The sequence below is a fragment of the Planktothrix pseudagardhii genome (assembly GCF_904830925.1).
GTDB classification, from domain to species: domain Bacteria; phylum Cyanobacteriota; class Cyanobacteriia; order Cyanobacteriales; family Microcoleaceae; genus Planktothrix; species Planktothrix tepida.
In genome coordinates this window covers 5650371-6111743 of the sequence record NZ_LR882967.1, presented here as the reverse complement: position 1 = coordinate 6111743, position 461373 = coordinate 5650371, and the positions used below count along the sequence as shown (strand labels likewise).

402 protein-coding genes, 3 tRNA genes, 13 pseudogenes and 1 CRISPR repeat array (1 of these 419 cut by a window edge) are annotated in these 461373 nt (G+C 38.8%); of the genes and pseudogenes, 194 read left to right on the top strand and 224 right to left on the bottom strand.

What is annotated here, in order from left to right:
• Positions 1–155: 155 nt before the first annotated feature.
• Positions 156–1089: pseudogene (locus NMK36_RS26520) on the bottom strand (RNA-guided endonuclease InsQ/TnpB family protein).
• Positions 1090–1259: 170 nt separating this feature from the next.
• Between NMK36_RS26520 and NMK36_RS26515 the strand changes: the two are divergent.
• From NMK36_RS26515 to NMK36_RS26500, 4 genes are all read left to right on the top strand, one after another.
• Positions 1260–1694 carry a ferritin-like domain-containing protein gene (locus NMK36_RS26515; protein ID WP_072717749.1) on the top strand — a complete coding sequence of 145 codons (435 nt, stop codon included), beginning with the start codon at positions 1260–1262 and terminating at the stop codon, positions 1692–1694.
• Positions 1695–1764: 70 nt separating this feature from the next.
• Entirely contained in the window at positions 1765–2697 is a 933-nt protein-coding gene (locus tag NMK36_RS26510; protein WP_072717750.1) for an FTR1 family iron permease, read from the top strand.
• A gap of 174 nt (positions 2698–2871) precedes the next feature.
• A complete protein-coding gene (locus NMK36_RS26505) occupies positions 2872–3147 on the top strand; it encodes a hypothetical protein (RefSeq protein ID WP_254175013.1) in 276 nt (91 codons plus the stop codon).
• Positions 3148–3402: 255 nt separating this feature from the next.
• Complete coding sequence (locus NMK36_RS26500; RefSeq protein ID WP_072717752.1) at positions 3403–3714, top strand: hypothetical protein; 312 nt, start codon at positions 3403–3405, stop codon at positions 3712–3714.
• Between the two features lie 257 nt (positions 3715–3971).
• On the opposite strand, the gene NMK36_RS26495 is transcribed toward NMK36_RS26500, so the two are convergent.
• A complete protein-coding gene (locus NMK36_RS26495) occupies positions 3972–5174 on the bottom strand; it encodes an FtsW/RodA/SpoVE family cell cycle protein (RefSeq protein ID WP_072717753.1) in 1203 nt (400 codons plus the stop codon).
• Positions 5175–5504: 330 nt separating this feature from the next.
• Between NMK36_RS26495 and NMK36_RS26490 the strand changes: the two genes are divergently transcribed.
• Positions 5505–6776 carry a glycosyltransferase gene (locus tag NMK36_RS26490; protein ID WP_254175012.1) on the top strand — a complete coding sequence of 424 codons (1272 nt, stop codon included), beginning with the start codon at positions 5505–5507 and terminating at the stop codon, positions 6774–6776.
• 121 nt (positions 6777–6897) lie between these two features.
• Here the strand turns inward: NMK36_RS26490 and ylqF are convergent, their stop codons facing one another.
• A complete protein-coding gene (ylqF, locus tag NMK36_RS26485; RefSeq protein WP_072717755.1) occupies positions 6898–7731 on the bottom strand; it encodes a ribosome biogenesis GTPase YlqF in 834 nt (277 codons plus the stop codon).
• 114 nt (positions 7732–7845) lie between these two features.
• Positions 7846–8262, bottom strand: a complete 417-nt coding sequence (locus tag NMK36_RS26480; protein ID WP_072717756.1) for a universal stress protein — start codon at positions 8260–8262, stop codon at positions 7846–7848.
• A 165-nt stretch (positions 8263–8427) separates the two neighbouring features.
• Here NMK36_RS26480 and NMK36_RS26475 point away from each other — a divergent pair, with 165 nt between their 5' ends.
• Together NMK36_RS26475 and NMK36_RS26470 are read left to right on the top strand one after the other, a co-directional pair.
• Positions 8428–9624 (top strand): phosphoglycerate kinase, encoded by a 1197-nt coding sequence (locus NMK36_RS26475; RefSeq protein ID WP_072717757.1) that lies wholly within the window; start codon positions 8428–8430, stop codon positions 9622–9624.
• A gap of 118 nt (positions 9625–9742) precedes the next feature.
• Positions 9743–10066 (top strand): annotated as a pseudogene (locus NMK36_RS26470) (ISL3 family transposase); the annotation flags it as partial.
• A 230-nt stretch (positions 10067–10296) separates the two neighbouring features.
• Here NMK36_RS26470 and NMK36_RS26465 read toward each other — a convergent pair.
• The 4 genes from NMK36_RS26465 to NMK36_RS26450 are packed head-to-tail and all read right to left on the bottom strand — an operon-like array spanning position 10297 to position 13614.
• On the bottom strand, positions 10297–11964 hold the full coding sequence (locus NMK36_RS26465; RefSeq protein ID WP_254175011.1) for a tyrosine-protein kinase family protein: 1668 nt from the start codon (positions 11962–11964) through the stop codon (positions 10297–10299).
• A complete protein-coding gene (locus tag NMK36_RS26460) occupies positions 11961–12470 on the bottom strand; it encodes a helix-turn-helix domain-containing protein (RefSeq protein ID WP_072717759.1) in 510 nt (169 codons plus the stop codon). Before NMK36_RS26460 ends, NMK36_RS26465 begins: the two co-directional genes overlap by 4 nt.
• Positions 12467–12850 (bottom strand): type II toxin-antitoxin system RelE/ParE family toxin, encoded by a 384-nt coding sequence (locus tag NMK36_RS26455; protein ID WP_072717760.1) that lies wholly within the window; start codon positions 12848–12850, stop codon positions 12467–12469. The genes NMK36_RS26460 and NMK36_RS26455 overlap by 4 nt, the downstream gene beginning before the upstream one ends.
• A 44-nt stretch (positions 12851–12894) precedes the next feature.
• Positions 12895–13614, bottom strand: a complete 720-nt coding sequence (locus tag NMK36_RS26450; RefSeq protein ID WP_072717761.1) for a phospholipase D-like domain-containing protein — start codon at positions 13612–13614, stop codon at positions 12895–12897.
• Between the two features lie 160 nt (positions 13615–13774).
• Between NMK36_RS26450 and uvrA the strand changes: the two genes are divergently transcribed.
• The 3 genes from uvrA to NMK36_RS26435 all read left to right on the top strand — a co-directional run bounded on the left by uvrA (position 13775) and on the right by NMK36_RS26435 (position 17503).
• The gene (gene uvrA / locus NMK36_RS26445) at positions 13775–16795 is read left to right on the top strand and encodes an excinuclease ABC subunit UvrA (protein ID WP_254175010.1); all 3021 of its coding nucleotides are present in this window, start codon (positions 13775–13777) and stop codon (positions 16793–16795) included.
• Positions 16796–16905: 110 nt separating this feature from the next.
• Complete coding sequence (locus tag NMK36_RS26440) at positions 16906–17190, top strand: type II toxin-antitoxin system RelE/ParE family toxin (RefSeq protein WP_254175009.1); 285 nt, start codon at positions 16906–16908, stop codon at positions 17188–17190.
• A 4-nt stretch (positions 17191–17194) separates the two neighbouring features.
• Positions 17195–17503, top strand: coding sequence for a HigA family addiction module antitoxin (locus tag NMK36_RS26435; protein ID WP_254175008.1), 309 nt, complete (start codon positions 17195–17197; stop codon positions 17501–17503).
• A 129-nt stretch (positions 17504–17632) separates the two neighbouring features.
• On the opposite strand, the gene NMK36_RS26430 is transcribed toward NMK36_RS26435, so the two are convergent.
• From NMK36_RS26430 to NMK36_RS26420, 3 genes are read right to left on the bottom strand one after another with little or no spacing between them, the layout of a single operon-like run.
• Positions 17633–18004 carry a helix-turn-helix domain-containing transcriptional regulator gene (locus NMK36_RS26430; protein WP_254175007.1) on the bottom strand — a complete coding sequence of 124 codons (372 nt, stop codon included), beginning with the start codon at positions 18002–18004 and terminating at the stop codon, positions 17633–17635.
• Positions 17994–18332, bottom strand: coding sequence for a transcriptional regulator (locus NMK36_RS26425; protein ID WP_254175006.1), 339 nt, complete (start codon positions 18330–18332; stop codon positions 17994–17996). Before NMK36_RS26425 ends, NMK36_RS26430 begins: the two co-directional genes overlap by 11 nt.
• The gene (locus NMK36_RS26420; RefSeq protein ID WP_254175231.1) at positions 18319–18651 is read right to left on the bottom strand and encodes a type II toxin-antitoxin system RelE/ParE family toxin; all 333 of its coding nucleotides are present in this window, start codon (positions 18649–18651) and stop codon (positions 18319–18321) included. The genes NMK36_RS26425 and NMK36_RS26420 overlap by 14 nt, the downstream gene beginning before the upstream one ends.
• Positions 18652–18854: 203 nt before the next feature.
• Between NMK36_RS26420 and rnc the strand changes: the two genes are divergently transcribed.
• Complete coding sequence (gene rnc, locus NMK36_RS26415) at positions 18855–20036, top strand: ribonuclease III (RefSeq protein WP_254175005.1); 1182 nt, start codon at positions 18855–18857, stop codon at positions 20034–20036.
• A gap of 227 nt (positions 20037–20263) precedes the next feature.
• Here rnc and NMK36_RS26410 read toward each other — a convergent pair whose 3' ends face one another.
• Both NMK36_RS26410 and NMK36_RS26405 read right to left on the bottom strand, forming a co-directional pair.
• The gene (locus NMK36_RS26410; RefSeq protein ID WP_072717764.1) at positions 20264–21268 is read right to left on the bottom strand and encodes a phosphoribulokinase; all 1005 of its coding nucleotides are present in this window, start codon (positions 21266–21268) and stop codon (positions 20264–20266) included.
• A 559-nt stretch (positions 21269–21827) separates the two neighbouring features.
• Positions 21828–22112 (bottom strand): hypothetical protein, encoded by a 285-nt coding sequence (locus NMK36_RS26405; protein ID WP_254175004.1) that lies wholly within the window; start codon positions 22110–22112, stop codon positions 21828–21830.
• 236 nt (positions 22113–22348) lie between these two features.
• Here NMK36_RS26405 and NMK36_RS26400 point away from each other — a divergent pair, with 236 nt between their 5' ends.
• On the top strand, positions 22349–23251 hold the full coding sequence (locus tag NMK36_RS26400) for a LysR family transcriptional regulator (protein WP_072717766.1): 903 nt from the start codon (positions 22349–22351) through the stop codon (positions 23249–23251).
• A gap of 13 nt (positions 23252–23264) precedes the next feature.
• On the opposite strand, the gene NMK36_RS26395 is transcribed toward NMK36_RS26400, so the two are convergent.
• Positions 23265–24737, bottom strand: coding sequence for a site-2 protease family protein (locus tag NMK36_RS26395; protein WP_072717767.1), 1473 nt, complete (start codon positions 24735–24737; stop codon positions 23265–23267).
• Positions 24738–24803: 66 nt separating this feature from the next.
• Here NMK36_RS26395 and NMK36_RS26390 point away from each other — a divergent pair, with 66 nt between their 5' ends.
• From NMK36_RS26390 to NMK36_RS26375, 4 genes are all read left to right on the top strand, one after another.
• Complete coding sequence (locus NMK36_RS26390) at positions 24804–25478, top strand: MBL fold metallo-hydrolase (protein WP_072717768.1); 675 nt, start codon at positions 24804–24806, stop codon at positions 25476–25478.
• A 95-nt stretch (positions 25479–25573) separates the two neighbouring features.
• Positions 25574–26593, top strand: coding sequence for an ABC transporter ATP-binding protein (locus NMK36_RS26385; protein WP_072717769.1), 1020 nt, complete (start codon positions 25574–25576; stop codon positions 26591–26593).
• Positions 26594–26648: 55 nt separating this feature from the next.
• A complete protein-coding gene (locus NMK36_RS26380; RefSeq protein ID WP_072717770.1) occupies positions 26649–27524 on the top strand; it encodes an ABC transporter permease in 876 nt (291 codons plus the stop codon).
• Between the two features lie 154 nt (positions 27525–27678).
• Positions 27679–28053 carry a hypothetical protein gene (locus NMK36_RS26375; protein ID WP_072717771.1) on the top strand — a complete coding sequence of 125 codons (375 nt, stop codon included), beginning with the start codon at positions 27679–27681 and terminating at the stop codon, positions 28051–28053.
• A gap of 70 nt (positions 28054–28123) precedes the next feature.
• Here NMK36_RS26375 and NMK36_RS26370 read toward each other — a convergent pair whose 3' ends face one another.
• The 3 genes from NMK36_RS26370 to NMK36_RS26360 form a co-directional block, all read right to left on the bottom strand.
• On the bottom strand, positions 28124–28726 hold the full coding sequence (locus tag NMK36_RS26370) for a TetR/AcrR family transcriptional regulator (protein WP_072717772.1): 603 nt from the start codon (positions 28724–28726) through the stop codon (positions 28124–28126).
• 87 nt (positions 28727–28813) lie between these two features.
• The gene (locus tag NMK36_RS26365; protein WP_072717773.1) at positions 28814–33949 is read right to left on the bottom strand and encodes an nSTAND1 domain-containing NTPase; all 5136 of its coding nucleotides are present in this window, start codon (positions 33947–33949) and stop codon (positions 28814–28816) included.
• A 337-nt stretch (positions 33950–34286) separates the two neighbouring features.
• Positions 34287–34520, bottom strand: a complete 234-nt coding sequence (locus NMK36_RS26360) for a hypothetical protein (protein ID WP_139294967.1) — start codon at positions 34518–34520, stop codon at positions 34287–34289.
• A 551-nt stretch (positions 34521–35071) separates the two neighbouring features.
• On the opposite strand from NMK36_RS26360, the gene NMK36_RS26355 reads away from it, so the two are divergent.
• The gene (locus NMK36_RS26355; RefSeq protein ID WP_072717775.1) at positions 35072–35575 is read left to right on the top strand and encodes a hypothetical protein; all 504 of its coding nucleotides are present in this window, start codon (positions 35072–35074) and stop codon (positions 35573–35575) included.
• Positions 35576–35588: 13 nt separating this feature from the next.
• Here the strand turns inward: NMK36_RS26355 and NMK36_RS26350 are convergent, their stop codons facing one another.
• From NMK36_RS26350 to NMK36_RS26340, 3 genes are all read right to left on the bottom strand, one after another.
• Positions 35589–36623, bottom strand: a complete 1035-nt coding sequence (locus tag NMK36_RS26350; RefSeq protein WP_072717776.1) for a phosphotransferase — start codon at positions 36621–36623, stop codon at positions 35589–35591.
• A gap of 393 nt (positions 36624–37016) precedes the next feature.
• Entirely contained in the window at positions 37017–38156 is a 1140-nt protein-coding gene (locus NMK36_RS26345) for an ABC transporter ATP-binding protein (RefSeq protein WP_072717777.1), read from the bottom strand.
• Between the two features lie 37 nt (positions 38157–38193).
• Positions 38194–38766: an HD domain-containing protein gene (locus NMK36_RS26340; protein WP_072718664.1), complete on the bottom strand. Its 573-nt coding sequence runs from the start codon at positions 38764–38766 to the stop codon at positions 38194–38196.
• Positions 38767–38878: 112 nt separating this feature from the next.
• Here NMK36_RS26340 and thyX point away from each other — a divergent pair, with 112 nt between their 5' ends.
• The 5 genes from thyX (at position 38879) to rph (ending at position 42145) form a co-directional block, all read left to right on the top strand.
• Entirely contained in the window at positions 38879–39601 is a 723-nt protein-coding gene (thyX, locus tag NMK36_RS26335) for an FAD-dependent thymidylate synthase (RefSeq protein WP_072717778.1), read from the top strand.
• Between the two features lie 75 nt (positions 39602–39676).
• Positions 39677–40123, top strand: a complete 447-nt coding sequence (gene dut, locus NMK36_RS26330; protein WP_072718665.1) for a dUTP diphosphatase — start codon at positions 39677–39679, stop codon at positions 40121–40123.
• 19 nt (positions 40124–40142) lie between these two features.
• Positions 40143–40709, top strand: a complete 567-nt coding sequence (locus tag NMK36_RS26325) for a deoxycytidylate deaminase (protein ID WP_072718666.1) — start codon at positions 40143–40145, stop codon at positions 40707–40709.
• Between the two features lie 92 nt (positions 40710–40801).
• Complete coding sequence (locus tag NMK36_RS26320; RefSeq protein WP_072718667.1) at positions 40802–41350, top strand: adenylate kinase; 549 nt, start codon at positions 40802–40804, stop codon at positions 41348–41350.
• Positions 41351–41398: 48 nt separating this feature from the next.
• A complete protein-coding gene (gene rph, locus NMK36_RS26315) occupies positions 41399–42145 on the top strand; it encodes a ribonuclease PH (RefSeq protein WP_302184708.1) in 747 nt (248 codons plus the stop codon).
• An 86-nt stretch (positions 42146–42231) separates the two neighbouring features.
• Here the strand turns inward: rph and NMK36_RS26310 are convergent, their stop codons facing one another.
• A complete protein-coding gene (locus NMK36_RS26310; RefSeq protein WP_254175002.1) occupies positions 42232–42795 on the bottom strand; it encodes a hypothetical protein in 564 nt (187 codons plus the stop codon).
• A 194-nt stretch (positions 42796–42989) separates the two neighbouring features.
• Positions 42990–44102 carry a ParM/StbA family protein gene (locus NMK36_RS26305; RefSeq protein ID WP_254175001.1) on the bottom strand — a complete coding sequence of 371 codons (1113 nt, stop codon included), beginning with the start codon at positions 44100–44102 and terminating at the stop codon, positions 42990–42992.
• A gap of 574 nt (positions 44103–44676) precedes the next feature.
• Here NMK36_RS26305 and ftsH2 point away from each other — a divergent pair.
• The 7 genes and pseudogenes from ftsH2 (at position 44677) to NMK36_RS29170 (ending at position 52150) form a co-directional block, all read left to right on the top strand.
• Positions 44677–46560: an ATP-dependent zinc metalloprotease FtsH2 gene (ftsH2, locus tag NMK36_RS26300; RefSeq protein WP_072717782.1), complete on the top strand. Its 1884-nt coding sequence runs from the start codon at positions 44677–44679 to the stop codon at positions 46558–46560.
• Positions 46561–46703: 143 nt separating this feature from the next.
• A pseudogene (locus NMK36_RS26295) lies at positions 46704–47339 on the top strand (aminopeptidase P N-terminal domain-containing protein); the annotation flags it as partial.
• Positions 47340–47400: 61 nt separating this feature from the next.
• Positions 47401–48513: an IS630 family transposase gene (locus NMK36_RS26290; RefSeq protein WP_254172743.1), complete on the top strand. Its 1113-nt coding sequence runs from the start codon at positions 47401–47403 to the stop codon at positions 48511–48513.
• Between the two features lie 21 nt (positions 48514–48534).
• Positions 48535–49203, top strand: a pseudogene (locus NMK36_RS26285) (M24B family metallopeptidase); the annotation flags it as partial.
• A 263-nt stretch (positions 49204–49466) separates the two neighbouring features.
• Positions 49467–50597, top strand: a complete 1131-nt coding sequence (locus NMK36_RS26280) for an MGDG synthase family glycosyltransferase (protein ID WP_072717784.1) — start codon at positions 49467–49469, stop codon at positions 50595–50597.
• Positions 50598–50635: 38 nt separating this feature from the next.
• Positions 50636–51289: pseudogene (locus tag NMK36_RS29175) on the top strand (family 1 glycosylhydrolase); the annotation flags it as partial.
• 240 nt (positions 51290–51529) lie between these two features.
• The gene (locus NMK36_RS29170) at positions 51530–52150 is read left to right on the top strand and encodes a family 1 glycosylhydrolase (protein WP_438822845.1); all 621 of its coding nucleotides are present in this window, start codon (positions 51530–51532) and stop codon (positions 52148–52150) included.
• A gap of 5 nt (positions 52151–52155) precedes the next feature.
• Positions 52156–53656: a CRISPR direct-repeat array (repeat unit 37 nt; unit sequence GTTTCAATTCTCAATCCCCATTGCTGAGGATTGTTAT).
• A 340-nt stretch (positions 53657–53996) separates the two neighbouring features.
• Here NMK36_RS29170 and cas7c read toward each other — a convergent pair.
• The 5 genes and pseudogenes from cas7c to cas5 all read right to left on the bottom strand — a co-directional run bounded on the left by cas7c (position 53997) and on the right by cas5 (position 59619).
• Positions 53997–54848 carry a type I-C CRISPR-associated protein Cas7/Csd2 gene (gene cas7c / locus NMK36_RS26270; protein ID WP_072717786.1) on the bottom strand — a complete coding sequence of 284 codons (852 nt, stop codon included), beginning with the start codon at positions 54846–54848 and terminating at the stop codon, positions 53997–53999.
• A 3-nt stretch (positions 54849–54851) separates the two neighbouring features.
• Positions 54852–56525 (bottom strand): type I-C CRISPR-associated protein Cas8c/Csd1, encoded by a 1674-nt coding sequence (locus tag NMK36_RS26265; RefSeq protein ID WP_072717787.1) that lies wholly within the window; start codon positions 56523–56525, stop codon positions 54852–54854.
• On the bottom strand, positions 56519–57112 hold the full coding sequence (locus tag NMK36_RS26260) for a type I-E CRISPR-associated protein Cas5/CasD (protein ID WP_083579889.1): 594 nt from the start codon (positions 57110–57112) through the stop codon (positions 56519–56521). The genes NMK36_RS26265 and NMK36_RS26260 overlap by 7 nt, the downstream gene beginning before the upstream one ends.
• Before the next feature lie 110 nt (positions 57113–57222).
• Positions 57223–58942, bottom strand: a pseudogene (ltrA, locus tag NMK36_RS26255) (group II intron reverse transcriptase/maturase).
• A 584-nt stretch (positions 58943–59526) separates the two neighbouring features.
• Positions 59527–59619 carry a CRISPR-associated protein Cas5 gene (cas5, locus tag NMK36_RS26250; RefSeq protein ID WP_139294968.1) on the bottom strand — a complete coding sequence of 31 codons (93 nt, stop codon included), beginning with the start codon at positions 59617–59619 and terminating at the stop codon, positions 59527–59529.
• 45 nt (positions 59620–59664) lie between these two features.
• Between cas5 and NMK36_RS26245 the strand changes: the two genes are divergently transcribed.
• Positions 59665–61644: a CRISPR-associated helicase/endonuclease Cas3 gene (locus NMK36_RS26245; RefSeq protein WP_072717789.1), complete on the top strand. Its 1980-nt coding sequence runs from the start codon at positions 59665–59667 to the stop codon at positions 61642–61644.
• Between the two features lie 137 nt (positions 61645–61781).
• Positions 61782–62993, top strand: a complete 1212-nt coding sequence (locus NMK36_RS26240; RefSeq protein ID WP_072722281.1) for an RNA-guided endonuclease InsQ/TnpB family protein — start codon at positions 61782–61784, stop codon at positions 62991–62993.
• Positions 62994–63225: 232 nt separating this feature from the next.
• Here NMK36_RS26240 and NMK36_RS26235 read toward each other — a convergent pair.
• From NMK36_RS26235 to NMK36_RS26225, 3 genes are all read right to left on the bottom strand, one after another.
• A tRNA-Val gene (locus NMK36_RS26235) sits at positions 63226–63297 on the bottom strand.
• Positions 63298–63342: 45 nt separating this feature from the next.
• Entirely contained in the window at positions 63343–64569 is a 1227-nt protein-coding gene (locus NMK36_RS26230; protein WP_254174999.1) for a glycosyltransferase, read from the bottom strand.
• A 42-nt stretch (positions 64570–64611) separates the two neighbouring features.
• Complete coding sequence (locus NMK36_RS26225; RefSeq protein ID WP_072717791.1) at positions 64612–65823, bottom strand: glycosyltransferase family 2 protein; 1212 nt, start codon at positions 65821–65823, stop codon at positions 64612–64614.
• A gap of 420 nt (positions 65824–66243) precedes the next feature.
• On the opposite strand from NMK36_RS26225, the gene NMK36_RS26220 reads away from it, so the two are divergent.
• Both NMK36_RS26220 and NMK36_RS26215 read left to right on the top strand, forming a co-directional pair.
• Positions 66244–67716 (top strand): SLBB domain-containing protein, encoded by a 1473-nt coding sequence (locus NMK36_RS26220; RefSeq protein WP_072717792.1) that lies wholly within the window; start codon positions 66244–66246, stop codon positions 67714–67716.
• A 181-nt stretch (positions 67717–67897) separates the two neighbouring features.
• Entirely contained in the window at positions 67898–70213 is a 2316-nt protein-coding gene (locus NMK36_RS26215; protein WP_072717793.1) for a polysaccharide biosynthesis tyrosine autokinase, read from the top strand.
• 115 nt (positions 70214–70328) lie between these two features.
• Here the strand turns inward: NMK36_RS26215 and argJ are convergent, their stop codons facing one another.
• The 7 genes from argJ to NMK36_RS26185 all read right to left on the bottom strand — a co-directional run bounded on the left by argJ (position 70329) and on the right by NMK36_RS26185 (position 75598).
• Positions 70329–71570, bottom strand: a complete 1242-nt coding sequence (gene argJ / locus NMK36_RS26210; RefSeq protein WP_072717794.1) for a bifunctional ornithine acetyltransferase/N-acetylglutamate synthase — start codon at positions 71568–71570, stop codon at positions 70329–70331.
• A gap of 224 nt (positions 71571–71794) precedes the next feature.
• Complete coding sequence (locus NMK36_RS26205) at positions 71795–71986, bottom strand: hypothetical protein (protein WP_072717795.1); 192 nt, start codon at positions 71984–71986, stop codon at positions 71795–71797.
• Positions 71987–72050: 64 nt separating this feature from the next.
• The gene (locus NMK36_RS26200; protein ID WP_072717796.1) at positions 72051–72242 is read right to left on the bottom strand and encodes a hypothetical protein; all 192 of its coding nucleotides are present in this window, start codon (positions 72240–72242) and stop codon (positions 72051–72053) included.
• 81 nt (positions 72243–72323) lie between these two features.
• A complete protein-coding gene (locus NMK36_RS26195; RefSeq protein WP_072717797.1) occupies positions 72324–72515 on the bottom strand; it encodes a hypothetical protein in 192 nt (63 codons plus the stop codon).
• 353 nt (positions 72516–72868) lie between these two features.
• Positions 72869–74461 (bottom strand): glycoside hydrolase family 57 protein, encoded by a 1593-nt coding sequence (locus NMK36_RS26190; protein WP_254174998.1) that lies wholly within the window; start codon positions 74459–74461, stop codon positions 72869–72871.
• A gap of 155 nt (positions 74462–74616) precedes the next feature.
• Positions 74617–74742 carry a hypothetical protein gene (locus NMK36_RS28870; protein ID WP_281250304.1) on the bottom strand — a complete coding sequence of 42 codons (126 nt, stop codon included), beginning with the start codon at positions 74740–74742 and terminating at the stop codon, positions 74617–74619.
• Positions 74743–74899: 157 nt separating this feature from the next.
• Positions 74900–75598 carry a pirin family protein gene (locus NMK36_RS26185; protein WP_072717799.1) on the bottom strand — a complete coding sequence of 233 codons (699 nt, stop codon included), beginning with the start codon at positions 75596–75598 and terminating at the stop codon, positions 74900–74902.
• Between the two features lie 98 nt (positions 75599–75696).
• Between NMK36_RS26185 and NMK36_RS26180 the strand changes: the two genes are divergently transcribed.
• The gene (locus NMK36_RS26180) at positions 75697–76023 is read left to right on the top strand and encodes a winged helix-turn-helix transcriptional regulator (protein WP_254174997.1); all 327 of its coding nucleotides are present in this window, start codon (positions 75697–75699) and stop codon (positions 76021–76023) included.
• Positions 76024–76110: 87 nt separating this feature from the next.
• Here NMK36_RS26180 and NMK36_RS26175 read toward each other — a convergent pair whose 3' ends face one another.
• Positions 76111–76299 carry a helix-turn-helix domain-containing protein gene (locus NMK36_RS26175; protein ID WP_438822835.1) on the bottom strand — a complete coding sequence of 63 codons (189 nt, stop codon included), beginning with the start codon at positions 76297–76299 and terminating at the stop codon, positions 76111–76113.
• A gap of 1 nt (position 76300) precedes the next feature.
• Entirely contained in the window at positions 76301–76513 is a 213-nt protein-coding gene (locus tag NMK36_RS26170) for a helix-turn-helix domain-containing protein (RefSeq protein ID WP_072717801.1), read from the bottom strand.
• A gap of 115 nt (positions 76514–76628) precedes the next feature.
• On the opposite strand from NMK36_RS26170, the gene NMK36_RS26165 reads away from it, so the two are divergent.
• Complete coding sequence (locus tag NMK36_RS26165) at positions 76629–77114, top strand: hypothetical protein (protein WP_254174996.1); 486 nt, start codon at positions 76629–76631, stop codon at positions 77112–77114.
• Positions 77115–77192: 78 nt separating this feature from the next.
• Here NMK36_RS26165 and NMK36_RS26160 read toward each other — a convergent pair whose 3' ends face one another.
• The gene (locus NMK36_RS26160; protein WP_245824178.1) at positions 77193–79139 is read right to left on the bottom strand and encodes an ATP-binding protein; all 1947 of its coding nucleotides are present in this window, start codon (positions 79137–79139) and stop codon (positions 77193–77195) included.
• A gap of 59 nt (positions 79140–79198) precedes the next feature.
• Entirely contained in the window at positions 79199–80140 is a 942-nt protein-coding gene (locus tag NMK36_RS26155; RefSeq protein ID WP_072717804.1) for a phosphate/phosphite/phosphonate ABC transporter substrate-binding protein, read from the bottom strand.
• Between the two features lie 706 nt (positions 80141–80846).
• On the opposite strand from NMK36_RS26155, the gene NMK36_RS26150 reads away from it, so the two are divergent.
• The 4 genes from NMK36_RS26150 to NMK36_RS26135 all read left to right on the top strand — a co-directional run bounded on the left by NMK36_RS26150 (position 80847) and on the right by NMK36_RS26135 (position 86856).
• Complete coding sequence (locus NMK36_RS26150) at positions 80847–82619, top strand: choice-of-anchor I family protein (protein WP_072717805.1); 1773 nt, start codon at positions 80847–80849, stop codon at positions 82617–82619.
• Between the two features lie 187 nt (positions 82620–82806).
• On the top strand, positions 82807–83187 hold the full coding sequence (locus tag NMK36_RS26145; RefSeq protein ID WP_072717806.1) for a DUF1823 family protein: 381 nt from the start codon (positions 82807–82809) through the stop codon (positions 83185–83187).
• 80 nt (positions 83188–83267) lie between these two features.
• Entirely contained in the window at positions 83268–83876 is a 609-nt protein-coding gene (locus NMK36_RS26140; protein ID WP_072717807.1) for a hypothetical protein, read from the top strand.
• Between the two features lie 505 nt (positions 83877–84381).
• Positions 84382–86856 (top strand): ATP-dependent Clp protease ATP-binding subunit, encoded by a 2475-nt coding sequence (locus NMK36_RS26135; RefSeq protein ID WP_254174995.1) that lies wholly within the window; start codon positions 84382–84384, stop codon positions 86854–86856.
• A 314-nt stretch (positions 86857–87170) separates the two neighbouring features.
• On the opposite strand, the gene NMK36_RS26130 is transcribed toward NMK36_RS26135, so the two are convergent.
• Entirely contained in the window at positions 87171–87311 is a 141-nt protein-coding gene (locus tag NMK36_RS26130; protein WP_254174994.1) for a hypothetical protein, read from the bottom strand.
• Positions 87312–87350: 39 nt separating this feature from the next.
• Here NMK36_RS26130 and NMK36_RS26125 point away from each other — a divergent pair, with 39 nt between their 5' ends.
• The 4 genes from NMK36_RS26125 (at position 87351) to arfB (ending at position 92105) form a co-directional block, all read left to right on the top strand.
• On the top strand, positions 87351–88568 hold the full coding sequence (locus NMK36_RS26125; protein WP_072717809.1) for a glycosyltransferase family 4 protein: 1218 nt from the start codon (positions 87351–87353) through the stop codon (positions 88566–88568).
• A gap of 180 nt (positions 88569–88748) precedes the next feature.
• Complete coding sequence (locus NMK36_RS26120; protein WP_072717810.1) at positions 88749–88955, top strand: hypothetical protein; 207 nt, start codon at positions 88749–88751, stop codon at positions 88953–88955.
• A 109-nt stretch (positions 88956–89064) separates the two neighbouring features.
• Positions 89065–91608 carry a hypothetical protein gene (locus tag NMK36_RS26115; protein ID WP_254174993.1) on the top strand — a complete coding sequence of 848 codons (2544 nt, stop codon included), beginning with the start codon at positions 89065–89067 and terminating at the stop codon, positions 91606–91608.
• Between the two features lie 80 nt (positions 91609–91688).
• A complete protein-coding gene (gene arfB / locus NMK36_RS26110) occupies positions 91689–92105 on the top strand; it encodes an alternative ribosome rescue aminoacyl-tRNA hydrolase ArfB (protein WP_254174992.1) in 417 nt (138 codons plus the stop codon).
• Positions 92106–92172: 67 nt separating this feature from the next.
• Here arfB and NMK36_RS26105 read toward each other — a convergent pair whose 3' ends face one another.
• The 6 genes from NMK36_RS26105 to NMK36_RS26080 all read right to left on the bottom strand — a co-directional run bounded on the left by NMK36_RS26105 (position 92173) and on the right by NMK36_RS26080 (position 97127).
• A complete protein-coding gene (locus tag NMK36_RS26105) occupies positions 92173–92784 on the bottom strand; it encodes a cyclin-dependent kinase inhibitor 3 family protein (RefSeq protein WP_254174991.1) in 612 nt (203 codons plus the stop codon).
• Positions 92785–92837: 53 nt separating this feature from the next.
• Positions 92838–94286 (bottom strand): DUF1802 family protein, encoded by a 1449-nt coding sequence (locus NMK36_RS26100; protein WP_254174990.1) that lies wholly within the window; start codon positions 94284–94286, stop codon positions 92838–92840.
• A gap of 23 nt (positions 94287–94309) precedes the next feature.
• A complete protein-coding gene (locus NMK36_RS26095) occupies positions 94310–94909 on the bottom strand; it encodes a hypothetical protein (protein WP_254174989.1) in 600 nt (199 codons plus the stop codon).
• 77 nt (positions 94910–94986) lie between these two features.
• Complete coding sequence (locus NMK36_RS26090) at positions 94987–96099, bottom strand: IS630 family transposase (RefSeq protein WP_254172743.1); 1113 nt, start codon at positions 96097–96099, stop codon at positions 94987–94989.
• A gap of 52 nt (positions 96100–96151) precedes the next feature.
• Positions 96152–96379: a hypothetical protein gene (locus tag NMK36_RS26085; protein WP_254174988.1), complete on the bottom strand. Its 228-nt coding sequence runs from the start codon at positions 96377–96379 to the stop codon at positions 96152–96154.
• Positions 96380–96419: 40 nt separating this feature from the next.
• Positions 96420–97127 carry a hypothetical protein gene (locus tag NMK36_RS26080; RefSeq protein WP_254174987.1) on the bottom strand — a complete coding sequence of 236 codons (708 nt, stop codon included), beginning with the start codon at positions 97125–97127 and terminating at the stop codon, positions 96420–96422.
• Between the two features lie 347 nt (positions 97128–97474).
• Here NMK36_RS26080 and NMK36_RS26075 point away from each other — a divergent pair, with 347 nt between their 5' ends.
• Entirely contained in the window at positions 97475–99004 is a 1530-nt protein-coding gene (locus tag NMK36_RS26075; RefSeq protein ID WP_254174986.1) for a carboxypeptidase M32, read from the top strand.
• A gap of 4 nt (positions 99005–99008) precedes the next feature.
• Here NMK36_RS26075 and NMK36_RS26070 read toward each other — a convergent pair.
• Both NMK36_RS26070 and NMK36_RS26065 read right to left on the bottom strand, forming a co-directional pair.
• Positions 99009–99081: transfer RNA gene (locus NMK36_RS26070), tRNA-Ala, on the bottom strand.
• Positions 99082–99185: 104 nt separating this feature from the next.
• Positions 99186–99398, bottom strand: coding sequence for a hypothetical protein (locus tag NMK36_RS26065; protein ID WP_072717818.1), 213 nt, complete (start codon positions 99396–99398; stop codon positions 99186–99188).
• A gap of 277 nt (positions 99399–99675) precedes the next feature.
• Here NMK36_RS26065 and NMK36_RS26060 point away from each other — a divergent pair, with 277 nt between their 5' ends.
• Complete coding sequence (locus NMK36_RS26060; RefSeq protein ID WP_254172743.1) at positions 99676–100788, top strand: IS630 family transposase; 1113 nt, start codon at positions 99676–99678, stop codon at positions 100786–100788.
• Positions 100789–100916: 128 nt separating this feature from the next.
• Here NMK36_RS26060 and NMK36_RS26055 read toward each other — a convergent pair whose 3' ends face one another.
• Positions 100917–101195 carry a hypothetical protein gene (locus NMK36_RS26055; RefSeq protein ID WP_254174985.1) on the bottom strand — a complete coding sequence of 93 codons (279 nt, stop codon included), beginning with the start codon at positions 101193–101195 and terminating at the stop codon, positions 100917–100919.
• A gap of 236 nt (positions 101196–101431) precedes the next feature.
• Between NMK36_RS26055 and NMK36_RS26050 the strand changes: the two genes are divergently transcribed.
• Positions 101432–101611, top strand: coding sequence for a hypothetical protein (locus NMK36_RS26050; RefSeq protein WP_254174984.1), 180 nt, complete (start codon positions 101432–101434; stop codon positions 101609–101611).
• A gap of 9 nt (positions 101612–101620) precedes the next feature.
• On the opposite strand, the gene NMK36_RS26045 is transcribed toward NMK36_RS26050, so the two are convergent.
• The 3 genes from NMK36_RS26045 to NMK36_RS26035 form a co-directional block, all read right to left on the bottom strand.
• Complete coding sequence (locus NMK36_RS26045; protein ID WP_254174983.1) at positions 101621–101947, bottom strand: DUF5615 family PIN-like protein; 327 nt, start codon at positions 101945–101947, stop codon at positions 101621–101623.
• 104 nt (positions 101948–102051) lie between these two features.
• Positions 102052–102417: a type II toxin-antitoxin system VapC family toxin gene (locus NMK36_RS26040; RefSeq protein ID WP_254174982.1), complete on the bottom strand. Its 366-nt coding sequence runs from the start codon at positions 102415–102417 to the stop codon at positions 102052–102054.
• The gene (locus NMK36_RS26035; protein ID WP_254174981.1) at positions 102417–102680 is read right to left on the bottom strand and encodes a hypothetical protein; all 264 of its coding nucleotides are present in this window, start codon (positions 102678–102680) and stop codon (positions 102417–102419) included. Before NMK36_RS26035 ends, NMK36_RS26040 begins: the two co-directional genes overlap by 1 nt.
• 169 nt (positions 102681–102849) lie before the next feature.
• On the opposite strand from NMK36_RS26035, the gene NMK36_RS26030 reads away from it, so the two are divergent.
• On the top strand, positions 102850–103167 hold the full coding sequence (locus NMK36_RS26030; RefSeq protein WP_254174980.1) for a hypothetical protein: 318 nt from the start codon (positions 102850–102852) through the stop codon (positions 103165–103167).
• Complete coding sequence (locus tag NMK36_RS26025; RefSeq protein ID WP_190517472.1) at positions 103164–103526, top strand: aspartyl protease; 363 nt, start codon at positions 103164–103166, stop codon at positions 103524–103526. The genes NMK36_RS26030 and NMK36_RS26025 overlap by 4 nt, the downstream gene beginning before the upstream one ends.
• A 26-nt stretch (positions 103527–103552) precedes the next feature.
• On the opposite strand, the gene NMK36_RS26020 is transcribed toward NMK36_RS26025, so the two are convergent.
• A complete protein-coding gene (locus tag NMK36_RS26020) occupies positions 103553–103801 on the bottom strand; it encodes a hypothetical protein (RefSeq protein ID WP_254174979.1) in 249 nt (82 codons plus the stop codon).
• A gap of 319 nt (positions 103802–104120) precedes the next feature.
• Positions 104121–104900 carry an imidazole glycerol phosphate synthase subunit HisF gene (gene hisF, locus NMK36_RS26015; RefSeq protein WP_254174978.1) on the bottom strand — a complete coding sequence of 260 codons (780 nt, stop codon included), beginning with the start codon at positions 104898–104900 and terminating at the stop codon, positions 104121–104123.
• Positions 104901–105137: 237 nt separating this feature from the next.
• Here hisF and NMK36_RS26010 point away from each other — a divergent pair, with 237 nt between their 5' ends.
• Complete coding sequence (locus tag NMK36_RS26010) at positions 105138–106685, top strand: tetratricopeptide repeat-containing S1 family peptidase (RefSeq protein WP_254174977.1); 1548 nt, start codon at positions 105138–105140, stop codon at positions 106683–106685.
• 107 nt (positions 106686–106792) lie between these two features.
• On the opposite strand, the gene NMK36_RS26005 is transcribed toward NMK36_RS26010, so the two are convergent.
• Positions 106793–106987 carry a Sec-independent protein translocase subunit TatA/TatB gene (locus NMK36_RS26005; RefSeq protein WP_190522680.1) on the bottom strand — a complete coding sequence of 65 codons (195 nt, stop codon included), beginning with the start codon at positions 106985–106987 and terminating at the stop codon, positions 106793–106795.
• A 94-nt stretch (positions 106988–107081) separates the two neighbouring features.
• Between NMK36_RS26005 and NMK36_RS26000 the strand changes: the two genes are divergently transcribed.
• Positions 107082–107822 carry a phycocyanobilin:ferredoxin oxidoreductase gene (locus NMK36_RS26000; RefSeq protein ID WP_254174976.1) on the top strand — a complete coding sequence of 247 codons (741 nt, stop codon included), beginning with the start codon at positions 107082–107084 and terminating at the stop codon, positions 107820–107822.
• Between the two features lie 66 nt (positions 107823–107888).
• Here the strand turns inward: NMK36_RS26000 and NMK36_RS25995 are convergent, their stop codons facing one another.
• Positions 107889–108773: a hypothetical protein gene (locus NMK36_RS25995; protein WP_254174975.1), complete on the bottom strand. Its 885-nt coding sequence runs from the start codon at positions 108771–108773 to the stop codon at positions 107889–107891.
• Positions 108774–109288: 515 nt separating this feature from the next.
• Here NMK36_RS25995 and dnaX point away from each other — a divergent pair.
• Positions 109289–111721 (top strand): DNA polymerase III subunit gamma/tau, encoded by a 2433-nt coding sequence (dnaX, locus tag NMK36_RS25990; protein ID WP_254174974.1) that lies wholly within the window; start codon positions 109289–109291, stop codon positions 111719–111721.
• A gap of 45 nt (positions 111722–111766) precedes the next feature.
• Here the strand turns inward: dnaX and glyQ are convergent, their stop codons facing one another.
• From glyQ to NMK36_RS25970, 4 genes are all read right to left on the bottom strand, one after another.
• A complete protein-coding gene (glyQ, locus tag NMK36_RS25985; RefSeq protein ID WP_072718671.1) occupies positions 111767–112633 on the bottom strand; it encodes a glycine--tRNA ligase subunit alpha in 867 nt (288 codons plus the stop codon).
• Positions 112634–112977: 344 nt separating this feature from the next.
• Positions 112978–113436 (bottom strand): DUF29 domain-containing protein, encoded by a 459-nt coding sequence (locus NMK36_RS25980; RefSeq protein WP_254174973.1) that lies wholly within the window; start codon positions 113434–113436, stop codon positions 112978–112980.
• A 105-nt stretch (positions 113437–113541) separates the two neighbouring features.
• Positions 113542–114000 (bottom strand): DUF29 domain-containing protein, encoded by a 459-nt coding sequence (locus tag NMK36_RS25975; RefSeq protein ID WP_072722828.1) that lies wholly within the window; start codon positions 113998–114000, stop codon positions 113542–113544.
• Positions 114001–114181: 181 nt separating this feature from the next.
• Positions 114182–114541, bottom strand: a complete 360-nt coding sequence (locus NMK36_RS25970; protein WP_072717828.1) for a hypothetical protein — start codon at positions 114539–114541, stop codon at positions 114182–114184.
• A 254-nt stretch (positions 114542–114795) separates the two neighbouring features.
• On the opposite strand from NMK36_RS25970, the gene smc reads away from it, so the two are divergent.
• Positions 114796–118452, top strand: coding sequence for a chromosome segregation protein SMC (gene smc / locus NMK36_RS25965; RefSeq protein ID WP_254174972.1), 3657 nt, complete (start codon positions 114796–114798; stop codon positions 118450–118452).
• 124 nt (positions 118453–118576) lie between these two features.
• Here smc and NMK36_RS25960 read toward each other — a convergent pair.
• A pseudogene (locus NMK36_RS25960) lies at positions 118577–118772 on the bottom strand (transposase); the annotation flags it as partial.
• Between the two features lie 26 nt (positions 118773–118798).
• Between NMK36_RS25960 and NMK36_RS25955 the strand changes: the two are divergent.
• Positions 118799–119806: a hypothetical protein gene (locus NMK36_RS25955; protein ID WP_072717830.1), complete on the top strand. Its 1008-nt coding sequence runs from the start codon at positions 118799–118801 to the stop codon at positions 119804–119806.
• Positions 119807–119890: 84 nt separating this feature from the next.
• Positions 119891–121225, top strand: coding sequence for an IS701 family transposase (locus NMK36_RS25950; protein WP_072718077.1), 1335 nt, complete (start codon positions 119891–119893; stop codon positions 121223–121225).
• A gap of 121 nt (positions 121226–121346) precedes the next feature.
• On the opposite strand, the gene NMK36_RS25945 is transcribed toward NMK36_RS25950, so the two are convergent.
• Positions 121347–121601: a hypothetical protein gene (locus NMK36_RS25945; protein ID WP_254174971.1), complete on the bottom strand. Its 255-nt coding sequence runs from the start codon at positions 121599–121601 to the stop codon at positions 121347–121349.
• Positions 121602–121795: 194 nt separating this feature from the next.
• Positions 121796–122002: a glycogen-binding domain-containing protein gene (locus tag NMK36_RS25940; RefSeq protein ID WP_072717831.1), complete on the bottom strand. Its 207-nt coding sequence runs from the start codon at positions 122000–122002 to the stop codon at positions 121796–121798.
• 355 nt (positions 122003–122357) lie between these two features.
• Between NMK36_RS25940 and crtW the strand changes: the two genes are divergently transcribed.
• The 6 genes from crtW to NMK36_RS25910 all read left to right on the top strand — a co-directional run bounded on the left by crtW (position 122358) and on the right by NMK36_RS25910 (position 128668).
• On the top strand, positions 122358–123176 hold the full coding sequence (crtW, locus tag NMK36_RS25935) for a beta-carotene ketolase CrtW (RefSeq protein WP_083579951.1): 819 nt from the start codon (positions 122358–122360) through the stop codon (positions 123174–123176).
• Positions 123177–123197: 21 nt separating this feature from the next.
• Positions 123198–123875 carry an LmeA family phospholipid-binding protein gene (locus NMK36_RS25930; protein ID WP_083579892.1) on the top strand — a complete coding sequence of 226 codons (678 nt, stop codon included), beginning with the start codon at positions 123198–123200 and terminating at the stop codon, positions 123873–123875.
• A 147-nt stretch (positions 123876–124022) separates the two neighbouring features.
• Complete coding sequence (locus tag NMK36_RS25925) at positions 124023–125354, top strand: glycosyltransferase (RefSeq protein WP_254174970.1); 1332 nt, start codon at positions 124023–124025, stop codon at positions 125352–125354.
• Positions 125296–125979 carry an alpha/beta hydrolase gene (locus tag NMK36_RS25920; protein ID WP_072717833.1) on the top strand — a complete coding sequence of 228 codons (684 nt, stop codon included), beginning with the start codon at positions 125296–125298 and terminating at the stop codon, positions 125977–125979. The genes NMK36_RS25925 and NMK36_RS25920 overlap by 59 nt, the downstream gene beginning before the upstream one ends.
• Before the next feature lie 120 nt (positions 125980–126099).
• Positions 126100–127311, top strand: coding sequence for a PAS domain S-box protein (locus NMK36_RS25915; protein ID WP_254174969.1), 1212 nt, complete (start codon positions 126100–126102; stop codon positions 127309–127311).
• 61 nt (positions 127312–127372) lie between these two features.
• The gene (locus tag NMK36_RS25910; RefSeq protein WP_254174968.1) at positions 127373–128668 is read left to right on the top strand and encodes an APC family permease; all 1296 of its coding nucleotides are present in this window, start codon (positions 127373–127375) and stop codon (positions 128666–128668) included.
• 164 nt (positions 128669–128832) lie between these two features.
• Here the strand turns inward: NMK36_RS25910 and NMK36_RS25905 are convergent, their stop codons facing one another.
• On the bottom strand, positions 128833–129234 hold the full coding sequence (locus tag NMK36_RS25905; protein ID WP_072717836.1) for a hypothetical protein: 402 nt from the start codon (positions 129232–129234) through the stop codon (positions 128833–128835).
• A 350-nt stretch (positions 129235–129584) separates the two neighbouring features.
• On the opposite strand from NMK36_RS25905, the gene NMK36_RS25900 reads away from it, so the two are divergent.
• From NMK36_RS25900 to NMK36_RS28865, 5 genes are all read left to right on the top strand, one after another.
• Positions 129585–130985, top strand: a complete 1401-nt coding sequence (locus NMK36_RS25900) for an NYN domain-containing protein (RefSeq protein ID WP_072717837.1) — start codon at positions 129585–129587, stop codon at positions 130983–130985.
• A 75-nt stretch (positions 130986–131060) separates the two neighbouring features.
• Positions 131061–131771, top strand: coding sequence for an SDR family oxidoreductase (locus tag NMK36_RS25895; RefSeq protein WP_367400262.1), 711 nt, complete (start codon positions 131061–131063; stop codon positions 131769–131771).
• 32 nt (positions 131772–131803) lie between these two features.
• The gene (locus NMK36_RS25890) at positions 131804–132727 is read left to right on the top strand and encodes a 4-hydroxyphenylpyruvate dioxygenase family protein (RefSeq protein ID WP_254174967.1); all 924 of its coding nucleotides are present in this window, start codon (positions 131804–131806) and stop codon (positions 132725–132727) included.
• A 185-nt stretch (positions 132728–132912) separates the two neighbouring features.
• Complete coding sequence (locus tag NMK36_RS25885) at positions 132913–133521, top strand: CHAP domain-containing protein (protein ID WP_072717839.1); 609 nt, start codon at positions 132913–132915, stop codon at positions 133519–133521.
• Positions 133522–133558: 37 nt separating this feature from the next.
• Positions 133559–133681, top strand: coding sequence for a hypothetical protein (locus NMK36_RS28865; RefSeq protein ID WP_255528402.1), 123 nt, complete (start codon positions 133559–133561; stop codon positions 133679–133681).
• Between the two features lie 8 nt (positions 133682–133689).
• On the opposite strand, the gene sfsA is transcribed toward NMK36_RS28865, so the two are convergent.
• Positions 133690–134451 (bottom strand): DNA/RNA nuclease SfsA, encoded by a 762-nt coding sequence (gene sfsA / locus NMK36_RS25880; protein ID WP_072717840.1) that lies wholly within the window; start codon positions 134449–134451, stop codon positions 133690–133692.
• Positions 134452–134523: 72 nt separating this feature from the next.
• Between sfsA and murJ the strand changes: the two genes are divergently transcribed.
• Complete coding sequence (gene murJ / locus NMK36_RS25875; protein ID WP_072717841.1) at positions 134524–136137, top strand: murein biosynthesis integral membrane protein MurJ; 1614 nt, start codon at positions 134524–134526, stop codon at positions 136135–136137.
• Between the two features lie 93 nt (positions 136138–136230).
• Here the strand turns inward: murJ and NMK36_RS25870 are convergent, their stop codons facing one another.
• The 7 genes from NMK36_RS25870 to psb32 form a co-directional block, all read right to left on the bottom strand.
• Positions 136231–136839 carry a DedA family protein gene (locus tag NMK36_RS25870; RefSeq protein ID WP_072717842.1) on the bottom strand — a complete coding sequence of 203 codons (609 nt, stop codon included), beginning with the start codon at positions 136837–136839 and terminating at the stop codon, positions 136231–136233.
• A 130-nt stretch (positions 136840–136969) separates the two neighbouring features.
• Complete coding sequence (gene ahcY, locus NMK36_RS25865; RefSeq protein ID WP_254174966.1) at positions 136970–138247, bottom strand: adenosylhomocysteinase; 1278 nt, start codon at positions 138245–138247, stop codon at positions 136970–136972.
• Positions 138248–138437: 190 nt separating this feature from the next.
• Entirely contained in the window at positions 138438–139346 is a 909-nt protein-coding gene (locus NMK36_RS25860; RefSeq protein ID WP_072717844.1) for a DNA cytosine methyltransferase, read from the bottom strand.
• Between the two features lie 2 nt (positions 139347–139348).
• Entirely contained in the window at positions 139349–139954 is a 606-nt protein-coding gene (locus tag NMK36_RS25855; RefSeq protein WP_072717845.1) for an SRPBCC family protein, read from the bottom strand.
• 170 nt (positions 139955–140124) lie between these two features.
• On the bottom strand, positions 140125–140394 hold the full coding sequence (locus tag NMK36_RS25850; protein ID WP_245824181.1) for a hypothetical protein: 270 nt from the start codon (positions 140392–140394) through the stop codon (positions 140125–140127).
• 182 nt (positions 140395–140576) lie between these two features.
• Positions 140577–141608, bottom strand: a complete 1032-nt coding sequence (gene obgE / locus NMK36_RS25845) for a GTPase ObgE (RefSeq protein ID WP_254174965.1) — start codon at positions 141606–141608, stop codon at positions 140577–140579.
• A 77-nt stretch (positions 141609–141685) separates the two neighbouring features.
• Positions 141686–142408 carry a photosystem II repair protein Psb32 gene (gene psb32 / locus NMK36_RS25840; protein ID WP_072717847.1) on the bottom strand — a complete coding sequence of 241 codons (723 nt, stop codon included), beginning with the start codon at positions 142406–142408 and terminating at the stop codon, positions 141686–141688.
• A 122-nt stretch (positions 142409–142530) separates the two neighbouring features.
• Here psb32 and NMK36_RS25835 point away from each other — a divergent pair, with 122 nt between their 5' ends.
• Both NMK36_RS25835 and NMK36_RS25830 read left to right on the top strand, forming a co-directional pair.
• Positions 142531–144195 (top strand): ABC transporter ATP-binding protein, encoded by a 1665-nt coding sequence (locus NMK36_RS25835; protein ID WP_254174964.1) that lies wholly within the window; start codon positions 142531–142533, stop codon positions 144193–144195.
• 3 nt (positions 144196–144198) lie between these two features.
• A complete protein-coding gene (locus NMK36_RS25830; RefSeq protein WP_072717849.1) occupies positions 144199–145350 on the top strand; it encodes an FAD-dependent oxidoreductase in 1152 nt (383 codons plus the stop codon).
• Positions 145351–145426: 76 nt separating this feature from the next.
• Here the strand turns inward: NMK36_RS25830 and galE are convergent, their stop codons facing one another.
• The 6 genes from galE to petB all read right to left on the bottom strand — a co-directional run bounded on the left by galE (position 145427) and on the right by petB (position 152231).
• Positions 145427–146425: a UDP-glucose 4-epimerase GalE gene (gene galE, locus NMK36_RS25825; protein ID WP_072717850.1), complete on the bottom strand. Its 999-nt coding sequence runs from the start codon at positions 146423–146425 to the stop codon at positions 145427–145429.
• Positions 146426–146462: 37 nt separating this feature from the next.
• Positions 146463–146843 carry a hypothetical protein gene (locus NMK36_RS25820; RefSeq protein WP_072717851.1) on the bottom strand — a complete coding sequence of 127 codons (381 nt, stop codon included), beginning with the start codon at positions 146841–146843 and terminating at the stop codon, positions 146463–146465.
• 173 nt (positions 146844–147016) lie between these two features.
• Positions 147017–148732, bottom strand: coding sequence for a group II intron reverse transcriptase/maturase (gene ltrA / locus NMK36_RS25815; RefSeq protein WP_367997175.1), 1716 nt, complete (start codon positions 148730–148732; stop codon positions 147017–147019).
• Positions 148733–149455: 723 nt separating this feature from the next.
• Positions 149456–150649 carry a glycosyltransferase gene (locus NMK36_RS25810; RefSeq protein WP_254174963.1) on the bottom strand — a complete coding sequence of 398 codons (1194 nt, stop codon included), beginning with the start codon at positions 150647–150649 and terminating at the stop codon, positions 149456–149458.
• A 247-nt stretch (positions 150650–150896) separates the two neighbouring features.
• Positions 150897–151376: a cytochrome b6-f complex subunit IV gene (gene petD, locus NMK36_RS25805; RefSeq protein ID WP_072717853.1), complete on the bottom strand. Its 480-nt coding sequence runs from the start codon at positions 151374–151376 to the stop codon at positions 150897–150899.
• A gap of 186 nt (positions 151377–151562) precedes the next feature.
• Complete coding sequence (petB, locus tag NMK36_RS25800; protein ID WP_072717854.1) at positions 151563–152231, bottom strand: cytochrome b6; 669 nt, start codon at positions 152229–152231, stop codon at positions 151563–151565.
• A gap of 782 nt (positions 152232–153013) precedes the next feature.
• Between petB and ctpA the strand changes: the two genes are divergently transcribed.
• The 4 genes from ctpA to NMK36_RS25780 all read left to right on the top strand — a co-directional run bounded on the left by ctpA (position 153014) and on the right by NMK36_RS25780 (position 157107).
• Positions 153014–154252 carry a carboxyl-terminal processing protease CtpA gene (gene ctpA / locus NMK36_RS25795; protein ID WP_254174962.1) on the top strand — a complete coding sequence of 413 codons (1239 nt, stop codon included), beginning with the start codon at positions 153014–153016 and terminating at the stop codon, positions 154250–154252.
• A gap of 78 nt (positions 154253–154330) precedes the next feature.
• Positions 154331–155770 (top strand): dihydrolipoyl dehydrogenase family protein, encoded by a 1440-nt coding sequence (locus NMK36_RS25790; protein WP_254174961.1) that lies wholly within the window; start codon positions 154331–154333, stop codon positions 155768–155770.
• A 116-nt stretch (positions 155771–155886) separates the two neighbouring features.
• Positions 155887–156363, top strand: coding sequence for a pentapeptide repeat-containing protein (locus tag NMK36_RS25785; protein ID WP_245824182.1), 477 nt, complete (start codon positions 155887–155889; stop codon positions 156361–156363).
• Between the two features lie 90 nt (positions 156364–156453).
• A complete protein-coding gene (locus NMK36_RS25780) occupies positions 156454–157107 on the top strand; it encodes an HAD family hydrolase (RefSeq protein WP_254174960.1) in 654 nt (217 codons plus the stop codon).
• 133 nt (positions 157108–157240) lie between these two features.
• Here NMK36_RS25780 and NMK36_RS25775 read toward each other — a convergent pair whose 3' ends face one another.
• The 8 genes and pseudogenes from NMK36_RS25775 to NMK36_RS25740 all read right to left on the bottom strand — a co-directional run bounded on the left by NMK36_RS25775 (position 157241) and on the right by NMK36_RS25740 (position 167963).
• On the bottom strand, positions 157241–158311 hold the full coding sequence (locus NMK36_RS25775) for a hypothetical protein (RefSeq protein ID WP_254174959.1): 1071 nt from the start codon (positions 158309–158311) through the stop codon (positions 157241–157243).
• Position 158312: 1 nt separating this feature from the next.
• Positions 158313–159974 (bottom strand): restriction system-associated AAA family ATPase, encoded by a 1662-nt coding sequence (locus tag NMK36_RS25770; RefSeq protein ID WP_254174958.1) that lies wholly within the window; start codon positions 159972–159974, stop codon positions 158313–158315.
• Positions 159971–161518, bottom strand: a complete 1548-nt coding sequence (locus tag NMK36_RS25765) for a restriction endonuclease subunit S (protein ID WP_254174957.1) — start codon at positions 161516–161518, stop codon at positions 159971–159973. The genes NMK36_RS25770 and NMK36_RS25765 overlap by 4 nt, the downstream gene beginning before the upstream one ends.
• A complete protein-coding gene (vapC, locus tag NMK36_RS25760; RefSeq protein ID WP_254174956.1) occupies positions 161515–161922 on the bottom strand; it encodes a type II toxin-antitoxin system tRNA(fMet)-specific endonuclease VapC in 408 nt (135 codons plus the stop codon). The genes NMK36_RS25765 and vapC overlap by 4 nt, the downstream gene beginning before the upstream one ends.
• Entirely contained in the window at positions 161919–162143 is a 225-nt protein-coding gene (locus NMK36_RS25755; RefSeq protein WP_072717862.1) for a hypothetical protein, read from the bottom strand. Before NMK36_RS25755 ends, vapC begins: the two co-directional genes overlap by 4 nt.
• A 15-nt stretch (positions 162144–162158) precedes the next feature.
• Positions 162159–163616, bottom strand: coding sequence for an N-6 DNA methylase (locus tag NMK36_RS25750; RefSeq protein ID WP_072717863.1), 1458 nt, complete (start codon positions 163614–163616; stop codon positions 162159–162161).
• Positions 163617–163673: 57 nt separating this feature from the next.
• Positions 163674–164137 (bottom strand): annotated as a pseudogene (locus tag NMK36_RS25745) (adenylate/guanylate cyclase domain-containing protein); the annotation flags it as partial.
• An 85-nt stretch (positions 164138–164222) separates the two neighbouring features.
• Positions 164223–167963, bottom strand: a complete 3741-nt coding sequence (locus tag NMK36_RS25740; RefSeq protein ID WP_254174955.1) for an MHYT domain-containing protein — start codon at positions 167961–167963, stop codon at positions 164223–164225.
• A gap of 291 nt (positions 167964–168254) precedes the next feature.
• Between NMK36_RS25740 and NMK36_RS29055 the strand changes: the two are divergent.
• Together NMK36_RS29055 and NMK36_RS25735 are read left to right on the top strand one after the other, a co-directional pair.
• A pseudogene (locus NMK36_RS29055) lies at positions 168255–168299 on the top strand (hypothetical protein); the annotation flags it as partial.
• Positions 168288–168512: a WD40 repeat domain-containing protein gene (locus tag NMK36_RS25735; protein WP_254174954.1), complete on the top strand. Its 225-nt coding sequence runs from the start codon at positions 168288–168290 to the stop codon at positions 168510–168512. The pseudogene NMK36_RS29055 and the gene NMK36_RS25735, both read left to right, overlap by 12 nt.
• 84 nt (positions 168513–168596) lie before the next feature.
• On the opposite strand, the gene ureE is transcribed toward NMK36_RS25735, so the two are convergent.
• Positions 168597–169040: an urease accessory protein UreE gene (gene ureE, locus NMK36_RS25730; protein ID WP_072717868.1), complete on the bottom strand. Its 444-nt coding sequence runs from the start codon at positions 169038–169040 to the stop codon at positions 168597–168599.
• A gap of 294 nt (positions 169041–169334) precedes the next feature.
• Between ureE and NMK36_RS25725 the strand changes: the two genes are divergently transcribed.
• The 6 genes from NMK36_RS25725 (at position 169335) to NMK36_RS25700 (ending at position 175469) form a co-directional block, all read left to right on the top strand.
• The gene (locus NMK36_RS25725) at positions 169335–170012 is read left to right on the top strand and encodes a response regulator transcription factor (RefSeq protein ID WP_072717869.1); all 678 of its coding nucleotides are present in this window, start codon (positions 169335–169337) and stop codon (positions 170010–170012) included.
• A complete protein-coding gene (locus NMK36_RS25720; protein WP_254174953.1) occupies positions 169978–171342 on the top strand; it encodes a sensor histidine kinase in 1365 nt (454 codons plus the stop codon). The genes NMK36_RS25725 and NMK36_RS25720 overlap by 35 nt, the downstream gene beginning before the upstream one ends.
• Before the next feature lie 237 nt (positions 171343–171579).
• Positions 171580–172023, top strand: a complete 444-nt coding sequence (locus NMK36_RS25715; RefSeq protein ID WP_072717870.1) for a hypothetical protein — start codon at positions 171580–171582, stop codon at positions 172021–172023.
• 481 nt (positions 172024–172504) lie between these two features.
• Positions 172505–173206, top strand: coding sequence for a hypothetical protein (locus NMK36_RS25710; protein WP_254174952.1), 702 nt, complete (start codon positions 172505–172507; stop codon positions 173204–173206).
• A 244-nt stretch (positions 173207–173450) separates the two neighbouring features.
• Positions 173451–174464: a (S)-8-amino-7-oxononanoate synthase BioU gene (gene bioU, locus NMK36_RS25705; protein ID WP_072717872.1), complete on the top strand. Its 1014-nt coding sequence runs from the start codon at positions 173451–173453 to the stop codon at positions 174462–174464.
• Between the two features lie 489 nt (positions 174465–174953).
• Entirely contained in the window at positions 174954–175469 is a 516-nt protein-coding gene (locus tag NMK36_RS25700; protein ID WP_083579898.1) for a DUF3122 domain-containing protein, read from the top strand.
• Between the two features lie 10 nt (positions 175470–175479).
• Here the strand turns inward: NMK36_RS25700 and NMK36_RS25695 are convergent, their stop codons facing one another.
• The 6 genes from NMK36_RS25695 to NMK36_RS25670 all read right to left on the bottom strand — a co-directional run bounded on the left by NMK36_RS25695 (position 175480) and on the right by NMK36_RS25670 (position 179820).
• Positions 175480–175812 (bottom strand): hypothetical protein, encoded by a 333-nt coding sequence (locus NMK36_RS25695; protein ID WP_072717873.1) that lies wholly within the window; start codon positions 175810–175812, stop codon positions 175480–175482.
• A gap of 192 nt (positions 175813–176004) precedes the next feature.
• The gene (locus NMK36_RS25690; protein ID WP_254174951.1) at positions 176005–177081 is read right to left on the bottom strand and encodes a hypothetical protein; all 1077 of its coding nucleotides are present in this window, start codon (positions 177079–177081) and stop codon (positions 176005–176007) included.
• A gap of 79 nt (positions 177082–177160) precedes the next feature.
• Entirely contained in the window at positions 177161–178162 is a 1002-nt protein-coding gene (locus NMK36_RS25685; protein WP_072717875.1) for a hypothetical protein, read from the bottom strand.
• A 66-nt stretch (positions 178163–178228) separates the two neighbouring features.
• On the bottom strand, positions 178229–178594 hold the full coding sequence (locus NMK36_RS25680; protein ID WP_072717876.1) for a hypothetical protein: 366 nt from the start codon (positions 178592–178594) through the stop codon (positions 178229–178231).
• A 163-nt stretch (positions 178595–178757) separates the two neighbouring features.
• Complete coding sequence (locus NMK36_RS25675; protein ID WP_072717877.1) at positions 178758–179453, bottom strand: hypothetical protein; 696 nt, start codon at positions 179451–179453, stop codon at positions 178758–178760.
• Between the two features lie 106 nt (positions 179454–179559).
• A complete protein-coding gene (locus NMK36_RS25670; protein WP_072717878.1) occupies positions 179560–179820 on the bottom strand; it encodes a hypothetical protein in 261 nt (86 codons plus the stop codon).
• Between the two features lie 319 nt (positions 179821–180139).
• On the opposite strand from NMK36_RS25670, the gene NMK36_RS25665 reads away from it, so the two are divergent.
• The 3 genes from NMK36_RS25665 (at position 180140) to NMK36_RS25655 (ending at position 181509) form a co-directional block, all read left to right on the top strand.
• On the top strand, positions 180140–180478 hold the full coding sequence (locus tag NMK36_RS25665) for a helix-turn-helix domain-containing protein (protein ID WP_072717879.1): 339 nt from the start codon (positions 180140–180142) through the stop codon (positions 180476–180478).
• Positions 180479–181114: an ImmA/IrrE family metallo-endopeptidase gene (locus NMK36_RS25660; RefSeq protein ID WP_072717880.1), complete on the top strand. Its 636-nt coding sequence runs from the start codon at positions 180479–180481 to the stop codon at positions 181112–181114.
• Positions 181115–181248: 134 nt separating this feature from the next.
• On the top strand, positions 181249–181509 hold the full coding sequence (locus NMK36_RS25655; RefSeq protein ID WP_072717881.1) for a hypothetical protein: 261 nt from the start codon (positions 181249–181251) through the stop codon (positions 181507–181509).
• Between the two features lie 171 nt (positions 181510–181680).
• On the opposite strand, the gene NMK36_RS25650 is transcribed toward NMK36_RS25655, so the two are convergent.
• A complete protein-coding gene (locus tag NMK36_RS25650; RefSeq protein WP_254172698.1) occupies positions 181681–182601 on the bottom strand; it encodes a transposase in 921 nt (306 codons plus the stop codon).
• Positions 182602–182623: 22 nt separating this feature from the next.
• Between NMK36_RS25650 and NMK36_RS25645 the strand changes: the two genes are divergently transcribed.
• Positions 182624–183106 (top strand): type II toxin-antitoxin system VapC family toxin, encoded by a 483-nt coding sequence (locus NMK36_RS25645; RefSeq protein ID WP_367997223.1) that lies wholly within the window; start codon positions 182624–182626, stop codon positions 183104–183106.
• A gap of 82 nt (positions 183107–183188) precedes the next feature.
• Here NMK36_RS25645 and NMK36_RS25640 read toward each other — a convergent pair whose 3' ends face one another.
• Complete coding sequence (locus NMK36_RS25640) at positions 183189–183614, bottom strand: DUF29 family protein (RefSeq protein ID WP_072717883.1); 426 nt, start codon at positions 183612–183614, stop codon at positions 183189–183191.
• 20 nt (positions 183615–183634) lie between these two features.
• Positions 183635–184174 carry a peptidoglycan-binding protein gene (locus NMK36_RS25635; protein ID WP_254174950.1) on the bottom strand — a complete coding sequence of 180 codons (540 nt, stop codon included), beginning with the start codon at positions 184172–184174 and terminating at the stop codon, positions 183635–183637.
• 151 nt (positions 184175–184325) lie between these two features.
• Here NMK36_RS25635 and NMK36_RS25630 point away from each other — a divergent pair, with 151 nt between their 5' ends.
• The gene (locus NMK36_RS25630) at positions 184326–185549 is read left to right on the top strand and encodes a DUF1501 domain-containing protein (protein ID WP_254174949.1); all 1224 of its coding nucleotides are present in this window, start codon (positions 184326–184328) and stop codon (positions 185547–185549) included.
• Positions 185550–185660: 111 nt separating this feature from the next.
• A complete protein-coding gene (locus NMK36_RS25625; protein ID WP_254174948.1) occupies positions 185661–186866 on the top strand; it encodes a glycoside hydrolase family 10 protein in 1206 nt (401 codons plus the stop codon).
• Positions 186867–187058: 192 nt separating this feature from the next.
• Here the strand turns inward: NMK36_RS25625 and NMK36_RS25620 are convergent, their stop codons facing one another.
• Both NMK36_RS25620 and NMK36_RS25615 read right to left on the bottom strand, forming a co-directional pair.
• A complete protein-coding gene (locus NMK36_RS25620) occupies positions 187059–188186 on the bottom strand; it encodes an adenylate/guanylate cyclase domain-containing protein (protein ID WP_072717887.1) in 1128 nt (375 codons plus the stop codon).
• A 305-nt stretch (positions 188187–188491) separates the two neighbouring features.
• A complete protein-coding gene (locus tag NMK36_RS25615; RefSeq protein ID WP_072718680.1) occupies positions 188492–189010 on the bottom strand; it encodes a DUF4330 domain-containing protein in 519 nt (172 codons plus the stop codon).
• A 494-nt stretch (positions 189011–189504) separates the two neighbouring features.
• On the opposite strand from NMK36_RS25615, the gene NMK36_RS25610 reads away from it, so the two are divergent.
• The gene (locus NMK36_RS25610; protein ID WP_254174947.1) at positions 189505–194712 is read left to right on the top strand and encodes a response regulator; all 5208 of its coding nucleotides are present in this window, start codon (positions 189505–189507) and stop codon (positions 194710–194712) included.
• Between the two features lie 188 nt (positions 194713–194900).
• The gene (locus NMK36_RS25605; RefSeq protein ID WP_254174946.1) at positions 194901–195950 is read left to right on the top strand and encodes a mannose-1-phosphate guanylyltransferase; all 1050 of its coding nucleotides are present in this window, start codon (positions 194901–194903) and stop codon (positions 195948–195950) included.
• Between the two features lie 139 nt (positions 195951–196089).
• Here NMK36_RS25605 and NMK36_RS25600 read toward each other — a convergent pair whose 3' ends face one another.
• Complete coding sequence (locus tag NMK36_RS25600; protein ID WP_254173932.1) at positions 196090–197583, bottom strand: IS5 family transposase; 1494 nt, start codon at positions 197581–197583, stop codon at positions 196090–196092.
• A 529-nt stretch (positions 197584–198112) separates the two neighbouring features.
• On the opposite strand from NMK36_RS25600, the gene NMK36_RS25595 reads away from it, so the two are divergent.
• Positions 198113–199170, top strand: a protein-coding gene (locus tag NMK36_RS25595; RefSeq protein ID WP_254172945.1) for an IS630 family transposase whose coding sequence is annotated in 2 segments (ribosomal slippage) — positions 198113–198505 and positions 198508–199170 — 1056 coding nt in all. Because the reading frame shifts where the segments join, the coding sequence is not laid out codon by codon here.
• Between the two features lie 35 nt (positions 199171–199205).
• Here NMK36_RS25595 and NMK36_RS25590 read toward each other — a convergent pair.
• From NMK36_RS25590 to NMK36_RS25545, 10 genes and pseudogenes are all read right to left on the bottom strand, one after another.
• Positions 199206–199658 (bottom strand): transposase, encoded by a 453-nt coding sequence (locus NMK36_RS25590; RefSeq protein ID WP_254174200.1) that lies wholly within the window; start codon positions 199656–199658, stop codon positions 199206–199208.
• A complete protein-coding gene (locus tag NMK36_RS25585; protein ID WP_254174201.1) occupies positions 199655–200062 on the bottom strand; it encodes a helix-turn-helix domain-containing protein in 408 nt (135 codons plus the stop codon). The genes NMK36_RS25590 and NMK36_RS25585 overlap by 4 nt, the downstream gene beginning before the upstream one ends.
• 72 nt (positions 200063–200134) lie before the next feature.
• Complete coding sequence (locus NMK36_RS25580; protein ID WP_254174945.1) at positions 200135–201001, bottom strand: hypothetical protein; 867 nt, start codon at positions 200999–201001, stop codon at positions 200135–200137.
• Positions 201002–201070: 69 nt separating this feature from the next.
• The gene (locus NMK36_RS25575) at positions 201071–202162 is read right to left on the bottom strand and encodes a leucine-rich repeat domain-containing protein (RefSeq protein WP_254174944.1); all 1092 of its coding nucleotides are present in this window, start codon (positions 202160–202162) and stop codon (positions 201071–201073) included.
• 74 nt (positions 202163–202236) lie between these two features.
• A complete protein-coding gene (locus NMK36_RS25570; RefSeq protein ID WP_254174943.1) occupies positions 202237–203268 on the bottom strand; it encodes a leucine-rich repeat domain-containing protein in 1032 nt (343 codons plus the stop codon).
• 81 nt (positions 203269–203349) lie between these two features.
• Positions 203350–204309 (bottom strand): leucine-rich repeat domain-containing protein, encoded by a 960-nt coding sequence (locus NMK36_RS25565; protein WP_254174942.1) that lies wholly within the window; start codon positions 204307–204309, stop codon positions 203350–203352.
• Positions 204310–204484: 175 nt separating this feature from the next.
• Positions 204485–205438: pseudogene (locus NMK36_RS25560) on the bottom strand (patatin-like phospholipase family protein); the annotation flags it as partial.
• 26 nt (positions 205439–205464) lie between these two features.
• Complete coding sequence (locus NMK36_RS25555) at positions 205465–206577, bottom strand: IS630 family transposase (RefSeq protein ID WP_254172743.1); 1113 nt, start codon at positions 206575–206577, stop codon at positions 205465–205467.
• 44 nt (positions 206578–206621) lie between these two features.
• Entirely contained in the window at positions 206622–206789 is a 168-nt protein-coding gene (locus NMK36_RS25550; RefSeq protein WP_254174941.1) for a hypothetical protein, read from the bottom strand.
• Between the two features lie 222 nt (positions 206790–207011).
• Positions 207012–207563, bottom strand: a complete 552-nt coding sequence (locus NMK36_RS25545) for a DUF3421 domain-containing protein (RefSeq protein ID WP_254174940.1) — start codon at positions 207561–207563, stop codon at positions 207012–207014.
• A 203-nt stretch (positions 207564–207766) separates the two neighbouring features.
• Between NMK36_RS25545 and NMK36_RS25540 the strand changes: the two genes are divergently transcribed.
• Positions 207767–209569 (top strand): NACHT domain-containing protein, encoded by a 1803-nt coding sequence (locus NMK36_RS25540; protein WP_072717897.1) that lies wholly within the window; start codon positions 207767–207769, stop codon positions 209567–209569.
• A gap of 46 nt (positions 209570–209615) precedes the next feature.
• Here NMK36_RS25540 and NMK36_RS25535 read toward each other — a convergent pair whose 3' ends face one another.
• From NMK36_RS25535 to NMK36_RS25525, 3 genes are all read right to left on the bottom strand, one after another.
• Complete coding sequence (locus tag NMK36_RS25535) at positions 209616–211850, bottom strand: CHASE2 domain-containing protein (protein WP_254174939.1); 2235 nt, start codon at positions 211848–211850, stop codon at positions 209616–209618.
• A 31-nt stretch (positions 211851–211881) separates the two neighbouring features.
• A complete protein-coding gene (locus NMK36_RS25530; protein ID WP_254174938.1) occupies positions 211882–212664 on the bottom strand; it encodes a DUF928 domain-containing protein in 783 nt (260 codons plus the stop codon).
• A gap of 172 nt (positions 212665–212836) precedes the next feature.
• Positions 212837–215572 (bottom strand): CHAT domain-containing tetratricopeptide repeat protein, encoded by a 2736-nt coding sequence (locus NMK36_RS25525; protein ID WP_083579900.1) that lies wholly within the window; start codon positions 215570–215572, stop codon positions 212837–212839.
• Positions 215573–215686: 114 nt separating this feature from the next.
• On the opposite strand from NMK36_RS25525, the gene NMK36_RS25520 reads away from it, so the two are divergent.
• A complete protein-coding gene (locus NMK36_RS25520; RefSeq protein ID WP_139294973.1) occupies positions 215687–216460 on the top strand; it encodes a hypothetical protein in 774 nt (257 codons plus the stop codon).
• Between the two features lie 70 nt (positions 216461–216530).
• Here NMK36_RS25520 and NMK36_RS25515 read toward each other — a convergent pair whose 3' ends face one another.
• Together NMK36_RS25515 and NMK36_RS25510 are read right to left on the bottom strand one after the other, a co-directional pair.
• On the bottom strand, positions 216531–218627 hold the full coding sequence (locus NMK36_RS25515) for a M3 family metallopeptidase (protein ID WP_254174937.1): 2097 nt from the start codon (positions 218625–218627) through the stop codon (positions 216531–216533).
• A 128-nt stretch (positions 218628–218755) separates the two neighbouring features.
• Entirely contained in the window at positions 218756–220423 is a 1668-nt protein-coding gene (locus NMK36_RS25510; RefSeq protein WP_254174936.1) for a serine/threonine-protein kinase, read from the bottom strand.
• Between the two features lie 415 nt (positions 220424–220838).
• On the opposite strand from NMK36_RS25510, the gene pheT reads away from it, so the two are divergent.
• Together pheT and NMK36_RS25500 are read left to right on the top strand one after the other, a co-directional pair.
• A complete protein-coding gene (gene pheT / locus NMK36_RS25505) occupies positions 220839–223340 on the top strand; it encodes a phenylalanine--tRNA ligase subunit beta (protein ID WP_254174935.1) in 2502 nt (833 codons plus the stop codon).
• 91 nt (positions 223341–223431) lie between these two features.
• The gene (locus NMK36_RS25500) at positions 223432–223701 is read left to right on the top strand and encodes a YciI family protein (RefSeq protein WP_072717903.1); all 270 of its coding nucleotides are present in this window, start codon (positions 223432–223434) and stop codon (positions 223699–223701) included.
• A gap of 147 nt (positions 223702–223848) precedes the next feature.
• On the opposite strand, the gene NMK36_RS25495 is transcribed toward NMK36_RS25500, so the two are convergent.
• Complete coding sequence (locus NMK36_RS25495; RefSeq protein ID WP_072717904.1) at positions 223849–224610, bottom strand: exosortase-dependent surface protein XDP2; 762 nt, start codon at positions 224608–224610, stop codon at positions 223849–223851.
• 501 nt (positions 224611–225111) lie between these two features.
• On the opposite strand from NMK36_RS25495, the gene NMK36_RS25490 reads away from it, so the two are divergent.
• Positions 225112–225759, top strand: a complete 648-nt coding sequence (locus tag NMK36_RS25490) for an HAD hydrolase-like protein (protein WP_254174934.1) — start codon at positions 225112–225114, stop codon at positions 225757–225759.
• Between the two features lie 53 nt (positions 225760–225812).
• Here NMK36_RS25490 and NMK36_RS25485 read toward each other — a convergent pair whose 3' ends face one another.
• Entirely contained in the window at positions 225813–226751 is a 939-nt protein-coding gene (locus NMK36_RS25485) for a ribonuclease Z (RefSeq protein WP_254174933.1), read from the bottom strand.
• Positions 226752–226846: 95 nt separating this feature from the next.
• Here NMK36_RS25485 and NMK36_RS25480 point away from each other — a divergent pair, with 95 nt between their 5' ends.
• Both NMK36_RS25480 and NMK36_RS25475 read left to right on the top strand, forming a co-directional pair.
• Positions 226847–228007: a SpoIID/LytB domain-containing protein gene (locus NMK36_RS25480; protein ID WP_072717907.1), complete on the top strand. Its 1161-nt coding sequence runs from the start codon at positions 226847–226849 to the stop codon at positions 228005–228007.
• 145 nt (positions 228008–228152) lie between these two features.
• Entirely contained in the window at positions 228153–228713 is a 561-nt protein-coding gene (locus NMK36_RS25475) for a DUF697 domain-containing protein (RefSeq protein WP_072717908.1), read from the top strand.
• A gap of 13 nt (positions 228714–228726) precedes the next feature.
• On the opposite strand, the gene NMK36_RS25470 is transcribed toward NMK36_RS25475, so the two are convergent.
• From NMK36_RS25470 to NMK36_RS25460, 3 genes are read right to left on the bottom strand one after another with little or no spacing between them, the layout of a single operon-like run.
• Positions 228727–232107, bottom strand: coding sequence for a GAF domain-containing protein (locus tag NMK36_RS25470; RefSeq protein WP_254174932.1), 3381 nt, complete (start codon positions 232105–232107; stop codon positions 228727–228729).
• On the bottom strand, positions 232017–232616 hold the full coding sequence (locus NMK36_RS25465; protein ID WP_254174931.1) for a GAF domain-containing protein: 600 nt from the start codon (positions 232614–232616) through the stop codon (positions 232017–232019). Before NMK36_RS25465 ends, NMK36_RS25470 begins: the two co-directional genes overlap by 91 nt.
• A complete protein-coding gene (locus NMK36_RS25460) occupies positions 232609–233655 on the bottom strand; it encodes a diguanylate cyclase domain-containing protein (protein ID WP_072717910.1) in 1047 nt (348 codons plus the stop codon). Before NMK36_RS25460 ends, NMK36_RS25465 begins: the two co-directional genes overlap by 8 nt.
• 398 nt (positions 233656–234053) lie before the next feature.
• Here NMK36_RS25460 and NMK36_RS25455 point away from each other — a divergent pair, with 398 nt between their 5' ends.
• On the top strand, positions 234054–235364 hold the full coding sequence (locus tag NMK36_RS25455; protein ID WP_072717911.1) for an HhoA/HhoB/HtrA family serine endopeptidase: 1311 nt from the start codon (positions 234054–234056) through the stop codon (positions 235362–235364).
• Between the two features lie 132 nt (positions 235365–235496).
• On the opposite strand, the gene ureA is transcribed toward NMK36_RS25455, so the two are convergent.
• The 5 genes from ureA to NMK36_RS25430 form a co-directional block, all read right to left on the bottom strand.
• Entirely contained in the window at positions 235497–235799 is a 303-nt protein-coding gene (gene ureA / locus NMK36_RS25450; protein ID WP_072717912.1) for an urease subunit gamma, read from the bottom strand.
• Between the two features lie 27 nt (positions 235800–235826).
• The gene (locus NMK36_RS25445) at positions 235827–236675 is read right to left on the bottom strand and encodes an urease accessory protein UreD (protein ID WP_254174930.1); all 849 of its coding nucleotides are present in this window, start codon (positions 236673–236675) and stop codon (positions 235827–235829) included.
• A gap of 114 nt (positions 236676–236789) precedes the next feature.
• Complete coding sequence (ureG, locus tag NMK36_RS25440; RefSeq protein ID WP_072717914.1) at positions 236790–237386, bottom strand: urease accessory protein UreG; 597 nt, start codon at positions 237384–237386, stop codon at positions 236790–236792.
• Between the two features lie 81 nt (positions 237387–237467).
• Positions 237468–238166 carry an urease accessory protein UreF gene (locus NMK36_RS25435; protein WP_072717915.1) on the bottom strand — a complete coding sequence of 233 codons (699 nt, stop codon included), beginning with the start codon at positions 238164–238166 and terminating at the stop codon, positions 237468–237470.
• A gap of 197 nt (positions 238167–238363) precedes the next feature.
• Positions 238364–239059 (bottom strand): GDSL-type esterase/lipase family protein, encoded by a 696-nt coding sequence (locus tag NMK36_RS25430; protein WP_072717916.1) that lies wholly within the window; start codon positions 239057–239059, stop codon positions 238364–238366.
• 302 nt (positions 239060–239361) lie between these two features.
• Here NMK36_RS25430 and NMK36_RS25425 point away from each other — a divergent pair, with 302 nt between their 5' ends.
• The 6 genes from NMK36_RS25425 to NMK36_RS25400 all read left to right on the top strand — a co-directional run bounded on the left by NMK36_RS25425 (position 239362) and on the right by NMK36_RS25400 (position 242758).
• Complete coding sequence (locus NMK36_RS25425) at positions 239362–240474, top strand: IS630 family transposase (protein ID WP_254172743.1); 1113 nt, start codon at positions 239362–239364, stop codon at positions 240472–240474.
• Between the two features lie 53 nt (positions 240475–240527).
• A complete protein-coding gene (locus NMK36_RS25420; protein ID WP_072717917.1) occupies positions 240528–240758 on the top strand; it encodes a DNA-directed RNA polymerase subunit omega in 231 nt (76 codons plus the stop codon).
• A 58-nt stretch (positions 240759–240816) separates the two neighbouring features.
• Complete coding sequence (locus tag NMK36_RS25415) at positions 240817–241449, top strand: hypothetical protein (protein WP_254174929.1); 633 nt, start codon at positions 240817–240819, stop codon at positions 241447–241449.
• A 10-nt stretch (positions 241450–241459) separates the two neighbouring features.
• Positions 241460–241825 (top strand): DUF1818 family protein, encoded by a 366-nt coding sequence (locus NMK36_RS25410; RefSeq protein WP_072717919.1) that lies wholly within the window; start codon positions 241460–241462, stop codon positions 241823–241825.
• A gap of 49 nt (positions 241826–241874) precedes the next feature.
• Positions 241875–241948 (top strand) — tRNA-Pro (locus NMK36_RS25405).
• Between the two features lie 165 nt (positions 241949–242113).
• On the top strand, positions 242114–242758 hold the full coding sequence (locus tag NMK36_RS25400; protein ID WP_072717920.1) for a CatB-related O-acetyltransferase: 645 nt from the start codon (positions 242114–242116) through the stop codon (positions 242756–242758).
• A gap of 69 nt (positions 242759–242827) precedes the next feature.
• Here the strand turns inward: NMK36_RS25400 and NMK36_RS25395 are convergent, their stop codons facing one another.
• The 7 genes from NMK36_RS25395 to NMK36_RS25365 all read right to left on the bottom strand — a co-directional run bounded on the left by NMK36_RS25395 (position 242828) and on the right by NMK36_RS25365 (position 251269).
• Positions 242828–243436 (bottom strand): DUF4276 family protein, encoded by a 609-nt coding sequence (locus tag NMK36_RS25395; RefSeq protein ID WP_072717921.1) that lies wholly within the window; start codon positions 243434–243436, stop codon positions 242828–242830.
• Positions 243433–244581, bottom strand: coding sequence for an AAA family ATPase (locus tag NMK36_RS25390; protein ID WP_072717922.1), 1149 nt, complete (start codon positions 244579–244581; stop codon positions 243433–243435). Before NMK36_RS25390 ends, NMK36_RS25395 begins: the two co-directional genes overlap by 4 nt.
• A gap of 93 nt (positions 244582–244674) precedes the next feature.
• A complete protein-coding gene (locus NMK36_RS25385) occupies positions 244675–246309 on the bottom strand; it encodes an alpha-D-glucose phosphate-specific phosphoglucomutase (RefSeq protein ID WP_072717923.1) in 1635 nt (544 codons plus the stop codon).
• A 148-nt stretch (positions 246310–246457) separates the two neighbouring features.
• Positions 246458–248014: a PAS domain-containing sensor histidine kinase gene (locus NMK36_RS25380; protein ID WP_139294975.1), complete on the bottom strand. Its 1557-nt coding sequence runs from the start codon at positions 248012–248014 to the stop codon at positions 246458–246460.
• A gap of 608 nt (positions 248015–248622) precedes the next feature.
• Entirely contained in the window at positions 248623–249969 is a 1347-nt protein-coding gene (locus NMK36_RS25375; RefSeq protein WP_072717924.1) for a TldD/PmbA family protein, read from the bottom strand.
• 93 nt (positions 249970–250062) lie between these two features.
• Positions 250063–250716 carry a Uma2 family endonuclease gene (locus NMK36_RS25370; RefSeq protein WP_072717925.1) on the bottom strand — a complete coding sequence of 218 codons (654 nt, stop codon included), beginning with the start codon at positions 250714–250716 and terminating at the stop codon, positions 250063–250065.
• 37 nt (positions 250717–250753) lie between these two features.
• Entirely contained in the window at positions 250754–251269 is a 516-nt protein-coding gene (locus tag NMK36_RS25365; protein WP_072717926.1) for a DUF29 family protein, read from the bottom strand.
• A gap of 160 nt (positions 251270–251429) precedes the next feature.
• On the opposite strand from NMK36_RS25365, the gene uvrC reads away from it, so the two are divergent.
• Complete coding sequence (gene uvrC / locus NMK36_RS25360; RefSeq protein ID WP_072717927.1) at positions 251430–253289, top strand: excinuclease ABC subunit UvrC; 1860 nt, start codon at positions 251430–251432, stop codon at positions 253287–253289.
• Positions 253290–253518: 229 nt separating this feature from the next.
• On the opposite strand, the gene NMK36_RS25355 is transcribed toward uvrC, so the two are convergent.
• Positions 253519–254631: an IS630 family transposase gene (locus tag NMK36_RS25355; RefSeq protein ID WP_254172743.1), complete on the bottom strand. Its 1113-nt coding sequence runs from the start codon at positions 254629–254631 to the stop codon at positions 253519–253521.
• Between the two features lie 104 nt (positions 254632–254735).
• On the opposite strand from NMK36_RS25355, the pseudogene NMK36_RS25350 reads away from it, so the two are divergent.
• Positions 254736–254879: pseudogene (locus tag NMK36_RS25350) on the top strand (transposase); the annotation flags it as partial.
• A gap of 12 nt (positions 254880–254891) precedes the next feature.
• Here NMK36_RS25350 and NMK36_RS25345 read toward each other — a convergent pair.
• The 4 genes from NMK36_RS25345 to leuC all read right to left on the bottom strand — a co-directional run bounded on the left by NMK36_RS25345 (position 254892) and on the right by leuC (position 261097).
• Positions 254892–257693, bottom strand: a complete 2802-nt coding sequence (locus NMK36_RS25345) for a PAS domain S-box protein (protein ID WP_254174928.1) — start codon at positions 257691–257693, stop codon at positions 254892–254894.
• 32 nt (positions 257694–257725) lie between these two features.
• Positions 257726–258760: a BMP family lipoprotein gene (locus NMK36_RS25340; RefSeq protein WP_254174927.1), complete on the bottom strand. Its 1035-nt coding sequence runs from the start codon at positions 258758–258760 to the stop codon at positions 257726–257728.
• A gap of 150 nt (positions 258761–258910) precedes the next feature.
• Complete coding sequence (gene leuD / locus NMK36_RS25335; protein WP_254174926.1) at positions 258911–259504, bottom strand: 3-isopropylmalate dehydratase small subunit; 594 nt, start codon at positions 259502–259504, stop codon at positions 258911–258913.
• Between the two features lie 189 nt (positions 259505–259693).
• Positions 259694–261097, bottom strand: a complete 1404-nt coding sequence (gene leuC, locus NMK36_RS25330) for a 3-isopropylmalate dehydratase large subunit (protein WP_254174925.1) — start codon at positions 261095–261097, stop codon at positions 259694–259696.
• Between the two features lie 181 nt (positions 261098–261278).
• Between leuC and NMK36_RS25325 the strand changes: the two genes are divergently transcribed.
• The 3 genes from NMK36_RS25325 (at position 261279) to NMK36_RS25315 (ending at position 263351) form a co-directional block, all read left to right on the top strand.
• Positions 261279–261761, top strand: coding sequence for a cupin domain-containing protein (locus NMK36_RS25325; protein WP_254174924.1), 483 nt, complete (start codon positions 261279–261281; stop codon positions 261759–261761).
• Between the two features lie 61 nt (positions 261762–261822).
• The gene (locus NMK36_RS25320) at positions 261823–262392 is read left to right on the top strand and encodes a Uma2 family endonuclease (protein WP_254174923.1); all 570 of its coding nucleotides are present in this window, start codon (positions 261823–261825) and stop codon (positions 262390–262392) included.
• 8 nt (positions 262393–262400) lie between these two features.
• Positions 262401–263351, top strand: coding sequence for a nucleotidyl transferase AbiEii/AbiGii toxin family protein (locus NMK36_RS25315; RefSeq protein WP_254174922.1), 951 nt, complete (start codon positions 262401–262403; stop codon positions 263349–263351).
• Here NMK36_RS25315 and NMK36_RS25310 read toward each other — a convergent pair.
• Positions 263348–263920 carry a Uma2 family endonuclease gene (locus tag NMK36_RS25310; RefSeq protein WP_254174921.1) on the bottom strand — a complete coding sequence of 191 codons (573 nt, stop codon included), beginning with the start codon at positions 263918–263920 and terminating at the stop codon, positions 263348–263350. The genes NMK36_RS25315 and NMK36_RS25310 overlap by 4 nt on opposite strands.
• Before the next feature lie 220 nt (positions 263921–264140).
• Here NMK36_RS25310 and NMK36_RS25305 point away from each other — a divergent pair, with 220 nt between their 5' ends.
• Entirely contained in the window at positions 264141–264380 is a 240-nt protein-coding gene (locus NMK36_RS25305) for a type II toxin-antitoxin system Phd/YefM family antitoxin (protein WP_254174920.1), read from the top strand.
• Positions 264381–264388: 8 nt separating this feature from the next.
• Here the strand turns inward: NMK36_RS25305 and NMK36_RS25300 are convergent, their stop codons facing one another.
• From NMK36_RS25300 to NMK36_RS25290, 3 genes are all read right to left on the bottom strand, one after another.
• The gene (locus tag NMK36_RS25300; RefSeq protein WP_254174919.1) at positions 264389–264571 is read right to left on the bottom strand and encodes a hypothetical protein; all 183 of its coding nucleotides are present in this window, start codon (positions 264569–264571) and stop codon (positions 264389–264391) included.
• A gap of 33 nt (positions 264572–264604) precedes the next feature.
• On the bottom strand, positions 264605–265732 hold the full coding sequence (locus NMK36_RS25295) for a hypothetical protein (protein ID WP_254174918.1): 1128 nt from the start codon (positions 265730–265732) through the stop codon (positions 264605–264607).
• A 236-nt stretch (positions 265733–265968) separates the two neighbouring features.
• A complete protein-coding gene (locus NMK36_RS25290; protein ID WP_254174917.1) occupies positions 265969–266214 on the bottom strand; it encodes a hypothetical protein in 246 nt (81 codons plus the stop codon).
• A 163-nt stretch (positions 266215–266377) separates the two neighbouring features.
• On the opposite strand from NMK36_RS25290, the gene NMK36_RS25285 reads away from it, so the two are divergent.
• Positions 266378–267778: an NB-ARC domain-containing protein gene (locus NMK36_RS25285; RefSeq protein WP_254174916.1), complete on the top strand. Its 1401-nt coding sequence runs from the start codon at positions 266378–266380 to the stop codon at positions 267776–267778.
• Positions 267779–267869: 91 nt separating this feature from the next.
• On the opposite strand, the gene rsgA is transcribed toward NMK36_RS25285, so the two are convergent.
• From rsgA to grpE, 5 genes are all read right to left on the bottom strand, one after another.
• Positions 267870–269012 (bottom strand): small ribosomal subunit biogenesis GTPase RsgA, encoded by a 1143-nt coding sequence (gene rsgA, locus NMK36_RS25280; protein ID WP_438822834.1) that lies wholly within the window; start codon positions 269010–269012, stop codon positions 267870–267872.
• 5 nt (positions 269013–269017) lie between these two features.
• On the bottom strand, positions 269018–269275 hold the full coding sequence (locus NMK36_RS25275) for a sulfurtransferase TusA family protein (RefSeq protein ID WP_072717941.1): 258 nt from the start codon (positions 269273–269275) through the stop codon (positions 269018–269020).
• Positions 269276–269347: 72 nt separating this feature from the next.
• Complete coding sequence (dnaJ, locus tag NMK36_RS25270; protein ID WP_254174914.1) at positions 269348–270478, bottom strand: molecular chaperone DnaJ; 1131 nt, start codon at positions 270476–270478, stop codon at positions 269348–269350.
• A 327-nt stretch (positions 270479–270805) separates the two neighbouring features.
• A complete protein-coding gene (gene dnaK, locus NMK36_RS25265) occupies positions 270806–272860 on the bottom strand; it encodes a molecular chaperone DnaK (protein ID WP_254174913.1) in 2055 nt (684 codons plus the stop codon).
• A gap of 151 nt (positions 272861–273011) precedes the next feature.
• Positions 273012–273758: a nucleotide exchange factor GrpE gene (gene grpE, locus NMK36_RS25260; protein ID WP_072717944.1), complete on the bottom strand. Its 747-nt coding sequence runs from the start codon at positions 273756–273758 to the stop codon at positions 273012–273014.
• 1045 nt (positions 273759–274803) lie between these two features.
• On the opposite strand from grpE, the gene NMK36_RS25255 reads away from it, so the two are divergent.
• The 6 genes from NMK36_RS25255 (at position 274804) to hisA (ending at position 281605) form a co-directional block, all read left to right on the top strand.
• Entirely contained in the window at positions 274804–276807 is a 2004-nt protein-coding gene (locus NMK36_RS25255) for a GspE/PulE family protein (protein WP_072717945.1), read from the top strand.
• A 276-nt stretch (positions 276808–277083) separates the two neighbouring features.
• Entirely contained in the window at positions 277084–278187 is a 1104-nt protein-coding gene (locus NMK36_RS25250; protein WP_072717946.1) for a type IV pilus twitching motility protein PilT, read from the top strand.
• Positions 278188–278289: 102 nt separating this feature from the next.
• Positions 278290–279423 carry a type II secretion system F family protein gene (locus tag NMK36_RS25245; protein WP_254174912.1) on the top strand — a complete coding sequence of 378 codons (1134 nt, stop codon included), beginning with the start codon at positions 278290–278292 and terminating at the stop codon, positions 279421–279423.
• Between the two features lie 165 nt (positions 279424–279588).
• Positions 279589–280203: a hypothetical protein gene (locus NMK36_RS25240; RefSeq protein ID WP_254174911.1), complete on the top strand. Its 615-nt coding sequence runs from the start codon at positions 279589–279591 to the stop codon at positions 280201–280203.
• Positions 280204–280345: 142 nt separating this feature from the next.
• Positions 280346–280735, top strand: a complete 390-nt coding sequence (locus NMK36_RS25235; protein ID WP_254174910.1) for a hypothetical protein — start codon at positions 280346–280348, stop codon at positions 280733–280735.
• Positions 280736–280831: 96 nt separating this feature from the next.
• Positions 280832–281605 (top strand): 1-(5-phosphoribosyl)-5-[(5-phosphoribosylamino)methylideneamino]imidazole-4-carboxamide isomerase, encoded by a 774-nt coding sequence (hisA, locus tag NMK36_RS25230; protein WP_254174909.1) that lies wholly within the window; start codon positions 280832–280834, stop codon positions 281603–281605.
• A gap of 33 nt (positions 281606–281638) precedes the next feature.
• On the opposite strand, the gene NMK36_RS25225 is transcribed toward hisA, so the two are convergent.
• From NMK36_RS25225 to NMK36_RS25210, 4 genes are all read right to left on the bottom strand, one after another.
• Entirely contained in the window at positions 281639–283546 is a 1908-nt protein-coding gene (locus NMK36_RS25225) for a two-component system response regulator (protein WP_190515501.1), read from the bottom strand.
• A gap of 356 nt (positions 283547–283902) precedes the next feature.
• Positions 283903–285087 (bottom strand): NAD(P)/FAD-dependent oxidoreductase, encoded by a 1185-nt coding sequence (locus NMK36_RS25220; RefSeq protein ID WP_254174908.1) that lies wholly within the window; start codon positions 285085–285087, stop codon positions 283903–283905.
• A 75-nt stretch (positions 285088–285162) separates the two neighbouring features.
• Complete coding sequence (locus NMK36_RS25215) at positions 285163–285666, bottom strand: hypothetical protein (protein WP_254174907.1); 504 nt, start codon at positions 285664–285666, stop codon at positions 285163–285165.
• Between the two features lie 417 nt (positions 285667–286083).
• Positions 286084–287196 carry an IS630 family transposase gene (locus NMK36_RS25210; protein ID WP_254172743.1) on the bottom strand — a complete coding sequence of 371 codons (1113 nt, stop codon included), beginning with the start codon at positions 287194–287196 and terminating at the stop codon, positions 286084–286086.
• Positions 287197–287440: 244 nt separating this feature from the next.
• On the opposite strand from NMK36_RS25210, the gene NMK36_RS25205 reads away from it, so the two are divergent.
• Positions 287441–288049, top strand: coding sequence for a cytochrome b/b6 domain-containing protein (locus NMK36_RS25205; RefSeq protein ID WP_254174906.1), 609 nt, complete (start codon positions 287441–287443; stop codon positions 288047–288049).
• Here the strand turns inward: NMK36_RS25205 and NMK36_RS25200 are convergent.
• From NMK36_RS25200 to NMK36_RS25180, 5 genes are all read right to left on the bottom strand, one after another.
• Positions 287989–288492, bottom strand: coding sequence for a DUF3226 domain-containing protein (locus NMK36_RS25200; protein ID WP_254174905.1), 504 nt, complete (start codon positions 288490–288492; stop codon positions 287989–287991). The genes NMK36_RS25205 and NMK36_RS25200 overlap by 61 nt on opposite strands.
• A 3-nt stretch (positions 288493–288495) precedes the next feature.
• Positions 288496–289629 (bottom strand): AAA family ATPase, encoded by a 1134-nt coding sequence (locus tag NMK36_RS25195; RefSeq protein WP_254174904.1) that lies wholly within the window; start codon positions 289627–289629, stop codon positions 288496–288498.
• Between the two features lie 120 nt (positions 289630–289749).
• Positions 289750–290838 (bottom strand): S1 family peptidase, encoded by a 1089-nt coding sequence (locus NMK36_RS25190; protein WP_254174903.1) that lies wholly within the window; start codon positions 290836–290838, stop codon positions 289750–289752.
• Positions 290839–290871: 33 nt separating this feature from the next.
• Positions 290872–291513 carry a COP23 domain-containing protein gene (locus NMK36_RS25185; protein WP_254174902.1) on the bottom strand — a complete coding sequence of 214 codons (642 nt, stop codon included), beginning with the start codon at positions 291511–291513 and terminating at the stop codon, positions 290872–290874.
• Between the two features lie 110 nt (positions 291514–291623).
• Positions 291624–292067, bottom strand: coding sequence for a helix-turn-helix domain-containing protein (locus NMK36_RS25180; protein WP_190515494.1), 444 nt, complete (start codon positions 292065–292067; stop codon positions 291624–291626).
• A 213-nt stretch (positions 292068–292280) separates the two neighbouring features.
• Between NMK36_RS25180 and gatA the strand changes: the two genes are divergently transcribed.
• Positions 292281–293741 (top strand): Asp-tRNA(Asn)/Glu-tRNA(Gln) amidotransferase subunit GatA, encoded by a 1461-nt coding sequence (gene gatA / locus NMK36_RS25175; RefSeq protein ID WP_072717956.1) that lies wholly within the window; start codon positions 292281–292283, stop codon positions 293739–293741.
• Positions 293742–293781: 40 nt separating this feature from the next.
• Here the strand turns inward: gatA and NMK36_RS25170 are convergent, their stop codons facing one another.
• Positions 293782–294678, bottom strand: a complete 897-nt coding sequence (locus NMK36_RS25170; protein WP_072717957.1) for a calcium-binding protein — start codon at positions 294676–294678, stop codon at positions 293782–293784.
• Positions 294679–294823: 145 nt separating this feature from the next.
• Between NMK36_RS25170 and NMK36_RS25165 the strand changes: the two genes are divergently transcribed.
• Entirely contained in the window at positions 294824–296131 is a 1308-nt protein-coding gene (locus NMK36_RS25165) for a hypothetical protein (RefSeq protein ID WP_254174901.1), read from the top strand.
• A 61-nt stretch (positions 296132–296192) separates the two neighbouring features.
• Here the strand turns inward: NMK36_RS25165 and NMK36_RS25160 are convergent, their stop codons facing one another.
• Together NMK36_RS25160 and NMK36_RS25155 are read right to left on the bottom strand one after the other, a co-directional pair.
• Positions 296193–296864 (bottom strand): response regulator, encoded by a 672-nt coding sequence (locus NMK36_RS25160; RefSeq protein ID WP_072717959.1) that lies wholly within the window; start codon positions 296862–296864, stop codon positions 296193–296195.
• A gap of 44 nt (positions 296865–296908) precedes the next feature.
• Positions 296909–297973, bottom strand: a complete 1065-nt coding sequence (locus NMK36_RS25155) for a sensor histidine kinase (RefSeq protein WP_072717960.1) — start codon at positions 297971–297973, stop codon at positions 296909–296911.
• A gap of 364 nt (positions 297974–298337) precedes the next feature.
• Here NMK36_RS25155 and kdpA point away from each other — a divergent pair, with 364 nt between their 5' ends.
• From kdpA to NMK36_RS25130, 5 genes are read left to right on the top strand one after another with little or no spacing between them, the layout of a single operon-like run.
• A complete protein-coding gene (kdpA, locus tag NMK36_RS25150) occupies positions 298338–300020 on the top strand; it encodes a potassium-transporting ATPase subunit KdpA (RefSeq protein WP_254174900.1) in 1683 nt (560 codons plus the stop codon).
• A gap of 38 nt (positions 300021–300058) precedes the next feature.
• Positions 300059–302125, top strand: a complete 2067-nt coding sequence (gene kdpB, locus NMK36_RS25145) for a potassium-transporting ATPase subunit KdpB (RefSeq protein ID WP_437126745.1) — start codon at positions 300059–300061, stop codon at positions 302123–302125.
• A 41-nt stretch (positions 302126–302166) separates the two neighbouring features.
• The gene (locus tag NMK36_RS25140; protein ID WP_072717963.1) at positions 302167–302436 is read left to right on the top strand and encodes a potassium-transporting ATPase subunit F; all 270 of its coding nucleotides are present in this window, start codon (positions 302167–302169) and stop codon (positions 302434–302436) included.
• Positions 302437–302484: 48 nt separating this feature from the next.
• On the top strand, positions 302485–303063 hold the full coding sequence (gene kdpC, locus NMK36_RS25135) for a K(+)-transporting ATPase subunit C (protein WP_072717964.1): 579 nt from the start codon (positions 302485–302487) through the stop codon (positions 303061–303063).
• Positions 303064–303065: 2 nt separating this feature from the next.
• Positions 303066–304223: a sensor histidine kinase KdpD gene (locus NMK36_RS25130; RefSeq protein WP_072717965.1), complete on the top strand. Its 1158-nt coding sequence runs from the start codon at positions 303066–303068 to the stop codon at positions 304221–304223.
• Here the strand turns inward: NMK36_RS25130 and NMK36_RS25125 are convergent.
• The 3 genes from NMK36_RS25125 to NMK36_RS25115 all read right to left on the bottom strand — a co-directional run bounded on the left by NMK36_RS25125 (position 304220) and on the right by NMK36_RS25115 (position 308651).
• Positions 304220–305572, bottom strand: coding sequence for a Fic family protein (locus tag NMK36_RS25125; protein WP_083579901.1), 1353 nt, complete (start codon positions 305570–305572; stop codon positions 304220–304222). The two genes, NMK36_RS25130 and NMK36_RS25125, sit on opposite strands and share 4 nt — an antisense overlap.
• A 55-nt stretch (positions 305573–305627) precedes the next feature.
• The gene (locus NMK36_RS25120) at positions 305628–306884 is read right to left on the bottom strand and encodes a glycoside hydrolase family 10 protein (RefSeq protein ID WP_254174899.1); all 1257 of its coding nucleotides are present in this window, start codon (positions 306882–306884) and stop codon (positions 305628–305630) included.
• Between the two features lie 225 nt (positions 306885–307109).
• Positions 307110–308651, bottom strand: a complete 1542-nt coding sequence (locus NMK36_RS25115; RefSeq protein WP_254174898.1) for an AAA family ATPase — start codon at positions 308649–308651, stop codon at positions 307110–307112.
• A gap of 176 nt (positions 308652–308827) precedes the next feature.
• On the opposite strand from NMK36_RS25115, the gene NMK36_RS25110 reads away from it, so the two are divergent.
• Positions 308828–309829, top strand: a complete 1002-nt coding sequence (locus NMK36_RS25110; RefSeq protein ID WP_254174897.1) for an adenosine kinase — start codon at positions 308828–308830, stop codon at positions 309827–309829.
• 132 nt (positions 309830–309961) lie between these two features.
• Here the strand turns inward: NMK36_RS25110 and NMK36_RS25105 are convergent, their stop codons facing one another.
• Both NMK36_RS25105 and NMK36_RS25100 read right to left on the bottom strand, forming a co-directional pair.
• Entirely contained in the window at positions 309962–310549 is a 588-nt protein-coding gene (locus NMK36_RS25105) for a 50S ribosomal protein L25/general stress protein Ctc (RefSeq protein WP_072717968.1), read from the bottom strand.
• A gap of 232 nt (positions 310550–310781) precedes the next feature.
• Complete coding sequence (locus NMK36_RS25100; RefSeq protein ID WP_254174896.1) at positions 310782–312122, bottom strand: adenylosuccinate synthase; 1341 nt, start codon at positions 312120–312122, stop codon at positions 310782–310784.
• Between the two features lie 449 nt (positions 312123–312571).
• Between NMK36_RS25100 and NMK36_RS25095 the strand changes: the two genes are divergently transcribed.
• Entirely contained in the window at positions 312572–313600 is a 1029-nt protein-coding gene (locus NMK36_RS25095) for an adenosine deaminase (RefSeq protein WP_072717970.1), read from the top strand.
• A 254-nt stretch (positions 313601–313854) separates the two neighbouring features.
• Here NMK36_RS25095 and NMK36_RS25090 read toward each other — a convergent pair whose 3' ends face one another.
• Positions 313855–314292 carry an ATP-binding protein gene (locus NMK36_RS25090; RefSeq protein WP_254174895.1) on the bottom strand — a complete coding sequence of 146 codons (438 nt, stop codon included), beginning with the start codon at positions 314290–314292 and terminating at the stop codon, positions 313855–313857.
• 604 nt (positions 314293–314896) lie between these two features.
• Here NMK36_RS25090 and NMK36_RS25085 point away from each other — a divergent pair.
• On the top strand, positions 314897–316033 hold the full coding sequence (locus tag NMK36_RS25085) for a PP2C family protein-serine/threonine phosphatase (protein ID WP_254174894.1): 1137 nt from the start codon (positions 314897–314899) through the stop codon (positions 316031–316033).
• A gap of 87 nt (positions 316034–316120) precedes the next feature.
• On the opposite strand, the gene NMK36_RS25080 is transcribed toward NMK36_RS25085, so the two are convergent.
• From NMK36_RS25080 to NMK36_RS25065, 4 genes are all read right to left on the bottom strand, one after another.
• A complete protein-coding gene (locus NMK36_RS25080) occupies positions 316121–316441 on the bottom strand; it encodes an STAS domain-containing protein (RefSeq protein ID WP_072717973.1) in 321 nt (106 codons plus the stop codon).
• A 166-nt stretch (positions 316442–316607) separates the two neighbouring features.
• Entirely contained in the window at positions 316608–317249 is a 642-nt protein-coding gene (locus NMK36_RS25075) for a helix-turn-helix domain-containing protein (RefSeq protein ID WP_254174893.1), read from the bottom strand.
• Positions 317250–317291: 42 nt separating this feature from the next.
• Complete coding sequence (gene dps, locus NMK36_RS25070) at positions 317292–317798, bottom strand: DNA starvation/stationary phase protection protein Dps (protein ID WP_254174892.1); 507 nt, start codon at positions 317796–317798, stop codon at positions 317292–317294.
• A gap of 105 nt (positions 317799–317903) precedes the next feature.
• Positions 317904–318164: a ParB N-terminal domain-containing protein gene (locus NMK36_RS25065; RefSeq protein WP_190515457.1), complete on the bottom strand. Its 261-nt coding sequence runs from the start codon at positions 318162–318164 to the stop codon at positions 317904–317906.
• Positions 318165–318455: 291 nt separating this feature from the next.
• On the opposite strand from NMK36_RS25065, the gene murI reads away from it, so the two are divergent.
• Positions 318456–319319 (top strand): glutamate racemase, encoded by an 864-nt coding sequence (murI, locus tag NMK36_RS25060; RefSeq protein WP_190515456.1) that lies wholly within the window; start codon positions 318456–318458, stop codon positions 319317–319319.
• A 1072-nt stretch (positions 319320–320391) separates the two neighbouring features.
• A complete protein-coding gene (sds, locus tag NMK36_RS25055; protein WP_254174891.1) occupies positions 320392–321363 on the top strand; it encodes a solanesyl diphosphate synthase in 972 nt (323 codons plus the stop codon).
• 120 nt (positions 321364–321483) lie between these two features.
• On the opposite strand, the gene NMK36_RS25050 is transcribed toward sds, so the two are convergent.
• Positions 321484–321972: a hypothetical protein gene (locus NMK36_RS25050; protein ID WP_072718687.1), complete on the bottom strand. Its 489-nt coding sequence runs from the start codon at positions 321970–321972 to the stop codon at positions 321484–321486.
• Between the two features lie 147 nt (positions 321973–322119).
• Here NMK36_RS25050 and hetZ point away from each other — a divergent pair, with 147 nt between their 5' ends.
• From hetZ to nadB, 8 genes are all read left to right on the top strand, one after another.
• Entirely contained in the window at positions 322120–323280 is a 1161-nt protein-coding gene (gene hetZ, locus NMK36_RS25045; protein WP_072717978.1) for a heterocyst differentiation protein HetZ, read from the top strand.
• Positions 323273–324076: a hypothetical protein gene (locus NMK36_RS25040; protein WP_254174890.1), complete on the top strand. Its 804-nt coding sequence runs from the start codon at positions 323273–323275 to the stop codon at positions 324074–324076. Before hetZ ends, NMK36_RS25040 begins: the two co-directional genes overlap by 8 nt.
• Positions 324077–324673: 597 nt before the next feature.
• Positions 324674–326401, top strand: a complete 1728-nt coding sequence (gene ltrA, locus NMK36_RS25035) for a group II intron reverse transcriptase/maturase (RefSeq protein ID WP_254173914.1) — start codon at positions 324674–324676, stop codon at positions 326399–326401.
• Between the two features lie 55 nt (positions 326402–326456).
• The gene (locus NMK36_RS25030) at positions 326457–326732 is read left to right on the top strand and encodes a hypothetical protein (RefSeq protein WP_254174889.1); all 276 of its coding nucleotides are present in this window, start codon (positions 326457–326459) and stop codon (positions 326730–326732) included.
• Between the two features lie 95 nt (positions 326733–326827).
• Entirely contained in the window at positions 326828–329188 is a 2361-nt protein-coding gene (locus NMK36_RS25025; protein WP_254174888.1) for a DUF3488 and transglutaminase-like domain-containing protein, read from the top strand.
• A gap of 395 nt (positions 329189–329583) precedes the next feature.
• Positions 329584–330459, top strand: coding sequence for a hypothetical protein (locus tag NMK36_RS25020; RefSeq protein WP_139294978.1), 876 nt, complete (start codon positions 329584–329586; stop codon positions 330457–330459).
• A 269-nt stretch (positions 330460–330728) separates the two neighbouring features.
• The gene (gene psbU / locus NMK36_RS25015) at positions 330729–331160 is read left to right on the top strand and encodes a photosystem II complex extrinsic protein PsbU (RefSeq protein WP_072717982.1); all 432 of its coding nucleotides are present in this window, start codon (positions 330729–330731) and stop codon (positions 331158–331160) included.
• 187 nt (positions 331161–331347) lie between these two features.
• A complete protein-coding gene (nadB, locus tag NMK36_RS25010) occupies positions 331348–333060 on the top strand; it encodes an L-aspartate oxidase (protein ID WP_072717983.1) in 1713 nt (570 codons plus the stop codon).
• Here the strand turns inward: nadB and NMK36_RS25005 are convergent.
• The 6 genes from NMK36_RS25005 to btpA form a co-directional block, all read right to left on the bottom strand.
• On the bottom strand, positions 333057–333275 hold the full coding sequence (locus NMK36_RS25005; RefSeq protein ID WP_139294979.1) for a hypothetical protein: 219 nt from the start codon (positions 333273–333275) through the stop codon (positions 333057–333059). The two genes, nadB and NMK36_RS25005, sit on opposite strands and share 4 nt — an antisense overlap.
• Positions 333276–333620: 345 nt before the next feature.
• Positions 333621–334520: an IS982 family transposase gene (locus tag NMK36_RS25000; protein ID WP_254172701.1), complete on the bottom strand. Its 900-nt coding sequence runs from the start codon at positions 334518–334520 to the stop codon at positions 333621–333623.
• Positions 334521–334552: 32 nt separating this feature from the next.
• Positions 334553–334795: a hypothetical protein gene (locus NMK36_RS24995; protein WP_254172700.1), complete on the bottom strand. Its 243-nt coding sequence runs from the start codon at positions 334793–334795 to the stop codon at positions 334553–334555.
• A 67-nt stretch (positions 334796–334862) separates the two neighbouring features.
• Positions 334863–337025, bottom strand: a complete 2163-nt coding sequence (locus tag NMK36_RS24990) for a CHASE2 domain-containing protein (protein ID WP_072717984.1) — start codon at positions 337023–337025, stop codon at positions 334863–334865.
• A 316-nt stretch (positions 337026–337341) separates the two neighbouring features.
• Positions 337342–338262, bottom strand: coding sequence for a vitamin K epoxide reductase family protein (locus tag NMK36_RS24985; protein WP_254174887.1), 921 nt, complete (start codon positions 338260–338262; stop codon positions 337342–337344).
• 96 nt (positions 338263–338358) lie between these two features.
• A complete protein-coding gene (btpA, locus tag NMK36_RS24980; RefSeq protein WP_072717986.1) occupies positions 338359–339222 on the bottom strand; it encodes a photosystem I biogenesis protein BtpA in 864 nt (287 codons plus the stop codon).
• Between the two features lie 271 nt (positions 339223–339493).
• Here btpA and NMK36_RS24975 point away from each other — a divergent pair, with 271 nt between their 5' ends.
• Together NMK36_RS24975 and NMK36_RS24970 are read left to right on the top strand one after the other, a co-directional pair.
• Positions 339494–340759, top strand: coding sequence for an RNA-guided endonuclease InsQ/TnpB family protein (locus NMK36_RS24975; RefSeq protein ID WP_072717987.1), 1266 nt, complete (start codon positions 339494–339496; stop codon positions 340757–340759).
• Between the two features lie 46 nt (positions 340760–340805).
• Positions 340806–341744, top strand: a complete 939-nt coding sequence (locus NMK36_RS24970; RefSeq protein ID WP_072717988.1) for an SGNH/GDSL hydrolase family protein — start codon at positions 340806–340808, stop codon at positions 341742–341744.
• Between the two features lie 26 nt (positions 341745–341770).
• Here NMK36_RS24970 and NMK36_RS24965 read toward each other — a convergent pair whose 3' ends face one another.
• The 3 genes from NMK36_RS24965 to NMK36_RS24955 all read right to left on the bottom strand — a co-directional run bounded on the left by NMK36_RS24965 (position 341771) and on the right by NMK36_RS24955 (position 345777).
• Positions 341771–342838, bottom strand: coding sequence for a Gfo/Idh/MocA family protein (locus NMK36_RS24965; RefSeq protein WP_254175228.1), 1068 nt, complete (start codon positions 342836–342838; stop codon positions 341771–341773).
• Between the two features lie 302 nt (positions 342839–343140).
• A complete protein-coding gene (gene hpsP, locus NMK36_RS24960; protein ID WP_072717989.1) occupies positions 343141–344313 on the bottom strand; it encodes a hormogonium polysaccharide biosynthesis glycosyltransferase HpsP in 1173 nt (390 codons plus the stop codon).
• 165 nt (positions 344314–344478) lie between these two features.
• On the bottom strand, positions 344479–345777 hold the full coding sequence (locus NMK36_RS24955) for an MFS transporter (RefSeq protein WP_072717990.1): 1299 nt from the start codon (positions 345775–345777) through the stop codon (positions 344479–344481).
• Between the two features lie 265 nt (positions 345778–346042).
• Between NMK36_RS24955 and NMK36_RS24950 the strand changes: the two genes are divergently transcribed.
• Positions 346043–347287 carry a DNA methyltransferase gene (locus tag NMK36_RS24950; protein ID WP_072717991.1) on the top strand — a complete coding sequence of 415 codons (1245 nt, stop codon included), beginning with the start codon at positions 346043–346045 and terminating at the stop codon, positions 347285–347287.
• A gap of 26 nt (positions 347288–347313) precedes the next feature.
• Positions 347314–348225: a Bpu10I family restriction endonuclease gene (locus tag NMK36_RS24945; protein ID WP_072717992.1), complete on the top strand. Its 912-nt coding sequence runs from the start codon at positions 347314–347316 to the stop codon at positions 348223–348225.
• Between the two features lie 211 nt (positions 348226–348436).
• Here NMK36_RS24945 and NMK36_RS24940 read toward each other — a convergent pair whose 3' ends face one another.
• On the bottom strand, positions 348437–349660 hold the full coding sequence (locus tag NMK36_RS24940; protein ID WP_254174886.1) for a glycosyltransferase family 4 protein: 1224 nt from the start codon (positions 349658–349660) through the stop codon (positions 348437–348439).
• A 33-nt stretch (positions 349661–349693) separates the two neighbouring features.
• On the opposite strand from NMK36_RS24940, the gene NMK36_RS24935 reads away from it, so the two are divergent.
• The 11 genes from NMK36_RS24935 (at position 349694) to NMK36_RS24885 (ending at position 367325) form a co-directional block, all read left to right on the top strand.
• Positions 349694–351457 carry a fatty acyl-AMP ligase gene (locus NMK36_RS24935; protein ID WP_254174885.1) on the top strand — a complete coding sequence of 588 codons (1764 nt, stop codon included), beginning with the start codon at positions 349694–349696 and terminating at the stop codon, positions 351455–351457.
• A 71-nt stretch (positions 351458–351528) separates the two neighbouring features.
• A complete protein-coding gene (locus NMK36_RS24930) occupies positions 351529–352314 on the top strand; it encodes an aspartyl/asparaginyl beta-hydroxylase domain-containing protein (protein WP_072718689.1) in 786 nt (261 codons plus the stop codon).
• A gap of 171 nt (positions 352315–352485) precedes the next feature.
• Positions 352486–354276 carry a fatty acyl-AMP ligase gene (locus tag NMK36_RS24925; protein ID WP_254174884.1) on the top strand — a complete coding sequence of 597 codons (1791 nt, stop codon included), beginning with the start codon at positions 352486–352488 and terminating at the stop codon, positions 354274–354276.
• Between the two features lie 239 nt (positions 354277–354515).
• On the top strand, positions 354516–355628 hold the full coding sequence (locus NMK36_RS24920; RefSeq protein WP_254172743.1) for an IS630 family transposase: 1113 nt from the start codon (positions 354516–354518) through the stop codon (positions 355626–355628).
• An 85-nt stretch (positions 355629–355713) separates the two neighbouring features.
• Positions 355714–356190 carry an acyl carrier protein gene (locus tag NMK36_RS24915; RefSeq protein ID WP_254174883.1) on the top strand — a complete coding sequence of 159 codons (477 nt, stop codon included), beginning with the start codon at positions 355714–355716 and terminating at the stop codon, positions 356188–356190.
• Positions 356183–357508, top strand: coding sequence for an aminotransferase class I/II-fold pyridoxal phosphate-dependent enzyme (locus tag NMK36_RS24910; protein ID WP_254174882.1), 1326 nt, complete (start codon positions 356183–356185; stop codon positions 357506–357508). The genes NMK36_RS24915 and NMK36_RS24910 overlap by 8 nt, the downstream gene beginning before the upstream one ends.
• A 52-nt stretch (positions 357509–357560) precedes the next feature.
• Complete coding sequence (locus NMK36_RS24905) at positions 357561–359126, top strand: B12-binding domain-containing radical SAM protein (RefSeq protein ID WP_254174881.1); 1566 nt, start codon at positions 357561–357563, stop codon at positions 359124–359126.
• Positions 359127–359305: 179 nt separating this feature from the next.
• Complete coding sequence (locus NMK36_RS24900) at positions 359306–360400, top strand: ABC transporter substrate-binding protein (protein WP_072717998.1); 1095 nt, start codon at positions 359306–359308, stop codon at positions 360398–360400.
• 49 nt (positions 360401–360449) lie between these two features.
• Complete coding sequence (locus NMK36_RS24895) at positions 360450–361361, top strand: ABC transporter permease (RefSeq protein WP_072717999.1); 912 nt, start codon at positions 360450–360452, stop codon at positions 361359–361361.
• Positions 361362–361380: 19 nt separating this feature from the next.
• Positions 361381–362223: an ABC transporter permease gene (locus tag NMK36_RS24890; protein ID WP_072718000.1), complete on the top strand. Its 843-nt coding sequence runs from the start codon at positions 361381–361383 to the stop codon at positions 362221–362223.
• A gap of 533 nt (positions 362224–362756) precedes the next feature.
• Positions 362757–367325, top strand: coding sequence for a chemotaxis protein CheB (locus NMK36_RS24885; RefSeq protein ID WP_254174880.1), 4569 nt, complete (start codon positions 362757–362759; stop codon positions 367323–367325).
• Between the two features lie 93 nt (positions 367326–367418).
• On the opposite strand, the gene NMK36_RS24880 is transcribed toward NMK36_RS24885, so the two are convergent.
• Positions 367419–369284 (bottom strand): DUF1565 domain-containing protein, encoded by a 1866-nt coding sequence (locus tag NMK36_RS24880; protein ID WP_254174879.1) that lies wholly within the window; start codon positions 369282–369284, stop codon positions 367419–367421.
• A 357-nt stretch (positions 369285–369641) separates the two neighbouring features.
• Here NMK36_RS24880 and NMK36_RS24875 point away from each other — a divergent pair, with 357 nt between their 5' ends.
• The 5 genes from NMK36_RS24875 to NMK36_RS24855 all read left to right on the top strand — a co-directional run bounded on the left by NMK36_RS24875 (position 369642) and on the right by NMK36_RS24855 (position 376935).
• Positions 369642–370718, top strand: coding sequence for a thiamine phosphate synthase (locus NMK36_RS24875; RefSeq protein ID WP_072718002.1), 1077 nt, complete (start codon positions 369642–369644; stop codon positions 370716–370718).
• Between the two features lie 9 nt (positions 370719–370727).
• Positions 370728–370943 (top strand): sulfur carrier protein ThiS, encoded by a 216-nt coding sequence (gene thiS, locus NMK36_RS24870; RefSeq protein WP_072718003.1) that lies wholly within the window; start codon positions 370728–370730, stop codon positions 370941–370943.
• 143 nt (positions 370944–371086) lie between these two features.
• On the top strand, positions 371087–372358 hold the full coding sequence (locus NMK36_RS24865; protein WP_245824185.1) for a GTP cyclohydrolase II: 1272 nt from the start codon (positions 371087–371089) through the stop codon (positions 372356–372358).
• A 223-nt stretch (positions 372359–372581) separates the two neighbouring features.
• Entirely contained in the window at positions 372582–375653 is a 3072-nt protein-coding gene (locus tag NMK36_RS24860; RefSeq protein ID WP_254174878.1) for a type ISP restriction/modification enzyme, read from the top strand.
• Positions 375654–375693: 40 nt separating this feature from the next.
• Positions 375694–376935 (top strand): URC4/urg3 family protein, encoded by a 1242-nt coding sequence (locus tag NMK36_RS24855; protein WP_072718005.1) that lies wholly within the window; start codon positions 375694–375696, stop codon positions 376933–376935.
• Here NMK36_RS24855 and NMK36_RS24850 read toward each other — a convergent pair.
• On the bottom strand, positions 376932–377525 hold the full coding sequence (locus NMK36_RS24850; RefSeq protein ID WP_072718006.1) for a PAP/fibrillin family protein: 594 nt from the start codon (positions 377523–377525) through the stop codon (positions 376932–376934). The genes NMK36_RS24855 and NMK36_RS24850 overlap by 4 nt on opposite strands.
• A 150-nt stretch (positions 377526–377675) precedes the next feature.
• Here NMK36_RS24850 and NMK36_RS24845 point away from each other — a divergent pair, with 150 nt between their 5' ends.
• The 6 genes from NMK36_RS24845 to recJ all read left to right on the top strand — a co-directional run bounded on the left by NMK36_RS24845 (position 377676) and on the right by recJ (position 384800).
• Positions 377676–377924 carry a DUF3134 domain-containing protein gene (locus tag NMK36_RS24845; protein WP_072718007.1) on the top strand — a complete coding sequence of 83 codons (249 nt, stop codon included), beginning with the start codon at positions 377676–377678 and terminating at the stop codon, positions 377922–377924.
• Positions 377925–378017: 93 nt separating this feature from the next.
• Complete coding sequence (mraY, locus tag NMK36_RS24840; RefSeq protein WP_072718008.1) at positions 378018–379124, top strand: phospho-N-acetylmuramoyl-pentapeptide-transferase; 1107 nt, start codon at positions 378018–378020, stop codon at positions 379122–379124.
• A 34-nt stretch (positions 379125–379158) separates the two neighbouring features.
• Positions 379159–380085: a glycosyltransferase gene (locus tag NMK36_RS24835; RefSeq protein WP_072718009.1), complete on the top strand. Its 927-nt coding sequence runs from the start codon at positions 379159–379161 to the stop codon at positions 380083–380085.
• A gap of 964 nt (positions 380086–381049) precedes the next feature.
• On the top strand, positions 381050–381460 hold the full coding sequence (locus tag NMK36_RS24830) for a hypothetical protein (RefSeq protein WP_139294981.1): 411 nt from the start codon (positions 381050–381052) through the stop codon (positions 381458–381460).
• Between the two features lie 104 nt (positions 381461–381564).
• Positions 381565–382374, top strand: coding sequence for a PD-(D/E)XK nuclease family protein (locus NMK36_RS24825; protein ID WP_072718011.1), 810 nt, complete (start codon positions 381565–381567; stop codon positions 382372–382374).
• A gap of 44 nt (positions 382375–382418) precedes the next feature.
• Positions 382419–384800 carry a single-stranded-DNA-specific exonuclease RecJ gene (gene recJ / locus NMK36_RS24820; protein WP_254174877.1) on the top strand — a complete coding sequence of 794 codons (2382 nt, stop codon included), beginning with the start codon at positions 382419–382421 and terminating at the stop codon, positions 384798–384800.
• A gap of 28 nt (positions 384801–384828) precedes the next feature.
• Here recJ and NMK36_RS24815 read toward each other — a convergent pair whose 3' ends face one another.
• Positions 384829–386154 carry a PQQ-dependent sugar dehydrogenase gene (locus NMK36_RS24815; protein WP_072718013.1) on the bottom strand — a complete coding sequence of 442 codons (1326 nt, stop codon included), beginning with the start codon at positions 386152–386154 and terminating at the stop codon, positions 384829–384831.
• Between the two features lie 201 nt (positions 386155–386355).
• Here NMK36_RS24815 and NMK36_RS24810 point away from each other — a divergent pair, with 201 nt between their 5' ends.
• From NMK36_RS24810 to NMK36_RS24800, 3 genes are read left to right on the top strand one after another with little or no spacing between them, the layout of a single operon-like run.
• Entirely contained in the window at positions 386356–387039 is a 684-nt protein-coding gene (locus NMK36_RS24810) for a pentapeptide repeat-containing protein (protein WP_072718014.1), read from the top strand.
• A 58-nt stretch (positions 387040–387097) separates the two neighbouring features.
• Complete coding sequence (locus tag NMK36_RS24805; RefSeq protein WP_254175227.1) at positions 387098–387835, top strand: cytochrome c biogenesis protein CcdA; 738 nt, start codon at positions 387098–387100, stop codon at positions 387833–387835.
• Positions 387836–387852: 17 nt separating this feature from the next.
• Positions 387853–389262, top strand: coding sequence for a cytochrome c biogenesis protein (locus NMK36_RS24800; protein WP_254174876.1), 1410 nt, complete (start codon positions 387853–387855; stop codon positions 389260–389262).
• Positions 389263–389285: 23 nt separating this feature from the next.
• Here NMK36_RS24800 and NMK36_RS24795 read toward each other — a convergent pair whose 3' ends face one another.
• Positions 389286–391355 carry a cation:proton antiporter domain-containing protein gene (locus NMK36_RS24795; protein ID WP_072718016.1) on the bottom strand — a complete coding sequence of 690 codons (2070 nt, stop codon included), beginning with the start codon at positions 391353–391355 and terminating at the stop codon, positions 389286–389288.
• Between the two features lie 354 nt (positions 391356–391709).
• Here NMK36_RS24795 and NMK36_RS24790 point away from each other — a divergent pair, with 354 nt between their 5' ends.
• Entirely contained in the window at positions 391710–392549 is an 840-nt protein-coding gene (locus tag NMK36_RS24790) for a YaaW family protein (RefSeq protein WP_072718017.1), read from the top strand.
• A 34-nt stretch (positions 392550–392583) separates the two neighbouring features.
• Positions 392584–393897, top strand: coding sequence for an O-antigen ligase family protein (locus NMK36_RS24785; RefSeq protein ID WP_254174875.1), 1314 nt, complete (start codon positions 392584–392586; stop codon positions 393895–393897).
• Here NMK36_RS24785 and NMK36_RS24780 read toward each other — a convergent pair.
• From NMK36_RS24780 to NMK36_RS24770, 3 genes are all read right to left on the bottom strand, one after another.
• A complete protein-coding gene (locus NMK36_RS24780) occupies positions 393879–394175 on the bottom strand; it encodes a putative quinol monooxygenase (RefSeq protein ID WP_072718019.1) in 297 nt (98 codons plus the stop codon). The two genes, NMK36_RS24785 and NMK36_RS24780, sit on opposite strands and share 19 nt — an antisense overlap.
• Before the next feature lie 209 nt (positions 394176–394384).
• Complete coding sequence (locus tag NMK36_RS24775) at positions 394385–394750, bottom strand: ribbon-helix-helix domain-containing protein (RefSeq protein WP_083579903.1); 366 nt, start codon at positions 394748–394750, stop codon at positions 394385–394387.
• Positions 394751–394948: 198 nt separating this feature from the next.
• On the bottom strand, positions 394949–395578 hold the full coding sequence (locus tag NMK36_RS24770) for a ParA family protein (RefSeq protein WP_072718020.1): 630 nt from the start codon (positions 395576–395578) through the stop codon (positions 394949–394951).
• Between the two features lie 139 nt (positions 395579–395717).
• Between NMK36_RS24770 and NMK36_RS24765 the strand changes: the two genes are divergently transcribed.
• From NMK36_RS24765 to NMK36_RS24745, 5 genes are all read left to right on the top strand, one after another.
• A complete protein-coding gene (locus NMK36_RS24765; RefSeq protein ID WP_254174874.1) occupies positions 395718–397304 on the top strand; it encodes a glucose-6-phosphate isomerase in 1587 nt (528 codons plus the stop codon).
• A gap of 236 nt (positions 397305–397540) precedes the next feature.
• Positions 397541–398209 carry a response regulator transcription factor gene (locus tag NMK36_RS24760; RefSeq protein WP_072718022.1) on the top strand — a complete coding sequence of 223 codons (669 nt, stop codon included), beginning with the start codon at positions 397541–397543 and terminating at the stop codon, positions 398207–398209.
• Positions 398210–398518: 309 nt separating this feature from the next.
• Positions 398519–399181 carry a FeoB small GTPase domain-containing protein gene (locus tag NMK36_RS24755; protein ID WP_072718023.1) on the top strand — a complete coding sequence of 221 codons (663 nt, stop codon included), beginning with the start codon at positions 398519–398521 and terminating at the stop codon, positions 399179–399181.
• Positions 399111–400574, top strand: coding sequence for a ferrous iron transporter B (locus tag NMK36_RS24750; RefSeq protein ID WP_072718024.1), 1464 nt, complete (start codon positions 399111–399113; stop codon positions 400572–400574). The genes NMK36_RS24755 and NMK36_RS24750 overlap by 71 nt, the downstream gene beginning before the upstream one ends.
• Complete coding sequence (locus tag NMK36_RS24745; RefSeq protein WP_072718025.1) at positions 400575–400790, top strand: FeoA family protein; 216 nt, start codon at positions 400575–400577, stop codon at positions 400788–400790. It abuts the gene before it with no gap.
• A gap of 69 nt (positions 400791–400859) precedes the next feature.
• On the opposite strand, the gene NMK36_RS24740 is transcribed toward NMK36_RS24745, so the two are convergent.
• From NMK36_RS24740 to murC, 4 genes are all read right to left on the bottom strand, one after another.
• Positions 400860–401354: a low molecular weight protein-tyrosine-phosphatase gene (locus NMK36_RS24740; protein WP_072718026.1), complete on the bottom strand. Its 495-nt coding sequence runs from the start codon at positions 401352–401354 to the stop codon at positions 400860–400862.
• A gap of 155 nt (positions 401355–401509) precedes the next feature.
• Entirely contained in the window at positions 401510–401857 is a 348-nt protein-coding gene (locus NMK36_RS24735; RefSeq protein WP_072718027.1) for a YbaB/EbfC family nucleoid-associated protein, read from the bottom strand.
• A 141-nt stretch (positions 401858–401998) separates the two neighbouring features.
• Positions 401999–402961: a UDP-N-acetylmuramate dehydrogenase gene (gene murB / locus NMK36_RS24730; protein WP_072718028.1), complete on the bottom strand. Its 963-nt coding sequence runs from the start codon at positions 402959–402961 to the stop codon at positions 401999–402001.
• A 52-nt stretch (positions 402962–403013) separates the two neighbouring features.
• Positions 403014–404612: a UDP-N-acetylmuramate--L-alanine ligase gene (murC, locus tag NMK36_RS24725; protein WP_072718029.1), complete on the bottom strand. Its 1599-nt coding sequence runs from the start codon at positions 404610–404612 to the stop codon at positions 403014–403016.
• Positions 404613–404979: 367 nt separating this feature from the next.
• On the opposite strand from murC, the gene thrC reads away from it, so the two are divergent.
• A complete protein-coding gene (gene thrC, locus NMK36_RS24720) occupies positions 404980–406284 on the top strand; it encodes a threonine synthase (RefSeq protein ID WP_072718030.1) in 1305 nt (434 codons plus the stop codon).
• Between the two features lie 109 nt (positions 406285–406393).
• Positions 406394–406669: a MoaD/ThiS family protein gene (locus NMK36_RS24715; RefSeq protein ID WP_072718031.1), complete on the top strand. Its 276-nt coding sequence runs from the start codon at positions 406394–406396 to the stop codon at positions 406667–406669.
• A gap of 86 nt (positions 406670–406755) precedes the next feature.
• On the opposite strand, the gene NMK36_RS24710 is transcribed toward NMK36_RS24715, so the two are convergent.
• From NMK36_RS24710 to NMK36_RS24695, 4 genes are all read right to left on the bottom strand, one after another.
• Complete coding sequence (locus NMK36_RS24710; RefSeq protein WP_072718032.1) at positions 406756–407304, bottom strand: hypothetical protein; 549 nt, start codon at positions 407302–407304, stop codon at positions 406756–406758.
• A gap of 212 nt (positions 407305–407516) precedes the next feature.
• Positions 407517–409307, bottom strand: coding sequence for a ribonuclease J (locus NMK36_RS24705; protein WP_072718695.1), 1791 nt, complete (start codon positions 409305–409307; stop codon positions 407517–407519).
• A 537-nt stretch (positions 409308–409844) separates the two neighbouring features.
• Positions 409845–410729: a 4-hydroxy-tetrahydrodipicolinate synthase gene (gene dapA, locus NMK36_RS24700; RefSeq protein WP_072718033.1), complete on the bottom strand. Its 885-nt coding sequence runs from the start codon at positions 410727–410729 to the stop codon at positions 409845–409847.
• A 211-nt stretch (positions 410730–410940) separates the two neighbouring features.
• Positions 410941–411969: an aspartate-semialdehyde dehydrogenase gene (locus NMK36_RS24695; protein ID WP_072718034.1), complete on the bottom strand. Its 1029-nt coding sequence runs from the start codon at positions 411967–411969 to the stop codon at positions 410941–410943.
• Positions 411970–412643: 674 nt separating this feature from the next.
• On the opposite strand from NMK36_RS24695, the gene tig reads away from it, so the two are divergent.
• The 6 genes and pseudogenes from tig to NMK36_RS24665 all read left to right on the top strand — a co-directional run bounded on the left by tig (position 412644) and on the right by NMK36_RS24665 (position 419026).
• Entirely contained in the window at positions 412644–414047 is a 1404-nt protein-coding gene (tig, locus tag NMK36_RS24690; protein WP_190515346.1) for a trigger factor, read from the top strand.
• A 172-nt stretch (positions 414048–414219) separates the two neighbouring features.
• Positions 414220–414930 (top strand): ATP-dependent Clp endopeptidase proteolytic subunit ClpP, encoded by a 711-nt coding sequence (clpP, locus tag NMK36_RS24685; RefSeq protein WP_302184681.1) that lies wholly within the window; start codon positions 414220–414222, stop codon positions 414928–414930.
• A gap of 12 nt (positions 414931–414942) precedes the next feature.
• Positions 414943–416290 (top strand): annotated as a pseudogene (clpX, locus tag NMK36_RS24680) (ATP-dependent protease ATP-binding subunit ClpX).
• A gap of 80 nt (positions 416291–416370) precedes the next feature.
• Positions 416371–417732, top strand: coding sequence for a GH39 family glycosyl hydrolase (locus tag NMK36_RS24675; RefSeq protein WP_254174873.1), 1362 nt, complete (start codon positions 416371–416373; stop codon positions 417730–417732).
• A 205-nt stretch (positions 417733–417937) separates the two neighbouring features.
• Complete coding sequence (locus tag NMK36_RS24670; protein ID WP_254174872.1) at positions 417938–418318, top strand: Spy/CpxP family protein refolding chaperone; 381 nt, start codon at positions 417938–417940, stop codon at positions 418316–418318.
• A 72-nt stretch (positions 418319–418390) separates the two neighbouring features.
• The gene (locus NMK36_RS24665) at positions 418391–419026 is read left to right on the top strand and encodes a YqiA/YcfP family alpha/beta fold hydrolase (protein WP_367997200.1); all 636 of its coding nucleotides are present in this window, start codon (positions 418391–418393) and stop codon (positions 419024–419026) included.
• On the opposite strand, the gene NMK36_RS24660 is transcribed toward NMK36_RS24665, so the two are convergent.
• From NMK36_RS24660 to NMK36_RS24640, 5 genes are all read right to left on the bottom strand, one after another.
• A complete protein-coding gene (locus NMK36_RS24660) occupies positions 419015–419932 on the bottom strand; it encodes an Npun_R2821/Npun_R2822 family protein (RefSeq protein ID WP_254174870.1) in 918 nt (305 codons plus the stop codon). The genes NMK36_RS24665 and NMK36_RS24660 overlap by 12 nt on opposite strands.
• A gap of 94 nt (positions 419933–420026) precedes the next feature.
• Complete coding sequence (locus NMK36_RS24655; RefSeq protein WP_254174869.1) at positions 420027–420998, bottom strand: alpha-1,3-mannosyltransferase family protein; 972 nt, start codon at positions 420996–420998, stop codon at positions 420027–420029.
• 69 nt (positions 420999–421067) lie between these two features.
• On the bottom strand, positions 421068–422033 hold the full coding sequence (locus tag NMK36_RS24650; protein ID WP_254174868.1) for a glycosyltransferase family 10 domain-containing protein: 966 nt from the start codon (positions 422031–422033) through the stop codon (positions 421068–421070).
• Between the two features lie 192 nt (positions 422034–422225).
• Positions 422226–424241, bottom strand: a complete 2016-nt coding sequence (locus NMK36_RS24645) for an ABC transporter ATP-binding protein (RefSeq protein WP_254174867.1) — start codon at positions 424239–424241, stop codon at positions 422226–422228.
• Positions 424242–424318: 77 nt separating this feature from the next.
• Complete coding sequence (locus NMK36_RS24640) at positions 424319–425494, bottom strand: glycosyltransferase family 4 protein (protein WP_254174866.1); 1176 nt, start codon at positions 425492–425494, stop codon at positions 424319–424321.
• 31 nt (positions 425495–425525) lie between these two features.
• On the opposite strand from NMK36_RS24640, the gene NMK36_RS24635 reads away from it, so the two are divergent.
• Complete coding sequence (locus tag NMK36_RS24635; protein WP_254174865.1) at positions 425526–427220, top strand: glycosyltransferase family 39 protein; 1695 nt, start codon at positions 425526–425528, stop codon at positions 427218–427220.
• A 17-nt stretch (positions 427221–427237) separates the two neighbouring features.
• On the opposite strand, the gene NMK36_RS24630 is transcribed toward NMK36_RS24635, so the two are convergent.
• The 3 genes from NMK36_RS24630 to NMK36_RS24620 all read right to left on the bottom strand — a co-directional run bounded on the left by NMK36_RS24630 (position 427238) and on the right by NMK36_RS24620 (position 430624).
• Positions 427238–428872 (bottom strand): LA_3751/LA_3752 family putative glycosyltransferase, encoded by a 1635-nt coding sequence (locus tag NMK36_RS24630; protein ID WP_254174864.1) that lies wholly within the window; start codon positions 428870–428872, stop codon positions 427238–427240.
• Positions 428873–429067: 195 nt separating this feature from the next.
• Positions 429068–430273 carry a glycosyltransferase gene (locus NMK36_RS24625; protein WP_254174863.1) on the bottom strand — a complete coding sequence of 402 codons (1206 nt, stop codon included), beginning with the start codon at positions 430271–430273 and terminating at the stop codon, positions 429068–429070.
• A 141-nt stretch (positions 430274–430414) separates the two neighbouring features.
• The gene (locus NMK36_RS24620; protein ID WP_072718048.1) at positions 430415–430624 is read right to left on the bottom strand and encodes a hypothetical protein; all 210 of its coding nucleotides are present in this window, start codon (positions 430622–430624) and stop codon (positions 430415–430417) included.
• Positions 430625–430755: 131 nt separating this feature from the next.
• Here NMK36_RS24620 and gloB point away from each other — a divergent pair, with 131 nt between their 5' ends.
• Together gloB and rplI are read left to right on the top strand one after the other, a co-directional pair.
• Complete coding sequence (gene gloB, locus NMK36_RS24615; RefSeq protein ID WP_072718049.1) at positions 430756–431529, top strand: hydroxyacylglutathione hydrolase; 774 nt, start codon at positions 430756–430758, stop codon at positions 431527–431529.
• Between the two features lie 133 nt (positions 431530–431662).
• Complete coding sequence (rplI, locus tag NMK36_RS24610; RefSeq protein ID WP_072718050.1) at positions 431663–432121, top strand: 50S ribosomal protein L9; 459 nt, start codon at positions 431663–431665, stop codon at positions 432119–432121.
• Between the two features lie 93 nt (positions 432122–432214).
• Here the strand turns inward: rplI and NMK36_RS24605 are convergent, their stop codons facing one another.
• Together NMK36_RS24605 and NMK36_RS24600 are read right to left on the bottom strand one after the other, a co-directional pair.
• Positions 432215–433342 (bottom strand): hypothetical protein, encoded by a 1128-nt coding sequence (locus NMK36_RS24605; protein ID WP_072718051.1) that lies wholly within the window; start codon positions 433340–433342, stop codon positions 432215–432217.
• Entirely contained in the window at positions 433343–434905 is a 1563-nt protein-coding gene (locus tag NMK36_RS24600; RefSeq protein ID WP_072718052.1) for an AAA family ATPase, read from the bottom strand. It abuts the gene before it with no gap.
• A gap of 135 nt (positions 434906–435040) precedes the next feature.
• Between NMK36_RS24600 and dnaB the strand changes: the two genes are divergently transcribed.
• Both dnaB and NMK36_RS24590 read left to right on the top strand, forming a co-directional pair.
• Positions 435041–437512, top strand: coding sequence for a replicative DNA helicase (gene dnaB, locus NMK36_RS24595; protein WP_254174862.1), 2472 nt, complete (start codon positions 435041–435043; stop codon positions 437510–437512).
• A gap of 161 nt (positions 437513–437673) precedes the next feature.
• The gene (locus tag NMK36_RS24590; RefSeq protein WP_254174861.1) at positions 437674–437997 is read left to right on the top strand and encodes a DMT family transporter; all 324 of its coding nucleotides are present in this window, start codon (positions 437674–437676) and stop codon (positions 437995–437997) included.
• Positions 437998–438090: 93 nt separating this feature from the next.
• Here NMK36_RS24590 and NMK36_RS24585 read toward each other — a convergent pair whose 3' ends face one another.
• Both NMK36_RS24585 and NMK36_RS24580 read right to left on the bottom strand, forming a co-directional pair.
• Positions 438091–438672, bottom strand: coding sequence for an FKBP-type peptidyl-prolyl cis-trans isomerase (locus NMK36_RS24585; RefSeq protein ID WP_254174860.1), 582 nt, complete (start codon positions 438670–438672; stop codon positions 438091–438093).
• A gap of 90 nt (positions 438673–438762) precedes the next feature.
• Positions 438763–439089 carry a phasin family protein gene (locus NMK36_RS24580; RefSeq protein WP_072718055.1) on the bottom strand — a complete coding sequence of 109 codons (327 nt, stop codon included), beginning with the start codon at positions 439087–439089 and terminating at the stop codon, positions 438763–438765.
• 134 nt (positions 439090–439223) lie between these two features.
• On the opposite strand from NMK36_RS24580, the gene NMK36_RS24575 reads away from it, so the two are divergent.
• Entirely contained in the window at positions 439224–439640 is a 417-nt protein-coding gene (locus NMK36_RS24575; RefSeq protein ID WP_254174859.1) for a zinc ribbon domain-containing protein, read from the top strand.
• Between the two features lie 72 nt (positions 439641–439712).
• Here the strand turns inward: NMK36_RS24575 and NMK36_RS24570 are convergent, their stop codons facing one another.
• The 5 genes from NMK36_RS24570 to NMK36_RS24550 form a co-directional block, all read right to left on the bottom strand.
• Positions 439713–440132: a type II toxin-antitoxin system VapC family toxin gene (locus tag NMK36_RS24570; RefSeq protein ID WP_254174858.1), complete on the bottom strand. Its 420-nt coding sequence runs from the start codon at positions 440130–440132 to the stop codon at positions 439713–439715.
• Entirely contained in the window at positions 440129–440380 is a 252-nt protein-coding gene (locus NMK36_RS24565) for a CopG family ribbon-helix-helix protein (protein ID WP_254174857.1), read from the bottom strand. The genes NMK36_RS24570 and NMK36_RS24565 overlap by 4 nt, the downstream gene beginning before the upstream one ends.
• Positions 440381–440409: 29 nt before the next feature.
• Positions 440410–440652 (bottom strand): type II toxin-antitoxin system HicB family antitoxin, encoded by a 243-nt coding sequence (locus NMK36_RS24560; protein ID WP_254174856.1) that lies wholly within the window; start codon positions 440650–440652, stop codon positions 440410–440412.
• A gap of 195 nt (positions 440653–440847) precedes the next feature.
• Positions 440848–441381 carry a hypothetical protein gene (locus NMK36_RS24555; protein WP_254174855.1) on the bottom strand — a complete coding sequence of 178 codons (534 nt, stop codon included), beginning with the start codon at positions 441379–441381 and terminating at the stop codon, positions 440848–440850.
• Positions 441382–441395: 14 nt separating this feature from the next.
• Positions 441396–441740 (bottom strand): hypothetical protein, encoded by a 345-nt coding sequence (locus tag NMK36_RS24550; RefSeq protein WP_254174854.1) that lies wholly within the window; start codon positions 441738–441740, stop codon positions 441396–441398.
• 452 nt (positions 441741–442192) lie between these two features.
• Between NMK36_RS24550 and hemC the strand changes: the two genes are divergently transcribed.
• Together hemC and NMK36_RS24540 are read left to right on the top strand one after the other, a co-directional pair.
• Positions 442193–443155: a hydroxymethylbilane synthase gene (hemC, locus tag NMK36_RS24545; protein WP_254174853.1), complete on the top strand. Its 963-nt coding sequence runs from the start codon at positions 442193–442195 to the stop codon at positions 443153–443155.
• A gap of 75 nt (positions 443156–443230) precedes the next feature.
• Positions 443231–443896 carry a glycoside hydrolase family 108 protein gene (locus NMK36_RS24540; protein WP_254174852.1) on the top strand — a complete coding sequence of 222 codons (666 nt, stop codon included), beginning with the start codon at positions 443231–443233 and terminating at the stop codon, positions 443894–443896.
• 160 nt (positions 443897–444056) lie between these two features.
• Here the strand turns inward: NMK36_RS24540 and NMK36_RS24535 are convergent, their stop codons facing one another.
• Entirely contained in the window at positions 444057–444614 is a 558-nt protein-coding gene (locus NMK36_RS24535) for a hypothetical protein (protein ID WP_072718062.1), read from the bottom strand.
• 234 nt (positions 444615–444848) lie between these two features.
• Between NMK36_RS24535 and glgA the strand changes: the two genes are divergently transcribed.
• Positions 444849–446294: a glycogen synthase GlgA gene (gene glgA, locus NMK36_RS24530; RefSeq protein ID WP_072718063.1), complete on the top strand. Its 1446-nt coding sequence runs from the start codon at positions 444849–444851 to the stop codon at positions 446292–446294.
• Positions 446295–446381: 87 nt separating this feature from the next.
• Here glgA and NMK36_RS24525 read toward each other — a convergent pair whose 3' ends face one another.
• The 8 genes and pseudogenes from NMK36_RS24525 to NMK36_RS24490 form a co-directional block, all read right to left on the bottom strand.
• Positions 446382–446807: a DUF1824 family protein gene (locus tag NMK36_RS24525; RefSeq protein WP_254174851.1), complete on the bottom strand. Its 426-nt coding sequence runs from the start codon at positions 446805–446807 to the stop codon at positions 446382–446384.
• A gap of 264 nt (positions 446808–447071) precedes the next feature.
• Positions 447072–447497 carry an IS200/IS605 family transposase gene (tnpA, locus tag NMK36_RS24520; RefSeq protein WP_072718065.1) on the bottom strand — a complete coding sequence of 142 codons (426 nt, stop codon included), beginning with the start codon at positions 447495–447497 and terminating at the stop codon, positions 447072–447074.
• Positions 447494–447805 carry a hypothetical protein gene (locus tag NMK36_RS24515; protein ID WP_254174850.1) on the bottom strand — a complete coding sequence of 104 codons (312 nt, stop codon included), beginning with the start codon at positions 447803–447805 and terminating at the stop codon, positions 447494–447496. The genes tnpA and NMK36_RS24515 overlap by 4 nt, the downstream gene beginning before the upstream one ends.
• 55 nt (positions 447806–447860) lie before the next feature.
• Complete coding sequence (locus NMK36_RS24510; protein ID WP_254172743.1) at positions 447861–448973, bottom strand: IS630 family transposase; 1113 nt, start codon at positions 448971–448973, stop codon at positions 447861–447863.
• Positions 448974–449033: 60 nt separating this feature from the next.
• On the bottom strand, positions 449034–449417 hold the full coding sequence (locus tag NMK36_RS24505; RefSeq protein ID WP_254174849.1) for a pentapeptide repeat-containing protein: 384 nt from the start codon (positions 449415–449417) through the stop codon (positions 449034–449036).
• A 109-nt stretch (positions 449418–449526) separates the two neighbouring features.
• Positions 449527–449877, bottom strand: coding sequence for a hypothetical protein (locus tag NMK36_RS24500; protein ID WP_072718067.1), 351 nt, complete (start codon positions 449875–449877; stop codon positions 449527–449529).
• Between the two features lie 603 nt (positions 449878–450480).
• Positions 450481–452217, bottom strand: a pseudogene (ltrA, locus tag NMK36_RS24495) (group II intron reverse transcriptase/maturase).
• 803 nt (positions 452218–453020) lie between these two features.
• Positions 453021–453632, bottom strand: a complete 612-nt coding sequence (locus tag NMK36_RS24490) for a hypothetical protein (RefSeq protein WP_072718068.1) — start codon at positions 453630–453632, stop codon at positions 453021–453023.
• Positions 453633–453915: 283 nt separating this feature from the next.
• Between NMK36_RS24490 and gloA2 the strand changes: the two genes are divergently transcribed.
• A complete protein-coding gene (gene gloA2 / locus NMK36_RS24485) occupies positions 453916–454311 on the top strand; it encodes an SMU1112c/YaeR family gloxylase I-like metalloprotein (RefSeq protein ID WP_072718697.1) in 396 nt (131 codons plus the stop codon).
• A 70-nt stretch (positions 454312–454381) separates the two neighbouring features.
• On the opposite strand, the gene NMK36_RS24480 is transcribed toward gloA2, so the two are convergent.
• Complete coding sequence (locus tag NMK36_RS24480; RefSeq protein ID WP_072718070.1) at positions 454382–454771, bottom strand: alr0857 family protein; 390 nt, start codon at positions 454769–454771, stop codon at positions 454382–454384.
• Between the two features lie 67 nt (positions 454772–454838).
• Complete coding sequence (locus NMK36_RS24475; RefSeq protein WP_072718071.1) at positions 454839–455345, bottom strand: HNH endonuclease; 507 nt, start codon at positions 455343–455345, stop codon at positions 454839–454841.
• 446 nt (positions 455346–455791) lie between these two features.
• Between NMK36_RS24475 and NMK36_RS24470 the strand changes: the two genes are divergently transcribed.
• From NMK36_RS24470 to NMK36_RS24460, 3 genes are all read left to right on the top strand, one after another.
• Entirely contained in the window at positions 455792–456127 is a 336-nt protein-coding gene (locus tag NMK36_RS24470; protein ID WP_072718072.1) for a hypothetical protein, read from the top strand.
• A gap of 207 nt (positions 456128–456334) precedes the next feature.
• Positions 456335–457492 carry a response regulator gene (locus NMK36_RS24465; protein WP_254174848.1) on the top strand — a complete coding sequence of 386 codons (1158 nt, stop codon included), beginning with the start codon at positions 456335–456337 and terminating at the stop codon, positions 457490–457492.
• Between the two features lie 2 nt (positions 457493–457494).
• Positions 457495–460185, top strand: coding sequence for a PAS domain S-box protein (locus tag NMK36_RS24460; RefSeq protein ID WP_254174847.1), 2691 nt, complete (start codon positions 457495–457497; stop codon positions 460183–460185).
• Here the strand turns inward: NMK36_RS24460 and NMK36_RS24455 are convergent.
• On the bottom strand, positions 460182–461373 hold the 3' portion of the coding sequence (locus NMK36_RS24455; protein WP_254174846.1) for a serine/threonine-protein kinase. The gene runs 959 nt beyond the window's last position; only the last 1192 of its 2151 coding nucleotides appear in the window; its start codon lies off the right edge, out of view — the gene reads right to left on this strand; it ends in the stop codon at positions 460182–460184. The genes NMK36_RS24460 and NMK36_RS24455 overlap by 4 nt on opposite strands.

Below are 461373 nucleotides of genomic sequence, written 5' to 3'. Positions count from 1 at the left end.
CCTTCATCCTCTAGGAAACAGGTTTTTTCCTGTTATTGCAATACCCCCCTAGGGCATTAAAATCTGATTTAAGTCTTAAGAATTAATTCTGAAGATAGGCAACAATTTTAACTTCTTTCTTCCCCTAGGGAGAAACTCTTTTGACACTCACCGCCCTACAAGTGCGGTGATTCTTCGTTCACAGATTCAACATGCTTTGGCAGGATTGCTCCAACCAAAGTAGAGGCTAAATCTCCCGTTAGCGAAGCTGCGGGTCAGCGCTAGCGTTCGGATTTAAAATCCAGGTTCCTATGTGACCCGTAGTACCCAAGGCTAAATTCAGAATATTAATTGCGGCGTTCCAGTCTCTATCTAATACAAATCCACATTTACAAATATGTGTTCTAGTTGATAAAGATTTTTTGACTGTAGTACCACAGCTAGAGCAATTTTGACTTGTATAAGCTGGATTAACTGCAACAGTTACCCTACCAAATTTAACACCAAAATACTCTAACCACTTTCTGAATTGATGCCAACCTGCATCATTAATAGATTTAGCAAGACAATGATTTTTCACTAAATTCTTGACCCTTAAATCTTCGTAGGCTACTAAATCGTTAGATTGGATTACGCAACGCGCTATTCTCTTAGCGTGTTCTTCACGTTGCCTACTTATCTTAAGGTGTGTCCTGCCTAATTTATTAATAGCTTTTTTTCGATTAGCAGAGCCTTTCTTTTTGCGAGAAACGCGACGTTGATAAAATTTCAACCGTTTCTCACCTGTTCGATAAAATCTGGGATTGGGTTCTGTATGTCCGTTGCTATCTGTGTAGAACTCCTTAAGTCCTACATCCAAACCCATCGTTTTACCCGTTGGTTTAACGTCTACTTTCACATCAGTTTTAATTAAAAACTGAAGGCTTTAACAAACGGGTATTCGGCTCTTAATGCTGTGTTATGACGATAAAGCTCTTTTTGTCCTATGCCTCGGTTATCCATCCAAAAACGGATACACTTGTTACGGACAAACTGAGCAGTTTTAATCGCCTCGTCTATAGCAGCGTATTGAGTTGTTTTCCCTTTTGCCTTAAACTCTAGGACGAGCATTTGACGTGGAAAAACTCTACGGCAATATCATAACACAAATAAAATCGCCCTAGAAGGCTTGCCCTGAGACTTCGGTGTGAACTCAGTCGAACGCTTATCGAATGGGGCGAGGCTTGTATCCCATTTTTTTGGTCATAATAGGTAAAGTGTTTTTAGGTTAAAGACAAAGCATGAGAGATCTAGATCAAGGAAAAGCGATTGAATTGCTCAACACGATTATGGAGTTTGAATTAGCTGGAGTGGTGCGCTATACCCATTATTCACTAATGGTAACAGGGCCAAATCGTTTACCCATTGTACAGTTTTTCAAAGCTCAAGCGACAGAATCTTTACTTCATGCTCAACAAGCGGGAGAAATTCTCACTGGTTTAGAAGGACATCCCAGTCAAAAAATTGCCCCCATTGAAGAAAGCTATCAACATTCTGTTAGGGACATTCTACAGGAAAGTTTGGCTCATGAACGCAAAGCTTTAGAATTATATAAAGATTTGCTAGAAATTGTTGAAAATGCGAGTATTTATTTGGAAGAATATGCTCGGACAATGATTGGTCAAGAAGAATTACATAATATTGAAATCAAGAAGATGTTACGAGATTTTAGTTAAGTACAAAAAATATTTGGAGGCTGGGTTACGCCCAGCTTATCTAATTTTTTAGATCATTAACAAAAGGGATATGGAGATTACAGCCGCTTTACCGACATTTTTAATTACCTTACGAGAAGGATTTGAAGCTGCTTTAGTGGTGGGAATTGTTCTCGCTTGTTTAAAAAAAGCCGAACAAAGTCATCTGAATTCCTGGGTCTTTTCAGGAGTTGTAATTGGCATTCTGGCGAGTGCAGTCTTTGGTGTTCTATTTGGCTGGTTAATTCAAGGAATTGCCACCTCTGAACATCCTTATGCTCCAGTCTTTGGCGAATTTTTAGAAGCCGGAATTGGGTTATTTGCCATTACAATGTTAAGTTGGATGTTGATTTGGATGACCCAACAAGCTAAATCCTTAAAAGCTGAAGTAGAAGGAGCAGTTAAAGCCGCGATTGAAAATCATCAAACCGCCGCAGGTTGGGGAATTTTTGGATTAATTTTTATTGCAGTTCTACGGGAAGGTCTGGAAACCGTTATTTTTATCTTAGCCACATTTCAACAAAGTATCATGGCTGCTATTGGGGCAATTTTAGGGTTATTTGTAGCCGCAGGATTAGGGCTATTATTATTTAAGTGGGGGGTAAAAATCAATATTCGGTTGTTTTTCCAAATCATGGGAGTGTTTTTGTTATTAATTGTTGCCGGATTAATCATTTCGGTTCTGACACATTTAGATGCAGGGGTGGGAATATTAGCTCAGATCAATTCTAACTATGCCGGATTCTGTTTAACTCAACCGACTTCCTGCTTATTAGGAAATTTAGTCTTAAATGCTGAGGGATTTTTACCCGATAAACAATTTCCCGGTATCGTGCTAAAAGCATTATTTGGCTATCGAGATCACTTATATTTTGTGCAAATTGTGAGTTACTTCCTGTTTTTAATTACAGTGGGAGGCTTTTATTTAAAAGAAGTTAATGGAAAAGCAAGCCTACCTTTAAAACCCGAAAAATCGGCTTCTTAATCAGATTAAAATCAGGTAAAATCTGACTTTATTAACAAGCAAACTTAAAGACATTTAAACCCAAACACAATTCCGGCTTTCAGGATTCCCACCTGTCAGGGATTAATAGTATGATTCTCTGACAAAATTGGGTATACTGATAGTAGTCCTTAATTTATCCAAAATAAGTCAATTATGCTAAAGTTTGTCATTGCAGCTTTAGTGGCTTTAGAAATCGTGTTACTGAATTCTTGGGCGCTTCCCCCTGCCAATGCCACATCTCCCGGCGCAGAAGTCTATATTTGGGATTATGCTTCTGTTGGAAGTCATGAACTCGTTTGTAAAAAAGTTGTTTTCCATCCCAAAAATCAATCTCTCCCTTCCAGTGCTGAAGTTCAACCGGTCAGGATTGATTCTCGAATTGTTAATGATGCTGATTGTAGTCATTTAACAGAACCTATCTTGAAATAAAATAGCCCAGGAAAGAAAATTGAAAAACTCTGAAAATGAAAAGTCTTCAATTTTCTTTCTTTTATATTGCGAATGAACCCTTTTCTATAAGGCAGAAATATTGATTAAGGTGCGCGGAAGAATCAGGGTACAAAGCAGAGTTGGAGGATGACAGCCGACCCTGATCAAAATTTAGGCATGAGATTGGTAACAGTTTGTGATAAAATTTTACAAAACTTAAAATTATTCACAACCGTAAATCGGTAGGAACGTAACATGGCAGGACTGTTTGGCTTGTTTGGCAAAAAAGCAGATTCCAATTCCCAGGAGACAACTGGAGACGGTTTCTATATGGAGGGTGATGTAGCCAAAGGTCTTGGAGAGATGGACAGATTCAAGAATATGCCTCCGGTGAAAAAGACTTTCCCGGTTGAGGTTGAGGTTCCTACATTGACAACCCTAAATGGTTTGAGCGGTACCACTTCTAATAATGTGACGGAGGAATCTGCGACCAAAACTGAACGCCGTCGTGCGGATAGCAGTATGGATATGTTTCGGAATCTTGCTCGTGAGATCAAAAAACCTTAACGTTTACTAGAAGAAATCTAATCTCGAATGGGGTTCACAGCCAATAGCAAGGGGGAGTTAAAGATGCTTCTCAGGCTATGTCTGTGAACCCTATTTTAATGTTGAAAAAGGGAATTTCCTTTCATCTTGATGGTAATTCTATTCTTCTTTTTTCTGCGCAATAGGATCTTGTTTACTGGAGTGTACGGTTTAGGTTTCAGCATCAGTCTATATCCTCACACCCCAGCCGCGACTGCTATCAAATTGACTCTCCTGATTTAACGTCTCCGTAATCGCTCTTTTCTGCTACGTTGGTCTTGAGTAGAACGATGTTCTGCTAAAGAAATCACACTGGCTTCATTTTCTTCTCTCGCTACGCGAATTAAGAACGCTGCTAAAGCCAAACTGGCAATCATTGAACTTCCGCCATAACTAAATAGAGGTAAAGGTAAACCAGTAGTAGGTAAAACACCCGTTGCTACCCCAATATTTAATAGAGATTGTCCGACCATAACGACCATCACCCCAATGGCTACTAATTGATGTTCAATTTGTTGTGCTTTCAGGGCGACTCGTAGAGCTAGAGTTCCATAAATTGTTAATAGAAATAATAATAAAATTCCGCCAATAAAGCCAAATTCTTCTGCATAAACCGAGAAAATAAAATCACTATACTGAATTGGTAAATAATAGATTTTTTGGTGAGATAATCCCAATCCTGTCCCCCAAAAACCACCAGAACCCACCGCTAGAAGACTTTGCACTAACTGGTATCCATCCCCCATCGAATCAGCCCAAGGATTTAAAAAGGATAAAACTCTTCGTCTTTGATATTCTTTAATACTAATACTTAAGGTGGCTAAAAGTATTCCCCCTAAAGCCGTCCCCCCTAAATAGTAAAACGGCAATCCTGCGGCTAAGGCAACTAACCAAAGGGTCATCCCACAAAGGGCGGTGGTACTTAAGTTGGGTTGCAATAAAATCGATAATAATACAGTTCCAAAAATTCCTAACCAAATCAACCGAAGTTTCCAACTTAAACGAAACCAATTACCAAAAAAACGGGCACTTTGTAAGACAAGAAAAGGCTTCATTAACTCTGAAGGTTGAATCGGAATCGGCCCGATAGAAATCCAGCGAGTTGCACCATTAATGGTTGTTCCTAATCCGGGAACTAAGGTGAGAAATAATAATCCTAGAACAATTAAAACTCCCCATTGGGCAATTTTTAACCAAAATCTCAGAGAAGATTGAACAATAAAACTAAATCCCAATAATCCTACAACTGTCCAGATTAATTGACGTTTAAAATAATATAATCCATCTCCCTGTTCTGCGTAAGCAATGGGATAAGAAGCGGAGAACATAATAATTAAACCCACAAATAACCAGAGAAAGGTTATCCAATGTAACCATCGAGCTTCCGTTGACCAATGGGTCACAGAAGAGGTAAAAAACGGGAAAATTTGTCTTAAATTCATCTCAAGAATACAACCGTAAACGGGAGTATAGAGTTATTGTTCATTCTCAGTATCTTACGTTCAAAAGGATTAAATTGGCATTCAACTCCCTATTAATTCTGTGTACAGCAACCCCAAATCGAAATTTAACCTTTAAACTTTGACTTGTTTTCCAGGAACAGCTAAAAGCACAATTCGTGATAAAATGATATAAGAATTTTGACTAATTTTTTCAAATCAACGGCAAAACTTGCCATTTTTTTCATAGTCCTTCCTCGAAAAATTCCCCCTGTTTCGGTGTAATGGGGGCTGTAACCGTCTCCCTCTTGACATCCGTTTAATTTCCTCTCTATGACATTTCAACCCCGAACACCCGTAGCATTAATTTCGATTCATGGCGATCCCGATATTACCATCGGACAGGAGGAAGCCGGAGGACAAAATGTGTATGTCCGTCAGGTAGGGGAAGCCTTAGCTGCGTTAGGATGGCCCGTGGATATGTTCACCCGCAGAAGTCATCCTGATCAACCTCTGATTGTTCAGCATCGTCCCAATTGTCGCACGATTCGATTAATTGCTGGCCCAGAAGAATTTATTCCTAGAGATCAAGGATTTCCTTATTTATTGGAATTTGTGGAAAAATTTCAAAAATATCAAGCCGAAACCGGGATACAATATGAATTAATCCATACCAATTATTGGTTATCAGGTTGGGTCGGATTGGAATTAAAAAAACATCAACTTTTACGACAAGTTCATACCTATCATTCTTTAGGAATTGTTAAATATCAAGCCGTTTCTGATATTCCTAAAATTGCTCACACTCGATTAAATGTTGATAAAATTTGTTTAGAAACCGCAGAACGAATTGTTGCGACTAGCCCCCAAGAACAACAGTTTTTACGAGAATTGGTGTCTGAGATTGGCAACATTAATATTATTCCCTGTGGAACTAATATTGATCAATTAGGTCAAGTTTCTAAGGCAGATGCCAGGGAAAAGTTAGGATTCGATCCCCAAGGAAAACTGGTATTTTATATTGGTCGATTTGATCCTCGAAAAGGAATAGAAACTTTAATCAGGGCGATCGCTAATTCTAAATTTCGCTATGATCCTCAGTTAAAATTAATCATTGGCGGGGGTTCTCGTCCGGGGTGTAGTGATGGATTAGAACGCCATCGTTTGGAAAAAATTGTTGATGAATTAGGGTTAAATGATATTACCCAATTTACAGGCAGAATTTTAGACGAAGAACTACCATTATATTATCGAGCGGCGGATGTTTGTGTGGTTCCCAGCCATTATGAACCCTTTGGTTTAGTCGCAATTGAATCCATGGCAAGTTATACTCCTGTAGTCGCTTCTAATGTGGGGGGATTAAAATTTACAGTTATTCCTGAAGTTACGGGGTTATTATGTCCGCCAAAAGATGAGATGGCTTTTACTGAAGCGATTGATCGAATTTTATCTAATCCTAACTGGTCAAAACAACTGGGAGAAGCGGGAAGAAAAGAAGTAGAAACCCAATTTAGTTGGCAAGGGGTTGCCTTAAAATTAAGCGATCTTTATACTCAAATTTTAAGTGAACCCGCCCAACTATTAAGAATAAAACATAAGTTTTAACAGGAGTCCCTTAGAAACCGGGTTTCTGATTGTTATTGATTATGTCGGTGAGATTATGAATTTACTCCGAGGCGACAAAGAATCTTCTATCAATGCCTATGTTTAATTACTATCCCTGTGATTAATGAGGGGGTAATTCTAACGCAATATTTCCTAATAATCCCTTACGAAAATCATTTAATAATTGACGAGCCGTTCTTTCAATATCCCCTTTATGTCGATGTTCTGCTAATTCTTGTAAATAAATATCCCCACTGAGGGCATTAAATTCTAATTGATACCGGGTGGCTAATAAATGTTGTAAATTCAAATCTTGTAAGAATTCTATTAATGCCACAGCGACTTGTTGATTTTCATAAGCTGCTTCCCCAATATCTTCACAGATGGCTAATTTTAACGCATCTTCTTGTTTTTTGATTTGAGTCGGAATCACCCCTGGGGCATCCAATAATTCCAAAGTCTCCGAAATTCTCACCCATCTTAACTGACGAGTCACCCCCGCTCGTCGTGCACTGTCCACAACCCGCCGCTTTAATAACCGATTAATTAACGCCGATTTTCCCACATTGGGAAACCCAATCACCACAGCCCGAACCGGACGGGGTAACATTCCCCGTGAGGCTCGTTTTTCATTCATCTGCACCCCGGCTAATTGGGCAGCTTTTGCGACCGCTTCCACCCCATTCCCCAACTGAGCATTGGTAAAATATGCCGTTTCCCCCCGTTGTTGAAACCACTCTTCCCACTGTTTCTGAATATGAGAAGGAATCATATCCATACGGTTAATCACTAAAACTTTGGTTTTACTCCCCACCCACTGGGGAACTTGGGGATGATGGGTCGCCAAAGGAATCCGAGCATCTCGTACCTCCAACACCACATCCACCCGTTTCAGTTGTTCGGTAAGGGTGCGTTCCGCTTTAGCAATATGACCGGGATACCATTGGATAGACATAGGGGTTTAGGGCTGGGGGAATGGGAGACAAGGGGACGGGGTGACAAGAGGGGACAGGGTGACAAGGGGACGGGGAGCGTTCTTGCTGGGTTACAGTTAAGCGTCAATACCTTGTTAGGGAACAACCAGAACTGGACAGGGAGACAAGTTAATGACGCGGTTAGTGACGCTATCGGCGGCACCTTCTTCAGTCAGACCAGTACCCCGACTGCCGATGACGATTAAATTAGCATCGATTTCATCAGCAACATCACAAATCGTGAAGGCTGGTTTTCCTTGTCGTTCTAGGGTTTGAACCTGAATCCCCTCCTTAGAAAACAGGGCTTGAGCTTGTTCGAGTAAGTCCGCCACTGCTTCCGGGGATGTCATTTGTTCATCGTGGGGCTGAGGGTCACGAACCTCAGTGTCAGGTTCCACAACAGCCAGAACATAGAGAGTAGACTGATAGGTCTTGACAAGGTTGGTCACAATTACAGCCGCTTCGTGGGCTTCACGGCTTTGATCAACAGCAAATAAAACAGTTTTAAACATAATCGCGCATCTCCGAGACGCGGACTTCGGTAGAATGTTTACTGTGAACGATTGGGTGGTAGACCTCATTGGGTTGACAGACAATATCAAACTGTCCGAAACCTGACCAATGCCACCTAAATTTAATCTGATTAAGACAAGAACACATCCTAGGAGGATAATCCTGTGTCAAAAAAAACTGTAGCAGATTTATCAGCATCAGATTTATCTGGGAAACGAGTATTAGTCCGCGTTGATTTTAATGTTCCCCTTGATAATGGTTCAATTTCCGATGATACACGGATTCGCGCTGCTCTGCCGACAATCCAAGATTTAACCTCCAAAGGTGCTAAAGTTATTTTAACTAGCCACTTTGGTCGTCCCAAAGGAATAGACGACTCCATGCGTTTAACCCCTGTGGCAGCCCGGTTATCGGAATTGTTAGGCAAACCGGTTAAGAAATGTGACGATTGTATTGGGGATGAAGTCGCCCAAGTTGTTGCTGCTATGGAAAATGGGGATGTCACTGTCTTAGAAAATGTCCGTTTCTATGCCGAAGAAGAAAAAAATGATCCTGAATTTGCTCAAAAATTAGCTTCTGTTGCCGATTTCTACGTTAATGATGCTTTTGGAACTGCCCACCGTGCCCATGCTTCTACTGAAGGCGTAACCCATTATTTGCCTTCTGTGGCGGGTTATTTAATTGAAAAAGAACTCCAGTTTTTGCAAGGTGCAATTGAAGAACCCAAACGTCCTTTAGCTGCTATTGTTGGCGGTTCTAAAGTGTCTTCTAAAATTGGTGTCATTGAAGCCCTTTTAGATAAATGCGATAAATTACTGTTAGGCGGTGGGATGATTTTCACCTTTTATAAAGCTCGTGGTTTAAATGTGGGTAAATCTTTGGTAGAAGAAGATAAACTCGATTTAGCTCGTGCTTTAGAAGCAAAAGCCAAAGAAAAAGGCGTAGCGTTCCTGTTACCGACCGATGTGGTTGTTGCGGATAAATTTGCCCCTGATGCAGAAGCCAAAACCGTTAGTATTAATGATATTCCCGATGGTTGGATGGGGTTAGATATTGGCCCTGATTCTGTTAAAGTTTTTCAAGCAGCTTTAGGCGACTGTAAAACCGTGATTTGGAACGGCCCTATGGGGGTTTTTGAGTTCGAGAAATTCGCGGCGGGAACCAAAGCGATCGCTTTAACTTTAGCAGATTTAACTAAAACAGGCACGATTACAATTATCGGTGGTGGTGATTCCGTTGCGGCTGTTGAACAGTTGAATTTAGGCGAACAAATGAGCCATATTTCCACTGGAGGTGGCGCGAGTTTAGAACTGTTAGAAGGAAAAGTATTACCTGGAATTGCAGCGTTAAATGACAAGTAATTTTAGGATAATTTAATCCGAACTGTAGGGGATATGGCCGTGTCATTCCCCTACTATTTTTTGACCCTGAACGTTTAATTATGGAACTTGAATAATAGGGTTCTTCTAGGCTAGTTATGAGATCTTAAATCAAATAGAAGAAGTCAGTATAGACTTGTGGGTTCCCTATAAAAGTGTAGTGGAAGAACTGATGCCGAATGCACAAGTAGTTGCCGATAGATTTCATGTCATCAAACAAGTCAATGAAGAGTTAGACTAAACAATCAAAAGGTGGATTGCCGAAATTCTCGCCTATTTCGACAATCGAACTACCCAAGGGGTCGTCGAAGGAATCAATCAGAAAATTAAGTTAATTAAGAGAAGAGCGTATGGCTTAAATAATTTTGCTAACTTTAGAAGAAGAGTTCTCTTAAATTGGCATTTTTCTTCTAATTTATCATAGTTAGTCTAGAAGAGCCTTAATTTTTACTATCCCATACTATAGTAACAGTCCCTTTTTAGATCCACAACTCCCAAATCCCAATGGTAACGCTAAGATAATAGCGATCGCCTCCTAAAACTTCCCTCCTCCCCCTCGTTTCTAGGTTCTACCTAGAAATGATATTAGGGTGGCTCTGCCACCTGTCAAAAATTCACTATCAACCATGATTAAAAAGAGGGAAATTAATTTAATTACAAATTATAATAACTTCTTTCATAAATTTTCAAAAAATAATCAGCTAATTTATGTAATTTTAATTTATTCATATCTTCATAAAGTGTCGGTTGATCTCTACTTAATTTTTGAAGATATTCAGCATCTTGTAAAACCTCTACTAAATCATCTATTCCATCAAACTTATAAGCAAGATCTACTGCTATTTGTAAGACAGGCTTACTATAAAAATATTTAAAAATTTCTTGTGAAACATAACAAATCTCTAGTTTATCTTTACATAAAGATAGAGCTACTAAAGATAGCTTTTCTGCTAATTCCGGCTGATTGTCTTTTGAGGCTGCTTTAACGGCAGTCAAACGAATGTAGATATGAGTTATATCATCTAATTGAACCCTGTTGCACAGAGGTAAAACAAGTTCTAAGCTTTTTTTATAGTTTCCTATGTCTGCAAGAAAAGAAGCAAAAATTTCTATCTTTTCAGGCTCTAATTTTCCTTGTATCCATCTTTTTTCTACAAACTTTAAAACATTTTCTATTAATTTTTTGTCTTTTCGGGTTTCCATTTTATTTTTATCGGAAATATTAGACAATATTTCCGATAATTTATTAGTTAATAAATTGTCAGCTTCTTCATCATTAGGTATTAAATCAACCATCTTAAATCCATAATTTATCCAGGCTTCTTCATTTTTAGTAAAATAGAAAAATCTCATTGCAGTTCTATATACTTCAGGATGAGGGTACATAGCTGCAATTTCAAGGATTCTTTTTTCCGTTTCTTGCGGAGGAAGAGACAGCAAACTCTTACTAATATTTTCTACTTGCTCACGAATATTTTTATCGGCTAATTCTATATTTAATCCATAGAATAAACTAACATAATTTTTTAATAGTTCTTCATCTTTATTAGAACTAACCAGTGCTAAAAACTCATTTTGTTCTAGCAAAGACGAAGAAAATAGAAAGAAAAGTTTATTATCTTCTACTTCAAAACGTTTATAACATCTTATTTTAAAAGTTGAAATATCGTTGGGTTTAGGGACACGAGAAACAACAACTTTAACATCAATTTTCTTGTCCAGTGCTTGAGCAACTTGACTTTTTTGAATTAAGTTTTTAATATGCTTCGTGACTTTGATACTTTCTGAACTCATAGAGGAAAGCATTACGACTTCATCAGCTAATTGTTGGGTGCATAAACCAGCAATTTCAGTAATACCTGTACGAGAGTCTATAATGACAAAATCTGCTTTTAAATCTTCCTTGATGTAGGCAATAAATTGTTGAAAAAAGGCAACCCCATTAAGTTCTTCAGAAAAAATTTTACCCCAATCTAACTGACTCAGTTGTTTATAATAATTTTCAGATAAATATTGACCTGATGGAATTAACCACAGGGGAATAGACTCAGTAGAATCACCAAAAGGGACTTTAAGACAAATATCTTGAATTTGACACAACTCTTGGTTATGAATTTGATAATGCAAAATATAATCTAAAAGCCCTTTGTGATCCTCTGGTACTTTCAAACTATGAAATTTAGCATCAATTCCTGGAGCTTCTAAATCAAAATCAATAATAACTGTTTTTAGCCCAAGTTTCGCAAGATAAACGGCAAAGTTAGCAGCAGCTAAGGTTCTACCCACACCACCTTTATAGGAATAGAATGTAATGGTTTTCATGCTGCTGTCCCCCAGAAACCATCCTTAGAAACAAGATTCTGTGCTTGTTTACATTTTGTTTTTTGTTCTGATGAAATTAGATCAAATTCTGGCGTTTGTGGATTTTCTTGAGGGGGTAATTCTTCTATATCATCTAAAACAGTTTTAATCGTTTCTTCAAACTCTTGGGGTGTTATCCCTAATTTAGCCGCAACTCCAGCAACTTTTTGACCATTCAGCAAAAATGATGCTTCAAAGTCAGCACCCAACGCATCTAAATAAGCTAAAACGGATTCAAATGTATGATCATTATTGGCGCTTTCTAATTTAGAAACCCAACTTTGACCTACTCCCATTTTTTCAGCTAACTCCGCCTGAGTTAACCCCATTTTTTTACGCAAATTTCGCATCACTTGAGTTAAAGCAACTCGAAATAATTCCTGTCTTTCTACCAGTCGAGTGTTTGGTGTGTCTGGAATAATTTCATTGAGGAATGCTAAAACATCTTGAGTTTGATTATGAGTCATTTTTCACCTTCCTGTTGTTTCATCAAGCGTTCACGCCGTCTTACTGCCTGGTCAATTTCTCGTTTAGGAGTTTTTTGAGTTTTCTTTTTAAAAGCGTGCAATAAGACAAACCGTTTACCGACTAAAGTACAGAAAAAGATGCGAGGATTATTCGGAGTATTATCTAACCGCAGTTCATATAAGTTAGTTTGGGTTGCAATTTTGTCTAAAATATCTGATCTTTCCCTCAATAACCTTAATCCGTAACTTTGTAATAGCTTTAGCCGTAGCTGGAGTTGCTTCAGTTCTCCGGGTGTGAGCGAAGGATCTTTCAGAAACTCCTTAACGGGGGCTGTTCCATCGGCATCGAAGTAAAATTCAATGTGCCATTGCTCCGTCACTCCTCTATCTCCCTAGTATAGCATGACATATTTAGAATAAAATTTCAACTCGCCGTTGCTTCTGAGACTAGGTTAGGATCATACTTTAAGTCAGGAGCGTTGAAAAAATCTTCAATCAAATCAGCAATCACACTCTGATCTGTTGTTTTTACACCCATCTCTCTTGGCGCAGATAGGCTGCTTTCGTGGGAACTCAGAACGTTGTGACTCCCGACCATCGCAAATTGGTGATCGCAAAGAATATACTTTTCATGGGTTCCCGTTAATTTGAGTTCCAATTGTTCAGGATAGCGTTTCCGTAGTTCTTGTAGCTTAGGGAAAGCACTGTAATGTCCTGCGGTATCAGCAGTCATATTAATGAAGCATTCACCTGATGGAAAAATATTAATGATCTTGCCATAGGGACTTATTCCTTTTATATCATAACTATAGCCCCAGCCAATATAGAGATAACAGCCTCGATCCAGTAAAGCCGTCATTCTTAACAAGATATCCTGATCAAGACTACGTTGGCTTAACCAAGGACTACTAATAATCACAAATTCCTTCGCTTTGGAAAGTGCATCAATGAGGATGATCCGGCTTTCTATACGACCTTTAACGGTTTCGATCACAGGATGTTGATCCGCTTGTACCTGTTGGTAGAACTCTTGATACTGTCTCAACAACTCAACCCCATTCGGGTGATCGACTAATTTGTCCAAGAGTAAAAGCGGGTTGAGAGACGATTGAACAGACAAAGGATCTGAGTTGATTAGTGACATTATTCTATTTTTAGAATTATTGGTTGATTCAGATTATGACATAAATAGAATTTAATCTGCAACCACACTAGATCTGTTGTTCTGAACCAAAATTTTGCTTGAGAAACAGCCTTTCTGTCAGAACGCTAAGATAATTAAGGACTGTACGACTTGAAATGCAGTGAACTCAACATCACTTTCTGACCCCCTACCCTATCCCAACAACACCCCCAACCGAATTCGCATTCGGGGTGCGAAACAACATAATTTGAAAAATATTGACTTAGAATTACCGCGCGATCGCTTAATTGTATTTACAGGGGTTTCCGGTTCGGGTAAATCTTCCTTAGCCTTTGATACCATTTTCGCCGAAGGTCAACGCCGCTACGTGGAATCACTGAGTGCTTATGCGCGACAATTTCTCGGACAACTGGATAAACCCGATGTCGATGCCATTGAAGGGTTGAGTCCGGCGATTTCCATTGACCAGAAATCAACGTCCCATAACCCTCGGTCTACGGTGGGGACGGTGACGGAAATTTATGATTATTTGCGGTTGCTGTTTGGTCGTGCGGGTGAACCCCATTGTCCGATTTGCGATCGCAATATTGCGCCCCAAACGATTGATGAAATGTGCGATCGGATTATGGAACTTCCCGACCGTACCAAATTCATGATTCTCGCCCCTGTGGTGCGGGGGAAAAAGGGAACACACCGTAAACTTTTGTCCAGTTTAGCGTCTCAAGGATTTGTTCGCGTCAGGGTCAATTCTGAGATTTTTGACCTGTCCGAAAACATTGAGTTAGATAAAAATTATACCCATACCATTGAAATCGTCATTGACCGCTTAATTAAAAAGCCAGGACTGGAGGAACGTCTAGCGGATTCTTTGAGTACCTGTTTAAAGCAATCCAGTGGAATTGCGGTGATAGAGGTATTAGATAATACATCAGATAAGGTATCCGCGTCGCGAACTAATAATAAGTATATATCAACTGACCCAAAAATTGCAAGATCTGGAGATAAAAAAGTTGCTGAAAATAGCGATAATTCTTACGAAGTAGAAACCGAAAATTTAGAAGCTTCATCTATTTCTTCACAACTGGTTTTTTCTGAGAATTTTGCTTGTCCTGAACATGGGGCGGTGATGGAAGAACTTTCGCCTCGGTTATTTTCTTTTAATTCTCCCTTTGGTGCTTGTCCGAGTTGTCATGGTTTAGGACATTTGAAAACCTTTTCCCCGGAGTTAGTTGTTCCTGATTTAACTCAACCCGTTTATACAGCTATTGCGCCTTGGTCAGAAAAAGATAATTCCTATTATTTATCTCTCTTACATAGTGTGGGTCAAGCGTTTAATTTTGAAATTACCACTCCTTGGAATCAATTAACTCAAGAACAGCAACAGATTCTCCTCTATGGTTCAGAGGAACCGATTTTAATAGAAACCGATTCTCGTTATCGGGAAAATAAAGGATATTATCGTCCTTATATCGGGGTGATTCCGTTATTACAACGTCAATATCAGGAAACCGCTTCCGAATTACAAAAGCAAAAATTAGAACAATATTTAATTGATCAACCCTGCGAAGTTTGTCTGGGAAAACGATTAAAACCAGAAGCGTTAGCGGTGCGTGTCGGACAATATCATATTCATCAATTAACAGCAGTTTCGATACGGGACTGTTTAGACCGAATTAATCAGTTAAACCTAACAGAAAGACAGGCGAAAATCGCTGAATTAGTCTTGCGAGAAATTAAAGCTCGATTACAATTTTTACTCGATGTGGGATTAGATTATTTAACCTTAGCTCGAACCGCATCAACGTTATCAGGAGGAGAAGCCCAACGAATTCGATTAGCCACCCAAATTGGAGCCGGATTAACGGGGGTTTTGTATGTTTTAGATGAACCGAGTATTGGGTTACATCAACGGGATAATACCAAACTATTAAATACCTTAATTAAATTACGAGATTTAGGTAATACCTTAATTGTAGTTGAACATGATGAAGAAACGATTCGGGCGGCGGATCATTTAGTGGATATTGGGCCAGGGGCGGGAGTGCATGGCGGTGAAATTGTAGCGCAAGGAAATTTGGAGATATTGTTAAAATCAGAAGCTTCTTTAACAGGTGCTTATCTCTCAGGACGGAAAAAAATTGAAACTCCCACAGAACGCCGAATAGGGAATGGAAAAAGCATTAAATTAGTTAACGCTAGTCGCAATAATTTAAGAAACATTACCGTTGAAATCCCATTAGGAAAATTAGTGAGTATTACGGGGGTTTCGGGTTCAGGAAAATCTACCTTAATGAATGAATTACTTTATCCTGCTTTACAACATCATTTTACCCGAAAAGTTCCTTTTCCTAAAGATTTAAAAACAGTAGAAGGGTTAGACGCATTAGATAAAGTGATTGTGATTGATCAATCTCCTATTGGTCGGACTCCCAGATCTAACCCCGCCACTTATACCGGAGTTTTCGATATTATTCGAGAGGTGTTTACAGCAACCATTGAAGCCAAAGCTAGAGGTTATAAAGCCGGACAATTTTCCTTTAATGTTAAAGGCGGACGCTGTGAAGCGTGCGGCGGACAGGGAGTTAATATTATTGAAATGAACTTTTTACCCGATGTTTATGTTCAGTGTGAAGTGTGTAAAGGAGCGAGATATAATCGGGAAACATTACAGGTGAAATATAAAGGGTATTCCATTGCAGATGTGTTAAATATGCCTGTAGAAACTGCTTTAGAAGTGTTTGAAAATATCCCCAGGGCGGCGAGTCGTTTACAAACGTTGGTCGATGTGGGTTTAGGATATATTCGCTTAGGACAACCCGCACCGACGTTATCGGGAGGAGAAGCACAACGGGTGAAATTAGCTTCAGAATTATCCAAACGCGCAACGGGGAAAACATTATATTTAATTGATGAACCGACAACGGGTTTATCGTTTTATGATGTGCATCAATTGTTAAATGTGTTACAACGATTAGTCGATAAAGGTAATTCAATTTTAGTGATTGAACATAATTTAGATGTCATTCGGTGTGCAGATTGGGTGATTGATTTAGGGCCAGAAGGGGGAGATAAAGGCGGTGAAATTATTGCAGAAGGAACCCCAGAAGATATTGCTAAAAATGCTAAATCTTACACGGGAATTTATTTAAAACAGGTGTTAAAACAGCATTCCTCTAAATAGGGTGATGCTCTCGCTATCATTTCCCTATCTAAGTCTATTAGAAATCATGCTTAATCTTTACTCAGAATAGCATTTGACGGTATGATGCTATTTTGTTATGATTAAATAGAATGATTCAAAATTTTAAATGTAAGGAGACAGAACGTTTATTTAGGAGACAGTCTTCTTCTAAGTTTCCCCCATCAATACAACGTATTGCTCAACGTAAATTGGCGATATTAGATGCGGCTGAAACAGTAGAAGATTTGCGGGTTCCACCTGGAAACCGTCTGGAAAAGTTAAAAGGCGATCGCCAAGGTCAATATAGTATTCGCATCAATGAACAATGGCGAATTTGTTTTAGATGGGATAATGCAAATGCGTTGGATGTAGAAATTGTAGATTATCATCGTTAAAATTATGATAGAAGCTAAATTAGATCCAGTTCATCCCGGCGAAATTCTATTAGAAGAATTTTTGAACCCGATGGAGATTACCCCAGAACAGTTAGCAGAGGATATTCATATTCCTGGGTTCAAAATTGATGAGATTATTCAAGGAAAATCTGCTATTACCGCAGATATCGCTTTAAGATTATCAAAATATTTTGGACTATCAGAACGATTTTGGTTAAATATTCAAGTTACTTATGATTTAGAGTTAGCAAAAGATCAGTTAGAAGATCGGTTAGAGTCTGAAGTCTTGAAATTTAGAAAACAGCCAAAATGATCAAATCTTCACAATAAACAAATGATTAACTTGCTCAATACGCAAGAAACCGGGTTTTTAATGGAGATTAGTTGTAGACTATCAAGATTTATTCAGAAACCCGGTTTCTGAGACGAATACATTATTCAGTTATTCTTCATTCCCTGTTGTTTCTAGTTCTTTCACCTGAATTAAGATTTTAAAACCTAAAAGATTAACTAATTCAACAAAATTATAAATCTCTGCACAACTGCTTATTGTTAATAAATGATGCAAAATTTCAGATTTTTTAAGGGTTTCATCCGATAAAGAACGGTCAGCAGAAAAAGCTTTGATAATATCTTCAAGGACTGCGAGTAATAATTTTGGTTCAGGATCTTCTTCTAAAGCAACTTCCAGATAAGCTGCTGCTTCTTGAGGATCTTTGAGAGATTCTATCAAAGCCTCTTTCCAGCTATCACTAATTGGAGTTTTAACGTCTTGCGCTGACAGACAAGTACACATTGTTAAGTTATTTTTCATATTCTTCTATTTCTGATTCTTTCACCTGAATTGAGATTTTAAAGCCCAATATATCCACTAATTCGACAAAATCATAAATAGCATCATAATTGATTAAGGCTACAGCTTGATCCAGTTTTTCTCGATTAATTTGATTAGAATTATAACCATCATTTAATTGAATGTGAGCCTCTAAAATATTGCTGATGACTTTTTTTAATAATTGAGGTTGATCACTACCTTCTTCTAACGCAACTTCCAGATAAGCTGCGGCTTCTTCTGGAGCTTTAAGAGATTCAATTAAATAATTATGGTAACTATCACTAACGGGAACTTTAACGTCTTGCATTGTAGTCTCTCCAATATTCTTTTGCTTTTTTAATATCTTTTTGCTGAGTGCTTTTATCTCCACCACAGAGTAATAAAATTAGGGTTAACCCAACTTGTCCAAAATAAATCCTATAGCCAGGGCCATAATTAATTTTAAATTCAAATACACCTTCACCAACAGAACGATAATCTCCTAAATTTCCCTCCTCTACTCGATCTAATCTGAATTTAATTTTAGCTCTTGCTGTTCTATCTCGTATTAATTCTAACCACTCGGTAAACGGAACTTTACCCTCTGAAGTAACATAACGTTCAATCTCCCTCGGTTGACTTTCCATCATGATCATTATAGCGATCGCTCATTTCCCAGTTTATCAAATTTGGGGATAACAAAAAAATATCAGTTTTTCAGAAATCGAATATTGTTGAGTTGTAGTTAAAGTCTAAGCTAACTCACCCTATAGTATCAAGCTGTTTTCCAGTGCTGATAGGTGTGGCTTTTTTATTGTTATCCAGTTTAGAGGAAAAGGATAAAGTCAATATGAAACTCAGCAACAATGAAAGAATTGGTCAATGCTTAACTTTATTAAGTCAAGTTTTGTCTCCTTACCTTGAAGAAAAAATGAGATTGGTTTATGGTAATGCGTGGTTTTCTCAGGTGAAACAGTGCATCTCTAATAAAAACAATTCTAACCGCAGCGATGAAGAAATTCTTCAAGATGTTTCTGTATTATTAAGTGTTATTAATCAACGATGGGATAAAGTTTTCAAAACATACTTATCTCCCGAAAGAGGTTTAGTCAATGAATTGATTGAAGTCAGAAATAAATGGGCGCATAATAATTGCTTTTCAGCAGATGACACTTTTCGTGCGTTAGATAGTATCCATCGGTTACTGGTTAAAATTGGTGCTGAACAACAGGAAAAACAGGTTGATGTACACAAACAAAGTGTCTTAAAACTTCTGATTCAAGAAAAATCTCATTCAACTCAATCTAATATTTCTCAAGGAGATCAGAAAATTAGAGAGGAATTGAAAGAACTTTTAGATATCATTCCGTTTCAAGATCCTAAATTATTGTTCCGCGCATTAACTCATCGGAGTTATATGTTTGAAAATCCAACTAAAACAGAAGGAGATAATGAACAACTGGAATTTTTAGGAGATTCTGTCTTACAATTCTTAGCCGGAGATTTTGTATATGAAAAATATTTAGGTGAAGCAGAAGGAATATTGACCCAGAAACGAGAAAAAATTGTTAGTAATGAAGCGTTAGCAATAGTAGCCCAGGATTTCAATTTAGGAAAATGGATGAAATTAGGGAGAGGAGAAGAATTAACCGGACGAACTAACCCATCATTATTAAGTAATACCTTAGAAGCGGTTATTGGAGCGTATTATAAAGATTCTGGTATTGATGCGGTTTGGGAATGGTTAAAACCGATGTTAGAACAATTAGAAACAATCAAAATTGAGGCTAACTCTTCTAACATTTCAACGGATGCAAAAAATCGTTTTCAAGAGTGGGCGATCATTAATCATAAACAAAATCCTGAATATTGTGTTATTCACGAATCTGGTAGTGATCATGATAAAGTTTTTGGTGTGGAAGTTCGAGTCAATGATCGTGTTTATGGCTATGGAAAAGCTACAAGGAAAAAAGAAGCAGAAAAGCAAGCTGCTAACGTGGCTTTACAAAAATTAGGATTAATAGATAGCTAAATGTTAGAAACCGGGTTTCTCTTTGAGATTAGTTATTATTAATCAAGATAACTTCAGAAACCCGGTTTCTGGGGAGACAGCTAAATGTTAGAAACCGACTTTCTGTTTGAGATTAATAAATATGTTATAGCGCTGGGCTTTCTCATCTAAAATTAAGATAAAAAATAACGCGAGATCGGTTTATCCCGCGTTATGTTGGTTTGAGTTAATCACTAACAATCAAAAACTTAGACGGTTGCTGCTACTTTTTCAGTAACTCCAACTAAGCGCTCGTAAGTTGCGCGCATTTTCAAGCCAACTAACACCTGGAATAATCCACTACCATTATTGGAACCGGGATACTCTTGGTGTTCGCGGAGCAGATGGGTCATTTCCCCATAGTATTTTGTAGACAGGTTGCTTAAGTGTCCTTCGACGTAGATCATTTCATCGAGGTTATCGAATTGACCATCGACTTCAAGGATAGACACTTCATTTCCGTAGTAGTTATCAGGGCCATAATACATTTTTAAACCCGGATAAGAACAGGTGAGTTTGCGTCCGCAAGGTGTCCAATGAATTGTCGATCCTTGATCAAATAAGTAGGCGGGTTCGAGTCCTTCCACCCCTTCTTTCTGTACCAGACGCACCCGCAGGATTCTGTGTTCTTTATCTTCAGCAATCAGGTTCGTGGGCAGAATTTGAACCACCACATCAGCGTATTTCTTTTGGGGGTCAATATAAGCTTCAAAATCAGGACGACGGGCATTAATAGCGGCGAGAACATCTTCATAACGATGACCGCGTTCTGCCATGTCACGCTGAATTTTCCACGAAATTTTAACTTCGTCGCTGATATCGAGATAAACACTAAAATCTAGCAGCGAGCGCACCCGTTCGTCATATAACGGATGTAACCCTTCAATCACGATAATATGATTCGGATCGATCCGTTCGGGAGGATCGATCTCGCCAGTTTCGTGGTTATAAATGGGTTTATCAATAGAGACACCATTTTTAAGAGCGTTGATTTGCTCATACATTAAATCAAAATTATTAGCTCTAGGATCTAGAGCCGTAATTCCGGTTTCTTTACGTTGCTTTCGATCTAAACAATGATAGTCATCTAAACAGATAACCGTCACAAAATCTTTCCCAAAGATATCTGTTATCCGACGTAAAAATGTTGATTTTCCGCACCCGGAATCTCCAGCAACACCAATTAAAACCACGCGATCCGGCTTATTTCCCATCTTCCTCTAACCTAAAAGAAACTGTTGACAATTTAATCATTGAATTTTGAGTATTAAAACTATTACCAACGCCAGCATTGTCGAGTCCTCACCTCATCTGAAGGCAAAGTAAACCTCAACTTATGGTAGTGAACAGACTCCCGACTGACAGAAGGCCTTGCACTCAGGCAAGCTAAGTATTTAATACTAACTTTTGTTTCTGATTTTACCAGAAGGGGATCATCCCCACAAGGCTTAATCTGAATATAGTTACAGATTATGGGTCTTCGGTAAAGATGTTGAATCCCCAACTTTGTAATTTTCTTCCTTTTATCCGCTTTATGGAGGTCAATAACTCAGCTATGTCTAGGTTTACCCGCTTTGGGTCAAGTAATTGTCATCAGAATAACATTTTTGATTCTAACTTGAGATGATGTCATCACATCTGATCCCGATTGTCCCCCAAAATTATTGCAGGTCAGCAGGAAAAACCAGGATCAGTTTAACAGAAAGCATTCTTAGGTTGTAAAATCAGTTACACAGAGTTAAGAAGTGCTGTATCTTAACACCCAAATTCCCTTTAAAAATGATATCGCTCTTCAATCCAAATTCGCATTTCTCCTTCTGATAAATGTTCAACAAAGCAATGGGTTTGCGGATCAAAGGCATTCCAGTAGCGTTTGCCTTCCGCATCAGAGGATAACCAAATTTTGGGTTCTTTTCCCACCGTTAGCATCGCGATCATTTTATTCCAAGTGGATTGAAATTTTGTCAGAAAATGGCGGGATGAGAAAGCGGGTTTTGAGGGAAACGGGTGAAGCGAGTTAAGGGAATCCAAAATTAAATAAACGGTGAGGTTATTCATAACAATTTCTCTCCTCATTACAGAAGAATTTGAGAGTTTTTAGCGGTTAAACTTACTCTATTTCCCTTACAATAAAAAATCAACGGATAACATCGATAGGTAATATCGATAAAATCGATAGATATAGCAGTCGCCAAGGCAGTTAGGACATAGACTGAGGCGACAAACTAAGAGGGGTTAAGTCTTTTTTCCTGCCTGTTCCCTGTTCCCTGTTCCCTGTTCCCTGCTATTGTCCTATGAATCCCCAAAATTTGAAACTCTCCCAACTCCGGGCTTTAGTCGCCGTTGCTGAGACGGGAAACTTCAGCGAAGCTGCATTGAACCTGAATTTATCCCAGTCTACGGTTAGTCATGCGATCGCAACCTTGGAAGCTGAATTAGGCGTTATCTTGATCAAACGAGGACGATATGGAGCGGTTTTAACGCCTTTGGGAGAAAAGATGGTCACTCAAGCACGTCAAATTCAACAGCTTTTAGCGCAAATGGTTCAGGAAGCCAACCGCGAAAAAGGATTACAAGGTGGCAATATTCGGATTGTTTCGTTTCGCAGTGTTTCGACTCATATTTTACCGTCTGTGATTGCTCAATTTCGCAGCCATTTTCCAGACGTGACGGTGAGTTTAACAGAATTTGATGATACCCCAGAAATGGAACACGCAGTTCGCACGGGTCAAGCGGATATTGGATTTACTTATTTACCCACCAGTGCCGAATTTGAAGTTTGGGAAATCTTACAAGATGATTATATCGCCATTCTTCCTCCTCATTATAACATTAATAGTTCCCGTTTAACCTGGGAACAATTAGCCTCCTATCCCTTAATTTTGTCTTCAACCAGTTGTTGTTCTTCGTTGATTTTAAAATATTTAAAAAAAACGAATTTTCCTTTAAATATTGCCTATCATGTGCGAGAAGATTCAACAATTTTAGGCATGGTGGCTCAAGGTTTGGGAGTCTCAATTATTCCGGGTTTAGCAGCACGTCCGGTTCCTCCCCAGGTTCAAGTTTGTCAATTACCCGATCCCTTAATTCGAGTCATCGGTGTAATGGTCTTAAAAAATGCCCTCCATTCTCCGGCGGTTTATACCTTTTTAGATGCCTTAAGACAGGTTGGACGCTTCAATAAAAAAGCGGTTTAACCAGATTTTAAGATTAATAATTCAACCATTGACCAACAACAGAAGGCATGGGTAATAAAAGTAACAATAATAACCCCAAGGTTACAAACCCAATAATATCCCGAATATTATTCAATTCACTGACATCATTTAAGGCGGGTTCATCTTGTAACGGAAAAAAGAATAATAACAAAGCTAAGGCTATAAATTCACTGTGGATTAATGCTAAAATTAAGATAAAAAATCGAGTGAATTGACCCATCACGAAACTGGTTTTTTGACCAAACATAGCATGAACCAGATGACCCCCATCTAATTGTCCCACTGGTATTAAATTAATTGCTGTGACAATTAATCCTAAATATCCCGCGATCGCCAGAGGATGTAGATGAATGGCTTGTTCCGAAGTCAAGGCATCCCCTAATATTAATTTACTCAATATTGTTAATAAAAACGAAAAACTGGGATGCAAGGATTCAAAATTTAAAAATCCAGAGTTTTTCGGATCAAAGGGAACAACCGTTGACTGATTTAAGCCTAAAATTAATAACGGTAAACTGATGATAAATCCCGCCCAAGGGCCAGCAATACTGACATCAAATAACGCTTTCCGGTGGGGAAAGGGTGATCGCATTTGGATAAACGCCCCCAAGGTTCCTAACCAAAATGGAATCGGCAGAAAATAAGGTAATGTCGCTTTCATTTTATACCGAATCGAAGTTAAATAATGAGCTAACTCATGAACTCCTAAAATTGCCATTAAGGACAAACTATAAGGTAATCCAGATACTAATAAACGGGGATTTGCTTGCCAAGTATCTAGGGAAATATTCTCCATTTCCACACCCGCCACCGTTGTTGTAAATAAAGTAATTAATACCAGTGCTAAACCTAAAATTGGACGGTTTAAAGCATCAGGCTTGAGTAAATTTTCGGTATTTTCTGGATAAGGATTAGGAACTAAGGCAAAAAAGGGTTTATCTTTGAGATCTTGTTGAAAGGCAATCAAAAAGCGATCGCTAAATTTAGCTTTAATATTATCTCGAATCGTTCGATAAGCTACATCAGGATTTGACCGTAACTGACCCCGACAAATCACAGCTTGTAGCCGATATTCAATATTATGCAGAGGAAAAACAGTCCAAGGAAAACAAGTGCGAAGGGTTTCTTCTTCTTGTTGATCTAAAGGACGAGGTAAGTGGGGATTTTCCACAGGAAGACTAGGTTCGGTTGGAATGGCGGACTCTGATGATGTAGGCGGCGGAAGACGACCCCATTGGACTAAAAACCAATATAAACAGGGACAAGCAATAAAAGGAATAATCACTAATTCTGCTGGAATGGGTTTTTGATCATAAGCAAACATCCAGGTTCCCCAAATGAACGCTGGAGTCATCATCACCAACCATAGCAACCAAATGGGAGTTCGAGTAATTTGAGCAACTCCCCGTTGTAGAAGCCAATAGGTCATCAACCCTAAAATCAGTAACCAAAATAACATGATCATCTGTAGTTTTAATTCAATAAACAAGTTCGATTAAAATCAAAAATTGAACCTAAAAACAATAACGATATGTCCCAGGAGCGTTCTGTCCCCAAAACTCCCCGACTTGTACTGGAAAATATTTATGCTTTCCCACCCAACCGGGACACTTTGGGCGGAACTGCCTATTTTATTGTAGAGAACCAGATGAACATCTTGATCGATGCACCTTTATGGAATGAAACAAATCAGCAATTTTTAGAGCAACAGGGTGGTGTTCAAGGGTTATTCATTACCCATCGGGGTGCAATCGGTTCATCACGAGAGATTCAAAACAGATGGGGATGCAAGATTGTCATCCAAGAACAAGAAGCTTATTTATTACCGGAGTCAACGGTGACAACCTTTGAGAAAGAGTTAAGGCTGAGTTCCCAGAGTTCGGTTTTTTGGACACCTGGACATTCTCCCGGTTCATCTTGTCTTTATTTTAGTGGGCAAGTCGGGGTTTTGTTCACCGGACGTCATCTCTTACCCAATCTCCAAGGTCAACCCGTTCCCCTCCGCACCGCTAAAACCTTTCACTGGCCACGACAGTTAAACAGTATTCGATTCATATTGGAACGCTTTAATTGTGATACCTTGCACTATATTTGTCCCGGTGCAAATACAGGAGCATTACGAGGAGAACGCTTGATTAATCATGCTTATGAAAAATTGGCAAGTCTTGATTTAGATGCGTGTTTGTTGAGTCCAGCTATTCTCTAGGGAAAGAGAGATACAATACAAAAAAGGAACCTGACGGCGAATAAATTCCCCTCGGACTTACCCCATCAGTAATTTAGTTTATTTAAACGTGCACTATGATTCCTGCTGTTGTGATCCAAAATTTACAAAAATCCTATGGCTCTATCCAGGCTGTTAAAGATGTGTCTCTTGATGTCCAACCCGGAGAAATCTTTGGTTTACTTGGCCCCAATGGAGCCGGAAAAACCACAACCCTGCGTGCATTGTGTACGTTAATTACTCCTGATGCTGGACGTTTAGAAATATCGGGTATTTCTGTGATTGACCAACCGAGATTAGCTCGTCAACGCTTGGGTTATGTCGCTCAGGAAGTCGCCCTCGATAAAGTCTTAACCGGACGTGAATTATTGCAATTACAAGCCGCCCTGTATCATATCCCTCGTGCTACGATTGCCGAACGAATTCATCAGGTTACGAATTTATTAGGATTACAAGATTGGATTGATCAAAAAACTGGAACCTATTCCGGGGGAATTCGGAAACGCTTAGATTTAGCATCGGGGTTACTGCATCAACCGGATTTATTAGTATTAGATGAACCGACCGTTGGCTTAGATATTGAAAGCCGGGTCGCAGTGTGGAATTTCCTCCGTCAATTACGAGAAAATGGGACAACGGTTTTAATTACCAGTCACTATTTAGAAGAGGTAGATGCTTTAGCAGATCGAGTGGCAATTATTGATCAAGGGGTGGTGATTGCAACGGGTACACCGTCTGAGTTAAAAGATCAAGTTGGAGGCGATCGCATTACCCTGAGAATTCGAGAATTTTCGCCCTTGGAAGAAGCTGAAAAAGCCAAAGCTTTATTACAATCTCTCGCTTTTGTACAAGAGATTATTATTAATAATGCTCAAGGCAATTCTTTGAATTTAGTCGTTCAACCTCAAAGTGATGCGTTGTTTACGATTCAACAGGCGTTAAAAGATGCGGGTTTACCGACCTTTGGCATTGCCCAATCTCGACCCAGTTTAGATGATGTTTATTTAGCAGCAACAGGTCGAACTTTACTGGATGCTGAAATTGCAGCAGCCAGTAATCGAGATTTAAAAGCTGAGAAAAAGAAAAGTATGCGCTAGAAACTGGGTTTTTAATTCCCAACCCTGAACAGTCAACCCTCAATCGTTAACAACTATGAGCAGTTCAACAACATCTGTTAAATTATCAACTTCCCATCAAACGACTAATCAACAACCGAATTTAGTCGGAGAATTCCTACAAGAAACCCTAGCCTTAACCCGTCGGTTGTTTATTCAATTACAACGTCGTCCTTCTACCTTAATTGCTGGGATTATTCAACCTTTGATGTGGTTAATTTTGTTTGGAGCTTTATTTCAAAATGCCCCCAAAGGATTGTTTGGAGAAACGTTAAATTATGCTCAGTTTTTAGGGGCTGGGGTTATTGTTTTTACAGCCTTTGCGGGAGCTTTAAATGCAGGTTTACCTGTCATGTTTGACCGAGAATTTGGGTTTTTAAATCGGTTATTAGTCGCTCCTTTAGTGTCTCGCTTTTCTATTGTTTTAGCTTCAGCAATTTATATCGTTACCTTGAGCTTAATTCAAACTTCAGTGATTGTGGCAGCCGGAGCCTTTTTAGGGGCAGGATTACCCGGAATTGGGGGATTAAGTATCATTACTTTGATTGTGCTTTTATTAGTGCTAGGGGTAACGGGTTTAAGTTTAGGATTAGCCTTTGCTTTACCCGGTCATATTGAATTAATTGCTGTGATCTTTGTGACGAATTTACCGCTTTTATTTGCCAGTACCGCCCTCGCGCCTTTATCTTTTATGCCTACTTGGTTACAAGTTGTGGCTTCGCTGAATCCCCTCAGTTATGCCATTGAACCGATTCGTTATTTATACTTACATCAGGATTGGGCACTCAATAGTGTAGTGATGCACGCTCCCTTTGCAACCATTACTTTTGGGGGTGCATTATTGGTTTTATTCGGATTTGCAACGGTCGCTTTACTCTCAATTCAGCCGTTATTAAAGCGTCGGTTTGCTTAAAACCGGAATAAAATTTATCTAAAAATTAATCCCCCCAGCATTCCGAATTTCTCGAACGTTAGGGGGAATTTTTATTTTAAATTTTCCAAAAAATAGCTACAATATGGAAATCTAAGTTTTTATAGTTATTTTTTCAGGTAGTGAGGTTGTAATCATGCACTTTAATGGATTGAAATTGGGTCTAAGACTTTTCTCTTCTACAGTTGTGGCTGCTGGAATTGGGATTTTGGGATTCACTTCAGTTAGTTTTGCTCAGTCTACTTCAGTTACTCCTTTACAAGAATTTCAACGGTCTGATAATCCTGACCCTCTGAGTGGTTCCAATAGTCAGAAGACCATGTTAGATATTATTCATAATTCTCGATTAGGACGATTTAATGTTGATTATGAAGCCGTCGGTAATCAACAACGTCAAAATATTCAGGACGCAGCGACTCAATTTCGGCAAAAACAACGCCAACTTCTGGAAAACCCCCAACCTTCCACTCCTACCGAACCCTCAGCTAACCCTGTAAACGTTCAACCGTAGTCGGGTTTTGGAACCCCGTAGAGACGCGCCAAAAGCAAGTGCGGCATGGCTGGGCAAAGGCGCGTCTCTACTACGAATTACTGATTACTGTCAACAACTCTTTTTGATTAATAATTAAACGGATTAAACTATTAATCATCCGATCTTCTTCGATGGGCATAATTTCTTTGCCGGATAGAACTTCTTGAACCAACATAAAATGGATTAATGAACCAACGAAAATACGGGCTGTAGCTTCACAATCAATAATATTTAATTCGGGATGTTCTTGAAGATATTGGGTCAGAATAATCACCGCAGGTTGACAAAGTTTCTTTAAAAATAATTGCGCTAAATCTGGACGTTTTCCTGATTCAGCGACAATTAAACGAACAAAACACAAATATTCATTATCATTAATATTTTCCTTAACCAGGCGTTTCGCTAAATCCCGCAAGACTTCTTCAGGTTGACCTTCTAAAGGGTGTGACCAAACTAAATTAAATTTCTCAGTAGCAATGCGTTCAACTAATGCCGTAAATAATCCATCTTTATCGGAAAAATGGCTATAGAGGGTTTGTTTAGACACACCAGCCGATTTTGCTACCTTGTCCATACTTGTACAAGCATAGCCATTTTGCAAAAACTCCGGCATGGCACCATTGAGGATTTGTTCGGCTTTTTCTGTCACCATTGAAGATTAGGATTGAGGGTAATCGGGTTTGCCAAAATCATACACTGTCTTCCTGAATAAGGGAATAAGCAGACACTAAAGCAATATTTATTTGTTTATCCCATTCGCCCTTGAAGAATCCGTATTTACAGGATAATTACATAAATTGCGGTTTTGTTCCTGCAATTGGGTTGAGTTAGTGGTGAGATAATCGTGTAACCAGGTACAACTTTGTTCCATCTGATGATGTAAGTCTAAATTCGCTAAACTCCACAGAATCACTGTTCCATTATCCTTGGCAATAGCCAGAAGAGGGGCATCCCCAGAACTAAAACTAATATTATTGACAAAATCATTTTGTTCTAACACCATTAAAGGTTCAATACCATTGCAGTTTGATAAATCCCAAAGACGATCATTAATCTGCCACAATCTAACTTTTTTATCATCACTAGCCGTTGCTAAAATCTGCCCTTGGAAATAATAACTTAAACTTTGTACCGTTGCATGATGTCCTAATGGACAGGAAGAATGGGATTTTTTATCGTTCAATTCCCAAAGTGTAACCTGATCATTAACAGCAACAGCTAGTTGTTGAGAATTCCCTAAAAAACTTAACGTTGTTACGGGATTTTCCGCAGGTAATTTTGAGGTGGGTTGCCATTGTTTCCCTTGTTTTGTCCAGAGGGTAACGCCGTTAGCTGGCGGTTGGTTTGTGGGTTTGAGCGTACTCGCCGATGTGGCTAGGGTCTTGCCATCGGGACTAAAGCGGACATCCCAAACGGCATCTTGATGGGGTAAGGTGGTGATCAATTTTCCTTGTTTGTCCCATAATTTTACGGTTTTGTCTTCACTGGCGCTGGCTAAGGTTTGACCGTCAGGACTAAAGGTTACGGCTTTAACCGCTTGGGTATGACCGCTCAAGGTTTGTAACAACTGACCGTCTTTTCTCCAAACTCGCAGAATTTTATCTTCGCTGGCTGTGGCAATTTCTTGACTATTGGGACTGAAACTCACCCAGTTCACTTTACTAGGATGCTGTAAGGTCAAAAAAGGCTTTGAACTATATTGCAGAGGTTTTTGATATCCCCATAATTTTACGGTTTTATCTTCACTTCCAGTGGCTAAAATTTGATTATCGGGACTGAAACTCACACTCCATACCCGTCCAGTATGACCTTGTAAGGTTGTATTCAAGGGATCTCGACTTCGATCCCAAAGTCGGGCGGTGGTATCGGCACTGACAGATACCAAGGTTTGGCCATCGGGACTAAATTCTACACCCCAAACATCATCTCGATGACCAGTAAAAGTTTTGAGTAAGATGCCTTTTAGGTTCCAAAGTTTAACGGTGCGATCGCGGCTACCACTGACTAAAAATTGACCATCGGGACTAAAATTGACACTTAAAACATCATCATTATGACCTTTTAAGGGAACTTTAATTTCTACTCCGGTTTCTGCGTTCCAAAGTTTTAGGGTGCGATCGCCACTAGCAGAAACAATTAGTTTGCCATCGGGACTAAAATCTAAATCATAAACGGGTTGATTATGGGCTTTAATACTGTGAATTAAGGTTCCATCTATTGACCAAATTTTCAATTCTCCATCTTTACTACAACTGGCAATCTTTTGACCGTCAGGACTAAACTCAGCGTCAAAAACTCGATCCTTATGACCTTTAAATTCTCGAAGTAACGTTCCATCTAAGGCCCATACTTTAACGGTTTTATCATTACTAGAGGTGACTAATTTTTTGCCATCGTAACTAAAACTAATACTATTAATCACTTCTTGATGTTTCATCAGACGGTGGGGAATAGGCGTTCCGTTTTCTGTCCATAATAAAACTTGATTTTGATTGGGGTCATCAACACTAGCTGTGGTGGTAGCGATGATTTTGCCATCGGGACTATAGCGAACACTTTTAATCGGACTTGTATGCGGAAATTGCCCAGGTTTAGTTAATAATTTACCATCAAGGCTCCAAATTTTCAGCGTCCGATCACTGCTGGCTGTGGCAATTCGTTTACCATCGGGACTAAAATTAACGCCTAGAATTGTTCCTTGATGTCCCTCTAAACGATTTCGTTCTTGAATTCTCGAAATCATTTGCATTAACCCTTGGGCAATTTCGGTTTTTGTTGCTTCTGATGCTTTTGTTTCTAAGGTATTTTGACCAATTTGTACGGTGGTTGTTAATACCCCTAATTGATCTTGTTGATCTGCTAATAATAGGGCATCTTTGGCGGATGTCAAGGCTTGAATTCGAGCTTTCACTTGATTTTGGGCATTGAAATAAAACATCCCAGCAACACCAATAACCACTGTTCCAATAATTAATCCTAGAAATCGTTCTAAACGACGATTTTTTTCTTCAGCTTTGTGACGTTTTTCTTGTTCTTCTACCACTTTTTCCCTCTCTTTTGCTAGTTTTTCCTGTTCTTCAGCGAGTTTTTTACTCATTTCTTTTTCCCGAATTAGTTGGGCTTTTTCTTGTTGCAATTTAGCAATTTCTTCTTCTTGTTCATTTCTGTTTTGTCGTCGAATAAATCCGGCTAAATAATCATGCACCAGTTGATAAAATTCCCCTGTTGGGCTAACATCTCGATAAACTAAGCCAGATTTTTCTAAAATATAAAGAATGATATCTAAGCAGTTTAAGACCTGCTCTGGATTTAATTTTTGTTTTAACTCTTCAATTAATTCTGTTCTGGTTTTCAAGGGACGAGTATCATTTTCATCCGTTAAGGCATATAAAACGAAACGCGCCATTGCTTCATTTTCCGGGCCACAATCTTGAATGACTTCTTCTAAAAATCGTTCGACTAATTTTTGTTTGGGGCCTTGTTGTTGATAAGCTTCTAAGGTGGTAATATTTTCAGCTTGGAGTTGAGTCCCAACAACTTGCAATTCTATCGGACGGATTTCTCCCCTATCTCCTGCTAAATCTTGAACTAAGGCTTGAATTAAGGCATCTTCTAAATAAAAATGGGCGCGATCCGTTAAACTTTTGATCACGTTATAAGCTTCTGTCTCGCTAAAATTTCCTAAATAAAACAAAATGTCTTTACTTAAAATATCATTATTAATGGCTTCTAAATTAACTTGACGGCTTCCTTCTAGTAAATAATGTAAATAATCTTCCCTCAAGGAAATAATGACTTTTACAAAGGGGAGATTTAAAGCATCTTTTAAAAATTCAAAAAATAGCTTTTGATTATTGGGAGACTGGACAAAAAACAATTCTTCAAATTGATCAAAAATCAAAACAGTCAATAAATTTTGTCTGCCATTTTCTTGGAGTTTTTCAATAACTTTTGTTAAAATAATGGTATAATTTTGAGGTTCTAGTTGTGTCTCTGCGTCATTGAAATCAGTATCTAAAATTAAAGGAACAGCAGGATTTAAATCCTCTAAGTCCTGCTTCATGATTTTCTCCTCTAACTCAATAATAAAAGAATTATAGGTTTTAATAATAATTGGGATACTAATGCGAGCATCAATAATTTTTCGGAGTACGGCGGGAACTAATCCGGCTCTCAAAATCGAACTTTTTCCCACTCCTGATTGACCATAAATAACGGTTAATTTATGATAGTTACTCGCCATGCGTTTTAACAGATAGTTAATTGCTTCTTCCCGTCCTGAAGCGGTGATTTCATCGGTAAAATTGTCGGTAAATTGGCTGGGATCTAACGTTGAAGTAACCGCTTGTTTCCGAGGTTGTAATCGTCCGGCTCCGACAAAGGCGGTATAACCATAAGCACTGGATTGATTGCGATATTCCTCTTTAATTTGAAATGCTTCTTGATAATCTCCCCTTTCAAAATAAAGGTGACTTAAGGTTTGTAAAATATACAAATACAATCGGATCAAACTCACCGTTAACAAAGTCGTTTTAATGGTTTGAGCCGATGTTTTTAAGGTTTCAATCGCTTCTAATTTTAATCCTTGCTGTTCAAAAGCTCTTGCCAATACAAATAAACAAAAACTTTTGATAACTGGAATGCAAGGATTATCGGGATTTTTTCGAGACTCTAGAACCAAAATTTCTAAGGAAACAGACGCTAATTCTTGAGTATTATTCCAATCCTGATCCGCCAGGGCAACAAAAGCGAGAAATCCATAATCCTGGGCGAGTTGAATGAGGAAACGATCTCCTAATTTTTGATGTAATTTTCGTCCTTTTAAAGCTAAATTACGCAGACTTTTCCAATCCTGCAAATGGATTAAGGTTTCTCCAATCTTATTTAAAAATATAGCGACTAAATCAGGTTTTTGAGCATCTTCAAATCGTTTAACACACTGTTGAAAACAATCCCTTGCTTGCTTCCATTCTCGTTCCCCATTGCGATGACGATGTTGTTCTGCTAAATAACACCAACATAAGCCTATCTCAAACCAGATTAATCCTTGCCAGAGAAGGAAATTATCAGCAGTATCAGAAGAATTAATTAACTCCTGTAAAGACTTGCCATGCTGCGTTTCTAGGGCTAACTGCTGAGGATATTGTTGCCAAAATCTTAAGGCTTGTTGATACTGTTGCAGAGCCAGAGGAATGTGTTGTTGGGAATAAAAATAGCGACCATAAATCCATTTTAACTTCGCTTCTAATGATTGATCAATCGTAATTTCTCGCTTTTTTAAATCTTGATAAGCCGCCTGAAGTTCTGTTCCTGATTCTGAGCCTAAAATAGCAGCAGTAGGTAAAAATCCTTCTGCACCTGCGGCGAGAACTTTGGCAAAGACTAAGGATGATCTTTCCTCTAAAAACCGAATTAATTCATCGGAACTTAGCAAAAATTCATAGGTTGTTGCCCAACTGGTAAAATCCGGTGCATTGCGATTCAGTTTTTTCCATAATTTATCATTAATCCATAACACGATTGGAAAAGGGAAATTACGAAAAGCTTCTCTTCCTAAATTCGCCGAATGTAAAACTAAATCTATTGCAACAACCGATTCTAATCCATAAACCATTAATACGGAAGGATAATTCGATTCTACTTCAGTTTTAATCGAACCATATAAGGTTTGACTTGTTGGAGAAAGTTGGAATTCATCGATGAGAAGGGAAGATTCTTGTTTAAGTTGAGTAACAATTTGTTTCCGTAAACTTTCATAATTACACCGTACCAGCAATAAAGAAAAACTCCCTTGCATTTTCGCCAATGCTCGACCCAAGGTATGAATTTGCTGATGATTATGGCTAATAATATCGTTTACGGGATAAAGTGCCATCGTTAAAAATCTCCTTGAGGGATTGTCATTAAACGGTTACTTTAGCAAGGGATAGTTAAGTTTAAATTTCTAATTACCACTCCAAGCAGTTAACAAAAACCCCATAGTTCTTGTTAGCCGATAAAACTTGATTAAGTTTTAACAATTAGAAATAATTAAAAGAATCAATATGGGATTTTGAATAAAAATTTAGGCACATTCCGCCCCTGCTACCTCTTTAGCCAAAGAATGGCGGATAGATTCCAGCAAAGGAACTCTAACAGGATACGGCGCGTCTGTTGAAACTTAGTGAATCGAGGGTTGATCAGTACCATCGACTTTCACCAAGGGTTAATATCTAACATAACCCATTATCGTAGCATTCAGAAATCCGTCTGCTGACTTGGGGCCCCTTTAACAGGGATTCTAATGTTGAAGTCTGGGGCTGTATGGACTCAGAGGTTGAGGGTATAATCGTTGAAGGGGTAGAAGTTGCCCCCGGCGGATAAGCTAAACTAGGAGTAGCATTCATCACTCCAACTAATGATAATGCCATAATCCCACTGTATTTTTTTCTCAGGTTGTTCAACATAATATTCACGTCCTAATTCTGTTAGTTTCTATTATCTGTAATTAACAACGCCTTTATTCTCTATCCTGTGACAGTTCAATTCTAAGTTGGGGCGGATTTTACTGCTCCCTCTGTATTCTAGTCTGGCTGATCAACGGTTCTACCGCTTTCGATGGGAGATCAGTCGCTAAAATTTTTGCCAGGGTTATAAACACTTGAACAACTGACACAAGAGGCTAAGGCTACATCGAGCACATTCCTAGGGTTTTATCTCTTAAGCCGCCACAAACCGTTCAAGTAGAAATATAGCAAACGTTGATTAAAATGTTTAATTTCAATACCCTTAGTCTAGTATTATTCAGTGGAAAAGGGGGTGTGGGCAAACCCACAGGAAAGGGTGGTTTTTCCCTACAATAGGCCAAAGAATTTCCTGATGAACAAATCTTACTCCTTTCGACAGATCCCGCCCATTCCTTGGGGGATATTTGACAAATTCCCGTTACAGAAAAAGCTGAGAACGTTGGAAATTTATCCAATTTAAAAGTTAGAGCGTTAGATGCGGAAAAATTAATATGATGAAAAATCCTTTCAATATTTTGCTTACGCTTCTCCTTCTGGGAAGTGGAGTTATAGCTTTTAATACTCTTCCCATTCCATTGGGAATTTCTGCAAGCGTGGCTGATCCTTCCCCAGAAAAAGAATTGGGTTTAGGAGAATTTCGCTTAGGAGATTTACCCTCAAAATTAGACGTTTTAGGAACACCACTTCAAATTTTAAAACATCCTCCGGGGAACTATAATACCTATGCTCGACTGGTTTATCCTAATTTAATAGTTGATATCGGGGACGAAAAAATTGTGGTTTTAACGACCACTGATTCGAGTTTAGCCACACCGGACGGGGTGCGGGTGGGAGATTCTTTAAATCGTGTATTCGAGGTTTATGGTCAACAAGAACTTCACAGTCAGGGGGAAAATCAAGTTGTCAGCTATTCCTTTTCAGGGGGATCGTATCTCTATTTTAAATTAGAGAGCAATCGCATTATTGAAATTAGTTGTGGATTTCTCCCGGACTAATTTTGAATTGATTTTATTGCCAGTCTGGGGAATGTAAGCGTTTTAATTGTTGTAAATATCGAGTAAAATAACTCGGATCTAAACGGCTATAGTTAAACTGTTCTGCGTTAATAATACTAATTGCCCAAGCCCAAATATGAGCCGTTTGAGTTAAGGCTTGAATATTGCTTTTTTCCAGTTCAGTTAATGGGTTAATGCCTTCATACCCGACTAAAAAAGCTTCTCGAACTTTTTTACTCAGTCCCGACTGTAAGGAGACTTGTAAAAACTTAGCAATATCAAATGCTCGCCACCCATATCCACATTGATCAAAGTCAAATAGGGTAATTTGATCATCGGAAGTAAAATGAGCATTCCCACTATGGGGATCACCCCAACAAATTCCCCAAAAAGGAGGGTTTTGAGGTAAATTTTGCAATTGAGCTTTGAGTTGAAATACAATGTCTGCTAAACAGTTTAGATCTGTTGGTCTTTTTTTTAAATGGGGAGCAATGGTTAGGAAGGAACTCTCTAATAAATAATCAGAATTTAAAGGTTGGCGTTGAACCGAAGGTTGAAAATTTAAAGCCACTTGATGAATTTTACCAACGGTCGCGCCTAATTTTAAACTTTGGCTGATATTCAAATCTCCAATGGCAATTTGACCGGGCGCATTAACTAATAATACTGCATATCGTTTGCCTTCAGGTGCATTAATTTCAATGAATAATTCTCCCTCTGTTGTTCTTAAGGGATAAGCAACTGGGATTTGATGATCATGCAAAAAATCTAGCAATTCAAGCTCAAATTCAATTTCTGCTCGACATCGCCAATGTTGATGGGATATTCTTAAAAAATAACGAGAAGTTTGAGTTTTTATGAAATAAACATCACTTAACCCTCGATGCCAAAATTTACATTTTTCAACGGTATCAATAGGATAACAACTTAAAATTTCACTGATTAATGCTCTAACATCCAGGGTAGAGTAACTAATCGGAAAAATATCATTATGTTCCCTAATTTCAGATTCATCCTGTTTCAAATTAGGTTGATTTAAAAGCATCATATTGGTTTTAGGGGGGTAGGGAATAGTCCTGAATGGAGGATAGATGAGGATTTGGGTGAAACAACCCCAATAGTTGACGATTTCACTCTTCCCACCGGACAGCGTACTATCCTCATCGACTCAGGATTTATTTTTAAGTATGATTCAAAATTAGGAAAATAGAATATTTTTTATGTAGAGTTTAATTTTTTTTACGGATTTAATAAAAATCCATATTAGTTCAACTTTCTTTACTAATTTCTGGACTTTAATTGCCTCTCTTTTTGACTTTGAAGAGGATGTTTCTAAGATAATCTAAAAATCATAGTTTGTCAAGAATTTCAGTTACTTTAGATACAAAATTAATGAGTTGGGTGGTGCGTGGAACTTGACCTGACGCACCCGATGAAGATTTTAAGGATAGAGAGTATCGCCTGTTGTGGAATTAAAGATTAAAATCTGATTCAAATCTAGTTTGATGGTTAAGCGATCGCCGGGATGAAGGTGATGGTGAATAGGGACTTGAAATTGAATAGAATATTGTTCATGGGGTTGCGAAGAATTAGGAATATAAGCGCGAACTAATATTTCTCGACCCAAGGGTTCGACAACACTAACTTCCACATCCAGGGGGACTTTTTCAAAAGCCCAAACATCTTGTTGTAAATCATCAATAACATTCTCGGAAGTGATAAATTGAATATGTTCAGGACGAATACCTAAATCAAATTTTTGACCCTCCTGGGGTTGTAATTTTTCTCGAATTGCGCTTGGACAAGTTAAGGATTGATTGGCAATCCAAAATAAACTATTTCCATAGGTAATGGGTAAAATATTCATTGGAGGATTGCCTAAAAAAGTGGCAACCATCCGATTTTTAGGTCGAGAATAAACCCTTTGTGGATCACCGATTTGTTGAATTTTTCCTTGATGGAGAATTACCAGTTTATCGGCTAAAGTCATCGCCTCTACTTGATCATGGGTAACATAAATGGTTGTAATTCCTAAACGCTGATGCAGTTGTTTAAGTTCGGCACGGGTATCATCTCGCAGTTGAGCATCTAAATTTGATAAAGGTTCATCTAATAGGAAAACTTTCGGTTCACGGGCGATCGCTCGTCCTAATGCTACCCGTTGTTGTTGTCCTCCTGAAAGTTGTTTGGGTTTGCGATTTAATAAATGTTCAATGGAAAGAGATTGAGCTACTTTTTGAATAATTTCTTGCGTTTTTGTTGGGTCAACTCCCCGCATTTTTAAGCCGAACGCTAAATTTTCAGCAACACTGAGATGGGGATAAAGAGCATAATTTTGAAATACCATTGCCACATCTCGTTTACGCGCGGGAATCTCATTCACTAAGGTATTATCAATATAAACATTGCCAGAAGTAGCTGTTTCTAACCCAGCAATGGTTCTTAAAATTGTTGATTTTCCACAACCCGATGGCCCTACTAACACCCAGAATTCTCCATCGGGAACTTCAAAATTAATCTCTTCAATTGCAAGGGTGGTATGATAACGTCGGGTAATATTTTCTAAACGAACATTTGCCATTAGTAATCCATTAAAATAGAATAATTTTTTTTCAGCGTTAATCAGCCAGTTTAACTAATTGTTCAAGCTCAGAAACAACCCGATCTAATTCTTCAACTAAAGGTGTTGATTCCACTTGACGAAAGGCATCTACCAAGGATCGATAGTACCATAAAGTTCCTTCTTTTTTGCCTGTAAATCTTTGCCATAAATTCTCCCCGATTTGACGATAATCTTTTAAAATCGATTGAGCATTATAGAGTTTATCAGCCGCAGAAACCAACCGCACCGAAGCAGAAGCGTGGGGAATATGGGCAATATACTCTTCTTTTCGTTGTCGCCAAGGAGGTTTAGGGGTAATATCAGTATCGGTACATCCTTCAACAATTTGGGCGACGGTTTCCCCAAAACGGTGTTGAATTTCGTCTCGAATTTTAGCACCTCCTTGGTCTTCAATTGCATCATGTAAAAGGGCTGCCATCGCTTCTGATTCGTTAGCCCCATATTCTAAAGCAATACTGGCAACTCCCAACAGATGAGCAATATAAGGCACTCCTGAACCTTTACGAATTTGGGTGGCGTGGAGTTGCGCTGCATAAACTAAGGCTTCGGTAAATTTGTCGGAAAGCATAATTAAGAATTCTGTGGTTAATCTTAAAAATAACTTAAATTGATCCATTTGGTGCTTTAATGTTAAAGGCTTAAAATTGTAAAGTGTTTAATTGGGTTGGTTGTGATCAAAAATGGATCGATTTCGTGTAGAAGTAATTGCTAAAACTCCCTTTCCTCAGCAGGTGATTTACGCTGCAATGCACCAAGATTATAGCGATCAGTTTGTTGTTGAGGAACGAGAATCTTGGCCGTCTGAAGACAAAGCTGGGGAAATCATTGTTAAGCGTTTATTAGCGGGTGAACGGGGACATTATGGGCCGTTAGAACACTGTCAAATTGTGTTTAATTGTGGTTATTTTCCCCATAGTGTGATGCAGCAAGCGAGAACTCACAGGATAGGGATTAGTTTTGATTGTCAATCGTACCGCTATACTTCTGGAAAAGTATTAGCTGTTGCTGAAGGAAAAGTAGATATTGAAGAAGCTTTTTATTTACGTCCAGTGGGTTATTATAGCGATCGCCAAGGGAAAAAATATTACTATTCTCCTGAACAGCGCCAACAGGATTTAAACTGGTGTTTTGAAGCAGCAAAACGCTATAAAATTGATATTGAAAACGGAATGTCCGAAGAACACGCACGGGGAAAAGTTCCCTTTGATTATCGTCAACATTTTGTTGTCAGTTTTACCTTAAGGGCGTTATTACATTTTCTGGATTTACGGTTTAAAAAAGATGCTCAGTTAGAAATCCAAAAACTCTGTGATTTAATGTGGCCTCATGTGGAAGACTGGGTTCCTGATATTGCTAAATGGTATGAACACACTCGCCTTGGAAAAGCTCGACTTGCACCGTAATTCAGTTATCAGTTATCAGTTATCAGTTATCAGTTATCAGTTGTCAGCTTATTTCCTATTCCCTATTCCCTATTTATGAAATTAAACATTTTGAAACTGAAAGAAGAAGCAATTTTACCTCAATATGCTCATATTGGGGATGCGGGATTAGATTTATTTTCCCTAGCTGATACAACAATTGAACCTGGAGAAAGTCAATTAATTCCGACTGGAATTGCCATTGAATTACCCCTAGGAACAGAAGCCCAAATTCGGCCCAGAAGTGGGTTGGCTTTGAAACATCAAATCACCGTTTTGAATACCCCTGGAACCATTGATGCGGGATATCGGGGAGAAATTGGAGTGATTTTGATCAATCATGGTAAAACATCCTTTAATATTACTAAAGGAATGAAAATCGCTCAAATGGTAATTGCACCTGTTTTGCAGGTTGAGATTGAAGAAGTTCAACAGTTAAGTGATACCACAAGACGCGATAATGGATTTGGGTCTACGGGATTAACATCCGCAAAACTCAACTAATTTTTACTGTTTTATGGGTATGGAAAATTCACCTGAAACCTATCAACCGCCCCTACGACCCACTTGGGATGAGTATTTTATGATGATGGCTAAACTGGTCGCCACACGCTCGACCTGTTTAGTGTTTCCGGTGGGTGCAGTCATTGTTAAAGATCGACAAATCGTTGCTACGGGTTACAATGGTTCGCCCTCCGGTTCCATTCACTGCACGACTCAGGGCTATTGCTATCCGGGGTTAAGTACCTGTGATGCCAGTCCAGTTTTACCCTCTCGTGCGGTTCATGCTGAAGCCAATGCGATCGCTCAAGCCGCGAAACATGGAATTTCTTGTGGGGGAGCCAGTATTTATGTTACCTTAGAACCTTGTATTTCCTGTTTAAAATTAATTATTTCTACAGGAATTAAAGAAATCTTTTATGAGACTATTTTTAATAGCGGGGAAAAGGCAATGGTACGAGATTTATATATTAATGATGGCTTAGTGACATTAAAACAGATTTATCTTTCTGAAGAAATTACTCAAAAAGGAGCCTCATTTTTATTAAATCCGACTTCAGTTTCGACAATGGTTAAAGGGGGACAATAGATCATAAAGTTAGATTGATTTTTGGGATTTCAGGAATTAAATTCAGTGATTTTAATAAGGGTCAGATTTCAACATCGGAGGAGCTAAATATTGTGAGACTGGTAATTCTAGGGGGGCCGGGAGCCGGAAAGGGAACTCAAGCCAAACTGCTATGCAGCTATTTGGGTATTCCTTGCTTAGATATCGGTCAGATTTTGAGACAAAAGATCAGGGCTCAGACAGAACTAGGCCGACAAGCTAAACCCTTTGTTGAACAAGGGGAATTAGTTCCCGACGAAATCATGATTCAATTTGTCCGTCAACAATTGTTAGATCCTGATGTAGCAAAGGGTTGGCTTTTAGATGGTTATCCCCGCACAGCATTTCAGGCAGAAGAATTAGATTTTTTATTAGAAGATTTAGACCAACGGTTAAATTGGGTCATTTATTTGAATGTTCCAGAAAAAGTGTTAAAAAACCGTTCTTTAGAGCGATCGCGTGCGGATGATCAACTGGGAATTATTGAGCGCCGAATTGAATTATTTTATCAACGGACTATTCCGATTTTAGAATATTATGAACCTAGAGGTCATCTTTTAGATGTGAATGGGGAGCAACCTCCCGAACAAATTTATCAAGAGATTTGTCAACGTCTTAAGTAAGAATAGATTGATAAAGCCCTGAAAAGCTTACTACAATTACTGTTAATAATTATGTGGAAACGTCCTGATCATAGAGAACCCAATCAACTCCGTCCTGTGAGTTTTGAACGAAATTTTACTCGCTTTTCCCCGGGTTCTGTTTTAGCGAAAAGTGGAGATACAAAAGTTTTATGTAGTGTTAGTATTGAACCGGGAGTCCCTAAATTTTTACAGAATACAGGACAAGGGTGGTTAACAGCAGAATATCGAATGTTACCCGGAGCAACTCCACAACGTCAACCGAGAGAATTTTTAAAATTATCAGGACGAACCCAAGAAATTCAACGATTAATTGGACGGAGTTTAAGAGCCGCGCTCGATTTAAAAGCATTAGGGGAATATACCATTACCGTTGATGCGGATGTGATTCAAGCCGATGCTGGAACCCGAACTACAGCTATTACGGGGGGTTTTGTAGCGTTAGTAGATGCCTTAAATTCATTGATTCAAAAAGGGCAACTTCAACAATTACCGATTTGTCATCAAATTGCAGCGATTTCTGTGGGGTTATTGGAAGGGGAACCTTATTTGGATTTGAATTATATTGAGGATGTGGCTGCTGACATCGATTTTAATTTAGTGATGACGGAAGAATTAGAAATTATTGAATTGCAAGGAACGGCTGAATTAGGAAGTTTTAGTCGAGAACAATTAGATAAAATTTTGAATTTTGCAGAATTAGGAATACAAGAATTATTAAAAGCTCAACGTCAAATATTAGGAGAGTTTATCCTCCTAAAAAGTGGGGAATCATAAATAATAAACAGTAGATTTTTTTCTATTACCCATTCATAATTCGTAATTCGTAATTCGTAATTCGTAATTCATTATTCGTAATTCCCCTAAAAATCATCTAACAAAGAACCTAAACGTTGAAGTAACGGATCGGCTTCTTCCATAGATTCTTTAGAAACCGGTTCGGGCTCTGGTGGGAATGGATTTGATTCTGTAACAATTACAGGTATAGATTGAGGTTGAGATTGAACCGCTTCTAAGCCTGTCGCAATGTCAGTTAATTTTTGATTAATAGAGATTTGTAATTGAGTCATTTGTTGGGTTAACTGATGAAGTTGAACATCCAAACGGTCTGTTGGAGTTCCCTCTTCCGTTAATACCTTCTTTTCTAAATCTGTTAATTTATTTTGAATTTCAAATAACCGCTCTTCAACGCGCTGCAAATTGGGTAAAACTTGAGGAGGATTCGGGGTAGAATTTGTCGAAGGAGGAGTTGGAGATTCGGAACGAGAAATTAATAAAAATTGCCAAAGAGCTTGTTTACAAAGATTACTAAACGTTTGATATTTTGCCTGCGATAATTCAGTCTCAATCGCATCTAATAATGTCTGATCTGCTGCATCTTCGGTGAATGTGACTGACTGAGTTTGTTTACGATTTGCCCACAGCATAATAGAAATCCAGACCTATTGTTATCCCATGATTTATTTTGGAGCCTGGAAAATTTGAGATCAAAAAATAATTAACCAGATCCACCTTTGTTAGTGTATCAGAATTTTGAGAAGGTTTGGAAAAAATTAAACCCATCCTTTTCCCATATTTTGAGCGATGTGAATGGAATCAAGGACGGGTTTAACCAGGGGAATTAACGTCGGGTTAACTGAGCTTCACCATAAACATACTGCCCTAAAGCATTAGATTTACGGGAAGGTTGCACCAAATGTGCTCTCAGACCTGCGTTTTTCAGTAGGGGTTGCAGGTCTTCCCAGAAAAATTCCCCACCCCCTCCGGTGACAACAACATCCGTCACCCGTTCAGGCAGCCATCGGACAACGCGATCAGATAAATCACGGGCGAAATTCTTCCGTAATTCGGGGACAATATCATCTAAGTTAAACGGTTTAACGGCTCCACGAGGACGATATAACCGTTCTCCGGCGGGTTTGTGAACGGCTTCGAGTAAATAGAGAGACTGACTATCGGCCCCTTCAATTTTACTCGCCACTTCTTCATAGAATTTACCCATCGCAAAGGTATCACTTTGGGAAACCCCTCTAGCAAACCGGAACCGATCAACGGTTAAGAAATCAGTGGTTTGATGACCGACATCCACAATGGCGACGGAGAGATCCGCGAAATTGGGAACTGAGTTGCCACCTTGGGCTTCCAGCCAAATCAAGCTGCCATAGCCTTCGGGCATAACGCGAACATTCGTAACCGTAATTTTGATCTGCTCACCCCGATAGAACATTTCGTGGGTACCAATGAGTAACCGAGTGATATGTTCTTTTTCTTGCTCAAATTGGGCTTGAGAATAGAAGGGTAGACCTAGAACGACATCGATCTCCCCCTGTAGCTTGAAGTAGCCGACACAAGCAAACAGTTTAATTAAAGCATCATCAACTTTGGAAGGAGAATCGGAACCATCTTTAAATAATGCTGCTCCAAAGTCAGCCGCGAGTTGACCGACGGCATAACCCATGCCCTGATATTCTACCCAAATATCGAGCAGGGGATCAGTATTTTTGGACTCAAAGCCACCACCTCTGGCGGTATCCACCGTTAGGGCTTTGATATTAGAGGGAATGAAAACAACTTCATTCGGGTTACGACTGGTACAGGCTTTCGTTGATGTCCGCCCTAAATCAAGACTTAAAATCGTTTTTTTACCGCTTGTCGGCGTTGTTTGCCGATTCAGCATTGAAGCAGCGGCGGCTGCGGCTGCTGGTTGTCCGGGCTGTTTATTACCACCTTGCATCGGAATACGTTACCTCACGGAGATTCAAGATTTATAATGCCTTATCTGTTGCCAATTTTATCCCTGACCTGTTGACAATATAAATATAAAGTGGAAATTCCACTTATAAAATCAGGCACAATTTAGAACTTCTCAGGAGCAGGAGCCATTTCTGGAGAAACCCTCTCAGCCCCCTTATCAGGGGAAAGCCGTCCTCCGCACGACAACCCGTTAGCACTACTGAATCAGACAATACTCAGCAGCCTAACCCTACCGTTTGAGTCTTCTTGAAAGCTGCATCATTGCATGGACGGTTTATTTCTAGTCTTGAATTCACCTATCCTTTCACAGAAGGTCAGGGGTTTGGGTCAATCGTGCGGGTTTAGCCTGAGTTATTGTATCTCGAAAGGGGTAACGGATGGCTAACTCTTGACGTCCCCTATCGAGCCCCTAGCACAAATTGAAGTGAGTGAGTTGCTTGATGCCCAAATCTTAAGTTAAATTTAGTTAAGATTATGAATAACAAAATGCGATCGCAGTCCACCCGCACTGCATCTGTACATTCAATACCCCATAACCTAGAGCAACGCACTTTATGAAGACGTCGTGGAAAACAATACTCCTTTGGACTTTACCCGCTTTGGTCATCGGGTTTTTTGTCTGGCAAGGAGCTTTTGCCACTGCACCCGCAGAATTTGGTAAAAACACCGCCAGCACCCGCATGAGCTATGGTCGTTTCTTAGATTATTTAGAGGCTGGTCGTGTTACCAGTGTAGAACTCTATGATGGCGGTCGTACAGCCATTGTCGATGCTGTTGATCCCCAACTGGATAACCGCATTCAACGGTTGCGGGTGGACTTACCCAATAATGCTCCAGAATTGATCGCCCGGTTAAGGGCATCTCAAATTAGTTTTGATAGCCATCCCCCTCGCAATGATGGTGCTTTATGGGGATTGTTAGGAAATCTGATCTTCCCTATTTTATTAATTGCTGGTTTATTCTTCCTCTTCCGTCGGTCTAATAATGTTCCGGGTGGCCCTGGTCAAGCCATGAATTTTGGCAAGTCCAAAGCTAAATTCCAAATGGAAGCCAAAACCGGAGTCTTATTTGATGATGTGGCTGGGGTGGAAGAAGCCAAAGAAGAATTACAAGAAGTTGTCACTTTCCTGAAAAAACCCGAACGGTTTACCGCCGTTGGGGCGAGAATTCCCAAAGGGGTGTTATTAGTTGGCCCCCCAGGAACTGGGAAAACCTTATTAGCTAAAGCCATCGCCGGGGAAGCGGGTGTTCCCTTCTTCAGTATCTCCGGTTCGGAATTTGTGGAAATGTTTGTCGGGGTGGGTGCGTCCCGGGTTCGTGATTTGTTCAAGAAAGCCAAAGAAACAGCCCCTTGTATTGTCTTTATTGATGAAATTGATGCCGTTGGTCGTCAACGGGGGGCTGGAATTGGTGGGGGAAATGATGAACGCGAACAAACCCTGAACCAATTGTTAACCGAAATGGATGGGTTTGAAGGCAATACGGGAATTATTATTATTGCCGCGACCAACCGTCCTGATGTTCTGGACTCTGCGTTACTGCGTCCGGGTCGTTTTGACCGTCAAATTACTGTTGACGCCCCGGATATTAAAGGTCGTTTAGCGGTGTTGGAAGTTCACGCCCGCAATAAGAAAATTTCTGAGGCAGTGTCCTTAGAAGCCATTGCCCGTCGGACTCCAGGGTTTACCGGGGCTGACTTAGCCAACTTGCTCAACGAAGCGGCGATTTTAACGGCCCGTCGTCGCAAAGAAGGCATCACCATGTTAGAAATTGATGATGCGGTGGATCGGGTGATTGCCGGGATGGAAGGAACCCCCTTAATTGATGGCAAGAGTAAACGATTAATTGCTTATCATGAAATTGGTCATGCTATTGTCGGAACTCTGCTCAAAGACCATGATCCGGTACAGAAAGTAACCTTAATTCCCAGGGGTCAAGCTCAGGGGTTAACCTGGTTTACCCCCGATGAAGATCAAGGGTTAATTTCTCGTTCTCAAATCCTAGCGCGGATTAGCGGAGCTTTGGGAGGACGGGCAGCCGAAGATATTATTTTCGGAGATTCGGAAGTGACGACGGGTGCAGGAGGCGACTTACAACAGGTTGCAGGTATGGCCCGCCAGATGGTGACTCGTTACGGAATGTCCGATTTAGGGCCGTTATCGCTAGAATCTCAGCAGGAAGTGTTCTTAGGTCGAGATTTTGCCACTCGCACGGAATATTCTAATGAAATTGCCTCTCGCATTGATGCTCAAATTCGGACTATTGCCGAACATTGTTATCAGCAAGCTTGTCAAATTATTCGGGATAATCGGGAAGTGATTGATCGGTTAGTGGATCTTTTAATTGAGAAAGAAACCATTGATGGCGATGAATTCCGGCAAATTGTGGCTGAGTACACAGAAGTTCCTGAAAAAGAACGGTTTGCGGTTGTTCTTTAATCTCAATTTCTGTCAAAATTAACCTAAAATTAACGAGGGTCAAGCATTGCTTACCCTTGTTTTTTATCCAACCGTAGTAAGCCCTTCAGGGCTTAATTTCTGAGGCGTTCACGCCTCACTACGATTTGTAGGAGATATTAAGGATGATTACTCAAGCAGAATATCGGCAACGACGAGAACAATTAATGGCAAATATGAAGCAGGGAACGGCTATTTTTAGAAGTTCGCCAATGGCTGTGATGCACAATGATGTTGAATATAATTTTCGCCAAGATAGTGATTTTTTCTATTTAACCGGGTTTAATGAACCCAATGCGGTTGCAGTTTTAGCTCCCCATCATGAAGAACATCGATATATTTTATTTGTGCAACCGAAAGACCCGGAAAAAGAAACCTGGTCAGGTTATATTACTGGAGTTGAAAAAGCCAAAGAACTGTATGGAGCGGATGAAGTTTATCCGATTAATGAATTAGATGAAAAATTACCTCAATATTTACAAAAAGCTGAACGGATTTATTATCGTTTAGGACGGGATGAAAAATTCAATGAAACCATTTTAAAACATTGGCAACGCTTATTAAGAGTTTATCCTAAACATGGCACGGGGCCGATTGCAATTGAAGATGTTTGTACGATTTTACATCCCATGCGCTTAATTAAAAGTGAGGCGGAATTAGCATTAATGCGGAAAGCGACAGAAATATCGGTGAAAGCCCATAACCATGCTTTAGAATTTGCTCAACCCGGACGATATGAGTATGAAATTCAAGCGGAAATAAGCTGTTAAGCATCTAAATAGGGTATAATGAAAAACCAAGTTTAGAAAAATCAATCAAAAGATGCCTGCTAAAAATCATTTAAATGAAAAGCAAGTAGAGAAACTACAGAAAAGATTGAAAGAGGAAGAAAATGGACAAATCCGAGAAAGAATCTTGATTTTATTATTGCTAAATGATGGTAAAAAGCAAAGTGAAATTGCCAAGTTTTTGGGCTGCTCATTAAACAAAGTATGTTATTGGTGTGTACATGGAGACCCTGACAAATTAGAAAGCCTAAAAGATGAAAGAATGAAAGGAAATTATAGAAAAGCCACAGACAAATATATAGAGATATTATTAGAAACAGTAGAAAAAGAACCGGAAGAATTAGGATATGAATTTGGGAGATGGACAGGAGAAAGATTGGCAACTTATTTAGAACAAATCACAGGAATCAAATTAAGTAGTTCACAAGTGAGAAAGATATTAAAGGAAAAAAAGTATGTTTATTTGTGGGCAAAGTATAGCTTAGAAGAGAAAAGAGATCCAGAAAAAAGAAAATTATTTAAAGATAAAATAGAAGAATATTTGAAAATAGCAAAAGAAAGTCCAGAACAATTACAGGTATGGTTTTGGGATGAAAGTGGATTTAATTTAAGAGTGATAAAAAGAAAGAATTGGTGTAAAAAAGGGAAGAGGAAACAGATTAGAGGAGACAGGAGGAAAGGAAGAGTTAATGTGATGGGAGGATTGAGGTACTCGGATAAAAAAAGATTTGTAGAATTTCTGGATAAAGGAAATGCAGATAATTTTTATCAAGTGTTAAAAAGTTTTTATCAAGAGCTAATTTATGAATGGGTATTAGCGGGAAATCAAGCAGAAGAATTTGTAGAAAAAGGAGCTAAGATCCTGATTATTCTTGACAATGCAAGTTTTCACAAAAAAGAAGAGTACCTAGAAAAAATTAAAGCAGAAATGCCGAATGTCTATTTAGAATTTCTTCCAGCATATAGTCCAGATTATAATTTAATTGAATTAGTCTGGCATTCAGCTAAAGAATATATAGCTCATCGACTCTTTAAATCAGTTGATGAGCTAGAGTGTTTATTACATCAGCTTTTAAATGAAGGACAGTTATCTATTAAATGGGGACGTAAACTTAAAAACAAAGGTAATGCTATAATCACAGTTTAAATACACAACAGCTTAGAACATATTTTTGGCTTAAATGGCGGAACCATTGCCTATCCTTCGATTGTTGCGTCTGGAAAAAATGCCTGTATTTTGCATTATGTTGAAAACAATTGTCAAATGCAAGACAATGATTTACTGTTAATTGATGCCGGATGTTGTTATCAATATTATAATGGAGATATTACTCGAACTTTTCCAGTAGGGGGTAAATTTACCCCGGAACAAAAAATTATTTATGAACTGGTTTTAAAGGCTCAATTAGCTGCTATTGAACAAGTAAAACCCGGAAATCCTTATAAAAATATTCATGATACAGCCGTGAGGGTTTTAGTGGAAGGGTTAATGGATTTAGGATTATTAGTAGGGGATATAGAGGAAATCATTAAAGAAGAAAAATATAAACCGTTTTATATGCACCGCACCGGACATTGGTTAGGGTTAGATGTGCATGATGTGGGGGTGTATCAATGGGGTGAAAATCCACAACCTTTACAACCCGGACAGGTGTTAACCATTGAACCCGGAATTTATATTTCTCCTAATATTAAACTTGTTGAAGGACAACCAGAAGTTCCCGAATGTTGGCGAGGAATAGGGGTGAGAATTGAAGATGATGTATTAGTCACTTCTGAAGGGTATGAGGTGTTAACCGCAGGGGTTTCTAAGTCTGTAGAAGCAATGGAACGTTAAACAGTAGAGACGTTTGATTTAACGTCTCTCTTTTGATTAATATCCGGGTGGGAAAACCCCGCCCCTACGATGGATTTTCTCAACTATTTCAACACAATACAGTAATAGCAGTTGCGTAAATCGGGTCATTGACATAAGCTGATGCTTAAACCCAGGACGGTGAAATATTTTTCTTTCTGTTACGCTGTTCCCTGCTATATAATAGAAATATCTATACTGAGTTAAATTAACCTTAATTTAGCCTTAACAATTCTTAATTCATTATGACTCATATTTTGATATTGTACTCGTCTTTAGGGGCTGGACATAATAGTGCTGCTAAAGCCTTAAATCAAGCGTTTTCCCATTTTACTGATGTCACTGTTACCGTAGAAGATGCGTTAGATTATGCGAGTTCTATTTATCGTAATACCGTTACCAGTATTTATAAACAATTAAGCGAAAAAGCCCCTCAAATTTATCGCGCTTATTATGAAGGAACGGATTTAGAAGATTTAGAACGGTCGTTAGAATTAAATATTGTTACGGCTAAATTAGAACGAGTTTTTTTTAGAAAGCTGCGACATTTTATTGAAAAAGTGAATCCTGATGCGATTGTTTGCGTTCAACAAATTCCTAGCCGCTTGTTACAATTATTAGAAGAGGAAGAACGGATTTCAAAACCTCATTATGTCGTTATTACTGATGTAATTGCTCACAGTAGTTGGATTAATAAAGAAGTCGATGGTTATTATTTACCCAACGATTTAACGGCTGATTTCATGATTAAACGGGGAGTAGACCCTGAAATTCTTCATGTTACTGGAATACCGATTAAACTGGAGATATTAGAACCTAAATCTCAAGTGGAAATGCGGGAACGTCATGATCTGCCAACTAACAAACCTGTTGTTACAATATTTGGAGGAGGGTTACATTATAAACGGGTGCGTTTGATGGTTTCTCAACTCATGGATAACCTGAAAACGGGTACATTAATTGTAGCAGCCGGACGCAATGAACAACTGTTAGATTCCTTAGCCGAATTAGACTCTACCCCAGATATAGAATTACGAAAATTAGGATTAATTGATTATGTTGATGATTTAGCGGTGGCGAGTGATTTAGTGATTACCAAAGCAGGGGGATTAATTGTTAGTGAAGTGTTAGCACGAGGAACACCGATGATTATTGTTGATCCCTTTCCCGGTCAAGAAGAATGGAATGCGGATTTAATCGTCGCCGCAGGGGCGGGAGTTCAGTTAAGATTACCTGAAATGGTAGCGCCTTGTGTAAAGTTTTTGTTAAACCATTCTGAACGTTTATCCCAAATGCAAACGGCTGCGTTAGAATTAGGAGAACCCCGTGCGGCTCTCAATATTGCTGAACATATCTTATCACAAACTAAGCATTAATTAATTTTATTTCAATATTACCAAAAGGAGTATTTATTTTGACTGGTCAAAGTAACTTTTTATGGGGCGTTGCTACGTCTGGTTATCAAAGTGAAGGGGGGTATAATGGTGTTGGACAACCCCAAAATAATTGGTCAGAGAGTGAACAAAAAGGCAGAGTCATGCGAACTGGGAACGCTTCTGAGTTTTGGACTCGTTACCCAGAAGACTTTAATCAATGTCAAAAATTAGGCTTAAATTCTTTCCGCTTAGGATTAGAATGGAGTCGCATTCAACCCACAACAACCCCGGAAATTTCTCCCGCCCCCAATTATGATTTTCAGGTGTTAGATGACTATGCAGAACGCATCGCGACTTGTCGTCAATATGGCTTAGAACCTATTGTCACCTTACATCACTTTACCCATCCCGCTTGGTTAGGAATTGATGCTTGGTTATCCTCAGAAACCATTGATTGTTTTATTGACTATGTGACCGTTACTGTTACCTATATTAACCAACGTTTAACGGATTACTATCAACAACCTCCGATTCATTGGTATATTACCATTAATGAACCCAATATTTTAGTTCTAAATACCTATCTAAGCGGTCAATTTCCCTCTGGGAATTTTACGGGAATTCTAGCGGTTTGGAAAGCCTATAATCATTTATTGGCGGCTCATATTCGCGCCTATAATGCAGTTCATGATATTTATGAAAAATATGGATGGACAAAACCGCTTGTGACCTTAAACACCTATTGTAGTGATTTATATTGGTCAGAAAAAGTGATTTGGGATTTGTTAGATACCCAGACCAGGAAAGTCAAGCCTAAGGAACTCAGAAATTATGTTTATGCTCAAGCCAAACATTTAGAAACCGCTTTGCGTCGAGCTTCTTTACCCTTTCGTAAAGATATTCCCTATCAATTGGGACGGTTAGCCCGTTGGATGGGAAATCGCATTGGTCATCGAACCTTTGATATTAAACATTTAGACTATTATTGGCAAGAATTAATGGTTTCTCCTCGCCAAAAAGTCTATGATTATCTCGCTATAGATTATTATGATCCCTTTATTGCTCATACGTTCCGTTTACCGTCTTTTTCTGATTTTGAATTTAAAACTAAAGGAATTAGAAATTGGTTAATGACCGGAATTACGAGTAAATGGTGGGACTGGCGAGCGCTCCCTGAAGGATTATCGTTTTTCTGTAAATATTATGCTCAGGAATATAACCTCCCGATTTTAATTGCTGAAAATGGCATGGCGTTACGTCGAAAACCGGATAATAGTATTGCAACTCGTCGTTCTGACCAACTGCACCGCAGTCAATTTTTAGAAGCCCATCTGCGCCAAATTCAACAGTTATTAAAGGAAAATATTCCGATTTTGGGATATATGCACTGGTCGTTAACAGATAATTATGAATGGGGGTCTTATACGCCCAGGTTTGGGTTATTTAGTATTGATTTTAATCGCGGAACAGAACGGGAAATTGAGGATCATTTAGGCGATCGCCCTGCGGAAACCTATGCTAAATTAATTCAAGAAATTCAAAATAGTGTCTGATTCTGGTTTCAATTCTCAATCCCCATTGCTGAGGATTGTTATTTTTCCTTGAATTTTATATGGGCATCCCAAAATAGTTTCAATTCTCAATCCCCATTGCTGAGGATTGTTATGAACGCGAATTTTAGATGTTCCATTTGAAGACTTAGTTTCAATTCTCAATCCCCATTGCTGAGGATTGTTATCCGACCCCACAATTGTTTAGGGTTACTACTTTTAGCTTTGGGTTTCAATTCTCAATCCCCATTGCTGAGGATTGTTATGAGTTTTTTAACTCATCGGTATCTAAAGCTTTTTGGTTTCAATTCTCAATCCCCATTGCTGAGGATTGTTATACTGGGGCGAACTTGGCGATGGTCAGATTTAGATGTTTCAATTCTCAATCCCCATTGCTGAGGATTGTTATGAAAAGGCATCTAAGCTTCAGTGCAAGGTTGAGGAAGTTTCAATTCTCAATCCCCATTGCTGAGGATTGTTATGAAACTTCCAACGAAGCAATCAGATAAAATCATCGTTTCAATTCTCAATCCCCATTGCTGAGGATTGTTATTACACCTAATATTTATTAATTAATATCATGAAAAAGTTTCAATTCTCAATCCCCATTGCTGAGGATTGTTATTTTCAGCTTGCTCTTGGCTTAAATCACCATCTAAGTTTCAATTCTCAATCCCCATTGCTGAGGATTGTTATCCTTGAAACCCAACAAGTGGAAACCCCGAAACAATTGTTTCAATTCTCAATCCCCATTGCTGAGGATTGTTATAAGTAGTTTTTATCTAAAAACCAGGCAAATTTCCCTAGGTTTCAATTCTCAATCCCCATTGCTGAGGATTGTTATTACAAGTTCCTGGGAAGCATTACCAGGGAAAATACTAGAGTTTCAATTCTCAATCCCCATTGCTGAGGATTGTTATGGAATAAAGGATAGTTCTGGAATGTTGGGGGAATTTGTTTCAATTCTCAATCCCCATTGCTGAGGATTGTTATGTATCTATACTTTTTAATTTCTTCCCTAATGGGTTTATGTTTCAATTCTCAATCCCCATTGCTGAGGATTGTTATACAGGACCACCAACGCGATGGCATATCACCTTTAATGTTTCAATTCTCAATCCCCATTGCTGAGGATTGTTATAGCTTTATGCTACCCGAAGCTTGCCGGAGTATTCGTTTCGTTTCAATTCTCAATCCCCATTGCTGAGGATTGTTATTCTTGACGATTATCGCGCCCCTAACCGTCTTAGGCGGCATGGTTTCAATTCTCAATCCCCATTGCTGAGGATTGTTATTGTATTGATGAAGCTTCACAATTTCTGCACAAACGTTTCAATTCTCAATCCCCATTGCTGAGGATTGTTATTTCCTATTTTTTTATTCCTGTCAGTTTCACGGCTGTTTCAATTCTCAATCCCCATTGCTGAGGATTGTTATTATGTCCAAAAATTTCAATTTTCGGGCGAGTAATGGTTTCAATTCTCAATCCCCATTGCTGAGGATTGTTATAGCAGGCTGCTGGAACCCCTGTGATATTTAATTTTCAAGGTGCAATTCCGCCAACCTAATTTAATAATAGCAAATCTTCCCATTATTTGTAAAATTTGTATTAAAAAAAAATCCTTGAATCCCTTTCAGATTAAGCCTTACACAGATTGCGCCAACCTATTTTTTAAATAAATGCCAGAACTCATACAGAATAAGGGTTCTGGCATAAACGCCCAAAAACAGCTAAGGGTTGTTTCAATTCGCAATCCCTATAACTGAGGATTGTTAGGTTCAGGCTGTTTCTCCCACACCTCGAAGTATTGTTTAAATTCTCAATCCCTATAAACAGGGGTTGTTCTGGTTATTGATTAATATCCCAGAGATTCACACCATCAGGAATTTGCCCATCAATTTTAATCTCGTAATCATTAATACTTCGAGGGATATCAGATTGTTTTTCTACTGACAACAAATCAAACAATTTATGAGAAGGAAAATTTCCCCATTTGCTATCATGGGTAAACACAAATAAGCCACGACAATTCATTGAAGAACGGGAAGAACTGCGATCAAATTCCCAACAATTTAATAATGATTCCCAGAACAATTGGAGATCATCACTAGAAACCTTACCGCCCAAACCCGGGTTATAATGAATTTCAATCTTAAACAATCCATAAGGAATTAACTCTTTCCGTCCCATCGTTTTATTGTCTTTTTTCTCCTTAGCTTCCGTCGCCGCACACCGGGTAATAGTAGCAGAAATAGGCAAAACTGGATCATAAGAGCGCCCCCAAGAAATTTGTAATGGCCCCCAAACTTGACCCGCATTTAAACCCGTAGAAAGCACCGCCCCAAACATCCGAATATCATAGAAGTTTTCAATCATCCAGTTTCGAGCTTTTTCTTGTTGGTCAGACGTTGATTCCTTTTTCTTGACTTCAATTTTTAACTCTGAATAAGCTTTCTCAATTTTCTCATTTAAGACGCTGCCTTCTTCAACAAAAATTTTATAATTGACCTCTCCCTTTTTCGTCAGTCTAACATAGTTGCGAACCTTCCGTTTCATACAAGCATCACTGATTAAACCATGTCTGGTTTCTGGGTCAATTCGGGGTTGATTTCCTGCATCTGGGTCGCCGTTAGGATTACCGTCCAGACAATCAACTAACAGAATTGCATCGTGTTTTTTAGAAGGATCAAAGTGTAACATAGTTTATTCTTCCTCGTTATTTTTATTGGATTTTTTGGTAAAAAACTCAGCCCGTTTCTTAGCAAATCCTACAAAAAATAAGGATTGCTGACGGAGGGTAAAATTGTCGGGTAAATTGTCAGGAGAAATAGTTCGGAACTCCTCATCTAATAGAAGTTTAATGTACTTAGTTTCTTCTTCCAAAAGGTGATGAGCATAACACCCTTGATAAAGTCGTCCGAAAACTTGAGAGGGAGTTGTAGAAAGTGTTTTCAGAGAACGGGTAACATTAGTATCTTCTTTCTCCTGTTTTCGTGCTTTTATTTGTGCCATGTGCATTAGGAAAGTTATCCGTCCTAACTGATAGGCAATTTGATCATTTGGGTCGTTCATATTGGGATATTGGGTATAGAAAAATAAAGCTTTTGCCCGGTCAAAAGATGCAAAAGTGTCCTGTTCCGCACAGATTCTATCAATGACTTTCTTGGCATAAATTTGAGGAAGTTCTTTCCCTAATAATGCAAATTGAATCAAGGCAGTATCAATCACTTCCGTATGTTCTTTATTGGGATCAAAGAACGCAGCCTTACGGAAAACCCAGATCGGTTTGATCCATTGTTCAAACCACTGTTGAAGTTGACAAAACTGTTCAACATTATCTGCAATTGCATCCGGGGAAATGGAGTCAATTTTGTTGATGGCAACCCGCCCCATGTTCCCTTTAAGAATACCCAGATAAAACTTGCTGGAATAATGACGGGTATTTAAACTTTTCCCCGTGTTAATGCCTTGAATTAAACCCTTTAAACGGCAGGCTTGAACATCTTGCCAAAACTCAGGATTGATGCCTTCTTGGTTCTGATTTCCCCAAAAAACAAACATCTGATTCCCAAACTTCTGATGATGTCTGGGATTACTTTGCAACATTTCCACACCTCCTAAAAACCCTAATGCGGTATCAATTCCAATGGGTGCATTCTGACAGTTATCCCATGCCCAACTTTGATACGCTGACTTATCAAAACTGGAAATAGCAGAACCCGTTGATTGACCCCCTGGAATGCCTTTAAGTTTGCCGGGTAGGATATGGGTTAAAACTTGCGTTTCTTGACCTGTAATAATGCAATTACCCGCTTTTTTTGTCTGTTTAGATAGGAAATGTTGACTCCAAAACTGTTGAATTCTGGGACGATTGGTGACAAGTTCAGCTTGTTCTGTTTCCGGGTTTTGATAATAGAAAACAAACCGTTCCGACTCACCCGGCTTTTTGTCCTTGGGTGGCTTATTTCCCAGGGTTTCAAGCTGAGAAATAATAGATTCTGGGGTAGATTCCTGAATAAATTTTAGAACCTTTTCCAGAATCGGGTCTGATGTCACCTGCCAGCATTCTTGCAGGAGTTCTAAATAGCTGGATACTTTTTTATGGGTATCTTTACTTGACCCAATGCCAAATAAATATTCTCCCGTATCAGCAATTAATAGAGGAGCTACACCATTACGATTGAGATTAGGAAGAATCAGTTTTTCACCCGGCTTAAAGAAAACCTTATCTTCTTTCTTCCCGATTTTAATTGTTTTTGTTTGCAGGAGGGAAATTAAGCTTGTTTCCAGGTCAATACTATAATGAGCAGTATTCGTTGAATAACCCACAGGAGGAAGTTGAAGCTGTTTTGAAAACTCATAAAGTTCAGCTAACATCTCACGACCCCATCACGCATAATGGCTTCAAAGAATTCAGCTAAAACACGACCTTTAATAATCTTCTGAGATTCGTTATCTTTCCATTCCACATTCCCTTTTGGATCTTGGATAAAGTGCATTTTCTTCAGGATTCGTCCGAAGTTAAACGTCCCCAAGAGTTCAGGATGAATTTGCTCATTCCCATCAGGAAAACTGAAATTAGCGGTGAATTCCCGCACACCTAAACAAGGTTGTTTAAAGCATTGTCCTCGTTCAATTCTTCTAGAACAGATAGCATAATATTTATCTATGGGTTCTGTCGCTTTTGTTGTTAGGTGTAAGCTGAAATCTATGATGTAAGCCACATTTTTTAGAACAACATGATTTCGCTGGGATCTATCTTCATTAATCAAATACCGTCCAGAGGGGTTTTGAGTGGCCCAGGTTTTGACCGTGGAAACAGCAATTTTGCTTTGTCCCATATTACGGAATAGGGATTGATACCGAATCGGATTCAATACCGTGATCGTTTGGATACTGTAGGTTATTTCCGGTTTCCAGAAAATCGCCTTTAGGATTCCCTCTGCTGCCGATGGCGTTAGGATTGGTTAGAGTCGATAGGAGCGTTACCACTCCTACCTCTCCTTCAGAACCGTGCATGAGACTTTCATCTCACACGGCTCCTTGATAATTCCACCTTTGTTATAGGTACGATTCAAAACGGTTTATTGTCGTGATTCTTGATTAAGGAACCGTCGTGTGCCGTTTTTATGTCGTGACAATGTTTGTGTAGAAGTTGCAGATTATCATAGGTATCCTTTCCACCTAATGATATTGGTTTGATTGTGTCCCAACTTCCACAATGTCTGTACTTGTAAAATACAGACCACAGTGAGGACAAATACCTTTTTGTTTCTTGATTAATTTGGAAACCCTGGTAGGTGTTTCTGGGTATTCGCCTCGTCGCTTACTCCAATAAGTCCAGTTTCCATCAAACGGACTAGCTTCACCTTTGACCTTTGTATGCCTTACGATTGGCGTACTGCTATGGGTGAGTAATTCTAATCCATCTTCTGTACTGAAACACCAATTTCTGTCTTCTACTGTTCTCCAGTATTTGTTTTTATTGATGTTCCCTTTTCCCCTCATTCTTGCCCAAGCTCTCAGTTTGTCATAAGTTAGATGGTCAACCTTTGAGAAGGTTTCTTTACTAACAACTGTTGAATAATAGTTTGACCAGCCTCTAATAATTGGATTCAGCTGACTAATTAAAGCAGCTTGAGGCGCAGTCTTATGATTGTCTATTACTTCAGCTATCTTGATAAGATGAGTCTTGATTTTTGTTTTTGAGGGTGTGATTATTGTTTTAAAACCTAGTGGTGTTCCCTGGGAATTCTTAGCACTTCTGTAATTTCCTGTTGTGTGCTGTTGAATGTGGAACCCTAGGAACTCAAACCCAACATTTCCATCAATTTTATCGAGGGTGTGGGTTAATTTTGTTTTACTGGGTTTTAATTCCAGTCCCATATCACTTAACCATTCGGCGATTATCTCTTGACACTTTTTGACAACGTTTAAATCCTTGTGGATGATCACAAAGTCATCAGCATATCGGATTAGACTAAGGGATTCACGGTTAACCGATTTTTGCCCTTTTAGAGTTTCTGCATATTGCTTGACTCGTTCTTCCATACCATGTAGGGCAATATTCGCAAGTAGGGGTGAAATTACCCCCCCTGCGGTGTACCATTATTGGTAGGAAAAAGTTCTTTTCCATCCATATACCCTGCCTTAAGCCATGATTTAATTTGTCTGCTTAATGTGGGGTATGTTTGTATTTTGGAGATTAATGCCTTGTGGTCTATCCGGTCGAAGCATTTTGATATATCAGCATCTAGCACATATTTAGCTTTTTGCTTAATACTGTTATAAATTGCATCAATCGCATCATGACAGGAACGTCCTGGTCTGAAACCATAACTGTTTGGCTCGAATTTAGCCTCCCATTCTGGTTCTAACGCTAGTTTGACTAACGCTTGTAATGCACGGTCGTTTATTGTGGGTATTCCTAATGGACGGGTTTCGGTTGTTCCGGGTTTGGGAATTATTACCCTACGAGTAGGTTTTACCTTACCTGTTAACTTTAATCGTCCTACAAGGTTCATCCGTTGTTTTGGTGTTAGAGATTTGACTCCATCCACACCTGCGGTATTTTTGCCTTGATTATCTTGTGTTACCCGACGTACCGCGATACATTTTGCCGACCAAGACCTAATCAGGGTCTTCTGAAGTTTGCGAACTGCTTTAACATCGCCTCGTTCACTCGCTCGAAATATGCGCTTTTGCAACTTGAAAGTCACCCGTTCTAGCTTGCGCCAGTTGATGTCTTTCCACTCCACCGTCTGATTTTTGTTCAGCGTTTTAGATTTATTCATTGCTACTTGTTCTATTTCTTTGGAATTACCGAGTATCTGTCAGCATATCCCTTGCATTACCAAGGGCATTCGCTTTTGATACCATCCCTCCCCTAATTACCATTCGTTAGCTACTTACTGGTTATCGACCTTTTTACCAGAGATAATTAGGGGTTACTTCGTTCCGATTACATATTTGTTTGAAGTCTTTAGCGTGATGCTCTCCACCGGGTTTATTGGGCTTGTGCTAATAAGTCGGGCTATCAACCGCTTATGCCCTTTCCTTGCCTTTTGGCTTGGTGTTTATCAAGTTTTATCTTGATTTAGCCATTACACCATTTCGTATCACGATGGTTCGGACACATCTTTGCTTACGCTACGCATGAACTTCTTGCTCGATAGTTACCAGATTTGGCTACCAGTAGTTCTACCTTTTAACCCCGCTTTAGTCTGTTAGTTGCTACCTAGTAAACTAGGGGTTATGCTTTCACCTCAGCACTTGAGGGATGGGACTTAATTCACAGAATTTCACCCATAAATGTAATCAGTTGTCACTAACTGTTTAGACAGTTAGGCTAACCTTCCCATAAGCTTTTCAGCTTATTTTAGGTTAAACGAATCGCACGATAGGAATACGGATCTGCTTTTGTTTCGGGGCGAGTAAACAATGCCAAGTCACCCCATACCTTTAATTTCATGTTCTATACTGTCATAAAGTGAGTATAAACTAACACAAGATAAAAATGTTTGCAAGGAAAATAAAAGGGACAGAAATCAAACAGCCTTTAATTGAACACCTAGAGGGAGTTGCAGCGAAGTCACGAGAACGCCTCCCAGAATTTCTCAAGGAACTTGGATACTATGGGGGACTGCTCCATGATTTAGGTAAAGCCAAGAAATCTTGGCAAAAATACTTATTAGAGGGAGGAAGTACAGTTTTTCATTCCTCTGAAGGAGCAAGAACAGTATATGAACTCACAGCAGAAGATGATACTCACCCATTGGTCTACATCATTCGGTCGCATCATGGGAAGCTAAAAAACACTGCTGTAGATAGAGATTTTTTTGAAAATTCAAAACACTGGGATAAATGCTTAAAGCGGTTATTTCCTGACCTAACTAATCTACCTAATCTAACGGTTAAAGGTTGTGAAAAAGAGTTAGCTATTAGAATGTTGTTTTCCGTTTTAGTGGATAGCGACAGATTAGATGCGATGGAATTTGAGCTAAAATACCAAAACTCCCAAAAGGAAGAATTTAAAACAAAATCCAGTTTGTTGCAATTCGCAATTTTGCCTCCTTCTCAAAACCAGTCAAAAATTGTTCAGGAGAGGGAAAATTTTCGCTCTCTGGTCATTCAGTATGCAACATCTAGTAAAAATATTTATCGGTTAATTGGAGTAACTGGAATTGGGAAAACACTAACTTCTTTACAGTTTGCTGTTGAGCATTGTAACCATCATAATATGGATGGAATTTTGTACGTTGCACCCTTCAAATCTATCCTTGACCAATCAGCCAAAGTGTATCGGGATGTCTTGGGAGATGAAGCAGTATTAGAGCATCATTCTGACTTTATCCCAAAATATGGAGAAGAAATAGCCTATCGTTTATCTTCTCAACGTTGGGATAGTCCGGTTATAGTAACTACTGCGATTCAATTCTTTGAATCCCTATTTTCTAATGATGCTTCCAAATGCAGAAAATTAGCCGGAATCATGAACCGGGTCATCCTGATTGATGAATATCAAACAATACCCACTGAATTCTTACCTTCTATTGCTAATGTCTTAAATGAATTAGTTATAAATTATGGATGCTCAGTTGTATTAATGTCTGCTACAGCACCTAATTTAAATGGCTTTCAACTCCCCCATATTGATATGATTCCCCAGGAAAAATTAGTTAATCAGTTTAAAAATCTGTCTCGTTGTAGCTATCAATTTATCAGTAAAAATATATCTTGGCAGGAAATTAGCACCATTCTCCAGAAAAAATTAGTCATCGTTAATACTACAAAAACTGCTCAGGAAGCCTTTGAAATATTCAATCATCAACAACCGTATCAATGGGTTCCTTTGTCCTCTCGGATGTGTGTAGCGCACCGCAAACAGGTTATTAATCTGATCAAGTCTTCTGATATTAATTGTGTTTCTACACAGATTGTAGAGGCAGGAATTGATATTGATTACCCAATCGTATTGAGTGAAGAATGTCCTCTCGATTCCCTGATTCAAAGAGGGGGAAGATGCAATCGCGAAGGGTTATTAGAGAACGGAGAAGTGTTGATCTTGAATTGTGATAATTTCCCTGATCAGATTTATCAATCTCTTGCTAAATTTTCCTCTAAATTGATTAAAAAATATGGATTAAACTCTGATAATTATTTAAATCTACTGAAAAATTATTTTGCCCAAAAGAATAAGCAAACAGGTCAAGATGAGATTCAAGAATTAAGGCGAGATTTACAGTTTGAATCTGTAGCAGAAAAGTTTAGTTTTATTAACAAAAAGCAACTTTCAGCCGTCTGTAGATGGGGAGATGGAGCCGATCTAATTGATTGTTTAAAAACCCAGGAAAAACTATCTTTGTCTGATTGGAAAAAATTGCAGCAATACACTGCAACAATTCCCCGTCAGGGGAAAGACTTAATCAAAGTATTTCCTAATGGTTTATCAGTTTGGGATGGCCAATATTCTGATGATTTTGGTGTTTTTTATTGAAGTTTTAGCATCTTCCGCAAGAAGCCCCACGACTGACCCGATAGGGCAGCGTGGGATGAATTGCGGCCGGGGACTATAGAATGTTCAATAATTGGCTATTATAAAATATAATATAATAAAAAAGGAGGTGATTCAAATTGCTGAAGGCTACAAAGGTTAGACTCTATCCAACACCAGAACAGGAATTGGCGTTAGCCAAGTCATTTGGTTGTGCAAGATGGTATTGGAATTTTGCCTTAAATGCCTGTGTTCAGCACTATCAAGAAACTGGCAAAAGCCTAAAATTACCATCTTATAAGGGAATGCTCCCTCAACTCAAAAAAGAATATCCTTGGCTCAAAGAAGATTGCTACTCATCGGTTCTCCAGTGTGTAGCTATAAACTTAGATAGAGCTTACAAGAACTTTTTTGAGGGACGAGCTAAATTTCCTAATTTCAAATCTAAACATCACAAGCAATCAATTCAGTATCCCCAAAGTGTTACTGTTAGCGGTGAATATCTAAAAGTCCCTAAGATTGGTGAAATTAAAGCAATATTTCACCGAGAGATTACGGGAAAAATTAAAACGGTAACAATCTCCAAAACTTCGACTGATAAATACTTTGCTTCCATCTTATGTGAAATTGAAGGAACCGACGTTAAACAGTCGGGAGATCAGATTATTGGGATTGATTTGGGGTTAAAAGATTTTGCAATTACTCACAATGGAGAGAATGCAACTAAATATGCTAACCCTAAATATTTATATCGTCATCAGAAAAATTTAGCCCGAAAACAGAAAAAACTCTCTCGAAAAACTAAAGGTAGTAAATCGAGAGAGAAGTTTAGGAAAACTGTAGCTAAGGTTCATGAGAAAATAGCCAATTCCCGCCAAGATTTCTTGCATAAATTATCAAGAAAATTGGTTGACGAAAGCCAAGTCATTGTCGTTGAAAACCTCAACGTCAAGGGGATGGTTAAAAACCGGAAGCTATCAAAAGCTATATCTGATGTGGGTTGGGGAAAATTTGTCAATTTTATTGATTACAAGTTGAAGCAAAAAAATGGCGAACTTGTAGAAATTGATCGCTTTTTCCCTAGTTCCAAAACTTGTTCGAGTTGCGGTTATATCCTAAGTGAGTTGTCTCTGGATGTTAGAGAATGGGATTGCCTAAATTGTCAAACTCATCATGACCGTGATGAAAACGCTGCATTAAATATCAGGAACGAAGGCATCAGAATATTAACTGAAGGCGGAGGGAACCCCGTCTTTGCCGATGGAGGCTGTGTAAGTCCACCTGCTTGCAAAAGTAAGGGGCATCGGTCTGTGAATTCGGAAGCCTACACCGACCCGATTAGGGCGGTGTAGGTAGTTCACCATCTTATTTTCTAGTTTTGCTTCCCGGAAAGTAACAGAACTGGAAGTAAATCTGAAAGTTGACAGCGCCCCGGTAAGGGTAAAGGTGATGTGAAGGGTTACTGTCAAACTTGTATCTATCTTGTATCCTTGAAGAGTAACTAACTGGATACAAGCAAGGGCTATTAATACAGTGGTAGCGCAATTGCTTTACACTGAAGGGTTTATAGGTTTGTCGTCAAAATGGGCGATACAGGATTTGAACCTGTGACCCCTTCCGTGTGAAGGAAGTGCGCTACCACTGTGCTAATCGCCCGCACAACTTATTAATATAACACACCTTTCCTCGATTGACAACCCCTTACGGTTTCAGATCAGGATTGAGGATTGAGTCTCCTTGAAATAAGCGAATGAGTTTTTGGGCTTCAATGTCGATATTGTGATGTTCAGCCACTTTCAGGGCTCCGAATTTGCCCATTGTTGTTAATTCTTCTATAGGAGTTGTTAAGGCGGTTTTGAGAGCTAGGGTTAAATCCTCTAAAGACCCAGCAGGAACTAACCAACCATTTTTCCCCGGTTCAACCAATTCAGGAATTCCAGCAATATAGGTACTAATCACCGGACGAGATAAAGCCAAGGCTTCCATCAGAACAACGGGTAAGCCTTCCGCAAAACTGGGTAATACAAACACCTGGGAGGATAAAATCTGTTGTTGGACTTGAGTATTGGTTGCCCAACCTGTAATTTCAATATAATTTTCTAACCCAAAACGATTAATTAATTGTTCAATCTCTGGACGCAGGGGGCCATCTCCCACAAAAATTAATTTAAACTCAAATCCAGCCTTGACCAGTTGGTTAACGGCTTCTACCAACAATAAATGACCTTTTTGCTCACTTAAACGACCGACACAAACGAAGCGACGTTCTGAAGGTAACCGAACAAAAGGATGATCCAAAAACATCGGATCAACACCACAATGGACAATTTGAATTTTTGACCAATCTTGATAATCACACCAGCGTTGACATTGACTTTTTCCAAAGGAACTAATGGCTACTACAAATTGAGCGCGTTTGATTTTTTCCGGTAATGCGATCGCGCTCACCTTATCAAATTCTTCCGGCCCATGTATCGTCATACTATAAGGGGGGCCTCCTAAAGCTTGACATAATAACGCAACGGTAGCGGAATTAGTTCCAAAATGAACATGAAGATGGTCAATTTTGTCTTGAGATAACCAATGGAATAAAACACAAGCTTCAGCCAGATAAATACCGTGTAGGAAAACACCTCGTTCTGAACCCCAACCCAATTTTAATGCTAATCTTCCTGTCTGCCATAAACGTTGAGGATGAGTGAGTCCAACTTGTAATAAATGACTCAGTAAACCCCAAATCCCCACTTTCAGAATAAACCGAGTTTTTTCAGATTCCTGTTGATCGGCCGGATCAATTAATTCGGATTCTAAAAAACGAATTGCGAACCGACTGATCTCCAGTCCTTGAGCTTCAACGGCTAAGATTTCCCGACGAATAAAACTGTGACTGACTTTAGGATATTGATTAATCAGATAAGCAACTTTCATGCGGTTTAATGCGATGCAGGGTTATTGATTCAGGGTTAAAGGTTAAGGTTCTGAAGAGGGAATTGTATCTCGCTGAGTTCTGACCCATTCCTGTTGGGGTTTTTTCAAAAACCCGAAATACATCGGTAATTTCCAAAGAATATAAAAAGGAATACTCAGCAGCGTTTTTAACGATAGAATCGAACGACCAAACTTAAACCAAGTTAGAAGAATTGCAATTAATAATAGTATTCCTTCAAAAGCTAAACAGTAGAAGGGGAAGACAGAAATATTGAAGATTGCCACCCCGATACTGGCAATTAAAGTCGCAGTCCATAACAGAACTAATAAAGCTAAGGGAGGAACACAAAGGTCTAAGGCAATTGCTAATAAATCCAGGCGTTGTTGACGAAAAGAAGCAGAAATCAAGGGAGGAACTTGAGTCAGTAAGGTGTTTAAGTGTCCATGTTCCCAACGGGTTCTTTGGGTTTTTGCTGCGGTTTCTTGAGCGGGTAAAATTCCCAGGGTTTTAGCGTCTTCACAAAACAGAGGGGACGCTCCTGATAACGCTAAATCAATCCCAAGCTGCATATCTTCCACAAGATTAGAACTCGCTAGGGACACTTGACGAATTACAGACCAAGGAAATGCCATTCCCGTTCCTGTGAGCAGACAGGGAAATCTTAATCGAGCTAATCCTTTAGGACGAACCCAATTTTTCACTAAAAAAGCAAAGGCGGAAATAGAATCTTTGGGAGTTGGATTTTGGGGCGTTTCCATTAAATAAGTTGATTGTACAGGTCGCTGTTTGACCATCGCCAGTTGAGCAATTTTAGTGATTGTCCCAGGTTCTGCATGACAATCAGCATCAATCATGACCACGACATCAGGTGGGCCTTGAGCTAAAAACTTTAAACCATAGTCTAAAGCATAGCCTTTGCCACGGTGTTCTAAATCCTGACGTTCTAAAACCGTTGTTCCCATTTGACGCGCTATTGCTGCGGTTTCGTCAGTGCAGTTATCTGCGATTACGACAATTCTTCTGGGAGAATCAACTTGAGGCAAAATAGCCTTTAACGTCCCTTCAATTCCCGATGCTTCATTGTGTGCCGGAATCAGAATAGAAACTTTAGGAATAAAACTTTCCCCATCTTGAAGAGATGAATGCTTCTGCATCAATGCAGCAAGGCATTCGAGAAAAAAGACTGAAACCGGGATGCCAAGGGCTACAGCAATTATCGTTAATCCAATAATCAGTTGAGTTGCTAGGCTCATAGGTAAAAGCGATCAACAGGGAAGTTAAGCCTGATCATATCTTGTCTATGTTAAGATGTCTCAAATGCTTAGATCATGAATTTCTCACATGGGGAAAAGGTTTACATAAATTTTACAATTTTACACATTAAGAGTCGTTATTTGGACTTGTGGATATCTCCCGCGTGCAGACAAAATCAGATTATCAGAAAGCACACCTCCTAGTCCTAGTTTCCAGACCCGATCGTCAAAATATTTAGGCTATCTGTTAGCTGTTGTTTTACACCCAACTTCACTATCCGTGACTTAAGGCAGAGTCGTCTTGTGATTTATAAGATAAGCTATTAACAGAGATCAAAAAAACGCACTTAGTCATGAACTGGGACGTGCCAGAGTAAAACCTTTGCTCGGTTTATGTTTTAATTCGCACCCAATCATTATATGTTTGTTCGATGTGTTAGTTGTTCTTTAACGCACTTAATTTTAGGCCTAGGAGTTCCCGCGATCTCCACCCTAGCTGTTCAGGCTCAAAGCCAACCCCCAGAGTATCCTGCTCCTCAACACCGTCAACAGGAACGTACTGAAAATCGGCTTCAGGATTTTCCTTACCTTTTAGGAGTGGGCGATCGCATCCGAGTGGATGTATTCGGTGTTGAGAAATACACGGGTGACCAACTGGTTCTTACTGATGGAACGATTAATTTGCAGGGTATTGGGTCTGTATCCGTTGCGGGTTTAACGCTTCCACAAACCCAAGTATTGATTGCTCAACGATATTCTAGTTTACTCCGACAACCGATTATCACCATTACTTTAATCGCACCCCGTTCTGTACAGGTTGCAATTGCTGGGGAAGTAGTTCGTCCGGGTTCCTATAATTTATCTTCCAACGCTCAACAATTTTCTCGACTCAGCCAAGCCATCTTAACAGCCGGAGGCATTACGCAATCTGCCGATTTAGCCTTAGTCCAACTGCGACGGGCTGATCCTCGCCAACCCGTTGTCACTTTAAATTTAAAGGAATTATTGGATACGGGAGATTTAAACCAAGATCCGATTCTCCGAGATGGAGACAGTATTTTTATTCCCACTCTCACCACCTTTGAACCCGCCCAAGTGCGTGAGATGGCTACTTCGAGTTTAGCCGCCCCTCCTAACCAATCAATTCAAGTTGTGGTGGTTGGAGAAGTTTTTCGTCCTGGTGCTTATTCCCTTAATCAAGATGGAGGTCTTACCGATGCAGGTACTGGAGGAACTGGACTAAAAATTGTCAAAAGCAATTTACCAACCTTAACCCGTGCCATTCAGACGGCCGGAGGAATTACGAATATGGCTGATATTCGCAATATTGAAGTCCAACGTCTGACTAATACAGGAGTGAAAAGCACAAAAGTTAATCTTTGGGAACTATTGCAATCGGGAGATATCAATCAAGATATATTTTTACAACAGGGAGATACAGTCATTATCCCCACTGCAACTGAAATTAATCCGACCGAATTAGAAGAATTAGCGTCTGCTAGTTTTTCACCCGCAACGATCAGTGTAAATGTAGTCGGGGAAATTAAACAGCCCGGCTTGATTCAAGTTCGTCCAAATACTCCCTTGAATCAAGCTTTATTAGCTGCTGGAGGGTTTGATAGCATCCGAGCTAATCGGGGTACAGTCGAACTGATCCGTCTAAATCCCAATGGTTCTGTGACTCGCAGAAAAATCCAGGTGGATTTTAAATTAGGAAATGCAGCCGTCAATAATCCCGTCTTACATCATAATGATGTGGTTATCGTGCATCGGTCTTTAGTTAGTAGAATTACTGACACCACTTCCTCTGTGTTACAGCCTGTGGATAATGCCTTTACATTTTACAGGTTATTTGAAAGTTTAATTCTGCAGAGAAACTCTAACTCTAATTAAAAATAAAATTGAGCATTAATTGATAGAAAGCCTTTTAGAACTTCTTAAAATTTATCCCATTATGGGTTATAATCTTGATATGTATCTGTTTTAGAAAAGTTCAGAAAAGGTCAGATCAGATAAAACTTTAGGGTAAATTCTCGAAGGGTTAAAATAATAATAATAGGGGTATTCAGTCACTATGTCACAAGATATTCAAGTTTTTGAAGATTCACAACAGATAATCGAACCTAAAAAGAAAAGTCCGGGTATCCGTCCGGTGTTACGGACATTACAACGCAGGGTGGTTCTGATTATTGGAACCGCAGGAATAACAACTCTAGTGGGTCTTTCCTTGATGGGTGGAGAAGCTCCTCCGGTTTATAAAGGAAATTTTCAATTGTTAGTTGAACCTGCCACATCTGAACAGCAGTTAGCTGATCCCTTAACCCTAACTCGTTCCGAAGGACAACCCAGTGATAAATTTTTCAGCTTAGACTACCCTACCCAAATCCGCATTTTAACCAGTCCTGAAATTTTAAATAATATTACCCAACAAATTCAAGTTCGTTATCCTAAATTTAAAGTAGAGGATTTAACAGATAAGTTACAACTGGAACGAGTTTCTAACGGTTCTGGTATCAAGGATGAAACCAAAATTTTAGAAATTTCTTATGAAGGAAAAAATACTGATGAAATTTTATTTGTATTGCAAAAAACGGCTGATAAATATTTAAAATATAGTTTAGACGAACGCAAAACTAGGATTAGTCAAGGGGTTGAATTCATTGATGAGCAATTACCCTTATTACAAAAACGAGTCGCTGAAGATCGAGGAAAACTTCAGAAGATTCAACAGCAGTATGAATTACTTGACCCAATGGTACGGGGACAAACATTATATGAACAAATTCGGACTCTGGAAACTCAGAGCCAAGACGTAGACAGACAACTTCAAGAATTGAGAGCTTTATACCAACATCTACAAACGCAATTATCCTTTAGTCCAGATGAAGCCGTAGCTGCTTCTGCCTTAAGTGAAAGTCCCTTCCGTAAACAAGTCTTAGATGCTTTAATGACAGTTGAAACTCAAATTGCGATTCAATCTGCAACCTTCAGTGCTAATAGTCCAGAAGTGCAACAATTAAAAGAACAACAAGCTAATTTATTAAAATTATTAGAACAAGAAAACCAGAAGATTTTGGGAGAAAAAACTTCAAAACTGCAAAATAATTCTTCAGTAATGGCTTTTCAAACTTCTATCCGTCAAAAATTAATTGGGCAACTTGTAGATACAGATAATCAAATAAAATCTTTAGAAGTTCGATTAAAAGGATTAAATAATGCACTCAATACTTTAACTCGGGAAGCTCAACTTTTTCCAGGTGTTGCTCGTGAATATAATGAAATACAGCAACAGCTTGATTTAACTAATAAACGACTCAATTTATTTTTGGATGAGCGAGAAAAATTAAGAATTGAAGCCGCTCAAACTAATATCCCCTGGGAGATGATTTCTAAGCCGAAAATTCTTTCTGATAGTCAAGGGATTCCCATTGGTTCCGAGCCTGGAAGTCCAGCCAAGAAGCTGATCCTAATCTTGGGTGGAGGACTTGCATTAGGAATAGGATTATCACTTCTTTTGGAACGGCTTCGCAATATCTTTTATACCAGCCAGGATATAGAGGATATTATTTCATTTCCTCTGTTGGGAAAAATTCCTCAACACAATAATTTTTTCATGGTTTCTCATCTTCCACTAGAGAATAATCTTGGCTCATCAGGATTAACAAAATCTCACCGTCGTGCGTTAGAAAAAATGACTCAATTCTTGAGGGCTTTCGATGACACTTACGCCAATCTTAGATTTTTATATGCCGATTCTTTAATCCGATCTATTGGAATTTGCTCCGCAGAATCTAAGGATGGTAAATCAACAATTGCCTTACACTTAGCACAAACGATGGCTCATATGGGGCAGCAGGTACTATTAGTAGATGCTAATTTACGTTATCCCCAACTTCATGCTGTTTTAGGGGTATCTAATCAAAAAGGACTCAGCGATTTATTAACCGAAAAAGCAACACCTAATGCCGTTATTCAAAGGACTTCGCTCTCCGAAAATCTCTTTATTTTAACCGCAGGAGTTCCCTACGCTAATACCTTTAAATTGCTTGCTTCAGATCAAATGCGACACGTCGTGGAGTCACTCCAAGAAACTTATGATTTAGTGATTTATGATACGCCTGAATTGCATGGATATAATGATGCTATTTTCTTGGCTGAATATTTAGATAGTTTAATTTTAGTCACTGCGATTCACAAAACCCGTAAAACGGTTTTTAGAAAAATATTAGATAAACTCGATACCTATAGGATGCCTTGTATTGGTGTCATTGCTAATCATCTTCAACTCAATTCTTCTATTACTTATCCCTTTTATTTAACACAATCTTTGAATTCCACCGAATCCGTTCTTGTCAATGATTCAGTCATCAGTAATCAGTACAATAGTTAAGAGTTAATGAATGACCTAATAATTGATAACTAATAACTAATAACTGATAACTGATACAGACGCGCCATGGCGCGTCTCTACACTGATAACTGATAACTGATAACTGATAACTGATTTAAGTTGTATATTCAGCGTTAATTTTCACATAGTCATAACTTAAATCGCATCCCCAAGCTTTGCTGGTTCCAGGGCCATTGCCGATTTGAACTGAAATTAACACGGTATCTTCTTTGAGATATTCTCCCGTTGGTGCTTTCTTTAAATATTCATTAGCTGCATTGCGATCAAACGCTAAGGGTTGACCATATTGCATTAAAAGAAAATCCCCTAACTTAATTTCTAAATGATTCTGGTCAAAATGGACTCCAGCACGTCCAGCCGCCGCCGCAATGCGTCCCCAGTTGGGATCACGACCAAAAATTGCCGACTTCACCAAGGATGAACCCACAATAGTTTTCGCAACTTTACTCGCGGAGGCTTCATCTTCTGCACCAGAAACTTGAACTTCAATTAAACAAGTAGCGCCTTCTCCATCCCGCGCAATTGCTTTGGCTAAATATTCACAAACCGCCGTTAACATCCCTTCTAATTTTTCGGCTTCTGGCCCCATGGCGGTAATGGCCGGAGTCCGAGAGGCACCATTGGCTAAAGCAATTAAAGAATCATTGGTACTGGTATCTCCATCAACAGTCACTTGGTTAAAACTCCGGTTGGTCGCACGAGTTAACATTTCTTGCCAAAGGGGAGGAGAAACCGCAGCATCGCAGGTGACAAAGGCTAACATAGTGGCCATATTGGGGTGGATCATTCCCGAACCCTTGCAAATTCCGCCAATTCTCACCGGACGATCCCCAAACTGGGTTTCTAAAGCAATGGTTTTGGGAACTAAATCCGTTGTCATGATCGCTTTGGATGCGGCTTGATTACCCGTTTCTGACAATTCGGCGACTAACTTCGGAATTCCTGCTTTGAGTGCATCCATTTTAATCCGTTGACCGATGACTCCGGTGGAAGCGAGTAAAATTGATTCCGGTGCAATATTTAAAACAGCAGCTAAAGCTTGGGCTGATTCTACGGCATCTGTCCAACCTGCTTCTCCTGTGGCGGCATTGGCTTGTCCTGAATTACATAAAATTGCTTTCGCGCTGGGTTTGGCTTGCAGTTGTTGGCGGCAATAGTCTACACAGGCGGCTCTAACTTGACTGGTGGTAAACACCCCCGCCGCGATCGCATCAACATCAGACACAATTAAGGCTAAATCGGGTAATCCTGATAGTTTTAATCCGGCTGTAATTCCCGATGCTCGATATCCTCTAGGTGCTGTGACTCCACCCTCAATCACTTTCCAATCTGACATGATTTCCCCTTCCAATATTACTGACAAGCGATTATATCAATAACCGTAGGCAGGGGGAGAAGAGGAGTACTCCTGAGTAGGGGAAGAGAAGGAAATAATTAACACCCGTCAACCGTCAATAACAGGCAAGATGCCTGTTCCACAAAAAATATCCCCACTTGCTACAGCAAAGCGGGGGCATTGATAGATTCATGGTAAATTTCAGGTTATGTAACAACAATCAATTAACTCATGGATGATCCACTACGATCATAGTTGCTTGCATTTTCAGTCGGTTTGCCTTGAATTGTTGTCCGATAATCACCCGGTTCAATGCCAACTTCATCCGCCACACGATTGAGTAAAGATTGTTGACGATTTTTGATCAGTTTATGGTGACGCATCATTAAAGAACGAGCTTGATCTTGGGTATCCATAATCTGTTTCTCCTTTTTTTAAAATTGAATGTTTTCCTGATTTTAAAAGAACTCAAGTTGAGACTTAGCTCATCGTGGCATTGCTACGTCCATAATTATTGGTAGCATTGGAGTTGGGTTTGCCTTGAATCATCGTGCAATCACCCGGTTCTGTACCCACTTCATCCGCCACACGATTGAGTAAAGATTGTTGACGGTTTTTGATCATTTGATGATGACGCATCATTAAAGAACGAGCTTGATCTTGAGTACCCATAATCTGTTTCTCCTGTTGTCGCTTGTGTAAGTTAAGGTTTGTTGAACGAAATATTAAGAAAGATTAAAATTCTTAATCGGACTAACTCATTGTGGCATTGCTGCGATCATAGCTAGTTGCAGAATGGTTGTTGGGTTTGCCTTGAATCATGGTGCAATCACCGGGATCTGTACCGACTTCATCCGCCACGCGATTCAGTAAGGACTGTTGACGATTTTTGATGGTGTGGTGATGACGCATCATTAAGGCGCGAGCTTGATCTTGAGTACCCATGAGTTTGTCCTCCTAAGTAACGAGCCTAAAAAAGAACAGGCTGTTTTTGTCTTCAATTTTTAATATACCAGAAGATTCTGTATTCTATTTTACAAAATGCCTCAACTTAACAAAAATTTACAAATTTCTTATCATTCACACATCTACAAAAAAACCTCTACCGCAGGGGAGAGGAGTGGGGGGACGGGGGGACAAGGGGACAAGGGGAGACGGGGAGACGGGGAGACGGGGAGACGGGGAGACGGGGAGACGGGGAGACGGGGAGACGGGGAGACGGGGAGACGGGGAGACGGGGAGACGGGGAGACGGGGAGACGGGGAGAAATGATTAACGTCTGACTGCTGTGCCTAGTTTTACATCAACGGTCGATAGACGCGAAAATCGATATTGGGAAAAATATTGTCGATCGCTTCGACTTTTTCCAGCCAACCGGAATCAACTTTACCAATTTTGATATCTTCGTAGATTTTATTAAATCGCATCAGGTGAGAACGGGTACGACGCACAGCATAGGGGGTCATGGTTCCCGAACTCATGATAAAAGCCCAGTCGGAGGACTGTGCTAACAATAATTCTCGTGCGGCTTGATTCAGGGCGCGTAACTCTAATTCACTACAGGGTTCTCGACCTGCCATTTTAATCATCCGTTCTGCGGCTTTGTGGAGATGGGGATAAATCCAAGCATTGGTATGATTGAGCCAATATTCATGGAATCCTTTATATCCCCAACTCGACTGAGCCGGATGACACACTTGTTGGGTGGGGAAGGCTTGAAGATAATCAGCTAAATGGGTCATTCCATAGATCTTTTGATCCTGCCAAGTTTTACGGAATAATTGATCCAAAAACCAAGGCCCCTCATACCACCAATGTCCGAAAAGTTCGGCATCATAGGGAGAGACAATAATCGGGGGGCGCTGCATAATCCCATGCAGATGTTCCACTTGGCGTTCACGGTTAAACACAAAATTCGCAGCGTGTTCGACGGTTTTCAACTTTGCCCAATAGGGATCATAAAGTTCCTTATCGGATAATCCTAAACCCCGACCCGTAATTTTGTAATACTTCACCCCGGTATTTTTACGCTGACCATTCGGCATAATGTAGGGCTTAATATACTCATATTCCGCTTCCCATCCCAAATCTTTGTAAAATTCTCGATATTCAGATGCTCCTGGATAACCCACTTCTGAAGACCACACCTGCTGAGAAGATTCGTTATCCCGTGCAAATACCGCTACACCGGATTCTGTAAAAATCGGGGAATAGGTTCCAAAGCGAGGACGGGGACGGGCGTAGAGAATTCCATGTCCATCGGTGAGAAAATACCGAATTCCCGCATCGGCTAACATTCGTTCTAAGCCATTATAGTAGGCACATTCGGGCAACCAAATTCCACGGGGACGACAGCCGAAGGTTTCTTCATAATGTTGACAGGCGACTTCAATTTGTCCCCAAACCGCTTGGGGATACATATTCATCAAGGGTAAATAGCCATGAGTCGCACCGCAGGTGATAATTTCTAAATTATTGGTATCTTGAAATTGTTTAAAAGCCGTAACTAAATCACCGTTGTAGCGTTCCCAAAGTTTACGGGCGTTCTGCCATTCTTCAGCATAATGTTCCGCCAGATAACGAAGATGCCCATTTTTTTGATGACGATCTATTTCCTGTTCGATTAAGTCTTGGAGGAGAGTGAGATGTTGATCATAGCGTTCCTGAAGGAGCGGGTCTCGCAACATAGACACCAGAGGAGGAGTTAAACTCATGGTCATCTTGAAATCAATTCCGTCCCGCTTTAACCCTTCAAACATTTGGATTAAGGGGATGTAGGTTTCGGTAATTGCTTCAAATAACCATTCTTCCTCTAATACATAGTCACTTTCAGGGTGGCGGACAAAAGGAAGATGGGCATGGAGAACCAGGGCGAGATAGCCAATAGCCATAGGGAGTTAATGGAAATACTAGGTTATCGGAGCTAGATAGATTTACAATATTTTAAGATTTTAAAACGAAAAGGTAAGATCCGAGCCAATAGAATTTTGATTAGTCATTTTAGAGGAATTTTTGTAACAAAGCTACCCTAGGAAGTGAAATTTGATCAGTCAAAGTCGCTGTGTTGATCCGCAGGTGTTAAATTGAAGGGTTTGGTGAGAATTGTCACGACATCCGATTGTTTTGCTAACGGTGCGATCGCACCTAGGACAAATCCAACCCTAAACTGCATTCAATCTTACTGTAAATATGACGTTGATCGAGAATTAATTTTTTAAACAAAAAGTTATTAGAGATACGGTTATTTCACAATCCGTATGTTAGAGTTTTATGTTCAGTGCAGAACTAGAGTAAAGATGTTCTCGCAACATCCTTACTCTGTTGAAAAATTAGGCTAAATCAAACAGCAGAATTTCTGCATCACTAGAAGCGGTGAGAGTGATTTCAGGTTCTTGGGAAATCGCTACACCATCACCTGTTGTCAAAGAGACTTGATTGAGAATCACGTCACCTTTAGCCACTTGTACCCAAGCATAACGTTGGAGAGGAAGGGAATAGGAAATGCGATCATTAGGTTGCAAAAGGGCTGCATATAAATTAACATCTTGATGAATTTTTACAGCTTGATCGACACCATGGGGTGAAGCAATTAATTGTAATTGACCTGGATGTTCTAATAGATTAAATGATTGCTGTTCATAGCTCGGTGATAAACCTTCAGTATCAGGAAGCAGCCAGATTTGTAATAAATGCACCGCCTCAGTTGTAGATGGATTAAATTCACTATGACGAATTCCTGTACCTGCACTCATGCGTTGAACTTCACCTCGTTGAATAATTGAACCTGTTCCTAAACTATCTTTATGTTCAAGGGAACCCTGCAAAATATAGGTAATAATTTCCATATCTCGATGGGGGTGAGTGGGGAAACCTTTACCCGGTTGTACCCAATCTTCATTAATCACTCGTAGGGATCTCCATCCTATATATTCAGGATCATAATAATTCCCAAAGGAAAACGTATGATAGCTTTCTAGCCAATCAATATTAACGTGTCCTCGATCTTGAGACTTGCGAATTGTAATCATATTTTTCTTAGATTTAACCCTACTCTTTTTAATTTAGAAAAAAAACACTAGAATGGGAAGTACGCACTTTTTCGTTCGTCACGCCCGAACTTGGAACTATGCAAGGGTCTGAATTACCTTCAAACAAATCAACCTGTCCGGCTGAAATCACGTTAAAAGTGATGAGTGGACGCTGGAAAATTTTAATTATTCAAGAATTATGGACAGAGGTAAAACGGTTTAATCAACTCCAACGTTCAATTCAGGGAATTACCCATAAAATGCTTACAGAACAATTGCGGGAAATGGAAGCCGATGGCATTATTCATCGCCAAGTTTATGCGGAAATTCCACCGAAAGTTGAATATTCTTTAACGAAATTAGGAGAAGGATTAAAACCGATTTTAGAACAAATGCACCATTGGGGAAAATCCCCAACTAACTGATAATGTATAGGGGTTATTATTATAATACCTAATCCTCGGACTTTTACTTTAATTAAACCCATATTATTTTGATAAAAAATGACAATTTTATTCTTCTATAATTTCTACTAAATTTTCAATCATCACATCAAATGTTCTTGCTAATTTGTGTTTAACACTGTTATAAAATACACCAGAACGCTCTGCAACTTCCTTTAATGTCCAACCTCTTTCGGCTGCCAGTTCTTGAACTTTTACTCTGATTAAACCCACGTTATTTTGATAAAAAATAAACATTTTATTCTTCTATAATTTCTACTAAATCTTCAATCATCACATCAAATGTTCTTGCTAATTTGTGTAATGCCGTAAAATCAACCATTGCCATCCCAGAACGCCGAGCATAACTTCTGACGGTGCTATAAATTACGCCAGAACGTTCAGAAACCTCCTTCAATGTCCAGCCTTTCTCTTCTGCTAATTCTTTAACTTTGACTCTAACTAAACCCATACTTGACAAATGATGTAATTACATCATAGTATTAGAGAAAATCAAAAGCGATCGCCCCAGTCTCGCAAACAAACGGCGATCGCTGTGACTCCCTAAAACCAAGGAGACAATTTATATGATAGCAACACTCACGCCAAACGCACCCATTATTACCGAATCAAAAATTCTTCATAAATCTGCTATTTTGCATCCCTTAGCCAGATTTGTGAGTGAACAGACGGTGGCGTTAATGTTTAACCTTCAGCTAGAACAGATCTATCAAATTCAATGCTGGCGATATGTGGTTTATGTTCATGGTCAGGGAATTAGCCAGTTTGTGAGTTATGCCGATTTTCCCGCTATCCTAGAAGTAGAACCCCCCAAAGCCCAGGATTTCGTGCGGTGGCGTCAACGCTGGTACAGAAGCCGTCGCAGTCAAAAAGCACCAGAGTTTTGGACAAAATTTTATAGTTTTCAATTTCATTACGCCGCATCCTGCAAACAATTGTATCAATGGGGTGAATTAGTGGGGTTAGTGAAAACTGTGATCGCACCCTCCGCAATAGAAAGATTAAGACAAGCTTATCGGGAAGAACAAGAAATCTGGGATAATCGGAATTAATCTGATCAAAACAGTCAGGAATTGTAACATTAGTCTAGGTTAGGGCGAGATCTTCAGGGTCAATATATTCTATTTTTTTTATACCTGTCTTCTGTTGCTAGTGTGTTTGAGTTTGTCTTTTGCTTCCGGCTTTGAGGTTATCTCTTCAATGATTCTAGGTAAGAAAAAAGTAAACGTTGAACCCACATTAATTTCACTAGAGACAGTAATATTTCCTCCCATTAATTCACAAAGCTGTTTAGTAATCGATAATCCTAATCCAGTACCTCCATACTTACGAGTGGTAGAATTATCAGCTTGAATAAACGGATCAAAGATTTTCTTAATTTGTTCAGGAGTCATACCAATTCCGGTATCAGAAACACTAAATGTAATCCAATCTTCGGCTTTTAAAGAGAGAGCTTGATTAACTGAAGAAGAATGTAAATTAGGTTGATGTTGACTAGAGATTTGCCGAATAGAAGAATGAGAAATCGTGAGAGTAATAATTCCTGCCTCTGTAAATTTAGTAGCATTACTCAATAAATTAAATAAAATTTGCTTAACTTTTGTTCGGTCTGCAACCATTTTGCCTAAATAATTCGCGCCCTTAATAATCAAAGTATTATTATTGGTTTGAATCAGAGGTTGAATCGTAGATTGAACTTCATTAATTAACGTAGAAATATCAAAAGTTTCTAAATGAAGAGTCATTTCTCCCGATTCCAATTTAGAAATATCTAAAATATCTTGAATAATCGTTAGTAAGTGCAGTCCTGATACTTTAATTTGTTCTAAATCCGGGACTAAATCCAAATATCCTAAATCTTTAGCATCTTCTTGCAGTAAATCACTATAACCAATAATTGCATTTAAAGGAGTCCGTAATTCATGGCTCATTCGCGCTAAAAATTCACTTTTAGCTTGGTTCGCGGCTTCAGCCACTTCCATCGCTTGCTGCAATTCTATTTGGGCTAATTTACTGTCGGTAATATCCCGAACAATGGCTAAGACTTCTTCCTGACCACTGACCACAATTCGAGCTTCAAAATGACGGCGTTTCCCCTGAACAAACCATTCATACTCAAAAATCTGTATGTTGTGGGTTTCTAAAGCAGTGGTAACATAGTGAACATAAATCTGGGCAATATAATCGGGCAATAAATCATAAACCGTCCGATTCATAAATTTACCCAGCGATCGTAAGAAATGATCTCCTCTAGGGGCTTTAAAATCCAAAAACAAGCCATCTCGATTAAACCGAAACATCAAATCGGGGATAGCATTTAATAAGGCTCGATTTTTCGCTTCACTTTGCCGTAAATCTTCAGCCCTTAATTCCAAACTTTTAATTAACTGTTCTTTACTCTGAATTAAATCCCGCAATTGATCCGTCATACTATTAAACGAATCCGCCAAAACTTTTAATTCATCCTGGCTATTAATCTCAATTTTTAAACTCAAATCTCCGGCGGCTAATTGTTGCGTTGCTACGGTCATCTGTTGTAGGGGTTCAGTAATAGACCGACTAATTAACAACGCCAAAGACGTTCCTGCACCTGCTGCAATTAACGCAACAATAATCCCTTGAGTGCGAACTTCTTCCATTTTTTTGTATAAAGGGGCTGTAGGCAACCCCACACTGACAGCACCCAAACGTTGACGGCCCACTACGACCGCACGACCCGCCAATAATTGATCGGCTTCCCACAGGAAAATCGGCTGATCACTCTTAATTAATTGTTGACCTAACGGATCTGGTTTAATCCCATAGGTTAGAACTGAATTACTATAAGCATCCGCCACCACCCGTCCGTCTTTTTCATAAACTCGACCCGCAACTAAGACATTATTTCGTCCCAATTGCTGCATAATTTCTTCTAAGAAATCTGCATCTAAAGTGTAAAGCGGATCGGAAGTGGTAACTGCTAAAGTATTAAGTAGAAGTTCAGCTTGTTGTTCCAACTCTTGGCGAAACGTTTGTTGTTGACGGTGGAGTGAGAGCCAAGTAACACCCGCCACCGCCACAATGACCAAGCTGGTCATAGCTAACGAAAGTTTCGTGGCTAGTGATAATCGTTTGTGTCGGAATGGGAGCATCCAACTCACCTGTTTTGAACTTGTTCATATAACTCTTGCATTCTGGCGATGTCCTTTTGAGTCGGGAACGTGTCAAACTTTGCCGTTTCCTCAAACTGTTCTAAGACAGCCTTTCCTTCCGGGGTTTTATCCATGTCTAGCATGATCTGCTTAATGGCTTCCACCTGTTCAGGGGGTAAACCGGATCGAACTAAAACAACGTGTCTGGCTACTTCCTCAGTTTCCCCTAAAATTACCATTGCATTGCGACTTTCTTCGGGAATTTCTAAATAACTGCGATAATCAACTGCTGCTGCATCGACTTTACCGCTAATCACCCATTGAATATTATTTTGATCATCTTTACTAAACACATACCCCACTTCATCACTCGCTACCTCATCGGTAGCAGAGTCTTTTTCCTTCAGTTTTAAACCAGTTTCCTTAAGATAAACAAAGGGTAAAACAAATCCAGAAGTTGAAGTGACATCATCAAAAGCCATCATTTTTCCCTGCAAATCTTCGGAGCGTTCAATCCCACGATCTTTTAAGGCAAAAATAATCGTGTGATAAGTTGGATCTCCCCCCTTCCAACGCCTCAAAATAGCTTGAGCACCTGATTTGTTAGTCGCAATCATGGCTGGATAGGGACTATCAAAGTAGAGATCGACTTGACCCGACTTGAGAAATTCTGCCATTGTTCCCACATCTGGCGCTACTTTGACCTCCCCCATCCCAATCCCAAATTGAGATAAGCGTGCTGCTAAGTAGTCTGCCAAAGGTTGATAGCGGGTAATTTTTTTAGCGGGTTGGTTCGTTACATCCCCAATCACAAGGGTTTTTGTACCCGTGGGAGTAGGGGTAGTTGTTGGTGTCGTCGCCGAGGGAGTTGGTGAAGTCTGAGTGCAACCCACCATTAGGCTGACAACACTTACAAGTAAGAGGTTTCCCAAAATTTTATGCAACATTATCTATGATTCTCTCAAGGAGATGGGGTAGGGGGAAGTTCTCTGTATTTCTTAATTTGTTGACGATTGCACCGGAGTTCAATAGACCAATTTTGACCCTGGGGTAGATGCCAAAAGCCGAACTTTGGAGGCTTAGTCCTGAATTGCTCGAATCATGCCATGATGATTTTCAGGTGTGATCAGAGAAATCTCGAACAGAGGTCTGTCCTGAAATTGCAACTTATCCGTGATCTTAACAAAATCTGAACCCATTGTCTGTATTAGTACGGAGTCATGATTCCGAAAATTTACAGGGGATAATCGAAATTCTGAAGCACTTTTTTAAAGATTCTGTAAAAATATCCGTATTTTCTCTGATAAAAACTTGTCTTTTTCGGGAAGCCATGTAAAAATTCCCTATATTTCCAAAAATTAATGTTCTAAAATTCCTTGTGAGTTGCCCTTATTCAAGGCTTAGGATACACCCTAACTCCTGACAACAGATTCTCACCTGCACTGAAGTAAGGAGTTTTGAGAAGTGATAAGGATATTCTCCCAAAATATAGCCAACAAAATCTTAAAATTTTGGGTTCTTTATTTTTTCCTTTGTGGTGTTAAATCAGCTAATTTTAGGAAAAATGGCTTAAATCTTAGAGTTTAAACCGGTTTTGATCAGGGCAAATGAACATTAGTCGTACAAAAATTAATATCAGGAGACAATGGCTTTATGTTAAACAATCAGGGTCAAAGCATCAGTTTCATTAAGACACAAGGCTGGCTCAATTTAGTAATTCCCTCAACTTTTGTATTCGGTTTGATGGCTACGCCGACAATGGCTTTTGAATTAAAAAAATTAGGAACCTACTCAACAGGGATTTTTGATGATGGTGCTTCATTAATCTCTGCCTTTGATCCTAAATCAGCTAATTTGTTTGTTACGAATCAAAGTACAAATTCTATTGATATTCTTAATATTCAAGATCCAACCAATCCTTTCCTGAAGCAAAGTATTGATGTCACTCAGTTTGATCCTAGCTTTGGAACCGTTTTAAGTGTAGGTCAAACGAAATATCAAAATACAAGTTTATTTGCTGTTGCTGTTAAAAATGTCGATACTCAAGCGCCTGGAAGCATCCTTTTTTTTAATCCTGATGGAACTTTATTTAATGGCACTTTAGAAAAATCTTCTGTACAGGTTGGTTCGTTACCCGATGCTTTAACCTTTACCCCGGATGGTAAAAAAGTATTAGTAGCCAATGAAGGCGAAGCTAACTATGTAACGAATGTTAACCCAGAAGGTTCTGTGAGTTTAATCGACTTAGAAAAACTCTTTTTGGGGGAAAGTCCAACCCAAAAATTTATTGGTTTAACAGATTTCAACGTTGGCGGTTCAAAACATGATCAACTCGGTGAAAGTGTCCGAATTTTTGGGCCCGATGGCATCACCGTTGCTCAGTCCCTAGAACCTGAATATATTACTGTTTCTAAAAATGGAAAGAAAGCTTGGGTGACATTCCAAGAAAATAATGCTTTGGGTTTATTAGATCTGGTAACAGAAGAATTTACCAAGATTGTTGGATTAGGAGTCAAGGATTATAGCCTACCTCAAAACAGTTTAGATGTCAGCGATAGAGATAAGGCTATTAATATTAAAAACTATTCTAATCTCTACGGATTTTATCAGCCTGATGAGGCAAAATCCTATCAGGTGGGTGGGAAAAACTATGTAGTTATTGCCAATGAAGGTTCTAGTATTGATGAAGATGGGTTTAGTGAAGAAGTCCGAGTGGCAGATTTAAAACTTGATCCCACTGCTTTCCCCAATGCCGCACAATTACAAAAAAAAGAAAATTTAGGTCGTTTGATTGTAACGAATCAACAGGGAGATACGGATGGGGATGGAGACTTTGACGAACTTTATACCTTTGGGGGTCGTAGTTTTTCCATTTTGGATGAGGAAGGTAATTTAGTCTTTGATAGTGGTAATCAGTTTGAAAAAATTACAGCCGATTTATATCCCAAGTTTTTCAATGCTGATAATTCAGTCAATGATTTTGACAGTCGCAGTGATGCTAAAGGGCCTGAACCAGAAGGGATAACGATTGGCAAAATTCAGAATCGTACCTATGCGTTTATTGGTTTAGAACGAATCAGTGGCGTGATGATTTATGATATTACAAACCCGTTAAAACCTTCCTTTGTTAACTATTCTAATAATCGCAACTTTAATGTTGCTTTTGATGTTAATGCAGACGGTGATCCGGCACCTACCCCTGAACAATTATTAGCCGTTGGCGATTTGGGTACAGAAGGTGTCTTGTTTATTTCAGCTAAGGATAGTCCTACAGGTCAACCTTTAATTGTTACCGCCAATGAAGTCAGTGGAACTACAACCATTAATGCAGTTGTTCCTGAGCCTGGAACGATTGTAGGATTATTAACTTCCGGTGTTTTAGGTGGATTATTCCTCAAACGCAAACGTTCAGGAACTCTCGCTTAAAATTTTGAATGTTCATTCATTAAATATCTAAGTTTTACCTCAATCCCTATTTCATCAGGAATAGGGATTTTCTCAATCCAGGGTTCAAAAATTTCCCTCTACTAACCCAGACAATTGCGATCGCCCCTCTATCCTAATAATATATCAATAGATTAAACTTACAGTCTAAAAATCAAACTGTCTTATCATGGCTCAATTTCTTGAACTTCCCCCCTTGACTTCTGATACCATTTGGGCAATTATCAACGAAGAAATTGATGATACAATGGTTAATCAATTGGTTTGGTATTATTTAGGATATCAATATAATCCTGAAACCGATCAATGGGATGGAACAAATGCTGATCCTCATTGGAAACAAGACTATCCAGAACCTCCTGATTTTATTGAAAGTCGTCCAGCAACAATAAAATTAACTCGTTCTATCCCTGCTGAAAATAAACAAATGTTAAAGGAAACATTGGGTTTTAAAGGTTATAAAATTGGAGAATTTACTCCCCGACATACCCGACGAGCAACGATGGCAAATTGGTTATTATCTCAAATGAGAATTATGAAATTAATCTAAAAACCAGATTAAAAAAGTTAAAATCTTGATAAAATAGGGGAGTTAATACTTCCCTATTTGTTTAAATTACCCCATCAAAAATGCAAAGATTCAACGGCTCAAAACGTTTAAGCCTATCTCTTATAACCGGAGGAATCAGTTTAATCTTAAGTCTTCCCACTTTAGCTGAACCCGAAAGAAAAATTATCGGAAATTGTGAACCTGAATCGTGTGAAACCCTCTGGAAAATTCTACAGTCTAACTTTTCAGAAAAAACCCAAAGTTATCAAAAGGACTGTTTACCTCCTCAACTCTTAGGGTTATCAGTAAACTCTAATTCCGACCAACAGAAAGTTGTTTATTTAAGTTGTTGGGAAGCGAAAGTAGAAAATGGAGAACGACCCGGACTACCATTAGGGATTCTTCCCTTACCAGGTTATGAACAACAATTTGGGGTAAAAATTTCGAGCGATGATCCCCAAATTCAAGCTATTTTAAATCGAAATACCGAACAAGTCGAACGCATGAGTTTTGAATGTGGGACTTATGGCGGTGATATTAATATTTTAGTTTCAGAAGATCAAAAAGTCTCTTTACAATGTTATTTTCAAGCCGGAGCCAACTTATTTGATTCAAATGCGGATGGTGTTCCCGATGGTATGTATGGCAAAGGTACAGGAGTTGATTTTACCGAAGATTTAAAAAATTAATAGGGAGGGAATTACGAATTACGAATTACGAATTACGAATTACGAATGGGGAATAGGCAATCTTGCTATAGACAATCTTGCTATAGATAAGGGTTAGAGGTGGAGTTCCCTATAGCAGTCCTATTTAATTTGTATCCCAAATTTCTGATCAGCTTAACAAAATATCTTTTCTCCCTTACCCCATCTCCCCCATCTCCCCCATCTCTCCCCGTCCCCTCGTTCACCCGTCCCCCCGTCCCCTCATCCCCCCGTCCCCTTGTCCCCTTGTCCCCTTGTCCCCTCATCCCCCCGTCCCCTTGTCCCCTCATCCCCCCGTCCCCTTGTCCCCTCATCCCCCCGTCCAAAAATTACGGCTGTCCTCACTACACTTTCAACCCGATAACGATAAATTAGGTATAGTATCTAAACAAAAGTTTACATCTGGATCTTAAAACCTATCATCACTCTCGCCAGAGGGATGACAACTCCATAAAAAGCAAACGTTATACGGGAGTGAGCACAGAGAATGTTTGAATATTTTTCTGATAAAGCAATTAAGGCGGTGATGTTATCTCAGGAAGAAGCGCGACGCCTGGGACATAACTTTGTGGGAACCGAACAACTGTTAGTCGGTTTAATTAGCGAAGGCAGCAATGTAGCCGCTAAAATACTGGTAGCCCAAGGGTTAGTCCTGCGCGACGTACAGAAAGAAGTTGAAGCCATGATTGGTCGGGGATCAGGTTTTGTCCCGGTTGAAATTCCCTTTACCCCTAGGGCGAAACGCATCTTTGAAATGGCGATGAAAGAAGCTCGCCAAATGGGGAATAACTATATTGGCCCAGAACATCTGTTATTAGGATTATTGCAGGATAACGAAGGCGTTGCCGCCAAAGTCCTAGAAAATCTGGGCGTTGACCGTTCTCAACTGCGTACCGAAGTTATTAAAGCTTTAGGGGAGGAAACAACGGTTTCCGCCGCAGGAAGCGGTCGTCGGGGTTCTGCTAAAACAGCCACCTTAGATGAATTTGGCACGAACTTAACACAATTAGCCGCCGAAGGTAAACTCGATCCAATGATCGGTCGGGAACGGGAAATTGAGCGGGTGATCCAAATTCTCGGTCGGCGGACGAAAAATAACCCTGTGTTAGTTGGGGAACCCGGCGTTGGGAAAACAGCCATTGCGGAAGGCTTGGCTCAACGCATTGTCAATAATGATGTTCCCGATGTGCTGGAAAATAAACAAGTGATCAGCTTGAGCATGGGAACCTTAGTGGCGGGAACCCGTTTCCGGGGTGAATTTGAAGAACGGCTAAAAACCATTGTTGAAGAAATTCGCACCGCCGGAAATATTATTTTAGTCATCGATGAACTTCATACAATGGTGGGTGCAGGGGCCATTGAAGGCACAATGGATGCGTCCAATATGCTGAAACCAGCTTTAGCGCGGGGTGAGTTGCAATGTTTGGGGGCGACGACCCTGGATGAATATCGCAAATATATTGAACGGGATGCAGCCTTAGAACGTCGGTTTCAACCGGTGATGGTGGGTGAACCCTCTGTTGAAGAAACCGTTGAAATTTTGTTTGGGTTGCGTCGTGCCTATGAACAACACCATCAATTAACCATTTCTGATCAAGCCTTGTATGCCGCCGCGACTTTATCCGACCGCTATATTAGCGATCGCTTTTTACCCGATAAAGCCATTGATTTAATTGATGAAGCGGGTTCACGAGTTCGGGTGATGAATTCTAAAGTTCCCCCTGAATTGCGGGAATTAAAACGGGAATTAACGAAAGTTATTGCAGAAAAAGAAACGGCGGTGAAGCTGCAAGATTTCGATAAAGCCAGCCAATTGCGCGATCGCGAATTAGAAATTAAAGACAAACTGGAAACCCCCAGTGAAAAAGTCAATTCTGCTTCTGGGTCTTTAATTGTTACCGAAGAAGATATCGCCGATGTGTTAGCGGCTTGGACAGGAATTCCAGTCAATAAATTAACGGAATCTGAATCGGTTAAATTATTGAAGTTGGAAGATATTTTACATCAACGATTAATTGGTCAACATGAAGCCGTCAATGCCGTTTCTCGCGCCATTCGTCGGGCTCGTGTGGGGTTAAAAAATCCCAATCGACCCATTGCCAGTTTCATTTTTTCTGGCCCTACAGGAGTCGGAAAAACGGAATTAACAAAAGCCTTAGCTGCCTATTTCTTTGGGTCAGAAGAAGCGATGATTCGTTTAGATATGTCGGAATATATGGAACGACATACGGTATCTAAATTAATCGGTTCTCCCCCAGGGTTTGTCGGTTATGATGAAGGCGGACAATTAACCGAAGCGGTGCGTCGTCGTCCCTATACGGTGGTGTTATTTGATGAAATTGAAAAAGCCCACCCGGATGTCTTCAATTTGTTATTACAAATCTTAGAAGATGGACGATTAACCGATGCTAAAGGTCGCGTTGTCAGTTTCAAAAACACCTTAATTATCATGACCTCTAACGTCGGGTCTAAGGTGATTGAAAAAGGCGGCGGCGGTTTAGGATTTGAGTGGTCAGCTTCGGAAGAAGATCAACAATATAACCGCATTCGTAACTTAGTCAATGAGGAACTGAAACAATATTTCCGTCCTGAATTCCTCAACCGTTTGGATGAAATTATTGTCTTCCGTCAATTACAGAAATCTGAAGTTAAGGAAATTGCAGATATCTTATTGCGAGAACTCTTAGCTCGGTTAACTGAACGGGAGATTACCTTAACGGTGAGTGAACGGTTTAAGGAACATTTAGTTAATGTTGGTTTTGATCCCAAGTATGGCGCAAGACCGTTACGTCGGGCGATTATGAATCTGTTAGAAGATGTTTTAGCAGAAGCATTATTAGCCGGAACCCTTAAAGATGGGGATAGCGCCTTGGTTGACTTAGATGCTGACGGGAAAGTTATTATTTTACCCGGAGAACAAGCCCTAAATTCAATGAGTGAATACGCTATTACTCACTCATAATTCCTTTGAGGAAAACCCATTTTACTGAGTAGGATGGGTTTTTCTTTCTTTTTCTTTTCTCGTAAATTCCATTGAGAAATTTTATAAATTAAATCAGGATTGGTAACTATTAATCACCATGCCAATACCCGCAATAAGTGCAGCAGAAACGAGATTACCAATCACTCCGGCTTTATCCCAAATATCTTTTTGATTGTCTGCCATATTTTTGTAAAGTTAAAAAAATCCCCTGTAAACCGATGAATCCCAAAACTTATATTTTTAGGTTATTCTATCGTTACAATAAATTGAATAAGCTATTGTACATCTAAAATTTAATTGTCTTCAATTTCCTCTCTCCCCCGCTCAGTCACTCCACAGCCTACATTCCGATGCCAACTTGCCCCAATAACGTGAGCCATCTGATGAGTTCCACTAATATTGCGGACAGAAAGCGGTAATCGTGGTAAAGTCATGCTCAACAAACAAATTCTAAGAAATTCCAAATCACTTGAATGCACATTGCTTGGCTTGGAAAAAAATCACCCTTTTGCGGTAACGTTACTTATTCTAGGGAAATCACGAACGCCCTGTTAGACCGGGGCCATCGAGTCAGCTTTCTGCACTTTGCCCATGAAGCAACGAATGACCGCACCCCTGAATGGCAACTGGAAAATGGCAGTTGGAAAATTTCTACACGGGACAAAAATAGTAAGGTGACACCCTTCCCCATGACTCAGGAGGTGTCTTTGCCTTGTCTGTATAAGTCCCAAGTTTATACAATTCCCACCCTCAGTTCCAGCAAAGTCCTAACGGAGTCTCTACAACGGTTGAAACCGGATATTGTTCATGCGTCCCTGACCCTTTCACCGTTAGATTTCGTTTTACCTGAAATTTGTGCAGAACTGAATATTCCTTTAGTAGCGACATTTCACACCCCTTTTGACCACAAATTACGCAATATCAAATCGGGAACCCAACATTTAACGTATCAAATCTACGCGCCGTTTTTGGCGAACTATGACCGTGTAATTGTCTTTTCCCAAGTCCAACGGGAAATGCTCAACCGTTTGGGAGTCGCGAAACATCGGGTTGCTGTGATTCCTAATGGCGTAGATGTGGAGAAATATTCTCCAGGGCCATCCCGGTTTAAGGAAGAATTGGGTGCAGACCGGGTTTTCGTTTATCAAGGCCGTTTAGCAACGGAAAAAAATGTAGAGTCCCTGCTCAAAGCTTGGAAAAAGTCGGAAATGGGGCCAGGTTGTCTCTTAGTGATCGTCGGTGATGGGCCGTTAGAAGCTTCGTTACAAGCCTCTTATAACGGAGAAGAGGGGATTATCTGGTTTGGGTTCGTGGGAGATGAAGACCGACGGATTGAAATTCTGCGGGGGGCGGATGTGTTTGTGTTACCGTCGATGGTGGAAGGGTTATCGATTTCGTTATTAGAGGCGATGTCCTGTGGGACGGCTTGTGTGGCGACGGATGCGGGGGCCGATGGGGAAGTCATGGAAGGCGGCGCTGGAATTATTATGAAGACTCAAGGCGTTACGTCCCAACTGCGAACCTTATTACCGTTGTTACGAGATCATCCTGAAATGATTCCCATTGTCGGTCAAAAAGCCCGTCAACGGGTTTTAGAACGTTATACCCTCAGCCAAAATATTACTCAATTAGAACATCTCTATCGAGATTTGGTTCAAGAACAACGTTTAGAATTCAGCCATGTTGTTTAATCCGTAGGGGCGGGGTTTTCCCGCCCTTACTCAGTTATAATGCCCTGAACTAAAGTTCGGGCTGAAAGCTAAAGTGATCTAAAGATAACTAAATACCTGTCTTTCTTAACCCGTTTTAACGGGTTTGAGCTTTTAGCCTGAAATTTATTTCAAGGCTTTTGGCGCGATTGTTGACGGACTTTGGATCACTTCGCCCCGACAGTAGGGTTTAGTAAAAACGCGAAACCAAAAACAGATAGACCCAACAATAAGGAGGGGCAAGATCGGGCTTATGAAGGTTATGTTACGCAATATGCGATCGCCCGCAATCAAAAACTAATTGCCACGTTTGATGCTTTATCTCTAGGAATTTGCATGGGTGTTAGTGAAGAACAGCAGTTTGAGTAAAATCTCTCGGTAAACAAAGAAATTTGTAAGAAAGCCTTTTCAAAGACTATACTAAGAAATAGTTAGTGATAATGTTCGAGAAATGCTGAAATCAAACTACAGACTAAATGTGTCATCACAGACTAACCATCCATACCATGAATGGATTGCTCAAATACAGGAAAAAATCTTTCTAGCAGTTTCTATCGGGCTGCTAAATAGATTAGCCAAGGAGCAGGAAAACATAATAGATAAAAAATTAGAAATTATTCTTCGGGAAAATAAGGTTTGGAATAATATAAAGACAATTAAAGAATTTGATAACAAAAAAGAGATTAGTGATCCACTTGTTAATTCTACCAGGAAGCTTTTATTATTTAGGAAATTGGCTTCATCTTTTTCTAAAATTGCAAATCCTTTCACAGAATCAGAATTAGTAATAGATATTTTAAATAAAATTCCAGATGATACAACTTCTGTAGTTTTAGAAGAACTACTAGATCGGTTTATGGAAGAAGAACAATATAAACTTTCTCCACATCAAGACAATCCTTTCATAAAACAAGTCGCTCAAGTAAGAACAATTGATGAGTTTTTTGCGGAAATACCAGAGATTGCTGATGAGGCAAAATATTATGCTGATAGAGTAGATGAAGGGATTCAGTCTATTCAGCTTCAAAAGCAGAAAACTGTTTTTATATCTAATAATATTAATCAGGATAATTCTGAAGAAAGCTTGAAGACAATTGACTCTCAGTTTAGAGAATATATTCACCCTGTTTTACAGAGTTTATATGGTGAACGTAAGCTTAAGCTAGAAAACCCAACAAAAAAGTATATTGTTTTATTAGAAAATCAGCCAGAAATTCTACTTTATATTGATAGACCTATTTATAAAATTGCATTAAGAGTTAGGAACATTCTAATATTTGATTATATTGATAAAAATCCATCTTTTTCAAAAGAAGGGATTTCGAGTATTTTTGATTTTTTTAAAAAAACATTAACTGAAAATTTGGAGATACATTTATTCTTAAGCTTTATTGAAAAAGTTGATAATAAACAAAAACATATGCAAAAAATTGTTTATAAAATAGTCTGTAAAATTTATAATACAATTATTAATAAAGATATTGATAAAACTATAAACCTACCGAAAAATATTGAACCTGGCTCCAGAGAATATATAGATATTCTTAAAAATACATATATAGATTTTCTTAGGAATAATATTCAATACTTAGATGATTACCGTGAAATTTCTATAGATAGTCTCCCCATTTCAATAGATGATATATTCAATCAATTTTCTCAAGTTTTGGCTTTGAAATGTATTGGTAGTTTAGCACATATAAGAAAAAATTTAAGTGATATTTTTCTTGATGTTGCAAAGCAAATAGCTTTCAAACAAAAAGCAGAATTAGAATCTGCCAAAAAAAATTTTGAAAATAATTTTTTTGAGAATAATTCTTCAAATATACTTATTGAAGTATCTCGTCATTTTCTAGCGGGTACAAGTTTTTTATTTGATGATTTTAGTAATGCAGTTAATGAGCTATTTAAAAAACAAGATTTTAATAATGAAATATGCCTTAGCTTAGATGAAAAGTTTATGATGGATTATTCATGGAGTATTCTTTTCCCCGTAGTTGGTATTAATGTTATTAAAAACTCTCATCAAGCCTTGTTTCATGACTTAGCAGATTCCTTGAGTGAAATTTATGAAATTAAGTTTATTTCACCAGAAATTCTAAAATTTATTTCAATGGAAGCAACTTCATCAGTTGAAGGAGGCCCTATAATTATTGAGTTTAAGAACGCAACTGCCTGTGCATCATTTAAAGGTATTAAAGCTGGGGACTCTTTACAAGCTTTGAAGATAGCTATTACTAAATTAACTGATGCAATGGAAACTCAATGGTTTTTAACAAATCATGGACATCAATATAAAGTTGAACCTCTCGTAGAGCAGTCTCTAGTCAGAGCTTTTTGTAAAAAAGAATTTAATAATACATTTGCTAATTCTAATTCTGGATGGGTGATTCAACCTCTACTTCTCAAAAGAGGAAGAACTTGCAATTACACTTTAAGTGAGGAAACAAGAAAGTATTTAGAAATTCCATCTCGTCTCGTTAAAATATTGATAGATAGAACGAAATCTGGGGATGTATTAGGTAGGCTTGCACTTAATATTGTACACTGCATCAAGCTATTTAGACAAGGATATTTTTCAGAGCGTTTGTCCGAACGATTTCGACTATATTGGACAGTTATAGAAATTTTATTTTCTACAGAAGCTGTTTCTAGCAAAAATATAAAAATAAAACAAGTTGTTCCTTATCGAGTGTCGCTCTTTGAATTAGGAATTGAAAATTTACTGGAACCAGGAACTAAATATCAATATAAACAAGCACGCATATGGATAAGAGAAGATATTGAAGACTTATACACTTTTGTTAGAAATCCTCTGATTCATGATGGAGTTGAGCATACTCCTGCATATGAAAGATTGATGAATAGATTTGAAAATATTGTTTCTTCAATTTTGAGGGAGTTAGTAATTATAGTGATTTATAAAACCCTTCCAGATGATTTTTTAGAAAAAGGGATAGAAGGAATTATTGAATATATGGAAATGCAACAACCTAGTCTTGATTATATCCCAATACTATAATAATCTTCACTTTAGCCTTAGTGCAATATTGTTGTTACTTCAAAAACACTACTATTTCTTTCTAAAATCATTGATAAACTATGCTAGAAATTTCTAAAACGGTAAGTATCCCAGAGAATGAAATTGAAATGAGTGCAGTTCGTTCTCAGGGTGCAGGGGGACAAAATGTTAATAAGGTTGCTAGTGCAATTCATCTGCGCTTTAATATTATGGCTTCTTCATTACCTGAACATTACAAACAGCGAGTATTAAAGATTAATGATCAACGGATTACTAAAGAAGGGGTGATCGTGATCAAAGCTCAAGAACACCGTACTCAAGAACAGAATCGAGAAGAAGCATTACAACGACTTCAAACCTTAATTAAAAGTGCGATCGCTATTCCTAAACCTCGCAAACCCAGTAAACCCACTCGCAGTTCCCAAAGAAAGCGGATGGATAGTAAAACCAAGCGATCGCACTTAAAAATGATGCGCGGAAAAGTCGATGCAGAGTGAGAGTAGATTTAGGGTTACAAAAAACCCAGAAATTAGCGCGTAACATCGTCGTTAAAATCTCAGTTATTTACTGATAACTGATAACTGGTACAGACGCGCCATGGCACGTCTCTACTGATAACTGATTCCACGCTTGGGAAAATAGGCTGACATATTCTTCTTGTTCGCTGGTTTCAACGCAATATTCACGGGTATGGCGAACAATGGCGATCGCATTTTCTGGAGTATAACCTAACGTCACTAAACAGCAAGACATAATAGTTCCCGTGCGTCCAAATCCCCCCATACAGTGAACAACAACGGTTTTACCTGCTTTAGCTCGGTTGAGAATTTGGGGGATGAGGTTAATGACGCCTTCCATTGAGGTGGGAACTTTCAGGTCAGGAATGGGGAACCAAATTGTTTCCATTCCTCTGGCTTCGGCTTCGGGAAATAGGGTGGGAATTTGGACTTTATGAAATTCGTGGGGTTCAATGAGGGATACCAAAACATCGGTGTGATAAAAATAGCGTAGACGGTCTAGGTCATGATATAAGCTGCGATCCCAGAGAACGTGCATTCCTTGATGGGATTTTCCGGGGGCGTAGGTCATGCCGATTTTTCCAGTAAAGGGTATGACGTCAGGGGGGAGAAAATCAACGTTAATCGGGAAATTATTCGATGTTCTGGCGTAATTCATAGTTATGTCAATAAATTTGACGTCAAACTGCTTTACGAATTTTAATCAAAACATCAGGTTTGGTCTACTGTGAGTTCTCTGAGGAAGTAAAAGCGATCATCTTCAGTGCGTCCTAAGTAACCTGTTAGGGGTGAAGACAGTTCAATCAGTAAATCTCGCACAGTATTATCATTGAGCTTAGGCTCATATTTAGCGTTATGTTGAACTCTAACTTCTACTACGGAACAGTTTTGAGTAGGTAAGTTTAAGCTTGAACTGTTGTGAGTGTTTAACTCTTTAATTGCTTTAATAATCTGCGATCGCAATTTTAAACGATTAAACACGATTTTAATATATTCATCTATTTTATCATCTATTTGACCTCCTTGTAAATAGTTTTTGAGTTCAATTAAGTTAACTGAACCGGGATATTGAGCTTCGAGTTTAACGAGTTTTTCTAATGTCATAGAACTAATAATACTAATGGTAGATTGTTGTGCAGATTTTTCTAAATAGCTTGTGGGTTTACCTGGCCCAATAATTAATTTAACGGCTTTTTGATAGGTTTCTGTTCCTAAATGTCTAACGCCAATTCTATAAAGTTGTTCTGCGGTGGAATCAGGAATACTTTTTCCGGCTTTACATTCTCCCACCATTGGATAGGGTTTTGTACAATATAAATCCATTCCCCCTGCGCCACCTTGAGCATTTTGGTCAAGCTCAAAGCCTAAAAAATTTAAACTTTGATGGACAATTTTTTCAAAGGCTGTACCTTTTTCATAATTTCCTCCTTCGGTTGCTGTTCCTAATTCATTAATGGTATAAATCCAGTTTAAGTTTTCAGGAATTGGACGAGGTTTTACAGGTTGCCAACCTAAAAAGGTTTGAATTTTATCTTTTAGGAATTGTGCATCAGGATGGGTTAGCGTTAATTGGGCGATCGCAGTTTCTAATTCTTCTAATTCAGGATGTTTAGGCGGTTCAAGGTTTTTAATAGATGCTAGACGTTCAGCAAATGTTATATCATCTAAAATAGGGATAGATTCACTAACATTTGCAGAAATAGACAAACCTAAAAATTTACCAATTTTAGCCGAATTTTCTGCAATCGGTTCTATTTCAATAGGTTCAGGAAGTTTATAAACTCGTAAATAAGCTAAATTTTTAAGATTTTTTTCCTCAATTTTTGCTCTTAGTCCTTCTCCTGTCCAGATGGTTAATTGAGCTAATTTTTCTAATAACTCTGGATGATCATAGAGGCGATGACAAAGTTCACATTTAGCCCAAGCTTTAATTAAAATGGGAGCATTTTGAGCTTGACTTAATGCTATTTTAGCATCAGGTAAAAAGCTAGAACGATAAATGTTTTCCAAGGAAATAGCTACACCTGAAGTTTCAGCAGGATATAGAAAAAAAGGTTGACCAGTTCCAAGAAAGAGTGACGGTAAAACTACAATCATTCTACCTTGAGTTAACGCTAAAACTTCGGGAGCAGGTAAACAGAGAGCTTGTTTAAAAAACATCAGCTTTACTCGATTAATGTTGATTAACTCAATAAATCATTAATATCTTCATCACATTGTTCTTCTTGATCAAAAAATTGATCAAAAAGCAAAATTAATTCGTTACCATCCACAGTTTCTTCATCAATTTTACCAGAAGGATCACTAAGGATTTCTTGCAATAAGGGATTATCTGCGATTTCTCCTAGAGAAAATTCCTTAACTTGTTCCTCAGTTAATCCGAAACTCTGACAATTTTGATAAATTGAATAGATTTCGATTAAAGGTTTAATTTCTTCAGCGTGTAAAGGTGCTTGCTCTCCTCCGAGTTGAGTTGTTAATTTTTCTAAATGTTGATAAGCTAGGGTACTTTTGCCGATTTTCTTATCAGGACTTCTGACCATACAGCCACGAGTTAATCCGAATTTAGAATAATTAACTAATTCTTTCAAACCTGCTTTAACCGGAGCAGCATTTCTATTTTGGATAACTGCAACACCGATTATAAACCTTTTGCTTTCATTTTCAATTCCATTAAGCTTAAATTTTACCCATTTATTATCAATACTTTCTACAGACTCAATGATCACTTTTTTTAACTTTTCTCCACTTGCAGTGACCCCTTCTAAGGGTTGATTAATCAACTGCTCAAAACCGAATTTTAACGTATTCGCTAGAAAATCATTGTCTTCTAAATAATCGGTAATAAGCTGTTGTGTATTTAAACTGTGATTATAGCATTACCTTTGTTTTTAAGTTTACGTCCCCATTTAATAGATAACTGTCCTTCATTTAAAAGCTGATGTAATAAACACTCTAGCTCATCAACTGATTTAAAGAGTCGATGAGCTATATATTCTTTAGCTGAATGCCAGACTAATTCAATTAAATTATAATCTGGACTATATGCTGGAAGAAATTCTAAATAGACATTCGGCATTTCTGCTTTAATTTTTTCTAGGTACTCTTCTTTTTTGTGAAAACTTGCATTGTCAAGAATAATCAGGATCTTAGCTCCTTTTTCTACAAATTCTTCTGCTTGATTTCCCGCTAATACCCATTCATAAATTAGCTCTTGATAAAAACTTTTTAACACTTGATAAAAATTATCTGCATTTCCTTTATCCAGAAATTCTACAAATCTTTTTTTATCCGAGTACCTCAATCCTCCCATCACATTAACTCTTCCTTTCCTCCTGTCTCCTCTAATCTGTTTCCTCTTCCCTTTTTTACACCAATTCTTTCTTTTTATCACTCTTAAATTAAATCCACTTTCATCCCAAAACCATACCTGTAATTGTTCTGGACTTTCTTTTGCTATTTTCAAATATTCTTCTATTTTATCTTTAAATAATTTTCTTTTTTCTGGATCTCTTTTCTCTTCTAAGCTATACTTTGCCCACAAATAAACATACTTTTTTTCCTTTAATATCTTTCTCACTTGTGAACTACTTAATTTGATTCCTGTGATTTGTTCTAAATAAGTTGCCAATCTTTCTCCTGTCCATCTCCCAAATTCATATCCTAATTCTTCCGGTTCTTTTTCTACTGTTTCTAATAATATCTCTATATATTTGTCTGTGGCTTTTCTATAATTTCCTTTCATTCTTTCATCTTTTAGGCTTTCTAATTTGTCAGGGTCTCCATGTACACACCAATAACATACTTTGTTTAATGAGCAGCCCAAAAACTTGGCAATTTCACTTTGCTTTTTACCATCATTTAGCAATAATAAAATCAAGATTCTTTCTCGGATTTGTCCATTTTCTTCCTCTTTCAATCTTTTCTGTAGTTTCTCTACTTGCTTTTCATTTAAATGATTTTTAGCAGGCATCTTTTGATTGATTTTTCTAAACTTGGTTTTTCATTATACCCTATTTAGATGCTTAACAGCTTATCACTAAGGTTGCAACTTTATCTTTACCATCAGAACTGTGTTTAACCTGACGGATAAAATCTATAACTTTCTCAAAGATAGAAGCATTGAGAGATTTTAAAAAGGGTTCTTCTTTCCGAATACTATTAACATTATCAATAGCAACTCGACTAAAAGGGTTATAACTGGCAATGGCTGTTTTGAGTTCTTCTTGGGTAGAGTAAGATGAAGTATTCATAAGAGTTAAGGGTGAGTAACAGCAATTAAATGGCTTGAGATTAACTTTCAACGGTTAAACGTTGGACAAAAAAGCGTAAATTTCCAACCGGAGGAAGGATCGAGTCTTCAAGTTGATCTCTTGTCGGGTTCAAAACCTCTCCCCCAAGCAATTGAAAAATATCATTAGCTTGCATTTCTAACATCCATTCATTGAACTGAGAACGACTAACCTGCTCACCGATAGTCCGTCGGATGCGATAAATTGGGACTAAATCATTTAAGTTATAATCTTTATTTAATTGATCATACACCTGAAGGGCGATCGCTTTAAACTCCTCATAAGAAGCAATAACAGCTTGTTTAACGGATGTAGCCGGAATTCCCCCTTGATGAAATTCTCGAATTAACTCAATTAACCCATTGGCTAACCGAGACGCCACAACAGTTGCATCAAAAACAAAGTCAGGATTTGTTAACGCCGCGATTAACTGTTGTTTTCCCGTATCGGTAAGCGATACCATCGGGATTTGATTTCGCTTATAAATTTTGATCACATCCGCCGCTTTTAGTTCGTCGTAAAGACTTTGAGAAACACCAACCTTTTTCCCTTTGCGTTTTTGCTTAACTTTACTGGTCAATTCACTTTTTTTGACTTCGCCATCTTTACAACTCATGGCCCATAATGTCAACAGGAAACGAGTCGTTTCAATCGTTTCAGTTGTAGAAGAAACGGAATTAGAAGCATCTATAGAAGGTATTGATGACATATTATCGATGACAGTATTGAATAATCCGCTTAAATTCTACATCAAATCAGGCTCAATTAAAAGCTTAAATGTTCATTTTAATGAGTGGTGATCCGTATATTCTTGTAAAGTTTAAAAAATTTTGATACCAAGGTTAATTTTAATTTCCCCATTGCCTATTGCCTATTCCCTGTTCCCTGTTCCCTGTTCCCCATTGCCCATTCCCTATTGCCTATTGCCTATTGCCTATTGCCTGTTCCCTGTTCCCTGTTCCCTGTTCCCTGTTCCCTCTTAATTAATTGATCAACATCTGTCCAACATCGATTAAGCTGTTCTTAAATCACAACATCCGATTGATCGGTTTCCTCATGTCCGCTTCTCTGTCCCCAAACCCTAAATTCACAGAACTGCTTAATCGCCTCACGGAAATTAACGATATTAAAGCAGCTATTTCCCTATTGCATTGGGATCAAGCAACCTATATGCCTCCTGGTGGTGCGATCGCCAGAGGGCGACAAATGGCAACCTTACGCCGTCTCGCCCATGAAAAATTGATCGATCCGGTTTTGGGAGAACTATTAGAAGACTTACAAACCGAAGAAACTCATCTGGGTTATGATTCCCTAGAAGCCAGTTTAATTCGTGTCACCCGTCGAGAGTATGATCGGGCGGTGCGGGTTCCCTCGCAACTCATGGCCGAGATTTCTCAACATCAATCAGCCACCTATAATGCTTGGGGAAAAGCACGGGAAGCCGAAAGTTTTGCCATTGTTCAGCCTTATTTACAAACAACCCTAGAATTGAGCCAAGAGTATGCTCGGTGTTTTCCAGGGTATGACCATATTGCCGATCCCTTAATTGATTTACAGGATGAGGGAATGACGGTGGCGACGGTGCGATCGCTGTTTGAACCTTTGCGTCAACAATTAGTTCCCATCGTAGAAACCCTTACAGCTTGTCAACCTTTAAATGATTCTTATTTGTATCAAATTTTCTCTTCAAAAGAACAATTAGAATTTACAATTGGCGTGATTCACTGTTTGGGTTATGACTTACAACGGGGACGACAAGATAAAAGTCTCCATCCCTTTATGACGAAGTTCTCCATTGATGATGTCCGAATTACCACCCGTGTTTATGAACACCATCTCGAACAAGCATTATTTAGTACCATTCATGAAGCGGGTCATGGTCTCTATGAACAGAGAATTTCTCCAGAGTTAGAAGGGACACCTTTAGCGGGGGGTGCGTCCTCTAGTTTGCATGAAAGTCAAGCCCGTTTATGGGAAAATATTATTGGTCGTAGTCGTGGATTTTGGGAATGGTTTTATCCTCGGTTACAAGGGGTATTTATGCGACAGTTAGGACAAGTTACCACCCAGCAATTTTATCAAGCCATTAATAAAGTTACACCTTCTTTAATTCGGACGGATGCGGATGAAGTTACCTATAATTTACACATCATGATTCGCTTCGATTTAGAGTTAGCAATGTTAGAAGGAAAATTAGCAATTTCTGATTTACCTGAAGCGTGGAATGAACGATATAGACAGGATTTAGGCGTTATTCCAAAAACAGATTTTGAGGGGGTTTTACAAGATGTGCATTGGTATGTTGGATTGATTGGCGGAATGTTCCAAAGTTATACATTAGGAAATTTAATCGCGGCTCAAATTTATGATAAAGTTGTTCATAACGATCCTGAAATTCCCTTTGAAATTGAACGGGGAAACGTAAAGCGACTGTTAGACTGGTTGCAACACAATATTTATCAACACGGTCGTAAATTTACAACCCAAGAGTTAATTGAACAGGTCACAGGTTCCCCGTTAACGATTGATCCATTTCTGGACTATATTCGTCATAAATATGAATATCTCTACAAATGCAAACTATAAAATATGGAGCTAAGGAGACTCGAACTCCTGACCCCCGCAATGCCATTGCGGTGCTCTACCAACTGAGCTATAACCCCTTGCAGTATTCCAATATAGTCGTTAATTCGATGGTTTGTCAAGGGGTTTAGAAAAATTTTTTTGGAGTGTCAGACAAGGGTGTCTGGGACACTCCGAATCGGCGCTAAAAATAAGAATAAGCGTGTTGAGACATTTGGGCAATGTGGTCAATGCAAGAGCCCATCAGGAAATACACAACCCCCATAGCAGCGGCTGATAAGGCCACTAAAATACCAGCCAGCATAAAGGAAAATTCTTTGCACTCGACGGCTTGTTTCATCAGGTGTAATGACCAAGCAACGAGGGCGACATCAATTATTAGAATAGGAATCAGCATAAGTTACGTTTCGTAACATTTCTTCTATTCTAACAGGTGTTCTGAACAGAATGCGAGTACAACGGATTCTGTAAAAGTACAGATCGCCTCAAAATGTTCTCTGCTCTTGCTCTGTGTAATTTTACGGATTTTGATCTTCTACCCGCTCTAAATTACACCGATCACAACACCCTTTAACGGTAATCTCATAAGCATTCACCTGAAACCCTGATGGTAAGCTGTTAAGCATCTAAATAGGGTATAATGAAAAACCAAGTTTAGAAAAATCAATCAAAAGATGCCTGCTAAAAATCATTTAAATGAAAAGCAAGTAGAGAAACTACAGAAAAGATTGAAAGAGGAAGAAAATGGACAAATCCGAGAAAGAATCTTGATTTTATTATTGCTAAATGATGGTAAAAAGCAAAGTGAAATTGCCAAGTTTTTGGGCTGCTCATTAAACAAAGTATGTTATTGGTGTGTACATGGAGACCCTGACAAATTAGAAAGCCTAAAAGATGAAAGAATGAAAGGAAATTATAGAAAAGCCACAGACAAATATATAGAGATATTATTAGAAACAGTAGAAAAAGAACCGGAAGAATTAGGATATGAATTTGGGAGATGGACAGGAGAAAGATTGGCAACTTATTTAGAACAAATCACAGGAATCAAATTAAGTAGTTCACAAGTGAGAAAGATATTAAAGGAAAAAAAGTATGTTTATTTGTGGGCAAAGTATAGCTTAGAAGAGAAAAGAGATCCAGAAAAAAGAAAATTATTTAAAGATAAAATAGAAGAATATTTGAAAATAGCAAAAGAAAGTCCAGAACAATTACAGGTATGGTTTTGGGATGAAAGTGGATTTAATTTAAGAGTGATAAAAAGAAAGAATTGGTGTAAAAAAGGGAAGAGGAAACAGATTAGAGGAGACAGGAGGAAAGGAAGAGTTAATGTGATGGGAGGATTGAGGTACTCGGATAAAAAAAGATTTGTAGAATTTCTGGATAAAGGAAATGCAGATAATTTTTATCAAGTGTTAAAAAGTTTTTATCAAGAGCTAATTTATGAATGGGTATTAGCGGGAAATCAAGCAGAAGAATTTGTAGAAAAAGGAGCTAAGATCCTGATTATTCTTGACAATGCAAGTTTTCACAAAAAAGAAGAGTACCTAGAAAAAATTAAAGCAGAAATGCCGAATGTCTATTTAGAATTTCTTCCAGCATATAGTCCAGATTATAATTTAATTGAATTAGTCTGGCATTCAGCTAAAGAATATATAGCTCATCGACTCTTTAAATCAGTTGATGAGCTAGAGTGTTTATTACATCAGCTTTTAAATGAAGGACAGTTATCTATTAAATGGGGACGTAAACTTAAAAACAAAGGTAATGCTATAATCACAGTTTAAATACACAACAGCTTACCATTAATTGAATTAGAAACCCGGTTTCTTGAGTTTTTGCGATCGCCCTACAGAAACCGGAGGATTTAATAAGGCTTGAATAAAAACCGTATCTAATAGTAAACGGGAATTGCTCATTGAGAATTATCTGGGTAACGTTTTGCTGTTCCATATAAGTAATGATCGTGATTGATTGACCAATCTGGAGGAGCCTCAACAGTTCCCATTATTGATTCTAAAACATCCCAAGCATTTTGTTGATTTTGAACACAAGTTACCTTTTGCTCAGTTTCTTCTTCGTGTTCTGTATTCCCTTCAGTATTCAGATAAGTTTGTAACCATTCTGCCAGTTGACGGACTTCAATAGCAGATAATTTTTGAATAGCCGCTTCAACTTCTGTTAGTGAATTCATTCTATTTTAGCGGTTAAGTAACAATTTGATTTTAACATTATTTCTAAATCCCTCGTTTCTAGGTTCTACCTAGAAATGTCAAAAGGTGGCTCTGCCACCAATAAATAATAGAGGCGGAGCCTCAATCATAGCATTCCCAGGCTGGAGCCTGGGAACGAGAGATTAGTGCTGCCTAGCTTTGACATATTGCGCCACCACCGGATTTAAAGTAAAACAAGTTATTTTTCCCCGCTCTTGTGTCTCCAATAAAAATCGCATACACTAATTGGGGATTAACTACACTGACTGGAGAATTTGCTAAACTTATACCTGGCGTTGGTAGTGTAATTTCCGTAGCAAATAATACTGTGGCAACTAAGGCGGTAGGAGAACTAGCAATTAAAATTTTTATTGATCAAGAGACTCCTCAAAAATAAAAGTAGGAATTAATGTACACTATCATTATTTTTATGATAGTTTAGATTTCCGTAATCTCTGTCTCGCGTAATCAGGATGCGATTTTCTGCTTGCGATACTGTCGGTATTTCTTCATAACTTGCTTGAGCTAAACCCATTCGTTCGTGATTCACATATTCTTGAGCATCAATCCCACGCCAAATTTCCTCACCCAATCCTTCTAATTCTAAAATACTCCGCTTGGGTTTAGGCTGAAATCGGTGACGAACATATACTAATAATTCAGAAATGAGTTGCAGTTGCTCATCTGGTGAAAGTCTTAGAACTTGAGTCAATACTGCGTTGTAAGTAGACATAAATTCTTGATTAATATTTTTAGGTTGATTGTTATTATAGCAATTTAATATAGAGGAAAATGGGATCAGCCTTCATTTTCCGAATTGCGATCGCCCATCTTTGCTTAAGTCTCAAATGGGTTAATCAATGTGAGTTCAGCGATCCACCGAAAATCGTCTATATTTCTTGTAACTAAAGTTTTGCCATATACCAAAGCTGTTGCCGCCATAATAGCATCCCCAAGAGTCATTCTCCTCATCTGTCGCAACGCCACTGCCCGATCAAGTACAGCGTTAGAAATCGGTAAAACCTCCACAACACCAAAAAATTCCTCAAAATACAATCTATAATCTTCAGTTAGTCGATGATAACCTAACACTTCAACGTAACTTATTGCCGATACAACTATGTCATGTTCGCCAATAAACTGCCTAATCTGTGCGTTTTCCAGTTGGGAAGCGTAGATAATAATATTACTATCAAGTAGCATTATCCATCCCTACCTGGAAGTGGACGATCTTGACGTAACTCTCGCTGCCATTTCATCGGATCGCTAATATCAGCACAGACATTACTTGCTGCAATTTTTTCTAATATTTCAACTGTTTTTTGGCGGCGAAACTCAGCACTTAGACTTGATCGATCTGCTTGTAAAGTAACGTAAACTCTGACAGGGAGATCGCTCTGTTTGGGAACCTCCCGCGTCCATTCTAAAAGGTTTCCCTTCAATATAGCCTCATATATTCTCTGCATACCATCTCTCAACTATTTTTTTACTATTCTAACCCTTGAATGACTGTTTCGTCCCTTTCTTCCCCAAACGGCGATCGCACATTTCTATCTTCTCCAAAATGCGATCGCACCAATAACTAAGCAAAAGTATGTTAATATTTAGGGGGTATAAATCACAAGATTTAACTCCATGACTCAATCACTACCAAAAAAAAGCCCACCTCGCGGCAGAATATTCCCAGAACATACATTATCACCCGAAGCACTAGCTCGACGCAAAGCTGAACGCGAAGTATTTCATAAGCGTTGTCGAGCAATTTTTGAGCAAGTTCGCCCCGCTCTCATCGCAGAACACTATGGCTGGTATATTGCCATTGAACCTGACAGCGGCGATTATTTCATTAACCAAGATCAAGAAGTAGCTAGTCAAGAAGCACGTCATAAACACCCTGATGCCGTACACTGTATGTTTTGCTTAAATGAAAGTGGAGCTACTGGCAAAATATGATTCAGGGTACTTTTGGAAGTAGGGGTGAACTGTTTTTTGAAATTGATTTGATTGCTGCTGATGGCTTAAATCTAACTGTGGAGGCAATGCTAGATACGGGATTTACAGAATTTCTGGCAATTAATAAACAAGATTTAGAGGGTCTGGATTGGCAATTCGTCCGGCAAAATGAAATGATCACAGCACAAGGAGAAAGCACTTTTGATGTTTATGCTGGCAAAATACTATTAGGTGAACAAGAATTCGATATCCCAGTTTTTGCAGGTGATGAGATTCCCGAAGTTTTACTCGGTTCGAGATGGTTAACAATCTTGCCGTTAGCGGTGAATTTTTTGGCTGGAGTTCTCACATTGGGGTAATAACTGATTCTGTCAATAATACGCAGTTAAAAAGCCTCAAAAATTCTCCCATCCCATTCTTCTCTAATTTGCAACTGGAATTCCAAAGCATCCAAACGATACGGCAAAAAACCGCGCCATCTCTTTAAATTTTTTCCGGGTAATCTTTCACGGCTACCCTGAGTCTGGGTTGTTACCCGATCACGCATCAATGCTGACAATACTTCTAAAAGTTTTTGTTGCTCGTCAGGAGTGAGATTTTGAGCCTGACTCAGTACCTCGCTATAAGTAGACATTATCTTAATATTGAGATTTTTGGGCTGATTGTTATTATAGCAATTTAGGATGGACAGAAGCGAAGACTGCGATTGAGTTAGGGTTGGGTGGGGTTGTTGGGTGACTTGTGCAGATTGAGGACTGTTGTGGACAGATGTTGATGTTATTATTGCAATAGGGAAATAACCTAAATAACAATTGATGAGGTGTTGGATATTAGTGATCGCCCCACAGAAACCGAGTTTCTGAAACTATCTGGATTTGATACAATTATTGAATTAGAAACCCGGTTTCTTGAGTTTTTGCGATCGCCCTACAGAAACCCGGTTTCTTGAGGATCTAGGAAATTTGAGGATTTCTAACCGGAACGTGATGTTCTGCTAAATAGGTTTTAATTTCTTCCATCCGTAATTGACCATAATGCAATAACGACGCTAACAAAGCTGCTTCCGCTTTTCCCTGGGTTAACGCTTCATAGATATGATGACAAGTACCCGCACCCCCTGATGCAATCACCGGAATTTCCACAGATTCAGCAATTTTTCGAGTTAATTCTAAGTCATATCCCGCCTGGGTTCCATCTGCATCCATACTCGTAACTAACAATTCCCCAGCGCCGCGTTTGGTGACTTCTTCAGCCCATTTGAGAGCATCAATTCCCGTATTTTCCCGACCGCCTCGGACATAAACATCCCAACCCGGATTATCGGGATCAGTCCGACGACGAGCATCAATTGCTACCACAATACACTGTACCCCAAAGCGATCGCTGGCTCGATTAATCAAGTCAGGATCACGAACCGCCGCCGAATTAATACTAACTTTATCAGCCCCGGCTCTTAACAAATTTTTAATCATTTCTAAGTTTTGAATTCCCCCCCCGACGGTTAAGGGAATAAACACTTGTTCCGCCGTGCGATAGACCACATCAAAAATAATATCTCGGTCTTCATGGGTCGCCGTAATATCCAGAAAAACTAATTCATCCGCCCCTGCGTCGTTATAAGCCGCTGCGAGTTCCACCGGATCACCAGCATCTTTCAAATCAACAAAATTCACCCCCTTCACCACTCGACCCGCTTTAACATCCAAACAAGGCAAAATTCGTTTCGCAAGCATAATTACGCTTTGTGCATTGGGACACCAAAATTTAGGGTAAAAATCCCTTGTTTCAGTTTATAGCAATTTTAGCCAGGAAACGCTTTCCAGTTTTGGGGGGAATGAGAAACCGGAACCGGATGAATCGGAAGTTACTGGAAGTAATAAGCAGTCATCATTCAGAAGAAATTAGGAAGATCAAAAATGGGTTCTCAATTCATTTGTTATCGGGTTTTTAAACTAGGATTTTTCACAATAATGAGCTTGACATTGATTTTAATTTTTAATTCAAAAACAATAGCATTAACCGCTCAAGAAATCAACCGTATTAGTCAACCGATTACAGTATTAATTGAAGGGGTAAATTCAGGATCGGGAGTAATTATTGCCAAAAATAACAATACTTATTCTGTATTAACGGCGAATCATGTTGTTAAAACGCCTGATGAATATACCGTTATCACCGTTGATGGAGAACAGTATCCCATTGATTATAATCAAGTGATTAAATTACCGGGAATTGATTTAGCAATTTTGTCTTTTACCAGTGATAAAATTTATGCGATCGCCCATCTAGCGGATTATGATTATGAGCGGCAAGCTCAATATATTTTTATTTCAGGATGGCCGGATTCTAAATTACCGCTTGCTGACCGCAGACGACTATTTACAGCCGGAATATTAATGAGTGAAGCGGAAAAAGCTACCTTAATTAAAGAACCCTTTACCAGAGGATATGATTTATTTTATACGAATCGGACACAAGTGGGAATGAGTGGCTCACCCATTTTAGATAGTGATGGTCGGGTGATTGGAATTCATGGAAAATCCGAAGGACAAATCTTTGAAAATCCCGAATTCGGATCAGTTTCCCGTGTTACTTTAGGATATAGTGCGGGAATTCCCATTCAGAAGTTTTTACAATCAGGAATTGGGTTAAATTTAAACGTCACTCGCCAACCTCCTTCACCCCTAAAAGCAACGGAATTACAATCGATTGATCAAGTTTTAAAAGCCCCGGAATTAGGGGGAGAATCAACGGCGTTAGAGTGGTCAAATCGGGGAAATCAATTCTACAGATTAGAACAATGGCATCAGGCGTTAAATGCTTTTGATCAAGCCCTCAAAATTCAGTCTAATTTTTATCCCGCGTGGTACGGACGGGGTAATGCTTTAGCACAATTAAAGCAGTATTCAGAAGCAATTGAAGCTTATTCTCGGACAACACAAATTCAGCCCGATTTTTATTTAGCTTGGCGAGAAAAAGGTAAAATTTTAATTAAATTACAACAGTATGAAGATGCGTTATTAGCCTGGAATATAGCGATTAGGATTAAACCCGATGATTATCAAATTTGGTATCTGCGGGGAAATTTATTGATGAACCATTTAAAACAATATGAACAGGCGATTAAATCCTATGAGCAAGTTGTAAATTTAAAACCAGATTTTGTTGAAGCTTGGACAAATCGAGGCATGGCTTATGAGCAATTAAAAAATTATGAAGAAGCAATTCTATCTTTTGACCAAGCCTTAAAATTAGATAACCAACAAGAAAAAATTTGGCAGCTACGGGGCGAAATCTTATTCAAATTACAACTTTATTCTCAAGCGTTAAATTCGGCTGAAAAGGCTTTAGCTTTAAATTCAGAAAATCCTCAATTGTGGATCTTAAAAGCTCAAATTCTAGCTAAAATGAAGGAATATCAACAAGCTAGGACTTCAGCATTAACTGCCTTAAGATTTAAACCCCGTGATCGAGAAATTCTTAATTTTATTCGTTCCTTAAGTTCACCCCGTCGTTAAAATGTGAACCTAATTTAGTCAAAATTACCCCGGTCGGAATAGTGCGCCTAATCAAAAATAAAGATAAAAATAATTAACGCCATATCCGACACTGGACACCGAACTGATCAAGATTTATGGGAATTTTGTTCAGTCTCTTCCGAGATAGACTCAGACCCATCGGAGGGGTTAGAGAGTTCATCTTTAAACCCTCGTAGACTTTGACCTAAACTTTTTCCAATTTCAGGTATTTTCTTCGGGCCAAAAATTAAGAGCGCCACGACTAAAATAATTGCGATTTCCGGCCATCCTAAACCAAACATAATGTTAAACTCCTTGTTCTGCCAGCCTACTGAGTCAAACTATATCCTAAACTGATATTCTTAAATATAAACTTGTCATGGGTAAAATCCTATAATGGTCAATACTTCTGCTGTTTCCATTCGAGAACAACAACACTCCCTCATCCGCCAACTCGCCAACCAAATTGAAGTGAGTTGGAGTCAATATTTGGATTTAGAACCTTACCATCTCCCAGAAGATTTAGGGTATGTGGAAGGTCGCCTAGAAGGGGAAAAACTTATTATTGAGAATAGATGCTATCAAACCCAACACTTTCGTAAGCTGCATTTAGAATTAGCTAGAGTTGGCGAAACCCTGGATATTCTTCATTGTGTGATGTTTCCCAGAGTGGAATATGATATTCCTATGTTTGGGGCTGATTTAGTCGGGGGACGGGGGCAAATTAGTGCCGCCATTGTGGATTTATCCCCAACCCATTTAGACCGGAGTTTACCGTTATCTTATCAACAACAATTACAACCGCAACCCCAACAACATTTTTCCCATCCCCGTGAAGTTCCGACTTGGGGAGAAATTTTTTCAGAATTTTGTTTATTTGTTCGACCCACAACACCGGAAGAAGAAGCCCAATTTTTACAAGTCGTCACCCAATATTTGAAAATTCATTGTGAATATGCGATCGCTCAATCTCCTATTTCCGAAGAACAAAAATTGGAAATGATTGCGGGTCAAAAGCATTATTGTACACAACAACAACAAAACGATAAAACTCGCCGTGTCCTGGAAAAAGCCTTTGGTCAAAACTGGGCAAATTATTATATGACAACGGTTTTGTTTGATTGTGTAGAAACCTAACGGCTTAAAAAATAATTCCCTTGTTTAGTTCAGTTCAGTTTGCCTGGGTGAATCTACTTCCAGTTGTTAATTCGATTTTGTAACTTCTGATTTATTGCGTTTTTTACCTTGGGTTTTACCTTGAGTTTTGCCTTGAGTTCTACCTTGGCTGAGATCTCCAGAATCCATATCATGGGGTGAGGCTTTAACTCCTCCAGGTCGAGTTGTGCGGAAGGTAACATTCACCCCTTCATTGGATTGTTCTAAGACTAACAAGGGAGTCGGTTTTGCTTTTTGATCCCATTCAATATGAACAATACGTCCTTGGATGGTGGGTTGCCAATTATCATGTTCATCGGTAGGACTTAAATAGGTTTCCAAACAATCAATAATTTCATTTATGGTTGTTGATGTGGATTGAGTGGGTAATTTCATTAGGCGAATTTGGATACGAAATAACACCCGTTTTTTAGTATCTCCAGCAATACCTGTTTCATATTCAACATCAAAGATAGAATCGACTTGGCGGGCTGTTCCTGCATTACTTTGTTCCCCAACAGCAGCTTGTGTTGGACGCAGGGCGATGGAAATTTGTTGTTTAACTTTCATCTTAATTTGAACGATAATGGCGTAGTGGAAAACATCCTCAGCCATCCGCATTCTCAAATAATCTAAGTTAAATTCCCGTGAATGAATTAAATCGGGATTTTTCTCCATTTTGGCAATTGTCCCTACAGCCAATTTATATTTTTTTTGGAGTTCTTTATTCCTAAACAGTTCGGTTTTTAATTGTTTGTCCAGGGAACGAGTTTTGAGTTGAAAAAAAATGATACTTCCTAACAGTAACAACAACAAAACACCAGACGCACCCATCCAAATTACATCACTACCCAGTTTGGTGGTGATAGCGGTATGGGGTTTAGGAGGAGTTGCCGCCAGCCAAGGCTGAACACTGATCAGTTGATTAGACATACGTTATAATGATTAAGCTGTATACTTAATTTACTCAATTTGGGGTTACAAGGTTTCAACGGATTCAGAATACGTTAAAATAAAAACAGGGCAAAAATCCTGGCTCTGTAGTTTTTTAATGTTCTGAATTTATTGCTTGGAAATCGTCAGTGTTTTTCTCCTTATAATGTCAGTCCGAAATTACATCCTTTTCAGTTTGATAAATTTCCGATCAGGCTATTAAGAGAAACCCCATTAACTCCCTGATCTTGCCAAGATGACCCTACTTAACTCTAAGTTATCAAAAATTCACTTACATTGCCTAGGATTTGGGTAAAATTCAGTGAATGGTTCAGGTCAGTTCAATGGGTAAAATTGTACTGATTCGATCCTAAACAGTGATGCTAGACAATTCCCTCTCAGCAATACGGTCATCTTTAAGTTTTTATGCTACATTACAAGCCCAGTTTATCTTTCTACTCTACTGCAATTCGAGCTAAGAGTGTTTCCTGTTCCCTTGATTTTGGTGTTACGTTGTGAGTTACGAGCCCCTACATCACAAATATCGGCCCCAAACCTTTGCCCATTTAGTCGGACAAGAAGCGATCGCAACTACCCTCACCAATGCGATCGAATCTCAACGCATCGCTCCCGCCTATCTCTTCACCGGGCCAAGAGGAACGGGAAAAACCTCTAGCGCGAGAATTTTAGCCAAATCTTTAAATTGTTTGGCCACTGGGAAGCCGACGGCCACCCCTTGCGGTGTTTGTGATGTTTGTAAAGGTATTACCAATGGGTCTACTTTAGATGTCATTGAAATTGACGCGGCGAGTAATACCGGAGTTGATAATATTCGAGAATTAATTGAGCGATCGCAATTTGCCCCCGTTCAATGTCGGTATAAAGTGTATGTTGTCGATGAATGTTTAACGGGAGATAGTTTAGTTCAAACCCGTGACGGACTAATCCGAATTGATCAGCCCCAATTGAAAGGAAAAGAAGTTTTAAGTTATAATGAAGATCAAGAAATTTGGGAATATAAAAAAGTTCTTCGATGGTTAGATCAAGGAGAACGTTCCACCCTAATTATTAAAACGAATAATTGCGAAATTAGATGTACAGGTAATCATTTATTGAGAACAGAAACAGGATGGATAGAAGCCAAAAACGTCAGAGAAGGAATGAAGATCTTATCCCCTGTGAATGTGGGTGCGGAGAAAAATTTGAACAGTATTCAATTCCGTCAATGGAATACAAGTTTAGAAACAGTGGTATCTGTTCAGGTCGGAGAAATCACTAAAGTTTATGATATTGAAGTAGAAGATCATCATAATTTCGTCGCTAATGGACTTTTAGTTCATAACTGCCATATGTTAAGTACGGCAGCATTTAACGCTTTATTAAAAACCTTAGAAGAACCTCCAGATCGAGTTGTATTTGTCTTAGCAACTACCGATCCACAACGGGTATTACCGACTATTATTTCCCGATGTCAACGGTTTGATTTTCGACGAATTCCGTTAGATTCAATGGTGAAACATTTACAGTATATTGCCCAACAGGAAAATATTAATATTGCTGATGATGCTATTTTTATGGTGGCTCAAATTGCCCAAGGGGGGTTAAGGGATGCAGAAAGTTTACTTGATCAATTAAGTTTATTATCCGGTGAAATTACCGTTGAAAAAGTTTGGGATTTAGTGGGGGCAGTTCCTGAACGAGATTTAATCAGTTTATTAGAAGCTATTAACTCAGGAGATACAGCGATTATTTTAGACTGTATTCGTCAGCTTCTCAACCGAGGACGGGAACCTTTAATTGTTCTGCAAAATTTAGCCGGATTTTATCGAGATTTATTAATTGCTAAAAGCGCACCAGATCGTCCAGATTTAGTTGCCTTAACTCAACCCACTTGGGAAAAATTATGTCAATTTTCTCAACATTGGGATCATACCATTATTTTAGCAGGTCAGAAGCATTTGCGGGAAAGTGAAGCTCAAATTAAACATACCACTCAACCGCGTTTATGGTTAGAAATTACCTTATTAGGGTTACTTCCCGCAGCGTTACAAAAATCCGTTGTCACCCAAACGGTTTCTGTTGTTCAAAACCCTCAAACAACGGTTCAAACTCCACCTCAATATGTACAACGTTCAGAACCTTTATCTCCTCCCCAAAACCCCGTTAATGTTCCTGTCTATCAACCGACACCTAACCCAGAACCTCAACCTCAAGTTAAATCTGAAATTCCGCCAACTCCCGCAGAACCTCCGATTGTTATTGATGGTAATATAGAGCAAATTTGGCAGCAAGTATTAGCTTATGTTCAACCTTTCGGAACCCAACAAATGTTCCGTCAACAAGGTCGTTTAATTCAATATAATGCTGGAGTTGCTATGATTAAAATGGCTTCTTCAACTTTATTAAAAATGGCACAGACTAAACAAAAATTATCCAGTTTAGAAAAAGCATTTCAACAGGTTTTTGGTCATCCGGTTAAAATTAATTTTGATACCGGAGGAGGAACGTCTGCTTATCGCGTACAAGAAGTCACTCCCCCATCTCCTTCTTATTCCCCGGTGGAGAATTCTAAGGTTTCTTCTCCAGAAATATCACCAAATTCTTCAATTAATCATCAAGAACAACACCAAATTTCTTCATCTCCTGATCAGGATATTCGAGAATCTGATCAAATAGATCAGGTGAAACCGGAAATGGAAACAGGCAAGATGCCTGTTCCACTTGAAAAAGTTGAATTAACTCCTGAAGAAATGGATGCTGAAGCTGTTATGATGGCTTCTCAGAAATTAGCTGAATTTTTCAAAGGTCAAATGATTGATTTAGGAGAAAAACAAACTTCTAAAACAGCTATTTTATTAAGCCAAAAGGATGATATTATTGACAGCAGTGAGGATGATAATTTTATAGAACTTGATGAGATCGAGGAAGACAATTATGATGATTTTTAATCAATGAAGCGGTGCGTACTCTGAGCTTACGCACCCGACTTGAGGCTATTTTTTTAAGGGGTAATTTAAGAGTTCTCGCTGTTCTAAATAACGTTGGGCGACTCGTCTGGCTAAATTACGAATTCTACCAATATAACGAGTCCGTTCTGTAACCGCAATTACCCCCCTAGCATCCAATAAATTAAAGCTATGGGAACATTTGAGAACATAATCTAAACTCGGTAAAACTAACCCTTTTTCGATTAATTGTTCGGCTTCCTGTTCATATAATCCAAATAAGGTAAACAAGAATTCTGGGTTAGAGGCTTCAAAATTATAGGTGCATTGTTCAATTTCTCCCTGTAAGTGAACGTCGCCATAATTAATAGTATCTGTCCAAGAAATTTTAGTCATGGCATCGACATTTTGCAGATACATTGCCAAACGTTCTAAGCCATAAGTAATCTCAATGGAAACGGGACGACAATCAAGACTACCACATTGTTGAAAATAGGTAAATTGAGTAATTTCCATCCCATCTAACCACACTTCCCAGCCCACACCCCAAGCACCTAATGTGGGAGATTCCCAGTTATCTTCTACAAAACGAATATCATGATCTTCGGGGTTAATTCCTAATAGTCTCAAGGAGTCTAAATACATCTCTTGAATATTATCAGGAGACGGTTTAATTAAGACTTGATATTGATAATAATGTTGAAAACGGTTGGGGTTTTCTCCATAACGGCCATCGGTGGGGCGGCGACAAGGTTCGACATAGGCGACAGACCAAGGTTCGGGGCCAATAGCGCGTAAAAAGGTATGGGGATTCATTGTTCCCGCCCCTTTTTCGGTATCATAGGGTTGAGCAATCAAACAGCCGCGATCGCTCCAAAATTGATTCAGGGTGGCAATAATTGATTGAAAATTCACGGGACGCAATATTTTTCTAATGGGTTTAACGTTAATCAATTTTACCATTAGTTTTTAGGCATCGATGAAATGCCTTTAAATAGCATGATTAACCCTCCGATCACAATTGCGATCGCCATTCCTCCCATGACTGCATCTAATACCCCTGTATTTTCCATTTAGTATTAATCTCCTCGTATTTCCCTGATTTATTCTATCACGATATTAAATCTTAGAAACCGGGTTTCTCCTTTATATTAATTACTACAAATTAAAATAGTTTCAGAAACCCGGTTTCTGGTACTACTGCGGCTGCTTGTATCTCAAACTTTAGCAGGTCGAGTTATTGAGATTTATTGGGGGAATTAGTTTTCCTCTAATTCAATACTCGGTTCCCCTGGGTAAAAGCGATTATCTAATACTTGTTCAAGAGTATAAAGGCATTCAGACGGAAATGTTTTTAAGGGTAAATTCGTTTCACTTGCTGCTAATTCTACAGCTTTAATATAAGCTTTTTGAATCGCTTCTGTTAGATAGGGTTTTAAACTCGGACTATCTTCTAGTAATTGCTCTAAATCAATCCGTTGTACCCGAATGGTTGCTAACCAACTACGACTACGTTTTGTGGGTTGATATTCCCATTTTAATAAATGGGCAATTAAAATACTGAGTCTATTTCTTAATTGTTGGCGTTCTTGTCTTCCCAAAGATTCTATTTCCTCAATTAAATTGTTCAGATCCAAGTGATGCCATTGTTGTTCACGGAGTAACTGAGCTTGTTTTTGTGTCCAGCCATAGAAATCCTGTTCATATAAACTTTGCATGATTGATTTTTCCTGAATTTAATAATATCCTAAATTGGCGATCGCTTTTTTCTATTGTCTCTTAAACTTTAGCAGGTCGAGTCATCGAGATCTAGTTGGAGGGAATTAGTTTTCCTCTAACTCAATATTAGGTTCTCCTGGGTAAAAGCGATCGCTCAAAATGTCATCCATTAAATAAGGACAATTTTCAGGAAAACGGTTAAATGGTAAATTCGTTTCTGCGGCTGCTAAATCTCGACCATTTTCATAAGTTTCTGGTAAAATTTCAGGCAAATAAGGTTTAAGGCTAGGATTATCTTTAAGCAACCTTAAAATATCGCGTCTTTGTACTCGAATGGTTGCTAACCAACTACGACTGCGTTTTGTGGGTTGATATTCCCATTTTAATAAATGAGCAATTAAAATACTCAATCTGTTTCTTAATTGTTGGCGTTCCTGTCTTCCCAAAGATTCTATTTCCTCAATTAAATTGTTCAGATCCAGGTGATGCCATTGTTGTTCACGGAGTAACTGAGCTTGCTTTTGTGTCCAGCCATAGAAATCCTGTTCATATAAACTTTGCATGATTGATTTTTCCTGAATTTAATAATATCATAAATTAGCGATCGCTAACTTCAATAGACTGCCATTCTCTAGCATCCACAAATAATGATAAATGTTTAACATTAGTCGTGGCAACAATCACTTGATTTCCGTTGATTTCTTCTGGTATCGAGTAAAATTAATTGACTCAGAGCAACCCTTATCAAATTTTAACTGAATCTTCTTCCAGTGCTTGCCGCAAATATTCCCAAGTTTCTGTTTGTTCTTTTTCGTCTCCTTCTTCCATCCATTGTTTTGTTAATGCCTTAAGTGCTTCATGCTGGTTAACTAAAATTTCTGACTCCTGAGATCCAGATTCAGTTTGTTTTTCAACAGAGGTTAACTGTTCAGGTTTAAGGGTAACACTTTCTCTAAATGCGTGCAGAATTTTGAACAAATGAAACCAATATTCTCTAGGCGTTTTTTGGATTTCGTTTAGTAATTCCATAAACGACACTTCAGAGTAAGCTTGAGTCATCGGTTCAGACTGACTGGGTTGAGGATTAGTGAGAATTGGAGACATCCTATCACCTACTTTTTAGAAATCTTGTTATCAATTGTAATGGATTTTTATAACTGATTGAGACGGGTTAGATAAATGTTAACTCGTTGTTCCCTAAAAAAACTGGGCTACCCATCTCTCGATTTATAGATGGTATAGTTGAAAAATGCCCTCATCCTTGCTTGATTAACGCTAAACTGATAATATTGTTGATTCTTCCGACAACTACCCCCTTGAGTTGTCCACACTAAGATGATTCGTTTACATCCGCCCAAATGGTTCATATCAAGCGCGTCGAACTGACTAACTTTAAATCCTTTGGTGGGACAACAGCAGTCCCATTACTACCGGGTTTTACGGTCATTTCTGGGCCGAATGGTTCGGGGAAATCGAATATTCTGGATGCGTTATTATTTGCTTTGGGGTTATCCTCTTCTAAGGGAATGCGGGCGGAACGTTTACCCGATCTCGTGAATAACGCCCAAAGTCGTAAAACTACCGTTGAAACCCTTGTAACGGTGACGTTTGACTTGTCGGACTATGACGGCGAACCTTTGGGAAGAAATAGTGATGAGACGGATAATGGTTTATCCTCGGAAATGGAAGAGTTAGGGGAAGAAACGGGATTAGAAATTGAGACAGAGACAGGCAAGATGCCTGTTCCACTGGGAGAGCCTGTTGATTTAGAATGGACGGTTGCGCGGAAATTAAGGGTTACAAAACAGGGAACTTATACCTCGACTTATTATATTAATGGGGAAGCTTGTACTCAAACAGAACTGCATGAACAGTTGAATAAATTGCGAATATATCCTGAAGGATATAACGTCGTTTTACAAGGAGATGTGACGGGTATTATTACGATGAAACCCCGTGAACGTCGAGAAATTATTGATGAGTTGGCGGGGGTGGCTTCCTTTGATCGAAAAATTACCTTAGCTAAGGAAAAATTAGATGCGGTTAAGGATCGAGAAGAACGCAGTCGTATTGTAGAACAAGAATTAATTGCTCAACGCGATCGCTTAGATAAGGATCGTTCAAAAGCTGAAAAATATCAACAACTTCGAGAAGAATTTCAACAAAAAAGTCAGTGGGAAACGGTTCTTAATTATCAAACGTTACAACAACAACAAGGACGACTGCGGGAACAAATAGAAGCCGATGATCGCACGTTAACGGAACTCAACGAACAACGTCAACAAAAAGATCAACAAATTCACACCACCTCGGTACAACTCGAAGCCCTCAACGCTCATGTTAAGGCGATGGGAGAGGAAGAACTCATCGCCCTTCAGTCGAGTTTGGCCACCGAAGAAGCCCAACAGCGTCAACTCCAAACTCGGTCTGCGGAACTGGAAACCGCCCTGCAACAAACCGTTACCCAAATTCACCAAACCGAACAAGAACTCCGTCAACAATATCAAACCCTGGATACTCTAGCTATTGAAAAAGACCAGGAAACCTTAAATTTGGGTCAACGACAACGGGAACGGGATACTCTGCAAGCCACGGTAGAACGGAGTCGGGAGGCGACCTCTCAGGTGGCACAACAAGCCGAAAGCTGGATGGTGCAACAAACGGAACTGCACCGACAAATTGAAACCTTACAAAAAACCCTTGACCCCCATCGCACGGAACAAGCGCGGCTGCGGGAACGAGTTGAACAGTTGCAACGACAACTTTCTGAGCAGCAACAGTCTTTGGCGACCTTGGGCGAGGAGTTATCGCAAAAAACAATAGCACTGGAAGGTGCTACCACTCAACGGGATGCAACGTCTCAACAGGTGGCGACTCTAACTCAACAGGTGACGGAGGCGGAAACCAACTTACAGGTACAACAGGAAACCCAAACCCGTCTGTTACAGGAACAACGGGAACGTCAGCGCAAATTGGATAAATTAGAAGCGCAACACCAAGCCCAACAGGAGGCGACGGGAAGTTATGCGACTAAAATTATTGCTCAGTCGGGTATTTCCGGGCTTTGTGGGTTGGTGTGTCAGTTGGGACAAGTTGAACCCCAATATCAGTTAGCCTTGGAAACGGCGGCGGGAGCGAGGTTGGGTCATATTGTGGTGGAAGATGATAGTGTGGCGGCGGCGGCTATTGAATTTTTGAAGCGACAACAAGCGGGACGGGCGACATTTTTACCGTTAAATAAAATTCAGGGAAATCGTTCAAATCTTCCTAATTTAGCCACGATGCGAAATTTGCCAGGGTTAATTGATTTAGCGGTGAATTTAATCGAATATGAACCGCGATATCAAGATATTTTTGCTTATGTTTTTGGCAATACGTTAGTTTTTAATAATTTAAGTAATGCTCGAAAACTTTTAGGACAATATCGCATTGTAACTTTAGAAGGGGAATTATTAGAAACAACCGGAGCCATGACGGGGGGAAGTGTTTCGTCTCGGTCGAGCTTACATTTTGGCACGGATCAAGGGTCAGCCGAAGCCAGAAATATTGCGGCATTGAAGGAACGGTTAGAGGAAATTGAACGCATTTTAGAACGGTGTAACCGCAGTATTGAAGAAACGAGTCAAACGGTGAAATTGCGATCGCAACAACTCAATGAAGTCAGACAAACCTTGCGAGATCATCAACAGCAAGTTTCCTTATTAGAGTCGGAAATTAAAACGTTAAGAAATCAACAAGAACAATTGCGATCGCAATTAGAAAAAAATACCCAAGAATTGAATACCGCCCAAATTCGCTTAAAGAATTTAGAGGCAGAAATTCCCAATTTAGAAACGAAATTACAACAAGATCGGGAAGTCTTAGCGCAATTAGAAGCCACCCATAGTCATAGTGAATGGCAACAACTTCAAGGAGTATTAAGAAGTCAGGAAACTGAGTTACAACAAAAGGAAAATGCCCTGAGAACTGTGCAACAACGGTTAATTGAAATTGAGAATCAACAAACCCGTTTACAGGATAAAATTCAAGAGGGAAATCAGAAATTAGAAGCCATTCGTCAAGAACAGAAATCTTTAACACAAAAGTTAGAAACTGTCAAGATTCAATTGGCAGAAATTCATCAAAAAATTCAACAAACCCGTGTAAAAGTTTCCCAAGTAGAAGCGAAATTAGGAGAGGAGAAAAAACAACGGGATCAGGTAGAAACGCAGTTAGGAGAATTGCGGTTAGCCAAACAACAATTAGATTGGCAAATTGAGAAATTACAGGAAACCCAACAGGGAAGACGGGAACAATTAACGATTAAATTAGAACAAATTGCCGCTATTCGGACTGAACTTCCTGAACCGTTACCGAATATTCCTCAAAATTTAGATTTAGCTAGTTTACAGCGAGAATTGCGATCGCTGCAAAAACGTATGGAAGCCTTAGAACCTGTAAATATGTTAGCGTTAGAAGAATTTGAACGCACTCAAGCTCGGTTAGAAGAATTAACCCAAAAATTAACCACCTTAGAAGGGGAAAGAACCGAATTATTATTAAGAATTGAGAATTTTACCACCTTACGCCGTCGCGCTTTTCAAGAAGCCTTTGATGCGGTTAATGAGAACTTTCAAACCATTTTTGCTCAACTGTCTGAAGGGGATGGTTATTTAGAAATAGATAACCCAGAAGACCCCTTTAGTAGTGGGTTAAATTTAATTGCTCACCCCAAAGGAAAACCCGTTCAACGGTTAACTTCAATGTCAGGAGGTGAAAAATCCTTAACGGCTTTAAGCTTTATTTTTGCTCTACAAAGATATCGTCCTTCCCCGTTTTATGCCTTTGATGAAGTTGATATGTTTTTAGATGGGGCAAACGTGGAAAGATTGGCTAGAATGATTAAAAGTCAAACCGAACAAGCTCAATTTATTGTTGTTAGTTTACGCCGTCCGATGATGGAAGCTTCTCAACGAACTATTGGTGTTACCCAAGCCAGAGGTGCCTACACCCAAGTCCTCGGAATTAAACTTTAAAACCCGTATAACGGTTGAGGAATTGGCCCTGGTATTGAAAAAGTTCAGTTCCTCTTCTTTTTTCCAAGATGTTAACAAGGACAACAATCTGTCACTACTGACAAATAATCTGGCAATCGACATCTGCTTTTTGATATAATTCTATAATGTAAGGGTGAGATCTTTTTCCCATCATAAAGATGGCTAGTCGCTGCGACGATTCCATTGTCTGTTTTGCCAATTTCCTCGATATATTGCCGTCGGACTCCCAATGTCAAGTTCCGGCTTTTTCGATGTCCGGTATCATCAATGATCAAACTAAATCCACGACTAATCTTGGTTTAGTGACTTTGAAGGCTCAAATTATATGATATTACCTAAACGTCTGATCAGATTAGCACTCTTTTTGGGTTGTCTAATTATTCTTCTCATTCAGAACCCATTACCAGTCCAAGCAAAAACACTAACCCAAAAACAGCAAGCGCCTATAGGTATCTTCATAGATACACTTAGTGACTTTAACATTTCTAATGGTTCATTTTCAGCAAACTTCTGGCTCTGGAGCCTCATTGATAAAGGCGAAAAAAATCCCTTTGATTCTCTGGAATTTATGAATGCTGTTAGAATAGACACACCTAACAATTTAACTATTCCTACATCTAAGGGAATTTGGGTTCAAAAAAAGGTAAGTGGAACATTTCGTCATGATTGGAATATGCGAAATTTTCCATTTGATAAACAAAAGCTAAAAATTATTTTTGAAGAAACGGAAGATGATATTCATTCATTTAGTTATCAACCCGATATCGCTAATTCTTCTATAGATCAGGATATTAAATTAGAGGGTTGGAAAATCAAGAAACTTACCCTTAATGCTATTGATAAACAGTATCTCTCTAACTTTGGTAATCCAACTTTACCACCCGGTGCAGCCAGTGCATATTCCCGATTAGAAATTATGATTGAATTACAGCGCACAAATATTACTGGCTTTTTTAAAATGATTGCTGGAGCATTGGCATCGATAGGATTATGTTTAGTTTCCTACTTTCTTTATGAGCCAGATATCGGATCACTTCTAGCCCGCTTTGGACTACACGGAACTTCCCTATTTGCCGTTATTTTGAGTCTGCGTAGTAATAGCGGCGACTTAGGTTCAATGGCTTATTTAACACTGATTGATTGTATTCATTTAGCCGTGATTGTATATATTTTAGTGGCGACTGCTATTGCAATTTATATTTGGTGGCAAGTTCAAAAAAAAGGCGATTTACCTGCTCTGACACGGATTAGTTCGCAAGTTGGTGTAGTAAGTACATTGGCTTTATTGGCTTGTATTGTGGTGTTAATAATAGGAGCAGCGACTCACAATTAAATTTGATATATCCCTCTTCTGTCAGTCTCCGAGGAGTAAAATTAGAAAATAAACCAGATGGGTAGCTAGAAGGGGGATAGGGTAATGGATGTAGAATTACAGATGATCAAACATTTAGCCCGAGATGCACAACCAACAGTTTCAGTGATTGATGAATATTGTCAAGGTTATAAAGACCTATTCCCAGAAGTGAGAAGTTACGAATGTTTTAAATACTTACATCTAGGAATTATCTCACCAATTCCGAGAAAATCTTTACCGGAAATTGCTAAAATAGTAGGAATTAGGTCGCCACAATCACTGCATCATTTCTTAGCCAATTCGCCTTGGTCAGCAAGGGAATTAAAGGAAAGAAGATTAGCCCGAACTCTAAAAGCATTGAAAGGAGAGAAGATTATAGTAATAATTGATGAGACAGGAGATAGGAGAAAGGGAAAAAAAACCGACTATATAGCTAGACAATACTTGGGAAGTGTGGGCAAAACAGATCGGGGAATAGTATCAGTTAATGCTTACGGTGTTTATAAAAATATAACCTTTCCTTTAGTGTTTAGAGTATTTAAACCCAAAGGAACATTAAAAGAAGGAGATGTCTACAAAACTAAGATTGAAATCGCATCAGAAATTCTAACAGAATTGGTTGATTGGGGATTTCAGATTGAATTGGTATTAGCAGATAGCCTTTATGGTGAAAGTAGTTCGTTTATCAGTACATTAGATCAATTTCAAATTCCTTGGGTACTAGCAATAAGAAGTAATCATGGAGTCTGGATGTCAAGCGAGCAGAAAGTTAGAGCCAACAAATGGTGTAAATTTGAGAGGATTTTTAGCAATCAAGAATCAGAAACCAGATATATTAGAGAAATCATATTTGGGAAAAGAAGTACAAGAACCTATTGGGAAATTACCACAGATCCAGAAACGATGCCAGAAACATCAACTTCGTTTGTCATGACAAATTTAACAGAGAAGAGAAGCCAGATGAAAAAGACATTAGGTAATTTATACGGGTTAAGAACATGGGTGGAATATGGATTTCGACAATGTAAACAAGAACTGGGTTGGACTGATTATCGGTTGACGGATTTTCCCGATATAGAAAAATGGTGGGAAATCATTTTCTGTGTGTATTTAATGATTAGTTTCAACTCCGAAGTTTTCCGGTCTTTAAGTCAAGGCAGTCCCCGAGAATCTGAGAGCAAAAAAAACACCACCGATTGCTCAACTCATCAACAATGGAATCACAAAGAGGGATGGAAAAATGTTTTAAATAATCTGCGTTTAATAATTCAGCCTACTATTATATTGTGGTTGATTGTCCCGTGGCTAGATATTTTTCCCGACCGCCATTTATTAGTGGGTTTTCATAAATTAATTGAGAATATTAATCAATTTCAATCTTATTTTCCCAATGGATAACTCTACTTTTTATTACTTGTTGATTTCGGAGAGTGACAGAAGAGGGATAGAAATCCAAATAATCGTAACCCAAGCCAGAGGTGCGTTCACCCAAGTCTTGGGTATTAAACTTTAAAAACCCTTATAACGGTTGAGGAATTGGCCCCGGTACAGGTTGAGGAATTGGCCCAGGGACAGGCTGAGGAATGGGAGGGACTGGATCAGGAAGAGGGTCGGGGTTGGGAATAGGGTTGGGAATAGGGTTGGGAATGGGGTCAGGAAGGGGGTTTGGGTTCGGAAGTGGATCAGGAACCGTTGGGTCAGGAATGGGGCTAATTTGAGCGATGACAGGCGGTGTAGGAGCAGGAGGATAGAAAATAATCAATGGGAATATCATAAAATTAAGCCTTTAGTTAGATTAACAATTAATTTCTTGAATAGTTTGATCCTAATCAAAATCAATGATTTATTCTTCAATCTAAAGCCATAATTTAATCTCAAGCTTTATTGAGTATCTGTTTCTTATTCGGTATTCCTATTGAATATTGTTCCGGCAATTATTACATCTTGAAGACTTAGCTTTGTGTGGCGTTAAACTTCATATACCAATCTAATTTTAGGGGTTGATTCGGTATTAGATCGCACTCTAAATTTAGATTGATAAATCCCATCCGCTAAATCAATTTGAGTTTGAAAATAACCTGACTCATCTTTCTGCATTGGGATTTCTTGCCCATTAGAAAAACACCCCATTAAGGAAGCGGCTTTATTCTGGGGTGCAAATAGTTGAAATTCCATAACATCCCCTACAACATTTTTAACGGATGGGTTTAATCCTTAATCTAAGATTACCCGTAGCTCCCTATTCTTGTGATCTTCCTAATGATAGTTAAAAATGTAAACAAATTTTGTAAGCTGTATGCTCATTCAATAAACGTGAAGGCTGATGAATTACAAATGAAAATTAAAGAATATTTTAAGGCTTCCATTTATTAATCCTATAGGATGAGCTATCAACCATTTTTTTTATTTCTTTTGATAGACAGCTTTTTGATATGAATTCCGTAAACTCAGAACAGTGTCGCTGAATATTTTGTGTGATCAATAAAAAATAAAGCAACTATTTATGGTGTATAAAAATACAGAATTTTTTATGTCTAATCCGTCAGTCTTAGATTACCACTATCTTGATATCCAAGATTCTATTCCTCCTGAATTAGCAAGCCATAAAAATTCTGCTGAGTCTCAGATTAACTCAACAATAAAAACCCAAGCTGGGTTATGGATTGCCCTCACTATTATAGCAATCTGGACAGTTTGCTTTATCAGATTTTTATCTTTAGATCTGCCTCAAACTAATTGGGTTATAATTGGGTTAGCCCTGCTTCTACAAACCTTTTTATATACAGGTTTGTTTATTACGGCTCATGATGCCATGCACGGTTCTCTTTATCCTAATAATCTAAAGCTAAATCATTTAATTGGGTCGATTGCGGTCACGTTTTATGGATTATTCTCCTATGAAGAATTGCTCAAAAAACATTGGCTGCATCATCGCTACCCCGCCAGCGATCATGATCCTGACTTCCATGATGGTGAGCATCAAAGTCTCATTTCTTGGTATCTCTATTTTATGATCCGATACTGGAGTTGGTGGCGGTTAATTAAATTAGCATTTGTATTCCATAGCCTGCAATTTTTATTTCATATCTCTATCCTTAATTTGGCTTTATTTTGGATCATTCCGTTTATCTTTAGTTCCTTTCAATTGTTTTATTTTGGAACTTTTCTCACCCATCGAGAACCTCAAGGAGGATATCAAAATGAACACTGTGCCCAAAGTAATTCATTACCTGTTTTTTGGTCATTTATGACTTGTTATCACTTTGGTTATCATCAAGAACACCATCAATATCCTAATGTTCCTTGGTGGCAACTTCCTAACGCTCGTAACCTTGAACTTAACCCTTAATCTTTTACCCTCCCTGGAAAAATGATGTCAGAAAAAACTGGATTTGCTAAACAAACCCTGAATAAAATTGCAGAAGTTGCCCTTTCTACCCAAATTAAGGCACAAAAATTAGAAGTTGATATTGAAACGAATCTGCAAAAAATTACTCATGGAGATATTGATCATATTGCTATTAAAATTAATCATCTCACAATGCAAAATCCTCTGCAAATAGAGATCTTTAAATTAGATATTGGTCAAGTTACGGTTCAACCTATGAGTGCAATTCGGGGAAAAATTAAATTAGTTCATCCTTCAGAAGGTAAACTAGAGTTAGAGGTTAATGAAGGCAACCTCCATGAAGCTCTTCATCGTAAATTGCAACAAACCGTTCAGTTAAAGTTACTGGAAAATGGTAGAATTGCCTTTAAAATTAATCCTAGGGAGGGACTGGGAGAAGATCCAGAACTCACTTTCATGGCAATTCCTAAAATTAATAGCGATCGCAAAACCTTATTACTTGAACTGTTTCCCTTAGCTACGCCGTCTTCCCTTCCTCCTGAACAAATTACTCATCTTTTCACGACCTTTAGCGAAATTCTTGATCTCAAAAATTTGGAAAAAGCAGGGACAACCCTAACCCTCGATCAATTTGAAATTACATCAGGTTGGTTACATCTTAAAGCTAATGCCCATATTGATGAATTTCCATCCAGTTAACGTTAATAAAACTTCGGTTAAAAGTGAACAGTTAAATGTTAACAGTTAACCGCTAATAGTCAACATTAAGGATGATGTCAGTGATAGTATTTTTTTGCAAAATTAAGTATATCTCTGCTATTTATAAATCCTGATCCTTAATGATTTATGACGCATTTTGGTATTATTTGCCCCCCCTATCCCGGTCACTTAAATCCTCAGTCTGCTTTAGGGCGAGAATTACAAAATCGAGGACATCAAGTTACCGTTTTACAACTGATTGATCTGGAGAAAAAAGTTCAATCCGAAGGCTTAGAATTTTATCCCGTTGGACTGTCTATTTATCAACCCGGACTCTTAGCAGAAACCTTTCAGCAACTGGGTCAATTAAGTGGAATTAAAGCTCTGCAATATTCCGTCGATTTCTGTCAACGGTTCACGGAAATTTTGTGTCAAGATGCACCCAAAGCGATCACTAAACTAGGAATAGAAGCTTTATTAGTTGATCAACTTGAACCTGTGGGAGAAACGATTGCAGAATATCTCAATTTATCCTTAATTGTTGTGTCCTGTGGTCAAGCCATTCATCGTCGTGGGGATGTTCCTCCTTTTTTTACCCCTTGGTTATATCAAAATCAACCTTGGGCAAAACTTCGCAATCAAATTGCCTATTTTATTTTAGATTATAGTTGTCAACCGATTTTAAACACAATTAATCAGTATCGACAACAGTGGAAATTACCGCCTTATCCTCATTTTTATGGCGCAACTTCAACTCGACTTTGCCATATCAGTCAACAACCAGAAGCCTTTGATTTTCCAATTCCTAATTTACCGAACAATTTCTACTATACAGGCTCTTTTCGCAATCAATCACCCCAAAAAGTTTTCTTTCCTTATGAACGTTTGACCGGACAACCTTTAATTTATGCCTCTTTAGGAAGTGTACAAAATACAAAGGTTAATTTATTTCGGTCAATTGCAGAAGCTTGTCAAGAATTAGACGTTCAATTAGTGATTACCCACGGGGGCGGAATGAGCGAAACTGAAGTTAAAACCTTACCCGGTTCTCCTTTAGTGGTTGAGTATGCACCCCAGGTTGAAGTATTAGCAAAAGCCAATTTAACGATTACCCATGGGGGGATGAATACGGTAATAGATTCTTTAAGTTCTGGCGTTCCTTTAGTCGCAATTCCGATTACCTTTGAACAACCGGGAACTGGGGCGCGAATTCGCTGGACAAAAACCGGAGAAGTCATCCCTATTAGCCGTTTAAACGTTGCTCGATTGCGACAAGCGATTCAACAAGTTTTAACCGAAAAATCTTATTCAGAAAATGCCTTAAAAATTAGGGATTCTATTCGCAAAGCGGGAGGCGTTAAACAAGCCGCAGATCTTATAGAACAGTGTCTTAAACAACCTCTAAACCCCCAAAATTATCATGAACCCATCTACTCAGACCGGATACTTATCAGCACGACCTCTGAAGCCAAACCATAGTAATAAATTGGGTTTATATCCTTTAAATTTAGATAAAACTCGTGATGGTTTAGTTTTTATTCCCGTTAGTTATCATCCTGCTCAACCTGCTCCTTTCATCTTAATGTTACATGGGGCGGGTAGCAATTCCCAAGCCGGAATTACGCCCTTTCTCCCTTTAGCAGAATCACAAGGATTAATCTTATTAGCGATTGATTCTCGTCGCCAAACTTGGGATCGACTTCGAGGGACTTTTAGTGTTGATTTAGCCTTTATGGATTTAGCTTTAAGTCAGGTTTTAAGCAACTATAATATTGATTCATCTCATTTAGCGATCGCAGGTTTTTCTGATGGCGCAACCTATGCGTTAAGTGTGGGTTTAACCAATGGAAATTTGTTTTCTCATATTATGGCCTTTTCCCCTGGATTTATGGCACCTGCGGGACTTTGTGGTACTCCTCGTTTATTTATTTCCCACGGAACCGAAGATCAGGTTTTACCGATTCAATCTTGTAGTCGTAGAATTGTACCTCAAATTCAACAAGCCGGTTATGAAATTGTTTATCAAGAGTTTCCGGGGGGTCATACTATTCCTCCCCATATTGTGTTAAATGTTCTAAAATGGTTCAAACCTCCATCATCATAAATAATGATCAATAGACAGAATTCAGCTTTATCCCAACTCAAGATTTATGTCTTTAGGTCATGTTGAAGGAAAAAATTTTTCTATAATCTTGATCCATAAAACCTCGTAGAGTCTTTGGACATGGATCTTAATCGTTTCTCTAAACAAGTTCTGGCGATGCAAAATCGCTTTTCTACCTTACTTCAGGGTACTGAACCCATCAAAGGTTTAACGCCCCAGTTAAGCTCTACCTTTGTCATGGAGATGGGTTGGGCGTTGGAAGAGTTACAAGTTGCTCAGGAGGAATTACAACAGAAGAATATGGGTTTAGCAGAAGCATTAGAAGCCTCTGTTCATGAACGCAAACGTTATGAAGATTTATTTTATTTAGCGCCAGAACCTTATTTAATCACAACTTTAGAAGGAACTATTCAACAAGCAAATCGAGCCGCCGCAGAATTATTGGGAATTCCTGAACAATTTATTGTCGGAAAACCTTTATCTTTATATATCCGCGAAGAAGACCGTCAATGCTTTCGTTCAGAACTCATTCGCCGACAAGAACGAGATTGTTTTCACGAGTGGGAAATCGGATTAACCTGTCGTGATGGAAGATCCTTGGATGTGGCTTGTATAACCCGAATTAACCGAGATAGAACAAACAAAGCAGTTAGTATTCATTGGGTTTTAAGAGATCTGACTGAACGCAAACGTATTGCTTTATTACAACAAAGCCCGATTAATTCTTCTGAGCAAAGGACGATTTTCCAGGAAAATCGTCCTTTGCTCAGTTATCATTTAGGAGAATTAATTCCCCTCCCCCAGGGAACATTGTGGTATGTTGTTCAAGGATTAGTTAAATTAACCACCCTCAATCACCAGGGTCAAGAAATTCTCATGGGTTTAATCGGGCTAGGATCTCCATTTGGGAAAGAATTAACTTCTCTAGGGATTTATGAAGCTACTGCTTGTTCTTCAGTGAAATTAGTGGGTTTTACCCATGCTGAAATCGCAGCATCTCCTGATTTAACTCAGCTTTTATTGACGGGTATTAGTTATCGTCTGCACCAAACTGAAGCGTTATTAGCGCTATCAGGAGAACGACAACTGGCAACTCGTTTGTATCAGTTACTTCATGTCTTAAAAAACGAAGTCGGTACACCCGTTGATGAAGGAATTTGTCTGAATATTCGTCTGACCCATGAAGAATTAGCAATGGCTTGTGGTACAACCCGTGTTACTATTACTCGCTTACTCAAACAACTTCAAGATCAGAAAAAAATCACATTTAATGAAAAAAGACAGATTATTCTGATTAAAAATTTAGTTCCTTCAAACCCTAGGAATTTGTAATTTTAATTACAATTCAGGTAAGCTAAGATCTATTGAATTCTACATTAAGGATAGATAGATCATGGCGGATGCTAAATCTTCCTCCCTGAAGCGAGAGATAGGCGTTTTAGGGGCCATTGGCATGGGGTTAGGTTCCATTATTGGAACAGGGGTTTTTGTCAGTATTGGAATTGTAGCGGGACTGACAGGAACCTCTGTGATTGTCGCTGTTATTCTCGCCGCGTTTGTCGCTCTTTGTAATGGATTAAATAGTGCCCAGCTTGCTGCAAATCATCCTGTGAGTGGGGGTACTTATGAATACGGTTACAAATATTTGAATCCAGGCTTAGGATTTATCGCGGGTTGGATGTTTTTATTAGCTAAAACTGCTTCAGCCGCCACTGCTGCCCTCGGATTTTCGGGTTATCTGATCTTAATGTTAGGAGTCAGTCAAAGTCTATTTATTCCCATTGCATTGTTCACCGTTTTTGTCCTAACTGCTATTGTTTTTACGGGAATTCGACGCTCCAATACAGCTAATTTAATTATAGTTTCTATTACGCTTTTTTCATTATTATTTTTTATAATTTCAGGTTTACCTCTAGCATTTTCACCAACCGGATTAAACCATTTTCTTCCGTTTTTCCCGTCCACGAGTTCTGCCATTCCTAATTTATTAGAAGCAACGGCCTTAATGTTTGTTGCCTATACCGGATATGGACGAATTGCCACCATGGGGGAAGAAGTGAAAGACCCTGAAAAAACCATTCCCCAAGCGATGATTATTACAGTGTTAATTTCAATGTTGCTTTATTTAGGGGTGGCTTTAGTAGCAGTTGGAGTGGTGGGAACGGAAACATTAAGTTTAGCTTCAATAACAGCCGCACCGTTAGAACAGGTTGCCAATCGTTTTGCTTTACCCGGAAGTAATCAGGTGATCACATTAGGGGCGATGACGGCGATGTTAGGGGTTTTATTAAACTTAATTTTAGGGTTATCTCGTGTTGTCTTTGCCATGGGAAAACGTCACGATCTGCCTCGATTTTTAGCTCAACTGAATACCACTCAAACCACTCCCACTTTGGCGGTTATTGTTGTGGGAATTGCGATCGCAGTTTTAGTCTTAATAGGCAATGTCAAAACTACTTGGTCATTTAGTGCCTTTACGGTTTTAATTTATTATTCAATTACTAATTTAGCTGCTTTGAAACTAACACTGGAAGAACAACTTTACTCTCCGATATTAGCTTATATTGGTTTAGTTTCCTGTCTCTTTTTAGCTGTTTGGATTGAACCGAAAGTTTGGTTACTGGGATTTGGATTAATGTTGGTCGGTTGGATCTTGAGACTAATTATTCGCCATTCCCTAGAACAATAAGGATAGGATTGTATGACCTAACCCCCCAACTTTCTCTCCTGGCACAGGAAGAGAAAGTCATCTAATTAATATTAGAAAAAAATCCTCCTCTCATTGAAGGAGAAGGAGTAAGGGAGATATTAAGCGATTTTTAGAGAAATGCAGGAAACAACCGTGACTATAAATTACGGTGTAACTTTATCAATGATATTTTTGCCTGCTTCTGCCGTATTATCTTTTAATTTATCACCCGTGTTCTGAACTCCTTTTGAATAGGTTTCACCCCAATCTTTAAAGGCTTCTGCTGAATCTCTGGTAATATTTTTGAAGCGTTCATTCAGAGGAACATCTCCTTCTGCTTCATCTAAAAATTCTCCGGTTGTTTTGGGTCTATCGGATTTTTTTTGATGAGCAACTTTGTCTATTCTTTCCTTAGAAACCGGGTTACTTCTATCATATTTTTGAACATCAACCGTTGTGTTCAGTAAGACAAAGCCCACTAAAAACACAGCAAAAAAACGTTGAACTTGAAGCTGCATTAAAAAAGAACGGATATTAGAAACCATTCTAAAAAAGCCGGATTTCATGATTAATGTTTTCCTGTTTTCAAGAGGATTTTATTTTTTAATCCAAATCTACAGTAACGAGATTAAAATAATTATTCCTCTATCATAAGTAATAAGTTATTAGTTTCCCACAAACCCTTTCTTTAATTTTCTCTCTAGCAGAAGATATAGATTGTTTAAGCCTTGCTAATCTCTTGATTTCACCTCAAATCAACTGAGGTAGAAATCAGCAACTCCTCACGCGCGTCACCTGGGCGATACACCACACCCGATCTCAACCGTAAGTTGTGGTAGGGATAGCTTATCTGTTGGGTTTCTCCTAAACGTGCTAACCTTAATAACACAAGACAACCCGTAGCCAAGTCAGGGTTATGTTCGAGCAAGCCAGCAAAATTCAAGACAATGGAACCCTCGTTGTTCCCGCCATCAGTCACTATGTTTGTCGAACATTAGTGAATTTTCAGCATCAACATCCTAACTGGATTAACTCCCGTTATCGTCATATTCCTTGGCAACAATCTGAATATCAATCCTCATTGATTCGTCAGCTTAATCAAGGATTAAGTCAAGCTAGACATCAAGAGGCACTATTTGTTAAACTAAAAGCCTATCTAAACCGCTTGTTCAGTGTTGAATTTTTACGTTCTCCTGAGTATAAATCCTTAATTGTTAAACTAGAACAACTCACAGACCCCGATTTAGCGTTATTGTTTGCGGATTATTCTTTAGCAAATCAATCCCCTTCTCACGGTTTATTGAATGGCAGAAGTCCCAGCGAAGTGGGTATTAGTATTTTATTACTAGATGTTGAAAATCTGCCCTTAGATTTGGAAACGGAGAAATTTTTAGAAACAATTTGCTTATATCCCGTGCAAATTAAAGTCGCCTTTGCCAATTGGCGTAGCATGGGAAAAAAAGATTTAGAATATCATCAACGGGGTTATCAATTAATTCATGTTCCCCCCGGAAAAGATAGCGCGGATTTAAAAATGTCAACGGTGGGTTCCTCGATTTTTGTTCACTATCCGACGGCAAAAGAAGTGTTAGTTTGTTCTTCAGATCTCGGTTTAACTCATTTATGTAATACCTTACAAAATCATGGGTTAACCGTTTATCAAGTGAGTAAAAATAGATCGAAAATTAGAGTGCTAAATACCCGTACAGGTCAAATCAATACTTATTCCTTAACTCCTATTCCGCCGATTCCGACTTTAGATCAATTTATTGTGCAATTACAAGAAATTATTAAATTAGAGCAAAAACGATCTCATTGCCAATGGATTAAACTAAATCGGGTTGCTTTTTTATATAAAGATAATTATCATTTAACCGTTAGCCAAGTCGTGGCTTCCCATTTTTCCGATTATCAAGGCCGAGATATCTTTGTCAAAAATCCCCATATTTTTGTCGTTCATCAACCTTCTGAAAAATCTCCCAGCTATGTCACCTTATTTGAGATTCAACCTTCCTCAACTCAACCCCACACTTTACCCGAAACAGAATTCTCTCAACTTCCTGTAATTGAGTCTTTAGAAGATCTGGAAAATGCCTTAATTGCAATTATGCAGGAATTAACCTTAAATTCTTCTGAAAATCATGTTTCTTTATCAATTTTAGGCAGTCAATTCAATCGAAAATATGGAATTCCGATTACTCAAATCATCAAGAAATTAAGATTAGGAGGCAATTTTCAAAAGCTCTTAACTTTAAGCAATTCTTTTAATTTAGAAAAAACCGATAAAGATTGGAGAGTTAAATTACAATCCCCCTAGAAGTGTAACCTAGCACGTCTCTACAAAATTGACAAGATTTGTTATACTAAGAACAATCGTTAAGAAATGTAAAGAATGATGAATCACAAAGTCGTTGTTATTGTCGGCGCAACGGGAGGCATCGGAGCAACCGTTGCTCGAAAATTAGCCCAAAACGGAACCAAACTGGTCTTAGCCGCCAGAAATAGTACGAAATTGGAAACCTTGGCGAAAAACTTAGAAACAACGGAAGTATTACCCGTTTCTACAGATATCACCGACCCCCAACAAGTAGAAGGTTTAATGCAAAAAACCGCCGATTATTTTGGTCAAATTGATATCTTAGTTAATGCTGCGGGTGCAGGAATTTTGAAACAGTGGAATAAAATTGAACCTGCTGATTTAGATGCCATGTTAAATCTTAATTTAAAGGGATCTGTTTATACCTGTCAAGCTGCTGCTAATATTATGAAGCAGCAAAAATCAGGACATATTTGTAACGTTGTCGGGATTTTAGGCAAACATTCAATGGCGATGTCGAGTGCCTATTGTGCGTCTAAATTTGGATTAGTGGGGTTTAGTAAATGTTTTGCTGATGAAGTCAGACGCTATGGAATTAAAGTGACCTTATTCTATTTTGGGGGTGTAGATACTCCCTTTTGGGATAACGTCAGTTTAAAAGTTGATCGCTCAAAAATGTTGAGTGCGGAAACAGCGGCTAACTCCATTCTTTATGCGTTATCAGCAGAACCCCAAGCCATTCCAATGGAAATTAATATTCAACCCGAAAGTCATTTATTTTTCTAAAATTAATTATATTGTTGCTTATTGAACGCTGAATGATGGAGTTTGATCATGTCCATTTCTATGTTCAAGATGCCAAACGAACACGGGATTGGTTTATTCATAATCTAGGATTTCAAGGAATTGGGAGTCGGAACTGCGTTCACACCCAAACCGAAATCGTTTACCAAGGTTCAGTTTATTTTCTATTGTCTTCCCCCCTCACGTCTGAGAGTCCTGTGGCGCAATTTTTACAGGTTCATCCGTCTGGGGTGGTAGATGTTGGCTTTCAAGTTCAAGATTTAGAATTAAGGATTAAACCGCTTCTCGAACAAGGCGTTCGGGTCATTTCTCCCTTACAATCTTATTCCTATCAAGGAGAAACTTTAAAATGGTTAACCTTAGAAGGATGGCAAGGATTACGTCATACCTTCACCGAACAAACGGGGGCTCTTCCTGGAAAACTGCTTCCGGGTTTTCCTGAGCTATTTCCCCCCGCTTCTCCGGTTTTACTGTCCATTGATCACGTTGTTTTAAATGTACAATCTGGAGATCTAAAAACCGCCATTTCTTGGTATCAAAATTATTTAGGGTTTCAACCGCAACAGAGTTTTGAAATTCAAACTGAACGTTCTGGATTAAATAGTCAAGTCTTGGTTCATCCCCAAGGTCAAGTTCAGTTTCCGATTAATGAACCCACATCAGCTAATTCTCAAATTCAAGAATTTTTAGAGATTAATCGCGGTTCAGGAATTCAACATATTGCCCTAAAAACTTCAAATTTAGGGCAACAGGTTAATCATTTAAGACAAAGAGGATTATCTTTTTTAACGGTTCCCGATGACTATTATTTGCAATTACAAAACCGTTGGCATGATTCCCCCTTGTTAATCGATTGGGAACGTTTTGAGAATCAAGTCGGATTAACCGGAAATTTCCCTGAAATAGATCATCAAGCGATTCAGGAGAATGAACCCTGAATTGAGAGGTTATCGTTCTCTCAAAGGCCTGAAGTAGACTCAAGGGTCTAAAAACCCTTAGAACTTATGTTAGAACAGAAGTAAAGACAATTTTAGTCGGGAACCCCCATCACGCCAAAACAGAAAGAAATAAAGCCTCTACCCCCTACTTTATCCCTATTCATCTAAAATTTTGGAGACTTCTAATGACAACTGCTGCTAATTTAATTCGGATTGCTGCTGGTGAAGTGGGGTATGCGGAATATCCTGCTGGTAGTAATGGTAATAAGTATGGCCAATGGTACGGGATGAATTACGTTCCTTGGTGTGCAATTTTTGTATCCTACTGTTTTGATAAAATTGGTTTACCCCTGCCGATTAGAAGTGCTAAAGGATTCGCCTACTGTCCCGATGGGGTGTCTTGGTTTAGAAATCGGGGTCAATGGTTTTACGATGCCAGAGTTGGGGATGTGGTATTTTTTTGTTGGCGAGGAGATGGAATTGCAGATCATGTTGGCATTGTGGAATCCGTTAAATCCGATGGCAGTATTATCAGTATTGAAGGGAATACAGGAGTCGGAAATGATGCGAATGGAGGGGAAGTCATGCGACGTTCCCGGACTCCAGGGATTATTTTAGGTTTCGGACGTCCCCCCTATACCAATCCTGTCGCCTCCCAAACTCAAGCGTCTCGTCCGACCACACCAACCCCCACTCCACCCCAACGTGAAGTTGTTAAGGTTCCACCCAATTATCATAAAGATTTAGTTGATCGGTTAATAGGGGGTAAATCGGATAAAGCACAGAAAAAATAAATAACAGAAAAACGAATTAAGCGATATTTTATGGCTCATGAATTCTACAACTTTCACGATTGATAGTCGCATCCTCGACTGGTTAGCAGTATTCGGATACTTGAGTATTCTACTATTCGTGATGTGGAAGGTTTTGAATACTCAAAAGAAATCAGAATAACCCAGTTTTTAAGGATTACTAAGACCGGACAAAAAGGGTAAGGCTGCTAATCCTAAATATTGAATTCCTTCCGGGGTAACTTCAAACCGACAAGGTAAGATTTCTACCCCTTCTGAAATGGCAGTTCTTAAAAGTTGACCATAAACCGGGTCTGCCATATCTCCGGGGGCAAATTCGGTACAATCTCCACGATTAATAAAATATAACATCACCGCACGAGCGCCTTGTTTAACAATTTCAATTAATTCCTTTAAATGTTTTTGTCCTCGTTCTGTTACGGTATCAGGAAATAAAGCGATTTTTCCCTTACACCAAGTCGTATTTTTCACTTCTAAATAAATCGGTTTATCCTCCCCTTTCAAGACAAAATCGACCCGACTTTTTAAATCTATTCCATAGGGAACTTCTTTCTTAATTTCGCTATAATTTCCTAAGTCGGGAAATAACCGTTCTATTAAGGCTAAATGAATGACTTTGTTGGGTAAGGCGGTATTAATTCCAACCCACGTTAATTGCTGACCGAAGGGGTCAACCTCCGAGGTTAACTGAATTAACTCCCAAGTATAGGGATATTTACGAGTTTTCCCGGCGTTGTGAGACACCATCACCGGGTTTCCAGGGATGCAAACCCCTGTCATGGGCCCAGTATTGGGACAATGGGCCGTGATGACCTCTCCAGAGGTTAACTCAATATCCGCTAAAAATCGTTTATAGCGTTTCAATAAAACCCCAGACTCAAGGGAGGGATAGCGATACAAATAAGAATCCATGATGAACTTGTTTGAATATTGGTCAATTCCCGATTAAACTAGGGTTTGCATTTTAACCCCTGTGGATGTTTCGTGTCAGAAGAACCAAAACGCTCTCGTTCGTTAGTCGGAATTGCCACTATTGTTGCAGTTGCCACCCTGATTAGTAAAGTCTTTGGCTTAGTTCGTCAACAAGTGATGGCGGCGGCGTTTGGTGTGGGGCCAGCCATTGATGCTTATAATTATGCTTATGTTATCCCCGGATTTTTATTAATATTATTAGGGGGAATTAACGGCCCCTTTCATAGTGCCATTGTCAGTGCGTTAGCAAATCGAGACCGCAAAGATGCAGAAGCTTTAGTAGAGACGGTTTCTACATTAGTCGGAATATTTTTATTAATTATAACAGTCGGATTAGTCATTTTTGCCACTCCTTTAATTGATTTAATGGCTCCGGGTTTAATGCTAACACCGGAAGGAATAGCGACTCGAAGTATTGCCATAGAACAGTTAAAAATCATGGCTCCGATGGCGTTATTTGCTGGGTTAATTGGCATTGGATTTGGCACGTTAAATGCGGCGGATATGTATTGGCTGCCATCGATTAGTCCATTATTTTCCAGTGCGGCTTTAATCTTAGGATTAGGGGTATTAATTGGAATTTTAGGGGATGATGTTGATAGCCCTAAATATATGGTTTTAGGGGGAGAAGTTTTAGCGTGGTCAACTTTAGCAGGGGCAGTTTTACAATGGTTAATTCAAGTTCCGGCGATGTGGAAATCGGGGTTAGGAACCTTACGACTCCGATTTAATTTTAAAATTCCAGGGTTAGAAGATGTGATGAAAGTCATGTTACCCGCTACATTATCATCAGGAATGTTACAAATTAATGTCTATACGGATTTATTTTTTGCCTCTTATATTCCCCAAGCTGCATCAGCAATGGGCTATTCTGGGTTATTAGTCCAAACTCCCTTGGGAATCATTTCTAATATGATTTTGGTTCCGTTTTTACCGCTTTTTGCTCGATTAAGAGATCCTGAAAACTGGCCAGAATTAAAAGACCGCATTCGTCAGTCGTTAATTTTAACGGCAATTACGATGTTACCCTTAAGTACATTAATGGTGGCTTTAGCCTTACCGACGGTGAGAATTGTTTATGAACGGTATGCGTTTAATTTAGAAGCATCGGAGTTTGTCGCCTCAATTTTAGTGGCTTATTCGGTGGGGATGTTCTTTTATTTAGGACGAGATGTATTAGTCCGAGTGTTCTATGGGTTAGGAGATGGAGAAACCCCATTTAGAGTTAGTATTTTTAATATTTTATTAAATGGGGTATTAGATTTTATTTTAGTTAAATTTTGGGGCGCACCGGGTTTAGTGTTAGCAACTGTTTCCGTAAATGTTGTCTCAATGGGGATGTTTTTATGGCTCTTACATATTAGATTAAATGGTTTACCCTGGCGAGAGTGGAGTTTACCGTTTTTGGGATTAACAATAATTAGTTTAATTTCTGGTGCAGCCAGTTGGGGAACCTTACAAGGGTTAAGATTGTTAATTAGTAGTAATGACTTTTTGATATTATTAATGGAATTAGTAATTCCGGGTATTGTCGGAATAGTCGTTTTTTCAATCTTAATTCTATTTTTAAGATTACCCGAAGTGGATTTATTAGTGTCTCGACTCCGCCAAAAGTTTCAAAGGTAGAAATCAAGAAATCGGGTTTCTGTAGTAAGCTTTGATATAATTCCCCAAATAACACTAAGAAACCCGGTTTCTGGAACTCTCGTCAACGGTCAACTATTCTGCATTTTTTCTCATATTTCTACGCAAAATCCACAGTCCAAACCAAATCACTAAACTTAATAACACAATTTTAGAAACGGGGCCTAAATATTCATCGACTAAATCATAATGCTCTCCCAATAAATAGCCTGCCCCTGTTAAGAAACTCACCCAAAGGGCTGTGCCAATGGTAGAATAAATCAGAAAGGGAATTAATGGCATATCGTTGAGACCCGCAGGTAAGGAAATGATAGTTCTAACCCCAGGAACTAAACGACATAAAAAAACGGCCACGCCGCCATATCGAGTAAACCAATTATTTGCTTTATCGATATCTGCACCTGACACTGTAATCCATTTTCCATATTTATCTGCTAACTGTCTTAAACGTTCTTCTCCAACGAATTTACCTGCATAATACCAAGGAAATGCCCCTAATATTGTTCCGATAATTCCCGCTAAAATAGCAGGTATCATTTCCATTTTTCCTTGGGAAACCGTATAACCGGCTAAGGGCATAATTAACTCAGACGGAATGGGGGGAAACAGATTTTCTAAAAACATTAATAAACCAATTCCCAGATATCCCAGGGAAACCATTGTATTCGTAATCCATTCAGTCATAATCTTTTTTTAAAGTGTAGTTGCTCAAATTTAGAAACCGGGTTTCTGAAGGAAAAATTTGATTTTATTCCCTAAATAAAACTCAGAAACCCGGTTTCTGGGGTAAAACCTATCTCACTCTAAACTTAATTTATGTTCCTGATGTCCAAGAGTTGATATACTCAATTTGTTCGGCGGTGAGGCTATCAATTTTAATCCCCATTGCCACCAGTTTCAAACGCGCAATTTCTTCATCAACATCCTTGGGAATGGAATGAATACCTGCTTCTAATTCGCCTTTATTTTTGACTAAATATTCACAAGCTAAAGCTTGGTTGGCGAAACTCATATCCATCACCGCACTCGGATGTCCTTCGGCGGCGGCTAAGTTAATTAAACGACCTTCTCCTAACACAACAACGGATTTACCTGTGTTGAGTTTATATTCTTGGGTGAAGTTACGAACTTCTTTAATTTCCGTTGATTTAGCGGCTAAGGTTTTCAGGTCAATTTCAATATCAAAGTGACCCGAATTACACACCATGGCGCCATCTTTCATCACATCAAAATGTTCACCGCGAATAACGTGCTTATTCCCTGTAACGGTAATAAAAATATCGCCCAGAGGTGCAGCTTCTTCCATAGGCATCACGCGGAAACCATCCATCACCGCTTCAATGGCGCGAACAGAGTCAATTTCCGTTACAATCACATTAGCACCTAAACCCCGTGCCCGCAGTGCTGTACCTTTTCCGCACCAACCATAACCCGCAACGACAATATTTTTACCCGCTAACAAAACGTTAGTGGCGCGGATAATTCCATCTAAAGTTGATTGACCTGTGCCATAACGGTTATCAAAGAAATGTTTGGTATCAGCATCATTAACGTTCATGGCGGGGAAGGTTAACACGCCATCTCTTAACATCGCTTTTAAACGCACAATTCCGGTTGTGGTTTCTTCCGTTGTGCCAATAATATCTTGAATTTGATCTTGACGTTCTTGAATTAAGGTCGCCACCACATCACTACCATCATCAATAATAATATTAGGACGATGATCTAAAGCTTTCTGTACATGACGAGTATAGGTTTCGGCGTCTTCCCCTTTAATGGCATAAACCGGAATTCCGTAGTCAACAACTAAACTCGCTGCAACATCATCCTGAGTAGACAAAGGGTTACTGGCAATTAACACCGCATCGGCACCACCCAATTTTAAAGCAATGGCTAAATGAGCGGTTTCTGTTGTAACGTGGCAACAGGCGGCTAACCGCAGACCTGCAAAGGGTTTTTCTTGGGCAAAGCGTTCTTGAATCAAGCGCAGCACAGGCATTTCACGTCCTGCCCATTCAATGCGTTGTTTTCCTTTCGGCGCGAGAGAGGGGTCTTTAATTTCGTAGTTTGTACGGACAGTTGTTGCAGTCATGTAGTTGTTTCCTAGACAGACAAATCGTTTCCAGTTTCAAGAGGATGCTAAACTTGAGCACCCTGTTGCTGACGTCCCTATGCAACGGAGGGTTCCTCGTCAGAATTCGCACAATTGTTGCAATTTATTAACATAAAGCCTAGCGCGAAAGGTGTCATTCGGCCATAGGTGACATCCAGAAACCGGGTTTCTATTGATTTAACAAACAATTCAACACAAAAACCACACAAGGAACGGTCACACTATTCCCAATTAACCGACGAGCAGTTGAATAGGAAGTAACCATTTTAAACTCATCGGGAAACCCTTGCAAACGTAGCATTTCTCGCTCCGTTAACCGTCGTTGTCCATTCACTAATAAATAATTATAGGATGCTCCGGCTCTTAAGGCACAAGAATAAGGATAAGCACTAATATGACCTGCTTTATTTTCGTGCCAAATTGTAGGTTCAGTATCGATTTTTCCTTGATATTTTACTAAACGATTGTTACGAATTTTTTCAGAGGCATAATAAAAGTCTGAAACTTGCGGTTCTAAAATATCGCTTAAGGGTTTCATCGGTATTTTTTGAATATCCCATTGAAAGGGTAACGGTTGCCGATAACCGACAATAAAAATCCGTTCTCGTTTTTGGGGTAATCCAAAATCTAAAGCATTTAACACTTTATATTCAACAGTATAACCCAATTCTTCTAAAACTTCAATAATAGCTTTTAAGGTTTTCCCTTGGTTATGTCCAACTAATTGTTTAACGTTTTCTAAGATAAAGTAATTAGGTTTTTTACACGCTAAAATTCGAGCAATGTCAAAAAACAATGTTCCTCTGGTATCTTCAAATCCTTTAAGCTGTCCACAAATACTAAAGGGTTGACAAGGAAACCCCGCTAATAAAATATCATGATTAGGAATATCCTCAGCTTTAATTTGGGTAATATCTCCGGCGGGTTGTTCCCCGAAATTCATCTGATAGATGTTTTGAGCATCAGAATCAATATCGCAAGAAAAAACACAGACTGGCTTAATATTCCCAGGTCTTAAGGCTTGATTAATAGCAATTCTAAATCCACCAATTCCACAAAACAAATCAATATATCTCATTGCTAATTACGACGTTCAGATTCTTTTTTAATCGCCTCCAGAGTATTTTTTAAGCTACTTTCATAAACATTATAAAATAAGGTTCGGCTTGGAGTTGAACCTGGTTCAACATTAACTTGATGTAGAATTCTGACTTGTTTTGCAGAAATGGGTTCAATTTTCCAACTTCCTTCTAACCCTTTCAAATCTCCTTCAAGTAGTTTAAAATCAATTTCTTTAGGATAGGTTTCAGTAGCAGATATACGCAATCTTGTTGTTTGATCAAAAACAAAGGCTTGTATTTTATACACCTGTTCAAAAATTTTTTGATTTCCTTGAGATTTTAATAAATGGCTACTAATCACATTCGGTAAAAAATGATAAAAATTATTATAATCTGTTAATACTTTCCAACTGGTATCTGCCGAACTATTAACAATAATTTGAGCTTTATATTGTCCATTTTTTCCGGTTAAACTTGCCCCTTGAGATTGACTAGCAATTACGGCGGAAGGAACCCATTCCGCTAGAGTCAGAGGACTATTGATTAGAGTTAGACTTAAACCAACCGCAGCAACCCATGTTGTTAGAAATTTCTGAGGTTTTTGGAGATCAAACTTAAAAGCCATGGGTGAGTTACTGCGATGTAAAATCGCGTTTAGAATAAATGTTAACTAGATAGATTATAACAAATTTCTATTATTCTTACAGTGTCTAGTAGCTTTATGATCCAGAAAGAAATGCACCCTCAACTCAATTAATTATTAATCGTGAACAAAATGTTAGCTGAGATGGTTCTTCAGTATTGACAAACATAGACTAACATCTGTTGAGTTGCATTACTTTGGGGCGAATAAGTGGTATCATATTCTAGGACATACCAAGTATTGTTATTACAATTTGCGGCTGCATGAAGGGTTTCATTTCCAATGGTATAAATAAATCGCTTTCCTTCTTTTCCCGCATAAATACTATCTGCGTCAACGGAAATGTCTTCTCCGGTATCTGCTTTCCCCATATAAACCCAATTCTCAGCTAGGGCTGGATAGACAGCAGTAAAAAGGCTCATAATGCCGCTGACTAAGATGCTAACTCTCGCTTTATTCATCAGTTTTCCTTTTGTGGTTAAACTGTCTGTATAATAGCTGAACAATAGAAAGGTTTGACTAAATTTTATATAAAATTAACCTTTACATCTTTTAATTCAGCCTTTATTATTGTTAATATATCAAGTTGATAGTCCGATTAAAACTAACTGACTTCTAACTGATTTTTCTCTACAGCCGAGAGTTGATCTAACTGTTGCCAAACCTCTTGTAATAAGGTATCTAAACCCATTCCAGCTACCGCAGAAATCATGAAAATAGGGCTTTGATGGAATTGTTGCAATTGGGAAACCAGTGCTTGAATTTCCTCACTGTCTACATCCACCGCATCCACTTTATTAAATGCGACAATTTGAGGACGTTCTCCTAATCCTCTACCATAAGCTTTTAATTCCTCTTGAATGGTATGATAATTTTCAATCGGATTACTATCGGTAATATCAATTAAATGCAATAATACGCGAGTTCGTTCAATATGGCGTAAAAATTCATACCCTAAACCTGCCCCTAAATGAGCACCTTCAATTAACCCCGGAATATCCGCAAATACTGTTCCATCTCCCGTGGGTTTTCTCACCACTCCCAAGTTAGGAATTAAGGTGGTAAAGGGATAATCCGCAATTTTAGGACGGGCAGCCGATAACGCCGAAATCAAGGTGGATTTTCCGGCATTGGGTAAACCAATAATTCCAACTTCTGCTAATAATTTTAATTCTAATCTTAACCGTCGATTTTCTCCTTCTAAACCGGGTAAAGCGTATTCTGGAGCGCGATTTCGATTACTTAAAAAGTATTTATTTCCTAACCCTCCTTTTCCCCCGGCTGCAACACAAAGCTGTTGATTTTTTTCTACTAAATCCCCTAACATCTCATCAGTATTGGCATCATAAACAACGGTTCCCAATGGCACTTGAATCAAACGATCTTCTCCATTCGCCCCCGTCATATTTTTAGGGCCACCTCGTGTACCATGACCCGCTTGAAATTTATGATTATATTGAAAATCTAGCAAGGTTTGTAAATGTTCAACGGCGACTAATATTACTGAACCCCCTTTCCCACCATTGCCACCCGCAGGCCCCCCAGCCGGAACATATTTTTCCCGTCGAAAGGCAACAACTCCATCGCCTCCTTTTCCGCCTTCGACTTCAATTTCAACTTGATCAATAAATTGCATTTTATTTTTAGATAAATTTAGATAGGAAGTTAAACTGATAACTGATAACTGATAACTGATAACTGATAACTGAATTATTAGCTGCGATTTCCTTGGAAATAATAATAGGTTGCCATGGGAACAACCGTTGCTACGATTAACAGAACCACAACAATAATTGTAGCACTGGTATCGTTGGTTTCTTCGGCGGATTTAAAGGTACTGTCAACGTTAATATTATCTTCTTCTATGGGTGCACCTGGATCAGGTTCTCCTGATAATACAGTCGCAATACGATCGCTGGCTGCAATAAACGCTTCATTATATTTATCTCCTTTACGAAGGGGATATTTTAAGGTGTCTTGGGCGACGCTTTCAGCAATTTCATTCGTTAATAAGGATTGGGTTTTTTCTCCGGTTTTAATTGCACTATTATTGTTGATTGTATCCAAAACTAACAAGGTTTGATTTGCAGCCGTTTCTGGCGTTGGAAACCATTTTTTAAACACTTGTTCAGCAAAACTATCAATAGTTTCTCCATAATCTAAACGATGAACCGTTAAAAATCGAACTTCATAGCCTGTTTTTTTTGCTAAGTCCGATAAGGTATTATTTAAACGTCCTTCCGTACTCCGGCTGAGAACGTCATCCATTTCCACAACCCAAGTATCACTAGGCGAGGATAACGCCGGAACTTGATAAACCCCTGTTGCTAAAGCTGGAGTTGTCCAAAATCCAACGATAACCGTTAAAAATAGGGAAATCATGAATCCCGGTAATAAGTTTCCCCAATTTAATCTTGTTTTAAGCTGTTGTATCATTGTCAAAATTGATGATATAAGTGCAGGGTTCCCCATATTAATTATACAAGACAATGGTTGTCCGTTGTCCCTTGTGAGTGAACTCTCAACCACCACCGGCCAACACTATCCCCAGTAACCTTATGCCAAGTTTGTTTGATGTTGAACATTTGAGGGTTGCTTATCCCCACTCCCGAACGCCGCAAAGTTGGGCTGTGAATGATGTCTCCTTTTCCCTACAACCGGGAGAACGTCTAGGACTTGTGGGAGAGTCCGGTTGTGGGAAATCCACCATTGGGCGGGCGGTGATGCGGTTGTTACCCACCACCAGCCAAATTGAAGGACAAGTGAGATTTGAAGGACAACCCGTGTTTGATATGGATGCAAAACGGTTGCGTCAGTTTCGCGGGGAAGCTGTGGCTTTAGTTTTTCAAGATCCCATGACTCGCCTTGACCCGTTGATGACCATTGGTGATCATTGTTTAGAAACGTTAAAAGCCCATCGTCCGCAATTATTCAATTCTCAAGCTAAAAATCAAGCTTTAGAAATATTAGAAGCGGTGAAAATTCCTGCAAATCGTTGGTCACAATATCCCCATGAATTTAGTGGCGGAATGCGTCAACGGGTAGCGATCGCTTTAGCTTTATTATTAGATCCCAAATTAATCGTTGCGGATGAACCGACCACCAGTTTAGATGTTACCGTTTCGGCTCAAATTTTAAAGGAATTAACTCGACTGTGTGAACAACGGGGAACCGCTATTTTATTAATTTCCCATGATTTAGCAATGGTTGGAGAATATTGCCATAAAATCGCCGTCATGTACCAAGGAAAAATGGTAGAAATGGGAGCATCTCAAACGGTTTTTCAATCTCCCCAACATCCCTACACCCAATCTTTATTAAAATCGGCGTTACATTTACAGGATATTGAAAATAAAGAAGCAAATCCGACTTTGGAAACGCCTGGTTCCTCTTCTCAACCTTTATTATCCCTGAAAAATGTACAACAATATTATACCCTAGAATCAAGCTTTTTACAACAATTGTTTTCCAAGCAAAAGAAATCCGTAATTAAAGCTGTTGATGGAATCAATTTAGAATTATATCCAGGGGAAATATTAGGTTTAGTCGGAGAGTCGGGTTGTGGAAAAAGTACCCTCTCCCGAACGATTTTACAACTGATTCGCGCCACTAACGGCAGTGTTGAATTTTTAGGCACTGATTTAACTCAATTATCCCGTGAACAGGTACGAAAATATCGCCGTCAAATGCAAATGGTGTTTCAAGATCCCCATGCTTGTTTAAATCCCATGATGACCGTTGGTGAAAGTATTGCTGACCCGCTTTTAATTCATCAATTAGCAACACCAGAGGAGGCAAAAACACAAGTTTTAACCATGTTAGATCGGGTAGGATTAACACCTACTGAGGAATATTATCAACGCTATCCAGGGGAATTATCCGGTGGACAACAACAACGAGTTGCGATCGCGAGAGCCTTAATGACTCATCCAAAATTATTAATTTGTGATGAACCTGTCAGTATGTTAGATGCCAGTGTTCAAGCTCAAGTTTTAGAATTAATGTTAGAATTAAAACAAGAGTTTAATTTAACCTATTTATTTATTACCCATGATTTGTGGGTAGCGAGGTTTTTATGCGATCGCATTGCGGTGATGAATGGAGGTAAAATTGTTGAATTAGGGGCAACAGAAGACATCTTTACTAATCCTCAACATCCCTATACCCAAACTTTATTATCGGCTGTTCCTTCCCTTTCTAAATTAGAGCAGGAAATAATTTAAAAGATGAAAAAATTAGTCTTAATTGGTGGAGGACATAGCCATGCGATCGCCCTGAAAAAATGGGGGATTAATCCTTTATCAGAAGTTGAATTAACCTTAATTACCAATGTTGTTAAAACTCCTTATTCAGGAATGTTACCCGGTTATATTGCCGGGTTTTATACCTTTGAGCAATGTCATATTGATTTACCATCCTTAGCTGAATTTGCTCAAGCCAAACTTTATATTGATCAAGCCATTAATTTAGATTTAGAAAAAAATCTAGTGATTTGTGAAAATCATTCTCCTATTCCCTTTGATCTTGTATCTATTGATATTGGAAGTACCCCCGCAACCTTAACCATTCCCGGCGCAATAGAACATACTATTGCTGTTAAACCCATCTCCAAATTTTTGCAATATTGGCAGCAGTTAGTTGATGAAATTCAGCAAAATCCTGAACAAAAAATCCGGTTAGCCATTATTGGGGGAGGTGCGGGAGGAGTAGAATTAGCGTTTAATATTCATCGTCATCTCACGCAAATTTATCAACAAGCCAATCAACCTTTAAATCAGTTAGAATTACATCTGATACATCAAGGTGAACGCTTATTATCTGAACGTCACCCGTCCTTAAGTCAAAAAGTAGAAACTTTGCTGAAAAAGCTTCAGATTAATTTACACTTAAATCAAACCGTTGATCAAGTTGAAGCAACTGAAAATTCTATTAAAAAAATTAGCTGTAAATCAGGATTAACCTTAGACTGCGATCGCATTTTTTGGGTAACACAAGCATCAGCATCCCCTTGGTTAAAACAAACCGATCTAGCAACCAATGAACAAGGATTTATTCGAGTCAATGATAACTTACAATCTATTTCCCATCCCCAAGTTTTCGCCGCCGGAGATATCGCCACAATGGTTAATTATCCCCGACCCAAAGCCGGAGTTTTTGCAGTTCGTCAAGGTCAACCCTTATTAGAAAATTTAAAACGAAGTTTACAAGAAAAACCCCTCAAACCCTTTATCCCTCAACAGGAATTTTTAATTTTAATTGGTACAGGAGATCGAAAAGCGATCGCCTCTAAGGGATGGTTTAATATAGGGCCGAATTCGTTATTATGGCGATGGAAAGATTATATTGATCAAAAGTTTATAAAACAGTTTAAAACCTAAATTAAAAGTAGAGACGTGCCTGGGCGGAGCCATGCCGTAGGCTTTTGGCGCGTCTCTACAGTAGCGCTATACAAGATTAACTGTGTCGTTTTTGATGCCAATTCCAAGCGTGGCTTATCATATTTTCAAGATCAGGATATTGAGGATTCCACCCTAATATTTTGCGAGCTTTTTCTCCACTTCCAACTAAACTGGGTGGATCTCCAGGACGGCGATCGCATTCAACCGCTTTAATTTCTTTTCCAGTAACTTTTCTCGCAGTTTCAATCACCTCTTTAACAGAAAATCCATTTCCATTCCCTAAATTAAACACATTTGTTTTTCCCCCTTCTAATAAATATTCTAACCCTAAAATATGGGCGGTTGCTAAATCAGAGACATGAATATAATCCCGAATACAAGTTCCATCCGGTGTGGGATAATCTGTTCCAAAAATAGAAATAGAATCTCGTTTTCCTAATGCCACTAATAACGTTAAAGGAATTAAATGGGTTTCAGGATTATGATCTTCTCCTAATAATCCGTCTGGATCTGCTCCAGCCGCATTAAAATAACGGAATCGCACAGATTTGAAATCATAAGCGACATCAAAATCTGCTAAAATCCGTTCTACCATTAATTTAGTCGCTCCATAGGGATTAATCGGATTTTGGGGATGGTCTTCAGGAATTGGAACAACATCAGGAACCCCATAGGTGGCGCAGGTGGAAGAAAACACAAATTTATTAATTCCAGCCTCTTTCATCGCTTCTAATAGCGTTAACGTTCCAATCACATTATTGCGATAATATTTATCTGGGTGGGTGACTGATTCCCCGACATAAGCATAAGCCGAAAAGTGCATAACCGCATCAATTTTTCGGCTGGAAAATAAGTCATCCAGCAACGGACGATCATTAGTATCCCCAATAATTAATTCAGTTTTTAAGACCGTTTCTACTAAATCTTGATGTCCATAAACTAAATTATCGAGAATAATGACATCATAACCCGAACGTTGCAGCGCTAGAACAGCATGGGAACCAATATAACCCGCTCCTCCGGTGACTAAAATAGTGGTTCTCTCTTCAGCCATAAATTTATTCTCCTCTGTTGTCTTCAATGAATTTAATTTACTCTTCTAGCTGTTGAACGGAAACATCAACCGCTTTCACATCAATAGTTCCTGGGGGTGTTAACCGACTAAAATGTCCCTCCTCAACTTTTAGCAGTTCTCCACAGTTTGGACATTGACATTGGGTGGCATTCAAAGCGGGAAATTCATGGCTACAAACGGGACATTGACCTTGAATGAGATTACGTTTTAACCACCACTGGACACCCCAGATCAACAAAATAGGAGTAATGACAATCACGGCAATTAAAATTAGAACACCCTTGACTAACCAGCCTAGACCAATGGAGATCAGAATGCCAATTACAGCTAATGTCATGAGCCAGTTACTCAAACCTGAAAATTTGATTTGTAGAGTTCTGAACCGCTCTTGGTTCACAGCTATCTCCTTAATTATTCAAGCCAGAATACATCTGATGGAAATCTTAAAAGGTTAATGTTGACATCATCTTTATTAGGGGTCGATGAGGGCTTTACAACCCTCACCTCCCATTCAGAACCGTGCTTGCGACTTTCACCGCACACGGCTCCTAGTCTAGTTGACTGTTATCATCAGAACATCTGGTTTATGATTGAGTTGTAAGACCCATCAGTTGCCGTTTTGATATCGTGACAATGGCGATGTAATAGTTGCAGGTTCTTATATTCGTTTTTCCCGCCTAAAGATGTAGGATGAATATGGTCGATTTCTACAACATCTTCTGGGGTAAAATATTGTCCACAGAAGTTACATTTACCTTTTTGCTTTTTGAGCAAAGTTGCTACTCTTTTAGGTACATCAAAAGATGTTCCTTTTCTTGTACTCCAGTAAGTCCAGTTTCCATCATAAGGTGATGCGTCAGGTCTTACAGTTACATGGCGGGTGATAGGTATTTCTGCATGGGTTAGTAGTTTATACCCGTCTTTGGTTTCAAAACTCCATGCCCTATTCTCGTTTTTTCTGAAGTAGTTTTTCAGTTTTTTGTAACTTGCTTTACCGCATCGGCTGACTGTCCATGCTCTTAATCTTTGCCATGTAACATAGTCTAATGAGGAGAATGTTTCTTTGGAAACAACTTTGGAATGGTAGTTACACCATCCTCTTATGACTGGGTTTAGGTTTTTGATTAATGCGTGTTGGGGTGCAGTTTTGTGGGTTTTAATTACTTCCTTCACCTTATCCGAGTGAGCTTTGATTGATTTCTTACTAGGTTTGATTAAGGTTTTAAAACCTAATAATTTGGGTTTTTGACTTCCGGTTTTACTAGAATGGTGTTTACCAACTGGATATTGCCGGAAGTTCCAGCCTAGAAAGTCGAATCCTGGTTTTACCTTTTCGCCGTTTATTTCGATTTCTCTTAATGTGTGGCAAATTCGGGTTTTGGCTGGTTTCAGTTCTAATCCGATAGGTTTTAACCATTCTTCGATTTCAATCATGCACTGTTGAATAATTTCTAATTGTGGACTTACCACGATGAAATCATCGGCATATCTAATGACTAGGGCTTGAACACGGTATTTCTTTTTTGGAAATTTATGTTCAATTAGTCTAATCATTCCATCCAGTGCGATGTTAGCGAGTAGAGGACTGATAACACCTCCTTGTGGTGTACCTGCCTCGGTTGCCTCAAATATGCCGTTGTCCATTACTCCAGCTTTCAACCATTGTCTGATTTGGGCTTTTATTATTGATGGACAATCAATTTTGGACAGTAGGTAATCATGATTAATCTGGTCGAAGCATTTTGAGATGTCAGCATCTAGGATGTAATATTCCCCTTGTTTGATGCTATGGAAGACTCGTGACATTGCGTCATGGGCAGAGCGTCCGGGTCTAAACCCGTAGCTTTCACCCTCAAATCTGGCTTCCCATTGTGGCTCTAATGCAGATTTCACCAAGGCTTGCCTTACTCTGTCGTTTATAGTTGGAATTCCTAGAGGTCTTTCCTCACCGTTGGGTTTGGGTATCCATTTCCTTCGGAGTGGTTTTGCCTTTTGGTATTTATTCAAGTTTTGGGCAAGTTCTAATCGTTGTTTGGGTGTGATGGATTTAACCCCATCTATCCCGGATGTCTTCTTGCCTTGATTATCTTGAGTTACCCTTCTAATTGCTAAGAGTTTGGCGTAATATGACTTGACTAGAAGTTTTTGGAGCTTCCGAGCTTTTGCATTTTGTCCCGATAATGATGCCTGGTAAATTCTCTTTTGCAGCTTAAATACTACCCGTTGAACTTTCGCCCAATTGATAGTATTCCATGCAGTCGTAGTCTTGGTTATACTCGTTTTCACCGTTTTAACTGCTAATTAAAACCTTACCTAACAACTAAACCGGACTCCATGGGCATATCTTAAACATTACGTTTAAGCATTAGCTTCAGAATCCATCTCTCGCCCTCATAACATACGCTTTAGATTTGTAGCTACCTAACAGTATTCGACCTCTGTAGGAGTATACGAGGGGTTTTAACGTTCCTTGGAAATGGGTTTATTGCCTTTAGAATCATCCTATCCGCCGAGGTACTTTTGGGAGTCTTAGTAAGTGTTGAACTGAAATACTTACCTTTTATAGAAGTATCGTTGAAACTTCCATCTTTTCCCTTTGTTCTTTTGAACGCAGCGTAATCAAGTCAATTTCGCTACTTTATTATAACGACGGTTCAAGTCGGATGTTCACTTTCGTTATTCTTGGGCAATTGGCTAGAGAAATTACTTAGGTATTTGACTTATATCCGATTCCCCTTTACTCCCAGCTTCAGTGTTTTGATAATCAGTCTGACACTGTGGGAATTGCCGTATCTCTTTGGAATGGGCTACCGTACTTTATTGTTCGGAAAGCCGCACCATTGACTCCGAGATTGACCTTCCTTTAGGGTCACATTTCCAAAGTTAAGACAGGTTTTGATTGGATTTATTGTTGGGTTTGAATGCCCTTCTATCAATTGTCTACACCTATCTCCCTGCTTACGTTTGGGGTTTATCCCTAGACTTTGACAGGAACGTTTCGCACCAATTCTATAATAATACTACTTTTTGTTGGAGCAACTGTTGGACTCGGTTTTGAAACGCGGGTTTGCCAAAACTAGCTAAACTTTGCTGACGTAACCAAGGCCCATTGCAGCGTTGATCTTCACCCTTGAGCAGTTCAATGCAAGCTTGAGCAACGGCATCTACATCCCGATGAGGCACTTGCCAGCCTAATTTACCGTCCTGTAACGGATCAGCCGAACCATCGCTATCCCCAGCAATAACGGGTTTTTCACAAGCCATAGCCTCTAAATAAACAATTCCAAACCCTTCTTGAGACGGCATCACATAACCATCACAGACCCGATAATGATCGACTAATTCTTCCGTGGGAACAAACCCCGCAAATACAACGCGATCGCTAACCCCTAAATCTTGAGCTAACTGTTGGAGTCTGGGTTGGTCATCCCCTCGACCAATGACTAAATATTTAACATCGGGAAACACTTGAGCAATTTGGGATAAGGCGCGAATAGTGACATCGACTCCTTTATAGGGATCACCTTTCCACAGTCGGGCAACGGTCATTAACACCCGTGCATCTTGTAACCCATACCGTTCAATCAAGTGCTGCGGTTTGGGGCCGGGAGTAAAGTGTTCCCCATTGACCATACAAGGTAACATTTCAAACTGCTTAGGATTGAGGTGATTGGCAAGACACGCTTGATCTCGACTATAGCGGCTAATTGTCCAAATTTGATCAGCGTTTTGGAGTGCGTTTTGATACTTCTGCGGTAAAGGTTCCCACACTTCTTTGCCATAGGTTAAGACGGTGTAGGGAATTCCTAACGGTTGGCAGATGGTTTGTACCAAGTGGGATAAATTAATATGGCCACATAACACGCGCTCAGGCCGTTCTTGGAGTAAATCTAGGAGTAAAGCTTTTGCTAATTGCAAGCGTCCCCAGGTGGGAAATTGGGATTTAAAATATTGAAATTTAAACAAACTTGATGGGGTTTCTAAAGGGTTAAAAGATTCAGGAGAATCGCGTAAAATTAAAACATAACTCTCTGGATTAATAGGCTGTTTTGAAGGTTCATAAAGTTGATAAAAATCTTGATAAGCCGTTAAGATATCTTTAACATAGGATTGAATTCCACCTTCACAAGAAAAAACGGCTAAAAAGCACCAAGTTAAACGAGAATGAGTTTGTCCTAGTTTGGGGTGTTTCTGTAATAGCATAGCTGGGTTTCAAAAATAATATTTTTTTTAGGCACAAAATCCAAAATTGCAAGCTAATCTGGTTCCAAATCAACGGTTTTGTACGCTCTGGGCGTAACACCCTGGATCAATAAGTTATAGCAACCCCTGTTTATCTGTTTACAAAAAACGATACCTGTGATAGTCCCCAAGATTTAGCCTAGCACGCTATCCTAGTAAACTCACAGGTATCCGTAAAGATTTTGAAATAATGGGAAAATCCGTCGGTTTAGAAACCTAACGTTAAAGACTTGTCGATGGGAAGGGCGGCGCCAATTCCTAACCACAGCGTTACTAACGTTCCAAATAAGAAAACCGCACTTGCGACAGGACGACGGAAGGGGTTTTGGAATTTGTTAACACTTTCAATGAAAGGAACAGCAATTAAGCCCACAGGAATCGAAGACATTAACATGATTCCTAAGAGTTTATTGGGAACCACCCGTAAAATTTGGAAAGTCGGCCAGAGATACCATTCCGGCAGAATTTCTAACGGCGTAGCGAAGGGATTAGAGGGTTCTCCCACCATTGCCGGGTCAAGAACAGACAGGGCAACGATTAAACCGAAAGACCCCAGAATCACCACCGGGAACGTATATAACAAGTCATTGGGCCAAGCAGGTTCACCATAGTAGTTGTGACCCATGCCTTTAGCCAATTTAGCACGAAGAACAGGATCACTAAGATCCGGCTTTTTTAAGATGGACATGATTAAAAGTGCGCTCCTTTTTTGAGGAATCTAGCAAATCGTTGCTGGTTTTTCATTGTTGCTGCAACGCTCTAAATTCAGTGTAGCAAGGGCTACTCCCAAACCCGAAACTTGAGATTTTGGATTTTAGATTTTGGATTAAAAATCAAAGGAGTAGCTGAAAAACCTCAGCCCTAAGCCTTGTATTTACAGGGGGCCAGAAATGCCTTGCTTCCGAATCATCAGGAAGTGGGCTAACATAAAAACGGCAATCAGCCAAGGCAGCACAAAGGTATGTAAGCTGTAGAAACGGCTGAGGGTGCTTTGACCTACGGCAGTACCGCCGCGCATCAGTTCCACAATGGTAGAACCGACAACGGGAATGGCTTCAGGAACCCCAGATACAATTTTCACAGCCCAATAACCCACTTGATCCCAAGGCAGAGAATAACCCGTTACCCCAAAGGAAACGGTGATCACGGCTAAAACCACACCCGTGATCCAAGTTAATTCACGGGGCTTTTTGAAACCCCCGGTCAGATACACGCGGAAAACGTGCAGGATCATCATTAACACCATCATGCTGGCAGACCAGCGATGGATAGACCGAATTAACCAACCAAAGCTTACATCCGTCATAATGTACTGAACGGAGTTGAAAGCTTCGGTGACGGTCGGTTTGTAATAGAACGTCATCGCGAATCCAGTGGCAAACTGGATTAAAAAGCAAACTAAAGTAATTCCACCCAAGCAATAGAAGATGTTGACATGAGGGGGGACATACTTACTTGTAATGTCATCCTCAAGGGCTTGGATTTCCAGCCGTTCATCAAACCACTTAAAGGTCTGAGAGTCTTTTATTCCCTTAGAAAACATGAAGCTAGAATTCCTAACAATGAATTGCTTTGACACTCCCACCCCTAAAGAAGGTGAGATTCTTTAAAGATTTCACTTCAAATATCCCTACAAATAGGGTTCTTGGGCGCAATCCTTTTGCTATAAAAGCGGTCTGCTATCCTTATCTTTCAATAAGCTCCTCAAGCGTTTAGGGTTGCTCCCCTGGTTTCGACGAGTCCCGCCGTACCTTATTTTGAGCTTAACAGATAAGATATTTGAAAGTGGCTTTAGCCACAATGCCTATCCCAACCCCTGAAGGGGTGGGCTTGCAGCACGATCAAATTCTGTTAGCTATTGTTTTGCTTTCAGGAACCTACGATAATCAGCAAAATATTTGATCATCTGTCCTGTACTTGCTTTATCCCGATGGTGTTGCCACTGATCAGTTCACAAGCCTTGACGAACTCAAGCAAAGTCCGAAACGCAATGGCATGATAGAGATGCGTTTAAGTCTCTAGGATTGATATCCTCCGCCGATTATCGGGGGATTCCTGACTCTGAGAAATTTGGCTTACAATCAACCATCACCCAGAGGAACAGGGGGTTCGGTTTTCATCCGATTGACAGCTTAGGCTAAAAGCCCGGTGTGTTCTCCCCTCCGATCAAAAATGTAACATAACTTTAACTCAATTTTCACGAAAGTCGGGAATCAACATTTGATGCTGAGAGTCCCTAACGGTCTTGGTTTAAAATCAAGTGGTCAAGGTTCCCCAGGGGTTGATCTCGAACCCGAATATTAAAATAGCGATTGAATCACCACCATGTACAAGCGAGTTTTTCAGATAGCCTCTCTCATTATTCTGCAAATTACCTTAGTCTGGATCACTTGGGTCACTCCGGTTTCGGCGTTGACTGAAGACCAAAAGATTTTTAGCGAAAGTTGGCGAATTATTAATCGCGCTTATATTGATGAGAGCTTCAACCATCAAAATTGGTGGTCTATCCGCGAGAAATGGATGCGACAACCCTTCAAAAACCGGGAGGAGACCTATCAAGCCATTGAGAAAATGTTAGCTACCCTGGATGACCCCTTTACTCGTCTGTTACGACCGGATCAATATCGCAGTCTACAAGTTAATACCTCTGGGGAACTCATGGGAGTGGGGCTACAAATTGCCTTAGATTCAGAAACAGGGGGTTTAACAGTAATTGCTCCGTTAGAAGGTTCTCCGGCTGAACAAGCAGGAATTCAACCCCGTGATCGCATTTTGAAAATTGATGGGTTGCCCACTGCTAATTTAACCTTAGATGAATCTGCGGCTCGGATGCGAGGGCCAATCGGTAGCCGGGTGACATTAACGGTATTGCGGGATGGTAACACCGTTGCAGAAGATTTGGTTTTAATTCGCGATCGCATTGCTCTTAACCCCGTCACCGCAGAATTACGGTCAGATTTGGGAGAAACGCCTCTAGGTTATATTCGTTTAAGTCAATTTAGTGCTAATGCAACGGAAGAAGTCGCCCATGCCATTCAAGCTTTAGAAAAAAAAGGAGCAAAAGCTTATATTTTAGACTTAAGAAATAATCCAGGGGGATTATTACAATCGGGGATAGAAATTGCTCGTCTTTGGTTAGATGAAGGCACGATTGTTTATACCGTAAATCGTCAGGGGGTTCTAGGGAGTTTTGAAGCGGTAGGTTCAGCCTTAACCCACGCTCCTTTAGTGGTTTTAGTCAACCCAGGAACGGCGAGTGCCAGTGAAATTTTAGCCGGAGCTTTACACGATAATCATCGGGCTGTTTTAGTAGGAGAAAAAACCTTTGGAAAAGGGTTAATTCAATCTCTATTTGATTTATCCGATGGGTCAGGATTAGCGGTTACGGTTGCCAAGTATGAAACACCCAATCATACAGATATTAATAAGTTGGGGATTATGCCGGATCGGGTTATTCCAGCAGAATCTTTACTGCTTCGCAGTCAAGTCGCAACTGCATCAGATCAACAATATCAAGCGGCTTTGGAATTATTGTCCTCTCAATTTATGATTGCCAAAAACTGATTAGATTACGGGAATGGAGAACAAGGAAAAGGGTTTTATTGGATTCTAAAATGCCGTTTAAATGCTCATTAGCTGACTATGTTAGATTATGATTTGGTGATTTTAGGAGGAAGTTTAACGGGACGCTATGCTGCTTTATTAGCGTCTCAAATGCAGGCGCGGGTCGCTTTAGTTGAGCCGAAAGAACTCACTTTAACACCAGAATATCAAGGGTTATTTCCGATTGCAGCTTCTATCCAAAGTCAACATCAAGTTTTCCTCAGCAAGAAAGCGGATTCTGAGATTAATTTTAAGGGCAAAACAATAAAACGGTGGTTAGATTTAGTCAGAGCTAACCAGACAGAAATTTATTCCCCACAACGGTTAGCCACTGGGGGAATTGATGTGATTGTGGGTGAAGGAGAATTTATTGAGTCTCCGCGTTTGAGATTTAGCGTTAATAACCGAGTTTTGCGATCGCGAAATTATTTATTAGCCTTAGCACCCCAACCGAAAATCCCTGCTATTGAAGGGTTATTATCCACAGGATTTATAACCCCCAATACCCTCGATTTGTTTTTACAAAAACAGCCGAATTTGTCGGAAACGGTTGCCCAACGATTAGCAATTATTGGTGGCGATCCCGCAGGGGTTGAGTTGGCTCAGGTGTTCACTCGTTTAGGAGTGGAGGTAATTCTAGTAGTGGAAGGAACGCAAATTTTAGCTCAAGAAGAGCCAGAAGCGGTACAGTTAATTCAAGGAAAATTAGAAGCGGAAGGGGTAAAAATTTTAACTCAAACTCCAGTCATTCAAGTTAAAAAAATTGAGGATAAAAAATGGATTCAAGCGGGAAATACCGCCCTAGAAGTTGATGAAATTCTCCTAGCTTGTGGGTCTAAAATAGATTTAGAACCCTGGAATTTTAGCTTGATTAACGTTAAATTTAAAAACAATCATTTATGGGTTAATGAAAAATTACAAACCACAAATCCTAGAATTTATGGTTGTGGAGAGATTTTAGGAGGGTATTCCTTTGAACATATCGCCCAATATGAAGCTCAAATTGCCCTCAAAAATGCCTTATACTGGCCCAGGTTTACGGTCAATTATCAAAGCATTCCTTGGGCTATTTTTTCCCACCCGCAATTTGCCAGAGTTGGGTTCACAGAAACCCAAGCAAAAAATCGGTATGGAACTCAGGTTATTGTTGAACGACAATCACTCAAACAGATCACTCAAGCTCAAATTTGGGGAGAAACAACGGGATTTTGTAAACTCGTTGGCTTGTCTAATGGTAAACTATTGGGGGCTACGGTGGTGGGTTCTCAAGCGAGTGAGTTAATTCATACCCTTGCTTTAGCAATTCGTCAAGGGGTAAACTTGAAAACGTTAGCAGAATGTCCTGCTATTTTACCGACGTTTTCCGAAGTTTATCATCAAAGTGCGATCGCCTGGATTAATCAACGTCGTCGTCAAAATACAGTATTATTTGATTGGATTGAGAATTTATTTCATTGGCGACGATATTGGGGAAATTAAGTCTGAAAATGTTTAGAATCAGATCTCAGCAAATGCAAAAATTAAATTCTACTTTTTTATCAATGTTTTCAATTTCAAAATTTAGATCTCTACGGTTGATAAATGGATATCAATCCTTGGCATTCATCAGTTTAGCTATCCTAATTTTAACGGTTTCTGGTTGTCAAAAACCAGTGGCTCAAGTACAGTTAAGTCAAGATCAAGAATGTTTTGGATGTGATTTTAAAGGTAAAAGCTTACAAGGGCAGAATTTAGAAGGAGCTAAACTTAATAATTCTAACTTCAGTCAAGCAGATTTGAAAGGAGTTAATCTCAAAGGGGCGTTGTTAGATAGTGTAGATTTTACAGGAGCTAATTTAACGGGTGCTGATTTAAGTGGAACTGCTTTAACTCAAGCTAATTTAACCAATGCTAATTTGAGTCAAGCTAATCTTACAGGGGCATTTATTCGAGGTGCTAAACTCAATAATGCTAAACTCAATGATGCTAATTTTAAAGAGGCTGATTTGAATTCAGCAGACTTAACGGGAGCTAATACAAAAGGAGCTAATTTTCAAGGGGCAATTATGCCGGATGGCACGATTCAAAAGTAACCTCAAAAACAGAAATCGGGTTTTTATCTCTAATTATCTGTATAATTTATTAGTTAGGTTAAAATCCCGGTTTCTATACCCTATTTAATTATGCTTAAAGCAATTTTATTTGATTTAGATGGAACTCTTACTAATACTGACCCCTTTCACTATCAAACCTGGGCAAATGTTTTAGCAACTTATCAAATTACAATTGATTCAAGCTTTTATAAAACTCATATTAGTGGCAAAACAAACGCTGAAATAGTCAAGGATATATTTCCTCATTTTTCCGCAAAAGAAGGATTAAAATTAGCTAATTTAAAAGAATCAAAATTTAGAGAATTAGCTGTTAATTTAGAACCCTTAGAGGGATTAAACGATTTTTTGTATTGGGTTAAAAAACAATCTTTTAAAACAGGTTTAGTAACGAATGCGCCCCGTGAAAATACAGATTTTATGCTGAAAATGCTGAATCTATCCGATTATTTTGATCAAGTTATTTTATCCGATGAAATTGGAATCGGAAAACCCGATCCGGCTCCTTATCAATATTGTTTAAATCAATTAAATATTCTAGCAGAAGAAGCGATCGCCTTTGAAGATTCTCCATCTGGAATTCGTTCTGCAATTGCTGCGGGAATTGAAACCATTGGGGTTGCTTCCACCCATGAACCTAAAATTTTAACAGATTTAGGGGTGGCATTGGTGATTGAGGATTTTAACAATTCAGCTTTGGGGGCATATCTCCAAAAAATTGAATAAAATCCTAATAATGTTGAGCTTAAGTTAGATTTTCTATCTGTTCAAGCTCAACATTATTAAGGCTTACAGGGTAGTATTTTCGTACAGCTTCGTTCCAATTCCCCTTAGTCATAAAAGAGGAATAAGCTCAAATTTAGCTAAGGTTTACACCATTTACAACATTTATAATTAATTTAATGAGCCGTTGATCACCTTTTTGACAGTGGACATCTAACATTCTAAATACAGCAGCTTTCAAAAAGGCCCTATCTTTAAATTCATTACTCTCTTGAAAACTTATATAGTTTTTAAGTTCCCTGAGCAATTCTTCTGTAGAAGTAGGTACAGGTTGACGAGATCTACAATAAGATCCAAATTCTCCCAGATAGGATTGAAATTTGGGATCTAGGACATCTCTTTTATATCGTTCTCGAATGTGGAATACATCATCCCAAGTAGTCACTTCTTCAGCATTCAAGCTAAAATCAATTTCCCATTTGGGTAGTGGTTCTCCAGTCTTTCCAGTTGTTCCACCAAAAGGCTGACTGTTATTCAAAGAAATCGTAACTGTTTGATGATTATAAGGATCAAATGACTTGCGCCTTGTGCGATTATCTGTCATAAGAATATCTTGATCACGCTTATAACCCGAATTACATTTATTTCCCATTGGAACAAGGTTGCGTAAATTTGCAGCCGCAAAAGGATACTTATTTTTTAATAGGTAGTGATCTAATGCTTCACGGACTGCACCTGGTGCATCAAAATCTTCACATCCACAGAAAGGACAGGTCTGACCAGAAATCTTATCATAAATTATTCTATACTGTTCATCACGAATTTCTAAATCCGTAAGAAGTGAAAATGCAAATTCAAAAAGATCTTTTACTGGCTTCTGAATAGCAGTTGGCAGATCATTAATAGTCTCACACTCACCTTGGCAGGATAGCAGGTGAGGAATGTCATTCTGATCCTTGAATGTCTGCAAAACTCGAGATTGCTGTTTAGGAGTAAGTTTTACGATTACTTTATGGTAAGCATTCAAACGCTTCTGAAGCCCTTTACGGCTTTTTAATCTCTTTCTATATCGTTCTGGAACTATCTCTGGCCAGTCTGGTAGTGGTTTTCCTGTTTCTATGTAAGTATGAATTAATTGCAGAATTTCACCTAAGCACTCGTGCAACCAATTTTGTTCTATCGCCTCAATTGGATAACCAAAAAGCATCCTAAACTCCGTCCTTATTTGTTACTTGTCGAAGACGATCTGCAAGAAATGCCTTCTGTACAGAATTTCCCAGACTTTTAATTCCTGCTTTAATTTCGTCAGGATTCTCACTATTCATCAGTTTTTTAATCTTATCACGAGAAATTTGTGAGATTGGTGGAGAAATATCAAAGCATTCTTCAATAATTGTGTCGAATGTAGCACCAAATGTTTCAACATCGGGATTTCTAATTTGGATTTTCTGTTCTTCGTCCTTGCTAAAGATGAAAACTTTGTCTCTTTGCATATCAGAAGGGATGAAGGGTGCGTGTGTTGTTAATAAGCAGTCTTGTCTAGCTGCTTTAGAGGTTTCTCTGCGATTGCCATCTTTTGTATGCAAATCAAGTATACGGGAGATGAATTTTACCCGCCATTGTGGATTGAAATGTGATTCAGGTTCATCCAGTAGAAACAGTATATTAGGAGATGACAACATACAAAATGTGCCAAGAAGCTGACCCATTTGGTGTTCTCCATCGGAAAGGGATACATAATCTACTTCCTGATCATCTATTTCTTCATTAGTCTTTTGCTTACGAAACATAACTCGTTCAAATCGAAAAACTTTATCCTCATCTGGCGGTTCAGGGAGGCGCGATGCAAATCTTCTGGTTTTTTTATCCCTTTTAAATCGATCACGCACACCTTTTGGGAGTGCCAAATCATTCAACATTGCAAGTTTGTGAAATGATGAATAAAGATCAAGCGCATTTCTCCAGAATGAACTGAATGCAGTTCTCGTTTCTTGGTTAATCCAATAATCAAATATATAAGTTTCTGTCTTGTCATCGTATGTATAGCAGGTAGCACATTGCTGAAGCTGATCAATATAAATCTCAAGTTCCTCAGTCAGTTGTATGCCCTTGCGTCCAGTTTGCTGTTTAATATTTGCCTGAGCTTTTGGAGCGGCAGAATGAGCAAGTTGGATAATACAACGAAAGGAGTGCAAGTCTTGCAATCTTGCTTCTTTTAACAATGCCTCTCGTTGTGAAACATCACCGAGTAGAAGATTTGCTACGAGAACTTCAAGATGTGTTTCATAGTCAATCAGCATTAAACGAGTATCAGGAATCGGTTTATTTTGGGTTGCTACGTTTAAGGCTTCGCGTGCTACCTCATCTGCATATCCACTGCGGCTCACAAGGAAGGGTAGACTGAGCGTTTCATTATCGCCTGATGTATAGCCAACGATCTTGGAAGGTAGGAAGGCATGAGTTTCAGGAGCTTTTGGATCGCAATCTATCCAATCATATTCGTCTTCATCTCTTCTCTGAATTAGAAGCGATGGAGGTTTTCTACTTCCACTACTTCGTTGCCTTGATATACGGATGCGAACAGGGATTTCATCCTCTTCTGGATAAATAAAGTATTCAATCTCGAATTGCAGATCGGGATTACTTTCACCTCGTTCTTCTTTACTGATACAAACATGAAACACGGACTGAAATATCTCTGCTATGACTTGCAAAAACTGAGATTTCCCGGCTCCATTCGGCCCAATAAGACATAGAGGGTCAAAGGAAGAATAGTCGTCATTAAATTGGCTTCGCAGTCTTACATCAAGACCATCAAGCAGACCACCACAGGTTTTAGCAGAAATGATATGAACTCGTAAAAGTTTCATTGGTTTCCTCGAACAAAGCGAATTGATTTTGCTTTTCGGTCAAAGATTTGCGAGATAATTGGTTCAGGTTCACTCAGCAAGGAAAATAGGATATCTTTGAGCAAATCATAATTACCAGAAATTTTTTCATACAATTCATCAAATGAGAAAGTGTCTTGTGGCCATTGATCAATTACCTCTTTAACTGATACTTTAGTAATCTTCATAGTTGGCTTACTCTTAAAAGTTCTCTTGGGTTGAGCAGCTTGCTCGGCTCGTTTTGCTTGAATGTGTTCTAGCAAAACTGTTGCTGGTTCTTCACTGGGATCTTGTGGTACTAACTCGCCGCGAAATGCTTTAGATAACAAAGCAGACGTTATTTGTTCAACTTGCTTACAAGCGTTTTGGTAACGAACTTCAATGTGGTTTGCATAGGTAAAAAATTTGTTAAGACGGTGAATAACTTCTTGTTGCTCATCTATTGGTGGCAGAACAATCATAAATTCTCTTAGCCCTGATAGTGGAATTGTTTTTTGGGCTGTTCCTGTTGCCACAGCTATAGCTTGCCTCTTTATGTCCTCTGTACACAGTGAATAGAAAAGAAACTTACTGAGTATACGAGATGAATCTGGCTTTAATATGGCAATATGACGCTGAAAAGTAAACTTTTCGCTCGTGTTTACCAGGGCGGGGATCGCAATTGAACCTGTTACAGAAAACAATATGTCCCCAACTTCTGGTTTTCGCGAGTCTTTCAGTTCCTCAAAATATGAATGTGGAACAAAACGGGTTACTTTATCTAGATTCAAGCGTTTATCATTGATAGCTGCAATAGTAATAAATGGTAGGCCATCCTTTACTTGAGGTGGCGCTTGATGGTCACCATCAGTAATTGACAAGCATATTTCACTCAATGTTACATTTTGCCATTCCGTTAAATCACTTGTTATACGCCAATCTTTTGTTAACTCTCCCGATATTGCAGCAGTAATAACAGCTTGTCGAAAACGTTCGAGAATATAAGATACACGCTCCAAGCGATCGCGACACGCATCAATCCGTGCAAGCAATGAATCGAGCTTATCGGCAATTCGCTTTTGTTCTTTTCGTGGTGCTACTGGAATCTGATGTGCTTTCAGAATAGTTTGGCTAATGTTTTTTTGAGCAACTCCTTGTCCTTGTATAACTAATTTATCCCTAGAGTATTTGAGCGCATGGAATAAATAACGTAGTTCAATAATTTCTTGATCTGGTATACAAAATGCGATTGCTTGATTTGTTGCACACTCAATTTCAGTGATGCCAAGTTTACCGATAGAACCATACATAGCAATTAACAAAGTGTTTGGGGGTAGCAGTTTGGCTGAACTATTGAGAAGCCCCTCTTCAGTAATATAAGTTCGAGCATGAGTTACAACCCCGTCAGTTAAATCACCAATTACAAGCCACGGAATAGTTCCACCTGAGTAAAATCGAGAATCTGTTCTTTTTGGGGTACCTCCACTGCCCCAAGTGCCAAGCTCTTCAAGTGCAACTTTAGCCCATCCATTTGGCAATTCACTCACTGCTCAACCTCCCAATCTTCAACTTGCAACCCCTCAACACGCCGGAACTCTTGTGTATTGTGTGTTACCAGGGTTAAATTATTTGCTAAGGCGATCGCAGCAATTTGTAAATCATAAGCTCCAATCGGTGTTCCTTTAATTTCTAACTGCGATCGGATCACTCCAAAAGTTGTAGCGGCGAGATCATCAAAGGGGAGCGAGACAAACTGCTCCAAGAAAGCTTGCTGTAGAGCAAAATTTCGTTCGGGATTAGCACTTTTCATTGCTCCAAAACAGAGTTCTGCCTTAACAATTGAACATACCACTATCTCCTGAATCGCAACTGACTCAAGTTTCTGCTTTAAGTTTAAATTTCTGCCTTTCAAATAAATAATACAGAGATTTGTATCAAGAAGATATTTCATTCCAGGGGTTCGCGTTCAGGTTGTTCGTTTTGAGGATGTCTAATAAAGGAGTCGTCCTGAATACATCCGTAAAACTGTGAAAGCGGTGTTGCTTCCATTGGTTTAGGTAGGCTAGTTTGATAGACAATGATCACCTCGATATCCATATTCTGTACATCAGGCAAGCGAACTTTCAAAAAACCATCACTACCGATATGAGATTTTAACTTGATGCTGTGCATAATATGAAGACCTACCTAAAAGTTAATTTCCTCACCTAATTCTTGCAGAATTCCCTGCAACTCGGCGATCGCAGCTTCCAATTCACCTATTGCTTCTTGGGCTAAGATAGCAGGTTCGGGTAAATTATTGTTATCATCTTCGCTTTCATTGTTAAGCCAGGAGATATCTAGATTATCCCCTCGTTCAGCAATCCAGTCACGGGAAAATTTTCTAAAGCGTCCTTTCTCTCCAGTATCAGTGCGTTTAGCTAAACTAACTGAACTACCGAAGGGATCATCACCAAAGGCTGTTTCAAACTCCTCAAAATGTTGACGCATCAGGGATGTTCGCTTACCAAATTGGGGAGTATTAGCACGCAGGTCATACACCCAAACTTCTTTGGTATTACCCTTTTCTGTCTTCCCACGAGTAAAAAACAATACATTGGTTTTGACACCCTGAGCATAGAAAATACCAGATGGCAACCGCAGAATTGTATGAAGATTGCATTTGTCCATCAAGTCAGTTCGGATCTGTCGTCCCACATTACTCTCAAATAGCACGTTGTCAGGAAATACAGCCGCAGCGCGACCACCCGGTTTTAAGCCTAGATAAATGTGTTGTAAGAAGCAAAATTGTTTGTTGCTGGTGGAAAAATCAAAATCTTTTCGGTCAGGTAAACCCCCACCTTTTTTGCTACCAAAAGGTGGATTTGTAAGAATTAGAGTTGCTGGCGGTAAGTTTTTTCCATCGGATGAAAGTGTATCGCCATAACGAATACCTGTGCCTTGCGGATTAAAATCGAGTCCATGCAGCATCAAATTCATTAATGCTAAACGGTGTGTGTCTGACACAAGTTCCATTCCGTAGAAAGTATTGGTGTGATATTTTTCTTTTTGCTTTTTAGTCCAACTATTGGGATCGCTATATTCTCGAATATATCTATCAGCAGCAATCAAAAATCCACCCGTACCAGCAGCAGGGTCTTGAATGATATCTTCTAAGGTGGGACGCATGACATGAACCATACTGTCAATTAACGGACGTGGCGTAAAATACTGACCTGCACCAGCCTTTGATTCATTGGCATTTTTTTCAAGGAGTCCTTCATATACATCTCCTATACTTTCCCGTCGCGCATTGTACCAATCAAGCTTGTCTATTTCATTAACAAGTGTAGAAAGCGTATTTGGTCTATTGATAGAAGATTTAGCATCTGCAAAAATTGCTTTGACAATGACAGAACCATCTTTCTCTAAGTGATTCAGAAGTTGCTTATAAAATTCAAGCTGTTCAGATTCTGGCTTGGTTTTCAAATCGTCCCAGCGATAACCCTCTGGAATCAGACTTTCAGTTCCCGTTTCCTTAGCCATCTTGAGAAACAGTAAGTAGGTTAGCTCGATCATGTATTGATGAAAGGATATCCCGCCGTCCTTGAGGACGTTACAGAGATTCCAGAGCTTGGCAACAATGTCGTGGGTGGCAGTATTCATAAGGTTATATTATACATCTTCTTTAGCCAAATACCTTTTGATGTTAGACATTAGGTGTTAATGGGGATATGTATCTATTAACCAATAAGTTGTCATTTCTCCTTTCCCTTTGACTTCAACTTGTCCCCGTTTTTCAAAATTATAGCGATGTTTTAACCGTTCATAGGTATTTTCTGTGACTTGAATTTTACCCGGTAAACCTGATGATTCCATGCGATAAGCAACATTTACAGCATCTCCCCACAAATCATAAATAAACTTTTTAACGCCAATAACTCCAGCAACCAATGACCCTGTATTGATGCCAATTCGCATTTGTAAAGGTTCCTGATATTTAGCTTGAAAATGAGCGATCGCTCCTTGGGTTTAACCCGAGTAGATAAGGGAGTAAAACCAACAATATCAGCAAATAAAATCGTGACTTCATCGAATTGTTCAGCAATAGCACTGGTATCTGTTTTTAAGCGTTCCGCAATAGTTGCGGGTAAAATATTAAGTAATAGTTGCAAGGCTTCATTTTGATTTTGTAGTTTTTTCTGGAGAACTTTAAGTTGTAATTGAGTTTGAATACGAATTAAGACTTCTTCGGGTTGATGCAGGGTTTTATCATTTATATGCTTCGGTAAATTTTAAAATAATTTGAAATTGAAAATTTTGAGTTAAATCTTTCAATTTTTCAATTAACGCTTGATTTTCAGGGGGAATTTGATCAATTAAATCTAATATTTTTAGATCGCTTCCTTGAGCAGCGGCACAATAGAGATGACTCTGCCACTCTGGAGACATTGTGTTCAGAAGATCACCCAAATCTTCTGCTGAACTTTGAGGATTTGTGGGAACAGCTTTTTCGAGTAGCAATTCATCCTGTTGATACAAATATTTTACACCTAAATGTTGATTAATTTTATCTAGTAAATGATCGGCTTTGAAGGGTTTAGCAATAAAATCCTCACAACCCGATGTTAAAATTTCTTGTTGATTTTCCTCAAAAACACTCGCTGTTAAAGCAATGATTTTAGTTTGTTTTCCCAGAGATGTTGCTTTGATTAAAGCTGATGCCGTTAACCCATCCATCACGGGCATTCTCACATCCATTAAAATTAAATGAGGTTGCCAAGCTTCCCAACAATTGATGGCTTCTTGACCATTTCCAGCTTGTTTAATTTTAAACCCAATTTCTGATAATAATTCGCTTAATAATAAACAGCTATCCAAATTATCATCTACAAGTAAAATTCGATATTCAGGTTGGTTCGGTGCTAGGGAAATCACCTTAGATTTATTAGCATTGCAGGAAAATTCACAAGACTCTAAAAAATGAGTCGGAATTTCAAACATAAATAAACTTCCGACTCCCAGTTGACTACTGACATGAATATCTCCTCCCATTAGTTGTATATATTTTCGACTAATGGCTAAACCCAATCCTGTTCCTTGATTAGAATTCCGTCCTGATTCTGTTTGCTTAAAGGGTTCAAATAGTAACTGTATTTCTTCAGGAGAGATTCCTAATCCTGTATCTTCAACTTCAAATAAAATAAACTCCGATTTTTCCTGAGAAGAAGAATTAACCGAAAGATTTTCCAGGTCAATATTGGCTGAATTCCCATCCTCTGATTTAGGAGAAGATGAAGATTCAGACTTAAAGATTTGATATTCGCGTCTCACTCTTAATGTAACTTGACCTTGGGTTGTAAATTTAATCGCATTGCTTAATAAATTTAATAAAACTTGTCGCAATTTTCCTTGATCCGTTTGCAAATAACGGGGTAAGTTAGGTGCATATTGAAATTTTAATTCTAACCCTTTAGATTCTGCTTTCATCTGCAACATTTTTCTTAACCCCTCTAAAAGATTAATTAAATCAAACTGATGCTCATTAAGGGTTGTTCTTCCCGCTTCTATTTTAGACATTTCTAAAATGTCATTAATCAACGTTAATAAATGTTCACCAGCATGATTAATAATTTCCAGATACTGATGATGCTTTGGGGATAAGATCGCATCTTCATTCATCAATTGAGTAAACCCTAAAATGGCATTTAAGGGAGTTCTTAACTCATGACTCATATTCGCTAAAAATTCTGATTTTGCCTGATTAGCGGCATCAGCAGCAGCTACTGCTTTTTGAAGTTCAATAGATTGTTTTTGGGTTTTTTCTAATAATTCAGCTTGTTGTAAAGCCACCCCTAATTGATTACTAATTTGCACTGCAATATTAATTTCTGCCTGTTTCCACTGACGGGAACTAGAGTTTTGATAGGTGGCGAGTAATCCCCATAATTGATGGTTAGAAAAAATGGGTACGATAATATAAGCTCTGGCTTGGAAACTTTCTAATAACTGAATGTAACATTCGTCAAAATTAGCTTGATAAATATCTGGAACAGCCCGGTAATTGACTCCCTGACTATACAATCCTCCTTGGGTGGTTTGAAGATAAGTATCTTGGATGACAGGGGATAAATAATTAGGCTTGGATTTACTCTCAAATAATTTAACAGTACACCGTTCATTCGCAACAGCATTTTCTTGGAGTTTGAGATGATAATTTTGTTCTTCAAATAAAGAAATCCATCCCGCATTAACGGATTCTGCAATGAATTCCCCACTCCAGTCAGGACGAAAACGATACACTACAACCCGATCACAATTAATCACTCGTCTTAATTCTGAAGCGGTGGTGGAAAAAATGGTTTTGATATCTAAGGTTTGGCGCATCCGTTGGATGGCTTTTGCTAACGCTTGTTCTCGTTCTAAACTTTCTTGTAATGCAATTTCAGTATTTTTGCGATTGGTAATATCTTCAGAAATACACAGCATATGAGTGGTTTTTTGATGGTTGATAATAGGGATTTTTAAAGTTCTTAATAAAATGTCACCCTGAGCCGGAGTCTGAATTAAAATTTCAGGAATTTCTATCGGTTTTTGGTGAGTTAAAGCCTCTAAAATATGGGAACGAAAATGCTGGGCTTGTTTTTCAGGTAACAGATCATAAATGTTTTTTCCTAAGATTTGATCGCGGCTAACTCCAAAGATTTTTTCACTGGCTTTATTCCAAAGAACAAATTGAAAGTCACTTTCAACATTTTTAACATATAAAGCCAAAGGAATATTCTCAATAATCGTATTTAAAAATTGTCGTGATTTTGCTAATTCTTGATCCAGGTTTTTGCGTTCTGTGATATTATTAAAGGTACAAACAATCCGTTCTAATTTTTGGTCTTCATTGAACTGAGGATCAATATTCAACAATAACCAATGAATGGTTGTAGAATAGGGTTGTTGATCCAGTCCAAGAATTAAGTTGCGGATGGGTTGACCTTGGGCGATCGCTTGATGAATGAAATCCATTTTTTCCCCCAAGGGTTTGCCCTCTTCATTGAGAAGTTTCACGGGCAATGAAAATAGATTTTTTCCCTCTAATTGGGGTTCAATGGAAAATAACAAATTTTGAGCAAATTGATTACTTAAAATAATCTCTCCTTGGGGCGTTAACAATAACACGCCAACCGGCATTTCTCGAATCAGAGAACGAAAGCGTTTTTCACTTTCTTGCAGGGCATTTTGATATAGTAATTGAGTGCTATAGCGTTGATCTAACAAAGACGTGACTAAAGTTCCCACCAACAGCATTAAGGTCACGATTCCAATTTGCAATGCTAACCCTGAATGGGCAGAAATTTCCTCAGAATTGAGCGTAATAGAAGACTGTTCAACAATGTTAGTCGCCCACATTCCCGTGTAGTGCATTCCACTGATAGCAATGGCCATGACCACGGCACTGCATCCCTTAATCCAATTAAACCCAGAGGTACCCGAATGCCTTAAGTAAAACGTCATCCCCAAAGCAGCAATTGAGGCAAAAATGGCGATGGCGACAGACATCAGAACACGCCCTAAATTGTATTCTATCACGGTGCCTGGAATCATCATGCCAGCCATTCCAACATAGTGCATGGACACAATGGCTAATCCCAAGACCACCCCACCGGAAAGAACTCCGAGACTGAGTTTGGGTCGATTCCATAACAGCAACGCCAGCCCAGAGGCGAACACGCCCACCCCCCAGGATAGGATAGTGATCTTGAGGCTGTAGGTCACGGGGAGGGGAAGTTGAAACGCCAACATCCCGATAAAGTGCATTGACCATATCCCTGTGCCCATCGCCAGTGAGCCTCCCCAGGCCCAGATGAGACGCTTTTGTAGGGGTGACTCTGGAGTAACCCATCCGGTTATATCCAACGCCGTATAGGCGGCAATCACCGCAATTAAAAAAGAGAGAACCACTAAAGACGGTTGATAATGACCTTGAATCACCGTCATCATGACTAATAATTCGTGCATTGTTTAGGGGTGAGTGAAATCAAAGGGTATTAACTGCATCATAGCTAGATTCCTTTGCCTCCCAGAGTAAACATTGAAGCGCAATAAAGCCGAGGTTTAGGTAAGCAGGAACAAAAAAAGTAGATAACATCATCCTACGGGCGAAAGTTTTGCTCAAGGAAAGTGTAATTTGAAACCCATTCTTAGAAGAGATCGCTTAAATATTATCTTGACCTAACAGCTTAAATTCAATTCCCATAGTTGTTTCAGAACAATTCGTTTTTGTCAAGTGCTTAAAGTTAACTTCTTTTCAGGTTCCTGGCATCGGGAAGTGTAGATAATACGGTGAAGTTATGGACGTTGGAAGGAAAGGAACTCACAACTTTGCGAGGATATAGTGGGGCTATTCGGGGATTAACTTATAGTCCCGATGGTCGTTTTGTGGCATCAGTTGGAGAGGATGGTAACTTGATTCTCTGGAATGTGGAAAGCGTTTTAAATGTAGATTTATTGAGTTATGGCTGTAATTTTGTTCGAGATTATTTAACTGATCACCGACTTAAGATGTAAGAGATGATGCTTATCGATTTAACTCAATTGATGAGTGCTTTCCGGGAGCTAATCGTTCTTGAATTTTTCTAGGAAGGCAGGATATCAAGATGAATGATGATGTCCATAAGCACCTCGTTCAGGATAAAAAGCAGCAGTTTCTTCTTGAAGGGTTAATCCCATTTGCACTAACATTGAAGATAATACAGGATCGGGTGAAAATCGTAAATAGTTTGAGGTAATTTCTAAAGGAACATGACGATTTCCCAAATGATACGCCGCTTTTAATAAATCAAGGGAACAGTTCGCCGTCACGGTGATAATGGGTTCTGGTTTAGCAATGACTTTAGCCCAATAATCTTGAGTATCCGAGGTTAATAAATCCCCTTCCTTTAAAACTATTCCTCTAGGTAGACGAATATAATAGGTTTTACCCTCTAAAGTTTCAATATACTGACGAGCTTTGGTTCGTTGTTCAGCCGTTAAAGGTAGATAAACGTTAACGCATTGATTGTCATGGGCTAGATGGGATTGGGTAAAAACAATCATAATAAAATTTAATAGGAGCTTGTTCTCAATTCAGAATCAATGTCATTATAAAGGATAGATGAGGATGCTAGAGAAATAATTTTTTTATTGCTTTCCATTTTGAGTATTATTTACCGGGTCGCTCTATTCAATCCTTGATTCTATTTTATCGAGGGTTTGAGTTATAATGGAAGTGAAACTTCCTAAATCTTTTGCAAATTCAACAATACCAACCCTTAGCTTTATATTATCAAGTCCAATTGTTTTATTAAAATTGTAAAATTAAAGTATACCCTTTGGATTATGAGTCAATCCATGAAGTTATTGCTGGTTGAGGATGATGAGCGAGTCACGGAAGCACTGGTTGAATATTTGACGGATCAACATTACTTAATTGATATTGCACACGATGGAGAAATCGGTTTACAAATGGCAGAGAGTTCTAATTATAATCTAATTATACTGGATGTCATGTTACCGAAACTCGACGGAATTACAATTTGTAAACGTTTACGAGAAAAAGGTTATAATACGCCCCTCTTAATTTTAACAGCGAAAGATACAAGAACGGATAAAATTCTAGGCTTAGATGCAGGGGCGGATGATTATGTCGTTAAGCCCTTTGATTTAGAGGTTCTCTCAGCAAGAATTCGAGCATTACTTCGTCGATGGGGAGAAAGTTTACCTCCAGTTCTACGATGGGAACATTTACAACTTGATCCGACTTCTTGTGAAGTGACTTATCAAGGTAAACTTCTCTCTTTAACCCCTAAAGAATATCGATTACTTGAACTTTTTCTTAGAAATGGTCGTCGTGTATTTAGTCGCAGTGCCATTTTAGATTTACTTTGGTCATGGGAGGAGATTCCGACAGAAGCAACGGTTAAAACCCATATTAAAAGTTTACGCTCTAAACTCAAAGCGGTTGGTGCTCCAGGTAATTTAATTGAAACGGTCTATGGTTTGGGATACCGGCTTAAAGAAAACTCGTGATTTTAATTTTAGATATTTAAGATGGCATTTATTACTGTCTTATTTAACGGTAATGGCAGCAATTCTATTCTTGTTTGCCATCGGCGTTTATCTATTTTTTAGTTATAGTTTTTATCAGCAATTAGATGAAAAACTTCGAGCTTTAGCCCAATCTGCTGCCCCTTCCTTGAGTGAAGTAGAAAAACGAGGGAATGAATATTTAGATCAAATGTCTGTTTTTCCTTGGCGAGATTTATTTAACCGTGATCAACAAAGTTTAGAATGGTTTAATGCCAAGGGAGAATTATTAGCTAAAAGAGGAGAATTAGTCTTGTATTTTCCTCCTAAACCCGGTGTTTCTAAGATTCGCTTATCCAATCATCCCTTTGCCATTCATACCTATACCATTTCTGTCTTTACAAATTCATCCAATAAAAAAACCATTTTAAAAGGGTTTATTCGCGCTAGTCAATCAACTGAATCTATTAAAGTTTCTCAAAAACAATTATTATTATGGTTAGGAATTGGGGGATCTCTAGCGTTAGGATTAGCAGGAATTGGCGGGTTATGGTTAACCCAAAAAGCCTTAAAACCCATTGAACAAAGTTATAAACAACTCAAACAATTTACTGCCGATGCTTCCCATGAATTACGCAGTCCTTTAACCGCCATTAAAACCTCTGTGGATGTGATGTTAACTCATTTAGAACGCATTCATCCCAAAGATCTCAAAAAACTCTCCGCCATTAGTAGTGCTACCGTTCAAATGAATCATCTCGTCGATGATTTATTGTTTTTAGCCAGAACAGATGTTTCAGCCTCTAAACTTTCTCATGAATGGCTACCCATTAAACTCCATGAACTTTTGCAAGATGTGATTGATTTAATTGCACCTTCTGCTCAAGCAAAACAAATTCGCTTCATTTCCCATGTTTCTATCCCTTTAATGATTCACGGAGACCGCAATTGCCTCTGCCGTTTACTTTCTAATTTATTAGAAAATGCCATCCAATATACCTCAACCGGGGGTAAAATTACCGTATTTTTAAAGAAGCAAAATCGCTTTGCTGTTATTACCATTAAAGATACAGGAATTGGAATTGCAGAGGAACATCTACCCTTCATTTTTGACCGTTTTTGGCGGGCAGATAAAGCGCGTTCTCATCGGGAAGGCGGCACCGGGCTAGGGTTGTCCATTGCTCAAGCGGTGGCCCTCCAACATGGAGGTAAAATTACTGTTGCCTCTAAATTAGGGGTCGGGAGTTGCTTTTTTGTCCATTTACCCCGTATTTCTTCAACCATAACAGGGGCAAATTTCCCGAAGAACTCTGACTTCAACTCTTTAACTTAAGTCATCTTTCCCAGATCTTCACTTTTTAGGTTTAAGTTAAAACTAAGTATCAACAATCGATGAATCATTGTTAAAAAAGTTTATGAAAATTAAATTTTTTTTACATCACCTCTGAAGTTTGGGTAAGCGCCCCTACTGGGACTTACCCCCCACTCTCCTCTTTTCTACGGAGAAAAGTTTGCAAGTTGCCTTTCCTGTATCGGTTATCCGTCCCCCTATCTGGCTTTTAGTTATCCTATGAATACTGTCGTTTCCGTCAATTGTAACTGTCAATTTCATCAAGAAATTTATGTTTTAATCAGCCAAATCGAACACAAAATTAATACTATCAACTCTGGGAATGAATTACCGATTTCTTGGCGAAATCAACAGGATAGAATCACCACAGAATTAGCAAAAGTTGGACGATTATTGGATTTATACAAACTTCAATGCGTCGATAAAAATTCCAAAACCAATGAACAGTTTATTCAAGGCTACCAAATGGGAAAACAATGTAATCAAGTTTTGTATGATGCCTCTCAAATTCCCATTCAAGAAGTCAAAATGGCATTAGCTTTAGATCTCAATCAAAATCCGATTCCGCCTTATCTAATGGGAATTCAAGTGGGGTGGAGATTGGGAGTTGTCGAACAAAGTTTAACTCGATTTTTACCAGATGAGAAAACGAATATTGCTTGACTTCGCTTATCATCAACCGAAGGAACGGGTGTGAAGACTTGATTTCAATTAGAGTGTTATGGGATATCTAATCATGAGCTTGATTTTTGCCAAAAGCCTTGATATATTTAGGGTTTCAACGATTTTAAAGTTTATTTTTAATTTAAGAAAAGATTTCTGGATTTTATTAAAAATTAAACCCTTTCTAAAGATAGATAGGATCTTATTTCTCCCGACAGATTAATTGTTAAAAGTATTTTGGATATCTTTAAAAAGATCGGGATCAGGGTTCATAACCTTTAGGTTTCAAAACCAGGGTGAGCAAAGGAAATCAATCCTTATTATTGTTTCCTTTGGCTTTTAGTATCCTTATTTTTTTGCATTTTAAGAGCAGTGTTTATTCCTTTAACCTTTAGAGCAAACCCAAGCAATAACCCATCTATTCCCGATCAGTTCATCTAAATCATTCATTTTCTATTAAAATGAACCTGGGGAGAAATGTATGAATAATCAAACTCGAAATAATTCCTATTCTAATCGGAATACTCCTTCTCAACACGGATATACTCCTGACTCAGTACGGGATGAATATATTCGTCAAACCGAAAGAACAAAAGCCAACAATGAAGCGGCGTGGGGTACTTTAATTGGAATTGGAATTGCTACCTTATTAGCATTAGGAATTGGTTCTCTGGTTTGGCCGAGTTTATTTAAACCCAATGACCCTCAAGCTCCCACCGTTGGGCCAGAACAAACCGAATCCAATACCCCTAAGACTGAACCGAGAACCCAAGAACCTCAGCGCGATACGGTGATTATTGAGAGAAATAGGACTCAAGTGGTTCCGGTTCCCGTGGAAACCCCCCAACCTCCGAGCCCCGCGCCGACACCGAATGTTAACGTTACGGTTCCCCCAGCCCCTCAACCTGCGCCTAATGTTGATGTGACCGTTCCCCCAACTGCACCGAATACCGCACCGAATACCGACGGAACGTTATTGGATACCAATCCTAGACCCACTTCTGACCCATCGGTTCAACCGCCCAGAGCTTCGAGCACCGAGGGGTCTGGGGAAACGGAAACGACTACCCCCACTGAACAACCCCAAAGTCGTCTCGACTCCACGACCCCTGATGAGTTAGTGAGTACAACCCAAACTCAAACCGGAAATTCACCAGCATTATTCCAGGGTCGCCGTGATTAACCGTTGTTTTCTCCTGCGGGTAGAATAACCTAACCCCCCAGCCACCTTTGCGACAAGGACATGGGGGGTAATTTATTGTTATTTTCCATTCCCTATGGAAAGGGGTTATAGTGCTAGGCATGACAGTTAGGACACTTTTTAATCTAGCAAACCCTTTCACTGCCTACTGTTCCCTGTTCCCTGTTCCCTGTTCCCTGAGTGCGTAGCACTATAATAAAAGATTGTCTAAATTTAATCAGATGTCATGAGTCCAGTAATGGTTAATTCAGGTTTGTCTCCGATTCGGGTTGGAATTTTGGGGTTTGGCGGTTTAGGACAGGCAGCAACACGGGTTTTAGCCGGAAAACAGCAAATGCAGTGGGTGGCTGTAGCCGATCAAAAAGGATATGCTTATGATGCCCAGGGGCTGAACCCGAATCGCTGTATCGAGGTTTACCAATCTCAAGGGTCGGTGGGGTATTTAGAGCCAAATGGTGTTCTCAGTCATCAAAGTATTGAAGAGTTAGTAAAAACAGCCCCAGACGTTGATGGCTATTTTCTAGCTTTGCCAAATTTACCGAATGATTTTATGGCGAGTGTGGCTAAAACCTTTATCCGCTTGGGGTGGAAAGGGGTGTTAGTCGATGCGATTAAACGTACCAGTGCTGTTGAATTATTATTAGATTTAAAAGAAGAGTTACAAGCGGCTGGAATTACTTACATGAGCGGTTGTGGTGCGACACCAGGGTTATTAACCGCCGCCGCCGCTTTAGCCGCCCAAAGTTATACGGAAATTCACAGCGTTAAAATTACCTTTGGAGTCGGAATTGCTAATTGGGAAGCTTATCGCGCCACCATTCGAGAAGATATTGGTCATTTACCCGGTTATACCCTTGAACAAGCGAGAGCCATGAGTGATGCGGAAGTGGAAGCTTTATTAGATGAAACCAATGGGTTATTAACGTTAGAAAATATGGAACACGCCGATGATATTATGTTAGAATTGGCGGGGATTTGTTCACGCGATCGCGTTACAGTGGGGGGTATTGTTGATACTCGCAACCCGAAAAAACCTCTAAGTACAAATGTTCAAGTTACAGGTCGGACGTTTGAAGGAAAAATTTCTACCCATACTTTTACGTTAGGGGATGAAACCAGCATGGCGGCTAACGTTTGTGGGCCGGCTTTTGGATATTTGAAAGCCGGAATTCAACTGCATCATCGCGGAATTCACGGTTTATTTACGGCGGCTGAAATTATGCCTCAATTTGTTCGTTAAAACTGAATTATTGTCCCAGAAACCGGGTTTTTGAAGTGATCTTAATATATGATAATTAACCTCAAAGATAAACCCGGTTTCTAAGATTCTACCATCCCTTCTTTAACCTTCATGCTAACGCTCAACTATGCCTCTATATGAACGAGTTTTATTACTGATTATTTATACTTGTTTGACATCTTTAATTGTGGTGTTTTCTCTCTGTTTAGGTTACGCTATGATACATTTTACCTTGTTTGGTTCCTTTCGCTGAAGAATTTTAGGGTTGTGGGCGATCGCAATGTTTTTAGGATACTAAAGCGCGTATGAATCTTTAAGTTTATCGGCGGTATAAAAACAATGTTGCAAATATATTAGCAAGCAAAACTAAAGTGATGAATTACTTGCAGATTCATTTGATGTCAACCCAACTTGACAAATATAACTCAAAAGATATATAATTTATAAACATACAATAATTGCCTAATTTTCTTAACTAAAAATAATAAAATGATGTTTAGATTATTAACCCGAACTCTAGTGATTGGGATAACTTTATTTTTTTTAATATTAGGAAGTAATTTTTTCATCCCAGAACCTGCCAATGCTGCTATTCTAAAACAACAAGAATCCCCCGGACAAATGTTGTATCAATCCCGTCATAGCTTCCGCGATGAAACTGGAAAATCTTGGCAAGTTGTTCTATTTAAACGAGTGAAGAATGAGCAGGTTAACACTATAGATTTACGCCTAGTAGGATTTCCTGATCAAGCTGTATTTATTCATCCTAAAGGATTAGAAATTATCACGGCTCAAGGCAGACTTTTTCAAGCTGAAGATCAATTTGCTAACAATGCACCTGCTCCTAATGTGGGTGAATATAACCTCAAGAAAATTTTACCCCAACTCTCCTCAACGGAACAGGTTAAATTAAATTTACCGTTAAAAGATAAACAACACAGTTTAACTCTTCCTGCTCCTATCATTTTAGAGTGGAAAGAATTGATCAACGAGGAGAACTCATAAAAATTAATCTTCAAATGTTAGGGGGGTTTAAAAAATGTAAATCCAAAACTTTTTTAATCGAATCACTTAACAGTTGAACTTGATTTTCGCCCAAGGTTTCACTTGAATTTAATTCTGGTTCTGACACCATTTCTGTTAGTTGAGAATGAATTTCAGGATTAACATCACAAAACTCGATAATCGCTTCTGTAACCGATTCAATCCGTTCGGGTTCGGGTTCTGTTTCTGAATCATCCAAAACCGTTTCTAATCGAGTTAAATCTTTTAAAATTTCTCCTTGAAATAGTTCGGGTTTATGAGTAATAATATCGGAAAAAAAGGTAATAACCTGTTCGGATTTCATGGGAGTGAGTATCCTTACTAAAATTTACAAACATTTATTGATACTAGATTAGCAAGATTTAGCTATAAATGGCAATAAAAAATGATTTTGTTTCAAAAATCCATATCCTCGGTAGAGACGCGCCCTGTAGAGACGTGCCTGAGCGTAGCGATGCCCAAGACTATTGGCACGCCTCTATAGGTGAATTAAATCTTATTTCCCTTTATTAGGGTTTTTAGCTTGTTCTAAGGCAATTTCTTTAACGGCTTGGAAGGAACTGACGTTAGAAGCACCTTCAATGGCTTTGACTGCTAAATCTTGAACCTGTTTCAGTGCAGAATCTAATTGTTTCGATAAAGTTTGTAGACGAGTATCTTGACTTTGAATGGTTTCCATTAAGGACTTAACGCGCAATTCATAATATTGTTTCTGACCCTCCACTTCTTTTGCAAATAAATCGGCTTTAATTTTAGCTTGATAATTCCCAATATTGCGTCCTTGATCTTTTCCGCTTTTAATACTATCTTCTAATTTTTGAGGAAATTCTTCTACTTTAGCTTTAACCTCTGCATAAATTTTTTCTCGTTCAGCAATTATTTTTTCCCGTTCTGTCCATTGTTTTTCCTGTTCTTCTTGCAAATCTTCAAGCTGTTTATATAGGTTTTTCTTTGTTTGTGAATAGGTATCGTTATCGACATCTCGTTGCACTTGCAAATTATAATCATAGGTTTCTTGATCTCGAAATCGAGATTTTTTATAGGTTTCATTCCGCTCTTTAACAATGCGTTGATGTTCTTCCTGTTCTTTTTGCCATGCTTTTTGTTGTTCTTGAATTTCCTGTTCCAAGGTTTCTCGTCTTAAACTTAATTCCTCATCAAAGGTTTTAGCACTTTCTTCATAACGTTCAACTAAATCATCTAATGTATCATCGTCAACGTTTTCTAAATCATGTAATTCTTCTAATTGTTGCAATTCATGATTAACAGTTTGTCGCAATTCTCCTAATTTCACGGCTTCTGAAGTTAACGCTTCTGATAATTCACTCACCGCACTTCCAAACCCGGTTTGTAATAACAATAAATTCTCAATAGTTTGCTGCATTTTTGGCTTTTTCACAGCAGATGTAGTGGTCATCGGTTTAATTTCCTCCTTACGGGTTTGTTGAACTTGATTTTGAGTAGAACTCAGCTTTTTAATCTGCGCTTCTAACGCATTTTTTTCTTCATTTAATTCTTTATAAGCTTCCAAAATTTCCGCTTTTGTATTGCGGTCATTCATTTTTTTTGTCATAGTTTATGCTTCCTTTTTTTGTTTATATTTGTAGAAAAATCGTGCTTTTGCAAAATACCAGAATATTGATTTTCAATCTCTATTTATTGCCAGTATTAGCAGTAGTTGAACTAGAAAAAGCTCGCATAGCTAGATCTTGAGCTTGTTTTAATGTTTCTTGTAACTGAGTTGAAATTTGGGTAATTTGTTCATTTTGTCGTTGAATAGTTTGTTCTAAAGATAGAACTTGTAACTCATAACCTTGTTTTGTAGATTCCCATTCTTTTGTCAATAAATCAGCTTTAACCTTGGCTTCTCGTGTTGCTTCTTGAATCGCTTCTTCTTTAGCCGTATTAAAGGCTTGTTTCAGTTCTTCTTCATATCCTGCCACTTGCTGTTGATGTGCTTCAAATTCTGCTTGATTTGCCCTTAGAACTCGTTCCCGTTCTGTCCAATTTTTCTCTTTATCTTGATTTAATTCTTGTAACTCTCGTTCTAACTTCCGTTTCATGTCTTCATATTCATCAGTTTCAATGCGTCGAGTTCGTTCCAATTCATAGTTATAATCTGCTTCTGCTTGTTCACGACTGCGCGTTAAACGTTCTGTTTCCTCTTCAAGTAATATGTCAAATTCCTGTTGTTCTTTTTCCCAAATTTTGTGCTTTGTTGTTATATCTTTCTGCAAACTTTCTTGCTGAAGCGTGACATTATGTTGTAATAAACTTAACTTTTCCTGATGTTCTTGCGTTAAAATATGAAGCGAATCAGCAACAATGCGAATTTTATGAATTTCTTTTAACTGTTGAGTCTCAATTTCAATTCCTCGTTTTAACTCCTCTAACTTTGTAGATTCCGTTCGTAATTTTTCGGTTAATTCTGTTATAATAGAACCAAAATCAAGTTGTAAGTCCGCTAACCCTTTAACAATACTATCAACAGTATAGGTTGCTGCGGTTTCTAAGATTTGCTTGCCTTTTTCTTGTTCTGCTTCCTGTTCCTTCGTGGCAACTTTCGATTCAATTCGTTTTTGTTCTGCTAAAATTTGTTGAAAGGCAGCTAACAGTTGTGTTTTGTTGCTAGGGACAAAAGAGGAATGGGTCATAAAAATTTTCTCCGATTACGAAATAACTAATTAGATTAATTACAATTCGGGCTATCCAGTGGGGAGTTAATTGCGTTTTCGCAGTTGAGTAACAATATCTTGATATTTTTCAGTGGATTCTGAATCAAGATTTGTCGGGTTTTTAGCAAGGGCTTGCAAAATTTTCTGACAATTTTGACAACGATTTCCTTGCCAACAATAGCAATCTTTAACCAAGTTTAGCAATAAATTTTGCAATTGTTGATTTTGATCTAACAACGCTTGATAATTCCGTTGAACCGATTGAATGACTAAGAATAAATGCTTAAAGTCTTCCCCGATGTTTTCCAAATCCTGCATCGTATCTTGACGCACTTGATTCGTTAATTCACAGGTTTTCATTAATTGATGCTCAATGGAATTAGGAGGGTTTAATTTGATCGTTTTTTTCATGTTTTCCTAGAACGAAAAAATCGCAGTGATGATACCCAGCTTTTAAACATCGGTAAAGTTCTATAACACCTGTTATAAAAACCGATATTGTAAGGACGGGAAAAATACCTAGATTGATAGAACCCGTCCTCACCTAATGTTGGGGTAAATTCCCCTACAATACTTACGCAGAAACTTGAGTTAAAGCCGGAGGTAATGCGGTATCTTGTCCTGAATTTAACATCAATTCAGAATGTTCTTCTCCTTTGGCATAAGCCACCATTAAACAGGCAATTTCATGGGGAGGTAAGTTATCTAAACACACCATTTTTCGGGTTCCTTCCAAGTCAATCATCCGCGATAAATTACTGGGATCTGATAAAACTGCCGCCGCTTGTTCCACCACAGACCAATCAGTCCGTTCCTGCCAAGACCATTTTAAACTATAATAATTAATGGGTTTTACGACTCCATTCTCATCGGGTTTTTGACCGGAATGCTTGGTAAATTCAGGAACAAAAATTCCCGTTGCAGGTTCAACACCTCGCGCTTGAACAGAAGCCACTAAACGGTTAAAATCACTTAATCCCCGTGATTTTAAATACGTCACCATCACAACCCCTTTTGGCAGTTCTCCTGATTCCGCGACAAACCAAATTTGACCCCATAAAGTATGTTCTGTTTGTCCTAAACTGCCAAAAAATTTGCTAAACTTAAGAATGGTCATGGAACATTTAGAACCATAATCTGTATCCCCGATTGTCCACTGTCCCGCCTGACAATTATTGCGAACTGAAATGGGGATTTCAGGAACTAATAAAGCTTCTTTGGGTTTGGCTCCAAAAACGGTAAAAGTTGCTTTTTCTAATGTTTTTGTCATTTTATTTCCCTTTATTTTCTGAAATTTAGACGCAATTTTCTGGATTAGGGCGAGTAATTTGAGTTTAAATTTCCTCGCCCTAATTTTGTTTTAATTCGGTAATATTCTATCGAATTAAATGGGATTGTTTTTCCGGTTCAGGATAGGAATACAATGCCTCTTGTTGAGCTTTAAGAATGCGTAAAGCTGCTAACAAATGCTCTAATAAATGGGTATGAGCGGTGGTAAAATGAATACTAAATCCTTCCCCATCCCGTGCATAACCCGGACATATTAACGATGCTGAACCTTGTTCTTCATGGGTAGTAATATAAAGCCAATCATCGTCTTCTAATTTGTAGTGTGTATCTGTCCAAGTTCTGAGCATGGCAGTTTTCCTCCTGTATGGATTTTGGGTTTTTGATCAAAACCTCAATCCCAAATTGATGGGGTTAGTACACTACCTGATCAAGGTTGAATGATCTCGATGGCTGCAACAAACGCTATGGGAGACGTTTGGGTATTGAACTTTTGTTCAACTAACCCTATCTTAGTCAATGTTGACTCAATCGTCAAGTCTGAGATCAAAATTTTTTACCTTGATTTCCCAATCTCTACCTTCTTCCGGCGTGTAAGCAGTAGACTGGTTGTAGCGGGTTGAAATTTTCTTCAAACCAGCGTATTATGGGAGTCAGGAGGAATGTATTGTGGAACAAACCTTTGGAAAGCTAATTCGTCAGGCTCGTAAAGACAAAGCCTACTCACAGCGTCAGTTAGCGGCGTTGTTGCAAGTGGATTTCACCTATTTATCGAAGCTAGAGAATGATCGCGCGGACTACCCGCCTAAAGAAGATGTGATTCGGGGGTTGGCGCGGAATCTGGGTTTAGATGAGGAGGAGTTAATCTTCTTGGCGGGGCGAATCCCTCAGCATTATGAGACATTTCTCAAAGAAAATAATAAGAGCATGACGGCATTATTCCGCCGAATGCAGGAAAATCCCAACTTTGCCCAACAAATTTTTGAGGCTGTCCGGGAGGTTGAATAAGTGAGTATCCTAAAGCCGTACCGCTTTTATCGTCGAGAGTCGATTGAGCGTCGGGCAAATGAGATTTTGCGACGGATGCAAACCACGCCAAATTTTGCCCCAGAGTGGCCGTTTGAGGCTTCTTTCGTGGCAGATTTCCTCGATTTAGGAGTGGTGTGGGATTGCATTCCCCCCGATGAACAGGGGGCGATCGCGGCTCGAATCTTGCCAACGGAACGACTCATCGAAATTAATGAGGAAATTCAAGAAAAACCCAAGGGCTTTATTGAGTCTACTATTGCCCATGAAATCGGTCATTGGGTATTACATATTAATCATGATCAATTAGAGTTGGGAGTATCAGAATCTTCGGACAATCAATCGGATGAACCCTTTGTTTGTCGAGGTGCTACGGTGGAATCTCATCTCGCTTCGATTGAATGGCAAGCACAATATTTTGCCAGTTGTTTATTAATGCCTCGCCATGTCTTAGATGAAAAACGCCAAGGTCGAGATTTAACGCAATGGCGACACCTTTATAAAATTAAAGATGAGTTGGGGGTGAGTATTTCTAATTTAACGAATCGTTTACAAGAATTGGGTTGGATTTCTATTCCCAAAGGGGAACGCACAATCTACCCCGGAAAAGCCGCTTAACCCCTCGTTCCAAGGCTCCCGCCTTGGAATGTTATTAAGGAGGCTCCGCCTCTTTTTCGTGGGTGGTAAAGTTATTAATAGTTATGTATAGGCGATCGTACAAATTTAAGATAATATAATTGAAATCCCGAACTATGAATACAGTTCAATTACGCCAAAAAATCGAAAGCCAACTCAATCAACTTTCACCCGAAAGACTTACTCTAGTGAGTGAGTTTCTCGATTCTATTCAGTTAGCAGAAACTATTGAGTCCTCTTCATTGCGTAAACTATCCCCTATTAAAAGAGGTAAAACAGCTAAAGATTTACTAAAATTTGCCCAAACTTGGCAGGGTGATGATCTGGAAGACTGCCTAAATTTTGTACAGGAGACTCGCTCAGAAACGCAATTTTAAGCCCATGCCTTATCTACTAGACATCTCCGAAAATCTCCAAATGCCCTCTATCGCTACTTTTGGAATCTCTAGCACTCCTGTGCCGGCTTCTCCAAAAGTAACGGATTCATAGGCTTTTTCAGTCACATTAATAATAACTAATGAATTTTATCTCTGATATACAATTATTTCTCAAAAGAATTCTGGGCAATTCTTAGATGGTAATACAATCGCTCCTATTCGCCATCTTATTAATCCACATACTGTCAAGATTATTGCTTCATAATTTTGCCTCTTTAACCGAAATCTTTCTGAAGCAACTCGATAAATTTTTATCAGTCTTATTAAATGTTCGACTACAATCCTTTGTTTAGCTTTTAATCGATTTTCTTCTTGCTTTTCAGCCGATATCTCTTGATTCCTCGGTTTCTTATGTGGTGTATTAATTGCTGTTTCTCCTACATAAGCTTTATCCCCTCTGTATTTTTGATTATTCCCCAATTCCTGGCTTCTTTCTCTCCACAATTTCAGATCACTTGTTGCTCCGGTATAACCCACAGCTACATCCACTATTTCTTTTCCATTTGGCATGACAATGACTTGATTTTTAAAGGTATGTGTCTTTTTCTTTCCTGAGTAATATTTTTTCTGCTCTTCATTGTCTGTTGGTCTTTCCCTGGGCTGTTCATAGCTATCTACTACTAACTCAAATTCCACCAGAATTTTTTCTACCCACTCCCAATCACTCTCGTTTTTTTTTACTTGCTCTAGCAAACTCGCTGGTAGTAATTCTCTCAAGATTTTTATCCAGTTATGGAAAATATCATTCGCTGTTGATTCACTGACTTCAAACTGTAACCCTAACATTTGAAATGTGGGCATTTGATGCAGATAAATTAGAGTCAGTAAGATTTGTTCCTCCACAGATAATTTCTGCCGACGACCCCCACCTGCTTTAATCAACCTGATTTTAGTTTTTTCTTTTTCCTGTCGTTTTTCTTCTTCTAATAACTCCGCAGCTTGAATGAGTTCTATCATCTGTTCATATTCCATCCCTAATAGCCTTTTTGCTTGCTGGGGATTCTTGTCCAGATAGTCTCTTAATTTACTCATCTCTAATCCGGGGTAAAATTTAATTTTATCATCTTTTTACCCCTCCTTTTTTCTATTTTGGAGATGTCTACTGGATACAAACCACTGTAGCTATATTATTAATGGAAACTCTCAAGTAATTAATGCCTTAAATGATCATGTAAATGACGTTATTGGTATTAGTATTATTACTTATGCTGAACTGCTTTACATGACTAATAAATCGCTGAAAGCTGTGCAGAATCGGATCGCCGTTGAAGCCTTTTTAACTAATGTTGACCTGCATTTTATAGATGAAGAAACTGCTATCATTTATAGTGGTATTAAAGCATCAGTATTTAATCAATTTGCTCCAAAAGATAAAAATAAACGTCGCCACACCAGCATGAGTCACTTGGGATTTACCGACCATGACCTTTGGATTGTCGCCACAGCGATTCAACACGAACTAACCTTAGTTTCCACCGACAGTGACTTTAAACGAATTAACCAAGTTCAGCCGTTTTCTTGGGAATCATGGATGTAATATTCCAAAAACTGAGTTTCTAGGATAACTTTTGCATCCTCACTAAGATTTTGTTCAGGAACCCAGTTTTATTCCCCCTATTTTAACCCTTTAATATTAACCCTAACGCTCGATTAATAATCTCTTGTTTATTAACAATTTTTTCTAATTCTTCCGGTTGATAACGTCCTTCTTCAACTTCTAAAGAAGCTTGATCAATCGCATCAGGATAAGCTGCTTCTAACGCTTCGGCTAAATCTTCAGAATTCAGGTAATAGCCTCCTGCTTTCCGACGTTTATTTTTTCGTTGAATTTGTCGAATAGAATTGCGGATAGAGATATCCCAAGAGCGAGTTGTTCTATTTTCCGCTTGTTGTTTAATTAAATGCAACAATAAAATAATACTATAACTAATAATATTATTAATCTTGTCATCTCGGCTCATTTCTTCCAATTCTTCAACAACAGCTAATGATCCAGCAATATCCCCCTTGAGGAGAAGATCTTTTAAGGTTAACAGTTCTTCCATAATTCTCAATTTAATCTGAATTAAACAACAGGTTCAATAAATCGTTGATTGGCTCGAATAAAAAACGCTCCCCCTTGATAAGAAACGACTAACCAAGGTTTACCGACTGAATCAAATTTAATCGGATAACGATATTCAGGATGGAGCATTAACATCGTACCTGAGGGAAAAGTCATATCGATAGAATAATTAAATCCGGGGCCACTCCGAGCATTTAAGGTTTTAGAACAAGTGACGCGCCATTGTTCCCAATTACCCTGAATAAAATCTCCTAATTCATTAGGGACGGGAGGAAGTTTATTTTCAGCAGAATAGCTAGAATTTTGATTAACATCCGTAGAATTTTCAATTGCAGCTACGGCTTCTTGAAGTTTGAGACGAGTTGCCTCTCCAATCATCCCATCAATGGCTAATTCCATTTCCTCTTGAAAGGCTTTAATCGTAGCTTCTAATTGTTCATCAAAGGGCATTCCAAACCGCCCAATATTATAACCTAACCGTTCTAACTGATATTGGATTTCTCGAACATGAGCCCCTAATGCACCGCGCTTTAAAATCATGCTTAAATTCTCCTCTCTATGTTCCGGTTTTGTGTTAGGCTATGGGAATACTAAACAACAGTTAACACTATCTTCTCTATCTTAAATCATTAGTTTAACCGAGTTAATAAAAATTATCTTAATTTCTGCGATGATCAATGAGGTTAACAGAATGGAAAGACGACAATTTTTAAAATTTGTAGGTCTTGTTGGAACATCAGCGATCGCAACCTTGGGAACTCAAGGATGGGTTGCAAAAAGCTTTGCGACTTCCCCCTCCCCAAAACGGTTAATTGTGATTTTTCTTCGGGGTGGAATTGATGGGTTAAACGTGGTGGTTCCCTATGCTGAACCGGAATATTATGCCGCCCGTCCTGTGATTGCCATTCCCAAACCTGGAACCGAAAAAGGGGTCTTGGATTTAGATGGTTTTTTTGGGATTCATCCGGCTTTATCCCCCCTGATGCCTCTCTGGAAACAAGGCAATTTAGCTTTTATTCATGCGGTAGGTTCTCCGATTTCTAATCGTTCTCACTTTGAAGCCCAGGATCAGTTAGAAACGGGAACCCCCAACAGTCAAAAAACCCCCGATGGATGGATGAATCGTTTATTAGGGGTGTTACCCGGACACACTCCTGTTGAAGCCGTCAGTGTGGGAACTGTGATTCCGCGAATCTTATCGGGTTCTCAATCCGTTGCCAATATTACCCTCAATTCTAATAGTACCCGCGAACTCCCCATTGACGGAGAGCAAGTGAAGGCTGCCTTTGATCAACTTTACGCGAGTAACGATGCTCTGAGTCTAGCTTATCGAGAAGGCAGAAGCGCCCGTGAACAACTGCTTAAGGAATTAGACGCGGAAATGGAAGCCGCTAACCAAGGAGCCCCCTTACCCAAGGGATTTGCGGGGGAAGCCCGACAACTGGCGAGTTTGTTAGTTCGAGATCCCAGTATTCAACTGGCGTTTATGGCTTTGGGAGGATGGGACACCCACATTAATCAGGGGGCAGCTACCGGAGTCTTAGCGAATCGTTTAAATCCTTTAGCTGAAGGGTTAGCGGTGTTAGTGGAACGGTTGGGAGAGGTTTATCGGGATACAACCGTAGTGGTCATGTCAGAATTTGGGCGCACGGTTCACGAAAATGGCAATGGGGGGACGGATCATGGCTATGGGAACGTGATGTGGCTGTTAGGAGGGGCAGTTCAAGGGGGAAAAGTTTATGGTAAATGGCCCGGCTTAGCGAAATCTGAGTTATTTGAACAACGGGATTTAAAGGTAACAACCGACTTTAGAGAGGTAATTGCTCAGATTTTATTGAGTAATTTTAAACTGAATTCCGAGCAACTGCTTCGAGTGTTTCCGAACTTTACCTTCTCTCAAATTCTCAAATCCTAATTCAATGTTAGAAGATCAGCAAAATTTGGTAAATTATTAAAATATTCTAAAAAACACAGGGTTCTCTGCTGAATTGCTGATTTCTTCTATACACTTATGCAATTGGATTTCATGGCGAAAAGTTCGTGGCGATCGCATTTTTCTAAACAGACAGTACGAATCCTAAAATCAATTTCTTTAATGGTTTTGGGGATAGGATTAACAATTTTACTATCCGCCTATCCAGGTATTGCGATTCCCCCTCAACTGTCCCCAGAAATTCGGGGTGTTTGGATGACAACAAATGATAGTGATATTGTGCGAGATCATGCGAAATTACAGGAAGCGGTGAATCAATTAGCCCGGTTAAATTTTAATACAATTTATCCCGTAGTTTGGAATTCAGGTTATGTGTTTTATCCGAGTGGAATAGCTCAAGCAAAGGGGTTTCAACCCTTTATTCGTCGAGGGTTACAGGGACAGGATGTTTTAGCGGATTTAATTACCCAAAGTCATCAAAAAGGGTTATTAGTAATACCTTGGTTTGAATTTGGATTTATGGCACCCCCCTCATCCGAATTAGCTTTAAATCATCCCCAGTGGTTAACCAGTCGCCAAGATGGAAGTTTAACTTGGGAAGGTGTGGCGGGGGAAGTGGTTTGGTTAAATCCATTTCATCCCCAGGTACAACAATTAATCATCGATTTAGTTGTGGAAGTGATGACTTTATATCCAGTGGATGGAATTCAATTTGATGATCACTTGAGTTTACCCATTGAATTTGGTTATGATCCCTATACGATTAAGTTGTATCAACAAGAAATGAAAGCATCCCCTCCCAGCAACCCGAAAGATGAAGCTTGGGTGCGTTGGCGGGCGAATAAAATTACAGAATTTGTTGAAAAATTGCGTAAAGCGGTAAAAGCTAAAAATCCTAAAGCAATTTTTTCTATTGCTCCCAATCCCTATCATACTGCTTATAATAGTCATCTCCAAGATTGGGTGGGTTGGGTGAAAAAAAATCTAGTTGATGAGTTAATTGTTCAGATTTATCGTCCAGATTTACCGAGTTTTGTTAGAGAAATAACGAAAGCAGAAATTAAAGAAGCCCAGAGTAAAATTCCAACGGGAGTAGGGATTTTAACCGGGTTAAGAAATCGACCCATTGGGATGAATCAAATTCAAGCGAAGGTACAAGCCGCCCGTCAAAATGGCTTAGGATTTTCGTTCTTTTTCTATGAAAGTTTATGGGATGAAGCCCCGGAACCCATACAGGAACGACAATCAAAATTTCAAACCCTATTCTATTATCCGGCTTCAAGGGCTTTTTTGAGATAAAAATTAATCGTCAGTATCTCTTGTTTAATTTGTAGCAAACATTTCAGGATTTTATATTATCCCTCTTTTATCACTTTGAGGAAAAAGCCGGATTTGACTTAGGTTGAAAGGGCGTAACTTCGTTCAAATTCCCCTTGGTCATAAAAGAGGGATTATTTTAATCAAAATTTTCGGGTTTGAATTGAACTAAAATTACTTTTCTGTTAAATTTTCTACCCCATCCCAGTTAGCAGGTAAGGGGGTTTTTAACCAATGTTGACAGCGTTGAATATGTAGGGTTGCGGCTGAATCTTCGGGAGTCAGAGATAATACGGCTGCAAACTTGCCTAATGCAGTGGTAAAATCTCGATTCAAATAGGCTTTGCGTCCTGCTTCATAAAGGGCGATCGCTTCCAATCTTTGATCAGAAATAACAGCCGATTTTTCCCCAACTAATTCATAGAGAGAAACAGGTTGGGTTTTGCCTTTAACCCGAACAATATCTAACTCTCGAACGATTAATTGCTCTGCACAAAGCTGATAGGTATTCCCACTAATAATAATATCACAATTATAGCGTTTGGTTGTTCCTTCTAACCGCGACCCTAAATTAACATCATCCCCAATCACTGTAAATTCCATCCGTCGAGAATGACCAATATTTCCACTAATAGCATTTCCTGAATGAATCCCAATTCCAATGCGAATAGGAGGTTGTTTTTGAGCCAGTCTTTGCTGATTAAATTGGATTAAAGCTGACCGCATATCTAAAGCTGTTTGTACCGCTTTCCAGGCATGATCTTCTAAGGGAATCGGTGAACCAAAAACCCCCATAATGGCATCCCCCATATATTTATCTAGGGTTCCTTTATGATTAAAAATCGGTTCAACCATCACATTAAAATATTCATTCAGCATCCCAACAACGGCTTCTGCGTATTCATAAAAATCAAAGGGAATATTAACCTTTTCCTTAGAACGGGCAACTTGACCAGCAATGCCTTGATTCAGAGGAATTCTAATTTCTAAAGAGCCTTTTCCTTCATCTTTAGCAATTAATGACCAGAGTTCATTTTGGTCTTCATCCAGCAAGAAAACCGTTGTCCGATCTGCGCCTAAAAGTTCTCCAATTTTTAGGGTAATTGCATTTAGCATTTCATTGAGAAAGGCTTCAAAACTATGATTGCTCACCCGCAACATTGCTAAAGTTTGGTACACCGTTTTAAGCTGTTGCTCAACGGACTTCATTTCCGTGCGAAAATTGCTGGGTGTCAGAGGTGCAATAAACTCTGAAATCCTCAAGGTTTGTGGAGATAAAGCAACTTGAGTGGAAAGGTTCATCGTTTTGCCCTGATTAATAAAAAATAAAGAGGTAAATGGGAACTATAGCTCATCTCTCTAAATCTAGTATATTGACATTTTCCAAAAATAAAAGCCTAATCCTTCATCAAAAAAAATCATAAAATTCAAGATTTTTATTACCAGAACCCCCTGATTATTCATAAAGTTCATAAAATTCATAAAATTCATGGTATTTTAAAAGGGCATGGGGCGTGGGGAGAGAGAAGGGAGATGATTAACGTCAACAAAAACGCACCCGAGTGAATCTAACCCCTGATAACTGATAACTGATAACTGATTACTGATTACTGAACGCGAACTTCGATGACTGTCCCGTTGAAGTTGTATTCTTTGCCGTCGAGTTCAACAGTGGTGCCGACTTTGATTTTGATATTCCCTAAAACCGGGCCATTTTCGGTGATTTGACCTTTTCCTTCTAAGGTTAAAAGCAGATTATTGTTAAACAGAACATCAGCAGTGGGGTCAGGAAGGGGCTTCAATGTTCCATTGGGTTGGGTAACGGGGATAATTCTAGGTAAAAATTCTATATTTTTCAGCGTTACTTGACCATAGGGTTGATTCCGAATAATTAAGTTAGTTTTTTCTCCTGTTTTAAATAATTCTTTGGCGTTACGGCTTTTAAGTCCAACAACCAGAACATCTACTTCCACAGGACGGGTGGTGACACCAACTTGAGCGACAGAGCCCGATGTACCCGGGTAAAAGAAAATACCAAAAATTACCAGTAAAATAACGAAAGCAGCACCAAAATCGAGAATGCTAATTTTACCGAAAAGACGGCCTTGAGAATCTAAAATTTTCATAGGATAATTATTGTGATTTTTAGGTAATTGCCCGGAAAAACTCAAGGGAGCAGTAACCCGGAACATGACTTTGGGTGAAAATGACCCTCAAAAATTTTAAATCTAAAGGCGATAAGAAGCCAAAATGGAAGTAAAGATTCTGTTTCAATCCCCCCAGATATCTTTTGACTGTTGAGGGTAAAATCCTCTGCTCCCTGCCCCCTACTCTCCCTGCTGAGACTTGCTATATGTGGTTACACTCTCCTAACAGGCCTTGCTGGTTTCCGAGCAAAACTTTTACACTTTTCACCAAGGGCCTTAATTCCGGTCTGACTCAGAGGTCGTTGCAAAATTGGGTAAGACATCCAGTGAAAATGCCAATATGCTGGTAGTAAGAGAGGGTATTACCCCCCAGGTATCTTAACCCTTATCTTGCCCTAGATGATTTGCGGAGCCTCCACAAGACCCCAGCGCCCAACCTGATTCCAGCTAGCCCTAACCCAAATAAGCCCTCTATGTTTATTCCCTCAGTTCGTCAAGCTATCAACCGCCATCCCTTAACCACGACACCGGAAACCCCTGTGGAAGAGGTTATTTTGTTGATGAGCCGTACCGGTTCCCCCTCGGTTTTGATCATTGAACCAGCCGATACTCCCCAGCAGAAACCGACGATTGTAGGGATTTTTACAGAACGAGATATTATTCAGTTAAATTCTATTGGAGATTCTCTCAAGGGATTTCCCATTTCTCGAATTATGATTCGGTCATTTCTAACCGTTCGAGAATCGGAAATCAACGATATTTTTACAATGATGGGGTTATTAGAAAAACATCAAGTTCAACAAATTCCTATTGTGGATGATCAAGGAGGATTAGTCGGGATCATCAGTCCCCAAAATTGTTTACAACTTTCTTTCCGAGAACGAAGCAAAACACCACGACGTTTACCCGATATTCCTGTAGGAGTTTCTTCCCACCTTCTCGACCATCTTTTTCTGCCCGATCATTTAATTAAATTAAATCAACTGGCTCCCCTACGAACCTCTAAAATTGTTCAGGTGCCTGGAACAGCAACAGTACGGCAATTAACCGAATTAATGTTGCAATATGGTGTGGATGAAGTGGTGATTACTGAACCCATTTCTTCTAATTCTCCATTAAAACCCGATCAGACTTCTAAACCCAAATCTGAATCTAAATCGGTGGGAATTGTCACCCGTCATGACATCATTTCTATTCAAGCTTTAGGACTGAATCTCAAAACCCTTAAAGCTAGTAGTATTTGTAATACCCCGCCTCTAGTTTTGCGATCGCACGTTTCCCTAAAAACGGCATTAATCTTAATGCGGAAATATTATTATCAGCTTCCTATTATTTTAGTAGATGATAAAAATAATCCGACTACTGTAATTTCTCCTCAAACCATTTTGCTGCAAGTGCTTCAACCGAAGTCTATGCACAATATGCTTTTAAGTTGGCAGCATCAAATTCAGGAGACTTCAAAAGTAACTCCTTCTGACTCTGGGTCTGTATGTTGTGAAAACTCATCCTTAAGTAATGAAGCCATTGAAGCTTTAAAATCTCATCAAGAAGGGATTTATAATTGGAATTTAAAAACTAATGAAGTTTTCTATTCTTCTCAATGGAAAGCAATGTTAGGATATCAAGAACATGAAGTTAAAAATATTTTAGAGGAATGGTTAAGTCGGATTCATCCTGAAGATTTGAATCGAGTTAAAGTTGCTTTAAAGGATTATTTTTCTCAAAAAAATCATGAATATCTGACAGAATATCGCATCCGGTGTAAAGACGGTGAATATAAATCGGTACTCAATCGAGGTCAAGGATTTTGGAGTGAACAAGGAGAACCCCTGCGCTTAATTGGAACTCAAATTGATTTAACCTCTTCCCTGTTAGAAAAGACTTCATCTCCTCCACCCCCACCCAATCGAACTCTTGATGATAATACCATTGATCGCTTAAAATCCGTAGTTTTTAAAACGGATATTCACGGAAATTGGACGTTTTTAAATTCCGCTTGGACACCGTTAACGGGTTTAACCGTAGAAAATAGTTTAGGGACATCATTTTTAAACTATATTTATTCTCAAGATCGGACAAAAGCGAGTCAATGGTTTGAATCTTTAATGTTAGGTCGCTCCCAATCGAGTCAACAGGAAGTCCGGCTTTTAGCATTTAATATTAAAGAACAACAACGTACCGGACAGCGTTCTCAACCGACCACGCGACGGATTTTAATTTCAGCGCAATTGCTCCTAGATACACAGCAACAGATTACAGGACTTATCGGAACGTTACATGATATTACAGAACAGTTTCAAGAATTAGATCAATTAAGAGAACGAGAAGTTTTAATTCGTCAATTTTATGAAATCACCCTGGGAAGTAATCGTGATTTTGAAACCCGAATTAATGCCATTTTAAGCATGGGTTGTCATCGATTTGGGATGGATATTGGGTTACTAGGACGAGTTTTTGCAGATCGGTATGAAGTCATTTCTTCCTATTTGAGTGATGATTTTCCCTTTGGATTTGCCAAGGGAGATACCTTAGCCATTGAACAAACCTTTGAATGGGAAGCGTTAAAAACCGAAGAAGTGGTTTGTTTAGAATCCATTAAACAATCAACCTGGAAAGATCATCCTGCTTATCAAACGCGACGGTTAGAAGCTTATATTGGCATCCGAGTGATGTTGGGAGGACGAATTTATGGAACGTTGAGTTTTATGAGTCGTCACTCACGAGCACCGTTTCAAAGCTTAGATTTAGAGATTATTAAATTAATGGCAAATTATATTGGAAATGAGATTGGACGAGAAAAATCTCAAGAAATTCTTCAACAACAAAATCAACATTTATTATTACTGAAACAAATCACCCATAAAGTTCGTTCTAAATTAGAAACTCAAGAAATTTTTCAAACCACAGCGACTCAAATTGGTCGGGTTTTCGGAGTCAATCGGTGTTCCATTTATACTTATCGATCTGATCCCTATTCTCACTTATCTTGTGTCGCAGAATATCTGGAATCTGGCTATGATTCAACCTTGAATTTTGAAATTTCTGTCACCTATAATCCGTACATTGAAAAACTCTTAGCGGAAGATGCTGCGATCGCTTCTGTCGATGTTTTTACCGAACCTTTATTAGAATCTTCTGCTCCCATGTGTCGGCGCATGGGATTAAAATCCATGTTAGCAGTTCGTACCTCCTATCAAGGAGATGCCAATGGCATTATTATGCTGCATCAATGCGATAAAATGCGCCAATGGATACCCGAAGAAATTGAATTTTTAGAAGATGTTGCGAATCAAGTGGGATTAACCTTAGCCCAAGCTAAACTGTTAGAAGTAGAAGTCCAAAATCGTCAACAATTAGCGGAACAAAATAAAGCCTTAGAAGAAGCGAGATTAGCGGCGGAAGTCGCCAGTCGGGCTAAAAGTGACTTTCTAGCCACCATGAGTCATGAAATTCGCACGCCGATGAATGCGGTGATTGGGATGACGGGCTTATTATTGGATATGAATTTAACGCCTGAACAACAAGATTTTGTGGAAACCATTCGTACCAGTGGGGATGCGTTACTCACGATTATTAATGATATTTTAGATTTTTCTAAGATTGAATCGGGTAAATTAGATTTAGAACAAAATCCCTTTAAACTTCGAGATTGTTTGGAAGAATCTCTAGAATTACTTTCAGCAAAAGCTGCCGAAAAAGGAATTGAAATTGCCTATTTAATTGACCCTTCTACGCCGCAGATGATTTTAGGAGATGTCACAAGACTACGCCAAGTTTTAGTCAATTTACTCAGTAATGCAGTTAAATTTACCGCCGAAGGAGAGGTTGTCGTGATGGTGAAAGCTACGGAAGTGAAAAATATTCCGATTAACCTCACGTCTACCCCAACAATTGCTCACAAAATTTATGATATTCAGTTTGCGGTTAAGGATACGGGTATTGGAATTCCGGCTGATCGTATGGATCGTTTATTTAAAGCTTTTTCGCAAGTGGATGCGTCCACTACTCGTCAGTATGGAGGTACGGGTTTAGGATTAGCAATTAGTCAACGGTTATGTGAATTAATGGGCGGACAAATGTGGGTGGTCAGCCGATCTTTATCCAATTCTAACACTGAAACTCAACCCTTAATGTCTACAATCAGTGGGAATCCTCCAGAGGATTTTGTTGAGGCGTTAGAGTTAGATTCGGGTTCAACATTTTACTTTACCATTCGGGCTGAAGCTATCCCCAATGTTGAAACAGATGAACTCTCTAATTTCCTGGCTGGAAAGCGTTTATTAATTGTTGAAAATCATGGCATTAATCAAACGGTTTTAATTCGACAAGCGAAATCTTGGGGAATGATTCCTGTTTCTGTTAAAACCGGACAGGAAGCCCTGAATGTATTGAAAAAGAATCCTGATTTTAATTTAGTCATTTTAGGGATGAATTTACCGGATGTTGATGGAATTACCCTAGCTAAAAAAATTCGAGATTGGGAACGGGACAATGCCGAAATTTTCCAAGAACAAAAACCTCTGAATATTACGTTCTTTAATTATGTTGTGAATACCGATCTCGTTAAACAAGTCGAAAATACTCAAATTAATTGTGCTGGCTTTATTAATAAACCTCTGAAACAATCGCAATTTTATAATACATTAATTCAAATTTTCAGCCAACCCCTTGAAAGCGTTCTTAAATCTTCTGCTAAATCCTTTGGGGTGGGATCATCCAATTTATTATCGGTTCCAGCGTCCAATAATTTACGAATTCTCCTGGCTGAAGATCATGTCGTTAACCAAAAAGTTGCTATTCAAATGTTACAACGATTAGGTTATCGCGCTGATATTGCTGGGAACGGATTAGAGGTTTTAGAAGCTTTAAATCGTCAATATTATGATGTCATTTTGATGGATGTTCAAATGCCCTTAATGGATGGATTAGAAACGGCTCGTCGGATTTGTCAAGACTATGTACAAAGTCCCGAAAATCGCCCCCCTAAACCTTGGATTATTGCCATGACAGCCAATGCAATGCAAGGCGATCGAGAAATGTGTTTAGCAGCAGGAATGAATGATTATATTACTAAACCCGTGCGGCGGGAAGAACTGGCAAAAGCTTTATCTCAATGTCAACCCTTCTCTCCTGAAAATAGTCATGAATCTCCCATCAATTCATCAGACTTTTCTCTCAATGGATCTTCTAATTCTTCAAAAGAAAAAGAAAGTTACACGAATGGAAATCAACCCTTAGAAAAATCTCTTATCCCTCCAGAGTTTGTCGCTTTGGACTCTTCCGCCATCGATCAACAAGTGTTGAAAAATCTCCGAGAATATGATGATGAAGATGATCCCTTTGTTAATACATTAATTCAGGATTATTTAGCGGATGCGCCTGAAAAAATTGCCCAAATTCAAACCGCGATCAGAACTCAAGATATACAAGGATTAAAAGAAGCTGCTCATACCTTAAAATCCAGTAGTGCTCAATTAGGTGCCATCACATTTTCTGAGTTATGCAAAGAGTTAGAATATATGGGACGGGTTGGTATGGCCGCAGAAAATGGCTCTAGGACTGAATGTTTTACATCAGGAAGTGCGGCGGCTGGCTTCTTAAAGATGGAAACAGAATGGTTACGAGTCAAAGCGGCTTTAGAACAAGAATTAGCCAGGGAAGCCATCGGAATCCAAAATTAAGAAGGATTGATTGGGGTAAAATAACTATTGACGGTTTTCCCTTCATTCTTTAGGATTAAATGATGAGGAAAAAATGAGCTTGACCGTTGGCAAGAGGTTTAGCTGTCGTGATACCATTAGGGAAAAAAATATCGAAAAATTTCCTCAATCTTTGATCATTTAATTGGATTACCTATTTAATTCTAAGTATGATTCCTGTGATTCTGGCTGGTGGAAAAGGTGAACGGTTTTGGCCCCTGAGTCGGAAACATCGACCCAAACAATTTTTGAGTTTAGATGGGAGTGGCGTTAGTTTATTACAAGCAACCGCAGAACGGTTATTACCCTTAACCGATAGTTGGGATGGGTTATGGGTTGTTACCTCGGCTTTATTAGAGGCGGGGGTTCAAACTCAATTACCTCAATTACCTCACGCGAATATTTTAGCAGAACCCGAAGGACGAGACACCGCCCCCGCCTTGGTTTGGACAACTTTAGAAGTGGCAAAACGCTATGGAGAAGAAGCTGTTGTGGGGTTCTTTCCGGCGGATCATTGGATCGCAGAACCCGAAAAATTTCGCCAAACTTTAAAAGCCGCAGAAGAATTAGCAAAAACCCAAGATGTGATCGTGACATTAGGGGTAAAACCCACCTATCCTTCAACGGGATATGGTTATATTGAACAGGGAGAAAATATTGGAAATTTTGCTGGATTTCCGGCTTATAAAGTAGCCCGATTTACAGAAAAACCGAATCGAGAAACCGCAGAAGAATTTTTAGAAACGGGACGATTTAGTTGGAATGGAGGGATTTTTGTTTTCCGTGTGGGTGTCGTTTTAAAAGAACTCAAAACTTATGTTCCTGAATTAGTGAGTGCGTTAGAAGCAAAAGGGAAAGAGGCTTATCCCGAATTGAAAAAAATTAGTATTGATTACGCCTTAATGGAAAAAACACAAAAAGCTTGTGTTTTACCCGTTGAATTTGGATGGGATGATTTAGGAGATTGGAATGGATTAGAACGGTTATTGGGAGGAGATAAACCCAATGTAGAAATTGTTAAACACGTTGGGTTAGATACGAAAGGGGCAATTTTATTTAGCTCTAGTGATGAAGATGTGGTGGTAACGTTAGGGATCGAGGATTTAGTGATTGTTCGGGATGGAAATGTTACCCTAATTGCGAAAAAAGACCGGACTCAAGATATTAAACAGGTGTTAAAAATCTTAGGGGATGAATCAGAATATCAGAATTTGCTGTAATGATTCCAAAGCCATGAAGTAAGCACTGACGGGGTTATTACCCCGTTAAGGCAATGGATGTCTATAATCATTCTCATCCCTTATTTCTGTTTAAGTAGGGCTTGCTGAAAAAGTAACAGAAAAGCAAAAGAATGATTAACTAGCAAATGGAGTCAGAAGGATAAATAAGTTTTTTTTGAGATAAGGAGTTAACAGATAAATTCTGGTAATCAATAACTCGAAAAAAGTAATTGAACAAAAAAATTGACCTAAAAATCCGTCTAAGAATCACAGAGAGATTCATGACTAAAAAAGTAATAGCAATTGCTGTTTCGGAAGTATGAGCTAGTTTATTCATAATCCGATTCAGGCTAAATCTTCTTTTCCCTTGGCCAAATTTCCCCTCAATGGAATTCCGAATTTTTTCATCCTCTAACGCCTGTTTCTTAGTAGCTTTACTAAGATTTGCTGACGGTCTCCCTAATGGGAGGCCACTGATTCTAATTCCTCTGTCTTTACACCAAGCTCGGTTGTCTCTAGTCCGGTAAATTTTATCTACATGGACTGATTCAGGATAATGCCCCGTGTATTCTTTAAAAGCCTCTATTTGTGTTTTTAAATCACAGGATTCGTTAAAATTATCCCAACTAATCCGGTCAAGAAATACATATTCATCCAGACAACTCGCAGACAATTTAGCACCAAATTCTACTGACGTTCCGGCTTTACCTCGCACAATCGGACGAATATGAGGTTGGCTCAAACTGACGATTCTATCGGAAATGCTCTGTTTGTTATTCTCATACATCCATTGCTGTTGACGGTAAACTTCTGATATTACTAATAAACTCTTATATTGCTTGTTATTTAAGCAATCTAGCGTTGCTCCATTGTCGATGAGTTGGTCTATATGTCCTAAGTTTCGTTTAATATATTGCAGTTGTTTTTTAACTGCTTTTCGTCTTTTTTGTCGGGAAGGTCGGCGTTGTTTGGCTACTTCTAGGTAGTCTTTTCTGGCTGTTTTTCGATAAGTTCTTGGTTTCTTTTCTGATTTATCCTGACGACTTTTATGCAAACTATCAATGATTTTTTCTGTCTGTTCTCTGGCTTTATTTAAAATTTTTAAGTCTGTTGGATATGTGATATCCGCAGGTGCACAAGTCGCATCAGCTATTAATTTTCCTCGGTTTTTCCTCTCACTTCCCTCTTCAGCTTCTGATTGATTTTCTGAGGCTGGCTCGGAACTCGCCTCTCGCATTCTTTTGACCATTAACCGATTAACTTTATTCACTAAATTTACATTGATTCTCGTCCGAAAGTGCACTAACATTGAGGCATCAAATGGAGCTTCGTTCCTGTATTCTGACAACCCGATAAAATACTGCAAGTAGGGATTTTCTTTGATTTGTTCTACTGTTTCTCGGTCGCTTATCCCTAATTTTTCTTTAATGATTAAGGCTCCTAATGCCATTCTAAATGTTTTGGCGGGTGCTCCCATCACAGATGAGAATAATTCTGCATATTCCACTTCAAATTCTTCCCACGGTATCCATTGAGCCATGATTACCCAGCGATTCTCTTCTGAGAGTTTTCCCTCAAATGGCAGTTTGAACTCTTCGGGTGGTGTTTTCTGTTGTTCGTCTTTACGGTACATTTTCCCCAACTCCTGCCAGGTTTTTGCGCTATTTTACACCCATCCCTTGCACCTGATTCATTTTTTCTTGTCTTCTCCTCCCGCCTGTTCTGGCTTTTCGCCTTTTTTCAGCAAGCCCTAAGTAATATGAAATCCACTTATGAACGCTACATCAGTAGTACCGTTAACGAGGCTCAAATCCTTAAAGGACATTGGGGGATTTAGAATCAATACCATTGGGTAAAAGGGGAACTGTTTCCCCTAAAATCTTGAAAATCATCGGGTTTTAGAGCGGTAGAAATCTAATAATGTGAAAGAAAAAGTTAATAGACTAATCGCCACTAGAACAACTATCCCCAGAATCCCCAGAATCCCCCCAGGAACAACTATCCCCAGAATCCCCAGAATCACTATCACCGTAGTAACTATCGCCATAATAGTCACTACTATAATAACTACTCCTTCTTCTTCTAAGTAGGTAGGCAGGAAGAAACGAAAGTATGTAAAGATAAATGAAGAGAGAGAAGAAATCTACCGAGGTCATGAAAATATGGGTGCTCGTTTAAGGGTATTTCTAACTCGTGAGCAAGACAAAACCCTGTTCAAGCTCAGAACAGCAGATGTGCCACAGAAAGTTAAAGACCGAGCCGAAGTGATTCGATTAAACTCACAAGGTTGGTACGTGGAAAAAATAGCAGCTTATTTTAATTGGACAGCACAGACAGTTAGAGAAGTGTTGCACAAATGGGAAAAGTTAGGACTAGAAGGGTTATGGGAAAAACCCGGTCGCGGGGGAAAAGCCAAGTGGAAAGAAGAGGACTTAGTATTTTTAGAAGAATGTCTCAGAAGAGAACCCCGGACATACAACTCTGAGCAATTAGCCCAAAAATTAGAACAAGAACGGTCAGTTAAATTGAGTCCCGATAGATTAAGACGGGTGCTCAAAAAAAGGGGGTGAATTGGAAGCGAGCCAGAAACAGCCACAAAGGAAAGCAAGACCCGATAGTCCGCGCGCAGAAACAGGCGGATTTAGAAATGTTGGAATTATCAGCCGCCACCGGAGAAATTGACTTAAAGTATTTAGATGAATCGGGTTTTTGTCTGTGGAGTGAACCGGGGTATACCTATTATTTTAGAGGGGAACAAAAACGTTTAGAACAAACTCGTCGTCGGGGTCGAAGATTAAGCATTATTGGGTTTTTGCAACAGCAAATCAGTTTTGTTTACGGCTTGGTGATTGGAGGTGTCAATCGCCAGTGTTATATCCAAATGATGGAACAAGAAGCAGCAGAGGCTGAAAAAGCCGGACGGATGAGAGTCATTGTCCAAGATAATAGCCCCATACATCAATGCCATGAAGTCAAAAAACTCTGGCCAAAATGGGAAAGTATGGGTTTGTATATTTTCTATTTGCCTAAATATTGTTCGGAAATGAATCCGATTGAATTAGAGTGGCAACATCTCAAAAAAGATGAACTATCAGGACAAACATTTGAGGATGAATTAGACCTGGCCTATGCGGTAATGAATGGTATTCAAGCTAGGGGAGAAAGAGGAAACTACAGCACACAACGGATGAAATTTCACTCGCAGCAACAACCCAGTTAACTTTTCGTTACATACTTGTCGATTTTCTCGCCTACCTACTTATACAAACCCATACTTTCCCATTTTGGCCAGAGTTTTTTGACTTCATGGCATTGATGTATGGGGCTATTATCTTGGACAATGACTCTCATCCGTCCGGCTTTTTCAGCCTCTGCTGCTTCTTGTTCCATCATTTGGATATAACACTGGCGATTGACACCTCCAATCACCAAGCCGTAAACAAAACTGATTTGCTGTTGCAAAAACCCAATAATGCTTAATCTTCGACCCCGACGACGAGTTTGTTCTAAACGTTTTTGTTCCCCTCTAAAATAATAGGTATACCCCGGTTCACTCCACAGACAAAAACCCGATTCATCTAAATACTTTAAGTCAATTTCTCCGGTGGCGGCTGATAATTCCAACATTTCTAAATCCGCCTGTTTCTGCGCGCGGACTATCGGGTCTTGCTTTCCTTTGTGGCTGTTTCTGGCTCGCTTCCAATTCACCCCCTTTTTTTGAGCACCCGTCTTAATCTATCGGGACTCAATTTAACTGACCGTTCTTGTTCTAATTTTTGGGCTAATTGCTCAGAGTTGTATGTCCGGGGTTCTCTTCTGAGACATTCTTCTAAAAATACTAAGTCCTCTTCTTTCCACTTGGCTTTTCCCCCGCGACCGGGTTTTTCCCATAACCCTTCTAGTCCTAACTTTTCCCATTTGTGCAACACTTCTCTAACTGTCTGTGCTGTCCAATTAAAATAAGCTGCTATTTTTTCCACGTACCAACCTTGTGAGTTTAATCGAATCACTTCGGCTCGGTCTTTAACTTTCTGTGGCACATCTGCTGTTCTGAGCTTGAACAGGGTTTTGTCTTGCTCACGAGTTAGAAATACCCTTAAACGAGCACCCATATTTTCATGACCTCGGTAGATTTCTTCTCTCTCTTCATTTATCTTTACATACTTTCGTTTCTTCCTGCCTACCTACTTAGGTCGTGGAATACATTTTTTCGTTAATTCTTTCAATATCTGATCAGCAGCTTGTTCTTGACCAAGAGGAACAAAAATAGAGCGAGTAATCTCCCCAGTGGGTTCATCTGCAAATAAACGAGTTGTCAAAACAAAATCTTGATCGGGTTCGGAGTTCGGTAATTGATAAAATAATTCCAACTTTAAGACTCGTTTTAATAAATTGATGCCATATAAATGATAGGGTGTTCCTTCCCAGCACCAATATTCACCATCTGCATAAAACCCATTTTCACCAATATAAACATCACAAATATTTTTGCTTCGTTTGGCTGATTGAAAAATTCCGGCTATAAAAAAGGCTAATCCGGTTCCGAAGCCAATACAGATCTCTACTCCCAATAAGTTAATCAGATCTTGAAACCCATTTCCCGTCGGATGATAATGAAATTTTCTCCCGTTTAAAATTTCAATGATTAGAATAAAAATTATTATAAACGGAGACCATAATAATAATATCCCCAGTCCTTCTAAAAAGATATGAGATGCAATCCATTTTCTATCTCGTTCAGTGTATTCCCAGCGATACCAATAGTTTTCAGGGTTACTAATAAAATCTCCGGCTAGTTGGCGATTAATCTGATCAGTGATCTGAGTTTTTCTGAGATTAAGAATAGCCGCCCAAGCGATATAAATGATCATCATTATAATTGAAACCGCAAGAAGATCAAAGATGCCTATCACTAATAGTAAGTCCTTTGTTATTAAGGGATAAATAAAACTCATTGAGATCAGAAATAAAGCGGTTCCTAACCCTAATATTATCCACAGGTTGGGGGAGCCGATTTGGGTTAATTCTGCTTTGTCAGTGTAAACTTTCATGATGTTTTCCTTGTGTTAGGTAAGATTTACAGGTGTTTGAGAGAATGCGAGCGATCGCATTTTTTAATTTTAAAAGTTACAAATTGATTGATTGGGTAGAGGGCATATTTTCTGTTCTATTGGGTTTTCACTCAGGAAAAGCTGAGTCAATTGAGTTAAACTTGATAAAGAACTAAGATCATTGATTTGATTGCCCATAACGCTAAGGCTAGTCAATTGAGTTAAAGAGGACAAAGGGCTAATATCACTAATTTGATTAGCCTCAAGGTTAAGCCAGGTCAATTGAGTTGAAGAGGATAAGGGACTAATATCTCTAATTTGATTAGTTTCAATGTACAACTCAGTCAATTGAGTTAAAGAGGACAAAGGGCTAATATCACTGATTTGATTACTGCCGAGGTAAAGCACTTTCAATTGAGTTAAAGAGGATAAAGGACTAATATCGCTAATTCTATTGAGGCTGAGGTTAAGCTGAGTCAATTGAGTTAAAGAGGATAAAGGACTAATGTTACTGATTTGATTTTCCCACAGGTGAAGCCAAGTCAATTGAGTTAAACTCGATAAAGGACTAATATCGCTAATTGGATTGCCAACGAGAAAAAGCTCAGTCAATTGAGTTAAAGAAGATAAGGGGTTAATATCACTGATTTGATTGTTGGCGAGGTAAAGCTTAGTCAATTGAGTTAAAGAGGATAAGGGGCTAATATCACTAATTGGATTGCCGACGAGGTAAAGCTCAGTCAATTGAGTTAAGGAGGATAAGGGGCTAATATCACTAATTCTATTGAGGCTGAGGTAAAGCACTTTCAATTGAGTTAAACTCGATAAAGGGCTAATGTCGCTGATTTGATTGCCGATGAGAAAAAGCTCTTTCAATTGAGTTAAAGAGGATAACGGTCTACTATCACTAATTTCACCGTAGTTTAAGTCAAGTGTAGTGATTTGAGATAAAGCTTGATTGGCTTGATTACAATCGGTTGTTTCTGCTACTTTTAACAACACTTCAATTGTATGTTTCGTTTCCTCGCTTAACTGCTTTTGATTCTCACACCACTCGCCAAAAGTTTTAAATTCTACTGAGGGTTGAGCTAATAAGGAATTGTTAGAGATTCCTAAAGTTAATGCAAGTCCAATTAATAATGATGACGTTATTTTTTTCATGATGGGTTATCCTCTGATTAATTGACTGGTTTTGCTAAAATTTACAAGTGTTTTAGAGAGTGCGATCGCATTTTTTAATCTCCAAAAGAACAAACTGATTGATCAGGTAAAGGGCAGATTTGCTGTTCTATTGGGTTTTCACTTAGGGAAAGACTTTGTAACTGAGTCAAAGTGGATAAAGGACTAATATCTCTGATTTGATTTTTGCTGAGGTGAAGGTTTACCAATTGAGTTAAACTGGATAAGGGTGTAATATCACTAATTTGATTGGAGTCAAGGAAAAGCCAAGTCAATTGAGTTAAACTCGATAATGGGCTAATATCACTTATTTGGTTTATACGGAGGTCAAGCCCAGTCAATTGAGTTAAACTCGATAAGAAACTAATATCACTAATTCCATTCTCAATGAACGTAAGATTTCTCAATTGAGTTAAAGAGGATAAGGGACTAATATCTTTAATTGGATTACCACCGAGATTAAGCTCAGTCAATTGAGTTAAAGAGGATAAGGGTCTAATATCATTAATTTGATTATCGGTGAGGTCAAGGGTAGTCAATTGAGTTAAAGAGGATAAGGGTCTAATATCACTAATTTGATTACTGTAGAGGTAAAGCTCAGTCAATTGAGTTAAAGAGGATAAAGGACTAATATCACTAATTTGATTACCGCCGATTATAAGATTTGTCAAGTTAGTTAAAGAGGATAAGGGTCTAATATCACTAATTTGATTGCTGTAGAGGTAAAGCTCTTTCAATTGAGTTAAAGAGGATAAAGGCTTAATATTACTAATTTGATTTTCGTGAAGGGTAAGGTATGTCAATTGAGTTAAACTCGATAAAGGACTAATGTCACTGATTTTATCGAAACTCAGGCTAAGTTGAGTGGTTTGAGATAAGATTTGATTAGCTTGATGACAATCGGTTGTTTCTGCTACTTTTAACAACACTTCAATCGTATGCTTTGTTTCCTCCCCTAACTGGTTTTGATTCTCGCACCACTCAGCAAAGGTTTTAAATTGTACTGAGGGTTGAGCTAATAAGGAATTGTTAGAGATTCCTAATGTTAATGCGAGTCCGATTAATAATGATGATGTTAATTTTTTCATTGTGGGTTATCCTCTGATTTAATTCGCTGGTTTTACTAAAATTATTATAAATTTTAGACTGTGTGATCACATTTTTTAATCTTAAAAATGACAGATTGATTGATCAGGTAAAGGACAGACTTTCTGTTCTATTGGGTTTTTCCTCAAGTAAATAACTCCTAACTGATTTAAAGTCGATAAAGAACTAAGATCTCTGATTTGATTGTTGACGAGGTTAAGCTCTGTCAATTGATTTAAGCCAGATAAAGGGCTAATATCACTAATTTGATTGTTGACGAGGTTAAGCTCTTTCAATTGAGTTAAAGAGGATAAGGATCTAATATCACTAATTTGATTGCTGTAGAGTTTAAGCCAAACCAATTGAGTTAAAGAAGATAAAGGGCTAATATCAGTGATTTGATTGATTTCGAGGGAAAGCTTTATCAATTGAGTTAAAGAGGATAAAGGGCTAATATCACTAATGTCATTGACTCCAAGGTCAAGATCTGTCAATTGAGTTAAAGAGGATAAAGGACTAATATCACTAATTTGATTGAGGGTGAGGAAAAGTTCTTTCAATTGAGTTAAAGAGGATAAGGGTCTAATATCACTAATTTGATTGTTGAAAAGAATAAGCACTTTCAATTGAGTTAAAGAGGATAAGGCGCTAATATCACTGATTTGATTGCTTTGGAGGTAAAGCTCCGTCAGTTGAGTTAAAGAGGATAAGGTGCTAATATCACTAATTTGATTGAGGCCGAGGATAAGCTCTGTCAATTGAGTTAAGCCAGATAAAGGGCTAATATCTCTAATTTCATAACCACCTAGGTTAAGTGTAGTTTTTTGAGATAATATTTGATTAGCTTGATTACAATCGGTTGTTTCTGCTACTGTTAACAACACTTCAATTGTATGTTTCGTTTCCTCTCCTAATTGGTTTTGATTCTCGCACCACTCAGCAAAGGTTTTAAATTGTGGTGAGGGTTGAGCTAATAAGGAACCGTTAGAGATTCCTAAAGTTAATGCAAACCCAATTAATAATGATGACGTTAATCTTTTCATGATAGGTTATCTTCTGGCTGAATCGACTCTAACTATTAACAAATAAAACCCTTTTAACTTATTCCCTACTCTGGTTTATAACTCTGCCTCAGAAGTCGGATCATTAAAAGGGAATTATATTGATAGTTGAGATGACACGGTTGGGCTAGATTAGGATTTTTAAAACCCCAATTTATTACGTCAGTTCTTCAACGACTTTTTGCACTTTATCTTGATAATCTTTAGTTATAATATAATCAGCAACCGATTCTTCTAAAGCTATCATGTTTTTTTCATCGGCACTAAATGTACTGACATCTTTCTCAAAAAAAGATTGAAATCGTACATAGTCAGTTTCGTGTTCAAGAAGTTGTTCAGCGATGTAATCTGTGGCATCACTGGAACCATCTGCAAATACATCCATTAAGGGAATGTTTCTAATTAAACTTGCCCAATTGAAAGCTCCCCATCCTTGGGATTGTCGAATGGTAATTCGATGTAATCCTGCACCAACTCCAAAAGATACAACTAAATCGGGAAGTTGTTTGAAAACTTTTCGACATTCAGCAATGGCACAAAGAACTGGATTATTAGCAACTAAACCCCCATCAATAAAGGGAAGACCTTCATTTGGAATTTTTAAGTTTGACTTTTTGCCAATTTTTTTAGCTTCTTTAGCTTGTTTTTGAACTCCATAAATAAAGTTATCATTATCAATCAGATGAGCCGGAAAAGCAACAGGAGCAGAACAAGAAGCTTTACAAATTTCCCAAATTGGTACACTTTTGTAGAGATCGTCGTTATTTTTAAATATCATGGCTCGACGATTGTAGACATCATAACTAGGGATAATCAGTAAAGGTTTAAGCTCTCCAAATAGTTGCTCTGAGAATCTTTCTCTAAGTACCTCCTCTAAACCTTTGCCATCGTAAACAGGCTGAGTCGATATTTTTTTGATACTTTCATTATCTACATCTAAAATATTAAAAGGGTTAAAGGTTGTCCAATCTAAATCTTGCTCTAAGAATCGTTGAATTAAACTGAATACGGTAGATTTAGGATCAGGAAAAATTCTATCACCGTCGCATTTAAAAAAACTTCTAATTTCTTGTGCAGATATTCCCTGAGCAACAGCCAGTGCAATAATACTCCCTGAAGATGTAAGCTGTTGTGTATTTAAACTGTGATTATAGCATTACCTTTGTTTTTAAGTTTACGTCCCCATTTAATAGATAACTGTCCTTCATTTAAAAGCTGATGTAATAAACACTCTAGCTCATCAACTGATTTAAAGAGTCGATGAGCTATATATTCTTTAGCTGAATGCCAGACTAATTCAATTAAATTATAATCTGGACTATATGCTGGAAGAAATTCTAAATAGACATTCGGCATTTCTGCTTTAATTTTTTCTAGGTACTCTTCTTTTTTGTGAAAACTTGCATTGTCAAGAATAATCAGGATCTTAGCTCCTTTTTCTACAAATTCTTCTGCTTGATTTCCCGCTAATACCCATTCATAAATTAGCTCTTGATAAAAACTTTTTAACACTTGATAAAAATTATCTGCATTTCCTTTATCCAGAAATTCTACAAATCTTTTTTTATCCGAGTACCTCAATCCTCCCATCACATTAACTCTTCCTTTCCTCCTGTCTCCTCTAATCTGTTTCCTCTTCCCTTTTTTACACCAATTCTTTCTTTTTATCACTCTTAAATTAAATCCACTTTCATCCCAAAACCATACCTGTAATTGTTCTGGACTTTCTTTTGCTATTTTCAAATATTCTTCTATTTTATCTTTAAATAATTTTCTTTTTTCTGGATCTCTTTTCTCTTCTAAGCTATACTTTGCCCACAAATAAACATACTTTTTTTCCTTTAATATCTTTCTCACTTGTGAACTACTTAATTTGATTCCTGTGATTTGTTCTAAATAAGTTGCCAATCTTTCTCCTGTCCATCTCCCAAATTCATATCCTAATTCTTCCGGTTCTTTTTCTACTGTTTCTAATAATATCTCTATATATTTGTCTGTGGCTTTTCTATAATTTCCTTTCATTCTTTCATCTTTTAGGCTTTCTAATTTGTCAGGGTCTCCATGTACACACCAATAACATACTTTGTTTAATGAGCAGCCCAAAAACTTGGCAATTTCACTTTGCTTTTTACCATCATTTAGCAATAATAAAATCAAGATTCTTTCTCGGATTTGTCCATTTTCTTCCTCTTTCAATCTTTTCTGTAGTTTCTCTACTTGCTTTTCATTTAAATGATTTTTAGCAGGCATCTTTTGATTGATTTTTCTAAACTTGGTTTTTCATTATACCCTATTTAGATGCTTAACAGCTTACCAGCAATAATATCAAAATACTCTCTCAATTCTTTATCGGGATTGATTGCTTTCAGCTTATCTTCAACTTCTTCTAACATTGAGGCAGTTAAAAGTCCGCGAATACCGCCACCATCAAAAGAAAGAATTCGACGAGGTTTGTCAAACATTTTAGTTACTCCTTGATATCTATTGATTTGAGGCTACCAAGAAAAATATCAATTTAAAATTGATTGATAGCCTGCAAATAGTCTGGATTTCTGGTTTGCTTTTCTTAGACTAACTTTCTAACTCGCTGATTGACAGTAAGAAAAGGTGATCAAAAGTGATCGCTTTTCCTTCACTCCCAGTAAGAGCAAAGATGTTTCTTTTTTAGATTGGCTACAAAATCATTATCTTAATACTAAGATTTTCATGTTAGTTCCAGTAAAAAATTTTTCATCACCCCCATAAGGTATATAGCATTGATCACTACCAGAATGATATCGTCCTATTGTCCAACCACCACCAATAGGAACAGCACAAATAAAGATTTTGTTTCCATCTGAAGTACGACCGCCGATAATTGCACCATCAGGCTCAAAACTTCCAGTTTTAGCTACCCAAATTGCTTGACCAGAAACTACATTGAGAACTCTATAGTTTGAATAACCGAATTCCCGACCGCCATAGGAAATGAGACACTTTTGAAGACCAGGTGATAGTTTACCAGGCAGAACAAAACTACCTCTAGAATCCGATAAGCTAACTTGACAGACGAAGAATTGTTCATCATTGATATTGACTGGATTATTAGACAAAGCACCATTTCTGCCATATACCCATGATATTTCTCCTGCATTTACTAAAGGAGAAAAGGAAAAATTAAAAGCTAAACACCCCAGGGTACTGAGGAAAATTAATTTTGGCAATTTCATTTTTGCTCCTCCGAAAATCATTTTCATAATCCTATTCCTCCTTAACTCTCCTTGAGTTATTAGACTTTCTAACTTGATGTTCCTAGACTAACTTGATCACTTGTTGATTGAAAGTAAGAAAAGGTGATCACTTTAATGTAAAGAAACCTGAAGATAAACGAAGAACAGTAAAAAAAGTAAGAAAAGGTGATAAAATACAAATCAAGTGAGAGTGAGGGGGGTAACAAACCATGCCAGAAATGACACCTGATGAAGTTTTGGTGCTATTAACTCCTCTGTTTCCATCAAATGGGTTGAGTGATACTCAAGAACTGGTGTTGCGGGAGTCTTGGCAAGGAAAATCCTATCAACAAATTGCCCAAGCCTTTGAGTATGATACAGATTATATTAAAGGGGTGGGTTCTCAGTTATGGAAATTGCTCTCTCAAAGCTTAGGAAAACCTGTTACTAAAACTAACTTACATTCTGCAATTAACTGCTACGTCTATCAATCCAAACAGGGATCTACTCAGTCTGAGATTGTATCAAAACCCTTAACGGTTCCTGATTGTTCTTCCTGTGAAAAGAAAAGAATAGCGGAAAGAGTAGAATTACAAAAAATCAGAGATTATCCTAACGCCTATCATTTAACCGCAGCGATAGATGTCTCCTTTTTTTATGGTAGAAGCACTGAACTTTCGACCCTGAAACACTGGATTTTAGAAGAGCATTGTCGCTTAATTGCAATGGTTGGGATGGTAGGAATTGGCAAAACGGCATTATCTGTTAAACTGACCCATGAAATTAAGCAACAGTTTGAATTTGTTTTCTATTATAACCTTAATACTGGTTTATCTTGTTCTGAATTACTAACAGAAATATTTAATTATTGTTTGATTAATCTTCCCTTAGCACCTCCAAAATTTTCTGAAAGAATTGAAGTCAAAATTTTACAGTTTATTGAATATTTACAACACCATAAATGTTTAATTATTCTTGATGGTTTTGAAGCTGTTTTTCAAGATGGAATGTTAACGGGACACTACCGAAATGGATATGAAGACTATCGGAAACTTCTGCAACAACTGGGAGAAATTAACCATCAAAGTTGTATTGTGATTACCAGTCGAGAAACTCCTCAAGAAATTGCTGTTTTAGCCGGGAATACTTTACCTGTTCGAGTCTTAAAGTTAAAAGGTTTAGATTTTGAAGCTGGAGAAATAATTTTAAAACTTAAAGAGATTAAAGGAACTTCATTAGATTATAAAAAATTGGTTACTTATTATTCAGGTAATCCGCTTTTATTAAAAATTGCTGCGACATCAATTCAAGATTTATTTAACTATAGTATAGCAAAATTTATACAGGAAAACAAGATTATTTTTAATGGAATAAGAGCAATATTAGATCAGCAATTCAATCAGTTATCAGAATTAGAAAAAAAGATTATGTACTGGTTAACGATTGAAAGCAAACCTGTTTCTAGTACACAACTTGTAGAGGATTTATTTCCTCCTGTCTCTGAACCTGCATTACTGGAAAGCTTAGAGTCTTTGCAACGGCGATCGCTGATTGAAAAAAAGAGTTTAGGATTTACTCAAGATTATTTAATTAGAGCTTATATTAGGGAAAGAATCATTGAACATTTTTATCAAGATTTAACCGGGGAAAATCACAAAAATACTCCTCGTTGTTGCCCGTTATTTTTCATCTTGCAAAATTACCCAATTTTCAAGGTAACTGCCAGCGATGCTGTTAAAAATTATCAAATTTCGGCTTTTGTTAAACCTTTAATTCAAAAACTTTTAGTCCGATATAAAAGTTCAGAAGATGTTGCTGAAAAGTTGAATCTGATTTTAATCAAACTTCGAGAAATCAAAATCCCTTATGGTTATGCGGTTGGGAATTTAATTAATTTATTGTGTTTTCTCAACACGGATTTATCAGGAGCAGATTTTTCAGGATTATCCCTATGGGAAGCGGATCTGAGATCCCTAAATTTAGAACAGATGAACCTAAAATATTGTGATCTCAGTAAGTCAGTGTTAGTATAATGTTTCCTTAAAAAGGGGGGAGATGTGTAGCATACATTTAAGGATTTCATATAACGATAGTTTTATACAGTTGACTGAGATATTTTTCAACCTCTGGAGGTTTCATCGTAAACTGAATATAAAATGATCCAAATTCAGCCGATTTTTCTAGGACTTTTGCATAAATATCATCACTCCATTGTTCGGGTTCTAATTTTATATTAATCTTTAAATTTGTTAAGGCTTCTGGAATAATATCATTATTGGCTTCCGTAACAATTAAAGCACTTTTTTCGGATAATTCAACTAAACTTCCCATTAATAAACTTTCACTAATGTTTTTCCCTTCTAAAATCGAATATTGTAAAACAATCGGTGTCGGAAGCGGATAGAAATGTTCTTCTTCCTTAGAAATAAATAAATTATAGGGTATGCCAATTCCTCCGACTTCATAAATGGTAATCGGTTTTTTGACCCCTTTGGGTTGGACTAATTTTTGATTGTCAATTTTAACTAAATCTTCCCCTGCTTCCTTTAAGGTCATTTCAGAAATTAAAATTTGTCCTCCCGTTGTATAGGATTCAACGCGATAAGCTAAATTCACTTGATTCCCGACAACGCCGTATTTTGTGCGTTTTTCTGACCCAATATTTCCAACGACAACTTCCCCCGTATTAATCCCAATTCCCATATCTAAAGGAGACAAATCCCACTGTTTTAATTTTTGATTGACTTTCTCCATTGCTAATTGCATCGCCACCGCACAAGCAATCGCCCGTTGAGCATCATCTTCTCGTAAGGTGGGAGCACCAAATAACACTAAAATTCCATCCCCCATAAACTCATCAATGGTTCCTTGATAAGTGGTAATAACATCCGCCATTGAAGATAAATAGAAATTTAAAATTTTGACCACTTCTTCCGGTTGTAAACGTTCAGACAAAGCCGTAAATCCCCGTAAATCCGACGTTAAAATGGTAATTTTTCGTCGTTCTCCTCCTAGTTTTAACCCTTCGGGTTTCTCCAGTAAATTAGAAACTATTTCAGCACTTAAATAACGTCCAAAAATATTGCGAATATCCGCCGCAGAACGGGCAATATAAGCGGTAATGGCAATGGCTGAACCTGCTAATGCTAAAAAGGGAGGAACAACGGGAATCCACCATCCGTTAATAAAGAAAAGATAGGTACTTCCGAGTAAAACTCCCGTTGCTAAAATCGAAATCAAAAACTGTCGTGCAATTAATAATTTAACTTTAGCCGTCGCTCTAAATTTCCAAGTTAAAATTGCCCCAGTTCCTGACCAGAGAAATATCCAAATCCATTCTAAGGGATCGGGAAGGGTTTGAATTAAAGGACGATGATCTAAGGCTGTACTAATAATTTGGCTTGCTATATTGGCATGAATTTCTACCCCAGACATTCTTTCGTTAGCAGATAATGTGTAGGGCGTTGACATTAAATCTTTGAAGCTTTCCCCTATAGATCCAATTAAAATAATGCGATTTTTTCCCCAATCTTTAGGAAGTTTATCGGTTAAAATATCTTTAAAGGAAACCGTTTCAAAACTTTGATTAGATCCTCGATAATTTAAAAACACTTGATACCCTCCAGCATCGGCTCGGATATAACCGCCATCGTTTTTGGCAAAGGGTTTAAATACAGTGTCGTTGAATTTCCACCAATTATTGGTTCCTGGTACAATTTCGGGTGCAATTCCTTGAGAATCTAAATAAAACATCGCCAAAAACAATCCTAAACTGTAAACCGGTTGTTTTTGATCATTTTTAACAACTAACAAAGCCCGCCGGATAATATTATCTTCATCTAAAATTAAATCATTCGCAGCGACTCGATTTTTTCCTTTTAAAATTGGTGGAGCAGCCACAGATTCTAAGGATTCATCTCCGACAACTTTTTCAATTCCAATTAAATTAGGAGTCTCTGCAAAAAGTTGAAGTAACCGAGCATGACCGGGTTCAAACGGTAAATCTCGATAAATATCTAACCCGATTGCTGTGGGTTTCATGGCGACTAATTTTTGGATTAAGTCAGCATAAATTTCATCAGGAACGTAACCTTGACCAATATATTTCATATCCGCTTCATCTAACCCCACAATTGCAATCCGTTGATCACGGGGTTCCGGGGGACGCAAGCGCATATATTGGTCATAAACTGACCATTCCCAGGATTGTAAAATCCCTGAAAAACGCAGCAGAATTACAAGACCCGCCATGACTGGGGTTGTAATCCAAATGCCACGCCACTCCCACATCAATTGTTGAATTTTTGCTCTCATAGAGCGTATTTTAGCGTGTATATTGTAGGGTTTATTGGGCAGATTGCTCTTCAGAATTGCTTACTGTTGATTCAGGTGCAAAAGGAGCGTCTATAATCGATTCTTCAATTTTAATAGAAGTCAGTAAACTTTTCCATTCTTCTTGTTGAGAATCTCGTAACTGAGCTAGGCTCATTAATGTATCTTGCCAGATGTTTTCACGGGCATAAATTTCTGCTTTTTTTAATGGATTTTGGGTTTGTTCTAATTCCTGTTTTAGGGTTGGTGTAAGCTCATTTCGCTGAATATAAACCCCTACAAAATCTTCTGTCGGATCTGAAAAATTAGAAGTATTACAAGTAATGGCAAATGTCCATTGATATTTAATTCCGGGTTCTAAGGTTACAGTCTTAGGTAATGGGATTTTCACAATACTGGGTTCTAAAGGGAGTTTAACGTTTGTCTTGTAAAGAGTAACATATTTATTTTTATTAGGGTTATAGATTAACTCAAATTCACCCTTTAAGATCTGGGACTGATTAAGTTTAGGAATATAAACAAAGAACGTTGGGTTAGCAGAAACCGTTAAGGTATTCTGACTGGGGACTAAAGCTGTCAGTTTGGTATTATCTAACCCACAGCTTGTTCCTCGTGTCCCTCCTCCGGCGGTACTCACTGGCCCATCACCCTTGGGGGCATCAGGAAATTTTAAACTGATTTCCATGGGGGAATTGACCCCGTTTTTAACTGGAGCAGGAATGATAGCTAGACTCGCTGTAACAGGCAACATCATGCCTAAAATCAAACTCAAATAACCGACAGACTTGATAACCATGAGATTATGCCTCCTTATGCCCATGACGATGATCATAAGATGCACCATCCAAAATAGAAAACTTGCATCCGATCAAAATTTGCTTGAGTACGCAATTCGCAAATGATGGGGACTTATGCCTCTGAGACTGTCTTAGGGACTTAGAAGTTGCCAAGAGACTGATTTTCTTGATTTAATTGGGAAGTTTTTGCCATTCTCCCTGCAAAGTAAATCCTGACCAATAATAAGGGGGTATCCATTCTGAGGTTTCATTCTGCTGCATTTTAATTTGTGCTTGTCGTAAAGCGGCAACTGGAGATAATCCTTCTTCTAATATTCCTTGATAAAATTTCGCCATTAATTGGGAGGTGGCTTGATCATCAACTCTCCATAAACTCACCACCACTCGACTCGCACCTGCATACATAAATCCTCGTGTTAAACCTACTAATCCTTCGCCTTTTATTTCCTGACCTAATCCGGTTTCACAGGCACTTAATACCACTAATTCTACAGGTAAATTTAAGTTGAAAATATCATAGAGTCGTAAAAATCCATTTTGAGATTGTCCACTTTGATCCACTAGAGAAAATACTAAACCTGATAATTCAGGATTTTCACTATTGAGTAAACCATGAGTGGCAAAATGAATAAAACGATATTGACTCAGTTGAGAACTTGTTGCGGTTTCTCTATTTGCGTTAAAGCCGATTTCTTGCAAACTTTCCTGCTCAGGAACTAAGGCTAAAATCTGTTTAGCTTCTTCTTGGGTAAAGGGTAAACGATCAAATAAAACACCGGATTCTCTGGCTGAACGTTCTAAGTCGGGTGAAAGGGATTTAATCGCTTTAGAAACGACAGCTTTTAATCGTTCATCCGTTGAACTAAATACTGGATCAGCTAATACCGCTAACAGTTTTTCAGCCGGTTTTCGAGTTTGGGTTTCTTGTCGTATAATTCCTAAAACTGAAGCGGAGGGTAACGTTAATAATTCATGATTATTAATTAAAGGGATCGGATCGCCTTTGCTGTTTGTTTCTGCTAAAGGAAGGGCAGCAAAGGGAATATATTGTAATGCCCCATCAGCTACAATCAGCAATCTTTTATTGGCTAAGAGTGGAAGGGGAGGAAATACCATTTCTCTTAAGGTTTTCCCTGTTTCTTCATAGAGCGATTGCCGCATTCTCTTACTGGGTAAAATTAAATTTTCCCGAAAGGTTTTAACGCTTGTTTTAATTGCTTCTTCTCCGGGTAAATCATAACTTTGAATACGATTAGGGGTAACAGCCCATAAATAACTCCGGTCTTTTCCCAGGGAATATTCTAATAAAACGGTATTTTCATCTAATAGTTTTTGAATCTCTGATAAATTTAATGGCTGAGGTTGAGTTAAAGCAGCATAATGGGGATTATTTTCCCGAATTTCCCCTAAAATTTGATTATACTGTTGCAGTAACGTTTCAATTTCTTGGTTAATTTCATCTTTTTGAATAATCGTATGGGGTTGGCTTAAAAGTTTAATGCGTTGTGCTTCTAAAGCGGATAATTTTTGTCTTAAGGTTTGTTTTTTCTCTAAAAGTTTAGAATCAACACCAGAGGTAATTTCTCCTTGAGCTTCTGCTAAAATATCTAATAGAGAACGGGCTTTGGCTCGTTCACTGATTTGTAACGCTTTTCCATCCCAACCTTGGTTGGGTTGTTGTTGATTGAGTTCCATTAATAAATCAATATAAAATAGATAATAATCCTGTTTAGAAGCTAAGAAAGAAGCTCTTAAATCTTGATTGGCAATTTGTGTCCGCAAGTCTTCAATAATGGTTAAAGCGGTTTCAATTTGAGCGATCGCTTCCTCAAACTTTCCCTGTTTTCGTTTAACTGTTGCGACTCGATATCGAGATAATGCTTCTTTAGGGCGATCGCCAACTTCCTGACGAATCTGTAAGGCTTTATTATAAAATTCTAAGGATTGCTCTAACTTCCCTTGTTGGAAATAAACAAACCCAATATTATTAAAGGTACTCGCTTCTCCCGTGCGATCGCCAATTTTTTGCCACAGCGTTAAGGCTTGATTATAATTTTCTAAAGCGGGTTCTAATTGATTCAAATTAGCATAAACAAATCCAATATTATTTAATGTTGCTCCTTTTCCTCGCTGAATATGAATGGCAGAATGATCGCCCAATTTTTGAATCACCTCTTCCCATAAACTTAAAGCTTGTTTATAATTATCAAGGGCGGTATCAAACTGGTTTAACGTGGATTTGACTTGACCAATATTATTTAAAATAGCTGCGATATTCGCCGGATTTCCTAAAGGCTTTACTAGAGCTAAAGCTTGATTATAATAATTCAGAGCTTGTTGAAATTCCCCTAAATTAAAATAAACAAAAGCCATTTCATTCAAAGTCGCCAACCCCCCTGTTTTAAAATTAAGAGTTTCCCAGAAAGGAAAAGTTTGATTGAGAGTATCTAAGGCTTGTTGGTATTCCCCTAATTGAGCATAAATTTTAGCAATAGAAATTAAAGTTGTAGCTTGAGTTTGTTTGTCTTGGAGGGTTTGAGTTAAAATCAGTAATTGATTATAACAGTTAAGAGCCTGGGGATATTCCCCTAAATTTCCATAAACAGAACATAAAAAATTGCGAGTCACGGATTCTTGCTGAGGATTATTCGCTTCTCGCCATAAACGTAACGTTTTTTCCCACTCTTGAATCGCCTTCCGAAATCCGGCTACTGTTCCTTCTCGATATCCTTTCAATCCTTGATTAAAACTATTTTCTGCGCCAGAATTAGAATTAAGAATTTCTGCGGATTGCCATTGTTGTGCGATCACAGGTAAAACTATTCCTGAAGCCAAAAAAGATGCCAGAATCAGGATACAAAACCAAACTCTGAAAAATTTATTTTTGCTTCTGAGTTTAGGTATCATTACTTAATTCCTACTTTAATCCCAGTGCTTAGGATTCAGCTTTAGTGATAATTTTAGCTGACTCAGTATCCCGAATTACTAAAATTTAAAATTTTCTCATTCTTCTCTTAACCTATGTTCATTCTTCCAATTGTGTCTCGGTTGTTTAATTTTCTTCAATCTTCTCGTGATTGGAGACGAATTTTTATCAGTTTAATCACCGGATTTTGTGTATTTTTAACGGTGGGATTTTTCCAACAATATACCGTTGCTCAAGTTAATCTTGCCATCATTCAAGAAATTTTAGATGGGGATCAAGTTTTTATTCAAGATAATCAAGCAAAAGTAGAAGATAAAGCAGAATTTGGGCAAATTGTTCTGACTAAAGTATCTCGCGCCGGAGTTTTATTTAATAATGGTGCTGCGGGACGCATGGATTCTAATTCTGTTGTTACCGTCGGTCAATGTGTGGAAATAAAACAAGGAAAAATTCTCGTCAGTGGCCCTATTAATGGATGTATTGCTGGGTTTACGGTTGGGGTTGAAGGAACAATTTATGTCCTAGAAACGATGGATGGAAATACAGGGGATATTAAAGTTTTGGAAGGAACTGTAGAGGTGAGTTCCAGCACAGGAAGTGGAAAACCTGTACAAGTCAAGGAAGGGGAAAAAGTATCCGTTTTACAAGGAATTTTAAGCGAAGTCATTCCCATGACCCCTGAAGAAATTGCCTCTATTTTATCCGGTCGATTATTCTCAGGATTTACGATTCCTGTAACCCCAGAAGGAGCATTATATTCTCTGTGTTCTCGTCTTTTACCTGGATTTAGTTGTTCTACAACCGGAATTCCCACACCTTCATTTCCGACTCCTCCAGTTCCCGTTCCAATTCCCCGTTTACCCTTCTAATGATCTAAAAAATCAACCCCAACACTGATAACTGATAACTGATAACTGATAACTGATAACTGATAACTGATTAAGCTGCAACTAAACCACTATGAATTAATAAAGGTTTTGTGCTGGGTTCCCGCCCTCGGAAGGCTTTAAAGACTTCCATCGGATGTAAACTTCCCCCTAATGCTAACACCGTATCTCGGAAGCGTTTTCCCGTTTCCGAAATAGCTTTTTCATCTTCTAATCCGGCTTCTTCAAAAGCAGCAAAAGCATCAGCGCTCAATACTTCTGCCCATTTATAACTGTAATATCCGGCAGAATAACCGCCTGCAAAAATATGACCAAAGGCACATAAAAAGGCATCTTCCGGTAGAGGTTTAATAATCATTGTGTTCTCGGCAATACGGTTGCGAACATCACTAATGGTTTCACTTCCTCCCGGTTGATAACGATGATGTAATTCAATATCCACAAACCCAAAATGTAGTTGTCTTAGCATTCCCATTCCACTCATATAGGTTTTAGCCGCTAACAACTTTTGATAATAATGTTCGGGCAAGGTTTCTCCGGTTTGATAATGTTTTGCCATGCCGAATAATGTGGCTTGATCATAACACCAATTTTCCATAAATTGGCTTGGTAATTCTACCGCATCCCATTCCACATTATTAATGCCAGCCGCCGCCGCATAGTTAACGGTTGTTAACATATGTTGTAACCCGTGACCAAATTCATGAAATAACGTTTCTACTTCTGTAAACGTCATTAAACTGGGTTTATCATCAACGGGAGGAGTTTGATTACATTGTAAATAAGCCACCGGTAATCGCACTTTTGTTTCGTTATTTTCCACGAATTTAGCGCGAGTAATACATTCATCCATCCAAGCTCCACCCCGTTTTTCGGCGGGGCGACTATAGGGATCTAAATAGAAATAAGCGATGGGATTTCCGCTTTCATTGGCAACTTGAAAATAGCGGACATTTTCATGCCAAATTGGAGCTTGACCATCGGCGGGAGTAATCACAATTCCAAAAATCCGATGAACTAATCCAAATAATCCATCTAAGACTTGGGGTAAGGCAAAATAAGGCCGTAATTCTTCATCCGTAAAGGCAAATTTTTCTTCCCGTTGTCGTTCTGACCAAAAGGCAATATCCCAATGTTGTAAATTCTGGGCTTCTTCGGCTCCTTTTGAGGTGGCAAAAGCCTTTAAATCCTCGAATTCCTGTTGCGCCGAATCATAACTGACAATGCGTAATTCTTCTAATAACGCTTCCACTGCTGCCACATTCGGAGCCATTTTACTGGCTAAACTAAGTTCAGCATAGCTCTTGAAACCTAGAATACTAGCTTTCTGTTTTTTGAGTGCTAAAATCCGTTCAATTAAAGGAAAGTTATCTAAATCTCCACTGGAAGCCCGACTAATATAACCTCGATAAACTTTTTCGCGTAAATCTCTCCTCTGGCTATATTTTAAGAAGGGGCCAAAACTGGGAGCATCTAACGTAATTCGCCAGGGGCCATTTTCCGAGGTAGCAGTTTCTGAGCCTTCTGCACGGGCAGCTTGAGCCGCTAAACTGAGTAAACTGGGGGGTAAACCTGCAATTTCTTCCGGCGTTGTTAAGGTTAAACTAAAGGCTTTTGTCGCATCTAAAACATGATTAGAAAATTGAGTGGAAAGGTCAGCTAATTCTAATTGAATGGCATTAAAATGATCCCGTTCTTCTCCTTCTAATCCCACCCCTGATAATTCAGCATCTCGCAGGGCTGTATTAATAATCCGTTGTTGAGCCGAATCTAATTGATCCCATTCATCGCTGTTTTTTAACTGTTTAAAAGCATGATAAATGGCTTGACTTTGATTCAATTTATTGATAAATTTTACAACATTCGGTTGAACGGTTGCATGGGCAGTTCTCAATTCCGGGCTATTTTTTACACCCATTAAATGCCCAACAATTCCCCAACTCCACGTTAACCGTTCTTGTAATTTTTGTAGGGGTTCGACTAATTCTGTCCAGGTTGGTTTTACCTGGGTTTCTAAGGTAACGAGATCCTGTTCCAATTCCGTTAACAGTTGCGTTATTCCCGGAACAACGTGCTCCGGTGTAATCTGTTCAAAAGGGGGTAATCCCTGTCCCATCAGTAGTGGGTTTTCTGGGGTTGTTAAACTCATACTTCTGTTTTCTTCCATTTAGGGGGTCAAATACCTTATATGGTAAACAGAAACCCGATTTCTAGCTAGTCCCCCAAGGATTTTTTTATCCCAAAACTCCCATTTTTGCCAATATCCGCTACAGTCTGTTAAAACCACCAGCACCACAATTTCCGTTTTCCATTGGGTCGAATTGTACGCCAATTCAATTTAGCCATGGCTAATTGTTCATCACTCACAATGGCATGGGTTAGATTAGCACCACAGAGATTAACACCCCGCAAATTTGCTCGATTTAAGCAAGACTCTCGGAGATTAGCACCGCGTAAATCAGCCCGTTCTAAATTAGCATTACTTAAATAAGCTTTAACTAATTGAGCATTCCGAAAATTCACCTCTGTTAATCTAGCGCGACCAAAATTTGCCTCTGTTAAATCGGCTCCTTGAAAATTGCTATTACTTAAACGGGATTCGTAAAAATTAGTTCCCGAAAAATCAAAATTTTCTAAATTTAAACCGCTTAATTCACAGTCTGCAAAATCACGTCTTCCTTTAATATAGGCAGTCTTTAATGTATTTTCAGTCCATTTGGGCGTTGTCGGGGGAAGACTGCTTTTAGTATTATTAGAAACCGTGTCATAAATCATGGTTCTGGGAGAACCTTCCGTCGCACTCATGCCACTAACAAAAGAGTTATCATCATAAATATCCGTATCCCCACCCAAATTGCCCTGTTTTTTCTTCGCGACTCGCTGATTTCTGGCTCGAATTTGGGCAGCCATACGCTGTGAAGGTAACATCAACGAGGTGTTGGGTTCATTTAAAAAAGTAGATTCATTTGTAGAGTTTGTTAATTTGGGGTTAGGAGTCGAGGTAGATTTTTGCTGCGTTACCATCCCTTCTGCCAACATTCCATAACTCGATTCAGAATCTAATGCCCGCAGAACATCCTGCGCCGATTGATAGCGATATTGTACAGAAAATTCTAACATCCGTTGCAATATATTGGCAAAGAAATCACTAACATCTAAATGGGGAAGCCACATAATTTCCCCCGTCACTGAATTGCTTTCAAACGAATTAGGAGACTTTCCAGTCATTAAATAAACACAAGTCATCCCCACTGCATAAATATCACTGGCATAAACTGGACGTAAGGCCATTTGTTCAGGAGGAGCAAACCCCGATGTGCCAATGGCAAAATTAGTAAAAGCAGTTTGTCCAGTTCCCATCATGGTTGCTTGATTGACTTGATCTTTTACCGCTCCAAAGTCAATTAAAACCAAATTTTGATCAATTCTCCGTCGCAAAATATTAGCAGGTTTAATATCTCGGTGAATAACTTCTTGACTATGAATATAATTCAACAATGGTAAAATTTCGCGCAGGAATTTTTTGGCTTGTGCCTCGTTAAAAACTCCTTTTTCTTTGACTTCTTGTTTTAAGGTATAACCATCAATATATTCTTGTACTAGATAAAATTGTTTTCCCCCAACAAAATAATCGATGAGGCGAGGAACTTGAGGATGATCACCAATTTTACCGAGGGTTTTTGCTTCCCGTTGAAATAACTCTCGCGCCATTTCTAAAATCCGGGCTGATGTAGCAGTAGGACGCAGTTGTTTAACAACACAACTCGGACGTCCGGGTAACGACATATCCTGAGCCAGAAAGGTTGCTCCAAACCCCCCTTTTCCCAAGGGTTGAATCACTTTATAGCGATTTCTCAACAACAATTTTGAACCACAAGCCTTGCACTTGAGGGCATCATCTACATTTTCTGGTTGAGGGCAGGCTGGATTGACACAGTAGCTCATGGTGTTTGAGATTGCTTTGTACCAGTGGACGGAGGACTTGCAAAACCCATACTAATCGAATTAAGCCACATCAAAGAACAACATAGGAGGTTCCTGGGAACTTTGACCTGAATGTAGGCTTTGGCATCACGATTTCAATCGATCTAACTCCCGTATCAAAAAAAGTTTCTCTCTACTTCTATTATCACTCCAGAATTGTTAACTTCCGTATCAGCTTTTCCAACCTATGTAAAGATTGAGTAAAGTCTAGCCATTTTTACCGGAATACATACTTGACACCAGGATAGCAGTTAGATCGATTAAATGGGTAGTTTGTTGGCTGTTGGCTGCTAACGGTTAGCAGTTGACGGGTTAGCTGACTCGGTAACTCCGATCTTCTGTAACAATAAACTAGGAACATTGAAAGCAAACAACGATGCGTATCTCTTTAAATTGGTTGCGAGAACTGGTGGATATCCAGATGACCCCCCAAGAGTTGGCAGAAACCCTCACGGTGGCGGGGTTTGAAGTAGAAGATATTGAAGATTGGCGTTCCTGGGCCGATGGGGTTGTCCTGGGGAAAATTCTCCAAGCTGAACAACACCCCAATGCCGATAAATTAAGAGTTTGTCAAGTGGATATTGGGGCTTCTGAACCCCTGAATATTGTTTGTGGAGCACCGAATGCCGCATCAGGAATGGTGGTGGCTGTAGCAACTTTGGGAACTTATTTACCTAAAATTGATTTAACGCTGAAAAAAACAAAATTGCGGGGGGTTCCCTCTGAAGGGATGATTTGTTCCTTAGCGGAATTAGGATTAGAAAAAGACTCTTCAGGAATTCACAGTTTTGACCTGGAAAACCCAACTTTAGGCAGTGATGTTAGACCGTTATTAGGGTTAGATGATGTAATTTTAGATGTCACCGCAACGGCTAACCGGGCAGATGGCTTAAATATGCTGGGAATTGCCCGTGAAATTGCAGCTTTAACTGGGGCAAGTTTAAGACTTCCTAATACCTATAGACGTTTTATCATCCCTAATATCATAAGCTCGGTAAACTTTGGAAATCAGTCTCAATCATTATCCATTGAAATTGCTGATAAACACGCTTGTCCGATCTATATTGGAACGATAATTGAAGGAGTAAAGATTGCTCCCTCTCCTGATTGGCTACAACGACGTTTACAAGCGGCGGGTGTTCGTCCGATTAATAATGTTGTTGATGTCACAAATTATATTTTATTGGAATGGGGACAACCGCTTCATGTTTTTGATTTAGATCGTCTAAAACAAGTGACATCTTCTCAAGATTTAACTATCGGGGTGCGTTTTGCTAAACCCGATGAATCCATTAAAACTTTAGATGGTCAAACCAGAACCTTACAAGAGCAAAATCTGTTAATTACAGCGAATGATTATCCCGTTGCTTTAGCCGGAGTGATGGGAGGGGAAGAAACAGAAGTTTTTGAAGGAACCCAAAATTTACTGTTAGAAGCGGCTATTTTTGCCCCCATCGCTATTCGTCGTTCTGCACGAGCGCAAGGGTTACGCAGTGAGTCGTCTACTCGTTATGAGCGAGGGGTTAATCAGGCGGAATTATTCTTTGCTTGTGATGGTGCTATTTTCTTATTAGAAGAGTTAGCTTCTGGCAATAAAATTAAGACAAAAATGGTTTTTGATCCTCTTCAAAAAAAGGAGCCTATTACATTAAGATTGGATCGAATTAATCAAGTTTTAGGGCAACTTAAACGCGGACAAGAAACGGCAGCCGAATCTCCTTATTTACAAAAGGAAGAAGTGGAAAAATATCTCAAGGCTTTGAAGTGTGGATTAGAGCAAGATCAAAGTTGTGGATTAGAGCAAGATCAAAATAGTGATTCTGTGGTTTGGAAAGTGGAAGTTCCTGAGTTCCGTTATGGAGATTTGGAACGTGAAATTGATTTAATTGAAGAAGTTGCTCGTCTCCACGGATACGATAATTTCTGTGAAACTTTACCGAGTCAAGGGGTATCCGGTTATCTTCCCTTAGAACAGGTGGCAATGCGACAAATTCGAGCCGCATTCCGAGGAGAAGGATTAACGGAATTAATGCACTATTCCTTAGTCAAAACAGAGGGGGAAAATCAAGTTGTTTTAGATAACCCTTTGTTTGTGGAATATTCGGCTTTACGCACCGAAATGTTAACGGGGTTAATTGATGCCTTTGTTTATAATTTACAAAATGGAAATGGGCCGTTAAATGGCTTTGAAATCGGTCGAATTTTCTGGAAAGAAGGGGATGAATATAAGGAACAAGATGCCGTAGCGGGTATTATGGGAGGCGATCGCACCTTGGGACGTTGGGTTCGCAGTGCTCAAGAACAACCGATGACTTGGTTTGAAGCGAAAGGTATTTTAGAAGCGGTATTTCAGCGCTTAAATTTAACCGTTGAATATAAACCGGAATCTACAATAGAACAGTTACACCCTGGACGCACCGCTTCTTTATGGTTACAAGGAAAACGCTTAGGCATTTTCGGACAATTGCATCCTCAATTGTGTCAAAAACAGGATCTCCCGAATCAAGTTTATGCCTTTGAATTTCAGTTATCAATATTATTAGAGGCGATGAACCGTCCTTCTAATTTAGTTCGGAAATTCAAACCTTTTTCAACATTCCCAGCATCGGATCGAGATATTGCCTTTTTCGTCCCCGTTGAAGTTCCCGTGTCCGACCTGGAACGCTGTATTACCAAAGCCGCAGGAAATCTATTAGAATCGGTGGAAGTTTTTGATGAATATCGGGGTAAAAATGTCCCGGAAGGTCAACGCAGTTTGGCATTTCGTTTAGTTTACCGGGTGAGCGATCGCACGTTAACTGATACGGATATTGACCCCGTGCAACAAAAAGTCCGAGATGCTTTAGTTCAGCAATTTAACGTTAATCTCAGAAGTTAGGTGTTTGTCCTGGGGGCGGGGGGACTTGCGGGCGGGAAAACCCCGCCCCTACAAATAACAGATAACAGTCAACTATCAACCATCAACAACTATGCCAAAATATGTCATGTTTGGAACCTATTGCGAGGATGTTCTGGAAAAGCGGGAACCCTATCGGGCGGCGCATTTGGAAGGATTAAAACAACAAAAAGAATCGGGTGTTTTATTAACCATTGGCCCGACTCAGGATGTCACAAAGGTATTTGGCATTTATGAAGCCGAAGATGAAGCAACGGTGCGTCAGTTAGTGGAGTCTGACCCCTATTGGCAAAATGGGATTTGGACAGAATATGAGGTCAAAGCCTGGATACAAGTTTATTAAGGAAAAAAATTGCGATCGCACACTCCTCTATATTTATAGATGAGCGATCGCAACTCTATATAATCAAACCACCCCAGAATACTTTTACGTTTCATGGGGTGGAGGCGAATTTAGAGTTTTTTATTCAATCTATCCGAGGAATATAGCTTAATGAGCTTTTTTGCGACGAGACATTGCTAAAGCAGCACCGACTACACCTAAACCTAAAACGGTTGTGGGTTCAGGAACAGCCGTAGCTACTACTTTAAAGTCTGGGCCGTTGTAGCTTGCTAGGCTGGTCAACCGCAGACCTTTGAACGATTTGGCATCGGTTACGCCTAAGTCTAACAAACTGAGACCTAAAGAACCTACTTTTTGGATCTCCGTAATTTCTTTGGTATCGAGTTTATAGCCAGCGTTTTGCCATGTTTTTGAATCTAAGTTAACGACCGACCCAAATGAGCCATCAGTAAGCACAGCTTGAACATCCAGTTTGCTGTTTTTACCCCGTTCAAAGAACAGGAAATTATCTGCTGGTTTTGCAAAGAACAAGTCCAGGGTGAAACTGCCTGTGTCTTCTGTATCGACAATATTGCTTAAGTTCAGATTGCCCAATGAGGTGACTAAATTGCTTGCTGTGGGCTTTTCTACTCTAATTCCTGAAGCATTATCCCCTTTATCGCTACTGGCAGCCCCAGTATTACCCCCTGTCCATATATCATTTTGAATAATTTTAACATCATTAACCAGGGAGAAATTACTATAGGTTTTACTGTTAAATTCAACTGATTTTAAGGTAATGTCCTTTGTCCAAGTTGTCGTGTCGGTTGTGGAATAGTTGGTTGTGAAGGTAAAGGCTTGAGCAGATGTAGCGTAAACACCTGTTAAAGCCAAGGTTGAGATGAAAGTGGTGAAGAATCTAGTTTTCATTTGGAACTCCTGTGTGTGAATATCCTACTGGTTACTGTTACCCTGAACTCTTGACCTGGTTGTTCTGGTTGTCTCCCTAGATGGGGGACATCTCAGCAACCAGAGTGATTCATACAAGCTGTTATTACCACAATAGCAAACCCTATTGCTTTGTCACCCCATTCCCGAAAAATTCTTGTAAGTTTTACAGAACTTTTATAGTTCTAAGCTTTTATTTAAAGAATTAACCCCATTATTTTTTTTCACCAGGACAAGCCCTATCTATATTATAGGAAATGGGGGGAGGTTCTATCAAATTCAAATCTTCCGAATCTGCACCCGATCTTGAGACTCCTCATCTCCTTAGAACCACGGAGGTTCAATCCGGGATTAAATCCAACTTTTAGAGGTAATGAGGTAAATATTAATATCTGAATGTATATATTTGTTAATCTTATATAAACTGCAATATTGATTCTATCTTGAGTGCTAATCTCAAACCCAGGCTGAACCTTTGAATCTATGAATCAGATTATTATTTTTGACTTTGATGGAACTTTAGCGGATACCCTACATACGGTGGTTACAATTACCAATCGTTTATCAGGGGAATTTGGTTATTCCCCGACTAACCCTGAAACCCTCGCTCAAATTCAAAATTTAAGCTCTTGGCAGATTATTCAACAATCGGGGATTTCCCGATTTAAACTGCCTTTTTTACTGAAGCGAGTAATTTCTGAATTAAATCAGGATTTACAACAGATTCATTTATTCCCTACAATTCCTGAGATTCTCCGACAATTGCAGAAGCAGAATTATACTCTTTATATTATTACCTCTAACTCTAAAATTAATGTAATTACAATTTTATCTCGTTATAATTTAGTTAATTATTTCAAGAATATCTATTCAGGAATTAATTTATTTGGAAAACATAAAATCATTAATCAATTATTAAAACAAGAAAAAATAGAACCTCAGCAAGCTATTTATATTGGGGATGAAACGAGAGATATTAATGCAGCTAGAAAATCTAAAATTAAAAGTATTGCTGTGAGTTGGGGATATAATTCCGCCGAGGTTTTAGCCCGCCATCACCCCAATGCTTTAATTTCTCATCCGTCTGAACTAATTGCTGCTATTGAGACTGTACAGGGTTTAGACAACTAGCATAATCGTCAAGGGGATTAATCAGAAAATAAATAAAGACAGCCCTGAAGGGCTTACAACAAGGGACGGCGGGGAATTTCATGGGTCAGGAAATCATAAGCCATATTGGTATTAGGAAAAATGGCTCTGGCTTCTGTTAATAAATCATCTAAAACAATCGAATTTCCGGGAGCGTAACGGGGGCTAAAATGGGTCATCATTAACTGTTTAGCTCCGGCGGCTAATGCGACTTGTGCCGCCATTGTTGACGTGGAATGTAATCGTTGAAAAGCCATTTCTGCATCGTGATGGGAGAACGTTGCTTCATGAACTAAAACATCCGCATCCTGCGCTAATTCCACCGCCCCTTCACAAAAAACGGTATCTGTACAATAAACAAATTTACGACCGATTTGGGGAACTCCACAAAGTTCTGTCCCTCGAATCGTACGACCATCGGCCAAAGTAACCGTTTGTCCTTGTTTAAGTTGAGCATAAATTGGCCCCGGTGGAATGCCTAATTTTTTGGCTTTTTCTACATCAAATCGTCCCGGTTTATCCTTTTCAATAATCCGATACCCAAAAGCTGTCACCCGATGTTTCAAATACCCACAAACCACTTGATATTCTTCGTCTTCAAAAATCATTCCCGGTTGAATAGTATGGACTTTAACCGGGTAAGAAAAATGGGTTTGAGAATAACGTACACAGGCTTGTAAATAATCTGATAATCCTGCTGGCCCATAAATATCAATGCGTTTGGCATTTCCTGCTAACCCACAACTGGCTAATAATCCCGTTAACCCAAAAATATGATCTCCGTGTAAATGGGTAATAAAAATTCGACTAATTTGGCTGACTTTTAAATCACTACGGAGGAATTGATGTTGCGTTCCTTCCCCACAGTCAAACAACCAAATTTCAGCCCGTTGCGGTAAACGCAGAGCTAGACTGGAAACATTGCGCGATCGCGTCGGAACCCCGGAGCTAGTGCCTAAAAAAGTAATCTGCATTGACTCGCTCCTTCCATCTTCAAATACCAAAAAAATGTGCTATATAACCAAGGTGCAGTTCTAATCTATCCATCTTACCGGATCTGATCGCAACAATGATTTGTTCTGTTCCTCAATCCTGCAATCCTTTTGCCTCCTTCTCCACCTCCCTGCAACGGTTTAAGCGTTATTGGTGGACAACGCTGCTAATTTGGTTGTGTTGGGTAGCCCCAGCCCAAGCTCAATTATTATTACGAGTCGCCATTGAAGATGGGGCCAATCAAGTGAAAGTTGGTAGTACAACGAAAGCCATTGTCCGAGATGGTAACGGCCAAGCCCTAGGGGAATTAGTAGCCATGGGGGGCGGTGTAGCTCAAACAAAATCAGGAAAAGTCGCCTTGGGAAACTGGCAAGGTTCTCAACTTTGGATTGATCCGAGTAATAATGGGAATGTTTGGATTGGTAACGGTTGGTATCGGGGACGAGTGTTATTAGTGCCTCGCAATGGTCGTTTAACGGCAATTAATTATGTTGATTTAGAGGAATATCTCTACAGCGTTCTGGGGGCGGAAATGGATGGCGGATGGCCCCAGGAAGCCCTGAAAGCCCAAGCGGTTGCAGCCCGAACCTACGCCCTCTACAAGCGTCAACGCAGCAATGGTATTTTTGATGTTGGGGATGACCAAGGTTGGCAAGTTTATAAAGGATTAGTTACGGAATCTACCGGAACGGTGGCGGCGGTGAATGCCACAAGAGGACAGGTGTTAACCTATAACGGTCAAGCCATTTTAGCGGCGTTTCATTCTGCTTCTGGGGGACATACGGAAAACGTTGAGGACGTTTGGAATGAACCTTTGCCGTATTTACGGGGAGTCCCTGATTTTGACCAAGGAACCCCAGTGTTTGAGTGGACAAAAACCTTTTCGCAAGCGGATTTAAGTAAACGAATTTCGGGTGTGGGGAATGTTACGACGATGACCCCACAACGGACTTCAGCGTTTGGTAGTATTCTAGCGATGAAAGTCGTCGGCGATAAAGGGGCGCGAGTGATGAGTGGGGAGGATATTGCTTCTGCGTTAGGACTGCGTAGCACTCGGTTTCAAGTCAGCCGTAAAAGTGGAACCACGAGTTTTCAAGTTACAGGTCGCGGGTTTGGTCACGGCGTTGGCTTAAGTCAATGGGGCGCTTATAATTTAGCCCGTGCGGGATACAATTACCAGCAAATTTTAGCCCATTATTACCGCAATACGGCTTTAGCAAAAATTGAAGTTCGTTAACCCAGGTGTGTTCTCTTATTCTTAAAAAAAAAGCGCTGAAGGGCTTACAACGAGGGATTAAACCCATTGCCCGTTTCAACCAAGCTCAAACTCCCTTGTTAAGATGGACTCTAGTTAGCTTTAGCTGAATAAGATAGTCAAAAATATGAGTCAAAGAACAGAAGCGGAAGCGATTATTCGTACCCATGTCCTTTGGGCAATGGGAGGTGGCTTAATTCCTTTACCCCTAGTTGATTTTGCTGCGGTAACGGCGATTCAATTGGAAATGTTACAGCAATTAGCCCGTCTTTATCAAGTTGACTATTCCCAAAGTACAGGAAAAGCATTTGTTTCTGCTTTAACGGGAACCACCATTGCCCGTTTAGGAGCTAGTTTAGTTAAAGCAATTCCAGGGATAGGAACGATTATCGGAGGCGCATCCATGGCTTTGACTTCTGGGGCTTCAACCTATGCAGTGGGACAAGTTGCGATTAATCATTTTTCTAACTCAGGAAGTTTAAATAACTTTGCTGAAGAACAACTGAGAAAAGCCTACGATAGTGCGTTTGAAAAGGGGAAATCCTATGTTTCTGATTTAGAGAATGAAAAAGATCAAGCAGCGAATATCTATCAAGCTTTGGAAAAACTTGGAAAACTCAAAGAAATGGGGGTTTTAACGGAAGAAGAGTTCCAAGCTAAGAAAAAACAATTACTAGAACGGCTTTAAAGAGCTTTGAACCCTACTTCAAAATCAGGGTTTCTGTAACGGCTAAAATTTGATCAAATTGAAATTCATCAGCTAATTTTTTGAGGATTAATGCTAAGGCTGAATAGGATTCAGGAATTTCCTGAATTAACTCAAAAACCCGCTTTTCTTGAGTACATAATACCGCTTCATGAAACTCTTGAATCCAAGCCGGAGGCATTAATACTAAACAATCTAAGGTTAAATCTTCCGACGGTGAGATTCTTTCTAAATGGGAGTTTAAATAGCTTGGGGTTTGAGAGTCTGCATATTCATATTCTAAACCCAAATACTTTGCCATTTTTTCAAAGATAATATGATCTTGGAAGGGTTTACTCACAAAATCATCACATCCGGCTTGCAAAACTTGGGCACGTTCTTCTTTAAAGGCATTTGCTGTTAATGCAATAATAATAGGGGAATTTTCCGAGGTGGAATTTGCCCGAATGCGACGAGTTGCTTCAATTCCATCCATGATCGGCATTCGCATATCCATCCAAATTAAATGGGGTTGCCAACTTAAGCTTAATTCTACGGCTTCTTGACCGTTGAGGGCTTCTCGAACTTCAAACCCCGTTGTTGATAAAAGCTCAACTAAAACTTGGCGATTTTCGACGGCATCTTCAACAATTAAAATCCGATAGGTTGGTTGTCCTGCGACTAAACCCACCACAGATTTTTTAGAAAGTTGGGGTTGAATATCGCAACAATCTGCCAAACCCGTTTGAATAAAAAATTTAACCCAAGTTCCTGTTCCTAAGAGACTATTAACGGTAATATTTCCTCCCATCATTTGCACAAATTGTTGACTGATGGGTAAACCTAACCCGGTTCCTTCTTTGGATTTTCGTCCTGTTTCTGTTTGTGCAAAGGCTTCAAATAATAAATCAATTTCTTCAGAGGCAATACCTGGGCCAGTATCCTCGACTTCAAAGGTAATTTTAATGGGTTCGGGTAAAACGTCTATAGGTTCTGAATTTTGAGCCTCCGTTGTGATAGATTTGGGAAAAATAGTGTCTTGTTTAACCCGTAAAATTACACAACCGACTTCTGTAAATTTAATCGCATTTCCCAATAAATTAATTAAGACTTGGCGAAGCTTACTTTCATCGGTTTTAATATATTGAGGTACATTTTGATCGCGTTCAAAAATTAAATTTAATCCTTTCATTTCTGCTTTTAATTCTAACATTTCTTGCAAGTTATTTAACAAGCGATAAAGATCAAAACTGGTTTCATTGAGTGTGAGTCGTCCCGCTTCTATTTTAGACATTTCTAAAACATCATTAATTAAATCGAGTAAATGTTCTCCACTGCGTTCAATAATTCGGAGATATTCCTGTTGGACAGAACTTAATCCTGAATGTTTCGCTAAAATTTGAGTAAAGCCTAAAATCGCATTCAGAGGTGTTCTTAATTCATGACTCATATTGGCTAAAAATTCACTTTTAGCATGGTTCGCTGCATCGGCTGTGTCTTTAGCTTCCTTCAATTGAGCTAATAATTTCGCTTGTTGAATGGCTACCCCTAATTGATTCGCAACTTGGGTTAATAAACTCACTTCTCTGGGTTGCCAATGACGGCTACTGGTATGTTGATAAGCTCCTAATAATCCCCATAATATTTCTCCTACAAAAACCGGAACTAAAATATAAGCTCGAATCTGGAATTGTTCTAAAACTTGGAGGGTAGAGGAGGATAAAGGGGCATTAAAAATATCATCAATAATTAAAGGCTGATGGTTTTGATATTGATCAATTTTGGGATATTTAAAATGAGTTTCTAACCATAAATTTTTATGTTCAGCTTGTTCTAAAGGAATGCCGCAGGACAGTTTAGATTCAAAAATAAATTCTCCGCGACGGTCGGATATAAAACGATAGACCACGACGCGATCGCATTGTAAAATTTGTCTGACTTCCTGGGTCGTTGCACTAAAAATTGTATCAATATCTAAAGTTTGACGAATCCGATCAATAACCCGTGCTAAAGCTCGTTCTTGTTCGGCAACTTTTGCCTGTTCTTCTGAACGTTTTTGAGCTTGGGTTAAGAGTTCTGCTTGTTGTAAAGCAACGCCTAATTGAACGGCAATTTTCCGCACAAATTCAATTTCTTTTTTTTGCCATTGACGGGGAGTTGAACATTGATGAATACACAATAACCCCCATAATTCATCCCCTTTGAGTAAGGCAACAACTAAATTTGCTTTAATTTGAAATTGAGCTAACAGTTGCACATAACAATCCGTTAAGTCCCCCTGATAAATATCAGGTAAAACCAAGACATGACCGAGGGGATAATTTTGAGCAAATCTTGCGCCAAAACAATGATCTTCTATCTCAGTTTCTAAAACCGAACAAAAGGGAAATAAAACATTTTCTGAAACAAATTTTCCGTAATTCCAATAGGAATTAGGCTCAAATTGAAATACAGCCACTCGATCAGCATTTAAAAGTTGACGAAGTTCAGAAGTGGCGGTTTGAAAAATCGTATTAATATCTAAAGTGCGACGAATTTTATCAATGACTTGGGCTAAAGCTCGTTCTCGTTCTGCTTCCTCCACTAAACTTTCGGCTTGGCGTCGCAATTCATCAGCTAATATGGTTTCTAAATCTCGTTTTTGCTTTTCCGTTTGGGCGAGTAATTCAGCTTGTTGAATTGCGACTCCCAATTGTCCGCCAATTTGAACTAAAAACTTAATTTCTGAGGTTTCCCAATGTCGAGCACTTTGATTTTGGTAGACCGCTAATAATCCCCATAATTGTTTCCCTTGATAAATTGCAATAATTGCATAAGCTTGGGCTTCATACCGTTCTAACGCTTGAATATAACAGGTAGAAAAATTAGCTTTATAAATATTGTCACAAACTCGAAAAACTTCTCCCCGTGTAAAATCTCCCCCTTGGGTTTCTTGTAAATAGCTATCAGTAACGTAGGGATTTGCTAAATATTTCAGGCTACATTGACTAATATTAGCTCCAAATTGTGGATCATATTTTTGTTCTTCAATTAAAGATTTCCATCCTTCGGCTTTAGATTCAACTAAAAATTCTCCACTCCAGTCAGCATTAAATCGATAAATCACCACCCGATCAGCTTTTAAAAGTTGACGAACTTCTTGGGTTGTGGTTGTAAAAATCGTATCCAGTTGTAAGGATTGACGAATTTTATTAATAATAGCAGCAACAGCTTTTTCTCTTTCAACAGCCTGATTTACCGCTTGGGTTAAATATTCAGACTGCATTTGCAATTTTTTAACAAATTCTGCGTGTTGTAATGCCACGCCTAAATGGGTGGCAATTTGGCGGACAAATTCCATTTCCGATTCTTGCCATTCACGGGGGCTGGAACATTGATGAATGCAAGTAATCCCCATAAATTTTCCCCTTTCAGTAAGGGTGCAACTAAATTAGCCCTGATTTGAAATTGGGATAACATTTGGGCATAGCAACGCGGTAATGGTAACGTATAAATATCATCGGCTGCCCAGATTTTGCCATAAAAATAATAGTTAATATAATGTTCTCCAAAACAGTGATCTTTGATTTTTGCGGATAATGCTGAACGAAAATTGGGTAAAACATCTTCAGATACAAATTCTCCCCGTTGATATTGGGAATCTGGATCAAACCGATACATTCCCACCCGATCTGCATTCAACAATTGACGCACTTCAATCGCTGTAGACTTAAAAATACTATCTAAATCTAAAGATTCTCGAATTTTACTAATAACCGCAAATAGTGCTTTTTGTTGGGCCACTTGATAAGGTTCTGTACTCTTGGCTTTTTCGAGTTGTAATACCCGTTTTCGCAGGGTTTCAAGTTCCTGAATTAAGGGTGCTTCCGTCTCCTTATTGCTTGAAATTGGTTCAGGTTCAGACATAGGTTTTATTTAATAAAGTAACACTACAATTTCGACCTTGTTTTTTAGCTTGATAGAGGGCACGATCAGCCCATTCAATTAATAGAGAGGGACTAAATTGGAAATGGGGAATTAGGCAGGTAATTCCTAAGCTTAAGGTGATATAAGGGCTGACTTGGGAATGGTCATGAACCAGTTTTAGAGATTGTACTTTTTTTTGAATCGTTTGGGCAATTATTTCGGCTTCTAGGAGATCCGTTTCCGGTAAAATAACCGCAAATTCTTCCCCCCCATAACGAGCAACTAAATCTGTTGTCCGGGGAATGGCTTGACTAATGGCTTGGGCGATCGCGCGTAAACAATCATCTCCGGCTTGATGACCATAAGTATCATTATAGGATTTAAAGTAATCCACATCACACATGATTAAAGCCAGGGTTTTTTGTTCTTGACAAAGCTGCATCCATTGCTGTTGCAAATAGTGATCAAATTGTCGTCGATTTGCGGTTTGAGTTAATCCATCTAAATGAGCTAACCGTTGTAATTCTTGATTGAGTTTTTGGAGTTCAGATTGAGATTCTTTGAGAGCGATTTCAATTTCTTTTCGAGCTTTAATTTCTTGTTGTAATCGTTCATTTTTTTCTAAGAGTTGTTGATGTTGACTTCGGAGGGTGAGGTGGTTTTTAACCCGAACTAAAACTTCTTCAACTTGAAAAGGTTTGGTAATATAATCAACGCCTCCAACACTAAAAGCTTTGACTTTATCTAAAACATTATCTAACGCACTAATAAAAATAATGGGAATTTCGGCAGTCATGGGGTCAGATTTGAGAGCTTGACAGACTTCATAGCCATCAAGATCCGGTAACTTAATATCCAGAACAATCAAATCCGGTGGAGCAGCTTTAGCCGTTTTTAATGCCATTACTCCTTTTGTCACCCGTCTGACTTCATATTGATGTTCCATTAACATCGTTGATAATAGTCTTAAATTATCGGGTTTGTCATCAACTAATAAAATACTTCCTGGGGAAGATTGTGAATTTGCAAAATGAATCATTATAAACGACGGGGGACAGGTTAAAGTAAATAGGGAACCAGTTAATATGTGAAATTCGAGGGCTTAAAAAATCAAAAAATTGATTATTGATCGTTGCATCTATTTTATCAGAATTCTTAGCCGTTGATTAAAAGATGGATGTTTCTGATGATATTAAGGTCAAGGGGAATAGACCGCCCCTATTGAGCCGTTAACCGTATCACTAGGTAAGGATTTTAATTAAAAATCCGTAATTTTACGGATTGTTTTTCACCTCTAAAAGACTCAAGCTCTCCAATTTTCATCCAGATGTCATATCTCTGCCACAAGGATGTCATACTCGTCCTATATCTTAAGAAATATCAGGGCAGACAGAAACCAGTCCAATCCCTGAAACCCTTATAGATGAGGTATTAAATATGAAATCCGATTTTGATCCAGCAAATTCTTTAGAGTCCCGTCGTTTAGAGTGGACAGACGCATCTCACTCCGCTTCCCAACGTTCTCGGACACAATCTTTAAAATCTTTATCTTTAATCGTATTAGGAACAGGCTTAGGAATTGCAGGGGTGTCCCTGACTCATCAACTGCAACAACCTCCTCAGCCCACTCAACCCACTCAGCCAACGGTGGCTTCTCCCGCCGTACCTGCGCCGATTCCAACCCAGGTAAGTTCTATGTCGGGAACCATTGCTGATCCTGACCTGATCACTTCTGTTGTGGAACGCTTTGGGCCGGCTGTTGTGCGAATTAATGCCACAAAGACCGTTGAAAGTCAGGTTCCTGAAGGGTTTAATGATCCGTTTTTTCAACGGTTCTTTGGTTCCCAAATGCCCAATTCTCCTCAACAGGAAATTGTTAGAGGTTCAGGGTCAGGATTTATTGTCAATTCTAATGGTCGAATTATTACCAATGCTCACGTTGTCGATGGGGTAACAAAGGTCTCTGTTGTTCTTAAAGATGGTCGTCAATTTGAAGGAAAAGTCATTGGAACTGATCCGGTCACGGATGTTGCTGTTGTTCAAATTGAAGCGAATAATTTACCAACGGTTTCATTAGGCAATTCAGATGTCTTACAACCGGGGGAATTAGCGATCGCCATTGGCAACCCTTTAGGATTAGATAATACTGTAACAGTTGGTATTGTTAGTGCCACAGGTCGTTCGGGTAGTGAAGTCGGAATTCCTGATAAACGAGTTAGTTTTATTCAAACCGATGCCGCTATTAATCCAGGGAATTCTGGGGGGCCGTTACTCAATCAAAAAGGTGAAGTGATTGGGATGAATACGGCGATTATTCAAGGCGCCCAAGGATTAGGATTTGCAATTCCGATTAACCAAGTTCAACATATTGCGGAGCAAATTTCGACGAAAGGGAAAGTCGAACATCCTTATTTAGGAATTCAGATGGTAACGCTTTCTCCTGAAGTCAAAGAAAGTTTAAATCAAGATCCCAATAGTCCAATTAGTGTGAATGAAGATCGCGGGATATTAATTGTTCGAGTCATCCCCAATTCCCCTGCTCATCAATCAGGATTACGCGCTGGAGATGTAATTGTTCAAGTTGAAAATAAACCTGTTACCAAAGCCGATGAAGTTCAACAAGCCGTTGAAAATGTAACGGTCGGAAGTTCGTTAAAAATGCAAATTCAACGCCAAGGTCAACCCTTAAATTTAGAGGTAAAAACCGGAGCCATCCCAACCCAAGAATCAGTAATCAATAATCAATAACAGTATTCAGTTATCAGTTTCCAGCCTTCAGCACTCAGTCTCTAACCCCTAATTAACAACCCTCAACTATTGACTGATAACTGATAACTGATAACTGATAACTGATAACTGATAACTGATAACTGATAACTGTTAATTAATCGGATCATGAACCGTTACTAATTTTGTCCCATCGGGAAAGGTCGCTTCTACCTGAACTTCATGAATCATTTCAGGAATGCCTTCCATAACCTCTTCCCGCTTTAAAATTGTTTTTCCATAACTCATTAATTCAGCCACAGTGCGTCCTTCCCTAGCTCCTTCTAAAATAGCAGCAGTAATATAAGCAACAGCTTCAGGATAATTCAATTTTAATCCTTTTTCTTTGCGTCTTTCTGCTAATAAAGCAGCCGTAAAAATTAAAAGTTTATCTTTTTCTTGGGGAGATAATTGCATAAATAATCCTTGCGGAATTTTAACAGATTAAATTTGCCAGACACGAGGTTTAGCGATCAATTGTCCGGTATAATTTTGACGAAGTAACCGCCAAACATCCGTAAACCAGTCTATCACCTCTTGGGTGGAATTTCCCCGATAGCGACAGAGTAATCCTGATATTAATTGAGTCACTCCAGCTTGGCTAGAAGTTTCTCGCTGTTCCCACAGTTGTCGTATCCTTTGAATTAGATCTTCAGCAATAGGTTGTCCAACCCAAGTTAAGGTAGCAATTACAGGTTGTCCTCCTAAACCATGAGGACTATTTAATAAATCTTCATGGGCTATTAATCCCTGTCGGTCAATCCAAAGTGGACAGTTATTTTGCCAGATTTCTGTACAGGATTTCCACTGTCCTTGGGTGAAAGTTTCTCCCCGTGCAGTTCGTCCAAATCGAGTAATTTCCCATCCTAAATAACACCCTGAAGGAGCTAAATTAACTTGTATATTTTGGCTAAAGATTGCCCCATTAAAAATGATACTTTCACGGGGAATAAATTCTAAATAGGCGTTATCGTGAACTTCTATCTTAATATTTTGTTGGCTAATTTCTCCCGGACTGCGATAAATTTTGCTGGCGGCTGGTGTGGTTAAGACGACTTGAGTTTCTGGTTGTAAATTAATCGTTTGAGATAAGCGATCGCCTCCCACAATTCCTCCAGCAGTATGTAAAATAATACTGTGGCAAATTGCTTTTCCTTCAGGATAGAAAGAACGCTGAATTTTTAAGGGTGCTTGGCTATAAGCTTTTAATAATTGAGTAGAATCACCAATTTTTTGATAGTCTAATTCCAAAATACCATGCCATTGAGAGGAATTTAGTTTTAAATTAATCATATTAATCTTAAACGTAGTAAGCCCTTTAGGGCTTTCTTACAAATGATTTAACACCAACTACAATCTCCATCTATTCCCTATTGCCTTAATTTAAAAGCCCTGAAGGGCTTACTACTAAATGAGATGAGATTTAATAAATTTAATAATAGCATCTAGCCCTTGTTTAGTTTTTAAATTGGTAAAGACAAAGGGTTTATTTCCTCGCATTTTTTTAGCATCTCGTTCCATGATGTTTAAATCTGCACCAACTAAGGCAGCTAAATCTATTTTATTAATCACTAATAAATCCGATTTTGTAATTCCTGGCCCTCCTTTGCGAGGAATTTTATCTCCGGCTGCGACATCAATCACATAAATCGTAATATCGACTAATTCTGGGCTAAAAGTTGCAGCTAAATTATCCCCTCCACTTTCCACAAATAAAATATCTAAATTCTGAAATTGGGTTTCTAATTGTTCGATAGCGGCTAAATTTAATGACGCATCTTCTCGAATGGCTGTGTGAGGACAACCTCCGGTTTCTACCCCTAAAATACGATCACTTTCTAAGGCTTTAGAACGAACTAAATATTGAGCATCTTCTTGAGTATAAATATCATTAGTTACCACTGCCAATTGATAAGAACTTCGCATTTGCTTACATAAAGCATCGACTAAGGCCGTTTTCCCTGAACCAACAGGCCCCGCAATTCCAACTCGTAACCCAGACATAAAATTAATATAAAATGACTATTTCAATTATACCATAAGAATTAGAAATCAAGGCATTAATTTGTAAAATTTTATCTCTAATTAACTTCTAAATAATCGACTATATTGAGTTTCATGAGCCATACTGGCTAAAGCCAACCCCCAATTACAACTGACTAAATCTTCATCTTTTAATTCTAAAATTGCTGTGGCTGTTAATTCTATTTCTGGGTGTAATTGTAACAATAACGTTTGACCCATGGTTTGACCTAAAGGAATCAGTTTCACCCCAGCATTAATTAAATTAGTCGCCCAACTGTATAGATATCCCAATAAGGCATTTTTGAGATCCAAATTCCAATAAACTGCACCTAGTCCAAACGCGATCGCATAATTACAAGGTTTTCCGACTTGTTCAACCCAATTTTTGAGGGGAGGTAATTCTAAATTCTGATTTGCTGTTGTTTTCACTGCTTCTAAATGAACTAAAAGCTGTATTAAAGTATTTCCCATTTGCCAACTTTGTTGTCGAAGTTCAGCCGTTTCCTTGGTCGCCGTTGACCATTGATTCCAATAGATAAATTGGTTAAAATCTTGATTGACGACACAACGATAAGCTCGAACCATAACCGCAGCTTCTAAGCGAATTGCGCCAAACTTTAAATCTTGAATTAACCACTGTAATAAACTCTGGTGATCCGTAATAATGTGATTTTCAACTAAAGTTTCTAATCCCTCTGAATAACTATAAGCTCCCAAGGGTAAAGCTGGACTTGAAAGTTGCAATAAATTTAAAATCATGACTTCTCATTGCTATAGATGATCCTAAAGCCTTCGTAGAGACGTGCCTTGGCGGAGCCATGCCGTAAGGCTTTTAGCGCGTCTCTACAATAGACAGATGCGTAGCCAACATTGAACGATGGACAGGGAATTTACAAATACCAATAAAAAACCTCCTAGAATAACGGAGGTTAAATCCCATTTTTAGGGTAACAAAGTTAATAAGCTAATTTTTGAATCGGTTCCCAATTGCGGATATCTTCTAATAAAGCTTCATATCCAGCTACATTGGGATGTAAACCATCGGAACATAACCGAGACTTCCACCAATATTCCCCTCGGTTTAACCAAATTTCAAATAGATCTAAATAGGGAATATTGCGTTCTAAACAGGCGAGACGAGTAGCTTCTTTGTACCGAAATTGATCCGCTAAGGTATAGTACAAACAGCCTTGAAAGGGCATTTTGCTTTCATCAACAGGAACCATTCCCACAAATAAAACATTACAAAGACGTTGGGCTTGGTCTAACATACTGTGTAAGGCGGTTTCAAAGTCATTAAATTCGGTGTAGTTGCGACCTTGAAACGACTGTACCCGTGCTGAATCATTTAATCCCACGGAAAAAATACTCACATCCGGTAAACGGTTTCGCAATTCTCCCCGATGGCGAAATTCTTGTTCTAAGCGATCGCGGACTTGAATCACACGATTTCCCCGAACGCCTAAATTATAAAGAATTGGCCCTACCGTATCCGGGGACATCCATTGACATCGCAGTCGCTCAACCCAACCCCCTCCTTGAGGATCACCAAATCCATAGACGAGACTATCCCCCAGAACTACGACTTTGAGTGGCTGACGTTGGGGAACAACAGATAAATTGATTAGGGTTGGATTTATCGCTGCTTGCATTTTGCTTGACAATCCTAGTTAATGGACAGTGTACCGAAGCCAAGTAGTGATTTTTTCCTACCGGCTGTTCATAAAACTTAACACCTCCGTGACCGTTTGACTAGATTCTTCTGCTACATTTTGCAATTTTTTTATCAATAGGCCCTTAGTTACCCATTTCCACACCCCAGTTAACCGGTTAACAGGTTAACAGGTTAACATTACAGGCAAGATGCCTGTTCCACATACCTGGATTTTGATAAGCTGTTAAGCATCTAAATAGGGTATAATGAAAAACCAAGTTTAGAAAAATCAATCAAAAGATGCCTGCTAAAAATCATTTAAATGAAAAGCAAGTAGAGAAACTACAGAAAAGATTGAAAGAGGAAGAAAATGGACAAATCCGAGAAAGAATCTTGATTTTATTATTGCTAAATGATGGTAAAAAGCAAAGTGAAATTGCCAAGTTTTTGGGCTGCTCATTAAACAAAGTATGTTATTGGTGTGTACATGGAGACCCTGACAAATTAGAAAGCCTAAAAGATGAAAGAATGAAAGGAAATTATAGAAAAGCCACAGACAAATATATAGAGATATTATTAGAAACAGTAGAAAAAGAACCGGAAGAATTAGGATATGAATTTGGGAGATGGACAGGAGAAAGATTGGCAACTTATTTAGAACAAATCACAGGAATCAAATTAAGTAGTTCACAAGTGAGAAAGATATTAAAGGAAAAAAAGTATGTTTATTTGTGGGCAAAGTATAGCTTAGAAGAGAAAAGAGATCCAGAAAAAAGAAAATTATTTAAAGATAAAATAGAAGAATATTTGAAAATAGCAAAAGAAAGTCCAGAACAATTACAGGTATGGTTTTGGGATGAAAGTGGATTTAATTTAAGAGTGATAAAAAGAAAGAATTGGTGTAAAAAAGGGAAGAGGAAACAGATTAGAGGAGACAGGAGGAAAGGAAGAGTTAATGTGATGGGAGGATTGAGGTACTCGGATAAAAAAAGATTTGTAGAATTTCTGGATAAAGGAAATGCAGATAATTTTTATCAAGTGTTAAAAAGTTTTTATCAAGAGCTAATTTATGAATGGGTATTAGCGGGAAATCAAGCAGAAGAATTTGTAGAAAAAGGAGCTAAGATCCTGATTATTCTTGACAATGCAAGTTTTCACAAAAAAGAAGAGTACCTAGAAAAAATTAAAGCAGAAATGCCGAATGTCTATTTAGAATTTCTTCCAGCATATAGTCCAGATTATAATTTAATTGAATTAGTCTGGCATTCAGCTAAAGAATATATAGCTCATCGACTCTTTAAATCAGTTGATGAGCTAGAGTGTTTATTACATCAGCTTTTAAATGAAGGACAGTTATCTATTAAATGGGGACGTAAACTTAAAAACAAAGGTAATGCTATAATCACAGTTTAAATACACAACAGCTTACAATAGAAGCAATACTAGGGTTAGGAAATCATAACTTCATGCAAAAGCGTTCAACGATTGACTCCATAGAAATTACCCGTCGCGCTGCTGATCTTGTTAGTGCGGCGTCTAATCGCTATCGGATTACTGTACAAGTGGCAAATCGGGCAAAACGGTGTCGGTATGAAGACTTTGATAATGGAGATGAGAACACTGTGAAACCTGTTTTACGCGCAATTATTGAAATGTCTGATGAACTGACCCAACCAGAAATTATTTCAGATCGTTAATTCGGGATTCTACGGTGTCGGGTGTTGGTGTCGTGCGTTAACAAGCAACTACAGTGTTATGGTGAAACCTCGGAAACCCCAAAAACAACGAGGGTTAAGTTTTTTATTGGTCGCCTTTAGTATCACCCTATTGATTATTTTGGGTGGTTTTTTTGATTCCCTAGAAATGCAGGGACTCGCCCAAACTCCCCCTGAACAAACAACCTCCCCATCGGGACGGGTGAGAGTCTCTGAGATTTGGAAAAAAGTTTATGAACAGTTACCGAATTTACCCCTGGAAAATCAATATATTTCCCAAGAAACCGGAAAAGTTGCAGAAGACAATACTTTAATCGGTCGGTTAATTCGCTATCACGTTTATGTTAAAGCTCGACCGACTCAATATCGTTTAGATTGGAAACTTACCCTAGCCGATTATTTAGGGGTAAATGAACCGATGTTAGTGTTAGATTATCCGGGTCGAGAAACATTAAAAGAAAATCCCTTAGAACAAGATCAAAAAGCCATTCAACAGTTAAATCGAGCCGAACGGGATGCTTTAGTTAATACCCTTGTTCGCTTATTTAATCCTAATGCGACTAATATTGATAATCCAACTATTCCAAAACCTAATTCTTCATCAACAACCCCGAAAACCCCTCCCGGTCTAACTCCTCTTCCTCAGTCGGGAGATGCGGAATTATTGAAATAACAGGTAGAACGTGGAGAGAATTCTAAAAACGGGAACTGGATGGCGTTTGGGTTGGAATCCTGAAGCAACGGAATTTCAAGGATTAGTCGGGGGTGAAACTTGGGCGATGGAACTCACCCAAGCGGAGTTTGATGATTTTTGTCGGTTGTTGGGTCAATTAGCGGAGACAATGGCCCAAATGGCCGGGGAGTTGATGGATGAAGAAAAAATCGCCTGTGAAGCCGAAAGCGATTGGTTATGGATGCAGGTCGAAGGTTATCCCCATGCTTATACTGTGCAGTTTATTTTGAATACCGGACGTCGGGCGGAGGGGTGTTGGCCCGTTGAAGTCGTGGCAGAATTGGTACAAGCCACAAGAACGTTAAAAATTTTTTAGAAAAGCCTTGACAAATTACTTCTAACGATGCTACATTGGTTAATTGTGTCGGGGCGTAGCGCAGCTTGGTAGCGCACCACTTTGGGGTAGTGGGGGTCGTGGGTTCGAATCCCGCCGCTCCGATTCTAATCTGAAATGTTTAAATGTTTGCCACAAATCCGTATTATGTAGAGACGTTGAATACAACGTCTCTATGTGGCGTTTATGGAGTATCTGTTTGGGAGTTAAGGCTTAACTGATACGATTGAGTGATGATTAAAAATGTTAACACTCTTTCCCCACAATTTCATGAATTACGGCCCTTCTCCCGAAACTCGTTATCCTATTCCCGAACAAACTCGCTTAGTGTATCTGAAAAATATTATTAAAAACCCGAATATTATTGTGGGAGATTATACATATTATGATGATTTTGATAACCCAGAAAATTTTGAAAAAAATGTCTTATACCATTTTGATTTTATCGGAGATCAATTAATTATTGGGAAATTCTGTTCTATTGCTTCCGATGTTAAATTTATTATGAACGGGGGAAATCATCGTACAGATTGGTTTACTAATTATCCATTTCCGGTCTTTGGCAACGGTTGGGAATCTGCAATGCCTGATTCGTGGCCATTTAAAGGAAATACAGTGATTGGAAATGATGTTTGGATTGGATATGGGGCTACGATTATGCCCGGTATTCAGATTGGGGATGGTGCAATTATTGCGGCTCAATCTGTCGTTACCCGTGATGTTCCTCCCTATACAATAGTCGGTGGAAATCCCGCCCAAGAAATTCGCAAACGGTTTGAAGAATCTATCATTGAAGAATTATTAAATATCTGTTGGTGGGATTGGGATATTGAGAAGATTACTCATCATCTTCACGTTATTTGTGGTGCAGATATTGAGGCTTTACGTCAGGTTTTAGACTCTGAATCAATATAAACTGGGTTTCTGAACCAGAAATTTTGATTGGAAACAGTTGAAAACCCAGTTCTTTGAGTTTTATGTTTATTAAGGAATGATTTGATCTGGATCACACAGAGAAATAATTCGATTCACAAAAGCTTTTAACTCTGGGCAAGCTTGAATCGCAATCATCAAATCATTTTTTCCTAAAATTGCTTTACCATCAATGGGTTTATTATAGTCTCTTTGGCATTTTCCTATTCTAAAAATCTCCTTAATCCTATTTGCAGGAGGATTATTATGATTGATTGTTTCAGGAGAACCACTCGGTGCAGAACGATTATGTTTTGCCATTTTTTGGATCGTTTTCCAATAGGGAAGAAGCCATGCTTCAAAATCATGTAATGCTGTATGGGGGTAAAAATTGGGGTTATTTCCCACCCAATTGTTCATTTGAGCTTTAGCATCATTCGCATCTCGAAAGTCGTCTGTTCCTGTATAAACATCTGTCAGTGCAATAACAGCATGATAGCCATCATTATCTAAAAGATTCTCAACAATACGCCTAAGTTTTCTTTCTTTAGGAATACGACCATCCTGGGGAATAAATTTAAGTTTTGGCATTTTTTCGCCCAAACGACGTTGCAAAAATTCACGAAGTTTTTCTCTAAATGCTACTTCAGTAGCCCCTTCAACTAAAATCGCAATTTTCATGGACGACCCCCCATGATATTCATTGCCCACACTTGGTCAAGGCTATAATCTTCTAACCATTTATTCAAATTAAAAGTATCAGCCCAAGTCATTTTTGCTTCTCCTTCTTCAATATCGCAAATTAAAACTTCGTGGGGTTCAAGAAATCCAATCAATCGATCTGAGTGGGTTGCCACGATCAGTTGTGTGTGTTTTGACGCTTCTCTCATTAGATAAACTAAATGTCTTAAAAGTTCAGGATGTAAGCTAACTTCTGGTTCATCTAGCAAGGTAATTGTTGTTAAATTTTGACTTTGAAGTAAAGTAACTAACCAGAGAAAACGTAATGTTCCTTCTGATAATTCATGGACATAGATCGGTTGATCAAAATTGCGGTCTGTCCAAGTCATGGAAAGAGTTCCGGCGGCAACGGGAGGAAAGTTTAATTGCTTAAAATCTGGAAAAGCAGAAGATAGAATATTTTCAACCCATTCAAAGCGATCGCGATCACTTTCTCGAAGGTTATAAAGACAAGAAATCAAGTCTTCACCCCTTGCCCCTGGTAACTTGGCAGGGCGCATGGTTTGTGGTAGACGAATGGGGCTTTTCTCAGAAACATCGAGCGCTCCATAATAGGTACAGGAAGCCAGGGTTTTTCTCAAGTTCTCTGGTTCACGATACATTTTAGGAACTTGAGAAAGGGATGTTTCAAGGGGGTTATGTTCCCAATTTGGTCTTAAAAGTCTATGATCATCCTGACTATAATATTTAATATCTAAACCTCTGGATTCTATATACTTAAAAGGTTCAGAAGCGTTAAGATCGATCTGCTGTGTTAAATTTTCTGCTCTAATTTCATAAGATAAACCTTTAGGAGATAAAGTTAAACTATAGTTTAAAGATTGTCTCTCTAGTATTTGCATTGAAACGGCAATTTCTAGCTCTTGTGCTTTACCTCTCGTTAAAATTTCATTCAGCCCACCTTTGAGTTGCAATATATTCTGTAAATTTCCACTTGCTGAAGCAGCGAGTACAGACATAACATCTAAAAAAGATGTTTTTCCAGAGCCGTTTGCACCAATCATAACGGTGAGATTTCTCATCTCAAGTTCAATATTTTGAAGACGGCGAAATCCTTTTATTGATATAGTTTCTATTCTATTCATACGGTTGTAGTGTTGATAATCCTATTTCCGATTACATATAATAATATTGGTGGGCAAAGCCCACCCTACGAGTTTAGTTCAATTAACCTAAAATTAGGTAATAACCGTCGGTTGTTGACGTCCGGTTATGGTTTTGATTTGAGCAATTTCATCGGCAATTTGAATTAATTCTCCTAACGCTTCTTGGGGATCTAAATTGTGTTTAGTGGGGTCAGGTTCATAACTTTCTAAATAAACCCGTAACGTTGCCCCTTTGGTTCCCGTTCCTGACAAACGAAATACAATTCGAGAACCATCGGTAAACCCAATGCGAATGCCTTGATTATTACTAACGCTATTATCCACCGGATCAGTATAGCTAAAATTGTCGCTATACTCGACTTGATAGGAGCCGTATTGTTTGCCTTTGAGATTCGGTAAAACAGCCTGTAATTTATCGACTAATTGATTGGCTTTTTCCGTTTCAATCTCTTCATAGTCATGACGAGAATAGTAATTGCGTCCGTAGGTTTGCCAATGACTGCGAACAATATCTTCAACGGATTCTTGACGCACCGCTAAAATATTCAGCCAGAATAATACCGCCCATAATCCATCTTTTTCCCGAACATGATTTGATCCGGTTCCAAAACTTTCTTCTCCGCATAATGTCGCTTTTCCAGCATCTAATAAATTGCCGAAAAACTTCCATCCTGTAGGAGTTTCATAACATTCAATTCCTAATTTTTCTGCTACCCGATCCGGGGCTTGGGAAGTAGGCATAGAACGGGCAACTCCCGCTAACCCGTCTTTATATCCGGGGACTAAATGGGCATTAGCCGTTAAAATCGCCAAACTATCACTGGGAGTTACAAAAAAATTGCGTCCTAAAATCATATTGCGATCGCCATCGCCATCGGAAGCAGCCCCAAAGTCGGGTGCATTTTCCCCGAAGATAATTTCCACTAAATCATGGGCATAAACTAAGTTTGGATCGGGATGACCGCCGCCAAAATCTTCTAAAGGAGTGCCATTCAAAACCGTTCCCGGTGCAGCCCCTAAACGTTGTTCAAAAATGGCATGGGCATAGGGGCCAGTAACGGCGTGCATAGAGTCCATACACATCCGAAACTTGCCCGATGTTAACAATTGTTGAATCAAGTTAAAATCAAATAAAGATTCCATCAATTCCATATAAGGTTGCACAGAATCAATGACTTCAACCGTCATCGTTCCCAGTTTAAAACTACCCGGTTTATCTAAATTAATATCCGCCGCATCCATGATTTTGTAGCTATCAATCACCTGGGTTCGAGCATAAATTTCCTCGGTAATTTTTTCTGGGGCTGGCCCGCCATTGCTGGCGTTAAATTTGATCCCGAAATCTCCGTCTGGCCCGCCGGGATTATGGCTTGCAGAGAGAATAATCCCACCAAAGGCTTGATTTTTACGGATGATACAGGATGCGGCTGGAGTGGAAACAATGCCTTCACAGCCCACCAGAACCCGTCCGACACCATTAGCGGCTGCCATTCTTAAAATAATCTGAATCGCTTGACGGTTATAGTAGCGACCATCACCCCCGACGATCAGGGTTCCCCCTTCATACCCCGGTTGAGTATCAAAAATGGCCTGAACAAAATTTTCCAGATAATGGGGTTGTTGGAAGACCGGAACAGACTTGCGTAAGCCTGATGTACCCGGTTTTTGATCATTAAACGGTTGAGTCGAAACTGTACGAATATTCATGAGACTTTGACAATGGAATCCTAGCCCCAATTGTATCGGTACACCACTCCCGTTTTACAATTAATCCTTGTAAAGATCCTATTCGTTACAAATTTGTATAAAATTGTACAAAAAGTCTGGTCTTGATCGTGATAGTTTTCCTCAAGGTCTATTTCCTTGCTTGAAAGAGTTCACCCAGGGGTAAGATAATCTCAAAAGTTGTCCCTTGTCCCTCTTGAGAAGTACACTTTAACCGACCTTGGTGTTTTTCCACAATAATTTGGTGGGCAATAGACAAACCTAAACCAGTCCCTTTACCCATAGGTTTTGTGGTAAAAAATGGATTGAAAATTTGGTCTTGAACTGACTTGGGAATTCCGGGGCCATTATCGGAAATCGAAATCCGAATGGCATCTTCAACTAAAAAGTCTGGGTGTCTTTTGCAGATGTCGGTTTTGATGATAATTTTTCGAGGAACGGGTTGATTTTCTAACGCATCAATGGCATTTGCAAGAAGATTCATAAACACTTGATTGAGTTGATTCGGGTAGCATTTAACTAAGGGAAGCTCCCCATAATCTTTAATCACTTCAATTTCAGCATGATTCCCTTTTGATTTAAGTTGATTATGCAAAATCTTTAAGGTTCCATCCAAACCAATATGAAGATCTGCCGATACCATTTCCTGAGAATCTAAGCGCGAAAAATTGCGGAGGGATAATGCTAAATCATACAAACGATTAGCCCCTAAGCGCATAAACTCTACACTTTGCGGTAATTCATTGATAATTGTATTGACATCCGAAGCTGTTATAAACTCTTGAATTTCGGGGAGGGGTTCAGGATAATTCTGTTGATAGAGTTTGAACAGTTCCATTAATGTCTGAATATCTTGATCAATGTAAGTCAAATTTCCGTAAATAGAACTAATCGGATTTTTGATTTCATGGGCAATTTCGGTCATCATTTGCCCTAAACTGGACATTTTTTCAGCTTGAATTAATTGAGCTTGTGCTTGTTGCAAGTCTTTTAAGGTTTTTTCCAGTTGTAATGCCCTTTCCCGTTCTTGAATTTCTGAAACTCGTAAGTTTGCTTCGGCTTGCTTTCGTTGGGTAATATCCCTGACAATGGCTAACACTTCATCTTTTCCACTTTTGACATAGCGAGCTTCATAATGATGCCATTTATCATCTCCTTTCACAACATATTCACCCATTTGGACTTCACCTGTTTCTAAGGTTATTTTCAAATAATATTCTGTCCAGGTTGCCAAATCTTGAGGAAAAACATCCTGAATTTTTTTACCAATTACGTTTTCTGTTTCTAGGAAATGAAGTTCCTGCTTATCAGGATAATAATCTACTACGATTCTTTCGGAATTAACGCAAAACATTAAATCAGGAATCGCTTGAATTAAACTTTTTGTCTTGGCTTCTGTTTGTTCTAAGATCTGGGTTATTTGCTCATATCGTTCTTGGATAGAACTGAGCATTTCATGTTCTAAATGAATACGAACTAATGTGGAATGATTGAGTGCGGTTTTGAGTGCGGTGACTTCTTTCTGGGTGTTTTCAAGCTCTCCTTCTAAACAATTCCGTTCTGCTAATAAGCACTCATAATCAGCCAAAATTCTATACAGTAAAGCATTTGGGCTGGAATCCTGGTATACGGGGTCAATCATTAGGCTACGATTACAAGAAGCTCTCTGGAAAATGTGCTGACTCATTTGTGGATTTCTCCTTCATTCTGTATAAATCCCTCAACCTTCTAGGAGGATTCCCACAAGGTTTTTTTTCGTGAAATTAATAATACGACCGTTAACATTGGGTTCATGTAATGTTGATCAAATCAGAACTTGTAGTCGTACAAGCAGAGAATCATAGATGGATGTTCTGTTCACTAACCTTTCTAACAAGTGACTAAAGATCGATTAGCACCCTTGTAATTCTGATTTTCCGGCAGCCACCATTAGTTCCTTGGTGTCTATTTCACGTTCTAAGCACACTCTAACTCAACAATAACCTCACCTTTAGTAATCTAAATCACAAAAGAGATTAATTCTTTTTAAAGAAATTTACAAAACCTTAATATCAATACTTCGGACAGTTTTTAAGCAGCTAAAGTACCGTAAGACAGTACAGAAGGAAAATGGGGGTGATTTAAAATCAAATTCGGGTCTAAATCGAACTTGTCAATAAAGGTAGAAAGCAAATGGCGATTGAATTCCAGCCGTTTATAATTTGTAGCTTTTTTTCTCTAAATTGGCTACAAATTTTGCCCTTAATCACACGAAATAAGGAATCAGTTTACCCTGACACAATCTATTTTCCCCTTTTAAACACTATCGGTAATGCTGCTAAAATTAAACGCTTTGACTTTAACTCCTGGTACAACGGTATTCCCATAACGTTCAACAGAACTCAAGGCTTCAACCTGGTTTAAAAGTTCGGGTAAACATTGATTAAAGCGCATATTTTTAATCGGATAAGCAATTTTTCCTTGTTCAATCCAAAACGTACCATCTCGCGTCATTCCTGTTACTTCTAAGGTGCGGGGATTGACATAGCGAACATACCAAGCACGACTGACTAAAATTCCTTGTTCTGTTTGAGAAATTAAATCTTCTAAACTTTGGTTTGACCCTGACATCACAATCGGAAACAAACCACCATGGAACATTTTTCCTTGTTTTTTTGCCCAATACCGACTATAGGATAAGGTTTGAGGAATCCCATCTTTGATAATATCTAACTCATCTTTTCTCATACCATCTTGAAAAAATGTCGAACTTTGTAATAGCAGATAGGCTGGATTTCGTTGTACCTGAATCAAGGGACTAAAAAGTTGTTCTCCAATGCGATTTCCGATGGGTTTTCCTTCTGAATTTGTTCGAGACATAAAAGATCGTCCTTCATCAGCAGCCCGTGCATCTAAATTCCAAATGACCCATTCTAATAAGTCAGTAAAGGCTGCTCCATCGAAGATCACAGGATAAATTCCAGGGCTAACTTCTCGTGGATTTCTGGATAATATGGCTCGATTAATGATGGTTTCAGTTAACTGTTCAGTGGGTAATTGATTCACACTACAAGCCGTTCGTTGTGTCCAAGCAGAACCCGTCTCTATGCGTGCGGTGACACTAAAGTCGGCGACGGTTAAGCGGTTACACGCCCTTACCCCGCGTGAGTTGGCCACAGCATATAACACCGCTTCACTGCTGAGGGTTCCCGATGCTTCTACGTTAGATTTAGCACTCAATTGGCATACCTTCTGTACCATTTCTCCTCTGCGTAAAGGAGATAAGTGAGCCGTTTCGGGATCAAAGGCAGGAATTCGATGATCATAGGTTTGAGGTTCCAGCAGAGGAACCCATTCGGGGTCTTCAGGGGCGACGCGGGCGAGTTCTTCTGAACGGCGAATGGTAGGGATGATGGTATCAGGATTCAGTTCATTTGTGGAGGAGGTAGCACACCGTTTACCAAAATAGCTGGTAATGGAAAGATTAAATTGGGTAGTGGTCAGATTCTGACTAATTTGATTTTCAGAAAACCGAGTTAAGGATTCTTCCGTATTGTTGAGGGTGACGGTGACATCTTCCGCTTCGGAATTGTGCAGAACCGTTTCTAATAATGATAGTGCTTCATCGGTGGAAATTAGAATAGAATTTGTTGCTAGAGTCATAAGTTATCGAGGGTTTCTTTCAACTCTTATTTTAAAATATTTTTAATGTTTTTAGCAATTTAACCTATATTTTATTTGAGAATCTCTTTTAATTTAAGGAGAATTAATAGCACCCATCAACCAGCGTGTAATGCTTCCATCGTCTTCTGTTTGAGAACGTTGTAATGCTTCTACCACTAAGGCTATTTTTAATCCCGGTAAAACGAGAGATTCTTCGATTAATCGACTTCCTTGGTTTTCTACAGCAAAGGCTAAAATTATGTTGTCTTCAACATTGACAACCCAATATTCTTGTGTTCCCAATTTTTCGTAGAGTAATCGTTTTCGACCAATATCATCGGTAAAAGAAGATGCACCAATTTCAACAATTAAATTAGGAGCAGTGAGTTCATCTAAATTAATCGGGGAATTATTGCGAGGCGGAAATTGAAAATTATCCCCAATATAAAACCCGATATCCGGTTGACTATCTCGGATTCCTGTTTTTCTGAAAGAGGTGTTAGTAAATCCTTTAATCCGAATATTTCTTAAAGCTGCATAAATTAAGATTACCGTTGAGAGAATTGTGTTATCGTGTCCGTGTGCTGAACCTAATGGTGACATTTCTACCCTCACATATCCTTGATCATAATAAAATTTACCCTCAGCATACTGAGGATTCTCGGTTAAGGCTAAAAATTCTTCCCAGGTCGCTTTTACCCAGGTGTTGGTTGCGATTGTTTTTAAATCAGGGGGAGCTTGAACCATAATCAAAACCTGAACCCTAAATTAACCTACTTTACAATTATAACTGATCAAACCAATCTTGACCCCCTGGTAATTGAGCTAATTCTTGATCAATGCGGTGAGGTAAATCTTTAACGGGATATTCATAAGTTAAATTGAGTAATTTTTGGGCTATATTTAATAATACATTTTGCTCAATCATTGCTGAGAGTTGAGTTGATTTTAAGCTACCTTCTAATATTTCTATACTTGCAGGACGAATAGCTTGCTCAATTGCTTCTTCTAAATAAGGTTGCCATTGATCAGGTTGAATATAATAAGAATTTTTATTGGCTTTTAAATTCAGTTTTTTGATTTGGATGATAGAATCCGATACTGAAGCAATCCAAGAATTGGTTAATCGCTTTTCAACTTGATTTTTGAGTAAATGGATAAACAGCCAAACCAAAAAAGATTCTATGTTTCTCAGAATTGCTTGTTTTCCCATTTCTTCAAGTTCATCAATAATGTCTAAAGCATCTTGATAACGTTGTTCTAAAATACAATTTCTTAAGTCAGTTAGTTCTTGAACCATAATCTAATCCTTAATTTGGAATACCCTCAAAAAAGTTTAATTTTAAATAGACAAAAATAGAAACGGAATGAGTAGGGGAATTACGACTTTTAAGACAAAATATTTTGTTATAATCAGATTATAGCCATTGAATTCATTACAGTCAAGTTTAAATCTAACTATGTCATCTATTATAACTCTTCCTTTAGTTAAAGATTCAGAACGTTTAGAAAAACAGTTACGAGATATTCCTCCGGTTCCTGGGGTGTATTTGATGCGAGATCATCAGGATAATATTCTTTATATTGGCAAGTCTAAAAAATTGCGATCGCGGGTTCGTTCTTATTTTCGAGACTATAATCATCACACTCCTCGCATTGCTTTAATGGTGCAACAAATTACGGAGATAGAATTTATTGTCACAGATACAGAAGCAGAAGCATTAGCCTTAGAAGCCAATTTAGTTAAACAACATCAACCCCATTTTAATGTTCTGCTTAAAGATGATAAAAAATATCCTTATTTATGTATTACTTGGTCAGAAGATTATCCACGAATTTTTATTACCCGTAAACGTCGGTTAGGAAACCCAAAAGATCGCTATTATGGCCCTTATGTGGATACAAGGGTATTGCGGAATACACTGCATTTAATCAAGCAAATTTTTCCCTTGCGTCAACGTCCAAAACCGTTATTTAAAGATCGGCCTTGTTTGAATTATGATATCGGTCGATGTCCGGGGGTTTGTCAACTGTTAATATCCCCAGAAGACTATCGAAAAATTGTTCAAAAAGTAGCGATGATTTTTCAAGGTCGATCAACGGAACTCATTGATCATTTAACAGAACAAATGGAACAAGCTGCTGAAGCTTTAAACTTTGAAACAGCGGCTCGAATTCGAGATCAAATTCAAGGATTACAATCTTTAAATTCCGAGCAAAAAGTCTCTTTATCTGATGATCGAGTCTCACGAGATGCGATCGCATTGGCTGCGAATTCTAAACAAGCTTGTGTGCAGTTATTTCAAATTCGAGCCGGACAATTAGTGGGACGGTTAGGGTTTACCGCAGAAGTTCCACCGGGGTTAAAATTAACAGAAATGGGATTAATTTTACAACGGGTTTTAGAAGAACATTATCAAACCGTTGATGCGGTTGAAATTCCCAGCGAAATTTTAGTTCAATATGAGTTACCTGATGAATCTATTTTAACCGATTGGTTAAGCGATCACAAGGGTAAAAAAGTGACAATTTTAACGCCACAACGCCAACTCAAAGCCGAGTTAATTGAGATGGTTCAACGCAATGCTGAGTATGAATTAGAACGAGTACAAAAATTAAGCGATCGCAATACCGCAGCCTTAGAAGATTTAGCAGAAATTCTGGATTTACCCGACCTTCCTCACCGTATAGAAGGGTATGATATTTCCCATATTCAAGGGTCAGATGCTGTGGCTTCCCGTGTGGTATTTATTGAAGGTTTACCCGCCCAACAATACTATCGCCATTATAAGATTAAAAACCCCAACGTTCACGCCGGACATTCCGATGATTTTGCCAGTTTAGCTGAAGTGATGCGACGGCGTTGTCGAGACTATTCTACCTCAACAGATAAACCGGATTTAATTATGATTGATGGGGGAAAAGGTCAACTGTCTGCGGTGGTCACCGTCTTACAAGAAATGAACTTATTAGAGGAAATTCGAGTGATCAGTTTAGCTAAACAGAGGGAAGAAATCTTTCTTCCTGGGGAAACCTTTCCTTTAGAAACAGATCCCGAACAACCCGGAGTTCAACTGTTAAGAAGATTACGGGATGAAGCCCATCGGTTTGCCATTAATTTCCATCGAAATAAACGCAGTGAAAGAATGAAGCGATCACATTTAGATGACATTCCAGGGTTAGGACATCATCGCCAGAAATTACTTTTAGCTCATTTTCGTTCCCTGGATTATATTAGAATGGCGACCGTCGAACAATTAGCTGAAGTGTCAGGAATTGGCCCCAAATTAGCTCAACAAATCTATGATTATTTTCATTAAAGTAGTGGGGTTTTTACGCCTCTTAATTAAGCTCTCAAGGGCTTACTACTTGTAGTGGGGTGTTTACGCCTCAGAAAGTCCTGAAGGGCTTACTATAGCGCTACGCGCAAGGGAACAGGGAACAGTAAGAAGTGAAAGGGTTTGAGAATTCAGAAATGTCAAACACCGTAATGCGTAGCACTATACTTTAATGTTGAGATTCTTCAGTATCTAGTAAGCTGTTGTGTATTTAAACTGTGATTATAGCATTACCTTTGTTTTTAAGTTTACGTCCCCATTTAATAGATAACTGTCCTTCATTTAAAAGCTGATGTAATAAACACTCTAGCTCATCAACTGATTTAAAGAGTCGATGAGCTATATATTCTTTAGCTGAATGCCAGACTAATTCAATTAAATTATAATCTGGACTATATGCTGGAAGAAATTCTAAATAGACATTCGGCATTTCTGCTTTAATTTTTTCTAGGTACTCTTCTTTTTTGTGAAAACTTGCATTGTCAAGAATAATCAGGATCTTAGCTCCTTTTTCTACAAATTCTTCTGCTTGATTTCCCGCTAATACCCATTCATAAATTAGCTCTTGATAAAAACTTTTTAACACTTGATAAAAATTATCTGCATTTCCTTTATCCAGAAATTCTACAAATCTTTTTTTATCCGAGTACCTCAATCCTCCCATCACATTAACTCTTCCTTTCCTCCTGTCTCCTCTAATCTGTTTCCTCTTCCCTTTTTTACACCAATTCTTTCTTTTTATCACTCTTAAATTAAATCCACTTTCATCCCAAAACCATACCTGTAATTGTTCTGGACTTTCTTTTGCTATTTTCAAATATTCTTCTATTTTATCTTTAAATAATTTTCTTTTTTCTGGATCTCTTTTCTCTTCTAAGCTATACTTTGCCCACAAATAAACATACTTTTTTTCCTTTAATATCTTTCTCACTTGTGAACTACTTAATTTGATTCCTGTGATTTGTTCTAAATAAGTTGCCAATCTTTCTCCTGTCCATCTCCCAAATTCATATCCTAATTCTTCCGGTTCTTTTTCTACTGTTTCTAATAATATCTCTATATATTTGTCTGTGGCTTTTCTATAATTTCCTTTCATTCTTTCATCTTTTAGGCTTTCTAATTTGTCAGGGTCTCCATGTACACACCAATAACATACTTTGTTTAATGAGCAGCCCAAAAACTTGGCAATTTCACTTTGCTTTTTACCATCATTTAGCAATAATAAAATCAAGATTCTTTCTCGGATTTGTCCATTTTCTTCCTCTTTCAATCTTTTCTGTAGTTTCTCTACTTGCTTTTCATTTAAATGATTTTTAGCAGGCATCTTTTGATTGATTTTTCTAAACTTGGTTTTTCATTATACCCTATTTAGATGCTTAACAGCTTATGCTAAAACTATAGTTAATAAAATCAATAAAGGCTAAAAATATATCTACCTTTGATCACAGAACAACCAGTGGGGTAGTGGAGGGAATTAATAACAAGCTGAAACTGATTAAACGCACGGCTTATGGATTCAGGAATTTCAAAAACTTTCAATCAAGATGTTTACTGAATTGGCATTTTAACTAAATCTTTAGCATACTAAATACTGAAGAACCCATGTTGACGTAAGGGAATTTCAATTATAAACTCTGTTCCTTGACCGAGTTGAGAATGACATTGAATTGAACCTTTGTGTCTTTCTACAATAATTTGATAACTAATCGATAACCCTAGCCCGGTTCCTTTCCCGACAGGTTTTGTTGTAAAGAAAGGATTAAATAAGTTAGATTTAACAGTTTCTGGCATTCCTATACCATTATCAGCAATTTTGATTCTAATCCATTGCGGATCAAAAAGTTCCGTTTGAATTGTAATTTGATGAGGATTTTGCTGTTGTTGGGTAAAGGAAGGACTACTACTTTCTAAAGCATCAATTGCATTAGAAATCAAATTCATAAACACTTGATTTAATTGCCCAGCATAACATTCTACTAAAGGAATACGACCATATTTTTTAATCACTTGAATGGCTTGACGTTGAGAGTTATCTTTTAAGCGATTATGTAAAATCAACAAAGTATTATCAATACCTTCATGGATATCAACCGCTTTCATTTCAGCTTCATCTAACCGAGAAAAATTACGAAGTGAAAGAACAATTTCTCGGATTCGGTTAGCCCCCATTTTCATGGATTTTAGAATATTATGTATATCTTCAATTAAAAAATTAACATCCCATTCCTCAGAAAAATCAATAATTTCTGGGGAAGGATTAGGATAATGATCTTGGTAAAGTTTAATCAAACTCAATAGTGTATCTGTGTATTCTTGAGCGTGGGTTAAGTTACCATAAATAAAGTTAACTGGATTATTAATTTCATGGGCAACCCCAGCTACCAATTGACCTAAACTCGACATTTTTTCCGCTTGAATTAATTGGGTTTGAGCTTTACGAAAATTGGTTAATGCAATTTCGGCTTCTTCTTTTGCTTGTCGCATAGCTTCCTCTGCTTGTTTGCGATCGGTAATATCTGTAATTGTCCCCACATAAGCTAGAATTTCTCCATCGGAATTAATCTCAGCAGCAGCTTGACCATAGACCCAAGTAATCTTGCCATCAGGACGTTGTAAGCGGTATTCAGACCCAAATTGAACTTGATTTTTAGCACAGTTTTCCCAGTCTTGAAACACCTTCATCTGATCGGGAGGATAAAGGGCACGAGACCAACCTTTTCCCATCGCTTCCTCGATTGTTAATCCAGCAATTTCACACCATCGTTGATTGACATAAAGACAGTTTCCATTATTATCTGTATGGAAAATTCCCACGGGAGAAATTTCAGCTAATGTTGCATACCGTTTCTCGCTATTTCGTAGTGCTTGTTCCGCATTTCGCTGTTCTGTTACATCCACACCAACACTTACAATATAGTTAATTTCTTTAGCTTCATTGAGTAAGACAGTATCCGACCAACTAATAATTCGTTGTTCTCCATGTTTTGTTATCCAACAAGCTTCGTAATATTTAGGATATTGATCAATGAGTAAAAAAGTAAAATTTGCTTTGAATTTTGGGGCTTCATTAGGGTCTAAAAAGACTTCCCAAACATAGCGATTTCTAATTTCATCAAACGTGTATTGGGTTGTTTGTTCAAAGGCTCGGTTAAAGCGAACAATTCGACCTTTAGCATCCAGTAAAACCACTAACGCGCCTGCAATATCTAAAATAGCAGCAATAAAATTTCGCTCCTTTTCAATCGCTGCAAATAACTCATCAATTTGAGTCGTCATTTGATTAAAGCTTGTGGCTAATACCCCTAATTCATTAGAACATTGCACCTCAACTTGGGTTTTTAAATCTCCTTGACTAATTTGTAATGCAGCTTTAGTTAATTTCTTTAAAGGTAAAATAATTTGCCGACTGTGAAATATACCCATACCAATGGCAAAACCTGTAATTAAAATAATTGTTCCTCCCATGGCAAAAATCATGTGAGAGATGGGAGAATAAGCTTCTGTAATTGGCAGTTCAACAACTAAAAACCAATTCACGCTAGGAATCAAAGATGTCGCACCTAAAACTTCTACATTTTTTAATCCCCAATAACGATTAAGCTTTAATTCTTCTTCTGGTAAAGCGCCTTGAATTGAATGAATAATCTTAGGATTCTTTAAATTTTGGACATGAAAATTTTTGGGTTTATTTTTAGATGCAAAAAAAACTCGGTTTCGTTCATCCACAACATAAACATACCCTGTATTTCCTGCTTTAGTCTGTGATAAAATAAAGCTCAGAAAACTTAAATTGATTTCAGCAAATAAAACGCCATCAATTTGATCTGAATTATTGCGAATTGGAACAGACATCACCATTTTATATTTTCGATCATGAGGATCAAACTCAATAGAACCTACATAATCTTCCTGCTGTTTAAAAGGTCTAATAAATAACGGTGAATCTGTATAATTTGTTCTCAAACTTTGATCATCACCCACCCAAAAACTTTCTACTTCTCCTCGACGATTTAAAATAGCAACTAGGTCATAGGCATCATTATGACGAACCAATCCTTCTATCAAGTTTCTTTGAAACTTAGGGGGTAAATCTGTTAACCCTTTAACCCGTGCTAAATAACTTAATTTTCGTTGTAAATCATCTATATAGTTATTAATTTGATAGGCAATCACTTGCGATCGCTCTTTTTGGAGTGCTTGTAACTGTTTCATCTGAGCGTGATAACTGAGATAAGTTAACAATCCGCCACTGGTTAAAACACTCAGTAATCCTACAAAGAGTAAACTGCTACGGAGTTGTTTGGCAAGGGAAGAAAATCGAGGGTTACGAGACGAAAGAGAACCCCGAAGCCTAGATAAAAGATGATATTTCTCCGCTTGAGTCATGATTCGTCCAATAACAGGGAACTGATCGATTTTTATTTATTGTAGTCTGTTGTTAGCTCTGAAGGGGTAATATCAATTTTTCCAGTTACTACTTGTTCTTTAACCTGATTAAATTTCGCCTCTTCTTCCGCCGTTAATGTGCCTCTAAAGGGTGCAAAACCATAAATTTGTTCTCGTAACCCATATTTATATTGTTTGCCTTCCCATCGTCCTTGCTGAACTAATGTTGCAATTTTTAAGACTAATTCAGGAATATTTTGTAAGACACTGGTTAAAATTTTTCCAGGGACGAGATTAGATTGATCTTTCGTCCAACCAATCCCATAAACGCCGGGTTTCTCACTCGCTAATTTTAAGCCTGGAGTTCCAGCTTCATCGGCATTAATCGCAAAAATATCAACGCCTTTTCCTAACCAATCTTCAACAACTTTTTTACCTTTCTCTGCGTTTGTCCAAGTTTTTAAGAACTTCGTATAAACTTCTATTTGGGGTTTTGTTGCGGTTGCACCTCGTCTAAATAATGCTTCTTCTTCTCGATAAACGGGGTAATCATCTCCTACCATATAACCCACTTTATTCGTTTTAGTTTTCATCGCGGCTAATACTCCCGTCAAATAACCGACTTCCCCAGAACGAAAAGCAACAGCGCCTAAGTTTTTATTATTCCCTGGATAGGTAGTTACTAAAGCGAATTTTGTCTCTGGAAAATCTTGAGCGACATTTTCCATGGCTTGAATATAACCCCCACTATGACCGATAATTAAGTCATATCCCTGTTCAGCATAGCGACGAATTAAGGCTTCACTATCAGTTTCGGATACATTTTCAGTATAATTAATTTTAGCATTATATTCTTTTTCAATTAATTTTAATCCTTCATAACTGGCTTGGCTCCAACTCCCATCTTGAATAGAACCCGATACAAGACTAGCCACTTTAAATTGACTCTGGGAATCTGAGGGAGGAGATGTTAATTCTTCTTGATTAAAAGAGCGACAACTCACAATAATCGCCAAAGTGATAATTCCTAGTAGGATGTTTGTTAAAAATTTTGGGGTCTGGAGCATACAATCCTTGAAGCTTAAACTAAACCTTTCTAGTGAATTCTATTGGCTTGAAATTATCATTGCACCCGTATATTTTTTTATCCTAAATAAAAAAAAATTAATAAAAATAACAAGGAAGCTTGATCAACGCCTCCTTGCTATTTTCAAGCTTTAACTTGCCCAATGCAGATAAGGTAATTTTGTAGCTGTTGCTCGAATTTGATCAACATTAGCAATTAATTGTCCGCAACTATCCCACAGTCCCGTTATAAACGATTGACGAGAACCTGCATTCATTTGCACATCAATCGTTAAATCTCCGCAGTGGGCTTTCATTGCCTCTAAATCAACGGTAACAGTGGCTTGAGGATTGGCTTTTAATGCTTCTTGAAATGCTTTGACTGCCTCTGGTTCAGCTATCACACAGGGAATTCCAATAGAAACACAATTTCCAAAAAAGATTTCCGCAAAACTTTCTCCAATAATCGCTTGAATTCCCCATTTAGAGATCGCTTGGGGAGCGTGTTCCCGTGAAGAACCACAACCAAAATTAGCATTAACCACTAATACATTGGCTCCTTGATATTCGGGTAAATCAAAGGGGTGTTTGCCTTGCATTTGTTGGCGATCATCCGCAAAGACTTGTTCCCCTAATCCATCAAAGGTAACACACCGTAAAAACCGGGCGGGAATAATGCGATCGGTATCAATATCACTCCCCACTAACGGAATTCCTGTTCCTGAAAGACTTTGAATTTTGCTCATGATTAATGTTCTGTAGTTAGTATTAACAAATCGTTGACTTTGCTCTTTTTACTTGTGTGACCTCTCCCCCAACCCCTCTCCTGCAAGGAGAGGGGAGAATTTTTGTTACTATTAAATCGGCAGTTGCATTTAACAATATCAATGACTCCCCCTTCCCTTGCAGGGAAGGGGGTTGGGGGGTTAGGTCAGTTACAGCAACTCGCGTACATCCGTAACCACCCCGTTAACTGCCGCCGCCACCACCATCGCCGGACTCATCAACAATGTACGTCCGTTGGCGGAACCCTGACGGCCTTTAAAATTGCGGTTGGAAGAGGATGCACTCAGTTGATTTCCCTGTAATTTATCGGGGTTCATCGCCAAACACATGGAACACCCCGCCTCGCGCCATTCAAACCCTGCGGCTTCAAAGATTTTATCGAGTCCTTCCGCTTCCGCTTGTTGCTTCACCCGTTCAGAACCGGGAACCACAAAGGCTTTCACCCCATTTGCGACTTTCCGACCTTGGGCAAATTTAGCGGCTTCCCGTAGGTCACTGAGGCGGCCATTGGTACAACTGCCAATAAAACAGACGTCAACTTTTGTGCCTTTGATGGGGGTTCCAGGGGCAAATTCCATATATTGATAAGCTTCTTGGGCCACATCCCGATCACTTTCTGGAATCTGCTCTAAATCAGGAATCAACTCGTTAACAGCCATTCCCTGTCCGGGGGTAATGCCCCAAGTTAGGGTCGGAGCAATATCCGCAGCATCAAATTTTACCACATCATCATAAACTGCATCCGTGTCACTACGGATACTATTCCACCAAGCAACGGCCTTTTCCCAGTCCTCTCCTTTAGGAACAAAATCTCGACCCCGCAAATAGTCGTAAGTGACCTGATCCGGGTTAACATAGCCACATCGGGCACCGCCTTCAATCGCCATATTACAGATCGTCATCCGTTCTTCCATGGACATCTGCTCAAGGGTGCTGCCAGCGAATTCATAGGCATACCCCACACCGCCTTTCACCCCTAATGTACGGATAATATGCAGCACAACATCCTTGGCATATACCCCCGAAGGTAGTTCTCCATTAACTTCAATCCGGCGCACTTTCAGTTTCCCTAACGCCAAGGTTTGAGAAGCCAAAACATCCCGAACTTGAGACGTCCCGATGCCAAAAGCGATCGCCCCAAATGCCCCATGAGTCGAGGTGTGGGAGTCTCCGCAAGCAATGGTCATCCCCGGTTGAGTTAACCCCTGTTCCGGTGCGATGACGTGAACAATGCCTTGATTTCCCGACCCGATATTGTAAAAACGGATATTGTGTTCTTTGCAGCTTTTCTCTAAGGACTGTATCATTTCTTCCGCCAATACATCCGTAAACGGACGGGCTTGATTATCGGTGGGAACGATATGATCAACTGTAGCGACGGTGCGTTGAGGATACAGTACACTGAGATTGCGATCGCGTAACATCGCAAAGGCTTGGGGACTGGTGACTTCATGGATCAGGTGCAGACCAATGAAGAGTTGAGTCTGTCCTGAAGGAAGAGTTCCAACGGTATGCAACTCCCATACTTTATCAAATAGTGTTCTTTCGCTCATAGAATCTGAAGAATAACCGCGTTTGTAACGCTCTTTATACTGGTATTTATTTTAGCAGTTAATGGCACACCGATGCTTAAAAAAGGATAAAATAACAGATTTTTTTAATCGGATTTTGATAATAACTTTTATACACTGATCAAGATTCACCGTTTGTAACCTCTATTATCGTTATCTCAAAATGCTCAAATTTCACAAACTTCTCCCCCTGGTTGCGCTGACATTTTTAAGTAGTGTTGCGATCGTTAGAAGCCAACAACTGCAAACCCCGACTAATGCTTACACTCAAAAGGTGACTCGTGAAGTCTTAGCCAGTGGTTCTCCCACAGAAGTACAAGGTCGTCTCTTAGAATTAGTTAAATATACGATTCCTCCTAATAGTAAGTTACCCATTCATATTCATCCAGGGATGCAAATTGAACGGGTAGAGTCGGGAACTTTGACTTATACGGTTGTTAAAGGTTCAGCTAAAATTACCCGTTCTAATGGCAAAGAAGAAATGTTAGAAGCCGGACAAACCACCCGTTTAAATGTTGGGGATGCGTTAGTTGAAGTGGGAGGAATGGTACATTATGGTGAAAATGAAACCGATAATCCTGTTATTTTATTATCCGCTTCTTTATTTGAAGAAGGCAAACCTAAAGCGATTTTAATTAATCCTTGAAAATCATTCAAACTTCAATAAAATATGATACAATAACATTTAACTCTACCCTCATTTTATCATGAATCAAACTCTGGCAGAATCAATGAAATGGACGACAGCCGATTTAGAGTTGTTGTCAAATGATGAGTGGAAACGTTATGAAATTATTGCGGGAGAATTATTCGTGACTAGAGCGCCAGATTGGAATCATCAACAAATTTGTGGTAATATCTGTGTAGCATTAGAAATGTGGTCACGTCAAACGCAGTTAGGAGAATCTGTAATTTCCCCTGGAATTGTTTATACTGAATTTGATGATGTTATTCCTGATGTGGTTTGGGTGAGTCGAGAAAAATTAGCAACGTTATTAGATAGTTCAGGACATTTAACAGGTTCTCCTGAATTAGTAGTTGAAGTATTATCCCCAGGGAAAGAAAACGAAAGACGAGATAAACAAGCGAAGTTAAAACTCTATTCGACTCAAGGTGTTCAGGAATATTGGATTGTTGATCGCCATCAACAGCAAGTTCAAGTCTATCGTCGTCAAAATCATCAGTTAATTTTAGCTGAAACGTTATTAATAACTGATGAAATTACTTCTCCCCTTTTACCCGAATTTCGCTGTCAAGTTGAACTATTTTTTAATTAAAAACAATCATGAATCAGCGTTCTATTCCTGAAAAATTACCCTTTTTAGAACGATTATGTTGGCAAAGAATAGGAATTGAGAATTTAACGCCATTGGAAATGCTAAAACGGTATGAACGGGGATGGCATTATCGAGATATTTTTGGGGAAATTAATCCAACGGAAGCCGAATTTATTCAACAACTGGCTCAACAGTATGGTTCTTGGTTATTCAATCAAATGTTTACACAAGACTTTCATCAAAAAATTATTGCTGTTCTCCATCAACTTAATACTAATTTCTTACAAGACTGTCACGCTTATTTTGGCGGAGGAACATTCATCTGTTTAAACTATGGAGAATATCGCCTGAGTAAAGATATTGATTTTCTCTGTTCCACAGGTTCCGGTTATCGATTATTAAGGCAATCTCTGGGCCCAAATAAATATAACGCTTTATTTAATACTCAAAATAATATCACATTTCACCAAGAAATACAAGCCAATCAATATGGAATTAGATTTCCTTTATTAATAGAAGAAACCTTAATCAAATTTGAAATTATTATGGAAGGAAGAATTGAACTAGAAGCACCCGATTTTCCTCAATGGTCGTCTGTTCCTTGTTTAAGTTTAATTGATTGTTTTGCCGAAAAATTATTAGCTAATGCTGACCGATGGATTGATAGTTCAGTAGAATCACGGGATTTAATTGATTTAGCCGTATTAAGATTCAATGCTTCTATTCCTCCCCAAGCGATCGCAAAATCAGAAGCAGCTTATCCGGTAATTAAACCTTTAAAAGAAGCGATCGCAAATTTTCAACAAAAACCAAATTATAGAGACAAATGTTTTCAATCTCTGAGGATTAATAACCCTGTTGCGATTATTGACGGTTTAGATTTATTAGCGGTTGATTTTGGGTTAGAACCCACAGAAAGAACCTTTAGGGAATGTTTAAATCAGGATGAGTTTATTTAACTAGGATTCACCTTTAACCAACTAAAAATATCTCTTAAGGTTAAAGTTAAATTAGAGATAAATTCAGGAACCGGAAGTACAGCATCTAGTTCCTCTAAAAATATTGGTTGTTGTCCTGAAGGATAAACAAAAATAGACTTTTCCTCTGGAACAATTAACCAACCCATCTGGCAACCCGAATTTAAACAATGTAAAATCTTTTGAGTAACTTTAGTGGTGCTTTGTTCAGGTGATAAAATTTCAATCGACCAGTCAGGATGAGCATTAAACGTATTAGCAATATCTCCATCTTCATCAAGGGGAATTCTATCCCACACAAAAACCGCTACATCAGGAACAATAGAACGACTCCCAAAGGTACATCTTAACTCAGGTAAAGCTAATGCGATCGCTTGTTCTTCAGCGATATTATTAATGACTGTAACTAATTTACCTTGTAGTTTACTATGTTTTCCTTGTGGCATGGGTTTCTGGATAATTTGACCATCCATATATTCACTAGCGGGTTTTGTTTCGGGTAACTTCAGAAATTCTTCTAAACTCAATGTTTTGTTAAGAATTTGTACCATTATTAATTCCCTTGTTAAAATTTTAACCAGTTTGATTCAATTATAACCCTGTAGGGGCAAGGTGATCCTGTCCCTACGAGTCTGGGTATATTATCAACAATATTATTAAGCAATATTCAGGTATTGTGATCTGACTAAACCTACCTATTTGTTAAATTATGCCATAATATTATTAAAGGCTAATGTTCGTTATTTTTTTATTCAACAGAGAGGTTAAATAATGTATCACGTTACAGGAGAATACGCTAAAAATAATTTCAGTGAAATTTTAGAAAAAGTCAGTACGGAACCTGGAGGGGTGGTTATTGTTCAGGATAATAAAAGTTTCATCCTCATCAGTCAAGAAGAATTAGAAAGCTGGACAGAAACAGCCGAACTACTGCAAGACAGAACCTTAATTGCTGATATTGAAGCCTCTCGTCAAGAATATCAGCAGGGGGAAGTTTTAACAGTAGAATAAACTTTAAATTAAGAATTATTTAACAGATTATTCAACCTCGACAACCGCTTTTCACGAATAATTGATTCTAATTTAGCATTAATTTCTTCTAACTCTAAATTAAACTGTTCCATTTCTAAATGAGTCCGGCGTAAATTGGCTAATAGTCTTTCTCTTGTTGTCCGATCAGGAATGGGGTGTTGTTGGTTCATGGTAAATTCCACTCTAATTTTACTTATTATAAGCTATGATAATCTTGATAATAAAACTATAAAATATACGTCTTGAGGGTCAATCGATTTATTGTATTTTTCTAATTCTTCTACTCGTTTTTTATAATAATGGGTGTAATCCAAAAAAGCTAAAGCACTACCTATTAAAAAAACGCTAACTATGAAAAATAAATAAGTAAACTTTATTAAAAATAAATAATCAAAGTTTATTAAAAATAAATAAATAAACTTTATTAACCTTATTAAAAATAAAAATATACCTGTTAAAAAATAATATAAAATGCACCTTATAGCAAAGTAAAAACTCTGTCTCAAATACTCGTTACAATAGTATTCAGATATAAAAGACTTGATTTCACCAAATGATACTAATGGTTCTTCTGGGAAAAAATCATAACAAAATTTATGATAATAATCTAACAAGTTATTTTCCACTAACGCATAACCATCGAAGCCAGGAAAATCAGGATAATATCGTCTATTTTTATGGCTTTTTCTTGCATTAAATATTTTTCTAGTTAGATAAGTAGATTTAACAAAACTATTTTTTCTTTCTGTAAGTCCTCCACAAAATTTACATCGAACATAAGGATAATCCATCAAAGTAGAAACACTTTGGCCACCGCATTTAGGACATTGGGCAGTATCTTGGATACGCAAAGGATAGCGATGACTTCTAACAGGTGATAATTCCCAAGGAGCATCATAACCTAGTCGTAAATTAATCATATCTTCTAGATCAGATTTTGACCTAATCATATCTTCAAGCTTTGGGTTTAAATAGATATGAGCATGGACGCGATGATCCCACGTATCTTTACTACTAAATTTAGCAGTATTGGTAAAATTATGTTTACAAGTTTGGCAAGTAAATTTAACGGAATTAAATATGACATCTAGATCTCTTATAATTTCTGGAGCCTTGTGTTTACAAGCTTTACAGAGAGTGATAGGTACCCTGCTTGTAGCGCGACAAGAATAGTCAATGATTTGCCAATACTGCGCTTCAAACTCTGGGATTGCTGTTTTACATTTTTCACAATTAACATATCTAAATTTTGTTTCACCACAGTGAAAACAACTTCTTAAACTACTGTCAAATAATTTTCCACATCGAGGACATTGAATTAACTGAGACATAAGTAAATGACCGGGTTGTTTTATTTTTGGAAATAATAGCTAAAAATTCGGCTGTAATTTTTAAAATTTGATAACAGGACTTAATAAATGCAAAAAAGAGGCTCTGCTTCCGATTAAAAAACAGCAGACGGAGCGTGTAATCTAGTATTGTTAGGTTCTACCTAGCAATCAGGGATTGTTGAGAGTGCCTTTTTCTTGAAATCTGAATATTTGCATCAGAAAAAGGCAGTCGCTGATTAATTAAAACCTGCTGGGATTACCTTAATCCCCTGTTGAGCAGCTAGATAAATTCTATGTCTCCCATTACAAATTTCGTAAGGTCGTGTTCCTCTGTATAGTACAATAGGATGTTTTTTGTCATGAAGCAAACTGGATAGCGAATCAGGAGAATTTTCTAATGCGCGTATTTTAAGCTCATTAAGTTCGCTTCTCTTAGGAATCCTAATATCCGACATTTTTACAGGTACAGTTTCTATATCCATATTTTCATTTTTACTTTACTCAATTTTAATTTAAGAATAGGTCAAACTCAAATCAATGTCAGTCTGAAAAGTAGGAATTTTGACAAAGTTACAAAAGTACGCAAAGTACGAATAGTATTAAAAGTAGGGTAAAATGTGATTACCTTTAACATCTTCTTGGGTTATGGATATTGAAGAAGTCCTAGAACTGGCAGATAATCTCATTTTTACCAAGACAGGAAAACACTTAGATCATCTCCAACAAGCGATTCTGCGAGGTACTATACAAAACTGTACATACTCGGAAATTGCTGAAGATCATTATGCCAGTGAAAGTCATGTTAAATGGGTCGGTTCAGAATTATGGAAAATGATCTCTGAAGAGTTAGGAGAAACGGTTAAAAAATCTAATTTTAGAGCTATATTTGAGAAAGGAAGAATTTATAAGAATCATCAATCAGCTATCGTTAAAAATATAACAGGTGAAAATGTTACAGTTAATAATCATCTAAATGTTTCTTGCAAAACAGCGAAAGCTCAACAACAAAATAAATCAAATCTAAATGATTCCGAAATAACTCCTAATCAACCTTATGTCGATTTAAACGACGCACCAAAAATAACAAAATTTTACGATCGCACTCAGGAACTTTCTACCCTAGAAAAATGGATAATAGAAGATGGAGTTCAGTTAATAACCCTTTTAGGTTTAATTGGAATTGGCAAAACAACCCTTTCCCTTCATTTGATAGATGAAATTAAAAGTAACTTTGATTATATAATTTATCGCAGCCTCAGTTTTGCTCCTACCCTAGATGAAACCTTAACGAACTTGTTAGAAATATTCTGCAATCAAGATAAAATAGAAATTCCCCTAAAGCTAGAAACAAAACTTTCTCAACTGTTCAATTATCTGCGTCAATATCGCTGTCTTATCATCCTAGATGATATCCAAATGCTGTTTTTTGAGGGACAATTGGCAGGTCACTATCAATCTGGTTATGGGAATTATCAACTATTTTATAAAAAAATTGCCGAGGTTTGTCATCAGAGTTGTGTTATCTTAAACAGTTGGGAAAAACCTAGAGAAATTGAAAAAATTGAATTTGAAAATCTTCCTGTTCGTACTTTGATATTAGGAAGTTTAGGTCTAGCTGCTCAAAATATTTTCAGAGATAAAAATTTATCTAATCCTGAAACATGGGATATCTTAATTAATACCTATCAAGGCAACCCTTTATGGTTAGGAATGATAGCAACTCTGATTCAAGAATTATTTAATAGTAGAGTAACTGAGTTTTTGTACTATGATGAGCCGATTTTATGTGACTCCCTGCAAGAGCAACTGAAGCTACATTTTCAACGTTTATCTCCACAGGAAAAAATGTTGATCACTGTACTTTCCAATTCTCCAGAAATATTTAATTTACAGTCTCTTTCAACTCAGACCAAACTATCAAATTCAGATTTATTAAATACTATTCAATCTCTAATCAGGCGTTTTTTAGTAGCCAGAGAAGAAAAAGATAATATGACATTTTTTATTGTGAATCCTCTCTTAAAAGAATATGTTAAAAGGCTTTAAAGTTGGGGTTTTATTTTAGTAGAAATTTTCCCACCCCTAAATCAAAGAAATCTGGGGTTAATTCTGATCTAAAATTTAACGTTAAAAAATCTTACTCTTCTTCACTAAAATCTTCGCATAAATCCTGTAACGTCTGATGTTGAAAACGACGGGAAGAACGACGATATTTTTTACTGGCTAATTTCGGTTCTAATTGTTGTTTACCGCCTGATTTTGATTTAGATTTGACATTGATTTCTACATCTTTTTGTTGTTGAAGCATTTCTTGATGGGCGATCGCAGCTTCTAAAAAATCCAAATAAATCGGATAACGTTCCCAGTCGCCCCGAACACTACAATTAGGTTCATCTCGATGTAAACAATCACTAAACTGGCATTTTCCCTGCTGAAAACGCTGTTTTGCTTCAGGAAAATAATCTGTTAATTCTTCCGGGCTACATTCTAATTCAGGTTGATTAAATCCGGGTGTATCTGCTAATAATCCCCCCGTCGGTAATTGGAATAATTCAACGTGACGAGTTGTATGTCTTCCCCGTCCTAATTTCCCCGACACGCTACCAACTCGTAAATTAATACTGGGAATTAATTGATTAATTAAACTAGATTTTCCGACACCCGAAGGGCCAGAAATCACCGTTGTTTTATCTTGAAGTTGATAGAGTAAAGTAGTCTCTAAAAACGTATTTTCAATTTGAAATAGAGATTTTTGAATAATTTGATGATCAGAATTAACCGTATATTCTAACCCGCTACTCACACTTATAAATAAAGCCTGATATCCCCAATTTAATAAGCGATCGCGCCAGTATAACAACTGTTCTGAGGAGACTAAATCGCATTTATTTAAACACAAACATACTTCTAAACCCGTTGATTCCGCCTTCACTAAAAACCGACTTAAAGCGGTTGCTTCTAGCTCCGGTTCTGCGATCGCAAATACTAATAAAATTTGATTAGCATTAGCAATAGGAGGACGACTCAGTTCTGTCCGGCGGGGAAAAACTTGAGTAATCGCCCCCCGTTTTCCTAACCAGTCCGGTTCTTCCACCACAACTTGATCTCCCACCATCACCTGCTGACCCATTTTTTTCAACAGAGAACGACGGGTACATAACAGGATAGTTTCAGGAAGTGAAGTTGCTTGGGTTTCCAGTTGAACCTGATAGAAATTCGCTTGAACAGCAACAACTGTTCCGATCAGTTCTGGGACATTCAACGGTTCATTGGTTGTCATTGAACTCATTGAACGGTCACAGGACAACGAATTTGCAGGGAGAAAAAGTCCGAACAATCTGTGATTTGCTCAATGTTGTACCCAGCCATCGTTAAACTATCAGGAACTTGCTCAATGGGTTCTCCCGCATCTAACCAAACTTCCAGTAGGGAACCGGGCTGCATCTGTTCTAAGCGTAATTTCGTGCGAACAAAATTGAGGGGACAAGGAGTTCCCCGCAAATCCAATTGAGCATCTGGTTTTAAGTGAGTTGTTTCTGTCATAAAAAGAGGGATAGGTCGTTTGTTATTTGCTGCCTGTTGACCGTTAACAGCTAACAGCCAACGGTCAACTTTTTATTTTTGTTGAAATAAATTACCGAGAAATCCCTCAAGTCCCCCCTTTCCCGTGCGATCGCCCCGAATCTTAACCAACTGTTCCAGAAGTTCCCGCTCTTCTGGAGTTACCTTTGTGGGAATATCGACGAGAACCGTAATTAAATGATCCCCCCGACTCACAGGATTTCCCAGACGAGGAACCCCTTTATTTTCTAGGGTTAATACCGTTCCCGGTTGAGTTCCCGGCGGAATGGTTAATTTCGTGGAGCCATCAACGGTGTCTACATCAAAGTTAAAGCCCAGGATCGCCTGAAGGTAGCTAATTTTCACGTCGGATAGAATATTAATCCCATCCCGTTTAAATTTCGGATCAGGTGCAACGGATAAAAACACATATAAATCCCCAGGCGGCCCTCCCCGTTTCCCGGCATCCCCCTCGGAGGCAACCCGGAGACGAGTACCGTTATCCACCCCGGCGGGAACATTAATTTTAAGTTTTTTCGTGACTTCATTTAACCCACGACCGCCACAGGTGGAACATTTATCCTCAATCATCTGTCCTGTACCATTACAGTTCGGACAAACGGAGACTTGCGTAAAACTGCCAAAGGGGGTACGAGTTGCCCGACGCACTTGACCACTCCCTCCACAGGTGGAACAGGTTTGAGGGCGAGTTCCGGGTTTAGCACCACTTCCGGTGCAGGTTTCACAGGTTTCTAAATGCTTAATGCGGATTTCTTTTTCGCCGCCAAAGATGGCTTCTTTGAACTCTAACCGCAGGTCTAAGCGCAGGTCATCTCCCCGGGCTGGGCCTGTGCGCTTGCGAGCTTGGGCATTACCCCCCATACCCCCGCCAAACCCACTGAAGAAGCTTTCAAAAATATCGGTAAACGGATCGGTAAAGTTGGGGTCAAAACCTCCAGCACCACCTCCTACTCCCGCTTCTCCAAAACGGTCATATCGCGCCCGCATTTCCGGTTCTTTTAAAACTTCATAAGCGCGACTAATTTCTTTAAACCGTTCTTCCGCGCCCGGTTCTTTATTGACATCCGGGTGATATTTGCGAGCTAGGCGACGATAAGCCCGTTTAAGTTCTTCTGTATCTGCGTCGCGGGAGACACCCAATATTTCATAATAATCGCCTGCCATAGAGTATTTTGCCTAAAAATAAATAACAACAATTTTGTTAACGCTTAATCAGTGATAATCAGTAACCCATGTTCCAGTTTCTAGTTTTTAGCTAAAAATTGACAACTATAGCGCTACGCGAAGCGGGAACAGGGAACAGTAAGTTGTGAAAGGCTTTCAGGATTTAGAAATTTCCTAACCTTTTTGCGTAGTGCTATATGACGATTTACGACTCACTCTTCCATTGATTACTGTTTACCGATAACTGATCACTGGTTTAATCCTACATTTGAGACTTTTCAATTCTATCATAAATCCTCAAAAGCCTTCCTCTGTAGGACAAACCTTTCAATTCAGGGTATTGGTAAACGGATTACCAGGATCAGGAGGATCACTGAAGGTGTCTATTCCAGAGGAAGTCTCAATCATGCTGTTGTTCAAGAATAATAATTCACTACTGGTAGGTTTTGCCTCTTCTTCATCTTCATCTTCGTCTTCCTGTGTTTCCTCTAGTTTATCTTCTACCGCTTGTACAGAAGCCTCAAATTCTGAAGACTCCGAAGCAACAGATGAAGCGGAAGACGAATTCTGACCGGCTTGTTCATAAATCTCTGAAGCCAAAGCATACAACATTTCTTGGAAGGATTCTAACTGTTTTTTCATATCCTCATGGGAAATATTGGGATTAGCAACCGCTTGTTTTAAAGCCGCAGCTTCTTTGCGAACTCGTTCTTTGAGATCATTACTAATCTGATCAGCCTTGCCTTTGAGGGTTTGTTTACAATTAGCAAACAAAGTTTCGGACTGATTTTTAAGTTCTACCACTAACCGACGTTTTTCGTCCTCATCAGCGTAAATTTCTGCCTCTTGACGCATTCGTTCAATTTCTGCTTCCGTCAATCCTCCGGTATTACTAATTTCAATCCCTTGTTCTCGTCCCGTCCCTTTATCTTCCGCTAAAACTTTTAGAATTCCATTGGCATCGAGATCAAACGCCACTTCAATTTGAGGAACTCCCCGTTTAGCCGACGGAATTCCATTCAGGAGGAATTTTCCTAAACTTTTATTATCCTTCGCCATTGCCCGTTCTCCTTGGAGAACGTGAATTTCCACAGAGGTTTGTCCGTCAACGGCGGTGGAAAACATTTGAGAACGGCTCGTGGGGATTGTTGTATTGCGTTCAATAATTTTAGTAAAAACTCCTCCCAAGGTTTCTAATCCTAGAGATAAAGGAGTAATATCTAATAACAATAAATCTTTGACTTCTCCTGCTAACACTCCCGCTTGAATGGCAGCCCCTAAAGCAACGGCTTCATCGGGGTTAACAGAACGGTCTGGGGTTCTTCCTCCAAAATATTCACTAATAGCTTGTTGAACCGCCGGAATTCGCGTAGATCCCCCGACTAAAATAATGCGATTCACCTGATTAGGTTGTAAACTGGCATCTTTCAACGCTTGGATGACGGGTTCAATGGTACTGTCTACCAACGGTTTAACTAAACCCTCAAATTCGGTGCGACTGAGTTCTAGTTCTAAATGTTTTGGCCCGGAATCATCGGCGGTAATAAACGGCAAATTAATCGAGGTGGTGTTGCGACTGGATAACTCGATTTTGGCTTTTTCTGCGGCTTCTCGTAACCGTTGTAATGCCATTTTTTCCGTTAAGAGGTTGATGCCTTCCTGGGTTTTGAATTTTTGGATCATCCACTGCACCAGACAGTTATCAAAATCATCCCCGCCCAGATGGTTGTTTCCTGCCGTTGATTTGACTTCAAAAATCCCATCTCCCAGTTGTAGAATCGAGACATCAAAGGTACCCCCACCCAAGTCAAAGACCAGAATTTTCTGATCTTGATCTTGTTTATCTAAGCCATAAGATAAAGCTGCTGCTGTGGGTTCATTGATAATCCGTAAGACATCTAAACCCGCAATGGTTCCCGCATCCTTGGTTGCCTGTCGTTGAGCATCGGTAAAATAAGCTGGAACTGTAATCACTGCTTGAGTGACCGTTGCTCCTAAATAAGCTTCTGCATCTTCTTTGAGCTTTTGCAACACCATCGCCGAGATTTCTTGGGGAGTGTAGACTTGGTTGCGAATTTGGACATTAACGGTGTTGTCCTTGCCTTTGACACAAGTATAGGGAACCCGTGAGCGTTCTTCCTCGGTATCTTCCCAGCGACGTCCGATAAATCGCTTAATACTGTAAACCGTATTTTCGGCATTCGTAACCGCTTGTCGCTTACCCAACTGGCCCACTAACCGATCGCCATATTTACCAAATCCGATAATACTCGGTGTGGTTCGTCCTCCTTCAGAATTAGCGATTACGATCGGTTTACCGGCTTCTAACACAGCAACACAACTGTTCGTTGTCCCTAAGTCGATGCCAATGACTTTTCCCATAGCTCCTCGACGATGAATGTTTGCAATACTGATCCTGAAATCAGCAATTTTTCCAGATTCTTACGGGATAAAATCGCTTTGATCCAGATGGCTTCAGGTGATAGATTTAGAGTTCCCTCCTATGGCTAGTTCCTTGTCCCTGAGCAACACCTTATGCTTCAGATGGAGTTTCTTCGGCGGTAGATTCTGTAGAATCGGGTTCAGGAGCCGTTGCTACTTTGACCATCGCATGGCGTAAAACCTTTTCTCCCAACTGATAACCGTGCATTAAATCTTCAATCACAGTTCCTTCAGGATAGGCATCCGTTGCTTCACGCATCACCGCTTCATGTAAATTGGGATCAAAAGGCTGCCCTTCTGGACGCATCACAGATACCCCCAGTTGTTTGAGACAATCCACCATTAATTTATAAACCCCTTGGTAACTCTTGTGGATATTCATTTCTGAATCGGTTTGGGGTTTAATTTGGGATCTAGCGCGGTCAAAATTATCCACAACCGGGAGTAATGGCTTCAGAGTTGAACCTTTGATGGTGATTTCTAACTCTTCTTTTTCCTTTTGAGTGCGTTTGCGGAAGTTCTCAAAATCTGCCGCCAAACGCCGATATTGACCACTAACATCTTCTAATTGTGCCTTGAGGGCCGCATTGGCTTCCGCTAAAGCCATGACTTCAGCATGAAGTCCTTCCCCCGTTGACTCGATTTCCTGGCCAAAAGTTTTTTCAGAGGGTGCTTCGGTAGCGGATTCGTCCGTCCCGACCTCTGGGTAGGAACTTGATTCCGTCGCTGTTGTCCCCTCAGCATCCAAATTATCGGAGTTCGGGACATCCGACTCTGAGGTTGAATAGGATTGACCCGTTAGTTCATCAGGAGTATTAGCCGTTGAATTAGGCATCATAATGGTACTGTTTGTCCTTGTTAATCACAGAAAATCAGCGTGAGTCCTTAACCCTTACACGGCTGAGGAGTAACCCCGCTATCCATCATCATCGCAAAAATGGGTAGAAACCCCGTCCCTTCGACAGCCCTTCGACAAAGCTTAGGGCAAGGCTCAGGGCTGACTCTATTTAGGACGGCTTTTATTTCCCCTTTCGGGGTAGAGGGGCAATCAATCATACCCCTGTGTAGAGGTATGGTTGCCTCCTAACACCTATTTCTAGGGTAAAGTTAGCTGAGTGCTTCGCACACGCTACGCGAACGCCAAGGTTTTAAGAGCTTGTTAGGCTAGTAGCACTTCCTTAACCCGATAAAGATGTTTAACTACTAACGACAGAGCTAGGGACTAGCTACGCATCCACAGGGTGTCATAACTCAAAAAACGTAGTGCACAAGGCACTTAGGCTGGTCAACTATCACGCTCTAGTGAGGCATGACTTCGCGTAGCCTGCGCTCCGCCCATAGCCCCGTTACTTCAGTACGGGGTGCTGACGACATTTCGTTACTTTAAAAATTTTAATCAAAATCATATCTTAAAATACATCCTCAAGGTGAGGTAAACCGTTATGATCAAGATGGAGCCTTAAAATGCTGGGTAGGGGGTTTACAAGATGGGATGGGTTGAGCTAAGGATGCGTACAGGAGGAGATCAATCAGCCCCCTGAACTTCTCTTAGATGCAGATCGGAATTGAGAACGAGAAGGTTGGGTTAAAATTGACACATCAGAGGGAATTCTATTCCCTTAAAACCCACAGCCACCCTAGATGCTTGATAATTGCGGTTGTGTTCTGAGTAACTTAACTCTGAGATGGGTTAGAGGGAAGCCCCGGGACATTTAACCTTTGTGCGGGTTGGAGCTAGGGAAAGTTTCACGCTGTATTTCTTGCCAAAATCAGCGTCGGATACAGGTACACCTCAAACCCATCGTGTCCATTAATCCTGAAAACTAAGTGATTATCGTGACATCAACGCATTAATACAATGACATAGACCTTAATTTTAAGCTATGACGAACACATCCCAAAGACGCGCCCTAGTTGTTCAAAGTACCACTCCCTTTGGCAACAAATTAATTCAATCAGGCTATATTAATCCAGAGCAACTTCAGCAAGCCCTCAAAACCAGTCGTTCAGGTCAACCCCTGACAGAAGTTTTGGAATCGATGACGGGTCGCCCCCTTCCTCCCGACTTGGCACGTCAGTATAAAAAACAACAGCTATTTGAACTGAGAATCATTCACGGGGTCGAAGCGTATGATCCTGAAATTGAACCGATGTCGAATGAAGAACTCGAACAAATGCTGCATACGCTTGATACCAGTTTAGAAACCTGTAAACGCCATCGCTTCATCCCTTTACGCAAACCTGAAAGTGATCCGACTTCGGTGTTGATTGCCATGGTTGACCCCGACAACCTGAATGCGTTGGAGGAGTTAAGAAATCAAATTTTGCGACCCAAGCAGTTGAAACTCCAACGGCGGGTGATTACTCAGGAAGATTATGATCAAATTATTTCCACCTATAGTAACGAAGACGTTAAACGCAAAGCCGCCGAAGCCGCTAAACGTGAACAAGAGAAATTAGAGTTTACCGCCGGAGATTTTGAAACCACCGACCTCGAAGAAGTAGGCGATGAATCTGGTGGGATGGATTTGTCGGAGGAAATCGAACAAGCGGAAACCGCCCCGGTTATTAAGGCTGTCAACGTGATTTTAGCCAAAGCCCTCTCGGAGGGGGTATCTGATATTCACGTTGAACCCCAGGAACATGAAATGCGAATTCGGATGCGGAAAGATGGGGTGTTACAGGAATATTATAAATTTCCCAAAAAAGTAATTCCGGCGATTACTTCCCGGTTTAAAATTCTCGCAGAAATGGATATCGCCGAACGTCGTCAAGCCCAAGATGGTCGGATTCGCCGTAAATTCCGAGGACGGACGGTAGACTTCCGGGTGAATAGTCTACCGAGTCGCTACGGGGAAAAAATTGTATTACGGATTCTCGATAGTTCTTCAACCCAATTAGGGTTAGATAAATTAATTACGGATCAAGAAACCTTAGCCTTAGTTCGGGAAACCGCATCTCGTCCTTTTGGTTTGATATTAGTTACAGGGCCAACGGGGTCAGGAAAATCCACCTCTCTGTATTCGGTTTTAGCAGAAAAAAATGATCCGGGGATTAATATTAGTACCGCAGAAGATCCGATTGAATATGCCTTACCTGGGATTACCCAATGTCAGGTAATTCGGGAGAAAAATTTAACCTTTGCTAATATTTTACGGGCATTTTTACGACAAGACCCGGATGTTTTATTAGTGGGGGAAACACGGGATTTAGAAACAGCAAAAACCGCTATTGAAGCAGCATTAACCGGACACTTAGTGTTAACCACATTACACACCAACGACGCAGCAGGTGCCATTGCTCGTTTGGATGAAATGGGGGTAGAACCGTTCATGGTGTCGGCTGCTTTGTTAGGAATTCTCGCCCAACGGCTGATGCGGCGCGTTTGTGGGGAGTGTCGGCTTCCTTATACCCCGGCTCCTGAAGAATTAGGTCGTTATGGGTTATCGGCTTCTCAAGAAGTCAATATTACTTTTTATAAAGCGAATACCATTGCGGTTGAAGAACGGAAGCATTTAGCAGATATGGGCCAATTGTGTAAAAAATGTAGTGGACTCGGCTACAAAGGTCGGGTAGGGGTCTATGAATTCCTGAAGGTGACCGAACGAATGCAAACCCTGATTACCAAAGGTGCTCCCACTGAACAAATTAAGGAAGCAGCCGTTGAAGAAGGGATGAAAACTTTATTAGCCTATAGTTTGCAGTTAGTCCGTGAAGGGTACACCACCTTTGAGGAAGTGGAACGGGTAACGTTTACAGACTCCGGTTTAGAAGCCGAACTCAAAGCCAAACGCAAACAAGGCTTAACCTGTAAGAGTTGCGTAGCGGAATTAAAACCGGAATGGTTAGACTGTCCCTATTGTATGACACCCCGCTTTATCAGCTAATCAGTTATCAGTTGTCAGTTATCAGTTAACAGTTGTCAGTTATCAGTTACCAGTGATCAGTTATCAGTGCAGGAATTGGCCAGTTCCTTAACTATTAGCTATTAATTCTTGACTCTTAACGGATAACTGATAACTGATGACTGATCACTGATAACTGGTAACTGATAACTGATTTTTGGGAACACTATGAAAAAATCTTAATTTTCACGGTCAACAATCAGAGACGTGCCATGGCACGTCTGCACACAGTCAACAAAAGATTAGAGGAGAATAATTATGCCGGGATTAATGATTGAAGACATTTTAGAGTCTTTAGTCGAGCAAGGTGGCTCTGATATTCATATTCAAGCCGGTGCCCCTATCTTCTTTCGGATTAGCGGGAAACTCACCCCTCAGCCCCAATTTGGAGAAACCCAATCCGCCGAAGAGGTGCAAGTTCTGATTTACCAAATGCTGAATAATATGCAGCGTAAGCAGTTAGAGCAGGAGTGGGAATTAGATTGTGCTTACGGGGTACGAGGATTAGCTCGGTTCCGGGTCAATGTCTATCGAGAACGGGGATGTTGGGCGGCTTGTTTGCGGGCATTAGCCTCTAAGATTCCCAATGCTGATAAATTAGGGGTTCCCCAAGTGATTCGGGATATGACGGAACGCCCACGGGGAATGGTATTAGTCACAGGTCAAACGGGTTCGGGTAAAACCACAACCATGGCAGCTTTGTTAGACTTAATTAACCGGACTCGCTCTGAACATATTCTAACGGTGGAAGACCCGATTGAATATGTGTTTCCCAATATTAAAAGTTTGTTCCACCAGCGACAAAAGGGAGAGGACACCAAAAGCTTTGCAAATGCCCTCAAAGCAGCTTTGCGCGAAGACCCCGATATTATTCTGGTGGGAGAGATGCGGGACTTAGAAACCATTGGTCTAGCGATTTCGGCGGCAGAAACGGGTCACTTAGTCTTTGGAACCCTGCACACCAACTCCGCAGCCGCAACCGTAGACCGGATGTTAGACGTATTCCCCCCCGTTCAACAACCCCAAATCCGAGCACAGTTATCCGGTTCACTGGTGGGGGTTTGTAGTCAAAACTTGGTTCCCGCCATTGGAGGAGGTCGTCGGGCGGCGATCGAAATTATGGCTAATACTCCTGCTATGGCTAACCTGATTCGGGAGGGAAAAACTTCTCAAATTTACTCCCAAATTCAAATGGGGGCAAAATTAGGAATGCAAACGATGGAAATGGCTTTGGCGAAACTCTATAACGAAGGTCAAGTCACTTGGGAAGCGGCCATGAGTAAGTCGTCTAAACCCGATGAATTAGAACGTTTAATTGGCCCTGCTCCCTCCGCCGCTAAGGGACAAAAAGCCAAAGCTTAATCAAGTATCCGCATCATCAGTTATCAGTTATCAGTTATCAGTTATCAAGTATCCGCATCATCAGTTATCAGTAAAAAATTAATACTGAGTAGGTAAAAATTTATGGCAGGGAGTGTAGTTCGCAGTCAAGTCAGAAACCGAGGTTTTGACTTTAAACGAATTGAAGAAAGTATTAGCATTGCTCTGGCAACGATTACCGTTAAAGACTTAGCGATTTTTGCCCGTCAATTTGCATCCATGTTTAACGCCGGGATTGCGATGGCAAGATGTTTGAGTGTTTTAAGTGATCAATGTAGTAATGCTAAGTTAAAAAATGCCTTAACTTCCATTCGGGCTGATGTGGAAGAAGGGACAGAACTTTCCGTAGCAATGAGGAAATTTCCTGATATTTTTGATCAGCTTTTTATTAGTATGGTATCTGCTGGAGAAACCGGGGGGGTTTTAGATGAAGTCTTAGAACGGCTAGCAGTAATGATGGAAAAAAACCACAAAACCCAAGCCGAAATTAAGTCCGCTATGTCCTATCCCAAAACGGTGTTTTTTATTGCCATTACCATCTTTTTTGGGATGACAACTTTTTTACTCCCCACCTTTGCTAAGGTGTTTCAGGATATTGGGGCAACACTACCAATGTTTACCCAGATCATGCTCAATATTAGTGCCTTTTGTAGAACCTGGCCCCCCATTCCACAAGCCATTGTAATCGGGACGTTGGTAGGGTTATTGTTTGCTTATAAAACCGCCTATAAAACCCCTGGGGGAAGAATGTTTTTTGATAAGCTATTTTTGAAGTTACCGATTTTTGGAAACCTGATTCAAATTTCGGCTGTGGCGCGGTTTTGTACAATTTTTGGAAGCTTAACCCGGTCTGGGGTTCCGATTATGAACTCTCTGGAAATTGTGGAAGAGGTGGCAGGAAATGCGGCCATCGCTTTATGTATTAGAAATGCCAGAGATTCTATTCAACAAGGCGGTTTAATTAGTTTAGCTTTACAAGAAGGCAATGTATTTCCTCCTTTGGCTATTCAAATGATTGCAATTGGAGAAGAATCAGGGGAACTCGACAAAATGTTAATGAAAGTAGGGATCTTCTATGAAACGGAAGTGGAAGAAGCTGTAAAAGGACTTACCAGTATGTTAGAACCCCTAATGATTGTGATGGTAGCTGGAATTGTGGGTTCAATTTTGCTATCGATGTATCTGCCTATGTTTGCCGTGTTTGAAAAAATTGGCTAATTCCAAAACCCAGAAAATTAGATGGTATATCAAACACAACTTTCAATAAGAATTACGAATTACGAATTACGAATTACGAATTGTAATTTGTAATTCGTAATTAAATGTTGATTCTACCTATTACCCCATTAACCAATGCTGTAAACGTTTTATTTGAAATGATTTATGTCTATTCTAAAATCCCATTATGAAGCGTTGCTGGCAGAATATAGTAATTCGGAAGCAGCCATTACTTTACTGAAGCAACATCGTCCTTATTTTGAAATGGTTCCGAGTATTCGCCGTTCTGATGATAGTGTGATTACCATTCCGTTACCGATTGTACGTTTACGACACGGAGTTTCCTATTCAGGACAGCAGGGAATTAGTATTAAACCAGGGGATGCGGTGGGTTTACCCTGCGATATTGGACTTTTGATGTGTGATCCAGAATGGAAAGTTAAAATTGGGGCGGAGATTTTTATTTTTATTCACCGTCCTCAAGAAGAATTATCGGATTTATTAGCCCGTTGGCGATTAACCCAAGTGTTATTAGATCAAGATTATGAATGGATAATGCCTCACCATTATAAACACATTGATTCTCAAGAGGCTGATGATATTTATCCCCTATTTGTTTTATTTCCTGAAACATCAGAACGGATTAAACGGGGTTTAATTGGTGCTAATTTACCGTTTGTTATTCACTCTGTAGAGGAAATGGCTGATAATTATGAATATCCTGATCTCGATCAAATTGAATCAGAAGAATATCAGGAATTTGGCGGAGAGTGGGGATAAGTCCCTGGTGAATGTTGGGTCTGGGGGATGGGAAGGAACTTAATGGATCAAAATATCTGGATTAAAAATCAATTGGGGTCGGCTAATTTTAAAATCTCCTGCTATCATTACCAAATTAAACATCCCCAATATGGCAATCATCATGAACAAACTCAAACCCTTACTCCTGAGCCTCTTAGCTACAGCAACTTTGAGTGCTGTGTTCTCTCCGGTGTCGCAAGCGAGTCCTTGTCCTTTTAGCAAATATAAGTCTAATGGGTTGTTGACAAATTCTAACTTTAATTCCGGTTCGGTGTGGACAAAAATTCCCCCGATTAAACCGGATTATGGCATCATTGCTGGATTAGCCCTCGGAACAACCGGGTTATTAGGATTAGGAAGTATTTATCTCAAAGGTCGTTCGGAAGGTGCTAAAGCCATGACAGAAGCCGTTTATGTGGAACATCCTGAAGCTCCAGGGGGTGCGTTAGATATTGCTTCTGACCCGACCCCAACTGATTCAACTCCTGAAAAAGAAACCGTTTTAATCTAGTTAGAATCTAACACTTTGATCACCACAGAATAAAACCCGCAAAGCGGGGGTTTTATTCTGTGGGAAACTGAGTATTGTTGATCATAAACCCATCCCATGAATATTATTCCAGCCATTGATTTATTAGACGGACGTTGTGTTCGATTATATCAAGGAGACTATAACCAAGCTCAAACCTTTAATGATGACCCCATTGCGGTTGCTCAAGATTGGGTTGAACAAGGAGCAACAAGGTTGCATTTAGTAGATTTAGATGGAGCAAAAACTGGAAAACCTACAAATTATCAGGTGATAGAAGCGATCGCAAATACGATTAATATTCCGGTACAAGTTGGCGGAGGATTACGCACCCGTGACAACGTAGCCACCCTATTCAATTTAGGAGTAGAACGGGCAATTTTAGGAACGATTGCAGTCGAACAACCTCAATTAGTTGCGGATTTATGTGCAGAATTTCCGGGTCATATTGCGGTAGGAATTGATGCTAGAAATGGCAAAGTTGCGACAAAAGGATGGTTAGAAACCTCAGAAATTTTAGCGACGGATTTAGCCGAACAAATGGCACAGTTAGGGGTTGTCACGATTATTTATACTGATATTCATCGGGATGGAACCCTCATTGGGCCAAATCTTGAGGCTTTACGAGAAATTGCTAATGTCGTTTCAATTCCAGTGATTGCTTCTGGAGGAGTGAGTTCGATTACAGATTTATTAAGTTTATTATCCCTGGAACCTTTAGGGGTCACTGATGTAATTGTGGGACGAGCACTTTATACCGGGGATATTAATTTAAAAGAAGCAATTCAAGCCGTCGGTCAAGGACGATGGCAAGATGTTCCCTCCGATTTTGGAAACTCTGCCTTTGGTTAATTGTTAAGGTCGAGATTTAGTTCAAGAATGGGTTTACATCAGTAAGGCTTTAACCCGTTCTTGCTTCCATTGAGAGGTTAACAAGGCTGCAATATATTGAGTTGCATCAATAGAATTTAAGGGTTTTGAAAATAAAAATCCTTGTCCCCATTCACATCCTAATAAGGATAATTGATTCAGTTGGGATTTTGTTTCAATTCCTTCCGCGACGACATCCATTCCTAATCCATGAGCTAAGGTAATAATGGTTCTAATTAACTCAATTTCTCCTTGATTTGAACCAATTTGACGCACAAAAGAGCGATCAATTTTTAAGGTATCAATGGGGAATTCATGAAGACGACTGAGGGAAGAATATCCCGTCCCAAAATCATCAATACAAAATTGAATTCCTAGATTTTTCAGCCTTTTTAAAGCTTCAATGTGATGAGATCCAGTTTTCAGTAACGAGCCTTCTGTAATCTCAAATTTGATTTGATGTCTTTTAATTTTGAAATGCGAAAATAGCTCTTGAACTTGTTCAGAGAAAGAAACCAGCATTAATTGTTGAGGTGCAACATTAACATTAATCGCAAGTTCTGAAAATCCAGGAAACTGTTCCTGCCAAATTTCAATTTGGTTTAAAGCAGTTTTGATCACCCACCATCCTAACTCAATAATTAATCCGGTTTCTTCCGCCACAGGAATAAATTGATCTGGAGGAATCATACCTTTTTGCGGATGATGCCAACGAATTAACGCTTCAAATCCTAATTTTTGGAAGTTGGGAAGAGAAATAATAGGTTGATAATAGAGAGAAAATTCCTCATTTTGAATAGCACGCCTGAGATCATTTTCTAACTGTAAACGACTCATGGCTTGTTGTTGCAATTCACTGGTTAAAAGTTGATAACAACCTTTGCCATTTGCTTTCGCAGAATACATGGCTACGTCAGCATCTCGCAGGATATCTTCGGGGTGATCATATCCAAATTTACTAAATGTAATTCCTATACTCCCCCCCGTATAGACTTCATATTGATTTAATTGAAAAACGGGACTTAACACATCTAAAATTTTTTGAGCAATGGTCATAACCTCCTGCTCATCGCTAATTTTTTCAACAATAATAACAAATTCGTCTCCTCCTAAACGAGCAATATGGAGATTAGAGGTTAAGCAAGATTCTAAGCGTTTAGCAACCTTTTGTAACAGTTTATCTCCTAATAAATGACCTAAGCTATCATTAATAACATTAAAGCGATCTAAATCTAAAAACAAGACAGCATAATGATAATTAAAGTCAGATTTAGCTTGTTCAATTAAGGTTTTAAGTTGAGAAATACACCAAGCTCGATTGGGAAGTCCTGTCAGTGGATCATGATAAGCTTTATAGTGTAATTGCTGTTCTCTCTCTAATAGTTTTTGTTGTGCCTGCTGTAATTCCTCTAAGGTACTTTGCAGTTGGGAGGTACGTTCTTCTACTCGTTTTTCTAATTCTAAATTTAGCTGATTTAAAGCTTGTTCTGCTTGTCTTTTTTCCTGAATTTCAGACTTTAATTGAGAATTTAAAGCATAAAGCTTTAAGTGCAGATTAATCCGGGCTAAGATTTCACTTTGATCAAAAGGCTTGGTAATATAATCTACAGCCCCTAAGTTTAATCCTTTAACTTTTTGTTGGGTTTCTGCTAATGCTGTTATAAAAATAACAGGGATTTCACTATAGGCAGGATTGGCTTTTAAATGAGTGCAAATCTCAAATCCATCCCAATCCGGCATCATCACATCTAATAAGATTAAATCAGGCGTATTTTGGTCAATAATTTCCAGACCACTTTCTCCATCTAATGCTTTCCAAACTTCAAATCCAGCATAATCAAGATACTCAAATAATAAGTCAACATTGATAGGGTTATCATCAATAATTAAAATTTTGTATCTGGGCTTGACTACAGTATTCATACAATCTACTCCTATGGGATATGTTTCAATTCAGCCGGAATTTTGCTCAAATTGAATATAAATTTAAACTAGGCTTTGATGTCCTATCAATGTGTTAATCAAAGGATGAAATTTTGGGTTCTCAAGCATTCCTGATCTTTGTGTTGCGATGTCTGCTTTGAACTGATAACGAGGGTTCAAACGAGGGAAAAAGGGGTGATAGATACACAGGATCAAGAATTAATAGCGATTATGACTACTTTGATGATCAGATCAGGAACTCATTGTTACAAAAGTTAATCCAATAACTAACACATTTTGAGAATAAAAGCAAGTTTTTTCTAAGATTCACCAAAATAGAGTGGCGCATTCACTCTTTACCTGATCAATTTCATCAAACGTAAAGGGGATAATTGGGTGATGATTGGATCGGGTTGTCCTGTGATAAAATTTGCAAACCGTTGAGCTAAGGGGGGAATAAAAACTAAAGGATTACTAAATCCTGAAAAAATATGGATTTTGTCAAAGTTACCAACAGCACCAATCAAGGGTAAACTATCGGAACTAAAGGCTACTAAACAATGATAGCAAGTTGCGGGTAAATTTGCCAAGGCTGGTAAAATTTTAATGATTTCCTGACGAATCAAGGTTTCACTTTCGAGGAGGTTCACTTGAGCATTAACATCGCTGAAAGCACGGGAAGGTTGACCCATTCTAATTCGACCGTCTAGCAACTGAGCGGCACTTTTATCCACAATAAATGGTGTTAACTCATGACCCGGTTTTTCCCATAAAGGTTCTAATTCCGGTTGCGTTGATTTGGCTTCAAGTTGAAAACGTTCCATTGACGCCGACATGACAATTGTTTGTAATTTTAAATCGACGGGGGGGGTTTCTAAAATTTCAGTATGGGTAAAATAAATAGGAATTGAAATTCCGGCATTTTTTAAGACCGGGCGACTTAACCCTCCTGCACAAATGGCGATATTTTCAGCTTCATATTGTTCTAAATGAGTTGTGACTTGAACCGCTTGATTTTGAATCGGATAAATTTGCAAAACTTGATCAAAAATTTGATTTCCTCCTAAACTTTTGAACCTTTTAATATAAGCTTTATTTAGATGTTCGGGAGAAACTTGACCATGACGAACTGTAAATGCTCCACTCATCCCTTGAGGATTTAATAAAGGTTCTAATTTACAGGCTTCTTCAACGGTGATAAATTGAGGAGGTGTAGCAAAATAGCGATACTTTTGGGCTATCAATTCTGGATCATCATCAGGATTTACGACTAAAATTAAATCGAGTTCTCTTAACTGTGTATTGATTCCTAACTCATCGGATAAAATCTGATGACGTTGGCGACCTTCTTCACATAAAATCCGGGTTAGTTCCGTTGTTCCTGACCAATATGCTAAACCGCCATAACTATAACGAGTTGCACCATCTAATATCGGATTTGGGTCTAATAAGAGTACCTGAAATCCTTTTTTAACTAATTCATAACTGAGTGCAGAACCGGTAATTCCAGACCCAACTACAATCCAATCGTAAGCGTTCATGGAATCTCTGTGGTAGTAGTGAAATTGTAACCAGACTCATAATCTACTATACAATAAATATGGCTGGTTAGATATTTATTTTGGCAGATTAATGGGTCGATAAAGAATCGTTTTTCCCCGTCGTTGTCCTGAATCTTCCCATCCCCACTGCTTCAATTCTCCAATTCGATTTAAGGTTGTAATATAAGGTGCGGAGACTCCTAAAATTTTTCCTAACTCTTTTGCTGTTTTTAAATCAGTTTCTCCGGGTTGAAATTCAGTGGTCTTAACTTCCTCCCTAGAAGAAGGTTCAATGACAGGGTTAATCGCCTGTTCTAAGTCATTTTGTAAATATTCATTAATTGAGGATTCTATCAGATCAATAATTTGAGTTTTGAGATATTGTTCAAAATGGGATTCAATTTGTACCCGTACATATTGAATGATTAACCCTTCTAAATTTAGAAGAGATTGGGAGTTTTGAACAGAATTTGCTTCTAAATATTGATGAATCAATGTGCTTAAGACTTCTGTGATCGTTTTTCCCCGCTCTTGACATCGGGCTTGGAAACTCAGCCACAGTTCTCGCTCCAGACTCAAAGAGATTACTACTTGATTCGCAGATAAATTATGAAATTGCTCAACCAAAGATTCTCACCTTCTACAAAAGTTGATTCGCTTAAAAATAACTTGTATTTTACTGGAATGAATCAAAGGGTAATATTTTTTTATATTAATCTAGTTTAACAAAAAAAATGATTCAATCAGTTATTAGAAATAATTTTAATTAATTCTGGGCATTAATTTAGAATAGAACTTGATTTAAAAGGCCAATCCAAGCATATATTAAGGGTTACACCTTTTTTTGAAAGATACTTTTTGATAAAAATTATCAATTATTGGGTTCAGGCTACAATCTTTCAGATGCTTTTCTTGACTCGGAGTCTCTATCTAACCCAGCTTAGGACTGAATAGCACGAAGAAGGTTTGTGTTAGTCGTGATAAGCTGTTGTGTATTTAAACTGTGATTATAGCATTACCTTTGTTTTTAAGTTTACGTCCCCATTTAATAGATAACTGTCCTTCATTTAAAAGCTGATGTAATAAACACTCTAGCTCATCAACTGATTTAAAGAGTCGATGAGCTATATATTCTTTAGCTGAATGCCAGACTAATTCAATTAAATTATAATCTGGACTATATGCTGGAAGAAATTCTAAATAGACATTCGGCATTTCTGCTTTAATTTTTTCTAGGTACTCTTCTTTTTTGTGAAAACTTGCATTGTCAAGAATAATCAGGATCTTAGCTCCTTTTTCTACAAATTCTTCTGCTTGATTTCCCGCTAATACCCATTCATAAATTAGCTCTTGATAAAAACTTTTTAACACTTGATAAAAATTATCTGCATTTCCTTTATCCAGAAATTCTACAAATCTTTTTTTATCCGAGTACCTCAATCCTCCCATCACATTAACTCTTCCTTTCCTCCTGTCTCCTCTAATCTGTTTCCTCTTCCCTTTTTTACACCAATTCTTTCTTTTTATCACTCTTAAATTAAATCCACTTTCATCCCAAAACCATACCTGTAATTGTTCTGGACTTTCTTTTGCTATTTTCAAATATTCTTCTATTTTATCTTTAAATAATTTTCTTTTTTCTGGATCTCTTTTCTCTTCTAAGCTATACTTTGCCCACAAATAAACATACTTTTTTTCCTTTAATATCTTTCTCACTTGTGAACTACTTAATTTGATTCCTGTGATTTGTTCTAAATAAGTTGCCAATCTTTCTCCTGTCCATCTCCCAAATTCATATCCTAATTCTTCCGGTTCTTTTTCTACTGTTTCTAATAATATCTCTATATATTTGTCTGTGGCTTTTCTATAATTTCCTTTCATTCTTTCATCTTTTAGGCTTTCTAATTTGTCAGGGTCTCCATGTACACACCAATAACATACTTTGTTTAATGAGCAGCCCAAAAACTTGGCAATTTCACTTTGCTTTTTACCATCATTTAGCAATAATAAAATCAAGATTCTTTCTCGGATTTGTCCATTTTCTTCCTCTTTCAATCTTTTCTGTAGTTTCTCTACTTGCTTTTCATTTAAATGATTTTTAGCAGGCATCTTTTGATTGATTTTTCTAAACTTGGTTTTTCATTATACCCTATTTAGATGCTTAACAGCTTAGAGTTCCAGCCCCTAGTCTGAAAATAGCCTTTGGGTCTGATCAGAAAACTCCCTGAGATTGAAATTTAAAAGTAAAAGTGTTTATAATACATAACAGCTTTTTCGGGTCAAACTATGATTCATTATTGATTCATAATTTATCCCAAATTTATCCCAAATCCTCCTAAAAAATTGTTGAATAATGGCTCAATCACAACCTTACCAACCTCTATTTTTAAGACTTTCTCACGCTTTAAATGCGTTTTTAATTTTAGGTGCTTTAGTCACTGGATTTCTAGTTTATGACAGTTATGATCGCCGTTTTGGTGGGTTAGGATTAACTCAAGAAAACCGCAACTTAATTGATATTCATGGAACCTTTGGATTTTTCCTTTTGTTTGTCTATATTATTTTTGCTGTCTATAGTTTAATTGCAGAAAGAAAACGACTAATTCAAGGAAATACCCTACAAACCTTAACACAAATCAATAAACCTGTGTGGTGGTATACCCTTCTTCGCCTGAGTAATACCCTAGCGTTAATTGCAGCCGCATTCTCGGTTATTTCAGGAAAATTTCAGCAAGAAAATTGGCTCCCTAATGGAGAATTTAATCACCTGTGGTATTTTGTTCATTTAATCGCTTGGGTCATTATTTTATTTTCCATTTTACTTCATGTTTTAATGGTTGTTAAAGTCGGTGGTTTCCCTTTAATTGTTTCTATGTTTAAAACCAACTATAAACCTCAAGATCATCCTAAATTATGGTTAAATAATATTCGAGATTGGTTTAACCGATTTTTAGATAAATAGTTTTTATTCTTTAATGCCAAAGATTCTGGTTCTGCAAGTTCCGCACAGAAATCTTCCAACATACCAGAATCTTGATTATTAGGCATCAGCCAAAATCCAAGCTTCGGTTTATCTGTAATCCTTTCAATTACTGTTCCATTAACGTCAGGATTGTTCGGAAATACATAGCTATAATGCCTCAGTTTATCTTTTATACTTTGCCATCTGCCCTGAACTGAAGAAGGATGGTCAGCATCAAGCATAACACCTATTACTTCAGGAGGGTTAGGGCGTATAATCAAAGCATTTAATCGCTTTAAAACGCCGTCATCTGAACCACATTCATAGATACCAAAAGTATTAGAAACGCAATGATTTCTACATAAAGCCATAACAACATGACAATCATTAATTCCTTCAACCAGTAAAACTTTGTCTGTATCTTGCTTACAAATATCTTTCATGATTCATCGCACCTCAACATCCATATCAATAGCATCTGTAAGTGTCTCAGATTCATATTCTGTTGCTTTAATTAACCCATTTTTAACATCAAGTCTGAAGAAAGCCCCCAGGGTAGGATAGTGATTCCATACCTGGTCAAAACCTTTGATACAATCACGGCTGTGAGTAGTTGCAAAAACTTGAACATTCAGTTTATCTGATAGCTGAAAAACAATATCCCAAACTTTAGGTTGCACACTCCAATGTAATCCATTTTCAAATTCATCAATTAATAAAATTCCATTTTTAGCATTTACTAGAGCAACAATTATATGAAACAAACGAGTTATCCCGTCCCCCATACTTTTGAGAGGTAATGGTTCATCTATGCCTTTAAGTTTCACTAAGGGAATACGGTTATTTCTACCTTTATTCATGTCCTCTACAAAAGCTACTCCAGTAACACGGTCGTCAATCAGACGAAGCGCGGAAATAATCTCCGATTCTAAATCAGTTAAACTGGTTAAATCCCAAAGAGTAGCTAATTTACGATTAGGCATATTTTCTGTCGAAACCATCTGCCAGATGTATTTGAAATCAGATTCCTGCCTTGCATAAAGAATCCTAGAGCTATTACGTCTCATATTATCTCTTATATCACTATCTAACCTAAAAAGTCTTCTTGTTCTTTCCCCTTCTTCTACTACGAGAAAAACTTCAACATTAGATAAGTCTTCATCAAATTTTAGATCAGAGATGGGAATTTTCCTTATTGTGCCTTCTTCATCATTTTTTTCCTGATATGCTGCGACACCTATATGGAGTTTTAAGTTTGAGGAGACTTCTCCAAGACAAATGCCATCTTCTCCTATTTGGGGCAATTTATGTCCAAAGAAAAGATGCCGCAAAGGATTAGCGATAAAATTTTGAGAATATGATTGAGCCTCGCTAAACCAAGTTTCTTGTCTAAACTCTACAATATCAAGCAAGACTGTAGAAGAAGCATTACTGGCATAGAGTTCTACTGCTTCGAGAAACGTACTCTTTCCCGCATTATTCTTACCAACAATCAGGTTGACACAACTCAGTTTTTTAACTTCAAGGTGTTGAAATAGTCTAAAGTTATGTATCTCAAAAGACTCAAGCATATCAGTCATCAATAAAATACCTTGAACTTTTAATTTTATTCTATATCGTTCTTATTAGTCAAGCCTTACTTCTAAATAATTGATTACTGCTTCCAAACTAAAAGTAATATAACCCTTCTAATCAGAAAATTAATTTTGGCAAACTAAATTAATTTTTAAATTATCAAAATTAGGATAATTGAGAGGATGGATCAATGCAGAAAAATGTTGATCTAATACAGAAGCCGATAAAAATAATTCTACTGAAACTGAAGACTGATTTAATTCGGGGATAGATGCGATCACCGATTTAATAGGAATTGCAAAGGCTAATTGCACCATTTTTTCGCGGATTTCAGGAGTCGGTAAAGAACCATCTTGATAAATGTAAGGATCTCCCCAAAGGGGATAGGCGTGCATTCCATTAATTCCAATTACTTTCCCTTGGGAATTCAATAATGGCCCCCCACTCATGCCTTTTTGAATGGGATTCGTATAACCAATGGTATACCCCTGTTGAATTGCTTTTTCCGAGATTAGAGAAACCCGACCTCGTGTTAAATGCAGTCCTAATTTAGGTAAAAATTCAGGTTCATTGAGTTGAAAAAATTTAGAAGAGAAAGGTTTTGATAAAATCAATAATTCAGACTGAGTTTTTGAAATTTGGGTATGATTTTTAATTTCTATAGCATTTGGATCATTAGACGCTTCTAACCAGGGAAAACCCGCCCCAAATACCTTGTCTCCCGGTTGAATTGCAGGAGAGAGTTGTAAATTTGCGATCGCATAAATCCGAGTCTGGCTTTCAAACTGTAATAAAGCTAAATCCTGACCCGAAAACTTTCCATTAGAAATGGGATAACTGGAATAAATTTTACCATCAGGCGTTTGAATTGAATAGGGTGGGTCACTGGGGTTTAAAATATGTTGATTGGTTAGAACAGTGTAAATATTTCCCTGTTTTTTGACTAAAATACCTGACCCCCAAGCGGAACCGGATAAAATTTTAACAGTAATTTTTTGAGCAATTCGTTGAAGTTCGTTAGGAGAACAAACTTGACAAGAAATATCCCAACAATTCGATTTCACTGAAAACAGAGTTGAAGGATGATCTCGAACCTCTAAAGTAGAAGAAGTTAAAAAAACATCAGAAAAAATAAGTATTGGTAGCGTGATTAAACAACTGCCAATACCCGTTAGTATTTTAAGTTTTCGAGGAATTCCAGAAGGATAAACCATGATAATTGAACTCAAAATCAATCGCTTTTTTGTTCAATGCTGTTCATCTAATCGAACTGAATCCGATACCGAAACACTACCTTTATCCTCAATATATTGATTAAGATCCAAATAAAATCGACCCTTACTTTCCTCTAGGGGGCCAGCACTTGCATTGGCTCGAAGATCAAATAACTGTTGTAATGTACGATTGGCATTTTGTTCCGGTTTCAACGTAAATAAAACACCCAAGCAAGGCCCTTCTTGACGATTAGAAACACAGATAACAGGCTGTTGATTCACCCGTCCTGTAGTCACATAATTTAATAAGCCTCGTTCATAAAATTGTTGGAATTTTGAAGACACTTGACGACAGCGAGTTTCAGGAACATAACCAGCATCATCAAAAATTCGAGAAACCCACCGGATAACCGGAAAAGTGCCCCGTGAATTCTTAACAAAAGTTGTCGGAATTCCATCAGAACTTACACCACAATAAAACTGTTGTCTAACCCGTTCAGCATACTGATAATTAGGGATTTCAACTTGATTTTGTTGACAACGATTCCAATTTCCAAAATCGCAGGAACTATTCGGAGATAACTCTCGTCCTTGACTTGCAGAAGTTAACGCGAAAAAAGTGCTAAAAGCCATCGCGCTCATCTGTAAACTTTTGAGAAAAATTGAGTTTTTCATATTCGTTTTATTCCGAATCACGGATACAAAAATATAAAAGATTACAAGGGAGGAATATTACCCTTAAAACACTGATATTCCAGGCTTTAGTCCCGATCATTCAGGGTTGTTCACTTCCTCCAATTCACTCCTAAGCGTTTGAGATAATCCCAACCTCTTTGCGGCCAAACGTGATCACGACCTGTTTTATGAGCAATCCATTCTGCTACTTTTGGCCCAGACCAAGAGCCTCCATCGGGTGCGGGCCCTTGCAACGCTTCCATCAATTCTTGTTGTTGTCCTGAAGTCAGTAGAGATTTTGCCATTGGGGGTTGGCGTTCTCGGCTGCGGTTCTTGATGGAACTTGGCCCCTCATGGTTGTAGCGCCGGATAATTTCTTTGGCGTAATCGTAATTTAACCCCACAATATCCGCCGCTTGTTTGATTGTCCAACCCCCCCCTACAAGGTGAAGCAGGTGCCATCGACGAGCCTCAGTTGTATCTCGTGCTTGACGATAACGAACTTTTAGGTCTTCGAGCGTCAGATGGGGTTCTAAGTGAGCTTTAGGTGGCATTCCTCCGATATAGCATCAGGAAAGTTGGTTAATCTATCCCAACTTTTTATGCTTTTCCGGATCGAACAGAGAATTTTTATCCGACACACCGCAGTTAACAAGTTAACCGGAGGAGTTAATAGGAGTTAACAGGCAAGATGCCTGTTCCACAGACCTCCCCTTCCTCTGGTAAACTCAGATATGGGTATTTAAGAACAAGAGGAAAAGTAGAGTATGGCATCCATCCGTAAGTTGCACCGACAACTGATCAAGAAAGAACGCTCCGCCGTTGAGATCACCCAGGAGGCATTGGATCGGATTGCACAACTCGAACCTAAATTAAAGAGTTTTCTTTGTGTAACGGCAGATCGAGCCTTGGAACAGGCGCGTCAAGTGGATGCCAAAATTGCGGCGGGGGAAGAAATTGGTCTATTAGCTGGTATTCCCATCGCCATTAAGGACAATATGTGTACTGAGGGAATTCGGACAACCTGTGGTTCCAAAATTTTAGAGAATTTTATCCCTCCCTATGAATCCACTGTCACCCAGAAACTCGCTGCGGCTGGGGCTGTAATGGTGGGAAAAACCAACCTCGATGAGTTTGCGATGGGGAGTTCTACGGAAAACTCAGCTTATCAAGTGACCGCTAATCCTTGGGATCTCGAACGAGTTCCGGGGGGGTCTTCGGGAGGGTCAGCCGCAGCCGTTGCAGCCGAAGAAGCGGTGGTTTCCTTGGGCTCCGATACGGGGGGTTCCATTCGTCAACCGGCTTCCTTCTGTGGTGTCTTGGGACTTAAACCCACCTATGGATTAGTCTCTCGCTATGGGTTAGTTGCCTATGCCTCATCCTTGGATCAAATTGGGCCCTTTGGACGGTGTGTAGAAGATGTCGCTATTTTATTACAAGCGATCGCCGGTCATGACCCAAAAGATGCTACCAGTTTAAACCTTCCTGTTCCCGATTATGTTTCCGCCCTTAAACCGACCTTAAGAGCAAAAAGCGGGATTAAAATTGGGGTAATTAAAGAAACCTTTGGGGAAGGATTAGATCCGATTGTTGAACAAACCGTTACGAAAGCAATTAGTGTTTTACAGGAATTAGGAGCAGAAATTCAGATTGTTTCTTGTCCTCGATTCCGTTATGGTTTACCGACTTATTATGTAATTGCTCCTTCGGAAGCCTCTGCAAATTTAGCCCGTTATGATGGGGTGAAATATGGGTTCCGTCATCCTGATGCAGAGAATTTAATTGAAATGTATCAGAAAACCCGGGCGCAAGGATTTGGGGCGGAAGTTAAACGCCGAATTATGGTAGGAACCTATGTGTTATCGGCGGGATATTATGACGCTTATTATTTGAAAGCACAAAAGGTGAGAACCTTAATTAAGGAAGACTTTGATCGAGCGTTTAGTCAGGTGGAAGTGTTAGTTTGTCCGACTGCACCTTCAACGGCTTTTAAAGCAGGTGAAAAAACGGCTGACCCGTTAAGTATGTATTTATCGGATTTAATGACAATTCCTGTGAATTTAGCGGGTTTACCCGGAATTAGTGTTCCCTGTGGTTTTGATGATCAAGGATTACCCATTGGGATGCAATTAATTGGGAAACCGTTAGGGGAATCTCGATTATTAGAAGTTGCTAATGCCTATGAAAAAGCAACAGATTGGCATAATTATAAACCCAAGGGAATTTAATTAAACTGTGGGGTGGGTTCGCCCACCTTTTTCTCATTAACTAAACAGGAGTTGCTGATAAATTTAGGAGATAATTTGTGTTTCCTTCTACTGAAGAGACTCGTAGAAAATATGTACCCCTCGGTAATTGGTCAATTTGAATCGATTCTGGGGTTAAACCTAAATTAGCAGAACTCGCAATAATTTCATTACTTTGAACGGCTTGATTTCCATTCAAATCTTGAATTAAATCTAAATCTAAATTAGCCTTCATTTGATTCATGATAGCACTAAAATCACTCTTAAAATTAGGAATAATAAATTGATAAATATCAACCGGGTCAGCATCAGTAACTAAACCAATAATTGTTTGATCACCTAACAGAATATCAATATCAACGGCTTGAGTCAGATCATCTTTTAAAGCCGGAGGTGTTCCTAATCTTCCGTCGGCTAACCCTTGCTGCCAAAAATGTTCAAATAAGGTGTTATATAGTCCTGATTCTAATTCTGATCTAATTTCAGGATATCGAGTTTGATAAAAGTCAGTATCAAAAGCTAAACTAGGATTTCGCCCTTCGTATTGTCCGTGCAGAAAAAAATGTTCAAAGGGATTAATTTCTGCTCTCAGGAAAGCACCTTTGACATCGGAATATCGTTCTAAATAATAGAATGGATCAAAAAAGGGATTCGGAGAGCGCAATTCAAACTGACCATAATTAATAAAATGTTCAACAGGTGTCAGAAATCCTTCTTCTATTTGGGCAGATAAATCGGGATTAGACTTCTGATAATATTGACTATCAAAGATAGCATTAGGTTCATAACCTGATTCTTGACCTATCTCGATAAAATGATCAAAAGCTGTATCAAATTCTCCACTTTCAATTGTTTTAGCAACATCAGGATATTTGGCAAGATAAAATTCTTCATCAAACAAGGTTTCTAACGTTAACATTTTTTCACAACCTTCCGATTATTTACTTCTGTCTTAAGTTTACTATAACAACAGTAACCCAATTTTCAAAAAAACAGTAATAATAGAATTATCCAGAGAAAATCACCTCTGATGAAATTGGATGAGTGTTGAGTAGGAGAAACCAATGGTTCTTAATCCTAGCATCATCAATGCCGTTGAAAAATTGGGACATCGTGTTACCAGTGGCGATGTAGCCACTCAAGCGGGAATTGATGTTAATATCGCCCAACGAGAACTTCTAGCTCTAGCATCGGAAGCGGGAGGTCATTTACAAGTTGCTGAGTCAGGAGATATAGCCTTTGAATTTCCCCAAAATTTTCGGGCTATTCTGCGGAATAAATATTGGCAATTAAAATTAAAAGACTGGTGGGAAAAAAGCTGGGAAATTTTATTTTACCTGATTCGGATGTCTTTTGGAATTATTCTAATTGCATCGATTATTCTAATTATTTTTGCTATTATTGCAATTACCATTGCCATTAGTTTTAGTCAAGATAATGATAGTTCAGGCGGAAATGATAGCAGTATTGGCTTCTTTCCGATTAGTTGGTTTATATCGGATTGGTGGTGGTTTTTTTCTTGGGATACTAATAATTATCAACGCTATGATTCTCCCCAGAAAAAAAATGATAAAAAACGGATGAATTTTTTGGAATCTATTTTTTCTTTTATGTTTGGAGATGGAAATCCGAATTATAATTTAGAAGAACGAAGATGGCAAACGATTGGCAGAGTTATTCATAATCAAAAAGGAGCAATTATTGCGGAACAAATCACCCCTTATTTAGATGAAATCGGGAGTTCAGTGGCTCAAGAATATGAAGATTATATGTTACCGATTTTAGCTCGATTTGATGGCCGACCAGAAGTGAGTCCAGAAGGACAATTAATTTATCATTTTCCCGAATTACAAATCACAGCGCAAAACTCCAAAACTCAGCCTGTCCCTGCTTATTTAAAAGAAAGAAAGTGGCGTTTTAGTTTAGCAACTTCTGGACAAGTTTTAGGAGCAATTGGTTTGGGTTCGGTTAATTTAATTGGCGCATTAATGTTGGGAAGTTTATTAAAGACTCCTGAAATTGCTGGATATTTAACCGGATTTTTAGGGTTTGTGCAATTTATTTATCCCATTTTATTGATTTACGGTATAGGATTTTTAACGATTCCTTTGATTCGATATTTTTGGATTCAAGGAAAAAATAAAAAGATTGATAATCGCAATATTATGCGACAAAAAAGAGCTAATATTTTAGCTCAGGGAGGTTCGATTTTAAAGAAAAAAATCAATTATGCTGGTCAGTTTGCTAAAAAAATTGTGATTCATCAAGATAATTTAGCTTATACGACTGAAACTGATTTATTAGAACAGGAAATAAAAAATTTGGATCAGAGTGATGCAGAATGGCAAAAGCGTTTAGATGAATCTGAATAATGGTAAAATAGACTGAATTAAACTTAATAAAACTTGAATTTTATAAGACTTAAATTAGGGCTCATGAAGGTTTAGAAATCAATCCTTTCTGAATCGCTAGAATTGCAGCTTGGGTGCGATCGCGTACTTCTAACTTTTGTAAAATAGCATGAACATGACTTCTAACTGTTCCTAATGTAATATGAAGTAAATTTGCAATTTCTTGATTCGTTTTCCCATCAGCAATTAAGGCTAAAATTTCTTGTTCTCTTTGGGTTAAATCATGAGCAGCGATCACTGTATTTTGGGTTTCTCCTGAGCTAGTATTCTCAAAAAATGTCCGAATTTCTGCCGTTACCGTTTGATCCCACCAAGAGGCTCCAGCAGCAACAGAATGTAAGGCTAAAATTAGTAAATGAGGTTCAATTCCTTTTAAACAATACCCGGATGCACCCGCTTGAATTAACCGTTCAATTAGGCTTTTTTGGAAATGAGAAGTTAAGACTAAAATCGGAATTTCAGGGTGGTTTTGTTTGATTTGACGACAGGCTTCTACGCCTCCAATTCCAGGTAATCCTATATCTAATAATACCACATCTGGTAAATATTGATTTGTTAATTCAACGGCTGTTTCTCCATCAGTAGCTTCGCCAATAATTTTGATGTCGGCTTCTTTTTGCAAACGAATATTTAGTCCTAGACGAAATAATTCATCATCTTCAACTAATAAAAGTCTTAATAGGTTTGATTGCATTTTTTTTATAACTTTTTTAAAAAATTTAAGTGTTACAGTTGAATTTATCCCTGAGCCAGAGCCGGAAGGCGAAAACAAAACATTGCCCCATTGGGGATTTTGTTTTCTGCCCAAATTATACCTCCATGGGCTTCAATAATTTGTCGAGTTAAGTATAATCCTAATCCTGAGCCTTTCGCTTGGCGATCGCTATTTCCTTGATAAAATCGCTCAAACAAATTCGGCAATTCTTCGGGGGTTATTCCTAGACCCTGATCCCAAATTTTCACCACTTGAAAATGAGCTTCAGACTCCAATATTACTTCAACCCGACCTCCACGCGGAGAATGATTAATCCCATTAATTAATAAATTACTAAAAACGCGCTGGAGTTGCAGTTGATCGCCTTTGACCCAGAGATATCGGCGAAAATTAGAATCTTGATAACTTAAATTAAAATAAATTCGCCGGGTTTCTGCTAAATTCGTTAAAGTTGCGATCGCTTCTTCTGCAATTTCAACTAAATTAATCGGTTCTAAATTTAGTTTTAATCCCTCCGTATCATTCCGATAAACATCCAATAAAGTTTGAACTAACTGTAAGCTACTTTGGTGAGAACGCAACATCATATCGAGAATTTTTTCTTGAGTTGAATTAATATCACCAAACTGTCTGTTTTGAAAGGATTTTAGCATTTCAATTGCCCCTAAAAGCGGTGTTTTTAAATCATGAGTCAAAGTAGACGCAAAATCTTCTCGAACACTGGCTAGTTTTTGATGAGCTTGGAGTTGAGCTTGTTGTTGAGAAATCGCTTCTTCATAGCGACGAGTGCGATCGCTTAACCAACCTGTAACAATTAAAGCAAAAACTACAATTATTCGATTAGCAACTGTTGCTGAATTATTAATTTCAGCAAGGGGAAAAACTAAATTTAATAACGTTAATAAACAAGCAGATACAGTTACTTGTAGCGTAATCATCCGATTTAAACGGGGGTGAGCTAATAAAATCGGAACCGTATAAAGATAACCAAAAACATAGTCTGCGGGAGTCGTATATTCTAATAAAATCACCACCGCAAAGAATCCTAAAATTAACCAATGAATTTTTAAAGGATTTTTTAAAGTCATAACTGATTGCTCAATTGATTGCTTTTTTTAATCTAACTTAAAATCACCGTTGAAAGTGAACTATAGCAATCCGCACCTTCGAGACAGAGGTTGTAACATTTTATCGTAGGGGTTGAGTTTTCTAACCCTATTAGGATCTGGGTTCGGAGGGACGCTACCCCTACATTTTTTAGGATTGTTATATATCTCTAGTTATACTCATCTATATCAAGAAGTTTATGAGTTCAGATGGGGGTAGCTACATATCTATTATATTTTGGGCTTATATCATTTTCTGCTCAAAATTATACTTTTTGTTAGATTGCTTTTTCGAGAAAAAGTAAAATAATACGATTAAATTCAGATGTAAATCTCTCTCATATTTATGTGGCAAGGATTTTTTCAAATTGCCCTAATATTAGGACTATTAGTGGTTATTGTTCCTATTTTTGGAACCTATATCGCTGATGTTTTTTTAGGGAAAAAGACTCTTCTTGACTTTATACTCAATCCCCTGGAACGCCTGATTTATAACTTCAGTGGAGTTCATTTTCAATCCAATATGACAGGTTGGCAATATGCTAGGGCTATACTTTTGAGTAACTTATTGATGGGAGTTTTTGTTTATATTATTATTAGTTTGCAAGGAATTTTACCCTTAAACCCAATGCAATTAAATGCTCCGCGTTGGGATTTAACCTTACATACAACCATTTCATTTTTAACCAATACGGATCAACAACATTATTCCGGTGAAAATACCCTCAGCTATGCCAGCCAGGTACTCGCATTAGGGTTTTTAATGTTTACTTCAGCTGCGACAGGTTTAGCCGTTTCTATCGCTTTTATTCGAGGATTAACAGGCAGATCATTAGGGAATTTTTATATTGATTTAACCCGTTCTATTACTCGGATTTTATTACCTATTTCTTTAATTGGAGCAATCATTTTATTAGCGTCAGGTGTACCTGAAACCTTGGCAGGGTCGCAAATTGTTACCTCCTTAGACGGAGGAACACAAGCGATTGCACGGGGGCCTGTTGCCCATTTTGAAATTATTAAACAATTAGGAGAAAATGGGGGAGGTTTTTTTGGAGCAAATTCAGCCCATCCCTATGAAAATCCCAATGGGTTTTCTAACTTAATTGAAACCTTAGCAATGGTTTCTATTCCTACTTCTTTGATTTATACCTTTGGAATTTTGATCCAAGATAAAAAACAAGCCTGGTTACTCTTTGGAATGGTATTTTTAATCTATTCCGGCTTCATTATTATTACCGCCCTAGGAGAATTTCAAGGAAACCCAATTGTTAATAATTTTCTCGATCAACAAGCACCCAATTTAGAAGGAAAAGAAATCCGGTTTGGTTGGGCAGAAACAGCATTGTGGGCTGTTACCACAACCGGAACGATGTGCGGTGCTGTTAATGGAATGCTGGATTCATTCATGCCAAATGGGGGTTTTTCTACTTTATTTAATCTGTTTTTACAAATTGTTTGGGGAGGACAAGGAACTGGAACAGTCTACTTATTTATTTTCCTGATTTTAACAGTGTTCTTAACCGGATTAATGGTGGGAAGAACCCCAGAATTTTTAGGGCGAAAAATTGAGAAACGAGAAATTATTCTCGCCAGTGTAATTTTACTGGTTCATCCCATTGGGATTCTAATTCCTGGTGCTATTACTCTCGCCTATCCTCAACTTTCAGGGATTTCAAACCCCGGATTTCATGGCATTTCCCAAGTAATTTATGAATACGCTTCCGCCGCTGCCAATAATGGCTCAGGATTTGAAGGATTAGGGGATAATACGATTTGGTGGAATTTGAGTACCAGTGTTGTGCTTTTAGCCGGACGTTATATCCCAATTGTGGCTTTATTACTGTTAGCAGAAAGTCTGTTAAATAAACAACCCGTTCCCGAAACTCCGGGCACATTAAAAACAAATTCTCTCCTATTTACCAGTGTGACAACGGGAGTGATTTTGATTTTAGGAGCCTTAACATTCTTACCTGTTTTAGCATTAGGGCCAGTGGCGGAAGCCTTTCAAATTGCTAGTTTCAAATAATCTCATTATTTTTTATTAAATACCCCTTCAATTTTATGATGCAAACTCGCTTAAATAAACGACAACAAAAAAAGCAAAAAAAAGTCAATACAAAAGGACTTTATCAACGGGCATTTCAAGATGCTTTTAGCAAACTTGATCCGCGATACATGATTAAAAATCCTGTGATGTTTGTCGTTTGGTTAGGAACAATAATCACAGCCTTATTAGTTCTCGATCCCAACTTATTTGGAACCGTTAAAGGAGAAAATAATCGCTTCTTTAATTTTCTCGTGACCGTGATTTTATTGTTAACCCTTCTGTTTGCAAATTTCGCTGAAGCGGTCGCAGAAGGACGGGGAAAAGCCCAAGCAGATTCCTTACGTTCTACAAAAGCGGAAACCACCGCCCGCAAATTATTACCCGATGGTTTGATTGAAGAAATTAGTTCCACATCGTTAAAAAAAGGAGATCAAATTAAAGTTATTGCTGGAGATATGATTCCAGTAGATGCTGAAGTAATTGCGGGAGTTGCTTCTGTCGATGAATCTGCAATTACTGGCGAATCTGCCCCGGTTCTAAAAGAACCTGGAAGCGATATTGCCAGTTCTGTAACGGGAGGAACTCGGATTATTTCTGATGAATTAATCTTGCGGGTGACATCGGAACCAGGAAAAGGATTTTTAGACCGAATGATTGCTTTAGTTGAAGGGGCAGAACGGACAAAAACCCCAAATGAAATTGCCTTAACGGTGTTATTAGCCGTATTAACTGAAGTTTTTTTAATCGTAGTTGCTACGATTTCACCCCTTGCTAATTACGTTCAAACTCCAGTTAGTATTGTAATTTTAATTGCTTTATTAGTGGCGTTAATTCCCACAACAATTGGGGGTTTATTAAGTGCAATTGGCATTGCTGGAATGGATCGGGTGGCTCAATTTAATGTTGTTGCCACATCGGGACGGGCTGTAGAAGCCTGTGGGGATATCAATACTTTAGTCTTAGATAAAACCGGAACCATTACTTTAGGAAATCGACTAGCTGAAGAATTTATTCCGGTGAATGGTCATAGTCCAAAAGCTGTTGCTGAAGTCGCACTCGCTGCGAGTATTTTTGATGAGACACCGGAAGGAAAATCGATTGTTCGACTTGCAGAAAAAATGGGTGCAACGGTTAATTTTAATCGAAAATTAGCCGAAGGAATTGAGTTCTCTGCTAGAACTCGTATGAGTGGTACAAACTTACCTGGTGACAGCGAAGTTAGAAAAGGGGCAGTTGATGCAATTAAGGGATTTGTTCGATCTCGCGGAGGTCAACTAACGACTGATTTAGATATCGCTTATCAGCATATTTCTCGTTTGGGTGGTACACCTTTAGCAGTTTGCAAAGACAATGAATTGTATGGAATTATTTACCTAAAAGATATTATTAAACCGGGAATTAGAGATCGCTTTGCTCAACTGCGACGTATGGGAGTGAGAACCGTAATGTTAACGGGAGATAATCGGATTACGGCTGAAGTTATTGCTCAAGAAGCGGGGGTAGATGACTTTATTGCAGAAGCCACTCCAGAGGATAAAATTTCTGTGATTCAACGGGAACAATCCCAGGGTAAATTAGTAGCGATGACGGGGGATGGTACGAATGATGCTCCGGCGTTAGCTCAAGCAAATGTCGGGTTAGCAATGAATTCGGGAACTCAAGCTGCAAAGGAAGCTGCGAATATGGTTGACTTAGATTCTGATCCTACAAAGTTGATTGATTTAGTCACCATTGGTAAGCAATTATTGATTACTCGCGGAGCGTTAACTACTTTTTCTATTGCGAATGATATTGCTAAGTATTTTGCGATTATTCCAGCGATGTTTTCATCAGCAGGAATTGGGGGTTTAAATATTATGGGGTTAGCCAGTAGTCAATCGGCTATTTTATCCGCCCTAATTTATAATGCTTTAATTATCCCCGCCTTAATTCCTTTAGCCTTAAAAGGGGTTAAGTTTCGCCCCGTTAGTGCCAATAAATTACTTAGAGAAAACATTTTAATTTATGGATTAGGAGGAATTATAGCACCCTTTATTGGAATTAAAATGATTGATAGCATAATTGCTATTATTGGTTTAACATAATAATAAACCAGATTTTGATAGACAAAAAATAGGAGTAAAAAATGAAAAAAATAGATGAATTTAATTCAAAATTAACCCGTAAATTCAAAGGAATAATTTCCTTAATCAAAACTAAAGGCAAACCCAACCTTTTACCCCTTTCTTTATTTTTCCTGTTATCCTCTAATTTAATCTTTGCTCCCATTATTTATGCAGCAACAGGAGAAGAGATAACTCGCAAAGCAGCTTGGGCTATTGGGGTTTTAATTTTAGTAACGATAGCCATTGCTCTCTACTTATTGGCTGTAATTTTACAACCTGAACGGTTTTAAAAACCAGTCAAATTCTTAAAAAATGTACTTTCAATTTCAAAATATACTATGTTTAGAGATTTGTTAACCGCCATCCGCACTACCCTAGTTTTATGGGTTTTAACGGCTATTTTATACCCGGTTTTGATTCTAATAATCGGTCAATCAATTTTCCCATTTCAAGCCAATGGAAGTTTGATCAAAAATCCGCAAGGAGAGATTGTGGGTTCAGCTTTAATCGGTCAAAATTTTACCTCTAATCGTTATTTTATATCCCGTCCAAGTAGCGTTGATTATAGTCCGGTTAACGAGGGTTTAGCAACGGGAATTTCAGGAGGAAGTAATTTAGCACCCAGTAATCCCGATTTGTTAAAAAAAGTAACAGCACGAATTGATCAACTCCAATTTAATAATATTATTCCAACGGCGGATTTAGTTTATTCATCGGGTTCTGGGTTAGATCCTCATATTAGTATTCAAGCCGCAAACGCCCAAATTCAACGTGTGGCTAATGCGCGTTCTTTAAATCCTAATCAAGTGGAAATTCTCGTTAACAAAAATACTGAACATCGATTTTTAGGAATTTTTGGAGAACCAGGAGTTAATGTTATGAAAGTTAATTTAGATTTAGATAACCTATCCAATTAACGATGATTAATAGCAGTGAAATTGATGCTCAAAAAAATTCCCCTGAATCTTATTATCAAACCTCCTCTCGAAATCAAGGGAAACATAAAATTTTTATTGGGATGTCTCCTGGGGTCGGTAAAACCTATCGAATGTTAGAAGAAGGACATCAATTAAAAGAAGAAGGAATTGATGTTGTAATTGGGTTATTAGAAACCCATGGACGGGAAGAAACCGCAGAAAAAGCAATCGGTTTAGAACTTATCCCTAAAAAAACGGTTTTTCATCAAGGAATAACCTTATGGGAAATGGATACCAATGCAATTTTAGCTCGTCAACCTCAATTGGTTTTAGTGGATGAATTAGCTCATACTAATGTTCCGGGTTCTATCCGAGAAAAGCGTTATCAAGATGTGGAAATTATTCTTAATCATGGAATTAATGTTTATTCAACCGTGAATATTCAACACTTAGAAAGTTTGAATGATTTAGTCGCAAAAATTACAGGAGTTATTGTTCGAGAACGCATTCCTGATCGTCTTTTAGATGAAGCGACGCAGGTTGTGGTCATTGATGTTACCCCAGAAACGTTACAAGAACGCTTAAAAGAAGGTAAAATATATGCACCTGAAAAAATTGAACAAGCGTTACAAAATTTCTTTCAACGTCGTCATTTAGTGGCGCTGCGAGAGTTGGCTTTACGCGAAGTTGCTGATAATATTGAAGAATCAGCAGAAACGACTGAAAAAGCTTTATTTTGTAATGTTCATGAGCGAGTTTTAGTTTGTATTTCTACTTATCAAAATTCCCCCCAACTTTTGAGGCGAGGATTACGTTTAGCGAATGTAATGAAAGCTCGTTTATATGGGTTATATGTGGAAAACCCAGAACGTTTTTTAACAAAAGAAGAAAGTTTACTGTTAGAAACTTGTCAAGATTTAATTAAAGAGTTTGGGGGAGAATTTCTTCGGGTTAAAAGTTATAATGTCTCGGAAGCGATCGCTCAAATTGCTCACCAATATCATATCACTCAAGTTGTCCTCGGACATACGCGCAAATCTCGTTGGGAATTGTTTTGGAAAGGCTCACCCGTTCAGCAATTGTTAAAATATCTGAAAGGAGTTGATATTCATATTATTGATGGTGAAAAAACATTGAATTCCTCCTCTTCATTAGATTAGAGTTTCAATCTAGCTTGTAAGTTGGCTGGAGCCAGATAGAGAACTGTTTTCTGATTTTTAGATTTAGCGGCTATTAATAAATCTTTATTCACTAATTTATTAAGATAGCTTCTGGCAGTATTTTCGGTGATCCCAAAATCGATGGCGACTTGTTTTGAAGTAAATTCTTTACCGGGTGTTCTGAATGCTTCTTTGAGGATTTCTAAATGACCTCTGCGTAAAGTTCTTGCAATAGGACTTTTATCAATCCAATCCATAAATTCATAAAAATCTTGTTTTTTTCTGCTCATATACTCATACAATGATTTCACTGCTTTTTCTATGGTACTAATCTGATTATAGAGAAAATAGGTGAGATCAAAATCATCAGTTTCAGTGTAAATAAAAGCTTGATCATAATCTCCACGTTTTTCTTGTATGAGTTTGCTAATCGAAACATATTGAAATAGCCAATAACCTGACCGCAGAATACTCCAATAGAAAATAGCTCTTGCCGTTCTACCATTACCATCCCCAAAAGGATGGATATATCCTATCATAAAATGTAAGATAATAGCCTTGATGATGGGATGAATAAAATTACTATAATCATTGGGAGCGGGATCATAATTTGCAAAATCACACAAATTTGTTAATCTAGCTTCGAGGGTTTTCCAGTCAGGAGGATAAAAAGTATTCTCATTGTATAAATTAGAAACAAAAATATTATTGTTTTTTCTAATTTCCCCTGGTGTTGCTTGATTTTCTATGGCTTCTTCTGTTGCAATTCTATGGAGTTCTAATATCAATTCTAGGGATAATTTCTCATCTTTTTTTTCAACCGCTTTTTTCATCAATAAATAATTATTGAGGATCATCTGTTGAGATTTATCTTTAGGGGTGAGATTTTTTTCCAGCATTTCCTTTGCAACTTCACGAGTTGTTGAAGCTCCTTCAAGTTGAGAGGAAGTTATCGCTTCCTCTTGCATTAAACTTTTGACGAGATAAGGATTTTTGGGAGGAGAAGATCCGAGAATACTATTACTATTCTCTCGACTTCCCCCGGTCATTGTATCAATCCCATAGAGTTGAGCAAACAGTGAGTCTGGTACACAATAACTAAAGCAGCGATTGCCTTCAGCTTTTAATAATGGGAAGTTTTTAGTAATTGCTTTCCGTGCAATTTTAGTGGCTATCCATGCAGCTAATTCGTTGTCACCCGGCTTGACTCTCCATTTAAAATCATTCCAATGAAAATACCTTCCTTTGGAATCTGTTGCTCCATATTTTCCAAGTAACGGTAGAAATTTTTCGGCTTCAACCTCTTGTAATAGCAAAATGAGAGGCTTAGGAACTCTAATTCTTGCCATAGAGAGTATTTCTCACTCAATTCTATTCTTTTAGTTTATCTTATTTTAGTCAAATTCATGAATCAGAAAATAAGGTTTTAAAGCTTTGGCGACGATATCGGGGCGAGTCGGGAGTAAAGTAACTCCACAGGGTTTCCCAATAGAAAAATGAGACTCCATCAAAACCGCGATCGCGCACGACTTTCATTTGTTGTTCAATTTGTTCCATCGGAACAGGATGGCGTAATGTTCCACTTAATAATCCAATAATTACCGGGACTTTCCGCCGTGCTATTTGTACAGATTCATGGTCTAATTCTGAAATAAATTTGACCATACTATCTCGATAAACTTGCAAAACAATGTCATCTACTAATCCTTGATTGACCCAGGTTAACCAATCTTGTAAATACATTTCATAAGTATATTCATAAGGGTTCGGGGATAAAGAAATCATACAATCAGGTTTAACCTCTTTAACGTTTTTAACAATCCGTTGAACTAACTCAGTAATTTTGTTCGCTCTCCAATTCCGCCACTCTTGATTGTAAGGATTGTTAGGAGGTAATTGATTATTATGTTCTTGTTGATAAAGTTGAATTGTATACTCATCATAACCAAATTCAACGGGAAGACCAAAATGATCATCGAGTTGAATTCCATCAATATTATATTTCATTACAACTTCTAAAATTAAATCTTCAATAAATTGTTGGACTTCAGGATGTAACGGATTTAACCAGACATTTTTAATGGTCATCCATTCTAAAATTTGATTAACAATCCAGTTTTTAATCTTGGTTTGATAGGAAACATCCTCCGAATTCCTGAAATGATTTAAGGCTTTTTCTCCTTTTTGAGTTTGAGCAAGCCAGTCAGGATGACGTTGAACAATCGCTGAGTTTTTAGGAGCCATAAATCCATATTCAAACCAAGGAATGACTTTTAATCCGTTTCGATGTCCTTCTGTAACAATTTTTGAGAGAATATCTCCTCCTAATTGGGTTAAATTTAATAAGGAATCTTGTGAACGACCGATGACTCGTCTTGCGACTGCACTTTTATAAAATGTAACTCCTCGGTTCCAAACAACGGGATAAATTGTATTAAATTTGAGGTCTGATAATTGATGTAAAGCACGATTTATTCCCCAAGGAAAAAATAAGACTCCACTGCTGACATTCGTTAACCAAACGCCTCTAATTTCATTAGGTATAATTAAAATAGGTTGGGAAGGTGTGGGCGGAATTAAAAGAGCGATCGCTACAATCAACGATAAAATAAAACTTGAGATTCCATAGATAATTAAGATGATTTTTTTTCTCGATTTCATTATTATACCGCACATAAAATATTGATCAGTTATAGAGAGTTTGCTATCCATATTAGTGTCAACTTCAGCCCTAGTAATTCCTGCTTTAACCCTTAGATTAGATCCCCCTAAATCCCCCTTAAAAAGGGGGACTTTGAATTTTAATTGTGGGGCTGGGGCTGTCTTTGTGGGATAAGTGCATCCAGTTCCCCCCTTTTTTAAGGGGGGTTAGGGGGGATCTAAATTTTAATATAATTTTTTCCATTGCTGATCAATATTTTGGGTGGTATCAATGGTTGTCAGATAGCTTTTTTCATCATCTGTAAAGGGTTGAGCTTTTGCTTGTTGAGAGGTTAATAAATCTACCGTTGCGTCAGCAATATCTCCCTGACGTTGTTGCAAACGATCTTGTAAAATATCCATCGGTGCTGTACATTCAATAATTTGTAAGGGTAATTGATGGGTATTACAGGTTTCTATCACTTCTCCCCGTCGTTCTTGTTGATCATATTTTGCATCTAAAATCACCCAAAATCCTTGTTTTGCTAATAATAATCCTAACTCTAATAATCGTTTATAGGTTTTTTCTGTCATTTCTGGGGTATAGATTTCTTCTTCTCCTTTTTCATATAGAGGAACATTTGCTAAATGTTTTCGCACTGCATCAGAACGAATATGAATTGCATTTAATCGTTTTGATAATTTGCGGGCGGTTGTGCTTTTTCCCGATCCCGATAACCCTGACATCATCACGATTCCTCCTGAAGATCTGCGAGTATATTGCCAAGCTAATTTATAATATTGAGTAGCTTCTTGTTGCGCTGTTTCTTTCTGTTCTTCAGCAACGGCTGGATCATCTAAAATTAAAGAATTAACTTTGGCTCTAACATAAGCTTGACGAGTTAAATAAAAGGGTAATAATTGTAATCCTTCCCAGTCTCCGGTTTGTTCAATATAACTATTTAAAAATCGATTCCCTAAATCTGCCCGTCCTCGTCCTTCTAAATCCATGGCCACAAAAGCGACATCATAGATCACATCCACAAACCGAAATTCTTGATTAAATTCAATCCGATCAAACAGTAATATTTTATCCTGATAAATACAAATATTTTTTAAATGCAAGTCTCCATGACATTCTCGAATCCATCGGTTTTCAATCCGACTTTTAAAAATAGCATCATGGGTTTCAAAACAGCTATCTGTGTATTGTTTAGTTTGTTCATATTGTTCTTGAGTTTGACAACAACCAATATATTTTTGTGTTTTTTGATAATTTCCATCAATGGAATGACGAATTTGAGCAATTTCTCCGAATTTGAGAATCTCATCATTTGTTGGACAACTTTGATGGAATTCAGCAACAACTTTTCCTAACTCTTCCATCTCTTTTATTGTTAATTTATCCTGTGCAAATAAATTTATTAATAAATTTTCTTCAGGAAACTGACGCATTTTTAAAGCATATTCAACAGCAGGGTTTTGATTATCCCCAAATTGAAAGCGATCGCCGATTTCTATAATGGGTAAAACCTCTAAATACAATTCTGGTGCTTGTTGCTGGTTCATGTGTAATTCTTGTTCACAAAAATAGTGCCGTTTCTCTAAAGTTGAATAATCTAAAAACCCAAAATCGACTATTTTTTTAAGTTTATACACATACTCTCCCGTTAATACAATAAAAGAAATATGGGTTTGTAAGAGTTCAATGGGTTCTTGTACCGGATGGGGATAAAAATCCGGTTCTAACATTTGTTGAATCAATCGAGGAAGTGCAGAGTCAGTCATATCCATACCAGAAAGATAAAAATGAATTCAATCAAGCTGAAAATAAGTCATGGGTTTAGGGTTATTTTTATTATCTCTTGAGAAAAAGCCAATTCCAATGTCTTGAAAATAAAAGTAACAAAAGATTTGATATGATCAACAATTGAATTGTTCAAGCCGTTTTATAGAAAAAGTCAATGACAGAACCCAAACCCTTTAATGTCTTTGGTGTTGGAAATGCCCTCCTTGATATTTTGGCATTAGTTGAGGATAATTTTATTCAAACCCATGACCTCAACCGAGGATCAATGACCCTGATGGATACAATCAAACAGGGGAAATTGTTACAACAATTGGAAACCCATCCTTTAGAATTACGTTGTGGGGGTTCCGCCGCTAATACGATGATGGCGATCGCCCAAAGTGGCGGGACGGGAATTTATTCGGGTAAAGTCAGCGCCGATACCAATGGCGAATTTTATCAACAGGATATGGTCGCGGCTGGAATTCAATTTGAAATTGAACCTGCTGATAGTACCCAAGGGCCAACGGGAACCTGTTTAGTCTTAACAACCCCGGACGCAGAGCGAACAATGTGTACCAATTTGGGGGTTTCTACAACTTTATCGGTTACGGATATCAATGTTGATCATTTGAGTCAGTGTCAATACAGTTATATTGAAGGCTATTTGTGGGATGCACCCCAACCTCGAAAAGCCAGTATTGAAACCATGGAACAGTCGAAACGCCTGGGGGTAAAAGTGGCGTTTACTTTCTCCGATATGTTTTTAGTTGAACGGTTTGGAGATGATTTCCGTAGCGTTTTAACAGAGTATTGTGATGTTTTATTTTGCAATGCAGATGAGGTGCGTCACTTCTGCGGTAACGAAGATTTAGAGGTTTGTGCCCGTCAGTTAGGAGAAAAAGTTAATCTAGTTTTCATTACCAATAGTAATAAAGGCTGTTTAGTTGTTGAAAACCAAAGTTTAATTCAGGTTCCAGGGTTCCCGGTTAAACCTGTTGATACCGTTGGGGCGGGAGATGCTTTTGCTGGTGGGGTATTATATGGACTCACCAATGGTTTAACCACCCCACAAGCCGCCCGTTGGGGAAATTATCTCGGTTCTCAAATCGTTCAAATTCATGGCCCCCGTTTAAGCGAATCTCAACAAGATAAATTAGCAACAATTATTAATTAGACTGCGAAGTGCGGGGTGCGGAGCGTAAGGTTTCAGGTGTCAGGCTTCAGATGTAGGGTTTCAATGATTTCTCCCTCTCCCCTGCTTCCCCTGCTTTCCCTACTTCCCCTGCTCCCCCAGTTCCCGATATTCTTAACCTTCGACGCTGCTTTCTTCCTCACCCCGTTCAGGATGAATAATACTAACAACGACTTGCTCTGCATCCCCTGTAGCTGTGACTCCCGCAGGTAAATTGAGTTCTCTAATGTGCAGGGCTTGACCTTGATGTAAACCTGTGACGTCCACATCAATGCGATCAGGAATGCTACCCGGTTCGCAGTCTACTTCCAATTCAGAAAGAACAACATCTAACAAACCGCCTTCTAATTTCACCCCAACCGCTTCACCAACGAAATGCAGAGGAATAGAAACGGTTAAACTATCTTGTTGAGCAACGGAGAAAAAGCTCAGGTGATAGGGAAATCCTTTCCAAGGATGTTTTTGAACTTCTCTGAGCAGGGTTTTACCACTCCAAGACAGTTCAGGAACGTTCAGTTGAATTAAAGTATGGTTAACAACATTCCGTTTGAGCAGGGTTTCTACAGTTTTCGCGGGAATCGTAATGTTAATAGATTCAGTACCTTGATGACCATACAGCACCGCCGGAACTAATCCTTGACGACGCAAAGCATTGGGTTTAGAGCCTTCTGGCCGTTTTTGACCTTCAATTGTAATTTCCATGACGTTGATTGCGCTTAGGGTTAAACACTTAAAATTTTTTAGCCAAACTCTGATTATACCAAAATCATGACGTTGTAGCTCAGATCTTGGATTTTGATTGCATAGATCATTCGGATATAAACACCATCTCCACGCCTAGGCACTAAACCATTGAACGTAGCATGGGTTGGCATCCCAAGCTACGTTTTAAAGAGAAGAAATATGACAACGAAAAGACTGGATACAATCCCTTCTAACCGCCAACGGTTACAGGTTGTCCGTCTGCATCTAATAACGCTCGTTTCGGCCCGTGAATCGGATCTTCAACAATAATCGTTTGATCTCGACTGGCTCCTAATGAAACAATCGCGATCGGAACTTTCATTAATTCCGCTAAAAATTTCAAATAACTTAAAGCTTCTTTGGGTAAATCTTCTAACTTGCGACAATCAGCCGTTGATTCTTTCCAACCGGGAACCGTTTCATAAATCGGTTGACACCGAGCAAAAGTTCTCGCACTACTAGGGAAATGTTCGCACCGTTCCCCATCAATATCATAGGCAACGCAAACTTTAATTTCCTCTAAGCCATCTAAAACATCTAATTTGGTAATCGCTAAACAATCTAAACCGTTAATTCTAACAGCATAACGACCAATCACCGCATCAAACCAACCACAACGCCGTTGACGTCCCGTTGTCGTTCCGAATTCAGCCCCGCGATCGCACAAGACTTGGCCAATCCCATCTACCATTTCCGTCGGGAATGGCCCTTCACCCACACGGGTTGTATAAGCTTTCGCCACCCCAATTACCCGGTCAATCATCGTTGGGCCAACTCCAGCCCCCACACAAGCACCGCCAGCAACGGGGTTAGAGGAGGTCACATAGGGATAGGTGCCATGATCTAAATCTAATAGGGTTCCTTGTGCCCCTTCAAATAAAATATTCCGTCGAGCTTGTACTGCTGCGTCGATTTTCAGTGAAGCATCAACCACATGGGGACGCAACCGTTCTGCATATTCCAAATATTCCTTAATCACCGCTTCTGGGTCGAGAGGAGGATGATTATAAAGCTTTTCGAGGATAACGTTTTTATTGTTAATCGTCCAGCGCAACTGATCGGGTAAAGTCTCGGTTTCCATCAAATCAATGATGCGAATTCCCGTGCGTTCAGACTTATCGGCGTAAGTCGGGCCAATCCCCCGCTTCGTTGTCCCAATCTTTTGATCTCCCCGTTGCTCTTCCGATGCTTGATCCAAGAGGCGATGGTAAGGCATCGTTACATGAGCCGTCTGGGAAATCATTAAGTTTTTGGTGGAAATCTTCAGGGATTCGAGTTGATCCAGTTCTTCAATTAAAATTTTGGGATCAATCACGGTTCCTGAACCGATAATGCACTCGGTATCGGGATATAAAATGCCTGAAGGAATCAGGTGCAGTTTAAAGGTTTGATTGTCAACTACAACCGTATGACCTGCATTAACGCCACCTTGGTAGCGGACAACCACATCGGCTGAACCACTCAGCAGATCGGTGATTTTGCCTTTTCCTTCATCGCCCCACTGGGCACCGATAACAACTACGTTAGCCAAGAGAGTTTTCACTCCGACAGTTTACACAAATCTTAATTATCTGTTATTAAGGGAACTCTGTCAAATTAAGTTTTGTTAACTGTTTTGTCACCCTTGATTCTAATGCCCTCACTGACCCCTCTAGGATAGAGACCCCAAGGACACCTCTCTATCAGCGATCGCCGATTCCCCCCAGATCTCAGTTTTTGAGCAGAAAAATATTAAAAGAAGTAACACAAATCAATTTTATCTTAGATTTTTATCCAAAACTCTATTATAGCAAAAAAAAGATTTTTCAGCCCCAAACTCTAAAATAAGAATCTTCATAGAAATGCAGGTTTTAACCCCATGTTTTTTGAGGGTTGTGCTATCGTTAATGGTTAATATCAGGATCAGTTGATCAAGTGAGTCAATAAACCTTGAAACCGATCAGTGATAGCCATTGTTTTAACCTTTATTTAAGAGTTACTATGCCGTTACACGCTGAGTTACATCGCCATTTAGGGGGTTCTGTTGTACCGCGTATTCTGTGGCGGTATTTTGAACGTCATAACCCTCAGTTAACCCAAGGGTTTGTTGAATATGAACGGTTTGAAGATTTTTATACCAAACCCCGCAATACCTTAGATGAATATTTAGAACTGCATACAATGGTTGAAAGTGTGCAGACCGTTGAAACCCTGCCTTATTTTATTTATCGGTTGATGCGGGGTGCTTATACTTTTGAAAATTTGGCGTATTTAGAATTGCGCTATACACCTTATTTACGAACACCGGAACATCTCAACCAGTCCCAACGAATTGATTGTATGGCTGAAATTGTGGAAGTCGTGGGAAAAGCGAGTCAAAGTAGTGATACTCCCATTATTACCAGCCAAATTTTATGTATGCACACTCGACTTCCATTAGAAGTTAACCGGGCAATTATTGATTTAGCAGCACAAATACCTCAATATGTTTGTGCAATCGATATTGCTGGAGGGGATAATCATTATGCTGAACGGTTGGATGAGTTTATTAACTTGTACCAATATGCCTTATCCTTGGGATTAAAAACCACCGGACATTTATATGAAACCCCAGAAGGTTGTTATCCCGAATTATTGCCCTATTTAATGCGAATTGGTCATGGCATTCAAATTCCGTTATTACATCCTGAATTATTACCGGAATTAGCTCGACAACAGCAATGTTTAGAAGTTTGTCCCACGACCTATATTAAAACGGGTACTCTCAAGGATATTCAGCAACTAAAAATTGTCTTTGAACGCTGTTTTGATGCCGGAGTTGATATTGCCATTTGTACTGATAATGCCGGGTTACATAACGTGCGTTTACCCTTTGAATACGAGAATTTATTAACCCTTGATATTCTAGGGTTTGAAGAATTACAAGCCTGTCAACAAGCCGCCTTTCGTCATGCCTTTGCATGGCCCCATGAAAACCCCCCCGCACACATTCTCAATGGTTTATTAAAACCTGAACCTGCAATGGTTTAAATCATGGGAAACAGCGAGCAGTTGATTTATTCTCCTGTCTCCTGTCTCCTAACTTTTTAATAATTTCGGTTTTTTCGCTTTTTCTAATAGCGGTTTTAAACCCTGAGCAACTCGTTCCCCTAAAAGTTGATGTCCAGCAGCATTCGGATGAATAAAATCTTCCTGTCGGTATTATAGCCACTGGCAATACTATCTCCTAAAACAATAATTTTGTCTCCAACTCCCGCCTCAAGATTTTTAACTGTTTCAATAGCTTAAAAATTCTTAATAATTAATAAACAGTTACGTCCATCTTCACCCTGTTCATAACTTAAATAATCGGCAATATCGTACATTAATTTCAAACCTCTTCCCCCTCCCTTTATCTCCGTATTCCTTGAGGGATCATTCATCTCCTTGAGAATGTCTTTGATTTTATTGAGTAAATCAAAAGGTTCGCCAAAATCCCAAATCCGAATTTCAATTTGTTGCTCTAAAACAGTCACTTCTAAATCAATATATAGATCCTCAGAACGTCCTTTATGAGCATGACGAACTGCATTAGTAAATCCCTCTGCTAAAGCTAACTGACAGCGTATCCAAACAGATTGAGGAATAAAGGACTGATACAGTTGCTCAAACCATGACAAGACTTTAGCTAGGAACACTAAACTAGACGGAACTTGAAGTTGAGTCGTTTGGGGAAGTGGCAATGGTTTTGAATCCTCTTATTCAATCACAATTAAGTTTGACTGATTTCCTAAATCCTGAACCGCATTAGGGATTTAGAATCTTGACAAGTTGGCTGACTTCATCATGATACAACAAAAGTTAGGATAGGAGGGAGGCTTATTTAAGCTCTGAGGTCGCTTGTTCGTCACAGCGTTTTACCCCCCTTGAATAAGTTATTGCCTTTGGCGTCCTCTAATAGTTTACTGCATTTTTGAGTGGTTTTCTAGTCTTCCTGAACCGTGATTGTGCTAGATCAAGTAAAATATTAGAGATGGGATAACACAACTTGTGAAGTTTCAGAAAAATCAACCCCTCAAGGAGTGAAAACACACTCCTTTGAAATGAGGCTGAAAGCGCGTAGATCAGCGCTAATATGACATAAAATTACTGCTTTAACATGAAAAGGAATTAATTGTAACTTTTATGGGATGAACTTTATGAATCTTAAATATTAACTGAACAAAACCTTGAACTCCGTCAATTTCAAGTTCAGGCAATCCTCTAATTAGACTATACTCAAAGACAGCAAAGTCTTAACTTGGCCTTGATTACCCTCATCTGGTGTACCAACGTACCTCAACGCTCATGTTTAAAATTCTGGTTATCGATGATGATGTTGCCATTTTAGAACTTCTCAAAAGAACGCTGAAAAAACAGGGTTATGATGTTAGTGTGGCAAATAATGGTGAAGAAGGCATAGAACAGGCTAAACAGCTACGTCCAGCACTGATTATTTGTGATTGGATTATGCCCAAGTTAACGGGGATTGAGGTCTGTCGTCAAGTTAAAGCGACTTCAGAATTATCAACAACACAATTTTTCTTATTAACGTCCCTCGGTTCAGTTTCAGATCGAGTCACGGGCTTAGATGCAGGGGCTGATGATTTTATTTCTAAACCCATTGAAATGAATGAACTCTATGCTAGAGTTCGGGCAGGATTAAGATTACATCAACTCAGCCAAGATTTACAAACCCAAAAACAACGCATTGAAGCCGAATTAGCAGAAGCCGCAGAATATGTGCGATCGCTCCTTCCTGAACCTTTAACTGAACCTGTAAAAATTGATACTAAATTTATTCCCTCTCGTCAATTAGGTGGCGATTCTTTTGACTATTATTGGTTAGATTCTGATCATTTATCGATTTATTTATTAGATACATCAGGACATGGCTTAAGAGCGGCTCTTCCCTCCGTTTCTGTTCTTAATTTACTGCGTTCTAGGGCTATTCCTAATATTGATTATTATCAACCCAGTAACGTTTTAAAAGCCTTAAATACCACCTTTCAGATGACCTATCAAAATGATAAATATTTTACAATTTGGTATGGTGTTTATGAGCTTTCAACTCGACAATTATTATATTCTAGTGCGGGTCATCCTCCTGCTATTTTATTAACAGGGAAAAATAAAAAAGATATTAAAATTGAACGCTTAAAAACACGAGGAATGCCTGTCGGAATGTTTTTAGAAGCAGAATATATGGATGCAACCTACAAGATAGAAGAATTTAGTAATCTTTATATTTTCAGTGATGGAGTTTATGAAATCAATCAACCTGATAATACAATGTTAGGCTTAGAAGGGCTAATTTCAATTTTAGTAGAATACAATGATTTACAAACAGATACTTTAGAAGAAGTTTTAAATACCGTTAAAAAAATTAATGCAAATAACCCCTTTGATGATGATTTTTCTTTGCTAAAAGTTACTTTTACTTAATCGGGTGAAATGGGGAAACACAAATCTGTTCAAATCCAGATTAAACTCCCTGTTTTCACCCGATCTTAGCTCCTGAATCACAAAAGGTTAGCTTTTCAAAGATTCCAAAAATTTATCTTCGTTTTCAAAAATCTCAAATACCCGATCCATACTGGTGAGTTCAAATAAAATCCTAATTTGTTCATTGATAGAACAAACAAATAATTTACTCCCAGCCGCTCTAACCGTTTTCAGAGCTAAGACTAATGCACCCAAACCCGAACTATCCATAAATGTGACATCTTGGAAGTCAATTAATATTATTTTGGCTCCCTTCTCAACTAAAGCAGCAATATCTTGACGAAATGGACTAGCTTTAGTACCATCTAAAATCCCGTGAGGTTTAAGAATTTTAACATCAGAACTCATAGTGTTTTAGGGATGAAACCCTCCATAAGACTCGCCCGACTCAGTTAGTATAGCTTTGAGATGGACTCATAGCCAAATACATCCAGTTAACCTGGGGAACAGGAAATTTAATCAGTACCCTGTCTGTTTCCGGGCTGCATTGATGATCCCGCAACCGTAAAGTTAATCAACCTTTCACCGGACTGACTTTAGCCCGATAAAGGAGTTTATTCCCTTCTCGATATCCCGTATATCGCACAATCACTTGCTCTCCGGGTTGAGCCGTTCCCTCCAGGAGTTGATGTAGATGCGGATCATAGGGAACTTGTGTGCCGACAGGTGCGATCGCGTCTACTCCCCATTGTCTCATAAGCTGTTCTACTGGACGCACAAAAGGTAATAATTTTACCGCCGGAAGTTGGGGGTTTTCTTGAACTCGATACACCACCGTTGGCCATTGCAATAACCACGACTCCAAAACGTGCAAACTTTCCCGTTTCCATTCTTCTAACAATGCAGAACGTTGTTGCTCCATCTGTGTTTGTAAGCGTTGATATTCTGATTCTAAATCTCCCCGAATTGGAGTTTCAGAAGGAACAGAACCTGGAGCAAATACGGCTAATAATTCGCTCAGAGAAATCTTTAAACCTTGACTAATTTTCAACAAAATACTAACCGGGGTTTGTAGCGCGAGTCCCCGCCGCAGTCGAATAATCTGCAACGGGGAAACCCCAGCAATTTGGCTTAATTCTTCCAGGCTAGAAATCCCCGCCCGTTGCATGAGTTCCTGTAACTGGGGGTTATAGTCCGGTAACGCAGATTCACTCATTTTGATTTTTAGTTCACGAGTTACACTGCCATTGATGGCCCTTTAGCTGCCTTGCAAATGAGCTTCTAAGAACCACAACCGCTTATCAATGGCGCGGGAAATTTCAGTGTACAAATCTGCTGTATCCGCATCGCCTAATGCACCTGTTTGATCAATGGCTTCTCGAACCATTTTCGCATAAGGAGCATAGCGATCGGCTAAAGCCACCACATAATCTTTATCATTAGCCAAATCCACGGGGAATTCTGGGATAATGGTATCTGCAATTGCCATCCGAGCCGTTCCCATTGCTGTCCCACCTAACACAGTTGCTCGTTCGGCAATTAGATCAATATATTCTTCTAATTCGGTCGCCATTTCATCAAACAGTAGGTGCAGTTGATAAAAATTAATCCCTTTGACATTCCAATGAGCCTGTTTAACCTGAGTTTTTAAATCTAATGTTGTCGCCAAACTGTGGTTTAGAATCTCAATCACTCCGGCGCGGGTTGTTTCCGGTAAATCAATTCGAGTCGGATAAAGACGTTGTTTTGAGTGAGTTGCTACCATGATTGAAAATACTCCTTGATCAGTTTTATAGAATGAATCAAAACTTTACAAATATAGAAGAGATTGATCACAGTGTATCGAATTTCAAACCCTTCTAAATCTATCTCAAGCTAGATGCTTTTGCAGGACAGAACGCGGTGCTTTTCGGACATGACAGCGAATGGTTTCTAACCCTAATTTTGTACAAGCTTCATAGCGATGACATCCTGAAAAGCCATAATAGTCCCCGTCCACTTCTAAAACCTCAATCGGTTCCTGTAAGCCAATCTCTCGAATGGATTTCATTAAGGCTTCAACTTTAGTGGGGTCTGTTCCACGAGGCAGAGGACGACGAATCTGCTTGAGAGGAATCTCTTTAACCTGCATTCAGTTACTCCTCCTTTTCCTTGTCTTTCTATATCATACTCATAATGACTTCAAGTTGCAACCTTTTCTGGGAAAAACTTAGAAATCCGATTTCCGGCATTCACACAGACGAGGAAGAAAAGGGGACAAGGGGATGGGGGGACAAGGGGATGAGGGGACAAGGGGATGAGGGGAGATGGGGAAGAAATAATTTATTCCCTATTGGGTATTGCTTTGGTTTAACAGCCAACAGACTTGACAACAGACCTATTAACCATCGATAACAGACAATCAAAGACTGATTTTTAACTCATGACAACGGACAATCGACAAAAAAGAATCGCAATATTTGATAGTGGTGTCGGAGGATTAACGGTTTTAAGGGAACTCTACCGCCAACTCCCCAATGAATCCGTTCTTTATTTTGGAGATACGGCGCGGTTACCCTATGGAACCCGCTCACGAGAGGAAATTGTGCAGTTTGTCCGTCCCATTATTCTTTGGGCGATGCAGCAGGATGCCAAAATGATTCTCATGGCTTGTAACACCAGTTCCGCCCTGGCCTTAGAAACGGTTCAAGATGAATTTGATATCCCCATCCTCGGATTAATTCTTCCCGGTGCTCAAGCCGCCGTGCGACACGGAAAGCGCATCGGGGTAATTGCTACCCCCGCAACAGCCGCCAGTAATGCCTATCGTCACGCCATTCAGGAAACAGATTCTTCTGTTCAAGTCTGGCAAGTGGGGTGTCCAGAGTTTGTTCCCTTAATTGAACAAAACCGGATTCATGATCCTTATACCTATCAAGTGGCACGGGACTATTTAACTCCCTTAATTCAGCAGCAAATTGATACGTTAATTTATGGCTGTACTCATTATCCCCATTTAGCTCCTGTCTTGCGTTCTATCCTTCCGGCTCACGTTCAACTTGTTGACCCGGCGGTGTCTTTAGTCAAAGCTGCGGCTAAAGAATTAGAACTGTTAGGACTGCGGAATACCTACTCTCCCAAACCCACTCGGTTTTGTGTGAGTGGTTGTCCTCAACAGTTTGCTTCTATTTCGGTTCAGTGGTTAGGGTTTACTCCCCTGGTAGAAGCGACTACGTTACCCACGATGGAACCCGTCAATACTGCCCCTATGGCGGTCAGTGATGGTATTACCCCATCATTAACCTGATATTTAACAACAATACCCACTCAGCTTGTCTCAAACTGGGTGGGTCTGTTTTTCATTTTCCATTTCCATTGCATCATTTCAGAATTCTTGATTACTTGATCCAGTAATTTGGGAAAACTGATTTATAGCAGTCACGGCTGGGGTGTTAGGACAGAGACTAATGCTAAAACCATGGGCAGAGAAATCTTTTCCTGGCTGTTCCCTGTTCCCTGTTCCCTGTTCCCTGTTCCCTGTTCCCTGCTATAAGATAGATTTTTAAGATCTCAATCGAGAGATATTTGTTGTATACTTAGCGAGGGCTAAGAGCAAATAAATCATTAAAACATAGCCCGTTGCCAAAAGCGGGATGATTAAAGGCATATCATTATAAAACATAGGAGCCAGCCACAAGAATTAGGAGAAGGAGCGCACAGGAGTTTAATATCCCCTACATAAGGTCAACACGCAAAGCCAGGGTCTAGCTTTTATGACCTACTACTAAAAATTTCTATGGGGAATTCTCATCCCCTGGAAATATTGCTCACACTTAACTCCGCCAGAAGATTCCCTATGAAAAACCTTAGGGTTCTCTCAGAAAACCCTAAATAGAGACTCCTCTAACCGATGTCATGGATAAGTCCACCGACTGGAATCCGCTTGCGAACTCTTAAAAAAAGTTCTAACGGCTATCCGAAAGCCAATGGAACAATCAGGTGGCGATTGATTATCCTTAATCTGATCGCTAGACCCGTTTCCCTTAATGTGTAGAATTATTGGTTAAACTCTTACTGTTAAGATAACACAAAAATTAGAAAACAGGAGCATTTCAGGAAATTTTTTTTTGGCTTTGAGGTAGCTTACCCCACCTGGAGATAACACCTGGCCAGAAGGGATAGGAAATAGCCAGAAGGAACCTCTCTCAACGGTTAGACAGAAGTGTTAAAATCCCTATCCCTTCTGGATTAGGGTCTATTTACGCCGAAATTTCCAGACTCCTGTTTCAACTTCAATGCGATCCCCTGAACCGAAACAGATTAAAATCAGACTATAATATGTAAAATTTTGTTAACTCAACGCCTGAGTTGGCTAATCCATGACATCGCAAACTCTTCTATTTTCGCCAGTTGAAGCAGACCTGCGGCTATTGACCGATAACTTAAAACAACTTGTCGGTGCACGACATCCGATTTTGTATGCAGCCGCAGAACACCTGTTTAGTGTCAAAGGGAAACGGGTACGTCCTGCGATTGTCCTGTTGATTTCCCGAACCACAATGCCCGATCAAAATATTACCCTCAAGCATCGGAGGTTGGCAGAAATCACAGAAATGATCCATACCGCCAGTCTTGTCCATGATGATGTGGTGGACGATGCTGAAATGCGTCGGGGAGTGCCAACGGTTCATAGCTTATTCAATAACCGAGTTGCGGTTTTAGCCGGAGATTTCCTATTTGCTCAATCTTCTTGGTATTTAGCCAATTTGGATAACTTGGAAGTTGTCAAATTACTATCCCAAGTGATTATGGATTTAGCGGAGGGAGAAATTCAACAAGGTTTGAATCGATTTGATACGGGATTATCAATTGAAGCCTACTTAGAAAAAAGTTATTATAAAACTGCTTCTTTGATTGCCAATAGTTCTAAAGCAGCAGGTGTTTTAAGTGGGGTTTCAACCCAACAGGCAGAAGACTTATATAACTATGGTCGTCATGTTGGTTTAGCCTTCCAAATTGTCGATGATATTTTGGACTTTACTGGTGTCACCGAGGAATTAGGAAAACCAGCCGCCTCTGATCTCAAAAGTGGAAATTTAACCGCACCGACCCTCTATGCTTTAGAAGAAAAACCGTCTTTGGAAGCTTTAATCGAGCGAGAATTTGCTCAGGAAGGAGATTTAGAACAAGCTTTAACCTTAATCAAAGATAGCTCAGGCATTCAACGTTCTAGGGAATTAGCATCTGATCATGCTCAACAAGCCGTCAAGTACATCGAATCTTTTCAAGTCTGTGAATCTCGACAGGTATTAATCGATTTAGCCGATTATGTTTTGAGCCGGCTTTATTAACGGCAAAGTTGACAGTGTAGAGACGCACCATGGTGCGTCTCTACTGACAGTTGACAGTTGACTGTTTTCAACTAATAATTGATAACTGATGATGCGGATACTTGATAACTGATAACGACTTTAAGCAATATTTGGTGGAATTTTACGGGATTTAGACTGACGACGTTGTTGATAGTCTTGGAGATAAATTTGTACTAATTCTTGAATTTCACTGCGTTTGATTTCGGTAGCCGACTGAAAATTTTTAGGAATTTCAAAGAAATATAAACTATCAGGCATTTCTAAGACAACCATTTGGAATAGAATATGAGTAACGGGTAACGGAATCGCTACAAGTTGAGAACCGGAATCAGGATTCCCATAACTTAACGCATCTTCTAAAGTGGAAAACGCATAAATAACTCTTTTTTTGAGTTTGGGTTGATCTACATTAATAAACGGTTGTATCACCCAACTTTGATCTAAAGTTTGTAAAATATAATATTCGGGATGTTGCAATTGTTCTGCTAATAGTTTTAGCGCAGGTGAAATCGCTTCAACAACCTGGGGAGTTGTTCCATCTTGAGGTGCTTTATCAATTAAAGTTTGAATTTGTTGATCTAAATTCATAGGTGTTGGTTGTTGACTGTTGACTGTATTCTTTCCCACATCTCCCAATGAACAGGTAAGATGCCTGTTCCACAATAGTAAACCATCCGGAAATCCAAGACTGATTCTGGAATCATTGTGTTAGGGTCATTGTAGTAACTAGACATCATGGGGGAAATCTGCCAAAGCGAAACCATTTTCCAAAGGCTATTGAGAGAACTGAATCAATCCACTCGTGCTTCTGAACAAAACTGTCGGGATGTTGCAGAACGAATTACCGAAGAAGCCACCCGTATTTGTACAGAAAGCAAACGGATTCAAGACTCAGGGGATATAGAAACTTGGGCCATGACTTTAGCTCAACACCGTTTACAGCAATGTATTCAATATTATAAGCTAGGGTCAAAACAAGGGCCGTTGGAGTTACATAGTACCTTGAGCGCGATTGTTTATCGATATATTACTCCTCCTCAAGTGCAATCGAGTTACCAAGCTCGATTGGAATTAATTAAGGATTTTTTACAAGCCTTTTATTTAGAAACCTTGAATGCCTTTCGTAAAGAAGCGCAGTTAGCTGCCACCTACCGTCCTCGGACACTCTTGGAACTTGCGGAATATATGGCATTTACGGAACGCTACGGTAAACGGCGAATTCCTTTAGCCCGGGGTCGGAGTCAGCAATTGATTATACTCAGAGCGCAAACCTTCTCTCAACAACAGCCTAAAGAAAGTTTTGTTGATTTAGAACAAGCCGCTGAGGGGTCAGGTTCCGAATCTGATACCACCTGGAATGATTCCTCACTCCAGCAAGTCCGAGCCGCAATGGTAACAGAGTCCAACGAATCAGAGTCCGATTCTCTCCGTCAAACGGTAGTAGAGGAACTGATGGCTTATTTAGAAGAACACAAACAACAAGATTGTGCCGACTATTTTGCCTTGCGGTTACAGGATTTACCCACTCGTGAAATTGAGAAAATCCTAGGATTAACATCCCGTCAGCGTGATTATTTACAGCAACGATTTAAGTATCATCTGCTTCGATTTGCTTTAGGACATCGTTGGGAATTAGTTCACCAATGGTTAGAAGCAGATTTAGAACGAGATTTAGGGTTATTGCCTCATCAATGGCAAGAATTCTTAACTCAAATTGGTTCGGAGCAGGAGAGTTTGTTAAGGTTAAAACAACAAGGATTGTCTGATGCGGAAATTGCCAAAAGTTTAAATTGCAAAGAAGCTCAGATTCAAAAACGTTGGTTTAAATTGTTAGAGTTGGCTTGGGAAATCAGGAATCGTTCAGTATCCGGAGCAGGGGCATCCAGTGATGAATAACGAAGCAAACCGAGATAATCAATGCTGTGAGCGTCGATTCTTTGACTGGTTGTTGCAACAGCCAACGACATCTTTATCTCATCAGGCTCAGGATGGATTAAACTCCCATCCCATTCCTGATGAGACTTCTGGAGTTGAAAACTTAGAGGGGGAGGAATTAGACCCCCTCGATTCTGAAGAGATGGACGTTTTCGACCCCAACAGTCAACGATTCACACTGGGAGATATACCGATTGTGAAAAACCGATTTGAGACCGTTTTGAGAGAAAGACTCAAACCCACGATTCAACTGAACCCGCCCTTGTTTCCTTGGGAACCCGTCGGCACTGATTTGCAGCATGAATATCCAGACGCATTCAGGGAAGAACCGGTTCCTCTGTCTAATCTTTGGGTTGCTCATCGACAGCAATTGAGATGGTCAGTTCCTCTACCAGAGTGGGTTTTTGATCAATTATTGGTTCCTTGTCAAAAAGTGGTTCACTCTGCTTTGCAGCAAGGTGCTAAATTAGTTCAGGTGGTGGAAACGTTATTTCCTAATGAATCCCAACCTCTGAATGAATTGGCAGGTTATGTGATTCTAGGGCGTTTACGAAGTTATACCGATTTAACCGAGTCTCAGCCTTGTTATGAAACTGCAACCCCTGAGCAACAAATGGTGTTGTTATTATTAGCAGCGCAGGAAATTCTTCAGGCTTTGACTCTCAATTGTGGTTTGAATCAAGCTCCTGTTCACCAAGAGTGGTTAACGACTTTAGGAGAATTGACCCTTGAGGTGGAATATGTTCAAACCGAGTAGTGCGATTCGTTTAACCTAAAATAAGCCGAAAAGCTTATGGGACGGTTAACCCAGTAGTTAAGACTGGTGATAACTGATTACATTTATGGGTGAACTGCCGTGCGGTAAGTCCCATCCCTCAAGTGCTGAGGTGAAAGCATAACCCCTAGTTTGTGAGGGTAGCATCCAACAGGCTAAAGCGGGATTAAAAGGTAGAACTACTGGAAGCCAAATCTGGTAACTATCGAGCAAGAAGTCCATGTGTAGCGCAAGCAAAGATGTATCTGAACCATCGTCATTTGAAATGGTGTAATGGCTGAATCAAGATAAAACTTGATTAACACCAAGCCAAAAGGCAAGGCTAGGGCATAAGCGATTTACTCTTCGACTTATTAGCACCGCCCAATAAACCCGGTGGAAAGCATCACGCTAAAGACTTCAAACAAATATGTAATCGGAACGAAGTAACCCCCATATATCTCTGGAGAGGTCGAAATCCAGTAAGTAGCTAACGAATGATAGGTAGGGGAGGGATGGTATCAAAAGCGAATGCCCTTGGTAATGCAAGGGATATGCTGACAGATACTCGGTAATTCCAAAGAAATAGAACAAGTAGCAATGAATATATCTAAAACGCTGAATAAAAATCAGACGGTGGAGTGGAAAGACCTTAACTGGCGCAAGCTAGAACGGGTGACTTTTAAGTTGCAAAAGAGAATATTTCAAGCGAGTGAACGAGGCGATGTTAAAGCAGTTCGCAAACTTCAGAAGACCCTGATTAATTCCTGGTCGGCAAAATGTATTGCAACACGTCGGGTAACACAAGATAATCAAGGTAAAAATACCGCAGGTGTGGATGGAGTTAAATCTCTGACCCCAAAGCAACGAATGAACCTTGTAGGACGATTAAAGTTAACAGGTAAGGTTAAGCCTACTCGTAGAGTAAGGATTCCCAAACCTGGTACAACAGAAACCCGTCCATTAGGAATACCCACAATAGACGATAGAGCATTACAAGCGTTAGTCAAACTAGCATTAGAACCAGAATGGGAGGCACAATTTGAGCCAAACAGTTATGGTTTTAGACCAGGACGTTCCTGTCATGATGCAATCGAAGCAATATTTAACAATATCAGATATAAAGCTAAATATATACTGGATGCTGATATTGCTAAATGCTTTGACCGTATTAACCATAAAGCATTACTCTCAAAAATACATACTTACCCAAACTTAAACCGACAAATTAAAGCTTGGCTCAAAGCAGGGTATATGGACGGAAAGAAAATCTTTCCAACAAATGAAGGTACACCACAAGGGGGGATTATCTCACCCTTGCTTGCGAATATTGCCTTACATGGAATGGAAGAAAGAGTAATGCAATATGCAGAAACTCTACAAGGGAGAAAAAGGGATAACCGTTACGCCCTTAGCCTCATCCGGTACGCTGATGACTTTGTAATAATCCACGAGGATTTGAACATCATCAAAAGAGTTCAAGAGATAATTGCTGAATGGTTAAATGATATGGGACTGGAATTAAAACCTAATAAAACAAAATTAACCCACACCCTTAATAAAATAGAAGGAAATGTTGGGTTTGAGTTTTTAGGGTTCCATATACAACAGTACAAAGTAGGTAACTACCGAAGCGCAAAAAAAACGAATGGAACACCACTAGGTTTTAAGACATTAATCACACCCTCAAAAACCAAAATCAAAACTCACCTCGTCAAAATAGCTGAAATAATAGATACCCATAAAACCTCGCTTCAAGCTGCTTTAATTAGTAAGCTGAATCCAATTATAAGAGGCTGGTCAAACTATTACTCAACGGTAGTCAGTAAAGAAACCTTTAACAAGGTTGACTATCTAACTTATGACAAGTTGAGAGCCTGGGCAAGAACGAGGGGAAAAGGGAACATCAATAAAAACAAATACTGGCGAACAGTAGGCGACATAAATTGGTGTTTCAGTACAGAAAATGGATTAGAATTACTCACCCATGCTAGTACACCAATCGTCAGGCATACAAAGGTTAAAGGCAAGGCTAGTCCGTTTGATGGAAACTGGATTTATTGGAGTAAACGACGAGGTGAATATCCTGAGACTCCTAACAGGGTTTCCCAATTAATTAAGAAACAAAAGGGTATTTGTCCTCACTGTGGTTTGTATTTTACAAGTACAGACATTGTAGAAGTTGACCATATCAAACCCAAATCGTTAGGTGGAAAAGATACTTACGATAATCTGCAACTTTTACACAAACATTGTCACGACACAAAAACGGCTAGTGATGGTTCCTTAACTAAAACTGTTGAGAATTATGACAATCAACCGTTTTGAATCGTACCTATAACAAAGGTGGAATTATCAAGGAGCCGTGTGAGGTGAAAGTCTCATGCACGGTTCTGAAGGAGAGGTAGGAGTGGTAACGCTCCTATCGACTCTAACTGGATCTAGTTTGAAAATTCTGGGTCAACTTCCAGCCGGAGGGCGGTTGCAACTGTTAGATGACACGAGATCAGCAACAGCGCAACGGGAATCTCCCGGATATTTGAAACTGGAACTAATAGACCCGGAACCGAACCGAATTTATCGACTTCATGTTTTATTTCATAGTGACGAGCAAAATCCCCTCTGTTTTGCAATTTGCCCCCAACCTTGGATTGAATAAGGAGCAACCCATAAGCTAAATTTAGTCTGTCAGTTTAGGTGATCTTAAGTTAAAGTAGTTTAAGGTTTCAACCCTTTAACCTTTAAGCTTAAACGATGACACCCTCAATCCCTTTTTTTAGTCAATTATGGCGACGGATTGAAGCAGCACCCAAGCCAGTACCGGAGGATTCCCTGTGGCTACGGGTGTTAGTTCAATTGTTAGTGATTGCGGGGATTGTGGCAACGGATGTTGCTATTGAGGAACCCCTGAATTTATGGGCAATTCCTGTAAGTATCCTGGGGGCAACCTGGAGTTGGTTTCGTCGCCGCCATCGCAATGTGCCGATTAAATTTTGTATTGCGATTGGAATGTTAGTTGCCCTGGCTGCATTTTTTGGGCGACTATTTGGGGAAATGAATGATACGCGGTTAGCGTTAGCCAGATTATTAATTGAATTACAGGTTTTACATAGTTTTGATTTACCCCGTCGCAAAGATTTGGGGTATTCGATGGTGATTGGGTTGATTTTATTGGGAGTCGCAGGGACGCTTAGTCAAACGATGGCGTTTGCGCCTGTGGTGTTAGTATTTTTGGGGTTGGCTTTACCGACGTTAATTTTAGATTATCGCTCTCGGTTAGGGTTAGGAGATATTGAATTTAAGTCGAAAAAAACATCACAGCAACCGGGTAGTCAGGTAAATTTTAAGTTTGTTGGAATTCTTTTTTTAGTCGTAGTTGCTTTAGGATTAATTATTTTTACCGCTCTTCCTCGGTTCCCAGGATATCAGTTAAGAACATTTCCGGTGAGTTCTCCGATTAAAATGCCACCGGGACAATTTGATGGCAGACAAATTTTAAATCCAGGTTATGTGTCTTCAGGAAAAGATCAGAATAATAATTCCGGTGGGGGTGGTACTGGATTAAATCAGGAAACAGGAGCCGGAACGCTAAACGATACGTTTTATTATGGATTTAATACGAAAATTAATCAGAATTTACGCGGAGCATTAAAGCCTCAAGACGTTCTACGAGTGCGCTCACAAGCGAGGGGATTTTGGCGAGTCGTGGCTTTTGATCGCTATACCGGACAAGGATGGGAAATTTCTCGTAATGATAGAACAATTCCTTTAAGGCGTTCGATTTGGTCGTATCAGTTTAATTTGTTTCCGTTAATCACTCAAGCAAAAATGCAAGAAGTGGTTCAGAGTTATACCGTACTGCAACAACTTCCGAGTTTAATTCCGGCGATGGATAAGCCCAAGGAAATCTATTTTCCTACTGAGGAAATTGCTATTGATCCTGATGGGAATTTGCGCTCACCTTTGGAACTCCGAGAGGGAATGACTTACACAGTGGTTTCTCAAGTTCCCTATCGTAACCGCAATCAATTACAACAAGCATCAACGAACTATCCCAAAACTATCAAAAAATATTATTTACAAGTTCCTGAAGAAATCGAGGAGAAAGTCAGGAAAAAAACAGAAGAAATCTTAGCCAGCGTCAATCAAGTCGCCCAAAATAAGAAACCTTTAGATTCAACCTATGAAAAAGTTTTATATTTAGCACAATATCTTAAACAAAACCCCAATTATAAATTACAAAAGGAACCTCCATTTCTAAAGAAAAATGAAGATTTAGTTGCAGCGTTTTTATTTGGGTATCAAGATAGTCCTCCAGGAGAAAAAATCACCGGAGGCTACCCCGATCATTTTTCTACGGTTCTAACAATAATGTTACGTTCTATCGGAATTCCAGCGCGACTGGTCGCCGGGTTTAACCCTGGGGAGTTTAATTATTTTACGGGGTTATACGTTGTGAAAAATACTGATGCTTTTGCGATGACAGAGGTATATTTCCCTAACTATGGTTGGTTTGCATTTAATCCCATTCCGGGGATGGATTTAATTCCCCCTTCGGTGGAAGAAGACCAAACTTTTAGTGCCTTAAAAGCGTTTTGGAGTTGGGTGGCGGGTTGGTTACCTTCTCCCGTTGCGAATGGATTACAAGCGATTTTAGGAACGATAATTTTAGGAATACTTCAAGGAATTCGTTGGTTTTTTAGTTTATTTACCCAGGGAGGGTTAGGGATTTTTAGTGGATTAATTATTACCACTGTGATTGCATTTTTCGGGTGGTTAAGTTGGGATATTTGGCAGGGTTGGAGCTATCGTCGTTGGTTGGCGAAACTCCCTCCTGAAGAAAGTCTTTACCAACAACTCTTAGCGGTTTTAGCCAGTAAAGGTTATCCGAAACATCCTGCACAAACCCCGTTAGAATATGCGTCTTGGTTACAGCAATATCATTCAATTGCGGAAGCTGAAGTTATTGATGAATTGTCTCAAGGCTATATTGGTTGGCGTTATGGTGGAAAACCGCTTAATCTTGAGCAAATGCGAGAGTTATTGATGAATTTAAAAAGAGCATATTGGAGACGGCTCAACCATCGAAGTTGGCTTAAATACATAAAACGATGATTTTGTCAAGATCAACTTATTGCAGATCAAAATAGTCTCTGAAAATTTGGTATCACACTTCAAGGTAAATTCAGGAATGTAATATTATGATTACACGAAAAATTAGGATTTTAGACCTATGATTTTTAATAAAGCTATACTTCCCCAGATTATTTTTTTTGTATTATAGCACCAAACGGCGTAATTGCGTCAATAGTTGCAAATAGCTTGCAATAACCTCTTGACAAAATTTGCCCCAAAATTGAGATAAACTTTTAAAATTTAAAACAATAACTCTTTTGCAATAAAGTAAGCTTATGTTAAGTTCCCTACCCCAGACAAGATAGGCTATGAGTCTCTACTAAAATTCCGATAAAATAACAACCAACAATCTGCAAGTGTGAGGAACAATGGTGATGAAGCGAATAGTAGTAACGGGATTAATCAGTAGTTTTCTCTGGGGTTTACCCGTTCAAGCACAACCGACAACAGCTAATCCCTATAACTTATTGCAATATAGTCAACTGAAAATTGGCATGACCTATGATCAAGTCAAAACGATTTTAGGGTCAGAAGGACAACAAGATCGGGGGTTTACAAACAATCAGAACCCTAATTCCCCCGTAATTTATCATTGGATTAATGGAAATGGTTCAGCAATTAGTATTGTTTTTGATGCCGATAAAAAAGTAATCAAATTAGCGTCTTATAATTTAAGCCATCCCGAACATTTACAAGTAACAAAAGCTGAAGACGGAACGTTACAAAATTTATCCCAAAGTACCATTCTGATTGATCAATATAATCAAATTAAATTAGGAATGGCTTATGATGAAGTCGTTAAAATCATGGGTAGTGAAGGCAAAAAAGATGAAGAAATCAATCATTCTCCCCAGAACTTATCAGACCATCGTTATCATTGGTTAAATCCCAATGGTTCTCGAATTACCGTAATCTTTGATCAAAATCAAAACGTTACCTCGGTTTTGACCCAAAATTTAGACAACTATACAATTGGACAACTCGCACCCCCGAACCATCCAGAAGGGCCAACCTTAGCAACCCGTGAACAGTATTATCAATTGCGATTAGGAATGACCTATGAACAGGTGAAAGTGATTATGGGGAGTGAAGGAACCGTGAATACAGGCTTTAATCCCGAATTAGCAGAGAATTTTAAGGCGGCTTATGAATGGATGAACCCTGATGGAACCGGAATTAAAATCATTATGAGTGCTGAAGATCAAGTTTTAAGTATTTATAGTTATGGGATGGGTGTGGGACTGCGATAAGTTGCGACCGCTCCCATGCCAGAACCGTAACAAATTTTAAGAAAGTTTACATAAAACCGGAAAAGGTTGACAACAGCATAAACTGAACTGTGATTTGAGTAAACTTCCAAATCCGGGCTTTTTAGCTAGGGGATCAGCGAGTTTTTCTATTGAACTTTGCGCCTAAATTGGGGGTAAAGGAAATGGTAGAATACACTTTGCTACTCATTCTGCCTGAAAATATCAAATTCTTGTAAATGCTGTTTATGTCAGTTGGGAGAAGAGCGTTGATGAAACGATTGAGTCGCCTGTTGGCTGTGTTAGTTTTAATAGTGGGTTGTCTAGGATGGACTGGACATCAAAGTGCTTTAGCTGCAAACTTAAACGTGATGCAGTATGGAGTTACTTCTCCGATCTTAGCAACGGAAACGCCTCGGAGAAATCGTGTTGATGACAAGATGGCTAAGGTTCGCAATAAATTGGACTTAAATAATAGCGATCTGCGAGATTTTCGTCAATACAAAGGAATGTTTCCCAAGTTAGGGTCACTGATTATTCTGAATGCACCCTATGATTCCGTTGAGGATGTGTTGAAAATATCTGGTTTGACAGAACAACAAAAAGAAATTCTGCAACAGAATTTAGAGAACTTTACCGTGACTCCTCCTGAGTCTGTGTTTATCGAAGGTGACCAACGGTTAAATGTTGGGGCTTACGACTAAGCCATTTTTGGGATTCAGTGTCAGAATGTACGGATTATGTTAACGAGATTAAAAAAAGTTAACATAATCTCTAACGTCAGTTTAATCCGTTTAAATCTGTTATGGTTCTGGGGTACTGTACACCACTGGTACAGAGCAAAACCCTCATCCCTGACTTAAAACCAACCCCTCATCCTGGCACTGACCCATGACCGTTATTGAGACTTCCTTAACTTCCCACCTGCCCTTAGTGTTTGATGTGTTGGTTGTGGGTACAGGAGCGGCGGGATTATATACCGCCCTTTGTTTACCTGAACACTTGAAGATTGGCTTAGTGAGTAAAGATGCTCTACCCCTATCAGCGAGTGATTGGGCGCAGGGAGGAATTGCTGCTGCTATTTCAAGCGATGACTCTCCCACCCTGCATTTAGAAGATACCTTAAAAGCTGGGGCTGGGTTATGTGAAGTAGAGGCTGTTCAATTTCTAGTGAATCATGCGCCAAAATGTATTCATCGGTTAGTAGAATTAGGCGTAGCCTTTGATCGGCATCAAAGCCAGTTAGCCCTCACCTTAGAAGCAGCCCATTCCCGTCATCGAGTTTTGCACGCCGCCGATACAACTGGACGGGCTGTGATTACAACCTTAACTGAACGAGTCTTAGAACGACCTAATATTAAAATTATTTCTCCCGCCTTCGCCTTAGATTTATGGATGGATACCGACGGCCAACGCTGCCAAGGCATCAGTTTGATTCACAATCATCAGATTTATCGGGTGAAAGCAAAGGCTGTAATCTTAGCCACGGGGGGAGGAGGCCAAGTTTTTGCCCACACCACAAACCCAGAAGTGAGTACCGGGGATGGGGTGGCTATTGCTTGGAGAGCCGGAGCATTACTGAGAGATTTAGAGTTTTTCCAATTCCACCCAACGGCGTTAACCCAACCGGGAGCGCCGCGATTTTTAATTAGTGAAGCCGTCCGAGGAGAAGGGGCCCACTTAATTGATAGCCAAGGTCGGCGGTTTGTCTTTGATTATGATAGCCGGGGAGAATTAGCGCCCAGAGATGTGGTCAGTCGGGCTATTTTTAACCATTTGCAACAGTTACGTCAACAACCGGGAAATCATGGAGAACAAGTTTGGTTAGATTTACGGTCTATTCCCCCGGACAAAATCCGCTATCGCTTTCCGAATATTATTCAAGTTTGTCAACAGTGGGGCATTGATATTTTAAATCAACCCATTCCTGTGACCCCAGCAGCCCACTATTGGATGGGGGGTATTGTGACGGATACTCAAGGTCAAACTTCTATCCCTGGACTTTATGCAGTGGGTGAAACAGCCAGTACCGGAGTGCATGGTGCGAATCGTTTAGCCAGCAATTCTTTGCTAGAATGTTTAGTGTTTGGTGCTCAACTAGCATCTATTGACTTTCGTAACCTTCCGACAACGAAGGAAAAATTTGATTCAACTTTAGAAATCAAGCCAGTGATTTTGAGTGACTCCCACTGGGAGGAACACTATGCTAGAATTAAAACAATTCGATCCCACTTGCCCCATGTCCTATGGCAAAGTGCTGGGATTTGTCGCCAGTCTGATCACTTGGAGGAGGGTTTAACTCAGGTGAAAGCATGGTCTGAAGAATTTTTAGCTTTACCCATCAGCCAATTATTATCTCGTGTACATCCGAGTGATTCGAGTCATTGGGAATTAGTGGGCATTAAGGCACATGATTTAAAACAATGGGGAGAAACTCGTAACTTACTCAGCATTGGCGAGTTAATTTTGAAGAGTGCAGCGTTTCGCCTTGAAAGTCGTGGGGGTCATTATCGACAAGATTACCCACAGTCAGACCCAAGCTGGCAAGTTCATACTTTAATTCAAGAAAATCAAATTTGGAAATCACCGCCGGTTCCCGATTAAGTTCGTGAGCCAGAACCATCGCCATCTGGGGGTTTTCCCGTTTTAGGAGGAACATACTCACAAATTAAATCTGAGGGAACCCAAAAATGATGAAATTGAGAAAGATTAAGCGGGTTGGCTGGCCCAAACTTAAGGATGAGAGCAAAAAGCAAGGCAACACTTAAGGGCAAACAGCAAACCCCTGCCAATATTTTGAGTGTTAGGCTAGAAACCACAATCGTTTTACCCCCTAATTAAACCTTTAATCTTTCAACCAGGGCAGCCAACGATAACAAAACTGCCTTAATGGTTCAAGTATATCAATTATATTCCGTATTTACACTGAGTATTCTGGGAGAGTTTTTGACAATCAGCCCTATTCCCCCTGATATAAAGTCTATGATTAAAAATCATTACAATAATTATAAAATATTTTTATAATTTAACGTGAGTTCGACGGAGTTCGATCGCTACACCGTCCGGCTGACGCTCACAGCGAAGCCCCAAGCTGTAAGTGCTAAGGCTTGATCGAAATTTGCTTGTCAGTTTTAATGTTTATTTAAGGCGCGGGAAATTTAAATTTATTCAAAATGATAAACGGGTTGTTCAATGTCATACAATGATGGCTTTTCTGGTTGATAAGTATAAGCTATCATTCCGGCTACTAAATTCACCATAAAATTAGCTACACTTCGATGTCTTGTATGTTCAATTTGGCATAAGTTTTTCAGTTGATCGTTCACTGATTCTATTATACCTCTTTTTCTTAATTTCATTTTATCTGACCACAACATTAATTTATTTTTCATGTTTTTCTTCAGCCTAGTTATCAGTTGTAAACCTTTTTCATGTAATTGCCTAAATAATTTTTCCGAAATATATCCCTTGTCTCCAAAAATTTTCCCCACAATTCCTTCTGTTAATTCTGGGACTACTTTTCGGTCATCAACATTGGCAGGTGTGACTTGAAAATTTAAAATTTCCCCATAGTCGTTGATGATTAAATGTAACTTAAATCCAAAATAAAAGCCCATTGAACTTTTCCCCCATTCCGCTAGTCCAGCAAAGACTTTATGGCTATTTGCTCGATTTTTATGACAGACTTTTAAGGCGGTTGAATCGATAAAACTTGTTCCAGTTACCTCGCCTTTACAACAATACTCAAAGTAACAACATAGTGCTAATAAAGCATAAGACATTAACTCAACAAAACGATTATAACTGACTAAGTTAGGCATAGCTTTCGACCAATATGCCATTACTTGTAATCGGTAAAAGTCTTTAAATGTTCGGTAACGTGAACCATGAAATCCGATCAATATTGTCATTATTTCACTTAAAGTCAAGCGGGTTTTGGGTCGGCTTTGACCCACCACTTCTGGTAACAACATTTGTGCCAATAAGGGTTCAAATACTTGACAAAAGTCATCCACGTCACAAAAAACTTCTGTCATGTCTAAGTGTGATGCTCTGTGATCCATAAAAGCCTCCCTAATTGTCTAATATTTGCTGGTTACATCTCTATTTTCCCACGCTTACTGATTAGATCATCTGCCAAATAGCCGTCTGTTTTATCGCGATCGCCTGCCAAATAGCCGTCTGCTTTATCGCGATCGCCTGTCCAATAGTCGTCTGTTTTATCGCGATCGCCTGTCCAATAGTCGTCTGTTTTATCGCGATCGCCTGTCCAATAGTCGTCTGTTTTATCGCGATCGCCTGTCCAATAGTCGTCTGTTTTGTCGCGATCGCACTCCATCGAACTCACGTTAATTTAACATAAAACCGTCAGGGAAATTCTCTGTAGATATACAGTTGGAGTTAGCTTAGAGATTCGCAAACTCATACAAATTTTTTCCACTGCTCTTGGCTCGATACATGGCAGTATCTGCTAACTTAATCAGGGTTTCGAGATCTTGAGTATCCGTTGGATAAAAACTAATCCCTATACTGGTGGTAATGGAGAGATGATGTCCTTCTAAGACAGTTTCTTGAGTAATCGTATCAAGGATTTTTTGGGCGACTCTCGCCGCATCAGACTTACTGGGAATTCCAGGAAGAATAACAGTAAACTCATCTCCTCCTAAACGGGAGACGGTATCACTTCCCCGTAAACACCCTTTGAGTCGGTTCGCAACGGTTTTGAGCAGTAAGTCTCCAATATGATGTCCCTGATTATCGTTGACATCCTTAAAGTCGTTTAAGTCCAAAAATAACAGTGCTACCAAACGATTTTGACTTTCGGCCCATTCTAAGGATTGGCTTAAGCGTTCATTAAATAAGGTACGGTTGGGAAGTCCCGTTAAAGGGTCATGTTCGGCGGAAACTCGCAGTTCAGCATTTGAGCGCTTTAGTTCGGCGGCAATTTGTTTTAAATTATCTTCTAACAATTTGCGTTCTGTAATATCCCGAATCACCCCCACTAAAAATAAATTTCCTGCCGCATCTCGGTGTAGCGATCGCTTCGTCGCAATATAATGAGTAATACCATGAGCATCAGTTAATTGTTCTTCATTTTCCTGTTCCCAAGTGGTATGAAATGCCAGTTCATCTTGTTGACGGAAGAGTTCTGCTTCATATTTGGGAAAAAGTTCTTCATCACTTTTCTCCATTAATACATTTAAAGGATAACCCACAAATTTACAATAGGCTTGATTCAAGACCAGTTTTTCATGATCTTTATTCTTAACAAAAATGGGGTCGGGAATGGTATTAATAATACTTTGTAAAAATTCCGTAGAGCGTTTTAACTGTCCTTGTAAATGAGCAAAATGGGCAATAATCACCCCCGCAGACCCCACTAAAGCCAGATTAGCAGGAATCACAGGAATCCACCAACCCCCTAGAAAAGCGAGGTAAGTAGCTCCCGTTATCCCGATAGTCATTAAAATAATTAAACCCACAGAACGACGAGGGGATTGCAATTTCCAACTTAAGGCTGCACCCACCCAAGACCACCCGAAAATCCACAGCCATTCTAACGGTTCCGGCCAAACTTTAATTAACGTTCGACCGTCTAAAACAGAACTGATAATTTGACTAATTAATTGAGCTTGCAATTCTACCCCATAAATGGGTGCGGAGGCTTTAAAAACCCCATCACTATAGGACGTTAATTCAAAATCTTTAATACTAGCCGCCTTAGAACCAATAATTACAATCCGATTTTTAATCACATCAGGAGAGACACGATTTTCTAAAATATCTCGCATGGGAATACTGGGAAAAGTTCCCGATGGCCCTCGGAGGTTGACTAAAAATTGATAACCTCTATCATTAGCTCTGATGTAAGAGCCATCGTTAGGTTTAAACCGATTAAATACCGTATTTTTTAGTTTTAACTCATTAGAGTCTGGAGAATAAGACTCTTCTTTAATGCCTTGATATTTGAGATAAATTAAAGCCAACTTCAACGCAAAACTGGTGTGAGTTTGTCCATCTTCAGTATCACTATATAATAAACCTCTTCGGACTTTCCCATCAGCATCTCGTGCTAAATTATTAAAACCAATTTCTTTTTTATCTTTTAAAATTTCAGGAGGGCGAACTCCATCTTTTCGGTCAGTTTCTAATAATTCAATTCCAATTAAATTAGGAATTGTTTTAAAAGCTTTTTCTAATTCTGCTTGTCCGGGTTCGATGGGTAAATCTCGATAAATATCTAAACCAATAGCTCTGGGTTTAGCTGCATTAACTTTTTCTAAAAGTTGAGCAAGAATGCCATCAGAAGTGGGAAATCCATATTTTTGTAAATCTTGTTCATCAATGCCAATAATGACAATTCGCTCATCAACAGGTTCTAGGGGACGCCAACGAAAATATTGATCAAACAGAGCCCATTCTGAGGGTTGTAATACTCCTAAAAATCGAATCAGAAGCACAACTCCTGCCACACTAGAAGAAGTGGCTAAGACTCGACCTTCATGAGATAACCACCGTTTTAGAGCCGGGACAACTTGACGACGAGAACCCTTAAATCTCTTCAACATCTAATGAAACCATCCTGTTTCTGTATTGTATTAAAGTTAATGCCCATTCACCCCAATTTCAGGGTAATCTATTTACAATTAAAACTAAAATTAAACCTGGGAGTCTGTTAGATGTTGACTTCATCTGGTGAATCAACATTAACCTAACGCCTCCGTCTAAGAAGATGCGATGTAGAAAAGACACAGAACGAATTCGTCCCACAAGTTTTAAGTGATCAACCGTTATCAATATTTTAGATAGGGATAGGTTTTGAAATCTATCCCTGGTCTGCCAGATCCCGATTAACAACCTACCCAACTCGATGCTTAATCTTGATCAAAACTTAAAGTTTTGTTGTCCCTGATAATTTGATAATTCAGCTAATTTTCTTAAGGGTTGAATTCCGGGGTACAATTCCCCTTTAATTTCCCACGTTGGGAACCCTTTAATCCCCACTTCTTGGCAAAGTTGGGTTTGAGGATTTTTACCGTTAGCATCACATTCCACATAATTAATGATAGCAAACGCTTCCTTGCCAAACAGTTGCTTTTGATCATAACAGTGGGGACACCAATAGGCTCCATACTCCTTCGCGCCGATTTGGGTTAAGTGACGAGCTAAGGCAATTTCTGCTGGCCCTGATGTCGTCGTAATGGCTAACCCGACTTTTCCTTGACTCTCATCCGCAGAAGCAGGGAGATTGGCAACATTAACACTATTGTATAAACCTAGGGCTACAATTCCTGTAATCATGGCGACCCCCAAACCGGATAACCAAAGCTGACCCACATCCTCCCAAGTCTGGCCAATTAGGTTTAGAACAAATAGACTGACACAGAAAAGGGCTGAAGCAATACAGTAGGGACAAATCGCTTGAATTTTAAAAAAGAGCAGATACATTAAGTAACTGCTAAAACACACCATTGCGGTGGTGACGAGGAATAGCCCAAACCCGGTCTGAGTTTCCAACTTCTGGCGACGGGATTTTTGAGTGACCGGGTTGACGCTGAGAGGAGCAAGGGCTAGAAGCAGAACAGTTGTATAAGCTACAAGTCCAAACAAGGTTAGGGGTAAACCCAAGACAGTTGCATAAGGACTATTGAGCACTTCATTACAACCGGAAGTGGGACAAACCGCCGTCCCTCCCATCAGCTTAATTGCGGTTAAATAAATATTTTCGATCACACCCACAATTGCAATAACCGCAATAATCCTGCGTGACCAAAGATGAATCCAAGGAGTAGAACGTCCGCGCATAAATTCAGTTATCAGTTGTCAGTCATCAGTAATCAGTGTAAGAGCTAATCCGTGATCGGTAATACAGACGTACCCAGACACGTCTACCCTATGATCTTACTGATTACTGATGACTGGTGTTGGGCTGTCTTTCGTCCAAGGGGAAGAGGAAGCATGAGCCTCTAAACTGCGCCGAGTGGTTTCAACAAACTGACTGACTCGACTCGGATCAATGGGTTGATGAATGCGTCCATGGCGTTTCAGAGAACTGGACACAATTACGCCATCGGCTGCTTGCATTAGGGTTCCCACATTTTCCCAACTTGCACCACTGCCAATAAAAACTGGGGTTCCCATCGCAGCAGCACTAGCGAGTTCTAAGTCTTCTAAACTGGGGGGACTTCCGGTAGACCAACCCGAAAGAATCACCCCATCAGCTAAGGCCCGTTCAATGGTTTCTTGGACAGCCGTAGTTAAGTTAGGAGATCCTAAAGGGCGACCATGTTTAACTAAAACATCCGCTAAGATTTTGACATCGCAGCCTAATTCTCGCCGATAGCGTAAAAGCTTATGGGCGTGACCTTCAATAATGCCTTGATCTGTCGCCATGACCCCGTTCAATACATTCACGCGGATAAACTGAGCACCTGCACAGGCTGCAATCGCTAAGGAGCTTTGAGCATCATTCCGCAGGACGTTAATCCCAATCGGCAGCGTTACTAAGTTCATAATTCGCTGCACAATTAAGGTCATGGCACTGACAACGGCCGGGTCAACTTGATCTTTGGCAAAGGGGGCATCAAAAAAATTTTCAACGATAATGCCATTGACCCCGCCGGAAGCGAGAGCCGTTGCTTCCTGTTCAGCCCGGTCAATGACCGTTTTGAGATTCCCTCCCCAACGGGGAGAGGTCGGTAAAGGCAACAGGTGTACAACACCGATGATAGGATTTGGAGTTTTAAAGATTTGATCTAAGTCCACAGATTTACCTATGACCCCCAAAATTTTGCAGCTTTACCTCTATGCAGAGTACAAGCAGAGGATGGTGAGTCTCAAAATGAATAAAGACAGTACATTTTAGAATTCTATCTTAAACCGAGCAAGAGGACTCCCGCTACACCCTTCGGGTTAATGGGAGATCAATTGCGCGAGACAAAAATAAAACCCGGACACAAGAAATACAGTTTACATAACTTGATGGTTTGTGTAGATTATGTTAACTTAAGCAAAGCATTAACACAAGGTCGAACAAATGCTAACTTTAACTTACGAATACAAGCTAATACCAGATGAGCAGCAAATTGAGCTAATAGAACATACCTTAAACCTTTGCCGTTCTGTTTGGAATTATGCACTGAGAGAACGTAAAGATTGGTTAGCTTCTCGAAAATCACCAGTTAATGCTTGTTCACTCTTAACGGAATATATTATCCCGGCTGATACTCCCTACCCTAATTATCACAATCAGGCTAAAGCATTAACAGAAGCTAAAAAAACTAATGAAATACTTAAATCAGTAAATGCTCAAGTCTTGCAACAGGTTTTAAGAACTTTAGACCGAGCTTTTGCGGATATGCAATCTCAAGGATTAGGTTTTCCCCGCTTCAAAAATAGATACAGGATGCGCTCTTATGTCTATCCTCAAATGCTTAAAGATTGTTTTAAAGGTAATCTAATTAAGTTACCTCAATTGGGATGGGTAAAGTTGAGAAAGTCTAGGGAAATACCCGAAGGCTTTGAAATCAAACAAGCCCGAATTGTCAGGAAAGCATCGGGTTATTTTCTGATGCTTTCAATGCAATTAGATGTTAATATCCCTGATGTTCCGTTTCACGGACATCCATTAGGTATTGACTTAGGCTTAGATAAATTTCTAGCGACTTCTGATGGGGAATTTGTGAAAAGACCCCGATTCTTAAATCAACTACACCGTAAGCTGAAATTGCTACAACGTAGATTAAAAAATAAGCAAAAAGGATCTAATAATCGCCACAAGTTAAATCAAAAGATAGCTAGATTACATCAACAGATTTCTGAGACTCGTAAGGATTGGCATTTTAAATTAGCTCATCACCTTTGTGACCAAGCTCAATCAATCTTTATTGAAGAGATTGATTTTCGGTCATGGGGACGAGGGATGCTGTCTAAACATTGTCTGGATGCTGGTTTTGGACAATTTGTAACGATTCTCAAATGGGTCGGGTGGAAACGAGATGTATTTGTCGCAGAAGTTGACAAAAATTACACTTCTCAAATCTGCCCGAATTGTGGTTTACATACAGGCAAAAAGACTCTTGATGTTAGAGAACACCATTGTCCTGAATGTGGTTACAAAACCCATCGAGATGTAGCAGCAGCACAGGTGATCAGAAATCGTGGGATAGAAAATACGGTAGGGCATATCGGATCAGAAAATGCCTGTGGAGATGGTCTGACGGGGGTAGTAATACCTAGTCAAGAATCTGTGAAGCAGGAAATCTTAAATGTGAGTTTAAGAATCCCCCGTTACACTGTGTAGCGGTTAACGGCGGAGTGTGTCAACGTTAAAGTGTGGAGGTAGAGGGGTGAAAATTGCCCTAGTTCTGTTGAGCGTTCTGTTTGGGATTTTAATTTTAGTTGAGATCAGTCTACGGATTGGTTTTGGGTTCGGTTCTCCGGTGCTTTACTTAGCGGATACGGAAATTGGTTATTTATTGGCCCCGAATCAACAAACCCGTCGTTATGGCAACCGCATTGAAATTAATCAGTATTCGATGCGAAGTGCCGCGATTACTCCCATCCCTTCCCCGGAAACCCGGCGAGTTCTACTCTTGGGGGACTCCTTAGTGAATGGGGGATGGTGGACAGACCAATCTCAAACCCTGTCGGCGTTGATTCGCCAACAACTGCAAGCCCGGATGGGAAACCGGGACAATTGGGAAGTTTTGAATATCGCTGCCAATTCCTGGGGGCCACCGAATCAACTCGCCTATTTACAACGGTTTGGAACCTTTGGGTCAGAGGTGATTGTTTTGTTGCTCAATAGCGATGATTTATTTACTCAGCCCCCAAATTCTGGGGTTGTAGGACGTGATCGCAACTATCCCCATACAAAACCGCCTTTAGCGTTAGTGGAAGTGTTTAACCGCTATTTAAAACGGTCTGAACCTATTCCTCCAGCTAAACAACCTCAACCCTCTGATCCTGTCGCCTATAATTTAGAGAAAATCCAAAAAATTCAGGCGATCGCGACTCAAAATCACGCTAATTTTATATTAGCTATGACACCGTTATTACGAGAAGTTGGAGAACCAGGGTCACGGGATTATGAAATTAAAGCTCGTCAACGATTTAAACAGTTAATCCAAGATAAAAATTGGATTTATATGGATTTTTTACCGTTATTTAAAGAAACTGCACAACCCCAAAGTTTGTATCGAGATCATATCCACCTCAGTCCTTCAGGCAATCAATTCGTTAGTGAAATTATCAGTTATCAGTTAACAGTTAACAGTTCTCAGTGAAAGAATCAGTTATTAACTCTTAACTCTTAACTGATGACTGATAACTGATGACTGATAACTGATTCGGTTTCTGCTAAATTCCAAGCTTTACCATCTAAAGCCATTTGTTCAATTAAACTGGCTAAACGTAACGCTTTTAAAGCTTGCTCTCCGCCAACGGAAGGTTGATTTCCACCCCGAACACAACTCACAAAATGTTCTAATTCTGCGTGTAGGGGTTCAATATTACTGGTATAAACTTTTTCAATTAATCCATCTTGACGATAGAGAACTTGACCATAATCCGTGATATAATTCGCAGTTGTTTGCCGATGAATTAAAATTTCATTATTAAGAAAATCAGCTTCTGTTAAAGAATTTTTACAATGGGCAACAATAGAACGCAATTTGCGGTGGGTGACTTTACTACTAATTAAAGTGGCGACAACGCCATTGGCAAAACCCAGGGTAGCCGTGACATAATCTAAATAGCCAGAGTCGGAAGCGCGGCTGCCACTGGCAGTTAATTTAACAACGGAAGCGTTCACCAAATCCAACATTAAATCAATATCATGAATCATTAAGTCTAACACCACCGAAACATCATTGGCTCGGTTAGAATAGGGACTCATGCGACGCGCTTCTAAGGCTAAAACTTCTTCCGTTTTTAAGACTTTACTGAATTCTTGAAAAGCCGGATTAAACCGTTCAATATGACCCACTTGTAAAATCCGTTGATAATCAGCCGCCGCATTCACTAATAATTCCGCTTCGCTAATACTCGCAGCAATGGGTTTTTCAATCAAAACATGAACCCCTGCTTGTAAGCAAGCCATCCCCACAGGATAGTGTAAACGAGTGGGAACCGCAATACACACGGCATCCACCAAAGCCAAAAGATCTCGATAATCTTCAAAAAATCGAACGCGGTACTTGCTTGCAGTATCAAGCCCTCGTTCAACATTAACATCAGCAACTCCAACAAGTTCCACGTCTTTGAGCATACTCAAGACACGGGTATGATGCTGGCCCATATTACCGACCCCAATCACACCAACTCGGATAGGGTCAGGATGATGTCTCCCAGTTATAGCAGTCGAATATCCGACGGGCATCCTATTTTGCACTCCTCGATTCTCTTCCACTCCAGAAATTCTAGCCGAGTGGCTATTCTCTGGATGTAAATCCATCCAGATACTATCACAGCCTTCGGTTTTGTAAAGAAATTTTAAATAGGTATTTGTTGGGGGTTGATGGTTAAGGGTTGAAAGAAGAGTTCGTAAGCTGTGACTGTCTTTAGCCATTTCGGGGTATAGGCTTGAAATTACGCCGTTTCAGCCTACGGAAAATCAGGCTTTTTCCTTAAAGTGATAAAATGAGGAATAATAACAAGTTTGTTTTTAATGTTTAATTACCCCTATCTCCTGATTCTTTGATATGCTTGAATCATTTGTTGAGCGATCGCATCCCAACGATAATGATTTAAAGCATAATTTTGAGCATTTAAACCCCTGCGTTGACACTCTTGAGGGTTCGTTAATGCGGTTGCAATTAAAATTGAGATCTCATCAATGGTTCCATTTCCTACCCAACCTGCTTCGGCTTCTTCTACATCTTCCCAAATATAAATTCCTTTAGAAATGACCACCGGAGTTCCAACTGCCATGGCTTCAGCTACTGCAATGCCAAAATTTTCATAATAAGAAGGTAATACAAATAAATCGGCTATTGTTAATAATGCAGTTTTATTTTCTCCTGTAACAAACCCTGGAATAATCGTTTTTGGGGCTAAAGAAGATTGTTGAATTTGTTGTTTAATTTTAGTTTCATATTCAGGATCTTGAGGATTAGAACCTGCTAAAATAAACTGAAAGTCTAATCCGCTTGCTAAAACTTTTTCTAAAGCGGGAATTAAAATATCCAGTCCTTTCTTGGGTTCAATTCGAGATAAAAATAAAATAATCGGAACATTGGGCTTGATTTTTAAATGGGATAAAATGGCTTGAGGCGTTTGGGTTAATTGGGGTAATGTTACTCCTAATGGAATGATTAAATCGTTGGTTTTGACTCCAAAGCGTTCAGAGATTCTGGCTTCTTCATGACTGGTAAAATGGATAGCAGACGCTCCCGCAATATTAGGACGTTCTAATATTGCTGCATATAGTTTTTTTAACTGTTTTTTCTTGTTTAAATCAGCCGGATCTAAGGTTCCTAATGGTCGTAAAATATACGGTAATTTTTGAGAACGAGCAACCGTCGCTGCTGCTGAACTGATGGGAGAAAATAAGGCATGAATATGGGCTAAATCATATTCGGAAGCGTGTGTTTTTAACCAGGTTAATAAATCTAAAGAAAATTTATATCGACGAAAGGGAGAACAGGGAAAATAGCGAACTTGATAGCCATTTTCATTGACGGGTTGATCTAAGGGAACATCTAAGGGTGCTTGACCGCTATCTCCGTTTACATTTGTGGTTAAAACGGTGACATCAACTCCCAGTTTAGCTAATGCAGCAGAAAGACCCCGTACCATTTGACTAGGGCCACCATAAACTAAAGAAATTGAAGGAATAATTTGTAAAATCTTCATCGGTGGGTGTGGGTTGAGGGTTGATTTTTGGTGCATCCGCTTGGGCGGGAGAACCCCGCCCCTACGCACGCTACATTTTAACTCTATTAATGTTTAGGATTTTTATGGGTTTCTGTTGGTTTGGGGGGGTTTTTGGTGCGTGCGCGTTGATGGAACACCCTACGCTTAACTGATGATTGCGATCGCATCGGGAATTTCTTTTTCTACTCTTCGTAACCGAGGCATTCGATAGGCGATGAGGGCTGCCATAATATTGAGAATGCCAATTAACATAAATAATAACCCAATTCCTCGTCCTGCACCCACTCCGATAATTTTGCCAATAGTATCGGCTAACAGTCCATCGGGTTCCATCATCGGTTCTAAAACGCGATCTGCTAAAGGCCCAACGCTGATATGAGATAAAATTAAAAGCGATCGCTCAACAACACTTTGTAATGAAAAGATGCGTCCTTGTAATTCAAAGGGAACTTTAGATTGCCAAATGGTATGATTACTACTGACAATAAAAGGACGAGCAAATAAATAGCCAAACCCTCCAATTCCTGCCAAAATAACTGAAGGTTTAAACCCTCCTAAACACAGGCATAAACCCTGTAAACCCACTAACCATAAAATTGCTTTCATGCGGTTTTTGGGGCCACCCCAAACACTAACAGCAATGCTTCCGAGGAGCATTCCGCAACCGCTAATAGATAGAATTAATCCTAAATCTTTACTCGTGGCAAAACTTAATACTAACGGCCAGAATAAAATAGCAAGCATTCCTTCTGTAAAGTAAGTTATTGCAAAAAAGCTTAATAATTTTCTTAACCCCGGACGGATTAGAATATAATTCCAGGCAGAACGGGTTTCTTTCCACAGTTGTTGAAAGTTGAACGGTTGTCGTTGAGAAATTGAATGCTCTACTTTGGGAAAACGAACTAATAATAGTATTATGAACCCAAAAATAAAGGTTCCTGAATCAATGATTAAAATTGAACCGATGCCAATACTGCTAACTAAAATTCCAGCAATTGTTGGGCCAGAAATTTTAGCGATCGCCCTAGAAACTTGAACCATGCCATTAGCCCGACTCAACTCATTCATAGGAACAAGTTGAGGAATTGAAGCCATATAAGCGGGCCATTGGAACGCACCGCAAATGGAACTAACGGACACAGCAACGTAAATATGCCAAACTTCTAAACGCTGAGAAAATACCAACCCCATCAAAATTAATGTTCCGATGACCGAAATAATATCGTTGAGGATCATTGCCCCTCGACGACTAAAACGGTCTACTACCGCCCCTGCGAGGGGGGAAATTAACAGGTTTGGCAGATGAATAAAAACGGAAATTAGGGCAAACTGGGTAATGGAACCTGTGGTTTGATAAACCCAAACCCCCAAGGCAAATTCTGTTAAGCTGGAACCAAATAGAGAAACAATTTGTCCCAACCAAACCAGCAAAAAAGTTGGCATACGCTCTTTGTCCCGCAGTTTCATCTGTAATCGCTTGCTTATATTAAGTATTGTAAACACAGTTTGTCAATCTGTATCTAGCTTTTGGCTTGTTCATTCTGGTATATTGAAATCAAATCAGCTAGGTTTTAATTAAAGTGATCTATTTAGAAAGAGGCGCAAACCACTATTATCAGATTATTTAATTGTTATATCAATCCAGATTTTTAATTAATGAGTATGACTTATTTTTGAGTTATATTTTATACTTTAATAACTTATTGATATGCCCAATACATTATTCTTGGTTAATCAGCTTAGAAAACTATTTTTAAGTCAAGATGTAAAAGATTTTAACATAGGTTTACCTCAAAAACTTCTGGATATTGAAGATAAAAATAGATCCAACTTATTTTGTTGGAGAGGGCAGTTTTCCCCTCAGTTAATTGAAAATATCATGCTTGCCTATACGCCGAAAAACGCTATTATTTTTGATCCATTTATAGGCAGTGGAACTGTTCTATATACAGCAGGATGTTTAGGCTTAAAAGCATTAGGTTTTGAACTTAATCCAGCAGCTTGGATTTTAAGCAGAACCTATCAACTAATTAATTTAAAACGAGAGGAACGAGAAAAGATTATTGCCTCGATCAATCAAAAATTAGAGAATCTATTTTCAATATCTAGCTTTTTTGAGAGCCAATATTATCAACCCATACCAATAGACAAGTTTGAAAAAAAAATAAAATTTCTTTATGAAAACTTAGAAGGAGAGGAGAGCATTATTGTAGATACCTTAGTCATTCTATTAGATATCTCAGACAAGAGTAATTTAATGAGAGAAAAGATTTACAAAACCTCTTCTAAACTGTATGAATTAATTCGAGATATGCCTTACTCTGAAGAAAAAATTATCAGTTTTTTAGGGGATGCACGTCAAATTCCATTAGAAGAGGATCAAATAAATTTTGTGATCACCTCTCCTCCCTACATCAATGTTTTTAATTATCATCAAAATTATCGAAATTCTGTAGAATTATTAGGATGGAACTTACTGAAAATTGCAAAGTCTGAAATTGGTTCAAATCGAGCTAACCGAGGAAATCGATTTTTGACAGTCATTCAATATTGTTTGGATTTAGTCGCTGTTCTTCAAGAACTTCAAAGAATTTGCCAAAAGGAAACACGGATTATTTTTGTAGTTGGTTATCAATCAACGGTTTTAGGTGTTCCTTTTTATAACTCAGAAATTATTATTGAATTAGTTAAACAGTCTGGAGTTTTTGAACAGGTACTTACTCAAAAGCGTAAATTTAAAAATAAGTTTGGTCAAATCATCCGAGAAGATTTATTACATCTTATTAATAAAAAAGTTTATTTATCGGTTCAAAACTGGGATACAATTGCTAGACAGGTTGCGAAAAAAGCACTCAGTCAAGGATTAGAGGTGGTTTCAGAAAAAAATAAATTTTTTCTCCAAGAGGCAATTAATAAACTTCCTGATGTGAACTCATCTCCCTATTGGTATTAATAAATCCTCGAAATGATAATAGACCTATGATTAAATTCCCAACTCCTCATTATGATAAACTGAAAGCTTGTTTGAATAATCCTCAATTACCTCCTGCTGATTTGGAAGGAGTTCAAGAATCGCTAAAACAATATCAACAATGGATAAAAGCCTTAGAATCTGTAACACCAGGTCAAGCAGATACGGTAGAAAAATTAGTGGAGGAAACTAATCGCTATCAGCGTTTTATTGAATTGGATTTAATCTTTGATAGTTCTGACAATTTTCTATATCGTCAAAAGGGACAACTAAAATTGGATAATACAATTCTTGAAGAATTTCTTCCTCAATTGATATACAGAAGTTTACAGGGAATTGATGAATCCTTTGAAATAGGGCCTAGAAATACTTTTTCTGGGTTAAGTTTTTTGTCTTCTTTGGGAAATATAGGTCAGGGAGGTGAACCGAGTTTAAGAACGAAAAACCAAGATTTTGTTTTAGGAAAAAAATTATATTTAAAAACTGCTTTTGATAGTGGATTTCACAACTATAAGCTGCTTGAATCTCATTTAGGGTATGTTTGTGCTGAATGTAAAACTAATTTAGATAAAACGATGTTTCAAGAAGCAGTGGCTACTAGCAGAGATTTAAAAATAGCTGTTCCTGCTTCTTTGTATTTTTTAGTCTGTGAATTTTTAGATATGATGCCTGTTTCTATTATTTCAACACAGATTGATGATGTATTAATTGTAAGAAAAAATAAGCGTTTACCTGCTAATATTCGTCAGCAATATAAAACACCAGAATCTCGAAAGAGATATCGCCAATCCTATGCAGATTTTCTGGACTCTTCAAAATATTATCCTGATGTATTTCAAAGAATGATTAATAAAATTCAGATTTTAATTGATGATACAGCACCAGAAATTGATAAAATTTTAAAAAGAGGACATTTTTAAATAATCTCAATTAAATTTATAGCAATCCCAAATAGGTTGTGATAATTTAAAACTGATAGGAAACAGCTAGAAGTATTACCCTTGTTCCCTGTTCCCTTTTGAGCAGAAATTTTGGATACAACTCAAATAGGATTGCTATATTTAATTAAATTTATAAAAAACATCAAAAAATGGGAAATTACAACTTTAATGAATCAGGATATTATCTGATTTACTTCATCACGTTTTGTTCCCAAATCTCCACTAAATTTTTAATAACTCGATCCCAACTATAATTCCCGACGGATTTTAATCCTTGCTGTCCCATTGTTTTTCTTAATATCGGATCATCAATTAATTGTTTTAATTTTTGAGTAAAATCTTCTGGATCTTGAGGCGTATAGATTAATCCATTTTCTCCGTCTTGAACGTTCTCAACCAACCCACCCGCACGGGGAACTAACACGGGAATACCGGACGCAAATGCTTCTAATACGGTTAATCCCCTCGATTCTCGCTCAGATGTAGTAATATGAATATCGCTATTGGCATAAACTGCTGGAACCTGATCATAGGCAACACGACCGAGGAAGTAAACATGGCGGGTATATTTTGTTAAACCGTTGATAATTTCATCTTTCATTTGACCATCCCCAACAATAATAAAACCAACCTTTTCTAAATCAATTTGTTCTGCTAGTTTTGCCATCGCTTTTAACGTAAAACTCCAACCTTTATCAGGTGTTAAACGACCAACAAACACTAATTTGGTTAAAGGGTCTAATTCGGGTAAATTATAATATTTTCCAAAAAAGTTATCTTCTTTTAAATTCAGGTCAAACCGTTCAGCCTCAAATCCCGCTAAATTGGAATAAACCGCATTTTTAATTCCCATTTGGGGAGCAATTTTATAGGTGATTTTGCTGGTAAATAAAGTGATATCATAACTATTATAAATCCAAGCAAAAATGCGTCTGAAAATTTCTTGGATAATTTCAACGGCAAATTTAGGTAAAGGAATATAATCTTCTGCGTAGGATAGAAACCAAGTTCTAAAAAAGGCAATACAAGGAATTTTAGCTTTTTTAGCATAATCAATTCCAGCCCGTCTAAAAAATCCAAAGAATAGCCGTTCAGGTTCATCAACATGGATAATATCAGGCTGAAATTGTTCTAATTCTTTTAAGACAATCGAATAGGATTGAATTGAAGGATTACGCTCAAAATCAATTCCTAAAAACGATGTACTGGGTATATTACAAACCCGCACACCCGGTAAAATATTTCCCGTATACTCTCGCCAATTGGGGTAAATGCTTTCAATGGTGCTATAGTCGGGACAGAAAAATAACACTTCATGTCCCCACTGACTTAACCGTTGTAGTCGCATCATGGCACTGACTGTAACACCATCAATAACCGGAAGAAAACCAGAGGAAATAATTGCAATTTTCATTTAAACTGTACTGGGTTTAATCAAAATCTCGATATGAACAATTTTTCCAGTTTAGTCGATTTACTGCGCGATCGCGCCGAATCTCAACCGGATCAACTGGCTTATCGGTTTTTAGCCGATGGGGAAACCGAGTCAGGAACCTTAACGTATCAGCAGTTACATCAACAAGCAATCTTGATCGCCTCTTATCTGCAATCTTTTGTATCATCGGGCGATCGCGTTTTAGTCGTTTATCCCTATAGTGCGGGATTAGAATTTATTGCCGCGTTTTTTGGCTGTTTATATGCAGGTGTGATCGCCGTAACCGATAACCCTCCCGTATCAACCCAAGCCATTCCCAAGCTACAAACCCGTTTAGAATCTTCTCAATGTCGGGCGATTTTAAGTACAGAAACATTAATTCAACAGATACAAACCCAATTCTCCGTAGAGACGCGCCATGGCGCGTCTCTACGTTGGGTGGGGACTGATCGCCTTTTTTCCCAAAACCTCGCTACACAATGGAAAGAACCGCAAATTAACGGGGATACAATCGCTTTTTTACAATATACTTCCGGTTCAACGGGGACTCCAAAAGGAGTTATGGTCACTCATCAAAATGTTATCCATAATTCCGAGATTATTTATAATGCTTTTGGACATAACCCTAATAGTCGAGGATTAATTTGGCTTCCCCTATTTCATGATATGGGATTAATTGGCGGCGTAATTCAACCCTTATATGGGGGATTTCCTGTCACGTTAATGTCCCCGGTTTCCTTAGTCCAAAAACCCTTTCGTTGGTTAGAAGCAGTTTCTGAATATCAAGCCACCACAAGTGGCGGGCCAAATTTTGCCTATGATTTAGTCTGTCGGACAGCAACTCCAGAAAAGTTAGAAAAGTTAGATTTAAGTTCCTGGGATGTGGCTTTTTCCGGTGCTGAACCTGTCCGCTTGGAAACCCTCAAACGATTTGCAGAAATTTTTGGCCCCTGTGGGTTCAAAGCCGAAGCCTTTTACCCCTGTTACGGAATGGCCGAAACTACCCTATTTATTTCCGGTGGAAACAAACACCAAACCCCCAAAAGTCTCTGGGTCGATGCAGCCGCCTTAGAACAAAATCAAGTGATTATTCAACCATCAACAAAAACCCGATCTCTCGTCAGTTGTGGCTTTCCTTGGTTGGGAGATGAGGTCATTATTGTTGATCCTGAACAGTTAACACGACGAGATGACGATCAAGTTGGTGAAATCTTGGTATCAGGAAAGGGTGTGGGTTTGGGATATTGGGGAAAACCAGAAGATACGGAAACCACCTTTAAGGTTTATGTCGATGGACAAGGCCCCTATTTACGCACAGGAGATTTAGGGTTTTTGCATGAAGGAGAATTATATATTACCGGACGCATCAAGGACATGATGATTCTGTGGGGAAGAAACCGTTATCCCCAGGAAATTGAAGCCACACTGGATACCTGTCACCCCGCCATTCGTCCGGGTCATAGTGCGGCGTTTTCCATTGAAACGGAAATTGGAGAACAGTTAATTATTGCATCTGAAATTGAACGGCGTTACCTGCGGAACTTGAACATTGAAGAAGTGGTCAATGCTATTCGTCAAGCCGTCGCCGAACAGAATACCGTTGATATTTTTGCCATTGTATTATTGAAAACCACGACCATTCCTAAAACCACCAGTGGTAAAATTCAACGTCGTGCTTGTCGAACTAAATTCCTAGAAGGCAGTTTAGATATTGTTGGACAATGGCAATTAAATTCAGAATCCAGTCAATTAACAGAACTAGCCAATCGTTCTTAAAGGTTAACCGTAGGGTGCGTAAGCTTCATCGCACGCACCAAAAACCTTTATTTCCTATCCCTCAAATTAATATGAAACAAGAAAAAATATCAGAAAAAATCAGGTATTTTCTGTTGTATAAAATTGGAGCAAAAATATTATGGACATTTGAAAAATTAATCCCTGAATATTCATTAATTGAAGATACCGCTTTTTTTGAACCTACTCAATTTCCGTGGTCAAAAGAGTTAGAAGCCAATTGGCATTTAATTCGCCAAGAGTTAGAGCAAATTCTGAAAGTTCAAGAACAACTACCAAATTTTCAAGATATTTCCCCCGATCAAGGGTATAGTACCACTCAAGATAATTTATGGAAAACCTATTTTTTCTATGGCTATGGAATTAAAGTCGATAAAAATTGCCAACGCTGTCCAGAAACCACCCGTTTAATTGAACAAATTCCAGGGATGAAAACGGCATTTTTTTCAATTTTATTACCCGGAAAACATATTCCAGAACATCGAGGGCCGTATAAGGGAGTCATCCGTTGTTTATTAGGATTAAAAATTCCTGAACCCCGCGAAAAATGTCGAATCCGAGTAGGAGAAGAAACCCGCTATTGGGAAGAAGGCAAATGTATGATTTTTGATGATTCTTTTCCCCATGAAGCTTGGAACGAAACCGATGGTGTTAGAGTCGTTTTATTTTTAGATATTATGCGACCCTTACGGTTTCCCCTGTCGATTATTAATGAACTTTTTCTCAAATTAATTACAATGTCTCCCTTTGTTCAAGACGGTTATGCGAATCAACGGAAATGGGATGTTCGCTTAGAGCAAGTCTTTGCTGCCCAGAAGGGCGGTGTAACTCCACCCTAGAGGCGAAATTCCCCCGTCCGTAACCCCTTATCAGTTATCAACAATTGCTGATTTGTTCAAAATTTAAGAGTTAAGAAAATCCTTACTTCTTGAATAATGACTAACTACGGATGGAGGAAAACCACCCCTATAAATGATAGAATAGATAACAAAACATTACCTATTTTTTTCATGACTGGTTCATTTGATTTTTTAAAAGCGACCACTTTAATTGAACTTTTACAACATCGGGCATTCCAGCAACCGAATCAGATTGCTTATACATTTTTAGTTGATGGAGAATCGGAAACTGTTACATTGACCTATCAACAATTAAACCAAAAAGCTCAAACTATTGCGAGTAAATTACAAACTATTTGTCAACCGCAAGATCGAATTTTGTTATTGTATCAACCTGGATTAGATTATATTAGTGCGTTTTTCGGTTGTTTATATGCTGGAGTGATTGCTGTTCCCGCCTATCCCCCTCGACCCGATCGCTCCCTTCCTCGTTTACAAGCGATTATTCAAGATACAAATGCAACGATTGCTTTAACGACAGAATCCACCTTATCCAGTTTACAACGGTTTTTTCCGCAAATGTCTGATATTGCACCGTTAAATTGGTTGACAACCGATATTTTAGAAACAGAAATTGAAAATAATTGGCAACCTCCAGCAATTAATCCTCAAACTCTTGCCTTTTTACAATATACCTCCGGTTCTACCGCAACCCCCAAAGGGGTGATGATTTCTCATCAAAATTTATTGCATAATTTAGCAGCCATTTATGATCATTTTGGTCATTCCCCGGATAGTAAAGGAGTCATTTGGTTGCCTCCTTATCATGATATGGGATTAATTGGCGGCGTTTTAGAACCTCTGTTTGGTGGATTTCCAGTTATTTTAATGTCGCCTTTGATGTTTGTGCAAAATCCGTTACGCTGGTTACAAACCATTTCTCGATATCAAGGAACCACCAGTGGTGGCCCTAATTTTGCCTATGATTTATGTGTGAGGAAAGTCTTCGGGAAGGGTGGGGTTAACCCGTCGTTACAGTTAGATCATTTAGATTTAAGCAGTTGGGAAGTGGCATTTAATGGAGCAGAACCGATTAATCATAACGTGATGGAACGATTTACTCAAACTTTTGCCCCCTATGGGTTTAGGCGAGAAGCGTTTTATCCTTGTTATGGTATGGCTGAAGCAACTTTAATGATTACCGGAGGCTTAAAAACAGCAGCACCCATTTTTAAAACCGTTGATGGAATTGCCTTAAAAAATAACAAGATTATTGGCATTGATGAACCCACCGCTAACTTAACAGAAAATGCTAAAACCTTTGTCGGTTGTGGTCAATGTTTATCGGATCAAAAAGTATTGATTGTTAATCCTGAAACCTTTAATCGTTGTCAAGCTGGAGAAGTGGGGGAAATTTGGGTTTCTGGGCCGAGCGTGGGACAGGGATATTGGAATCAATCGGAAGAAACGGGAACCTTATTTAAGGCTTACTTAACAACAGGAGAAGGCCCATTTTTAAGAACAGGAGATTTAGGATTTTTAGATGCTGAAGAATTATTTATTACCGGAAGAATCAAAGACATTATTATTATTAACGGTCGCAACCATTATCCCCAAGATATTGAATGGACAGTTGAACAAAGTCACCCCTTAATTCGTCCCAGTGGAGTAGCCGGATTTTCGATTGATGTCGATGGAGAAGAACGGTTAGTCGTGGCGGTGGAGATGGAACGTCAATATTGGCAACAACTCCGTACTCAGGAAAATGGTAATGGTTCGGCTAAAACCTCAATTAAACAGCAGGTGATTCAATCCATTCGTCGGGCTATCTCTCAAAATCATGATTTACAGGTTCATACAACCGTATTATTAAAACCGGGAAGTTTACCTAAAACCTCTAGTGGTAAAATTCAACGCCATGCTTGTCGTTCTAGTTTTTTAGCCGGAAACTTGGGCGAGTAAGACGTAGGGAAGGAATAGGGAATTTTTAGGATACAGCGATCGCAGCACGCACACCCACCCCGAACAGTCATCATGGATTTAGACAGATTTGAGGAATTTCACCTTGTTACGCCTATCGTCACTGGCTAACCGTCAGTAACTAACCACTAACTCCCCACGACTAACTCTTAAACTGATAAGCTGTTAAGCATCTAAATAGGGTATAATGAAAAACCAAGTTTAGAAAAATCAATCAAAAGATGCCTGCTAAAAATCATTTAAATGAAAAGCAAGTAGAGAAACTACAGAAAAGATTGAAAGAGGAAGAAAATGGACAAATCCGAGAAAGAATCTTGATTTTATTATTGCTAAATGATGGTAAAAAGCAAAGTGAAATTGCCAAGTTTTTGGGCTGCTCATTAAACAAAGTATGTTATTGGTGTGTACATGGAGACCCTGACAAATTAGAAAGCCTAAAAGATGAAAGAATGAAAGGAAATTATAGAAAAGCCACAGACAAATATATAGAGATATTATTAGAAACAGTAGAAAAAGAACCGGAAGAATTAGGATATGAATTTGGGAGATGGACAGGAGAAAGATTGGCAACTTATTTAGAACAAATCACAGGAATCAAATTAAGTAGTTCACAAGTGAGAAAGATATTAAAGGAAAAAAAGTATGTTTATTTGTGGGCAAAGTATAGCTTAGAAGAGAAAAGAGATCCAGAAAAAAGAAAATTATTTAAAGATAAAATAGAAGAATATTTGAAAATAGCAAAAGAAAGTCCAGAACAATTACAGGTATGGTTTTGGGATGAAAGTGGATTTAATTTAAGAGTGATAAAAAGAAAGAATTGGTGTAAAAAAGGGAAGAGGAAACAGATTAGAGGAGACAGGAGGAAAGGAAGAGTTAATGTGATGGGAGGATTGAGGTACTCGGATAAAAAAAGATTTGTAGAATTTCTGGATAAAGGAAATGCAGATAATTTTTATCAAGTGTTAAAAAGTTTTTATCAAGAGCTAATTTATGAATGGGTATTAGCGGGAAATCAAGCAGAAGAATTTGTAGAAAAAGGAGCTAAGATCCTGATTATTCTTGACAATGCAAGTTTTCACAAAAAAGAAGAGTACCTAGAAAAAATTAAAGCAGAAATGCCGAATGTCTATTTAGAATTTCTTCCAGCATATAGTCCAGATTATAATTTAATTGAATTAGTCTGGCATTCAGCTAAAGAATATATAGCTCATCGACTCTTTAAATCAGTTGATGAGCTAGAGTGTTTATTACATCAGCTTTTAAATGAAGGACAGTTATCTATTAAATGGGGACGTAAACTTAAAAACAAAGGTAATGCTATAATCACAGTTTAAATACACAACAGCTTAACTGAATTACTGATTACTGATTACTGATATCTTGGGATGCTAAAGTTTTATGGTGATGGAGGAGTGAGCCATGCAAGTGTTAAATGCGTCTATGAATGGGACAAAACCCCAACAACCATCGGGAACGGTGCGTCATCCAGAGTGGTCGGTGAATGGCATTGAATCTTTCCAGTCTGTTACCACAATTGAGGAATGGTTAGTTAGTCAACTGGCAGAGCGGTTGGGGTTAGAAGCGTCAGAGATTGAGATACAGGAGGATTTTGGCAATTATGGCCTCAACTCCATTGAAGCGATTAATCTCTCTGGAGACTTAGAAACAATTTTAGGTCGCCGACTTCCCCCGACTTTGTTGTGGGATTATCCCAATATTGCCACCTTGGCTGAATATTTAGCGACTCAAGCTAAACTCGATATCGCTCAATATCAGAACGGCATTTCCCCTGAAGATGCTGAACATCTCTTGCATCATTTGGATCAATTTTCTGATGCAGAGGTTGATACTTTATTAAATCTTTTATTAGCGGAAGAGGAAGACCACAATGATTAATTTATCCCCCTCAGTCAGTCAGTTATCCGCTCAAGAAAAGCGATCACTTTTGGCGGACTTACTACGGAAAAAAGCACAATCTATTCCCCTTCCTGAGATTCCGACTGAATATTATCAATTTAATCAATTTCCTGAATATCTGCATCTGAAACAACAACAGCAAGAACTGGCGGCTTTAGGATTAGGAAACCCATTTTTTAGGGCTCAAGAAGGCATTGCTAATGATCAAGCCCGGATTGGAGGTCAGGACTATATTAATTATGCCACTTATAATTATTTAGGAATGTGTGGCGATCCGCAGGTGTCTGAAGGTGCAAAAGAGGCAATTGATCGATATGGAACCTCTGCGGGAGCCAGTCGGTTATTATCAGGTGAAAAAGTGATTCACCAAGAACTAGAACGAGAAATTGCTGATTTTATTGGCGTTGAAGATAGTATTGTTTTTGTGGGAGGTCATGCCACCAATGTAACAACGGTGGGGCATTTATTCAAACAACATGATTTGATTTTACATGATGCCCTCAGTCATAATAGTTTAATGCAAGGCGCTGTTTTATCGGGAGCAACAGCGATCGCATTTCCTCATAATGATTGTCAAGCTTTAGAGCGAATGTTACGAGAACGGCGTCACCGTTATCAACGAGTTTTAATTATTGTGGAAGGAGTTTATAGTACCGATGGAGATATTCCCAATTTACCGGAATTAATCGAGATTAAAAAACGTCATAAAGCCTTTTTAATGGTGGATGAAGCGCACTCCATTGGGGTTTTAGGAAAACAAGGTCGGGGGATTAGTGAATATTTTGGCATGAATCCCCATGATGTTGATTTATGGATGGGAACTTTAAGCAAATCCTTTGCTAGTTGTGGTGGCTATATTGCCGGATCTCAAGCATTAATTGAATATCTCAAATATACCGCCCCTGGATTTGTTTTTAGTGTGGGAATTTCTCCCCCTAATGCCGCTTCTGTAATCGCCGCCATTCGTTTGTTAAAAACCGAACCCCAACGAGTTGAACGATTACATCAACAAGCACAATTGTTTTTAACCTTAGCCAAAGATCAAGGGTTAAATACAGGATTAAGTCAAGATTCTCCCGTCATTCCGATTATTGTCGGAGATTCTTGGAAATCAGTGCAACTGTCTCAAAATTTGTTCAAACGGGGAATTAATGTTCCCTTTATGTTTTATCCCTCTGTGCCTAAAAATGCAGCCCGTTTGCGATTTTTTATTACTTGTAACCACACCGAAGAACAAATTCGTTATACTGTAGACACTCTTGCCGAAGAAGTGGCAAAATTACCAGAAAATCATTGATTTTTGCAGAATTTAGCCACCTTGGGCATTATCCTGTAAAGGGCTAATAATAATGCGTGTTCTTCTAATTTATCCCATCTTTCCCCAAAGTTTTTGGTCATTTGAAAAAGCCCTCGCCTTAGTTAACCGTAAAGCTTTACTTCCGCCGTTAGGTTTAATTACAGTAGCGGCAATTTTACCCCAATCTTGGGAGTTTAAATTAGTAGACCGAAACGTTCGGGAGATTACAGAAGCGGAATGGAATTGGGCAGAATTGGTGATGATTTCCGCCATGATTGTCCAAAAAGATGATTTTTTAGCTCAAATTCGCGAAGCGAAACGACGAGGTAAAAAAGTCGCTGTGGGTGGCCCCTATCCCACATCAACCCCTCAAGAAGCTGAACTGGCAGGAGCAGATTTTTTAGTCTTAGATGAAGGGGAAATTACCTTACCCTTATTAGTGGAAGCCTTAGAACGTGGAGATTCTAAGGGCGTTTTTCGCATAGAAGGAGATAAACCCGATGTAACAGAATCCCCGACTCCTCGCTTTGATTTATTGGATAAGAATGCCTATGATATGATCTCACTACAATTTTCGCGAGGTTGCCCGTTTCAGTGTGAATTTTGCGATATTATTGTGTTATATGGGCGTAAACCTCGAACTAAAACCCCGGCTCAATTTATAGCAGAATTGGATCGATTACAGGAATTAGGATTTAAGCAGGGAATTTTCCTGGTTGATGATAACTTTATTGGCAATAAACGCAATGTCAAGTTATTACTGAGGGAATTAAAAGTATGGATGAAAGAAAATAACTATCCTTTCCGAATATCAACGGAAGCATCCATTGATTTAGCCCAAGATCAAGAATTAATGGATTTGATGGTTGAATGTAACTTTAGGGCGGTATTTTTAGGGATTGAAACCCCCGATGAAGATAGCCTGAATTTAACTAAAAAATATCAAAATACTCGTGATTCCTTAAGTGAATCCGTTGAAAAAATTATCCGGTCTGGATTACGGGTGATGGCAGGATTTATTATTGGGTTTGATGGAGAAAAACCTGGGGCGGGCGATCGCATTGTTCGGTTTGTAGAAAAAACTACAATTCCCATTGCTATGTTTAGTATGTTACAAGCTTTACCGAATACCGCCCTTTGGCATCGTTTAGAAAAAGAAGGACGATTAATTACCCAAACGGGAAATGTCAATCAAACCACCTTAATGAATTTTATTCCCACTCGACCCCTTGAAGAAATTGCCCATGAATATGTTAATGGATTTTGGGAATTATACGATCCACAACGCTATTTAGATCGAACCTATCGACATTTTATGATGATCGGTGAGCCTAAAACCAATTCCATTGGCAGTAAATTAGTGGATTTGACAACGCTGCGAGCGCTCTTTATTTTATGTTGGTATCAAGGAGTTGTACGCAAGACTCGTTGGACGTTTTGGCGCTATTTATGGAATATTTTAAAACACAAACCTCGCGTTTTAGATCATTATTTAGTCGTTTGTGCACAGGTCGAACATTTCTATGAATATCGCGCCATTGTCAAAGAAAAAATTGAGCGTCAACTAAAAGAGCTACCCGTAGAAACCCAACGTCAGCTAACGACTATTGCTCAATAGTTGACCGACACCGGGTTTTTGAACAGCAGAAACCCGGTTTCTTAAGTTGTGTGGGTTACTCCTGCTGTTTTCTGTATGTTGACCCTATCTTGTGGGAAAATTAATTCAATTATTTTGTTAATCAAACTTCCACTCAGAAAAAAACAGTGCCTCCGACTTATCTACACCAACATCGGAATATGAGGGTTGCTCAAACACGACGTCAGTTTTTGCAGACTTCCGTTGCAGCGATGGTGGCATCGTCCCTCTCAAGCTGTGGTTGGACATTAGCTGAGGTCAAAACAACCCCCAATACCCAGGTGTCCTCAGATACCTTGTATATCTATACTTGGGCAGGTTACACCGATCAAGATTTGTTAGATCGATTTCGAGAGGAAACCGGGTTAAAGGTTGTGGCGGATGTCTTCGACTCTAACGAAGCCATGTTAGCACGACTACAAGCGGGAGGAGCCGGAGCTTATAGTGTCATCTATCCTTCGGAATATATGGTTCAGAAAATGGCAACATTAGGGCTATTAACTGAATTGGATCGTTCCTTATTGGTGGGATTAGAAGATTTATTTCCGCAATTTCAAGACCCGGGCTATGACCCTGGGGGTCGTTATAGTGTACCGATTAGTTGGGGAACAACGGGGTTAATTTTTAATCCTAAAAATCTCCAAACTCCTCCGCAAGATTGGGATTACCTTTGGAAATATAAAGATCAATTATCAAAGCGGTTCACGTTACTCAATGATGTGCGAGAAGTAATGGGAGCTACCTTAAGAATGTTAGGCTATTCTTATAATTCCACTGATCCAAATCAAATTCGTCAAGCTTATGAAAAATTAGTGACATTACGTCCAGCGATCGCTTCTTTTTCAACGGATTCTTGGCGACCTCAAATGATTGTTGGGGATTTATTTGTTGCCATGTGTTATTCCTCCGATGCTGCCGAAATTATGGAGGAAAATGAGGATTTAAGATATATTACTCCTGATAGTGGATCATCGTTATGGACGGATACAATGGTGATTCCTAAAAGTGCTCCTAACCCCGATGCAGCCTATAAATGGATTAATTTTATGTTGCAACCGGATGTCGCAGCAACCTTAGTTAAACGATTAAAATTTGCCACGCCTTCAAGATTAGCCTATGAAAGATTACCAGAAATTTTAAGAAATGATCCGACCTTATTTCCGCCTGAATCTGTTATTGCTAGGAGTGAAGCAATTTCCCCCGTCGGTAAAGCCACTGAAATTTATGAACGCTATTGGACACAATTAACCAGTTAGGTGTTGACTGTTAACCGTTAACCAACAACCGACAACCGACAACAAAACTATGGCTATTTCCACAAAAACTCCGATGACTTCTCCTCCACAACCTGTTAAAAAGGGATGGCGACAACGAGCGTCTCAATGGCTTGGGCCTTTAGTGTTATTAGGGCCTTCTGGGTTGTGGTTATTACTCTTATTAGTATTCCCGACGTTATTAATTTTTGAACTCAGTTTAGTTAAGGATATTCGTCCGGGGGATTTGGTGATTCCCAATGGAATTGCTAATTATTTACGGGTATTTGAACCGATTAATTTATTAGTCATTTGGCGATCGCTATTTTTTGCCTTTGGAACAACAGTTCTGTGTTTACTCTTAGGATTTCCGGTTGCTTATTGGATTGCTCAATTAGCCCCTAAACGCTGGCGAAATGTAATCTTATTAGCCTTTGTTTTACCGTTATGGACATCTTCTTTATTAAGAACCTATGCCTGGATTACCATATTAAGACCAACGGGGGTTTTAAATTCAGTTTTAGCATTGATTGGATTACCTGCCTTAGAATTATTGAATCGAACTCCGGCGGTTTTAATTGGTATGGCTTATAGTTATTTACCTTATATGGTCACGGTTTTATATGCCTCTTTAGAAAAATTAGATCAGCGTTTATTAGAAGCGTCTGCGGATTTAGGAGCGAAACCCGTTGAAACCTTTTGGAAAGTCACAGTTCCCCAAACCTTACCCGGTATTGCCGCCGGATCATTACTGGTTTTTATTAGTTCCCTGGGGGATTTTGTAGACCCAGAATTATTGGGGGGAGCATCAAGTATGACCGTTTCCCGGTTAATTTATAATCAATTTTTAGGCTTAACTCAAAATTGGGGCTTTGGTTCAGCCTTGAGTATGGTGTTAATATTTGGGGTGAGTATTGCGATCGCACTTTTAATTAAATACGGGGATGCTAAACCTTCTCGCTAATAGGAATTAGGAAGAATTTATGCAAGACATTAAACAACAACCAGAGGAGATGCTTGATATGGCTTCTAAACCAAAGTTTAGAATTTCTTGGCAGGTGATTTTCGTCGGTTTAATGTTTTTTTATATGTACCTGCCGATTTTGGTTTTAACGTTTTATAGCTTTAATAAATCTCGATATAGTGCAGGCTGGGAGGGATTTACTTTAGAATGGTATATTAAATTATTTCAAGATAGCCGGATTTTAACCGCTTTAAAAAATAGTTTAACGGTGGGAATTTCTGCCGTCGCAATTGCGGCGGTTATTGGTACATTAATGGCCGTAGGATTAGCCCGTTATCGTTTTCCCGGAAAAGGACTTTATCAAGGAGTTTCCTATTTACCGTTAATTATTCCTGATATTGCCATGGCGGTGGCAACTTTGGTGTTTTTAGCCGCCGTTGCCATTCCCCTGAGTTTATGGACAATTGTAGCCGCCCATGTGGTGTTTTGTTTAGCTTATGTTGCCTTAGTGGTTTCAACGAGATTAGCAGATTTAGATCCCCATTTAGAAGAAGCTGCTTTAGATTTAGGAGCGACTCCCCTCGAAGCATTTATTCAAGTTTTATTACCTCAATTAATGCCGGGGATTATATCAGGTTGTTTACTGGCTTTTGTGTTAAGTATGGATGATTTTTTAATTGCTAGTTTTACGGCAGGAAGTGGGGCAAATACATTACCAATGGAAATTTTTAGTCGAATTAGAACAGGGGTAAAACCTGATATTAATGCCTTAAGTGTAATCTTAATTATCGCCTCTGGATTTTTAGCTATATTTGGGGAATACTTACGCAGTCAAGGGGAAGGAAAACGGATGAGAAATTAGTCCAGGGTTGTTTCATAATTTAATGTAGGGTGCGTAAGGCGAAACCGCACGCACTATCTGTGATAAAAATTGATTAGAAAAATTGATTAGATTGTAGCTATCTCTGAGACATTTTTGGTGCGTGCGTTGTGCTTACACACCCTACAGAAGAAAAAATCAAGCTGGAATTGTTAAAAAAAAATAAAATTATGTCAAAAAAACGTTGATTTATGTTATAATTTAATTTAATTTTTTATTTATTGATTTAATAATTGATTTAATTATTTTAATTAGAATTAAATTTAAAAAAAAATTTTTACGAACTAAACTCATTAACAACAATGGCTCGGACGGTTTTTAGGTAAACGGCTGAAACCTTTATTTTATGGTTTGCCAGCTTGCTATTCTGGAGTCCGAAACCCCCGCTACCCATCACAAAGTGCCCGAAATATTGTTACCAACAAAACTAAACTTGAAAACCTTGACCGATTGTTTTTAATCAGTCTACTGGTTTTTTCTCCATAAAAATTTTACGGAATCAGGATTGTAGGATTATGACACAACATCCTCAAGACCCTAGCGTTGAGCCGCCAGAAAAATTTTTTGTGGTGGGAATCGGAGCATCAGCCGGAGGATTACACCCCTTAGAACTATTTTTTACTAACTTACCCAATAATCCGGGTGCGGCTTTTGTGGTGGTGCAACATCTTTCTCCCGATTTTCCGAGTTTCATGCCCGAATTAATCCAAAGACGCACTTCACTGGAAGTTAAACTCATCGAAGATAGAATGGAGTTACAGCCCAATTGCATCTATATATTACCGCCTCGTTATGATGTAAAAGTTGAACAAAATTGTTTACGACTGCAAGAATATACGGGTGATCAAATTCATTATCCCATCAATGTTTTTTTCCATTCCTTAGCAGAAGAATGGGGGGAAAAAGTCATCGGTATTTTGCTATCGGGAATTGGAAACGATGGTACAGAGGGATTACAAGTTATTAGTCAAAAAAGAGGTATTGGTCTGATTCAATCCCCAGAAACCGCCCAATTTACCAGTATGCCCAGTAGCGCCATTCCGAGTGACAGTTTGGATGAGATTTTATCGCCTCAAGATTTAGCCCAAACGGTTTATAATTTAGTTCACTATTCCCAAAACTATCCAATTGCTCAAGCTCAGCCTGGAGCGTTAATTCCCGTTGAACAATTGGAACAAATTCTCGCGCTTTTATCGCAATACGAACAAATCGACTTTTCTCACTATAAAATTAGTACCCTTAGCCGTCGAATTCTCAATCGTTGTGCGCTCACCGAATGTGCCGATTTAAGCCAGTATATTATCTTATTAACCGAGTCAGAAATTGAAAGAAAACTACTTCGTCAAGATTTATTAATTAGTGTTACTCAATTCTTTCGAGATCCTCCAGCTTGGACTTTTATAGAAAACCAAGTTTTACCTCAGTTAATCGAATCTTTAGCACCTAAACAACACCTGAGAGTCTGGATTCCCGGTTGTGCTACGGGAGAAGAAGCTTATTCTTTAGCCATTTTAATTGATGAAGCACTTGAGGCAGCAAACAAAGAGATTATTGTTAAAATATTTGCCACCGATCTTGATAGTAAAGCCTTGGAGGTTGCTTCGCGAGGAATTTATAGTGAAAGCATTAAAAATGATATTACTCCTGAGCGTTTAGAGAAATACTTTATCGATCAATCCGGTTCATACAAAGTTAAACGAGATTTACGCCAGATGTTAATCATTGCCCCCCATGATTTAACTAAAAATGCGGGTTTTTCTAAGATGAATTTCGTGAGTTGCCGGAATGTACTGATTTATATGCAGCCCCAACTTCAGCAACAAGTGTTAAGTTTACTGCATTTTGCCTTAGTATCCCAAGGGATTTTATTTTTGGGGAATGCGGAAACTTTAGGGGAATTGGAAACCGAATTTATCGAGATTGAGCAACGATGGAAAATCTTCCGCAAACGTCGAGACATTCAATTGGCGTTTATGCCATTATCGCAGCAACCGTTATTAGCATCCCTCATCTCAGCAACTCCATCATCTAACCGCCCTATTTTTCAGTTTGAACGGATTTTAGATGCGGTTTTTGAGCTTTGTTTGACAGAACAACGTTTAACTTGCGTATTAGTGAATCAAAACAGCAAATTAGTTCATATTTTTCATGATGGTGCTCATCTCCTTTCCCTTCCTACCGGACAGCCTAAATTAGAGATTACTGAACTGGTTCCTACTCCTTTACAATTACCTCTGAGAACGGCTCTACATCGAGCCAAACGAGATCAACAAAATGTTTTGTATACGGGCATTCATTTAACTCGAAATGGCATCAATGAGGTCGTTAATTTAAAAATAGCATTTCCGCGTAAAGACCTCGTTTTGAATGAATTAATGTTGATTTTATTAGAGGTAGAAACCGATTTAAAAGATGAATCTCACAGAATTGAGTTTGAGGTAGATATTGAACCGGGCAAACAAATTGCTGAGTTAGAATATGAACTCCAACAAACGCGAGAAAATCTACAAGCCACCATTGAAGAATTAAAAACGACGAATGAAGAACAACAGGCAACCAATGAAGAATTACTCGCTTCTAATGAGGAATTGCAAAGTACCAATGAAGAATTACAGTCTGTGAATGAAGAACTGTATACCGTCAATGCCGAATATCAAATTAAAATTCAACAACTCACGGAACTGACCGCCGATGTTGATAATTTATTACGGAGTACCAATATCGGGGTAATCTTCCTTGATAATTATCTTAATATTAGAAAATTTACGCCAACAGCTAGTAATATTATTAATATCATTCCTTCAGACGTTAATCGCCCCTTAACCCATTTAACCCACAATTTAAACTGTCCTAACTTAGTCGAAATTTTATCAAATTTTGTGGTGCAGCAAATTCCGATTGAACTAGAAGTGATCAATCAAATCACCGGGGAAAACCTGTTAATGCGAGTGAATAGTTATCGAGGAGAAAACAACGATAATAATGGGGTAGTTGTTACTTTTGTCAATATTAATGAATTAAAAAATATCCAAAATGAACTGCAAGCCAGTAATAATTGGTTAGAAAATATTTATATTAGTAGTCCTGTGGGGTTATGTTTAGTCGATCAAGACCTCAAATTTGTAAAAATTAATGAAAACTTAGCCAAGATTAATGGCTTGTCTGTCGCAGAATCTTTGGGGAAAACCGGACAGGAATTATTTCCAGACTTAGCAAATATTTATGAACCTTTGGTGCGTCAAGTCTTAGAAACAGGTCAAGCCATTAGAAATATGGAACTTCAAGCTGTGACACCTGGATCTAAACAAAAAAGATATTGGATAGTAAACTATTATCCTGTTTTGTTAGAAAATCAACAACCCGGAGTCGGTGCGGTGATTACAGAAATCACGGAACAAAAACAAATTCAACAGGAACTCGAAAGATCACAAAATTGCCTAGAAGAAGCTCAAAGTATTGCCCATCTGGGGAATTGGCAATTAAATCTTCAGACCCGAAAAATTCGCTTGTCAAAGGAATTGTTTAACATTATTGGTTTTGATTTTAATCTGGAAGAACCCAGTTTAAATCAGTTAATTACCAAAATCCATATTGACGATCAAGCTGAATTTATACAAGCTTTAGAGCAACTCAAAACCCAAGGAATTAGCTATAATCTCGATTGTAGAATTATTCGTCATCAGGATAGGGTGATTCGTTATATTAATACCCTTGGTAAACCCATTTATAACGAACAGAATCAGATGACTGATATCTATGGAACAATTCTTGATATTAGCGATCGCAAACAAGCCGAAATCGCCCTATCCCAAGCCAAAGAAGCCGCCGAAGCCGGGACAAAAGCCAAAAGTGACTTTCTTGCTAATATGAGTCACGAAATCCGCACCCCCATGAATGCTTTGATTGGAATTACCGAACTTCTTTCGCGCACCAACCTTTCTGATGAACAAAAAAAATTAGTCAATATGATTCGAGAAAGCGGTGATCACCTCTTAAGAATTATTAATGATATTTTAGATTTTTCCAAAATTGAGTCGGGTCATATAGAGCTTGAAGAGCAACGTTTCATTTTAACAGATGTGATTCAATCGGTTTGTGATCTGCTCCAGGGAGAGGCGTTAAACAAAAAAATTGACCTGACCTATGAAATTGATTCTGATATTCCCACTGAGTTTTTAGGAGATAGTTTCCGGTTGAGCCAAATTCTCTTAAATCTAGTCGGAAATGCGGTTAAATTTACCGATCAAGGTATTGTTAAGATTACGGTCAATGGTCAACTGATTTCTGGAAATAAACAGCAACAACTAGCCTTAAATCAAGGAGAATACTATGAGTTAATGATTGCTATTCACGATCAAGGAATTGGCATTCAGGATAATCAATTAAATCAATTATTTCACCCCTTTACCCAAGCAGATACTTCTATGAGCCGCAAATATGGAGGTACAGGTTTAGGGTTAGTGATTAGTCAGAATTTAATTAATTTAATGGGTGGAACAATTTGGGTTGAAAGTCTTGGTAATATTGGGGGAAATCCGCCTCAAAATTGGGTTTATAATTCAGACAATTCTCAAACTCAAGGTGCAACTTTTTATTTTACCTTGGTACTCAAGATGATTTCCGAGACTAATATGAATCCACCAACGACTTCAGATTCAGAATTAGACGAACCGGAAATAATATTTGAGGACTTTCCCCTCAAAATTTTGATTGTTGATGATGATCTGATTAATCAACAATTTCTCCTATTGCTCCTCGACGAATTTTGTGGCTATACTGCCGATATTGTTAATAATGGATTAGAAGTATTAGAAAAGTTAAAAACGCAATCTTATGATGTGATTTTTATGGATATGCAGATGCCACAAATGGATGGTATAACCGCCACAAAAATGATTCGCCAATCTGCCCAAGCTCAACCCTGGATTATTGCTGTTACAGCTAATATTTTGGGTGAAAAGATCGAACAATGTTTACAAGCTGGGATGAATGATTATCTGAGTAAACCCATTCTGGTTGAAAATTTTCTCCGTGCTCTTTCTAAATATTTCAGGGAACAGGGAAGAGGGAATTATGAATTATGAATTATGAATTATGAATTATGAATGGGGAATAGGAAAATAGATGCTTCCGTAAACTTCTGTAGAGACGTTGCATGCAACGTCTCTACAGGGGAACTAATTCATTAACTCAATTCTCGCCCTTAATCCATTGCTGGTTAACTGTTGTAACAGCCAATTTGCCCGATATTGATCTCGAAAAGCCCCCGCTTGAACAACTTGTCGCCCTGCAACCACCGTTGGAAAGGCTTCTGGCACAATTGAGCGAATCCGACGAAGCTCACTATCATTACTACTTTCGACCACCACTCGATACCTTAAGCCCAAAGCCATCGGACTTAAAGGAATTTCTTGACCGCCCCCACTAGCGGCCTCATTGGGAAGTAAACCACCACCCGACCCAATGGGAATATCTGGCCCCGGAACGGATAAAATCCCAATGGCTGCAATAGAGGTGGGTTGAGTCAGTTGAGGCGGTTGGGTAATCGGTTGTGTTTGTTGAGGTTGGGAACGGCTAGAGGGGGACTGGGGGGTGGGACGATTTAAGATTAAGCGGGAAAAGGTTGAGATTAATGACCCAGGTATAGAGTCCGCCGATGGCGTTGGTCTTGGGGGGGGTTGGGGAGGACGACGAGTATTCGGTAAGGGGGGTAAGTTTGGAGATTCAGGAGGAGGAACCGGAATGGGAATAGCGGTGGCGGTTTGAGTGGAAGTTGGGGCGGGAACGGGAATCGGAATCGGGTTTTGAGAAGTTGAATTCGATTCGGGAAGATAGACCGGAAGGGAAGAAGCGGTGTTAATCGGAGTCTGGGTAGCGGGATCGTTGGCAACAATGGCCACAGGCTGTTGAGAAGAGGCGGGAGAGTTTAAGATCTGGCTGACTAGGGGAGAGGGAGCGGCGGCGGGGGTATAGGTTCCTGACACTTCAATGGCCCCAAACACCTTAGCGGTGGATAATTGGTTTCCGTAGGCTTGAATTTGTTGGCCTTGGGTTCCGTTATTGAGATCATAACGGCCGTTATTGCGAATTACGTTGCGTCCGGGTTCCTGAGTATTACCCAAATCAGGTAAGGATTGAGCGATCGCAACGATACCATCCCGTTGATTTCGTTCAATGTGATTATCGCGTAAAATCGGTCGAGCGTTGGCTTGAATCACCACCCCATCTTTATTATCAAAAACACGATTTCCGATGACAAAAGGGGCTGCATTTTGAGCAATATTAATTCCAAATCCAGTATTTTGAAAATCGTTATTGCGGATTTCCGGGCGAGAATTCCCATAAATCGTCATTCCATTGGCACCATTTTGAGCAAAATAATTTTCTTGAATAATCGGCGCGCTCATTCCCACCACAGAAATGCCATCGTGGGTATTTCCAATAAAGGTATTTTGAGAAACAATTAAAGAACTTGATTCAATCCATAACCCATAGCCTCGGTCACTGGAATTAGTAATAGTTACTCCACTAATTTTTGAGCCATTTGCCCCTAATACAGCAATATTTTGGCGGGCAAATGTTCGGCTAGTGTAGAACCCGCCCCCGTTAATCACAACATCTTTGCCCTTTGTATTCGGATTGCCTTGCAGCGTAATATTATCATGTAAAATAATCGGAAATTGTTCTCCGGTTTCGCCACTATAGGTTCCGGGTGCTAAAATAATTGCAGTATTTCGTTGTGCTAAACTCAACGCTTTTGTAATCGTTCTTAAAGGGGATTGTTGTGTGCCTTGCCCTTGATCATTTCCCGTTGTTGAACTAACATAAATCACCGCCGTTGAACGATTGCTGGCTTGTGTAATGGGTTGATTTTGCACCGGAACCGCTAACCCAGAAACAGGTTGAAACAATCCTAACCCCAAAGTCACTAATAGTAATGGGGAAAAAGATTGCAATACCCTCAATAAAAATGGAGAAGAAAAGAGCATTGCAGTTTGGACAAACCATAAACGGGATTGAGGAATACCGAGTTGTCGAGTCATTGTAGGGGGGTAGGACTGAAGGTTCGGATTAGCAATTGATCATCTCCGTTGTTGCACTCAGAACCTGAATTTGTTGTTAGGCTTGGGCACCTCGATTGACAGTTACGGCTTAGGGATGCCCAAGCATAACAACAGGGGGTCAAAGTACAACAACGGATAGCCAAAATTCAGCGACTCTGACGGACTGAAATTAGTTTAAAATTTCAATGGCGTCAAACCAGCCTTAATTTTGCCTTAAATTTAACCTTTTGGCTATTAAGAATTTTGAACTTTGTTTCGACGCACCGAGGGTCAATTTGAAATTGACGAATATTATATCTTGGATTTGCACATTACGCACTCATTGAGGAAGATTGGATGGAGGAACAATTTAGTCCCTTGGCGCAACCGATTTTATATCGAATTTTAGATGCCAACTTAGATCGCACCCGTGAAGGGTTGAGAATTATTGAAGAATGGTGTCGGTTTGGACTCAATAGCGGAGAACTTGCAGAAGAATGTAAACATCTGCGCCAAGAAGTTGCCCGTTGGCATACGATGAACCTACGTTCCTATCGGAATACAATCGACGATCCGGGTACAGAATTAACCCATCCCCAAGAAGAACAACGTTCAGGAATTGAACAATTATTACAAGCCAATTTCTGTCGCGTTCAAGAAGCGTTACGAGTTCTGGAAGAATACGGGAAATTATATCATCCAGAAATGGGAAAAACCTTTAAACAAATGCGCTATCAAGTGTATACCTTAGAAACTCGTTTACTGGCCCATGATCGCCATAAACTTTTACTAAATTCCTATCTTTATTTAGTCACTTCCCCAGGAGAACGGTTATTATCGATTGTGGAAGCGGCGTTACAAGGAGGATTAACTTTAGTTCAATATCGAGATAAAACCTCCGATGATGAAACACGACTTAAAACGGCTCAAAAATTATGTCAATTGTGTCATCGTTATAATGCCTTATTTTTAGTTAATGATCGGGTTGATATTGCCGTCGCTGTTGATGCTGATGGCGTTCATTTAGGACAAAATGATATTCCCATCGAATTAGCTCGACAAATCCTTGGCCCCCAACGATTAATCGGTCGGTCTACCCATAGTCCTGAAGATCTAAAACGGGCAATTCAAGAAGGAGCAGATTATATTGGAGTCGGGCCTGTTTATGAAACGCCAACGAAGGCAGGAAGAGCAGCAGCAGGCTTAGAATATGTTCGTCATGCGGTTAAAAATTCAATGATTCCTTGGTTTGCCATTGGAGGAATTGATATGAATAATTTGGATGATGTTATGGCGACGGGTTGCGATCGCATTGCAGTTGTTCGTTCAATTATGAATGCAGAACAACCGACTTTAGTAACTCAATATTTCCTCTCACAACTCAATCGTTTTAGAAACCTAAAGTCCTATAAAGTCTTACCCAAACAACCCTAAATCGACATCATGGCTGAAACCATTACCCTCAAAGTTAATGGAGAATTAAAAACCTGTTCTGCGGGTCTGACACTTCCCCAATTTTTAGAACAGCAAGGCTTAAATCCCCGGTTAATTGCTGTAGAATATAACGGTGAAATTCTCCATCGTCAATTTTGGGAGACAACTGAAATAAAATCAGGAGATGTCTTAGAAATTGTCACCATTGTTGGAGGCGGCGTTTAATTTGTTATCCTTCGTAGGGGCGGGATTATCCCACCCTTACCAAGGATGATTTATTATTATTATTTTGATTCAGTAACCCAACATAATTATTTACAGATTCCCCATTCCCTGTTCCCTATGCCAATAATAAGATAACCTCAAGCATGGATACAGCAATGGTGAAAGACAAGCGAGATTCCAAACCTAGGCATATTGTTCTAACCTCTCACCCCACCCCCTACGGAGCCAAACCGATCCCCATTCATTGGGGAAACGCCGATCCCCTCAAACGTGGCCCCCTGATTGGAACCTTAACCGATCCAACTCATCGTAACGTGATTGGCACCCATTCCGGTTCTTATGCCATTTATCGCGCCTTAGCGGTGGTTCAGGGAAGCCTGAAAACCGACCATCGCGCCGACTTAACCAATACTTCCCCCATTGTCAATATTGGCCCCTATCCCAGTTGGGCTGATCCTGATAAAATTGTCGCCCTCGATCCCTTTGGGGCTGTGGTTGGGGATGTATTTACCGACTATTTTGAAAAAGGCTATGATATTCGCCCCACCATTGCCATTACAAAAGCCCATATTAATATGCCGGAATTATACGAGGCAGCCGCTAAAGGACGGTTAAAATTAGATGGGGAAATCATGAAAGAAAATGGCGATTTAGTGGTTACAAAAGCCGCTATTGAACCTGTATGGTATTTACCCGGTGTTGCCCATCGTTTAAAGGTAACAGAAAGCGATTTACGTCATGCTTTATTTGAACAAACTGGGGGGATGTTTCCTGAGTTAATTACCCGTCCTGATTTACAAGTATTTTTACCGCCTATTGGTGGGGTTACGGTTTATATTTTGGGGGATATTGCAGCTATTACTGACCCTGATCGCCCAGTGGCGGTTCGAGTTCATGATGAATGTAATGGATCGGATGTTTTTGGGTCAGATATTTGTACCTGTCGCCCCTATTTAGTGCATGGGATTGAAGAATGTATTAGAACAGCCCAAGAAGGCGGTGCAGGGGTGATTGTCTATTATCGGAAAGAAGGTCGAGCGTTAGGAGAAGTAACGAAGTTTTTAGTTTATAATGCCCGTAAACGTCAAACCGGTGGCGATCGCGCAGACGCTTATTTTGAACGGACAGAATGTGTTGCTGGGGTTCAAGATATGCGCTTTCAAGAGTTAATGCCGGATGTGTTACATTGGTTAGGGATTACTCGGATTGATCGCTTAGTTTCGATGAGTAATATGAAATATAATGCCATTGTTAATTCAGGAATTGAAGTGGTGAAACGGGTTCCTATTCCAGATGATTTAATTCCGGCGGATGCCAAGGTAGAAATAGAAGCAAAAAAAGCCGCAGGCTATTATACGGAAGGGGAGATTTTAGATGTAGAAGGGTTAGTGAGTGTGAAGGGTCGAGAGTATTAAGGGTATAGAAATCGGGTTTTTTAGGGAAGTTTGAGAGAATAAAAACCTTTGAGAAAAACCCGGTTTCTACCCCACTCGTAGTCAGCCCTTCAGGGCTGCAAATCCTAAAAAACTTACTACAAGGGTTTGATTTTTTATAACAAAGAATAATTTTTATTAAATCTAATATTTTTTTGAATTTAAGATGAGATAATTCTCAAAGAAAGTCTGAGGGTTGTTTTTTATGACAATGCTAAACTTGAAACCCACCCATAAACCTGTTAAAGCTTATTATGATGCTTTACAACAGTTTGCGAAATTGGGGGTTTCCCATGAATTAGCGGTGAAAGATGCCTTTGCAGATCTCTTAAAAGCTTGTTGTCAACAATTTGATTTAACCTTAATTCCTGAAAAAGAAATTAAATTAACTACAGGGAAGCGCATTCGCGTAGATGGTGCTTTAGTTCGGGATGGAAGCATTCGATATGGCATTTGGGAAGCCAAAGATAGTCATGATAAATTAGACCGAGAAGTTAAACAAAAATTTGCCGTTGGATATCCTCAAGATAACATTATTTTTCAAGCTCCTGAACGCGCTATTTTATGGCAAGGAGGAAAACAAATCTGTGATGAGGATATTACAAAACCTCAAATTTTAGTCGATACCTTAAAGTTATTTTTTGAATATCGCACTCCTGAAATTGCCCAATGGGAAACAGCAGCATCAGAATTTCGTAGCCGAGTTAAAGATTTATCGGGTAAACTGATTAATTTAATTGAAACTCAACGCAAAACCAACCCGAAATTTATTCAAGCGTTTCGTGAATTTACGGAAATTTGCCGTCAAGCTATTAACCCGAATCTTTCCGAGGCTGCGGTGGAGGAAATGTTAATTCAACATTTGCTAACGGAACGAATTTTTAGACAAATTTTTAATAATCCTGATTTCACCCGTCGCAATATTATTGCGGTGGAAATTGAAAAGGTAATTCAAGCGTTAACGTCTAAATCCTTTAGTCGAGAGCATTTTTTAGGGGAAGTGGATTATTTTTATCGTGCGTTAGAAGATGCAGCCAAAACCATTAATGATTATAGCGATAAACAGCATTTTTTGAATACAGTTTATGAGAAGTTCTTTCAAGGGTTTGCGGTGAAAGTTGCCGATATTCATGGAATTGTTTACACACCTCAACCTATTGTTAATTTTATGGTGAAAAGTGTTGAGGATATTTTAAAAAAAGAGTTTGGCAAGTCGTTAAATGATAAAGGCGTGCATATTCTTGATCCATTTTTAGGGACGGGTAATTTTATTTTACGGGTGATGCAGGAAATTAGAAAAACAGCCCTTCCTTATAAATATGAACAGGAATTACACTGCAATGAGGTGATGTTATTACCTTATTATATTGCTTCGATGAATATTGAGCATCAATATTTTGAAGCAACGGGAGGTTATAAAGCTTTTGAAGGGATTTGTTTAGTTGATACGTTTTCCGATCAACAGGTTCAACAGTTATCGTTATTTACGCCAGAAAATACCGCCAGGGTTCAACGTCAAAGAAGTTCACCGATTTTCGTGATTATTGGAAATCCGCCTTATAATGCTTGGCAGGTTAATGAAAATGATAATAATAAAAATCTAAAATATGAAGAAGTTGATCGACAAATTCGAGAAACCTATGCTAAAGATTCAAAAGCAACCAATAAAAGTTCTCTTTCTGATCCTTATGTTAAAGCAATTCGCTGGGCATCTAATAGGATAGGAGATGAGGGAATTATTGCCTTAGTGACCAATAATAGTTTTATTGATGCTCTTGCTTTTGATGGTATGAGGAAACATTTAGAGAAAGATTTTAATTTAATTTATCTTGTTGATTTAGGAGGTAATATCAGAAAAACTACAGATCCTTCAAAAAGTATTCATAACGTTTTCGATATTAAAGTCGGAGTCAGTATTAATATCTTTATTAGAAAAAATAGATCCAATCAGTCTAAGGATACAAAAATTTATTATGCTAGTGTTGATGAGTTTTGGAGAAAGGAAGAAAAATTAGGATATTTAGAGCAGTCAAAAAGCTATAGTAATATTGAATGGTCACTGATTGAACCCGATCAAAAATCTACTTGGTTAACAGAAGGATTAAAAGATGATTTTGAAAATTTTATACCAATAGGAAATAAAGAAACTAAAGATAAATCAACTCATGAATCAGCAATTTTTAGAAGTTATAGTATGGGTGTGCAGACAAATCGAGATGTGTGGGTTTATAACTTTGATAAAAATTTATTAATTGAAAACATAAAGTTAACGCTACAAAATTATAATCATCAGGTTGATCAATGGAAAACTAAAAGAACACCTAAAGATACAGTAGATTCATTTGTGATTTACGATGACACTAAAATTAAATGGAGTAGTCATTTAAAAGAGTGTTTAAATTCTGAGATTACAGCAGACTTTAACGATGATAAGATTAGATTGTCTATGTATCGTCCATTTTGTGTACAACTTTTATATTTTGACGAAATTTTTAATCATCGTAGAGGTCAATTTCCTTTAATATTCCCAACACCTGATACTGAAAAAGAAAATCGAGTTATTGCTGTAACTAATCATTCACAAATCCCTTTTTTAGTACAAATAACAAATTGTATTCCATCTCTTGATGTCGGTGGTCGTCCTGGTCAATGTTTCCCCTTCTACACCTACGACGAAGACGGAACAAACCGAAAAGACAATATCACCGACTGGTCACTTGAACAATTTAGAAATTATTACCAAGATCAGACTATTACAAAATGGGATATCTTCTATTATACCTATGGATTATTGCATCATCCCATCTACCGAGAACGCTACGCCGCTAACCTCAAACGAGAACTTCCTCGCATTCCCTACGCACCCGATTTTCGAGGGTTTGTCAATGCGGGACAACAATTAGCAGATTTGCATCTCAACTATGAAAAACAACCCGAATATCCGCTTAAATTTATTGAAAATGATGAATTTCCGTTAGATTTGCTGGTGGACAAAATGAAACTCAGTAAAAATAAAACCCAAATTATCTATAATGAATTTCTGACGTTAAGCGGGATACCACCAGAAGTGTTTGAATATCGCTTAGGAAATCGTTCGGCGTTAGATTGGATTATTAATCAATATCAAGTTAAAATTGATAAACGTAGTGGAATTGTTAATGATCCGAACCGTTTAGGCGATGAACAATATATTATGCGGTTAATAAGTCAAGTGATAACCGTTAGTTTAGAAACGGTTAAAATTGTTAATCATTTGCCCGATTTGGGATTATACTAAGAGAAGAAGCCCTGAAGGGCTTACTACGAGTAGGGATGATATGAAAAATTTAGAAGCTTATCAAGATGCGATCGCTTATTTTCGTTCTCCTCAAGCTATTCGAGAACGGTGTAATTTTATCTTTAATTTAGCGTTATCTGATCAGTTACAACATTTCTGTTATCACCCCGAAATGTTAGAAGGTGTCGCTGGTTTTGTTTTAGATAATATTAGACAAAATTATCCTAATCTTCAGGTTCCTTTCCATTCTCGATGGCGACATTTTGAAGTCGGGAATATTCCTCGCCTTGAAAAGTTACAAAAACAGCTAAATGATTTATCTTTAGTAGAACAAACTCAAGCGAAACTAGATTTAGCGATTATTAGTGTTTTATTAGATGCAGGTGCTGGGGAAAAATGGTACTATCAAGAATCTGAAACAGGGTTAGTTTGGCGACGTTCTGAAGGGTTAGCTATTGCAAGTTATGAAATGTTTGGTCAAGGGTTATTTTCAAGTGATCCTGAATTTCCTTTTCAAGTCGATGCTAAAGGATTAATGAATTTAACAGAATCTCAATTCATAAGCGGATTTCAAGTTAATAATAATAATCCTTTAATCGGAATTAAAGGGAGATTAGAACTGTTAAAAAAATTAGGGAAAACTTTATATGATTATCCTCATTTATTTGGAGAATATAACCCTAGACCCGGAAAATTAGTGGATTATTTTTTAACCCAAACCCAAGATAATCAACTGAGTGCGGTTACGGTTTTAACCGCTATTTTAGAAGGATTAGGAGAAATTTGGCCAGGACGATTAACTCTAAATCAGGTTAATTTGGGAGATGTTTGGTATTATCCAGGGTTAGAAGCCTTGGATTCCAAATATCCCTTTGTTCCCTTCCATAAATTATCCCAATGGTTAACTTATTCTTTACTTGAACCTTTGCAGGATTTAGGATTAGAAATTATTGATTTAGATCAATTAACCGGATTAGCAGAATATCGAAATGGAGGATTATGCTTAGATTTAGGATTATTAGAATTAAAAGATCCCAATTTATCTGAAATCTTCCATAAACCCGATTCTAGTGTTATTATAGAATGGCGATCGCTCACCATCATAATACTCGATAAAATTGCTGATATTATCTGCCACAAATTAAACTTCACTCCCCAAGAATTTCCCCTCGTTAAAGTCTTACAAGGGGGAACTTGGAACGCTGGACGTGAGATCGCTCAACAACACCGTTCTGATAGTTCTCCCCCTCTCAAATTAGAGAGTGATGGAACGGTATTTTAAGTTACTTTTGTTAATACAAATACACTACCTACATTTCCCCGTCCGATTCTTAAATCTTCATCTAAATAGGTAATATCTAACCAGCCTTGTTGATCCCGTGCTTGTAAATTAAAATCAATGGCTATAAATTTTTTACCTGTTTCAATATCCGTAATAAAAGGATTAGGGGATTGATAGCCAATAAATCGTTGAGAACCGATAATAAACCGATTAAATTTAACATTGACTCGTTTTTCTGAAACGGGCTCAAATTGGGCGGCGACACTGACTAATCCTTCTAATAACGGTAAACTTTGAACCTCGGCAATATTATAAACTTTTTGATCTGCTACCCGAATACATTGATAAATTTGTCCTAATCTCAACAATGGAAAACGACCGATTCCTAATAATTCATCGCTACTGGTATATAATAATCGCCAATTGCCGTCTAACAGTTGAGGAACGTCCAGGGGTCGAGGGTTGGGGTTGAAGTCCTCTAGTTGAGTAATGGCGGATAAAATAGCAACTTTATCGGTTTCAGTGGCGAGTAACCCTCGATTTTTACCCGCAATCAGTTCTAAGAGGGTGGCTTTTTTTTGATTAATCATAATAAAAAATTATATTATCAAAATAATGAGTTAGCTTTTTAAATCGATAAGACTCGATATAGATTTAACAATATGATACTGTCCATAATCAACTATTGTGTAAAATTACATTAAGTCTAACGTACTTCTATTTGACACCTGAAACTAAAAATGCTCAATCCATCATTGCGCGAAATCCCTGTCCATGAACCGGCGGATGTCATTCCTTCTAAGCAAGAAATTTCACTTCTGACTTGGTTGGAATCAACAGGACGTCTGATCGCGCGCGATACTCCCATTAGTGAAGTCACGGACTACTTGGATGATGAAGAGGAAATCTCGGAACTCATGTCCGTTGATGACTCCGTTTATGATGATGATGATGATGATGATATCGATGAGGACTTATTAGAAGGCTAGGAAGACCGACGAGGGCACTGTCACCGCTTGAGTGAAACCCTTTGTCCTATTTCCAGTCTTTTGACTTTGTGGTGTTGAGGATTAAATTTTTTTGTGGATACCAAATTTTCTTCGGTTAAATCATTCAACTTGTCTGGACAAACCTTACTATTGTTCCTGAGTTTGGGGTTGAGTGTATTCGCCTTGAGTTTAGATGGGGTGAACGGCCAATTATTCCAGATTCAAGGGTCGTTATTTCTGCCTTGGTTAGTGTGTACGGTTGCGGTTTCTGTTTTGGGATCTTGGGTGATTCCAATTTTAGTCCGAATTAAAGCCGGACAATTTATTCGAGAAGATGGCCCCCAAGCGCATTTACAAAAAGCTGGAACTCCAACGATGGGAGGCGTCTTTTTGATTCCTGCGGGTGTAGCGATCGCTGTTATTTTAACTCAATTTCACCCCCATGTAATAGCGGTTTCTGCCTTAACTTTAGCCTACGGATTGATTGGTTGGTTGGATGACTGGCAAATTTTAAGACGTAAATCGAATAAAGGCATTTCTCCTAAAATGAAATTGGCGTTGCAAGTCGGTTTTGCAACGCTATTTTGTTTGTGGTTATTAGCAACTCAATCTCCAACCTTAACCACCGTTGCGTTACCCTTGGGATTCGCAATTCCCTTGGGATTATTATTCTGGCCCTTGGCAATTTTTGTTCAAGTTGCTGAGAGTAATGCCACCAATTTAACCGATGGGGTTGATGGATTAATGGGGGGGTTAGGTGCGATCGCATTTTTGGGGTTAGGTGCGTATTTAGCCCCTACAGCACCGGAATTAACCACCTTTTGTGCTTGTATGAGTGGGAGTTGTTTAGGATTTGTTACCCATAACCGGAACCCAGCAAAAGTATTTATGGGAGATACGGGAGCCTTAGCATTAGGGGGTGCTTTTGCCACTGTAGCTTTATTAACCAATAGTTTGTGGGTGCTATTGATTATTAGTGGAATTTTCTTCGTTGAAACCCTGTCGGTGATTGCTCAAGTTAGCTATTATAAAGCGACCAAAAACTCCGATGGAGTCGGAAAGCGTCTGTTAAAAATGGCTCCTTTGCACCATCATTTAGAATTATCAGGATGGCAAGAAACCCAAGTTGTCGGAACTTTTTATTTGATTAATGCTATCTTAGTTTTAATCACCCTGATCCTAGGTTATTTATCAACCTAAATCTTGCTCTTCCCTCACATCTGGTTTTATTTCCATGACTAACCTTTCTGTTGTTATCCCCGTTTATAATGGTGAAACGGATTTGCCGGATTTAATTGATTGTTTGCGATCGCAAACCTATCCGGCAGATCAAGTAGAATACTTATTGGTTGATAATAATAGTCAGGATAATTCTGTTGCGATTGTCAAGGAATTAGCAGCGCATTCTTCAATTCAGATTCGGTCGTTGTCAGAAAATCAGATTCAAAGTTCATATGCTGCTCGTAATGCCGGAATTCGAGCCGCGACCGGGGAAATTATTGCCTTTACGGATATGGATTGCCGTCCAGAACCTCAATGGTTAGAGGAATTAATTAAACCCTTTTATAATCAAAATATCGGGTTAGTTGCAGGTGAAATCATTGCTTTACCCAGTGAAAATTTATTAGAAAAGTATGCCGATAAACAAGATACTTTATCTCAAAAACACACCTTAAATCATGGGTTTTTACCCTACGGTCAAACGGCTAATTTAGCCATTCGGCGTGTGATTTTTGAACAGGTGGGTTTGTTTCGTCCCTACCTGACTACTGGGGGGGATGCCGATATCTGTTGGCGGATTCAACAACAAACGAATTATCAATTAGAATTTGCACCTCTAGCAACGGTTAAACATCGTCATCGGTCTACGTTCAAAGCCTTACAAAGTCAGTGGCGACGCTACGGACAATCCAATCGTTATTTACACGAACTTCATGGTATTAATTTAATGGAAGGGTTAACCTTTTCTGATTATGTTTATCGCTTAGGACGTTGGGTTTTAAAAGAATTACCTCTCGGTAGCGTAAAACTTTTGATGGGAAAAGCGGAAATCGTGGATTTAGTCAGTACCCCCATCTCGTTATTAAATGGAACTGCTCGCTTTCAAGGACAACAACAATCGAAATTATCTGAACAAGCTGAATGGATTGAACATTTGTAATAAAAATAGAAACGTTATTCTCGGAATATCCTCAACTGAGCTTCATAAATCTACCCCTTTTGTAAAACTTATGATTTTAGGGAAAACTCTGATTATATAAAATTAAATTATATAACGAATGAATCAGCCCGGTTGACTAAAAGCCGAAGCAATACTAAAAACCTAAATTTCCGTTAGAATTCGGTTACTGTTCTGACTAGGTTTATATTTTGAATCAAAAATCTGTATTGAAAATTACAATTATTTAAAATAAAAACCATAAAACCATAAAAATATTTTATCTTAAAAAACAGTTGCTTTTAATGAATTTTTCTTAAGCTTTTGGCTAATTAGAAATAAACTTGGTATGTTTTTAACATCAAGTTAACATTGCTCATTTTCTCAGACTAAGCTCAACTTACAGATTGCACCGCACCAAGCTAAGGACGTCTTTCTCGTTTTAACTTAGAAACCCTAATTTCTCAAAAACCAGTTTTACTGAAATCACTAGCCTATCCTCATCCGATACGCTATTTGATTTGAGTAGTTTACTATTTTCAAGTAGTCCTAGATTAGCTTGGCTATTCTGTCATCACTTCCCCTCTGATTATGCCTCAGCAACCCCCAAAAGTTTATCATCCAGAACTGGGTTATTTTCCCATTCCGGTTTCAAAATCAAAACCTCCACCTAGAATTTGTTTTTTAGGTGGAGGTTTTGCTGGACTCTATTTAATTCCCCCCGAATTTAAACACAGGAAAATTTCCCCTTCATTCTAACTTAACTCCCAACAAGCTTTATAAACTCTTCAGTATTGCACTCAGTCATGTCTAAACTTAATTCAGATCAAGCTTTATTGTCAAATCAACAATTGGAGCGAATTCTCTTATGGAAATTATCAAGAAGAAAAACCATAAATTGCTGTCTAAAATCCCGGGTTCGTTAATAATTTTGTTGGTAATTTTCTTACACTTATTGACCGAAAATATGAGATTTTGCTCCCATCGAAATTCCAACTTTTTTCTGTTAAAAATTATTTGTTTTAGCATTCCCAACGATCCAGATTTATATCCATTTTTAGATTATCCTATATATCCTGGAGCTAGATATGAAGGCGTTAATATTAACCAATATTTTCTCATCGGAATTTTAGAAGATGGAACAGAAGTAACGATTACAAGCAACGATTTGAATAGTTCTCATGATAATTTTTTAAGAAATATATTACCTCAAATTGAAAAGCAGAATCTTAAACTGATCGAAAATTATGTTAAAATTTATGAACAAAAATCCAGTTTTAATCTAGTGAGGCTGCGTTTAGAAAACCATCCCTTAGTAATTACCCGTGAAGGAGTTAATTCCACAGAAAAAGAAGTCGTTGTCGATCTGAAGTTGTAAAGCCTATTGAATCAACATTATTAATTGTAGGGGGAATGAACACGACCGTTTTCACCCTTTTTAGGGGATAATTCAAAGTAGACCTGTTTGTTGACGAAATCGCCATGACTCGATTTAGACTGTCTCAACAACACTTAAATTTGTTGTCTCTGTGTCCCCGAAAGTTTCAATATACCTATTTAGATCAATTGGTTTCCCCCATCTCTCCAGAGGATGAGGAACGCATCACTTGGGGAAATCGATTTCACCTGTTGATGCAGCAACATGAGTTAGGATTACCGGTGGAAGCATTACTCACGGAAGACCTTGAATTAAAACGCTGTTATACTGAATTTTTAAGTGTTGCATCGGATATTTTTACGTTAAATTCTGATCAGCAAAATTTAAGATTTCGAGAAGCAGAACATTACCGAAGTTTAAATTTCAAGGATGATTTATTAGTTGCTATTTATGATTTAATTAAAGCCGAGGAACAACAAGCGCAAATATTTGATTGGAAAACCTATCCTCGTCCCCAAAATCGCCATCTTTTAGAACAAAATTGGCAAACTCGATTATATCTTTATCTTTTAGTCGAAACCAGTCAATATTTACCCGAACAAGTTTCGATGACCTATTGGTTTGTTAAGTCTCCTCAAAAACAACCTCCTCAATCTTTACACTTTCCCTATACTGAACAACAGCATCAAAAAAATCAACAAGATTTAACCCAACTGATTGATCAATTTCATCACTATTTAGAGGGTTATGAACAAGGTAAACCCTTTCCCCAGGTTGATATAACTCAAGGATATTGTAAATCTTGTCAATTCGGGATTCGTTGTCAACGAGTTCCTGAAGAATTAGCACTTGATCAACCTTTAAATTCTCTGAATCTTTATAATATTGATCAAATTCAAGAAGTTACAATCTAAAGGATTAATCTTTTTACCTATCACTGTTCCCTGTTCCCTACTATATGTGGCAAATTCAACCAACTTTAGATGTTCCTGAATGGGTAATTCCTATTATTCAAGAGTATGCACCTCAAAGTTCAGGAAAATATATTGCTCAATTATTGCTTCGCCGAAGAATACAAACCCCTCAACAATTAGTTGGATTTTTAAATCCTCAATGTTATCAATCTGCAAGTCCCTTTGAGTTTGGAATTGAGATGGAAAGGGCCGTTGAACGATTAGTTTTAGCGCGAAATAACCAAGAAATTGTAACCATTTGGGGAGATTTTGATGCTGATGGGATTACTGCAACTTCTGTGTTATGGGATGGATTAGGACAATTTTTTAATCGTGAAAACCAGCAACTATCTTATTATATCCCTAATCGATTAATAGAATCTCATGGATTAAATTGTACTGGAATTGATCAATTATATCAACAAGGATGTCGGTTAATTGTTACCTGTGACACGGGAAGCACCAACTTAAAAGAAATTGAATATGCTAATCAATTAGGAATTGATATTATTGTAACGGATCATCATACTTTGCTCGAAGAAAGACCGCCTGTTATTGCGATTATTAATCCCCGTTATTTATCTCCAGATCATCCTTTATATCATTTATCAGGCGTTGCCGTTGCTTATAAATTAGTCGAGGCATTATATGAAATTTTACCCAATATTCCTCAACGTCCCTTAGAAGATTTATTAGATTTAGTTGCGATTGGTTTAATTGCTGACTTAGTTCAACTCAAAGGAGATTGTCGTTATTTAGCTCAATTAGGAATTGAAAAATTACAACAACAATTAAAAAATCCAACCCGTCCAGGGGTCGCTAAACTGTTAGAACTCTGTAAACGAACAGGCGATCGCCCGACGGATATTTCCTTCGGTCTTGGCCCTAGAATTAATGCCGTGAGTCGCATTTATGGCGATGCTAAATTCTGTGTTGAACTCCTCACCAGCCGAGATAAAAAACGCTGTCAACAACTCGCTTTAGAAACCGAATTAGCCAATACTCGCCGTAAAGCATTACAACAAGATGTGACCCGTGATGTTATGGCAAAATTAAGAAAAATAGATTTATCAACTACTCAAGTTATTGTGTTATCCGATGCTCAATGGCCGGGAGGAGTTTTAGGTTTAGTGGCGGGTCAAGTCGCTCAAAATTATGGACGACCGACGATTTTATTAACCACCGAAGGAACAATTAATTTATCCGGTTATGGAGATCAATTAAGTCAGAATTCAGAGTTTAAATTAGCTAGAGGTTCTGCTCGTTCAGTAAATCAAATTGATCTCTATGAATTAGTTAAAAGTCAATCCCATCTTTTACATCGATTTGGGGGTCATCCCTTAGCCGCTGGGTTAAGTTTACCCGTAGAAAATATACCTATTTTTACCGATGCTATTAATCGCCAAATGCGAGAACAAGTTGAATCGGATTTAGAAGAAATTGGACAACGGAATATTCAAGTTGATTTAGTTTGCACCGTTGCCGAATTAGGGGTTGATTTATTTCAAGAATTAAAACTATTAGAACCTTGTGGAATGGGAAACCCAGTTCCGAAACTTTTAATTCAAAATTGTTGGTTTACAAATGCTTGGCATTCTTTAGAACAAGATGTTAGAGGACGAAAAGTTCAATATATTAAAACCACTTTTGAACTGTGGGATGAGTCCACCACAACGGGATTTCCGGGGGTTTGGTGGGGACATTATAAAGATGAATTGCCAGAGGGACGTTCAGATGTTTTAGTTGAACTGGATTTTAATACCTTTAAAAAACAATATGAAATTCGCGTATTAGAATTATATTCTGCTGAAAATCAAGCTCTGATCTCATCGATTAATTTTGCTGATCACCCGATTTTAGATTATCGAAATCAACCCCTAGATGAACGTTTATCTAATTCGGAAGGAAGTCAAAATCCATTAATTCTCAAAGATTGTCCAACGTGTTGGGAAGACTTACAAGCTTGGTTTCGACGCGCCTATACTCAAAAAAAACCCTTAGCGATCGCTTATACCTTACCTGAATTATTACCTCCTGTCAAAATTTGGGAACAACTCATTGGAATTGCAAAATATCTTAGTCGTACCCATCAAGCCGTCACCCATCAACAACTGCGCCATCAATTAAACCTCGGAGGAATCCCCTTAAAAATAGGTTTTGAAGCCTTAAAACTCCTAGGATTTAAAATTGAATATCGGGATCATTCCTGTTATATAACTCGACAGGATTTATCACCCTTGAATGCTTCCCCAACTCTTCCCCAATTAATCCAAACCTTTTTAATTGCTGTTCAAGAAGAACAGTTTCGGCGCGAATATTTTTGTAATGTTCCTGTTTCAACCCTAGAATATTTTGCTATTCAAACCATGAAAAATATAGGAGTTTAAGCATAAAAAAACTCAAGTTTTACTGAACTTAGGGAGAATATTGAATCCGATAAATTCGACCATTACTTTCTTCCGTAAAAATCAAACTTCCATCGGGTAAGACTAATAATCCTACCGGACGACCCCAGGTTTCAGGGATAGAAGGATTAACTAAAAATCCAGTTAAAAACTCTTCATAATAATCTTGGGGACGACCTTGATTAAAGGGAATAAAAACTAATTTATATCCCGTTCCTGCATTCCGGTTCCAACTGCCTCGAAAGGCAACAAATGCCCCATTTTTATATTGATCAGGGAAGGTATTTCCATCATAAAATTGTAACCCTAAAGCAGCAGAATGGGCTTGAAACAGAACATCAGGTTTTAATGTTTTTTGAACTAAATCCGGCTGAATACTTTGACCATTTTCAACATGACGCGGATCAAGGTTATTGGGTGTAAAATAACTATAGGGCCATCCATAGAATTCTCCTGGTCGAATACGAGTAAAATAATCAGGAACTAAATCATCTCCTAAGCCATCTCGTTCATTAACAGTTGTATAGAGTTCTGTGGTTTGGGGATGGAAATCTAACCCAACAGGATTTCTAAGTCCAGACGCAAAAGTTTGTTGATTAGAGCCATCTAAATTCATGATTTGAACCGATGCTCTAGGAAGATTTTCTTCACTCACATTTGTTTCTGAACCTATAGAAACATAGAGTTTTTTATTATCGGGAGAAACAACAACATTTCGAGTCCAATGCTGGTTATATCCGCCTCCGGGTAACGTTGCTATTTTCTCACCAGTTCCGGTCAGTTGATCTTGATTATTATAAGCATAACGTCTGACTTCGTTTGTATTTCCTAAGAAAAAATAATTGGGAGAAAATGCCATTCCAAAGGGAATATTTAACCCATTTTTTCCGTCAGCAAAGGTTGTAATCTCATCCGTTACTCCATCTTTATTAGTATCTTTTAATAACCGAATTCGGTTTTGTTTGGTTTCAGTAACTAATACATTACCATTGGGGGTTAAGGCTAACCAACGGGGATTATCTAGGTTTTCAGCAAATATATTAACTTTAAATCCGGGGGGAACATTTAAAACGGGGTTATCTGGAATTGCAATAACTTGAGGCGGCTTAGAAGCACTATTACTATGAAAGGGTTGAGGTAAACTTTCTAAAGTAATCCGAATCGGTTGGGGGGATAAAGGCTTTATTGGAATCGGTTTTGGGGGTTCGGGAGTAGCAGAAATAGCTGTTGATTCAGAATTGGAAATGGGGGGAGTAATTAAGGAGCGATCGCTATTTTGTTGACAAGCGATTAACAGCCCTAAAAATAAGATTGGAAAATAACGCCAATTCAACATAAAAACTTTCCCCCTATTGATGAGTTATTTAATGTCTATCATCAATTATACAAAAAATCAAAAAAATGGGGGTTAGAAACTCGGTTTCTGTATTCACCTAAGTAACTGAAAGGAAAGTTAAGTTATAAACTAAGTTTCTGAGTCCTGGTGTCAATTTTGAGATAAACTATGATTTGTCGAGATTAAAATTTGAGTTACGCCATGAAAGTGATTGCTTTCGTGATTAAAACAGGGTTAATTCTGAGTTTCATATTAGGTTGGACAGTTCCCACTGAGGCGACCAACTTCAAAACGATAGAACAATTAGTTGAAACGAAAGCTTGTCCTTCATTCCTTTGGCAAAGTTGCAACTTAGAAGGCGCAAATTTAGAAGGATTTGATTTATCGAATGCTCAGTTGTCAGGAGCCAATTTAAAACAAGCAAATTTAAAAAATGCCAATTTAAGATATGCTAATTTATCAGGAGGTAATTTGCGAGCCGCTCATTTAGAAAATGCCAATTTATTAGGAGCAAATCTCAGCCATGCTTACCTATCAAAAGCCAATTTAACCCATGCCAGTTTATTAGAAGCGAATTTTACTTTAGCTAATTTAACTCATGCTAATTTAGAAAAATCAACCTTATTGGGAGCCAGATTATGGGGAACAAACTTAACGCAAGCGAATTTAACTTATGCCAGTTTACGAGGCACTAATTTACAATATGCCAACTTAGAAAAAAGTAATTTAAGCTTTGCCGAATTAAACAGCTTATTGTTTCGAGATTCCCCTCAATTTACGAATCTCAGTAATGCTAATTTAGAAGGAGCAAACCTAGAAGGCGTTAATTTAGAAACCGTGATTTTAGAAGGTGCTGTCATGCCGGATGGTTCAATTCATGAGTAATCATTGAAGGTTAAAATCCGTTATAATAGTCCAGGAAATGACTCGCTTAATTCATGTCATGCTAGAAACCCTACAAACAAAATTGTATGAACTGGCACAACTGGCAAATGATCTGGTTCAAACCCAACTAACTCATCTAACTGGGGTGAGTATTGCTGTTATTTTTATGGCGGGTTTGTTAACCAGTTTAACGCCTTGTATGCTGTCCATGTTACCGATTACCATTGGCTATATTGGTGGTTATGAAACCGAAAATCGACAACAAGCGGCCATTCAATCCATTTGGTTTGCATTAGGACTGGCTACCACCTTAGCTGGGTTAGGAATTCTGGCATCTTTTGTCGGACAAGTCTATGGTCAAATTGGCTTTGGTTTACCCATTATTGTAAGTGTGATTGCGATTTTAATGGGGTTAAATTTATTAGAAGCTTTGCCCCTACAACTGCCTGCTTTTGATACAATGGGATGGATACCTAAACAGTTTCCCCAAAGCTTGAAATCCTATTTATTAGGGTTAACCTTTGGGTTAGTCGCGTCTCCCTGTAGTACCCCTGTATTGGCAACATTATTAGCCTGGGTTTCTACAACAGGAGATATTATTTTAGGAGGAATTTTATTATTAGCTTATGCAGTTGGTTATGTTGCACCTTTGGTATTAGCAGGAACCTTTACAGCCACGATTAAAAAAATGCTAGAACTGCGAAAATGGTCTAACTGGATTACGCCGACAAGTGGCGTTTTATTAGTTGGGTTTGGTGTATTTTCGCTGGTGTTTAGATTGTTACCCGTTACTTAATCACAGAGGAACATAAAATGGAGACAGAACCGTCAGTATTTCAAAAACTAATAGCGGGAGAAACCTTAATCCAAAAAGTGTTTAGGAAAGAAATTTTACCGATTTTAGCCGATTTAAGACTCGCTATTTTACTGTTATTAATAATTGCGGTTTTTAGTATTTCAGGAACACTTCTCGAACAAGGTCAATCCCTAGAATATTATCAATCCAATTATCCTGAACATCCTGCTTTATTTGGCTTTTTAACCTGGAAAATTATTATTTTTATTGGGTTGGATCATGTTTATCGAACTTGGTGGTTTTTATCGCTTTTAGTGTTATTTGGGAGTAGCTTAACGGCTTGTACCTTTACCCGACAATTACCGACTTTAAAATCAGCCCGTCGCTGGACTTATTACGATAAACCCCAACAATTTCAAAGTATTGCTTTAAGTGCTGAATTAACCACAGGTTCTTTAACCGCTTTAGAACCTTTACTGAAAAAACGTCATTATTTAGTTTTTCAAGACGGGAATAAACTTTATGCTAGACGGGGAATTATCGGAAGAATAGGGCCGATTGTCGTTCATGGGAGTATGTTGATTATTTTAGCAGGTTCTATTATTGGTTCAATTACAGGATTTACAGCCCAAGAAATGGTTCCAGGGGGGAATGTTTTTCAAGTTAAAAATATCCTAGATGCGGGACAATTTTCCCAAGCTCAAATTCCTAAAGATTGGGCGGTTAAGGTTAATCGTTTTTGGATTGATTATGATCCTGATGGCAGAATTGATCAATTTTATTCAGATTTATCAGTTATTAATAAACAAGGGGAGGAAGTTGAGCGTAAAACGATTCATGTTAACGAACCTTTTCGATATCAAGGCGTGACTTTTTATCAAGCAGATTGGGGTATTGGAGCCTTACGAGTGCGGGTGAATAAAAGCCCTGTATTTCGCTTACCAATGGCTCCCTTAGACACCGGAGGTCAAGGACGAATTTGGGGAACCTGGATTCCCATTAAACCGGATTTTAGTGCCGGGGTTTCTGTCTTAGCCAAAGATTTAAAAGGAACCGTATTAGTCTATAACGGAAAGGGTGAATTAGTGTCAACCGTCCGCGAGGGAATGTCAACCGAAGTGGATGGAGTAACGTTATTTATTGATGAAGTTGTCGGGAGTACGGGATTACAAATTAAAGCCGATCCGGGGATTCCCATTGTTTATTTAGGGTTTGGGTTGTTAATGATTAGCGTGATGATGAGTTATGTTTCCCATTCTCAAATTTGGGCATTAAAAGAAGGAGAACGTTTATATATTGCGGGTAAAACTAATCGAGCAAAAGTCACCTTTGAACGGGAAATTGTTGCTATTTTAGATGACTTAAATGATTTAGATCAAAATAATTTACTTTCGGTCGGTAATTTGTCAGAAAATTTACAAAATTGATCTGAATTCCCGTTCTGTTGTATTTAGTAAAACTCTCGTAAATGCGGGGGTTCTCCTAACATCACAACGGAACAGTTTAAACGATCTAACAATTGGTTTGTGATATCACTAACGGCTAATCCAGCAGCAGTACGATATCGAGTTGCGCGGAGAACAACTAAATCAGCCGACTCAGAAGCGGTCAGAATTTGTCGAACAATATCCTGTCCTCGTCTGACCTCAATTTCTATTCGGGCTGCGTTTTTTGCCGTTTTTTCTTCTGTTAATTTAGCCAGTTGAGATTGAATCCAAATCATCCCTTTTTCAGAAGTCGAGCGATCGCATAAATGCAAAATTTTAATGGATAATCCCGAATTCCCTAATGCTTCTGCAAATTTTAATAATCTAACCGTTTCTTCTCCTAAATTTTCCACAGGAACTAAAACTCGTTGAATTTGTTGGGGTTCAATTAATAAACGAGAAACGGCAACGGGACAATGAGTATCCCATAAGACACCATCAATCAAATTTCCGAATAAACGAGCTTGAAATCCTCTTCTGCGTCCCCATCCCATCACAATTAAATTTGCTTTTTGTTCTCGTGCTGCTCGTACAATACCTTGAGAAATACTATCATCAATTCTTAATAAAGATTGGCAAGATACTTGTAAAGTCGTTGCTAATTCTTTTGCCTTCTCTAGGAGCAATTCGCCTTTTTTTAAAGCCGTTTCTAATTCGGGAATATCCATATTACTCCCATGGGGAACTGTAATGACCAGAGGAATAATTTGACCGGAATGACCCTTAGCAAATAAAGCTGCCATTTCTATTAAATGACGTTCTGTGCTTGGATTATAAACCGGAACAACAACCGTAAAAGTTTGATCGAGTGAAAGGGTTTCCCCAACCTCAAAATCCGGTTCTGTATGGGGTTCTGCTGAGGAAGTTGGAAGTCCAACCGCAACTCGACTGGTAATAATAGGGCCTAAAGTTGCCGTAACTAATAATAAAACAATGACACTATTTAAAACTTCTTCATTAATTAATTGTGCTTTATAACCGACTAAAGCAGCCGCTAATGTGGCTCCCACTTGGGGAATGGATAATGACCACATGGTTAACATTTCTTGGTTAGTATACTTATAAATTAATTTAGTAAGAAAAGCAGCTAAAAATTTACTTCCCAGTAAAGCAAAAACAATGGTTGCGGGAAAGGCAAAGGACAATATACTTTTGAGGAATCCTTGTAAATCAATTAATAATCCTAAATCCACAAAAAATATAGGAATAAATAACACACTTCCTACAAAAACAACTTTTTCTTTAACAGCACCTTCTCCGACCACTTCATTAACCGCTAATCCTGCTAAAAATGCCCCAATAATTTTTTCAACTCCAATTAACTGAGCGCCTAGAGAAGCGAGAAAAACCACTAACAAGACAAATAAAAATTGATTTCCTTCTTCCTTACCAATTTTATTAAAGAATAGTCTTCCTAACCAATCAAAGCCAAACAAAACGACAGCCGTATAAATTGCTAAGGCTAAAATTAAAGCAATTAAATTAGTAATTGAAAAGTCTCCTGCATGAACGGCAATACAGACCGCTAAGACTAATAATGAGCCAATATCTGTAAAAATTGTCGCTCCAATGGTAACAACAACTGCTTCATTATTAACAACTCCTAATCTGCTAATAATGGGATAAGCTAATAAAGTATGGGACGCTAATAAAGAGCCAATTAAAATTGAGGCATTCCAATCCCAACCAAATAAACGACCAACTAAAATTCCAGCAGAAAGAGGAAAGGCAAAGGTTAAAAAACCAAACCCCATTGAGCGATTTTTCCGGCGTTTAAATTGCTTAATATCAACTTCCAAACCTGCCACAAACATGAGGTAAAGTAACCCGATGTCAGATAAAAGTTTCATCATCGGCAGTTCAGTTGATAAGATTTTCAACCCATAAGGCCCTAGGAGAACTCCCGCCACTAATAATCCTATTAATCCAGGGAGTTTAAAGCGTTCAAATAGAATAGGTACGGTCAAGATAACCAGAAGCAAAACTGCAAATGGAACAATGGGTTCTGCTAAAACTTCCGCCAAATTACCCATAATCAAAATAAAAATAGTTTAAATAAAACTGACTCTTTAGACTGTAAAGGATGAGTCAACTTTATGGCTATATTCCTCTGGAGATATTTTTTAAATATATTGAATTTGTGGGTATTATTGACTCTTGATTTAAACAATAAGTATACAAAAAAACATGGAAATGATGGGTGCAGATAGAAAATATTAGATCGCTCTTGTCAATCCTAATTGTGATTAGCGTTTTGAACAAGCTGAATTCATAGCTTTATTATGCCTAAAATCCAGAGATTAAAATTAACTGCTGAGATAACCGATTTTCCAAAATAGTAGTAAAATAGGACAGAGAAAAACTCCGAATTGAGGAGGATATCAACATTGGACGAACTAAGATCCGCATTGGAACTGGCAACAGAAGAGGAGTTACAGCAGCTAACAGAACTCTTGTTTAGTCGGGGTTTGAATCCTTTAGACTATGTGCAAACCCCCACCCCCATTGATGTTCAAAGTCGAAACCGGGAAGCGTGGTTAGATGCCTTAGAACAGCGTTTTCGCTATCTTGCCGCCGATGGGGTAACAGTGCTGCGAGGAAAAACGAAACAGGTCACTTACCGCCAAGCCTTAATTCAAGTTTGCCACTATTTGAAAATTTCTTATTCAAAAAACCTGTCAACTTCAGATTTAGAGGCGGAAGTTTTTTTACATCTTTTAGGTCAAGCTTGGAAACGTTTACCCCAGTCAGAACAAGCTGCATTAACTCAACGAGTTCAGAAAGCTTTAGCAGAAACTAGACCGTTAAAACCGTTACCAATTTCTGCTCAAAAAGACCCGTTAGGGTGGTTATTTAAAGCCGGAAGTGTGGTAGCCGTTAGTTCGGTGATTAGACCCATGATTTTAGGACAAATTGCCCGTCAATTTGCCTTACATTTTGCTAAATATCAAGTAGCAAAAGAAGCCTTAGTGGTGGGAAGTGCAACCGCAGCTACTCAATTTCAAAATTATGTTGCGATTCAAACTGCAAATCGAGGAATGGCTCTTACCGCAACACGATATGGGTTAACTCGCAGTGTATTTTCTTTTCTGGGGCCATTGTTATGGACGTGGTTAATTGCAGATTTAGGATGGCGGGCAATTTCTACTAATTATGCCCGAATTATTCCGACTATCTTTACGTTAGCACAAATTCGTTTAACCCGTTCAGATTGGGCTTATACTTAATGATGATTTGAGGTTTTATAACTGGCTTTAACCCATGAAATTTATCCTTTTTCCCCACCCAGAACAACGATTACAGTTACCTTGGAATTGTTTACAATGGGGGGTATTTTTATTTCCCCTTTTACCAACCTTTGGCGGAATTGCTATTATTTTGGGTAGTCTCCTTTGTTGGAAACGTCAGTTTAAATCCATTCAAAGAAATCCTATTAATCAAGGATTGGCTATTTTAAGTATTTTATTAATAATTATTTCTATTTTAGCAAATAATCTCCTTGAATCTTTTCTCGGTTTAAGTAATTTTATTCCTTATTTTATCGTATTTGCAGGGTTAAGTGAAATGATTCAAACTGCCAATCAACTGCGGTGGTTATCTGGGTTAATGATCATTTCTGCGGTTCCCGTTGGAATTTTAGGTTTAGGACAACAGTATTTAGGATGGTCAGGAATTGACCTTTTACAGGGGATTTTAGGCTGGAGTTTACATCTGAATGGAAATCCTCCGGGTCGAATGTCATCCGTCTTTATGTATGCTAATATTTTTGCAGCCTATTTAGTAATTATTTTTACATTAACCTTGGGATTATTGATAGAAGAATGGCAGAATAAAGCTCAAACGTCAATTTTTCCCATTCATAATTCTAAATTAAGAATAACATTATTAGTATTTACCCTATTATTAACCGGAATTGACTTAATTTTAACAAATTCTCGCAATGCTTGGGGATTAGCGGTTTTATCTAGTTTAGCTTATGCTTTATATTTAGGCTGGTGGTGGTTAATTTTATTGGTTAGTACAGGAGTAACAGCCGTTTTAGGGTCAGCCTTTGCACCCTCTCCCCTGCGAGCAGGCTTGAGAATAATTATTCCTGCTTATTTTTGGCAAAGAATTACCGATCAAAATTTCGTCCGTCCCGTAGAAACCTTGAGAATTACCCAATGGAAATTTACCTTAAATTTAACTCAAACTCGACCATTTAGCGGATGGGGACTCAGAAATTTTACGCCTCTTTATGAAGCCAAAATGAACGTTTGGTTAGGTCATCCCCATAATTTATTTTTAATGATGTTTGCTGAAATGGGAATTCCTACAACCTTATTTTTTATGCTCATCGTAGGCGTGATCTTAACTCAAGGATTTTTAGTGTTAAAAAACACCTTAATTAATCCTTCAGATCGATTAATTTATTATAGCTATTTAATCACCTTTTTAGCGTTAATTTTATTTAACTGTTTTGATGTTTCCTTATTTGATTTTCGAGTCAATACCTACGGTTGGCTAATTTTATCAGGAATTTGGGGAGTAGCTTGTACAATTCCAAAAACCAACCCTTATAAAATTTTATCATAACACCGAATATCCGGCGGACTTGCAACTAAACCTTCAATTTGAGTTAACGCTGTTTGAATATGAACACTGGCTAAATGGTTTTGTAAATGTTGTAAACTTTCCCATTCTTCTACAAAGGTAAAATCGGTTAAATCCTCTTGATTTTGTAATAAATCATATTGTAAACAACCTGATTCTTGGCGAGTCGGTTCAACTAACGCCAGTAATACGGCTTTTAACGGTTCTATTTTATCCGGTAACGCCACAACACGGGCTATGACTTTCAAGGGTTGAGTCATTTTAAGTTCTCCTTAAATTCAGTTTATATTTTATCATTGATGTTAAATGATTTCAAAAAGAAAGACACAGAAATAATTACCGTTTTTCCGATTTCTTTTACCTCATCAAAGTCCTTATCTCCAGTTATCAAAAAATCCGCTTGACTCGCTATGGCTAAAGCCAAAAACTAAAACAGCAGAGATTAAAACGTTGGTATCAACAATGATTTTCATTCTCCTCCTCTATAGGCTTCTATTTCTGCGGCTATTTCCTCCTCGGTTATATCTCCAATCCCAGGGATAGATTGAGTTTTATCGAATAGCTCTTTTACTTCTTGACTCAATTTTTCTTGTTCAATGTTTAGGGGTTGGTTTTGATTGTTTTCTAGGTTATCCCTAAACTCTTTAATCTTTTCTTTCAGGAGCTTTTTAGCTGATGGGCTGCCTGGAATATTGGCAATAAATTCGGTTTCATCCTCTTTTTCTAGCAGCTTAAAAGCTTTAGAAATTACCTCTTGGGGGTTATTGTATTTTCCAGTTTTGAGTTGGGCTTGTAAAAATTGTTCCTGTTCGGGGGTTAAGGTAATTTGGAGCATAATTTATTCTCCTTATTAATCATTTTTTTTCATTGGTCAAATTTTCTAATAACCCAATTGTTACATTGATTTTTTACTCAGCCCTAAAATAATTAATTTTTAACTCCAATGTTTAGTCAAGGTAATATCAAAAATAAAGGATGAATCCCCAATTTTAAACATTTTGTTTCAAGAAGCGATCACCAATTAATATTTCCCCTACAAACTCCTCAATAATTCCACTGCAACCCGTCGATAATCCGAAGCTGCTTCTCTGGCATTATGACTTTTGGCTTGAATAATCGGAACCCCTTCTAACGGACACCGTTCATGGGCTTTATAGGCGCGAATAATATTTTTAAATACGGGAATACCCGCTTCTTGTAACGATTTTTGCGCCTCAAACGCATCTCCTAAACTGCGAGGATCAACCTTTGTCATTAACACCCGATGGGGAACCTTGGAGGGAATAATAGTCGATTTCACCGTTTCAATTAACGCCACTAAATCCATCGGTGCGGCTTGGGTCGGTAACACCAAATAATCGGCTACTTGCACAACGGCTAATAACGCATCGGATTTTAACGCCGGAGGGGTATCGACCACCACTAATTCATAATCCGTCACCTGCTTCAATCGAGACAATAAGCTGGGGTCAGTTTCAGAAGAATGCTCAAAGGGCATATCCCCCCCTTGACCTTGTTCAGCCCACCAACAGGCCGAACCCTGGGGGTCTGTATCCACCAAGAGCGTGGTAAAGTTATTGGCAAGAATTGCAGCCAGATTAATGGCGGTTGTGGTTTTGCCCACTCCTCCTTTGCCGTTGGCGATCACTAGAATTTTGGCCATAGTTGCAGATCCGGTCACAAGGGAACTTCAGTCTAGTTTATCAAGCAGTCAGCCTTAACCGTTAATCGTTAACCGAAAAAGAGTTAATCTGAATCAGTTATCCCTTAAGCTAAAAATCAATATAGCGGAATGTAAGACTATGGATGCCACTGCACTCTGGCAACGCTACCAAGATTGGCTATACTATCATGACGGCTTAGGACTGTACCTAGATATCAGTCGGATGCGATTCGAGGATGAGTTTGTTGCATCCTTATTGCCCAAATTTGATCAAGCTTTTAAAGCGATGGAGGCTTTGGAACAAGGGGCGATCGCTAACCCGGATGAAAACCGCATGGTTGGCCATTATTGGTTGCGCGACCCCGATCTAGCGCCGACCCCAGACCTGAAGCAAGAAATTGTCGAAACCTTAGAAAAAATCGAGGCGTTTACTCAAAAGGTTCATCAAGGGGAGGTTAAACCCCCTCATGCTGAAAAATTCACGGATATTTTATCTATTGGCATTGGGGGATCGGCTTTAGGCCCCCAATTTGTGGCAGAAGCCCTTGCCCCAGAACACCCGGCTCTGAATATCCATTTTATTGATAACAGTGATCCCACAGGCATTGATCGGGTTTTAGCTAGAATTGGCGATCGCCTCAACAGTACCCTGGTACTGGTGATTTCTAAATCTGGTGGCACTCCAGAACCCCGTAACGGCATGATTGAGGTACGAAACGCCTTTGCGACCCAAAATTTGGAGTTTGCCAAACAAGCCGTTGCTGTTACTGGAGTCGGCAGTAAATTGGATCAACAAGCCCACGCTGAAGGCTGGTTAACGACCTTTCCGATGGCAGATTGGGTGGGGGGACGGACTTCGGAATTATCAGCCGTTGGGCTATTACCTGCGGCTTTACAAGGCATAGATATTCGGGGGATGTTAGCTGGAGCGAAGGAAATGGACATCGCCACCCGCAAACCCGATGTTAAAACCAATCCAGCTGCCTTATTGGCTTTGGCTTGGTATTATGCCGGAAATGGAAAGGGTGAAAAAGATATGGTGGTTCTTCCCTATAAGGATAGTTTGCTGTTGTTTAGTCGCTATTTACAACAGTTAGTCATGGAATCTTTGGGGAAAGAAAAAGACCTGGATGGCAATCTTGTCTATCAAGGAATTGCGGTTTATGGCAATAAAGGATCGACGGATCAACACGCCTATGTTCAACAATTACGCGAAGGAGTTCCCAACTTTTTTGCGACGTTAATTGAGGTGTTAAAAGATCGATCCGCTACCTCAATTGAAATAGAACCGGGGGTAACCTCTGGGGATTATTTATCGGGATTTTTACAAGGAACCCGACAGGCATTGTATGAAAATCATCGAGATTCGATTACAATTACAGTCCCGGAAGTGAATCCCCAAATCGTAGGTGCTTTAATTGCTTTGTATGATCGGGCTGTAGGTTTATATGCCTCGTTAGTGAATATTAACGCTTACCATCAACCCGGTGTTGAGGCAGGTAAAAAAGCGGCTGCCGTCATTTTGGACTTACAACAACAAATTATTCAAGTCTTACGAGATGCAGGTCAACCTCTTTCCCTAAAAACCTTAGCACAACAGGCAGGAGTTCCTGATCAAACTGAAGCTATTTATAAAATTCTGCGACATTTAGCCGCCAATCAACGTGGAGTATTTTTAGAAGGAGATCTAGGAAAACCCACTAACTTAATGGCAAGCTATAAATAAGGGGATTTGGCAGGAAGAGGGGCTTGAGTGTTAACGATTGACAGTTGACGATTACTTCTCTTTCCTCCTCCCCATCTCCCCCTGTCCCCTAATCCCCTAATCCCCTAATCCCCTAATCCCCCCGTCCCCCCGTCCCCTTGTCCCCTTGTCCCCTTGTCCCTCCGTCCCTCCGTCCCCCCGTCCCCTTGTCCCCCTATCCCCCTATCCCCCTATCCCCCCATCTCTTCAGCGTCCCTATGCCTTTAACAATTTTAGTTGTTGATGATGATTTAGGGACTCGTCTCTCGATTAGTGATTACCTGGACATTTCCGGTTATTCAGTGATTGCCGCAGAGAATGGTCAGGAGGCACTGCGCCTGGTGGAGCAATATCAGCCCCACCTCATCGTCACAGATATTGCGATGCCTGAGATGGATGGCTATGAACTAATCAAGCGAGTCCGCGCTCGTCCTGTATTTCGTCTGCTTCCGGTGATTTTTTTAACCGCCCATACCAGCACGAAAGAACGTATCCGAGGGTATCAATTAGGATGTGATAATTATTTGCCCAAACCCTTTGAATTAGAGGAATTGGGGGTGGTGATTCGTTCTTTATTAGAGCGATCGCAATTAATTGAGTCAGAATGGCGAGTCCGTTTGGCAGATCCGGTTACTGATGTCTCAGAAACAGCTTCCAAACCCGTTGCGCTGAAGTCCCAACCAACCTTAGAGATTAGTCTGACACAACGAGAACGTGAAGTCTTGGATTTGTTAACGGAAGGACTTTCTAATATTGCCATTGGTGATCATTTACATCTCAGTCCCAGAACCGTTGAAAAGTATGTCAGTAGTTTATTAAGAAAGACGGATAGCAATAATCGGGCTGAGTTAATTCGGTTCGCTCTCAAGCATAATTTGATTTCTTGACATTTTATCGCTATAAGCGTTTCCTTAACTTTTAAATCAATTTGCCTTCAACACTCTCAGAGCAGCTTACCTTAAAATTATATTATCAACAAATGTTAAGAAATATTAAAAAATCTAAAGAGTAATGAAGAGTCTTCACAGTTTTTTATCATTCCTGGAGCAAACTCGTTGTACAATTACACTGTTCAACATAAAGCTTAAAAACACAGCAGGATCTATCCTAACTTCAGCTTCAATACCGGAAGGCTAATAAGCGAACTCAGGAAATCAGGGATAAACTAACTATTCATTTGTTTGGAACTCAATACTATGGAATGTCACAAATGTTCCGCCCACTGTTCAAGTCACTCTCCCCAGTTTTTTCCTAAATTCTTGAGAAAATATCTCAAGAATCAACCGGAAAAATTGACAGAACCCCACAAAATCCCCAAAATTGCCTTAGTTGGAATGCCCAATGTCGGTAAAAGCGTTGTCTTTAACGGCTTAACGGGAACTTATGTTACCGTTTCTAATTACCCAGGGACAACGGTAGAAGTTTCACGAGGGGAAATCAAATTGGGTAATACCCCGATTACGGTTGTGGATACCCCTGGAATGTATTCTTTAATTCCAATTACTGAAGAAGAAAAAGTATCCAGAGATTTATTAATGAACGAATGGTTTGATTTAGTCGTTCATGTTGTGGATGCTAAAAATTTAAGTCGAATGTTACCCCTAACCTTTCAACTGATGGAAACGGGTTTACCTATGTTACTCGCCATTAACATGATGGATGAAGCAAAACAATTAGGGTTAGAGATTCAAACTGAGGATTTAGAAACTCAATTAGGTATTCCTGTTGTCCCCATGGCGGCGGCTTTGAATCAAGGATTAGGTCAATTAAAAGCAAGGATCGTAGACTATGTTAACTCCCGTGATTTATCCCCAACCTATCGAGAAAGCAATCAACGAAATCGAGTTGCTATTCTCTGAAAATAATCTTCCAACTTGGGCTAAAAACTATGCAATTTCTCGTCGCAGTTTAGCTTTATTAATCTTACAGAAAGATCCCCATCTGTGGCAACTGATTCAAGCGGATGATTCGCGCTATCAAGACATAGAAATGATTGTCGCCACCACCCAAAACCAATTAAAACAATCTCCCTCAATAGTGATCGCCCATACCCGTCAACAACAAGCCGGGAACCTAGAAAGTAGGGTTCTTTCTGAACCTCTCCAGGAAAAAACGTTATTCACCGAAAAGCTTCATCAACTCACCGTTAATCCCCTAACGGGATTCCCCATTTTATTGATTATTTTGTATTATGGGGTCTATAAATTTGTGGGAGAATTTGGGGCAGGAACCTTAGTTGATGCCATTGAAACCTTTTTTGAACAGCAGATTAACCCCGTTGTTAATCACATAACAGTCTTGATTTTTCCTTGGCAACCCCTACAGGATTTAATTGGAAATGATTATGGGATTATTACTTTGGGAATTCGCTATGCGACAGCGATCGTTTTACCCGTTGTTGCTACGTTCTTTTTCATTTTTTCTCTCTTAGAAGATAGCGGTTATTTACCGCGATTATCGCTCATGTTAGACCGAATATTCAAATATATTGGATTATCAGGACGGTCTGTAATTCCTATTGTTTTAGGATTTGGATGCGATACGATGGCAACGATGGTAACGCGCACCTTAGAAACTAATCGAGAACGATTAATTGCGACTTTTTTACTGTCCTTAGCGATTCCTTGTGCGGCACAATGGGGGGTAATAGTGGGATTATTATCTCAAAAACCAATAGCATTAATCGCTTGGGCAGTATTTTTAACGGTTATTTTCTTAGTGATGGGATTTCTAACCTCAAAAATTTTACCGGGAAAACCGGCGGGATTTTATATGGAAATTCCCCCTTTGAGGCTTCCTAAATTCAGAAATATTTTGATTAAAACTTGGGTGCGGATGAAGTGGTATTTTTATGAAATTTTACCTTTGTTTATTTGGGCATCAGTATTAATTTGGTTGGGACGATTAACCGGGTTATTTGATATTCTAGTTCGAGGGTTAGAACCGATTAGCTTAAGTTTAGGACTTCCCCAAGAAGCCGCGCCAATTTTCCTCTATGGCTTTTTCCGAAGAGATTATGGGGCTGCGGGATTATTTGATATGCAGCAACAGGGGATTTTTAATGGAAATCAATTGTTTATTGCCGCAATTGTTCTCACGTTATTTTTACCTTGTATTGCTCAATTACAAATGATGTTGAAAGAACGAGGAACCCTAACAACAATATTAATGACTTCCTTTATCTTTCCCTTTGCTTTTTTTATTGGGTACTGTACCAACTTCGCTTTAAATGTATTAGGAGTGAATTTCTAAATGATGACATTATCAACTGCTAAAATAGGCAGAAAAGGAACTATTTTATACTTAAAAACAGAAGATGAAGCCTTAACTCACAAATTAATGGCTTTGGGAATTATGCCTGGAATTGATATCCAATTAGAGCAGAAATTTCCCTCCTATATTATTAAGATAGGTAGAACTCGTGCTACCCTAGATCAAGAGACAGCACAACGAATTTATATTCAGTAACAGAATCTTTCTCCGCCTTGATATAAGCCCTTCACCAGAAGGGTTAGGACAAAGACTCATGCAGCAAACCTAGGCGGTGAAATCTTTTAATCCTTCCTCTTGAATCACAAAGTCTAACAATCCCTCACAGGAATCCAATAATAAATCAATCACCTGATTAAATCCTTCTGCACCCCCATAATAGGGATCTGGAACTTCTTTTAGGGTGTGATGACGACAAAACTCACACATTAATTTAACTTTGTGGCGATATTTTCCTGATGGGTCAAGATAAAGAATATTTTGATAATTGTCTTGATCCATCGCTAAGATTAAATCAAACGCTTCAAAATCATTTTGTTTAAATTGACGGGCTTTTCCTACCATTGTAATTCCCCGTTGCTTTGCCGTTTGCGTCATACGTCGATCTGGGGAACTGCCAATATGATAACTTGAGGTTCCGGCGGAATCACAAATAATGCGATCGCTCAAATTTGCCTGATCAATTAAATGATTCATAATATTTTCCGCCGCCGGAGAACGGCAAATATTGCCAAGGCAAACAAAGAGGAGTTTGTAAGGCATAAGTCAAAAATAAAGTTAAAAAATTAGTTTAAAAATGAGGAGTTAGAAGCCGTAGAGAAGCCACCTTTGAGGGTTGTAGCTCAGTCAAAAGGTAGGTTTTCAACTTTTCTCCGCGTCTTCTCCTCCTCAATTCTTTATCCTTTACCCTTCAGACTTTAACCTAATCCAGGTAAATTCAAACCCCCTGTAAGTTCTTCCATCCGTTCACGCATGGTTGCCGTAGAATTCTTATACGCTTCTTGCATGGCGATGAGAACCAGATCAGAGACGACATCAGCACCTTCTCCTAAAACATCCGGTGAAATTTCGACCCGACGGGGTTCTTGGTTTCCGCTTAAGTAAACCTTAACTAAACCTCCCCCAGCTTCCCCAGGAATTTCCAACTGATCCAGGTCTTCTTGAAGCTTTTTCGCGCCTTCTTGAACCTGCTGCGCCTTCTTGAAGGCATCAGCGAGTTCTTTCATTTTGCCCAGACCAAAACCAAATCCTTTTTCTTGTGTCATAGTTTGTTCCTGTAGCGCCGAGAACGGCTTGAATATTGATTAAAGTGAACCGCAGACAGGTAAGCTATAGTAGCATTTTTTGGGGCTGATTAACTGCATCCAGGGGAAAGAAATCACCCCCAATGGTCTCAAACATAAAGATTAACAAACTTGAAATTCACCCATAATTTTAACCTCCGGTTCTAGTAAAAACGACCAACGCCGTTCAACTTGTTCTTGTATATGACGAATTAACAAAAATATATCGTTTGCCGTTGCTCCCCCACAATTGAGAATAAAATTGGCGTGGCGTTCTGCTACCTGAGCTTGGCCAATAGTGTAGCCTTTTAAACCCGTTTGTTCAATCAGCCAGCCTGCCGCTTTCGGGCCAGGATTGCGGAAAACACTTCCACAACTCGGCAGATGATAAGGTTGATTATCGCGACGGTGATTAAAATGAGCCGTTGTATCTGCTAGAACCTTCTGGGGATCATGACCCGGTTCTAACTGGAAGGTCGCTTGAGTCACAAACCGATCACCCCCTTGTAAAACAGAGGTTCGATAACGATAGGCGAGATCTTTAGGGGTGAGGAGTTGTAATTCTCCAGCCCTCGATAGAACGTGAGTATTAACTAAAATATCTGCGGTACAGGATCTATGAGCACCTGCGTTCATAACCACCGCACCACCGATGGTTCCGGGGATACCCACAGCCCACTCCAATCCTCGCCATCCCAAACGAGCCGCTTTCCACGCCAAACGAGGAAGAGAACTTCCGGCCCCAGCAGTCACTAAGCCCGTTTCTACATCAAACTGAGTATGACGTAAATGACGAGTTGCAATGACTAATCCGGGCAATCCTTGATCACTAATCAGTAAATTTGATCCGGCGCCGAGTAGGGTGATGGGTAATCCTTCTGTATTAGCCCAACTCAGCGTTTCTTGAAGTTGTTCTACCCCTTTAGGTGCGACATACCACTCGGCTGGCCCTCCGACCCGAAAGGATGTCAAGGTGGTTAAAGGAACTAAAGATTGAATCAAACAGTCTGTTTCCGGTAAGGCTATGCAGCGTGACCGATGGCAATTCGTTTGACCGGGAGAGTCATAAGAAAGTGTCATGACCATATCGAAATGAATACCTTAGAACTTGGATGTAAATCACCGATTGACTATCAACTCAATCCAAAAGCGCCTGTTGGCACTCTGACTCTATCCCATCAGTATCTTGGGAAGTCTGATGAAATGCCATGACTTCTGGAATAATTTTGTTGAGGTTGCCCGCACCGAGAAATAGAACTAAATCACCCGGTTGCAATAGTTGTGCTAAACCGATCTTCAGGGCATCCATCGACGGTTGATATAACACTTGAGGATGATAATTGGCAATCAAGTCTGCTACGCTTTGCCCGTCAATTTCCCAAAGATTAGGTTCCCCAGCACTATAAATCTCGGTGAGAACAACAACATCAGCATCACTGAAACACTGAGCAAAATCTTGCAGAAAGGCATGAGTTCGACTATACCGATGGGGTTGAAAAATCGCAACAATTCGCTGAAGGTAAGGTTGAGTGTTTAAGGTGCTTTCTTGCATCCGAAGCCTGGCAGCGGCGAGGGTGACGCGGATTTCGCTGGGATGATGGGCGTAATCGTCTACAAACAGGATGTTATTGTGACAGCCTCGGTACTCAAAACGACGTTTGGCTCCTTCAAATTCCGCTAATGCCTTGGCTATGACGGAAAACTCCATTCCTAACTGGCGTCCTACCGCAATCGCAGCTAAGGCATTGCTGAGATTATGCTGCCCTAGCAATTTTAACTCTAGTTCTCCCAAGAAACTGCCTTTTTCCACAATTTGAGCATAGATACCATTGGGTCTATATTGGATTGCTTTGGCGGTGTAATCAGCTTCTGTGTGAGGATTCAGGCTGTAGGTAATACTGGGTTGAATTTGATCCCGTACTATTGCACAATCGATACAACCCACTAGGGTTTTACAGTTTGTATCAAAGACTTTAAAAGTATTGATAACTTGGTCTAGGGTTTCATAGTGATCGGGATGGTCTAACTCAATATTGGTAATTATGCCGATTTGAGCCGTAATTTTGACCAGGGAACCATCGGATTCATCAGCCTCAGCTACCATATAAGGCCCCTGACCCATACGAGCATTCCCTTCCCACGCATCCACTTCTCCCCCAACTAAAATAGTGGGATCAAGACCTGCGTTGAGCAACATGAAGGCAATCATACTGCTGGTGGTGGTTTTTCCATGGGTTCCAGCCACAGCAATACTTTGGTAATCTTGAATCAGCGCGGCTAGTAAATCGGAACGGTGAAAAATCGGACAACCTAACTCTAAAGCCGCTTGATATTCGGAGTTTCCCGAATGAATAGCCGTTGAACAAATGACTTGGGGTAATTCTGTCCCCTGTGTTGTCTGGCCATTAGAATTAAAAGCTTCCGCTTGAATGACGGAAGCAGACCGGGAGTTCAATCCATTTTCACAGACTGATAACTCCAGTTCCATTGGGGAACTTGGTTTGTGATTCCCTTCATCTAGAGATTTTTTAATGTACTCAAAGTTGCTTGCATCTTGACGACAAAAGATTTGAGCACCTAACGCTTGTAAGCGTTGAGTAATATGGCTACGTTGAATATCGGAGCCATAAATGGGTAGCTTTCGCTTCGCTAGGATGTAGGCGAGGGCTGACATTCCAATCCCACCAATCCCGATGAAGTGAAATGGCCTGCCAGTGAAATCAACAGAACTCGGCATCGATCACTCCTTATCACACCACACCACACCAATAACACGCGATATCATATCAAGAATTGTTTTTTACCGATACTCCTCAGCCAACATTTCTCAGATGGTCTTTGTAATCTAGCATCTTTAGATTTTAGGTTAATTGAGTTCTCTCAGTAGTTGTATACTATATACCCCCTGAGTTCAGAAATCACCGGAGTCCCACTAACTAAATTAATGAAGGCATTCAGGAGACGGAGCGGTGAATCTTGACCGGAAATTGTTCAACTCGATTTTAATCCCGACAAAAAAAGTCGGGTATGATTGACGGCTATTTGTAGACTGTGATACTTTGTTTTCAACATTCCAGTATCGGATTTTCAGTGGAGGACAGGTCATGACTCAGGCGACAACCAACAACTTAAACTTAACCGGGGCGACTTTTGACAAACTCAAATGTAAAGAGTGTGGCGAAGAATACGCCCCCGAAGCCAAGCACGTTTGTGAAGTGTGTTTTGGCCCCCTAGAAGTTCAATATAACTATGACCTGCTCCGCCAAACCGTGACTCGCGCTACCATTGAAGCTGGCCCTAACTCCATCTGGCGTTATCGTAAATTTCTTCCTGTCGCTACTGAGAATGTGATTGATGTTGGAACCGGAATGACCCCCCTCATTAAGTCAGAACGGTTAGCCCGTCGCCTGGGTTTGAAAAATCTTTATATTAAAAACGATGCTGTGAATATGCCCACCCTGAGCTTTAAAGACCGGGTGGTGTCCGTTGCTCTGAGTCGGGCTAGAGAATTAGGATTTTCGACGGTTTCCTGTGCCAGTACCGGAAATTTGGCTAACTCCACCGCCGCCATTGCTGCAAGAGCAGGTCTGGACTGTTGTGTGTTTGTCCCGGCGGATTTAGAAGCAGGTAAAATCTTAGGAACCTTAATCTACAATCCAATTTTAATGGCTGTTAAAGGCAATTACGATCAAGTTAATCGCCTGTGTTCAGAAGTGGCGAATACTCATGGTTGGGGTTTTGTGAATATTAACCTGCGTCCCTACTATTCTGAAGGATCAAAAACCCTTGGTTATGAAGTGATTGAACAACTGGGCTGGAAATTACCCGACCATGTTGTCGCCCCCATTGCTTCCGGTTCCCTATTTACCAAGATTCATAAAGGTTTTCAAGAATTCGTCAAAGTCGGTTTAGTGGATGACAAAGCTGTGCGTTTCAGTGGAGCACAAGCAGAAGGCTGTTCTCCCGTGGCTTCTGCCTTCAAAGAAGGACGAGATTTTATTACTCCCGTTAAACCCAATACCATTGCTAAATCCATTGCTATTGGCAATCCTGCTGATGGAGTTTATGCGGTTGAATTAGCGAACAAAACCAACGGAAATATTGAATGCGTCAACGATGAAGAAGTCATTCAAGGCATTAAATTATTAGCCGAAACTGAAGGAATTTTTACCGAAACCGCAGGCGGAACAACGATTGCCGTCTTGAAAAAATTGGTAGAAGCAGGTAAAATTGACCCTGAAGAAACCACCGTTGTTTATATTACAGGCAATGGCTTAAAAACCCAAGAAGCAGTGCAAGGGGATGTCGGTGAACCCTTAACCATTGAACCGAAATTAGAAAGTTTTGAACGGGCGATTGAACGGGCTCGCACCTTAGATCGTCTGGAATGGCAACAAGTGTTAGTTTAAATTTCTAGTTGTCAGACCCAAAATTAACCGAGAGTATTTTAACAGTAGAGGCGTTCTTGGAAATGTTTCTACTGACCTAAAACCCTTCATTTGTAGTTTTGTTGAACCTATGACTGTTAAAGTTTTAATTCCCACACCCCTGCAAAAATTTACTAACAATGAAGCCGTTATTGAGTGTGAAGCTTCTAATATTTCGGAATTAATTAATTCCTTGGAAACCCAATGTCCAGGGATTAAAAAAAGTCTCTGTGATGACGAAGGAAAACCCCGTAAATTTTTGAATTTTTATGTCAATAGTGAAGATATTCGCTTTTTACAAGGAGCAAATACTAAACTTCAGAAAGGAGATGAAGTTAGTATTGTTCCGGCAGTTGCGGGAGGTTAATTGCGTTTAATTTTAATAGAGATTTTTGAGGACATGATTCACACCATGTCCTTGTTTTATACTATAAAAATTGGGGATGAATATTATCATGCAGATTGATACTCCCCAAAGCCATTGTCGCTAGACTGCATTAACAAGCCTTGAGCAAACTGTTGAACATAATCATTAAATCGCTGAGAACTTAACACATCCGTCATCTGCATCGCCCATTGATTTAAACCCGCTACTAAATTGATCAGTTCAGACTTTTCGTTTACAGAATTGAGTTCACCTAGATACTTGAAATTTAAAAGCGTCTCTAAATCTAGTAAAATTTTTTGGCAAAAACAGATCATTTTATCTAAATATAACCGAATGCGGTTAAGAGCCAAACTATTAGAATTAGTTTGATTAATTGTTTCTATCACCCGATAACAATTGTTTTCTAAACAGTGAGCCGCATCTTGAATCAGCGTTACATATTCTACCGGGGACTTAGCAACTTTCTTTTCTTGGGTCAAAGCGACTTGGAGCAAATAGGAGGAGGAAGCAATAATAGAGGCGGAAGTTCTTAAATAATGATGAATTTCTGTTGTAATATCCTGAACTGTGGTAAAGTCCCTATCCAAATTTAACACTAGATTTAACGGTGGCATAAGTTGGGTTCTCCTGATTAACTGAATATCATCATCGGTGATGAACCAGAAAAACCCAGTGAAATAAATCTCTCAATTCCGATGATTTTGATCACAATGTACTGGGGGTATCAGTACATTTACTTAGGATTTAAGAAAAATTTCCCCTCGCCTTTGAGGAGAGGGGGTTAGGGGGAGAGGTCACAAACCCAGTTTCTGAAGAACCCCTAAGTCTAAGACGCGACTCGTGCGGTACTTCGAGGACGACGACGACCCGTTACTTTTGCTGAAGTTTCTTGTTCTCCTTCGGGGGTTTGTACTAATAACACTAACAAGGGGTTACTGGGAATTTCTCGACGCAAAACACGCTGGATAGAGCGTTCAATTTGAGTCTTTAACCCTTCCCAATCAATTTCCTTCGTTTCCGTTCCAAATGTGCGGGCGAATTCTGTCCAACGTTCCGTTAAAACATTCTCAATGGTTTGGCTTAATTGTTGTTGTATAGACGCTGGGTCAACGCTATTCACAACCCCTTTCAAATGAATTTCAGGTCTTGCTAATAACTTACCATCGGTTCCAACCGCCGCCGCTACGGTGACAACTCCTTCTTCGGCTAATTGACGTCGTTCTTTCATGGTTTCATCTTTAACAACGCCAGAGCGAGAGGAGTCTACGGGTTCAATTCCGGCTTGAACTTTATCGGCAATCCGAATCGATTCTTTCGTTAATTCTACCACAAAACCGTTATCAATTAACACCATATTTTCGGGGGGAATTCCCATACTTTGAGCCGTCTTTTGGTGTTGAACTAACATCCGGTGTTCTCCATGAACGGGAACAAAGAATTTCGGACGAGTTAAGGCTAACATTAATTTCTGATCTTCTTGGCATCCATGACCAGAAACATGAATTCCTTTTTCCCGACCATAAATCACATTTGCCCCCTGCATCATCAATTTATCAATGGTATTGACAACAGCAATCGTATTACCGGGAATGGGGTTAGCCGAAAAGACAACGGTATCCCCTTTCTTAATCCCAATTTGACGGTGGGCACCTTCAGCAATTCGGGTTAATGCCGATAACGGTTCCCCTTGAGATCCAGTTGTTAAAATCAGCAATTTATCATCGGGAATGCCATTAATTGAATTTAAAGGAACAAACAACCGATCTTCACATTTGACATAGCCTAACGTCCGAGCGTGAGCAATCACGTTTAACATAGATCGACCCACCACCGACACTAATCGACCTTGCTTTTGGGCAATATTTAAAATGATATTTAGACGGTGAACAGAAGAGGCAAAGGTAGTGACTAAAATTCGACCCTGAGCTTGGGCAAAAATGCGCTCTAAATTGGGATAAACGGAACTTTCAGAAGGCGTAAATCCTGGTATTTCAGCGTTTGTAGAGTCACTTAATAAACAGTGAACGCCTTTTTCCCCATATTCAGCTAACCGTTGAAAATCAAAAAATTCTCCATCTACCGGAGTATGATCAATTTTAAAATCTCCCGTATGAATCACCACACCGACAGGGGTGGTAATCGCAACGGTAAAACTATCAGCAATGGAGTGAGTATTACGAATATATTCGACTAAGAAATATTTACCAATTCGCACCATTTCACGGGGACGAACGGATCTTAATTCTGTGCGTTCTGCAACTCCGGCTTCTTCTAATTTTCCTTGTAACAATGCCATCGCTAAACGAGGGCCATAAATCACCGGAACTTCAAATTGTTTGAGGTGAAAGGGAATACCACCAATATGATCTTCATGTCCGTGAGTGACAATCATGCCTTTAATTTTTTCCCGGTTTTCCCGTAGATACGTCACATCCGGTAAAACAATATTAACGCCGTGCATTCCATCGGTTGGAAACGCTAACCCGGCATCTAAAATCACAATTTCATCTTCATACTCAAATACACAGGTGTTTTTTCCAATTTCATGTAATCCCCCTAAAGGAATAATTCTCAGAGCCCCAGAGTTAAAGACAGGAGCGGAAGGTTCTGAAGTCATAGCAGAGGTTCTTTTTCTAATAATTGGGGTGTTACCAGTTCTCATCATGCTGATTTTTTCCTTTTTTTGTTAATGGTTTACCAATGAAATAAGGGCTGAATTTAAGAATTTCCAAAATTTACAGGATCATCCTGATTATTTTATAAATTCTGTCAATCCTGTTCAGTATTTAGTTGTCAGAAACCTAGAAAACTTTGCCAGGATTTAAGGACGTTTAGGATTGGGACAAAACATCGCTGATCATCGTTATTCATTCTATAAATCCTGCTCATTTTTTGTAGGGGAGGGTTATGACCCAATGGGAATTGAAAATAAGAGCGATCAAGAATAGAAAATCGGAAATCCAAAATTCTGTGCTGCTCCTGCGGTCGGATCAGGGGACTGTTTTTCTATTCCTTCGGGTTCCCTGTTCCCTGTACAGACGTGCCATGGCGCGTCTCTATGTATCAAACGTTTCTACAGATTGATCTGGTTTTTTCAGCCGTAGATCGTTAAACCCTCCTTATAGAACCCATCGCTACAAACTGATCGAAACTATCAGATAAGATTTAACTGACTCAGCACGTTCTTTAATGTGTTGGTGACTTCAACGCTTGGATCATACAAAGGTAAACGGGTTGATCCCACGTTCCAGCCTTGCAAGTTGAGTGCTATTTTCACGGGGATCGGGTTTGCTGTTAGAAACAAGGCTTTAAACAACCCAAATAACCGGATATGGATCTCGGTTGCCACTTGCACTTGGCCCGCTTCAAAAGCCTGTATCATCTCTTGGAGTTGCCTTCCCACCAAATGACTGGCAACACTGACCACCCCCGAACCGCCAATGGCTAACATCGGTAAGGTTAAAGAATCATCCCCAGAGTAGATCTTAAATTCAGAAGGTGTCAACCGTCGCACCTGGCTCACTTGTTCTAAATTGCCACTCGCTTCCTTAATCGCCACAATATTCGGAATCTCCGCTAAACGTGCCACTGTTTCTGGCAGGAGATTCTGTCCAGTGCGTCCCGGTATATTGTAAAGCATTATCGGCAAATCGGGGCTTGATTGAGCGATCGCTTGAAAATGCCGATACAAACCTTCTTGGGGAGGTTTATTGTAATAGGGGACAACCTGTAAACTGCCATCTAATCCTAGTTTAGACGCTTTTTGAGTGGCATTAATTGCCTCTTGGGTGCAGTTTGATCCCGTTCCCGCGATCACCTTTGCTTTTCCCAACACTGCCTTCTGCACGACTTGAAACAACTCGTGTTCTTCATCCCAAGTCAAGGTCGGAGACTCCCCCGTCGTTCCGCACACAACAACAGCATCCGTGCCTTGCTCTACTAGATGGGCGGCTAACTGTTCTGCCACTGCGTAATTCACACTACCGTCTTCATGAAGCGGCGTAACCATCGCCGTTATAACTCTTCCAAAACTTACCATTTGTCTTCTATCAGTTATCTTGTATCCTACATGAGTCATCTCTCAGGTTTCAGGTTTTAGGTTTTAGGGAAGAAGTGTCTGTCATGACCTTATCTCCTCCTCCTGCCTTGCTCAGGATTGCTCCCGGTTCACCCCCTACTCCCCCTGTACCCTTATCCTCTTCCTGACACCCGACTGATAACAGGCAAGATGCCTGTTCCAGACATCTGTTCTAAGACCGATGACCCAGGAGTTGTTTTTCCACTAATAATTCAGCAATTTGCACGGCGTTTAACGCTGCACCCTTGCGGATTTGGTCGCCACAAAGCCACAATTCTAAACCACAGGGATGAGACAAATCCTGACGAATGCGACCCACTAATACCGGATCACGTCCACTGGCATCAATGGGCATGGGGAAATAGTTTGCCTGTGGGTCTTCCAGCAGTTGCACTCCCGGCGCTGTGCTGAGGATATCCCGTGCTTTTTCCACACTAAAGGGGTGCTCAAATTCTAAGTTAACCGCTTCAGAATGGGCGCGTAATACGGGAACCCGCACACAAGTTGCCGAAATCCTTAGATCATTCACCCCAAAAATTTTCCGGGTTTCGTTGATCATTTTCATTTCCTCTTCACAATACCCTAACTCATTAATGGGGGTATTGTGGGGGAAGAGATTAAATGCTAACGGATAGGGAAAAATTTCCGTTTTCGGTGTTTCTCCGGCTAAAATAGCGGACGCTTGTTGCTTCACTTCCTCCATAGCTCTAGCTCCGGCCCCACTGGCAGATTGATAGGTGGAAATCACCATCCGACGAATCGGTTGTGCCTGATATAACGGCCAAATCGCTACCGTCATTAAAATCGTCGTGCAGTTGGGGTTAGCAATAATCCCTTTGTGGTTGTTAATCGCCTCTGGGTTAACTTCAGGGACGATTAACGGCACATCTGGGTTCATGCGGAAGGCACTGGAGTTATCAACCATCACCGCTCCGGCTGCCACTATCTTTGGAGCCCATACCTTAGAAGTTGACCCACCGGCGGAAGCTAACACAATATCAACATTGTGAAACGAGTTCTCCGATACAACTTCAACGGGTAAAGTTTCCCCTTTAAAAGGTAATGAGGTTCCTGCTGAACGAGGGGAAGCTAATAATTTTAACTCTGCTACTGGAAAATTCCGACTTTCCAGGAGTTCCATTAACTCAGTTCCCACAGCGCCCGTTGCCCCTAAAATGGCAACTCGATAAGAATTTGACAAAATTTTAACCTCCGTAATCAAAAACTCGCAATTTTAATAAATTGAAATTTTTATAGCCAACAAAATGTTTAGGGTATCGATTCCTGTATCGGGAGGCTTAAGCTCCCTTCTTCATTGTAGTTTAGCCGTTCTCATTCTCACCAAAACGGAACAGAATCTAACGAACGGGTACACAAGGGCGCATAATCAGTTACGATCACTCTTGATGTACACAACTGGATTTTTAGCAAGCTTAACTTGCTAACCCCAGATTTTAGTTCCCCCGCGAGTGAAATGTGTTGGGGGTATTTAATTCAGAATATCACGATTGTCAGCAACCCGCACTCTCTGTGACAAGGCTACGCGCGGAGCGAAAGTTACGCGAAGTAATGCCTCACTCCTAGCGTGATAGTTGACCAGCCTAAGTGCCTTGTGTACTAAGTTTTTTGAGTCATGACACCCTGTAGATGCGTAGCTAGTCTCCGGCTCTGTCGTTAGTGGTTAAACATCTTTATCGGGTTAAGGAAGTGCTGCTAACCTAACAAGCTCTTAAAACCTTGGCAAAGCTAACTTTACCCTAGAAATAGGTGTTAGGAGACAACCAGATCTCCACAGAGGGGCAACCATACCCCTCTACCCCGAAAGGGGAAATGTAAAGCCTAACTAGAAGTTAGGAGTTTCTACCCATTGTTCTGATGAAAGTAACCCAGGAAAAACTTCCCGCAAGTCAAATTGGATTGGACATTGAGATCACACCGGAAATGTCTAAAAACGCTTATGAACAAGTTGTTCAGCGTATGAGCCGTTCGGTGAATATTCCTGGGTTCCGCAAAGGCAAAGTGCCTCGCCATATTCTCATCCAGCGCTTAGGCCAGGAACGCATTAAGGCGGCTGCCTTGGATGATTTAATGAACCAGTATTTACCCAAAGCTGTTGAACAAGAGAACATTCAAGCGATTGGCAGCTTTGAACCTCGGGGCGAGATTGATAACCTGATTCAGCAATTTGAACCGGGAAAAACCCTGACGATTCAAGTGGCTGTGGATGTTGAACCCGAAGTCAAACTGGGTCAATACAAAGGCTTAAGCGTTCAAGCAGAAGAAGCTAAGTATGACCCCGAACAGGTGGAACAGGTATTAAAACGGGAACAGGAAAAAAGAGCAACGTTAATCCCGGTTGAAGGTAGACCTGCCCAAGAGGGAGATGTGGCGTTTGTCGATTTTCAAGGGTACTTTGCCCAAGAGTCTGAAGAAGCGGAACCCAAAGAAATCCCTGGTGCTAAAGGCGATAATTTTCAGGTGGAATTACAGGAAGGGCGGTTTATCCCGGGTTTTGTCGAGGGGATTTTTGGTATGAACCCTGGAGAAACCAAAACCTTAAACCTGAGATTTCCTGATGAATATGGGGATGAAGACGTTGCTGGAAAGGATGCGACCTTTACCATTACGTTGAATGAACTCAAAGAAAGAGAACTGCCCGAATTAGATGATGAGTTTGCTGAAGAAGTCAGCGAATTTTCGACTTTAGCGGAACTGCGAGAATCTTTAGAAAAACGATTTCAAGGGGAAAAAGATGAGCAAACCAAAGCCAATAAACGCAAAGCGTTAGTCGATGCGTTGGTGGAAACCCTGGAAGTTGATTTACCCGAAACCCTGATTCGTCAAGAAGTTGACCGACTGATTACTCAACAGGTGATGCAGTTGAGCAATATGGGGTTGGATGTGAAACGGTTATTCACTGGTGAAATGGTGCCTCGTTTACGAGAACAAGCTCGTCCAGAAGCAATTGATGCGTTGAAGCGTTCCTTAGCTTTAAAAGCTATTGCTGAACAGGAATCTTTAACCGTTACGGATGAAGAAATTCAAGCCGAAGAAGCTAAGGTTCTCAAAGAACTAGAAGGTCAAGATGTTGACCCCAAACGGTTACGCGCCTTTGTCACTGAAGATTTACTTCAGAACAAAACCTACACTTTGCTGGAAGAACACGCCACCATTGAGTTAGTTCCTGAAGGAACGTTAACACCTTTAGAAGACGAAGACGAACTCGAAGACGAAGAGGAAGAAGAGGACGAAGAACTCGACACTAACGAGGAAGAATAGTATTGAACAGGGGGAGTAGGGGCTGGGTTTCCCAGCCCTCTACTGACACCTGACACCCTACTTAACAGGCAAGATGCCTGTTCCACACACCTGACATCTCAAGTTAAGGCATAATAGATCAAAACGAGTATTCTTTTGATCCCCGAAAACAATTAAGGTTTAGAAAAAAGCAATGATATTTTCTGAGTCTTCCCAATACCGAATTCATAACTATTCCCATCACGGGGTCATAAGCGATACCCATTTGCAAACCCTCTCTCCGAGTAATATTGTCCCGATTGTGATTGAACAGTCTGGGATGGGGGAACGGGCTTTTGACCTTTATTCCCGTCTGTTGAGAGAACGGATTATTTTTCTGGGAACACCTATTGATGATGATGTGGCGAATGCCCTCACGGCCCAGATGTTGTTCTTGGAAGCCGAAGACCCAGAAAAAGATATCCAAATTTACATTAACTCTCCGGGGGGTTCTGTCACCGCAGGGATGGCGATTTTTGATACCATGCAGCAAATCCGCCCGGATATTGTCACCATCTGTTATGGACTCGCGGCAAGTATGGGGGCTTTTCTGTTAGCAGCAGGAACCCCTGGTAAACGGATGTCTCTGCCCAGTTCTCGAATTATGATTCACCAACCTTTAGGGGGAGCACAAGGGCAAGCGGTAGACATTGAAATTCAAGCCAAAGAAATTCTGTATCATAAGCGTATTCTCAATGAGTTACTGGCTGAACATACAGGTCAACCCATTGAACGCATTCAGGAAGATACCGAACGGGACTTCTATATGTCTGCTGAAGATGCGAAAGAATATGGTCTAATAGATAAGGTGATCTCCAGCACCCAAAGTCTTCCGATTCCCGGAGAGTCTGTTCCCGCAACCTAAGATGAGGCAACTATGTCTAAGTACGACTCCCATCTAAAATGTTCTTTCTGTGGCAAATCCCAGGAGCAAGTTCGCAAGTTAATTGCAGGGCCAGGTGTCTATATCTGCGATGAATGTGTGGAGCTATGTAATGAAATTTTAGATGAGGAGTTATTTGACAGTAGTTCGGCAGCAGCACCCTCTCCTTCGGCTCGCCCCCAATCGGCTCCACCTCCCCAAAGACGGCAACGGACGGGACGAGTGGCCTTAAATCAAATTCCTAAACCGAGAGAAATTAAATCCTATCTGGACTCACACGTTATTGGTCAAGATGAGGCAAAAAAAGTTCTCTCGGTTGCTGTTTATAACCACTATAAACGTTTGGGATTTGTGCAAACGAAGGCCGCCGGACGACCCACAGAAGATAATGTGGAGTTACAAAAATCCAATATTCTCTTAATTGGCCCCACCGGATGTGGGAAAACCCTATTGGCGGAAACCTTGGCCAAAATGCTTGATGTACCGTTTGCGGTTGCTGATGCGACAACGTTAACGGAAGCGGGCTATGTGGGGGAAGATGTAGAAAATATTCTGTTGCGGTTGTTACAGGTTGCTGATTTTGATGTGGAAGAAGCGCAACGGGGAATTGTTTATATTGATGAAATTGATAAAATCGCCCGGAAGAGTGAAAATCCCTCGATAACACGGGATGTATCCGGGGAAGGGGTACAACAAGCCCTGTTAAAAATGTTAGAGGGAACCATTGCCAATGTCCCCCCCCCAAGGTGGACGCAAACATCCTTATCAAGATTGTATTCAAATTGATACCAGTAATATCCTGTTTATCTGTGGTGGCGCCTTTGTGGGGTTAGATAAACTGGTGGATCAGAGAACGGGTAAAAAGTCAATGGGGTTTGTCCAGCCCGGAGAAGGGCAAGGGAAAGACAAACGCACTGTTGATGCCCTCAAACGCATGGAACCGGATGATTTAGTCAAATTTGGGTTAATTCCTGAATTGATCGGTCGGATACCGATGGTAGCTGTCTTAGAACCCTTAGATGAAGATGCGTTGGTGGCTATTTTAACGGAACCTCGCAGTGCATTAGTCAAACAATATCAAAAATTACTGCGGATGGATAATGTGCAGTTAGAATTTGATGAAGATGCCTTAAGAGCGATCGCTCAGGAAGCCTATCGTCGCAAAACAGGCGCGAGAGCGTTACGGGGAATTGTTGAAGAATTAATGTTAGATGTGATGTATGAAATTCCCTCGCGTAAAGATTTAAAACGCTGTCGAGTTACACGGGAAATGGTAGAAAAACGATCAACCGCGGAGTTATTATTACATCCTTCTTCTTTACCTAAACCTGAATCAGCTTAATCATTTATCAGTTATCATTTATCAGTTATCAGTTATCAGTTATCAGTTATCAGTTAAGAGTTTTTAAGAAATAGTTTATCATGCCATTAAACCGATTAAATTCATTGCATCTCAGGAACAGAAAACCTCAATTCAAACTCAAAAAAATTATCCCGGTTTTTATTGGTCTATTGGCATTGTTTAGTGTTTTAGGGATAGGACAATTTCAGGTTTTAGGACAACAACAAAATAATATTACGATTGATTTTGCAGCCCCAAGAACCGGAATTAGTTCCGCCAGTGGCTTTTTATATGGTAAAAATGCCACCCAACCGCCGGATAATATGATTAAGCCCTTACAACCTAAATTGTGGCGGACATCACAACTCGATTTGTATCCGCGAGTCATTGCCTTGGGGGCTCAATTTCAATTAATTTTAAGTGATACCTGGGGCTATGGCGCACCGAGAGGATGGCCCTATGATAATTATGCTAAATGGGAAGAACACGTTCGACAAATTGCCCGACAACATAAAGATAAAGTTATATTATGGGATGTTTGGAACGAACCTGACTTAAGAGATCCTTTTTGGAAAGGCACAAGAGAACAATTTTTTGAAACCTATAAACGAGCTTACCAAGTATTACGTCAAGAATTAGGCCCCAATGTGATGATTGGTGGCCCTAGTATCGCTAAATATGATCAAAATTTCCTCACAGCTTTTTTAAATTATTGCAAAGCTAATAATTTAGAAGTTAACTTTTTATCTTGGCATGAACTTAATGATCAAGATATTACCTCGATTGCGGCTCGAATCAATAACGCTCGTCGAAGTTTACAACAAAATCCCCAATATCAAAGTTTAAAAATCCAAAAAATTTATGTCAATGAAATTATTGGCCCTACAGCCCAATATCGACCTGCGGAAATTTTAGGATATCTTTACTATACGGAATTGGGACGGGCTGATGGAGCAGCAAAAGCTTGCTGGGAGCCAGTCAACAATACCAGTGGAACAAACAATTGTTTTAATAATAGTTTAGATGGTTTGGTAACACCCGATCAGTCCTTACCCAGAGCCGCTTGGTGGGTGTATAAAGCCTATGCAGATGGTTTTAACTCACGGGTTCTGAGTCAGGCAGATAACCCTAAAATTGTTGCCTTAGCCAGTCGTTCTAATAGTGAAAGAAAAGCTCAGATTGTGTTTGGTTATTTTGAACAGGCCTTTTCTGCACCGACGGCTGGAGTTACCTTAATTCTGAAAAATTTGCAACAATTGAATTTAGCAAACTCCAGTGGCAATTTAACGCTGAGAGTACAACGAATTCCTGACTCTGGGGAACAAGTCATTAAAGAATTAGTCACACTCCGACAGGATAATGTTGCAGTCAGTAATCAAGTGGTAAGACTAACAATTCCTAATCTTCAGCTTCACGAAGCCTACTTACTCACGATTAGCTAACTCAGATTATGGATTTCGGCGTAGTCGAGGGGTCTAGCCTGAGAACTTTTTAGCAAGCTATCAGTCATTAATTGAAGAACCGATTACAATCAGATATAACTTTTTTTCAGGTACTATTATGTTCCTCCGTCATCCGATTTCACTTACTCTAGGCACAATCTTGGGGTTGTCAATCACTACTCTGTTCGCCGGTTCAACTCCTGGGATGGCTGAAGCGTTAGCGCAAGGCCAAGGAAATCAACCCCCCATGAATCAGCGTTCAGGCCAACTTATGAATGCGCTGAATCCTACCCCTGAACAACAGCAGCAACTCCAAGGGATTCGCCAGGAATATCAGGGAAAAATGCAGCAACAGCAACAACAAATGCGTCAGATTCAAAAAGAATTAAACGAGTTGATGTCAGGAAATGCGTCAGAAAGTCAAATCCGTCAAAAGCATGATCAGCTCATGGTTTTGAAACAACAAATGGGACAACTTCAGTTTGATATGATGTTGAAAATGCGAGAAGTTTTAACCCCAGAACAACGCAGTCAACTTGCAGATTTGATGCAAGAACGTCGTCAAAATTCCCGTCGCGATCGCTAAAATTTGGAAAAAGGGGCTAAATTTCTAAGGGATAAAATCAGAAATCCAATCACTGATAGGGATGGAATGAAGATGGCGACTTACATCTATTTACATGGGTTTGCATCTAGCCCTTTTTCCACAAAAGCTCAATATTTGCGCGATCGCTTTGCATCTGTTGATATTCATTTAAACATTCCTGATTTGAATCAAGGGGATTTTTCCCATTTAACTTTAACTCGACAACTCCAACAGATTGAATCAGAATTTTTTCCATCTGCTTCTCCCTGTGTGGTGATCGGATCAAGTTTTGGGGGATTAACAGCAGCTTGGTTAGCGGAAAAAAATTTATCGGTTGAACAATTAATTTTACTCGCTCCTGCTTTTAATTTTTTATCAGAATGGGTTCTGAAATTAGGAACAGAAAAATTAAACCACTGGAAAAACCAAGGGGATTTATCCATTTATCATTATGCAGAAAAACGAAATTTACCCTTGCATTATCAATTTATTGAGGATTTATCTCAATATTCGGATCAACAGTTACAGCGCGAAATTCCAACCTTAATAATACATGGAATTGACGATGAGGTAATCCCCATTCAAGCCAGCCGAAATTATGCAGCCCAACGTCCTTGGGTAAAATTAGTGGAAATGGAGAGTGATCATAGTTTAGAAAATGTATTAGAGGAAATTTGGCATGAAATTCAGAGATTTTTAAAAGAATGATTGAAATTTATTTTTAAGTTTTCGGATGGTTTTTTGAAAAGGATTTTGACTCGGTTGAGATTGAGGTAAAGTATCAGGTTTGGGTTCGTGTAAATAGCGATAATGTTCCCAAATATCCCAATAAGGACATCCCGGTTCAATCCGAATTCCAGCCCAATGAAGATATTGCAGAGGTTGGTTAACTTTGGTATCAATTAATCGATAGCCATCCTGTTGAAAATGTTTGCTTCCTGCCCAATTTCCGGGGCCTTTATTTTCTCCTAAGACTAAATTAAATCGCCGTTTAACCCGCTTCAAAATCATATAATTAATGATAGGTTGGTCTGACGTTTTTTGAGAAAAATCAAAATATTCTGGGTGGGCTGCACATTCGGCAAAGGTTTCATATAAATCCTGTTCTGAAATTAGGTTTTTCTTAGAAGCCCACCAGCCTCCATTAAACATATCTTTTAATTCTTCTGGGCTAAATACATTGTAAATTTCGGGGGTAAAAACGTTAGTTAATCCGCCAGCGTGTTGATAATCACAACAGAGAAAATCATAGTTTGAAAAATAATTAAGATTGTCAATTATTTTTTCAAAAACAACAATATCGGTATCAATATATAAGAATTCATCAAACGGCCCAAACCAGCAAGCTTGCTTGCGAAATTGATTCGGACGAGCAAAGAATTTTTCTCCGAAAATTTGTTGAAGTTTGATAGATAGTCGTTCAATAAAGTCTAAATCTTCATAGACTTGTACACCATAATCTTGTTGTAAACGTTCAGCAACTTGATGATAATTGTTATCATAGGGAATCAAAACAACGGGGGTTTCGTTATCGTAAGCGCGGATACTATTCAGTAAGGCGATCGCTTGATCTGTAAATTTATCGTTAGCCGTAATATAAATCCCACGAGTCATAAAAATGCCCTCAATTTCGTAAAAAGGAATTAGAAAAAGATGAATCTAATTGATAGTAGGAGTAAGGAGGAGGAGAATTCTTAATTGCTTTTCCTTAACGACTTAAGTTTAATTTTCGCAAAATGCGCTTAACAAGACTCGGTTTGGAACTTGCATTATAGGGAACGCCTGGAGTGGTAAAGACGGGACGTTTTTCAGGTTCATGTAAATAGCGATAATGTAAAAACACATCTCGGTAGGGAAATTCAACGTTTTTACCTTTACAGACCGCTTCCATCACACTTGGCATAATTCCAATGTAATGAAAGTACGTTAAGGGATTGCCTTTATCATAAAGAATATGATCTTTTTCTTTAAAATGACTAGAGGTAACGCTGTTCCCCGTTCTAATGCTGTTCGGTAAGTAATAGGCAAAGTTATAAATGGGGATTCCTGAACGCATGAACATATAATTCAAAACAGGTTGATCTCCTTTGGGATACAGAATTTCTAATTCTCCTCCCTCTTGCAAATTGGATAGTAACCATTTACATTTTTCTTGATCAAATAATCCTCTTTTCGTTGCATAAAACCCAGAACAAAAAATTTGAGAATCAATTAACTCTTGCGGAAAAACCTGGGTTAATTTAGAAGATTTAAGATTATAAATTCTCTCTGGTTCAAAATGCTGAAAATCATAAACAACACAATCATATTCATCTAATTTATTAAAAATAAAATCAAGCGGACTCATTAATAAAGTATCAGCATCCATGTAAACAAACCGTTCAAAAGGGCCATTAAAGCCACAAAAGCGACGATGAGCTCCATAAAGCCTATATTTTTTATTGGTACTGGCGGGACTGGCTCCAGCCATAAATTGATCCCAGTGATTAGTAATTTCTTGATTATTATATAAACTGACATTCGGACGTCGTGCAATTTCCGCGCTTAATCGTTCTAACCGATCATCAAAGGGAAACACACAAACGGGGATTTCTGAGCCTGAATTTGCATCAATACTGTTGAGTAGTGCTACGATTTGATCGTAAACTACATCATTCCCAAGGGTACAAATTCCCTGCATACTAATTCCTCCCTTTTCTTTTTATAAATTGTTGAGATGATGTTAGCCGAGCATTAAATATAGAATAAATTAGAGGTTAAACGCTTCTGTAAACTCGGATAACCAATTCAATAAATTCAGTTTGTGTAAAACAATCTGTCGAGCTTCTGCGATCGCCGAGTTTGCTTCTAACCAAGCGTCAGGACTACTAATAACATCTCGAATATAGTATAATCCCTTTTCATCTAAATTGGATAATCTTAAGAAACTCCCTGGAGGCAGTAACCGATCGGCTGCTGGCCCTCCATAATAAATTGGGAGACACCAAGCCAGTAAAGAATCCCACAGTTTTTCCGTCACATACCAATCATTATCAGCATAATTTTCAATTGCCAAGTTGTAATAATAAGGGGCCATTCCGTACCATTTATTTTTTAATTCTCCAGATGCTTTCACCCAAGCAGGTAATCCCCGACCATAAAAATCAATTTCCCGATTTTGAGCTTGTAAGGCTTTCAAAAAATCTAATCGTTTCCGATGATTAGCGGTGCGATTAATTCCCGATGTAATCCAGCTACAAGCTTTGACTTTTTCAGGTGGATTCATTTCATTTAACTCGCGAAACGAGTTGGAATGATACCAAATGGCAGGCATATAATCGGGAGTGGGAGCTAAATCATCGGGGCCAGAAATGTAACCGCAATACTGTTTTGCTTTTTCATAATTACTTTGATTAATTTCTACAATTTCTTCTAAGGGGGGTTCTCTCAATAAATAAATCATCCGCTCTTTAGGAACGCCTCTAAACTTTTCTCGAATATCAGGTTGAGGTGGTTGAGGTTTCAGGGTTTGTTTTAAGCGTTCTTTCCACGATAATTTTTTAACGGGTTTCCAAAAATCAAATTGATAAAGTAACAAAAAATCCGGTTGAGGATGATTGGCTTGAATCCTAATATTCCCCCACTTGCCAAAACTATAAGGTGTTTGTTGCCACAGCCAATCACTTTGGTTTAAGCCGGGATAGCTGGTAATCATGCCAACAATTTTTTCAGTCATAGTTTATTCTAATTGAATGATTTATAGACTAACAAGAGGGATACGCATCGGTTCTGAAATGTGAGCTAAAATTTTAGCAATCCGGTTTTCCCAAGACAACTGATGAGAAAATTCCAGATTTTCTGCATATACCTTTGAACAGATAAAAATTTAGCTTGAGCATAACATAAATTCCTTCAGTATAAGTTTAATTTAATTTGAAACTTTGCTATTTAAGCGAATTTTTACACTTTGTTCAATAAATTCTAGGCTATCTAGAATAAACGTTGCTGAACGGTAGGATTCATTCAGAAGTTCCTGCCGTTCTTCTGGATCATCAACTAACTCATCAGCGAGTAATTGTAGGAAACCGATCATGGGGTTCAGCCGGCTGCGTACCTCATAGGAACTGCGAATAATGGCGCGATCGCGACTGGCTTCATCGGCAAATTGCAGGGTATACAATTGAGCATATTTTCCGCCTTTTGCGAGGAGTTGATCATGGGTTCCGATCTCCGCCAAACATCCTTGCTCTAAAACGGCAATTTGATCGGCTTTTTGAATGGTGGATAAACGGTGAGCAATGACAACCGTTGTCCGATCATGACTGAGTTTATCGATCGCTTCTTGAACTAAACGTTCAGAAACGGTATCTAAGGCGCTGGTGGCTTCATCTAAAATTAGGATATCGGGATTTTGTAAGATGGCTCTGGCGATGGAAATTCGTTGACGTTGGCCACCGGAAAGTAAAACCCCGCGATCGCCAATGGGGGTCAGAAACCCTTGGGGTAACTTAGTAATAAATTCCTCTGCATTGGCTTGTTGAGCCGCAAAAATAATTTCTTCATCGGTGACATCAGGTTTAGCATAGGCGATATTATCTCGAACGGAGGCATTAAATAGGAAGGTATCTTGACTGACAATTCCCATTGATTTTCTTAGACTTTGTAAGTCAAAATCTCGTAAATCTTGACCATCAATTACTATAGAGCCTCCAGTTGGATCATAAAATCGGGGAAGAAGATCTGCCAAGGTGGATTTTCCCGCACCAGAACCCCCAACTAAAGCTAAAGTTGTACCACGCGGAATATACAGGTCAATATTCTGAAGCGCGATTTTGTCATGACCGGGATAGGTAAAAGAAATATTATTAAAATGAATCCCTTCTTGAAGTCCTGTAAAGGAAATGGAACCGAATTTCATAATCGGTTTATTATCCCGTCTTAAAAACTCGCCAATAATGTTAATTGCTGCCACCCGTTGAGCTAAGTTACTCCGAGCATTATTGAGTTGAGAAATCAGAGGTAAGGTACGAAATAGGATAAACAAATAGGTGAGTAAAATTGTGGATAAGGCTGTAATTTGATCTTGGGATAAAAAGAATTTCCCAATCACAATTAGCACTAACAAAACCAGCATATTCACCACTTCATTGATGGGGGCAATCGCTGCTGAAGCCATTTGTGCTTTATAATCGGCTTTTTCTCGTTCCCGAATTAACTTTTTAAGCTGTTTATATTCTGGGTTTTCATTAGCAGTGGCTTTCACTAAGCGAATTCCATTCAGAACTTCCATCTGCTTAATTGAATAATTTCGCGATACTTTTGATAGCAAATTTCCTGATTGTTTGGAGTTATGAATAATATTTTGATTTAAAATAGTGACAATAAATAGCAATAAACCTGTTGCTAAGGTGAGTTGCCAAGAAATCGAGAGAAGAATGAGTACAAAAACAAAAATCGTGATCGATGTGGTAAACATCCCGATATAAATCCCAATCGCACTGGAAGCTCGGGCAATTTCTCCCCCTAATTGGTTAATTAAATCTCCGACTTTTGTTTTTGCATAGAAATCTAAATCCACATCTAACAGTAACTTTAATCCCGCTTCGCGCATATCACAAGTTAAGGCACGACCGAGGGAACTAGAAACTAAGCTACTCCAATAGGTGGTTAAATTTTTTAAAATTAACGCCACTAAAATTGCCCCGGCCATTAATCCCAAGCGATAAGGTTCTGGAACATCACCAAAAGGAGCCAGGATCTTTTGAATTAAAGGTGGAGCACCTTTCATTTCCATTTGTTGACCGAGGAGATTTAAGACAACAGGAACAATTAAGGTGGTACTAACGCCACTAAAAATAGCTCCAGAAAATCCTAATAAGATTGTCAAGATAATCCTAGTCGGATATTGTCGTGCATATTGAACTAAATAGTTTTTATTAAGCATACTAAAGTTTGATAATTAATCCCATCCTCGCTAGGAAATTGATTGCACTGTGACACACCTAGCTTCAAACTCAAATTCTAACGCAGTTTATCAATAACCTCCTGTAAAATAACCGCCATTGCATCGATACTGTAGTTCTCAATACATCGCTGCCGAGCTTCCCAACCTTTTGCTTGGGCTTCTTCAAAATGATCAAAAATCCTCGCAAGGGTTTGAGCAATTTGTTCAGGTGAACCTGACTTGACTAAATATCCAGTTTCCCCCAAAATTTCAGGAATATCTCCAACTTGGGTTGCTAGAATCGGTTTTGCCATGGCCATTCCATCGGTTAGCTTTAATGGAAATTGAGCTTGCGCTGCGGGAACATCTCGTTGAGGAACCACAACAACATGGGCAGCGGCAACCACTTCAGGCATCATTATAGCTGGAGTTTTTGGTAACTTTATGATCCATTGTCCCCATCGTTGCATTAATTGTTCGTCATACTCATCATAAGGGCTTCCTCCCACAATCACCAATTTAATATCTTTTTGATTGAGTTGTTCCAAGGCAATCAGAACATCTTCTAATCCTTTATAGGGTCTAGGCGCTCCCGGAAACATTAAAATTCGGTAGTCCTTCAATCCATACTGGAGGCGACTGGCTTCTGGATCATAACGCTGGGGATCAAATAAGGTGGTGTCTTTTCCATTGGGTAAATAAATGCCGCCAAAGCGTTGCTTTAAAAATTCGGTATGAAGGGTGATACAATCGGCTTGAGAAACCAACCGTTCAATCCATTTTAAATAAAGGGGATAATCGGGTTGTCTTAAAGAGCCATCAGGTTTAAGCAGATCTCTTCCCAGTTGTTTGAGGGAAGGTTTATATTGGTATTGTTCTCCCCCATGCCAGCTTAATTCCCAATCATCAATATCTAAAATCACAGGACGATGGGTTTGCCATCTTTTGAATAAAGATAAACCAAAGCTGGTGGGTTTGAGTTTATAAGCATAGATGATGTCCCCGGTAATCTGCTGCAACAGTTGTTGAGCAGATTTAAAAAATTGAGGATAATAAGTTTCTTTGATGAGAGAAACAATTGGAATATCCTCGCTCAGGGTTAACGTTTCATCTGTTGCTTGAGTGAAGCCGACAATTTCGATTTCACAGTTGATTTTTTTCAGGGCTTGAGCTAGTAAAAAGGGGCGAACGGCTCCTCCCCACCTTCCGGCTCCACTACTGGATAAATCACCAACCACGATTGAAACTTTCATAGTAAAACGGGCTATCCTTGGTTAACTTTTTATGAAACAAGGTAATAAATTAGGTTTTTTTTCCAAATCTTTATCCCTCGAAACCTTACTAATTGCAGCAATTGTCATTAGCATTTTTATTAGAGTTCTCAACTTAGGAACCCGTGAGTTTTGGTACGACGAAGTATTATCCCTCCTCTTATCGACCGGACAGAAAACTGCTTATGTTACTCCCAAGGATGTCCCTGTTGTTTTAGCTAATTATACTCTACTCCTGAATTTACCACCGGAGTCTAGTTTTAGTGATATTTTAAGAACTCTAGTCAGTCTGCTCAAAGGAATTGTTGCAGAACCTCATCCCTTTTTATTTTATCTCAGTCAGCATTTTTGGTTACGGTTATTTGGCAATAGCGAAATTGCCCAACGCAGTCTAAACACATTACTGAGTCTATTCAGTATTGGTTGTGGTTATGGTTTAGGACGAACTTTGTTCGGATATCGAGGCGGTTTACTATTTGCAGCTTTATTAACGACTAATCCTTTCTTTTTATTCCACTCCCTGAATGTCCGAATGTATGCTCCGTTAGTGTTATGGACAATTTTAAGTGCTTGGGCTTTAATTCAGTTAATAGGTGTTGATAAGATTAATCCTCAAAGCTTTCCAATTAATACTAAAGCTTCCCTGCAATGGAAAGGACAACTGTTTTGGACTGGGGTATTAATCGCTTCTGTTGTGGCGGGATGTTTAACGTTTTATTTATTTGCTTATTGGGTCATAACTTTAGCCGCTTTAGTCTTATACTTAGATCGACGTCACTGGTGGCAACACGCTTTACGTTTAGGAACTGGAGTATTAATTACAGTTCCTTGGGTGTTATGGGGAACTCGTCAACAATTACGGAATGCTGACTTAGGACGGTTTAGCACTCCTCCAGGTTTTTTTGCCACAATGGTACAGCATTTACAAGATGTTGCTTATCTTTTAGGGGTGCAATTAGGGGTAGGAGATTGGATTACCAGTATTCCGGTTTGGGTTGCAGTAAGTACGGGTATTTTCTGGATTATTGTTTTTACAATTGGCAGTATTTGCCTGTGGAAACTGGGAGAACATCGACGGTTAGGGACGGTATTAATTTTAGGAATCTTCCCTCTGTTCTTAGCTTTACTAGCGGATATTGTTGGTAAAAAATTTACAATTGGGTTTGGTTGGGGAAGAAGTTTGATGATTATTCTTCCGGGTTGCTTATTATTGATTACGTTATTAATTCAAGGCATCAAAAAAGAACCGTTATATCGTCTGACAGCAACGGGTTTAATTCTGGTTTATTTAACGATTAGTATTGGCGACTATAGTTTAAGACCTCGGCAAATGTTTCATCAAATTTCTCATATCATTGCCAGTGAACCTACTACCCCTACCTTAATTGTCATGAATTCTAAAGCCTGGGGTCATGTTAACCGTTTAGCCTATTATATTTCTCCTGAATATCCGGTGTCTTTACTCGCTCAAAAGTCTTCTAAACTTGCTCCCGCTTTGCAACAATCGTTAACCTCTCCACCCTCACCCTATGGTAGAATTATCTGGTTAGAAGTGGCTGAACCCGTTTGGTCTAAACCCACAACAGACGCAGAACGAAAACAAATTGAAGGAATTTTGAAGCAACGATATCAACTTCAAAACAGCCAAGTTGTTTCAGGGACAATGGATTTAGACAAATTTACTCTGAATTTGTATAAAGCTCAATAAAACTTGAGCCTTGAGAATTATGAAAGTTTGGAAATGACGCCTTGATAAAGTGGTGTATTTCCCGCTTTACCTAATTCGGTAAAGTTAATTAAAAATTGATTATTGTCAACCTTAAAGGTTAAATTTTGGGCATTTTCTTTAGGAACTGGACAGGGGCGATGGGCATAACAGATATAGAGGAAATTAGGATAACCTTGTTTAACTAACTGATGAGCTAAAAGTCTTAAACTTTCTGTATCTTTAACCAAAAGTATAGTTTTTTCTGGGTTACTAAATAGTAGACCTTGGCTTACATATTGATGGGAAACAGCAACGATTTGATGAGGAGTATCATGTATCGCATTCATCAAAGCTGTTCCATTTTTGTTGCCTTCCTGTATATAAATTGATCCAGAGTAAAAGTTTTTATGAATAGAAACTGCTAGTAAAATTACATAAAACGCAAGACTAGCATAGTTTAAGTAAGTCCTTCTATTGGCTCTTAAAAGATCCTTAAATGAGATAATAGTTAACCAAGAAATAATAGGAATTAAAGGCAGAATAAATCTAGGCCCCCATTGTTTGCCACCCGTGCGAGATTCTAACGATATTCCTTCAGAAGATGGAAGAATCATTGAAATTAAAATAATAAATGAAATGCTGATGATAAATAAGATTTTATGCTTTTTATCTATTTTAAATTTTTCGTGAAACAAAATAGATAATGGGTAAGCAATGACGATCAAAAATGTAATTGGAAATTTATCAAATAAATATTCATTTAATTTGTTAAAATTAGCAATTGCTTTTCTAATTCTACTTTTTAAAGAAGGATCTTCTAAGACTTGAACCGCGTGAACACCTAATGGATGATGATATATTAGGAAATTAATAGTAAAAAATAGCAATACCGTCAACGCCATTGTTCCTAAAAAAATCAATTTATGTTGGGGAACTAAATTCCAACTTTTGCACTGAGGTAAAGTATAAATAAATACGGTTAGAAAGAGTAGGAAAACTAAGAGAATCAATTCTTCTCGGAACCAAACTGATAATCCGATTAGAATCCCACTTCCAATTGCTTGAGTTTTAGAAAAATTGTTTGAATTGCTTTTTAGAAGAATTGCTACACCACCAAAACTTAGAGCAACTCCTAGTGTATGTTCCCAATAAGTGGCGCTATAAATCGAAACAGGAGAACCGAAAATTAGCGTCATTAATCCTAAAACTGTTAGTAATTTCGAGATGTTGAAGCGTTCACAGAGCCAATAGAATGTAAGCCAAATACACCAAGTTGAAACTAAAGGAATAACGTATAGTCCATAGTATCCAAATAAAGAATAAAAGGGAGCACTAATTAAAGGGAAGGTAAAAGGAAATGTGATATAGTATTGATTAGAGATTAGATAAATAAAAGGTGCTTCAAAAGGATATAGCCCCTTTTTCCAAAGTTCTTCAACCCAAGGTAAAGTAGGTAATGTTAGATCAAACCTTAGAGTTCCTGTGGCCCATTGTCTAGCTAATAAAGCTTTTAGACCCCCATCTCCACTAAAAAATATATTTTCTGGATTCTGAAAAACCAAAAATAATGTCCATAAAATTCCGAGTAAAATAATTGATAGAGGAATTAGGTTGGTTTTGGTTTTGATTAGATTTAATGCTTTTGTTTTCATGGGTATTAATGCAGTTAATTCCGTTAAATTTACGCTTTCCTAAATCTTGAATAAGCTTTTAAGCATCTAAATTGGTTATTAGAAAATCGGTAATACCTTGTATGGAAAGCGTTATCACTTGCTACATAATAAGGTTTAAATGCTTAACAGCTTATGAGATTTATGCTAAAATAATCAGCTTTTTATTAAAACTAATTATTTCACTTCCGTTACTCGCCAACTCAATTTTAAATTGAGCCAGAAATTCCAAAAAGTGACAATAGCGATCGCAATTACTTTCGCTAAATAGGCATTCATCCCAAACATATTAAACAGAATATTCACCAATAACACATTTAAAATTAACCCCGATAAACAAATTAAGTTAAACTTTACAAAGCGTTTAACCCGTTTTCCCATGCCTTTCTGATGGCTAGAAATATCTCCAAATGTCCAAATATCATTCCACAGGAAATTATTCAAAATTGCCACTTCTGCGGATAAAATTGCACTGCGGGTTAAGGCTAAACCGAGAACAGTATAAAGGAGATAAAACACTCCCATATCGACAAAAACCCCACTAAACCCTACAATTCCAAAGCGCAAAAACCGCATTACAGGCCATCGGGCAAACCGTAATTTCACTAAATGTTGTAAATATTCAATATATTGTTTCCAAGTCACTTTGCTTTCCCCTTCTAAGCGTTCTTGGAAAACATAACCGACCTCTCCTACCCAACGAATTTGACCTCGACCTAACACTTCAATCAGGATTTTATAACCAATAGGATCAAGGGTTTTCCCGGCAATTGCATCCCGTCTGACCATAAAATATCCACTCATCGGATCAGAAACTCGACCAATGACACCGGGTAATATAATTAATCCTAAAACCTGTGCTCCTCTCGATAAAAATCGCCGAACAATACTCCAATCACTAACGCCTCCCCCTTCAACATGGCGGCTAGCAACGGCTAAATCTGCACCCTTTTCTATTTCTCCTAAAAGTTGTAATAAACTTTCGGGAGGATGTTGTAAATCGGCATCAATAACCCCTAAAATTTCCCCTCTGGCGGCTTGCCAACCTCGGATAACGGCTGTTGATAATCCCCGTTCTTCTTGACGTCGCATTACCCGCAGTTGAGGAAATTCTGGCATTAACTCTGCTGCCACTTTCCACGTTAAATCCGGGCTATCATCATCAACAATAATTAACTCATATTGATTCGGAATTGTTGATTCTAATAACTGAGTTAATTGTTGAACAATAGCCCGAACATTTTCGCTTTCTTTATAAGTAGGAATCACCAAGGATAATCGAATCGCAAATTCACCTAATTCCGTCGGAATAGTGGCTTGTGTCGGAATTTGTAACGGCTCTGTTGGAACAGGAAGAAGGGTATTCATTTCAGGCAAATTCATCGGGTCTTACCTCATTAATGTCTGATTTAATCGAATCGATAATTAATTCGTTTTAAGAAGAAAACTAAATGATCATTAAGCTCATCCCATAATTCTCCTGACAAACTGTTCCCCGCACCCTATTTTTCCCTTAACTAAAAATCACATATCATTAAATTTGAGCCGACCTGTTTGCACATAATCAAAAACTCGATTAATCTGGTTGCGTTCAGGCTCAGTAATATCTTTATCGGATAAAATAGCAGAGGTTAACCTCAAATAGTCAGAATGACTAAGTTGACCAGAATTGATAATTCGATCCGTCATTTGAGTAATTGAGATTTTAGAGCGAGTTTGAATTGTCCAGAGCATCTCAATTGTTACCTCTCTTAATTTAAGCCTTAACTCATTTTGCGAGGAGATTTGCTAAACTACTGACGCACACCCCACAGAAAATTAACTCTTCTAAACCCTGATCAAATCATCCCAGGAGATTGCTTTTTATGCAAATTGAACGAATTCCAGCCCTCTCTGATAATTATATATTTTTACTGCATGATCCCCATCGGAATATTGCCGCCGTTGTTGACCCAGCAGAAGCCTATCCTGTTTTACAACATTTGGAGACATTAGGAGCCGAATTAGTTGCAATTTTTAACACCCACCATCACAGTGATCACGTTGGCGGAAATACCCAACTGATCCAACACTATCCCAATCTTACAGTTTATGGGGGTGTAGAAGATCGAGGTAGAATTCCAGGCCAAAAGGTCTTTTTAAAACAAGGGGATCAGGTTCAATTTGGCGATCAAGTTGGGCATATCTTGTTTGTTCCGGGTCATACAAAAGCCCACATTGCCTATTATTTTCCGCCACAAAATGCCAATGAATTTGGGGAGTTATTTTGTGGGGATACTTTATTTGCTGGGGGATGTGGTCGTTTATTTGAAGGAACTCCTCAACAAATGGTGACTTCCCTAACTCAATTCCGTAATTTACCCGATATGACCAGAGTATGGTGTGCCCACGAATACACCCTCAATAATTTAAAATTTGCTTTAACGGTAGATGCTGACAACTTAGAATTACACAATCGTTTCCAAGATGTCAAGTTAGCTCGCAGTCAAAATCAACCGACCATTCCCTCAAATATGGGTTTAGAAAAACGCACTAACCCGTTTTTACGTTGGGATATTCCGAGTTTGCAAACCGCAGTCAAGAGTCATGATCCGATCCAAACCTTTGCTCGTTTGCGAGGAATGAAAGATCAATTTTAAAGAATATATTTTGTAGGGTGGGATAGGTCGAGTTAAGTGATCGGTTAATGCAAAAACGGATCATGGACTTGCGATCGCACCCTAATTTCGTTAATATAGAGTGTTTGGGTTAAAAAAAATATAGGAACTGATCATGGCGAAGCGTGTTCAAGTGGTTCTGACCAAAGATGTCAGTAAACTCGGAAAAAATGGGGATCTCGTAGAAGTGGCCCCTGGTTATGCTCGTAACTATTTACTACCTCAGAGTATTGCAGTTCGGGCGACCCCCGGCATTCTGAGACAGGTAGAACGTCGTCGGGAAGAAGAACGTCAACGGCAACTGGAACTTAAACAACAAGCGGAAGCTCAGAAAAAAGCCCTGGAAGCGGTGGGTGTATTCAAAATTGCCAAACAAGTTGGGGAAGAAAATGCAATTTTTGGAACCGTTACTGACCGTGAATTAGCAGAATTAATTCAACAAACTATCGGTCAAGAAGTTGATCGTCGGGAAATTACACTCCCGACTATCAGCAAATTAGGAACCTACAAAGCTCATATTAAGTTACATTCTGAAGTAACGGCTGATGTAGACGTTGAAGTTGTTTCTCTGTAAATTTTTATTGGAATCAATTTAACCGATTTTAACAGGTTTCCCCCATAAGCCCTAACTTCAATTCAGGGCTTATTTTCATTGTATAGTTAAAATTCAAACACGGATTGGGCTGTGAGCAATACAAAAATCTACTACGACCTGGCCAATTTTTTCCCATTCTGGCTTAATATCATTGTTAAATTCTTTAGCAATTTTATGAGGTTCTATTTTTTCCAAATATTTAATAGTATTATCAAGCGTATTTTTTCCAAATCCTAATGAAATTTGACATTGACAATTACTTTTAGTCTTATTACATTTCCAATCAGCTAGACAATCATCATCTATACATTTTAAAATTCTATTGATTTCCAAAACATGACTTTCCCAAAATAATTTATCCTTGGGGTTCGTAGAATCAAATATTTTATACATTAACGTTCCTTCTTTTATATCTAAAAAATGTTTGATCTGATTTCCCCTAATTTGTTGAAGTTTCTCAATTCTTTTAAGTGCCTCTTCTCGTTGTTTATCACCTGAGCAAATTCCAAGTAAAATTGAATTAGGGATTAAATTCTCAATTTCGTGTACATCTAGGATCAAAACTTTTGTCCTGAAAAACTGTGAGCTTTGATTTTTATTTTGATCAATTTGTGCTGCGGTACTCCCTAGCTTTCCTTCAGGAGCAATTCGATCACTATCTAAAATACACAGACAGAAATACTTTGTTGTTTTTTGAATATTATCATATTCAGTATCAATTGTATTACCCCCACCACCTCTAGGTTCGTACTCTAACTTAATATTAGCGTTTTTCCATATTAGATAAACTCTAGCTATAGTTTGATAAAAAGAAGTATCACTGCTATTTTCACAAAGAAGTATTGTTTTCTGTATTGACTGGGTATTTTCAAAAAATTTTAAAGGAACTTGAATAACTTCTTGATCGGATAAAGAACTTAATGCTGGTTCTAAAAGATCAGTAATTTCAATGTATCTTGTTACAACAGAAAGATAGGATCTCAACTCAGAAAATTTATTGTAGAGCATAGTATAAATAGCTCGTGTCGTTTTAGATAAGTCTTGACATTGGGTAATTATTTTTAAAGTTTCCCTATCTGAAATTACTAAATGTTTACCTTCTCGAACCGCATTTGCTAAATTTTCTAAAGCTGGAATAGTTTCTGGTTCATCCCAAATATTATTGTTATCAAAAACAGATTTATGAATATTAATCAGCATCTATACAAGCTCCATTTCAAAGAAGCCTAATGGCCAATTCTCTAAATATCCTTCACTATCAAATTGAGAAGTCCTAACTTGTATTTCTCCAGATTCTTCGGAAGGTTCAAACAAAACAATATTAATATCATCAGGAGAGATTTTTTTCTCAGCTACTAAATGTCCCAGTCGATTGACTAATACTTCACTGTGGGTTTCAATCACTAAACGTAAATCAATATCATTGTTTTTCGCTGTGTTAATTGCTGTAACGAAGGCATCTGTTAAAGTTCCTTGTAGACGAGGATGAAGATGTAACTCAGGTTGTTCAATGGCATAAGTTACTATTTCTGTTACTTCATTAAGAGACTTAGGTATTAATTGAGTTTTAGATTTTGGAAATACGCTTAATAACCATAATTGAGTAATAATCGGAAGAACTTGTGAAAAACCAAACCCAGTATCAGCAATATTGAGATATTCATTAAAATCCTTATATTTGATCATCAAAGAAATGTTTCCAAGGCTAGTTTGAATTGAAGGTTCAAAACCAAAGTTTTCTAAAGTCCATTCTGAAAAAGTTTGTCTCTGTTTATCAGTTAGATTTCGTAAAAAAATTGCTAGATTTTTTCCTTGATGATCAACTTGATCATCTGCTAAATCTTGGTGTGGATAAGATCGTTCTGCTGTTGCCCGCACTGGCCCAATATAACTCATTTGCTCTGATAAGTTAGTTAAAGTTTCGTCACAATTTTTAAGAATTATAGGAAGGGCATTAGCAATGATTAGATCTCTTAATTGTTTAAAATCTTCAGTCTCAATTGTCCATTGTCTAGTTTCTTGTTTCCAATTTTTAGCAAACAAGTTATGGTTCTGAATATAATTTAATAAATTTTCTGAACTGTCTAAAGCAAAATATTGAAAAAATTGATATATAATAGTAGGTTCATTGGTTGGAAGAAGATATTTATTTATATGTTTAGCTAAAGCATTAAATAAACCTGTAAATGATACAGAATTTAAAAAAATTAAAAACAAATTGTTTGATTTATTGTATAGATTTTCATCAGTTTCTTCACTAATTATTGGCAATAATGAATGACTATAAATTTTTTGATCACTATATTTATAGCCAAAATCCAAAATATTCAGGGAATTCACATAAAACTTAGTAACATATTGATTTTCGTCAAACTCTAATTCAATTTGTGAATCTTCAAACTTTAAATCTATTTTGCTAGTTCTAGTTGTCTGTTTTTCTTTATATTCTGTTACCTGAATTGTTAAGTATATATTAATTAAATTATTACTGAGATTAATTAATCTAAACTTGAAAGAGAAAGCAATATTATTATCAGAATTCTTCTTGTGAGCATCATGAAAACTTCCAAAATCTACGAAATCACCTGACCACAATATAGGGCCAGTTGTTCTCGACTCTATACTTTGCTTTAAAAGAGGAAAAATACGCAAAAAGCTACTTTTCCCCGAACTGTTTTGTCCAAGAAGAACTGTTAAAGGCTTGATTTTGATATCACCAGTATCAGATAAACAGCGTAATCTTTCAACTCTAATAGAATCCATAAATCCTACCTAATCTAATTACTCTTTCAAAACCATTACCAGATGGACTATCTAACCATTGTTTAAAATCACTAACTATTCTATAATAGAGTTTAACACAAAATGGTCTAATCGGCTTATTAACTAACTCATCCGATGAATGAACCTCAATTTTCCAATATTAGCGATCGCATTCCCCCGCAAAATATAGAAGCAGAAGAAGCTATTTTAGGGGGAATTCTCCTCGATCCAGAAGCCATTAGTCGGGTAGCAGAATTATTACAACCTGAATCCTTTGCCCTCAAATCCCATCAAATTATTTATCGGGCAACATTAACCCTTCATTTCCAAGGAAAACCCACCGATTTAATGACCGTTACCACTTGGTTAGCGGATCAAAAGTTACTTGAACAAGTGGGAGGACAATTAAAATTAACTCAACTGGTTGATCGGACAGTTTCGGCTGTTAATATTGATCAATATGGTTTATTAGTCTTAGATAAAAAAATCCGTCGCAGTCTGATTACTGGCGGACATAATATTATTGAATTAGCTTATGATACTAGCCAAGATTTAGAAACGGTTCTCGATAAAGCCGAACAACAAATCTTTAATATTTCTCAAGTTAGACCCCAACAAGATTTAGTATCAATTGGAGAAACCTTAATTGATACCTTCCAAGAAATTGAAGACCGTAATGAAGGGATTTCTTTACCCGGTATTCCTTGCGGATTTTATGATTTAGATGCGATGACAGGAGGTTTCCAACGGTCTGATTTAATTATTATTGCGGGTAGACCGTCAATGGGGAAATGTTTAAGTTTTGATAGTAAAATTGTTCTATCCGATGGCAGTGTTGTCACCATTCAAGAGATTTATAACCGTCAAAAAGCTCAAATTTTGACTTTAAAATCTGATTGGAAACTTAAAATTACTGAACCTTCGGATTTTATTGATGATGGAATTAAACCCGTCTTTAGAGTAACAACAAAATTAGGACGTTTTGTGGAATCAACCTTGACTCATCCGTTTTTAATGATTCAAGGATGGCGACCTTTAGCAGAACTTAAACCTGGAGATAAAATTGCTGTTCCTCGTCAATTTAATATTTGGGGATCTGAAAAATTACCCGAATATCAAGTTAAAATTTTAGGTTATTTGCTAGGAAATGGAGGGTTGAAGAATAAACACATTGTTTTAAATCATAATAATTACCAATGGTTAGAACAATTTGGACTATCAGCACAAGAACCTCATCAAAAAACGATTCCTAAAATTATTTTTAGATTAGAGCGATCGCAAATAGCTTTATTTCTTAATCGTCTGTTTGCAACAGATGGTTGGGCAACTCTTTTAGCTAGTGGTCAATGTCAACTGGGTTATGCCAGCGTTAGTGAGGAATTAGCCCGACAAGTTCAACATTTATTATTACGATTTGGTATTATTGCAACGTTGAAAAAGCGTTCTATTAAATATAAAGAAACCAGACGAACGGCTTGGAAACTGGATATTACCGATGCTTTATCTATCAAAACATTCATTTCAGAAATTGGGATTTTTAGTCAAGAAGAAACGCTATTAAAAATACAACAAGCGTTAATGAATAAACGCTATCAAACGAACCGAGATTTAATTCCTGTAGAAATTTGGCAAGAAATTGCAACAGTTAAAGGCGATGAATCTTGGCCAAGTTTAGCAAAACGAGCAGGAATTTCAGGATATAGTAATATTCATGTTGGTAAACAACAATTATCACGAGAAAGACTCTGGACTTTAGCAACTGTTTTAGAGGATTTACCTTTACAACAGTTAGCAACCAGCGATATTTATTGGGATGAAATTGTTTCAATTGAATTCGTCGGGGACAAACAGGTTTATGACTTAACGATTCCTGAAACCCATAATTTTGTTGCCAATGATATCTGCGTTCATAATACCAGTTTTGCCGTCGGTTTAGGACATAATATTGCCAAGGGTCACAAGTTACCGATTGCTATTTTTAGTTTAGAAATGTCGAAAGGACAATTAGTACAAAGACTGTTATCGAGTGAAGCCAAAATTGAAAGTAACCGCATTCGTTCAGGACGCATTAGTCAATCCGAATGGGAACCCTTAACAATGGCGATTAGTTCCTTAGCGGAATTACCGATTTTTATTGATGATACCCCGAATATTACTGTTACCGAAATGCGTTCTAAAACTCGAAGATTACAAGCGGAAAAAGGAGGTGCGTTAGGGTTAGTTTTAATTGATTATTTACAATTAATGGAAGGAGGAAGCGATAATCGAGTACAGGAATTATCAAGAATCACTCGGTCATTAAAAGGATTAGCAAGAGAATTAAGTGTACCTGTTATTGCTTTATCCCAGTTAAGTCGAAGCGTTGAATCTCGAACAAATAAACGCCCGATGTTATCGGATTTAAGGGAATCGGGCTCAATTGAACAAGATGCGGATTTAGTCATGATGATTTATCGAGATGACTATTATAATCCTGATACTCCAGACCGAGGAATTACAGAAATTATTCTGGCTAAACATCGGAATGGCCCCACAGGAACCATTAAACTCTTATTTGACCCTCAATTTACCAAATTCAGAAATTTAGCCAATCCTCGGTCTAGTTAATTTAACTTGCATTCCCCACCCCTCAACAAAAATTAGGGCATTTTTACCCATAATAACTGTAATCCTTCACTTATGGTTTATCCACCCGTTAATACAATATTGCTGAAACCCTATTTTTCCGATTTGAGGGATAATGGTTTGAGCATTATTGGCAAATTAATATGGAATCAATCAGTGGGATTTACCTCATCTTAGGAATTGTGTTTGAAGTAATGGGAACAACCTGTATGAAGTTATCCCAAGGCTTTACTCGAATCTGGCCTTCTATAGGAATATTTATTTTCTATGGACTTAGTTTTACTTGCTTAACAATAGTCCTCAAAAAAATTGAAGTCAGCCTTGCTTACTCGGTCTGGTCTGGATTAGGAACTGCTTTAATTGCGATGATTGGAATCGTTTTTTTTCGGGAGTCCATTACTTCGATTAAATTTATATCAATTGCATTGATTATCATCGGTGTAATCGGCTTAAATTCAGGAAAATAAATCAAAAACCGGGTTCTGGATAAAACCTGGATTTGAACCCAGAAATTATGATTAGAAACCCGGTTAATTCGGTAACGTTTGAGGATAAAAGAATTACTTCACGCCCAACAGTTCCACATCAAACACTAATGTTGCATTCGGAGGAATCACACCCCCAGCACCGCGAGCACCATAACCTAATTCCGGTGGGATAATTAACTTGCGACGTCCGCCAACTTTCATACTCATAACGCCTTCGTCCCAACCTTTAATTACCTGACCTACACCAATTTTAAATTGAAAGGGTTGTCCGCGATCGCGAGAACTATCAAACTTTTTACCATCTGTTAAAGTTCCCGTATAATGAACGCTAACCGTGTCCCCCTTCTTAGGAGATTCACCTGTTCCGACGGTCAAATCTTCATACTGTAAACCAGAGTCAGTTGTAATTACTTTGTCTTCTGAATTTGTCATGTTTTGAGCAATAATAGTTTGAGCATTGGACGCAATACCTTGTGCAAACAAAGGATTGCTAGATGTTTTTACTGTTGAGGTGGGAGAAACTGTTTGTTGTACTGCAATAGGAGTGTTTTGATTCGTCGCTTTCGCCTGTTGGACGGCTGTTGTAATTTGAGCAACAACTAACACAACTGTACAAACAATAATCACCCCTAAACTAATTAGAATTTCTCGCAAAATTCATCCTCCTGCGTATACTCATGTACCTTTAGGATTGTTTTCTTAGAGAAAACCCAATCTTTAAGTTTGACATTATTTGGGAACTGTTTAGCGCCAAAGACGATTTTCTAAATCTCTAACTTGACGTTCCAGGCGGTCGAGGCGTCCGCGTAACTCATCGAGTTCCGACTGACGGGGAACCCCCACATCCTGCATTAAATTCCGAAATTGTCGCTGCATCAGGTCTTCTAAACTGGTATGATCTAACCTCAGACCCTGCATCATATCGTCTACAAAGCGTTTAGCTTGCTCTGTATTCATCGTTCCGTCTTTAACCCACTGATCCGTTGCTTCCTGCAATTTTTCCGCTACTAACGATGTTGTTCCAATCCCAATCATCAGCAGTTGTCGAAGTAAGTTATTTTGATTATCCATTGTTTCTGCCCGTATAAGGCTGCTAAAGTGCAAATATAAAGCTAGGCTTTATTTTTAGACTGGCTCACATTTTCTATTTTGTGGCATTTTCCCCAAATTCGCAGATTCATTTTTTGAAGGTTTAAACCCTTAAAATGTCCCATTGTCCCCGTTGTCACCAACTCGTTGACTCTCAAGCGGTTAACTGTCCCCATTGTCAATATCAGCTAAAAGCGTTTGGACACCCCGGTATTCCCCTCTATCGTTCTAGCGGGAAAGAATCTCTCTGTGAAACTTGTCTCTATCATGAGGATGATACCTGTAATTTTCCACAACGTCCTTTTGCTCAGGAATGTACCCTCTATCAAAATCGTTCTGAACCATTAATTTCTACTCCGATTAAACCTCAGCAAGCTCTATCTGTTGCTATCAAAATTTGGCTTCAGCAGAATATCGTTTGGGTCGTTGTTTTCGGGTTATTAATAGTTAGTTTTATTCTAACTATTAATAACCCTTTTTTGATTAACTTAAAAACTTCATTGTTGGCTTCAGCCCAAAGATATAAGGACTAGAACCTCAAAAAATAGTTGTTTATTGGATAGGCGATCGCTTTTGATTTAAAATAGAAAAGGATCTGACTGAAATCAAAATTCAGGAATAATTTTTAAAGTTTGATTATTTCTAATCCGGTAAATTGAAAAATCCCTTCTATCTAGGGTAAAAATTGTATCCAGATGTCGAATTTCTGCCAAATAGCATAGGGAGGCATCAGCTATTTGAACTCCAATATCATGATACTTTAGGATAAAAATTTTTAACCAAGGAATAGATTCCTCTGGTAAATGAACAACTTCTATTAATCCTCCTTCAATCATTTTAAATAAGGAAGTGACAGCCACTTTATTTTTCCGAATCAGCCAGTGGGTTTCTGTGATAACTGACCAACAGGTTAATAACGGTGGTTGCAGTGTTTGAAGGGTTGTTATACATCTTTGATGATGAGTATCAGATAATGATAGAATTGATACTAATGGCCCCGTATCAACTAAAACTTTCTGCTTCATACACCACCAAATCCATTAAAATAATCAGGATTTGTACTCAAATCAGTGGGTAAATCTACAACACTTCCAATAACATCCAATTCTATCGCCAAATCATAACAACTTTTTTCAGGTATAAACTTCCGAATGTAACTTTCCAATGCTTCTATAATTAGTTCATGTTCTGATTTATCCTGTAATTCGGCTAAAGTTTTTAGTTGTTCACTTAAAGTTTCACTCACTGGAATTGTAATTGAATTAGTTGGCATTTATTTTAAGCTCCTAATTTTTTATGACTCTAAATTTTTGCCTCTAGGTTTGGAATTCCATCCCCAAATTCATAAGCGGTTTCTAACCATAGGTGTTTTGCATCTTGCAAATTTGCCATAACTTCTTCCAGGGTTTCCCCTTGAGTCATACACCCTGGTAAATCTTTAATTTCACCAACATAACCCCCGTCAGGTTCAGGATATAGTGTAATCGGATAAGGTAAATTTAAGTAATATTCTAAGGATTTACTTTGTGTTTTTATATTTTGCATACCAAATCTCCAAATCTAATAAGCGTATAATCCGCTTGATATAGGTTCTTTTTACCATTTTACCACCTGTTTTAATGTCATCCTGAGTGTAACGAAGTGAAGCGAAGGATCTCAAAGGTTATTTGCTGATAGCACAAATCTCTATCAGATGCTTCACTACGCTGCACTTTGTTCAGCATGACAAGGGGGAATTTGTTAAGCTAATTTAGGAATAGGAATGATTTTATCGGGATCACAAATGTTCCGAACATCCGAAACAGGAATCAATAATCCTTCCTCTCTATTATCCATCGTTTTCAATGGAAATTGATGTTTTCGTGTTAATGCTGACAGCTTTGAACGTTTAACTAATAAGATTTCTGAATCAGGAACAATAAATGCAAAATAATGAGCATTGGATTTATCACCCCAACCTGGATCACCTCGATGGTTTGTAATTTGAAAAAATAAATTTCCCCACTTTAAGGCTGATGGTTGTTTTTTAACCTCAACTGAAATCGGACATTTATCAGGATGATTATATAATAGTATATCAATTTCTTGTTCCTGATAATCGGGTCGGTCAGAAACATCAACGATTAACGGATAACCTTGTCTTTTGAGTTGGTGCTGATAGACCTCTTCTAATTCAACTTGAGTAAAGCCTAACCAGATAAAAAATCTAATCATTTGCCATTCTCCTTGTTTACCGATTGCAAGATTTTGAGAAAATTGGTATAATTGAGACATAAAACTCCTGTTCTTTAATCATTTTGATCATCTAAATCATAAATAGAGTCTTCACAGTAACCTGAATTACATCGAGGAGTTCCATCAAGACTCCAAGGATCAGGTTCACAAAGAAACTCCATCGTATCTTTCGGGGTTAATTTTTTAGGTTTATTCAATTGATTACAAAATTGATCAGACTCATCTTTATTTTCCTGAATATTCTCATCATCTAAATATTCGGGATAATTTCTTTCATTAGTAGTGGGCTGCTCGATATAACTAGAATTTCGTGAATTATGAGGATCAGCAATAGGTTCGCCTGATTCATGACAAAAGCAATTCATATTAGGTAATTTCTGCTGAAACCATTCAGACATAAAAACTCCTCTCCAACAAAGTTGGATAGCATTTTTAAAAACAGGAAAAATTAGCCTTGGAATAAAGTTCGGTCTAGAAGCTTAAACCAGTTTAAGTGACTGCGAAATCACTTGTTTAAAATATCATCCTCTTTCAATATAAAACAGATATTTTGAAAACCCCAGTGATTTTTGATAGAGATAGGTCAAAAAATTCGATGTTTTATAGCTCAATTCAAGGTGCAATCGTGATTAGCCGACATCTGAGGAGTTAGATATTTTTTGAAATTCCGAAATTTTTCGGAATCTACAAAACGCCGAACACCCAAAGACCGCCATACTTTTTCTATTGCGTTAGAAAATTGGCAATCATAGAATTGATGCGCTCCTGTCACACACCTTAACAACATTGGCGTCCCTCTCTGCGGTAGGCTAGATCCAGTGACTTTATTTGCTTGTATTATTGCTTTAGTATGTCTGTATCTGCCCCGACTCGTACCGTCCGCATTGCATCGCGCAAAAGCCAACTCGCCCTAGTACAAACCTATTGGGTACAGGGAGAACTTCAGAAACACTTCCCCGATATCACCTTTGAAGTGCAAACCATGTCCACCCAAGGCGATAAAATTCTCGATGTTGCCCTGGCTAAAATTGGGGATAAGGGACTGTTTACCAAAGAATTAGAAGTAGGAATGCTTAACGGGGATAGCGATATTGCGGTGCACTCCCTCAAAGACTTACCGACTCGACTCCCCGAAGGATTAATGTTAGGCTGTGTCTCGGAACGGGAAGATCCCGCAGATGCCTTAGTGGTTCATGAAAACCACAAAGATAAACAACTGGAAACCCTTCCGGCGGGTGCTATTATTGGGACTTCTTCTCTGCGACGCCTAGCCCAACTCAGACACCATTATCCTCATTTAGAATTTAAAGATATACGCGGCAACCTCAATACTCGTCTGCAAAAATTAGACGATGGAGAGTATGATGCTATTATTCTAGCGGTTGCTGGGTTAACTCGTTTAGGAATGAGCGATCGCATTCATCAAGTGATCCCCTCGGAAATTTCACTCCACGCCGTCGGACAAGGCGCATTAGGGATAGAATGTCGGGAAGGAGATGACGATATTCTTGAGATTATTAAAGTTCTTGAACACACTCCCACCGCCCAAAGATGTTATGCTGAACGGGCATTTTTGCGGGAATTGGAAGGGGGTTGTCAAGTTCCCATTGGCGTAAATACTGCTATTAATGGCGACCAACTGACCTTAACGGGAATGGTAGCAAGTCTGGATGGAAAACGCTTAATTAAAGATACCGTTACCGGAAATACAACGGATGCGGAAGAGTTAGGAATTCAACTCGCCCATAAACTCAAAGACCAAGGTGCTCAAGAGATATTAAACGAAATTTTTGCTGAAATTCAGCGTAGTTAATTGACAAATAGGTTAGATATTGATAAGCATTGATATTTTTTGATCAATATCTAACCCTTACCCCCAACCCAAACCATGCCAGAATATCCTGAAGCTTTTAAAACTGCCTTAAAATTTACGTTAAAATGGGAAGCTGGTGCTGGCGACCCTAGAGATTTAGCGGGTACAGTGAATTATGGGATTTCCCAAGCTACTTATGATACCTATTTGCGCGTTAAAAATTTAGCGTCTAAGTCGGTATTACAAATTACCCAACCGGAAGTAGAAGCCGTTTATTATGAACAATATTGGAAACCTTGTTTAGCAGATTCAATGGTGTTACCCTTAGCGGTAGCCCATTTTGATACGGCTGTTAATTTTAGTGTAAAAGGCAGTTTAGAATTTTTACAAGAAGCGATTGGTGGGTTAACCGTTGATGGAAATTTTGGCGCAAAATCAAAAGCAGCATTAGAAAACGCCAATAATTTACAAACCGCCCAACGCTATTGTCAAAATCGAATAGATTATCGTTATCAACGAGTAAAAGCGAACCCCAGTCAAGAAGTTTTCTTAAATGGATGGTTAAGACGAGATCAAGATTTATTGCGGTATGTTAATGAATTAGGAGGTGTAACGACACCCAAACCAACGCCAACGCCAACACCAACACCTAAACCTGTTAGCCAAGCAGAAATTTTGAGTAAAATAGAACAGGCTATCCAGTTATTACAAGAAGCCGTTGATTTACTCAAAAAACAATAATTGTTATAGATTTTTTTAACGGTTAACTGTTAACAATTAAGGGTTAACCGTTAATCGTTAATATTCCATCCTTCAATATTTGCTACAAGTAATTATCGGATAGCTAACCCCTTTTTTCCATCTCCTGTTCCCTGTTCCCTGTTCCCTGTTCCCTATTTATCTACTTAAAATCAGCTTTACATTGACTTAAAATGCGAGTGTCGTTTTCACTGACCGTTGGAATTCGATGAAACCCTTCTAAAACAATATTGTTTTTCTCCGTTCCTTGACCTCCTGCCGCCGCAACAACAGCAGTATTGCTAAAACCAATATTATAAGAATAAGCTTCTTGACTGTAACTTTCAATGATGTTTAAATTAAGTTGATTTCCTTGGGGAACTCCGGTAAAACAGTCAAAAGACGAGCGAGGCATATAAAACGCTCCCGTCACCTGACCTTGCTTTACCTCAAACACCATATAAGCTTGTCCAATTTGTTCGGGTTGGGGAGACTGACCGTAGAGGTAAACCCCCTCTTCCAGAAAATGATGTTGAACAGTAGCCGTTTCTAAAGGAGTATTGTTAGGATTTTGTGAAATTAAAAGTGCCTGTGCTACGGGAATTTCCCCAAAACCCAGGAGTACACTCCAGGCTAAAGTGTTAACAAAAGGGGAAAGCCTGGTGAATGCCTTGTGAAACCGACCCCAGGATGCAATAGAATTGAGCAGTTGATCAAGCATTTTTTGAATCTCCTGCGAAAGGCATCGACAACCGAGTATTTAGCTACAGCATGACTTGACTCGATTTCGGTGAGATTTATTCCTAATTCCAACATACAATATTCTCGGTACAGTGGACATCGCCTTTGGGACTCACTTCGATAGCGAATTCAACGAACTCGAATAAAGCGTTTAATCGGACACCGAGACAGGTATGATAACGTTACGGAGCAACTAAGGGAACGCAAAATTAAAATGCGAATTCTATTTGTCGCCGCAGAAGCGGCACCTTTAGCGAAAGTTGGTGGGATGGGAGATGTGGTCGGTGCATTGCCGCAGGTATTGCGAGCAATGGGACACGATGTTCGCATCTTTATGCCCTATTATGGCTTCCTCCCTGATAAGATCAAAATCCCAAAAGATCCGATCTGGTGGGGAAATACCATGTACCAGCGTTTCGCGGTATTTGAAACGGTATTTCCAAAAACTGATGTACCATTATATTTGTTTGGACATCCATCCTTTATGCCTCGTCGCGTCTACTACGGAGAAGATGAAGATTGGCGGTTCACCTTATTTTCCAGTGGCGCGGCTGAATTTGCGTGGAACTATTGGAAACCCCATATTATTCACTGCCACGACTGGCATACGGGCATGATTCCAGTCTGGATGCACGAAACGCCAGATATTGCTACAGTCTTCACTATTCATAATTTAGCTTATCAAGGGCCTTGGCGTTGGTATTTGGAACGGATTACTTGGTGTCCTTGGTATATGCAGGGTCACAATACCATGGCGGCGGCGGTACAAGCTGCTGATGTCGTGACGACCGTTTCTCCGACTTACGCTCAACAAATTCAAACCGCAGCCTATGGGGAAAATTTAGAAGGGTTGCTATCGTATATCAGTGGCAAAATGACAGGGATTTTAAATGGAATTGATACGAATTCCTATAACCCAGCCACTGACCCTTATATTCCTGAACGCTTTACGGCGGATAGCTTGGAAAATCGCCGCGTCAATAAAGTTGCAATTCAAGAAGAAGTGGGATTAGAAGTTAATTCTAATACGTTCTTAATGGGTATGGTAACGCGATTGGTAGAACAGAAAGGAATTGATCTGGTTATTCAAATTATGGATCAATTTTTATCTTATACCGATTGTCAATTGATTGTTTTGGGAACAGGCGATCGCTATTATGAAACCCAATTATGGCACATGGCTTCTCGTTATCCGGGTCGGATGACAACACAATTATTGTTTAATGATGCCTTATCGCGGCGGATTTATGCGGGTTGTGATGCCTTTGTGATGCCGAGTCGTTTTGAACCTTGTGGTATTAGTCAAATGTTGGCAATGCGTTACGGTTGTGTTCCCATTGTCCGACGCACTGGGGGTTTAGTGGATACGGTATCCTATAATGATCCGATTAATTATCAAGGAACAGGATACTGTTTTGATCGCTATGAACCCTTAGATTTTTATACCTCAATGGTTCGAGCTTCTGAAGCATTCCGGTTTAAAGATCAATGGCGCGAATTGCAACGTCGTGGCATGAGTCAAAACTTTAGTTGGGAAAATTCTGCTAGAGAATATATCCAACTCTATAGCAATTTGATGGATAACTATGGAGGTGTTCCGAATGAATCAGAACCTGCTCCCCCACCCCAACCTCAACCCAGTTCTAGCGTTGTTGTTTAAAGGTTGATGATTGAATAAACCGGGTTTCTGGCTGTTATCTTATCTAAAACATGACCTTAAGATGAATCCTTTAGAAACCCGGTTTTTTTAAGCAAATAAATCTAACGGAAAATGCCCGTATACTCCATTAATTCCATCTTCTTCCGTTGATTGAAATGAAATTAAAACCCCTCGATATTTGTCTAAATAAGAACTAAGATAAAATGTTTGATTGCGACCATTGAATTTTAAATAAACGGCTCCTTCCAGAGATTCTAAAGGATTATCTTCAACATTTATAGAATATTCTAAAGCTTTTAAATACTGTTTTAATGTCGTTAATGCTTGTGCCATTGAATCCGCACAAATTCCCAGCATTTGATAGTCAGATTCATGGGTTAGTAATAATAATGCTTGTTGAATTTTAGCGTTTTCTTCCTCCGAGATCGGGGAAATAACATCGTTACAAATAAAGTCTTTTAAAAGGGCTTCAGCATCTTGCACCGTTAATGGCATTGGGCCTGGAGAAATCATAATCAGGTGTCAGGAGATAAAAAACAGGAAAAAAATTGTATCATTAGCAATTGAGACTATTATCTATTATATCAGAATATTGATAGAATAAATGCCGAGATCATCAAAACATTAATGGTGGCTGTTTTATCTCCTATGTCATGCTATAATTATACCCCTGAATTTTTAAAGAACTCAGAGGTCTGTCATGTGTTAATCGTTTTAGCTTCATCCGCACTCGTGTCCCACGACTGACCCGCTAGGGCAGCGTGGGATGAATTGCGGTCAGGGACTATCGGAACAATCAGGTTGATTTTGGTTCTCGATATACTGCCTTAGAGTCGAAATAGTTATTCCACCGCAACTTGCAACAAAGTAAGAACCATTCCAAAAAACATCTTTCCAATAAAAAGAGCTTAAATAATCAGAGAATTCTTGCCGGAGTTTTCTGGATGTCACAGATTTAAGATTGTTAACTAAATTACTCAAAGCAATATCTGGATGATATTGAAAAAGAAGGTGAACATGATCATCTTCACCATTAAATTCAATTAATTTACAATCCCACTTTTGAAGTAATTCTTCAAGAATTTCATGCAACCGATTCAACATTTCAAGGGTAAAAACCCTCCGCCTGTATTTGGTCGTCAAAACCAAGTGAACCTTGAGATCGCTAACAGATCTACCTTTGCTGACAAAATCATTTTTCATCGATAGCGTGCATATCGATCAAACGGTTGATTGTTTTTGGCAACAGCACGTTCAGGATCTAAACCCGGCGGAAATTGAGTATTCTCGTTGTAAGTGGCTTGATAAAAATTGACGACTAAATTAGATTCTCGTGAACGAGAAGATTCACATCTGAACTGGTATCTGTAGCTATTTTCGGGGTCTGTATAGCGGTCTGCGTAGGGATCTCTGTAGCGATCTGCGTAGGGATCTCTGTAGCGATCTGCGTAGGGATCTGTGTTTATATTACAGACTATTAGCTCATCGCTATTTAAGTTAGCATCACTCAAGTTTGCCCCTTGAAAATTAATGAAATCATTTGTATAGTGGTAAGCTGTTGTGTATTTAAACTGTGATTATAGCATTACCTTTGTTTTTAAGTTTACGTCCCCATTTAATAGATAACTGTCCTTCATTTAAAAGCTGATGTAATAAACACTCTAGCTCATCAACTGATTTAAAGAGTCGATGAGCTATATATTCTTTAGCTGAATGCCAGACTAATTCAATTAAATTATAATCTGGACTATATGCTGGAAGAAATTCTAAATAGACATTCGGCATTTCTGCTTTAATTTTTTCTAGGTACTCTTCTTTTTTGTGAAAACTTGCATTGTCAAGAATAATCAGGATCTTAGCTCCTTTTTCTACAAATTCTTCTGCTTGATTTCCCGCTAATACCCATTCATAAATTAGCTCTTGATAAAAACTTTTTAACACTTGATAAAAATTATCTGCATTTCCTTTATCCAGAAATTCTACAAATCTTTTTTTATCCGAGTACCTCAATCCTCCCATCACATTAACTCTTCCTTTCCTCCTGTCTCCTCTAATCTGTTTCCTCTTCCCTTTTTTACACCAATTCTTTCTTTTTATCACTCTTAAATTAAATCCACTTTCATCCCAAAACCATACCTGTAATTGTTCTGGACTTTCTTTTGCTATTTTCAAATATTCTTCTATTTTATCTTTAAATAATTTTCTTTTTTCTGGATCTCTTTTCTCTTCTAAGCTATACTTTGCCCACAAATAAACATACTTTTTTTCCTTTAATATCTTTCTCACTTGTGAACTACTTAATTTGATTCCTGTGATTTGTTCTAAATAAGTTGCCAATCTTTCTCCTGTCCATCTCCCAAATTCATATCCTAATTCTTCCGGTTCTTTTTCTACTGTTTCTAATAATATCTCTATATATTTGTCTGTGGCTTTTCTATAATTTCCTTTCATTCTTTCATCTTTTAGGCTTTCTAATTTGTCAGGGTCTCCATGTACACACCAATAACATACTTTGTTTAATGAGCAGCCCAAAAACTTGGCAATTTCACTTTGCTTTTTACCATCATTTAGCAATAATAAAATCAAGATTCTTTCTCGGATTTGTCCATTTTCTTCCTCTTTCAATCTTTTCTGTAGTTTCTCTACTTGCTTTTCATTTAAATGATTTTTAGCAGGCATCTTTTGATTGATTTTTCTAAACTTGGTTTTTCATTATACCCTATTTAGATGCTTAACAGCTTATCCACTCAGATTAGCATTTGTTAGATTCGCACCACTAAAGTCGGTATCAGAAAGGGATGTATCAGTTAAGTCGGATCCAGTTAAATTAGCATTGTTTAACTTGACACTGATCAGATCGGCATCATGGAGGTTAGTACCCGCTAAATTTGCTCCACTCAGGTCAGAGAAACGCAAAAAAACATCGGTTAGGTCTAAGCCACTCAAGTCGGCTCCTGTTAAGTCAATATCCTCACTTGCGCCTTCATAAGTAAATTTCCAATTATTCCATTGCTCAACACCGCTTTTGAGACGGTCAAGGTGGTTTTGGTTATAAGCCCAAGCATTACTAGAAAAGCTTGTTAGCGAGAGTAAAGTCACTAAACAAGCTGCTAGTAATGACATTATGAGTTTCTTCATGGTTTGTCTGCTGTTTGAGGGTTAGGTGCAAGCTCAGGAGCCAGGAAACAGGAAAATATCTGCTTTGACTCTTGAGATTGCTTAAAATTCTAACTCAACTTACAGCGAGAACATCCTTTTGAGCCGAATGGTCGGATAATTTTAATATTTGCTTAACGCCCCACGATCGAGGTAAGGGGGAGTCACTACTTTCCTCAGTCTTCTGAATAGGGACTAACATCGAGTCCGTTGACCGGATGATCATTTCGCCCCGTCCTAGTGCCTCGCGCCATTGTCGTCCGATTTTCCAAGCATGGAACTTGATCGCATTCCATCGAGGGTTAACGGGGTATCCCGCATACCCAGACCGTAAAGCTGGAATGCACAGATCATCAAGAGGAGTATAGACAAATACTCCTTCAGCTAATTGCACTTTTTTGAGTTGATTTTGATTTTGCTTGAACATGGACGTCACCCCCTTTTATGTTTTACAGTCGTTTGCTTGTGCAAATAGTCTGATATTCCCCTTTACTGAAGTAAAGCGGTTTTGGGTTGATTAAAATCCCAGCAAAAGCACCCCTTTATTTTTGAGTGTTTCTACAAAATTTAATGATGCAAAAACATGACAAATAAAGGTAAGCAAAAGCTACCTAGAGGGTATGATCTCCCCAAGATTTACGGAGAATATTTGACTTAGAATTCGGGTATGTCTTACCCTACTTTTGGAGAGAGTCAAAAAAATTTGACGTTTTGAACGTTGCTACGTCTTCAATGGCCGTTGACGATGGGTTTAAGGTAATCGTCAGCGATATATTTTTGCTAACCCAAGTTAACAAGGGAGTCTGAAAGGTCATCCCCCATACAGGGTATATCTATCTTCATCGCGCCGATGATGGATTCAGCGCTAACCCTGATTTTGTATCCTTGTGCGATACTTTTGAGTTCGATTACTACCCTGATTTTTGGGTTTAATACAGCACTCTGGAAATTCAATTAGGGGTCGATGAGGGCTTTGCAACCTTTATCTCCCATTCAGAACCGTGCTTGCGACTTTCATCGCACACGGCTCCTAGTCTAGTTGCCTTCTGTCATCAGAACATCCGGTTTATGATTGAGTTGTAAGACCCATCAGTTGCCGTTTTAATATCGTGACAATGGCGATGCAATAGTTGTAGGTTCTTATATTCGTCTTTCCCGCCTAAAGTTGTGGGATGAATTGTGTCCCGATTTCTACAACATCCTCTGGGGTGAAATATTGGTTACAGAGATTGCATTTACCTTTTTGCTTTTTGAGCAATAATGCTACTCTTTTAGGGACATCATAGGATGTACCCATTCTTGTACTCCAGTACGTCCAGTTTCCGTCGTAGGGCGATGCTTCGGGTCTTACAGTTACATGACGGGTAATAGATGTTTCTGCATAGGTTAATAGTTTAAAACCATCTTGGGTTTCAAAATTCCACGCTCTATTACCGTTTTTCTTGAAATATTTACTCAATTTCTTGTAACTTGCCTTTCCGCATCTGTTAACTGTCCATGCTCTTAATCTTTGCCATGTTATGTAGTCTAAAAAGGAGAATACCTTTTTAGAGACAACCTTGGAATGGTAGTTACACCATCCTTTGATTATTGGATTCAGGCGTTTGATTAGTGCGTATTGGGGTGCAGTTTTGTGTTTTTTAATCACTTCCTTTACCTTGTCCGCGTGAGCTTTAACTGCCTTTTCACTAGGTTTTATTAGGAGTTTAAACCCTAATAGTTTGTTTCCTCCTCCTACTTTACTCGCGTGGTGTTTACCCATCGGGTATTGTCGGAAGTTCCAACCTAGAAAATCAAATCCTGGTTTAACCACTTCCCCATTTACTTCGATTTCTCTTAGTGTATGACAAATTCGGGTTTTTGAGGGTTTTAGCTCTAAACCTATAGGTTTTAACCATTCTTCTAGGGCAGTTTGGCACTGTTGAATGATTTTAAGTTGTGGACTGATTACAACAAAATCATCGGCATATCTTATGACTTGGGCTTGTACTGTATTCGTTTTCTTAGGAAAGAGGGTATTAATTAGCCTAATCATTCCATCCAGTGCAATGTTAGCAAGTAGAGGACTGATGACACCTCCTTGCGGTGTGCCTGTCACCGTTGTTTCAAATATGCCGTTATCCATCACTCCAGCTTTCAACCATTGCCTGATTTGGGCTTTTATTACTGATGGACAATCAATTTTTGACAGTAGGTATTCAGGGTTAATTTGGTCAAAACATTTTGAGATGTCAGCATCGAGAATATAGTATTCTTTTTTATTGATGCTTTGAAAGATTCTTGACATAGCATCATGGGCTGAACGTCCGGGTCTAAACCCGTAGCTTTCGCCCTCGAATCTGGCTTCCCATTGAGGTTCTAACGCCAATTTAACCAAGGCTTGCCTGACTCTATCGTTTATAGTTGGTATACCTAATGGGCGTTTTTCCCCGTTGGGTTTGGGTATCCATTTCCTTCGGAGTGGTTTGGCTTTTTGGTATTTACTCAGGTTTTGGGCTAGTTCTATCCGTTGTTTGGGTGTAATAGATTTGATTCCATCAACCCCGGCTGTTCTCTTGCCTTGATTATCCTGAGTTACCTTTCTAATTGCTAGAAGTCTGGCATAATATGACTTGACTAGAAGTTTCTGAAGCTTTCGAGCCTTTGCATTTTGTCCCGATAATGATGCCTGGTAAATTCGTTTTTGTATCTTAAATACTACCCGTTGGACTTTCGCCCAATTAATAGAATTCCATGTACCCGTAGTCTTGGTTATACTCGTTTTCACCGTTTTAAATACTAATCACAACCTTACCTAACAACTAAACCGGAGACTATCAGCGTATCCTAAACATTACATTTAGGTATTAGCTTCTGACTCCATCTCTCACCCTCATAACATAAGCTTTAGATTTGTAGCTACCTAACAGTATTCGACCTCTGTAGGAGTATATGAGGGATTTTAACGTTCCTTGAAAATGGGGTTATTGCCTTTAGAATCTCTCTTTCTGCCGGGGTACTTTTGGGAGTCTTAGTAAGTGTTCAGGTTAAAACCTTACCTTTTGTAGATGATGAATACAAGTCTCTACTTTTCCCCTTGTTCTTTTGAACGCAGCGTGTCAAATCATTTCGCTACTTAATAATAACGACAGTTCAAGACGAGTGTTCACTTTCGTTATTCATAGGCAATTGGCTAGAGAACTACTTAGACATTTGATTTATGTCCGATTTCCCGTTATTCCCAGCTTCAGTGTTTTGATAATCAGTCTAGCACTGTGGGAATTGCCGTATCTCTTTGGTTCTGGCTACCGTAGGTGATAGTTTGTACCATTGACTCCGAGATTGACCTTCCTTTAAAGCCACATTTTCAAAGTTAAGACAGGCTCGATTGGATTTATTGTGTACCAATTGTTTGTACCTATCTCCCTGTTTACGTTTTGGGTTTTAACCCTCGACTCTGACAGGAACGTCTCGCACAACCTACTTTATTATATCTTAAGCTGTTGCAAATTAATAGCACCAATGGGAACAAACTGTTAATCTCAGGATTAACAGTGACTTGCTTAAGGGAATATTCCGATTAGCGCTGGACTAGGCTGTAGCTTGGGTGAGTTCTTGCCACCGTTGATGCCACAGTTGCATGGCTGTTTCCCCTTCGGGTAAATCGGCAAATTCTTGGCTTTGTTGTTGAAGTTCAGGAGCTAATCGTTCTAAGGAGTCAAAGCTATTACAATAATGTAAAATTGTTTTCCAGCCTTCGTGCCATTGTTGACCAGCCTGTTCACGCTCACGAATGGGTTTGAGTCGTTCTTCTTCTTGGGCTTGTCGTTGAGCTTCGAGTTTAAAGTATTGAGATTTTTTCGCCCAAGCTGAACGCCATTCTTCTAAAACAACAGGGCTATACTGATTTTTATAGTGCTTGACTTCTAAACTGAGCATTTCTCCTAATTGCTCTAAGCTGGATCGCTCGCTACAATTTTGAATTGAATCTAACCCCGTTTCTTTCCACAGGGGTAAGCGACGATAACTGACGAAAACCGCTTTTTTCTGTTGAATTTTTACCCAAATTTGATGGGGCCAGAATTCTAGGCGCTCAATGTGTCGGGGCGCAATACTGAGTAAGGTGGCAACTTCTAACCAGACACGGGCTAGGGGCCATTGACTCGGCACAATAACTCCAGCCTTGATTAAATTTTGAGACATGGGCAAACACCTAGATTCTGGACGATCATTTTCCCAAATACTAGATATAGCGTTATTATTGGGATATCTCATCAATTATACCCTAAATCTAGTGTTTAGTCTAGGTGTTGAGTTAGAAAAACTGGTGTTAGAGGAGGACAAGAAGGCCAAAATTGTTGGCTGGGATACAGCACGGTGAGCAAAAGTCTTATTGAGAATAGATTCTATATAATAGCAGAAGTTGACACCGTTGACACAAAGTAATAATGGGACATTACAATTTCAGGTTTTAGAAGGAGAAATAATGAAAATCAATAAAATCCATCACATTGCAATTATTTGTTCTAATTATCAAAAATCAAAGAATTTTTATGTCAATCTTTTAGGGTTTGAAATTATTGAAGAAACCTTTAGAAAAGAACGAAATTCTTATAAATTAGATCTGCGAGTCGGAACTCAAGATCAGATTGAGTTATTTTCATTTCCTAATCCTCCCCAAAGACCGAATCAACCGGAAGCCTGTGGCTTAAGACATTTAGCCTTTGAAGTCGATAATATTGACCAAAGCGTTGCCGATTTATTAGGGAAGGGGATTTGTGTAGAACCGATTCGCCGAGATGAAATAACAGGAAAACGATATACATTTTTTAAAGATCCTGATAATTTGCCATTGGAAATTTATCAAAAAAATGTAGGTTAATCGGGAATGAGTAGGGGAGGGTGAGTTAAGACAAATCTTGAATATTATGACTGTGTTAACCCCCCTCAAATTAATCTCGAATCACGGAAGTATTGCCCGATGCTTGTTGCCAGAGGTGATAGAGTAATGATTCGGTGCGATCGCCTAAAACCGTGAGAAAAATTCCACTTTCACCCTCTGGATCAACAGTAATCCAAGTTCCAGTTAAACTGACTTCAATGGTTTCTGTATCCGCCACACATAAGGCAATTGCTTCTGAGCGTTGTTGACGAACAGCCGCCTCTAACATCGACAAGGTGGAGACATTGACAGGTAACAGAAACGAGGCAGAACTCGGTTCAACAACCATCGTTTGACCCATTCGCATGGCCAACTTCACCCGCAGTGCCACCAGTTGTTCTGGAGATTGACTAAGATGCTCAATATGAAACGCTGTTTCCGTATAAGTTAACTTCAGCATTGATTTTGAATCCCTTTTAAAAGCCAAGGGTTTGTTGACGGTGGACGGTTAGCTGTTCACCGATACCCTACAACCCTTGCCAGAAATATTCGGCGAAAGCAACAACTGGGTGGATGGGGGCTTTGGGTTTCGTGCGTAACGGCATTCGAGCTTCTTCAGGAGTGCGATTGCCTTTAGTGGTATTGCAACGTTCACAAGCCGTGACCACGTTATCCCAGGTATGAGTACCCCCACGAGAACGGGGAAAGACGTGATCGATGGTTAATCGTTTTGTACTCCCGCAATATTGGCAGCATTGGTGATCTCGTCGCAGAATTTCCCGACGGTTTACCGGGGGAACCTTCCAAATTCGTTCTTGACCAGCTATCGTTAAACGAATTTGCGCTGGAACGTGAAGTACCAAACTCGGAGAATGGACAAACCAACCGGAGTCATTGGAATTAAGATCCAGAGGTTCAGCTTTTCCGGTCACTAACAAACCAATTGCCCGTTTGATATTGACTCGGTTCATGGGCAAATAATTGGGGGAGAATACGACCACAGATTGCCTTAATACGTCAGTTGGGCTGGTCACGGCTTGACTCCATTTACACTTATTGATACAAACACAAACCCCCGCCTCTTTTTCTGATGAGGAAGCGGGGGTTCAACCGAGTTCGGTTTGGGTTTGGGTTTGGGTACAGTTCATCTCAATTTGTACCTCCCGCTTCGGTGATGAAAAAAGAATGGTGCAATCGTTAAGGGGTCAAAGTGGAATTGAGCGGATATGTTTGATGGATTGGGTTCTATTGGATCACTATAACCACTGCTAGACTGGCCCTCAACAATAGAGGTTCCGGTTTCATGATTCCAGGTAGCTCCATCAGATGAGCCTGAACCCTTGAAACGATTGGAATTTAGCCTGAATGTGGATAAGTTGATCACTTGAAAGCTGAACCTCGATATAGATAGTTTTAATCTTACGTTATTTATACTACACTAATATTACAGAGATGTCTACCTATTCATGGAGAAAAAATTATGTATACCCTTCCTCGGACTTCAACGACTGATATGGAAGTGACAAGCATTCGCCTAGAACGGGAACTCAAAGAAAGATTAAAAGGACTGGCTAAGAATAAAGGCTATCAAGCCCTGATTCGAGACATACTGTGGAATTATGTCCAACAAAAATCAGGAGATTATCGCCCGTCATTGACCAGAGAAGATATCCGTGCCCATATTTCCGCCATTGCAGAACAAGAAGAACGCTGTGTCTTAACAGGAAAAATTATTCGACCGAAAGAGGAAATGTTTTTAGGACTTACATTTCAAGGCGATATGGTTCCTCTGAGTGTGGAGAGTTTAGATGGTTAGTTAGGAAGGGGACAAGGGGACAAGGGGACAAGGGGACAAGGGGATGAGGGGATGAGGGGATGAGGGGATGAGGGGATGAGGGGATGAGGGGATGAGGGGATGAGGGGATGAGGGGATGAGGGGATGAGGGGGATGGGGGAATGGGGGGAGGTTTATGCCAAGCGTTAAGGGTTAACGCCCCTGTTCCTCCTAAAATGGTAAATTGTGATGGCAGAGATTAATCGTAAAAATAGTATGTCAGATCATCAAGGTCATATTTTAATTGTTGATGATACGCCTGATAACTTGAGGTTATTGTCAAAAACATTAGGTGAACAGGGCTATGAAGTTCAATGTGCCATTAATGGAAAGTTAGCATTAATGGCAGTAAAGCATGAGCCACCTGATTTAATTTTATTAGATATTAAAATGCCCGAAATGGATGGGTATGAAGTTTGTCAGAAGTTAAAAAGTCAGGAAGAAACGGGTGGGATTCCGGTGATTTTTTTAAGTGCTTTAGACGATGTTTTTGATAAGGTTAAAGCTTTTAATGTTGGGGGTGTTGACTATATTACAAAACCCTTTCAGGTTGAAGAAGTTTTTGCCCGAGTTGAAAATCAATTAATGATTCGCCGTTTACAAAAGCAATTACAAGATAAAAATTTAAAATTAGAACAATTAAATCAAGAATTACAGCGTTCTAATCGGGAATTAGAAGAATTTGCCTATGTTGTTTCTCACGATTTACAACAACCTCTACAAACAATAACTGGGTTTGCAGAACTATTATTAGCCTTAAAATCTGAAATTAATTTAGAACAAGAAGCGGATGAGTATGTTGCCCCGATTTTAGATGAGGGGATTAGAATGCAAGAACTGATCAAGGATTTGCTAGAATATAGTCGAGTCGGCACGAAAAAACGGGACTTTAAAGCTATCGATTGTCAGGATATTTTAAGACAATCTTTAGCTCATTTGCATAGTGCGATTGAGGATAGTCGTGCTATCATTACTTCTGAGACGCTACCTGTGGTAATAGCTGATCGGATTCAACTCGGCCAATTATTTCAAAATTTAATTGGCAATGGGATTAAATATCAACGCCCTAATGTTCAGCCTAAAATTGTAATTTCAGTGGAAGAAAAGCCCGAAGAATGGCTCTTTAAGGTTGAAGATAATGGCATCGGGATTAAACCTGAAAATTTTGATCGTGTTTTTCAAGTCTTTCAGCGTCTTCATACGAATCAAGAATATCCGGGGACTGGGGTAGGGTTAGCAATTTGTAAAAAAATTATTGACCGCCATCGGGGAAAAATTTGGATAGAATCACACTGGGGAATTGGCACTACGTTTTATTTTACAATACCAAAAGTAGATCAGGGGTAATTATGAAAAATCTGTACAGACGTGCTATGGCACGTCTCTACTCAGAAGGACAAGAAATTCAACCTCGTCAGCCTCTTGAAATCGCACTTCAAGAAAGTCAATCTCATTGGAAAGATTTATTCCATTTATCTCCGATTGGAATGGTAGAAATTTCCTTAGAGGGGCGTTTTTTGGAGGTTAATGCTTCCTTTTGTAAGTTTGTAGGTTATTCTCAAGCGGAGTTAATGGAATTTCAATTAAATGAAATTACTCACCCTGATGATCGACAGATGAGTTGGCAATTGTTTTGTCAATTAATTAATCAAGAAATTTCTCAATTTCAATTAGAAAAACGCTATCGTCACAAAGATGGAAATTGGGTTTATGCCATTGTTAATGGTTATTTACGCTTAGATGCTCAGGGAAAACCTCGGTCTGTGATGGGGCAAATTCAGGATATTACAGAACGAAAACTAGCCGAAGAAGATATTAAACAACGGGAAGAATATTTACGGTTAATTTTAAATAATATTCCCCAGCAGGTGTTTTGGAAAGATACAAATTTAGTCTTTAGAGGCTGTAATAAAAATTGGGCGGAAGCAGCGCAGTTAGAAAGTCAAGAATATGTCATCGGAAAAACGGATTATGATTTATTTCCTGACCCCAAGATTGGAGAGTTTTTTCGCGCACAAGATCGGCGAGTCATGGCATCCAAACAAGCGGAAATGCACTTAATTGCACCGAAACAAAAACCGGCTGCTGATGGTCGGACATTATGGTTAGATATTAGTCGGATTCCGATGCAGGATTCTCAGGGAAATGTGATCGGAATTTTAGGAGTGATTGAAGATATTACGGAACGAAAAGAAATTGATGAAAAGCTAAGATTAACGCAGTTTTCAATTGAGAAATCTAGGGATTATTTCTTGTTTACCGATTGTAACGCTCAATTTTTTGATGTGAATGAAGCGGCTTGTAAAACCTTGGGATATTCCAGGGAAGAATTACTCCAAATGAAGGTTAAAGATATTGATGAGCAAGCACCGGATAACGCATGGCCAATTCCTTGGGAGGATTTAAAACAGCAAGGTTCTTTTACCTTTGAATCCGTGCATAGAAGCAAATCGGGTCAAGATATTAGTGTGGAAATTACATTAAGTTATTTAGAATATAATAAAAAAGAATATGGCTGTGCAATTGTTCGGGATATTTGCGATCGCAAACAAGCAGAAATTGCCTTACAACAAGCTAAAGAGGTAGCAGAATTAGCGAACCATGCGAAGAGTGAATTTTTAGCACGGATGAGTCATGAATTACGAACCCCAATGAATGCTATTCTGGGATTTACGCAACTCATAGAACGAGATTTAGAGCGCAATCCTAAAGTTTTGTTGGCGAATCACAAAGAGCATTTAGACATTATTAGTCGCAGTGGTGAACATCTTTTAAATTTAATTAATGATGTTTTAGAAATGTCTAAAATTGAAGCGGGGCGCATTGTATTAAATCCAACCAAGTTTGATTTAACTTGCCTTTTGGATTCTATTAATGATATGTTAGCCTTTAAAGCTGAATCGAAAGGCTTAGATTTTAATGTGATTGCCAATCCGAGTCTTCCCCAATATATTGAAACGGATGAAAGTAAACTTAGACAGGTCTTAATTAATCTGTTAGGAAATTCGATAAAATTTACGGAAAAAGGATCGATTACTTTAAGGGTAAACCCTTTAAATACCAACTTATCTTCCAACCCAATTTTAATCAATTTTGAAGTTGAAGATACTGGCCCAGGAATTTCAGCCGAAGAGTTAGCTTTATTATTTCAACCCTTTGTACAAACCGAAACAGGTCGAAAATCTCAACAGGGAACTGGACTGGGTTTACCGATTAGCAAACAGTTTGTGCAGTTAATGGGAGGAGATATAACTGTTACCAGTGAAGTCGGAAAAGGCACAATATTTCAATTTTATATTCAAGCAAATTTAGCCAATTTTTCGGAAATTCGCTGTCAAGAATTAACCCAGCAAGTGATAGGGTTAGCACCCAATCAACCCAATTATCGGATTTTAGTGGTTGATGATAATTGGACAAATCGACAGTTAGTGATTAAGGTTTTAAACCCTTTAGGATTTCAATTAAAAGAAGCCGAAAATGGTCAAGAAGCAATTACCCTTTGGGAAAGTTGGCAACCTCATTTAATATTTATGGATATGCGAATGCCTGTGATGAATGGGTATGAAGCAACGCAATGGATTAAACAGCGTTTACAGGGTCAAGCAACGGTAATTATTGCGTTAACAGCAAGTGCGTTACAACAAGATCAATTAGTGGTTTTATCAGCAGGATGTGATGATTTTATTCGCAAACCTTTTCGCGTTGAAGTCTTGTTTGAAAAAATTGCTCAACATTTAGGGGTAAATTTTATTTATGAACAGGATGAAATAGATTTAGAACCCTTAGCAATGTCGGCTTCTTCCGTAGAATTAAATCATATTGCAGAATTAACACCAGAAGTGTTAGCGTTGTTACCCAAACCCCTTGTTCAAGAGTTATATCAAGGTTCCCTGAAACTTAATTCTAAGTTAGTGACTGAAGCCATTAAAAAAATCCCCGTTTCTCAGCAATCGATTGGTCAATTATTAACACAGTTAGTCAATGATTTTCGATATGATGTTATTATCGATTTAACAGAAGCGATCGCTGAAAAAAATTAAGGTTCAATTTGGAATTTCCAAACCAAAATTTGATTCTCATCCCCACAACAAATAAATTGTTGATTATCAGGACTAAAAATAATCGGGGGATATCCTGCGAAACAATGAGATAAGATTCCTAGCTGGTTTGGTTGACTCATATCCCACAAATAAATTCTGCCATCGTCGCTGCTACTGGCTAACCATTTGCCATCAGGACTCATCGCCAAAGATGAAACAATTTTTGAATGTTCGGTTAAGGTTTTAATTAATTCTCCGGTGTTTAAATCCCATAATTTGATGGTATGGTCAGCACTTCCACTGACTAATACAGGTTGAGTTGGACTTAAGAAAAGACTGGAAACTTGATCTAAATGTCCGGTTAAGGTTTTTAAGCTTTTTAATTGGTAAACTTGCCAAATTTTAATGGTTCCATCAACACTAGAACTGGCAAATAAATAATTTCTTAATGAGTGCTGATTGACATTTGATGAAGATTGATTTATAATAGAAACATTAATAAATTGAACCGCTAAAACTGCTTCTAAATGTTCACAATAACGATAGAGTAATTCCCCGTTTCTTTGATTCCAAAGCTTAATACTATGGTCTTCACTACCACTGGCAATAATAGAACCATCAGGACTATAGGCAACGGTATAAACTGCACCGCAACGATGGCTATAGGGAGAACCGGAATGGCTAAAAAATCGGTCGGCGATCGCTCTTTTATCTAAATTCCAAGAAATCAAGGTTCGATCTAAACTCCCACTCACTAATTTACGGCCATTGGGACTAATAGCTAGGGAAGAAATCGCGGCTTCGTGACCCATTAATCGATGTAAGAATTGTCCTGTTTTTAAATTCCAAATCCTTAAGGTTTTATCCTGACTTCCACTAATTAATAGATATCCATTGGGGCCAATAGCTAAGGCTTGAACAGGAGCTTGATGACCCGATAAAATATTAGTACATTTTAGGTTAAGGCGAGAGGAAATGGATATAAAAGGAAATTGAATTTGAGGTTTTGGAAGGGATTGTGATTGAGATAAGGGAGGGTTTAAGGTTGCAATTAAACTAGAATTGCCAGGAGAATAAAAAGCCGAATTGTATTCTTTTAATAAACAATGAGTTGTGGGAAATGGCAGTGAATCCGGCTTAAAAAAGAGTTGATTTTCAGGAAAGGAATGAGAAGAAATGGCTTGTAAT

Excerpts from the sequence above, each read along its gene's own strand:
- NMK36_RS26515 (WP_072717749.1), top strand. The coding sequence starts at position 1,260 with ATGAGAGATCTAGATCAAGGAAAAGCGATTGAATTGCTCAACACGATT.
- NMK36_RS26510 (WP_072717750.1), top strand. The coding sequence starts at position 1,765 with ATGGAGATTACAGCCGCTTTACCGACATTTTTAATTACCTTACGAGAA.
- NMK36_RS26505 (WP_254175013.1), top strand. The coding sequence starts at position 2,872 with ATGCTAAAGTTTGTCATTGCAGCTTTAGTGGCTTTAGAAATCGTGTTA.
- NMK36_RS26500 (WP_072717752.1), top strand. The coding sequence starts at position 3,403 with ATGGCAGGACTGTTTGGCTTGTTTGGCAAAAAAGCAGATTCCAATTCC.
- NMK36_RS26495 (WP_072717753.1), bottom strand. The coding sequence starts at position 5,174 with ATGAATTTAAGACAAATTTTCCCGTTTTTTACCTCTTCTGTGACCCAT.
- NMK36_RS26490 (WP_254175012.1), top strand. The coding sequence starts at position 5,505 with ATGACATTTCAACCCCGAACACCCGTAGCATTAATTTCGATTCATGGC.
- ylqF (WP_072717755.1), bottom strand. The coding sequence starts at position 7,731 with ATGTCTATCCAATGGTATCCCGGTCATATTGCTAAAGCGGAACGCACC.
- NMK36_RS26480 (WP_072717756.1), bottom strand. The coding sequence starts at position 8,262 with ATGTTTAAAACTGTTTTATTTGCTGTTGATCAAAGCCGTGAAGCCCAC.
- NMK36_RS26465 (WP_254175011.1), bottom strand. The coding sequence starts at position 11,964 with ATGAAAACCATTACATTCTATTCCTATAAAGGTGGTGTGGGTAGAACC.
- NMK36_RS26460 (WP_072717759.1), bottom strand. The coding sequence starts at position 12,470 with ATGACTCATAATCAAACTCAAGATGTTTTAGCATTCCTCAATGAAATT.
- NMK36_RS26450 (WP_072717761.1), bottom strand. The coding sequence starts at position 13,614 with ATGTCACTAATCAACTCAGATCCTTTGTCTGTTCAATCGTCTCTCAAC.
- NMK36_RS26440 (WP_254175009.1), top strand. The coding sequence starts at position 16,906 with ATGATTCAAAATTTTAAATGTAAGGAGACAGAACGTTTATTTAGGAGA.
- NMK36_RS26435 (WP_254175008.1), top strand. The coding sequence starts at position 17,195 with ATGATAGAAGCTAAATTAGATCCAGTTCATCCCGGCGAAATTCTATTA.
- NMK36_RS26430 (WP_254175007.1), bottom strand. The coding sequence starts at position 18,004 with ATGAAAAATAACTTAACAATGTGTACTTGTCTGTCAGCGCAAGACGTT.
- NMK36_RS26425 (WP_254175006.1), bottom strand. The coding sequence starts at position 18,332 with ATGCAAGACGTTAAAGTTCCCGTTAGTGATAGTTACCATAATTATTTA.
- NMK36_RS26420 (WP_254175231.1), bottom strand. The coding sequence starts at position 18,651 with ATGGAAAGTCAACCGAGGGAGATTGAACGTTATGTTACTTCAGAGGGT.
- rnc (WP_254175005.1), top strand. The coding sequence starts at position 18,855 with ATGAAACTCAGCAACAATGAAAGAATTGGTCAATGCTTAACTTTATTA.
- NMK36_RS26410 (WP_072717764.1), bottom strand. The coding sequence starts at position 21,268 with ATGGGAAATAAGCCGGATCGCGTGGTTTTAATTGGTGTTGCTGGAGAT.
- NMK36_RS26405 (WP_254175004.1), bottom strand. The coding sequence starts at position 22,112 with ATGAATAACCTCACCGTTTATTTAATTTTGGATTCCCTTAACTCGCTT.
- NMK36_RS26400 (WP_072717766.1), top strand. The coding sequence starts at position 22,349 with ATGAATCCCCAAAATTTGAAACTCTCCCAACTCCGGGCTTTAGTCGCC.
- NMK36_RS26395 (WP_072717767.1), bottom strand. The coding sequence starts at position 24,737 with ATGATCATGTTATTTTGGTTACTGATTTTAGGGTTGATGACCTATTGG.
- NMK36_RS26390 (WP_072717768.1), top strand. The coding sequence starts at position 24,804 with ATGTCCCAGGAGCGTTCTGTCCCCAAAACTCCCCGACTTGTACTGGAA.
- NMK36_RS26385 (WP_072717769.1), top strand. The coding sequence starts at position 25,574 with ATGATTCCTGCTGTTGTGATCCAAAATTTACAAAAATCCTATGGCTCT.
- NMK36_RS26380 (WP_072717770.1), top strand. The coding sequence starts at position 26,649 with ATGAGCAGTTCAACAACATCTGTTAAATTATCAACTTCCCATCAAACG.
- NMK36_RS26375 (WP_072717771.1), top strand. The coding sequence starts at position 27,679 with ATGCACTTTAATGGATTGAAATTGGGTCTAAGACTTTTCTCTTCTACA.
- NMK36_RS26370 (WP_072717772.1), bottom strand. The coding sequence starts at position 28,726 with ATGGTGACAGAAAAAGCCGAACAAATCCTCAATGGTGCCATGCCGGAG.
- NMK36_RS26365 (WP_072717773.1), bottom strand. The coding sequence starts at position 33,949 with ATGGCACTTTATCCCGTAAACGATATTATTAGCCATAATCATCAGCAA.
- NMK36_RS26360 (WP_139294967.1), bottom strand. The coding sequence starts at position 34,520 with ATGTTGAACAACCTGAGAAAAAAATACAGTGGGATTATGGCATTATCA.
- NMK36_RS26355 (WP_072717775.1), top strand. The coding sequence starts at position 35,072 with ATGATGAAAAATCCTTTCAATATTTTGCTTACGCTTCTCCTTCTGGGA.
- NMK36_RS26350 (WP_072717776.1), bottom strand. The coding sequence starts at position 36,623 with ATGATGCTTTTAAATCAACCTAATTTGAAACAGGATGAATCTGAAATT.
- NMK36_RS26345 (WP_072717777.1), bottom strand. The coding sequence starts at position 38,156 with ATGGCAAATGTTCGTTTAGAAAATATTACCCGACGTTATCATACCACC.
- NMK36_RS26340 (WP_072718664.1), bottom strand. The coding sequence starts at position 38,766 with ATGCTTTCCGACAAATTTACCGAAGCCTTAGTTTATGCAGCGCAACTC.
- thyX (WP_072717778.1), top strand. The coding sequence starts at position 38,879 with ATGGATCGATTTCGTGTAGAAGTAATTGCTAAAACTCCCTTTCCTCAG.
- dut (WP_072718665.1), top strand. The coding sequence starts at position 39,677 with ATGAAATTAAACATTTTGAAACTGAAAGAAGAAGCAATTTTACCTCAA.
- NMK36_RS26325 (WP_072718666.1), top strand. The coding sequence starts at position 40,143 with ATGGAAAATTCACCTGAAACCTATCAACCGCCCCTACGACCCACTTGG.
- NMK36_RS26310 (WP_254175002.1), bottom strand. The coding sequence starts at position 42,795 with ATGCTGTGGGCAAATCGTAAACAAACTCAGTCAGTCACATTCACCGAA.
- NMK36_RS26305 (WP_254175001.1), bottom strand. The coding sequence starts at position 44,102 with ATGCAAGGTGGTAATAAACAGCCCGGACAACCAGCAGCCGCAGCCGCC.
- ftsH2 (WP_072717782.1), top strand. The coding sequence starts at position 44,677 with ATGAAGACGTCGTGGAAAACAATACTCCTTTGGACTTTACCCGCTTTG.
- NMK36_RS26290 (WP_254172743.1), top strand. The coding sequence starts at position 47,401 with ATGCCTGCTAAAAATCATTTAAATGAAAAGCAAGTAGAGAAACTACAG.
- NMK36_RS26280 (WP_072717784.1), top strand. The coding sequence starts at position 49,467 with ATGACTCATATTTTGATATTGTACTCGTCTTTAGGGGCTGGACATAAT.
- NMK36_RS29170 (WP_438822845.1), top strand. The coding sequence starts at position 51,530 with ATGGGAAATCGCATTGGTCATCGAACCTTTGATATTAAACATTTAGAC.
- cas7c (WP_072717786.1), bottom strand. The coding sequence starts at position 54,848 with ATGTTACACTTTGATCCTTCTAAAAAACACGATGCAATTCTGTTAGTT.
- NMK36_RS26265 (WP_072717787.1), bottom strand. The coding sequence starts at position 56,525 with ATGTTAGCTGAACTTTATGAGTTTTCAAAACAGCTTCAACTTCCTCCT.
- cas5 (WP_139294968.1), bottom strand. The coding sequence starts at position 59,619 with ATGAAATTAAAGGTATGGGGTGACTTGGCATTGTTTACTCGCCCCGAA.
- NMK36_RS26245 (WP_072717789.1), top strand. The coding sequence starts at position 59,665 with ATGTTTGCAAGGAAAATAAAAGGGACAGAAATCAAACAGCCTTTAATT.
- NMK36_RS26230 (WP_254174999.1), bottom strand. The coding sequence starts at position 64,569 with ATGAAAGTTGCTTATCTGATTAATCAATATCCTAAAGTCAGTCACAGT.
- NMK36_RS26225 (WP_072717791.1), bottom strand. The coding sequence starts at position 65,823 with ATGAGCCTAGCAACTCAACTGATTATTGGATTAACGATAATTGCTGTA.
- NMK36_RS26220 (WP_072717792.1), top strand. The coding sequence starts at position 66,244 with ATGTTTGTTCGATGTGTTAGTTGTTCTTTAACGCACTTAATTTTAGGC.
- NMK36_RS26215 (WP_072717793.1), top strand. The coding sequence starts at position 67,898 with ATGTCACAAGATATTCAAGTTTTTGAAGATTCACAACAGATAATCGAA.
- argJ (WP_072717794.1), bottom strand. The coding sequence starts at position 71,570 with ATGTCAGATTGGAAAGTGATTGAGGGTGGAGTCACAGCACCTAGAGGA.
- NMK36_RS26205 (WP_072717795.1), bottom strand. The coding sequence starts at position 71,986 with ATGGATACCCAAGATCAAGCTCGTTCTTTAATGATGCGTCACCATAAA.
- NMK36_RS26200 (WP_072717796.1), bottom strand. The coding sequence starts at position 72,242 with ATGGGTACTCAAGATCAAGCTCGTTCTTTAATGATGCGTCATCATCAA.
- NMK36_RS26195 (WP_072717797.1), bottom strand. The coding sequence starts at position 72,515 with ATGGGTACTCAAGATCAAGCTCGCGCCTTAATGATGCGTCATCACCAC.
- NMK36_RS26190 (WP_254174998.1), bottom strand. The coding sequence starts at position 74,461 with ATGGCTATTGGCTATCTCGCCCTGGTTCTCCATGCCCATCTTCCTTTT.
- NMK36_RS28870 (WP_281250304.1), bottom strand. The coding sequence starts at position 74,742 with ATGCAGTTTAGGGTTGGATTTGTCCTAGGTGCGATCGCACCGTTAGCA.
- NMK36_RS26185 (WP_072717799.1), bottom strand. The coding sequence starts at position 75,598 with ATGATTACAATTCGCAAGTCTCAAGATCGAGGACACGTTAATATTGAT.
- NMK36_RS26180 (WP_254174997.1), top strand. The coding sequence starts at position 75,697 with ATGCAAGGGTCTGAATTACCTTCAAACAAATCAACCTGTCCGGCTGAA.
- NMK36_RS26175 (WP_438822835.1), bottom strand. The coding sequence starts at position 76,299 with ATGTTTATTTTTTATCAAAATAACGTGGGTTTAATCAGAGTAAAAGTT.
- NMK36_RS26170 (WP_072717801.1), bottom strand. The coding sequence starts at position 76,513 with ATGGGTTTAGTTAGAGTCAAAGTTAAAGAATTAGCAGAAGAGAAAGGC.
- NMK36_RS26165 (WP_254174996.1), top strand. The coding sequence starts at position 76,629 with ATGATAGCAACACTCACGCCAAACGCACCCATTATTACCGAATCAAAA.
- NMK36_RS26160 (WP_245824178.1), bottom strand. The coding sequence starts at position 79,139 with ATGACCAGCTTGGTCATTGTGGCGGTGGCGGGTGTTACTTGGCTCTCA.
- NMK36_RS26155 (WP_072717804.1), bottom strand. The coding sequence starts at position 80,140 with ATGTTGCATAAAATTTTGGGAAACCTCTTACTTGTAAGTGTTGTCAGC.
- NMK36_RS26150 (WP_072717805.1), top strand. The coding sequence starts at position 80,847 with ATGTTAAACAATCAGGGTCAAAGCATCAGTTTCATTAAGACACAAGGC.
- NMK36_RS26145 (WP_072717806.1), top strand. The coding sequence starts at position 82,807 with ATGGCTCAATTTCTTGAACTTCCCCCCTTGACTTCTGATACCATTTGG.
- NMK36_RS26140 (WP_072717807.1), top strand. The coding sequence starts at position 83,268 with ATGCAAAGATTCAACGGCTCAAAACGTTTAAGCCTATCTCTTATAACC.
- NMK36_RS26135 (WP_254174995.1), top strand. The coding sequence starts at position 84,382 with ATGTTTGAATATTTTTCTGATAAAGCAATTAAGGCGGTGATGTTATCT.
- NMK36_RS26130 (WP_254174994.1), bottom strand. The coding sequence starts at position 87,311 with ATGACTTTACCACGATTACCGCTTTCTGTCCGCAATATTAGTGGAACT.
- NMK36_RS26125 (WP_072717809.1), top strand. The coding sequence starts at position 87,351 with ATGCACATTGCTTGGCTTGGAAAAAAATCACCCTTTTGCGGTAACGTT.
- arfB (WP_254174992.1), top strand. The coding sequence starts at position 91,689 with ATGCTAGAAATTTCTAAAACGGTAAGTATCCCAGAGAATGAAATTGAA.
- NMK36_RS26105 (WP_254174991.1), bottom strand. The coding sequence starts at position 92,784 with ATGAATTACGCCAGAACATCGAATAATTTCCCGATTAACGTTGATTTT.
- NMK36_RS26100 (WP_254174990.1), bottom strand. The coding sequence starts at position 94,286 with ATGTTTTTTAAACAAGCTCTCTGTTTACCTGCTCCCGAAGTTTTAGCG.
- NMK36_RS26090 (WP_254172743.1), bottom strand. The coding sequence starts at position 96,099 with ATGCCTGCTAAAAATCATTTAAATGAAAAGCAAGTAGAGAAACTACAG.
- NMK36_RS26085 (WP_254174988.1), bottom strand. The coding sequence starts at position 96,379 with ATGAATACTTCATCTTACTCTACCCAAGAAGAACTCAAAACAGCCATT.
- NMK36_RS26080 (WP_254174987.1), bottom strand. The coding sequence starts at position 97,127 with ATGTCATCAATACCTTCTATAGATGCTTCTAATTCCGTTTCTTCTACA.
- NMK36_RS26075 (WP_254174986.1), top strand. The coding sequence starts at position 97,475 with ATGTCCGCTTCTCTGTCCCCAAACCCTAAATTCACAGAACTGCTTAAT.
- NMK36_RS26065 (WP_072717818.1), bottom strand. The coding sequence starts at position 99,398 with ATGCTGATTCCTATTCTAATAATTGATGTCGCCCTCGTTGCTTGGTCA.
- NMK36_RS26060 (WP_254172743.1), top strand. The coding sequence starts at position 99,676 with ATGCCTGCTAAAAATCATTTAAATGAAAAGCAAGTAGAGAAACTACAG.
- NMK36_RS26055 (WP_254174985.1), bottom strand. The coding sequence starts at position 101,195 with ATGAATTCACTAACAGAAGTTGAAGCGGCTATTCAAAAATTATCTGCT.
- NMK36_RS26045 (WP_254174983.1), bottom strand. The coding sequence starts at position 101,947 with ATGTCTACTTACAACGCAGTATTGACTCAAGTTCTAAGACTTTCACCA.
- NMK36_RS26040 (WP_254174982.1), bottom strand. The coding sequence starts at position 102,417 with ATGCTACTTGATAGTAATATTATTATCTACGCTTCCCAACTGGAAAAC.
- NMK36_RS26035 (WP_254174981.1), bottom strand. The coding sequence starts at position 102,680 with ATGCAGAGAATATATGAGGCTATATTGAAGGGAAACCTTTTAGAATGG.
- NMK36_RS26030 (WP_254174980.1), top strand. The coding sequence starts at position 102,850 with ATGACTCAATCACTACCAAAAAAAAGCCCACCTCGCGGCAGAATATTC.
- NMK36_RS26025 (WP_190517472.1), top strand. The coding sequence starts at position 103,164 with ATGATTCAGGGTACTTTTGGAAGTAGGGGTGAACTGTTTTTTGAAATT.
- NMK36_RS26020 (WP_254174979.1), bottom strand. The coding sequence starts at position 103,801 with ATGTCTACTTATAGCGAGGTACTGAGTCAGGCTCAAAATCTCACTCCT.
- hisF (WP_254174978.1), bottom strand. The coding sequence starts at position 104,900 with ATGCTTGCGAAACGAATTTTGCCTTGTTTGGATGTTAAAGCGGGTCGA.
- NMK36_RS26010 (WP_254174977.1), top strand. The coding sequence starts at position 105,138 with ATGAGCTTGACATTGATTTTAATTTTTAATTCAAAAACAATAGCATTA.
- NMK36_RS26005 (WP_190522680.1), bottom strand. The coding sequence starts at position 106,987 with ATGTTTGGTTTAGGATGGCCGGAAATCGCAATTATTTTAGTCGTGGCG.
- NMK36_RS26000 (WP_254174976.1), top strand. The coding sequence starts at position 107,082 with ATGGTCAATACTTCTGCTGTTTCCATTCGAGAACAACAACACTCCCTC.
- NMK36_RS25995 (WP_254174975.1), bottom strand. The coding sequence starts at position 108,773 with ATGTCTAATCAACTGATCAGTGTTCAGCCTTGGCTGGCGGCAACTCCT.
- NMK36_RS25980 (WP_254174973.1), bottom strand. The coding sequence starts at position 113,436 with ATGCAAAGTTTATATGAACAGGATTTCTATGGCTGGACACAAAAACAA.
- NMK36_RS25975 (WP_072722828.1), bottom strand. The coding sequence starts at position 114,000 with ATGCAAAGTTTATATGAACAGGATTTCTATGGCTGGACACAAAAGCAA.
- NMK36_RS25970 (WP_072717828.1), bottom strand. The coding sequence starts at position 114,541 with ATGTCTCCAATTCTCACTAATCCTCAACCCAGTCAGTCTGAACCGATG.
- smc (WP_254174972.1), top strand. The coding sequence starts at position 114,796 with ATGGTTCATATCAAGCGCGTCGAACTGACTAACTTTAAATCCTTTGGT.
- NMK36_RS25955 (WP_072717830.1), top strand. The coding sequence starts at position 118,799 with ATGATATTACCTAAACGTCTGATCAGATTAGCACTCTTTTTGGGTTGT.
- NMK36_RS25950 (WP_072718077.1), top strand. The coding sequence starts at position 119,891 with ATGGATGTAGAATTACAGATGATCAAACATTTAGCCCGAGATGCACAA.
- NMK36_RS25945 (WP_254174971.1), bottom strand. The coding sequence starts at position 121,601 with ATGATATTCCCATTGATTATTTTCTATCCTCCTGCTCCTACACCGCCT.
- NMK36_RS25940 (WP_072717831.1), bottom strand. The coding sequence starts at position 122,002 with ATGGAATTTCAACTATTTGCACCCCAGAATAAAGCCGCTTCCTTAATG.
- crtW (WP_083579951.1), top strand. The coding sequence starts at position 122,358 with ATGTCTAATCCGTCAGTCTTAGATTACCACTATCTTGATATCCAAGAT.
- NMK36_RS25930 (WP_083579892.1), top strand. The coding sequence starts at position 123,198 with ATGATGTCAGAAAAAACTGGATTTGCTAAACAAACCCTGAATAAAATT.
- NMK36_RS25925 (WP_254174970.1), top strand. The coding sequence starts at position 124,023 with ATGACGCATTTTGGTATTATTTGCCCCCCCTATCCCGGTCACTTAAAT.
- NMK36_RS25920 (WP_072717833.1), top strand. The coding sequence starts at position 125,296 with ATGAACCCATCTACTCAGACCGGATACTTATCAGCACGACCTCTGAAG.
- NMK36_RS25915 (WP_254174969.1), top strand. The coding sequence starts at position 126,100 with ATGGATCTTAATCGTTTCTCTAAACAAGTTCTGGCGATGCAAAATCGC.
- NMK36_RS25910 (WP_254174968.1), top strand. The coding sequence starts at position 127,373 with ATGGCGGATGCTAAATCTTCCTCCCTGAAGCGAGAGATAGGCGTTTTA.
- NMK36_RS25905 (WP_072717836.1), bottom strand. The coding sequence starts at position 129,234 with ATGAAATCCGGCTTTTTTAGAATGGTTTCTAATATCCGTTCTTTTTTA.
- NMK36_RS25900 (WP_072717837.1), top strand. The coding sequence starts at position 129,585 with ATGTTCGAGCAAGCCAGCAAAATTCAAGACAATGGAACCCTCGTTGTT.
- NMK36_RS25895 (WP_367400262.1), top strand. The coding sequence starts at position 131,061 with ATGATGAATCACAAAGTCGTTGTTATTGTCGGCGCAACGGGAGGCATC.
- NMK36_RS25890 (WP_254174967.1), top strand. The coding sequence starts at position 131,804 with ATGATGGAGTTTGATCATGTCCATTTCTATGTTCAAGATGCCAAACGA.
- NMK36_RS25885 (WP_072717839.1), top strand. The coding sequence starts at position 132,913 with ATGACAACTGCTGCTAATTTAATTCGGATTGCTGCTGGTGAAGTGGGG.
- NMK36_RS28865 (WP_255528402.1), top strand. The coding sequence starts at position 133,559 with ATGAATTCTACAACTTTCACGATTGATAGTCGCATCCTCGACTGGTTA.
- sfsA (WP_072717840.1), bottom strand. The coding sequence starts at position 134,451 with ATGGATTCTTATTTGTATCGCTATCCCTCCCTTGAGTCTGGGGTTTTA.
- NMK36_RS25870 (WP_072717842.1), bottom strand. The coding sequence starts at position 136,839 with ATGACTGAATGGATTACGAATACAATGGTTTCCCTGGGATATCTGGGA.
- ahcY (WP_254174966.1), bottom strand. The coding sequence starts at position 138,247 with ATGACTGCAACAACTGTCCGTACAAACTACGAAATTAAAGACCCCTCT.
- NMK36_RS25860 (WP_072717844.1), bottom strand. The coding sequence starts at position 139,346 with ATGAGATATATTGATTTGTTTTGTGGAATTGGTGGATTTAGAATTGCT.
- NMK36_RS25855 (WP_072717845.1), bottom strand. The coding sequence starts at position 139,954 with ATGGCTTTTAAGTTTGATCTCCAAAAACCTCAGAAATTTCTAACAACA.
- NMK36_RS25850 (WP_245824181.1), bottom strand. The coding sequence starts at position 140,394 with ATGAGCCTTTTTACTGCTGTCTATCCAGCCCTAGCTGAGAATTGGGTT.
- obgE (WP_254174965.1), bottom strand. The coding sequence starts at position 141,608 with ATGCAATTTATTGATCAAGTTGAAATTGAAGTCGAAGGCGGAAAAGGA.
- psb32 (WP_072717847.1), bottom strand. The coding sequence starts at position 142,408 with ATGATACAACAGCTTAAAACAAGATTAAATTGGGGAAACTTATTACCG.
- NMK36_RS25835 (WP_254174964.1), top strand. The coding sequence starts at position 142,531 with ATGCCAAGTTTGTTTGATGTTGAACATTTGAGGGTTGCTTATCCCCAC.
- NMK36_RS25830 (WP_072717849.1), top strand. The coding sequence starts at position 144,199 with ATGAAAAAATTAGTCTTAATTGGTGGAGGACATAGCCATGCGATCGCC.
- galE (WP_072717850.1), bottom strand. The coding sequence starts at position 146,425 with ATGGCTGAAGAGAGAACCACTATTTTAGTCACCGGAGGAGCGGGTTAT.
- NMK36_RS25810 (WP_254174963.1), bottom strand. The coding sequence starts at position 150,649 with ATGCTATTACAGAAACACCCCAAACTAGGACAAACTCATTCTCGTTTA.
- petD (WP_072717853.1), bottom strand. The coding sequence starts at position 151,376 with ATGTCCATCTTAAAAAAGCCGGATCTTAGTGATCCTGTTCTTCGTGCT.
- petB (WP_072717854.1), bottom strand. The coding sequence starts at position 152,231 with ATGTTTTCTAAGGGAATAAAAGACTCTCAGACCTTTAAGTGGTTTGAT.
- ctpA (WP_254174962.1), top strand. The coding sequence starts at position 153,014 with ATGTACAAGCGAGTTTTTCAGATAGCCTCTCTCATTATTCTGCAAATT.
- NMK36_RS25790 (WP_254174961.1), top strand. The coding sequence starts at position 154,331 with ATGTTAGATTATGATTTGGTGATTTTAGGAGGAAGTTTAACGGGACGC.
- NMK36_RS25780 (WP_254174960.1), top strand. The coding sequence starts at position 156,454 with ATGCTTAAAGCAATTTTATTTGATTTAGATGGAACTCTTACTAATACT.
- NMK36_RS25775 (WP_254174959.1), bottom strand. The coding sequence starts at position 158,311 with ATGCTTTTTGGTTATCCAATTGAGGCGATAGAACAAAATTGGTTGCAC.
- NMK36_RS25770 (WP_254174958.1), bottom strand. The coding sequence starts at position 159,974 with ATGAAACTTTTACGAGTTCATATCATTTCTGCTAAAACCTGTGGTGGT.
- vapC (WP_254174956.1), bottom strand. The coding sequence starts at position 161,922 with ATGAAATATCTTCTTGATACAAATCTCTGTATTATTTATTTGAAAGGC.
- NMK36_RS25755 (WP_072717862.1), bottom strand. The coding sequence starts at position 162,143 with ATGCACAGCATCAAGTTAAAATCTCATATCGGTAGTGATGGTTTTTTG.
- NMK36_RS25750 (WP_072717863.1), bottom strand. The coding sequence starts at position 163,616 with ATGAATACTGCCACCCACGACATTGTTGCCAAGCTCTGGAATCTCTGT.
- NMK36_RS25740 (WP_254174955.1), bottom strand. The coding sequence starts at position 167,963 with ATGCACGAATTATTAGTCATGATGACGGTGATTCAAGGTCATTATCAA.
- ureE (WP_072717868.1), bottom strand. The coding sequence starts at position 169,040 with ATGATTGTTTTTACCCAATCCCATCTAGCCCATGACAATCAATGCGTT.
- NMK36_RS25725 (WP_072717869.1), top strand. The coding sequence starts at position 169,335 with ATGAAGTTATTGCTGGTTGAGGATGATGAGCGAGTCACGGAAGCACTG.
- NMK36_RS25720 (WP_254174953.1), top strand. The coding sequence starts at position 169,978 with ATGGTTTGGGATACCGGCTTAAAGAAAACTCGTGATTTTAATTTTAGA.
- NMK36_RS25715 (WP_072717870.1), top strand. The coding sequence starts at position 171,580 with ATGAATACTGTCGTTTCCGTCAATTGTAACTGTCAATTTCATCAAGAA.
- NMK36_RS25710 (WP_254174952.1), top strand. The coding sequence starts at position 172,505 with ATGAATAATCAAACTCGAAATAATTCCTATTCTAATCGGAATACTCCT.
- bioU (WP_072717872.1), top strand. The coding sequence starts at position 173,451 with ATGAGTCCAGTAATGGTTAATTCAGGTTTGTCTCCGATTCGGGTTGGA.
- NMK36_RS25700 (WP_083579898.1), top strand. The coding sequence starts at position 174,954 with ATGATGTTTAGATTATTAACCCGAACTCTAGTGATTGGGATAACTTTA.
- NMK36_RS25695 (WP_072717873.1), bottom strand. The coding sequence starts at position 175,812 with ATGAAATCCGAACAGGTTATTACCTTTTTTTCCGATATTATTACTCAT.
- NMK36_RS25690 (WP_254174951.1), bottom strand. The coding sequence starts at position 177,081 with ATGACAAAAAAAATGAATGACCGCAATACAAAAGCGGAAATTTTGGAA.
- NMK36_RS25685 (WP_072717875.1), bottom strand. The coding sequence starts at position 178,162 with ATGACCCATTCCTCTTTTGTCCCTAGCAACAAAACACAACTGTTAGCT.
- NMK36_RS25680 (WP_072717876.1), bottom strand. The coding sequence starts at position 178,594 with ATGAAAAAAACGATCAAATTAAACCCTCCTAATTCCATTGAGCATCAA.
- NMK36_RS25675 (WP_072717877.1), bottom strand. The coding sequence starts at position 179,453 with ATGACAAAAACATTAGAAAAAGCAACTTTTACCGTTTTTGGAGCCAAA.
- NMK36_RS25670 (WP_072717878.1), bottom strand. The coding sequence starts at position 179,820 with ATGCTCAGAACTTGGACAGATACACACTACAAATTAGAAGACGATGAT.
- NMK36_RS25655 (WP_072717881.1), top strand. The coding sequence starts at position 181,249 with ATGAATACAGTTCAATTACGCCAAAAAATCGAAAGCCAACTCAATCAA.
- NMK36_RS25650 (WP_254172698.1), bottom strand. The coding sequence starts at position 182,601 with ATGAGTAAATTAAGAGACTATCTGGACAAGAATCCCCAGCAAGCAAAA.
- NMK36_RS25640 (WP_072717883.1), bottom strand. The coding sequence starts at position 183,614 with ATGGAAGAACTGTTAACCTTAAAAGATCTTCTCCTCAAGGGGGATATT.
- NMK36_RS25635 (WP_254174950.1), bottom strand. The coding sequence starts at position 184,174 with ATGATTTTAAAGCGCGGTGCATTAGGGGCTCATGTTCGAGAAATCCAA.
- NMK36_RS25630 (WP_254174949.1), top strand. The coding sequence starts at position 184,326 with ATGGAAAGACGACAATTTTTAAAATTTGTAGGTCTTGTTGGAACATCA.
- NMK36_RS25625 (WP_254174948.1), top strand. The coding sequence starts at position 185,661 with ATGGCGAAAAGTTCGTGGCGATCGCATTTTTCTAAACAGACAGTACGA.
- NMK36_RS25620 (WP_072717887.1), bottom strand. The coding sequence starts at position 188,186 with ATGAACCTTTCCACTCAAGTTGCTTTATCTCCACAAACCTTGAGGATT.
- NMK36_RS25615 (WP_072718680.1), bottom strand. The coding sequence starts at position 189,010 with ATGAAAATTTTAGATTCTCAAGGCCGTCTTTTCGGTAAAATTAGCATT.
- NMK36_RS25610 (WP_254174947.1), top strand. The coding sequence starts at position 189,505 with ATGTTTATTCCCTCAGTTCGTCAAGCTATCAACCGCCATCCCTTAACC.
- NMK36_RS25605 (WP_254174946.1), top strand. The coding sequence starts at position 194,901 with ATGATTCCTGTGATTCTGGCTGGTGGAAAAGGTGAACGGTTTTGGCCC.
- NMK36_RS25600 (WP_254173932.1), bottom strand. The coding sequence starts at position 197,583 with ATGTACCGTAAAGACGAACAACAGAAAACACCACCCGAAGAGTTCAAA.
- NMK36_RS25585 (WP_254174201.1), bottom strand. The coding sequence starts at position 200,062 with ATGGGTGCTCGTTTAAGGGTATTTCTAACTCGTGAGCAAGACAAAACC.
- NMK36_RS25580 (WP_254174945.1), bottom strand. The coding sequence starts at position 201,001 with ATGAAAGTTTACACTGACAAAGCAGAATTAACCCAAATCGGCTCCCCC.
- NMK36_RS25575 (WP_254174944.1), bottom strand. The coding sequence starts at position 202,162 with ATGAAAAAAATAACGTCATCATTATTAATTGGACTTGCATTAACTTTA.
- NMK36_RS25570 (WP_254174943.1), bottom strand. The coding sequence starts at position 203,268 with ATGAAAAAATTAACATCATCATTATTAATCGGACTCGCATTAACATTA.
- NMK36_RS25565 (WP_254174942.1), bottom strand. The coding sequence starts at position 204,309 with ATGAAAAGATTAACGTCATCATTATTAATTGGGTTTGCATTAACTTTA.
- NMK36_RS25555 (WP_254172743.1), bottom strand. The coding sequence starts at position 206,577 with ATGCCTGCTAAAAATCATTTAAATGAAAAGCAAGTAGAGAAACTACAG.
- NMK36_RS25550 (WP_254174941.1), bottom strand. The coding sequence starts at position 206,789 with ATGTTTGACAAACCTCGTCGAATTCTTTCTTTTGATGGTGGCGGTATT.
- NMK36_RS25545 (WP_254174940.1), bottom strand. The coding sequence starts at position 207,563 with ATGAAAATGATTTTCGGAGGAGCAAAAATGAAATTGCCAAAATTAATT.
- NMK36_RS25540 (WP_072717897.1), top strand. The coding sequence starts at position 207,767 with ATGCCAGAAATGACACCTGATGAAGTTTTGGTGCTATTAACTCCTCTG.
- NMK36_RS25535 (WP_254174939.1), bottom strand. The coding sequence starts at position 211,850 with ATGAGAGCAAAAATTCAACAATTGATGTGGGAGTGGCGTGGCATTTGG.
- NMK36_RS25530 (WP_254174938.1), bottom strand. The coding sequence starts at position 212,664 with ATGGTTATCAAGTCTGTCGGTTATTTGAGTTTGATTTTAGGCATGATG.
- NMK36_RS25525 (WP_083579900.1), bottom strand. The coding sequence starts at position 215,572 with ATGATACCTAAACTCAGAAGCAAAAATAAATTTTTCAGAGTTTGGTTT.
- NMK36_RS25520 (WP_139294973.1), top strand. The coding sequence starts at position 215,687 with ATGTTCATTCTTCCAATTGTGTCTCGGTTGTTTAATTTTCTTCAATCT.
- NMK36_RS25515 (WP_254174937.1), bottom strand. The coding sequence starts at position 218,627 with ATGAGTTTAACAACCCCAGAAAACCCACTACTGATGGGACAGGGATTA.
- NMK36_RS25510 (WP_254174936.1), bottom strand. The coding sequence starts at position 220,423 with ATGAGCTACTGTGTCAATCCAGCCTGCCCTCAACCAGAAAATGTAGAT.
- pheT (WP_254174935.1), top strand. The coding sequence starts at position 220,839 with ATGCGTATCTCTTTAAATTGGTTGCGAGAACTGGTGGATATCCAGATG.
- NMK36_RS25500 (WP_072717903.1), top strand. The coding sequence starts at position 223,432 with ATGCCAAAATATGTCATGTTTGGAACCTATTGCGAGGATGTTCTGGAA.
- NMK36_RS25495 (WP_072717904.1), bottom strand. The coding sequence starts at position 224,610 with ATGAAAACTAGATTCTTCACCACTTTCATCTCAACCTTGGCTTTAACA.
- NMK36_RS25490 (WP_254174934.1), top strand. The coding sequence starts at position 225,112 with ATGAATCAGATTATTATTTTTGACTTTGATGGAACTTTAGCGGATACC.
- NMK36_RS25485 (WP_254174933.1), bottom strand. The coding sequence starts at position 226,751 with ATGCAGATTACTTTTTTAGGCACTAGCTCCGGGGTTCCGACGCGATCG.
- NMK36_RS25480 (WP_072717907.1), top strand. The coding sequence starts at position 226,847 with ATGATTTGTTCTGTTCCTCAATCCTGCAATCCTTTTGCCTCCTTCTCC.
- NMK36_RS25475 (WP_072717908.1), top strand. The coding sequence starts at position 228,153 with ATGAGTCAAAGAACAGAAGCGGAAGCGATTATTCGTACCCATGTCCTT.
- NMK36_RS25470 (WP_254174932.1), bottom strand. The coding sequence starts at position 232,107 with ATGGGGATTACTTGCATTCATCAATGTTCCAGCCCCCGTGAATGGCAA.
- NMK36_RS25465 (WP_254174931.1), bottom strand. The coding sequence starts at position 232,616 with ATGTCTGAACCTGAACCAATTTCAAGCAATAAGGAGACGGAAGCACCC.
- NMK36_RS25460 (WP_072717910.1), bottom strand. The coding sequence starts at position 233,655 with ATGATTCATTTTGCAAATTCACAATCTTCCCCAGGAAGTATTTTATTA.
- NMK36_RS25455 (WP_072717911.1), top strand. The coding sequence starts at position 234,054 with ATGAAATCCGATTTTGATCCAGCAAATTCTTTAGAGTCCCGTCGTTTA.
- ureA (WP_072717912.1), bottom strand. The coding sequence starts at position 235,799 with ATGCAATTATCTCCCCAAGAAAAAGATAAACTTTTAATTTTTACGGCT.
- NMK36_RS25445 (WP_254174930.1), bottom strand. The coding sequence starts at position 236,675 with ATGATTAATTTAAAACTAAATTCCTCTCAATGGCATGGTATTTTGGAA.
- ureG (WP_072717914.1), bottom strand. The coding sequence starts at position 237,386 with ATGTCTGGGTTACGAGTTGGAATTGCGGGGCCTGTTGGTTCAGGGAAA.
- NMK36_RS25435 (WP_072717915.1), bottom strand. The coding sequence starts at position 238,166 with ATGATTTTAAATTTATTGCAACTTTCAAGTCCAGCTTTACCCTTGGGA.
- NMK36_RS25430 (WP_072717916.1), bottom strand. The coding sequence starts at position 239,059 with ATGCAAGCAGCGATAAATCCAACCCTAATCAATTTATCTGTTGTTCCC.
- NMK36_RS25425 (WP_254172743.1), top strand. The coding sequence starts at position 239,362 with ATGCCTGCTAAAAATCATTTAAATGAAAAGCAAGTAGAGAAACTACAG.
- NMK36_RS25420 (WP_072717917.1), top strand. The coding sequence starts at position 240,528 with ATGCAAAAGCGTTCAACGATTGACTCCATAGAAATTACCCGTCGCGCT.
- NMK36_RS25415 (WP_254174929.1), top strand. The coding sequence starts at position 240,817 with ATGGTGAAACCTCGGAAACCCCAAAAACAACGAGGGTTAAGTTTTTTA.
- NMK36_RS25400 (WP_072717920.1), top strand. The coding sequence starts at position 242,114 with ATGAATTACGGCCCTTCTCCCGAAACTCGTTATCCTATTCCCGAACAA.
- NMK36_RS25395 (WP_072717921.1), bottom strand. The coding sequence starts at position 243,436 with ATGAAAATTGCGATTTTAGTTGAAGGGGCTACTGAAGTAGCATTTAGA.
- NMK36_RS25390 (WP_072717922.1), bottom strand. The coding sequence starts at position 244,581 with ATGAATAGAATAGAAACTATATCAATAAAAGGATTTCGCCGTCTTCAA.
- NMK36_RS25385 (WP_072717923.1), bottom strand. The coding sequence starts at position 246,309 with ATGAATATTCGTACAGTTTCGACTCAACCGTTTAATGATCAAAAACCG.
- NMK36_RS25380 (WP_139294975.1), bottom strand. The coding sequence starts at position 248,014 with ATGAGTCAGCACATTTTCCAGAGAGCTTCTTGTAATCGTAGCCTAATG.
- NMK36_RS25375 (WP_072717924.1), bottom strand. The coding sequence starts at position 249,969 with ATGACTCTAGCAACAAATTCTATTCTAATTTCCACCGATGAAGCACTA.
- NMK36_RS25370 (WP_072717925.1), bottom strand. The coding sequence starts at position 250,716 with ATGGTTCAAGCTCCCCCTGATTTAAAAACAATCGCAACCAACACCTGG.
- NMK36_RS25365 (WP_072717926.1), bottom strand. The coding sequence starts at position 251,269 with ATGGTTCAAGAACTAACTGACTTAAGAAATTGTATTTTAGAACAACGT.
- uvrC (WP_072717927.1), top strand. The coding sequence starts at position 251,430 with ATGTCATCTATTATAACTCTTCCTTTAGTTAAAGATTCAGAACGTTTA.
- NMK36_RS25355 (WP_254172743.1), bottom strand. The coding sequence starts at position 254,631 with ATGCCTGCTAAAAATCATTTAAATGAAAAGCAAGTAGAGAAACTACAG.
- NMK36_RS25345 (WP_254174928.1), bottom strand. The coding sequence starts at position 257,693 with ATGACTCAAGCGGAGAAATATCATCTTTTATCTAGGCTTCGGGGTTCT.
- NMK36_RS25340 (WP_254174927.1), bottom strand. The coding sequence starts at position 258,760 with ATGCTCCAGACCCCAAAATTTTTAACAAACATCCTACTAGGAATTATC.
- leuD (WP_254174926.1), bottom strand. The coding sequence starts at position 259,504 with ATGAGCAAAATTCAAAGTCTTTCAGGAACAGGAATTCCGTTAGTGGGG.
- leuC (WP_254174925.1), bottom strand. The coding sequence starts at position 261,097 with ATGAGCGAAAGAACACTATTTGATAAAGTATGGGAGTTGCATACCGTT.
- NMK36_RS25325 (WP_254174924.1), top strand. The coding sequence starts at position 261,279 with ATGCTCAAATTTCACAAACTTCTCCCCCTGGTTGCGCTGACATTTTTA.
- NMK36_RS25320 (WP_254174923.1), top strand. The coding sequence starts at position 261,823 with ATGAATCAAACTCTGGCAGAATCAATGAAATGGACGACAGCCGATTTA.
- NMK36_RS25315 (WP_254174922.1), top strand. The coding sequence starts at position 262,401 with ATGAATCAGCGTTCTATTCCTGAAAAATTACCCTTTTTAGAACGATTA.
- NMK36_RS25310 (WP_254174921.1), bottom strand. The coding sequence starts at position 263,920 with ATGGTACAAATTCTTAACAAAACATTGAGTTTAGAAGAATTTCTGAAG.
- NMK36_RS25305 (WP_254174920.1), top strand. The coding sequence starts at position 264,141 with ATGTATCACGTTACAGGAGAATACGCTAAAAATAATTTCAGTGAAATT.
- NMK36_RS25300 (WP_254174919.1), bottom strand. The coding sequence starts at position 264,571 with ATGAACCAACAACACCCCATTCCTGATCGGACAACAAGAGAAAGACTA.
- NMK36_RS25295 (WP_254174918.1), bottom strand. The coding sequence starts at position 265,732 with ATGTCTCAGTTAATTCAATGTCCTCGATGTGGAAAATTATTTGACAGT.
- NMK36_RS25290 (WP_254174917.1), bottom strand. The coding sequence starts at position 266,214 with ATGGATATAGAAACTGTACCTGTAAAAATGTCGGATATTAGGATTCCT.
- NMK36_RS25285 (WP_254174916.1), top strand. The coding sequence starts at position 266,378 with ATGGATATTGAAGAAGTCCTAGAACTGGCAGATAATCTCATTTTTACC.
- rsgA (WP_438822834.1), bottom strand. The coding sequence starts at position 269,012 with ATGACAACCAATGAACCGTTGAATGTCCCAGAACTGATCGGAACAGTT.
- NMK36_RS25275 (WP_072717941.1), bottom strand. The coding sequence starts at position 269,275 with ATGACAGAAACAACTCACTTAAAACCAGATGCTCAATTGGATTTGCGG.
- dnaJ (WP_254174914.1), bottom strand. The coding sequence starts at position 270,478 with ATGGCAGGCGATTATTATGAAATATTGGGTGTCTCCCGCGACGCAGAT.
- dnaK (WP_254174913.1), bottom strand. The coding sequence starts at position 272,860 with ATGGGAAAAGTCATTGGCATCGACTTAGGGACAACGAACAGTTGTGTT.
- grpE (WP_072717944.1), bottom strand. The coding sequence starts at position 273,758 with ATGATGCCTAATTCAACGGCTAATACTCCTGATGAACTAACGGGTCAA.
- NMK36_RS25255 (WP_072717945.1), top strand. The coding sequence starts at position 274,804 with ATGACGAACACATCCCAAAGACGCGCCCTAGTTGTTCAAAGTACCACT.
- NMK36_RS25250 (WP_072717946.1), top strand. The coding sequence starts at position 277,084 with ATGCCGGGATTAATGATTGAAGACATTTTAGAGTCTTTAGTCGAGCAA.
- NMK36_RS25245 (WP_254174912.1), top strand. The coding sequence starts at position 278,290 with ATGGCAGGGAGTGTAGTTCGCAGTCAAGTCAGAAACCGAGGTTTTGAC.
- NMK36_RS25240 (WP_254174911.1), top strand. The coding sequence starts at position 279,589 with ATGTCTATTCTAAAATCCCATTATGAAGCGTTGCTGGCAGAATATAGT.
- NMK36_RS25235 (WP_254174910.1), top strand. The coding sequence starts at position 280,346 with ATGAACAAACTCAAACCCTTACTCCTGAGCCTCTTAGCTACAGCAACT.
- hisA (WP_254174909.1), top strand. The coding sequence starts at position 280,832 with ATGAATATTATTCCAGCCATTGATTTATTAGACGGACGTTGTGTTCGA.
- NMK36_RS25225 (WP_190515501.1), bottom strand. The coding sequence starts at position 283,546 with ATGAATACTGTAGTCAAGCCCAGATACAAAATTTTAATTATTGATGAT.
- NMK36_RS25220 (WP_254174908.1), bottom strand. The coding sequence starts at position 285,087 with ATGAACGCTTACGATTGGATTGTAGTTGGGTCTGGAATTACCGGTTCT.
- NMK36_RS25210 (WP_254172743.1), bottom strand. The coding sequence starts at position 287,196 with ATGCCTGCTAAAAATCATTTAAATGAAAAGCAAGTAGAGAAACTACAG.
- NMK36_RS25205 (WP_254174906.1), top strand. The coding sequence starts at position 287,441 with ATGGCTCAATCACAACCTTACCAACCTCTATTTTTAAGACTTTCTCAC.
- NMK36_RS25200 (WP_254174905.1), bottom strand. The coding sequence starts at position 288,492 with ATGAAAGATATTTGTAAGCAAGATACAGACAAAGTTTTACTGGTTGAA.
- NMK36_RS25195 (WP_254174904.1), bottom strand. The coding sequence starts at position 289,629 with ATGACTGATATGCTTGAGTCTTTTGAGATACATAACTTTAGACTATTT.
- NMK36_RS25190 (WP_254174903.1), bottom strand. The coding sequence starts at position 290,838 with ATGGTTTATCCTTCTGGAATTCCTCGAAAACTTAAAATACTAACGGGT.
- NMK36_RS25185 (WP_254174902.1), bottom strand. The coding sequence starts at position 291,513 with ATGAAAAACTCAATTTTTCTCAAAAGTTTACAGATGAGCGCGATGGCT.
- NMK36_RS25180 (WP_190515494.1), bottom strand. The coding sequence starts at position 292,067 with ATGCCACCTAAAGCTCACTTAGAACCCCATCTGACGCTCGAAGACCTA.
- gatA (WP_072717956.1), top strand. The coding sequence starts at position 292,281 with ATGGCATCCATCCGTAAGTTGCACCGACAACTGATCAAGAAAGAACGC.
- NMK36_RS25170 (WP_072717957.1), bottom strand. The coding sequence starts at position 294,678 with ATGTTAACGTTAGAAACCTTGTTTGATGAAGAATTTTATCTTGCCAAA.
- NMK36_RS25165 (WP_254174901.1), top strand. The coding sequence starts at position 294,824 with ATGGTTCTTAATCCTAGCATCATCAATGCCGTTGAAAAATTGGGACAT.
- NMK36_RS25160 (WP_072717959.1), bottom strand. The coding sequence starts at position 296,864 with ATGCAATCAAACCTATTAAGACTTTTATTAGTTGAAGATGATGAATTA.
- NMK36_RS25155 (WP_072717960.1), bottom strand. The coding sequence starts at position 297,973 with ATGACTTTAAAAAATCCTTTAAAAATTCATTGGTTAATTTTAGGATTC.
- kdpA (WP_254174900.1), top strand. The coding sequence starts at position 298,338 with ATGTGGCAAGGATTTTTTCAAATTGCCCTAATATTAGGACTATTAGTG.
- kdpB (WP_437126745.1), top strand. The coding sequence starts at position 300,059 with ATGCAAACTCGCTTAAATAAACGACAACAAAAAAAGCAAAAAAAAGTC.
- NMK36_RS25140 (WP_072717963.1), top strand. The coding sequence starts at position 302,167 with ATGAAAAAAATAGATGAATTTAATTCAAAATTAACCCGTAAATTCAAA.
- kdpC (WP_072717964.1), top strand. The coding sequence starts at position 302,485 with ATGTTTAGAGATTTGTTAACCGCCATCCGCACTACCCTAGTTTTATGG.
- NMK36_RS25130 (WP_072717965.1), top strand. The coding sequence starts at position 303,066 with ATGATTAATAGCAGTGAAATTGATGCTCAAAAAAATTCCCCTGAATCT.
- NMK36_RS25125 (WP_083579901.1), bottom strand. The coding sequence starts at position 305,572 with ATGGCAAGAATTAGAGTTCCTAAGCCTCTCATTTTGCTATTACAAGAG.
- NMK36_RS25120 (WP_254174899.1), bottom strand. The coding sequence starts at position 306,884 with ATGAAATCGAGAAAAAAAATCATCTTAATTATCTATGGAATCTCAAGT.
- NMK36_RS25115 (WP_254174898.1), bottom strand. The coding sequence starts at position 308,651 with ATGACTGACTCTGCACTTCCTCGATTGATTCAACAAATGTTAGAACCG.
- NMK36_RS25110 (WP_254174897.1), top strand. The coding sequence starts at position 308,828 with ATGACAGAACCCAAACCCTTTAATGTCTTTGGTGTTGGAAATGCCCTC.
- NMK36_RS25105 (WP_072717968.1), bottom strand. The coding sequence starts at position 310,549 with ATGGAAATTACAATTGAAGGTCAAAAACGGCCAGAAGGCTCTAAACCC.
- NMK36_RS25095 (WP_072717970.1), top strand. The coding sequence starts at position 312,572 with ATGCCGTTACACGCTGAGTTACATCGCCATTTAGGGGGTTCTGTTGTA.
- NMK36_RS25085 (WP_254174894.1), top strand. The coding sequence starts at position 314,897 with ATGTTTAAAATTCTGGTTATCGATGATGATGTTGCCATTTTAGAACTT.
- NMK36_RS25080 (WP_072717973.1), bottom strand. The coding sequence starts at position 316,441 with ATGAGTTCTGATGTTAAAATTCTTAAACCTCACGGGATTTTAGATGGT.
- NMK36_RS25075 (WP_254174893.1), bottom strand. The coding sequence starts at position 317,249 with ATGAGTGAATCTGCGTTACCGGACTATAACCCCCAGTTACAGGAACTC.
- dps (WP_254174892.1), bottom strand. The coding sequence starts at position 317,798 with ATGGTAGCAACTCACTCAAAACAACGTCTTTATCCGACTCGAATTGAT.
- NMK36_RS25065 (WP_190515457.1), bottom strand. The coding sequence starts at position 318,164 with ATGCAGGTTAAAGAGATTCCTCTCAAGCAGATTCGTCGTCCTCTGCCT.
- murI (WP_190515456.1), top strand. The coding sequence starts at position 318,456 with ATGACAACGGACAATCGACAAAAAAGAATCGCAATATTTGATAGTGGT.
- sds (WP_254174891.1), top strand. The coding sequence starts at position 320,392 with ATGACATCGCAAACTCTTCTATTTTCGCCAGTTGAAGCAGACCTGCGG.
- NMK36_RS25050 (WP_072718687.1), bottom strand. The coding sequence starts at position 321,972 with ATGAATTTAGATCAACAAATTCAAACTTTAATTGATAAAGCACCTCAA.
- hetZ (WP_072717978.1), top strand. The coding sequence starts at position 322,120 with ATGGGGGAAATCTGCCAAAGCGAAACCATTTTCCAAAGGCTATTGAGA.
- NMK36_RS25040 (WP_254174890.1), top strand. The coding sequence starts at position 323,273 with ATGAATAACGAAGCAAACCGAGATAATCAATGCTGTGAGCGTCGATTC.
- ltrA (WP_254173914.1), top strand. The coding sequence starts at position 324,674 with ATGAATATATCTAAAACGCTGAATAAAAATCAGACGGTGGAGTGGAAA.
- NMK36_RS25030 (WP_254174889.1), top strand. The coding sequence starts at position 326,457 with ATGCACGGTTCTGAAGGAGAGGTAGGAGTGGTAACGCTCCTATCGACT.
- NMK36_RS25025 (WP_254174888.1), top strand. The coding sequence starts at position 326,828 with ATGACACCCTCAATCCCTTTTTTTAGTCAATTATGGCGACGGATTGAA.
- NMK36_RS25020 (WP_139294978.1), top strand. The coding sequence starts at position 329,584 with ATGAAGCGAATAGTAGTAACGGGATTAATCAGTAGTTTTCTCTGGGGT.
- psbU (WP_072717982.1), top strand. The coding sequence starts at position 330,729 with ATGAAACGATTGAGTCGCCTGTTGGCTGTGTTAGTTTTAATAGTGGGT.
- nadB (WP_072717983.1), top strand. The coding sequence starts at position 331,348 with ATGACCGTTATTGAGACTTCCTTAACTTCCCACCTGCCCTTAGTGTTT.
- NMK36_RS25000 (WP_254172701.1), bottom strand. The coding sequence starts at position 334,520 with ATGGATCACAGAGCATCACACTTAGACATGACAGAAGTTTTTTGTGAC.
- NMK36_RS24995 (WP_254172700.1), bottom strand. The coding sequence starts at position 334,795 with ATGGAGTGCGATCGCGACAAAACAGACGACTATTGGACAGGCGATCGC.
- NMK36_RS24990 (WP_072717984.1), bottom strand. The coding sequence starts at position 337,025 with ATGTTGAAGAGATTTAAGGGTTCTCGTCGTCAAGTTGTCCCGGCTCTA.
- NMK36_RS24985 (WP_254174887.1), bottom strand. The coding sequence starts at position 338,262 with ATGCGCGGACGTTCTACTCCTTGGATTCATCTTTGGTCACGCAGGATT.
- NMK36_RS24975 (WP_072717987.1), top strand. The coding sequence starts at position 339,494 with ATGCTAACTTTAACTTACGAATACAAGCTAATACCAGATGAGCAGCAA.
- NMK36_RS24965 (WP_254175228.1), bottom strand. The coding sequence starts at position 342,838 with ATGCCCGTCGGATATTCGACTGCTATAACTGGGAGACATCATCCTGAC.
- hpsP (WP_072717989.1), bottom strand. The coding sequence starts at position 344,313 with ATGAAGATTTTACAAATTATTCCTTCAATTTCTTTAGTTTATGGTGGC.
- NMK36_RS24955 (WP_072717990.1), bottom strand. The coding sequence starts at position 345,777 with ATGCCAACTTTTTTGCTGGTTTGGTTGGGACAAATTGTTTCTCTATTT.
- NMK36_RS24950 (WP_072717991.1), top strand. The coding sequence starts at position 346,043 with ATGCCCAATACATTATTCTTGGTTAATCAGCTTAGAAAACTATTTTTA.
- NMK36_RS24945 (WP_072717992.1), top strand. The coding sequence starts at position 347,314 with ATGATTAAATTCCCAACTCCTCATTATGATAAACTGAAAGCTTGTTTG.
- NMK36_RS24940 (WP_254174886.1), bottom strand. The coding sequence starts at position 349,660 with ATGAAAATTGCAATTATTTCCTCTGGTTTTCTTCCGGTTATTGATGGT.
- NMK36_RS24935 (WP_254174885.1), top strand. The coding sequence starts at position 349,694 with ATGAACAATTTTTCCAGTTTAGTCGATTTACTGCGCGATCGCGCCGAA.
- NMK36_RS24930 (WP_072718689.1), top strand. The coding sequence starts at position 351,529 with ATGAAACAAGAAAAAATATCAGAAAAAATCAGGTATTTTCTGTTGTAT.
- NMK36_RS24925 (WP_254174884.1), top strand. The coding sequence starts at position 352,486 with ATGACTGGTTCATTTGATTTTTTAAAAGCGACCACTTTAATTGAACTT.
- NMK36_RS24920 (WP_254172743.1), top strand. The coding sequence starts at position 354,516 with ATGCCTGCTAAAAATCATTTAAATGAAAAGCAAGTAGAGAAACTACAG.
- NMK36_RS24915 (WP_254174883.1), top strand. The coding sequence starts at position 355,714 with ATGCAAGTGTTAAATGCGTCTATGAATGGGACAAAACCCCAACAACCA.
- NMK36_RS24910 (WP_254174882.1), top strand. The coding sequence starts at position 356,183 with ATGATTAATTTATCCCCCTCAGTCAGTCAGTTATCCGCTCAAGAAAAG.
- NMK36_RS24905 (WP_254174881.1), top strand. The coding sequence starts at position 357,561 with ATGCGTGTTCTTCTAATTTATCCCATCTTTCCCCAAAGTTTTTGGTCA.
- NMK36_RS24900 (WP_072717998.1), top strand. The coding sequence starts at position 359,306 with ATGAGGGTTGCTCAAACACGACGTCAGTTTTTGCAGACTTCCGTTGCA.
- NMK36_RS24895 (WP_072717999.1), top strand. The coding sequence starts at position 360,450 with ATGGCTATTTCCACAAAAACTCCGATGACTTCTCCTCCACAACCTGTT.
- NMK36_RS24890 (WP_072718000.1), top strand. The coding sequence starts at position 361,381 with ATGCAAGACATTAAACAACAACCAGAGGAGATGCTTGATATGGCTTCT.
- NMK36_RS24885 (WP_254174880.1), top strand. The coding sequence starts at position 362,757 with ATGACACAACATCCTCAAGACCCTAGCGTTGAGCCGCCAGAAAAATTT.
- NMK36_RS24880 (WP_254174879.1), bottom strand. The coding sequence starts at position 369,284 with ATGACTCGACAACTCGGTATTCCTCAATCCCGTTTATGGTTTGTCCAA.
- NMK36_RS24875 (WP_072718002.1), top strand. The coding sequence starts at position 369,642 with ATGGAGGAACAATTTAGTCCCTTGGCGCAACCGATTTTATATCGAATT.
- thiS (WP_072718003.1), top strand. The coding sequence starts at position 370,728 with ATGGCTGAAACCATTACCCTCAAAGTTAATGGAGAATTAAAAACCTGT.
- NMK36_RS24865 (WP_245824185.1), top strand. The coding sequence starts at position 371,087 with ATGGATACAGCAATGGTGAAAGACAAGCGAGATTCCAAACCTAGGCAT.
- NMK36_RS24860 (WP_254174878.1), top strand. The coding sequence starts at position 372,582 with ATGACAATGCTAAACTTGAAACCCACCCATAAACCTGTTAAAGCTTAT.
- NMK36_RS24855 (WP_072718005.1), top strand. The coding sequence starts at position 375,694 with ATGAAAAATTTAGAAGCTTATCAAGATGCGATCGCTTATTTTCGTTCT.
- NMK36_RS24850 (WP_072718006.1), bottom strand. The coding sequence starts at position 377,525 with ATGATTAATCAAAAAAAAGCCACCCTCTTAGAACTGATTGCGGGTAAA.
- NMK36_RS24845 (WP_072718007.1), top strand. The coding sequence starts at position 377,676 with ATGCTCAATCCATCATTGCGCGAAATCCCTGTCCATGAACCGGCGGAT.
- NMK36_RS24835 (WP_072718009.1), top strand. The coding sequence starts at position 379,159 with ATGACTAACCTTTCTGTTGTTATCCCCGTTTATAATGGTGAAACGGAT.
- NMK36_RS24830 (WP_139294981.1), top strand. The coding sequence starts at position 381,050 with ATGAGATTTTGCTCCCATCGAAATTCCAACTTTTTTCTGTTAAAAATT.
- NMK36_RS24825 (WP_072718011.1), top strand. The coding sequence starts at position 381,565 with ATGACTCGATTTAGACTGTCTCAACAACACTTAAATTTGTTGTCTCTG.
- recJ (WP_254174877.1), top strand. The coding sequence starts at position 382,419 with ATGTGGCAAATTCAACCAACTTTAGATGTTCCTGAATGGGTAATTCCT.
- NMK36_RS24815 (WP_072718013.1), bottom strand. The coding sequence starts at position 386,154 with ATGTTGAATTGGCGTTATTTTCCAATCTTATTTTTAGGGCTGTTAATC.
- NMK36_RS24810 (WP_072718014.1), top strand. The coding sequence starts at position 386,356 with ATGAAAGTGATTGCTTTCGTGATTAAAACAGGGTTAATTCTGAGTTTC.
- NMK36_RS24805 (WP_254175227.1), top strand. The coding sequence starts at position 387,098 with ATGCTAGAAACCCTACAAACAAAATTGTATGAACTGGCACAACTGGCA.
- NMK36_RS24800 (WP_254174876.1), top strand. The coding sequence starts at position 387,853 with ATGGAGACAGAACCGTCAGTATTTCAAAAACTAATAGCGGGAGAAACC.
- NMK36_RS24795 (WP_072718016.1), bottom strand. The coding sequence starts at position 391,355 with ATGGGTAATTTGGCGGAAGTTTTAGCAGAACCCATTGTTCCATTTGCA.
- NMK36_RS24785 (WP_254174875.1), top strand. The coding sequence starts at position 392,584 with ATGAAATTTATCCTTTTTCCCCACCCAGAACAACGATTACAGTTACCT.
- NMK36_RS24780 (WP_072718019.1), bottom strand. The coding sequence starts at position 394,175 with ATGACTCAACCCTTGAAAGTCATAGCCCGTGTTGTGGCGTTACCGGAT.
- NMK36_RS24775 (WP_083579903.1), bottom strand. The coding sequence starts at position 394,750 with ATGCTCCAAATTACCTTAACCCCCGAACAGGAACAATTTTTACAAGCC.
- NMK36_RS24770 (WP_072718020.1), bottom strand. The coding sequence starts at position 395,578 with ATGGCCAAAATTCTAGTGATCGCCAACGGCAAAGGAGGAGTGGGCAAA.
- NMK36_RS24765 (WP_254174874.1), top strand. The coding sequence starts at position 395,718 with ATGGATGCCACTGCACTCTGGCAACGCTACCAAGATTGGCTATACTAT.
- NMK36_RS24760 (WP_072718022.1), top strand. The coding sequence starts at position 397,541 with ATGCCTTTAACAATTTTAGTTGTTGATGATGATTTAGGGACTCGTCTC.
- NMK36_RS24755 (WP_072718023.1), top strand. The coding sequence starts at position 398,519 with ATGGAATGTCACAAATGTTCCGCCCACTGTTCAAGTCACTCTCCCCAG.
- NMK36_RS24750 (WP_072718024.1), top strand. The coding sequence starts at position 399,111 with ATGTTAACTCCCGTGATTTATCCCCAACCTATCGAGAAAGCAATCAAC.
- NMK36_RS24745 (WP_072718025.1), top strand. The coding sequence starts at position 400,575 with ATGATGACATTATCAACTGCTAAAATAGGCAGAAAAGGAACTATTTTA.
- NMK36_RS24740 (WP_072718026.1), bottom strand. The coding sequence starts at position 401,354 with ATGCCTTACAAACTCCTCTTTGTTTGCCTTGGCAATATTTGCCGTTCT.
- NMK36_RS24735 (WP_072718027.1), bottom strand. The coding sequence starts at position 401,857 with ATGACACAAGAAAAAGGATTTGGTTTTGGTCTGGGCAAAATGAAAGAA.
- murB (WP_072718028.1), bottom strand. The coding sequence starts at position 402,961 with ATGGTCATGACACTTTCTTATGACTCTCCCGGTCAAACGAATTGCCAT.
- murC (WP_072718029.1), bottom strand. The coding sequence starts at position 404,612 with ATGCCGAGTTCTGTTGATTTCACTGGCAGGCCATTTCACTTCATCGGG.
- thrC (WP_072718030.1), top strand. The coding sequence starts at position 404,980 with ATGACTCAGGCGACAACCAACAACTTAAACTTAACCGGGGCGACTTTT.
- NMK36_RS24715 (WP_072718031.1), top strand. The coding sequence starts at position 406,394 with ATGACTGTTAAAGTTTTAATTCCCACACCCCTGCAAAAATTTACTAAC.
- NMK36_RS24710 (WP_072718032.1), bottom strand. The coding sequence starts at position 407,304 with ATGCCACCGTTAAATCTAGTGTTAAATTTGGATAGGGACTTTACCACA.
- NMK36_RS24705 (WP_072718695.1), bottom strand. The coding sequence starts at position 409,307 with ATGACTTCAGAACCTTCCGCTCCTGTCTTTAACTCTGGGGCTCTGAGA.
- dapA (WP_072718033.1), bottom strand. The coding sequence starts at position 410,729 with ATGGTAAGTTTTGGAAGAGTTATAACGGCGATGGTTACGCCGCTTCAT.
- tig (WP_190515346.1), top strand. The coding sequence starts at position 412,644 with ATGAAAGTAACCCAGGAAAAACTTCCCGCAAGTCAAATTGGATTGGAC.
- clpP (WP_302184681.1), top strand. The coding sequence starts at position 414,220 with ATGATATTTTCTGAGTCTTCCCAATACCGAATTCATAACTATTCCCAT.
- NMK36_RS24675 (WP_254174873.1), top strand. The coding sequence starts at position 416,371 with ATGCCATTAAACCGATTAAATTCATTGCATCTCAGGAACAGAAAACCT.
- NMK36_RS24670 (WP_254174872.1), top strand. The coding sequence starts at position 417,938 with ATGGCTGAAGCGTTAGCGCAAGGCCAAGGAAATCAACCCCCCATGAAT.
- NMK36_RS24665 (WP_367997200.1), top strand. The coding sequence starts at position 418,391 with ATGGCGACTTACATCTATTTACATGGGTTTGCATCTAGCCCTTTTTCC.
- NMK36_RS24660 (WP_254174870.1), bottom strand. The coding sequence starts at position 419,932 with ATGACTCGTGGGATTTATATTACGGCTAACGATAAATTTACAGATCAA.
- NMK36_RS24655 (WP_254174869.1), bottom strand. The coding sequence starts at position 420,998 with ATGCAGGGAATTTGTACCCTTGGGAATGATGTAGTTTACGATCAAATC.
- NMK36_RS24650 (WP_254174868.1), bottom strand. The coding sequence starts at position 422,033 with ATGACTGAAAAAATTGTTGGCATGATTACCAGCTATCCCGGCTTAAAC.
- NMK36_RS24645 (WP_254174867.1), bottom strand. The coding sequence starts at position 424,241 with ATGCTTAATAAAAACTATTTAGTTCAATATGCACGACAATATCCGACT.
- NMK36_RS24640 (WP_254174866.1), bottom strand. The coding sequence starts at position 425,494 with ATGAAAGTTTCAATCGTGGTTGGTGATTTATCCAGTAGTGGAGCCGGA.
- NMK36_RS24635 (WP_254174865.1), top strand. The coding sequence starts at position 425,526 with ATGAAACAAGGTAATAAATTAGGTTTTTTTTCCAAATCTTTATCCCTC.
- NMK36_RS24630 (WP_254174864.1), bottom strand. The coding sequence starts at position 428,872 with ATGAAAACAAAAGCATTAAATCTAATCAAAACCAAAACCAACCTAATT.
- NMK36_RS24625 (WP_254174863.1), bottom strand. The coding sequence starts at position 430,273 with ATGAATTTGCCTGAAATGAATACCCTTCTTCCTGTTCCAACAGAGCCG.
- NMK36_RS24620 (WP_072718048.1), bottom strand. The coding sequence starts at position 430,624 with ATGCTCTGGACAATTCAAACTCGCTCTAAAATCTCAATTACTCAAATG.
- gloB (WP_072718049.1), top strand. The coding sequence starts at position 430,756 with ATGCAAATTGAACGAATTCCAGCCCTCTCTGATAATTATATATTTTTA.
- rplI (WP_072718050.1), top strand. The coding sequence starts at position 431,663 with ATGGCGAAGCGTGTTCAAGTGGTTCTGACCAAAGATGTCAGTAAACTC.
- NMK36_RS24605 (WP_072718051.1), bottom strand. The coding sequence starts at position 433,342 with ATGCTGATTAATATTCATAAATCTGTTTTTGATAACAATAATATTTGG.
- NMK36_RS24600 (WP_072718052.1), bottom strand. The coding sequence starts at position 434,905 with ATGGATTCTATTAGAGTTGAAAGATTACGCTGTTTATCTGATACTGGT.
- dnaB (WP_254174862.1), top strand. The coding sequence starts at position 435,041 with ATGAATGAACCTCAATTTTCCAATATTAGCGATCGCATTCCCCCGCAA.
- NMK36_RS24590 (WP_254174861.1), top strand. The coding sequence starts at position 437,674 with ATGGAATCAATCAGTGGGATTTACCTCATCTTAGGAATTGTGTTTGAA.
- NMK36_RS24580 (WP_072718055.1), bottom strand. The coding sequence starts at position 439,089 with ATGGATAATCAAAATAACTTACTTCGACAACTGCTGATGATTGGGATT.
- NMK36_RS24575 (WP_254174859.1), top strand. The coding sequence starts at position 439,224 with ATGTCCCATTGTCCCCGTTGTCACCAACTCGTTGACTCTCAAGCGGTT.
- NMK36_RS24570 (WP_254174858.1), bottom strand. The coding sequence starts at position 440,132 with ATGAAGCAGAAAGTTTTAGTTGATACGGGGCCATTAGTATCAATTCTA.
- NMK36_RS24565 (WP_254174857.1), bottom strand. The coding sequence starts at position 440,380 with ATGCCAACTAATTCAATTACAATTCCAGTGAGTGAAACTTTAAGTGAA.
- NMK36_RS24560 (WP_254174856.1), bottom strand. The coding sequence starts at position 440,652 with ATGCAAAATATAAAAACACAAAGTAAATCCTTAGAATATTACTTAAAT.
- NMK36_RS24555 (WP_254174855.1), bottom strand. The coding sequence starts at position 441,381 with ATGTCTCAATTATACCAATTTTCTCAAAATCTTGCAATCGGTAAACAA.
- NMK36_RS24550 (WP_254174854.1), bottom strand. The coding sequence starts at position 441,740 with ATGTCTGAATGGTTTCAGCAGAAATTACCTAATATGAATTGCTTTTGT.
- hemC (WP_254174853.1), top strand. The coding sequence starts at position 442,193 with ATGTCTGTATCTGCCCCGACTCGTACCGTCCGCATTGCATCGCGCAAA.
- NMK36_RS24540 (WP_254174852.1), top strand. The coding sequence starts at position 443,231 with ATGCCAGAATATCCTGAAGCTTTTAAAACTGCCTTAAAATTTACGTTA.
- NMK36_RS24535 (WP_072718062.1), bottom strand. The coding sequence starts at position 444,614 with ATGCTTGATCAACTGCTCAATTCTATTGCATCCTGGGGTCGGTTTCAC.
- glgA (WP_072718063.1), top strand. The coding sequence starts at position 444,849 with ATGCGAATTCTATTTGTCGCCGCAGAAGCGGCACCTTTAGCGAAAGTT.
- NMK36_RS24525 (WP_254174851.1), bottom strand. The coding sequence starts at position 446,807 with ATGATTTCTCCAGGCCCAATGCCATTAACGGTGCAAGATGCTGAAGCC.
- tnpA (WP_072718065.1), bottom strand. The coding sequence starts at position 447,497 with ATGAAAAATGATTTTGTCAGCAAAGGTAGATCTGTTAGCGATCTCAAG.
- NMK36_RS24510 (WP_254172743.1), bottom strand. The coding sequence starts at position 448,973 with ATGCCTGCTAAAAATCATTTAAATGAAAAGCAAGTAGAGAAACTACAG.
- NMK36_RS24505 (WP_254174849.1), bottom strand. The coding sequence starts at position 449,417 with ATGTCATTACTAGCAGCTTGTTTAGTGACTTTACTCTCGCTAACAAGC.
- NMK36_RS24500 (WP_072718067.1), bottom strand. The coding sequence starts at position 449,877 with ATGTTCAAGCAAAATCAAAATCAACTCAAAAAAGTGCAATTAGCTGAA.
- NMK36_RS24490 (WP_072718068.1), bottom strand. The coding sequence starts at position 453,632 with ATGTCTCAAAATTTAATCAAGGCTGGAGTTATTGTGCCGAGTCAATGG.
- gloA2 (WP_072718697.1), top strand. The coding sequence starts at position 453,916 with ATGAAAATCAATAAAATCCATCACATTGCAATTATTTGTTCTAATTAT.
- NMK36_RS24480 (WP_072718070.1), bottom strand. The coding sequence starts at position 454,771 with ATGCTGAAGTTAACTTATACGGAAACAGCGTTTCATATTGAGCATCTT.
- NMK36_RS24470 (WP_072718072.1), top strand. The coding sequence starts at position 455,792 with ATGTATACCCTTCCTCGGACTTCAACGACTGATATGGAAGTGACAAGC.
- NMK36_RS24465 (WP_254174848.1), top strand. The coding sequence starts at position 456,335 with ATGGCAGAGATTAATCGTAAAAATAGTATGTCAGATCATCAAGGTCAT.
- NMK36_RS24460 (WP_254174847.1), top strand. The coding sequence starts at position 457,495 with ATGAAAAATCTGTACAGACGTGCTATGGCACGTCTCTACTCAGAAGGA.